The organism is Candidatus Pelagibacter sp. RS39, assembly GCF_002101315.1.
Lineage (GTDB): Bacteria > Pseudomonadota > Alphaproteobacteria > Pelagibacterales > Pelagibacteraceae > Pelagibacter.
This window is the reverse complement of sequence record NZ_CP020777.1, coordinates 629,855-1,091,227: the sequence shown is the minus strand read 5'-3', so window position 1 is coordinate 1,091,227 and position 461,373 is coordinate 629,855. Positions and strand designations below refer to the sequence as shown.

Genomic DNA, 461,373 nt, shown 5'->3' with positions numbered 1-461,373 from the left:
TTTGATTCTTATTTAAAGGTTTGGTAAAAATAGTCAATTACACTTTAAAAACATACTGGTATATAAAATCATACTATGAGTAAAATTGCTGATTGTCCCGCTGAAAGAGCCACCTATTTTTTTGGTGGCAAATGGAAGATAAGAATACTTTTTAATCTTTTTAATAAAAAAAAAGTTAGGTTTGGAGAATTAAAAAGAACTCTTTCCAAAGTAACTCAACAAATGCTTTCAAAACAACTAAAGGAATTAGAACAAGATGGCTTGGTAAATCGCGAAGTAAAAAGTGTAATGCCTCCAAAGGTTGAATATTCTTTGACAACATTTGGTTTATCATTAATTCCAATTTTAAAATCACTTTCAAATTGGAATAATAAAAATTCAAGAAATATAAATCTCAATTTGAATAAAAATTTTGACGAGAATAGAATATGAGTCCACGAGCTCAAGCAATTCTCGATTTTTGGTTCATAGAGACGCCATCAGAAAAACGTTTTAAGAAAGATGAGAAATTTGATCAATTAATTAGAGAAAAATTTTTAAATGATTATGAAAAAGCAAGTCTAAACGAGTATGATGACTGGCAAGACACAGCGATGGGAAGTCTTGCATTAGTTATCTTATTTGATCAATTTTCGAGAAACATGTTTAGAGATCACAAAAGAGCTTTTGAGCAAGATTCAAAAACTCGATTAATTGTTCACTATGCTATTAAATCGAATTATTTAGATGGAATGGATCAGAGCCAAAGGTTTTTTATGTTGCTTCCATTAATACATAGTGAGGAAATGTTTGACCATGAAATGGCGTATCATTTTTTAGAACTTTATTTAAAAGAACATCCTGGTCTAGCTGATATTAAAAAGTTTTGGAAAGACCATACTAATGCAATCAAAAAATTTAATAGATATCCTCATAGAAATAAAATTTTAGGAAGAGAGTCCACAAAAGCAGAAATCGAATTTCTAAAAGGACCCAATTCTTCTTGGTGATTAGATTAAGTTAAGAAGTTCACTTAAATTTTTGATTTGATTTTGAGGTTCATAATCAAGTTTATCAAAAATATTATTATTACGGTTTACCCAAATAGAATGATAACCATAATTTCCTCCTCCTGAAACATCCCATGTGTTTGCACTTAAGAAAGCAACTTCATTACTTTTAATTTTGTATTTTTTTATAGGCAAGTCATAAACTTTCGAGTCTGGTTTATAAATTCCAACTTCTTCTATTGAAAATATATCATCGAACAATTTATCTAAATTATTACTTTCAACTAACTCTTTTAAAAGAGATGGAGTTCCATTTGAAAGTATAGCTAATTTAAAATTCTTTTCTTTTAATTTTTTAAGAGTTTCTGGAACCTCCTTAAAAGGTGAAAGAACTTTATACAAATTCAGTAATTCATTTTTCATTGAAGCATCTATATTAAAGGTCTTCATTGATTTATCTAAGCTGTCTTCAGTAATTTGCCAAAAGTCTTTATGTCTTTTCATTAAACTTCTAAGCCAAGTGTATTCTAGTTGAGTAGTTCTCCAAAAGTTTGCAAAACCCTCCCATTTATCTCCAATTTTATCTTTACATTTTTCAGCAGCTGAATTGACATCAAACAGTGTGCCATAAGCATCAAAAATTATTGCTTTAATATTTTGCATAAATTAACTTAACACAAATGAGTAATATTAGATTATTTTTTTCAGACACTTTATCAGCAAACATGATTGATAAACTTGATAAGGATCAATCACATTATTTAAGCAAAGTAATGAGAGTAAAAGAAAATCAGGTTTTCTCATTATTCAATAAAGAGGGAGAGTGGGAGGCAAAAATTTTAGGAATATCCAAAAATATTGTTGAATTTAAAATAATAAAACAACTAAGACAAAAAGAGATAACAAAAGAATTATGGTTAGCGTTTTCTCCTATCAAATCAAACTATCAGAATTTTATGCTGCAAAAAGCAACAGAGCTTGGAGTTACAAAATTTTTACCAATTATATTTGATAGAACAGTGGTAAGAAAAATTAACAAAGATCGCTTAGAAAAAATTGTAATTGAAGCTAGTGAACAATCAAATCGTATTAATGTACCAAATATTGAAGATGCTCAAGATTTAAATAGTTTTTTAAAAAAAAATTACATGGATCTAATTTTTACAGATTTAAATTCAAATATTAATAAGGTTGATAAATCAAAATTTACAGATAAACCTGTTTGTATAATCATAGGTCCAGAGGGTGATTTTTCAGAGACCGAAAGAGAGAAGATTCTCTCTTTTAAGGGCGTTCAACCGATTAAAATTAATGAGAATATTTTAAGGTCAGAAACCGCAGTCATATCTGCAATTTCGATCGTAAATTATGTGATTAATTGATAAATTGTCGCGAAAACTAAAGTGTAATTTTTGTAAAAGGGCTTTATATAGCTAATAAAAATGAAAAAAATTTTATTTATATTTTCATCGCTTTTCATAACGCAAAAAGCTTTTGCAAACCAGCCTGTTGACTGGCAATTAGGTTTTCAAAAAGCTGCTTCAGAGTCAATGAGAGAGATAGTTGCTTTTCATGATTACCTATTATTACCAATAATAATTGCAATTAGTGTATTCGTTTTATTTTTAATGTTATACGCGTGTGTAAGATTTAGAGCTTCAGCAAATCCAAATCCATCTAAAAGAACTCACAACGTTGCAGTTGAAGTTTTATGGACACTAATACCATGCTTAATTTTAATTGTAATTGCAGTTCCCTCATTTAAAATTTTATACAAACAGGATGCAATACCAAAAGCAGATTTAACTATTAAAGCAATCGGATATCAGTGGTATTGGGGATATGAATATCCTGATGAAAATATTATTTTTGAGTCTTACATGGTTGAAGATAAAGATCTAAGACCAGATCAACCTAGACTTCTAGCAGTAGATAACGAAGTTGTTGTGCCAGTAGATAAAGTTGTAAAAGTTTTAATTACTGCAAACGATGTATTGCATGCTTGGGCTTTACCATCGTTTGGTGTTAAAAGAGATGCTGTTCCTGGCAGAATTAATGAGACGTGGTTTAAAGCTGAAAAAGTAGGAACTTATTATGGTCAATGCTCTGAACTTTGTGGTATTAAGCATGCATTTATGCCAATTACTGTTAAAGTTGTTACTGAGGAGGAGTATGAAGATTGGTTATCTGAAGCTAAAGAAAAATTTGCAAAAGAAGAAATAGAAAATAATAATCTTAAATTAGTGAGTAAATAAAAATGTATACACAAACAGCATCACACGACGATCATCATACACCAACAGGCTGGAAACGTTGGGCTTATTCTACAAATCATAAAGACATAGGAACAATGTATTTAATTTTTGCAATTGTTGCAGGAGTTATTGGAACTGCATTTTCAGTTTTAATGAGAATGGAATTGATGCATCCAGGAGATGGAATTTTGGGTGGAAATTATCATTTGTATAATGTGTTGGTGACAGGTCACGGATTGATAATGATTTTCTTTATGGTAATGCCGGCTATGATTGGTGGCTTTGGAAATTGGTTTGTTCCAATTATGATTGGTGCGCCTGATATGGCATTCCCGAGAATGAATAATATTTCTTTTTGGTTATTACCTGTTTCATTAACATTACTGATATTATCAATTTTTGCTGATGGCCCTCCAGGGCAAACTGGAGTTGGAGGTGGATGGACAATATATCCTCCTTTATCATCAAAAGCTGGTCAACCAGGACCTGCAATGGATTTAGCGATTTTAAGTTTACACTTGGCCGGAGCTTCATCAATTTTAGGAGCAGTGAATTTTATCACGACAATACTAAATATGAGAACACCTGGAATGACTTTACATAAGATGCCATTGTTTGCTTGGTCAATTTTAGTTACAGCTTTTTTATTATTATTGTCTTTACCAGTTCTAGCAGGAGCAATAACAATGTTATTAACTGACAGGAACTTTGGAACCGCCTTTTTTGAAGCTCAAACTGGAGGAGATCCAGTTTTATTTCAACATTTATTTTGGTTCTTTGGCCATCCAGAAGTTTATATTTTAATTCTACCGGGATTTGGAATGATAAGTCATATTGTTTCAACATTTTCTAGAAAACCAGTTTTTGGTTATTTAGGTATGGCTTATGCGATGGTAGCAATTGGAATAGTTGGTTTTGTAGTTTGGGCTCATCATATGTACACTGTTGGGCTAAGCACAGATACAAAAGCTTATTTCTTAGCAGCTACTATGATTATTGCTGTTCCTACGGGAATAAAGATCTTTTCTTGGATAGCAACTATGTGGGGAGGATCAATCTCATTTAAAACTCCAATGATGTGGGCATTAGGTTTTATCTTTATGTTTACAGTTGGTGGGGTAACCGGAGTAGTTTTAGCAAATGCAGGAGTAGATACTGCAATGCACGACACTTATTATGTTGTAGCTCACTTTCATTATGTACTTTCTTTAGGTGCTGTATTTGCAATATTTGCTGGTTTCTATTATTGGTTTTCAAAAATGTCTGGTTACGAATACTCAGAGTGGTTAGGTCAATTACATTTTTGGTTAACTTTTATTGGTGTAAATTTAATCTTCTTTCCACAACATTTTCTAGGACTAGCTGGGATGCCTAGAAGATATGCTGATTATCCAGATGCATTTGCAGGCTGGAATTATATTTCTTCAATAGGATCTTATATTGCAGTTGCTGGGTTGGCTGTATTTTTTGTAAATTTGATTTATGCTTTTGCAAAAAAGAAAGCTGCAGCACAGAATCCTTGGGGTGAGGGAGCAACAACTTTAGAGTGGACCGTTCCATCTCCACCAAATTTCCATACTTTTGAAGAATTACCAAAGTTTGTAGATGATCAAGAGACTGGAAAATCTCATAGCTAAAAATAAAAGCTTTAAAATTGATGAGTAGTTCAAAATTAAAAAAAGACAATCTATCTCAGGAAGACTTACTGAATTTTTCTGAATTATTTAAATTGATGAAACCAAGAGTAATGTCGCTTGTGATATTTACTTGTGCGGTAGGATTATTGACTGCCCCAACTATAGTTTCAACTCAAGATGCAATAATTGGAATATTATTAGTTTCAATGGGTGCGGGAGCAGCAGGGGCATTGAATATGTGGTACGAGTCTGATCTTGATGCTTTGATGAGTAGAACTTGCTTAAGACCAATACCAACAGGTAAAGTGAATAAAAATCAGGCACTTATATTTGGAATAACTTTATCGGTTATTTCAGTAGTAGCACTAGATTATTTTACAAATAGAATATCCGCAGGCATATTGCTTTTTACAATTATATTTTACGTTTTAATTTATACAATTTGGTTAAAAAAAAGAACCTCCCAAAACATTGTGATCGGTGGAGCAGCAGGAGCTCTTCCTCCAGTAATTGGTTGGACCATTGCTACAGGATCATTATCTCTTGAACCTTTTGCATTTTTTTTAATTATTTTCTTTTGGACACCCTCACATTTTTGGGCGTTAAGTTTATATAAATCAGATGACTATAAGAAAGCAAATATACCTATGCTCCCTTTAACAAACGGGATAGAAACTACAAAAGCAAATATTTTTGTTTACTCATTGTTAATGCTTCCAGTGATAATTTTTCCATATGTAATTAACTTTGTTGGACTTGTTTTTTTAATTCCATCATTATTATTAACTATTTATTATAATTATTTATGTTTTGATCTTTATAGATTTAAAAAAAATAAATTTAGTGCAAAAAAAGCTAAATCAATATTTGGCTATTCTATCTTATATTTGTTTTTGGTTTTTGTACTTTTTTTGATAGATAAGATTTTATGATTATACCTGATAAAAAAACAAAGAAAAAAAATATCAAGACTGCATTAGCAATTATTGCTTTCATGATTTTTTTGTTCTTATTTACATTATATAATACCGGGGTTTTTGATAGAGCAATATGATAAAAAAAAAGAGTCTTACACCATTAGTCCTTATAGGAATATTTGTATTCATGCTGGGCTTGTCCTACGCTGCAGTACCTTTATACGATCTATTTTGTAGAGTAACAGGTTTTGGAGGCACTACTCAAATATCAAATAACGCTCCTAAAGTAGTTCTTAATAAAGTTGTGAGTGTTAGATTTGATACCAATGTAAATAATTTACCTTGGGAATTTAAAGCGAAATCTAATGTTATAGATGTGAAAGTAGGTCAAGTTAATAAAATAGAGTTTGAGGTTGAAAATTATAGTGGAGAACCAACTGCTGGAGTAGCAAGTTTTAATGTATCCCCAGCAAGTTTTGGCAAATATTACAGTAAACTAGGCTGTTTTTGTTTTGAAAAACAAGAATTAAAAGCAGGAGAAAAAGCAACTTACGTAATGACTTTTTACCTAGACCCCGAAATGGTCAATGATCCAAGCGTAAAGAACCTAGAAGATGTAACTATGTCGTATACTTTTTTCTCGACAGATTATTATAAACAATCATAATCCAAAAAAATGTCAGCTGAAAAAAAACATGATTATCATTTAGTAGACCCAAGTCCTTGGCCTATTTACGTCTCGTTTTCTTGCTTAGTATTAGCTATAGGTGCTGTGTATTATATGCATTCAGATGTTTCATGGGGAATGTATCTTGGATTAGCTCTTCTAATTTATGGCGCATATATGTGGTTCAGAGATGTAGTGATTGAAGCAGAACATCAAGGTCATCATACACCGGTAGTCCAAATTCACCATCGTTATGGAATGACTTTATTTATTGCATCTGAGGTGATGTTTTTCGTTGCGTGGTTTTGGGCTTACTTTGATGCAAGTCTTTTTCCAAATGATTTTGTAGGAAATGTATGGCCACCTAAAGATATTGTGACTTTTGATCCTTGGGATATACCTTTAATTAATACATTAGTTTTACTGTTATCAGGTACAACAGTTACTTGGTCTCATCATTCATTATTAGAAGGTGATAGAAAAGGTTTTATACAAGGATTGGTGCTAACAGTAATTCTTGGAGCATTTTTTACAGCACTTCAAGCATATGAATATCATCATGCTACATTTGCTTTTTCAGATCATATTTATGGTTCTGTTTTTTACATGGCAACAGGTTTTCACGGTTTTCATGTTATAGTTGGAACAATTTTTTTAGCAGTGTGTTTATGGAGAGGAAAATTGGGTCATTTTACTAAAGACCATCATTTTGGTTTTGAAGCAGCTGCATGGTATTGGCATTTTGTTGACGTTGTTTGGTTATTTTTGTTTGCTGCAATATATATTTGGGGAAGTTAATTTGATCCTTGAAACATAAGTTTTTATTTTCCGTCTTTATAATTTTCTTTATTCTTGTTTTTATTGGACTAGGTACATGGCAAATTATTCGTCTAAATTGGAAGAATAATTTGATTTTAGAGATTGAAAATTCATTAAAAAATCCTCCAGTTGAATTAGCTCAATCAAACAAAGAAAATTTTCTTAAAATCAAAACTTCAGGGTTAATAGATTTTGATAAACAAATTTATTTATACAATTTAAATGAGTCTGGTACCCCTGGATTTGAAGTAATAAATCCAATTATCATTGGGGATGAAAATTATTTAATAAATAGAGGCTGGATACCATTTGAAAAGAAGGGGACTCAAGAAATAAATGAATTTGATCAAAAAAATATTATTGGAACATTAAAATTACAAGGTAGAAAGAATATCTTTAAGCCAGATAATGATTTAGATGAAAATTATTGGTTTAGTTTAAAGAGAGAAGATATCTTTAAATTTACAGGTAAAAACTTTTCAAAATATATTATTTATTTAGATGGAAATTATCAGTTTCCTAAACCAAAAAAAATTACTGCAAATATTTCTAATAATCATCAAAAATACGCTATTACTTGGTTTTCATTAGCGCTTTCAATTCTTTTGCTATATTTGTATTTAAGAAAAAAGAATTATTAAATGAATTACATTAGTACAAGAAATAATCAAAAAAACTTTACTTTTAAAGATGTTTTCCTCAAAGGTTTGGCAGACGATGGAGGACTTTTTGTTCCTAAATCAATTAAACAATTTCAAAAAGAGGAATTAGAAAACTTCAAAAATCTTAGCTACAATGATTTAGCTGCTGAAATTATTTATCCTTTTATAGGAGATTTTATGTCTAAAGATGACTTAATATCATTGATTTCAAAATCGTACTCTAATTTTAGATCTAATGATGTTGTAAAAATCTCTCATTTAGGAAATCTAAAAGTTTTAGAACTATTTCATGGTCCTACTCTTGCTTTCAAAGATATTGCTATGCAATTAATAGGTAATTTTTATCAATATCATTTAAGTAGAGATCAAAAAAAAATTAACATAATAGTAGCTACTTCTGGTGATACCGGAGCAGCTGCTATAGATGCTTTAAAAGGAAAAAGTAATTTAAATGTTTTTGTATTGCACCCAAATAATAAAATTTCGCCAGTACAAAGAAGGTTAATGACAATACATGAAGAGAGTAACGTATTTAATATTGCTGTAGAGGGTAACTTTGATGATTGTCAAAATTTAGTAAAAGCAATGTTTAGTGACGAAAAATTTTCAAAATCAATTAATATGTCAGGTGTAAATTCAATTAATTGGGCAAGAATAATTGCTCAATCTGTATATTATTTTTATGCTTACTTTAAAGTTGGAAATGGTCAGCCTCTATCTTTTTCTGTTCCAACAGGAAACTTTGGTGATATTTACGCTGGCTACTTGGCAAAAAAACTAGGTCTTCCAATTGATAAACTAATTGTAGCTACAAATAAAAATGACATACTGCACAGAGCTATATCTGGTGGTGATTATAGTCAAAAGAAAGTTGAGGAAACAAACACTCCAAGTATGGATATACAAATAGCAAGTAATTTTGAAAGGCTTTTATACGATGTAAAAGGTTGTAACTCAGAAGTTACAAAAAATGTTATGGCTCAAATAAAAAATAATACTTATAAAATTGATAAAAGTGATCTAGATAAAATTAAAAAAAATTTTGTATCTGAAATGCTCGATGAAAATGAAACTATTAAAATGATAAAAACCATTAAAGATGAACACCAGATGGTAGTTGATCCACATACCGCAGTGGGTATTGGTGCTGTAAGGAAATTAGGATTGGAAAAAAATTGTGTTGTATTATCAACTGCACACCCGTGTAAATTTCCAAAAGCAATAGAGGATGCAATTTCAAAAACTGAAAATTTACCTGAAAGTCTTAAATATGTTAATGACAGAAAAGAAAAATTTGAACTTCTGTCAAATGATATTGAAAAAGTTAAAAAATATGTAATGAATTCGATATGAAAATTAAAATAAAAGACCAACTACCAGACACAGAGATTTTTCAACTTGTTGACGGAGAACCTCAAAAAAATAAATTAAGAGAAATTATTGGAAATGGCAAAACCGTTTTGTTTGGTTTACCTGGGGCTTTTACATCAACTTGCTCAAAACTTCACCTACCAGGTTTTGTAGCAAATGCAGATAAAATTAAAGCAAAAGGAATAGAAAATATATTTTGTCTATCAGTAAATGATCCTTATGTAATGAATGGTTGGGGGGAGTTAAATAACACAGGAGATAAAATAAAAATGTTATCTGATCCTTATTTGTCATTCACAAAAGCGATTGGTGCGGAAGTTGATCGAAATGCAAAAGGAATGGGAATTAGATCAAATCGTTATTTAATGGTAATTGAAAATTTCACAGTTGTTAATATTCATGAAGAAAAAGAAACTAAAGAGTGTGGTTTAACCTCTGCAGAAAATTTATTAAATAATTTACTATAATAAATGCGCTTTTTGAGCGTGGGCTCTAATTATTAGCGGCTGATCTTGCAAGTAAATCTACTTCATTATTTAATTCATCAGTTGAATGGGCTTTTACCCAATTCCAACTTATTTCAAATTCATTATTAAGAAAATCTAATTCTGTCCAAAGATCTTTGTTACTCACTTCTTTTTTGCTTGCAGTTTTCCATCCATTTTTTTTCCAATTATGTATCCATTCTGTTATTCCAGACTTTACGTATTTAGAGTCTGTAAAAATTTGAACTTTGCTACCTTTTGGAATTTCTTTAAGAGCTTTAATAGGCGCTAATAATTCCATCTGATTATTTGTAGTATCCTTTTTACTTCCTTTAATTTCAATTTTTTTCCCATCGTTTAATATTATTGCTGCCCAGCCACCTTGACCGGGATTGCCAATGCATGAACCATCAGTGTATATTTTAATCATTAATTCAAGTAATCTTTATACGTTCTTAAATTATTATGTATTACAAGCTTTTGATAATATTCTCTTGGATCTTTTATCTTAATTAATGCTGTCTTTGGAGTGTTCGAATAGTCATAAAGTCTAGTCATAAAATATCTAATTGCAGCGCCCCGACACAAAATATTTAACGATTTTTTTTCTTTTACTGATATTTTTCGAATCTTTTCATAACCCTTTACTAAATTTTTGACTTTATTTTTATTCATTACGAACTTAGACCTTTTTTTATCAAAACATAGTGCGTTAATACAAATCGCAATTTCATACATAAAATAGTCATTAGCTGCGAAATAAAAATCAATTATTCCTGATAATTTGTTATTTTTAAAAAAGATATTGTCGATAAATAAATCTCCGTGAATTACTCCGCTTGGTAAATTTTTAGGCCATTTTGTTTTTATATCTTTAAAATTATTTTTTAAAAATTTTTCTACATTAGTAAATTTTTTTGACTTAAATCTTATACTTTTAAGTAATGGATTTAGACTTTTGACACCCATAGAGTTTTTTCTAGTAAGATTAATTTTTTTTGTGGATTGGTGCATTTCAGCAATCATTTTACCAATGTCATAACAGTTCTTAAAATTAAGTGATTTTTTATCTTTTCCTTTTAGAAATGAAACTATGCATGCTGCTTTATTTTTTAAATTAATTAAATACCCACCATCTTTTTTTGTTTGTGGTTTTGGGCAATTTATTTTTGATTTGTTTAATTTATCCATCAAATTCATAAAAAAAGGTAATTCTTTTTTAGCGACTCTTTTTTCAAAAATTGTCAGTATAAATTTTTTATTCTTTGATTTTAGTAAATAGTTTGTATTTTCAATTCCTTGCTTTATACCTTTAAATTCTAAAATTTTTTCTATATCAAATTTTCTATTAATATAAGAAATATCTTTTTTACTTATTTTCGTATAAACAGCCATTTTAGTTTAATTTCTTCGGTGCTTTAAAAACAACGTTTTCCTTAATTATTTCTACTTCATCTATACTGACTGTAAATTTATTTTTTAGCTCATTTATAAAATTATTTACTAAAATTTCAGGTGCAGAGGCCCCAGAGGAAATACCAATTGTATTTGAATTTTGAATTAAATCGAATGGTATTTCACTTTTTGAATGAATTAATTGTGAATTTGGACAGCCGGATTTTTTTGCAACTTCAACTAATCTAACTGAATTAGATGAATTTCTACTGCCAATTACAAAAAATAAATCACATTTTTTTGCAATATTTTTGACAGCCATTTGTCTATTTGTTGTAGCGTAACAAATATCTTCTTTCATTGGTTCTTTTATATTAGGAAATCTATCTTTTAAGATCTGAATTATATCTTTTGTATCGTCTACCGATAACGTCGTTTGAGTTACATATGAAATTTTTTTGTTATTTTGAGGTTTGTATTTTTTTGCCTCATCTTCATTTTGAACAAGATCAATTGAGCCTTTAGGTAACTGGCCCATAGTGCCAATTACTTCAGGGTGATTTTCATGTCCTATCAAAATCAAATGATAGCCAGCTTTATTTAAATTTTCAGCTTCTCTATGTACTTTAGATACTAATGGACACGTAGCATCTATATAAGTCATGTTATAGTTTTTAGCATCCTCAGGTATTTTTTTGGGAACACCATGTGCTGAAAAAATAACTGGTCTTTTTCTATCTGTTATTTCTTCGAGCTCCTCAACAAAGATTGCACCTTTGCTTTTTAAATCATCAACTACATATTTATTATGAACAATTTCATGACGAACATAAACTGGAGCACCATATTTTTTAATTGATTTTTCTACAATTTCTATAGCTCTTTCAACACCTGCGCAAAAGCCCCTGGGTGCAGAAAGTAATATCTTTAACGGTTTATTTTTCATTTTTTTCAATCAGATACTCAAGCAATATATGTGGAAAGGTCAAAGACGCCAAACCTATAAATATGATTTTAAGAATTGAACTATCAAAATTGTAAGTATTATTTAGCAAATAAAGTCCAATTACACAAAAAATAGCAGTAATAATTGTTAGAGGTAAAGCTTTTTTTATAAATATTTTAAATCCATTACCAAGATTATTCTCATCTAATTCGGACATTAATGAGATGCTGTGTCTTATGGAATGTAAAAAACAAAAATAAATTGTAAAAGCTACTAACGGTGAAAAATAATAGTTTATTATTAGAATCGAAAAATAATCTAAAAATATTGTGAATTTCTTTAGTTCAAAATTTTTTGTAAATAGTAGAATGTTTGCTAAAGTTGAGAGAATAACACAATATAGCAATACTCTGTTAGATTCTATTAGATCTAAAAAATTATAGAAAGTTTCATTTTCAATTAAAAGCAATCTGAATATTGATATCGTCTCATCAAAATGGAAATACATTGGTGCAAAAACTATTAAAGAACCTTTTAAGAAAAATAAAAATTGATTGTAATAAGAGTTTTCAATTGTTAAAAATTGAGTGTCTTCTTTTCCAAAATGATATGAAGCTACCATTAAAAATATGATCAAAGAGACATATGGTATCAATATCCATAAAAATATAACTATTAAAGCTATTAAAATATATGCAAAGTAAAAAATAGAAATATTATCGATTTCTAAATTTTGAAAAAGTTTTCTTCCTTTAACATTGTCAAGTGATCCATGTGATATACCGACACTTAAAATTAATAACAAACAAATAAATGGTGAAATGGTGAAAGTATTAATCTTAAAAGTTATCAATGAAAAAATATTACAAAGTAAAAAAAAAATGAAAGAATGATTGAAATTTATTTTTTTCATTTATTATTTATTTTTTTATTTACTAATAAAACAATGCTTTGATAAATGTCAATTTAGGCATTCTTAAAATAATAGACAAATCCTCGAAAAAATTGCTTTTATTAGATAAAAAATTTATAACAGTCTTTGGTGAAGCCTTAAACATTTTAAAGAATATATCAGACATTTTTTCTGGATGTTTTTCAAGAACTCTCAAAAATATTTCATCTAAAAATTGATATTTGGCACTTATCTTATATTTTTTAACATTAGAAATATTTTCAATATTTTCTCTAATATATTTACTGTGATCTTGAATATTCAGAAAAGTATAACCCGTACTTAATCTAGTCATACCACCGGCAGTTCCAATATTTATCTTATTTTTTTCATGCTTATCGATTGGATAAAATAATGGTATTGCGCCCTCTTCTCTATAAATTATTTTGTAATCTTTCAAATTTAAATGATTTTCAATATAATTCTTAATTTGCTTGTCATAATCCTTTTGAGAATTGTCATTCATTTTAGATAACCAAGTTGTTTCAACTAAAGCAGTACTTTTTGAGTAGGGTAATGTATAAAAAAAATGTACATTTTCTCTCTGGTCACAATCAAAATCCATCAGATTAAAAATTTCATCATCAAAAAAATTACTTTTAGTCTCAATTTCTACCCCACAGAAATGTTGCCAAAGGTTTCGATGATTTTTTTTAATAGATGGCACACTATTAAAAACAAAAGAGTCTTTTATATTAATTTGATTAATATCTTTGAAGAAGGAAATATTTTTGTTTTCATTTAGTTTGTTATTAATTTTTTCATAGAATAAGCCACTATCAATACTTTGATATGGAGAATTTTTACATTGTAAATAGTTAGTTTTATTTGGAATATTAATTGAAAAATTTTCCCACTTTTTTTTTACACAATCATCAAAGTTGTGAGATGTTACTCTCCAAAAAGACCAAGTTTTATCTCTTTTGTATTCTTCTCTCGGTTCTATGATTGCCAAAGTTTTATCTTTAAGCTTTCCATGAATTTCTAATTCATATGCTAAAGATAAACCAGCACAACCTCCACCGATAATGACATAGTCAAATTCTTTCATCTAAGTTTATTTCCTCATTAATTAAAAAATGATCATGTTTAATCTGATTTTCCTTAATACTGGTTAAAGATAACTTTATAAGGTCAAAAATCGCAAAAATTGTCTCAATACATTTTTCAATATTGGATACGTAAATTTTTCCAGAATTTTTATAGTTTTCAAATGTTTTTTTATTGAGAATATTGTAGCCTATTTTTCGGTAGATCCTTCTAGCGACTAAAATTGAAAATCTAAAACTTATTGGAATGTCTTTTATAGAATAAAAGGAATTCTCATAAAAAGTATCCGCTAGATTTATAGTTGATGAAATTTCTTCGAAATTTTTATCTATATAAAATCTGTTTATTTTTGAGTCTTCAATTACATCTCTTGATATATTTGTAAGTTGCATTGCAATACCGAGATCAATAGCTGACTTGAGTGAGCTTATTTTATTAACTTTTAAAATTTTTGCCATCATTAAGCCAACAGTTCCAGCAACTCTGTAAGAATAAACTAAAAGGTCTTTTTTTGAATTTAATATTACCTTATCTTTGATATCTGAACTTATACCATCTAATAGATCTTCGATAATTTTTACTGAAATTTTAAATTCATCAATAAGATCCCACATATTTTTAATGATTGGATTATCAAAATTTTTCTGAACAAAATCTTTTTTGAATTGTTTGAATTTAATTTCTTTAACTTCTAATTTTTCTTCATCATCTGCAATATTGTCAGCAACTCTACAAAAATCATACAATGCAGAACATTTTTTATATGTTTTTTTGGGTAAAAAAAAACCTGCCCAATTAAAAGATTTAGCATAAACTGATAAGTAATTTTTATCAGACATTATAAAATTTTTTCTAACACCTTAGCTGATGAAAGCACTCCAGGCACACCTGCTCCAGGATGGGTTCCTGCACCAACAAAATAAAGTCCTTTATATATTTCAGATTTATTATGGAATCTAAAATATGCAGACTGTGAAAATTTTGGTTGGATCGAAAAGCCTGAACCATATTTTGTATTTAAATCTTTTTCAAAATAATCAGGGGTTAAATAAAAATCTTCTACAATATTATCCTTAAGATTTGGCATTAAATCTTTTTGCATTTTATCTATAACTAAATTTTTCATTTTTTCTCCCTCAACAGACCAGTCGATTTTTGATTGATTATTTGGCACTGGGACCAAAACATAAAAGCAATCATTACCCTCGGGTGCCATGGTTTCATCAGTTGCAGATGGTCTATGAAGATAATAACTAATATCGTCATTCAATTTTTTTTTATTGAAAATATCATCTAGATGTTCTTTATATTTATTTCCAAACTTAATAGTATGATGCTCAACATTCTCGTATTTTTTTTTTGTACCAAAGTAATAAACAAATAAACCCATTGAATACTCCATTCTGCTTTTTTTCCATTTAAAAAGAAATGAATTATTCGTATTCCCATTTAACATTTTCTCGTAAACAGCAGGAGGATCAGCATTACAAATTACGTTGTTGGATTGTATTATTGTTTGATCATCTAATTGTATACCGGTGATTTTATTTTTATTTGAAATGATTTTTGTAACTTCGTGACCTTTAATTATTTCAACCCCAACTTCATTCATCAATTTTTCAAAACCTTTGATAATATTTCCTGTTCCACCCATTGAGTAATGAATACCCCATTTTTTTTCTAAATATAAAATTAATCCATATATTGAGGTTGTAGTAAAAGGATTTCCTCCAACTAATAATGGATGCATACTTAACATTCTTCTCAATTTCTCATCTTCTATATATGATGAGACTAAAGCATAAACAGATTTGTAACTTTTTAGTTTAAGTAATGCTGGCAATTGTTGAATCATTACAAAAGGTTTATCAAAGGGTACATCAGCAAGCTCCGTAAAACCTTTGTCAAAAATTTTTTTTGTAAAATTTACTAATTTTTCATAACCCTCAACATCTTTTTCATTTATCTCTTTTATCTGTTTTTTCATCTCCAACTCATCCCCCGAGTAATTAAATTTTGACTTATCCTCGAAAATAAATTGATACCAAACTTTTAGGTTAGTGAGCTTTATGTAATTTTTGGGGTCTTTTTGAAATAATTCGAATAATTCATTTATCAAATACGGAGCAGTTATTACTGTGGGGCCACCATCATAAATGAAGCCATTTTTTTTAAATACTCTTGCTCTACCTCCAAGATCCTTATGTTTTTCTATTAAAGTTACTTTATGACCTTTAGCTTTAAGGCGTAAAGCTGCAGCTATTCCTCCAAATCCTGAACCTATGACAACGGAATTCATATTTATAATTTATAGTCTTTTTTGAAAAATTGTAAGAGTATTATGAGTTGATTTTTTTTAACTCTTCTTTTGCTTCATCTAAATTTTTTTGAAACAAGTTATCAAGCTTGGACTTATCAACTGATGTTGTAATTATTTTTTTTACTGAGTCTAACGCAACTTTAATTGAAGCATCTTTTATTTCTTTTATTGCCGCATCTTTCATTTGATTAATCTTATTTTCTGTTGAATTTTTTTTAATTTCTGAAGATTTATGAAATTTTTCATTTAACTCAATAATAAGATTATCACTATCTTTTTTAGCTTGTGTTAATATTTCTTTACTTACCGATTGTGCAGTATCAAGTTTTTTTTGTGCATTATCTAATAAAGTTTTAGCCTCGGTTCTAAGTTTTTCACTTTCATCAATCTCATTTTTGATATCAGAGATCAATTTGTTTAATATTTCATTTATTTTTTGTGGAACCTTAAGATAAATTAAACCTCCAAAGAAAATGATAAAAGATACAGCTACCCAAAATGTTGCATCAATTGCCATAATATTTATTCCCATTTCTTTTTGATAAATCATCAACGATTGCAGAAATACTACTGTTATTAACTTCAGTACCAATTAATTTCACTAGTAACTCAGACGTAGTTTCAATTGCAATTTTATTAATTTTTTCTGACGCACCTTTTTTCAGTAAATTAATCTCTTGCTCTACCTTTTTGACTTCCTCATCAATCTGTTTATCCAATGTTTCTTTTTTGGCATTTATTTCTTTCAGTACATTTTCCCTAGCTTCTTTAAAAATATTATTTGCCTCTAATTTGCTTTTCGAAATAATATCGTCGTACTCTTTAAGCTTAGCCTCGCTACTTTCTCTCTGCTTTTCTGCTGCCTCAATATTTTCTTGTATCTGTGATTTTCTTAATTCAAGATTGGCACTTATCTTTGGTAGTATTAGTTTAGATAATACAACATACAAAATACCAAAAGTAAGTGTTAGCCAAAAAATTTGTGAAATCCAAAATTCTGGATTTAATTGAGGCATACCTCCGCTTTCAGCTGCAAAAACCTCTTTTAAAAAAAAGAGATTAAAAAATACTAGCTGAAAAAATATTTTTTTAATCATTTATTTAAAATGCAAAAAGAATGATTAACGCTACTACCAATCCAAACAATCCAGTTGCTTCTGCAAGGGCAAACCCTAAAAGCAAATTAGGAAATTGTTTTTGAGCTGCAGATGGGTTTCTCATCGCACCCGAAAGGTAATTACCAAAAATAATACCTATACCAACACCGGCACCAGCTAGGGCAATTGCCGCCAAACCTGCTCCGATCATTTTTGCTGCTTCTAATTCCATTATATCCTCCTCTGTTAATTAATGGTGTAAGTTTAATGCATCATTTAAATAGATGCAGGTTAAAATTGCAAAAACGTATGCTTGAAGAAAAGCAACTAATATCTCCAAGCCTGTTAAAGCAACCGAAAAACTCAGTGGAAGCCATCCACCGACTACTCCAAGACTTATTACAAAGCCTCCGAATACTTTCATCATCGTATGACCCGCCATCATGTTTGCAAATAGCCTGACGGAAAGACTAATAGGTCTACTTAAATATGAAATAATCTCAATAACTACTATTAATGGTAATAGTACTATAGGAACTCCACTTGGTACAAATAATTTAAGATAGCCTAGACCGTGTTTTATAAAACCAATTATTGTTACTCCAATAAAAATAAAAGCTGCTAATACAAAAGTTACAATAATATGACTTGTAACTGTAAAAGTATAAGGGATCATACCAAACATGTTACAAAAAAGGACAAACATAAATAAAGAAAATATAAAAGAAAAATAAGGTTTAGCTTTAGAGCCAGCTGTATCACTAATCATTTTTGAGACAAATGTATAACTTAATTCAGCTAATAACTGAACTTTGTTTGGTAGCAATGAATTTTTTTTTGATCCAAGGTTGAATATAATTAAAATAGCTAATGAACTAATAACCATAAACAAACTAGCATTTGTAAATGAAATATCAAAAGCACCTATTTTAATTTCTGGACCAATTCTATAGACTTCGAATTGAGTCATTGGATTTGCAGCCATATTTTTTCGATCTATTTTTGCATTTTTTTAGCAGATTTAATTACATTCATTATTCCAGCAATCACACCTACAAAAAAAAATATTAAAATTAACCAGGGTTTAGTACCAAAGGTCTTGTCTAAAATAAACCCAATAATTGTCCCTACAGCTACAGCAGAAACAAGCTCAGTGCTAAGTTTAAAAGCATTTCCAATGGGAGAGGGCTCAGGTTTCTTGTTATTTTCCTTATCAAAGGCCTTTTTTTTTGCAATTTCTAAGCGAGTTTTAAATGGATCTTTAGACATTAGAAATTAGCTCTATTAAGCAACCATACTTTCTGCTTTTTGAAGATCAACAGCTACAAGTTGGCTAATACCTTTTTCTGGCATTGTAACTCCATAAAGTCTGTTCATTTTAGACATTGTTAAAGCATGATGTGTAACAATTATAAATTTTGTATCAGTTATTTTTGTAAGTTCCTCAAGCAAACTACAAAATCTTGTGACATTCGCATCATCAAGAGGAGCATCTACTTCATCAAGTACACAAATTGGAGATGGATTGGTTAAGAAAACTGCAAATATTAATGAAAGTGCTGTTAACGCCTGTTCCCCACCTGACAACAGAGTAATTGATTGGAGACGTTTACCTGGAGGACTTACTAACATTTCTAATCCTGCCTCTAAAGGATCATCAGCATCCACCAATTCGAGTTTAGCATTTCCACCATTAAATAGTTTTGTGTAAACCTCATTGAATTTTCTATCAACTTTATCAAAAGCCTCAATTAATCTTTCTCTACCTTTTTGATTAAGCTCATTAATACTCTCTTTTAATTTCACTATCGCTGTTACTAAATCGACACGATCGCTTTCCATTTTTTTGATTTCAGTTTCATACTTATTTGTTTCTTCATCTGCTTTTAAGTTCACTGAACCAAGTCTCTCTCTTTCTTGTTTTTTTTTGTCAAGTAAATCCTCTTGATTTACAGCATCTGGCAATTCTTCGATTCCGAAAAGATTTGAATTTTCTAAAATATTTTCCTCAGATAAATTTAATTCAGAATTTATTCTATCAACTAAATCACTTTTTCTTTTTTTTAATCCCTCGATCGTTGCACCCGAACTTGCTTTTCTCTCTCTAATCTGAATTGACTGTTCTTGGATCTCATTTAATTGTGATCTTAAATTTTCTATTTTTTCATCTGTTGAATTAATTATTTCCTCATTCTCATCTTTTTCTTTTTCAGAAATTCTTAAACCTTCAGTTATTTGACCTTTTTTTTCAGCTTGTAACTTTGGTTGATTATCTAATTTATTTAGCTGATCATTCAATTTACTTCTTCTTTCAGTAAGCTGAGCAACCATTTTTTCAGAGTTTAATAACAGGTTCTTCCAACTTTCTATCTCTGTATCTATTATTTTAATTCTTTCATTTCTTTTCACAGACTCTTTTTTAATATTTTCATTTCTACTATAACTCCCAGCGTATGCTTCAATTAAAATTTTGCAATTATCAAGAACCGATAGAGCTTCTTGATTTTTCTGGGAATTTATAAGTTCTTTAACTTTTTCAATTTCAATTTGTAATTTTTCTTTAGAAGTGTTTAAGTCATTATCTGATTGTTTTTCTGTATCATAATACTTAGAGTCAATTTCTATCAGCTCATTTTTTTCTTCTTTTAATCTTTTTTCATTTGAATTTGCATCGATTACTATTCCCTTTTCTCTACCAATGTCCTCTTCAAATGTTTGAAGTGTTTTTTTTATATTTTCAATTTCATCTTGTATCCTTGTGTTTTCCTCATCAAGACTTTGTAACTCGAGATTAAGTCGCTGTATTTTTGATAAATTTTCAATATTCTTTTCTCTTAATGGTGTGATCTTTTCAGTTTCAGACTTAATGAGATTTTCAAGATCTGTGATTTTTTTGTTAAAGTCTGTAACCTCAGTCTCCGCTTCAACATTAATTTCATTCTCTACTCTTATTTCTTTATCAATTTCTAATAGTTTCAAATAATATAAGCCCGCTTCTATTTTTTTTATATCCTCAGACATATTTTTATATCTAGCTGCCTCTTCAGCTTGTTTTTGAAGATTAACGAGCTGTCTTTCTTGTTGGCGTCTTAATTCATCTGCTCTTTTAAGATTATTTTCTGCAGCACTAAGTCTTAATTCAGCTTCATGTCTTCTTACATGTAAACCTGAAATTCCAGCAGCTTCTTCTAAGATGGCTCTTCGATCAGTTGGTTTAGCTGTAACAATCGCACCTATACGACCTTGGCTTATCATCGATGGAGAATGTGCTCCAGTTGATAGATCTGCAAAAAACATTTGAGCATCACGCGCTCTAACCTCTTTATCATTTATATAAAATTTTGAGCCTTTATCTTTTTCTATTTTTCTTCTAACGTTAACTTCATCTAATTCTCTATATTGAATAGGTCCCTCATTTTTTTCATTGGCTACAGTCACTGACACTTCAGCAATATTCTTTGATGCTTTGTTTGATGTTCCAGAAAATATTACATCTTCCATTCCTGATCCTCGCATACTTTTTGCTGAGGTTTCTCCCATGACCCACCTTAAAGATTCAACAATGTTTGATTTTCCACATCCATTAGGACCAACAATCCCCGTCAAACCATTTTCAATTAAGAAATTAGTTTTATCTGCAAAAGACTTAAATCCATTCAATTGGATTTTTTTAAACTCCATAAAGAGTTTATATCAGTTTTTCTAGAGATTTTTTTAAATTTTTATAATTGAGGGTTTTATCAAATTTCTCGTCGTTTATAATAATCGTAGGAGTAGCATTAACCTTAAATTTTTTAGTACCCTCGATTCGATCATTTAATACATAATCTTCTATTTTCTTATCATTTATACATTTTTCAAAATTTACTTCGAAGCCTTGATTTTTGATAAATTTTTTTAGATTATCGTTAATCTCCTCCACAGTGTTTCCTCTGACCCATTCTTGTTGATTTGAATATAAACTATTTAAAATTTTTAAACCTTCATCACTTTTGCATTGAGCAACTTTTGATGCATTGAAAGCAGCTATATCTAATGGAAAATGTCTAAATTCTATTTTAGCTAAACCAGTATCGATATAATCTTTTTTAAGTTGAGGATATACCTCTCTATGAAAATCTGCACAGTGACTACAAGTTAATGACTCATAGGCAATTATTGTAATCTTCGCATCTTTATTTCCGGCTACAATTCTATTAGTCTCAGCATTAAGAATATTTATCGATCCAAAAAATAAGACGAAAATAAGAAATATTTTTTTCATTTTTTTTTAAATACTTTTGATAACTGAATTAAAGATTTTTTAATTTTTTCATTTTTAACACTATTTATTTTTTTTTGATAATCATGATTTGTCACATCATAAGAATTGTCATTATTTGAAGAGGGTTCAATTTTTTCATCATCAAAACTTGTTAGTTTGATTTTTTCAACCACAGGGTAACCAAATAAATTATTCAATTTTTCTAAAATATCTTTTCTTGAATATTCTAGTTCAACTTCATGCCCTCTTTTTACATTGATTAATAAAGTGCTAGCACCAAACTTGTTTAATGTTTTAAATGATTTTGGGTAACAAACTTTAAATAAATTTTCTCCAACAATATATTTCCAATTGTTGATGGCTTCAGAATACACATGGCCTTTCTTATTGATGACTTTTTTGATATTTTTTGGCAAAGTGTCTTTAAAGGATCTTAAGCCTTGAATGCTATTTCTCTGCTTAGTATATTTTTTAAATTGCATATGAAAGATCAAATAATAACAAAAAAAATTCTTAATTGGTATGATTTAAATAAAAGATCATTACCATGGCGAAAAAATGTTTCACAATCAAAAAAACATTATTATACATTAGTAAGTGAATTTATGTTGCAACAGACACAGGTTGTGACTGTAATCCCTTATTTTGATAGATTTATAAATAAAATTCCAAATCTTAAAAAACTTTCAACAATAGAGGATAATGAATTGATAAAACTTTGGGAGGGTCTTGGATATTATTCAAGAGCAAGAAATTTAAAAAAGACTGCTAAAATCATAATTAGTAAGCATCATGGAAAAATTCCAAACAATTACGAGGATTTGATATCTTTACCTGGCATCGGCAATTACACCGCTAATGCAATTTTAGCTATTGCCTTTAACAAATCTTACATTCCTTTAGATGGAAATATTGAAAGAGTTTTAAAAAGATATCTTCATTTAAAAAAAAATAACGAAATACAAAAAAATAATCTAATAAAAAAAAAATCTATTTTTGGAATTTCATCAAGAGCAAGTGATTATGCTCAAGCTTTAATGGAATTAGGAGCAATGATATGCAAACCAAAAAATCCTGAATGTAACGCATGTCCCATCCTTAAAAGTTGCAAGTCTTACAAAAAGAAAGATTTTGATTTAGCTAAAATTAGAAAAAAAAATAAAGAAAAATATTTTATTCTTAAAGTTTATAAAAAAAATCAAAAATACTTATTAGTAAAAAATACAAAATTTAACTTTTTAAAAAATTTAGCAATTTTTCCAATGGAAGAACTGTCTAAACCGAAAAATTTTAATGAAAATTTTAATTTTAAAATGTCAAACATGAATATGAACATAAAAATTCAATATCTCAAAAATTTGAAAAAATTTCCCTCATCTTATTGGTTTGATAAAAGAAGATTAGATAATTATATGCTTCCAACATTCACTAAAAAAGTGGTCAAATATTTAGAAAAAAATTAATGAAAAAAGTAGCTGTAATTGGTGCTGGTATTTCAGGGCTATTCATTGCCAATTTATTTAAGAGAAACAAAAAATATAAAGTAACTATCTTTGAGAGAAATAGCTTAATTAATTTAAAAGAGGGTTATGGTATTCAATTATCTGTTAATAGCATCAAGCTATTAAATAAAATTCAGTTTGATAAATTAAAAAATAATGAGAAATTTAATCCAGATAAAATTAATTTCTACTCAGTCAAAAATTCAAATAAGATATGTGAGTTAAATATATCAAATTTTAATACTGAAAAATGTAAATATACTACTCTTAAAAGATCATCACTTATTAATTTTTTAAAACAGGATTTAGAAAAAGAAATAAAATTTGAACACACTATTTCAAAGATAGAACAACAAGATCAAATCGTTAAAATTACTTTTGAAAATAATGAAATTCATGAATTTGATTATTTAATTATTTCAGATGGAGTTTTTTCAAAGAGTAAAAGCCTGTTATCGAAAAATCAAATTGAACCAAAATTTAATGATACGTTAGCTATTAGAGGTATAATACCAAGCTCTTTGAACATGGCTGATAAAAAAAACATCTCATTGTTTTTAGGTTCAAATTTTCACTATGTTATTTATCCAGTATCTCCTAATGGTGATTTAAACTTTATAGGTTTAATGAAATTTAAACTTTCAGAGGATGAGCAAAAAGATTACTCGTTGTTTAATGACAATATTTTCATTAATAAAATTTTAGATAAAGTTCCACACTTAGATAATGAATTTTTTGATAATATTAATGATTTAAAGATATACCCAGTATTTGTGAGTAGAGATTTTTTTGAAGTTAATAATAATAATATTCATTTAATAGGTGATGCTTTTTTTGCTTTTCCACCATCATTTGCTCAAGGTGCATCACAATCAATAGAGGGTGCATATGAATTATTTGAGAATATAGAAAACAATACTGAGGATAATTTTTTTAAAAATAGAGTTAATAAAACAAAAATGATTAATAATCGCTCGAAATTTAATCAATTTGCTTTTCATTTATCTAATCCTTTAACAACATTATTGAGAAATATTTTTTTGAAAAGATTGGTAAAAAACAAAAAGTTTTTAGAGAGCTATCTTGGTAAAATATATAGGAACTAATTATTAGAAATTAATCTTTGTCTTAAATGATCGATAGGAACTGCGTTTCCATTCAAGTTATAATGCCAATAGGTCCATCCATTACAGCTTTCAGCACCTAAGATTGTAGCTGCTACTTTATGGATTGAGCCTTCAGTTTGCGCATGTTTGATGCTGCCATCAGCTCTAATTTTTGCACTAATTTTCTTTTTGTTATCAAAAATAGTAGCTCCTGGTTTAATTATTCCTAATTCAACCAAAGAACCAAAAGGTATTCTTGGTTTAGATCTACCGTTCTGAATAGTGTCTAAGTTATCATCTTCTATAGATTTTGCTTTCTTTAATCTTTCCTCAGCAGCTTTAAAATAGGTTTTTTCTTTTTCAATCCCGCAATAATTTCTACCTAATTTTTTTGCAACTGTTGCTGTTGTTCCTGATCCTAAAAAAGGATCTAAAACAAAATCATTTTTATTTGTCGTTGCTAATAAGATTCTGTGAAGCAGTGCTTCAGGTTTTTGGGTAGAATGCACTTTTTTACCGTTCTTTTTTAGTCTTTCAGAACCATTACAAATCGGCAATTCCCAGTTAGATCTCATTTGGAGGTCGTCATTTAAACACTTTAAGGATTGATAATTAAAAGTGTATTTTGATTTTTCAGACTTAGATGCCCAAATTAAAGTCTCGTGAGCATTCGTGAAACGTGTTCCTCTAAAATTTGGCATGGGGTTTTTTTTATTCCAAATGACGTCATTTAAAATCCAAAAACCCAAATTTTGAATTGCTGTCCCAACTCTAAAGATATTGTGATAACTACCAATTACCCAGATAGCCCCATCTTTTTTTAAAATTCTTTTACATTCGCTTAACCATGAGTATGTAAAGTCATCATACTTTTTAAAATTTTCAAATTGATCCCACTTATCATTCACCGCACTTACTTTAGATCTATCAGGTCTTGTTAATTCACTTTTTAGTTGCAGGTTGTAAGGAGGGTCGGCAAAGATTAAATCAAAAGTTTCATCAGGAATTTTTTTAAGTTCCTGAAGACTATCTCCATTAATTAATTTATTTTTTAAGTTCAAATTCATTTTATAAAAACAAATTAGACTCCAAAAAGATTCCTGGGTCAACCTAGGATTGAATTATTTAGATTAGTTTTGTATGACTTTGTATGGCGACAACTACATATGGTGTTTTTACGTGAAAACTATTTCAATTTGTTTATAGGAGAAAAAGTTTTTCTGTGATGCTTTGTAATTCCCAAGATTTTTATAGCTTTTAAATGTTGACTAGTACCGTATCCAAAATTTTTTTGCCAATTATAGCCTTTAAACTTTTTACCTAAATCTGAAATCATCTTATCACGTGTAACTTTTGCAATAATTGATGCCGCTGAAATAGATGGAATTTTTTGGTCACCCTTAATAATAGATTTAAGTTTGTAATTTTTCATATTAGGCAATTTATTTCCATCAATTAAAACATGTGATGGTTTTTTCTTGAGTTTTTTTATTGCTCTTTTCATTGCTAATAAACTGGCATTTAAAATATTTAATTTTTCAATTTCTTTTAATGATGCTTTTCCAATTGCCCATATTGAATTTTTTTTGATATGTTCAAATAAGACTTTGCGTTTAGCACTTGATATGCTTTTCGAGTCTTTAAGTAATTTTGTATTTATAGAACTTTTTAAAATAACTGCAGCTGCATAGACTGGTCCAACTAAACTTCCTCGACCGACTTCATCAACCCCAGCAATTATTTTCATTAAATTTTGATATTCAAATCTTCTATTTTTTTCCTTATTTTTTTTAGGTCCTCCCATGAGAATTTTTTCTTATCTGGATATCTTATTAAATAAGATGGATTGAAAGTGATAATTACTGGAATTGTTTTGTTTCCAATTATGATTTCTTTCCAATCTCCTCTTTCATTTGTAATTTGATTGCTAAGACCAGTTACAGCCTCCATTGCAGTGGTACCCATTAATATTAAAATTTTTGGATCAATAATTGAAATATGTTCTTTAAGGAAAATTGAATATCTTTTTATTTCTTGAGCAGTTGGCTTTCTATCGTTCGGAGGTCTAAAATTTATTGAGTAAGTAGAGTACACTTTCTCTTTTTTGATGTTAATTGCTAAAAGCATCTTGGTTAAAAGTACACCAACATCGCCACAAAATGTTTTAGCTTCCAAGTCCTCTTTCTCATTAGGAGCTTCTCCAATTAACATTATAGGACTATTTATATCACCATCTCCCATAACTATATTTTTAGAATTATCTTTTAAATTACAATCTTGAATTGAATTGATTTTTTTCTTTAGATTTAAAATCCTCTCTTCTTTTGCTGTTTTATTTTGAATGCTATTTTCCTTAACAACTTTAAGTCTATTTATTGGCTTATTACTAAATTCAAATTTTGGCTCTACTTTATCTAAAAATCTTTGATCATATTTGGCATTTTGATTTAACATCTTTTTAGTCATAAAGTGCAGTTATGTTTTTCAAAAATATAAAATTTTTATTGATATTATTTTTACTTTACCAAAATCCTTTGCATTCTAAAAGTACTAGTTTTGATGATTTTGACTCCAAAAATTTATCAAAATATTTTTCAGGAATTGTAGCATTTGAAAATAAAAATAATTCAAGGGCATTAAATTTTTTTAATACTTCTAAAATTTTATTAAATAAGCATGAGCCTTATTTAAAGAGATATGTTTATTCTTTAGTTTTAGAAAATAAAGTTAATCAAGCTATAAATGTTATTAAACAAAATAAAAATAAATCCGAATTTTTTGAAAAATACTTATTATTAACAATAGACAGTCTAAGAAGAGACGATTTTTCAAAAGCATTGAATTATATATCTGAGACCAAAAAATATATTAAGCTCAACCGATTTAACTTAGCAGTTTTAGATAATTTGAGAGACTACGTTTTTGTATTTAATGAAAAAAGATTGCCTAATGATTTAAAAAATTATGGAAATCTATCAATTATTTCAACAACCTTTCAACGGTGTTATTTAGGAGACCCTAAAACAAAAACTTTTTTCTCTAAATTGGTAAATAATGATGATGCAGACTTAACTAGATACACTTTTTTTTATTTAGCATATCTAATTGAAAATAATCAGATAGAGGAAGCCAAAAAAATAACTGAGGGTATTAAGTTTATTAATACATCGTTACTTTTATCTCAAGGGAAAAGCTGGATTGAAAATGGCAATGAAAAAAAAATAAACACTGTTTTTTCATGCAAAAACCATAATGATTTAATAAGTGAATTTTTGTTTTTAATATCTAATTTATATTCTGCTCAAGACGATTATATAAAATCTAACTTTTATTTATATTTGTCTAATTATTTAAATCCAAAATTTTATTATAATTTATCATTGCTTGCTGAAAATCAATATTCAAATGAAGAATTTGATCGTGTTAAAAAGATTTTACGAGAATTTGAAAAAGAAGATGACTTTTATTATTGGTATAGACTAAAAAAAGAAGCTCAAATAATCTCAAAAGAAATTGATCAAAAAGAGTCGTTAAAATTTATTAAGTCTAATTTTGAAAAAATCGAAAAACCAAACGAAAAATTTTTATTTGATATTGCTAATTTTTATAAGAATGCAAAAGAATATGAGCAAGCTATAAAATATTACACCAAAGTTTTAGAAATAATTGGCGATGATTTACAAATTAAATCAGATTTATTTTACAGAAGAGGAGCAAGTAATGAACGAATGGGAAATTATGAAGAAGCTGATAGGGATATGCTTTTATCTTTAGAAATTGATCCTGATGATGCTTATGTTCTTAATTACTTAGCATACTCGTGGTTAGAGAGAGATCATAAAATTAAAGAGGCAATGGAAATGTTAGAGAAAGCATATTCTTTAAAGGAAAATGATCCTTACATAATAGATTCAATTGGTTGGGCTTATTTTTTAACAGATGACTATGTAAAAGCAGAGACATATTTAAAAAGAGCAGTTGAGTTAATGCCAGACGATGCAATAGTAAATGATCACTATGGAGATATTCTTTGGAAGTTGGGGAGAAAAATTCAAGCAAGATATTTTTGGAAAAGTGTATCTAAAATGGAAGATGTGGATGAAGAATTATTACAAAAAATAAATCAAAAAATTATAAAAGGTCTCTGAGATGAGTTATTCCAGGATAAAGTCTTATGCGAAAATTAACTTAGCTCTTAACATCACTGGAAAAACTTCTAAGTTACATAAAATTGAGAGTGTTGTTGGTTTTGTTACGTTACATGATGTTATTTTAATTAAAAAAATTCAATCTAAAAAACATATAATTTCATTTAAAGGAAAATTTTCAAAAAACATCGGCCCAAAAAACACAATTTCAAAATTGTTTAAATTTTTAGAGAAAGAAAAGTTACTTACAAGTTCTAAGTTTGAGATAAAAGTTAATAAATATATTCCATCAAAATCTGGATTGGGAGGCGGATCAATGAATGCTGCAAACATATTAAAATATTTGATTAAAAAAAAATTTATAAATCCTAATAAAAGACAATTAATTTCAATTTGTAAATCAATAGGTTCAGATGTAGCTCTCGGTCTTAATTCTACTTTTACAATTCTTAAATCCAACAATCAGATTAAAGAGTTTAAAAACTGCAAAAAATTTAATGTGCTGATTGTTAAACCTAGTTTTGGATGTTCAACAAAAGAGATATATTCAGGTGTTAAAAAATTCACAAAACCAAGATTTAATAAACTTTCTAAGAAAATGTTTAACTTTGATAATTTGAAAAAACTCAATAATTCTCTTGAGGCAATTTCTTTATCTAAGTTTCCAAAATTAAAAAATATCAAACATTTTCTTGAAAAATCTTCAAATAAGAGTTTTGTAAGAATGACAGGATCAGGTTCAGCAATTGTCGCATATTTTAAATCTAAAAAATTATGCGATGATGTAAAAAAAAAATTCAGTAGAAAATATAAAAATTGCTGGTGTAAAGTTGCAAAAACTATATAAACTCTTTTTTTTGTGTTATACGAAATTAGATTGGGGCGTAGCCAAGCGGTAAGGCACGGGTTTTTGGTACCTGCATCCTAGGTTCGAATCCTAGCGCCCCAGCCAAATATGAAAAACTTTTTTAATAAAATTTTCTCGAGCTCAAAAAACCTTTACTCATTTAAGAATAATATCAAAAAACTTTCAATAACAACGCCTGTGAAAAAAATTTTTGAGGTTATTAATTCTCACTCATCTGAAAGTGAGATTAGGTATGTTGGAGGTTGTTTGAGAAAAATATTTAATAATGAGAAAGTTGATGACATAGATTTAGCAACAAATTTAAATCCGATAGAAGTCTCCGAAATCTTAAAAAAAAATAAAATAAATTTTTATGAGTCTGGAATTGAGCATGGAACAATTACAGCAATTCTAGATGATCATAAGTTTGAGATAACATCTCTAAGAGAAGATATTTTTACAGATGGTAGACACGCAAAGGTAAAATTCTCAAAAGATTGGAAAAAAGATGCTGCGAGAAGGGATTTTACTATTAACTCTATTTATGCTGATTTAGATGGAAATATATTCGATCCTCATAATGGAAAAAAAGATATTGAAATGGGGCAGGTTAACTTTATTGGTGATCCTGAAAAAAGAATTAAAGAAGATTATTTGAGGATATTAAGATACTTAAGATTTTTTTTGAATTATTCAAAACAACCTCACAAACAAGAAATAATTAAAACAATAAAAATCAATATAAGTGGTATTTCTATAATATCTAAAGAGAGATTATTAGATGAGCTTAAAAAAATATTAAAATCAAATCAATTAGAAAAATTATCAAAAGATAAATTCAGCATCGAATTAATATTACTGATTTTTCCAGAGCTAAAGAATATCAAAAGTGTTATTAATTCAATCAAAGTTAAGAAAGAATTTTTTGTTGAATTGGATTTTATATTTATTTTATTTTTAATGATAATAGATGGGACAGATAATTTAGAATATTTCTTATACAAATATAATATTTCAAAAAAAGATCAAAAAAGAGCTTATGCTATTAATAATTTTTATAATGAAAAGGAAGGGATAAAAACTTTAAATGAAGCCAACTTAAATAAAGTTTTATACTATAATGGCAGACAAGCAGTGTTAGATATTTTAAATTTTAAAATTATAAAATCAAAGAAATTAGATAAGAAAATGTTAAGTTTATTAGAACTTTATAAAAATAAGATTACACCAAGTTTGCCTGTTGGAGCTGATTTATTAATGACAAGATACAAAATACCAGAGGGAAGACAATTGGGAAGTATGCTTAAATTAATTGAGGAAGAGTGGGTAAGAAATAATTTTGAAATTACTGAAAAACAAATCGATAATATTGTTAAAGGTTAAAGATATTTGACGTCTTTAATTTCAAAGTTTTTTACTCCAGCGGGAGTATTTATCTCCACAAGATCTTTTTTATTTTTTCCAATAAGACCTTTACCTATTGGTGATTGAAAATATAATAATTTTTTTTTTAAGTCTGCCTCATCTCTTCCAACTATTTTGTAATCTATCTTTTCACCAGTATCTAAATTTTCTAGAAATACAGTGGCACCAAAAATCACTTTGCCATCATTATTAATTTTAGTAACATCAATAACGTTTGCTCTTGCTATAATATCATTTATTTCTGTTATTCTGCCTTCGTTGTGAGACTGTTCCTCTTTTGCTGCATGATACTCAGCATTTTCTTTTAAGTCTCCGTGAGATCTTGCTTCAGCAATTGCAGCAACTATTTCAGGTCTTTTTTTTTCTTTTAAAAAAATTAGTTCTTCTTTCAATTTATTTAATCCATTTAGAGTGATTGGTTCTTTATCCATTTTATTTCCATTTTGCATGAGGAGGTAATGACATTAATATTCCCTCAACATTACCACCTGTTTGTAATCCAAATTTTGTGCCTCTGTCATACAGTAAATTAAATTCTGCATATCTTCCTCTTTTAATATATTGATTTTCTTTATCTTTAGAAGTCCATTTTTTTTTAATTTTTTTACTTATAATTTTTTGAAAAATAGACTCAAAAGTAACACCAACATCTCTGACAAATTTAAAATTTTTTTCAAAATTATCTTTTTTATAATCAAAAAAAATACCACCTATTCCACGAGGTTCTTTTCTATGAGGTAGATAAAAATATTCATCACACCACTTTTTATATTTCTTATAATAATTTTTGTCATGTCGATTACACATATCCCTAAGTATTTTATGAAACACCTCTTTTTCTTTGTTATCTTTTTTTGAAGGCGTAACATCAATACCTCCACCGAACCAATCAAAAGTCGTACAAATATATCTAGTGTTAAAATGCATCGCGGGAATTAAAGGGTTTTTCATATGCATTACTACAGATATACCCGATGCCCAGAACCTAGGATCTTTTTGAGCACCTGGTATATTTTGTTGAAATTTTTTTGGAAATTTTCCATAAACTTTTGAAAAATTAACACCCACTTTATCAAAAACTTTTCCATCTTTTAAAATTCTATATTCACCACCACCTTCATCTTTTTTTAAATTTCTTCTCCATGTAGTCGACTTGAAACTGATCTTGTTTTTTTCAAAATCACCAATAGTTTTACAAAACATTTCCTGCAAAGATTTAAACCAATTACTTGTTAATTTTTGTTTTATTTCTAGATCCATTTAAATTAATTCATTTTGTTTTAAGCACTCAGCCAATACTATTGCAACAGAAGAAGAAATATTAAGAGAACGCTTATTATTTCTCATTGGAATTTTTAACCTATTATTTATCATTTTATGCACATATTCAGGCACTCCTGCACTTTCTCTTCCAAATAAAATTGTATCATTTTTTTTAAACTTAAATTGTGTATATGAGCTAGAGGCTTTTGTTGTCATGAGTATAATTCTTTGACTCTGTTTTTCATCAAAAAATTGATCTGAGCTCTCATAATATCTAATCTCTTTTTCATCCATATAATCCATCACAACCCTTTTAAATCTTTTATCATTTAATAAAAAACCACAAGGCTCGATTATTTCTAATTTCGCCCCTAAACAGGCACAAGTTCTTATGATGGCAGCAGTATTTTGAGGAATATCAGGTTCAAATAGTGCAATTTTTGGCCCATCATTAATTAGATTATGTGTCATTCTATCAGTAGAAAAATAATACTTTTTTATTATATGTAATCATATATTAACTACCTAAATCAACATATAGAATTATTAAAACCTATAGATAGTGGAAAAGAAAACTAAAAGAAGAGATTTTTTATTTACAGCTACTTATGCAGTGGGAGCTGTGGGAGCAGGTGCAGTGATTTGGCCTATGATAGATCAAATGAACCCAGATGCTTCGGTAAAAGCACTAGCGAGTACTGAAGTTGATGTAAGTGCAGTTGATCCTGGAAAAACTATTACTGTACTGTGGAGAGGAAAACCAGTTTTTATCAGAAGAAGAACACAAGAAGAAATAGCAGAGGCTAAAGCTGTCAAGATGGAAGATTTAAAGCATCCAGAAAAAGATGAAGATCGTGCAAAAGATCCAGAGTGGCTTGTTATGCTCGGAGTATGTACGCACTTAGGTTGTGTGCCTTTAGATCAAAAAGGAGATTACAATGGATGGTTCTGCCCATGTCATGGTTCTCATTATGATACTTCAGGAAGAATTAGAAAAGGTCCAGCCCCAACAAATATGGAAATCCCTGAATATAAATTTGTTGATGCTAACACAATTAAGATTGGATAATTTTTTATGAGTGAACACGAATACACACCAAAATCAAAAGTTGGAAAATGGTTTAACGATAGGTTACCTCTTTTAACTTTAGCAAATCATTTAACAGATTACCCAACACCAAAAAATTTGAATTATTGGTGGACTTTTGGTGGAATTCTTACCTTTTGTTTAATTACTCAAATTGTAACCGGATTAGTTTTAGCAATGCATTATATTGCACATGCTGATATGGCGTTCCAAAGTGTCGAACATATAATGAGAGATGTAAACTACGGATGGTTGATAAGATATATACATGCAAATGGTGCTTCAATGTTTTTCTTAGCAGTATACATTCACATATTCAGATCTTTGTTTTACGGCTCATATAAATCACCGAGAGAAATTATATGGATTATTGGTATAATCATTTATCTTCTTATGATGGCAGCTGCTTTCTTAGGCTATGTTTTGCCATGGGGACAAATGAGTTTTTGGGGAGCTACAGTTATTACAAATTTATTTAGTGCAATTCCTTTGGTAGGTGAGGGAATAGTAACATGGTTATGGGGAGGATATTCAGTAGATAACCCAACACTTACAAGATTTTTCACTCTACACTACTTAATTCCTTTTTTAATTTTAGGTTTAGTCGTTTTACATATTTGGGCTCTTCACGTTCCTGGAAATAATAATCCAATTGGTATTGATATAAAAAAACCATCAAAAGACACAGTTCCATTTCATCCATACATAGTTATTAAAGATGGTTTTGCGTTGTTGATGTTTATGATTGTTTTTGCTTTTTTTGTTTTCTATACACCAAATATTTTAGGTCATGCTGACAATTACATTGAAGCTAATCCTCTTGTAACACCAGCTCACATTGTTCCAGAGTGGTATCTTTTACCTTTTTATGCAATTTTGAGATCAGTCCCAGATAAACTTTTAGGAGTTATAGCGATGTTGTCTGCTATTCTGATATTAGCTGCATTACCTTGGTTAGATACATCAAAAATTAGATCTGCAGTTTTTAGACCTTTGTATAAACAGTTTTATTGGATCTTAGTAGCTGATGTTTTAATTTTAGGATACGTTGGAGCTATGCCAGCAGAGGGGCTTTACTTGTTAATCGCAAGGGTTGCTACAGCATATTACTTCCTTCATTTTTTAGTTGTGCTACCAATTTTAGGATTTAAGGAAAGAACCACACCCGTTCCTTTGAGTATTACCGAACCTATTTTAGGTGGATCACCAAATCTTGCTGCGGTGAAAAAAAAGGATACTTTTAAAGATCAGTGAAAAATTTTTTTAGATTATCGTTTTTAATAGCACTATTACTTGGATTTCAATTTAATTCTAATGCAGCTGAAAAAGTTGAATATTTGAAAACAGATTGGAGTTTTAAAGGTCCTTTTGGAAAATTTGACAGAGCCTCACTTCAAAGAGGATATCAAGTTTATCAAGAAGTATGTTCGTCATGCCATTCTATGAAATATTTGAGTTATAGAAACCTAGTAGAAGAGGGTGGGCCTGAGTTTTCAGTGGAACAAGCAAAAGCCATTGCAGCATCTTTCGAGGTAAAAGATGGACCAAATGCGGATGGTGAAATGTTTATGAGACCAGGAAGGTTGTCAGATAAATTTGTAATGCCTTACGAAAATGAAAAAGCCGCTCAAGCAGCAAATGGTGGTGCATATCCACCTGATATGACTGTTTTAGTAAAAGCTAGAGGAGGTGGAGTTGATTATATCTATTCACTCCTTCAAGGATATGAGGATCCGCCAGCTGGAGTGACTTTAGATGATGGTGTTTATTACAATAAATACATGTATGGAAATAAGATTAAAATGTCCAATCAACTTTCTGATGGTTTGGTAGAATACTCAGATGGTACGAATGCCTCTGTGGAACAAATGGCAAAAGATGTTACAACTTTTTTAATGTGGACTGCAGAACCTCATTTAGAGACACGTCATAAAATGGGTTTTAAAGCAATAGTTTACTTAATTATATTAACAGTTTTAGTTTATTTCAGTATGAAGAGAATCTGGTCACGTATTGAAACGAAAGTTTAAAACATCACCGTCTTTAACAATATAGTCTTTACCTTCCAATCTCATTTTTCCATTTGTTTTAGAATTTACCCATCCATCATTTTCAACAAAATCATTATAAGAAATAGTCTCAGCTCTAATAAATCCTTTTTCAAAATCAGTATGTATTTCACCAGCAGCTTTTGGAGCTAAACAATTTTTCTGAATAGTCCAGGCTCTTGTTTCCTCAGGGCCTGAGGTAAAAAAAGTGTCTAATTCTAAAATCTTATAACCTTTTTGTATCAACATATCCAAGCCAGTGTCCTTTAAACCAATCATTTCCATATAGTTTTTTCTTTCTTCACTATCTAATTCATTGATTTGATTTTCAATATCAGCTGATACAATCAAAGTGTTTTCTAAACCAAATTTTTCTAAGAATGATTTAGTGTAACCGTTTCCATTTTGGACACTTTTCTCATCAACATTACAAACAAATATTTTAGGCTTCAAAGACAATAAACCACTTAAATTTAGTTGTTTTTTGCTAAATTCTGATTTTAAACTTGTTAAATCTTGATCATTATTAATTAAATCTAAACAACTTTGAAGAATTTTAATTTGATCCTCATCAATATTTTTTTTGTTATTTTTTTCAAGTCTTTTTTGAATGGACTCTAAATCTGCAAGTTTCATTTCTGTCTCAATTATTTCAAGATCTCTAACAGGGTCAACTGTAGGATTTACATTTTGAATATCACTAGAGTCAAAACATCTAATCATATGTATTACAGCGTCTACTTCTCTGATATGAGATAAAAATTTATTTCCCAAACCTTCACCTTTAGATGCACCCTTTACAAGACCAGCTATGTCAACAAAAGAAATAGTAGTAGGTATAATTTTTTTTGATTTAGAAATTTTGGCTAAATTTTCTAATCGATAATCAGGCACACTAACTACTCCAATATTTGGATCAATTGTACAAAATGGAAAGTTAGCTGCTTGAGCTTTATTGGAATTAGTTAATGCATTGAAGAGAGTAGATTTACCCACATTTGGCAAACCAACGATCCCACACTTGAAACTCATTATTTATTATTTACTGTACTAGAAAAAAGATCTAATTTTTTTTCAACAAGAAAAGAAATTGAGTCATTTATATGGTTTGATATTTTTTCAATACCTAATGACTCATCTTCGTCAAAATTTTGTAAAACATAATCTGAAACCTCGATGTTTCCTTTGGGTTTACCTATACCTATTCTAACTCTAGAATAATCTTTGCCGATAAACTTATCAATCGATGCAATTCCATTGTGTCCTGCGCTTGATCCTCCAAATTTAGCTTTAATTTTTCCAAATTCCACATCTAGATCATCATGAAAAACTATTACATCTTGAGCATCAATTTTAAAATATTCAATAAGCTCTCTAATACAAATTCCTGAATTATTCATAAAGGTCAAAGGTTTGATGGCATAAACTTTAACATTTCCTATATTGCCAGTGGTTAATAGGCCTTTAAATTTTGGTTTTTGTTTTGATAAACTAAATTTTTTGTTTATTGCGTCTATAATTTTAAACCCAACATTATGTCGATTATTTTCACTGTCTGGTGTTGGATTACCCAATCCTACAAATAAAAGCATGATCTATTGATTAATTTTCAATTTAGTTGATTATTTTTTTTCTTCAGGAGGTTTTTTGTCAGCAGGTTTTTTATCATCACCCTCTTTTTTATCTCCTTTATCACCCTCAGTAGCAGCTTTATCCCCATCGGCCGCTGCAGTAGTTGCACCCTCAGCTCCTTCTTCACCCTCTCCAGCTTCTGCTTCAGCAGGTTTTTCAGGTTCTTTCATAACCGTTGGAGCTGCTAATGTTGCTATTACGAAATCCCTTCCTTGAATTGTTGGAACAACTTCTGGATCTAATTTTACTGAAGAAATTTTGAAGCTTTCTCCAATATCAACACCATCTAGATCTATTGTTAAATTTTCAGGTATTTTTTCACTTGGACATTTTAATTCTACTTTTCTTCTTACAATATTCAAAACCCCACCTTTTTTAAGACCAGGCGACTTGTCGTGATTAATAAAATTTACAGGTACTTCTATCTTTATTTTTACACCTGGAAGTACTCTTAAAAAATCTACGTGAATTGGTTCATCGGTTATGATATGATATTTAATCTCTCTTGGTAATACATTTTGGTTACTTCCATCAACATTAAGAGTGATTATGCTTGAAAAGAAATTTTCTTTTTCAATCAAAGTTTTAAGTAATTTTTTTGAAATAGATATTTTTTGATTTTTATCTTTACCACCGTATATAATAGCTGGAACATTTCCACTATTTCTAATAGCGTTTAACTGTCCTTTGGTAGTATTGTCTCTAATGTTTGCTTCTATTGAACTCATAAAACAGAGCTTTTTAACTCATGTTTATAAATAATCAAGGAATTTATTTAAATAAATCTGATACAGATGTTGAATTTGAAATTCTCTTTATTGCTTCACCCATTAGACCTGATATTGGCAAAACCTCAATATTTTTGACATTTTTAGTTTTATGAACATTGTCTATTGTATCAGTTATTACTAAATTTTTAATTACTGAGTTTTTAATTTTTTTAATTGCATCTCCACTTAAAACTCCATGAGTAATATAAACGTACACATCTTTTGCCCCACGAGATTTCAAAGCTTTTGCTGCATTAACAATTGTACCCCCTGAATCAATTATATCATCAACTATAATACAGGTTTGACCTTTTACATCACCGATGACGTTCATAACTTGTGATTGTCCAGGTTTAGGTCTTCTTTTATCAACAATAGCTAGTCCTACATTTAAAAGTTTTCCAAGTGCTCTAGCTCTTTCAGTTCCTCCCACATCAGGTGCAACACAAATAATTTTTTTACTTTTAATTTTCTTTCTAGCGTGTCTTGCAAATATTGGAGTAGAAAATAAGTTATCAACAGGAATATCAAAGAAACCTTGAATTTGACCTGCATGCAAATCTACAGTTACCACTCTATCAGCACCAGCTTTAGTAATTAGATTTGAGACAAGCTTTGCAGATATCGAAGTTCTTGGAACAACTTTTCTATCTTGTCTTGCATATCCAAAATAAGGTATTACTGCCGTTATATTTTTTGCTGAGGACCTTTTTAGAGCATCAATGCATAACAATAATTCCATTAAATTATCGTTTGCTGGAGAAGAGATAGATTGAACAATAAAAATACTGTTTCCTCTTATATTTTCATTTATTTCAATATAAATTTCGCCATCAGCAAATTTTCTAATACTTGAATTTACAAGTTTTGTTTTTAAGTATTTAGCAATGTTTTTACTTAAAACTTTATTGCTGTTTCCAGTTAATAATTTCATTGAAAAACTCTAATTAATCATAATTAATGAAATATTTCTACCATAATCATCATGATTTAAACGCAAAGACCTTCTTGCACTAAAAAAATTATTTTTTTTGGGAAAAGTATCAATATTTATCGTATCTAAATTTGTAATTTTCATTAATTTGAGTTGTAATTTAACATATTTTGATAAATCAAAATAAATTAAGTTTTTTCTTTTTTTAAAAAAAACTTTATTTCTTTTGTCTTTTTTTAGGAATTTTTTTTTAAAATCTTCTTTTACGTTATAGCTTTTTTGGGCAATACAAGGACCTATAACAGCAATTATATTCTTATTTTCACAGCCCTTTTTAATCATGAAATTTATTACTTTTGAAATAATTCCTTTATATGCACCTTTCCATCCAGCATGAATAGCAGCTACCATCTTTTTTTTTTTATCATAAATTAATATTGGTACACAATCAGCTGTAAGAATTCCAATTGGCAATCTTGGAATGTCAGTAATTACTGCATCTGCTCTCTTTTTTTTTAGGTACTTAGAATATTTATTGATGAAAATAAATTTATTACTATGTATTTGATGCAGTAAAAAAATATTTTTTGAATTTTTACTAATTTTTTTTTTAACAATTCTCAAATTTTTAAAAACTTTTGTTTTGTAGTCATTAGAACCTGGTCCACAATTTAAACTTTTATAAATACCTGTCGAGCACCCACCTTTATTATTGAAAAAACCATGTTTGATTTCTTTTAATTTAGATAATTTTTTTGAAACTATCAATTAAACCCCAATTTATATTTATTATTTTTCTTTTTAATAAACATTACCTTAAATAAATTTCCCATTTCTTTATCATCTATTAGTCTTTTTAATCTATAATAAATATCTGCTTTTTTTGAAAAGTTTTGATTTTGCGAAATTATTTCAGCTCTATTTTTTATTCCTAATTTTACTAAAAAGCTCCCTTGAGTTGTTATTAAATCTTTTAAGCCACCCAATTGATCAATTATTTTTTTAAAAAGGTAAAAATTTATATTATGGGTAATATCTGATTTCCCAATATTTTCTAAAACATTGCTGTGTTTATGATTTGAAATTGATTTAAGAGTATTTTTCATCTTTTTTTCCATATACCCGTAATCTATTATTAGAAGACCACCGTTATTTTTTTTAATCATATCAGTGATTTTTTTTAAATAACTTACTCCAACTAATGAGTATTCAATAAATTTTTGATTTTTTGAAATATTGTAACCAATTTCTTTCTCAAATTTACTCATATTAAAACTTTTTTCATTAAAAAAGGCTTTTTTTTTATTTTTAAAAATTACATATCTTTCGAACCATATATCTCTTTTTTTTATAAATTGTTTTATTGCCATTGCGTCAAAAAATTCATTAGCAATAAAAATTGTTGGAAATTTTTTTATTTCTTTCAGATCGGTAATCCAAATTATTTTATCTTTGTCTAATTTATCTTTTTGAATTTTTTTTAATTTTAGACTCTTTTCATGAATTAAAAAATTGCATGAGTCAAAAAACATTGGAAACTTTTTAAAAGTTTCAAGTAAAATTTTCATCATTTCACCATTTCCTGCACCAAGTTCTACCAAATTAATTTTTTTTGGATTTCCTAAATTTTCCCAAAATCCTAAAATCCAAATAGCTATCATCTCAGAAAACATTCTGGAAATATTTGGTGCAGTTATAAAATCACCTTTTCGTCCGAAAGGACTTTTTTGCATATAGTATCCTTTTTTTTTATCATACAGAGCAAAATTGATAAATTTATCTAAAGAGATTTCAAAATTATTTTTGATGATCATATTTTTTTAAAGTCAAATAAGAACCAAATATAAAAAATACTAAACATAAAATTTGTCCCATACTCAAGCTAAACAAGACATAACCTAATTGTTCATCTGGAATTCTTAAAAATTCTATTAGAAATCTGAATGTAGAGTAAAATATTAAAAATATTCCAGATATGAAACCAGGATTTTTAGCTGATGATCTTTTATGAAAATATATCAATATAAAAAACAATAACAGACCCTCAAAAAAAGCTTCATAAAGTTGAGATGGATGACGATATATTTCATCAATTTTTTCAAATTTAACTCCCCATGGTAAGCCAGTTTCTTTCCCATAAAGCTCCGAATTAATAAAATTTGCAATACGCCCAAAAAAGATTCCTACAGGAGCAACTAAAGAGACAACATCAAGATAAATATATGAATTATGACTATGCTTTCTTGCAAACCATATGCTCATCACAATTACACCTAATAGTCCACCATGGAATGACATTCCCCCATTCCAAATTTTAAAAATTTCAACAGGGTTTACTAAATAGTAATCAAAATTATAAAAAATTATGTAACCTAATCTGCCACCAATTATAATACCCAAGATTACAAAAGTAATGTAATCGTCGAATTTTTCTTTTAAGCTATCGTCTTTTATAAAAATTCTTTTTGCTAAAACCCATCCAGCAAGGATTCCAAATATATACGATAAAGAATACCACCTAAACTCTAAAGAAAACAAACTAAATGCAACTGGGTCAAAATTATTAATGAACATTTTTAATTATAATAATAGAGTAAAGATATATTAACTTATTTAATAAATATATGAAAAATTCAAAATTCGTATTTGATAAATTTACTAAACTTTTAGAACAAGGATTAGTCTCATCTAGAGACTTAAAAAATGAGATAGTAAACATTTTAAAATCAAAAAGAGATGAAATTGTATTTAAAATGAAATTAACGAGTAAGGATGAGTTTGATATTCTTTCTAAAAGAGTCGAAAATTTGGAGAAAAAACTTGAAAAAAAAGAGGCTTTGAAAAAAAAGATTAAACGGGCAAAAAAATCTTAACCTCAAGTCCATTCAAATTAGATTTATTTAATTTTATATTACCCCCGTGAGAACGGACGATATCAGATGCTATTGATAGACCAAGACCCACACTAGATTTTGAATCTGCCCTTCCTTTATCTATTTTATAGAAAGGTTTAAACACATTGTCATATTCACTATTTGGTATTCCTGGACCGTCATCTTCAACTTTTATTACTAAGTTTGTTTTATTTTTTGTAAGTTCAACATTTATTTTGTTTCCGTATTTAATAGAATTTTCTATAAGATTATTCAGACATCTTTTAATTAAATTTTTTCGCCCATTTAAATAAACTCTTGGTGGTATTTCTTTCGTAATATTTTCGTTATTATATTTGATTATAATTTCATCCATTAAATCACTAAGATTAAAAAGTTCATCTTTTTCAACAAAAGAGGAGCTTGTAAATTGCAAATACTCATTAAGCATTTTTTCCATTTCATTTATATCCTCAGCTAACTTACCAGCTAAGGATTTATCTTTTATAAACTCAGTTTGTAATTTCATTCTCGTTAAAGGTGTTCTTAAATCATGACTAATCCCAGATAGCATCTCAGATCTTTGATTTAAATGTCTCATTATTCTTTTTCTCATTCTATCAAATTCATAACCTGCCTGACGTATCTCAGCTGCGCCTGAAGGCTTAAATTCGTCAACATTTTCGCCTCTCCCAAATTTTTCAGCAGCTTTGGCTAAAGCTGTAATTGGTCTTGTTTGATTTTTTAAAAATATTAGTGAAATAATGACAACAATAAATGCTGGAACTGTTATCCACAATCCAAACAATCTTGCAGATGTACTTGTTAGTCTATCTTTAGGAACAATAAATTTGAAATAACCATTTTGATATTTTATTCTTAGATCAACTAGCTCTTTATAGCTTGTTGTATCAAACCAAAATATTTCTAATGCAAACCTAGATTTTAATTCTCTCCTCAGTGTTCTATCTATTGGACTAAACCATCTTTCATTGTAAGAAAAATTAAAATTATCATCTTCAATAAATTCAATATTCAAATCTTGATATAATGAAAAAATATTTTTAATGTCGTCTTTTTCGTAATTGTCATTACTATAAACTTCAATAAAAGTTTGAATTTCACTAACTAATGCTCGTGTCATTCCTTTATTGGTTTTTATCCAAAGACTATCAAAAAAAACTATTGTAATTATTAATTGAATTAAAATCACTGGAATAGCAACTATCAATAAAGCTCTGTAGAATAATCTTTTTGGCAATAAATTTTTTACCAATTTATTCAATCCATAAAACATAGCCAGCTCCCCTTATAGTTTGAAGAAATTTAGGATTTTTTGGATCTATTTCAATTTTTTTTCTCAATCTTGTTATAATAACATCAATTGATCTTTCTTTGTCTAGGTCAATTAATTTTCCAATTTCTTCTCTCTCAAATACTTTTCCTGGATTGTTAATCATTTTTTCTAATATTTTTTTTTCAGTATTATTTATTTTGAATTCTGAATTACCATGAAATATTATTTGTTTATTCAAATCAATTTGAACGTTTTCAAATTTTATAATTTTTTTAAAATTATTTTTTTTTGTTTTATTAATTATATTTTTAATTCTTAGGTCCAGTTCTTTAGGTTCGAATGGTTTCGACAAATAATCATCTGCTCCCATCTCAAGCCCCTCTATTCTTTCATTTGGCTCACCTTTTGCAGTCAATAATATTACTGGAGTATTTACATTTTCTTTATGCTCTTTTAAAAAATCTAATCCACTTTTTCCAGGCATCATTATGTCTAAGATTATTAAATCAAATTTAATGATGCTTATTTTTTCTGATGCATTTTCTGCACTATCAGCTGTGGTAATTAAATATTTTTTCTCATTTAAATATTTTTTAACTAATGATCTTATACCTTCATCATCATCGACTACTAAAATATGAGCTTGAAAATTATCCATTTATTATTCTATTTAAAACTTCATCAAAATTAAGAACTTCCTGAGAGCTTGAATTTAGTAATGCGTTATAAATTCTTTTTTTTTGTATTTCAAAAATCTCTTTAAAAATTTTTTTTCCTTTTTCATTTAGAAAAATATGCTTAATTCTTGTATCATTATCATCTTTATTAAAAAAAATTATCTCAAGTTTAATTAAGTCTTTTAAAACTCTATTTAAACTTTGCTTTGATACTTTAAGTTTTCTCATAAGTTCTGAAATCGATATTCCCTCATACATAGATATTAAATGAATAGTTTTTTGATGGGCTAAACCAATATGATATTTATTGAGAATTTTTTTTGAGTCTGAAAAAGTTTCTCTATAACTGATAAATAATTTTTCAATTAAATGTTTTAATTGTTCATCTTTTAAATATAAAAGCTCTTTCATCACAGGTAAGTTATATTGACATATTATATATACATAGATATTTTTCAGTAATAATTTTATATTTCATACATGATACCTTACGATAAAAGATCTGGTAAAATATGGTACAATGACGAATTAGTAGATTGGTCAGATGTTAAAGTGCATGTTTTAAGTCATGGATTACATTATGCTAGCTGTGTTTTTGAAGGAGAAAGAGTTTATGATGGCTCAATCTTTAAACTAGAGGAGCATACTTCAAGATTTTTTTACTCAGCAAGGCGAATGGGATTCGAAATACCTTATTCTGAAGCGGAAATTAACGCTGCTTCAAATTCTATAATAAAAAATCAAAAAGTTGAAAATGGGTACGTGAGACCAGTAGCCTGGAGAGGAAGTGAAATGATGGCAATCTCTGCTCAACAAACAAAAATTCATGTTGCAATTGCGACCTGGGAATGGGGTTCGTATTTTGACCCAAAATTAAAAGTTGAGGGAATTAAATTGAATATTTCAAATTGGAGGAGGCCAGCTCCCAATACAATTCCATGGGATACAAAAGCTTCAGGTCTATATATGATATGTACACTTTCAAAACATGAAGCTGAAAAAAATGGTTATACAGACTCTTTAATGTTAGATCATGAAGGTAATATTGCTGAGGCAACTGGGGCAAATATTTTTTTCAAAGATAAGAATGGTGAGCTTCATACACCTGTTCCAGATTCTTTTCTGGACGGAATTACAAGAAGAACAGTAATTGAAATTGCAAAATCTAAAAATATCAAAGTTAATGAAAGAAAAATTAATCCTAAAGAATTACAGGATTTTGTTGGATGTTTTTTAACAGGGACTGCAGCAGAAGTGACTCCTGTGTCGTGTATTGCTGATAATGAATTTAAAGTTTGTGATTTAATAATTGGTTTAAACGAAAGTTATCAGCAACTAGTTAGAAAAAAGAAAGCAGCCTAATCTTTGCTATCCTCTGAAATTGCGTGATCAATTCCCTTTCGCATATATTCATAACCAGTGAAAAGAGTTAAAGCAGCCGAAAGCCATAGGAGAATCATGCCAATAGTTTGGGCATTATAGTCTTGAAAATTAATAATTTTATTTCCAGTTTCACCTGACAACAAAAGAGCTATAGAAACCATTTGTAATATAGTTTTCAATTTTGCTAAATTTGAAACTGGTAATTTAATTTTTCCTTTAGCTAAAAATTCTCTTAATCCTGAAATCAATATTTCTCGAGTTAAGATAATGATCGCAGCTATTACTTCATAATTTCTAATAGTGCCATCCATTACCAAAAGTATAAGAGCAGTTGCAACAATAATCTTATCTGCTATTGGATCTAGTAATTCCCCAAGCTTTGACTCTTCCCCAAGAAATCTGGCTAACATTCCATCTAAAAAATCTGTGAAAGATGCAACTATAAATAAAATTAAAGCTGTTAAATCCCCGTAAAATCCAGGCAAGTAAAAAGACAATACAAAAAAAGGAACAATTAATATCCTTCCAATAGTCAAAATATTTGGTATTTTTTTAAGCATATTTTTTTTTATTCATGAAAAAAGTTATATATCTTTTTTGCAACTTTTGCCTCAACACCCTCAACTGATTTTATCTCATCAAGACTAGCAGACTCAACAGCCCGTGCTGAACCAAAATGATTTAATAAAGCTCTTTTTCTAATAGAACCAATACCTTCAATCTGATCTAACAATGACTTGCTTATTCCTTTTTTTCTTTTAGCTCTATGAGCACTAATAGCAAATCTATGAGATTCATCTCTTATTCTTTGTAGAAAGAAAAGAGTGGGGTCATTTTTTTCAAATTTAAACTCTTTGCCATTATGAAAAAAGGTTTCATTTCCACTATTTCTTAACTTCCCCTTAGCCATCGCTATAATTGGTAAATCATGAAGTCCTAGTTCATTTAAAGTTTCTCTAGCGACCGAGTACTGACCTTTTCCACCATCAACGAGCACTAAGTCAGGAAAAGTGAGGTAATTATCTTTTTCTTGGATAGCTCTCTTGAATCTTCTATTTAACACTTCTCGCATCATCCCATAGTCATCTTGTTCATTTTGTTTAAGTTTGATATTAAATTTTCTGTATCTCTTTTTAATAAATCCCTCATCGCCATAAGCAATTAAAGCTCCGACACTATTTGTTCCCTGAATATGACTATTGTCATAAACCTCTATAAGATTAATACTTGTCTCAAGATTAAATTTGCTTGCTACTGAATCAAATAGTTCTTTATTATTTTGACTCTCATAAAGCTTTCTATTTAAACTATCTTTGGCATTTTTAATTGCTTGATGAATAACTTTTAACTTTGAGCCTTTTTTGGCAACTGAAATGTTAATTTGCTTTTCCTCTTTTTGAGAAAGAGTTTTCTCGACTAAAATTTTTTCCTTTATTTCTTCTGATAGTATTATTGATGAGGGTACACTTTTGTTTTCATAAAATTGAGAAACAAATGAGTTTAATATATCACTAAGTTTTTCATCAGGATCGTGTTTTGGAAAAAAAGCTTGATTTCCCCAGTTTTGCTTTGATCGATAAAAAAAAACTTGAATACATGTTTTTCCAGACTCTTTATACCCAGCAATTACGTCTGCCTCAATTAAATTTGCTTCATTAATTCTTTGAGACGATTGAATAATATTTAAAGATTTTATTCGATCTCTTAAGATTACTGCTTTTTCAAAATCTAAATTTTCACTTGCTTTTTCCATTAGTTCTGAAAGATTTTTTTGTATCTTTCTTGATTTTCCAGAAACAAATTCTATTGCGTCATCCACAGTTTTTTTATATTCATCTTTTTCTATATAACCTACACATGGACCTGAGCATCTTTTAATTTGATATAAAATACATGGACGTTGTCTATTTTTAAAAACAGTATCATCGCAAACTCTTAAGTGAAAAATTTTTTGTATCATCTTTATAGTCCAATTAGCTGAACCAGCTGATGCAAATGGTCCAAAATAAAATCCTTCTTTTGTTTTCTTCCCTCTGTGTCTTTTAATTTGTGGCCATTGATCTTTATTTCCAATAAAAATGAATGGAAAAGATTTATCATCTCTTAGAAGGATATTAAATTTTGGTTTATATTTTTTGATTAAATTAGCTTCAAGTAATAATGCTTCGCTCTCATTTGAAGTAGTTGTTATCTCAAGCTTTCTTGTTTGAGACAACATTCTTTCAGTCCTTATTATATGATTTTTCTCCACAACATAGCTTTTAAGTCTGTTAGGTAAATTTTTTGCTTTTCCAACATAAAGGATATCACCTTTTTCGTTAAGCATTCTGTAAACACCTGGCAGTTTAGGAATTAAAGGTAGTTCTTTTTTTATTACTTCTTTTCCGGTTTCAGAACTTATCATGACTTCTTTTTTTGGTAATTTGAATACCAACTGATGAACATTCTTTTAAAATCTCCATTTTCTCAATTTTAAGCATTATTTTTGCAATCCTTTTATCTTTGAATAATTCATCAAAAACAGATTCTGCTAAAGTTTCTAGGAAATTGTAATGCTTTTTTTTAACCAGTTTTGTAATAAGTTTTACAATTGTACTATAATTTACAATAGATTTAATGTCCTTATCATTTGAAGGCTTTTTATCTTGATAATCAATTTCAAGACTAAATTTTACTTTTTGAGGTTTTTCTTTTTCAAAATCATAATAACCTAGTTTTAAATCCAAAATAAGTTCATTAATAAGTATTTTTTTTTCATAATTAAATAGATTTTTAGACTTATCAATCTTTACAATTTTAAGATTATTTTTTTTCATTCTTTCCCTTTTATTATGTCTGGTGTTTGCCAGTTTAAACTTTGACCACTATCTATAGCTATAACCTGTCCGGTAATAGATCTGTTTTTTAAAAAAAAGTCAACTGCGTTACAAATCTCAATTACATCAACTTGTTTTTTAAGCGGAGTCGCTAAATACTGACTTTTAAAGTGTTTTTCTGATTGTCTTTTATTTTTAATTGTTGGTCCAGGAGCTATACCATTAACCCTTATGTTTGGTGATAAGCTCATCGCACTAGTTTTGGTCAAAGTATATAAACCGGTTTTGCTTAAGGTATATGAAAAAAAATATGGAGTTAGTTTAAATACTCTTTGGTCAACGATATTTATTATATTGTTATTTTTCCCTCGAATATTTTTTGAAAATTCTTTTGATAAAAGAGCAGGGGCTTTTAAGTTTGTTGAAATATGTTTTTCCCAGCTTTTTGAGGTAAAATTATTCAATTTATCATTTTCAAACAATGAAGCATTATTTACTAAACAGTCAAAAAATTTCATTTTTGACTTTGAGAATTTTATTATTTTATAAATATCCCTCTCTTTACTTAAATCACCACTTACTAAATAAATTTTTGTTCCAAATTTTTCTAATCTATTTTTTAAGATTTCAGCTTTTGACTTTGATTTATTATAATGAATCGTAATTTCTACGTTAGGACCAGATAATTTCTCAGCTATTGCAGCACCAACTCTAGTAGCACCACCAGTAATGATTATTTTCCGTGCTTCCATTTTTTATCTCTTTTTTTAGTTACCTTTGTTCCAGGCATACCCATTGTTGATCTTCCTTTTGGATAAAGTTTATTTTTAACATCATACTGTCTTATTTTAGGATTTAACGTTATTTCTAATTCTGTGCTTTCCAATTTTCTTATTTCATCTCTTATTTTTGCCGCCTCTTCAAATTCAAGGTTTGAAGCAGCTTCCTTCATCTTCTTATCGAGAGCCTTGAGGTGTTTTTTTAAGTTACCACCAACGTTAGATCCCTCACTTATTTTTACATAGTCTTTTTCATAGACACTTTCTAAAATATCACTGATTTCTTTTTTCACTGACTTAGCATCTATTTTATGTTTTTTATTATAATCGAGCTGGATTTTTCTTCTTCTCTCAGTTTCTTTAATTGCTTTTTTAATACTCTTTGTCTCTTTATCAGCATATAAAATCACCTTACCCTCTACATTTCTTGCTGCCCTTCCAATAGTTTGGATCAAGGAAGTTTCAGATCTTAAAAAACCTTCTTTGTCAGCATCTAAAATGCCAACTAATGCGCATTCAGGTATATCTAAACCTTCTCTTAAAAGATTTATTCCAACTAAAACGTCAAACACTCCCATTCTTAAATCTCTCATTATTTCAATTCTCTCTAAGGTATCTATATCTGAATGCAGGTATCTAACTTTAATGCCATTTTCATGAAGATATTCTGTAAGATCTTCAGCCATTTTTTTTGTAAGTGTAGTTACTAATACTCTATGATTATTTTCTATAACTTTTTTACATTCATGCATTAAGTCATCAACTTGATTTTTAGCTGGTCTGATTTCCACTGGGGGATCAATTAATCCCGTAGGTCTGATAACTTGATCAATAAATTTACCTTTAGTTTGCTCTAATTCCCAAGGTCCTGGTGTCGCTGAAACAAATACAGTTTGTGTTCGCATTAGATCCCATTCCTCAAATTTTAGTGGTCTATTATCCATACAAGACGGAAGTCTAAATCCATATTCAGCCAAAGTACTTTTCCTTGATCTATCACCTTTGTACATTCCATTAAGCTGAGGAACAGTGACATGACATTCATCTACAAAGATTAATGTATTATCAGGAAAATATTCAAAAAGAGTAGGCGGTGGCTCTCCTGGTTTTCTTCCAGACAAAAATCTTGAATAATTTTCAATTCCTGCACATGAACCAGTTGCCTCAATCATTTCAAGATCAAATTTAGTTCTTTCCTCTAATCTTTGTGCCTCTAGTAATTTATTTTCTGCTTTATGTTTTTTAAGAGTAATTTCTAATTCTTTTCTTATATTCAAAATTGCCTGTTCTATAGTTGGTTTAGGAGTTATGTAATGACTATTTGCGTAAACTTTTACCAAGTTTAATTCTCTTACTTGGTCACCTGTTAGTGGATCAAATTCCTCGATTTTTTCTAGTTTATCACCAAATAAGCTTAATCGCCATGCTCTATCTTCTAAATGAGATGGAAAGATTTCTAAATATTCGCCACGAGCTCTGAAAGTACCTCTATAAAAATTTTGGTCATTTCTTTTGTATTGTAACGCAACTAAAGATTTAATTATTTGTTCTCTGTTATAATCATAGTTTTTTTGGAGTGTTAGGGTCATTTTGCTATAAGCCTCAACAGAGCCTAAACCATAAATACACGATACACTGGCTACAATTAAAACATCATCTCTTTCCAAAAGAGATCTTGTTGCCGAATGTCTCATCCTGTCTATTTGTTCATTAATTGATGCCTCTTTTTCTATGTATGTGTCCGATCTAGGTACATAAGCTTCAGGGGTATAGTAATCATAATAAGATACAAAATATTCAACAGCATTATCAGGAAAGAATGTCTTCATCTCTCCATAAAGTTGAGCTGCGAGAGTTTTGTTTGGAGCAAGAATTAAGGCTGGTCTATTTGTGGCTTCTATTACTTTTGCCATTGTAAAAGTTTTTCCAGACCCAGTCACACCAAGTAATACTTGATTAAATTCCTCTTTATTTGCACCATTAACTAATTTTTTTATGGCCTCTGGTTGATCACCTGCTGGTTTAAAATCGGATTTGATTTTAAATTTTTTACCACCTTCAAGTTTTCCACTGATTTTTGGGTTTTTACTCTGAATATCTGTAATTAAATCTTGATATGTATTTTCCATATATTAAAGAACGTAGTAGAATTAATTTATATTTCAATGAGCATAATATCAGCCAGTTTAAAAAGAATTAAGCCATCACCAACTATTGCTGTTACTCAGAAAGCTAGAGAATTAAGAGCAGCTGGAAAAGATGTAATAGGTTTAGGAGCAGGAGAGCCAGATTTCGACACACCAGAAAATATAAAAAAAGCTGCAATCAAAGCTATTAAAAGGGGTGACACAAAATATACTGCCGTTGATGGCACACCAGAGCTTAAAAAAGCTATTATCAAGAAATTTAAGAGAGAAAATAAACTAAACTACTCTATGGAACAAATAACTGTTGGTACAGGAGGAAAACAAGTTCTTTATAATGCTTTTATGGCTACTCTTAATAAAGGTGATGAAGTAATTATACCAGCACCTTTTTGGGTATCATATCCAGATATGGTTTTGTTAGCTGGAGGAAAACCAAAAATAATTAAATGCACTGAGCAGGAAGGTTTTAAACTTACTCCAAAAAAGTTAAAAAAAGTAATAACTAAAAAAACTAAATGGATTATTTTGAATTCCCCATCTAATCCAACAGGAGCAGGGTATTCAAAAAAAGAGATTTATGATTTAGCTAAAATTTTAATAAGAAATAAAAAAATTTTTATTTTAAGTGACGATATTTATGAACATGTTAGGTATGATAATTTTAATTTTTTTACAATTGCTCAAGTTTCTAAATTAAAAGATAGGACTCTTACAATGAATGGAGTAAGTAAATCATATGCTATGACGGGATGGAGAATAGGCTATGCTGCTGGTCCAAAGGAAATAATAAAAGCTATTAGAAAAATTCAATCACAGTCAACTTCAAATCCGTCTTCAATAAGTCAAGCAGCAGCTGTTGAGGCATTAAATGGAAAACAAGGATTTATAAAAACAAGAGCTAAAGCGTTTAAAGATAGAAGAAACTTTGTTGTTAAAAGCCTTAATAGTATAAAAGGTATAAGTTGTTTAACTCCAAATGGAGCATTTTACGTATTTCCAAGCTGTAAAAGGCTATTAAATAAAAAAACAAAACTTAAAACTGATACTGATTTTGTTCAAAGATTACTTGAAAAACAAAATGTTGCCGTTGTTCAAGGTTCTGCTTTTGGCTTAGATGGTTATTTTAGAATTTCTTATGCTACATCGATGAAAAATTTAAAAAAAGCAATGCTAAGAATTAAATCTTTCTGTGAAGCCTTAAACAAATAATTATTTTTGATTTAAAACCTTTTTTGCTGGAATTGTTTTTTTAATCCAGTTATTTGGAATAGAATTTGAACCTTTTAAAGCTGCAAAGTATGCTCCAGTAAAATTTGCTCTAGAACAATTGCACCCACCAGCTTTTATCGTTTTTAAAATAGCATCTTTATAATTTTTTGAATTGATGATTGTATATATTGAGCTATTAAAAGTTCCTGGATAGCTACAAGCCATACCCAATTTCTTTATGGTGGCTGGATTAAACTTTGATTTAAATTTTCTTATTTTTTTAATGTCATCAACAATTTTCTTAAAAAAAGGATTTCTGTTGAATTTTTTAATGAATTCTTTGATTGGGTCTTTAGCTCCCTTTAATGCAAAATCTATTAAATAAAATTTTGCTAGAGCATATTTAAAACTTATTTTTGAAACTGTTACAATTTTGAAAATTTTTTCTAAACTTTTAAAATCAAAGCCATAGAGAAAATATGGAAGAGTAGCACAAAAACCATCTGACTCATTTACTTTTATACCACCAGAAATCCTCTTTTTTAATTTAATGTTTTTTACCGTCTCAATAATATTTTGATGTATCCATGGCCCCTTAATCATACCGCGCCAGTCTTTGACTTTTTTATATTTAGATCTCAGTTTCAAATTTTTCCAATATTTACTTCCAGGGCCAAAGTCTTTAAGAATATTTTTTTTGAAACGTTTCTCTATATTTTCGTGTCCCTCCAGTAGTGTATTAAACATCACTTGACCAATTTCATTGTAACCAGAGACTTTTCCAGTTTTTATATTGTAGAAAGGACTTCTGTTTTTTTTTAAGAAAGAAAAGTCTTTTTTTCCATTAATATAAATACTTAATTTTTTTTGATTATATACCCAATGTAACGGCCTGGCTGCTGCATCTGCAACTGTGGCACCTAAGAATACATGGAGATTATTTTTCACTTCAATGAGATAAAAACTTTTCAGCCTCTAGTGCCGCCATACATCCCATACCAGCAGCAGTTACCGCTTGCCTAAATGTTTTATCCTTAACATCTCCGGCTGCATAAACACCTGGCACATTAGTTTCTGTTGAATCTGGTTTTGTTATTAAATAACCCTCATTATCCATGCTAAGTTGATCTTTAAATAATTTAGTTGCAGGGTCATGACCAATAGCAATGAAGACACCATCTAATTTTATTTCATCAATCTTATTTGTTTTTACATTTTTGACTTTTATTCCTTTTACATTTTTTGGATCTTTATCTCCAATTACATCCTCAACGACTGTATCCCAAATGATTTCAATTTTTTTATTTTCCATGAGTTTTTTTTGAAGCATTTTTTCAGCTCTCAAACTATCTCTTCTGTGAATTAATTTTACTTTTGAAGCAAATTTTGTAAGAAACATTGCTTCTTCAACAGCCGCATTACCTCCACCTACAACAGCAACTTCTTTATCTTTAAAGAAAAAACCATCACATGTTGCACACGCTGATACACCAAATCCCCTAAACTCTTGTTCGGATTTAATATTTAACCATCTAGCTTGGGCACCTGTGGAAATTATTATACTATCAGCAGTATATTTTTGACCAGTGTCACCTACAGCCTCAAAAGGTGTTGTTTTTAAATTTACTGAACTAATATGATCTTCAATCATTTCTGTACCAACTGTTTTTGCTTGCTCTTTCATTTGATCCATAAGCCATGGACCCTGAATTACATCAGCAAATCCAGGAAAGTTTTCAACATCTGTTGTTGTAGTTAGTTGGCCTCCTGGCTCTGATCCGTAAACTAAAATCGGATTTAACATTGCTCTTGCCGCATAAACTGCAGCAGTGTATCCAGCAGGACCAGACCCAATTATTAACACTTTTGTGTGTTTAGTTGGATTTTGACTCATATGAAAGCTATATAGTGATAAATGACTAAATTAAAAGGTTTATTATTGACCGAGGGAATGCATGGCATGATTAGTCAAGTTGAGGGGCTTGCTAAAGCTCTCAATCTTGAATTTATACACGAAAAAATTGAACTAAATAATTTTTGGAAAATGATTCCTCCAAAACTGACACCAGTAAAAGATTTTGTTTTCAAAAATGATATATCAAAAAAATTTAATGTAGTAATTTCATGTGGAAGAAAAAGTGTAGTTCCATCAATCTTTTTAAAAAAAAAATTTGGAAGTAAAATAATGAACATCCATATTCAGGATCCAAAAGTATCATTAAATAATTTTGATTTTGTTATTGCACCAGAGCATGATGGTCTTCAGGGTATAAATGTTCTAAAAACCAAAGGAGCAATTCATTATCTCACTGAAAAAGAGTTAGACGAAAATATTGATTATCTAAAACCTCGAATTAAAAAAGAAAAAGTAATAACGTTTATTGCCGGTGGCCCAAATAAGTATTATGATTTTAATGATAAAATAATTGATAAAATTTTTGTTAAAACTAAAAAAAATTTTATCAATCAAGGTTATCAACTAATTTTTATACCCTCAATGAGAACACCACAAAGAATTATTGATAAAGCCCAAAATTTTTTTGATGATAACCAAATTATAATTCAAGATATTGATAAGAAAGCTTATTTGTCATCACTTAAACTAGCTAATCATATAATTGTAACTTGTGACTCTACATCTATGATATCTGAAGCAGCTATGTCAGGAAGACCAATATATGTGGCTCAAATGCCAGCTATTAAAAAAAATATTCGCTTCAAAAAATTTTTTGAGCTTTTTAAATCCCTAGATATTATTAAAAACTTAGAGGACAGAGTGGAAGAATGGAATTATAAAAAACTTAATGAAACTCATAGAATATCGGGATATATAGAGAAACAATTTAAAGATTATGACTTTTCTTAATTCTATATTGAAAAACTCAAAAAAGTATGAATTCCCATTTAATCACTGGGAATATAATAATGCTTTAAGCGAAGACGCTATTAAAGAAATAGAAGGTGCGGATATTCCTGATGTAAGTAAACATAATCTTAATTACGATGGCACAAGAGCAATAGATGGCGGTGCCGCCGAATTTAGAGAAGGCATAGCTTCAGGTGGTAAGGCAATAAAATTTAGATGTTTTGTTACAAAAGAAAATGCTTCCCAATTTCCAAATTTAGTAAAATTTATTAATGAACTTCAATCTAAAGAGACATGCGAAACTATCTCCAAAATGATTAATAAAGATTTATCAGGCTCATATGTCAGACTTGAAGTTATATGTGATCGTGAAGGTTTTTGGCTAAAGCCACATTGTGACATTAAAGAAAAATTAATGTCAGGACTTATTTTTATAAATAATGCAAATGAATCAGAGGAATTGGGAACTGATTTTTATAATGAAAAATTAGAAAAAGTTAAAACAGTTCCCTACAAGCATAATTATGGTTATTTATTTACAAGTGGTCCAAATACATGGCACGGTATGGAAAAGAAAAAAATTGTTAAAGAAAGAAGATGTATTCAAGTCAACTATGTTACATTTGAAACTGATTGGAAAGTTGATTAAATATTTTGAAGAGACGTGACCTCCAATTTTTTCGTTTTAAGTGATTTAATACCCTCAATACATGCAAGTGCTGTTGACATATTCGTGCAGTAGGGCACTTTATTTTTAAGAGTTGCTCTTCTTAAAGCAATAGCATCGTTTAATCTGTGTTCTGTGTTGCCACCACCAGTATTAATTACTAAAGCTATTTTTTTGGAGTCAAGCACATCAACGATATGAGGTGATCCACTGCTTACTTTATTAATAATTTTACAACTCATGCCATGTTTTTGAATATATTCAGCAGTTCCTTTTGTGGCACACAAACGGAACTTTAGTTTTAAAAGTTCTTTTGCAAGTGCTATTCCCTCATCTTTATGAGAGTCTTTTAATGATAAAAAAGCTAGACCTCTTGTAGGTAACGAATTAGAGGATGCTATCTGGCTTTTTGCGTATGCCATCCCAAAATTTTTGTCGAATCCCATCACTTCTCCAGTTGATTTCATTTCTGGACCTAATAATAAATCACTATTAGGAAATTTATTAAACGGAAAAACAGCCTCTTTTACAGCAAACATTCCTTTAGATTTATCTTTTAAATTAAATTTTGAAAGTTTCTCACCGGCCATAACTCTCGAAGCTATCTTTGCCAACGGTATTCCTTTAGCTTTTGAGACAAAGGGCACAGTCCGACTAGCTCTTGGGTTTACTTCAATAACAAAAATTTCATCTTTCTTTATTGCATATTGAACATTCATGAAACCTTTTACTTGAAGTGCTATAGCTAAATTTTTTGTTTGCTTTTCAATTTCTTTTATTAAAAAAGGTTTTATGGAAACAGGTGGTAAGCTGCAAGCAGAGTCGCCAGAATGAATTCCTGCTTCCTCAATATGTTGCATTATTCCAGCTACATGCACTTCTTTACCATCAGATATAGCATCAACATCAACCTCCATCGCATGATCAATAAATTTATCTATAAGAATTGGATTTTTTTCTGCAGCTTTAAAAGCTTCCTCGACAAAATTTTTAAGCTGACTTTTTTCATAAACAATTTCCATCGCCCTTCCTCCAAGAACATAAGAGGGTCTTACCATTAAGGGTAAACCTATTTTTTCAGATATCTTAATTGCTTGTTGAAAATTTTTTGCAATTCCACTTTCAGCTTGATTCAAATTTAATTTTTCTAAAAGTTTTCTAAATCTATCTCTATCTTCTGCTAGATCTATGGATGAGTATTGAGTTCCTAAAATTGGAAGATTATTATCATGTAAAAATTTGGCTAATTTAATTGGAGTTTGACCACCAAATTGCGTAATGATACCGACTAAATTCCCTTTATCTTTCTCTCTCTTTATAATATTGAAAACATATTCTTCTTTTAAAGGCTCAAAATATAATCTATCACTGGTGTCATAATCTGTTGAAACAGTCTCAGGATTACAATTAACCATTATAGTCTCAAAACCAACAGCTTTTAACGCAAAACTTGCTTGACAACAGCAATAATCAAATTCTATTCCTTGTCCTATTCTATTAGGCCCTCCACCTAATATTATAATTTTTTTCTTAACAGACGGGTCAGCTTCACACTCTGAATTTATTGAGAAATTTCTTTGATATGTTGAGTACATGTATGGCGTAAAGGATTTGAATTCTGCAGCACAAGTATCAACTTTTTTAAACACTGGCAAAATTTTAAGTGCAGTTCTTTTTTTTCTCACAATATCCTCAGATAAATTTGACAGCTCAGAAAGTTTTTTATCTGAAAATCCTATCGATTTTATTTGGTTAAAATCATCAAAATTTTTAGGTAATCCATTATTTTTGATTCTAATTTCATTTTCTATTATTTCTTTAATTTGGTTTAAAAACCACGGATCAATTTTTGATAAATTATAAATTTTTTTAAGCTTGATTTTTTTCCTCATCGCTTCAGCAACAAGTAAGATTTTATTTGGAATATTTTCTTTCAGTTTTTTTTCAATTTGTTTTTTATTAAGATTAAATATTCTGTCTAATCCTGAGAAACCAGTCTCAAGAGAAACCAATGCTTTTTGAAGTGACTCTTTAAAGTTTCTTCCAATTGCCATTGCTTCCCCTACTGATTTCATTGATGTTCCTAGAATTGCCGGAGAAGTTGAAAATTTTTCAAAAGTAAATCTTGGAATTTTGGTTACTACATAATCTATACTTGGTTCAAATGATGCTGGAGTAACTTTGGTAATCTCATTTTTTAATTCATCCAACGTGTATCCAACCGCAAGTTTTGCAGCAACTTTAGCAATGGGAAATCCAGTTGCTTTTGATGCAAGGGCTGATGATCTTGATACTCTAGGGTTCATCTCAATTATTACCATTCGCCCATTTTTGGGATTTATTGCAAATTGAACATTTGAACCACCTGTCTCAACTCCAATTTTTCTCAAACACGCAATAGAAGCATTACGCATTACTTGATATTCTTTGTCAGTTAATGTCAATGCAGGAGCAACTGTAACCGAGTCCCCCGTGTGTATTCCCATTGGATCTACATTTTCTATTGAACAAATAATTATACAATTATCTTTTTTATCCCTTACAACCTCCATTTCAAATTCTTTCCAACCTTCTAAACACTCTTCCACAAGCACTTGGCTCACTGGAGACTCATACAACCCATTTTTGATAATTTTTACGTAATCTTTTTTACTTTTTGCTATTCCTCCTCCTAAACCTCCAAGCGTAAAAGCTGGCCTTATTATTGCTGGCAAACCAATTTTATTCAAAACTTTTGATGCTTGATTAATATTGCTTACGATCTCTGATTTTGGGAGATCTAAACCAATATCAATCATGTTTTTTCTAAATTTTTTCCTATCTTCTGCATTGGATATAGCTTTTGAATTTGCGCCAATTAATTCAATTTTATATTTCTTTAAAATCCCTTTTTTTTCTGCTTCCATTGCAAGGTTAAGAGCAGTCTGGCCACCCATTGTTGGGAGAATTGCATCTGGTTTTTCTTTTTTGAGAATCTTTTCTAAAACATCTAAAGTAATAGGCTCAATGTAGGTTTTATCAGCAACATCCGGATCTGTCATAATTGTTGCTGGATTTGAGTTAATTAATACAACTTTATAACCTTCATCTTTCAATGCCTTACAAGCTTGGGTTCCTGAATAATCAAATTCACAAGCTTGACCAATAATAATTGGTCCAGCACCTACAACTAAAATTTTTTTAAGATCTTTTCTTTTTGGCATTTTTTTTCATGTTGTTAATAAATTCCTGGAATAAATAGACACTGTCTTGTGGTCCTGGGTTTGATTCTGGGTGATATTGAACTGAGAATACAGGATTATTCTTTAATCTTATTCCCTCGATACTATTATCGAACAATGATTTATGAGTAATCTGAATATTTTTTGGTAAGTTTTCTCTTACAACTTCAAAACCATGATTTTGGCTAGTGATTTCGACATTTTCACTAATTAAATTTTTAACTGGGTGATTTGCTCCTCTATGACCTAATTTCATTTTTTTTGTTTTACCACCCAATGCAAGTGCGAGTATCTGATGACCAAGGCAGATACCAAATAATGGTATTTTTTTTTTAATAAGATTTTGAATTATCTGAATTGCGTATTTTCCTGTTGCAGCTGGATCTCCAGGTCCATTAGATAAGAAAACACCATTAGGTTTAAGAGATAAAATTTTTTCTGCAGATGTTTTGCAAGAAACTACAGTAACTTTACATTTAAAATCAGAAAAATATCTCAAAATATTTTTTTTTATTCCATAATCTATGGCCACCACATGAAATGAATTTTGATTATTTTTTCTATAGCCATGTTCTTTTCTCCAAGTTTTTAGTCCTTTCCAAACATAATCTTTTTGCGTGGTAACTTTTTCTGCTAGATCTAAATTTTTTAGACCACTCCATTTAATCGTAGAATTAATAAGTTTGTTAATATGAAATTTACTTTTATTTGAGTAAGCTATGGTTCCTTTTGGAGCACCTTTGTCTCTTATAAAATTCGTTAAACTTCTTGTATCAAGTCCAGTAATTCCAACTATCTTATTTTTTTTTAACCAAGTATCTAAATGTTGAAATGATCTATAATTTGATGGCGATGTAATCTCAGAATTAAAAATAACTCCTTTAGTCCAAATTCTATCAGATTCGAAATCTTCTTTATTTGTTCCTACATTTCCAATGTGAGGAAAGGTAAAGTTTATTATTTGTCCAGCATAAGATGGATCTGATATTATTTCTTGGTATCCAGTTAATGAGGTATTAAAGCAAACCTCACCAGTCGCCTCTCCCTGGTATCCAATTCCAATACCTCTAAAAATCTTTTTGTTTTCTAAGACTAAAATACCTGTATTTTTTTGATAATTTTTTAAGTGAGCTTTTTTTACTTTTTTGGTCAATTACAACTCATAAGTTAAAGGTTAATACAATAATTGATTTATTATCGCAACAGAGATGTATTATAAAATTGTAAAAAAACAATTTTTCTTTTGAAGAATTTTTTCTTTAAAGTAGATTAAAAAATTATGTCGTTAAAAGTAACAATTGAAACTGAATATAAAAATGCTTTAAAATCTAAAGATAAAATAAAAATCTCAACTTATAGGTTAATTTTATCATCAATTAAGGATCTCGATATCTCAAACAGGTCCGGCCCTAACAAAAAAGAGACAGATGATGAAGATATAAAAAAATTATTAAAAAAAATGATTAAACAAAGAACCGAATCAATTGAAATTTATAAAAAAAATAATCGCTCTGATCTTCTAGAAATTGAGCAAAACGAATTTAATATTCTATCAAGTTTTTTACCTAAACAATTGAATGACGAAGATACTAAAAAGATATGCGAGGAAACTATATCTAAATTAGGCGCAAGCTCTATTAAAGACATGGGAAAAGTAATGGGTGAATTAAAAAAAAAGCATGCTGATGAAATTGATTTTTCAAAAGCTGGCGCCTTGTTAAAACAGATGTTAAATAAATAATGAAATATCCAAAAGAATATTTAGATGAAATTAAAACTCGTCTTAAAGTTTCTAGCGTTGTTTCAAAAGTTGTAGCTTTAAAAAAAAGAGGAAAGGAGTTTGTTGGACTATCACCTTTTAAAAATGAGAAAACCCCTTCTTTTACAGTTAATGATGAAAAAGAATTTTATCATTGCTTCGCAACTTCAGAGCATGGAAATATTTTCGATTTTGTTATGAAAACTCAAAACTTAAGGTTTGGAGAAGCAGTAAAATATCTTGCTAATATTGCAGGAATGCAACCATATCTATTTACAAAACAAGATGAAGAGAGAGAAAAAAGTTGGAAGGAGTATTTATCAATTTATAGTAAATATGTTGATTATTATCATGATCAGCTATTAAAAAATGAAAAACTCTCAAACGCCAGAGATTATTTAAAGAATAGATCATTAAGTAAAAATGAAGTTAAAAAATTTAAAATTGGTTTTGTTGAAAAAAATCCAAGTTTTTTTGATGAACTTAAAAAAAAATTTGGTGAAAAAACTTTATTAGAAAGTGGTTTATTTTATTTTGATGAAAAGAAAAAAAAATGTGTAGAGAGATTCAAAGGGAGATTGATATTTCCGATAAACAATATTTCAGGACAGCCAATCGCTTTGGGTGGTAGAATAATTGAAAACTTAGATTATTTAGCAAAATATATTAATTCACCAGAGACAAATTTTTTCAAAAAGGGTTCAAACTTATATAATTTAGACCTAGCAAGAAAATTATCTAATAAGTTAGATCATATTTTTTTAGTTGAAGGTTATATGGATGTAGTTGGTTTAAGTAAAAATGGAGTTGAAAACGTTGTTGCAAATCTTGGTACTTCTTTAACTGATAAACAAATTTTAACATTAAATCAGTTCTTTGATGACATTATAATCTGTTTCGATGGAGATGAGAGTGGCTATAAAGCTGCTTTAAGAGCAGCAGAAAATTCTATTAAAGATTTGAAACCTGAAAAACAAATATCTTTTTTATTTTTACCAGATAAAGAGGATCCTGATAGTTTTGTAAATAAAAATGGTAAAAACTATTTTTTAGATTTTACGAAACAGAACAAATTGCCAATTCACCAATTTATTTTCAGTCATTATAAAAAACAAACTGAAAATAATCCATCTTCTATGGCAATATTTGAAAAAAAACTAAGATCCATAGCAAATACAATTAAAGATAATTTTATTAAAAAATATGTTCTTGAATTTTTTTTAGATAAAATTGCAGAATTAACACCTCATTTTAATCAAAATAAGAATAAGTTTTCTGTTAAGAAAACAAGATCTCTTGAATCAACAAAAAAACTTTATAATGAAAGTAAGGGAATTACTGCTGTTGAGTTAAAAGAATTTTCTTTATTATATTTGTTCTTAAATAACTTATCTCTTTTTCAGTCAAATATTCATTTAGTAGAAAATATCAAATTATTCTCAGATATTAATAAACAAATATTCAGTTCGGCAATTAATAAATTAAAATCAAATGAAACTATTGATATTGAAAAACTTAATATTGATAAACAATTGTTAGATAAGATAAATAAGTTCGCACCAATTAAACATATTCTAAAAAATAAACCTAAAAATGATAGTCAAGTGATGGAGCTACTGGATGATATTTCGAAAGATTTATTTAATCATGATTTGGAATTAAGAATCCGAGAATTAGAATCGAGGTTTTCAGAAGATTTAAGTGAAACGACTTTTAACCAGCTAAAAGAGCTTAAAAACGAGAGAAAAATCAACTAATCTGAATAAATTAGCAATGGATTTTTGTTAATTTGATATTATATAAGTCTCTCTAACTTAAATTGTTGTGGAAAGAATTATTACTAAATCATTTGCTAGATTAATGGGTCGAGGAACTCATAGAGGTTTTATTACTCATGAGGAATTAAGCAAATCTCTTGGTAAGAGAAATCTATCAGATGAAAATTTATCACAAGCATTTATTCATATCTTAAATGAAGGAATAGTATTAGTTGAAAAGAAATCAGATTTTAAAGTTCTAAGGAAAAAAGAAAATTCTTCTAAAGAAGAGGGTAAAACAATCGAAAAAAGTGATGACCCAATTAGAATGTATTTAAGGGAAATGGGTGGTGTTGAACTATTATCTAGAGAAGGAGAAATTGCAATTGCTAAAAGGATTGAAGCAGGAAAAGATGTAATGTTAATTGCTTTATCCCAAAGTCCTATTACTGCACAACAATTATTTGAATGGGATGAAAAATTACAAAAAGATGAAATATTAGTCAGAGAAATTATTGATATTGATACCAATTATATGGAGGACGAAAATACAGGTCCTAGTGCTAAGCAAAAGAATGCTGGAGAAGATGAAAAAGAAGAAAATTCTAATGATGATAATGATGACGATTTTAACCCAACACTTGCTGCTATGGAATCTGAGATTAAACCAAAAGTTTTACAAACGGTTCATGTACTAACAAAAGAGTATCGTAAACTTATAAAATATCAAAAAGAGAAATTAGATTGTGTTCTTAATTCACAGACTTTTTCTCCATCAAAAGAAAAAGGTTATATAAAAATTGTAAATGATATTTTAGAAAACATTAAATCTTTGCAATTATCACCGTCTGTATTAGAAGAACTTGTTCAAAAACATTATGTTGAGAATAAAAAAATCATTTCTTTAGAGGGTAATCTTTTAAGACTCGCAATGGACCAAAAAATTCCACGAAATGAATTTATAAAGTTTTATATAGGTAATGAAATTAATCCTAACTTAAAAAAGTTTTTAGATACAAATACTTTATGGAAACAGTTTTTTAATAAAAACAAAGAGGAATTCAAAAATATTAGAGAAAGGTTAATTGAAATTAGTCATAAATTAGGAATGTCAGTAACTGACTTTAAAAAATTAGTAAGTAGAGTTCAAAAAGGGGAGAAAGAGTCAAGAATTGCTAAGAAAGAAATGGTAGAGGCTAATTTAAGATTAGTAATTTCAATTGCAAAAAAATATACCAACAGGGGTCTTCAATTTTTAGATTTGATTCAAGAGGGAAATATTGGATTAATGAAAGCAGTTGATAAGTTTGAATATCGAAGAGGTTACAAATTTTCAACATATGCTACGTGGTGGATAAGGCAAGCTATAACAAGGTCAATTGCCGATCAGGCCAGAACAATAAGAATTCCAGTTCATATGATTGAGACCATTAATAAGATAGTTAGAACACAAAGACTTATTTTAAGTGAATTTGGAAGAGAGGCTACTCCTGAAGAGTTAGCAAAAAAACTTAGAATGCCCTTAGATAAAGTAAGAAAAGTTTTAAAAATTTCAAAGGAACCAGTTTCATTAGAAAAACCAGTTGGTGATGAAGAAGATAGTAGCTTAGGTGATTTTATTGAGGATACAAAAGCATTAGCTCCTTTAGAACAGGCTATTAAATCAAATTTGGGTGAGGCCACAACAAAAATATTATCTACTTTAACTCCTAGAGAGGAAAGAGTTTTAAGGATGAGATTTGGAGTTGGGATGAATACAGATCATACTTTAGAAGAGGTAGGACTACAGTTTTCTGTGACAAGGGAGAGAATTCGACAGATTGAGGCTAAAGCTCTTAGAAAGCTTAAGCACCCAAGTAGATCTAAACAACTAAAAAGTTTCTTAGAAAGTTAATTTGGGCCGTTAGCTCAATAGTAGAGTACTGCATTGACATTGCAGGGGTAGTTGGAGCGTAACCAACACGGCCCACCAAATAAAAATACTTATATATCCCTAAATATTTGATCTAAACTATTTTCGATTAAATTTTTACTGTTTTCAAAGTTTTTAAAAATATCTAATAATATATTGTTTGATAAATCCTGATTATTTAATAGTTTATTTATTACAACTTCTAAATCATTGAAATTTTTAAATGTGATCTTGTTTTCTAAATTTCCCCAAATATCCGTAGAGTCAATTTGCTTACTTTGTAAAATTAATCCACCAGCCTCAATGATTCCATTAGACCTTGAATAGAGAGACGAGCTTCCTTCAGCCGATCCAAAATCAAGGCAAATATTACCTTTGTAAAGTTTTTTTATATAATTAGGATTAAAATTTGATGGTAAAGAGTTTATTGAATAATTTTTCCAGTCATTTCCAATAAGGATAAACTTTTTACCAAATTTTTTTTTTAGATATTTTATAACCTCATATCTTAGTAAAAGTTTGAATTTTTTGTAAAAAATGAATATATCCTCAATATTATTTTCACCTAAATACTTTTTCCAAAACTTTTTTTTATCTAAAATTGTAAAATTATCAAAAACTTCTTTTTTACATTTTTCCCAAAGAATTTTTTGTTCATCATTTATATCAATGTTTGCACCTCCTATAAAAATAATCTTCGGTTCGTAATTAATTTTTGAATTTGGGATATTTATCGGATAAATTTGAAAAATATTTTCTTCTTGAATAAATGGATTTTTGATACTCACAAAATTATTATCAAGATGTCTAAAGTTAGTTGGAATATTAAGATTTGTGCCTCTTATGAAAAAGTTAATGCCAGATTTTTTGTTTTTTATTAAAGGTCTTGCATCACAAGAAACAGCAAAACCTAAGTGTGTATTTAATAAAATTTTTGCTACTAAATGCTTAAAAGGTCCACCTAGATTTAAAAGAAAATATTTTCCATAAAGTCTGGAATGTAAAAAGTTATTTAAATCCTTATATCTATATCTATGTTTAAATGCAAAAAAAACTAACTTCATAGTTTAAACTATCTGAAATAATTCTTAATTTTGTCGAGAATTTTTCTAAAACTTTTAGTTTGTTTATTTTTTTCAACTCTAAAATCTTTTGCATTATCATCAATTCCATTATTTGTGATCGGTTCGGATTTAGTTTGTTTTTGCTTACTTTTAACAAATATTGCAACTATTGACTCATAAACTTTTATTGACCAAATATTTTCTTTGGAACTTCTATTCTTTAGTTTGTGGGATTTATGATTAATTTTATCAATATTATTTTTGATATAATTTATAAAAGAATATTTTTTATCTCCAAATCCATCCATATAGGATGTATGGGTGTCCTCTACAACAATTAAACCATTATGTTTAATATTGTCTAAAATACACTCTATTGATGTAATCTGATCAATATATCTATGTCCTCCATCATCTAAAATTATATCTATTTTCCCAACTTTTTTTTTAAATTTTTTCCAAAAATTAATATCTGACTGGTCACCAATAAAAATCTCAAATCCATACTTTGTCCACTTTTTTGCACTCGGGTTTAAATCAATTCCTATAATCCTTGCTTTGGGACCAAAAAAATTTCTCCACATGAATAAAGATCCACCACCTAGAATACCAATTTCAACAAACGTAATTTTTTTATTTCTATATTTTGAAAATAATTCATCGTAAACTTCAAAGTATGTTGAATGTTTAATACTTTTAAATTCACTTTTAGAAAAAGCTTTATAACTTAAATTTTTTTTGAAACTCATTACACCTTTTATATACCAAAAAATAAGACTTTATATTCAATAAAAACTTATCAATTATTTACCAACAAATGAAATTACGTGTGAAAACAATCAAAAACAAAATATAAACATTCAAGCTTGATTAACTTTTTTAATGATATAAAAACTAGTTTTATCTAAGGGCCTGTAGCTCAGTTGGTTAGAGCAGTACACTCATAATGTATTGGTCCCAGGTTCGAGTCCTGGCGGGCCCACCAAATTATTTTAGCCAAAACTCTAATTATCTGCAAATTCTTTTAAAACTTTAAATAAAGCATCGATGTTGTTTTCATTAGAACTTAAAACTGAAGCAAATTCCTCCTTTTGAGTTCTAGCCAAACTCAGTCCTTCAATAATTAAATCTCTTATTAGAGGATTATCAGGATCTTTTGTATAAATCCTCCAATCAATATTTATTTCAGGTCTTTCTTTGGTCGCTTTTAGGATACTGTTTACAATAGTGTAGTTTTCACTAATTTTTTCTTTATTTGTTACGTCAATTTCGGGGTTCGTGTATTCTGCTAGTCTACTAGAAAAACTTTTTAAAAAATATTCTTCAAATAATTGAGAGTATTTAAGTTTTTCTTCTTCATTTATAGTTTTTCTTTTTGCGCCAAGAGTATAAAAACCAATGCCTTTAATATCAACTGTCTCTTTAGCAATTAACTTAAGCTTTTCTATTTTTTCATCTTTAGATATATCTTCACCTAGTAATTTTGAAGCCCTGTTAACGGTAGACTGAACAAAAATGTCTGGTTCAATTGAAAATGAGACTGAAATAATTGAAAAATAAACAATTAAAAATACTAACAATTTTTTTTTCATCATTTGCTAATGAAATTATTGTGTTTCTATTTCTTCCCAATCACTATCATCTTGAGTTTCAATAATTTTTTGACTATTCAAGATTCTTTGTTGTCTATCTTGGAGATAAAGACTTTTTACAGATGCATAAAAATCAAGTGAGTTTTTTTCAAGATTTTCAATTGAGTCGAAGTTTTTAGCCCTAAAATCAACTCCACTTGTAACTTTAGATGAATAATAATCTACATCTCTAAAGTATTGTGTGTCATTTCTTACGGTTACATTATACCAAGCATCACCACCATAAAAATTGGCAAGCGAAGCAACAGTATCTCTAGCAGTACTAGGTCCTAATACTGGCAGCACTAAATAGCATCCCGGTCCTACCCCGTGCACTGCAAGACTTTGTCCATAATCCTCTTTTGTGTATTCTTCAAATCCTAGGTATGATGCAACATCAAACAAACCTAAAATTCCAACTGTCGTATTTATTACAAATCTTCCAGAATTTATTCCCGCTAAGGCAAAATCTCCCTGTAAAAGATTATTGGGGATTGTAACTAAATTACCAAGGTTATTTAATGAATTACTTACCCCAGTTTTTACTGGCGAAGGCATTAATCTATAAACACTTGCAACTGGTTTAAAAATAATTTTATCTAATCCTTGATTAAGTGCGAAAGAAGCTTTATTAAAAGTTTCTGAACAGTCTTTTATTTCAGATGGTTCATTTTTTTTTAAAATTAACTCACCGTCTGAACCAGCTTGCAAATTTGAAACTAACGTAAAAGTTGTAATTATTATAACTATAATTTTCTTAATCATTGTTGATCTTGTATATTACAATGAGAAACAAAATAAAATAGGAATTAATCAAAATTATAGCTTAAATGTGGCTTAAAATAACACAAAATTATTCTCCAAATTTTAACACGCCTAAAAGACAAAAAAAAAACATTAAATATATAATTGTCCATTACACAGGGATGAAAAATGAGCTGTCAGCCTTAAATAGATTAACCGATTATAAGTCAAAAGTTAGCGCTCATTACTTTATTAAAAAAGATGGAAAAATAATTAATTTAGTACCAGACCTTTATGAGGCTTGGCATGCAGGAAAATCAAATTGGAAAAATATTCAATCTCTAAATCGTTACTCAATTGGTGTTGAAATACAAAATTCTGGTCATGAAAACTTATACGAGAAATTTCCTAATAAACAGATGAGTTCAGTTAAAAAACTCTTAAGATTTTTGACAAAAAGATACAGAATAAATTGTAAGAATATTTTAGGACATTCAGATATTGCCCCAAATCGTAAAAAAGATCCAGGAGAAAAATTTCCATGGAAAGAACTGGCAAAGTTTAAACTTGCACACTGGCATAAATTAGATGAAAAAAAACTTAAACAATTCAGACTTAAAAAAATAAATTTGTTAGATGAAAATAAATTTTTTAGGAATCTCCGCAAGATTGGTTATACAAGTGTTCAATCAAAAAGCTCAATTGATAAAAAAAAACTTTTAGTCAAAGCATTTCAACGTAGATTTAGACAAGGATTAGTTAATGGGATTACCGATCAAGAATGCCTAATTTTAAGTAAAAACTTGCTATAATTTCAATTAATTATTGTTGAAAAAATTTAATTTAGTAATAAATTGATTTAGCCAGATAAACGACTTATCGCTTTAATTAATTAAAGAGGAAAGTCCGGGCTCCGCAAGGATACAGTGCCAGGTAATACCTGGCGGGGGCAACCCTAGGGATAGTGCCACAGAAAATAAACCGCCATAACATGGCAAGGGTGAAAAGGTGTGGTAAGAGCACACCGGTTCTATTGGTAACAATGAACGCTGGAAAACCCCACTGGGAGCAAGACTAAGTAGAGGTGACACTGTTGAAAAACTAAAAGCAATTCTTGGCTAGTCACCTGGGTTAGTCGCTTGAGTTTGGAAGTGATTTCAAACCTAGAGAAATGATAGGTTTAAATGACAGAACCCGGCTTATAGTTTGTCTGGCAAATTCTTCTTATATTTAAACTATCAACAATTTATAAAATAAATTAGCTAAAATTGCTTGTTTAAACTCTAAATTGTATCTATTGACACCTTGCTTGAAAACCCATAATATCCCACATATTCCCATATAAAGGGGATAAAGGAAAATATGGTTTATGTTTTTATCAACCTACGAAAACAAATTAGACAAAAAAGGAAGGGTGTCAGTGCCGGCGAGCTTTAGATCTTATTTATCTAATTTAGGATATAATGGAGTTATTTGTTATCCATCATTTAACAATCAATCAATAGAGGCGTGGCCTCAAGATAGAATTGAGAAAATTTCAAATTCAATAGATACCCTAAATCCATTTGAAGAAAAAAGGGATTTTTTTGCAACATCAATATTATCAGAAAGCATAAATTTACAATTTGACAGTGAGGGAAGAATTTCACTTACGCCAAAATTACTAAAACATGCAAAAATTAAAAATAGCATGGTGTTTGTTGGTCAGGGAAAAACTTTTCAAATATGGGAACCAACAATTTTTGAAAAATTTAAGGTCACTGCAAGAAGAAAAGCAAATTTTAATCGTGCCGGTCTTAAATGGGAGCATTAACTTAAAAATAACGGGGGATAACAAAATGACAATTAACTTTAAAACGCCAGAGATAAAAGAATTACAACCTAGACTTTTAGTAATGGGCGTTGGTGGTGCAGGCGGAAATGCTATTAATGAGATGATTGAAAATGGAATGCAAGGTGTTGAATTCATTGCTGTTAACACTGATGCACAAGATCTCAAACATAGTAAAGCAAAATCAAAAATACAAATTGGTTTAAATTTAACTAAAGGCTTAGGAGCGGGTGCAAAAATTGACATTGGACAAGCTGCAGCTGATGAGTCTTTAAATGATATCATTAATGTTTTACAAGGTGCAAATATGGTTTTTATAGCCGCTGGAATGGGTGGTGGAACAGGAACTGGTGCTGCACATGTTATTGCAAGAGCTGCAAAAGAATTAAATATTTTAACTGTTGGGGTAGTTACACTACCATTTTTATATGAAGGTCCCTCAAGAATGAGAAGAGCTCAAATTGGTCTTGAGGAATTAAGAAAACATGTAGACACTATAATAGTAATTCCCAATCAAAATTTATTTAAGATAGCGAATGAACAAACTACATTTGAGGAGTCGTTCAATTTATCAAATAATGTTTTAATGCATGGTGTGCAAAGTGTTACAGATCTGATGGTAAGACCTGGAATAATCAATTTAGATTTTGCAGATGTCGAAACAGTTATGGCATCTATGGGTAAGGCCATGATGGGTACAGGAGAAGCCGAAGGAGAAGGTAGATCTATGAAAGCTACAGAGATGGCAATTAGCAACCCTTTAATTGATGACTATACTCTTAAAGGTGCTAAGGGATTACTTGTCAATATTACAGGTGGTAAAGATCTTAAATTATTTGAAGTTGACGAAGTAGTTAACAAAATAAGATCTGAAGTAGAGGCTGATGCTGAAGTTATTATTGGTGCAATAACCGACCCATCTCTTGAAGGTAAAATAAGAGTATCAATTGTTGCAACTGCTTTAGATGGACAACAACCTGAAACAAAATCAGTTATCAATATGGTACACAGGATACAAAATAGAAATCCTGGATATTCTGATTTTTCCAATTTAGGATCTAATACTTCTTTTAATTTTTCAAATAGCGCTCCTATTTCAAGTGGGGCCAATGCTCTAAAATTAGAGAATGAAATTACCACTGAAAATCTAAGTGAGACTGTTGCAAATCAAAATATCAATCAAATCAATGACCAATATCATGAGGAACTATTAAAGAATCAACAAGTTGAAAGCTTAGTTGAAAACACTAAAGAGGATGAGGAAAGTTCTTTCACACAAGAAGCTGTTGGAGAATCAACTCTAGAAGATGAGATAAAAGATGATTTAAAAGAGTTTGGAGTAGATAGGGATGCACCAGACTTATTTAGTTCTCATAACGAAACATCTTCCCCAGAAAATTTGTTATCTCAGGATAATGATGATCAGGAGGATGATTTAGAGATACCAGCATTTTTAAGAAGACAAAAAAATTAATGGTCTTCGTAAAAATAAATGGAAGCCACCATAGTACAGGATAAAACAAAACATTATCCAGTACTGCTAAAAGAAATTATTAGCATTATTTCCCCTCAATATGGTGGCACATTTATTGATTGTACTTTCGGTCAAGGCGGCTACACTCGAGAAATTCTTAAGAATAAAGACAACAAAGTAATTGGTTTTGATAGAGATTCAGAAAGTTTTAAAGTTGCAAAAGAAATTAAAAAAGAATTTCCAGATCGATTTATCTTTAAGAATTTAAATTTTAGTAAATTAGGAAATTTAAAACTCAAAAATGAAAATATCAGAGGTGTATTATTCGATTTAGGTTATTCATTTACGCAAATTAAAGATCCAAAAAAAGGATTATCTTTTAATTCTAGTGGATCATTAGATATGAGGATGGGTTTAAATGAATTTTCAGCTAAAGAAGCAATAAATAAATTAGATGGAAAAAGCCTTGTTAAAATCTTCAAATCTTTTGGCGATGAAAGAGATGCAAAATTAATCGTTAAAAATATTCTTAAAGACAGATTGTTAAAAGAAATAGATACCCCTCATTTAGTAAAAATTATTGAAAAATCAAAAAAAAGAAATAATAAAAAAATTCATTCTGCAACAAAAGTTTTTCAGGCATTAAGAATTTTTGTTAACAAAGAAATAAGTGAATTAATTCATGGAATGATCCAAGCAGCTAAAGTTTTAAAAAAAGATGGTATTTTGGTTATTGTAACTTTTCATTCTTTAGAGGATAAAATTGTAAAATATTTCTTTAGAAGTCTCTCAGAACATAAAAGTGTATCTAGATACCAACCTGAGGAAATACAAGAAGAAGTCTTATTTAACTTACATCAAAAAAAGCCAATAGTGCCATCAAGTCTAGAACTAAAAGAAAACCCTCCTTCTAGGTCTGCAAAATTAAGGTGCTTAATAAAAAAGGAAAATTTTTATGATTTTAAAACCGATATCTTGGAAAAATTTAAAGATTTAATAGAAATCGAAAATCTTGGACTGAACTTATGAAAAAAATGTTAACTATTAGTTTAATTTTTTCACTTATTGTAATCACCTCTTTTATAAAAAATTCTACGAAGAAAATTGATGAAGAATTGTTTAGTTTAAAAGAGAATATACTCAATTTAAATTTAGAATTAGATAATGTAAAACTTGAATTTGATTATTTAAGCTCCTCAGAAAAACTACTTAGTTATCAAAATCTTTATTTTGAAGATAAGTTAACCCTAAAGAATATTAATGAAATTGAAATTATTGACTTCACAAAAGAAAAAATTCTTACAAACGATGTCAAAATTATAGATAGCGAAAAATGATGATATGAAGTTTATTCTCCAAGAAAACAAAGAAGAATTTGAATTTAAAAGTGAAAAAAAAAATTTTGATATTAGATTTAATAGAATTGCATTTATTTTTTTTATTTTTTTCCTTATTTCTATAATTTATTGTATTCATCTTACTCATCTTGGATCTAGAGATTTGAATTCCAATATTTCAAAGAATTATGGCTCTTTTAATAAAATTCAGAGAGCAAATATTTTAGACCGAAACAATCATTTTTTAGCAAAAACTGTTAATTCTATTGATATTGGAATTAATCCAACTGAAGCGATAGATAAAAAAAAATTGTTACTTAATCTAAAATATATCTTTCCTGATAAAGATTTTGAATTAATTAATTCCAAAATTTCAAAAAATAAATTTTTTTGGTTTGAAAAAAAAATTTCAGAAGAAAATTACGAGAAAATTATGATGTTGGGTGATAAATCAATAAAACCACATGAAAATCTTACAAGAGTTTACCCTCAAAAAAATTTATTTAGTCATATAATTGGACAAATTGATGATGATAACCAAGGGATTTCTGGGTTAGAGAAATCATTAGATTTAGATTTAAAAAAAAGCGATAAATCTATTAAACTTACTGTCGATAAAGATATTCAGTTTTTAATAAGAGAGGAGCTAGTAAAATTTAATAAAATATTTAAAACCAAAGGAAGTGCTTCGATTTTAATGAATATAAATAACGGCGAAGTACTATCAATTATTTCCCTTCCTGATTTTGACCCAAACCAAAGACAAAATATTACAGATGTGAATTATATTAATAGAGCTACTAAAGGTGTTTATGAATTGGGCTCTGTTTTTAAAACTTTTACTTTAGCAGCAGCCTTAAATGAAAAGATAATAGAGCCAAATACTCAATTTAAAAATCTAGAAAAAAGTATTACTTGCGGAAAAAATAAAATAAGTGAATACGATAAAAAAATTCCCTCCAATTTAACTGCTGAAGAAATATTAATCCGATCAGGTAACATAGGTTCGGTGAGAATCGGTCAAGCAATTGGGATTGAAAAATATAAAAAATTTTTAAATGATCTCGACTTAATTAACTCAATAAAATTTGATATAGAGGAAATGGGTGAACCAATATCCTTTAATTGGGGAAAATGTAAGCTTGCAACTACCTCATACGGACATGGAATTACCACTACAATTTTACAATTAACTAGTGCTTACTCCACTATCGCTAATGGTGGTTATAAGGTTAACCCTACTCTTATAAAAAAAGAAAAATATACCAGAGGAAAAAGAATTTTAGATGAAAATGTTTCAACAAATCTAGTCACAATATTGAGAAAAATTGTAACCACAAAGGAAGGAACCGCAACATTAGCTAATGTAGAGGGTTACGAAGTTGCAGGAAAAACAGGCACTGCTGAAAAAATTTTAGAAGGTGGATATTCTCGAAAAAAAATTAATACCTTTGCATCCATTTTTCCTGCCTCAAACCCTAAGTATAGCCTAGTTGTGATGTTGGATGAGCCTAAAACAAATAGTGAATATGTTTATGATTATAGAGATGGATCTGGAATAAAATACAAAGGAACTCCTTTTAATACTGCAGGTTGGACTTCTGTTGAAGTTGTTGGTCAAATTATAGAAAAGATTGGGCCTATTTTAGCCACAAAATACACGGAAGTTAATTAACAATGTTATTAGGCAATTATTTTACCAATATAGATAATAGTAAAAAAAAAATCTTTTTCTCAGGAATTTCTTTCAATACAAAAAATATTAAAAAAGATAATATTTTCTTTGCTATAAAAGGGAACCATTTTGATGGAAATAAATTTATTTCTACTGCAATAAAAAAAGGTTCTAAAATCATTATTAGCGAGAAAAGAATTCGAAATTTTCAAAAGGATATTTTATTCATTCATACTAAAAATATTAGAAAACTTTTAGCAGAAACTGCTTTTAAAATTTATAAGAATAAACCAAATAATTTAATTGCTGTAACTGGAACAAATGGAAAATCATCTGTTTCAGATTTTTACTTTCAATTATTAAATCTAAATAAAATAAAAGTCGCCTCAATCGGAACATTAGGTGTAAAATCAAAAAATTTTAGATCTAATTTGCCAAATACAACAATAGACCCAATTCGATTAGGTCAAATATTATCTAAATTAAAATCTCAAAAAATTAACAATGTAATTATGGAAGCCTCTAGCCACGGCCTAAGTCAACATAGATTAAATGGTTTAAAGTTTTCATCAGGTATTTTTACAAATTTATCCCAAGATCACCTAGATTATCATAAAAATTTTAAAGAATATTTTAAAGCAAAACAGTACCTATTTGAAAATTTGATAGGAAAGAAAGGAAATGTAATAACAGATGAAACATTACCAGAATTTAAAAGAATAAAAAAAATTGCAATTACTAGAAAATTGAAATTGCATGTTTTAAATAATAGCAAAAATCAATTTCAAATTTTATCTCATAGTTATAGAGGTGAGAAACAAATATTAAAAATAAGATACTATAATTTAACGAGAGAAATAAATTTAAATCTTATTGGAAAAATACAATTAAAAAATATTTTAATGGCGATTATTGCAGCGAAAAATAGTAATATTAGATTAATCAAGATTCTAAATGTTTTGTCACAACTTAAGCCAATAGACGGAAGACTTGAAAAAATAGGTAAAATTAAAAATAAGTCTAAAGTAATACTTGATTATGCACATACACCAGATGCACTAAGAATATGTCTTTCAAACCTTAAAGAGCAATTTCCAAATAAAAAGATTGTTTTGCTTTTTGGTTGTGGTGGAAATAGAGATCAAAATAAAAGATTTAAAATGGGAAAGATTGCATGTGATTATTCTAACGAAATTTATTTAACTGATGATAATCCTAGATTTGAAGATCCAAAAAAAATCAGAGATGATATTAAAAAAGGTATGCAAGACGCTTTGATAAAAGAAATTCCTGATAGAAAAAAAGCTATCTCTGAAGCAATCAAAAATTTAAATACAGGTGATATTTTGTTGGTTGCTGGAAAAGGACATGAGAAAACACAAGATTTCGGTAAAAAGAAAATTTACTTTTCAGATAAAAAAATTATTTTAGATTCTATTAAACTTAAGAATACAAACTTATCAAAAAACTTAAAGATAAATATTATTAAAGAAGTATCTAAAATTAAAAATAAAATTTCTTTAACAAAATTAGATAAAGTAAGAATCAACTCAAAAGAAATAAATAAGAATGATATTTTTTTTGCTATTAAAGGAAAAAAAAATGATGGAAATAAATTCATTGCAGAGGCATTTAAAAATAAAGCTTCATTAGTCGTAGGAAATAAAATTTTGAGCAAATTCAATAATAGACATCAAATTAAAGTAAGAGATACATTAAAGTTTATGACTGAAATTTCAAAAATATTTAGAAAAAATATCGATACAAACATAATAGCTATTACAGGAAGTTGTGGAAAAACTACTCTTAAAGAATTATTGGGCAATGTGTTAAGAAAGATTTCTAGAGTTAGTATTTCTCCAAAATCATATAACAATAAATTTGGAGTCCCATTAAGTTTGCTTAATTTAAAACATAGTGATGAATTTGGAGTTTTAGAGGTTGGTATGGATAAAAAAGGGGAAATAGATAATTTAACAAATATTATAAAACCGAATGTTGGCTTGATAACTAACATAAATTATGCACATGCAAAAAATTTCAAAAATATCAAACAAATTGCTTTAGCTAAAGCAGAGATAATTAAAAATATATTACCCAATGGTTTTGTTGTCTTGAATGCTGATGATAGTTTTTTCAAATTACATAAAAAAATTGCTGAAAATAATAATATTAATGTGATTTCTTTTGGGATTAAAACTAAAAAAGCAAATGTTAAATTGTTTAATATTAAAAAAGTTAAAAATGCATTTAAAATTAAAGTTAAACTTAATGATAAGTTTAAATATTTTATAATTTCTAATAATTTTCAAAGTAATATTTATAATATTTTAAGCGCTTTAAGTGTAATAAGTATTTACAAAGATGTGCTTAAACTTAATGAAAAAATTTTCTTAGATTTTAGAAGTCCAGCAGGAAGAGGAGATCATTCTACAATAAAGATAGGTAACAAAAAAATAAACCTAATTGATGAAAGTTATAATTCTAATCCTCTATCTTTAAAATCAGCCTTAAAAAATTATGACAATATAGATACAAAAAAATATCGTAAATATCTTTTGCTTGGAGATATGATGGAACTTGGTTCACATTCAAAAAAACTTCACCAATCAATAGTTCCTATAATAAACGAGACAAATATTGATAAAGTATTTGTTATGGGAAAAATGGTAAGAGAAATATTCGATAATATTGTGAAAGTAAAAAGAGGAAGAATTTTAGAAAATAAATCAGGAATTTTTGAATTAATTAAGAAAGATTTCAATAATAATGATTATTTAATGATTAAAGCCTCAAATGCGACAGGTTTCAACAGTATAGCAAATAATTTGAAGGGTTTAAATTAAATGCTTTATCAATTTTTACTAAATTTTGTTGATAGTTTTAGTTTTTTAAATGTATTTAAATATCTTACATTTAGGACTGGTTTATCTTTTTTTACTTCATTAATTATTGTTTTAATTATTGGAGGAACTTTTATAAAACTTTTTTCAAAACAAAAAATTTTAAATCCTATCCGTAATGATGGTCCAGAAGATCATATAGTTAAGAAAATAGGAACTCCGACTATGGGTGGAGTAATTATTTTGATTGGTTTGTTAATATCAGTACTATTATGGGCTGATTTATCGAATTTAAATGTTTTATTTTGTTTATATATCGCAATTTCTTTTGGTTTGCTTGGGGCATTCGATGATTATAAAAAAATAAAGTATAGTAACTCTTCAGGTATCTCATCAAAGTTAAAAATAACTTTTCAAATAATACTAGCAATAATTGGTGTTAGTTTTTATGTTTACTTTAATGACTATCAAGATTTAACAAATCTATACTTTCCTTTTTTTAAAAACCTAATCATTAATCTTGGATGGTTTTTTATACCTTTTTCAATATTTGTAATTATTGGTTCATCGAATGCTGTAAATCTCACTGATGGATTAGATGGGTTAGCAACAGTGCCTGTTATACTTGTTGCAGCTTGTTTTGCATTTATAAGTTATGTTACAGGAAACATTGTATTCTCAAATTATTTGCAAATTCCTTACATAGAGGGAACTGGGGAAGTTTCAATTTTTTGTGGAGCAATCATTGGCTCTTGCTTAGGCTTTTTATGGTTCAACGCACCTCCAGCAAAAATTTTTATGGGAGACACTGGATCTTTGTCTTTGGGTGGCTCTTTAGGAGCAGTTGGTATAATAACAAAACATGAAATAGTTTTAGCAATTACTGGAGGTTTATTTGTTCTTGAAGCAGTTTCAGTGATTGTGCAAGTAATATCATTTAAACTTACTGGTAAAAGAGTTTTTAAAATGGCACCAATCCATCATCATTTTGAGAAGAAAGGTTGGCCTGAATCAACAGTTGTAATTAGATTTTGGATAATTTCTATTATTTTAGCAATGATAGGACTTGCTACATTAAAACTAAGATAATGAGTGATAATTCACAAATTTTCTTTAATAAAAAAATTTTAATTTATGGATTAGGAAAAAGTGGACTTTCGTCATTCAATTTTTTAAGAAATAAAAATGATGTTTATTTATTTGATGATAACCCAAATCTTAAAATAAATAAGTCGATTAAAAAAAAAACTCTCAATTTTAAAAAATTATTAAAAACCAAATTTGATATAATTATATTAAGCCCAGGAATTGATATAAAAAAATGTAAGTTAAAAAATTTACTTAGAAAAAAAAATAAGAATATCTATACAGATCTAGATGTTTTTTACTCATTTTATAAAAATGTCTCATTAACAATAACTGGCACAAACGGAAAGTCCACCACATGCAAACTTCTATATGATATCTTAAAAGATCAAAAAAAAGATGTAAGATTAGCAGGAAATATTGGTACACCAATACTATCTATAAATAAGATCTCAAAAAAAACAATTTTCGTTATTGAGGCTTCATCCTACCAATTAGAATATAGTAAAATTTTTTCATCAAAATTTGCCGCTATCCTTAATATTGCGCCAGATCATTTGGAGAGACATGGTAATTTAAAAAATTATATAGAGGCAAAATTTAAAATTTTTAATAATCGAAAAAGAGGAGCAATTGGATTTGTAAATAAAAATGATCATTTAATTCAAAAAAGAATTAAAACAATAAAGCCTAAATTAAAACTGGTAAATGTAGATACAAAATTGAACAATCTAATTTTGAAAAAAATTAGAAACAAATATTTTTTATCAAGATCAAATCAAGCAAATCTCTCATTTGTTTTAGAAATGATAAAAAAATTTAATGTAAAATCAAATAAATTATTAGAAAGCGTAAATAAATTCAAAGGATTGAATTATAGGCAGAAAATTATTTATAACAAAAATAAATTAATCATCATTAATGATTCTAAATCAACAAGTTATTCTTCTTCAAAAGAATTATTAGAAATGTATAAGAATATTCATTGGTTAATTGGTGGTATTCCAAAAAAAGATGACAAAATATCATTATCAAAAAAATATTTTAGAAATATTAAGATTTATGTCTTTGGTAAAAATTTTAAAAAATTTTCAAAAGATTTAAAGAAAAATGCGGAACTTAAAAGTTTTAAAAATTTAAATCTTGCAGTATCAGCAATTTTTAAGAATATTCATAAAAAGAAAAACTCAAATAATACAATCTTATTTAGTCCAGCCTCTGCATCATTTGATAGTTTTAAAAATTTTGAGGAAAGAGGTTCATATTTTAATAAGTTGATAAAAAGATATATTAATGAAAGAAAAATTATTTAGTTATATTTCTTTTTATCAATGGTGGAAAAGTATTGATAAACCTATTCTATCATTGATCTTAATTTTATTTTTGACGGGTTTATTCTTCTCATTAGTATCAACTTCCCTAATTGCATCTGATAAATTAGATACGAATACTTATTTCTTTTTTTTTAAACATACAGTTTTTGTTTTTTTTGGCTTTTTTTTAATTTTTATTTTATCTTTTATACCTGAAAAAGAAATTTATAGAATTTCACTAATATTTTTCTGTTTATCATTAGTTTTGTTATTCCTGGTTCCTATAATTGGAGTAGAGATTAAGGGTTCCAAGAGATGGATTGATTTGTTGGTCTTGCCAAGAATACAACCTATTGAGTTTGTAAAGCCTTTTTTAATAGTGATAATGAGTATGATAATTTGCTCTCAAAAATATACTAATTTTAATTTAAAATACTTCTTATCTTTTTTGTTAACTATATTGATATCGAGTCTTTTGATACTTCAACCAGATATTGGTCAAACTCTTTTAATTGGTTTTAGTTGGTTAGTTTTGATTTTTATTTCTGGTATTAGTATATTTTTTTTGAGCTTAGTTTTTTTTATCTCTCTAGCCACGATAGCATCTATCATTAGTTACCTTCCACAATTTAAATACATAAAAGATAGATTATTTTCTTTTTTTAATCCTGAAATGGGTACTCATAACTTTCAATCAGATAAAGCATTAGAAGCTATAATAAGTGGAGGTTTTTTTGGAAAAGGCATTGGAGAGGGGACATTAAAAAACAGAGTCCCTGAAGCTCATACAGATTACATTATTTCAGTAATTTCGGAAGAGTTTGGAGTAATCTTCATAATGTTAATTTTATTAACCTATCTAGTATTAATATTTTCAGTTCTGAAAAAAGTTTACAAAGAAAATGACAAAAAGATCAAACTAATCCTAACCGGATCTATTAGCTTAATACTCATGCAAGCAATGATTCATATAGGAGTAAATATTAGATTATTCCCAACTACAGGAATGACTTTACCATTTTTAAGTTATGGGGGTTCATCGATTATAAGTATTTCTATAATGTCTGGTATAATTTTGAATTTAACAAAAAGAAAAATAACTGAATGAAAAATATATTAATTTCAACAGGAGGATCAGGGGGACATGTAGTGCCAGCAAAAATTCTAAGTGAACATTTGCATTCAAATTTTAATGTTTTTATTTCTACTGACTCAAGAGGGCTGAAATATCTAGATGGTAAAAAAAATGATATTATTTTGATAAATACTCCTAAATTAAATCTTAATATATTTTTTATATTTAAAATATTCCAAGTAATTTATTTGGTGATTAAAACAGTTTTATTATTAAAAAAAAATAAGATTAATGTCGTTTTTTCAACAGGAGGATATATGTCATTACCTGTTTGTTTTGGTGCAAAATTATTAGGAATAAAGATATACCTACTTGAACCCAATATTGTTTTAGGTAGAGCAAACAGATTCTTTTTAGGTTTTTGTAAAAAAATTTTTACTTATACAGAAAGCCTAAAAAACTTCCCCGAAAAACTTAAACATAAAATTCAAATAATAACTCCACTAGTTAAAAAAAATTTTTATGAAAAAAGAGAAATTAAAACAGAAAATAAAGCATTCTGTCTTTTGGTTGTTGGTGGCAGTCAAGGAGCAAAGATTTTTGACAATGTGGTAAAAAATGTAATCGTTAATTTGTCGAAAAAAAATAAAATCAAAATCATTCAACAAACTCATAAAAGTAATACTGATCAATTAAGAAGTATTTATGATGAGGCTAAAATTGAAAATACCATTTTTGATTTTGAGGAAAATTTGGCAGATTTGATAAATCAATCAGACTTATGTATTACGCGTGCTGGTGCATCTACCTTGGCAGAATTATCAATCATGAATAAACCATTCCTAACAATCCCCCTAGTTTCAGCAAAAGACAATCATCAATTTGAAAATGCAAATTTTTATCAAAATTTAGGTTGCTGCTGGATTATGAGTCAAAAAGACTTTAATGACGTAAATTTAGAAAAATTTCTAGATTATATAATTACGAATAAGTCTGAGTACGATGAAAAAAAAAATAATTTAGAAAAACATAATTTCCAAAACTCATGGAATGATATAAACCAAAAAATATTGGAAACTATTAATGAAAATTGAATTAGCTAAAAAAGAGATTATCCATTTTATAGGTATTGGTGGAATAGGCATGAGTGGTCTCGCATTGATTATGAAAGCAAAAGGTTTTCAAATTCAAGGAAGCGATATTAATAAGAATAAAAATATTGAAAAATTAAAAAAACAGGGTGTCAGAATTTTTATTGGTCACAAAAAACAAAATATAAAAGATGTAACAATTGTAGTGACCTCCTCTGCAATTAAAAAAAGTAATCCAGAATTAATAGAGGCTAAAAGAAAAAAGTTACCAGTAATAAAAAGAGGGAAGATGTTAGCAAATCTTGTTTCTTTAATGAAAAATATTGTTGTAGTTGGCTCCCATGGCAAAACAACAACGACATCTTTAGTAAGTTCTATCTTTGAAAAAACAAAATTAGATCCTACAATAATCAATGGAGGCATAATAAATTCAATAAAGAGTACTGCAAAATTAGGCAAGAGTGACTGGTCTATATTAGAGGCAGATGAGTCAGATGGAAGCTTTACTCATATTTCTCCTACATATTCAATTATAACTAACATAGATAGAGAACACATGGATTTTTATAAATCTATGAAGGATTTAAAAAATCATTTTCTACACTTTGTAAAAAAAGTTCCGTCATTTGGAAAATCTTTTATTTGTATTGATGATAAAATTAACAATGAATTAATAAAAGATATAAAAAATAAAAATTTTTTTACCTATGGAACGAAGTCTAAAGCTAATTTTCTTATTAAAAATATCATTCAAGATAAACTTTTCTCAAAATTTGATTTATCTATAAATTTACCAAATAAAAAAAAAACAATCTTAAAAAACTTTCAGATCCCATTATTAGGTATTCATAATATAAGAAACTCCACAGCTGCAATTGCAGTTGCTCTTACTGTAGGAATTCCCGTATCTAACATTAAAAAAGGTCTGAAGAACTTCAAAGGTGTCCAGCGAAGATTTAATAAGATATTTACATTTAATGGTGTTGATTTTTATGATGATTATGCCCATCATCCAACAGAAATAAAATCTGTGTTAGAGGGAGTAAAAAAAGTTTTTGATAAGTTTGAAAGAGTGTGTATTTTTCAACCTCATAGAATCTCAAGATTAAAAGATTTAAGAAATGAATTTGCTCATTGTTTCAGAGATGCAGACACAATTATATTATGTCCCATTTTTACAGCTGGGGAAAAAATAAAATTGGGTTTTAATTATAGTGATTTTGCAAAAGAAATAATAAAAAATTCTAAAGTAAAACTGTTTATGATTAAAAATAATATTGATTTAGCTAAATTTCTTAAGCAAAATATTTATGGAAATAAGATTGTCATAGGAATGGGTGCCGGCTCAATTTCAAATTGGATGAAAAAATTACCTGAATTAATGTAATGCAAATACCACAGCTTAAGAATTTACTAAAAGATTTTGATAAAAATATAATTTATGATCAAGATTTAAAGAAAAAAAATTGGTTTAACATTGGAGGAAAGTCAAAAGTTTTTTATAAGGCTGAAAACTTAAAGGATTTAATCAAGTTTTTAAAATTACTCGATAATAAGGAAAAAATCTTTGTTATCGGTGCAGGATCTAACACTTTAATTTCGGACAGTATTTTTGATGGAGTTGTAATAAAGCTTAGTAAAAATTTTAATCGAATATCTTTATTGAAGGAAGATGTAATCATTTCTGGTAGTGCCGTTTTAGATAAAAGTTTATCTGAGTTTGCAACTGAGAATCATTTGAGTGGGTTTGAATTTTTATCCTGTATTCCCGGGTCAATTGGAGGAGGAATTAAGATGAATGCTGGATGTTTTGGTAAAGAATTCAAAGATATTCTCCTTTCAATTCAAGCAATTAATAAAAAAGGGAATTTATTAACTATTCCGTCAAATGAAATCAATTTTGATTATAGAAACAACGATTTGCCTGAGGACCTAATTTTTTTAAGTGCTTCTTTTAAGGGGGTAAAAAGTGATTATAGCAAAGTAAATAGTGAAGTTAAAAAAATGAAATCTTTGAAAGAGAAAAATCAGCCAATGAAAATTAAAACGGGTGGAAGTACTTTTAAAAACCCAATAAATCAAACGAATAAAAAAGTTTGGGAGTTGATAAGAGAGTCAGTTTCTATTGACACTAAATTTGGTGATGCACATATATCAGAAAAACACTCAAATTTTTTTGTAAATAAAGGCAATGCAACATTTAATGATATGAAAAAATTAATTGATTTTGTTTCCAAAAAAGTTTTAGAAAAAACTGGTATAAAATTAGATAAAGAAATTAAGATATTGGAATAATTTGAAAAAAAAAATTTTGATAATTTCTGGTGGTATTTCTAAGGAAAGAATGATTAGCTTAGAGACTGGAAAACAGGTTGCTAAAGAACTAAAAAAAAATAATTATCTGGTAAGATCATGTGAACCCAATAAAGATTTACTATCTGAAATAAAAGACTTTAAACCTAATTGTATCTTTAATGCTCTACATGGTCAGTTTGGTGAAGATGGATATATACAAACAATCTTAGAAACAGTAGGAATACCTTATACTCATTCAGGTGTTATTGCCTCTGCCAAGGCAATGGATAAAGAAATTTCGAAAAAAATATTTTTAAAAAATAAAATTTTGACACCTAAATATTTTATTTATAATTTTAATAAAACGAATAAGGAACTCATAAGTTTTGTAAAAAAAAAATTTAATTTTCCAGTTGTAATTAAACCAATTAATGAAGGCTCTAGTGTGAATGTGTACATCTGCACTAAAAATAATTTGTTAAAAAACTTAAAATTCTTAAAAGATTACAAAAAAGTAATGATTGAACAATTTATTCCAGGACGAGAAATTCAATCAGCCATAATTGGTAAAAAGAAACTTGGAGCGATCGAGCTAAAACCTAAGAGAAAATTTTATGATTATCAAGCAAAGTATAATTCTAATGCTAAGACAGAACATATTATTCCAGTAGATTTACCAAAAAAAAAATACAAAGCTCTTATGAACATAACTTTAAAAGCACATAATTTGATGGGATGTAGAGGAGTTACAAGATCAGATTTTAAATTTTTTAAGGGTAAATTTTATCTTTTAGAAATTAATACACAGCCTGGTATGACAAAACTATCTTTAGTTCCAGAGATATCAGCGTATATTGGAATTAATTTCATAAATCTAATTAAGTTAATTTTAAAAGATGCATCTATTAATAAGTAAAAAAATTATAATTTACTTATTACTATTTTGTTTCCTTGTATCAATAAACAATATTTCATTGGTGAATTTTAATTTTCCAAAAATCAATAAAATAGAGATTATTGGTCTCAATCTAGATGAAAGAAAAAAAATTGAAAGTATTATTAATGATGCAAATTTTAAAAATATTTTTCATATAGATAAACAATATTTAAAAAAAAAAATTGATTCAATTAATATTATTGAGCATTTTGAAATTTTTAAAAATTATCCTTCAACTTTAAGAATATTTATAAAGGAAACAAAAATACTTGCACAAACAAAAAAAAATGGTTCAAATTATTTTATTGGATCAAATGGAAAATTAATTCTGAATGATTTTTCAAGTTCTAGTTTGCCATTTGTGTTCGGTGATCTAAATGTTGAAGAATTTCTAAATTTTAAGAATGAAGTTGATAAATCAAACTTTGATTTTAAAAAAATAATAAAACTTTATTATTTTAAATCAAAAAGATGGGATATTGAAACATCAGAGGGATATTTTATAAAATTATCAAGAAATGATGTAAAAAAAGATCTAAACTTGTTTGTTCGTTTATCTAATGAAGATAAATTCAAGAACGAAATAGTAATTGATTTCCGTCAAAAAGATCAAATAATATTAGATGGTAAATAATTTAGAAAATAAGATTTTTCTTTTTTTAGGGGTTAATAAATTTACAATTGTTGCAATAAATTCTTCTAATGAGTTCGTTTATAAAGGAGAAACATTAATAAATAATCAAAATAATAAAATCGAGTTAGATTTTTTAGACAATTTCCTTAATGAAAATATTTTTAAGGTAGAAAAAAAACTTAATGAATTTGTCAAAAATGTTTTTTTGATTATTGATCATCAGAATATTTTTCCAATTCGTTTATCTATTAAAAATAAATTTGATAATATTATAATTAATTCTAATTCTATAAATAAATTAATATTAGAAGCAAAAAGTTGCTGTAACAAAACCCTAGAAGATCTTGATATTCTTCATATGAAGATTGATAAGTTTTATATTGATGGAACTTACTTTGAAACTTTACCAGAAAAAAAAAATTGTAAAAATCTTTCTATTGAAGTCAGTTATATATGTATACCTAAAAGGATCTCAAAAACTATTGAGGATGTTCTTAGAAAATACCAAATATCTTTAGATAAAATATTGAGCCTAGATTATTTAAATAGTTTTTTAGATGATAAAAATGATAATTTGTATGTGATGGCTCAAAAAATCTTAAATGGTTTTAATCAAAATGAGGTGTATATCACAAACAAATACTCAAAAAAATTAGGATTTTTTGAGAGATTCTTTAATTTTTTTAACTAGCTTGTATTTTCTTGTAATATTTGTTGTTTTTAAATTTAAAGATTACCATACTAAAAGTTCTACGTGTCTTTATTAAACCAAAAAACTATTAAAAATCCAGTATCCTTCAGTGGTGTCGGCCTTCATTCTGGAAAACCAGCTAAGATTTGTGTCAAACCATCAATTCCAGACACTGGCATTGTATTCAAAAGAATAGACTTAAAAGACAACAATCTAATTTACCCAAATTTTATGAATGTGAGTAATACAGCTTTGAATACCACCATCAGTAATAGTAATGGAGTGAAAGTTTCAACTATTGAGCATTTAATGGGGGCTTTATTTGGAATTGGAATTGATAATGCATTGATTGAGATTGATAATGAGGAAGTGCCGATTTTAGATGGATCAGCGAAAGTTTTTATTGAAGAAATATTAGCAGCAGGTTTAGAGCCAAGTGACAAACCTATTAAGATAATTAAAATCAACAAAAAAATAGAATTTAAAAATGGTGATAAATTTATTTCAATTGAGCCTTCAAAATTAAGTCTGGATATAGATTTTGAATTAAAATACCAAAATCAGATTATAGGAAGTCAAAGAAATAAAAAAAATGTTTATGAAGATGATCTGACTGAAATTTTTGAATCAAGAACTTTCTGTCTTTATGAAGATATAGAGAAAATTAAAAAAAATGGTCTTGCCAAAGGTGGAAGTCTAGATAACGCAGTCGTTGTAAAAGGTGAGGAAGTATTAAATTCAGAAGGTTTAAGGAATTCAAAAGAATTTGTTAATCATAAAATACTAGATTGCATTGGTGACCTTTATACTTGTGGATACAGAATGATAGCTAGTATTAATTGTTCTCAAGGTGGACATTATTTAACTAATAGCTTGTTGAGAGAAGTATTCAGTAATAAAGATAATTTTTCTATTATAGAAATTCAAGAAAGAACACTACCTCATACTTTAATAAATAGAAGTTTGCTAAGATCAATAGCATAAATAAAATTCATCCTTATAATTTTATCTAAAATCTATATAGTTCGTTAGATGTACAAATTAAAAATAATTTTTGTTATTTTTTCTCTAATATTTTTTTATTCATGTAGCAAAGAAACTAAAAACATAAAATTAATTAAAGAGACAGACCAAAAAATAGAAATGATATCAGCCTACGAGAAAGGCATGGATCTATTTGAAATGAGTGATTACTTTGCTGCAAGTAAAAAATTTTTAGAAGCAGAAATTTTATTTCCACAATCTGAATGGGCACCCAAATCAGTTTTGATGGCTTCTTATTCATATTACATGCAGGGCTATTACAGTTTAGCAATCGAAAATATCAAAAGATATTTTAAAACTTATCCCAATGACAAAAATAAAGCCTACGCACATTATCTTTTAGCAATAGTTTATTATGAAACTATTGAGGGTGAAAAAAAAGATTTGGCCCCTCTACTTTTATCTAAAAAAGAATTTAATTTTGTAATTAAAAATTATCCTAATACTGATTATGCTTATGATGCTAAATTTAAGATTGATTTAATTGACGATGTACTCGCCGCTAAAGAAGTTTATATCGGCAGACATTATATTAAGAAAAAAAAATGGATACCTGCTCTCAATAGATTCAAGAATGTTTTAAAAGAATATGAGACTACAATTCATGTAGAGGAAGCAATACATAGATTAGTAGAAATTTATTACAAATTAGGCATGGAGAAGGAGTCGCTTAAATATGCTTCGTTATTAGGTTACAATTATAATTCAGGAGAGTGGTATAAAGAAACTTATAAAATTTTTAATAGAAAATTTGAAATTAAAGTTCCTGAAAATAAAAAAGAAAAAAGTAAAATTTTAAGTAAAATTAAGAGTCTTTTTTAGAAAATGTCTAATAATAGAATTTTTGAAGATTATTTAGAGAAGATAAAATTATTTCAAAAATATAATAAGCATTATTATGATTTAAATAATCCTTTAGTTGATGATCAGGAGTTTGATAAATTAAAGTCAGAAATAATTAAATTAGAAAAAAAAAATAAATTTCTAAATAGTACTAACTCTCCATCTAATTCAGTAGGTTTTAAACCATCCAAAGTCTTCAAGAAAGTAAAACACTCCGTTCCTATGCTGTCTCTGGGTAATGCTTTTACAGAGGATGATTTAATAAATTTCGAAAAAAAAATTTTGAATTTTTTAAATAAAGGTAATGATTTTAGGATAATATACAGCGCTGAGCCTAAAATAGATGGCATATCGGCGTCATTAATTTACAGAAATGGAAAATTTGTAACTGGTCTATCCAGGGGCGATGGAAAAGAAGGAGAAGATATAACAGAAAACTTAAAAACTATAAAAGATATTCCGCATCTGATTAAGTCAAAAAATTTTCCAAGAGAAATTGATATTAGAGGTGAGGTATTTATCCAAAATAGCGATTTTGAAAAATTAAAAAATAAGTTTGCAAACCCAAGAAATGCTGCCTCTGGCTCCTTAAGACAAAAAGATCCTAAAGAAACAAAAAAAATTCCATTAAAATTTATTGCCTATACATTTGGTCATGAAAAAGGTTTGAAAGCAGTTTCACAAAATGAGTATCTTGAAAATTTAAAAGAGTGGGGTTTTAAAACCAATCCCTTAAATAAAACCTTGGAAAAAATAGAAAATTTAATGACTAATTACCAAGAAATTGAAAAAAAAAGAGGTGAAATCGATTTTGATATTGATGGCATTGTTTATAAGGTAAACGAATTTAATCTTCAAAAAAGATTGGGTAATGTTGCTAATGCCCCAAGATGGGCTATCGCTCATAAATTTTCAGCCAATAGTGGAATTTCAAAGATAAATGATATTGAGATTCAAATTGGAAGAACTGGTGCATTAACACCAGTAGCAAAAATTAATCCTGTAAATATTGGAGGAGTAGTTGTTTCTAATGCAACTTTACATAATGAAGAGGAAATAAATAGAAAAGACATAAGGGTGAATGATACAGTTTTAATTGAAAGAGCTGGGGATGTAATACCACATGTAGTTTCTGTAGATCTAAAAATGAGGAATAAGGATTCAAAAAAATTTAATTTTCCTCTTAAATGTCCATCTTGTGGATCAAAAACTATTAAAGATTTTAACTTTACGACTAAAAAAGAAGATGCAGTAAGAAGATGCTCTAGTGAGGGATATGAGTGTAAAAAAATGTCTATAGAGAAAATTAAACATTTTGTCTCAAAAGAAGCTTTTAACATCGAGGGTTTCGGTAAAAAGATAGTTGAAAATTTTTGGAATTTGAATTTAGTCAAACTCCCACCAGATATATTCAAACTTGATTTTAAAAAAATCGAAAGTTTGGACGGGTGGGGTAAGCAATCAGTTGCTAATTTAAGATATTCGATAAATTTAAGAAAAAAAATTTCTTTTGAAAAATTTATTTATGCTCTAGGGATTAGACACATTGGTTTAGAAAATGCTAAGATCATAGCTAAGAATTTAAAATCACTTAAAAATTTTTTAGCACTCTCAAAAAAAAGTAATTTTGATGATCTAATGAATATTGATGGAATAGGCGAAACTCAGATAAATTCAATTAAAAATTTTTTCAACAATGAGACAAATTTAAAGGTATTAAAAAATTTGAATGAATTACTTGAAGTTAAAGATGTAGAAAAGCCCAAAGTTGGTGGTCCATTAAGCAATAAAACATTTATGTTTACAGGCAAACTATCAAACATGAGCCGTTCTGAGGCAAAATCTTTAATTGAGCAAAATTCAGGATCAATAGTCAGCAATGTTACAAAAAAACTTGATTATCTTATTATTGGTGAAAAACCAACTAATAGGAAAGTCGATGCAGCAAAAAATTTAGGTGTAAAAATTTTAGACCAATCTTCTTGGTTAAAGATGCTTAAATAAAACTTGCTAACCATTTTTTTTCATTTCTATTTAAAAATGGAGATATTTTTGAGTAAACTTTTAAATGATAATTAAAAAGATAGTTTTTTTCTTGTTTAGTTAGGAGATTAAAATTGATTAATTCTTTTTCTATTGGAGCTAAAGTTAAATTTTCAAAACCTAATTTTCTTCCAATTTTTTTTACATATACTAAATTTTCAATACGTATTCCAAATTTATCTTTTTTATAGTAACCCGGTTCATTACTAAGTATCATGCCCTCTTGAATTTTTACTGAATTAGATTTCGAGATAGATTGAGGTCCTTCATGAACATTCAGAAAAAAACCAACTCCATGTCCTGTGCCATGACTATAATCTAGGCGGTCTTTTTTAAGAAATTTTCTCGCATCTTTATCAATAAGTTTTCCAGTTTTTTTTTTATTAAGATCAGTTTGAGCAACAGCAATATGTCCTTTCAAAACATTTGTAAAAATATTCTTTATATTTTTATTTTGATTTTCAAAGCAGATAGTTCTTGTTACGTCTGTTGTACCATATTTATATTGACCACCCGAGTCACATAGAAATATTTCATTTTTTTTAATTAGCTTTGTATTATTTTTGGTAGCTCTATAGTGAACTATTGCCCCATTTTTTCCACTACCTGCAATAGTTTTAAAACTTGGAAATAAATATTTTGAGTTCATTCTTCTAATTTGCTCTAATTTATTTTGAGCATCAACTTCGGTTATATTCATTTTTTTTAAATTTTTTATCCAGTAAATAAATTTTGTTAATGCAACTCCGTCTATGACATGAGCGTTAATCATATTTTTTATCTCAATTTTATTTTTTATAGACTTGAGAAAATAAATTGGATCTTCTTTTTTTTTTATTTTCAATTTTTTTTCAATTACTTTTTCAAAATATAAAGAACATGTTTTTTCATCTATTAAAATAGTTCCTTTTTTTAATTTATCGAAAAAATCTAATATATACCTTGGATCAATTATCTGGCTTTGTTTAAGTTTTTTCTCACTTAAAAGTTTTGTTGTTTTATATTTTTCAACAATTAAGAAAACTTGTTTTTCTTTTGTAAGTAAAAGATTACTATTTGGTATTGGGCTTGTTGGACTATCGTATCCTCTAATATTCAATAACCACGCAATATTTTCTGGTGCAGTAATAAATAGATAATCATATTTATTTCTTTTTAGAAAAGATGAGACCCTAGAAACTTTTTTGTGATGGCTCTCGCCAGTTATACTTTTATCAATTGAGTAAAATGAGGATTTTTTTTTACTCTTTATTTTTGAAATTTTATCAACAAGATTTTCCTTTATGATAGTAACTTTATTATTTTTCAAAAAAAAATTCTGAATTTGTTTCGAGGTAAACAATGAAGGATCAATTCCTAAATTTAAATTTTTAAAAACACTTGTATTAATAATTTTGAAATAATCTAAAATTTTAAAATTTTTACCACTCTCTATTTTACTTTGGATCGTATATCTTCCATCAACAAAAAGGTAGTTTCTATTTTTTAAAATTACCGCATAACCTGCAGATCCTGTGAAATTTGAGATAAATTTAAGCCTATCTTTATTAGAATATTCGGAAAAAAATTCGTCGTTTTTAGGTACGACATATCCATCAATTCCATAATTTATAAATTTACTTCTGAGTTTATTTATTCTCTTTTTTATCATTTAATTCTCTTTTGATATCGAATCCATCCAGGACTTCTTTTAGAATCATCGTCTAGCTCAAAATCTTGATTAAACTCAAATTCCTCAAATGTATCTTTGCTCTCATCAAAATATGAATTTTTTTCTAAATTATTTTCTGGAAGCTCATCAATAAATCTTGATGCCATACTATCTATCCAATCACCTTGATAAAACCTATTCATTGAAAAGGAGATAATTGCATTTCTTTTAGCTCTGGTAATTCCCACATAAGCTAATCTTCTTTCTTCTTCTAAACCATTGTGTCCTTTTTCCTCTATCGATTTTTGATGAGGAAATAATCCCTCTTCCCAACCAGGTAAAAAAACAACATCGAATTCTAATCCTTTGGCAGCATGCATAGTCATCATATTGATTTTTTCACCCTCCCAATCTTGATCAATAGATGTTGCAAGTGATACATGATCTAAAAAACTCTCTAAGTTGTCAAATTCTTTCATTGCACTCAATAATTCTTTGATATTTTCTAAACGATTTTCATTTTCAAGATCTTTTTTATTTTTTAACATTGCAGAATATCCAGACTCATCTAAAAGAATTTGTAATAATTTTACATGATTAAATTTTTTAATTTTTAAATCATTTCTCCATTTAGAAATTAAATCTAAAAATAAAGTTAAACCTATTTTTGCCTTTGGTTTTATCAAATTTTTCTCAATCATTTTTCTTGATGAAGTTTCTAAACTAATTTTATTTTTTTTTGAGTATTCGTGTATTGTTTTAATTGTACTTTCACCGATAGACCTTTTGGGATTATTTACAATTCTCTCGAAAGCCAGATCATCTTTTTCTTGGTTAATCAATCTTAAATAGGCTACACAATCTTTTATCTCAGCTCTCTCATAAAACTTAATTCCCCCTAAAATTCGATAAGGCATACCAATTTTTAAAAATCTTTCCTCAAATTCTCTCGTTTGGAAAATAGCTCTTACCAAAATTGCAATATTATTAAGAGAATATTTTTTTTTTATGTTTTCAACTTCATCTGAAATACCTATTGCTTCGTCTTTTCCATTCTTAAAACAATTTAATTTTATGAGATCACCTTCATCCATTGTAGATTTAAGAGTTTTACCAACTCTATTTTGATTATTAGAGATTAAAGAAGAGGCAACTGACAAAATATTTTTTGAAGATCTATAATTCTCTTCCAGTCTTATTATTTTGGTATTTTCATAAATTTTATCAAAATCTAGAAAATTTTTAATTTCAGCTCCTCTCCAACTATAAATTGATTGATCATCATCTCCCACACAACATATATTCTTATTTTTTTCTGCTAATAAATTGAGCCACCGACTTTGTATAAAATTTGTATCTTGATATTCATCAACAAGAATATATTTAAAATTTTTAGAATAAATGTCTCTAATATCTTTATTTTTTTCTAAAATTTTAACTGAATGTAAGATTAGGTCTCCAAAATCACAGGCATTCAACTCGATCAGTTTCTGTTGATAAATTTTGTAGACAGGTAAGATTGTTTTTTCATAAATATCTTTAGAATTAATCTTTACTTCATTTGGATATAAACCTTTATTTTTCCATTTATCTATAATTGCGATGACATATCTTGGTGCAAGCTGTTTGACATCGATATTTTCTGCTTTACAAATATTTTTAATCAATCTGATTTGATCGTCAGTATCAATAATTGTAAAATTTGAATTTAGATTTACAGCTGGTGCATGTTTCCTCAGTAATTTTGCACATATTGAGTGAAATGTTCCAAGCCAAGACAAACCAATAGCAGATGATCCTAAAATTTTACTTACTCTATTCTGCATTTCTTTTGCTGCTTTATTTGTGAATGTCACAGCAAGAATTTGATTGGGGTAAGCGTTTTTATTTTTTATTATGTGTGCAATCCTACTAGTTAAAACCTTTGTTTTCCCAGATCCAGCCCCAGCCACAATTAATAATGGTCCCTCTAAAGCTAAGACTGCTTGTTTTTGAGCCTCGTTAAGATTTTTTAGATAATCAGAGTTTACCATTTGAATAATTTAATTATAAGACAGTCAGTTTATGTTTAATTTTAATAAAAAAAAGTTTAGAAAAATATTATCACCAATTAATGGGTTATTAGATAACTTTTTTAGTAAATTTAAAAGTTCTAATAAGCACGCACCTATAAAGAAAAAATTAAATTACCTAGATAACAAGATTGAAAGTTTTTTTGATAAAATTCGAAATTTAAAGAAATACAATCAGAGCAAGAAAAAATTTTATTATCTAGATAACAAAGTAGCTATTTCTATAGCGTCTTTAGTATTACTTTTTTTTAGTTATTTTCTAATTCCAGTATTTTACAAAGATGAAAATGTTAAAACTTCTTTAATAAATCATATTTCAGACAGTTACGATATTAACATAGAATTTAATGAAAAAGTAAAATATGGATTATTTCCTAAGCCATTCTTTTATACTAAAAATTTAAATATTAAATATAATGAAAAAGTTATAGCTAATTCAGGATATGTAAAATTTTACATTTCATTTAATAATTTTTTTTTATCAGAAAATATCTCAACAAAAGATTTAGTATTTCAGGATACAGAATTTAATATTAATTCTAATAATATTGATTTTTTTCTCAAAGCTTTAAATAGTTCTGATAAAGAAAATCATTTTATTTTTAAAAGATCTAAATTTTTTTATAAAGATCAAAATGATGATCTATTGTTTCTGTCCAAAATAAATGATTTTAACTTTTTTTATGATGATGTGAATAATTTTCAAAAAGTAAAATCAACTTTCAAAGTATTTAATATTCCTTTCAAATTAGATATTTCAAGAAATGTTTTTAATGAAGATAAAAATATAAAATTATCCTCAAAAAAAATAAGATTAGATATTGAAACTTCTGTTGAATATGATGAAGACAAAATGAGTGGTTTTTTTGATATTACGACAATCAATAAAAGAAATTTATTTAGATATGAAATTAGGGATAATTCTTTAAATTTTTTCTCCTCAGATAAAGATTTTAGCGGTGAGATAAATTTTAAACCATTTTATTTTTCAACAGATTTAAATTTTAACTACATTAGTCAAAAAAAAATATTTCAAAGTGAATCTTTGCTAATTGATTTAATTGACTCAGAATTACTTAATAATCCCAATTTGAATGCATCAATAAATATTGATATTGATAAAATTGATAAATTTGAATACTTAAAAGATTTTATTTTAAAAATACATTTAGGTGATGGAAGAATCTTAATAAAAAATTTTAAAACTCAATGGAACGACTCTGTTTTAATAAAATCTAATGAAATAGAATTTTTAAATGATACGGACGGTAAGAAATTAGTTGGTGAAATTATATTTAACTTTAATGACATAGAAAAATTTTTCAGATACTTTCAAATAAAAAGAAACTATAGAGATGTTTTTAAAACAATAAGGTTAGATTTTGTGTATGATCTTACCTTAGATAAATTAAATATAAATAATTTGAGAATTGATAATAAATCTATTGAAAAAATTGATAAATTTCTAAATCAATACAATAAAAGTAAAAATGATGCTTTTAATAAAGTTACTATAAGAAATTTTATAAAAAAATTCTTTCTAGTTTATGCAGGATAAATCATTTTTTTAGGGTCAATAATTCTATTGTAATCTTTTTCACTTATAAGTTTAGATTTTAGTGCTTCATGTTTTAGTGTCGTTTTATTTTTAAGTGCTAGCTTGGCAATTTTAGCTGAGTTGTCATAACCAATATGTGGCGCGAGTGCAGTTACCAACATTAAGGAATTGTCTAAATATTCTTTAATTTTAGTTTTATCAGCTTTTAATCCTCTAACACAATAAAGTGAAAAATTTTTAATACTGTCAGATAAAAGACTAATTGATTGTAAAATGTTATGCGCAATTAAAGGCTTGAATACATTTAACTCAAAATGACCATGTGATCCTGCCATTGTTATACCGTTATGGTTGCCTATCACTTTTACACATACCATGGTAACAGCTTCTGATTGAGTGGGGTTAACTTTTCCCGGCATTATTGATGAACCTGGTTCATTTGCAGGTAAAATCAATTCTCCATAACCTGCCCTTGGACCAGAACCAAGAAATCTAATATCATTAGCAATTTTCATTAAGCTAACTGCAGTAGTATTTAAAGTGCCTGAGAAGTTAACGATTTCGTCATGTGCTGCTAAGGCTGCAAATTTATTTTTTGTAGGTTTGAATGGAAGTTTTGTAATTTTTCTTATTTCATTAATTACCTTTTTGTCGAAATTTTTTTTACTATTTATTCCAGTTCCTACAGCAGTACCTCCTTGCGCGAGTGAATAAATTTCTTTTAAAGCCATGCTAATTCTAAAAATACAGTCATTGACTTGCGATTGATAACCTGAAAATTCTTGACCTAGAGAAAGTGGTGTGGCATCCTGTAAATGAGTTCTTCCTACTTTAATGATATTCTTAAAATTTGATATTTTTTTTTTAAGCTCTTGGTCTAGCAACTTAAGAGAGGGTAATAATTTATTTTTTGTTTCTATTGCTATAGCAATATGCATTGCAGTTGGAAAAACATCATTCGTGGATTGAGATTTATTTACGTGATCATTTGGATGAACAGGTTTTTTAGAACCTTTTTTCCCTCCTAATTTTTCAATAGCTCTATTAGCAATAACTTCATTAACATTCATATTAGTTTGGGTTCCAGATCCGGTTTGCCAAACTTTAAGTGGAAAGTGCTCATCAAGTTTTCCAATGATGACTTCATTAGAGGCTGCAATTATCGCATTAGAAATTTTTTTGGGAAGTTGTTTTTCTTTAAAATGTACTATTGCTGCTGCTTTTTTTATAATTGCTATAGATTTTATTAAAATTGGTCGAACTAAAAAATCTCCAATATCGAAATATTTTTTTGATCTTTGTGTAGAGGCACCCCAATATTTATCATTAGGAACATTTATAGATCCAATACTGTCAAATTCTTTACGAAATTTCATTGATACTTTACCTACATTTATATATTAAAAAATAGATAACTAACAGGAGCAAAATGACAAATTTTGAAAAAGTAGGCGTTTTCATGAAAACTTTTGGCCAGAACGTAAAACAGAGTTCATCATTTAGTAGTGAAAAGATCAATGCATTAAGAGTAAGTCTTATTAAAGAGGAACTCAATGAATTAATAGAAGCAATGAATAAAAAAGATTTAGTCGAAGTAGCTGATGCACTAACAGATATTCTTTATGTAACATATGGTGCAGGACATGCATTTGGTATAAATCTCGATGATTGTTTTGAAGAAGTTCAAAATTCAAATATGAGTAAATTAGATAAAGATGGTAAACCCATTTATAATGACAAAGGTAAAGTTATGAAGGGTCCTAATTATTTTAAGCCAGATTTAAGAAAATTTATTAAATAGTTTAGGGGCGTTCTGTTGCCAGGTGCCCCGAACTTTGTAACATTATTCGTGAACAATTAGTGCAAAAGTTGTTAATTAGAGCTTTCAACTGCGCCCAGATTGCGGTCAAAATCGAAGTGCGGCCAAGCAGATTGAGTCTATCTTCAGGATTTGATAATCTTAGATTGTGAAATCTTGGATTAAAAATAAACTCAATACAGTTTCAGTTGCACTTTCTGGATTATTAGCTGTACCATATGGAAAACAATTAGAAAAGTTTGTTTCTAATATAATTGATGAAACACCAACTCTATACGATAAAGCTATAGATAAAAATTATAACGATACTGGAATAGGCTCTTATCTACATAGATTATTTGATGACAGTCATTCTCCAATAAAAATGTGGGAGAAGGTTAGAGAAACTCTCCCTGATGACTCTAATTTAGAAGAATTAAAAAATTATTTTATTTCAATGGCAAAAGATCTTCAAACCCCGATGGGTATACCTTTGCATAATATAGAAAATATGGAAGCCTACAATTCATTAGTATCTAAAATAAGTAGTACTTTTTTTATTAAAACAAAATGGCTATATGATTTTCAAAGCGTCGATGTTTTAGAAGTATTATCATCAACAATAGGTGTTGTTGCATTATTTTTTGGCTGGAAAAAAAAAGATAAAGAAGAATTCGCTGAACTTTGTGCATCATTAGGATTAGCGGGTGCAGTAGGGGCTAATCCTTTTCTTTTAATTATTGCACTCATTGCACTAGCCAAATCATACACTCAAAATAAAAATAAAAATAAGTTTAAGAGAGGATCTTTAAGAGGATTTGTTGGTATGGGATCTTTTATAATGACCGCAAGTCTTTTTTCTAGTCCATTATTAGGTATTATAATTGGTTTAGTGGTGGCAATAATTTTAAAGAAAAAAATGAAAGAAATGAATTTTAGTGAAATATATGAATGGTTTAAAGAAAATATTAAGAAGTATGCTGAAACTATTTCAAACGCTACAGGTATAAAGTATCTTTATAATAAAATTAAAAATTTCGCTTAAGTGAAAATATAGTTAAGAGGTTTAGATGTTTTTTATAGGAATGATTGTTGGAATGCACGTTGGATACACCATAAGAGTTATTATGAGATCTGATAACCCAGCTTTGTATGATGATCATAAAGGGATTAAAAAGATGTTATCGACGCTAACGTTCCCAGCTTGGATTTCAATATTTGTCTGGGGTTTTGCTAATTTGCCCTGGTATGTTGTTATAATATGGTTTTTAGTTTGTGCGTTATTAATAACACCAATAGTTTTTAAAAAATTTCCACTAGAAAGAATTTTTTATTATAAAGCACATTCGGAGGGCTTATTGTTATTATTAGGAGTTTTAGTTTGGATATGAAATTAAAAGACGACAAACATAAAGTCTTAAATTCAATAATAATGGATATTGAAAAACAAAAGCACATAATTGATAGAACCTTTGCATTTATTCAAAGTACCTTAATTTCACTTGAAGCTAGTGAGAAGTTAGAAGGGGAAGAGAAAGACTATTTAATAAAAGATTTGAGAGAAAAGCTTAATGAAAAAGAAAAGGCAACAGCAACACTCACATATCTCAAATATAAAAAGATGAGAGATGAAATGCAGAAACTAAAAATGAACGGTGGTCCCGATGATTATTTAGAAAATCTTGAAAAGATTAAAAAAGAGGCTGGAATAGATAATTTATATAAAAGCTATGAAGATAAAAAGTCTTTAGAACGTATTAAAAAACATCCAGAAGAAATAATTAAATTAAAATGAATTTTAAAAAAATTATTTATTCCAAACTGAATTCAAGACAAAAAGAGAACTATAACTATCAAAAGGTATCATCCGTTCTTGCTGACTATGGCTTCCAAACTATTAAACTTTCTGATGATTGGAAGGGAGCAGACTTTTTAGCACAACATACTGACGGCAAAACTTTATTAAAAATTCAACTTAAGTCTAGATTAACTTTAGATAAGAGGTATTTAGATAAGGGCATTCATATATGTTTTAGACAAGGTAGTTATATGTACCTTTATGATCACGATGAATTGATAAAAGTCTTTAACGGAAAGGGTGGTGATCAATCTAAAAGCTGGAGAGAAAAAGGTATTTATAATTGGCCAAAAATTCCTCAATCTTATAATAAACATCTTTCAAAATTTTTAATTAAATGAAAAAACTTTTAATGCGCCCGTAGTTGAAGTTGAACTGCGGTACAACTGCGGTCAAACCACAACTCTTTATTTATTTTCGTTGATATGTTTTGCTAAACACGGATAAGAAAGGGGCGTTCTGTTGCCAGGTGCCCCAAGACCCCGTTTACCTAATTAACAAAGTTAATTAAGCAGCAAGTGCGTAACTTTCGTTAGCAATTATAAATTAGCCCGTTACGGAGGAACAATTCCGAACGAAAGAATAGCCTTTAGTCACTCGTCGAATCTAGTTCACCCCCATAAGTTGTAAATGGTGGAGGTGGTGGGTACTGCCCCCACGTCCGCAATGGTTATTACGAAATTCGTTTATCGTCATAGTTGGAAATCCAACATTATTAATATAAAAGGAAATTCAAGAGATTCAATAACATTCATGAAATTAACTAAAGAACAACAAGAAGATATAAAAAATCAGCAATCACAAAGCAATTTAACAAAAAGAGTTACTTCACCTGAATTAGAAAAAATTCTTTACGAAGCATTGCCTGCTCTTGACCATGGTTTTGTAAGAGTTGTTGATTATATGGGAGATGATACTTCAATTGTTCAATCAGCTAGAGTTTCTTATGGCAAAGGAACAAAACAAGTTTCTACTGATGCAGGTTTAATAAAATATTTAATGCGTCACTGGCATAGCACCCCATTCGAGATGTGTGAAATTAAATATCATATTAAGCTACCAATTTTTATCGCTCGTCAATGGATTAGACATAGAACTGCAAATGTAAATGAATATTCTGCAAGGTATTCAATTTTAGATAAAGAATTTTACTTACCATCAAAAGAAAATCTTGCAGCTCAATCGACATCTAATAGACAGGGAAGAGGAGACGTCTTGGAAGGGGAACAAGCTAATGAAGTTTTAGAACTTTTAAAAAATGATGCTGAAAGAACATATGCAAATTATGAAACAATGCTCAATGAAAGATACGATGGATCTACGATTGATGAAAATAAAAAGGGATTGGCGAGAGAGCTTGCAAGAATGAACTTAACTTTAAATACATACACCCAATGGTATTGGAAAACAGATTTGTTAAATCTTATGAATTTTTTAAGACTAAGAGCAGACCACCACGCACAATATGAAATTAGAGTTTATGCCGATATAATGTTGGATACATTGAAAAAATGGGTTCCAATAACTTATGAGGCCTTTATGGATTATAGAGTTGGGGGCACTGAAGTTTCAGCAAAAGGAAAAATTATTATTCAGAAACTTATCAAGGGTGAAAAAATTTCTATGGAAGATTCTGGCTTATCTAAGAGAGAATGGAGTGAATTAATGGAAGCTTTTGATATCAAAGATAAATCTTTAATATAATCTGAGTTTAAGGTTAAACGATTATTACCTTAACTTTTTTAAAAAATAATCTACACCATAAGTAAAAAGAAAGCCCAAATAAACAAAACTTGGCAAATAATATCTTGTATTACCATGCCATGATATTGTTACATAAAAATAAAGATAAGATAAAATTATAAAAGAAAGTAAATAATATTCTTTTTTATTAATTAAATTAATAACACCCAACAGACAAAGTAAGTAAATAATTAATGTATAGGCCATTCTATACGGAATAAATTTTTTATGATCTTCGGATCCATAATAAATTTCTCCTGATCTAAATTTATGGTCAGAATATATATGTAATGGATTAAGTAAAAGAGTATGAAAGGAACCATTAATAACTGCATAAATAAATTCTAAAGGATAATCTAACAAATAATCTAAACTTCTATTACGAATATAGTCATCAAATTTTATTTTATCTTTTTCTTTATAAATACTATTTCTATAATTTTTCCAGGTCTTTTTACTTTTTAATAAGTTAGAACTTGCATCGTATTTGATATTTTTTTGTTTTAACCAATTTTTCGCATACTCACCTTCAATTAAATCAAATTTTTCTCTAGATATATTTAATTTTTTTGTCATTACCTTTCTAACCAATTTGTTATGTATTTCCATCTTTGCATCACCTGAGATTAAGTAAAATTTTTCTGATCTTTGTAAGTTATTGAACCCCAATATTGAGAGTATTAAAGCAAAACCAATTAATAAAAATACTAATTTTATAAAAATTCTTCTCTTTTCATAAAATATTAAAAAAATTGACACTGGTATAATATAAAAAATACCAGGTTGTTTTTGCAAACTCATTAAACCAAGCACTAATCCAATACTTAAAAATTTAACAATTGTTTGATTTTTACTTAATATTAGACCGGCCAATAGTATTTGAAATGAAAAAAAATAAGTTTCACTCCAAAAAGTACCATGGTACTGAAATAAAGTTGGTTCAAAACAAAAAAAAGCAATAATAAAATAAATTATTCTTTTTTCAAAAATCTCTTTGGTTAATAAATAAAAAAAAATTAGACAAAGAAAATATATTAAGCTTTGAATTATTAAATAATAAAAATGAATATTAGTATTTATTTTTTTAGTATTTTCATTTTCAAAAAGATTAACGTCAAGAATATAATAGTATAAAGCAGCGATTCTCGCAGGAAGATATTTCGTATAATGTTCTCTTCCTGTTTCAAAAAAATTTTTTCCATTTTTTAAGTCATTCTTAATCTCAGATCCATGAGATAAGTAAAGATAAGTGTCATATTTAATCATTTGATGGTAATTATTACCATTAGCATCAATTAAATTTTTATCATATTTATTAAGATTATTTATTGAAAAAAAAACAGATAAAAAAAATCCAAAAAATATTAAAATTAAAACTTTGATATGATTTTTTATCATTTTAAAATTATAAATAATTTTAATATATACATTCTTAAATTTTTTGAAATACAATTGAATATTTGTATTAATTTTTTTAAATTATGATTATAGTGTGTTGTTAATTGATGAGAGTTTTGCAAAATATAATAAATGTATTTTTTTCAATACTGGTATTTTTTATTCTTTTTAACATCATTTTGGCTTTAGTTTGGGAAATAAGGACCACATATAAACTTAAAAATCTAAAACCATACTCAGACGAAGTTTTAAAAATTTTAGATTTAAATGAAGAGGAGGGACTTTCTTTATATTTAGAAACATGGATAAATCGAAAATATGAGTATGATCAATTTGTTGAATGGAGGGAACAAGAGACCCCATCGCAACAATTCGTTAATGTTTCTGATGAATTTGGGAGAAAGGTAGAGGGAAATGATAATTGTGAAAAAAGCTTTTACTTTTATGGTGGAAGCACAACTTTTGGTTATAATGTAACTGATTATCAAACAATTCCATCTTATTTTAAAAAGATAATTGATCTGAATTATTCAGATAAAAATTATTGTGTTTATAATTTTGGTAGAGCTGGTTTTGCATCCCCTTGGGAAAATATTCTTTTTCAAAAGCATTTATCCAATAAAAAAATCAATCAAGGTGATTTCATTTTTTTCATTGATGGAATAAATGAAAGAGGTAATGCTGATGGCATAAATTCGAAGTTTTTTTATGAGTCCCAAAAAACTTTGACAAGAAAATATTGGGATATTTACAAACCAACAATGAGTTTATTTTTTCAATCTATTCCAATGATGCAGCTTGTTACAAGAATCCAACAAAAGAATAGAACACCAGAAATCTTTAATTGTAATGACAATGAGTTAGTAGCAAGTATAAATTATGAATTTCAGTGTCACTCGATTAAAAATGTTCAACAGGTTCTTCAACACAATGTAAACATAAGAAAAGCTATATGTGAAGATCAAAATTTAAATTGTTATACTTTTATTCAGCCATTTTCACTCGTTCATGGAAAATATTTTGAAAAATATGAAAAATCTGAAGCCATAGAAACAGGAAGAATAAAGGATTATGAAAGTTTTAAGTTTAGACAAAAAAGAATTTTTGACGAATTAATAAAAACACAAAATGTTATAGATATCAGTGTATCTCTGAACAATGCGACTGAGCTATCGTATGTCGATAGAAGTCACTATTCTCCTCAGGCATCACAAGCAATTTCTGAATATATTTATAGTGTAGTAAAAAAAGATATTAAATAATTTAGCTGAATTTTTTAGTTTAGATCAAGTAAAACTTGATTTGATTTTTTCAGCTAGATTTAAATAAATTTTTGAAATTTCATGATTAGGATTACACTCAACTATTGGTATACCTAAATCACCTTGTTTCCCGATCTCAGGATTGATTGGAATTTCTCCTAAAAAATCTTTTTTAAATTCTTTAGCTGTTTTTTCTACACCTCCTTGACCAAAAATCGCATATTTTTTTTCATCATCTCCAACAAAGTAGCTCATATTGTCTACCAAGCCCAAAACTTTTACTCCGAGTTTATCAAACATTTTTATTCCTCTTTTTACGTCTAATAGAGCAACCTCTTGTGGCGTCGAAACTATAATTGCACCATCCATCTTAATCTCTTGGGAAAAAGTAAGTTGGGTATCTCCAGTTCCAGGAGGCATATCAACAATTATAAAATCTAAATCTTTCCAATTCACTTTTTGTGTAAACGTTCTAATTGCACTGGTCACCATTGGACCTCTCCAGATCATTGGTGTTTGTTGATCAGCTAAGAAACCAATAGACATACACTGAACATCATACTTGTTTATAGGTTTTAATTTTTGTCCATCACTTTTTGGTTTTTCATCAATTCCCAACATTTTTGGGATAGATGGGCCGTAAATATCTGCATCTAATAACCCGACTTTACATCCAATTGTTTTAAGAGCTAAAGCTAAGTTTGTTGCAAAAGTGGATTTTCCAACACCACCTTTCGCACTAGAAATTGCAATTGTAAACTTAGTTCCTCTAATTGGATTTTTCTCAGGCAATTTTCTACCCAATTTAGCTCTCATTGCGTCACTTAATTCTGGTTTTTCCTTTGGCATAGGTAGATCTTAACTTGTTTTTCAGCATAAAGACATTATATAGATTGCCATATGTCAGATGACTTTAAGCAAAGTGGAGGAAGTCCTTGGGGAACACCCCCAGGAGGAAGTGGTGGTGGAAGTGGCAATGGCTCAGGTCGAGGTCCAACTCCCCCAGATATTGATAAAATTATCAGAGAGTTTCAGGAAAAAATAAAGAAATTTTTACCTGGTGGAAGCTCCTCAGGAGGTAAACAAGCAGTTTTAGTTTTAATTATTTTAGGATTTGTTTGGTTAGCTAGTGGACTTTATAGAGTTTTACCAGATGAACAGGGCGTAGTTCTAAGATTTGGAAAATTTGTAAAAACAACTCAACCTGGATTAAATTATCATATACCTTTCCCAGTAGAATCCGTTCTCACACCGAAGGTTACAAAAGTTAATAGAATTGATATTGGTTTTAGATCTGAAAGAGATAGTGGGTTTACATCTCAAGGAGGAGTTGCAGATGTTCCTCAAGAAAGCTTAATGTTAACTGGAGACGAGAATATTGTTAATATAGATTTTTCTGTTTTTTGGGTTATTAAAGATGCTGGCAACTTTTTATTTAAGATTCAAGATCCAGAGGGGACAGTTAAAGCAGCAGCCGAGACTGCAATGAGAGAGGTGATTGCAAGATCTGATATTCAACCAATTCTAACTGAAGGTAGATCAGTCATAGAGACAGACACGCAAGAAATTATTCAAAAGATTTTAGATGAATACACTAGTGGTATTCAAATTACACAAGTACAGACTCAAAAAGCAGACCCACCTGATCAAGTGATTGATGCATTTAGAGATGTACAGGCTGCAAGAGCTGACATGGAGAGATCAAAAAATGAGGCTGAAGCGTATGCAAATGATGTAATACCAAGAGCACGAGGAGAAGCTCAAAAAATTTTACAAGCTGCAGAAGCTTATAAAAAAGAAGTCGTAGCAAAAGCTGAGGGTGAAGCGAGTAGATTCTTAGCAATTTATAATGAATACAAAAATGCAAAATCTGTGACACAAGAAAGAATGTATTTGGAGACAATGGAAAAAGTTTTAGCTGATATTGATAAAGTTATAATTGAAAAAAATGCAGGTTCAGGTGTTGTGCCCTACTTACCATTACCTGAATTGCAAAAAAAGAAGGTGACAAATTAATATGAACGCTGGAAAAGTTACCGCTGGTATTATAGTTGTTTTAGGTGCGATTGCATTTTTTTCGATTTTCATAGTTAAAGAAATTAATCAGGCAATCGTTCTACAATTTGGTGATCCAAAAAGAATAATTTTAAAACCTGGATTAAATTTTAAGCTACCTTTTATCCAAAACGTTGTATTTTTAGATAAAAGAATTCTTAATCTAGATACACCCCCAGAAGAGGTAATTGCATCTGATCAAAAGAGATTAATAGTCGATGCTTTTGCAAGATTCCAAATAGTTGATCCCCTAAAGTTTTATATTTCAGTTGGGAACGAGAGAGTTGCAAGATCAAGATTAGCTACAATTATAAATTCTAGAATCAGAAACGTTCTTGGACAACAAGAACTTCAAACACTTCTTTCAGAAGATAGAACAAAACAAATGGCTTTAATTCAAGAAGGTGTAAATAATGAAGCAGAAAATTTTGGAATAAAAATAGTTGATGTTAGAATTAAAAGAGCGGATCTTCCCCAAGCTAACAGTGATGCAATTTTTAGAAGAATGCAAACTGAGAGGGAGAGAGAAGCCAAAGAATTTAGAGCAAGAGGTGCAGAAATGGCAGTTACAATTACATCAACTGCTGACAAAGAAGTTACAGTAATTTTAGCTGACGCGCAGAAGAAATCTGAAATCATGAAAGGTGAAGGTGATGGTGAGAGAAATAAAATTTTTGCCAATGCATTTGGCCAAGATCCAGAATTCTTTGCATTTTATAGAGCAATGCAAGCTTATGAAAAAGCTTTAATAGGTGGAGAGACATCTTTAATTCTTTCTCCAGACAGTGAATTCTTTAAATTCTTTGGGAACATAAAACCACAAACAGAGTAAAATTTAATGAAAGAATTGATCATAGCATTTGGTCTGTTCTTATTTATTGAGGGAATTCTTTATGCCTTATTTCCATCAAAAATGAAGAATATGTTAAAGAAGCTTGAGTTAATAAAAGATAGCCAATTACGTGCTGGTGGATTAATTTTTGCTTTAATAGGGTTTATAATTATTTATTACGCAAAAAGTTAGAATGATAAAAATAAAAGCAATATTTCTCTCTTTATTATTAATATTTAATTTTTCATCGATATCTAATTCTCAAAATATTCCTAATTCGTTTGCAGATTTGGCTGAAAAATTAATACCATCTGTAGTTAATATTTCGACAACGCAAACCGTTGTTGAAAGGAGCAATCCTTTCCCAAATTTTCAATTTCCCCCGGGATCGCCATTTGGTGATATGTTTAAAGAATTTGGAACACCTCAAGAAAGACAATCGTCTGCACTGGGTTCAGGATTTATAATCGATGAGGAAGGAATAGTAGTAACTAATAATCATGTAATTGAAGGAGCAGAAGATATTGTTGTTCAAGTAAATGGTGAAAAAAAGTTTAATGCAAAGGTTATTGGCGCAGATCCTCTCTCAGATATCGCTGTTTTAAAAATTGAGTCAAAAGAAAAATTTTTGCCTGTAAGATTTGGTGACTCTGATAAAGCAAGAATAGGCGATTGGGTTATAGCTATTGGTAATCCATTTGGGTTAGGTGGAACAGTTACCTCAGGAATAATTTCTGCAAGAAATCGATCAATTGGATTATCAAGGTATGAAGATTATATTCAAACAGATGCCTCAATCAACTCTGGAAACTCTGGTGGACCTTTGTTTGATATGAATGGTGATGTGATTGGAATTAATACAGCTATTCTTGGTAGAAGTGGAAATGTTGGAATAGGTTTTTCGATACCATCAAATAGTGCAAAGATTGTAATTGACCAATTAATTGAATTTGGTGAAACAAAAAGAGGATGGCTTGGTGTTAGAATTCAAGATGTAACAAAAGAAATTGCAGAGGTTGAAAAATTAGATGAACCAAGAGGAGCTCTTGTAGCAAGTGTTGCACCAAACAGTCCATCTGAAAAAGCTGGGGTTAAAAGTGGAGACATTATATTAGAATTTAATGGTGAAAAAATAGAGCAAATGAAAGAATTGCCTATAATAGTAGCAAGAACTGAAGTTGGAAAAAAAGTAAAAGTCAAAATTTGGAGAAACAAAAAAGAAATTACAAAAACAATTACACTTGGAAGACTTGAGACGTCAGAAGATTTTAAAATTTCAGAAAAAAAAGAAGAATTACCAAAGGAAACTTTAATTGAAAATCTCAAAATAAAAGTAAGAAAACTCTCTGATCAAGATATTAAAACAAGAAACCTACCCAACCAAACTAATGGTTTAGTGATTACAAGTATTGAAAAAAACAGTCCTTTAACTGGTTCAATAGAAGTAAATAGCATCATTTTAGAAGCTCAAAAGAAAAAGATAAGAACTGTCCAGGATTTAAATCAAGCACTAAAGCAAGTTTTGAATAGTAATCAGAAGACTATCTTGCTTGTGATATATAATAGCCAAAATCAGAAAAGATATATAGGTGTTAAATTAGACTAGTTTATGGATTTAAAATCCAAAATTATTTTAATTTATGGACCTACCGCATCTGGAAAATCTAAATTTGCAATTAAACTAGCAAAAAAAATTTCAGGTCAGATCATAAATGCTGATAGCATGCAAGTTTACAAAGAGTTAAAGGTTTTAACAGCAAGACCCTTTAAAAAAGATTATCAAAATATCAAACATCATTTATATGGATTTCAAAATGCCAAAAAAAATTTTTCTACAGGAGATTGGCTTAAATTGGCAAAACAAAAAATTTCGCAATGTAAAAAAATAAAAAAAACACCAATATTTGTTGGAGGCACTGGTCTATATTTTAAAGCTCTAACAGAGGGCTTAGTAAATATTCCTAAAATTCCTAACAATTTTAGAAACAAAATAAGGAATTTACACAAAAGAATAGGACAAAAAAAATTTTTTCAAAAGCTACTTCAAATAGATCCTTTAATTAAAGATAAAATTAATTCTTTAGATTCACAAAGATCTATAAGAGCATATGAAATTAAATCTTTTACAAAAAAATCTATGATTAGCTGGTTTAAAAACACTAAGTCAGATTACAGTCATAATGACTTTTTTAAAATTTGTATCGATTTTCCAAGGAAAGATTTAATAGAGAGAATAAATCAGAGATCTGAAAATATGATTAAACTAGGTGCAATTTCAGAAGTTAAAAAATTTATCAAATTGAGAGTTCCAAAAAATAAAAGCCTCAGTAAAGCAATTGGAATTAGTGAGATTAAGCAATATCTTCAAGAAAAAATCCAAAGAGAACAATTAATCGATAAAATATCAATAAAGACTAGGCAATATGCCAAAAGACAGAGCACCTGGGCTCGAGGACATATGAAAGATTGGAACAAAGTTAATCCAGTTGGTTTGGATAAGCTATTAAAAAAAATTTAGATATTCTCTACTTAGTCTTGACCAATTAGCACAACTTCAGCTAGATTGCTTGAATGTCTAAATTATATACTGGAGCTGAAATTGTGTTTAAATGCCTTGAAGATCAAGAGGTTGAATATATTTTTGGTTATCCAGGTGGTGCAGTTTTACCAATTTATGATGAACTTAAAAATCATTCATCGATTAAACATATACTTGTGAGACATGAGCAAGGAGCTGGTCATGCAGCAGAAGGTTATGCAAGATCATCAGGCAAGCCTGGAGTAGTTTTAGTAACATCCGGACCAGGTGCCACTAATGTTGTTACAGCATTAACAGATGCATATATGGACTCAGTTCCTTTAGTTTGTATTTCTGGTCAAGTACCCACGCACTTAATTGGAACAGATGCATTTCAAGAGTGTGATACGACAGGAATTACAAGACCCTGTACGAAACATAATTGGTTAGTTAAAGATATTAAAGATTTATCAAAAGTTATGCATGAGGCTTTCAAAGTTGCAACAACAGGAAGACCTGGACCCGTATTGATTGATATTCCTAAAGATATCCAGTTTGCAAAAAATAATTATGTAAAATTAAAAAAAGAAAAAAAATTTAACGGAAAAATACATAATAAATTTTCTGAAAAAGAAATTGATCAACTAATTGATTTAATTTCAAAAGCAAAAAAACCAGTTGTTTATACGGGGGGTGGAGTAATAAATTCAGGTCCTCAAGCAAGTGAAACTTTAAAAGAATTTGTAAGATTAATTGGATTTCCAATTACATCAACTCTACAAGGTCTAGGTGCATTTCCAGGAGATGATAATCAATTTATTGGAATGTTAGGCATGCATGGAACTTATGAAGCTAACAACGCAATGCATGACTGTGATTTGCTAATTAACATTGGCGCAAGATTTGATGATAGAATAACTGGTAAGATCGATGAGTTTTCACCAAAATCGAAAAAAGTTCATATCGATATTGATCCATCCTCAATTAATAAAATTATAAAAGTAGATCTTGCAATAGTTGGAGATGTTAATGAAGTAATAAAGTCAGCGATTAAGAAAATAAACAAAAAACAAAATGGATTGAAAGACTCGAATAAACAAAAAATTTCGAAATGGTGGGAACAAATTCAAAAATGGAGAACGAAAAATTCTCTGGGTTTTATTAATAGTGATAAGGAGATCAAACCTCAACATGCTGTAAAAAGATTATATGAATTAACAAAAAATCAAGATACTTTTATTACAACTGAGGTGGGTCAGCATCAAATGTGGGCTGCTCAACATTATAAATTTAATAAACCTAATAGATGGATGACATCAGGAGGTCTTGGAACCATGGGGTATGGTCTTCCAGCTGCAGTAGGTGTTCAAATTGCTCATCCAGATAAACTTGTAATCGATATTGCTGGTGAAGCATCCGTATTAATGACAATGCAAGAAATGTCTACAGCTGTTCAATATAATTTGCCTATAAAGATATTCATTTTAAATAATCAATACATGGGAATGGTTAGACAATGGCAAGAACTTCTACACGAAAAAAACTACTCAGAGAGTTATTCTGAAGCTTTACCTGATTTTGTAAAATTAGCAGAGGCTTATGGCTGTAAAGGTATTAAAGCTGATAACCCTCAAGAATTAGATGATAAAATTCAGGAGATGATTGATTACAAAGGTCCAGTAATATTTGATTGTCATGTAGATCCTAACGAAAATTGTTTTCCTATGATACCATCTGGAAAGCCTCATAACCAGATGATATTAGGTCCAAATGATAAAGAGGAAAATAAAATTACTGGAAAAGGAAAATCATTAGTTTAATGCCTTCTCCAAAGTCAGCATACAGTATACCAACAAAAAAAGGTAAATTAGATACACATATATTTGTTGTTTGGGTTGATAATGAAGCTGGTGTTTTAGCAAGAGTAGTTGGTTTATTTTCAGGAAGAGGTTACAACATTGAGTCTTTGGCTGTTGCAGAAGTTGATGCAACTAAAAATATTTCAAGAATTACAATAGTAACGACAGGAACACCACAAGTTATCGATCAAATAAAACTTCAGCTTAAAAAACTAGTTCCAGTTCATAAAGTTGCAGATTTTAAAAGAGAGGATAAAAAAGTTATCTTTAAAGAGATGGCATTGCTTAAGATCGTTGCTCAGAAAAAAAAGATAGAAAAGTGTTTAAAGGAATGTAAAAAATTCAATCCAGTAGTTTTAGATAAAACAAATAAATCAGTGGTAGTTCAAATAACTGCTTTAAGAAGAGAAATTGATAAAATGAGTAAAAAATTAAAGCCCTACGGTCTTACAAGCACTTCAAGGACTGGGGCGATAGCAATGACCAGAGGTGCTGAAACATTTAAATAAATTTATAAAGGAGAAAAAAAATGAAAATGTTCTACGAAAAAGACGCTGACGTAAATTTAATTAAAGATAAAAAAGTTGCAATCTTTGGTTATGGTAGTCAAGGCCATGCTCATGCTCTTAACTTAAAAGATAGTGGAGTAAAAGAAGTGGTCGTTGCTTTAAGAGATGGTTCAGCAAGTAAAGCAAAAGCTGAATCAAAAGGCTTAAAAGTAATGAACTTATCAGATGCAGCAGAATGGGCTGACGTTTGTATGATTTTAACTCCTGATGAACTTCAAGCAACAATATATAAAAATCATATCGAACAAAGAATAAAAGAGGGCACAAGTTTAGCTTTTGCCCACGGTTTAAATATTCATTATGACTTGATCAAAGCTAGAAAAGATTTAGATGTATTTATGGTTGCTCCTAAAGGACCCGGACACCTTGTAAGAAGTGAATTTGAAAAAGGGGGTGGAGTTCCATGTTTGATGGCAGTTCACCAAGACGGTACAGGTAAAGCAAGAGATTTAGCTCTATCATATGCATCAGCTATTGGAGGTGGAAGATCTGGAATTATTGAAACCACTTTCAAAGATGAATGTGAAACAGATTTATTCGGTGAACAAACAGTTCTTTGTGGAGGTCTTGTAGAGTTGATTAAAAATGGTTACGAGACATTAGTTGAGGCTGGATATGAACCTGAGATGGCATATTTCGAGTGCTTACATGAGGTGAAATTAATTGTTGATCTTATTTATGAAGGTGGGATTGCTAATATGAATTATTCAATTTCAAATACAGCAGAGTATGGTGAGTATGTTTCAGGTCCTAGAATAATAAATAAAGAGGAAACCAAGAAAAGAATGAAAGAAGTACTCGAGGATATTCAATCTGGGAAGTTTACTAAACAATGGATGGATGAGTGTAAAAATGGTCAAAAGAATTTTCTTAAAACCAGAGAGGAATTAGCAAAACACTCGATAGAAACTGTTGGTACAAAACTAAGAGCTATGATGCCTTGGATTGGTAAGAAGAAATTAGTAGATAGCGATAAGAAGTAAATATTGATCCAATTTGGGTAAAAATAACTATTTTATTTTGCAATCTAAACGATAGGTTGTATATTTCGATCACCAAAAATATTTATATGGCTGAGAAAGATAAAGTATTTATTTTCGACACAACTATGAGAGATGGTGAACAATCACCAGGGGCTTCTATGAGTGTTGAGGAAAAAATTCAGATATCAAGAGTTTTTGATGAAATGGGAATTGATATAATTGAGGCTGGTTTTCCAATATCATCACCGGGTGACTTCGAGGCCGTAAGCGCAATAAGCAAAAGTGTAAAAAATTCAATTCCTTGTGGTTTAGCGAGGGCCACAAAAAAAGATATAGACGCTTGTCACGAGTCTTTAAAATTTGCAAAAAGATTTCGTATACACACATTCATTTCAACAAGCCCAGTTCATATGAAACACAAACTTAATATGACAGATGAACAAGTTTTAGGTGCTATAAAAGAAAGTGTTACTTATGCTAAAAAATTTACAGATGATGTCGAGTGGTCATGTGAGGATGGCACAAGAACAAACTTAGAATTTATGTATAAAACAATAGAGCTTGCTATTAAATGTGGTGCAACAACAATTAATATTCCTGATACCGTTGGTTATTCAATACCTGAAGAATTCGCAAAAACTATAACATCAATAAAAAACAATGTACCAAATATTGATAAGGCTATTATTTCTGCGCACTGTCATAATGATTTAGGCTTAGCGGTTGCTAATGCTTTGTCAGGTTTATCAGCTGGAGTTAGACAAATTGAGTGTACTATAAATGGAATAGGTGAAAGAGCGGGAAATGCAGCACTTGAAGAAATTGTAATGGCGATAAAAACACGAGATGACTTATTACCTTATGAAACAGGAATTAAAACTGAATTAATAAGCAAAGCATCTAAAATTGTATCAAATGCAACAGGTTTTCCAGTTCAATTTAATAAAGCCATTGTCGGAAAGAATGCTTTTGCTCATGAGTCAGGAATTCACCAGGATGGTATGTTAAAGAATAGAGAGACATACGAAATAATGACACCAGAAAGTGTTGGTGTAAAAAAAACATCTTTAGTAATGGGAAAACATTCTGGACGTCATGCCTTTAAAGATAAATTAAGTGATTTAGGTTATGCCGATGTAACAGATGATGTTGTGCAAGCAGCTTTCGGTAAATTTAAAATTTTAGCTGATAAGAAAAAACATATCTATGATGAAGATATTGTTGCATTAGTTGATGATAGTTTAATTATAGATAATAAGATAAATGCAATCAACTTAAAATCGTTAAAAGTATTTGCTGGAACTGGAGAGCCTCAAAGGGCTGACATGACTTTAGATGTTTTTGGAGAGGTTAAAAAGACTTCTCAAACTGGCGACGGTCCAGTTGATGCAATATTTAAATGTATTAAAGAACTTTATCCTCATGATGTAAAACTATCTCTTTACCAAGTCCATGCAGTTACAGAAGGAACTGATGCACAAGCTACAGTAAGTGTAAAGATAGAGGAAAATGACAGAACTACAGTGGGTCAGTCAGCTGACACAGATACTTTAGTAGCATCAGCAAATGCGTATTTAAATGCTTTAAACAAAATGCTTATTAAGAGAGAGAAAAAATCTCTTTATAAAAACATCGAACCGAAAAAATTGAAGGAGAGTATATAATGGGAATATTTGATAGTGTTAAAAAAATATGGAGCCAAGACATGGCAATCGATCTTGGAACTGCAAATACATTAGTTGTAGTTAAAGGACAGGGAGTAGTTCTAAACGAGCCATCTGTAGTGGCGATTGTTGAACAAACAGGAAAAAAACAAGTTTTAGCTGTAGGTGATGAGGCAAAAACGATGTTAGGAAGAACACCTGGAAACATTAGTGCAATTCGACCTTTAAGAGATGGGGTTATCGCCGATTTTATAGTTACTGAGGAAATGATTAAACACTTCATTAAAAAAGTTCATAAAGGTAGAACATTTGCCAACCCAAGAATATTAATTTGTGTGCCCACTGGATCTACTCCAGTTGAAAGAAAAGCAATTCAAGACAGTGCTTTGGCGGCAGGCGCTAGAAGAGTTCAATTAATTGAAGAGCCTATAGCTGCAGCAATTGGAGCAGGTTTACCAATATCAGAAGCAACAGGATCAATGGTTGTTGATATTGGCGGTGGGACAAGTGAGATTGCTGTTATGTCATTAGGAGGTTTAGTTTATTCAAAATCTCTAAGAGTTGCAGGTGATGCTATGGACGGAGCTCTAGTTAATTATATGAGAAAAGAATATAATCTTATGATAGGAGATAGCACAGCTGAAAAAATTAAAAAAGAAATTGGTACCGCTATTCCATCAAATAATAACACTTATGCTGTTAAAGGAAGAGATTTAAGATCAGGAACTCCAAAAGAGGTAAATATCACGGAAGAGGATACTGCTGAAGCTTTAGATGGTATTTTAAGAGAAATGGTAAATGGTATTAAAGATGCCCTTGAAGCTACACCACCAGAGTTATCCGCTGACCTCGTTGATATGGGTCTTACTTTGACAGGGGGTGGAGCTTTATTGAAAAATATAGATAGAAGATTTTCAAAAGAGACAGGATTACCAGTACATATTGCGGAAGACCCTCTATCGTGTGTTGCAATTGGAACTGGTAAAGCTTTGGATCAAGAACAAACATTCTCTACGATGCTGACTGAATATTAAGAAAGATGGCCTCAAGCAGAGATGATTTTATAATAGCAATTAGATCTGCTTTTTTAAAAAAAAGCACTAAACAGAAATTTTCGTTATTAACTTTAATTTTTTTTTCAATTTTTATAATTGTATTATCTAATTTCAATTTCAAAGCTATAAGTATAACAAAGTCGATTATAAAAGAAATTGTTTATCGATCTTCTTTTATAGTTTCGATACCAGAAAATTTAATTAAATCTTCTTATTATAACGTAAATGAATATACCAATTATTATAAAGAGTACAAAAAAACTAAAGAAGAACTAGATCAGTTAAAATCAGAAAATATTTCTACGAAAATTATCAAGAGTGAAAATGAAGAACTAAAAAGCCTTATAGATGGTTATACTATCACTTCAAACAAGATTTTGGCAAAAGTAATTGTTGATCATGAAAGTCCTTTTTTAAGATCAATTATAATTAATAAGGGGAGCAAAGAGAAAATAAAGATAGGAACAAATATTTATGATCGAAGTTATCTTGTAGGAAGAGTGATTGAAGTTAATTATACAAATTCAAGAGTATTGTTGTTAACAGATTTAAACTCAAATATTCCTGTTTCTATTACACCTGGTAATGTTCAGGCAATTGTGGTCGGTAACGGAGATAAAAAAGGTGAAATTAAATATATCAAAAATGATTTGATAAACAAAATCGATGATAAAGGAATAGCATATACATCAGGAACTGGTTCAATTTTTAAAAGTGGAATTCCTGTAGGCACAGTTGATTTAAAAGATGAAAATGAAAAAATATTAATTAATTTTTATAGTGATTTTACTCAATTAAAATATGTTTTTGCGGAGATAGATGAGCTAATTCCTACTCCTGCTGAAACTAAAGAAAATGATCAAACAGAGGGCTCTTCTAATACTGAACAAATAAAAATAAATTTAATAAGTGATGAATTGCAGATTTTAGAAGAAAGTAACACTAAATTTCTAGAGGAAAATAAAGAATTAAATAATTTAACTAAAGAACTGGAAAAACAAATTGAGATATTAAAAACAGAAAATGAATTTCAAAAAAATGCTATTCAGCAGCATAATTTAGATCAAGAAGAGTTAGAATTTTTAAGATTAAATTTAATTTATAGTTCGAAGTGCCAATCAAAAAAACTTTTTAGCACTGGCTTTAAAGTAGGTACACCAGAATATAAAGAATGCATTATGCAAAAAGGAAAGATAAGTGATTAGATTTCAAAAGAAAAATTTATTGTACAAGATATATACTTGGTTACCAATACTTGCTTTGTTTATATCTGTATTTAATGAATTTGATTTAAATTATCTAAACATAGATTATTTTTCCTTTAATTTTCCATTTATATTAATTTTTTATTTTGCTTTGAAAGAATACCAAAGATTTGATTATTTTTTAGTTTTTTTAGCTGGGCTGGTTAATGACACTGTTGTTGGTCTACCCCTGGGCTTAAGTTCTTTGTCGTATATATTAATTTGTATATTTGCTAATTATCTAAGGAATATTACTATTAGTCCGAATCTAATAAAAGACTGGCTTTATTTTTTATTTATAATCAGTTTAATTAATTCAATCAATTATTCAGTTTTATTTTTGTTTTTTTCTTATGAATTAGACATTACACTTTTTATTGTAAATAATTTTTTTACATTCGTGTTTTACATTATTTTTTCGGTATTTTTTAAGAGGTATTTAAAAAGTTTAGATGATTAATATAAGTGACAGTGCAACTAAATTAAATTCACTAAATCGTAGAATGTTTATTCTTGCGACAGCTAAGATTATAATTCTAGGTGGTATAGTTAGTAGATTATTCTTTTTACAAGTTAAGGAGAACAAAAAATATTTAACACTTTCTGATAAAAATAGAATTCGAGAATGGAAATTACCTCCCATAAGAGGAGATTTTGAGGATTATTTTGGAAACACTATTGCTGGGAACTTTGAGGCCTATCAACTCCATATTATACCAGAAGAAGTAGAAGATTTTAGATATGTAATTTATCGAGTTAAAGAATTATTAGATTTAAGTGAAAAACAATTTAAAAAAATTTTAAAAAAGAAGAATGAAATTAAGCCCTGGGAAACACTAATTGTTGCAGATAATTTAAATTGGGAAAAATTTTCAAAAATAAATAATCACTTGTATGATCTTAATGGAGTTAAACCAGTAATTTCAATATCTAGAGATTATCCTTATAAAGAAAATTTTACTCATGTTTTGGGTTATGTTAGTCAGGCAAACGAAAATGATATTTTAACAAATGAAAATATTAAAGAAAAATTTGTACCTGGTTTAAAAGTTGGAAAGACAGGTCTGGAAAGATCATTCGAAAAAAGATTAATTGGATCAAATTCTGTGGAGCGATATGAAGTTAATGCCTATGGTAGAAGGATTAGTCAACTGGCATTCCAAAAAGGAGACAAGGGCGAAACAATCAAACTTACAATTGATACAAAAATTCAAGAACTAGCTAATGAATTATTAAAAGAAAAAGCAGGATCTATTTGTGTGATGGATATTTACACAGGTGCAATAATTGCTATGCATTCTTCTCCATCTTTTGACCCTAATTCTTTTGTTTTCGGAATAAGCCAAGATGAGTGGCAACTGATAAGAAATAATCCAATGAAACCATTAGTTAATAAATCATTATCTGGAAACTATTCTCCAGGGTCAACTATAAAACCTATAGTTGCCTTGTCAGCCTTGGAAAACGAGGTAATCGGAAAAGATTTTACAGTCCAATGTAAAGGACACAAAAATCCTTTGGAACTGTATGGGCAAACTTATCATTGCTGGAAAAAGGAGGGACACGGATTTGTAAATTTGAGAGAGGCGATGAAACAATCTTGCGATACATATTTTTATGAAGTTGCAAGGCGTTTAGGTGTGGATAGATTAAGTGTCACTGCAAAAAAATTTGGATTAGGGCAGAAAGTTTTTAAAGATATATTCGATAATGAGAAGAAAGGTTTAGTACCTAATACAGAATGGAAAAAAAATGCATTGGGAAGAAATTGGGTACTTGGTGAAACAATTATTACAGGTATTGGTCAAGGATTTATTCAAACAACGCCAATACAATTATGCTTAATGACTGCACAAATAGCTAATGGTGGATATAAAATTTATCCTAGAATAGTAGCAAATGATGAAAGTCAATATGAAGATAAGTTTACGCCATTATATAAAAATTCTCGAAATATCAAAATTGTTCAAGATGCTATGTTTAGTTCAACAAATGAACCAAGGGGAACTTCTTACAGATCTCGATTAAATGATTCTAAATATCAATTTGCTGGAAAAACTGGAACTTCACAGGTTAAGAAAATAACTGAAAGAGATCGTGAGTTAGATCTTAAAACATTTCAAATTCCTTATGAGGAAAGAGATCATGCCCTATTTATAGCTTTTGGACCTTACAAAAATCCAAGATATGCACTGAGTATAATTATAGAGCATGGTGGTTCTGGAGGAACTGTAGCAGCTCCATTAGCAAAAGAATTATTTAAAATGATTGTTGATAGACATGAAATTAGGAAAAATTTCGACAATAAAAAATATTTGGATATCTAATGTACCAGCATACTAGATTTGATAATAAAAATAATTTTTTTCAAAAATTTGGAAGCTTAGACTATGTGCTTCTATCGTGTCTTTTGATCCTTGGTTTTATAAGTCTTGCAACAATGTATTCTACTGATGGAGGTGAAGTATTATTTCATACAAGAAGTCACTTTATTAAATTTATTGTTTTCTTCTCGATGATGATTGTAATTTCATTTATTAATATAAAATTTTGGTTCTCTCTTGGCTATTTATCTTATGCGATTATTTTAGGAATGTTAATTTGGACAGTAAATTTTGGTATTACTGCATCAGGGTCCAAAAGGTGGATTGACCTATATTTTTTAAATCTTCAACCATCTGAACTGATGAAAATTTTTATTATTTTATGTTTAGCAAAATATTTTCATAGAATGAAGACACAACATGTAAATTCTTTTTATGCAATTTGTTTTTCATTAATTATTATTTTTGTTCCAATGAGTTTGGTAATTATTCAACCTGATTTGGGCACATCATTACTTATTGCGATAAGTGGAATTGTCGTATTATGGTTTGCAGGATTAAATCAAAAATATTTTTTTTATTCTTGTTTGGTATCAATTATTTCATTACCAATTATTATTTCTTTTTTAAAACCTTATCAAAAACTCAGGGTATTAACTTTTCTTAATCCAGACAGAGATCCGTTAGGTGCGGGCTATCAGATTATTCAATCCAAGATAGCTGTTGGATCAGGAGGCATTATGGGTAAAGGTTTTTTGAAAGGAACGCAAAGTTATTTAGAATTTCTTCCTGAAAAACATACTGATTTTATATTTACGTTATATTCAGAAGAATTTGGTTTTATAGGATCAGTTTTGTTACTTTTAATTTATAGTATTATAATTTACCGAGTTATAAGAATAGGGGCTCTATCTAGAAGCTATTTTGCAAAATTATTTTGCTACAGTTTCGGAACATCAATTTTTATATATATCGTAATAAACATGAGCATGGTTCTAGGTTTACTTCCTATTGTAGGCTCCCCCTTACCGATCATGTCATATGGTGGTTCATCAATGTTAGCTACCATGATAGGATTTGGAATTGTTATGAGTGCCAAAACTCATAGTCAACAATCCATTGCATAAGTATAATTTGTCGCTTAATCTTAAGTAATATTTCATTATATAGTCTTTGGATGAATAAACTTAAGGTAGGTATAGTTGGAGCTGGTATCCAGGGAATTTCTAACGCTTTATTTCTTCAAAAAAAAGGTTTTGAGGTAACTATTTTTGATAGAGAAAATCCAGGGAGTCCAGCAGCATCATATGGAAATGCTGGTCATTTTTCTCCCTATGCATCACTATCTTTAAATAGAACTGATATTTTATTGGACGTTCCTGCAATGCTAATGAGCTCAACAGGACCTCTTGCTCTTAAATGGAACTATGTTCCAAAAATGATCCCTTGGTTTATGAAATTTATAATGAACACATCAAAAAATAAAATGATGCACACGGCCAAAAATATGCATCAAATTTTAGATTTAGCGCTACCCGCTTATGATGAATTATTTGATGAAGTCGATATCGAAGGTTTAGTTGAAAACAAAGGTATTTTATATATTTGGAATGATAAAGATTTAAAAAGTAGAGAATTAGAGATTAATGTTAGAAAGGAATTAGGAGTTCAGCAACAGCTTGTAAATAAAAAAGAAATTCATGATCTTGAACCAAATATAAAACCTTTTTATCATGCTGGTGTTTATTATCCCTATGCGAGACATGCAAGAAATCCAAAAAAAATTCTGTTAAAGTTTTTCGATTTGTTTCGCAAAAAAGGTGGGGAATTTAAAAGATTGGATGTAAAAAGCATAGATTTCCAGGACGAACAACCAATATTAAAGACCGAGTCAGAAAAATATTTGTTTGATAGAGTCGTGGTAGCCTGTGGGGCCTTTTCAAAAAAATTAACTGATAATTTAGATGAAAAAATACCTTTAGATACTGAGCGTGGTTACCATGTTCATTTTAAGAACTGTGATCATCTTTTACAAAGACCAGTTATTTTTTCAAATCGAGGGTTTGGAATCACTCCAATGGAACAAGGGTTAAGAGTTGTAGGTACAGTAGAGTTTGGAGGATTAAAAAATCCTCTTTCAAAATCTCGTATTAAAAATTTGATTAACAATGCAAAATATATGTTGGGAGATTTGCCAGAACATGAAGATGAATGGTTAGGATTTAGACCAACTTTGCCAGATTTTTTGCCAGTTATGGGTCCCTCAAAAAATCATAAAAATGTATTTTATTGTTTTGGTCATCATCATTTAGGATGGACATTAGGACCAATATCTGGAAAGATTGTTTCTGGAATGATAGCTAAAGAAAACACAAATTTAAATTTAGCCCCTTATAGCTCAACAAGATTTAATTAGTAAAATGCAAAATACCAAAGCATATATAATGCTGGTATGCGCTACCTTATTCTGGGCTGGCAATTTTATGGTTGGCAAGTATGCTTTTTTAGTTGAAATACCTCCTTTATCTTTAGTTTTTTATCGCTGGTCACTTGTTTGGATTATATTGTTGCCTTTCACCTACAAGGAAATAATAAAATATAAAGACACGATTTTAAATAATTTACCTTTATTATTCTTTTTGGGTTTTACAAGTGTTGGTTTATTTAACTCTTTTACTTATTTATCTTTAATTTATACTCAAGTCATTAACGCATCTCTTTTTAATACTGCTATCCCAGCTATAATAATTTTACTTTGTTTTTTATTTAAAGTTGAAAAAACAAATAAATTTCAAATTCTGGGTCTTATTATTTCAGTGTGTGGAATTTTAGCAATTATTACAAGACTCAAACTAGATATTTTACTCTCATTAAATTTTAACAAAGGAGACTTGATAATGATAGGAGGTGTCATTACTTGGGGGGTTTATTCAACCCTCTTAAAGAAAAAAAAGTTTACTCTTCCATTATTAACTTTGGTTCACATAATTTGTACATTCGGTTTAATTAGTGTGTTTCCACAATTTTTATATGAGTACTCAAATGGCGAATTAATTACGTTTGATATAAATATAATTTATACCTTGATATTTCTAGCTCTCTTTCCAAGCATAGGATCTTACTACTGTTGGGCAGGTGCTGTTTCTATCATTGGGGCAAATAGAGCAGGTATTTTCTTATCTTTAATTCCGTTGTTTAGCACAATAATGGCAATACTTTTTTATAATGAACAATTTAGATTTTTTCACTTGATTGGCGCCATTTTAATTATATTAGGTTTATTTTTATCAAATAAGGAAATTAAAAATGCTTAAAGTAGCTATCTTGGACGATTATCAAAATGTTTCTCAACAGTTTGTTGATATAGAAAAATTATCGGGAAAATATGAAATTAAAATTTTTAGCGAACCGTTTAGTGATGAGGCAGATGCAATAGATCAATTATCTGATTTTGAAGCATTGCTAATAATGCGGGAAAGAACGCCAATTACAAAAAATTTAATAGATAATTTGATGAATTTAAAATTTATTATTACAACTGGATTGAGAAATAGATCTATCGATCTTGAGTCAGCTAAGAAAAGAAAAATTATTGTGAGTGGTACAGATATGAATATCAACCCTACTCCAGAATTGACTTGGTCATTGATATTGGGATTAGCAAGAAATTTAAAAGAGGAAATTGATAATATGTATCAAGGTTATTGGCAGACTACTATTGGAGTTGAGCTTAAAGGAAAAATATTAGGATTAATTGGATTAGGTAGAGTGGGATCACAAGTTGCAAAAATTGGTCAAGCGTTTGGTATGCAAGTAATGGCGTGGAGTGAAAATTTAAACTTAAACACCTGTAAAGAATTAAATGTTCTTCCGTGCACTAAAGAAGATTTGATTAAAAATTCGGATTTTCTATCAATTCATGTTCAAGGAGGAGAAAGGTATAAAAATTGTATTACATTGAAGGAATTCGACAAAATGAAAAAAACATCCTACTTAATAAACACTTCTAGGGGCCCCATTGTAAATGAGGATGATTTAATAATTGCTTTATCAACTAATGAAATTGCTGGTGCAGGTTTGGATGTTTTTGAAAAAGAGCCATTGCCAGAGAATAACAAATTAAGATTTTTACCTAACGCATTACTTACTCCTCATATTGGATATGTGACCGCTGAAAATTATCAAATTTTTTATAGTCAAATGATTGAGTCTCTCGAGGCTTGTGTAAACGGTAAACCAATACGTATTATTGAAAAATAATGGATTTACCAGTCGTTAATCATAAAGATTATTTTGCGAAAATTGGTGACGATCATAAATTTCCAATAAATAAATTTGGTGATCTTGCAGATTATCTAATTAAAGAGAAGATAGTAAAAAAATTTCACAAACCGTATCCGTGTTCAGTAGAGACTTTAAAAAAAGCCCATTCGGAGGAATATATTAGTAATATTAAAAATAAAACTCTCGATGAAATCGGTGTCAAAAAAATAGGTTTTCCATTGGTTGATAGTGTAGTGAAAAGATCTTTTATCGCTACTGGTGGCACCGTACTGGCTTCTAAATTAGCAATTAATTATGGTGTAGCTTGTAATACTGCTGGCGGTAGTCATCATGCAAATTACAATGGTGGTGCTGGTTATTGTGTTTTTAACGATGTAGCAGTTGCATCTCATTATTTATTAGACAGAGGATTAGCTGGAAAAATCTTGATTGTAGATTTAGATGTTCACCAAGGGAATGGTAATTCAGATATTTTTAAAGATAATAGAAATGTTTTTACTTTTAGTATGCACTCTAAATCAAATTATCCTGCAAAAAAATCTATCAGTGACTGTGATGTAGAATTAGAAGATGATTTAGAAGATAAAGAATATTTAAAAATTCTCAAATTTTATTTAAATCAACTAAATCAAGAAAACTTTGATTTTGTATTTTATATTGCTGGGGTTGATATTCATTTCAATGATAGACTTGGAAAATTAAAAGTTTCTGATGAGGGTATTCAAGAAAGAGATGAAATTGTTACAGAAAATTTTTTTTCAAAAGGAATTCCTCTTTGTGGTGTTTTAGGTGGTGGTTACAATAAAGATTCTAAAAAACTTGTTGAATTACATTCTTATTTACATCAATCATGTGCTAGATTAGTTTAATTGTATGAATAAAAAAAATTCAAATTTAAGTGCAGAACAAAAACTAGTTATGTTTGAAGAAGGAACTGAACCGCCTGGTTCTAGTGAATTGAATAACGAAAAACGTGAAGGAAGCTATCATTGTGCAAACTGTGGCGTAAAGCTATTCGACTCTAAAACTAAATATGAAAGTGGTTCAGGTTGGCCATCGTTTTTCGAGTCACTTCCAGATGTATTTGAAACAAAAACAGATCATTTATTAGGTTATGCACGTACAGAGTATCATTGCAAAAATTGTAAAGCTCATCATGGCCATGTTTTTGATGATGGACCACAACCTACTGGTAAAAGATATTGTAATAATGGTATTTGTTTGATTTTTAAAAGCAAATAAGATTTATTTTAACATATCTTGCAACTTATTTTCTTTCTCTAAAGCTCTAACTTCATCATAACCACCAATGTGTTGGTCATTGAAAAAAATTTGTGGGATAGTTCTTTTTCCGTTTGCTTTTTTAATCATCTCATCCATTGCACCATCAACTGTTGCAATATTAATTTCTTTAAAGGAAGCATTATTTCGAGTTAGTAATCTTTTTGCTGCATCGCAATAATTACAAAAAGGACCTGTATAAATTGTGACATTTTTCATGACTTAAAGATAGTCACCTTTTTTTAATTTACTAGTAATAAGTTTTCTGGAATACTCAAATTTTTTTCTATGTTTAATGCTTTTCTGATTTACTCTTTTTCTCCATAATCTAAATGAGGAGGGTTTAATTGACTTTCTCATTATTTTGATAACATCAGATTCCTTGTATCCAGTTTTTTTTTCAATTTCTTCGAAAGTGATACGATCCGCCCAGGCAGCCCATATGACCCAATCCGGGTCTTCAATATTTGGCTCCGGATTTTTGACCCTGGTGACAGGTCTGTGACCTTTTTTTTTCATAAATCCCTTATATTTGAAAAAAAATGATAATGCATTTTCTTTCAATTGTGGTATATTGAGTTTGATAGTCCTTCTTAGCCATCTTTAGCTCCCGGTTTTTAAGGACTATCTTTCTGTTTAATTCTCAATAAATTAATTATTTAAAACCTTATTTTTTATTAATTATTGATTTAAAATCAAAAACGCTACTAGGGAATTTTACTTGATGCATCAAATCAAAATCCAATCTAAATAACTTGTTAAGTCATTTGCCAATTGTTTGATAATATTAAAAAATAATTAATACAATTTTAGCGGGTACGTTGGCTTACATTATTCTAAATTCTTGGATTATAGGTTATAAATTAATGAATTTTTGATCTTATTATCTTTTAAATTTCTTATTTTTGGTAAAAAAGCTAAAAATTAGAGATTTTTTTTGTTGTATTATTGCAACAATATTGATTTTTAATATGTTATATTGATAAAAACATCAATATTTTCTTAAAAAATATAGTTTTTAATGATATGAGTCGGCAAAATTAACATTTAAACATAAGGATAATAACTATGAAAAAATTTTTAATAGCAGCAATTATGCTTCTAGGATCAATTTCTCTTGCTAACGCAGAGAGATTTAGCTTAGGTGCAACTGTTTCTGGTGGTGTATTCTCTGCAGATGGAGCTTCAGAATTGTTCAGTGGTGATCACTCAGGAAATAGATCTACAACAGATGTAACTAAAAGCACAGCAGATGAAGGTGAAGATGCTGAAGCGGCAGTAATGATGGGATCAATTTTCTTTGAAGCAGCTTTAACTGATCAAGTATCTCTTGGAGTAAATTATGTTCCACATTCAATGGACTCTGAAACAGTTGAAAACATTCAAAATATGCACGCAGTAGCGACTGGTGAAGATACATCATCAGTAAGAAACACAGTTAAAGTTTCATTCGAAGATTTAACTACTATTTATGCTTTAGCTAACATTAATGACAATGTTTATGCTAAAGTTGGTTATGTAGAAGTAGAATTAATAACTGATGAAAATTTAGGAACTGGTGGTGCTTATGGTAACACTACTTTAGATGGATATTCAATTGCTTTAGGATATAGCATGGATATGGCAGATGGAATGTTTGCAAGATTTGAAGCTAGCTACATGGATTTAGATGGAGCAACTTTAACCAACGACAATGATTCTACAAAATCTGTTAAAGCAGATGGTATTTCTGGATATGGTGCAGGAATATCAATTGGAAAATCATTTTAAATATAATTAAAGATAGTTTAATTGTTAATTTAAAACCCCCTCCAAAAGAGGGGGTTTTTTTTTGTCTTAAATAAATAGAAGAATTTTACAAAAAATTAAATTATTATTAACTGATGAATCTTGGTTTTATAGGTACAGGGAACATCGTCTCAGATGTAATAACTGGTATTTGTAAATCTAAGATAAAATATAAAAAAATAATCATTTCACCAAGAAATAAAAAAAAAGCACTTTTCCTAAAAAAATATTTTAAAAGGGTTGTCATTGCTAAAAATAATCAAGAGGTAATAAATAAGGCAGATTGGGTATTTCTTGGAATTTTACCAAAAGTTGGAGAAAAAATATTGCCTAAACTAAAATTTAGAAATAGGCAAATTATAGTAAGTTTTATGTCTACTACAAACTATACAAAATTAAATAAATTGATCAAAATAAAATCTACTATTATAAGAGCCATTCCAATGCCACCAATTAGATTGGGCAAAGGACCAGTTGCAATATTTCCATCTAATAAAAAAGTTAAAAGTTTTTTTGACAAAATAGGTCAAACAATTGAAATCAAAAATGAAAAATTATCAAAAAATTTTTGGGCTATTTCAGGAACAATGGCCTCATTTTATGAATTATTGAATGTTTTATCAAATTGGTTGATTAGAAAAAAAACAAATAAATTAGATGCACAAAAATATGTAACTTTGTTATATTCAGCTTTAGCTGAGCTGGCTCTCTCAAATTCCTCTAGGCCATTGAAAAATTTAGTAGATGAACAGACACCAGGTGGACTTAATTGGCAAGGTGTTAATGAATTAAGGAAGTCAGGCTATTATAGATTACTAGAAAAATCACTTAAGAAGATTTATAAGAGATTGTGATCTAATTCAGTAATGCAAGATAATATTTTAGAAATAAAAAACTTATCAAAATATTTTGGTGGATTAGCAGCCGTATCTAATTGTTCATTAAAAGTAAAACAAGGAACTATAACTGGTATAATAGGACCTAATGGTTCTGGAAAAACAACTTTATTTAATTTAATTGCTGGAAATTTAAAATCGTCTGGTGGTAGTGTTTTATTTAATAATCAAAATATCACTGATGTTCCGTCTTATGAATTATTTTCAAAAGGATTATTAAGAACTTTCCAAATAGCTCATGAATTTACGAATTTATCAGTTTTAGAAAATTTGATGATGGTACCAGGCAATCAATCTGGAGAAAAGTTGATGAATGCTTTATTAAAGCCTGGATTAGTTGCAAAAGAGGAAAGTCAAATAAAAGAAAAAGCAATGGAAGTAGTTGATTTTCTTAATTTAAGTCATTTAAAGAATGAATTAGCTGGAAACTTATCTGGAGGACAAAAAAAACTATTAGAATTGGGACGAACAATGATGGTAGATGCAAAGTTAGTATTGTTAGATGAGGTCGGCGCAGGAGTTAATCGAACTTTATTAAAGGATTTAGGTACAGCTATAGAGAAGTTAAACAAAGAGAAAGGTTATACTTTTTGCATGATTGAGCACGATATGGATTTTATAGGAAGATTATGTGATCCAGTAATTGTTATGGCAGAAGGATCTGTTTTATTTGAGGGTTCAGTGGAAGATGCAAAAAAAGATGACAGAGTAATTGAAAGCTACTTAGGTAGAGGTTCAAAACTAAAAGATAATTAAATATGGCTTTTTTTGAAGGAAACAACATGACAGGTGGATATGGCAAGGGTCCAGATATAATTAATTCATGTACTGTTAATGTTGAAAGAGGAGAGATAGTTTCCATTCTTGGTCCCAATGGAGCTGGAAAATCCACAGCTATGAAAGCCATGCTAGGTTTATTAAATTTAAAATCAGGGTCTGTAATTATTGACGGTAAAGATATTTCAAAACTTTCTCCACAAGATAGAGTGAAAGAAGGAATTTCATTCGTACCTCAAACAAAAAATGTATTTGCAGGAATGACAGTTGAGGAAAATTTAGAAATGGGTGCTTTCTTAGTCAATCAAGACTATACAAAAGTAATCGATGAAATTTATAATCTTTTCCCAATTTTAACTGAAAAAAGAAAACAATTTGTGGGAGAATTGTCAGGAGGTCAAAGACAACAAGTTGCATTAGGAAGGGCGCTGATGATTAAACCATCTGTACTCATGTTAGATGAGCCAACTGCTGGTGTTTCTCCAATTGTGATGGATGAACTTTTTGATCATATTATAAAAGTAAAAAAAACAAATGTTGCAATCTTGATGGTTGAGCAGAATGCAAAGCAAGCTCTCAATATTTCTGATAGAGGATATGTATTAGTCACTGGTGAAAATCGTTATTCAGGGACAGGTAAAGAATTACTAAACGATCCAAGAGTAAGAAGCTCTTTTTTAGGTGGTTAAATGGATTTTCTAAACGCGTTAATTCTTTTATTAAATTATATTTTTGTTCCTGCTCTTGCCTACGGATCTCAATTAGCAATTGGAGCCATATTTGTAACTTTGATTTATGGAATACTGCGCTTTGCAAATTTTGCAACTGGAGACATGATGTCATTTGGCACAATGGTTGCCATACTTTTTACGTGGTACTTTCAGTCACTTGGTTTATCCCTTGGTTTTTTACCCACTGCACTTTTAGCAATACCTTTTGCAATTCTCTTTATGGGTTTATACATGCTAATTATTGATAAGTTTGTATTTAAATATTACAGATTAAATAAAAGTCCCCCTGTTCAATTAGCAATGGTAAGTATTGGAGTAATGTTTGTTACCCAAGCAGTTGTAAGAATTATAATTGGCCCATCAGATAGAAGATTTTTTGATGGTGAGAAATTTTTGATTAAAGCTAATGAGTTTAAGGAAATGACAGGTTTAAACGAGGGACTTGCTATTAAGTCAACTCAAGTTATTACAATTGTTGTCACAATAATTTTAGTTTCAACTTTATTTTGGTTTTTAAATAAAACAAAAACTGGAAAAAGTATGAGAGCTTATTCTGACAATGAAGATTTAGCATTACTTTCTGGAATAGATCCAAAAAAAATTGTTATGATTACTTGGATGATTGCTGCAATTTTAGCAACAATAGGTGGAGTTTTATATGGTTTAGATAAAAGTTTTAAACCATTTACTTATTTCAATAATATGCTCCCAATATTTGCTGCTGCTATAGTTGGGGGAATTGGTAATCCTTTTGGAGCTTTCCTAGGAGGTTACGTAATTGCCTTTTCAGAAATACTGTTGACTTATGCATATAAGAAATTCTTTATGTATGTTTTACCAGAAAGCATGGAACCAGATGGTTTAATTCAGTTACTTTCAACTGATTATAAATTTGCAGTATCTTTTTCAATATTGGTAATTGTATTGCTCTATCGTCCATCAGGAATATTTAAAGGAAAGATATTGTGAGAAAAAATTTAAATGTAATTGTAGCTTACAGTATTATGATGGGATTAATTATCCTTGTAGGTATATTTCAATCTTGGAATATTGCTTTATCCATCTTTAATTTATGTTTGATATCAGCTGTCATGACGATGGGTGCTAATATTCAATGGGGTTATGCCGGTTTGATTAATTTTGGAATAATGGGCTTTACCGCACTAGGTGGTCTAGCTGCAGTTTTAATTTCTGTAAATCCAGTTCAAGAGGCTTGGAGCGCAGGGGGTACCAATATTCTATTAAGTCTATTTCTTATAATTGGAATTGTTTTAGCTGTTAGATTTGTTCTTAAAAGATATCAAAAATCTAAAATTAGAAATTATATAATCGCTGTAATTATTATTTCAGGAATAATTATTATACGATTTGTCTCTGAACCTGGTATTGAAGCAATTGAAGAAGTAAACCCAGCTAGAACTGGATTTTTAGGTGGGCTAGGGCTTCCAATAATTTTTTCTTGGATTGTCGGTGCTTTCTTTGCAGGAGGATTAGCTTTTGTCATTGGTAAGGTAGCATTAGGATTAAGAGCTGATTACTTAGCAATAGCGACATTACTAATATCAGAAATAGTAATAGCAATTATCAAACATGAAGACTGGTTAACCAGAGGTGTTAAAAATGTGATTGGTTTAAAACGTCCTGCTCCATATGAAGTTAACTTACAAGAAACAGAATGGTTTATAAATCTAGTTGAAAAATTTAATTCAGGAAAATTAGCTTTGATTTCTGATATTACAGAGAGACAAGCAGCACTTAATCAATTTGTAATAGAAGGATCATCAGTATTTGTAAAACTTTGTTATTCAGGTTTATTTTTAGTTGTTGTGATTATTCTTTTAATTTTAACTCAAAAAGCTCTTTACTCTCCTTGGGGAAGAATGATGAGAGCTATCAGAGATAATGAAGAAGCTGCTAATGCTATGGGCAAAAATGTAGTTAAACAGCATTTGTTAATTTTTGTTTTAGGATCAGCTATTGTCGGTATTGCAGGAGCTATGCTTGTAACTCAAGATGGATTATTTACACCAGGGAGTTATAGACCTTTAAGATATACTTTTTTGATTTGGGTAATGGTTATTGTTGGTGGTAGTGGTAATAACTTTGGAGCAATTCTTGGAGGTTTTGTAGTTTGGTTCTTATGGATTGAAGCAGCACCAATAGGATTGTACTTAGTTAATTTAACAACAGCAGGTTTAGAAGATACACATTTTTTGAAAGTTCATTTAATTGAAAGTGTTCCTTATTTCAGATTTTTAATGATGGGAATAGGTTTATTATTAATTATGAGGTATAGACCAAAGGGTATACTTCCTGAAAAAATAGAAATAAAATAAGTTTATGAAATATATTATTACAGGTGCTGCTATTGCTTGGGCTTTATATATGGCAGATAAGTATTTATTTTTTTAAAAAAAACCCCCAACATCAAAGATGTCAGGGGTTTAATTCTTTTAAGATAAAAATTATCTTTGTTTTTTAGTTTTGAATTTTCCGCCTTTAACTTCTTGTTCTAAGAAAGAACCTTCAGCTTCACCGACGCTTGTAAAAGTAACTCCAGTTGCACCTTCGTAGTCAACTTTTTTACCTTTAGCTAATAAATCTAAACCTTTTTTAAGCTGACCTGGATAAATCTTTGTTCCAGGACCATTTGCAACATCCATTACATTTTTTGCAATTGAAGCTCTGTCAGCTGAGTTACCTGCTTGCATAGCTAAAACTATTAAAGCAGCAGCATCATAAGATTCTCCTGTGTATGGACCAGAACTATCTATACCTGCAGCACTTGCAACTTTAGCAAATACTCCAGCTCCTTTTCCAGTTGAACCAGGTAATGAACCAAAAGATTTATTTAAATCTTTTCCAAACGCATCAACTAAAGATTGACCTATCATACCATCTGATAAAATAAATCTATCAAATGCACCAGAGTCTAAAGATGCTTGAATAATACCTTTACCACCTTGGTCTAAGTAACCTATTACTGCTACTGCATCTCCACCTGCTGAAGCAAGCGTTGCTACTTCAGAAGAGTAGTCTGCCTTACCATCTTCGTGTGCAGTTACTGTAGTAACTTTAATACCATGAGCCTCAACAGCTGCTTTATAAACATCTGCTAAACCTTTTCCATAGTCGTTATTAGTGTATGTAATTGCTACACTCTTAATTTTTCTGTCTTTTGTAACATCAGCTAAGATTTGTCCACCTCTTGCATCTGAAGGAGCTGTTCTAAAAAAGTATCCTTTATCGTCAAGAGTTGTTAAACCTGGAGATGTTGCTGAAGGTGAAATCATTACAACACCGTTTGGTACTGCAACATTAGATGCAATTGCACCTGTTACACCTGAACAGTCAGCTCCCATAATTGCTGCAACACCTTGTGCAATTACACCCTCGGCTGCTGCAGTAGCTGCCGCTGAGTCCACACAAGTTGAGTCTGCTCTTACAACTGAAATTTTTTCACCACCAAGTAATGATCCAGAATCTGATGCTTCTTTAAAAGCAAGCTCAGCAGATGCTGCCATTGCTGGTGTAAGGGATTCAATTGGACCAGTAAATCCTAATATAATTCCCATTTTTACTTCTGCAAAAACATTTGTTGTAAAAGTAGAAACAAATATAAATGCAGCCACAAATAGTTTTTTCATTATTATCCTTTTTTATTGTTAACAATTTTTAAAAACCAAATTAAATCTGATTTATAAAAAGTTGCAATAAGCAAATTATTTAATTTTGTGTAAAAAAAACACCGAAGTAATTACAATTATACCACCCAATATGAACAAAATAGTGGGCACTTCACCAAAAACTAGATAAGTGAGAATAATCCCAAATATTGGAAAGAGGGAATAAAAAGGAAAAATCTTTCCAACAGTATAAAATTTATAGAGATAAAACATCAGCAAGTGTGCACATAAAGATACTATAACTGCTTGATAAGATATGAGCGTCCATGATTCAAAATTTATTTGTTCAATATTCTCTTGAACATTACCTTCAATGAAAGCTGAAATAATTATGAGTGTTACAAAACCAAAAATACCTGTGCTAGCATTTATCATACTTATTGGCAGTTCTTTTAGTTGTCTAGAATAAACTTGCGCAAGTCCGAAAAATAAAGCCATAAGACTGGCAAAAAATAAACCTAAATAGTTTTCTGTTAATTTAGGATCAAAAAAAATTATAACTATTCCAAGAAAGGATGTGAAAATCAAAATCCATTTATTTTTACTAATATTTTCATTTAAGAGAAAAGCACTCGCAAGTATTCCGAACGGTATCGCAAGTTGAGATCCTAAAATTATAGGAGCAATTATTGAAGAATGAAATAGTGATAAATTCATAAATACATAAACTAAAACACCCATAGAAATTGAAAATGAAATCAATGGTTTGAAAAACTTTTTATTAGGAAGTTTAAATTTCCAAAAAGGTATAAGTAACAAAAAGACCAATCCCATTCTTAATGAGGCCATTAAGATGGGTGGAACAGAATTATTAAGAGCTAACTTGGCTACTGGAAACGCACTCCCATGAGCTATCATTATAAAGATTAAAATGAATAAATGTTTAAGTGGCAATTTTTTTAATTAGAAGTATTTTTTAAAGGTTTCATTAATTGATAAAACACCATAATCATTTAATCCACCAATAATCAACTGTAAAGCAACAAGTAAGATAAAACCTAAACCAACATAGGCAATCCAAAGATGTCTTTGAATATAATTTGCTAAATATGTAGCTAATGCACCAGTCAAAACAACTGACAAGATAAGCCCAAACATCATATAGCCAAAATTACCTTTTGCAGCACCAACAACACCAATTACGTTATCAAAACTAATAGTTATGTCTGCAAAAAGGACTTTATAAATACTTTTAATAAATGATGGTTCTTTTGATTTTTTAGTAGGTGATTTGATCTTTTTAATTTCAAATAAATCTTTTCTAAGGTCATTAACAATCCAGATTAAAAGAAGACCACCAATTATTTTGACCCAATAAAATTGAAAAAGGTAAGTAGCAAAAATAGCAAATAAAATTTTGAAAACAAGCGCACCAACTACGCCCCAAAAAATAATCAATTTTCTATTTTTAGGTACAAAGTTTGCAGCAATTAAACCAATTATAATTGCATTATCTGCAGCCAAGATAATATCAATAAATATGATCTGTAAGAGTATGAGAGATTCTTCTAACAATGTAACATAATTTTAAAAAACAATTATAATTGTTCAGATCCTGTTGTCTATTATAAGTAATTAATATTTTGAAACTTTTTCGCCAGCAATGATGGCTTTCAAGTCATCATATTCTTTGCAATTACATCCTTTTAACACTTCAAGTCTTTCGACTGCAAGATTATGTCTATTTGTTGCTACGTATAGTTCGCCTAGATATTCATTAATACCCACATGTTTGGGATCGATTTTTAAACCTGCTAAATAATATTTTTCTCCATTTTCAAAGTCACCAAGTTTTCTAGTGGTAAAACCAAGATAATTTAGTGTATCTGCTTTATTTGGAAATTTTTTATTAGATTGAATTAATAATTTTTGGGCTTTCTCATATCTTTTTTTTGCTTTTTCAAGTTTATCTTTTTTTTCAAAGTTTTTTGCAGCTTTAATATGAGTAACAGCCATATCGTACTGTGTTTTAGTTTTAGAAGAACCGCTATCACTTGATCCAGCAGCAAATGAGTTAGAAATTATAAATACTGAAAATAATAAAGTAATTAAAAGTTTTTTTATCATATAAATTTTTTCATTTTATTTAATGTTTTAAGTGTAAGTCCATTATCTAGTAAATTTTTTTTAATTGATTTAGCAGTTTCTAATGAACTTAGATTATCTCCATGTATGCACACAGAGTCGATTTCACAAGGTATTTGTTTTCCACTGTGACAATTAAGTGACTGAGTTTGGACCATTTTTAATACATGTTTTTTTGCTTGTTCTGGGTCAGTAATTAAGGCGTGAGGTTTTTTTCTTGATACTAGATTTCCATCATCCTCGTAATTTCTGTCAGCAAATATTTCACAGGCAATATTCATATCTAGCTTTTTAGCAGCTTGCTCCATTTTAGAGCCTGTAGGTACTAAATAAATCAACTGCGGATTTATACTTTTAATCACTTTTGCTAAAGTTGTAGCCAAATCAATATCTTCACATGCCATATTGTTTAAAGCACCATGTGGTTTTATATGAGTTACCTTTTCACCATGTTTAGATGAAATTGTTTGAAGAATTTCATACTGATCAATTATTAATTTTTCTATCTCAGAGGATGATAAATTCATTCTTTGTCTACCAAAATTTTCAGGATCATTAAAAGACGGATGTGCACCAATACTAACGCCATTTTTTTTTGATATTTCTACAACGTTATTCATAGTCTCCTCGTCTCCTGCATGATAACCACATGCTATGTTTGCTGAATTGACTATCTTAAGTAACTCAGGATCATGTTTATTAGAATGATGTTTGGATTTTTCACCCAAATCACAATTTATATTAATTTCAATACTCATTATTCTTCAGTATAACATGGCATGATAAAAAATATATCAAATCTTGGTGACGCAGCTCTATATTGTGATTTTGGTACAGAGATAAATAAAGAAATTAACACTCAAGTAATTAGATTTTTTAAAACTATTCAAAAAAAAAATATTGCAGGGGTTAATAATCTTATACCATCATATAATAAATTGATTATTTCTTTCGATCTTAAAAAAATTAATTTCAATAAACTAAAAAAGATAATTGATAATATTGAAATTATTAAAAGTGACACTATTCAAAATAAAAAATTTGAAATTCCTATTTGTTGTGAAAAAGAATTTTCTTTGGACATAAAAAGATTAGAAGAAAAGCTTAAAATGAAAGAAGAAAATATATATGAGAGTTTTTTTAAAAAAGAATTTTTTTGCTACATGACAGGTTTTATTGCAGGTATGCCTTTTCTTGGAGATTTAGATGAAAATCTCAGAGCAAAACGTCTTGATACTCCAAGGGTTAAGGTGCCAAAAGGTTCGATTGGTTTGACAGAGCAATTTGCAAATATTTACACATTTGAAAGTCCTGGAGGATGGAATATTATTGGCAATACACCATTAAATATTTTTGATAGCTCTAAAGAAAATGAGCCCAACTTAATTAATCCAGGTGACTTAGTTACATTTAAGAGAATTACTAAAGAGAATTATCAAAATTATCATGAATAAAAATTATTTTGAAATTTTAAGGGCTGGTATTAATTCAACGTTCCAAGATCTTGGAAGAAATAATCTTTATCATATAGGTATCCCATTCAGTGGAGCTATGGATAATAGAAATTATTTATTAGCTAACAAACTTACTGGCAATGATAATAATAATCCTGTGATAGAATTTGCCTATCAAGGCCCCCATTTAAAATATCATGGTAAAGCAATAAATGCTGCTATTACTGGTGACGTCAGTTTTAAAATTAAAAAGGGTAATAATTTAATTGATGGAGAATGTTATCAATCTTTTATTTTAGAAAATAATGATGAGCTAGATATTATATCAACAAATAAATCAGTTTATGGATATTTAGCAATTAGTGGTCAATTTGATTTAAAGTTACAATGGTCAAGTTATTCAACAAATATTAAGGCAAAGATAGGATCAAATAATGGAGAAAAATTATCTGTTAACCAAAAAATTAATATTAAAGAGATTAATCAAAATTTAGTAAGTAAAAAATTAAATTATATTAATACAAAGATAGAAAATATTAGAGTTATGAAAGGAACAAATTTTGATTATTTTTCCGAGGAAGGTAAAAAACTTTTTTTTGGAAATGAATTTAAAGTCTCTAAATTATCTGATCGTATGGGAATGAGATTAGAGGGAAAAAAAATAGAGAATATTGTTGATACAAATATTAGATCTGAAGGATTGATTAAGGGCGTTATACAAGTGCCGGCTGATGGCAATCCAATTATCATGCTCTCAGATCATGGAACTATCGGGGGATATCCTAAAATTGGTGTAGTTATTAGTGCTGATTATGACAAATTAGTTCAATTAACTCCTGGCTCAACTATCAAATTTCAAGAGGTCGATTTAAATAGTGCAGAAACTCTTTTTAAATTGTATGACTTAGAAACTCAAAATTTAATTTCACAAATTTAATGACTATTTTAAAAAGTTTACCTGGTCCATTACTGATATTTTTTGGCGCTCTTAGTTTGAGCTTTGGTGGATTAATTGTAAAATCTTTTGAGGGAGCAACACTATGGCAGATATTATTTTGGAGATCTTTATTTTTCTCTCTTACTGTCTTAACTTTTTTGATAATCACTTATAAAAGCAAAGTTTTAAAATCGTTTTATGAATCTGGATTACCAGGTTTTATTGGTGGATTAATATTATCTATTGGTTTTTGTGGTTATGTTTTTGCTATGTATAACACTACAGTCGCCAATACCAATTTTATCATATCACTTCAAATTTTATTTTTAGCTATATTTGGTTTCTTTTTTTTAAAAGAAAAAATTAACTCAATTACATTAATCTCAATAATTTTAGCAATGTCTGGAGTACTGTTAATGGTTGGAAATTCTTTATCTCCAGGAGAGTTATCTGGAAATTTAGCAGCCTTTACAATGCCAATTACGTTTGCAGTGTTGATAATGATTGTTAGAAAATTTCCATCTGTTGATATGGTTCCAGCCCAGTTTGTTGCAGGTATAAGCTCATGTTTAATTGGTTTATTATTTTCTCCTACCATTATGATTTCACCTCACGACATTTTTTTGGGTTTTATAGCTGGATTTTTTCAGATAGGTTTTGGTTTTATATTTATAACTATTGGAGCTAGAACAACTCCTTCTGCTATGGTTGGAATAATTATGTTATCCGAATCTGTCCTTGGTCCTATTTGGGCTTTTCTCTTTGTGAGTGAAATACCATCATTGTATGGATTAATAGGAGGAGCAATAATCCTTTTTGCTGTATTATTACAGTTTTACACGCTTTTAAAAAAGCCAAAGGCAACTGTTTCCAATTGACATTTTAAGCCTCTTATAGGACTATTCTTATACGGGAGAGACTACAGACTATCGTAGCGCCGAAGGAGCAACCACCCAGGAATCTCTCAGGCAAAATGGACCGTAGCATATTAACTCTGGAAAGAGATTTAATTCTCGCCGAAGGAGCAAAACTCTCAGGCAAATATACAGATGGGTACAAAGAGTTAATATGGAAACAAAAAAAACATCGCTGTATAAATTACATCAAGATTGCAATGCAAAATTTGTTGAATTTGCTGGCTACCAAATGCCAATTCAATATGCTGAAGGTATTGTAGAAGAGCATAAATTCACAAGAAATCATTCTGGAATTTTTGATGTTTCACATATGGGTCAATTATTTATTTATGGTGGTGATGAATTAATCAAAGATTTAGAAAAAATTTTTCCATTAGATTTGAAAAATTTAAAATTAAATCATTCAAAATACAGTTTCTTAATGGATAAAGATGCTGGAATACAAGATGATTTAATCATTACAAAAATAAATGAAGGATTTTTAATAATTCTTAATGCAGCATGTAAAGATAATGATTTGAGAATTTTAAAGGAATTATTAAATGAAAAATATGAAATGGTTTTGGATGAAAACAGATCTTTAATAGCAATCCAGGGTCCTAAATCATCACAAATTTTGAATGAAGTTGTTGTAGGAGTTAAAGATCTAAATTTTATGTCAGGAGATTGGTTTTCTTTTGAAAATCAAAAAGTATACATTACGCGATCCGGGTATACAGGTGAAGATGGTTTTGAGATTTCAATTTCAAATGACTTTGCAGATAAATTAACAAGAAAATTGATTAATAAAGGTTCTAAATTAGTAGGTTTAGGAGCCAGAGATACTTTAAGGTTAGAGGCTGGCTTATGTTTGTATGGCCATGATCTCGATAAAGACAAAACTCCCGTAGAAGCAAATTTGAAATGGGCGATTTCTAAAGAAAGAATATCTAAAGGAGATTTTATAGGTTCTGACATCATCATTAAACAATTAAATGATGGCGTCACTAAAATAAGAGTTGGAATTAAACCTGAGGGAAGAATAATTGCTAGAGAAAAAACAAAGATATTTAATCAATCAGATGTTCATATTGGAGAGATTACCAGTGGTACATTTGGACCAAGTGTTAATGGACCAGTAGCAATGGGTTATGTAGAAAATCAATTTTCAAAAAAAGATACTAAAGTATTTTTAGAGGTTAGAGGTAAAAAACATGCAGCTAGTATTTGCAGCTTACCATTTTATAAAAAAAGTTATGTGAAAGGAGCCAACTAATGAGTGAAGTTAAATATTCTAAAGAACACGAGTGGATAAAATTAGAGGGTGATGTTGCAACGATTGGTATAACAAAACATGCAACTGAGATGTTAGGAGATATAGTATTTGCAGAGTTACCTGAAAAAGGTTCTAATGTTGAAAAAGATGGAACAGCAGGTGTTGTAGAGTCTACTAAAGCTGCAAGTGATGTCTATACACCAGTAAGTGGAGAGGTCGTAGATACAAATCAGGAAATTGTAGACGATCCATCAAAAATAAATCAAGATCCAGAAAATTCTGCTTGGTTCTTTAAACTAAAGATTAAAGACAAATCTGAAATGGACTCTTTAATGAATAAAGATGACTATGATAAATTTGCAAAGGAGACTACTACATAATGTTACATAATTCTGAAAAAGATTTTATTAAAAGACACATTGGTCCATCTGAAGATGACCAATTAAAAATGTTAAAAAAATTAAATTATGAGTCATTAGATGATTTAATTAACAATACTGTTCCAGAAAAAATACAGTTTAAGGGTGAACTTAATATTGGTGAATCTAATTCAGAATATGAGGCATTAAGAAAATTAAAAGCAATTTCAAAGAAAAATCAAATTTACTCAAATTTTATTGGCATGGGTTATTATGGAACTTACACTCCATATGTAATTTTAAGAAATATATTGGAAAATCCAGGATGGTATACATCTTATACTCCTTATCAACCAGAGGTAGCTCAAGGAAGATTAGAGATGCTTTTAAACTTTCAACAAATGATCGTTGACTTTACAGGAATGGATATTGCAAATGCGTCATTATTAGATGAAGGTACAGCTGCAGCAGAAGCTATGGGGTTAAGTTACAGACTTGATAAGAGTGACAGTAATTTAGTTTTTGTCTCAGAAAATTGTCATCCTCAAACAATTGAGGTTATACGAACCAGAGCAGAGCCTATGGGCCTTAAAGTTCTTGTTGGAAATGAAGACAAAGTTTTGGAGCAATTAAAAGAAGACATTGTTTGTGGAATCTTACAGTATCCAGGAACTTTGGGTGATATTAAAGATCCAAGTGAAGCAATAAGTAAAATTCATAAAAAAAATGGTAAAGCAATTTTAGCTTGTGATCTTCTAGCACTTGCTAAGTTAAAAACACCAAGAGAACTTGGAGCCGATATTGCAGTCGGTAGTTCTCAAAGATTTGGTATTCCAATGGGTTACGGCGGACCACACGCAGCATTTTTTGCAACAAAAGATGAATTTAAGAGATCTATGCCAGGTAGAATAGTTGGTGTTTCAGTAGATAGACATGGGAATAAGGCATATAGATTGTCACTACAGACAAGAGAGCAACATATCAGAAGAGATAAAGCGACAAGTAATATTTGTACTGCTCAGGCATTGTTAGCCATAGTTTCAGCTGCATATGCTATTTATCATGGTCCAGATGGAATTAAAAATATTTCTGAACGAGTATCGCAATTAGCAAAAAATTTTGCTGATAAAATAAAACAATCTGGCTATGAAATATATTCTGATCATTTTTTTGATACTGTTACAATTATTACTAAAGAAAAGACTGATCAAATTTATAAAAATGCTTTAAATCAAAAAGTAAATATTCGAAAAGTAAATTCTGAAATGCTTGCAGTTTCTTTTGACGAGAGAAAGAATGTTTATAGAGTAAATCAACTATTAAAAATTTTTAACGCAGCAGAATCAATTAAGAAAGAAGATCCTACGGTAAGTTTACCCAATCTGCCAAAAAATTTATTAAGAACTTCAAAATATTTAGAACACCCTGTTTTTAACTCATATCGATCAGAGACAGAAATGCTTAGATATCTTAAAAAGTTAGAGGATAAAGATATAGCTCTAAACAGAACTATGATTGCATTAGGCTCTTGCACTATGAAATTAAATGCTACTGCAGAAATGATACCTATCTCATGGAGAGAGTTAGCTGAACCTCATCCGTTTGTGCCCATAGAGCAAATGGAAGGATATAGAACATTATTCACTGATCTAAAAAATTGGTTAAGATCAATTACTGGTTTTTCAGGTGTTTCACTTCAACCAAATGCAGGCGCTCAAGGTGAATATGCAGGATTAATGGTAATTAGAAAATATCATTTAGATAGAGGTGATAAAAATAGGAACATATGTTTGATACCAAGCTCTGCACATGGAACAAATCCTGCTAGTGCTCAAATGGTAGGGATGAAAGTGGTTGTAGTTAATTGTGATAAAGAAGGTAACGTTGATTTTGAAGATTTAAAGAAAAAAGCGGAACTTCATTCAGAAAATTTAGGAGCTCTAATGGTAACATACCCATCTACTCACGGTGTGTTTGAAGAAAAAATAATGGAGATATGCGAATTAATTCACAAACATGGCGGTCAAGTGTATATGGATGGCGCAAACTTAAACGCATTAGTTGGTATAGCTAAACCTGGAAATTTTGGTCCTGATGTTTGTCATATCAATCTACACAAAACATTTTGCATTCCACATGGTGGTGGTGGACCAGGTATGGGACCTATCGCATGTAAAAGACATTTACAGGTTTATCTGCCTAATCACCCAGTTGTAAAAGATTGTGGTCCTGCAACGGGAATAGGTGCTGTATCTGCTGCTCCTTGGGGAAGCTCAAGTATTTTATCAATTTCTTGGATGTATATAAAAATGATGGGATCTGAGGGATTAAAACTTGCTTCTAAAGTTGCGATACTAAATGCAAATTATATTGCTGATAGACTAAAAGATCATTATCCAATTTTATACAAAGGTTCAAATGGTAATGTTGCTCACGAATGTATTATAGATATTAGATCAATCAAATCTGAAACAGGTATTACTGAAGAAGATATTGCAAAAAGATTAATTGATTTTGGTTTTCATGCACCGACAATGTCTTGGCCTGTAGCGGGAACAATGATGATTGAGCCTACAGAAAGTGAAAACTTGTCAGAGCTTGATAGGTTTTGTGATACTTTAATTAAGATTAAACAAGAGATAGATTTAATTAAAATTGGTAAATTTGATAAAATTGACAATCCAATTAAAAATGCTCCTCATACCGACACCGAGTTAGCTTCTGATAATTGGACTCATAAATATTCTAGAGAAGAGGCAGCTTATCCAGCTAAATTTTTAAAAATTAATAAGTTTTGGCCACCAGTGGCTCGAGTAGATAATGTCTATGGTGATAAAAATATTTTCTGTACGTGTCCAAGCATGGATGAATTCAAAGAAGATGCGGCATAATCATTGATGAAAATTGCTGTAGTTGGTTCAGGCATTTCAGGATTAAGTGCAGCTTATTACCTCTCAAAAAATAACCATGTAGATTTATTTGAAAAAGAGGATCATTTTGGTGGGCACTCTCATACAATAGATTTAATTATTGGAACGAAAAAAGTTCCAGTGGATATAGGCTTCATCGTATTTAACTTTAAAACTTATCCAAATTTAATTGAGTTTTTTAATGAAAATAAAATTGAAATTGAAAAAAGCGATATGTCTTTTTCTGTATCAGTAGAAGATTCAAACTTTGAATATTGTGGAAAAGGATTAAATGGTATTTTTTCTAATAAGTTGAATTTATTCAATATCAGATTTTTGAAAATGTTTTTTGATATTTTAAAATTCTATAAAAAATCTGATAGGTTAGATGATTTAAATGAGGAAATCACTTTAGGGGATTATTTGGTAAAAAATAATCTATCCAAAGAATTCATAAATTATCATTTAATTCCTATGGTATCAGCAATTTGGTCGATGCCACCTTATGCTGCAAACAAGATGCCGTTAAAATTTTTTTTAAAATTTTTTCAAAACCATGGATTATTTAAACTTAAAAATAGACCACAATGGTATACAGTTTCAAATAGAAGCAGGTCATATGTAAAAACAATTCTTTCAAAAATTAGTGGCGAGTATTTTAAAAATTATAAAGTAAATAAGATTGTAAGTAAAAGTAATGGTATTGATTTATATTATGGCGGAAAAAATGAATTTTTTGATTATGATAAAGTAATTGTTGCGACTCATGCTGATGAGGCATTATCAATAATTGAAAATCCAACTGATCAAGAAAAAGAAATTTTATCTAATTTTAGTTATAAAGAAAATTATGCTTATATACATACAGATGAGTCAGTTATGCCTAAAAATAAGAATGCCTGGTGTTCTTGGAACTCATCTATGAAAAAAAATGAAATTGAAAAAAATTCAATCACTTATTGGTTAAATTTATTGCAAAATTTAGAATGTGAAAAAAATATCTTTCTCACACTTAACCCTTATTTTAAAATTGATGAGACAAAGATTTTAAAGAGGGTAAAATTTACCCACCCATACTTTGATCAATTAGCTTTAGATCATCAAAGTAAGCTTAAAAATTTGCAAAATAAAAGAAATATTCTTTTTTGTGGTAGTTATTTTGGTTACGGTTTTCATGAAGATGGAATAAAATCATCTATTGAAATGCTAAAATACCTTAATGACTAGTTCAATTTACAATGGAACAGTAATCCACAAGAGATTTAAACCCAAATTACATTTTTTTAAATATAGAGTATTTTCATTATTAATTGATTTATCTGATCTTAATAATTTGGGTAAAGATATAATGTTTTTTTCTTATAATCGTTTCAATTTAATTAGTTTTTTTGACAAAGATCATGGTGAAAGAGATGGTTCATCTTTAATTGAATGGGTAAAAAAAAACTTAGATGAAAATGATATAAATTCAAAAGATATAAGAATAAAACTTTTGTGTTATCCAAGAATTTTGGGGTATGTTTTTAATCCTTTAAGTGTTTTTTTTGTTTATGATAATAACAAAAATTTAATTTCAATTTTATATGAGGTAAAAAATACTTTTGGAGAACAACATACCTATATTTTTAAAGTTGAAAATGATCACTTGTTACAACACAACTGTTCAAAAAAATTTCATGTGTCTCCATTTATTGAAATGAACTGTAATTATTTTTTTAGAATTTTGAAACCGTCGGAAAAGATTTCAGTCGTTATTGATCAATATCAACTAGATGAAAAAATTTTATTTGCATCTCAAGATGGAAAAAGAGTTGATTTTAATAGTAAAGAATTACTAAAATCTTACGTAAAACACCCTTTAATGACTTTTAAAATCATTTTAGCGATACATTTTGAAGCTTTTAAATTATGGCTCAAAGGAATAAAATTTATAAAAAAAAAACTTAAGATTAGGAATAATATTACTTTCGAGAATTAATGGGCATATATAACATTTCAGATCAAATTGTTTTCAAAATTTTGAGAAATATTGAGCAAGGATATTTAGAAATAATAAAATACAATGGAGAATTATTAAAATTTGGAAATCCAAATAGCTCTTTAAAATCTGTTTTAAAAATAAAAAAACCAAGTTTTTCTTTCAATTTGATAAAGGGAGGAAGTGTTGGTTTCGCTGAATCTTATATGAGAGATGAATTTGAAACTGACAACCTTTCAAATTTAATTGAGATTACCGCAAGAAATATCAAAATAATTTATAAATTTTCTGGTTTATTGGATTTCCCAATAGTTAATTATGTGAAAAATATATTCATTAAGAATACAAGAGGTCGAAGTAAAGAAAATATTTCAAAACATTATGATTTAGGAAACGAGTTTTTTGCACTTTGGCTAGATAAAACTTTAACTTATTCTAGTGCAATATTTGATGAGAGAAATAAAGAACTTTCAAATGCCCAAAATAATAAATACCAAAAGTTGATTGATTTAATAAGACCAAACAATGGAGATAAGATTTTAGAAATTGGATGTGGATGGGGTGGATTTGCTGAATATTTAGGAAAAAAATATGATATTAAGTTAGACTGTATAACTATTTCAAAAAAACAATTTGAATATGCAAAAAAAAGAATCTACGAGTGTGGTTTGAATGAAAAAGTAAATATAGAAATAAAAGATTACAGAGATTTAAAAGATAAGTACAATTCAATTGCTTCAATTGAAATGATTGAAGCGGTAGGACAAAATTATTTGGAAAGTTATTTTAAAACAATAAAGAACAATCTATCAGACAATGGAAGAGCAGCTATTCAAGCAATTACAATAGATGACAATATATTTGATCGATATAAAACTAAGACAGATTTTATCCAAAAATATATTTTTCCTGGAGGATTTTTACCGAGCAAAAGTATTATTAATAAATATGTTTCAGAAAATGGCTTAACTATAAAATCATATGACTCTTATGCAGATCATTATTCTAATACATTAGCAATATGGAGAAATGAATTTAATAAGAAGTGGGACTTAATAAAAAAACAAGGATTTGACTCAACTTTTAAAAGAATGTGGGAGTTTTATCTATCTTATTGTGAAGCAGGATTTAAATCCAAAAATATAGATTTAATTCAATTTTCATTACAGAATAAATGAGTTTAAAAGGAAACTTATGACAATAAATAAAAATATTAAATCAATTATATTGATAATTTTTCTATTCTTAATTACAAACTGTTCAAATAATAGCGCTATGAAACCAGAAGATTTTAAAAATAAAGAACCAAGGTTAATAATTGAAAATTATTTATCTGGTAATGTAAAAGCATGGGGAGTACTTCAAAATAGATCAGGAAAAGTTACAAGACAATTTTCCGCAGATTTAAATGGAAAATGGGATGGGAAACAACTGATACTTGATGAAAAATTTAATTGGGATGATGGAGAAATTCAAAATAGGCAGTGGCAGATTACTAAAATTGATGAAAATAATTATGAGGGTACAGCAGGAGACGTTGTAGGAAAAGCTAAAGGATATTCATATGGCCCAGCTTTTAAATTTGAATATGTTTTATTAGTTCCAGTAAAAGGTAAAGAGATGAAAATTACCTTTGATGATTGGATTTTTAAACAAGATGATCGTGTAGCAATTAACAGAGCTACAATGACTAAATTTGGTTTCAAAGTAGCAGAATTAACTGTAGTTTTTGTTAAAGATTAATTTTTTTTTTGATACTTTGTAAGTTTTCCAATCAATCCAAAATAAATTCTATTTGGTAAGAAGCTAAGTATCTTTAAAATAATTGTTAGAGATTTTGGAAAATGAATTTCAAAAGAATTTTTTTTTATTAAACCATCATAAATTTTTTCTGCAGCATATTCAGGAGTTTTTAAGAAAGGCATTTTAAAATCGTTTTTGTCTGTCATGGGTGTTTTGATAAAACCTGGTGAGACTAGACATACCCGAACATTTGATCTACCAAAATCAAAATATAAACTTTCAGCTAAATTATTTAAAGCTGATTTAGAGGGTCCATACCCTGTTGAGTTAGGCAATCCTCGGTATCCTGCAATAGATGAGACTATTGTAATTGTTCCATTCTTTTTGTCCTTAAAGTATTTTTCTACAGCTTTAATACTATTTAAGGTTCCAAAGAAATTAATTTTAAAAACATTTTCAATTTGTTCAACATCAATATCTTTTTCTTTTTTAGGATCCCATGTACCAGTTGAGAAAAAACAAATATCTACACTATGAAAAGTATTTACTATATTTTGGAATACTTCTTTACATTTACTTTTATCAGTGACATCTAATGGAAAAGAACTAATATTTTCATGTTCTCCACAAGTCTCTTTTAGTAGATTTTCACGTCTTGCAGAAATTGCAACATTCCAACCTTCTTTGGCAAATTTTATTGCTAAAGCTTTACCAATTCCTGTGCTACCACCTGTAATCCAAATTGTTTTTTTATCCATTCTATAAAGATGTATAATACTAATATGTTAAAAAATAAATTTTTATCATTAATTCTTTTTTCAATTGTCACTTTTTCTGCATCATTTATAGGTGGTTTGGTCAGTATAAGCCTCAAAGAGCCTTGGTACTCTGGGCTTATTAAATCAAATTACAATCCACCAGATTGGATATTTGCTCCTGTTTGGACGACACTTTACATAATGATGACATTAGCTATTTGGTTCTTTTGGCACAGTAAAAAAAGAGATGTAAATACAATTTATATTTATTTTATACATATAGTTTTTAATGCAACTTGGAGTATTATTTTTTTTGGATTACATCAAATATTTTTCGCATTAGTTATTCTTGTAATTTTGATAACTATGATAATTATTCTGATTATTAGATTTAAACGTGTCAATTTTGTAAGTTATTGCTTAATGATTCCATATTTACTTTGGTGTCTCTATGCTTTATTTCTTAACTATAACCTAATGGTACTAAATTAAATGGATGACGTTGTTATAGTTGGTGGTGGAATTATTGGTGTAGCAACTGCTTATTTTTTATCTAAAGAGGGAAGAAAAGTTAAAGTAATTGAAAGAGATCCAACTTATAAATCAGCTTCTTTTCCTCTCTCACTTGGCGGTTTTAGAAGACAATTTTTTCAAACAGAGAATATTTTGTTAGGTAAATTTGCCAGAGAGTTTATTTTTCAAATACCAGAATTACTCAAAACAGAAAAAAATCCTAATCCTACTGCAAGCATGGTTCCAAATGGATATCTATTAATGTTTGGTCCAGAACATGCGGAAGAACAATATAAGGCTTTGGAAAATCATAAAGCATGTGACGCTGGAACAAAAAACATTAAAGGTTCTGAGTTAGATAAATTTTTCCCTTATATAAATAAAGAAGGAATAGAAACTGCTACATTTACTGATAACAAAAGCGAAGGGTGGATTGATCCTTTTCTTTTTCATACAGCATTAAAAAGTAAAGCGATAGAACAAGGTGCTGAATTTGTAAAAGGTGAAGTGAAATCTTTGTCGGAAATAAATGCTAAAACAATAGTATCTGCTGCTGGATGTTGGACAAAAGAATTATTAGAAGATATTCCAGTAGAACCTCAAAAACATACAGTTTTTAGGGTGAAGTGCCCAAAGCATATCCCCGAAATGCCATTAACTGGAGATTTAACAACAGGAGTTTATTGGAGACCTGAAGGTAAAGAATATTTAGCTGGTTCACCAAAATCAGTTTTTGATGCTACAGATCTAGAACCGGCTTGGGACGATTTTGAGGAATTAGTTTGGCCAGCTTTAGCTCAAAGAATTCCAGCATTTGAGGAATTAAAATTAACTGGTGGTTGGGCAGGTTATTATGACTGTAATAGATTAGATAATAATGCTGTTGTAGGAAAACATCCTAAATTTGAAAACGTATACTTAGCAACTGGTTTTACTGGAAGAGGTTTAATGCAAGCACCAGGAATTGGAAGAGCTTTAACAGAACTAATTACAACAGGCTCTTATCAATCGATTGATATTTCAAATATGGCAGTAGAAAGAGTATTAGGTGCAAAAGCAAGACCTGAACCTTACGTGTTATAATTAACTATTAAATGCAAAAAATTTTTAATTTTTTTCCATTAACAGTTTATAAGTCTTCACTTTCACTATCAGAAAGTGAAAAAAACGAAATGATCGAAGAAGTCCGATTGATGGAAAAAAAAAGTAAAAATTTAGATTATAAATCTACAACAAAGGCTTGGACAGGAGATACACAAGGATTTGAATATTTGCACAATAATCCAAAATTTAAAAATTTGTTTATTCAAATTAATAATTGTATTTTGGAATATTTAGAAAGTTTATCAGTGAACTATAAAAAACTTGATCTTTATTTTCAGAGATCGTGGGCAACAATTTCAAAAAAAACTGAACATATTGATAATCATTCACATGATCAGTCACATCTTTCTATTGCATTTTATTTAAAGAAACAAAAAGACGATGCTAAGATCATGTTTTTTGATACTTCTAAGCATAATGAATTTATTCCACAATTATTCGATTCAAGATCGCTAGCAAAAGAAAATATTTTTAAAAAACGAGATATTTTAAATTCAAGCAAAGTTGTATTTGATACTAAAGAAGATGATCTATTGATATTTCCTTCCAAAACAATTCATGGCACAGAACAAGGAAAGTCTAATTCTGAAAGGATATCAATTTCAGCAGATATAGTATTTTTAGCAAAAGACTCATCAACACTTGAACATTTAGTCCCCCCAGTCGAAAATTGGAAAAAATTTTCTAATTAATAAAGTTAAGTACCACAAAAAGTTTTGTAATCTTTAAAAGAGGTGTCCATTTTCAGATAATCTGAAATATTTTCTTGCAGTTCATATGGTGCTTTTAAAATTTCTAATAGTTTATTAAATGGCTTAAGATTACTATCGTTGGCTTTTTCTAATGCATTTTCAATTTTATGATTTCTGGGAATCACAAGAGGATTAACACTTCTCATTAATTTTGTATAATTTTCTTGAGTATTATTATTTAGTTTTAATCTCTCTAGCCAATTTTTTTTCCATTTTTGAAAATTATCATCTTTATATAATTCATCATCATAGTCTTTAAGATTCATTAAATGACAAAAAGTATTTGTATAGTCTGCTTTGTTTTGATGCATCCAAGTGAGCAAATCAACAATCAAAAATTTATCTTTGTTATCTTCACCTAATAATCCAAGTTTTGTTCTCATCATCTTCAACCATTTTTCCTCATATTTTTTGCCAAATGTTTCAATTATCTCTGTTGCACTTTTAACCGCCTTATTCTCATCTTGATCAATAAATGGAATTAAACACTCAGCAAATCTTGAAAGATTCCATTTTGTAATAGCTGGTTGATTACAATAAGCATATCTTCCCATCTTATCAATTGAGCTAAAAACTGTTTTTGGGTCATAGGTATCCATGAATGCACATGGACCATAATCGATTGTCTCACCAGAAATTGTCATGTTATCAGTATTCATAACACCATGAATAAATCCAACACGCATCCAATTGACTACAAGATCAATTTGTTTATCTATAAGAACGTTCAAAAGGTCTAAAGCTTTATTGTTTGAATTTATTAGTTTTGGGTAATGTCTTTTAATCACATAATTTAGTAAAATTTCTAACTCATCTTTTTTATTACGTGCTGCAACATATTGAAAAGTTCCAACTCTAATATGACTTGAAGCAACTCTCGTTAAGATAGCACCTTGCAATGGAGTCTCTCGCATTATTTCCTCACCTGTTTTAGCTACCGCTAAACTTCTTGTTGATGGAATATTTAGGTGATGCATTGCTTCACTAATTATATACTCTCTTAACATTGGACCCAGTGCAGCTCTGCCGTCACCATTTCTTGAAAATGCTGTTTTACCTGATCCTTTAAATTGAATATCATATCTCTCATTATTTTTCGTTAAATGCTCTCCTATTAAAACTGCTCTTCCATCTCCTAACATTGTGAAATGTCCGAATTGGTGACCAGCATAAGCTTGAGCAATAGCATTACTCCCCTCTGGAAGAATATTACCGGTGAATAAAGCTGCTAATACATTTTTGTCGATTTTGGAAAAGTCCAAGTTTAATTCTTCAACTAAATCTTTATTCATTAAAACTAACTCAGGGTTTTTTACGGCAATAGGTTCAATATGTTCTTTAAATACATCAGACAATCTTGAATAAGAGTTGTCGAAATTCCAATTCATATTATTCTTCATAAAGTTTATTGACTCCAGATTCTTTTTAATAATTCTTCTCTTCCACACGCTTTTTTATACCTAAGATATCTTTCTAATTTAATCTTATAAAAATCTTGATGGTATTCCTCCGCCTTATAAAATTTTTCAAAATTCCTAATGTATGTAACAACTTTTTTGTTAAATTTATTTTGTAAATCATTTATGTCTTTTTCTATTAATTTTTTTTCTTCTTCATTTTGATAAAATGCAACTGATCTGTAACTATATCCTTTGTCACAAAATTGACCGTAAGCATCAAATGGATCAATATTAACCCAAAAATTTTCTAATAATTCCTTGAATGAAATTACTTTTTTATCATAGATTATTTCTACAACTTCAAAGTGACCAGTATTTCCATACGTAACCTCTTTGTAAGTAGGGTTTTCAGTAATACCTCCAGAATAACCAGAAATCACTTCTTCAACACCTTTTAATTTTTCAAAAGACTCCTCTACACACCAAAAACATCCTCCCGCAAAATATGCTTTACTTTTTTGAGCAGAATATGAAAAATTTATATTAATTAAAAAAAAGAAAATTATAAAAAAATATTTCATTAATTATCATAAACAAATTCGTTATGATAAGTCCAGATTTTAAAGGTAGCTACTTTTCAGTAACCACCTTTAATATTTTTATTGAAAATTATTTTTTTTTGTATTTTGCTGCTTCTTCAGATCCCCCAGTAGCTGAACCTTTGCTGTATGAGTGCGCACCCATACCAGCTAACTGACCATCTTTAACAATCAAATATTGATTTCTAATTTCTTTACCTTCGAAGAAACATTCTAGTATTTCTCTAACTCCATCAGCATATCTTGATTGAGCTGTCAAAGATGTACCAGAAGTATGAGGTGTCATACCATGATGAGGCATAGTTCTCCATACATGATCATTAGGTGCTGGTTGAGGAAACCATACATCTCCAGCATATCCACTTAATTGACCACTCTTTAATGCTTTTGCGATTGCATCACGATTACAGATTTTTCCTCTTGCAGTATTTACAATGTAAGCACCTTTTTTCATTTTACTTATCATTGCATCATCAAATAAGTTCTCAGTTTCAGGGTGTAAAGGACAATTAATTGTCACCACATCACAAACTTTGACCATTGATTCTACAGACTCATGAAAGGTAAGGTTCAATTCTTTTTCAACACTGTCAGGTAGTTTATGTCTATCAAAATAATGCAAATGAACATCAAACGGTTTCATTTTTCTTAATGCATCTAAACCAATACGTCCTGCAGCAACTGTTCCAATGTGCATTCCTTCAACATCGTACGATCTTTGTACTGCATCCGCAATATTCCAACCACCTTCATTAACGATCCTATGTTGATTGTGGTAATCTCTTACCATTGAAACAATCATCATAACAATGTGTTCAGCGACAGATCGAGAATTACAATATGTTACCTCTACAACATCAATTTTATTATCCATTGCAGCTTGCAAATCAACGTGATCGGAACCAATTCCAGCTGTAATAGCCATCTTAAGATTTTTTGCTTTAGCAATTCTCTCTTTTGTTAAATAATATGGAAAGAAAGGTTGAGAAATAACAATGTCAGCGTCAACAATATGTTTGTCAGCTTCACATCCATCACCATCTTTACTATTAGTAACCACTAATTCATGACCATTACTCTCTAAAAATTTTCTTAATCCAAGTTCACCTGATACACATCCTAGCAATTGTCCTGGAGTGTAATCTCTTCCTTTAGGCGAAGGTAAAGTCATTCCGTCGGGATATTTTTCTATCTTCGGTAATTCTGAAAGTGCATACGATTTTGGCATTCCACCTTTTGGATCATCATATAATACGCATAATATTTTCATTTATTCTCCTGTATATTTATAAATTTATATATCGCATCTAACATTATTTTAGGATCTCAGGCAAACAAATTATTTTTGGCTTGGATAAGACTTTTTTAGAATCAATTTGTTAATGATAATTGCAGAAATAATAATTATCACAGCCCCCGATATTACAGGACTTAGTAAGTAATCAAATGAAACACTTCCAATTATTACTATTATGGGATTACCGCCTGCTGGCGGATGTGTAACGTTTAATAAGATCATTAATCCAACTCCAAATCCAACAGCTAAAGGGATAGTTAGAAAGATTGGTAATGGAACAAAATGTAAAAAAAGTAAACCTACTATTGCAGTAACTAAATGACCAAAAAAAACATTTTTTGGTTGGGCAAAAGGGCTTTCAGGATATCCATATAGCAAAACCATAGATGATCCAAATGAAGCTAACAAGAAAACTCCAAACTCAGTTCTGTAAGTTAAAAAAGTTAAAATTCCAATAGTAATTATTGAAAATAGACCAGCTAAAATAGATTGTTTTGTACTACCCATAACTTAAGTTGATACTATTTTTTTTAAGGTTTTGAAAGGTAACAATATACAATCTTTTTTATTAACATTTTCCTTTTTGATCAATTTTTTTAAGGAAACCCATTCTTTTTCAGTAATTTTTATATTGTCATCAAAATATAATTCTGCCTTGTCACATAAGTCGTTAAGCTTCTTTTTTTGTTTGTTAATAGAAATTTTTGATAGCAAACTAGCAGAAGCTTGGCAGTAAACACATGACTTTCCTTGATACCCAAAGTCTAAAATTTTTTCATTTTTTAATATAAGCTCTACTTGCATCTCATCACCACATAAAGAATTTTTTAACTTTGAAACATGAGTTCGGTTCTCAATATTTCTATTGTTGTCAGTATTTGCGGCAATCTTAAGAACCTCTAAATCCATATTAAAATTAATTATATAACAAATAAAAACCAATCAAGAATAGAAATAGTCTAAGCACAACTTTAAATGGAAAAATAAAATTTAGTGTTTAAGTCATCTCATTTTTGTTGTAGTTGTAAATTTTTAGAACTAATCTTCCAAAATGCTTGAATTAAAAAATCCAAAAATTGCAGTCCCAGTGGTTTTGTTTGCAGGAATTTTATGGTCATTTGGTCCTCTGGTTGTGAGGTATATGGATAATCCAAATCAAGTTCCATGGCAGTATATATTTGGAAGAGGGTTGACAATTTTTATTCTTTTAAATCTTTATCTCTATTTTGAAGAAGGAATTAAATTTTATAAAAATTATTTAAAGATGGGATACTCAGGTATTATTGGTGGAACAGGACTAGGAATTGCTATGATAAGTTTTATTTACTCAATTACTAATACCTCAGCTGCAATTACTTTGCTTTGTTTGGCAGCAATGCCCTTTTTTACTGCGCTTCTTGCTTTTTTATTCCTTAAGGAAAAAATTTCATTAAATGTTTGGATTTCTATTTTTATTGCAACTGTTGGAATTATAATAATGGCCTTTGGAAGCTCTGGATCAAATTCTGCTGTTGGTTTTGTTTTTGGAATGCTTTCATCAATTGGATTTTCTGTTTTTTCTGTAACTTTAAGATGGAGAACGGAGACTCCAAAATTTACAACTGTAGCTTTTTCAGGTTTTTTTTGTTTTGTTTTTGCAACTATAATGCTTTTAAGCACTAAACAAGTGTTCTTTTCAACAAGCTATAACGGAGCATTGTTTTCTCTTCATGGAACACTAGTTTGCCTAGGGTTAATTTTATACTCTATTGGCTCAAAAGCTATTCCTGCTGCAGAATTAACATTATTATCATTAACTGAGGTTATTGGTGGAATTTTTTGGGTATGGCTTCCAATCCTTGGGATTAATGAAGTACCAGATACTTACACAATAGTAGGTGGTTTTTTTCTATTTATTTCCTTGATCTATTACAGTTTGGTAATGCATTGGAACAAAAGACATATTGCTCTTAATTGATTTATTAAGATATGGAACGATCTGATTTTTTTACTTTAAGAAATGGAGAAAAAGTAAAATTACCTTTTTCACCTAAAGAATACCAAGATAGAGTTGATAAACTTAGAAAAGCAATGTCTGAAAATGACATTGAGATAACTATTCTAACCTCAATGCATAATATTGCATATTATACTGGTTTTATTTATTGCTCATTTGGAAGACCTTATGGATGTGTTGTTACACAAAATAAAATTATTACTATATCTGCAAATATTGATGCAAGCCAACCATGGAGAAGGTCACATTGTGATAACATCATCTATACTGATTGGAAAAGAGATAACTTCTTTAAAGCAATAAACTCAATAATTGATAAAAAAGACAAACCAAAATCAATTGGGATAGAAAATGATCATATAACTTTAGAAATTAAAGATAAATTAAATTCAATTTTTGAGAATGCAACTTTTAAAGATATTTCAAAAAAACTGATGAAAAGTAGAATGATTAAATCTGATGAAGAGATAGAAATTATAAAAAATGGAGCGAGAATTGCTGATTTAGGAGCGGAAGAAATTGTTAAATTAATTAAACCTGGTCAAACAGAATTAGAAATTGCAATAGCAGGACGTGATTGTATGGAAAGAGAAATTGCAAAATCATACCCAGGAGCAGAATATATGGACACTTGGGTATGGTTTCAGTCTGGAATTAATACAGATGGAGCACACAATCCCAAAACGAATAGAGCTTTGAAAAATGGAGATATTTTGTCTTTGAATACTTTTCCAATGATATCAGGATATTACACAGCTCTTGAAAGGACTTTATTTGTTAATGAAGTGGACGATGCCTCTCTTAAAGCATGGGAAGCAAACGTTAAAGTTCACAAAAGAGGTTTAGAATTGATAAAACCTGGTATTAAATGTTCCCAAATTTGTGAAGAGTTGAATGATTTGTTTGCTTCACTTGGATATCTTCAATATAGAACTTTTGGGTATGGTCATTCATTTGGAATGTTATCTCATTTCTACGGAAGAGAAGCTGGATTAGAGTTAAGAGAGGATATTGATACTGTACTAGAAAAAAACATGGTGATATCAATGGAGCCGATGATTATGATACCAGAGGGAAAACCTGGTGCTGGTGGATATAGAGAGCATGACATTTTAGTAATTAAAAATGATGGTGCAGAAAATATAACTAAATTTCCATTTGGTCCAGAACACAACGTTATAAAGAATTAAATGACAGATAAAATAATTGTTAATAGCTGGAATGAATGGGACCCATTAAAGCATGTTATCGTAGGTCGTGCTGATGGAACATGTATACCAGCTCCTGAACCAGCTTTAGATGCTAAAGTACCAGAGGATAGTGATATGAGAGGTCAATTTGGACCAAGAACCAAAGATACCATTGATAAAGCTAATGAACTTTTAGATAACTTTTCATCATTGTTAGAAAAGCGTGGAGTCAAAGTTGATAGACCGACTCCACTAAATTTTAATCAACCAACTTCAACGCCTGATTGGCAAACCGAAACCATGTTTGGCTGCATGCCACCCAGAGATGTTTTGTTAACTGTAGGAAATGAGATTTTAGAGGCCACTATGAGTTATAGATGCAGATGGTTTGAATATCTTTGTTATCGACCATTACTTAAACATTATTATAACGAAGATCCAAATATGAGACATGAGTCAGCACCAAAACCAAGATTAACAGATGCTGATTATAGAAAAGATTATTTATCAGATAAAATTGGTGTTCAAAAAAGATTAGAATGGACTGAAAAAAAATATTTTGTAACGACCGAAGAAGAACCATTATTTGATGCAGCTGATGTTTTAAGATTTGGTAAAGATTTGGTGGTTCAACATGGGTTTACTACTAATCTTAAAGGAATTGATTGGTTAAAAAGACATTATAAAGATCATAGAGTTCATGCTGTTAATTTTCCAGGTGATCCATATCCAATTCATATAGATGCAACCTTTACGCCTATCAAAGAGGGTCTTATTATAAATAATCCCCAAAGAAGACTTCCAAAAGAACAAAGAAAATTGTTTGAGGACAATGGATGGAAAATAATCGACAGTGCTCAACCTGCACATAATGAACCTCCACCACTTTGTTACTCATCTGTGTGGCTATCTATGAATGTATTAGTTCTTGATCCAAAAACAGTTTGTGTTGAAAAAAGTGAAGTTTACCAAGCTGAACAATTAGATAAATTAGGAATGGAAGTTGTTCCTGTCGAATTAAGAGATGCTTATGCTTTTGGTGGTGGTATTCATTGTTGTACAGCTGATGTTTATAGGGAGGGTGGATTAAAAGATTATTTTCCCAATCAAAAAAATTAATTTTCTTTAGTTACATCAACTTTAAATTTTTCTAATCCTGAGGAAAAGTTTTTATCAACATTAGTTTCTTTTTTTTCAAAAGATTTAAGCTTCTCTAATTCCATTTGTCTTAATCTTTCCTCTCTTAAATTCTCTCGATGTTCTTTTGCTTTTTGTTCTCTATCAAATTTTTCTTCCCATTCTTTAATTTTGATATACTCAAGTTGTTTCTGTTTCTCCTCTTCTTCTTTAATCATTTTTAAAGTTCTTTCTTTTCTTCTTTTTTCCCTCAGTTCAAGATTTTTTTGTTCTTCTTCCCTAACTTTCAAATCTATATCTCTTCTATTTTGAGCTTCATCTCTAAGTTTTAACTCTTTTTCTTTAGCTCTTAATTCTTTACTTATTAATATTAATTCTTCATCCTTTTTAACTAATCTCGACGCTTCTAATTTTTGAGATTCTTCTTTAATTTTAATTTCTTTTTCTTTTGATCTAAGCTCATCTTCGCTTAATTTTAATCTATTGCTTTCCTTAATAAGTCTCTCTTCCCAAGCTTTAAGATCTTTTCTTTCTTTAAGAATTTGATTTTTTTCCTGCAATTTTTCTAATTTGATAGCCTTAATTTTATTAAGCTCTTTATTTTTTTTATAATTAGAAAAGGCGTTACTTAAAAAAGATTTTGGCGCTAAGTTAGTAATTTTTACTATCCCATTAGCTTTTTTTAATTTTTTTTGTTTAGTTTTTTTTCTAGGCATTTTTTATAATTTGCATAGAAACAAATATTTGACTTAGTTTCAATAATTCTGTCTTAGAATGAGCTAATTTGTGCTTATTTTGAGTTTCAACCTATAAGTGATTAATATAAGTTAAATTTAACAAAATTTATAATTTTTTTGCATAAAACAAATCTAAATATTATTAAAGTTAAGTGAAAAAATTTAAAAAATTAATAATTGCTTGTGACGGAGAGTCTGCGAGCGGAAAAAGTACAGCAGCAAAACTCATTTCCAAAAGATACAAATTGTTACTTATAAATTCAGGGTTATTGTATAGATATGCAAGCAAAGAAATTATCAAATATAAACCAAAAAACACTATTAATTTTCTAAAAAAAAAATTTAAAAAAATTTCCTATAAAAAAATAGTAAAATTAAATCTACATTCTGAGGAAATAAGTAACCATGTTGCTATTTTAGCAAAAAATAAGAATATTCGAAAAATAATAAATGCTTTTCAAAAGACATTAATTAAAAAAAATAAAAAGATTTGTGTAGAGGGTAGGGATATAGCTAGTAAAATATTAGCTAAAAATCCAAAATATGATTTAGCTTTTTACTTTAAGTGTAATGCTAAAGTTGCAAGTTATAGAAGATGGTTAGATATTAAAAAGAAGGTTTCCCTAAAAAATGTTAGAAAATCGCTAATTAAAAGAACTTCTATGGACAAAAAAAGAAAAAATAGTCCACTTATTAGAGTAAAAGACGCAATTTTAATAAGAACAGACAAATTAAATAAAAAACAAGTTTTATCTAAAATGTCAGAGCATATAGAGAAACTTAGTTAATCTCTCTATTTTCCTCTTTAATTGGTTCCTCGATAGGTTCTGTTGTAGGATTAAGTTCAATTCCTGCTGGTGTAATTGTTTGAGGCATTGCAACAAATTGTGAGTCTGGATTTTCTACTGTTTCTCTAACTCTCATTCTATAAATTCCAAAAGCACCTATTAAAGTATGAAAGAAAAATAAAAAAACAAAAAAACCATTTGATCCAACAAGATCCATAAATATTGAACATAAAAAAGGACCACTCATAGCACCTAGACCAAATGTGAATTGAAGTCCTGCACCCGCTGCAACAAATTTATCCTTTGTAATATAGTCATTTGTGTGAGCAAGGATTAGTGAAAACATAGGTAAACTACAAAAAGAAAACAAAATAAAAAATATATAAAACCATGTTTTACTTGTTGCTAATCCGTCGGGCAAATACATCTGTCCAGAAACAAATATTGCGATGATCGCAAAAATTGCAGCTCCAAAAGTTGATGCAATTATTACTTTCCTTCTATCATAAACATCGGAAATTTTTCCAACAGGAAATTGAGCAACTGCACCAGAAACAGCTAGTAAAAAAGTTACAATTGAAACTTCTAAAATAGTGAAATTCATTGATGTTGCATAAACTGCTAGCAAGGTGAAAAGGGCAGACTGAATTGTTCCATAGAAAAAAGAACTTACCATTCCAAATGGAGAAGATTTATAAAGTTCATTAAGTGACATAGCATTTATTTTTTTAAAAGTAGGTGGTTTTTTTTTAGTAAGCAAAATAGGTATTAATGCAGCTGAAGTAATTACAGAAACTAATATAAAAGGTTGAAAATTTTTTGGAGCACTGAAATTTAATAAAAACATTCCAATTCCCATAGATCCATAAAGTATCACCATATAAATTGATAAGACACTTCCTCTATTTTTATTGCTTGACCTATCATTAAGCCAACTTTCAGCAACTGTGTAAATGCAAACCATACTTATTCCAGTTAGAACTCTTAATAAGAACCATATAAATGGATGTATCAAAATTGAGTGGACTAAAATAATTAGTGATGCTAACGATGCAAAAGCTGCAAAAACTCTGATATGACCAACTCTTGAAATTATGTTTGGAATAGTAGCTGCACCTATGAAATATCCAATGAAATAACCAGACATCATAAACCCAGTTGCCGTTAAACTAAATTCCTCCTGAACTGCTCTTACCCCAAGTAATGATCCTTGGAAACCATAAGCCATCATTATGAAGCCCATTCCTAAAAACAATGCCCAAGAATTCTTTAAAACTTTATTCATAAAAATCGCGCTAATTATCTGCCATCTATTATTAAATCAAGACTTAATTGTGACGGTAATTAAGATTTTTTTAATTTCAAAAAAGAGTGAATTGCGATTGTTGTAATTATGATAGCTCCACCTTGAAGTGTTTCAATACTAGGCTGTTCTTTAATAACAAACCAAACCCATATTGGGCCAATGATTGTCTCTAACAAGAAGAAAAGATTTACCTCAGCAGCTGGTATAAATCTTGGAGCAATAGTTACTAAAACGAATGGTATTGCTACACAAAGAATACACATTAAAGGAACAATAATTAAGTCTTTTTCTACTAGGGCAAAGCTTTCAATGAAAAACAGGGCAAAAGTAGCAACAAATAATTTACCTACAACTGCAGCTGGAACTAAATTTTTTGACTTTGCGGATCTGATAGTGACAGCACCTACAGCAAGACCAATAGCAGTGATAAACCCCAATATATCACCATAAAAATTACCAAGCTTAAGAGAGTCAAAGAAAATATAGACAATTGCAGCAAAAGTAACAATTATCGAAATCCAAGTCTTTCTATCAGGAGGTTCTTTTAAAAATACTGCCCCCAATATAGCTGATAACATAGGTGCAGTCGCGATCATTACCAGTGTGTTTGCTACATTAGTATTTTGAATAGAAACTACAAAAGTAATATTAGTAACACTGAAAGTAGCTATATATATAATACCGTGATAACCACTAGTAAAAAGTATTTTAAAAAAGTTAAGTTTGTAGATTAATAGCATCCCAAAGAAAACAGTTAAGAATGGAATTATTCCTCTATAAAAAACAAGCCCCCAAGTATCAATGCTAGAAAGTCTGATAAACAAAGAGTCAGGTGTAATAAACATTACAGCCACAAAAGCAAGTAATGATCCCTTTTGTTGGTCTGTTAAATTTTTCACGCTTTTAAATCTTTCCAAAAAGTTTTGGCGAGATTAATTTTAGAAATATCAAATAAAGTTTTTAGTCCAGTTGGGGAGGTGACATTAATATCCCCATTCAGCTTTTGGTCAATAAAATCAATCCCTGCAAAAAAAATTTGTTCTTTTTTTAAATCTTTCGCAATTATTTTTGAAATTCTTTTTTCTAATTTTGTTAACTTAATGTTTTTTGGTATCGCACCTTTGCTCATGTTACTTAGAAATGACCCTTTTTTAGGTACTCTAGAAATTGCACCACATATTTTCCCATTAATCAAAAAAACTCTTTTATCTCCGACACTTATTTTAGGTAAATATTTTTGACACATTATATGGTCATGTTTTTTGATAAGTTTTTGAATAAACTTTAAATTAAATTTTTTGAGTAAATGAATATCATTCCCACCAAAACTGTGAATAGGTTTTATAATTACATATTTATTTTTTTTAAAAAAGTTTTTAATTTCCTTAATGTTCTGAGTAAAAATTGTATTTGGCATAAACTTTTGATATTTAACAGAATAAAGTTTTTCAGAAATATTTCTTATTGAAGTAGGGTTGTTAATTATTTTTACTTTACTTTTGATTGTCTCAAGTATGTAAGTTGTTGAAATATACTCTAAATTGAAAGGTGGGTCTTGTCTTATTAAAATGTATTTACATTTTATAAGATTTAAATTTTGTTTTTTTTGAATTTTATAAAATTTTTTATCTTTATAATTAAACTTAATAAAAAAACCTTTAGCTATGACTTTTGTATCTATTATTGATAAATCTTTAGGATCATAATAAAAAACCCTATACTTCTTTTTTTGGATTTCATTAGCCAAAAAAACACTTGTATCTGTTTTTGGATTAAGTTTAGAGGGGTGGTTACCTTGTATGGCAACAATTTTATTTGTCATATAAATCTTTTAAATCTTCATTTTTAGAAAATTTATTAATCATATGATCTGCATTTGTTGTTCTATTATCAATAACTTTTTGCAAATGATTTAAAAACAAAGTTTCATTTTTTCCACTTTTATTTAGCATATCTCTATTATTCAATCCTTTTCTTGAAATCTCTAGTAAAGTTGAGGCCCAATAAAAAAGATCTTTACCCATCAATTGAGTGTTAAAACCTTTTTGAGGAGCATCTAGATAAGCATTAATTATCTTATCCTTATCCCATGATGAGATTAAACTGTAAACTTCATCCAAATTTCCATAGAGCATCCCTATAAAGAATGCAGGACCAGCACAAAGACAATCCCATCCACAAGTATCCATAGATCTTAATTCAATATATTTTTTTAACCTATTTTCTGTAAATATGGTGCTTAAGTGTAAAGATAAATCACTCTCAGTTGGAAGACGATTTTTTATTTCATCTATCTTTCCATTCATGAAATCTCTAAAAGTATATTTATTACCTGAAATATATTTATGTTTATCTAGTATAAATAAAATTGGAAAATTTATAATAAAATCAGCATATTTTTCAAAATTTAAATTTTCAAAAAATAATTTTGGAAGACCTCCCCGAGAAGTATTTTGCCATACTTTGGATCTATAAGACAAGTAATCACTCTTTTTTTTTTCAACTATTGAAGAGTTAGCGAATAAAGCAATTGAGATTGGAACTATTGAATTTACTACTTTAAATTTTTTGAAAAAATCTTCCTCTGAAGAATAATCAATATTTAATTGAGTTCCACAAGTTCTGTACATCATATCTAGACTTAATTCTCCACCTAGTGGCATATCATTTGTCATTAGTTTATATCTTTGTTTAGGATTATTCGGAATTTCATCAAGCTTTGAAATGGGATCAAAACCAGTACTCACAATTTTTATATCAAGTTTTTTTGTGACTTGTTTAAGTTCAAATAAATAATCATAAGACTCTGCGCATGCTTCGTGAATATTATTAAGTTTCTCACCAGATAATTCAATTTGGTTTCCTGGTTCAAGAGTAATGTTTTTGCCCTCTTTGTTTAAACCAATAATATTTTCACCTTCTTTAATTGGATTCCAACCAAACTCATTTAAACCTGAAAACATCTCTTTTACTTTTGAGTAATCAATTCTTTTATTGTTTTTGCTATCAAATAAAAATTTCTCGTGCTCAATTCCTATCTTGAAATCTTTTTTTTCTTTTATTCCAGATTTGAAATATTCAATTACATGTTCTTTAGAAATAGTCATATTTAATAATATAGCCTAAAATTTTACAGCGAAGTATATGGTTTTCTTGAAAAAACTTTTTTTACTAAGGGTTTAAAGAAATCTAATGGCAACGATTTATAATTTGGATCAAATGAGTTTTGATCATATTTTTCACAAAAATCTACAGTATCCTGGTAATATTTATGATTTTTATATTCGTCTCTTTTATTTTTGTTACCTCCTAAATGGTGGGCGTAATAATACATCTGAAACTCACCATGTTTCTCAACAATCCAATGAGTTTTTTCTGACACATATGGTTTAAGAATTGCTGCAGCATATTCTGAGTGGTTCATTGGAGCTAACTCATCACCAATATCATGTAATAAAGCAGCTACAACCATCTCATCACTTTCACCGTTTTTATAAGCTCTCGTAGCACTCTGAAGTGAATGCTCTAATCTTGAAACTTGATAACCTTCTAATGTTTCAGTGAGTCCAGACATAAATTTCAATATTCTATCTGCAGTTTTACTTGCAAAATCTTTTTCATGTTTATCAAGAAAAAGATAATCCTCTTTGGTTCCATTTTTCATTTCTGTAAAACTTACTTTTTTCATAAATTAATTATTTGATGCAGTACTTAATAAAGAAAGTTGCGTTATTTTGCTATCACCTAGCTCATCAATAGGTTTTACAGGATAATCTCCAGTGAAATAATGATCTGTTAATTGTGGATAATTTTCATTTCTTTGATCAAATCCAATAGCTTTATACATGCCTTGAATAGATAAAAATTTTAGTGATTTAGCACCAATGTATTCACAGATTTCGTCATTATTTTTATTTGCTGCCAATAATTCTTTTTTTGTTGGCGTATCAACTCCATAAAAATCTGGGTGCCTAATCTCAGGACAAGCAATTCTCACATGAACTTCTTTTGCACCAGCATCATAAAGCATTTTTACGATTTTATGAGATGTGGTTCCTCTAACCAAAGAGTCGTCAACAAGAATAATTTTTTTATTTTCTATTGTTGTTTGATTTGCATTTAGTTTTAGCTTAACTCCTAGACTTCTTATTTTTTGACTTGGCTCTATAAAGGTTCTTCCTACATAGTGATTTCTAATTAATCCATGTTCATAGTTTTTACCTAAATGTTGTGCAAAACCTAGGGCTGCAGCATTACCAGAGTCTGGAACAGGAACAATAATATCAGCATTAATATCATTCTCTTTCGCTAATTCTTTTCCTAAATTTTTACGATGTTCATAGGCTGTTTTTCCATTGAGAATGCTATCTGGCCTTGCAAAATAAATATATTCAAAAACACAAGGTCTAATCTTTTTTTCTGGAAATGGTTTAATACTTTTTAATTTATCATTTTCTATCAAAACTATTTCACCGTTTTCAACTTCTCGAATAAATTTTGCACCTATAATATCTAATGCACAAGTTTCAGATGCAAGGACATAGCTATTTTTTAATTTACCTATTACCAGAGGTCTTATTCCGAAAGGATCTCTCACACCAACAAGTAAATTTTGAGTTAGCATGACTAAAGCATAACCACCCTGAATTTGAAATATCGCATCAATTATTTTGTCAATAGTTTTTATTCTTTTTGATTTTGCAATAAGTTGAACAATTGTTTCAGTATCAGAAGTTGTGTAGAAAATTGCTCCTTCTTCAACAAGTTTATTTCTTAGGTAAATTGAGTTTGTTAGGTTTCCATTGTGAGCAACCCCAATCCCACCAGCATTGGTATCTGCAAAGAAAGGCTGAATGTTTCTTAAGGTATTGTTTCCAGTAGTACTATATCGATTATGACCAATTCCAAAATTTCCTTTAAGATTATCTAAGACTTTTTCTTTGTTAAAGTTGTCACCAACTAAACCAAATCTTTTCTCTGAATAATATCTTTCTCCATCAAATGTTACTATTCCACAGCCTTCTTGTCCTCGATGTTGTAAAGAATGTAATCCAAGAGCGACTAAAGCCGAAGCATCTTTTATATTGCTAATTCCAAATACTCCACACTCTTCATTTAGCTTGGGATTATAAATCTTCAATTTTTTCTTTAGAGTCTTGATATGCTTTTTCATTTGGAAAAACTTTCAATAAGTAATTACTACCTTTTTCAAGATATGGAAAGATGTATGATTTGTTTAAATTTACTGGCCATTTGTCATAATTATACACGATATGTACTCCTGAAAATATACATATGGAGATAATATAGGCTCGAATAAATCCAAAAAAGAATCCAAAAATAGTATCTAAACTTCCTAGACCAGTATATTTGATTGCTCTACTTATGCCTTTATTAATCAACAATATTAAAAAGATAACTATAATAAAGATTGTCACCCCAAGTCCTACATCAAGCACGTATTCATTATCTATTATATCTTTGACATATGGTTTAAATCTTGGGAATAGAATCAAAGTTATAATATACGCTAATAACCATTTTGACATTGAAAGTATACTTAAGACAAATCCTTTGCTGTAACATTTGATTAGTGAAAGAATAGTTATCAATATATAGATTAAATCGATCGAAGAAATCGAATTAAAAATTTCTCCAAAAAATTTTAGAGTTATTTCAAGCATATATTCTTATTTTCCAAAAGGCTTAAAAACTAATATTAAAGATGGAAGCAAAGTTAAAACAGAAATCATTGCAAATAACATTGCTAATCCTGTGAAAATTCCAAAATAGATTGTAGGTATGAATTTAGATAAAACTAAAATAGAAAAACCAAAGACTATTGTTATAGAGGTATTCAGGATTGCAACACCAACTGTTGAATGACAAGTTTTCAAAGTTTTTTTATAATCATTAATTTTGTTAAACTCCTCTTTAAATCTGTAAATATAGTGTATGCTGTTATCAACAGCTATACCTATTGTAATAGCAGCAATTGTGATTGTCATCATATCTAAAGGTATCTCTAGCATACCTATTATTCCTAAAATAAAAAAAGCTGCAATAAAGTTTGGAACAACTCCAATTAAAGATAACTTGATGTTTTTAAATAAAATAACAAACATTCCAAAAATACCCAGCATGACAAGTCCTAAAGTAAGAATTTGAGATTTAAATAAACTTTGTAACAAATTATTAAATAAGATCATCACACCAGCTAATTTATATCGATCTTCGCTTAATCCAAATTCATTTTGTAGGTCAAGATTTATTTTTTTGATTAGCTCATTTCTTTTAAGATCTTTTTGAGAGTCAATTATTCTCAAACTTATTCGAGCTTCGTTATCTTTTATTGAAATATAAGGATCAATTATCTCAGTTTTAATATTTTCAGGAATTTTAGTGTATAAAACACCCATTTCCAAAGTCCCTAGAGTTTTATTATTGTTTAATTGAGTGGCAACATCAACTATTGATGAAAATGACAAGACTTTTCCTATTTCAGGAAGACTATCAAGATAATTATGTATGTTAGAAATTGTCTCTATTTTATCTTTTGTAAACCAATATTTCTCATCATTTTTTTCTTCATCACCCCAATCTTCAAATTCGTCATCTTCATCTAATTTGTCCTCTTTTTTTTCTGGAAATTTTAAAATTACCTCTAGGGGTGTTGTTCCGCCCAGTTTTTCATCAATTAATTTCATACCTTTATAAATTTCTGTTTTTTTACTAAAATAATTTATAAAACTATTCTCAACTTCTAATTTACTTATCCCGATTATACTTAAAATAATTACTATCCCAGTAATTATAAAAACTTGATTTTTGAAATTAATAGAAATTTTTCCTAATGATGAAGTTATTTTGGAGTCAGCATCTTCCTTTATAAGAGTTTTATTATCTTTTAAAAAACTTAACAAACTTGGAAGCAAGGTAAAAGTAATTATAAATGATGTTATTAATCCAAAAGTCATCATCAAACCAAAATCTATGACTGGTTTAATTTCACTAAATATTAATGATAAAAAAGCGATAATAGTCGTTAAAGCCGTATAGAGTATTGGCCAAAACATTTTTTTTGTAGTTAAAGAAATTATTTCATAATTATCTTTATTAGGATTAAATTTCCTTAATTGTATAAATCTGGTGCTCATATGAATATTCATTGCCATCGTTAAAATTAACATGAGCGCAATAAAGTTTGAGGAAATTACAGTAACTTTCCAACCGATAAGACCTAAAAGACCCATCATAATTATAACAGAAAAGAAACAACTACTTATTGGAACCACAACCCAAATTAAATTTCTAAAAACAAACCATAGGGTTGCAATAATAAATACAAGCACACCTAAACCAAAAACTATGATATCACTTTTTATAAAGCTCATCATATCATCGGCGATCATTGGTATACCACCCAAATAAATTTTTCCTATATCATCATAACTTTTGATCACTTCTCTAATTTCTAGGATGTTATTATGATTGTTTTTTTTTATTTGATCTTTAAATATTTGAATTTCTTTATCTGATTTATTTTCAATATCATTTAATTTTTCATTTTCTTTTATATTAACAATTATTCCGCTTGTCTTTCCATCTTCACTAATAACAAAGTTCCTGAAAACTGGACTTGCTAAAATTTCTCTAAAACCTCTCTCCTTATCAACACCTTCATCCTTTAGAGTTTTAAAATTTATCAGCCTTTCCTGGAGAGGTGCATCAGAATTATCTAAAAGAGGTATATCCAAGAGAGTAATAACACTATGTACCCAATCTAAGCTTTGAAGCTTATATTTTAAGCTAAGAAGATTATTTATTGCACTGTCACTTATCATACCATCATTAGGTGTATGAGTTAAAACTAGAAAATCCTTTGAACCATATCTATTTGTTACTTCTTTTAAGTACTTAAGATCAGGATCACCTTCGATTAAAAGTGTTTCAGAAGACGCATCAAGCCTAAAATCTTTTGAGTAGTATCCAAAACTAATTAAAGCAATAAATAAAAAAATTAAAACAGATTTTGGATTTTTTAAGATTGTATTTTGGTATAAATGATCAATCATTTATCCTGTTATATTGTAAATTAATTATTTTGAGTATCTTTAAATTTTGTAAATCTCTCTTCAAACTCAAGAGTTACTTTACCAATAGGGCCGTGACGTTGTTTACCAATGATAATTTCAGCTAAATGTGCAACCTCATTCATTTTTGCTTGCCATTCTGCATGTTCTACAGTTGCTTCTCTCGGCTCTTTTCTTTGTAAATAGTATCCTTCTCTGTACACGAACATAACTACATCTGCATCTTGCTCTATTGATCCAGACTCTCTTAAATCTGCCAATTGTGGTTTATGATCATCTCTCTGTTCAACTTGTCGAGATAGTTGAGATAACGCTAGAACAGGTACACCCAGTTCCTTAGCAATGGCTTTTAAGCCTTGTGTAATTTGAGATATTTCTTGAACTCTACCATCCTTATTATTGAATGAACCTCTCATTAATTGAATGTAGTCAACAACAATTAAATCTAATCCATGCAATCTTTTTATTCTTCTTGCTCTATTGCTCATTGCAGCAATACTTATTGCTGGTGTTTCATCGATGAATAAGGGAAGCTCCGATATATTTTTTGATGTTTCTAAAAACTGATCAAATTGTTCATCTGAAATTCTACCTCTCCTTATATCATTTGAACCTATTCTTGCTTGCTCAGAAATAATTCTTGTTGAAAGTTGTTCTGAAGACATTTCTAGTGAAAAAAAAGCAACTGATGATTTTGAACCATTCTCTTGAATTTTTTGAGCTGCATTAAAAGCAATATTAGTTGCAAGAGACGTCTTACCCATCGAAGGTCGTCCTGCTATAATTATTAAATCAGATTGATGAAGTCCACCCAACCTATCATCTAAATCTCTTAAACCAGTCGGTACACCAACTATACCCCCTTCGTTTTTGTATGCTGCTGAAGCCATTTCAATAGTTTGTTTCATGGCGTCATCAAATTTTATTAAAGAGGAATTAAAGGATCCCTTTTCAGCTAAATCGTAAAGTAATTTTTCTGAATTCTCAATAATATTTTGACCATTAGATTCAAGATCATTTTCTTTAGCATCATCTATTATTTTTTCTGAAATTTTAATCAACTCTCTTCTTACATACATATCATATATAATTTTTGAGTACTCGATTGCTTGTCTTACCGAGGTAGAAAATTTTGTTATTTTAACTAAATATTCTGGGACATTTATTTCATCCTTTTCATTTTCAAAATAATTTTTGAGTGTTATAGGATTAGCAAGCATGCCTTTGTAGATCATATTTTCGATAGCATCGAAAATTTTTTGATGCATTGGATCATAGAAATTAATATTTGAAACAATGGTATTGACTTCATCAAATATTTCATTGGTTACTAAAATCGATCCTATGACCGATTGCTCAGCTTCAATATTATTCGGTAATTCTTTATAGGTTTCTTTAACTAAACTTAAATTATTATCCATCTACAATCATTGTACAGTAAATATTAAATTTTTAAATTTTAAAAGGACCTGTGGATGACTTTGTATAATTATTGAATAGTTTCTGCAGAATTTACAATGATCATTATTTCAGCCTCAACTTCTGAGTGCAAAGAAACTTTTACCTTAAATTTTCCAATAGATCTAATTTCTTTCACTGGCTGTATCATTGAAGGTTTGACCTCAATTTTACTTGTTTCGTAAATTATTTTTGAAATTTCAGTTGGTTTTACTGAACCATATAATTCTTTGTTTTCAGTACTAAGTTTATTTACTGTGTATTCTTTTTTATTTATCTTTTCAGAAATTTTCTTAGCATTTTGTTTTTTTTCATCGTCTTTTTTTGACAGATCAGATTTAATCTTTTCAACTTGTTTTATATTTTCTTTGGAGGCATATAATGCTTTTTTGTTTGCTATTAAAAAATTTCTAGCAAAGCCTCTCTTGACATCTATCACTTCTCCAATAGATCCTATTCTTTTCAAATTTTCTAATAATATTACTTTCATTAAATTAATGCTAAATTTCTAGCTCTTTTAATAGATAAGGCAAGTTCCCTTTGTTTTTTTTGTGAAACATTTGTAATTCTTGAAGGGAGAATCTTTCCATTTTCTGAAATATATTTTTTAAGGAGCTTTACATTTTTGTAATCTATTTTAGGAGCTCCTTTAATTGATAAAGGGCAACTTTTTTTAAATTTATATTTATTTGGTTGAAAAATACTTAACTTTGCAAAGTTACTCTGCTTACTTTTTTTATTTCCACCTTGCTTTTGTTTTTTTGGCATAATTAATTTTTAGTTTTTTCTTTCTTATCTGTTTTATCTATTTCTTCATTTTTAGAAAAATAATTTGTATCAAGATCAAATTTTTTTACTCTTACAGTCAAATGTCTTAATAGTTTTTTATCTATCGCTTCATTTTTTTCCAATTGTTCTATTACTTTTCCATTTGCTTTAATCTTAAAGTGTATGTAACTGCCTTTTCTATTTTTTTTTATAAGATAAGATAAGTTTATAAGACCCCAATTTTCAGTTTTGATTATCTCACCATCATTTTTTTCAACAATTTTAGAATATTTTTCAGTCAATTGTTTTAATTCAGCTGGAGAAGTATCTTGTCTTGCTATAATAGTATGTTCGTATAAATTCATAATTATTCTTTAATAAAAAATGAGGATATACTATTATAAACACTCAATTACAATAGCTAAAAAAACAATAATTAAATAATTATTTAAATGTTTTCAGTAATTTTTCCTGGTCAAGGTTCACAAATAGTTGGGATGGGAAAAGAGTTTTTTGAGAAGCACGAAATTGTAAAAAAATTATTTAAAGAAGCTGATGAAACTCTAGATTTTAGTCTTTCAAAACTTATTTTAGAAGGTCCTAAAGATGAATTAGATCTTACAGTCAATACTCAACCAGCGATTTTTTTGATAAGTTACTCAATATTTCAAGTAGTCAAAGAAGACTTCAATATTAATTTAAATGAAGCAAAATATTTTGCAGGACATTCATTAGGTGAATATTCAGCATTATCATGTGCTGGATATTTAGATTTTGGTGAAACAATAAAGATATTAAGAGTAAGAGGAGATGCCATGCAAAATTCTGTACCAAAAGGTGAAGGTGGTATGTTGGCAATTTTGGGATCAAAAATAGAGGATGTAGAAAAAATTATTAACGATAATCAAAATAATTTTGTGGCACAAGTTGCTAACGATAATTCAGATGGTCAAATAGTTTTAAGTGGTAAAACTAAGGATTTACAAATTTTAAGTGAATTTTTGAAAGATAATAAAATTAAAAATATCAAACTACCAGTTAGCGCACCTTTTCATTGTAATTTAATGAGCAAAGCAACTTCAGTGATGACTGATGAATTACAGAAAATTAATTTTAAAAAATCTAAAAATATTTTAATTTCAAATGTCACCGCAGAAGAAATTTCTAACACTGAAGATTTAAGAAATCTGCTTATAAAACAAATCGAAAAAAGGGTTCGTTGGAGAGAAAGTATACTTAACATGATTAATAAAGGTGTTAATCAATTCATTGAGATTGGTCCTGGAAAGGTGCTTTCTGGATTAGTTAAGAGAATTAATAAAGATGTAAAAATTTCTTCAATTAATAGTCAATCAGATATAGAAAGTTTAAATATATGAATGATTTAAAAAAAAACAATATAATCATAACTGGTGCAACTGGTGGAATAGGAAATTCTATAATTAAAAAACTATACAATGCTGGAGCTAATATTTTAGCCACAGGAACAAAAAAAGAAAAGTTAGAGCAACTTAAAAAAAACTTTGAAAATATAAAAATATTGAGATTTGATATTTCACAAACTGATAATCTAGAAAAATTTATTGAAGATGCTACAGATAAACTTGGAGGCAAACTTGATTGTTTAGTTAATAATGCAGGTATTACTCAAGATAATTTAGCTATACGGATGAGTGTAGAGGAATGGAAAAAAGTGATAGATATTAATCTTACTTCTACATTTTTGATTAGCAAGTTCGCAATAAAAAAGATGCTTAAAAATAAAAAAGGTAAAATTATAAATATTACATCTGTAGTAGGACATACTGGAAATTTAGGACAATCAAACTACACTGCATCAAAGGCAGGAATTGTTGCGATGTCTAAAAGTCTAGCAATAGAATACGCAAAAAAAAATATCAATATTAACTGTATTTCACCGGGTTTTATCAAAACAGCCATGACAGATAAAATTGACGAAAAGTTTAAAGAAGTTATTATCTCTAAAATTCCATCTGCAAGGTTAGGAGAGCCCGAAGACGTTGCTAATGCAGTTATTTTTTTAGCTTCTTCACAATCTGATTACATAAATGGAGAAACATTACATGTAAATGGGGGCATGTATATGGCTTGACAATCTAGGTAATTAAACTATTAACGATTTATAACAAAAAAGGATCAATATGTCAGAAGATGTTTCAAGTAAAGTTAAAAAAATTGTAGCTGATCATTTAGGAATTGATGAGTCAAAAGTTACCGAAGAATCAAGTTTTATAGACGATTTAGGTGCTGATAGTTTAGATACTGTTGAGTTAGTTATGGCATTTGAAGAAGAATTCGGTTCTGAGATTTCTGATAGTGAAGCAGAGAAAATTTTAACAGTAGGTGATGCAGTCAAATTTATTGAAGGCAAAGCTAACTAATATTTTTTAAATGCCCTCATCAAATGATGGGATAATGGTTATTTTGTCCTCTCCATCAGGAGCAGGTAAAACCACACTAGTGAATTTGCTATCAAAACAAAATAACTTTGAAATTTCCATCTCTCATACAACAAGACAACCAAGACAAGGAGAAATTCCAAATAAAGATTATTTTTTTGTAAATGATATCGAATTTAAAAGATTAATTAATAATCAAGAGTTTTTAGAATATGCAAAAGTTTTTAATAATTATTATGGAACAACAAGAACTCCAGTTATTGATAATCTAAATAGAGGGAAAAATGTTTTATTTGATATTGATTGGCAAGGAGCAGATCAAATCAAAAATAAAAAACTAGATTACAAATTAATCACTTTTTTTATATTACCTCCTAGTAAAGAGATATTATTTGAGAGACTTTCAAATAGAGATATGAAAGATAAACTTATAGTTGAGGAAAGAATGCAGCAGTTTGAAAGAGACGTACTTCACTGGATAAACTATGACTATGTAGTTATTAATGATGAATTGAATAATTGCTATTTGAAAATAAAAAATTTAATAGACGCTGAAATAAATAATGGATCAAAAGATTATGATCCTAACTATATTAGAAATCATATTGAAAAACTAACTTCTTAAGTCTTCATACTCTTTAGTTAATTTAAAATATGTCTCAAAATCTAAATTTTGAGGCCTTAATTTAAGATCAATGCCAAATTTTTTGGCAATAATACTGTCATCATTAAATAATTGATAATAAGGTTTCTTAATCATTTTTCTCCTGTGCATAAAAAATACTCTTGTTATTTTTTCTAAATTTTTAGAATTTTTTAACAAAAAAAAATTTTTTTTAGGTTTAAAAATCAAAACCGTACTATTGATTTTTGGCCTAGGTTGAAAGCTCTCTGGGCTTATGTCACAAATTTTTTTTATTTGTAATCTCCAATTAGCTAAAATTGTTAATCTTCCATAATTTTTTGTATTAAAATCTGAAACTATTCTATCTGCCACTTCTTTTTGAAACATAAGTATTAGGCAATCAAACCAAATTTTTTCTTTAATATTTAATATCCATTTACATAGAATTTCAGTTGAAATATTATAAGGCAGGTTACCAAAAACTGTTAAAGTTTCATTGCTTAATAAATTTTCATCTATTTTTAAGATATCTTTATTAATGATTTCAATTCTCTTTTTAAACCTTTCTCTTAGCAGGTTTGTTAAGTCATAATCTTTTTCAACTACTAAAACTTTTTTTGGATTCTTTCTTAAAATTCCCTCAGTTAAATTGCCGGTGCCAGGACCTATTTCTAAAATATTTTTATTTTTTAATTCTAAAATATTTACTATTTTATCAATTATATTCTGATCAATAAGAAAGTTTTGTCCTAGGCTTTTTTTAGCCTTAATCATTTTTATCTAAAAATTCTAATGATCTTATTAAACTAATTGGATTTGAGATATTCTTTCCAATCATTTTTTCATTTGGACCATGATCAGGTGTCACTCTTAAAAACGGTAGTCCTATGGTTATATTAATTGCTTCATATTCAAATAACGTTTTTATTGGTGTCAAAACTTGGTCATGATACATTCCAATAATAACATCAAATTTTTTTCTGTTATTTTTTAAAAATATTGTATCTGCAGGAAAAGGACCTTTTACGTTAATTTTATTTTTAAAAGATTTTATCACTGGACCTATAATTTTGTTGTCCTCATTAAATTTTAATACACTTTCACAATGAGGATTTAAACCTGTAATAGCTATTTTTGGTTTAATTCCTAAATGCTTCTTGTAGAAATTATCTATAACAATGATTTTTTCTTTAACTATTTTTTTGGTGATTTTTTTTGCAACTAATTTTAGAGGAAGATGTGTTGTTATTGGGCAGACCGACAATTTTTTATTATAAATTAACATTGCAAATTTATTTATATTAAAACTTTTAGCAACAAACTCAGTTACACCGAGATACTTTTTTTTTAAAGTTTTAGTTTTATTAATCGGTCCATTTATCATTTTTTGAGTTAAACCCTCTTTAATTAATTTAAAGGCGACCTTGAAGCAATCATTTATATAGATACTAGGATTTTTGTTATTTACATGAATTGCATAAATTTTTTTTTTATAAAACTTTTTTGAGTGAATTTTTCTCAAGTTGATTTGTTCAATAAATTTATTAAATTTATATTTTTTTATCTCTTTGATTAAATTTTTTTTATCACAAATTAATATTAAAGGACTTGTAAAAACTTTTGCATTAAGAGATTTAAAAAAAATTTCAAAAAAAATACTCTTTTTTTCTCCAGGAATAATTAAGATTGGTCTAAAACTCACTTATCGTACTATTTAATTTAATTTTATTATAAAAAATATTCGAAAATTTATCTAATTGCTTAGATGTCTCAACCATAATCATATTATCAAGTTCTTTTTGTTTATCAATTTTTACTGCAACCTCTTTGATCTCATTTATTTTCAAAATCAAATAATTATTATCAATTTTGATAGGGTCGCTGTAGGAATTTATTTTTAAATTTTCTAATTCACGATTAATTTCTAATGAAAGATTATTCTTCTTAATCCAACCTATTTTACCACCTACTTTAGAACTATCGCTTAAACTATATAAATTAGCAGTATTTTCAAAACCATTAATTTTTATACTTTCTAAAATTTCATTTGAAAACTCCTCTAAGGAAATATTTTGTTTTTTGGCAAAAACAATTTCAGATAAATTATATTCCAAAGAAAATTTTTCCTTACTCATTTTTTCTATTTCTTTAATTAAGTTATCTCTATCAATTTTAATATTTTTGGAATATTTACTATAAATTAAATTTTTCCATTCATTTTCAATTTCAATCTTTTCTTTAAGATCGTTTATAGAAATTTTAAAATCACTCAAATAATTTTCAAATTGAGATTGATCTGAATAATTCAAATTTTGTATTATTTTATTTAAAACATTGTTGATTTGGGCATTCTGTAAATTTAACTCTTTATATTTAAGTATTTCAATTTTTCTGATCATTTCTTTGATAAGTGATCTTTTAGCAAGTTCTAATACCTCATTGTTATTTATTTCTTTGAGTTTTGGATTGAGAGCTAAAAGGTAATTACTTTGTTTTTCCAAATCATAACTGGTAACTATTTGATCATTTATTTTCATAATAATTTGTAAATCAATTTTAGAGTAAGAAAAATTATTTAATAAAATGAAGATTAAAACTAAAATGATAGTTTTTTTATTTAAAATCATTTCAAATTAGGAGTATTGAAACCACCAAATGGTAAAATTGAAAACTTAAAGAAAAGATTTTCAGATGGTTTTAGATCTTGATCGCTATAATATTCTTTGTTGTACTCAATTGCTGCAGTCAAGCAATCATTTTGGTATTGATAAATAAGATTATAATATTCGGTAAAGTTTTTTTCTTTATTTTCTCTAGTTTCAAAAATTAAACTATTTTCATCGTTAAAGTTATAACTTGTTTTATTTTCCAAATAAGAGGTCTTTGAGTCACTATTATTTTCATTAAGATACTCAAATTTTGTAGTTAAATTATTTAAATAATATTCAAAACCAAAAAGTTCATAATTTTGATCAACTAAATTATTTTTTAAAGAAAAATCGTAATCTAATTTGATATTTTCAGAAGGATTATATTCAATTAAACCAACAAAATCCGAGATTTTATCACCTATATTAGTATTTGCAGGTAAATCCTCATTTTCTTCAAAACGCAAGTTATTTGCAAAACCTAATTTTATTTTTTGATTAAAATTTGATCTATCAGTTTTAGTATATTCATAGCCATATGTTGTTGAAATTCCCCCTTCATTTATCTCTTCCAAACCTAACCTGTTAATATCATAAATATTATCATAATTTATTTTAGCATTATTTTTACTTACATCTTTTGTATGCGGTATACTTAAATTTAAGGAAAGTTTAGGCGTTAGCGTATGATTAAATTTAGCATTTTGTTTTTGGAGTGGGTAAGAATAATTTGTCTGAAAAGTAGGAAGAAAAGTAATTGAATCTTTATTTTTAAATTTATTTGAATTTTTTGCCTCAGAGTTTACGTTTTTTAATAATAATTTTTTGCTATTAATTAATCCATTATTAAAATATTTCAAATTTGAGTTGAATTCTAAATCATTTATTAAAACTTTTTCAGTAATATTTGTATTATAATTTTTATAATATCCGTTAGATCTAAACGAATAGTTATCATTTATTATTTTTGAAAAATTAAAATTTGGAACGTATTCGTATCTATCACTCTTTGATTTATTTAAATCTTCATAAACATTTAAGTTAGTATTTATTGTTTGATTTTCATCATATAGATTTAAACTAATTGAATTTGAAAGATTTGAATTGTTATTGATCAGGGGGCTTTCAAGTTTATAGGCCTTTAGGTAAGTATCATCTGATACTTGCTCTAAGTTAATATTTAATTCAATATCATCAAAATTTTCAATATTATAATTTTTTTTAAAATCATAAAATAAATGTCCTTTAGAATCTTTATTAGATGAAATAAATTGACTGAAATCAGCAAAATGATCAGACTTTTTATTTATTTGCCTGAATTCAGATTGTAATAAAAATTTATCATCATTAAAAAATCTTGGACTTAAAGTTATATCCTTATTTTGCGCCAACGCTATAAAGTAGGGTAATTTGAGAGATAAACCAGTGGTACTATTTTCTTGAAGTCTAGGAATAAGAAATCCTGTTTGTCTTTTAACTGTTGGATCGGGATGAAAAAATTTTGGAAAATAGAAAACTTTTTTGTCATAAACTTTTAGACTTGCACCTTTATAATGAATAATCTTTTTAACCTTATCATGCCTGATTTCATTTGCACTCATTTCCCATGGAGGACATTTTTCTCTCTTTTTACAAAATGTAAAAGTACCTTTTTGAACTATTGTCTTATTTTCATCACTAGTTAAACTTCTACCTTTTAGCCTAGGTTCGTTTTTTGAATTTTCTGAAACTTTAAAATTCAAACCTATATCTTTTGCAACAATCTCCTTTTTATTTAAATCTAAATACGCCGTTTCCAATTCAAATATATTATTATTTTGATCGGTCACTTTTGTATTATTTAATTTTATAATCTTGTCTTTAATAATATATTCGAAATCATTTACTATGTAAGTGTTATCAAATTCATCTATAATTTTGCTGTTTCCCTCTCCGATAACTTTTTTGTTTATTAAGTCGTAATTAATCTTATCTGAAAAAATCAAAAAATTATTTTTTTGGTCATCAATCTTAACTTTATTTGTAAAACTAATTTTTCCATCTTTTATTTGATATCTAATTTTTTCAGATCTAATTTCGATATTTATATCGGTTTTAAAAACTTTTCCCTGACTTACAACAATTAAAGATTTATCTTTAAAATATTCTATTTTTATACCTTCAATAATAATTTTATCTTCTTTTATTTTTGCAATACCATTATTTGCAGTTGTTAAATTTTGATTATTGTTTATCTCGATATCTGAAGCATCAAATTCAATTTCTTTTGCGAAGATCTTGTTAAAGAATAAAATTTGATAAAATATTATTAAGATTATAAAAATGCTATTTTTCATTTATCCTTATTAAACCAACTATTGAAATTATACTTAAAAAAATCATAGGAAAAAATATAGATAAATAAATTGGTATTTTATTTGTTAGTCCAAAAACATTAAAGATATTATTTATGTAATATATAATCACAGACAGTGAGATACCTAATAAAACATGAAAAATATATGGCTTATTTTTTTTTATATTTAGCATAATAATTGATGAAATGATTACCAAAATAGTAAAATAAATTGGAAGTGATATGATTCTCAAAAGATGTAAATCAATATCTTGTGAGGAATAACCCAACAATATGTTTTCTCTTTTTATATCTATTAATTGAAATAAATTGAATGAATTAAGATTTCTAAAAGAGCTATTGATTTTATCAATATTAAAGTGAGTCTTTAATATTATATTCTCATTTAATTGTATTTGTTGATTATTTTTGAATATTATTGGATTTTCTATAATCCATTCATCAGAGGTTATATCGATTTTTTTAGCAGAAATGTTTTCTATTAAATCAAAATTATTATTAAATTTTGAAATAAAAACATCTTCAAGATAAGGATCTTTTTTTTGAGCACCATTAATTATATAGATTTCATTTTTAATTTCATCTTTAATCCATATACCATTATCATTTATATGTTTAAGGTATTTCCCATCTTCAGAATAAACATTTTTTATATCAGAATAAATAAATTTTAATTTTGAGGAAATTGGATAATAAATTGTGATTATTATGATACCGAAAAGAAAAGAACATATCGCTAAAAGTTTAATCAAGTATAAATTATTTAAATTATTTATTTTTATAAGTTCATTTTCTTTTTTTTTTACTAATTCTATAAAAAAAAGTTGTGCTGTGATTAAAATTATAAAAGGAAAGATTTCAAGTAGGGTAGTAGGCGCATCAAAAATTGCTAACATGAATGGCAAATAAAAAGCTGATGTTGAGTCACTCAAAAAAGTTATCTCCTCAAAAATTGTTAATGTAAATGATAAAGAAAAAAAGATGACACTTAGTATCAATAACTTTTTAAAAAACAAACTTATGAAATATCTATCTAATGTTTTAACCATAATTTACTTTCGAAATTAAAAATTTATAAATTAAAAAATAAATTATTATTGGTAAAATTATAACTAAAATGAATAATAATTGTGAGCCCTCTATATATCTCATTAAGATTTCTGATAAAACTAGAACTAAAAAGACATATAAGAAAACTTTTATAGTTTTAAAAGAAAAATTATTTTCAATCTTTGAAAAAGTTAATAAAAAACAACACACTAACGTTAAAAGTGGAAAGTAGATCGGTTTTATAAATCTTTTATAGATTTCTTGATTTATATTTTTTAGGCTATTAAAATCACATAAGAACATTTCCTCTCTATAACTAATACCTTTCATTAAACTAATCGAACATTCTATAATTTTTTTTGATGGCAATTCTTGCATTTTTGCAATTTTTATAGTCCTAGAGCCAAACTTTGATAAATCATAATCAATTTTGTCAAATTCAAAACTTATCAATCTATTATTGTTAGTACTGACTATTTTTCCACCTAATAATTTAAATATTTTATTATCTCTATTATCTAAAAAACCTTCTTTTGCATAAATTATTTGATTATCATCTGATGTTAAATCTAAAATATTTCCCTCCTGGATATAAACATTTTTAAAAGAGTTTTTATCTGTTTTTTCATTAATGAAAATGGTCAATCCAGAAACAGTATCTATAAATTTTCCTTGCTTAATTAAACTAGGCAGGAAGTCCATATTTGAATTTTTTAAAAATTCTCTTGCTTTTAATTGACTTGATGGAGATATGAAGCTTCCAATCATAATTTGCAGAAACATAATAACTATTGAAAAATTAATTAAATTAGAAATAAATTTTTTTTTAGTGATACCGTTAGTCCAAAATATAAGTAATTCATTATTTCTTTCATATTTGATCAATTCAAAAAAAACAGAGATACCAAATACAAAAGGTAGAATTCTATGAATTATTTTTGGAAAATTAAATAAATTATAATAAAAATAAATTGTAAAATTGTGCCCATCATCGATCACAAAATCAAGGTAGTTAGCAGCCTGAATTATCCAAACAATTAAACCTATTGTAAATGTAATAATCAGGGCCCTAAGTGATATGTCTAAAATTAATTTTCTAAATAGTATTTTTTCCATTGAAATATAATTGTTTTACTCATATATAGCACTATCTCGTATAGATTGTATTTAATTTTTATGAATATTAAAGTTAATTTTAAAAAGCAGGCATTTAGTAAATCTAGTGCAAATTTAATATTATTCGCTGATGAAAAATTCAATATTATTGGTTTAAAAAAACATATATCTAAAACTGAATATTCTTACATTTCAGATTTGATCAATAAAAAAGATACAAAAAAAAAAATTGTTACTTTTGATATTAGCTCAAAAAAAAAAATAATTTTAGTTTCACTCAAAAAAAATCTTACAGATTCTGATGCAGAAAATTTAGGTGCCAAAAGTTATGTTATTTTAAATGAGTTAAAAGAAACACAATATATCGTAAATTCAGACACTATTCCAAACGGATTAAAAAATATTCTTGGATATTTTTTACACGGAATAAAACTAAAATCCTATAAATTTGAAAAATATAAAACAACAAAAGACAAAGGTGACATTTCTATTAATGTAATAGGTAAGAACATTCCAAATAATAAAGATCAATTAAAGTTTAGTTCTATAGAGAAAGGGACTTTTTATACTAGAGATTTAGTATCAGAGCCCGGAAATATTTTACATCCAGATGAATATGCTAAACGAATAAAAACTTTAAGTAAATTTGGTTTAAAAATTAAAATTTATAATGATAAAGAATTAAAAAAATTAGGTATGAATACCTTGCTTGGTGTTGGTCAAGGAAGTATTAGGGGATCTTATCTTGTAACAATGGAATGGAATGGAAAAAAAGATAAATCCAAACCTTTAGCTTTTGTTGGCAAAGGTGTTTGTTTTGATACCGGCGGTATATCATTAAAGCCAGCTAAGTTTATGGAAGACATGACTTACGACATGGCAGGCTCTGCAGTAGTAGTTGGATTGATGAAAAGCTTAGCTTTAAGAAAAGCAAAAATTAATGCAGTGGGAGTGGTTGGACTAGTTGAAAATATGCCTGGAGGCAATGCCCAAAGACCTGGTGATATTGTCAAGTCTTATAGTGGTAAAACAGTTGAGATTTTAAATACTGATGCGGAAGGAAGATTGGTGCTTGCAGATGCACTTACCTTTACTGAAGAAAAGTTTAAACCAAAGTTTATTGTAGATTTAGCAACTTTGACAGGAGCAATTATTGTTTCACTAGGCTCTGAATATGCAGGTTTATTTTCTAATGATGATAAATTATCTCAACAATTGATCAAGTCGGGTGAGCATGTTGAAGAAAAGGTCTGGAGAATGCCTTTAAATAAAAATTACGATAAATTGATAGACTCAAAAAATGCGGACATGCAAAATATTAATTATGTTGGTGGAGCTGGCTCAACTACTGCTGCACAATTTTTACAAAGATTTATTTTAAATAAAACACCTTGGGCTCATTTAGATATAGCTGGAATGGCTTTTTCTAAGTATGGTGGAGCCTTAAATTCAGGCGGTGCAACAGGTTACGGAGTTAGATTATTAAACAAACTTATAGAGGATCATTATGAGTAATATTGAACAAACCTTATCTATTATTAAACCAGATGCTGTAGAAAGAAATCTTGAAAGCGAAATTAAAGAAATGTTCAAAAGTAATGGTTTCCAAATTCTAAAAGAAAAAAAAATTCAAATTGAAAAGGCTGAGGCTGAAAAATTTTATAAGGTTCACGAAACAAAGCCATTTTATAATGATTTATGTGAATATCTTTCTTCGGGCCCAATAGTTGTTATGATACTTCAAAAAGAGAATGCAGTTAAAGGGAATAGAGAACTTATGGGAGCTACAAATCCAAAAGATGCTGAGGAGGGAACTATTCGAAAAAAATATGGAATCTCGATTGATAAAAATTCTGTGCATGGATCAGATAGTGTTGATAATGCTAAAATAGAAATAGATTTCTTTTTCAAAGATTAAAAATTTTTAATATAGATCTTGGATAAAGCTTATGTTCTTGAATAAGTACTTTTCTGGCTAGAGAGTTTTTAGTATCATTTTTTGTGATTTTTATTTTTTTTTGTAAAATTATTTTTCCAGAATCTAACTTCGAATTAACAAAATGAACTGTACACCCTGAATATTTTTCATTATTATCCAAGGCTCTTTGATGAGTATTTAACCCTTTATATTTAGGAAGTAATGAAGGATGAATATTCAAAATTTTACCTTTAAATTTATTGATAAAATTTCTGGATAAAATTTCCATAAATCCTGCCAAACATATCATTTTGACTTTATGCTCCTTTAAATCAGAAAGTATCTGATTTTCAATTTTATATTTTTTTTTAAAATTATATACCTTTCTTTTTATCTTATTTATTTTTCCAAGTTTTAAACCTTTAGCTTTAGGGTTATTTGAGATTATTAAATCGATAGAAATTGGTGATTTTTTCTTTTTGGAAAATTTTATTAAAGATTTTAAGTTACTTCCATTACCAGAAATAAAAACTGCAGCCTTAATTTTTTTATAGCCAGTTAACTTTACCATTAAGACTTACTTTAATTCTATTTTTAGAAATTTTACCAATAACATAAGGTTTATATTCTTTTGGAAAAAATTTATTAATCTTTTTTATATATTTGGGGTTTATAATTAAACAAAAACCAACTCCACAGTTAAAAGTTTTAAGCATTTCTTTATCACTGATTTTATATTTCTTAAGCCAATTAAAAATCTTTAGAGGTTTAATTCTATTTAAATCTATTTCTGCAGATAAGTTATTGGGAATAACTCTACTAATGTTATCGGCTAATCCACCACCAGTAATATTAGCGCAACCATTTAATAAATTTCTTTTCACAAGATTTAAGATTTCTTTTACATAAATTTTCGTTGGCTTTATAAGTTCTTTTTTGAGAAATAAATCTTTTTTTATATTTATCTTTTTAATTTTTAATAAATGCCTAACAAGTGAAAAACCATTTGAATGTAAACCACTAGATGGAACAGCTAAAATTAAATCTCCCTTTTTTATCTTACTTTTATAAAGTATTTTTTTTTTATCTGTAATTCCAACAGCGAAACCAGCTATATCAAATTTACCTTTCTCATAAGTATCTGGCATTTCGGCAGTCTCACCACCAACCAAACTACATTCTGCAATATCACACCCTTTAACTATTCCACGAATTATTGATTTCATCTTTTTTAAGTCGATTTTATTAATTGAAATGTAGTCTAAAAAAAATAAGGGTCTTGCTCCTTGTACAATTAAATCATTTACACTCATAGCAACTAAATCTATTCCTATAGTGTCATATTTATTTAGTAGGTTTGCGATCTCTATTTTGGTTCCCACTCCATCAGTGCAGGCAACTATTTTTGCATTTTTTATATTTTTTGGCAAATCTGTGACTGAACCAAAACCACCAATATTAGCATTCTTTTTATTGCCTCTTTTTTTTGATGAAATACTAGATATGAAACTTACAAATTTATCTGCAGCATTAATATTGACCCCACTTTTTTTATAGGTAAAGAGATTTTTATTCATTATTATAGGTTTTAAATTTAAGCATGCTTAATATCAAACATTTATATATTTTTTTTTCTACTCTAGCTTTAATAATATTTTTTTTTTCCACAGAGGTTGTTAAAGCAAAATCTTTTGAAATCAATGATATTGAAATTACTCAGCCATTCGAAATCAATTTTGATAAAAATAAAGTAATTGATTTGGGGTTCAAAAAAGCTTTTTTTGAAATAGTCTACTCTTTAATCAAATCACAAGATTTTGAAAAAATTGACAATATAAGGTTAAATGAAATCAAAAGCATGATTGAAACATTCTCGATTAAAGAAGAAAAATTTATAAATCAAAAATATTATGTAAATCTTGGTGTTTCATTTGATAAAAAAAAAATTTTTAGATATTTGGAAAAAAAAAACATTTTTCCATCACGAATACTTAAAGAACAATTTTTATTTATCCCAGTCATAATAAATGAAAAGGGTAACGATATTTCGATTTTTTCAAATAATCCCATTTATGCTGATTGGAATAAAACAAATAAAAGATATCAATTAATAGAATATTTACTTCCCTCAGAGGACCTTGAAGATTTAAATCTTATCAAAGAAAAATTAGATGTAATAGAAACTTATGATTTTAATGAGATTACAAAAAAATATTTTTTAAAGAATTCTATCATTTCCCTAATTTTCAAAGATAAAAATGAGATAAGAATTTTAACAAAAATTTATAACGATAAAAATGAGATAATAAAGAATGATACTTTTAAAAATATCAATATAGATAACAAAACAGACCTCAATTTCTTAATCGAGAATTTGAAAAATTTATTTGACGATACTTGGAAAAAATTGAATGAAATAAATACCTCAATAAAAGTTCCTATAAAAATTAAGATTAAAAATGATGAATTAAAAAAATCGAATAATTTTGAATTGTTTTTAAATGAAATAGATATGGTAAGTGACTATTCTGTAGAAAAATTTGATAAAGAATTCATATTTTATGAAGTTTTATTTAATGGAACAGTCCAAAATTTTATTAAAATAATGAAAAATAAAAAATATAATTTAAATACGCAAAAAAAAGTTTGGATGATTGAATGAGAGACTTAGATCAAACAATAATCAAATTTGATTATGACAAAAATTTTAAAAATGATGATTTTTACCTCTCCAAAAGTAATAAACATGTTTTTGATTTTTTAAACATATGGCCAAAATGGGAAAGAAATTTTGTTAATGTCACAGGGGAGAAGCTTTCTGGAAAAACTCATTTAATGAATATTTTTTTACATAAAAATAAAGGCATAAAGTTTGAGGGTAAATCTTTAGAAAATGATGATTTAAAAAAGATAAAGATTTATGAAAATATTGTAATTGAAAATTTGTCTTCAGATATTGATGAAAAATTACTTTACAGTCTTTTTAATTTAATAGAGCAAGACAATAAATTTATTATTGTTACATCTGTAAAAACAATTGTTGATATCAATTTCAACTTAAAAGATTTAAGGTCAAGAGCAAAAAACTTTATTTTATTAAATATTGAAAAACCCGATGATGAGTTAATATTCGCTATTATATTAAAAAATTTATCTGATCGACAAATCTCTTTGGACGATAAATTTATTGAATTTATTGTTAAAAGAATTGAGAGATCATATAGCAAAATACATGAATTCATATATAAGATCGATCAATTAAGTTTAAAAAAAAAAAAATCAATTGACTTTAAAATTATCAAAGAAGTCTTAGGAGAATAATTGAACAAATTTAGAACTCATAAATGTAACGAATTAAGAAAAGAAAAAGTTGGAGATAAGGTAACTATATCTGGTTGGATAAACAAAAAAAGAGACCACGGAAATCTTTTGTTTATAGATCTGAGGGATAATTACGGAATTACACAGTGTATAATAGATAAAGAAAATTCTAATTTTAAAATTTTGGAAAAAATACAATTAGAAACTGTAATTAAAATTGAGGGAGAAGTTGTTGAAAGGTCAAAAGAGTCAGTAAATAATGATATCGAAACAGGAGAAATTGAGGTAGTAATCAAAAATTTTCAAGTTCTTGGTGAATGTAAAGAACTTCCTTTACCAGTTTTTTCTGATCGAGAGTATGCCGAAGAAATAAGACTCAAGTATCGTTTTTTAGATTTAAGAAGAAAAAAAATTCATGAAAATATTATATTAAGATCAAAAGTAATTTCATTTATTAGAAATGAAATGAATAAGTTAGGATTTTTAGAATTTCAAACACCAATTTTGACTTCATCAAGTCCTGAGGGAGCAAGAGATTTTTTAGTGCCAAGTAGATTAAATCCTGGTAAGTTTTATGCACTTCCTCAAGCTCCTCAACAATTCAAACAATTAGTTATGGTCTCTGGCTTTGATAAGTACTTTCAGATTGCCCCGTGTTTTAGAGACGAAGACGCACGAGCAGATAGAAGTCCTGGGGAATTCTATCAATTAGATCTAGAAATGTCTTTTGTTGAGCAAGAAGATGTATTTAATGTAGTAGAGAAGCTATTTATTAATACATTCAAGAAGTTTTCAAATAAAAAGTTATTGTTTAATCAGTTTCCAAGAATTTCATTTAAAGAGTCAATGATTAAATATGGAACAGATAAACCAGACTTAAGAAATCCATTAATTATTAGTGACATCACTGAAATTTTTTTAAGGGAAGATGTTTCTTTTGAAATATTTAAAAAACTAGTTAAATCTGGATCTAAAGTCAGATGTATTGTAACAAAAAATACAAAAGATAAACCGCGAAGTTTTTTCGATAATATTGATAAATGGGCCAAAGAACAAGGTGCTTCAGGACTTGCTTACTTTACAATTGAAAAAGAAAAAGAAATTTCAGCGAAAGGACCAGTAGGTAAATTTTTTTCAAAAGAATCATTAAATGAAATAATGATTAAAACTGAGGCAAAAGTAGGCGATAGTATTTTTCTTGCTTGTGGTAAATTAGAAGAAGTAGAAAAGATAACTGCATTAGCTAGAGATAAGATTGGAAAAGATTTAGGTTTAATCGATGAAAATGTTTTCGCATTCTGCTGGATTGTAGATTATCCAATGTATGAAATAGATAATCAAACAAACAAAATTAAATTTAGTCACAATCCTTTTTCAATGCCACAAGGAGATATTGATAAAATTAATTTTGATAAACCATTAGAAATACTCGCATATCAATATGATATTGTATGTAATGGAATAGAGTTATCCTCAGGCGCAATTAGAAATCATATACCAGATCTAATGTATAAATTATTTACTGTTGCGGGCTATTCGAAATCTGATGTTGATCAAAAATTTAGTGGGATGATAAATGCTTTAAGTTATGGTGCTCCACCCCATGGTGGTATTGCCCCAGGAATTGATAGAATAATTATGTTATTAGCAAACGAAAAAAATATTCGAGAAGTTACGATGTTTCCAATGAATCAAAATGCACAGGATTTAATGATGAATGCACCTTCAAATGTAAGTGAAAATCAACTAAAAGAATTGAATTTATCTATAAAAAATAAAAAATAATTATTTTTTACCTTTTAGATTGATTTTAACATCTGATAAATCTACCAGATTTTTTTTGTAATTATTTCTAACAAATCCTTTGCTTGTTATATCTTTTACAATTTTCAGTAATTGATTTTGTTCATCAGAACTTTTTTCATCTGCAGATGAAACTTCTAAATTACCAATTGATGGAGTATGTGCTAAATCTTCTCTATTTAGATAAGAAATTGCTAGTTCTCTGAATATGTAATCTAGAATTGAAGAAGCGCTTAAAATTCTGTCATTTCCATTCACTTTGCCGGAAGGTTCAAATTTAGTACCTATAAAGGCGCTTACAAACTCATCTAATGGAACCCCATATTGAAGGCCCAGTGAAACAGCGATTGCAAAATTATTCATTAAAGCTTTTACTAGCTCTCCCTCTTTACTTGTATCAATAAAGATTTCTCCTATTTTACCATCCTCATACTCACCAGTGTGTAAATAAACTTTATGATCACCTATAGTTGCTTTTTGAATATAACCTTTTCTTCTGTCTGGCATACTAAATCTTTTGCCAGAATTATCAGATTTTGTAAAAGATTGAGAAACTATTTTTTCAACATTTGTAGTTTTGTTTTCACTTTGATTTTGAACTAAGTCAATTTTTTTATTTTGATCATTTTTTTTATTATTAGCATCAAGACTTTTTGTTTTTCTGTTATCTAATTTAACATCCAGAACTTCAAATTTTCCATCATCTCTTTTTTCAAGGTTCTTTAGCTCTGTTTCATTAATATCGTCTAAATAATGATTTACTTTAAAAGTGCATGTATAATAAGTTTCTACAAGATATTTTGACATTTTTTTACAATCCTTAAATTAAATTTGAATTTTGAATCTTTTTACTTATATACATTTACATATTTTAGTCTAATTTAATTTATACAATTTAAAATTGAAATTAAAAAATTTTACATGTTGACTTTTGTTAAAAAAATTTTCACTTGGTGGAATCGTTATACATTCGGCACTAGAATCAAAACTATATTATTCGGTAAATTTATTGGATCAGATAAATATGGAAATAAATATTATGAAAGTAAAAAAGGAAAAAGATGGGTAATTTATGCAAATGAAATTGACGCATCAAAAATTCCAGTTGAGTGGTATTCTTGGATTCATTTTATGTCAAATAAAATTGAAAATATTCATGAGTTAGAAAAATATGATTGGCAAAAACCTCACCAGCCAAATTTGACTGGCACTGACTCAGCTTACTATCCAAATAAGAACAACAAAGATGCAACTGCAAAAAAATATAAAAGCTGGAAATAAACTAAATTTATTTTTATTTATATATTTATTTAGTATATTTTTAACATTTCAGACTAGCGCTGAAATTAATGTTGATGGAAATAATACTGATATAAAAATATTGGATAAGATTAGTTCTAAAAATGAGTTAATAAAATTAGTCAATGATGAGGAATTTGTTTACAAAGATTTAGCAATTAAAAGCATTAAATGCACAGACTCCAAATTTGATGATAATCCTGAGGTTAAGGCATATATCCAAGTAAGAGATTTAACAAAAAAAGATAGAAATAATGTTTTTGTTTTTAACGGATGGATGTTTTCATCAAGCCCTTCTATAGCACCTTTTGATCATCCAGTTTATGATATCTGGCTTGTTAACTGTTATTAAATTATTTTTTCTTTATCCAGCCAACTTACATTAAAATCAGAGTCAATAAATTTTTTATGATTTAGTAATTTTTTATGTAATGGGATTGTTGTTGTAATTCCTTCTATCACAAACTCATCTAAAGATCTATTCATTCTCTGTATAGCCTCTGATCTATTTCTTCCATGACAGATTAATTTACAAATCATACTGTCATAATATGGAGTAACTTTATAACCTTGATATATTGCACCATCAACTCTGGTTCTGAAACCTGATGGTTGGTGACACATACCAATTAATCCGGGCGAAGGTTGGAAATTTTTACTAGCATCCTCAGCATTTATTCTACATTCTATAGCATGCCCTCTTGGATTTATATCACTTTGGTTTAAAGCTGTTTCTCCTGAAAATGCTATCCAAATCTGTTCTTTAATAATATCTATACCTGTTACCATCTCAGTAACCGGATGTTCAACTTGAACTCTTGTATTCATTTCAAGAAAATAAAATTTTCCATCTTCATAAATGAATTCAACAGTCCCAGCACCCATATAACCAATTTTTGATACCATATTTACTGTTTTTTCAAAAAGGTCTTTTCTTATCTCGTCAGTTAAGATGGGACTTGGTGTTTCTTCAATAAGTTTTTGATGTCTTCTTTGAACAGAACAGTCTCTTTCATGAAGATGAACAGTTCTATTTTTTCCAGCTAAAATCTGGACCTCAATATGTCTAGGATTTTGAAAAAACTTTTCAATGTAAACTTCATCATTACCAAAATATTTTTGAGCTTCAGACTTTGCAGTTGAAAACAATGTTTCAAACTCTTCTTCTTTGTAAACGATTTTCATACCCTTTCCACCACCACCACCAGAAGCTTTGATTAAAACTGGAAAACCAATTTTTTTAGATAATTGCTTTGCTTCTTTAACATCTCTAACTCCGCCTTCAGATCCCTCAATAACTGGCAAACCATTTTCTTTAGCAATTTTTTTTGCTTGAATCTTATCTCCCATCATTTCTATCAATTCTGATGATGCACCTATAAATTTAATATTATTATCTTCAAGCACTTTCGCAAAATTAGCATTTTCTGAGAGAAAACCATAACCTGGATGCACAGCCTCAGCATTGGTGATTTCTATTGCAGACAATAGAGCTGGAATATTCAAATAACTATTTGCTGGCTGGTGAGAACCTATACAAACACTCTCATCTGCCATTCTTACGTGCATACTCTCCTTATCTACATCAGAATGAACTGCTACAGTTGAAATTCCCCACTCTTTACAGGCTCTTATAATTCTAACCGCAATCTCTCCACGATTAGCTATCAAAATTTTTTTAAACATTAATCAAGAATTAATAAATTTTGACCAAATTCTACAGGTTGGCCATCTTCGACACAAATTTCTTTTACAACTCCATCTGCAGTTGATGGTACATGGTTCATAGTCTTCATAGCCTCTACGATCATTACTGTGTCACCCTTTTTAATTTTTTTTCCAACCTCGACAAATTTTTTTGCACCAGGTTCAGGAGCATGATATGCTGTACCTATAATTGGGGACTTAACTTCAATTCCCGTTTTAGTTTTCTTTGACAAATTATCATCTAAATTATTTATTTCAGTTTTTTGACTTGGAATATTTTGATTAGTTACTGAGATATTATTTTTAGAAACTTTAATCTTAGTGTCCTTCTCAGTATATTCTAATTCAGTAAGATTAAATTCTTCTAAATAGTCACTAAGCTCTTTGATGATCTTTTTATTAATTTTCATTTTGTAACAGCTTTTGCATTGAAATTATGGCTAAAATATAACCATCAGCACCTAAACCAAAAATACCTCCTGTAACTACGTCGCTTATTAAAGATTTTTGTCTAAATTCCTCACGTTTATATATATTTGAAATATGCAACTCAATAATTGGTTTTTTAAAAATACTTAACGCATCCCTAATAGCTACAGAGGTATGTGTAAAAGCTGCAGCATTGATTATGATTCCATCAAAATTTTTTCTAGAGTCTTGTATCAAGCCAACTATTTCACCCTCAATATTTGATTGAGAAAAATCTGCTATTAAACCTAATTCTTTCGATTTATCTAAACAAATTTCTTTTAATTCCTCAAATGTAGTAGACCCATATTGTGATTGTTCTCTTTCACCTAATAGATTAAGATTTGGACCATTAATTATAATTATCTTATTATTCATTTAACATTTATATACGATGAAAAAAAAAATAAAAATAAAAATAAACGGCAAAATAAATAAAATTGACGATAAAACTAAATTATCTGAATTAGTTAAAAATTTTAAAATCCCTTTGAAAAAAGTTGCCATTGAATTAAATAGAGAAATAGTAGATAAAAAAAAATTAAATAAAATCAATTTAAAAGTAAATGATAAAATAGAAATTGTTCATTTTATTGGAGGTGGGTAGTTTTGAAAAAAGATGATCTTATAATTTCAAAGAAAAAATTTAATTCGAGATTGATTGTAGGCACTGGTAAATATAAAAATATGGCTGAATGTGCTAAGGCGATAAAGATATCAGGAGCAGATATTGTAACTGTTGCTGTTAGGAGAGTAAATATTTCTGATAAAAAAAAACCCTTGTTAATGGACTATATAGATCCAAAAAAAATAACTTATTTACCGAATACTGCTGGATGTTTTAATTCGGATGAGGCTTTAAGAACACTTAGACTGGCAAGAGAAATTGGAGGATGGAAATTGGTAAAGCTTGAGGTTTTAGGTGATAAACAGAATCTATTCCCTGAAATGATAGAAACTCTTAAATCCACAGAAATCTTAACAAAAGAGGGTTTTAAAGTTATGGTTTATTGTAACGATGATCCTCTAATGGCAAGAAGGTTAGAAAATGCTGGAGCCGCAGCCATAATGCCACTTGCAGCACCAATAGGATCTGGTTTGGGAATTCTAAATAAAATTAATATTCAAATTATAAGAGATCAAACAAATTTACCTTTAATTATAGATGCTGGTCTAGGACAGGCATCAGACGCAACAATTGCAATGGAATTAGGTTGCGATGGTGTTTTAGTTAATACAGCAATCGCAAAAGCAAAAAAACCGTTTGAAATGGCAAAAGCTTTTAAAAATGCAGTAATTGCTGGAAGACAATCTTTTTTGTCTGGAAGAATTGAAAAGAAATTAATGGGAAGTGCATCATCCCCAAAAAAAGGGATTATTTAGTTTTTTTTGTAAAACTTTCTTTTCCTATAAGTTTTTTTTCTTTTTTTTATATCAATTATTTTTTTATCTTTAGTTAAATTATCTAGATTTTTAAGCTTTTCAAAATATTCTATTAGCTCAATAGTCTTTTTTGACTTATTTTTTACATCAATAATATATTCTGGAATAATTAAATTGTTGTCAGAGATTATATCTATTTTAATCTTATTTTTCTTCTCAAAATAAGTCAAATCCTCGATAAAGTTTTCTTTTAAAAATGTTGAAATTTTTTCACACACTCTTAGCTCTACAAATTTAGCTTTATTTAGAACAGCTTTCAATTCGACTAATTTTAATATTTTTTGAGCAAACGACTCGTCTGTTAAAGCAACTTTCCATTTAACAGCACTTTCTCTAAGTCTTTGTCTTGACATTTCTAGTAATCCAAAATTACTAATCCTTCCAATTTGAATTCTTGCTCTATCAGTTCTGCATTTCTCTTTGAGCTTTCTTTCGACCATTTTTCTATTCCCATAACTTAACATGTCTATGAAGTCGATAATAATTAGCCCTGATAGATCTCTAATTTTAATTTGTCTTGCAATCTCTTCTGCTGCTTCTAAATTTGTGTCTAATGCTGTACTCTCAACATTTTTTTGTTTAATTGAACTTCCTGAGTTTATATCAATTGAAACTAAAGCTTCTGTCGGGTTAATTACTAAATAACCACCAGAGCTTAATTTTATTTCAGTATCAAATATTTGATTTAATTTTTGTTCAATACCTTCTTCAAAAAATAGTGGAGTTTTTCCTCTATACTTTTTAATTTTTTTTACTTGAGAAGGCATAAGCATCTTCATAAAATTTTGTGCTTTTTTATATCCTTCATTACCCTCTATTATGATACTTTTAGTGTTTTCATCATACATGTCTCTAAGAGTTCTATTTATTATTTCACTTTCCTGATGAATTAGTGAAGGTGCAATCGCGTTGATTGCATTATCTTTAATTTGGTTCCAAGATTTAATTAGAGTTTCTAAATCATGATTTATTTCATTTTTAGTTTTATTACTTCCTGCAGTTCTCACGATTAATCCCATTTCTTTAGGTATTTGAATCTCATTTAATATTGATCTTATTTTTTTTCTGTCTGCTGGATTAAAAATTTTTCTTGATATACCACCTCCTTTTGGCGTATTTGGCATTAAAACAATATATTTACCTGCAATAGAAATGAAGGTACTGAGTGCTGCACCTTTTTGACCTCGTTCATCTTTGATAACTTGAACAAGTATGACCTGATTTGGTTTGATTACTTCTTGAATTTTATATCTTTTAAATTTATTTTTAGTTTCAAATTTTTTTTCTTTATCATAAGATTCTTTTTCTTTTTCCTCATTATCTTTCTTTTCTATTTCTATAGGATCATCAACTTCTAGTTTACCTTCTGCTAAATTTTCTTCCTCTTTTTCCTCAACCTTTTTTGACAACTCTTCTCTTAGTTTCTCTTCCTCTTGTTTAATTTTTTCAAGGTCACTTTTTGGTATTTGATAATAGTCTGATTGGATATCATTGAAAGATAGGAAACCATGGCGCTCTCTCCCAAAATCAACAAAAGCCGCCTGTAAGGATGGTTCGATTCTACTTACTTTACCTAAATAAATATTGTTTTTTATGAGGTTACTTTTTGAACCTTCATATTCATAGTCTTCAATATTATCTTTTGATTTAAGAACAACCCTAGTTTCGTTAGGATGCGAAGCATCAATGTATAAATTTTTTTCCATAATTTTAAGTTTAAGTGTTTCATTTTGTATTAATTTTTTTAAAAATTTTGTTTAATAATTTAATGCCTTATCTTTAACAAATTCCTATATATAATTAAATCAAAATGACAAAGTTGTTCAAAAATATTTTTGTTCTATTTTTAAGTATTTCCTTATTAATTATCATAGTTATTTTTGGCATTTTATGGACCTTTTCTAACAATATTCCAGATTATAAATTTCTTAAAAATTATAAGCCACCCGTATCTAGCAAGATGTATTCAGGAAATGGAGATTTGGTTGCTGATTTTTCAAAAGAAAAAAGGATTTTTATTCCTTATAGCGCTATTCCTCCAAATGTTATCAATGCCTTTTTGTCTGCTGAGGATAAAAACTTTTTTACTCATCCTGGTGTTGATGCAAAAGGTGTTCTTAGAGCAACATTTAATAATATAACAAATATAATGACCTCAAAAAGACTTGAAGGAGCCTCTACTATTACTCAACAGGTTGCAAAAAATTTTCTATTAACTAATGAAGTTAGTATTAATCGAAAAATTAAAGAGGCAATATTAGCGTTTAGAATAGAAAGAGCTTTAAATAAAGAAAGAATATTAGAATTATATCTTAACCAAATATATTTGGGTAGTGGAGCTTATGGTGTTGCTGCTGCCAGTTTAGAATATTTTGATAAGTCAATTAAAGAACTAAATTATGCAGAAGCTGCATTGTTAGCAGCCTTACCAAAAGCACCCAGCAGATATAATCCATATAACAATATTGATTTAGCAAAATTTAGAAGAGATTTAGTTTTGAAAAATTTGAATCAAAATGGATTTTTAAATCTGGAGAAATATAATGAGTACAAAAATCAAAACATTGAATTAAAAAAAAAGAAAAAAATTTATCTAGAGGATGCACAGTATTATATTGAAGATGTTAGAAAAAATATAATAGATAAATTAACTTATGAAAAAGTTTATAAACAAGGTTATAATATAAATACACCAATCAATTTAAACTTACAAAAAATTGCCACTGAATCTTTAAGAAATGGTTTAATTGCTTATGATCAAAGAAAAGGTTGGCGTGGACCAATTACAAATATAAAATATGTTGATGATTGGCATAAAAATATAGATAAAAAATATAAATTAGAGAATTCTATCAACTGGGAGATAGCAATCGTTAAAGAAATAGGTCAATTTCAAACTAAAATTGAAACTGTAGATAAATTAAGTGGCACAATAAAATATAATGAAATCTCATGGACTAAAAAAGAGTTTGAGGATTTACTCAAAGTTGGTGATTTAATATATGTTAAGAAAGTAAAAGATAATTATTATAGTCTTAAACAGCTTCCAAAAATTAATGGTGGCATTGTTGTAATGGACCCTTACACGGGACGGGTTTTAGCTCTAAGTGGAGGATTTAGTTTTAAGTCAAGTGAATTTAATAGAGCTACGCAAGCTCTAAGACAACCTGGTTCAGCATTTAAACCATTTGTATATGCGTTGGCGTTGGAAAATAATTATACTCCATCATCTTTGGTGCTTGACGCGCCTCTAGTTTTAGATCAGGGAGTTGATTTAAAAAAATGGAAGCCAGAAAATTATGGTAAAAAGTTTTATGGACCCTCTACACTTAGAGTTGGGCTTGAAAAATCAAGAAACTTAATGACTGTAAGAATTGCTCAAAACTTGGGCGTGGATAAAGTGGCAAGATTTTCTAAAGATTTAAAAATTTATGATGACCCTGAAGAATTACTTTCAATTTCTCTAGGATCAGCTGAAACAACTCTTTTAAATTTAACTTCAGCTTACTCATCATTTGTAAACGGTGGAAAATTAATTAGTCCTATTATAATAGACAGAATTCAAGACAGTGAAGGAAATACAATAATTAACAATGAAAATAGAAAGTGTATAAATTGTAATAAGATTTCATACACTGGTGAAGATTATCCTCAAATAGAGGATAATTATGAACAAGTAATGTCTGAGCAAACAGCATATCAAATAACAACGATTTTAGAGGGAGTCATAAAAAGGGGAACCGGTAAAAAATTAAGAGATTTAAAATTAAACTTGGCAGGAAAAACTGGAACCACTAATGAAAATACGGATGCATGGTTTATTGGGTTCACATCAAATTTAGTGATTGGAGTTTATGTAGGAATGGATAATCCTAAACCATTAGGGAAATTTGAAACTGGATCAAAAGCTGCATTGCCTATTTTTAGAGAATTCATTGAAAAGTCAGTTAAAAAGTCTGAAGCAAGGCCATTTAAGGTACCTGAAAAAATGACACTTATGGTTGTTGATCCATTAACTGGTGAAAAAGCTAAATTCAATTCAAAAAACACAATCATTGAAGCTTACAAAAGTAAAAATGTTTTAAATGGAAAAGTATTGTATTCTGATAATAATAGAATCGATACAAATAATATATTAAAGTTTTATTAATGGACGATAAATATTTAGACCTTAAAAAAGAAATCGAAAAAATTAACCAAAGAGTTAAGGAGTATCTTTGAAAAAAATAAGATTTACTCAAAACTGGAACATATAGATAAAAAAATGCTTGGTGCCAATTTTTGGCAAGATAAAGCAAACTCTCAAAAAACAATTAAGGAAAAAAAACTTTTTGAGGATTTAATTAATTCTTACGAAGACTCAATCAATCAACTTAAGGATTTAGATGACCTTTACTCTTTAGCTACAGACGAGAATAATCTTAATGTAAAAAAAGAAGTTATAGAAAGTATTAAAGAATTAAGGTCAAAAGTTAAGAAAAACGAAATAAGATGTTTTCTATCAGATGAGGCAGATTCATTTGATTGCTATGTAGAAATTCATGCCGGTGCTGGCGGCACAGAAAGTCAAGATTGGGCCAATATGTTAAGAAGAATGTATATGAAATGGTCAGATGACAAGAATTATAAATGTAATTTAATAAGCGAGCATAAAGGCGAGGAGGCAGGAATAAAATCCTCCACCATAAAAATTCAGGGGGATTATGTGTTTGGATGGCTTAAAAAGGAGTCTGGAATTCACCGACTTGTAAGAATATCTCCTTTTGACTCAGGAGCTAGAAGACACACAAGTTTTGCAAGTATTTGGGTTTATCCAGTCGTTGATGAAAATTTGAACATTGAAATATTAGACAAAGATTTGAGAATTGATACTTATCGTTCAAGTGGTGCTGGTGGACAACATGTTAACACAACTGACAGCGCTGTTAGGATAACACATATCCCATCAAAAATAGTCGTGCAATGTCAAAACGAAAGGTCTCAACATAAAAATAAAGAAACCTGCATGAATATGCTTAGAGCAAGACTTTATGACTTTGAAATGAAAAAAAAAGATGAAGTAAATCAAAATAATGAGGCTTCTAAATCTGATATAGGGTGGGGACATCAAATTAGATCATATGTGCTTCAACCTTACAGATTGGTAAAAGATAACAGGACAAACTTTGAAAGCACAAGCCCAGATAAAGTTTTAGATGGCGACATTGATGCTTTTTTAGAGAAATCTTTATATCAAATTTAATGAAAAAAATAATTTTTAGATTTTTAATATTCACATTATTACTAGTCTTTGGTTCTATTATTTACTTAAGTATCATTGGCATTAAAACAGATATTTTTAATGATCAAATATCTAAAGAAGTAAAAAAAATTGATAATCAATTAGAGCTAGATTTAGATAAAATAAATATCATTTTAGATCCTTTAAAATTTAAATTAGTGTTAAAAACTGTCGGGGCAAATTTAAAGAATAGAAATAAATTAATTAAACTAGAGAGTATCAGGACTTATATTAACATTAAAACATTCATAAATAATAAATTTTCGCTGTCTGAACTAGATATAACTACTAGGACAATCGAAATTAAAAATTTAATTTCATTTATAAGATCTATTAAGGATAGCCCTCAAATTTACATATTGGAAAAGTTTGTGAAAAAAGGATATTTGATAGCAGACATAAATCTTAAATTTGATCAAAAGGGCAATATTAAAGATAATTTTATTATAAAAGGATTCGTAAAAGATGGTGAGATTAAACCTTTAAAAAAAATAAATTTATCAAAAATAAGTCTTATCTTTAATCTTCAAAATAATAAATTTGAATTTAAAGATATAAATTTATCATATGATAATAATGATTTGACCTTTCCAGAATTAAATATCAAAAAACAAAAAAATAAATTTTTAGTTTCAGGCAAAAATAATAGTAAAAATTTAGTTTTAGATAATAAAAAGATTAATCAATTATTAAATATAGATTTTTCTAATCTAAAGATCAAATCAGCTGAGTTTGATTTATCAAATATTTTTTCATTCAAAATTGATAATAAATACAAGATAGATGATTTTAAAATAGACTCCTCAATGAATTTAAAAAATTCTAAAGTTGTAAGTTCAAAATATTTGAAAGAGTTTTTTCCAGAATCAAACGATATAATTGAGTTGTCAGATCACCAAATACAAATTGAATATAAAGAAAATTTACTAAGTATCATCGGTAATGGAAATATTTTAATCCAAAAAGAAAAAGATAATATTAAGTATAATTTTTCTAAATCAAAAAAAAACTTAAAATTTGATACTTCATTAGAAATCAAGAAAAACCCATTTAATCTAAATTTTTTGAATTATGAAAAAAATCAAGATAATAAATTAAAAATAGTTATTCTTGGAGTTAAAAATCTTTTATCAAATGAAATTAATTTTAGAAATATCTCAATAAAAGAAAAAAATAATAAATTTGAAATTCAAAACTTATTATTATCGAAGAAATATAAAATTAAATCTATTAGCGACGTAGATTTAAGTTATTTTGATAATGACTTATTAAAAAATGATGCATCAATCAAAAAAAGAGATAAAGATTATTTATTAAAATCTAATAGTTTTAATGCCACTAAAATTATAGATGATTTATTGAAAGATGATAAAAATTCTGAGAGCAAAAAAATTTTTTCTAAAAATTTTAAACTAAATGTAAAGATAGAAGAAGCATTCCTTGATAAAGATCATCCTATAGAAGATTTAGGTGGATATTTAACATTCAACAATAGTGAAGTAATTGATGCTAATTTAGCTGGAGATTTTTCCAATAATCAGAGGATTAATTTAACTATAAGATCTACTTCAAATGAAAAAATTACAACTCTTTATTCTGATTTAGCTAAGCCATTTGTTAATAGGTACAAATTTATAAAAGGTTTTGAGGAAGGCAATTTAGATTTTTATTCCATTAAACAAAACAATGTTTCTAATTCAAAATTAATAATTGATAATTTTAAAGTACAAGAAGTGCCAGCTTTAGCAAAATTATTAACATTAGCATCTCTTCAAGGTATCGCTGACTTATTAACTGGCGAGGGAATAAGATTTACAGATTTTGAAATGAAATTTTCCAATAAGAATGATCTTATGAGAATAGAAGAGTTATATGCCATCGGTCCCGCTATCTCTTTATTGATGGAAGGATATATTGAAAGTGATGATTTGGTTAGTCTTAGAGGAACTATGGTTCCAGCAACAACAATTAATAGAACTATATCCTCCATTCCTCTTCTTGGAGATATTTTAGTGGGAAAGAAAGTTGGAGAGGGTGTTTTTGGTGTGAGTTTTAAGATAAAGGGTCCCCCAAATAAATTAAAAACAACTGTAAACCCTGTGAAAACTCTTACACCAAGATTCATCACAAGAACTCTTGAAAAAATAAAAAAAAATTAGTTTATTTCAACTTTGATATGTCTTTTCTTACCCAAGGAGAGTTTAATTGTATTATCTTTAAATAATTTTTCACTGATTATTAGTTTCTCATCATTAATAATTTGATTGTTAATTCTAACACCACTACCTTTAATCAATCTTCTTATCTCACTTTTAGATTTTTCTAACTTGGAAAGAATTATTAAATCAACAATACTTAACTTATCATTCAATTGATCTTTTTTAATTGAAACAGAAGGTAATGCAGAACCCATTGAATTTTCTAAAAAAGTTTTTTTTGCTGTTTCTTCACTTTTTTTCGCTTCTTGTTCACCATGAAGCATAGAAGTGGTTTGATTTGCTAAAACAATTTTTTGTTCATTAATATTTTTTTCTTTAATTTTCTCTATTTCATCAATACTTAAATCTGTGAAAAATTTCATGAATTTCGACACATCTCTATCATCTATATTTCTCCAAAATTGCCAATAATCGTATGGTGACAAAAATTTTTCATCCAACCATATTGCTCCATTTTCAGTTTTTCCCATTTTAGCACCTGTCGCTAACGTGATTAAAGGAGTAGTTAAACCATATGTTTGTTGATTAGAATGTCTTTTAATCAAATCTACGCCATTAATAATATTACCCCATTGATCAGATCCACCGATTTGCAATAAACAATTTTCTTTTTTATTAAGTTCTAAAAAATCGTAAGCTTGTAAAATCATATAATTAAATTCCATGTAACTTAGAGATTGTTCTCTATCCAACCTTGTTTTTACACTTTCAAATGTTAGCATTTTATTTATTGTAAAATGTTTTCCAATATCTCTCAAAAAAGAGATGTAATTTAAACCTTTGAGCCACTCATAGTTATTAACAAATATTGGTTTTACATTTTTATCACTTGTATCTAAAAATTTTTTTAAAATTCTTTCAATATTTTTAGAATTTTTTTCAATTTCATCTTCACTTAAAATTTTTCGTGTTTTATCTTTACCAGACGGGTCTCCAATTCTTGTGGTTCCTCCACCTAATAATACAATTGGTTGGTGTCCATGTTTCTGGAGCATTCGTAAACACATAATTTGTAGGAGACTGCCAACATGTAAACTTTCAGCTGTACAATCAAAACCAATGTAGGCTTTAATCTTTTTTTTATCCAATAATGAAGATAACTCATTTTCATCAGTACATTGATAAAAGTAGCCTCTGTCTTTAAATTCTTTTAAAAATTTATTCATAAGCGTATAATTCTACAATATACAAATTTTGTTAAAAAAAAATAATAATGAAACAAAAGATATTTACCTCAATAGGTTTGATGAGCGGTACATCAATGGATGGAGTGGATTTGTCTGTAATAAAATCTGATGGTTATGATCAATTTTCCAGTATTTATGATACTTATAAAGAGTTTGATGATGGACTTTACAAGCAATTAATTAGTTTAAGAGATAAAATTAGCAATTTTACAGACTTAAAAACTCATTCTATAGAGATCAATGAAGTAGAAAAAAAATTTACATTATTCAACAGCCACTTAATAAATCAAGTGATTGGAGAGATTAATGAAGATATTGATTTAATAGGTTTTCATGGCCAAACAGTCTTCCATAATCCAAAAATTCAAATTTCAAAACAGTTAGGAGATGGAAGACTTTTATCTAGTTTATTTAAAAAAATTGTAATCAACAATTTTAGACAAAATGATTTAAATCATGGAGGTCAAGGGGCTCCACTTACACCAATATTTCATAATTTGATTTCAAAAATTATCCAAAAAAATTTTAAACTTAAATTACCAATAAACATAATTAATATCGGAGGAATTACAAATATCACTCAAATCAAAGAAGATATAAATAATTCAATAAAATTTTTTGCTTATGATGTGGGCCCAGGAAATTGTTTGATAGATGATTGGGTAAGAAAAAATAAAGATTTAAAATTTGATAAAGATGGAAATTATGCAAATATTGGAAAAGTTGATGATTTAATTTTGAATCAAGCAATAGATAACTTTGAGTTTAAATCTTATGAAACATCATTGGATGTAAAAGATTTTGATACATCATTTGTTAAAGGTTTATCATTTGAAGACGGGTGTGCGACATTAACAAAATTTACTGCATATTTGATTGCTGATGGTTTAAGGAAAATTAATAAACAAAATGACGCTAATTCTTATCATTGTATATTTTGTGGAGGAGGGAGAAAAAATAAATCTTTGATGCAATCAATTGAAAATTATTTAGTAAACAAAAATATAATTATAAATGATATAGACAACTATAATTTTGATGGGAATTTTATAGAGTCCCAAGCCTTTGCCTATCTATCTATAAGATCATATTTAAAATTACCAATTTCATTTCCAAGCACTACAAGGTGTAAAAAAGCTATTTCTGGTGGTGATATTTTAAAAAATTTTTAATAAAGCGCAGTTTCTTTTTTAATATACTTATTTAAACATTTATTTAATTCAGACTCACTTTTTGTAAAAAAATGATTTGCTTCAGATACAGTTTGAAATTCTACTTTAATCCCCTTTTGTGCGCTAAGTTTATTATCTAAATCTTTAATAAACTCAAAAGGCACTAATTCATCTTTTTTTCCATAAACCATCAAACCTGAAGAAGGACAGGGTGATAAAAAAGAAAAATCATAAACATTAGGTTGAGGTGAAATTGCAATAAATCTATTTATCTCTGGTCTCCTCATTAACAACTGCATTGCTATTAAAGAACCAAAAGAAAATCCTGATACCCAACATTGTGAGTTATCAAAATTTTCTCTTTCTAACCAATCCAATGCAGCTGCAGCATCAGCTAGCTCTCCTTGTCCATTATCAAATTCTCCATCACTTTTACCAACACCTCTAAAGTTTACCCGACACACAGAAAAATCATTTTCCATAAAAGCATGAAAAGTTTCGACAACAACTTTATTATTCATTGTACCTCCATATTGAGGATGAGGTTGCAAGACCAAAGCAATAGGTGAAGTATTTTTTTTACTTTTAAAATATTTTGCTTCGAGTCTTCCAGCAGGGCCAGGAATAAATATTTCTAAAATTTTATTATCCATATTTGATATTGATAATTATTCTCAAAAAAAAATTACGTTTAACACATGTACGTGACAAAATGTTAGTATTTTTTTCTGATAGATACTTGACTATTTTAGTCGGGTTTATATATACCCAGTAAAATAAAGGATTATGAAACTTACATCTAAAGGCAGATATGCGGTAATGGCTTTAGTGGATCTGGCTAGGTTCAACAATATTAACCCAGTATCACTTAGAGACATTTCACTTAGACAAGGAATATCCCTTGATTACTTGGAGCAAATTTTTTCTAAACTCAGAAAAAAAGAGATTGTTCAAAGTGTTAGAGGAAATCAAGGTGGATATGTTTTAAACAAAAAAGCTAAAGAGATAAAACTTACTAATATTTTTGATGCTGTTGATGAAAAAGTTAAAACTGTTCAGTGCAAAAAAGAGTCTAAAAAAGGGTGCAACGGTAAATCTACAAAATGTTTAACTCATAACTTATGGGACGAGCTTGAAAACCATATTAACGATTTTTTTGAAAAAAAGAGTTTAGAAGATCTTATTCAAGACAATACTGAAAGAAGAATTTAAAAATGGATACTAGAGAAAAAGACATAGAAAAGTTAAAAGATTATAAATACGGTTTTACTACCGATATAGAAAATATTAAAGCTCCAAAAGGCTTAAACGAAGACGTCATTAAGTTTATTTCTAATATTAAAAAAGAACCGCAATGGATGTTAGACTTTAGGTTAAAGGCTTATGAGCGATTAAAACTTTTAAAAGAACCAAATTGGCAAAAACCAAAATATCCTAAGATTGATTATCAAGATTTATATTATTATTCAGCACCAAAAAGCATGAAAGATAAACCAAAAAGTTTAGATGAGCTTGATCCTAAACTTTTAGAGACATATAAAAAACTTGGAATTCCATTACAAGAGCAAGCAAGACTGAATGGAATTGCAGTCGATGCTGTATTTGACTCTGTTTCAGTAGCAACTACTTTTAAAGGTGAATTAACAAAGCATGGAATAATTTTTTGTTCAATGTCAGAAGCAATTCAAAATCATCCTGATCTAGTAAAAAAATATTTAGGCACCGTAATCCCTGTTACTGACCATTTCTTTGCCACACTAAACTCTGCTGTTTTTACAGACGGGTCGTTTGTTTATATTCCTGAGGGCGTTAAATGTCCTATGGAGCTATCAACTTATTTCAGAATTAATGCATCAGAGACAGGACAGTTTGAAAGAACATTAATTATCGCTGATAAAGGAAGTTACGTTAGCTATCTCGAAGGATGCACTGCTCCAATGAGAGATGAAAATCAATTACATGCAGCAAATGTTGAATTAATCGCTTTAGACGATGCAGAAATAAAATATTCAACAGTACAAAATTGGTATCCAGGTGATGAAAATGGTAAAGGTGGAATTTATAACTTTGTTACTAAAAGAGGATTATGTAAAGGGAATAATTCTAAGATTTCTTGGACGCAAGTTGAAACAGGTTCAGCTATAACTTGGAAATATCCAAGCTGTATTTTAAAAGGTGATAATTCAATTGGTGAGTTTTATTCTATAGCAATTACCAATAATCATCAAAAAGCAGACACTGGAACAAAGATGATTCATTTAGGAAAAAATACTAAGAGTAAAATTATTTCTAAAGGAATAAGTGCTGGATACTCTGATATGACTTATAGAGGTTTAGTAGATATTAATTCAAAAGCTAAAAATTCAAGCAATTATACACAATGTGATTCTTTATTAATGGGAAATAAATGTGGGGCACATACAGTTCCATATATTAAGAATAAAAATTTTGACTCAAATATTGCACATGAGGCTACGACATCAAAAATAAGTGAAGAACAATTACATTATTGCCAACAAAGAGGACTTAATCCTGAGGAAGCTGTAGGATTAATTGTTAATGGTTTTTGTAAGGAAGTGCTGCAACAATTACCAATGGAGTTTGCAGTCGAAGCTCAGAAACTTGTAGGTATTAGCTTAGAGGGGAGCGTTGGTTAATGCTTAAAATTAGTAATTTAAATGCGAATGTTGAAAACAAATCGATATTAAAGGGTTTTTCATTAAATATAAATCCTGGCGAAGTTCATGCAATTATGGGTCCAAATGGTTCAGGAAAAAGCACATTATCCAACATTCTATCAGGAAAAAAAGGGTACGAGGTATCAGGTGAAATCTTATTTGAAAATAAAAATTTATTTGATCTTGAGACCGAAGAAAGAGCACACAAAGGAATATTTTTGGCTTTTCAATATCCATTAGAAATTCCAGGTGTAAATACAAATATATTTTTAAAAACTTCTTTAAATGCAATAAGAAAAGCACGAGGTGAGAAAGAGTTAGATGCGATCGAGTTTTTAAAACTTGTAAAAGAAAAAGCCAAAGAATTGAAGTTTGATGAAGAAAAACTAAATAGGCAATTAAATGTTGGGTTTTCAGGTGGAGAAAAAAAGAAAAATGAAATTTTACAAATGTCTATGTTGGCCCCTAAATTATCTATTTTAGATGAGACAGATTCAGGATTGGATATAGATGCATTAAAAATAGTTGCTGATGGAGTGAATACTTTAAGAAATAAAGATAATTCCTTTTTAATCATTACCCATTATCAAAGATTATTGGATTACATCAAACCAGATTTTGTTCACGTTCTAATGAATGGAAAGATAATTAGATCTGGTGGTCCAGAATTAGCAATTGAATTAGAAAAAAAAGGATACGAAAGTTTTAATTAAATGAGTGAACAATTACAATCAGATTTTGACAAAATAGTGAAAAATTCAAAATTTTCTAATAAGGAAATTCAATTAAAAAAAGATTTCTTAAATAAGTTTATAGAGAGTGGTTTTCCAAATAGAAAGCAAGAAGATTGGAAGTTTTTAGATATAAGTCAGATCATTAAAAAAAATATTAGTGATTTAAGTTATTTTATTGATTACTCGCAATCAAATAAGATTGATCTATCTACTTTTGTTGATGGCTTGGAGCACAATAAGATTATTTTTTTAAATGGAAGAATTGAAAAAATTGATTTTAATCATGAAGACCAAAATAAAATTGAAATAAGTGATGAGACAAAAAAAGATATATCATTTGATTATGAAAACTCATTAATTGATTTAAATAGTGCATTTACTGATAAAGTTTTTAAAATTCTGGTTAAAAAAAATTATTCTCTTAAAAAACCTTTGATAATTTATCATTCAACAAACGATAGTATAAAGTCCACTAATATCAATTTGAGATTAGACTTTGAATTAGGTGAAAATAGCTGTCTAAAACTTATTGATTATTTTGCTAATAACATAACAAAAAATTTTATTAATATTTTTTATAATTTTGATTTAAAAAAAGACTCAATTCTTAAAAATTATAAAATTGATAAATTTAGAAATGATAATTTAACATATTCTTTTAATAATATTGAACAAGGTAATAATAGTGTTTCAGAAACTTTTATATTATCTGCTGGCTCAGATTATTTAAAAAATGAAATTAATTGCAATCTCAATGGTGAGTATTCCTCTGCTTTTATAAATGGAGTATTTTCGTTAAAAGAAAATCAACAACACGAAATTAGAACTACAATCAACCATTTAGTGGAGAACACGAAAAGTTATCAGCTTATTAAAAGTGTTCTTGGAAGAAATTCAAAATCCGCATATCAAGGAAGAATATTTGTAAACTCAAAAGCTCAAAAAACTGATGGGTATCAATTAAGCAAAGCAATACTATTAGATGAAACATCTGAGTTTAATGCAAAACCAGAATTAGAAATTTATGCTGACGACGTAAAATGCTCTCATGGATCAGCATCCGGTAGCTTGGATGAAAATTCAATTTTTTATTTAATGTCTCGTGGTTTGAATTATCAACAATCTAAAGAACTTTTAATTAATGGATTTTTATTAGATGTTGTTGAAAAAATCACTGACTTAGAAATAAAAAACTTAATAAAAAATATTATTGGATTAAATGAATATAAATAACATTAAAAAAGAATTTCCAATTTTTGATGAAAAAATTCAAAATAATGATCTAGTTTATTTGGATAGCGCTAATTCATCTCAAAAACCCAAGGTAGTTCTGGATAGAATAAATGATTTTTACTCTAAGCAATTTTCAAATGTAGGAAGAAGTATTCATTATTTAGCTGTAGCAGCTACAAATTTATATGAAAATACAAGGACTTCTGTTCAAAAGTATATAAATGCAAAAGATAAAAATGAGATCGTATTTACCAAAGGTGCTACGGAGGCCTTGAATTTAGTAGCTAATACCCTGGGTCAAGCAATCTTGGAACCTAATGATGAAATTTTAATTACAGAATTAGAGCATCATTCAAATTATGTTCCATGGCATTTTTTAAGAAAATCAAAAAATATTAAAATAAAATTTGCAGAGATTAATGAAGATGGGGATATACCAATAGAAAATATAGAGAAAGAAATTACAGAAAAAACTAAAGTAATAGCTATAACTCATTTATCAAATGTTACTGGCGCAGTTTTACCAATCAAAGAGATAACTCAATTAGCGCACTCAAAAGGTATTGTCGTCGTAGTAGATGGATGTCAGGGAGGACCACATTTAAAATTAGATATGCAAGACTTAGATTGTGATTTTTATGCAATATCATGTCATAAAATGTACGGTCCAACAGGTCTTGGAGTTTTGTACGGGAAAAAGAAATGGTTAGAGCAACTTCCACCATATCAAGGGGGCGGAGGTATGATTAATGAAGTAAAAAAAGATAGGATTTCTTATGGAGATCTTCCAAATAAGTATGAAGCCGGAACCATGGCTACAGCACAAGTCATTGCGTTTAATGAATCAATAAAGTTTTTGGAAAGTATTGGAATTGAAAATGTAATTAAGCATGAAAAAGAATTAATAGAATACGGCCAAGAAATTTTAAAAAAGAATAATTCTGTGAAATTAATTGGAAATCCTAAAGAGCGAGGTGGAGTATTATCTTTTACTGTAGAAGGAGTTCATCCACATGATATTGCAACTATTCTAGATGAAACTGGGGTTGCTATAAGAGCAGGTCATCATTGTTGTCAAATACTTCATGACAAATTAGGCATACCTGCAAGTGCACGTGCATCACTAGGAGTTTATAACACTAAAGATGACTTAGATAAATTGAATGAAGGTATTAATAATTGTAAAAAAGTATTTGATTTAAAATGAACTTAAAAGAATTATATCAAGAAATAATTTTAGAACATGGAAAGAACCCTAGAAATTTAGGAAAAACAGAAAATTTTAATAAAGATGCAAAGGGTAATAATCCATTATGTGGGGATAATGTACATGTGTATTTGAAATTAAATGATCAAAGAAAAGTAGAAGATATTTCTTTTGAGGGAAGTGGATGTGCAATATCAATGGCATCAGCCTCTATAATGACTGATTTGATAAAAGGAAAAAGTGATAATGAAGCTAAAGAAATAATTGAAGATTTTTTAGGAATGATAAAAGAAAACCCTGAACTTAAAAATAATATTTTGAAAGAAGATGATAAAACAAAATTAATGTGTTTATCAGGTGTAAAACAATATCCAATGAGAGTTAAATGTGCTACTTTATCATGGCATACGTTAGTGTCTGCAATGGAAAATGATGGAAAAGAAATAACTACAGAAAAATAATTATGGATATTAAAAACAAAATAATTGAAGAAATCAGGAAAATTTACGATCCAGAATTACCAGTGAATATATATGAACTTGGTTTAATTTATGATATAAAAGTAAATGGTCGTAAGGCTGATATTAAAATGACTTTAACTACACCCAATTGTCCGGTTGCAGAAAGTTTACCGAAAGAGGTAAAAGAGGGTGCTATGCAAGTAGAGGGAATAGATGATGTAAATCTCGAATTGGTGTGGGACCCTCCTTGGAATAAAGACATGATGTCAGACGCAGCAAAATTGGAGTTAAATTTGTAATGAACCCTATTATTAAATTAAGTGACAATGCAGCTTTAAGAATTAAAGAAATAATGTCGAATGCTGAAAAGAATGCGGTTGGTGTAAGAGTTTCAGTAAAATCAGGGGGTTGTGCAGGTATGTCTTATGTTATGGAATATTCAAAGGAAATTAATCCAAATGACGAATTGATCGAAGACAAAGGAGTAAAGGTTTATATTGATTCGGCTGCAGTTATGTACCTTTTAGGAACTGAAATGGATTATAAAAAAGAAGACTTTTCATCGTCATTTGTCTTCAATAATCCCAATGAAACCGAGCGTTGTGGCTGCGGAGAGTCTTTTAAAGTTTGATCCCATTTTGAACATATCAGAGTTGCAATAAACGCATAGATATGTAATATCCTATTTATGAACGTCTTTGAATTTAGAAATTTGCTAAACAGTGAAGACAGAAAAGAGAAGAGAAAAACTTTTATAAGATCTCTAATTAAATCTGTTGATACTGGTGCAAATGGAACACTTGATTACATTGTTAAAAAAGGTTCTGGCAAAAATAAAATTGCTAAAACTAGACAATAAAAATTAACAACTGTAATACATCTCAAACTCTATCGGATGAGGTGTGTGCTCAAAATTGTGTATTTCTTCAAACTTCAATGCAATATAAGCATCAATTTGATCATCAGTAAATACATTCCCTTGTTTTAAGAAATCTCTATCTTTATCAAGACTTTCCATTGCTTCTCTTAAAGATCCACAAACAGTAGGAATTTTTTTAACTTCATCTTCTGATAAAGCATAAAGGTCCTTATCAAAAGATTTACCTGGATCAATTTTATTCTTAATTCCATCTAAACCAGCCATTAACATTGCTGCAAAAGTTAAATATGGATTACCAGCCGCATCACCAAATCTAATCTCGCACCTAGCTGCTTTCTTACTTAATGTAATTGGAATTCTACATGATGCTGATCTGTTTCTTGCAGAGTAAGCTAATAAAACTGGAGCTTCAAATCCTGGAATTAGTCTTTTATAACTATTTGTAGTAGCATTTGAAAAAGCGTTTATTGCTTTTGCATGTTTTAAAATTCCACCTATGTAATGTAAAGCTGTATCAGATAAACCTGCATATTTATCACCAGAGAATAATGCAGTATCACCTTTCCAAATCGATTGGTGAACGTGCATTCCTGAACCATTGTCACCTTTGACAGGCTTAGGCATAAATGTAGCTGTCTTACCAAAAGAGTGAGAAACCATGTGTACAGCATATTTATAAAGCTGTAAGTTATCTGCTTGGTCTACAAGCGTTCCAAAATACATTCCAAGTTCGTGTTGACTAGGGGCAACTTCATGGTGGTGTTTTTCAACTTTAATTCCCATTTCCTTCATAGCTTTAAGATATTCACTTCTCATATCTTGCTCACTATCAACTGGTGGAACTGGGAAGTAACCACCCTTAATTCCTGGTCTATGACCCATGTTGCCATTTTCATATTCTCTTCCTGAATTGTAAGGACCTTCCTTACTATCTATTTTAAATCCGGTTTCATTCATGTCATTTTTGAATCTCACGTCATCAAACACAAAAAATTCAGCTTCAGGACCAAAATATGCTTTATCTCCAATTCCTGAACTTTTTAAATAAGCCTCAGCTTTTTTAGCTGTTCCTCTAGGATCTCTTTCATAAGGATCCTTTTTAATTGCATCTAAAACATCGCAAAAAAGATTTAATGTATTATGAGATGTAAATGGATCTACAATCGCTCTGGAATTGTCTGGCTTTAAAATCATATCAGACTCATTAATAGCTTTCCAACCAGCTATAGAAGAACCATCAAAAAAAATTCCTTCATTCAACATTTTTTCGTCCACCATTTTGGCATCCATGGTTACATGTTGAAGTTTACCTCTAGGGTCTGTAAATCTTAGATCTACGTATTCGATATCTTTATCTTTAATAGTTTTTAATACATCGCTTGAACTCATAATCTCTCCTTTATAATTCTGACCGTTGTAATAACAAAAAAAGACTGATAAATAATGCTCTTTTAATTGATATCACCTATGCATTTTTTACATAAGTTTAATAGGTAATGAGCAAATTAACTAACAATTAAAAGTTGAATAATGACTTTATTAAATAAAGAGCCAGTAAAACGAGTCGAAAACATCCTTAAAGAATTTGATCAATCTCTAAATATTATTGTTCTTGAAACTTCTGCTCGAACTGCCGATGAAGCTGCTTCATCTTTAGGTTGTGAGGTAGGAGCAATTGTAAAAAGTTTACTTTTTAAAACTGAAAATAGCTTCACTTTATGCTTAGTTGCTGGTGACAAAAGAGCTTCATTAAACAGTATTAAAAAATTACTTAAAATAAAGGATGCATCTATGGCTTCAGCTGAAGATGTAAAAAATATTACAGGTTATACTATTGGAGGGGTTTCACCTGTTGGTCATTTAAGAAAAATTGAAATTTTAATAGATAAATCTTTAAGTAGATTTAGATCATTATATGCTGCTGCAGGTCATCCAAACTGCGTATTTAAAATAGATTTTACAAAATTACAAAAAATTACAAACGGACATATCGAAGAGATTACTGAATGAGACAGCCTAAAATTATTGATTACCTTTTATTGGTTTTACTTGCATTAATTTGGGCATCTGCTTTTTTTAATATTAAGATTGCAACATACTCATACGGCCCAGTTACCATTGCATTTTTAAGAGTTTTCTTTGGTGCTATTCCAGTTTTATTACTTTGTTATTATAAAAATATTAAAATAGAAGCTTTCTCAAAAGATTGGCACTGGTTTGCTATGATAGGATTTATAAACTTGGTAGCACCATTTTTTTTAATAGCTTATGGAGTTCAATCAGTTCAAAGTAACTTAGCTGCAATTTTAATGTCTACAACACCTTTAAGTTCAACTGTGCTTGGTCATTTTTATACGACAAATGAAAAATTTAATTTTATTAAAACATTTGGGATTTTGATAGGATTCTCAGGAATACTTTATTTATTTTCAGATAATCTGTTAATCGATGAAAATAACTTTATATCTGCTTTGCTAATACTTTTAGGTTCAACTTGCTATGTAGTTGGTGGTGTACTTACTTTAAAAATTAGTAAGAAAAAAAATGAAAATGTGACTGGATCTATATTAATTTGGGCAACAATAATTTTGATACCACTTGTTTGTTTTATAGAACAACCTTGGAACCTAACACCAAGATTAGACTCAACTGTGTCAGTAATATATTTAGGTCTTGTTTCAACAGGTATAGCTTGGTTATTAAGATTTAGAATCTTAGTAAATAATGGATTAATTTTCCAATCCCAAGTATCATACTTAATTCCAATTTTTGGAACAATTTTAAGTTATATATTTTTAAAAGAATTAATTACCACAAAAGTGTTAATTTCTTTAATAGCTGTTTCAGTCGGAATTTATTTTGTAAGAAAAGCTGATTACAAAAAAACTACTTAAGCTTAGAAAAAGCTTTAATATGCAAAGGTGTAGTTTCACAACAACCACCAATTATTGTAGCTCCTGCATCTTTAAATCTTTTTGCAAACTCTAGCATTTTTTCTGGGGTCAAATCTTTTCGTACTCCAAGAAATTCATTTGGATTTCCTGTTTTGCTTTTATTGTATGCTCCAGTATAATTTGGTTTTGGATTAGTTTTAACAAAACCATTCAGTTTGAAACCAAATGGAATATTTAAACTTTTTATTTCTTTAAGATTTAAATCATAATTTTCTGGGGAAATGCATGATAAAATTATTCCTAGTAATTTTTCATGATTAATTTTGTTAATAATTTCAGAAATTTTTTCACCACTAGGTAAATTTGTACCCTCTGATATATGAGCTCCAATTAAATATGGTTTATTAAATTCTTTTATACTTTCTATAGCAATTTTAAATTCTCTTACACTGCTTAAGACATCAAAATAGAAAAAATCAATATATGGGTTTAATAGCTTTGCTTGACTATAAAAATTCTCTTTTATTTCTTCTTCTGATCTTGTATCAGCCTCATAAGTTAAATATTGAGGCGGCAATCCACCAGCAATAAAAGTTTTAGGATATTGTTTTTTTGCTTTTTGAGCTATTTCACCTGCTTTAATATTTAAATACTCATATTTATCTTCAACATTATTATCTTTTAATCTAATCTTTCTAGTTGTGAATGTAGTCGTTACAATTACTTCAGCACCAGACTTAATAAAGTCTAAATGTGTATCCAATAATAACTGATGATATTTCTCATGAAGTAATGCATTCGCACTCCACAAAGTTCCATTAGGTTCCATACCCCTAGCTAAGAGCTCCTGACCCATGCCACCATCTAAAATTCTTGTTTGTTTAAAAAAATTAATGTCCATAATATCCTCACTGTTTTAGTGCTTAAGCTTTATGCAAGGCGCACAATATAGTTCAAATGCCTGCAGATTGATTATTATGGGATTTCCATTTTAGCTGTTATTGCCCGCAATAGGATCAAATCGGCAAAGTCTTTATACTAGAATTAAAATTAAAAATCTTTGTTAATAATATCTACAAATACTGATCATTTTTTTTTAGATACAACATATAGTATTTTTTTCAATTATAAGTAGTAAATAAAATTTTATAAAAATAGACAGCACCTTCATTTACTAGTTTAATTAAGTATGGCTACTCAAAGAAAGAAAAAAGCTAAGCCAAAGACCAAGAAAAGAAAAATTAAATTGGTCAAATCATCTAGAAAAAAAATAAAGACGAAAAGAAAAGTTAGGACAAAAAAGTCTGCGACTAAGAAACGTTCAAAAAAATCTAGAAAAAATAATAAGCTTAAATCAATAAAAAAAACAAGAGGAGTAAAAAAAATGAGTGCAGAAGCTATGAAAGTGTCATCTGTATTGGATACTTCTCATTTGAAAGTTAAATTTCCATTTAAAGCAAAATATGGAAATTACATAAATGGAAAGTTTGTAGAACCAAAATCTGGAAAGTATTTTGATAATACATCTCCGATTTCAAATGAAGTAATCTGTTCAGTTGCGCGATCAAATGAAAAAGACGTAGATGCAGCATTAGATGCAGCTCACGCAGCTTTCCCAACTTGGGGCAAAACTTCAATTACGGAAAGATCAAACATTCTTCTCAAAATTGCAGATGTCATTGAGAAAAATCTTAATGTGTTAGCAACAGCTGAATGTTTAGATAATGGTAAGCCAATAAGAGAATGTATGGCTGCTGATTTACCACTAGTAATAGATCATTGGAGATATTTTGCTGGAGTAATCAGAGCAGAGGAAGGTTCAGTTGCTGAAATCAGTAACAGTGAATACTCTTATCACATTCCAGAACCACTAGGTGTAGTTGGACAAATTATACCTTGGAACTTTCCATTATTAATGGCAACTTGGAAACTTGCTCCAGCTTTAGCAGCAGGAAACTGTGTAGTGCTAAAACCAGCTGAGCAAACACCAGCATCCATCATGTTACTTATGGAACTAATTGGAGATTTATTACCTCCAGGAGTAGTTAACGTTGTAAGTGGCTTTGGTTTAGAAGCTGGAAAACCACTAGCATCATCAAAAAGAATCAAAAAGATTGCTTTCACTGGTGAAACAACAACTGGTAGATTGATTATGCAATACGCATCTCAAAACTTAATACCAATTACGTTAGAGCTAGGTGGAAAATCTCCTAACATTTTCTTTGAAGACGTCATGGCAAAAGATGATGACTTCTTTGATAAATGTTTAGAAGGTTTTGCAATGTTCACATTAAACCAAGGTGAAGTTTGTACTTGTCCAAGCAGAGTGCTAGTTCAAGAGTCTATCTATGATAAGTTCATGGAGAAAGCTATTGCTAGAACAAAAGCTGTTAAGCAAGACAATCCTTTAAAAATGGAAACAATGATTGGTGCACAAGCATCATTAGAACAAATGGAAAAAATCAAATCTTATCTAGATTTAGGTAAGAAAGAAGGTGCCAAAGTTCTATGTGGTGGAAATGTTGCAAAAATCAATAGTGGTTTAGAAAAAGGAAACTACATTGAACCAACTATTTTTGAGGGTAATAACTCAATGCGTATCTTCCAAGAAGAAATTTTTGGACCAGTTGTATCAGTAACTAAGTTTAAAGATGAAGCAGAAGCATTACAAATTGCTAATGATACTCTTTATGGTTTAGGTGCTGGTGTTTGGACTAGAAATGGAAATATCGCTTACAGAATGGGTAGAGAAATACAAGCTGGTAGAGTTTGGACTAACTGTTACCATGCTTATCCTGCACATGCTGCATTCGGTGGATACAAACAATCTGGTATCGGAAGAGAAACACATAAAATGATGCTTAACCACTACAGACAAGTGAAGAATCTTCACGTGTCTTACAGTGAAAAGAAATTAGGCTTCTTTTAAAAACAAACTAATATATAATGGCCCGTGAGGAATCACGGGCCATATTTTTTATGAAAGTAAAAGCAACAGACTCAGCACTTAAATTAATTGAAGAGCTCAAAGCTCAACATGGTGAAGAGCTATTATTTCACCAATCTGGTGGATGTTGTGATGGAAGTGCACCAATGTGCTATCCAAAAAATGAATATATGGTTGGCTCAAGTGATGTAAAATTAGGTGAAATTGGTGGACTGCCTTTTTACATGAATGATGATCAATATGAAAAATGGAAACATACCGATTTAACTATAGATGCAGTTAAGGGTATTGGTGGAATGTTTTCTTTAGATAATGGCACTGGAAAAAGATTTTTGACAAAATCTGAGATTTGTTTAGTCGTAGATAACGATAACAAAAAAAATTAATCATTTTAGATATTAGATGTCTGTTTATCTTAGCTCTCAAAAAATCATTAAAGATTGGATAGATTATAATGATCATATGAACGTATCATATTATCTTTTAATCTTTGATAAATATGGAGCAGATATTTTGAATAGTATTTTTAAAATGGGAGAGCATTCAGCAAAAACAACTGGCAAAAGCACGATGATTGTAGAGTCAAATATTACCTATAATCAAGAGCTCAAAGTTGATGATGAGGTTGATGTTAATCTAATTTATTTTGATCACGATAAAAAAAGACTGCAATATAAAATGGAGATGGTTCATAAAGAAAAAAAGTTTCTCGCATCAACTATAGAAGTTCTCGCTTTATATGTTGATCTAAATAGTAGAAAAGTTTCTGAATTTGAAGATGAAAAAGTAAAAATTATGGATGATTATATCCAAAAACATTATTCAAAATTTAATAATGAAAATCTTAAATTTTCTTCAAAATTAAAAAAAAATTAATATAACTCCTAGCTATTAGACCAGGAGTTAATATTAAAAATTATTTACCAACTGGTCTATAAGCAGAAGCAGCTTTTGCCGCTTTTTCTGCAGCTTTATTGAAATCAACAGCTTCCATGATATTCATATCTTCAATAGTTCCTGTTGATTGCATTAACATTTTCATTCCAGCCATAGTTTCAAAATCTGATCCCTCAATTATAGCGATGAAATCATATGCTCCTCTTAATGTCATCATCTCTAAAAGTTTTCCGCCAGCAGCTTCAGTAATTTTTTTTGCGGCTTCTTGTCTATTATCAGATGGGTTTTTTACAAAACCAGCAAGACCTTGAGTTGAATATTTACCTAATACAACAAACTTCATTTAACCTCCTATTTTTTATATTAATTATAACAAACCAAATTATTTTTAGATATGATAAATAAGCAAATGTGATTTGAGATTGGTAAAATTAATTTGTAGCTATCCTGTCTATCTCTTTTAATTCAACTTCAAGTTTATCAAGCTCTTCTCCACCTGCCATCATACTTAAAAGTTTTTCTCTAGAAATATCTTTTTTTTGAAATGTGCCCATGCTTCTACCTCTATTTAAAACTGTAAAACTATTACCAACAGGGTAGGCATGGTGAACGTTGTGAGTAATTAATATTACTGCTAATCCTTGTGAAGCAGCTTTCACTATATATTTTAAAACCATAGATGCTTGGTGTACTCCAAGCGCAGAAGTAGGTTCATCTAAAACTAAAACTTTTGCACCAAAATAAATTGCTCTAGAAATTGCCAAGCATTGTCTTTCACCACCAGACATCGTACCTACTGCTTGAGATGGATCTCTTACATCAATCCCAATCTGACCCATTCTTTCAGCAGCAATCTTATTAGCTTTTTCAATATCAAATGTCTTAAAAAAAGGTAAACCCTTTTGGGGCTCTCTTCCCATAAAGAAATTTCTAGTAACACTCATTAAAGAAACTAAAGCAAGATCTTGATATACAGTTCCTATTCCAATATCTAGAGCATCTCTCGGAGAGTCAAAAACTATTTCTTTATCTTCAAATATTATTTTACCTTCATCAGGTCTATGAACACCTGCCAAAGTTTTTATTAAAGTTGATTTCCCAGCTCCATTATCACCAAGGAGACACATGATTTCTCCTCTTTTTAATTTCATAGTCACATCTTTCAAAGCTATTACTTTACCAAAAAATTTACTGATGTTATTAAATTGAACTAAGTATTCAGACATTATTTTGTTTCTGTAACTTTTTTTCTAATATAATTATTAAACACTACAGCAATTAACATCATTGCTCCTAAAAAAACTTTGAACCAATCTGTGTCTACATCTGTATAGAATATACCCATAGAAACTGTTCCAAAAATAATTGCACCTAAAGCTGCTCCAATTGCAGAACCATAACCTCCAGTCAACAAACAACCACCAACAACTGCTGCAGCAATAGCTTCTAATTCTTTTAATGTTCCTCTCATTGTATCTGCTGATCCTGCATCTAATACTTGAATACATGCAAATATAGTTGAAGCAACTGCAGTACCAATAAATAAGCTTATTTTAACTCTTCCAACTGGAACACCAACATTTGTAGCACCAACTTTGTCACCACCTGAAGCAAAAATCCAGTTTCCATATCTAGTTTTCATAAGTATCCAAGTTGCAAATAAAGTAAGAGCAATGAACCAAATAACTGAAGGTGGAATTCCTGTTGCTAAAGGAGTACCATCAGTTCTTAACTCAATTAACTTCATTGATCCAAGCCAAGTGAACAACCATTGAAATGTATCAGTAGCAAATATCCATGCAATTGGATCATCTTCTATTAAAACCCTTAAACCAGGAACTTGCGTTCTTCCAGTTATCAATCTTGTAATCGCTAAGGTTGCTCCTCTTAATATAAATAGCATTGCAAGTGTAACAATAAATGATGGGAGTCCAGATTTGACTACCATTATTCCATTAAAATAACCGATCAAAACTGCCATAGCAAAAGCAAAAACTATTGCCATCCATAAAGGCCATCCCCAATAAATAGCTGGTATCGCAATACAGATACCAGCAAAACCAATCATAGAACCAATTGATAAATCAAATTCTCCACCAATCATCAACATGGCAGCAGCAATAGCAATAATTCCTAAGTTAGCTGATACATCTAAAAAGTTTAATGTTCCATAGGCGCTAAACATTCCTGTATCACCAGCAACAATTCCAAAAAATATGAATACTAAAATTGCCCCGCCTAAAGCCCCAAGTTCTGGCCGATTTAGTAAAACTTTTAATGGAGAAATTTCTTTAAGTCTTTCATCTTGTCCACTTTGTTTTTTGGATTGAATACTTTGTGACTTAATTGACATGTAATATTATGTGAAATTTAAAAAAAGGCCTGAGTAATATTACTCAGGCCTTTTAATTATTTTTATCTATAACCTTGAGCTGCCCACTTAATTACTTTTGAAGCATTGTCAGGAGTTACAAATCCAGGACCAGTCATAACTACACCAGCTGGCATTGTTCCCCATCTCATATATTGTCCAAAAATAGCAATTGGTAGGTAACCTTGTAAGTATTGTTGTTGGTCAATTAAAAACTCTACTTTACCTGCAGCAGCAGCTTTTAACATGTTTGGAGACATATCAAATGTTCCAAGTTTCACAGATCCAACTTTTCCAGCAGCTTCTAAAGCTTTGAGAGCCGCTTCACCAGATAAACCTGCACCTAAAGTTAGTATAGTGTCATATCCACCACCTAATTTAGCAGCAACAGCTTTTTGAATTTCAGTTGGGTCATTAGATGTACCTAAAATATCTACAGATCCACCAAAACCTTTTTTGAAACCAGCACATCTTCTATCTAGTGCAACGTTACCTACTTCATGGTTAACGCATAATGCTTTTTTACCACCAGCAGCTTTCATTTTTTGTCCGCCACCTACACCAGCTTCAAACTCAGTTTGACCAACGTGTGCACTTATTCCTAAAGAAGCAAAGTCGTCAGATCCAGAGTTCATTGAAATAACTGGAATACCAGCAGCAATTGCAGCTTTTACTGATTTTCCTAAAGCAGCAGCATCTGGTAAAGTGATCACAATACCTTTTGGTTTTTGTGATACAGCATTGTCAATTAGTTTTGCCATTTCTACCATGTCAAAAGTAGCAGGTGCTGTGTACTTACAAGATATTTTCATATCTTTACATCCAGCATCTACTCCATTTTTAGCAACAGACCAAAAAGGATCGTTTGCTTGACCATGAGAAACCACAATTATATCTACAGCTAAAGCAGATACAGACATCATTGCCCATGCAGCTAAAGCTAATATAAAGTTTTTTATTGTTTTCATTATTTTCCTCTAATTAAAGTTAACTTTTAAATATAAAATCTAATCAAAATATTATTTGGTTGTAAAGCAGACAGGTTGCATTCTACTTATGGTTGATTCAATTAAAGATTAAGTTTTTCAAACTTTTTTGATTGTAAAGATTTTTGAGCTGCATTCGCAATTATCAGAGCTTTTCTTCCCTCTTCAAATCCTGCAAGAGGTTGAATTTTCTTTCTTATAAATTTTGCAAAATCCTTTAGTTGATTTTTATAAGCATCTTTATACCTCTCAATAAAAAAATTAAGCAAAGGAGATTTGTTCGAAGTTGATTGTGCAGAATATAAAGATGTCTCGTTTTGTCTTTTATTTTCTGAAATTAACATACCTTTTGATCCAAATAATTCTATTCTTTGATCATAACCGAAACTACAATGTCTGGAATTAGTTATTATGCACTGAACACCAGCTTTAGATCTAATTATGGTAGATGCTAATTCAAAATCTTTTATTTTATCAAATCTTTTGTCTGATATGTTGCTACCAGAAGCTATTATTTTCGCAGGCTCATCATTACCAAGGTAGAATCTAACAAGATCAAAATCATGGATCATCATATCTCTAAAAATACCACCAGATTCTTTTAGATATTTCATAGTTGGTGGGGCAGGATCACGACTAGTGATAATAATTTTTTCTAATTTACCTATTTTTCCACTTAGTAATTGTTTTCTTAAATTATTGTGTGTTGGGTCATATCGTCTATTAAAACCTAATTGTATTTTTGGATTTAATCTTTTAATTTTTTTTTTGCAGGACTCAATTTTCTTAATACTTAAATCCAGTGGTTTTTCACAAAAGATAATTTTTTTATTCTTAACACCATCTAAAATAAATTTAATATGTGTTGATGTTGTTGAGGCAATAAAAATAGCTTTTATATCTTTATCTTTATAAGCCAAAGATGGATTGTTTATAGCTTTTGTTTTTAATGTTTTTGAATACTTTTTAGATAATTTTTGTTCAATGTCATAAATATATTTAAGATTAAAATCTTTACTACGCATTAAATTTTTTCCATGCATAATACCAATTCTACCAAGTCCAAATAAAGCTATATCAATCATTTAAAATTTGTATTAAAATAATAACTTAACTAAAAAAATTTCTTATGTCAGTAAAATTAGGAGTTGCACCCATTGCATGGAGTAATGATGACATGCCTGAGTTAGGTGGTGACACCTCATTAGAACAATGTTTAAAAGAAGCCAATGAAGCAGGCTATATAGGCATAGAGTTTGGCGGAAAATTTCCAAAGAAATCTTCGGAATTAATTCCAAAATTAGATCAATTTAATCTTAAACTTTGCTCAGGATGGTATGGTGCTAATCTAAGAAAAAATTCTGTTGAGGAAGAAAAAAAATCCATTCAAGAACAACTAGATTTATTTAAAGATTGTGATGCACCTTGTATAGTTTTTGCGGAAGTTTCTGGCTCTATACAAGGAGATCCTAATAGAAAATTATCAACTCGGCCTCAAATGGAAAGGGATGAATGGCAGAAGTTTTGTGAAAAAATTTCTGAACTAGGAAAATATTTAGAGGATGAAGGAATGCCTTTGGCATATCATCATCACATGGGAACAGTAATTGAAACTCAAAAAGATACTGAAAGACTTATAGAAAATACTCATGAAAGTGTAAAATTAACATTAGATACAGGACACATGTTATTTGCAAAAGGGGACTCAAAATACATATTACAAAATTATCATGAGAGAATTTTGCACGTCCATTGTAAAGATATAAGAAAACAAGTTCTTGAAAAATCTTTAAAAGAGGACTTAAGTTTTAGAGGTGCTTTCTTAGAGGGTGCGTTTACAGTACCAGGAGATGGTTGTATTGATTATCAACCTTTATTTAATGTATTAAAAAATAATAATTATTCAGGATGGTTGGTGGTTGAGGCAGAGCAGGATCCGGCAAAAGCAAATCCGTTAGAGTATGCAAAAATTGGTCATAATTATCTTACAGATACATTAAAAAAATCTGAAATTGAAATTTATAAAAATTGATTATCTATAGAGTGAAGTGAGTTCATTATTTCCGGCAGCAACACATGGAGATTTAAAACAAGTACCCACAACCCATTCAGATCCAGGATCAGGTAAAAAATTTGATGACATCACAAATATAACACCCATCTCAACTGATTGCCCCGCCTTACCTTCTGCTTTAATTCTAGGATCAGGATCAGTTTTTACTTTAGTATCCTCTGAAAAAGGATTCTCTATATTAAGATTTTTGTTTATATAATTCACAACTTTGGATGAGGACCACTCGCCATTACACGGATCACCCCAAACAGTCAATTTACCTTCATCATTATTCCCGCAATTATTTATTTCTCCATTGATAAAATCGACTACTTTCTTATGATTTTCTTTGACTAAGTTAGCTTTTGCTTCAACTGCGGGCCTTGTACTTGCGGTCCAAATCAACATCCCAACCACATATACTAATGATAACAATACTAATGCTTCTAATAGTCCAAAATTTTTAAAATTTATTCGCATAATTAAAGTTTAATAATTTTTGATTTGTCTAATTTTTTTTCAAAAAAATCAATTATATTTTGTATTGTTTCTTTTCCCATTCTTATCATGCATTCCTCAGTAAATGCAGCGGTATGAGGACTTAAAAAAACTTTATTGTTTTTTAGCAGAGGATTATCCTCTTTAGGTGGTTCTGTTTCAAAAACATCTAAACCTGCACCAAATATTAGACTTTCATTTAATGCTTTATCTAAGTCATTCTCATTAATCATTCCACCTCTTGCAGCATTAATAATTATACAATTTTTCCTCATTGTTTTAAGTAAGTCATAATTAATAATATTTTTCGTTTTTTCATTAAGAGGCATATGTAAAGAAATGGCATCCATAGATTTTACTGCTTCTGTAAGATCTTCAACTTTTTTTCCACCCAATTCCTCAATAATATCTTTTGAAACAAATGGATCATAAACAAAAACATTCATTTCAAATCCTTTGCATCTTCTAATTAAAGATTGACCAATTCTACCAAATCCAGCAATTAAAATATTTTTTTTCCAAAGTTCAATTGTTTTTGGAAGTTTGTTTCTATTAGAAAAATTTCCTGTTTTAACAGCCTCATCATACATGTTTTTTCTCTTTGATATATTGAGCAACATAAACATAACATGTTCTGCCACCGCAACAGCATTTGCTGTAGCCGTAATTGCCAAGGTGATATTTTTTTCTTTAGAAGACTTGAGATCAATATTGTCGTACCCAACGCCATGGCGAGATATAATCTTAAGTTTTTTTGATATATTGATTAATTCGCTAGATAAATTTGCTGTTCTAATTGATAGACCATCACACTCCAAAATTTTTTGTTTAATATCTTTGTCATCTATATTTTCAATAATCTCATAATCATAGTTTGGGTTATTCTTTATGAGATCTATCCCTGCTTTATGAATAGGTTGAATTATCAAAATTTTTTTTTTATCTGACACTTAAATTTAGTAAGCTTTAGAGTCTTCTTTTGATTTGATTGATTTTAATTTAGATACAGCATCTTTTGCACCTGCACTCATATACCTTTGATCGGATCCAATGGTTACCAAATTAAATCCTAAATTAAGCATTTTTTTTGCATACTCTGGACTAGCATTATGAATACCTGCAAAAATTTTATTTTTTTTTGCATGTTCCAATATATTCAAAATCTTTTCATAAGTTGGACTTCCTTCAGGATTATCAAAAGCTGGTTTTTGACCTATAGCCAGACTTAAGTCAGCAGGTCCAATATAAATTCCATCTATTCCAGGCGTACTCATAATTTCATCTAATTTATCTAAGGCTTCTTTTGTCTCTATCATTGCCATTTTTAAAATCTCATCATTTGCAAAATCTCCATAATCTGAACCTCCATAAATTAATCCTCTAATTGGTCCAAAACTTCTATACCCTTTAGGGGGATACATGCATGCTTGAACAAATTTTTCAGCTTCAAATTTGTTGCTCACCATTGGACAAATTACGCCGTAGCACCCTGCATCTAAAATTTTCATTATTTGTCCTGGTTCATTCCAGTTTACTCTTGCTAAAGGAGTAACATCTGTAGATGAAATTGATTGCAGCATTTGTAATGCATTTGGATAATCTATAACACCATGTTGCATATCAATTGTAAGCGAGTCCCAACCTTGATGAGACATTACTTCCGCTGAAAAAGAGCTAGGAATTTGTAACCAGCCATTAATTATTTGCTCACCATCTCTCATCATCTTTTTTATTTTATTTGGCCTCATTTTAAGATTTCAAACCAAGGTGAGTGTACTTTATATTAAGATAATCTTTAATTGCCATTGAACCACCTTCACGTCCATATCCAGTTTGTTTAATTCCGCCAAAAGGTGCCTCAGCTATCGCAACTGCAGGAGTATTAACCGCTACAGTACCAGTTTCCATTAATTCTGAAGCTCTGTGAGCTTTGTCCATAGAATTTGTATAAATATAACTACATAATCCTAAGTCATTATCATTAGCTCTCTCAACTACTTCATCAAAAGTTTTAAATGACAACATTGGAACTAATGGACCAAATGGTTCTTGTTTCATTATTGTAAAATTGTCCTTTACATTGTCAAAAACTGTTGGCTCATAAAAATATCCTTTGTTAAAACCTTGAGGCCTTTTTCCACCCAATAAAACTTTTGCTCCTTCCTTTTTAGTTGTTTCAACTAATTCTTCAATTTCTCCTAATCTTTTTGCAGTTGTTAGAGGACCTAACTGAACTCCTTCATCTAAACCATTACCAATTTTTAATTTTTTTGTTCTTTCAATAAACGCATTAATGAATTCGTCTTTTTTATTTTCTTGTATATAAAATCTGTTAGGTGAAATACAAACTTGACCATTATTTCTAAATTTTGCAGTAATTGCCATATCTGCAACTTTATTTATATCAACATCATCAAAAACTATAAAAGGTGAGTGTCCACTAAGCTCCATAGTGACTCTTTGAACTTTGTCTGCGGCCTTTTTTAAGATTAATTTACCTACTCTTGTTGATCCAGTAATAGAAACCTTTTTAATAATATCAGACTCTAACAACTCATTTGAAATACTTTCAGGGTCTCCTGATAATAAGTTTACAACTCCAGGAGGGACTCCCGCTTCTTTACAAATATCTACTAACTCCATTACTGTTCCTGGAGTAATTACATCAGGCTTACAAATTACTGAACATCCGGCAGCTAATGCTGTTGAAATTTTTCTTGCTGCTAGAATTAAAGGAAAATTCCATGGCACTAAAGCTGCTACAACTCCAACCGGCTGATAATAAACATGAACTCTGGTATCTGGAAATCGACTTTCGACTGTTTGTCCATAAATTCTTTTTGTTTCTTCAGCATTCCACTCAAAAATATCAGCAGCCCCACCAGTTTCGCCAATTCCCTCTGCCAAAGGTTTTCCAACTTCAATCGTTAACCATTTTGCTAAAACATCTTGTTTTTTTCTTAAAAGATCAGCAATTTTTCTAATAATATATGATCTCTGCCAAGGTAAAGTGTTTTTCCAAACTTCCAAACCTTTCTCTGCAGATTTAAGAGCTTTTTGAACATCTGCTGAAGACGCTTTAGACGCTTGGCCAATAATTTCTTCCGTAGCAGGATTTATAACATCGTAAGTTTCTTTTTTTTCCGCTTGTTGCCACTTACCATCAATGAACTGCCCAAATTTACTATACATAATTTTTATTTTATGGTTAATTAAGCGAAATTTTAAGAGAATATATCTATAATTATGAAAAAAATAAAGCTTACATGTGCTCATGCAATTGTAAAGTTTCTGACTTCTCAAAAAATTCTTATCGATGGTAAAAAAGAACCTTTATTCGCTGGTGCTTTTGGAATATTTGGTCATGGTAATGTAGCTTGTTTAGGACAAGCTTTAGAGGAAAATAAAGATAAACTTCCAACTTATAGAGGTCATCATGAGCAAAACATGGCTTTAACAGGAATTGCTTACGCTAGAGCAAAAAGAAGAAAACAAGTATTTGTAGCAACAAGTTCTGTAGGCCCTGGTTCTACAAATATGGTAACAGCTGCAGCAGTTGCGATGAGTAATAGACTGCCAATTTTATTTCTTCCAGGTGATACTTACGCAAACAGGATGCCTGATCCAGTTTTACAACAAGTAGAACATTTTAATAATCCAGGAATTACTCAAAATGATGCTTTTAAACCAGTTACAAAATATTTTGATAGAATAACTAGACCAGAACAAATTTTACAAACATTTCCCCAAGCTGTACAAGTTTTATTAGACCCAGCTGATTGTGGTCCAGTATGCATATCTTTATGTCAGGATATACAAGGAGAAATTTTTGATTATCCTGAGGATTTTTTTAAAGAAAAAATCCATAATATACGAAGACCAAGACCTGATGATTTTCAAATTAAAGAGGCGGCTGAAAAAATTAAAAAATCAAAAAATCCAATCATAATTTCTGGTGGAGGTGTTTTTTACTCAGACGCAATGGAGGAACTTTCTACTTTTGCAGTTAAACACAATATACCTGTAACACAAACTGTAATGGGTTATTCTTCTATGAAAAGAGATCATTCTCATTTTTTAGGACCTATTGGAGGTTTAGGAGGAAAAGCAGCAAACAACTTTGCAAAAAAAACTGATTTAGCGATTGCTATTGGAACTAAGTTAGGAGATTTCACAACCGGGTCATGGTCCAATTTTGAAAATCCAAATTTTTCATTAGTATCAATTAATGTTGCAAGATTTGATGCTAGTAAGCATATGGCACAATCAATTATTGGAGATGCAAAAGTTTCTTTAAATGAACTATCGCAAGCCTTAGGTGATTGGAAAGCATCCGAGGAATGGCATAAAAAATCTAGAGATGAACTTAAATCTTGGAATGAATATGTTGATAAAGAAAGTGGGCCAACTAATCAAAATCTCCCAAGTTACGCTCATGCAGTTGGTGCAATTTATAGAAACTCTGATCCAAGTGATATCGCTGTCACTGCAGCTGGAGGTTTGGTAGGTGAAGTTGTTCAAATTTGGAGACCAAGAGAACTTAATACTCATGAAACAGAGTGGGGCTTTAGTTGTATGAGTTATGAAATTTCTGGAGCTTTAGGAATTAAAATGGCCAACCCAGACAAAGAAGTTATCACATTTGTAGGTGATGGATCATATTTACTTTATAATTCAGATATATATTCATCTGTAATAACTAATAATAAACTAATTGTAATTGTCTGTGATAATGGTGGTCACGCTGTCATTAATAGACTTCAATTATTTAAAGGTGGAAAAGAATTTAATTGTTTGTTTGAGAGTTCAAATGTTTCAAATTTAGTAAAAGTAAATTTTGCAAAACATGCAGAAAGTATGGGGGCAAAGTCTGAAGAGGTAAGTTCTATCAGTGAATTAGAGGAAGCTTTCAAAAGAGCGAAGAAATCAAAAGTGACTTATGTTATTTCAATCAAAACTCATTCGTATCAATGGCTTGAGGGATCAGCTTATTGGGAAAGTCCAACTTTAGAAATTCCCAAAACCAAAGAAAATGAAAAAGCTCTAAAATTACACAAAGAAGGTAAAGCAAAACAAAGACAGGGAGTATAACCCTAATGAGTAAAGTATTTAAAGTTGGCTTAATTGGTTGTGGTCATATCGCAGAAACATATTTCAGAGCTCACAAATATTTCAAAAATTTTAAAATCATTAAATGTGCAGATGTTAAAGAAAAAGCAGCTAAGAAATGTGCTAAAATTTATAAAATTAAAGCAGTTTCAGTAAGTAATTTACTAAAAGATAAACAGGTTGAAATAATATTAAATCTAACCCCTCCAAAAGTTCATTACCAAATTGCAAAAAAGTCTTTGTTAAATGGTAAACATGTATACTCAGAAAAACCACTAGCAATTAATTTAAAAGACGGAAAAGAATTACTAAAGCTCTCAAAAAAAAAGAAATTATATTTAGGAAATGCTCCAGATACTTTTTTAGGAGGAGGCAATCAAAAATCGAAAGAATTATTAGAAAGCAAAAGTATAGGCAAAGTAAATTTAGGTAATGCGATTTTTGCTTTTCCAGGGGTTCAATCTTACCATCCAAACCCAGAACCATGGTTTGCAAAAAAAGAAGGTGGTCCAGTAATTGATATGGGACCTTACTATCTCACTGCATTAGTAAATTTATTGGGTCCAGCCAAAGAGGTAAAAGCAGCAAGTTTAATGAAAGGTTCACGATTTAGAACAATTGGTATTGGTCCTAAAAAGGGAAAAAGAATTAAGGTAGAATGTCCAACGACATATTTTACAACAATCATATTTGAAAATGGAAGCATAATCAGACTCACTTTATCTTTTGATGTTATAGCCCATCAAAGAAATCATATTGAACTTTATGGAACCAAAGGTTCAATGATTGTGCCAGATCCTAATATGTTTGGTGGTTCAGTTTATGTTTGTAAAAAATTAGGAAGCCCATGGAAAGAATTTAAAACAAATCAAATGCCGCTAGGAAAAATTAATATTAGAACGCAAAGTTCTAGAGCAAATGAGTCACCTACTAACGCTAATTACAGAGGAGTTGGTCTTGCAGAAATGGCTTATTGTATTGATAAACAAAAGATACATAGATGCAATGGAGAAGTATCTTTGCATGTTCTTGACTTGATACAATCAACTATGCAATCCGCTAAAACAAATAAACCAATTAGACTTAGTACAACATGTAAAATTCCAAAACTTTTTATTAATAAAGAAATAAATAAATTAATGAGATAAAATATGCAGATTGGTATTGATCTTGGGGCAAGTAAAATAGAGTATGTATTATTAGATGATGTTGGCAATGAGCATCATAGAGAAAGAACCGAAGTTCCCAAAAATTATAAAGATACATTATCCATAATTAAAAAAATAGTTATCGAACTTGAGCGTAAAGCTGGTAAAGAATTACCAGTGGGTGTATGTCATCCAGGGATTCATTCTATTCAAACAGGACTAGTTAAAAATGCGCCTAATTCTTTTTGGATAAATGGCAAACCTTTACAAAGAGATTTACGGAGTGAGATTGGTAAAGAAATTTATTGTGAAAATGATGCAAACTGTTTTGCTTTATCAGAGGCAATAGATGGTTCTGGAAAACACTATAAAATTGTTTTTGGGGTAATTCTTGGATCTGGTGTTGGAGGCGGTTTAGTTATAGATAAACGAATTGTCAATGGACCTAATGGGATTACTGGAGAATGGGGGCACAATCAAATACCGAGTGCTTGTATTGAAGGTGTTCAAATAAAAAAAACCAATTTAAGAGCTGGGGAAATAGAAAACTTTGTTGCGGGTATAGGTATTTCTAAAGCGTTCAAAAATGAGTTTAAAAAGGATTTATCTGCCCAAAAGATATTTGAGATGCATAGAAAACTTGATTTAGATGCAGAAAAATTAATTGATAAATATAAAGATCAACTCGCCATGTCTTTAGCGACTGTTGTTAATATTATTGATCCAGATGTGTTTGTTTTCGGGGGCGGGGTATCTAACGAAATAAATTTTTTAGATGAAATTAAACAAAAAATGAAAAAATTTGTAGCAGGGGGTGAATTTGAGGGGACTTTCTTAAAACCTAAATTTGGTGATGCAAGCGGTGTTCGGGGTGCAGCTCGATTAGCAAGAACCGCAAATCATTGACTAGTGAATAAAATTCATTTACTACAAAAGTAACTAATTTTTTTAGTCCAGGAAGAAAAATATGAAATTATTAAGAATAGGTGAAACTGGATCTGAAAAACCTGCATTAATTGATAATGAAAATAAATATAGAGACCTATCCTCTATTATTGATGATTTAAATCCTGAGACGTTAAATTTTGAGACTATCAAAAAAATAAAAAATCTAGATCTAAATTCACTTCCATTGATTGATAGTAAGCAAAGAGTTGGACCCTGTGCAACTAAACCAGCAAATTTTATTGCAATTGGTTTAAATTACAAGGCACATGCTGAGGAAACAAATTCTGATGCCCCAAAAGAACCGATTGTTTTTAATAAATCACCAAATTGTATTGTTGGGCCAAACGACAGTATTGTAATACCAAAAAATTCAAAGTCTTTAGATCACGAAGTTGAAATTGCAATGGTAATTGGAAGTAAAACCAAATATGTAAAAGAAGATGAAGCTCAAGACTTTGTATTAGGTTATTGTATTTGTAATGATATAAGTGAGAGAGAATGGCAAAAAGATAGAGGTGGTCAATGGGTAAAAGGAAAATCTGGAGACACCTTTGGTCCATTGGGTCCATATTTGGTAACAAAAGATGAAATTGATGATTTATTTAATCTAAATCTATCATTAGATCTTAATGGAAAAAGAAGACAAACTGGAAATACCAGTTTAATGATATTTAATTTTAATTTTTTAATTTCACATATTAGTCAATTTATAACTTTAATGCCGGGTGATATTATTACGACAGGCACACCAGCGGGAGTAGGAATGGGGATGACACCACCAGATTATTTAAAAGATGGTGATGAAATGATTTTAAGAGTAGATAATCTTGGCGAACAAAAATTGAAAGTTGTTAAAGAAAAATAATGATTGAATTAATTATTGCATTTGGAGCTGGATTGATAAGTTTTTTATCACCATGTGTTTTACCACTCATACCTGGTTATATTTCTTATATTTCTGGAAGTTCTATAGATGAACTTGTTGATAAAAAGCACATCAATTTATTTCCAATTATTCTATTTACAGTTGGCTTTTCTTTAGTCTTTATAACTTTTGGAGCAGCCTCAACTTTTCTTGGACAAATTTTTCTAGAGAATTCTTATGAATTAAGAATAGCTGCAGGACTAATAATAATAATCTTATCGCTTCATATAATTGGAATAATAAATTTAAAATTTTTAAATTATGAAAGGAGAATTCAAACAAATATTAATAAAAGTATATTTAGCCCAATATTAATAGGAATGGCATTTGCATTTGGTTGGACACCATGTATTGGACCTATTTTAGGATCTATTTTAGTTTTAGCCGCAACTGAAGAGAGTTTAAGCCAAGGAATATTGTTGTTATCCTTTTATTCTATTGGATTAGCTATTCCGTTTATCTTATCAGGTTATTTAATTCAAAGGTTCCTTATCTTTTCAAAAAACTTTAGAAAGAATATTAATTTAGTGTCAAAAATAGGTGGAATAATTCTATTAATTACTGGTATTTTAATATTAACTAATCAATTGCAAGCCTTGGGATATTATTTATTAAATATTTTTCCATTCTTACAAAATTTTGGGTAAATTAAATTATGAAAATTTATCAAATAGACTCTAGTGCTAGAAAAGATGGCTCAACTTCAAGAGCTTTAGCAAAAAAACTTTTGGATAAAATAAAAAAACCTGATGATGAAGTTATATATAGAGATCTAAATGATGAAATGGTTTTTGTGTCTAATTTAACAGAGTCAGGAATGAAAATAGATCCAAAAGATCAAACAGAGACACATAAAAAAATGTTCAAACTTTCAGATACACTTGTTAAAGAATTAAAAGAGAGTGATATTATAATAATTTCTGCTCCAATTTATAATTATGGACCTCCAGCAACTTTAAAAGCCTGGTCGGATCTTGCAGCCAGAGTAGGGGAAACTTTTAGATTCAAACCAAACGGAAGAAGAGAAGGGTTATTAAAGAATAAAAAAGCTTATTTAGTAATTACTTCCGGTGGAACAAAACTAAATAGTAATGAGGATTTTCTTACTCCTTGGCTGAAGTTTATTTTAAATTTTTTCGGTATAGAAAAGGTTGAGGTAGTAAGTGCAGACCAAATGTCACTAGATTATGAAAAATCAATAAAAGAAGCTGAGAAACAGATAGAAAATTTATCTTAATAATTAAATTTTCTTTTTAAATGTTTAAGCCTTCCCTCAGTGCTATCATAATCAATATAACATCCCTGAAGAAAACGATTTCCTTCATTAGCATCATAAGTGGTTCTACCATGTAACAATCTATAGTTATCCATCATTAACAGATCACCTGGAAGAAGTTTAAATTCTATTCTGTAATTTTCTGAATTATAAAGTTCAGATATTTTTTTTCTCGCAGAATAAAATAAATCTAATTTTTCTTTATCAATTAATGGAACAAAATCTAATCGTGGACTAAAACGCACTTGTTTAAAATTACCATTTTCATCTAGCTGTATCATTTCAGCCCAATCCTCTAAAATCACACTTTCATCAATAAATTGAAAACGTATCTTTACCTCAGTTAAAATTTTATAATATTCTGGAAAATCTTTTTTTAGTTTCTCAGAAACAGTATATCCATCAACTAGCGTTGACAAACCACCCGTAACTTCATTTTCAATACAGTGAAGCATTTGAATACAAGGCACAGGATTTCTATAAGGATTATCTGTATGAGGAGCCAATGGCAAAGAGGTGTAAGCTAAGTCATTTGGATTTGGTTTTGATTTTACATTAAAAAACTCACCAAAATTTGTACGCCTCACACTTCCTATTGAATTTGCAAAATCTATTATAAAATTATTTTTTGTTGGCACATTTTTAAAGATTACAAAACCATATTGATAAAAATTGACTAAGGCTTTGTACATCTCATCAGTTTCAAATAGATTATCTTTGAATTCGAAAGTATTTTGATCTTTAAATGAGGAGTCCCATTTTATTTTTTCGATTTGTTTAACATCATTAATATTTGAGAATTCCTTAAAAATATCAACTATAGCAATTTTTGTTGAAGCCCCGTCATTGAATTTAATTTCCAAAAAATCACTAGATAAGTTTAAATTTTTAATTTGAATGTTTTCTTTTAATTGAGTTGGATCGAATAATCTTTGTTGGGTAGACTTATCAACAAAATTTTCTCCATTAACCCTTTCTCTAAGCCAAAATGGGTGGATCTCTTTTTTAAGACCTTTGCTTTCAAAAAATATCTTGTTATCTTTTAACTCTAATTTCATCTATTTTTAAATCATTATTTAAAATTTTACTTTAATCAATAGTAATAAAATAGTATTAGAGCGGTGTGCAAATTTTAAAATCATCAGATTATAAACTTTATTCTAAATTCATTGAAAATTTAGCTAAGAAATTAACTAAATTTTATTACTCTAAATTAAACAAACCCTTTAAAGTATCGAACAAACTCAGAAGTGGTTATGATCCTGTCACAACTGCAGATAAGGCTTTTGAGAGATTCATTAGAAATGAGATTAAAAAAAAGTTTCCAAATCACCAAATTATAGGTGAGGAATTTGGCCACAAAAAAACTAAAAGCGATTATTCATGGGTTATAGATCCCATAGATGGAACTAGATCATTTGTGATAGGTAATCCAACGTGGAGTAACTTAATATCATTAAATTATCAAGGTAATCCAGTCATAGGTCTTGCTAATTTTCCAATTCTTAAAAAATTTTATTTTAATACCTCTTTTAATTCTGCCCATGTTTCGGAAAATGGAAAAAAAAAGAGAATATTTGTGAATCAAAAAGCTACTTATTCTAATATGAAATTGTCTGCAGCTTTTCATGGAAGTTTATCATTGAACAAACAAAAAAAAATTCCTCAAATTTTGAAAAGAATGCAGTTCCCATGTTCAGATGCTTTAAGTTATTCTCATTTTGCTGAGGGTAAATTAGATGTTGTAATTCAATGTGGAAATAAGATTTGGGATATTCATGCTTTGATACCAATCATTGAAGCTGCAAAAGGAGTAGTCTCAACTTGGAAAAATGATGATGCTAAGAAAGCTGGAAATATTATTTGTTCTGCTAATAACAGTCTTCATAAGAAAATGCTCAAAATTTTAAAACCAGTTTCTAGCTAGTTTTACCCAAGGTATTTAAAAGAATCACACCTACAATAATTAAACTAATTCCAATTATTCCATAAAGATTTGGAATTTGTTGATATTTAAAAACTCCAAATAACGTTACAGCTGTTATTGTTAAACCTCCATAGGTTGCATATGTAAAACCAACTGGAATTATATTCATGGCTTTAGATAAACAAAAAATACAAGCAACTATAGATATGATACAAAAGATAGTTGGTCCAATTATTGTAAATCCATTTGTAGATTTTAAAAAACCATTTGAAGTTATCCCAAGAATGATCGCTAAAATTAAAAAAATATAACCAGACAAATTTGCCATAAATTATCCTGTTTTACCCAGAAGGTTAACAATTAAAACTCCTGAAATAATTAATATCAAACCAATGATTGTGAAAAGATCAGGCACTTGGTTAAATTTATATATTCCAACAATCGAAGTTGCTACTATGCACAGACCAGCAAAAGATGCATAAGTGATACCAACAGGTATAGTTTTCATCACTATTGAAAGAGTAAACATGCAGCCAATTATTGTAATCGCAGTAATTAGACTAGGAACTAATAATGTGAAACCATTTGCACTTTTTGCAAAACTATTTGCTGCAGTTCCTAATATGACAGCAAGTATAAGAATTAGAAAAGCTATAACGTTACTCACAAATAAAAGATATTCTTATTTGGTAATTTTATCTACAAATTTTTTAATCGGAGGACCTACAAGAAGGGCAGCAATTATTGCAATAGGAAGACTTACTGACCATGCTTTAATAAAACGATCAACATATTCATTATCCATTCCTGTATTTATATAAGTAATAATTAATGTCATTAAAAGACTCATCCCAAATCCCATAACTAATATAAATAAAAGATTAGAATATTTTTTTGGAAACATTTTCAAATACTTTGTTTTTGTAATTCAATTTGAAGCTTTTCTATCATAATCATAGGAGACTTCATAAATGGATGAACTTTATGAGCTTCAATGTAACTATCAATGGCTTTTTGGTAGTTTTTTAAAGCTGTCTGAACTAAACCTTGGCCTGTTAGTGCACCGAAATGTCTTTTTTCAATCATAAGCACTTTATCAATATCAGCTTGTGATAATTCATATTTACCCATCAAATATAGTACTGTTGCTCTTTTATTCCATGCTTCAGCCCAATTGGGATCAAGCTCAATCACTTCAGTAAATTTATCATAAGCAGCATCAAGTTTATTATCCATCATTGCAGATGAACCATCAGCTAATAACTTTGTTAAATTATTTTTTGATGGGTGAGTAGTCCAAAGATCCCAAATTTTATCTTCTATCTTTTTGGAATTTTCAAAATTTAGAGCACTTTTTAATTGAATAAATAATTTATCAATTTCCTTTTTATTATCATCAGCGAATAAAGATGATGAAAATAATAAAATAAAAAAAACAAATAAAATCTTTTTCACTTCCTTAGGTGTATATCTTATCTGCTAAACCGTAGCATAAAATTGCACTCATAACCGTAAATACAAACGGTGCAATAACACCTTCGTTTGTAGTTTTCTCGTTCACACCTGTTTTATCTATTTTAATAGAATAAAAATTACATAAAAAAATACACAGATTATTTATAAAAACTAAATTTAAGAATCCCCATGTATTTTCCAAACCCCCTGGTCTTATAAAACCTACATAGATTGACATTAAAAATACAGCAAGCATGAACGCTCCTGCCATTCTAATCATTATTGCTCCACTTGGATCTATACCAAATCTTTCCATGAAGCCTTTAGTGCCAAAAATAGTTTGAAATGCGTAAACACCAACTCCAATAAAGTGAACTAAATAAATTATTAAATAAAATATCCCATTAAATTTTTCTAACATTTTTTTTCCTTTATTAAATTAATATAAAGATTGCTTAATAAATCTTCCTCTTAAGCGTTATAGTCCATCACTTGGTCAGTACACTCAGTAAATTTATGAGGCTCAAAGAAATCATTCATTTGACCTAATTGATTATTGATATCCGCTTCACTGTTAGCTTTCCACCAGCAAAACATTTGCATTGTATCACCTGGGGTGTTCCAAGTCATTTGGCATGCTGCTTTATCACTTGTCATTGATTTAACAATATCTTCCATTTTCATTGAAGCTACTGTTTCATTAAATTTTGCTTTCATCTCTTTCGATTTGAAAGTGTGAGTTACCATATAGTTTTTCATTTTCTCTCCTTAATATAAAGTTTGAACTACTTTTTTTACTCTTTCAGCTCCATTAGGAACTAAAGCTTCAACAAACGTATGACATTTGTCAGTTATAGCTTTGTCATATTTTGAGCCATAATGTTTATCTACTGCTTTGTTTACTCCAGCATCCCAATCTTTTTCTGGAATACCTATTTCAAGAGCGTAGGTTTTTAAAACTTTCACAGTTGAAATTGATTTTTCTTTCATTCCATACTCAAATTTTTCACCTGATGGAAGAAAGTAATTAGCCATATAAATACCAACACAATCCCATGCTTTTGATTTATCTTTGTCACTCATTTCTGCATTCGCAGATGTAAAGATGAAAAAAGATAAAACTAAAATAATTTTTTTCATAATTCTCTTACGTTAAATAATATTAGTATAAAAATGTAACCGTTTTATTACATGCCTGGTATGCGTTATTATAACCAGCTAGGAATGGGAAGGTTTTTTTCCTTTAAAAAAGATTTATTAAACATCTTTGAGTTGTATTTATCTGATCTATCACAGAGAATTGTTACAATTGTTTTTCCTGGACCCAGCTCTTTTCCTAATCTAATTGCACCTGCAATATTTACTCCACAACTAGTTCCTAAACTTAATCCCTCATTTTGTATTAAATCATAAAGCACAGGTAAAGACTCTTGATCACTGATTGAAAAAGCACCATCAATTTTAGCTTCAGCAAAGTTTTTAGTTATTCTGCTTGAACCGATACCTTCAGTTATTGATCCACCTTCAGCTTTAAGTTCACCATTCATAATGTGATTATAGAGTGCAGAACCTGTTGGATCTGATAAATAAATTTTTATATTCTTATTTTTTTCTTTGAGAAATTTACTTACACCACCGATGGTGCCCCCTGTTCCTGATGCACAGACAAAGCCATCTACTTTACCATCAGTTTGTTCCCAAATCTCTGGTCCAGTTGTTTCGTAATGACCTTTTGCATTAGCAGTGTTATCAAATTGATTTGCCCAAACTACACCATTGTTATTTGTACTTTTTAATTCTTCTGCAAGACGGCCCGCAACTTTTACATAGTTACCATCATCCTTATAAGGCTTGGGTGGTACCAGTCTAAGATCTGCACCAATATTTTTTAAAGTATCTTTTTTTTCTTGGGTTTGGTTATCATTCATTACAATAATTGTTTTATAACCTAAAGAATTTCCTAAAAGACATAAACCAATTCCAGTATTACCTGCAGTGCCCTCAACAACAATTCCACCTTCAGAAATTAGTTTTTTTTCTTGTGCATCTTTTATTAGTGCAAGAGCAGCTCTATCTTTAACGGATCCACCTGGATTTAGGTACTCCGCTTTTCCATAAATATTACATCCAGTGATCTCAGAGGCTGCTTTTAATTTTATTAAAGGCGTATTGCCAACTGACTCAATAAAGTTATTTTTAATTTGTGACATTAATCTTTATCTTTATCAGTAACAGCATAAGGTTGAAATCCTTTTGTAGCATCACCAACTCTTGTAGCTGGAATTCCTACCATTATTGATTTCTCAGGAACATTTTTAGTAACCACTGCATTAGCACCGATTAAGGAATTCTTACCAATTGTTATTGGTCCTAAAATTTGAGCACCAGATCCAACAACAACATTATCTTCTAAAGTTGGATGTCTTTTAATATTTCTTTGATCATTGGTGTTTATACTTGGAGCAATCCCACCTAATGTAACATTGTGATAAATTGTAACGTTATTGCCAATATCAGAGGTCTCGCCAATAACAACTCCCATACCGTGATCAATAAATAAATTTTTTCCAATTTTTGCTTTTGGATGAATTTCTATTCCTGTTAAAAATCTTGAAAATTGAGAGATAATTCTTGCAACCAAATCAAATTTTGCAATCGCAAAAAAATTTGCAATTTTATGAAAAAAAATAGCCTTAACTCCTGGGTAAGTTAAGATAAGACTTAACTTAGATTTTGCCGCAGGATCTCTGTCTATTATAGATTGTAAAAAATCACTCATATAATTTTGTCAGCTTGATAAAAATATTTAATCTCTATATAGTGACAAAAAACAGTATTTAAAGGAGTAATAATGTACAAAAACACAAATTGTTTTCATCTAGCAATCCCATGCGGAGATCTAGAAACAGCAAAAAAATTTTATAGCGAAACTTTAGGCTGCAGACTTGATAATTCAGCACAAGAATGGGCTGATGTTGATTTTTGGGGAAACGAACTAACTCTCCATGCAAGTGAGCACAAACTAGATAATGAGAGACACGATGTTGATATGGGAAATGTTTCAGTTCCACATTTTGGAGTTCATTTATCAAGAAAAGATTTTGATACTTTAAAAAATAGATTGAAAGAAAAAGGCACAAAATATTACGATGAACCTTATCTAAGATTTAAAGGAACAAAATACGAGCAAGAAACATTTTTTGTAAAAGATCCTAACGAAAATATTCTAGAGATTAAAACTTTAACAGCTAATCCAGAATAATCTGAATTTAGATGGAATACCTGGTATTAGGTTTTATTACCGGGCTTAGTTTAATCTTAGCTATTGGCGCTCAAAATATCTTTGTAATAGAACAGGGGCTTAAAAAACAGTATGTTTTTTTAGTCTGTTTAATTTGTTCCTTTTCAGACCTAATTTTAATATTTTCAGGTATTCTTCTATTCCACTTTTTCCATCAATACTTCAATATATTTGTAGAACTAACTTTAAACATCTGTTTAATAATTTTTTTAATCTATTTTATATATTCAAAAATCAAATCTTTTAGCGTTAGTGCTAATTTTAATATTGAAAAAAAAGATACCACCAGAGCCAAGATTGTATTGAAGACCCTTGGTTTCACTTATCTAAATGCACATGTTTATTCTGATACAGTTTTCTTTTTGGGAAATTTTTCTAAAAATTTTTTATTTGATGAAAAAATTTACTTTGGCATTGGAGCATCTATAGCTTCGTTTATATTTTTCTTTTTACTGGGTTATTTATCGGTATATTTTTCAAGGTATGCTCAGAGTGATAAAATATGGAAATATATTAACGGACTCATTATCAGCTTTATGTCGTTGCTCACAATTTATATAATAAAAGAAACGGCATATTTTCTTTAGCTAGTAACATTTTTGAATGACAATTATAGCGCATGTTAAAATCTTAATTTCAAATTAATTTGATTGATATGCTTTTAAGAAGAAAAATTTTAAAATTGTTGGGACTTTCTATACTTTTTGTATCATTACCTTATCAACTGTTAAGATCAGCAACAAAAAAAATTATAAATCCTGATCTCACTAAAGCCCAAAAAGATATAATGTTTAACGAGGGTACTGAGAGGCCGTTTACCAGTGAATTACTTCAAGAAAAAAGAGATGGCTTTTATCATTGTGCGAATTGTGGTGCAAAATTATTTTCATCAAAGTCAAAGTTTGATAGTGGAACTGGTTGGCCATCTTTTTCTGAGGCTTTACCAGGTGCTTTTAAAACTAAGATTGATTATTCCTTTGGCATGAAAAGAATTGAATATCATTGTGCAAATTGTGGTGCACATCATGGTCATGTTTTTTTAGACGGACCTACTGCTACTGGTAAAAGATTTTGTAATAATGGATTGTGTTTAATTTTTATTCCAGAGAATTAATTAGAAAAACCATATTTTCTTAGTCTTACATCACCTGTCCTTGCATGAGCTTCCATTCCTTCATATCTAGAAATTCTAGCTGCAGCAGCACCAACTAACTCAGTAGATTCTTTAGTCATTCTTTGAAAACTTAATGTTTTAATAAATTTTCCAACAAACAATCCACCTGTATATCTTCCTGCACCTTTAGTTGGTAAGATATGATTTGTACCAGAACATTTGTCACCGTATGCAACAGTTGTTTCTTCACCCACAAATAACGATCCATAATTTGTTAATCTTTCATGAAACCATTTTAAGTTTTCGGTCTGTACTTCTAAATGTTCAGGTGCATATTCATCACTGACTTTAACTATTTCTTCATTAGTGTCACAAAGAATTACTTCACCATAATCTCTCCAGGCTGCTTCAGCACTTGTTCTAGGGACTTCTGGAAGTTCTGCGATTAATTCTGGAACTCGTTTCATCACTTTTTCGGCTAACTCTTTACTTGTTGTATAAAGCCAACATGGCGAGTTATATCCATGTTCTGCTTGTCCTACTAAATCTACAGCAACAATTTCTGGATCAGCTTTAGCATCTGCTATAATTCCTATTTCAGTTGGTCCTGCAAATAGATCAATACCAACTTTTCCATATAAAATTCTTTTAGCCTCAGCTACAAATTGATTTCCTGGGCCAACTATAATATCTGCAGGAGGATTTTTAAATAATCCATTGGTCATTGCTGCAATTGCAGGAACGCCACCTAAATTTAAGATAACATCTGCACCGCAAAGATCAGCCGTGTATACAATAGTAGGGTGGGCACCAACACCTTCTTTAGGAGGACTACATGCAATAATATTTTTTACTCCAGCAACTTTTGCTGTAGTTACACTCATTACAGCAGAAGCAATGTGAGCATATCTTCCGCCTGGAATGTAGCAACCTGCTGTATTTACAGGTACTAATTTTTGACCCGCATACAAACCATCAGAAAGCTCTACTTCAAAGTCTTGCCCATAATTTTTTAATTGTGCTTCAGCAAATTTTCTAACTCGATCAAATGAGAACTGAATATCATCTTTGGTTTTTTGATCTAAAGTTTTTTTAATTTCCTCAATTTTGTCTTTTGATACTATAATATCTCCATCATATTTATCGAATTTTTTAGTTAAATCGATGCAACCTTGTTCTTTTGTTGTTTCGATATTCTTTAGTAAATCTTGAACTATTCCAGTTGTCTTATTGTCGTCAGTTGACGATGTTTTTGGAGATTTTTTTAAATAAGTAATTGCCATTAATAAACTTTTATAATTGGTAGCTATTTAAGACAAATATAATTTTAATGCAATCAAACATTTAATCTAATGCAACTACAGCTGCAGCAATCGAAGCTAATCTAGCAGGTGCTTCATCTGAACGACTGGTTATCACCACAGGTACTTTACCACCTATAACTACTCCAGCAGCACATGCACCACTAAAATAGATCAACATCTTTACTAATGCATTACCTGTCTCAACACTAGGTACCAATAAAACATCTGCAATTCCTGCAACATCATTTTTAATACCTTTAATAGTTGCAGATTTTTTTGAAATACTATTATCGAAAGCCAAAGGTCCAAATACATCTGCATTTAAATTTTCTTTCTTTGCGAGGTTTGTAATCTCCTCAGCTTCTTTAGAACTTGGAACACTGTCCAAAACTTCCTCTGTTGCAGATAACACTGCAATTTTTGGTCTTTCAATTCCAATTCTGTGAGAAAAATTAATCACGTTTTTTAAGATATGCATTTTGGTTTTTACATTTGGCAAAACATTTAAAGCGCCATCTGTAATTATCAAAGGTTTATCATCTTTTTCTAAAGTCATGTGCCATATGTGACTTAGTCTTGTTTTACCTAATAAGTTGTATTCTCTTTTTAAAACTTCTTTCATCAAGATATCTGTATGGATGTGACCTTTAACTATAATTTTAATTTTTCCTTCACTAGCAAGTTTTGCAGCTATACCCGCTGTATTATTTTCAACTGGTTCATTTATTATTTCATATTTTGAAATATCCCACTTAATATCTTCAGCACATTTAATAATTTCTTTTTCGTCTCCTATAAAAATTGGATCAATTAAATTTTCTTTAACTGCATCTTGAACAGATAACATTGGTAATGGTTTTCCTGCATTAACAATACCAGCTTTTACTCCTTTATTTTTAAGTGCAGCATTCAATAGATTATTAGGAACAACAATTTCTTTATTTGAAAGCATAATTATTTCTTAAGTATTTCTAATTCGTCTTTGATAATTTTAGAAATTTTAATTTCTTTATTTAAATTCATTTTGTATCTTTTATATTTATTTTGTCCTGGATACATTATTTCTTTTACTCCTTTAACTTTAGGTAATCTTTTAACTTTTTTAATATTGTCTTTAATTCTTTTGTTATAATCTTTTACAAACAAATTTGTTTTAAATGTGATGAATAAATGCCCAATATTTTGTGGTCCACTAAAATCTTCAAAAGGATCTTTAACTCTGCCAGCGTGATTACCACCCGTCAAAACACCACTCAATATATCAACCATCCACGCTAATCCTGAACCTCTAAATCCTGCAATTGGCAACTGAACACCTTTAAGAGCTTTATTTGCATCAGTTGTTGGTTTACCAAATTTATCTAAGGCAACACCGATTGGTAGCTTCTGATTATTTTTTGATGCAAATCTGATCTTACCTCTATTTATCATTGAGATTGATGTGTCTAAAATAAAAGGTGCTTTTGATCCACTGGGAGTTCCAAAACAAATAGGATTTGTACCAAATAAACTTTTAATAGCTCCATGTGGGGCTATGGCAGGTGGGGCATTAGTATAAATCATTGTAACTAAATTTTTTTTTACAGCTTGCTCGGCATAATATCCAGAGAGTCCATAGTGACCACTATTTCTAACAGCAACTAAACCTATCCCAGTTTTTTTTGCATTTGAAATTGCTTTTTTTATAGCCATATCAGCTGCAACAAACCCAATACTATCATCGGCATCAATATGTGAAATTGATTGAGAAATCTTTTTAATTTTTATTTTAGGTTTTGGGTTAATTACTTTTTTGGATATTCGATCACAATACATCTTTAGTCGTGAAAGACCATGTCCGTAAGCGCCGACCAGTTCTGCATTAATTAAAGCTTTTGCAGAAATTTTTGCATGATCTTGATTAAGACCAAATTTTTTAAATATCTTGGTAATTTCCTTTGTTAGAATAACAGCTTTCAACTTAACCTTTTCCACGCCATGGGATTGTTTTATCAATAATTTTTCTTAGCGTTATATCAAATAACAATCCAAGCATTCCCATAATAAAAATTGTTATCCAAATTACTTCATATTGAAAATATTTTTTAGCTACATTTTCTACAAAGCCAATACCAGTAGTACCTGCTAAAAATTCTGCCGCCACCAATGTCCCCCAACACATACCTACTGCTACTCTTATACCTGTGAGTATTTCTGGTAATGAATTTGGAAAAATTACATGTCTTAATATTTGTCTTTTAGATGCCCCCAAAGAGTGAGCTGCATGAATTTTTGATAATTGAGTTCCTGATGCACCTGCTCTTGCAGAAATAATCATTATAGATAACGAGACCATGAACAATAAAAATACTTTTCCAGTATTATCAATTCCTAACACTGAAATTATAAGTGGAGCCCAAGCAAGTGGAGGAACAGGTCTATAAAGCTCAATTAAAGGATCAAAAAAACCTTTTGCAAATCTATTTAAACCCATAAATAAACCTAAAGGCACTCCAATCAATATTCCAAAAACTAAACCTAAGAAAACTCTTAAAAAAGAGTCCCAAATATGTCCGTAGGGAACAGGTACTTTAAATAAATTAAAGTCTCCTGTAACAATTTTTAGAACACCACCTTTGAAGTTTTGTTTAACTATTCCATCTTTACTATGAACAGGATATTCACCTGGCAAAATATCTGCAATCCAGTCTGGCAAAATAAAGCCAATCATTTTGCTTACATCAACCATTTGTATCCACAATAAAGGAATATCTTTGTAACCCACACTTGGTTTTGACATTAATATGAATTTATTGAACGTATCGGATGGTTTGGGCAACCATCTACCCGAACCTTGCTCAGAACAACTTGGACCACTAGCAACAATAGTTCCTGCAGGAAATAAAAAAATATCAATTAATCTCAAACCACCTTGCTCTTCTTTTTGAGCGTTATCAAATTTGACAATTGCCGCCTGCATCTTATCTAATGCATTTGGAGGGTAGATACTTGCAAATTCAATTCTTCTAGCAATTTTCACAATATTTTTTGCGTATGTTGAAGCTACTTCATCACTATCACTTAAATCTTTCCTATAAGTCTTAATTTCTTCTTTGAGCTCTTTTATCTTGCTTTTAAATTGAGGGTTATGATTTCTTAACTTGAAAAATTCTTCACTTATTAAATTTAATTCTTGAGCTGCAGTGTGAAATTTTAAACCTCTATATGTTGCAGGAACCAAGGGTACCTCTAATGTATTTTCAATAGAGCCTGAACCAGCATCCACTTTAGTAATACCCCAACCACCTTCTTCTTCCACTGCTTTCAGTCTTTCATTAAGTTCTTGTTCAGTTTCAAATGGATAATCAGGTTTTTGGAAATTTTCAGTTAATAGATTAATTTTTCCAGTGATATCATCTATTTTTTGTCGAGTTTCATTCTCAAGCAAATCTTCATTTGTAAGTAATGGGATTAGTTGATTAGTTTTACTTATATAACTAATTAGAATTGTTTTTTGTTGACTATTTAGCTCTTCAGAATTTTGGATCTCATTTTGAATTAATTTTAAATTTTTATTCTCTTTTTTGATTTGTGATGTACTTTTGAATTCTCTTTCTTCTATTGGAAATTGATATTTTAATCCAAGTAGAGAGTCATTAACTTTTGCAACTTGGCATAGCTCATTAGCGGATTTCGGATAAAATCCTTTAGCAATATCCCAGGAATAATAGAGCCAAATTAAAAGTAAAAAACTACTTCCAACAATTACCCAGTGTGTACCCCCTAACGCTCTCTCAGGATTTCCAAATACTGCGTCTACTTTTTCAGTTCTTATTAATCTTCTTCCATAAAGAATACAGCCGACTACCGCAAAGAATATTAGAAAAGTTAATATTTGAGTTAACATTTAATTATCTTTTCCCATAATTTCCTCTTCCATGTTCCAGATCATTTCAAGGATTTCTTCTCGTTTTTGAGAAAACTCTTTGTTTTTTTTAATTTCCCTCAGGTCCTCTTTTAATCCCATTGAAGCGAATGGAAGATTATATTCTTTATGTATCCTTCCGGGTCTTGGAGCCATCACATATAGTCTTTCACCTAGAAGTAAGGCTTCTTCAACCGAGTGAGTAATAAGAATAATTGTTTTACCAGTTTCTTTCCAAATTTTTAAAACTAGGGACTGCATTTTTTCTCTAGTAAGAGCATCAAGGGCTCCTAATGGTTCATCCATTAAAATCAAATCTGGATTATTGATTAGACATCTTGCAAGAGCAACTCTCTGCTGCATTCCTCCAGATAGCTGATAAGTTGGAGTATTTCCAAAACCTTTTAACCCAACAATCTCTAACCATTCATCAACTTTTTTCTGAGTTTCAATTGGATCTTCTTTTTTCATTCTTAATCCAAAGTTGACATTTTCAGCAACTGTTAGCCATTCAAACAGAGCTCCTTGTTGAAAAACCATTCCCCGTTCAACTCCTGGTCCATCAATTTCTTTGTTATTTAAAGTAATACTTCCTGAAGTTGGTCTAATAAATCCTGCAGTAATATTTAATAATGTAGTCTTTCCACAACCAGATGGCCCAAGAACAGTAAGAAGTTCTCCTTTCTTAAGAGTAAAATTTAAATCTTTTAATGCATGAACAGTTTCTCCTTTAGGAGTTTTAAAAATCATGTTTAGATTTTGTGAAATTAAATCACTCATAAAGAAGCTTTATATTTGAATTTTTAATAAAAAAATAGGCACCAATTTATTACAATTGGCGCCTATTAAAATTTAAATTACCCTTAGATTATAAAGGTAAGAAACTAGTATCTACGTTTCCTCTTGGTGTTCCCATTCCTTTTAAGAATGCATCAAGATTTCCACTTTCCATAGATTGTTTAGTTTCCTCAGGTGTTAGAAACTTAAAGCCACTTAAAGTTTCTTTCATATCAGCAACTTTCATTTCAGAAGCTTTTGACATTGAGTTCATATCGCTTTTACCAGCTCTATATCTCGCATTAGCTTCGTGAGTTACTTCAATAAAAGTTCTTAGCATACCTGGATTTTCCTTCATAAACTTTGTAGTCACTGAAGTAATATCGATACCTAAGATACCTGCATCTCTAGCTTCTTGAACTGTAAGTAATCTAGATCCAACTGCAGTTGCAGCTTTAATTGAGTTACCACCAAATAAACATGCCATTACAACATCACCACTTACTAAAGCAGCAGCACCTTCTTCAGGGTCCATTTGAATGATATCCATTTTTTTTCTGTCCGCACCAACAACTTTCATACTTTCATCAAAAACGTATTCAGCCATTGTACCAAGTGGAACAGCAACTTTTTTACCTTCAAGCTCAGTAGCGTTAGCTTTTGTTATACCAGAAGCGTTAGATGTTACACATGTTGTACCACCCATTCCGTATTCCATAGCTATATCTACAAGTTTAATCGGAGCTTTAGATTTAACAGCATTAATGAAAGGAACTAAGCCTTGAGAGTAAGAGATATCAATGTCTCCTGCTAACATAGCATCAGTCATAGCACCACCATTAGTAAAGTTTGTCCATTTTACTGGAACACCTAGAGCTTTAGCGAAGTTTTTCTTCATCATGTCCTCTAGATTTGGGCTTGGCCACTCTAAGAAATAAGCAACTCTAACTTCATTAGCTGCAGAATTAGCAACTGAAATTGAAAGATTAAGAGCTACAAAACATCCAAGAATAAAACTAATTATTTTTTTCATTTTTCCTCTTCCTTGTTTATTTATATGTTTCAATTTTAAGATTAAATTGACCTATATGTAAAACAAAAAAATGATCATTATAGTTATGCAACTTTAAGTTGTGACAATTATTTTGGTGGTTAATCAGTCTTAATTAGTCTAAAGAATCCTTAATTAGGTAAATTAATAAAATTTATAGAAAGTAATTATGAGCTCAGAAAAAAGAACTTCGGTTCCAAATTCTTTAAATGAACATTGGATGCCATTTTCATCCAATAGAGATTTTAAAGAAAATCCTAGATTAATTGTAGAGGCGAAAGGTGTATATTTAAAAAACCATCAAGGACAAACACAGATTGATGCGAGCTCAGGATTATTTTGCAATCCTTTAGGACATGGACGACAAGAAATAATCGATGCCATAAGTAATCAATTGAAAACTTTAGATTATTGCCAACCATTTCAACAAGGTTTTGGTGGATCATTTGAATTAGCAACTAGAATTTCAAAGCATACTCCAGGAAATTTGAATAGAATTTTTTATACTATCTGTGGATCAACTGCTGTAGAGACAGCCATTAAAATTGGTATTGCATATCATAGAGCTAGAGGCGATAGCCAAAGATTTAGATTTGTAGGACGTGAACGTGGTTATCATGGAATGAATATTGGTGCAACTTCAGTTGGAGGTATGGTAAATAATGTAAAAACATTTGCAAGTGTACTTATGCCTGGAGTTGTTCATATGAGACATACACATTTACCAGAACATAAATTTGTAAGTGGTCAACCAGAAACAGGAGTTGAACTTGCAGAGGATCTAGAAAGAATTTGTACAAATTTTGGAGCAGAAAATATTGCAGCCTGTATTGTTGAACCAATTGCAGGGTCGACTGGAACATTAGTTCCACCTAAAGGATATTTGCAAAGATTAAGAGAAATTTGTGACAAGCACGGCATACTTTTAATTTTTGATGAAGTTATTACTGGTTGGGGTAGAACTGGCTCACCATTTGCTTCTCAAGAGTATGGTGTAACACCAGACTTAATGACAATGGCAAAAGCCACTACTAATGGGATAAGTCCATTAGGAGTTGTTGCATGCAAGGAAGAGATTTACGATGCTATCATGGATGATGCACCTAAAGGAACAATTGAATTGTTTCATGGTTATACTTATTCAGGAATTCCTATTTCAGTTGCTGCAGGTTTGGCAGTACAAGATATTTTTGAAAAAGATGACATATTCAACAGAGCAAAAGATTTGGCTCCATATTTCCAAAAAGGTTTAATGTCTCTAAAAGATATTGATATTGTAGACAATATTAGAGGATACGGAATGATGGGTGGAATTGACATTAAAATGGATAAAAAACCCGGTGCTGCAGGATTTACTTGTTTTAAACATTGTTATGAGGCTGGTGTAAATTTTAAAGCTACTGGTGATTGTTTGATAATCGCTCCAATGTTTATTTGTGAAAAAAAACATATTGATGAAATTATTGAAAAACTAAGAACTGGAATTACAAATTACGCTAAAAGTAAAAAGAATTAAATTTCATTAATGAGAATTGGTGTACCTAAGGAAATTAAACCTCAAGAAAATCGAATTGGTCTAACACCTGATAGTGTTAAAACATTAGTATCAGAAGGTCATGAAGTTTTAGTCGAAAATAATGGTGGTTTCGAAGCAGGTTTTGAAAACGATCAATTCATAAAAGCTGGAGCAAAAATTGCTAAAAGTGCAGCAGATATTTTTAACGATGCAGACATAATTGTTAAAGTCAAAGAACCTCAAAAGGTTGAGGTAGATATGATTAGAGAAAATCAAATCGTATACACTTATCTTCATTTAGCTGCTGCGAAAGAACTAACTGAAGGATTAATTAAATCTAAAAGTATTAATATTGCCTATGAAACTGTCACTGATGATAATGGTAGGCTTCCATTGCTTGCTCCAATGAGCGCTGTTGCAGGAAGAATGTCAGTTCAAGCAGGAGCACATTGTTTAGAAAAAAATCAAAAGGGTAGAGGCCTTTTGTTAGGTGGTGCACCTGGTGTTACTGGTGGAACGGTTGTAATTTTAGGTGGCGGAGTTGTAGGAGAAAATGCTGCGGTTATTGCGACTGGTATGCAAGCAAAAGTTCATATTGTAGATAAATCTGAAGCAAGATTAAAACAATTAGTAGAGATGTTTGGTAATAAAATTATTCCAGAACAAAGCGATAAAATAGATTTGAATAAATTAGTTGCTGAAGCAGATTTATTAGTAGGTGGAGTTTTAATTCCAGGTGCAGAAGCACCAAAGTTGATAACTAAAGACATGTTAAAATTAATGAAAAGAGGATCAGTCATTGTCGATGTTGCAATTGATCAAGGTGGATGTGTTGAAACTAGTAAACCTACAACACACGGAGACCCCACATACATAGTTGATGATGTAGTTCATTATTGTGTAGCAAATATGCCAGGTGGCGTACCAAGAACCTCTACATTAGCTTTAAATAAAGCAACGTTGCCTTTCTTAGTAAAACTTGCAAACAAAGGTTATCAAAAAGCTTTAGGGGAAGATAAAAACTTTTTAGCAGGACTAAATGTTCATAAGGGTCATGTGACTTATAAAGCTGTTGCAGATGTTTTTGGACATGAATATGTTGACCCAGGAGATGCAATCAAAAATTAATTAAATGGAAAAAAAACTTCCAAATAGCACTAAAGTTGTTGTTATAGGAGGTGGAGTGGTAGGTTGTTCAGTTGCTTACCATTTAGCTAAATTTGGTTGGAAAGATACAATTCTTTTAGAAAGAGATCAGTTAACCTCAGGGACAACCTGGCATGCAGCAGGATTAGTAAGTCAATTAGGTCCCTCAGCAGCAATTACCAAAATTAGAAAATATACTTTAGATCTATATAAAGAACTTGAAAAAAAAGTTGATCATTCAGCTGGATTAAGATTGAACGGTGCACTTTCAATTGCTGAGAATAAAGGTAGATGGCAAGAACTTCAAAGACAAGCAACTACAGCTCAGCTCTTTGATGTTGATGTAAGAATTTTAGATAAAGATCAAATTAAAAAAGATTATCCAATTGTAAATACCGATGAAGTTTTAGGAGGAATTTTAATGCCAGGCGATGGTGCTGCAGATCCATCAGGAGTAACACATATGTTAGCAAAAGCAGCCAGAATGGAAGGAGCAAAAATTTTTGAACAATCTCCTGTTGATGAGATTTTAACAAAGAATGGAAAAATTTCTGGAGTAAAAGTAAATGGCCAAAAAATTGATTGTGAATATATAGTTTTAGCTTCAGGAATGTGGTCACGCCAAATTGGAGAAAAAGCTGGAGTAAGTATACCTCTTTATCCAGCAGAACATTTTTATATTATTACAGAGCCGATTGAAAACCTCTCTAAAACTTTACCAGTGATAAGAGATTTTGATAATAGGACTTATATTAAAGAAGATGCTGGAAAAATATTAGTTGGTATATTTGAGTCTCAGTCTATTCCAGCTTGGGATAAAATTAATAAAGTTCCAGAGGATTTTTCGTTTGGAGAATTTCAAGAAAATTTTGAACATTTTGAACCTTATTTAGCTACTGCAATAAAAAGGTTTCCAGTTTTAGAAACAGCAGGAATTAGAAAATTTTTTTCAGGTCCAGAGTCATTTACTCCAGATACAAACACACTATTAGGAGAAGTGCCTGAAATAAAAAACTTTTTTGTATGCTGTGGTTTAAACAGTATTGGAATTGGAAGTGGGGGAGGCGTTGGTAAAGTTACCGCTGAATGGTTAATCAATGGACATATTAACGAAGATATTTTTTGTTATGACATTAAAAGATTTCAAAAATTTCATTCTGATCTAAGTTTTATTAAAAAAAGAATTACGGAGTCTTTAGGAGATTTATATGGAATGCATTGGCCGTTTAAACAACATAAAACTTCAAGGAATATAAAAACTCTTCCATATCACAATGAATTAAAAAGTTTTGGTGCTTGTTTTGGTGTGTCAGGAGGATATGAAAGACCTATGTGGTTTGCATTAGATGGAGAAAAAACGGAATATGAATACAGTTATAATTACCAAAATTGGTACCCTTCTGCAGAATATGAAACGAATAATACTGTCAAAAACGTAGGATTATTTGACTTAACTCCTTTTTCTAAATTTGAGATTAAATCTGATAAAGCTCACAAGGAATTACAAAAAATTTGTACCTCAAATATCAAAAATGAAGTTGGTAAATGTATTTATACACATATGTTAAATCCCGACGGTGGCATTGAAACAGATTTAACAGTCGTTTGTATCGAGAAAGATCACTTTAGAATAATAAGCTCTGCAGCTACGCGAGAAAGAGATAAATTTCATATAAATAAACACCTTACAAAAGATGTTGAGTTAAAAGACGTTACTGATGATTATTGTGTTTTCGGAGTTTTTGGACCAAAAAGTAGAGCTTTAATGAAATCAATTTCAAAAGATAATTTTGAAAATGATAATTTTAGATTTAGTACAGCAAAATATATCACTATTGAAGGAATTAAAATTTGGACTCAAAGATTGTCATATGTTGGAGAATTAGGTTACGAATTATATGTTAAATCGAAAGATGCTAAAAAAATTTACGAATTGCTGATTGATAAAGGTAAAGATTTTAACCTTTCGAATTGTGGTATGCACGCTATGGATATTATGCGAATGGAGAGCGGGTTTTTACATTGGGGCCATGATATTTCACCAGAGGAAAATCAATATCAAGCAGGTTTATCTTTCACAATAAGTTCTAAAAAAGAGGATGAATTTATTGGTAAAAAAGCATTGGAAAAGATCAAAAAAGAAAAAATTAAAAGTAGATTTGCAATGTTTACTTTAAAAGATAGTAAGCCAGGTGAACCATTATTGCTTCATGATGAGCCTATATATTTAGAAAATAACATTATAGGAAGATCAACATCAGGCAATTATTCTTTTAATTTTAAGAAAAATTTAACATTTGGTTATATCAATAACGATATTTCAAATGACGAACTTCACAAAAAAGATTTGTTTATTGAAATAGAGAAAAAAAAATATCCTATTGAAGCAATTATCAAACCTTTAAAACAAACTAATTTTAAAAATAATTAAGTTCTATTTCTTAAGAAAAGTACAAAAAGAACAGAAGTCATCATCATAATCAAAGCATAAGCTGCTGTTGGAACCATGTAAGTCATGTTTTGCCCAAACAGTTGAGTTCCCACAAAAACAGCTAACGTTCCATTTTGTAATCCACATTCAAGAGATATACATCTTTGTTGAGCAACACCTGATGCAAAAAATTTAGCTACGTAAAAGCCTATAATCATCATGGAAATATTAAGAACCAAAGCAATAGTTCCTGCTGTAGTTAGGAACATTATGATGCTATCCCATTCTTGAATGTAGATAGCAATGAAAACAATTGAGAATAATCCTATAGATGCTTTCTCAATAATTTTGATATTATTTTCTATAAAATTATTAAAAAATTTTCTAATAATCATTCCAATTATTACAGGCACAGTAACTACAAAAAACATCTTTAAGGATATACCAAGCATTGAAACATTTTTTTCGATATAAGTGATATTAAATAAATCAATTGATAAGAAAATTATATAAGGAACTGAAACAATACTTATTAAACTAGTAAACGCAGTAAGAGATATAGATAGTGCGACATCACCATCTGCAAATTTAGTTAATACATTTGATGTTACTCCACCAGGTGCGGCTGCAATTAACATTACCCCTAACGCTAGCTCAATTGGAGTTTTTAAAATAATTATTAATAGATAACCAATAATTGGAAGAACAACTAATTGACAAATTAAACCAACGAAAAATTCTTTTGGATGCTGAAATACTCTTGTGAAATCTTTTACTGTTAATGACGCCCCAAGCCCTAACATTATAAGAGCTAGCGCAAATGGCGCTATTGTTGTTACTATACCCATGACCCCTCTGTGTAATACTCGAGGACAATTTATTGAAGATTTAAGAAATTACAAGAAGATTTAAAACTTTACGAATGAATTTAGCTTTATACTTAAAAATTTCTGCTTGATAAGGTAAAATTTTTTTAAAATTCATAGTGGTTAGCACATATTGTTTTTTTTGGTTTAGCTTAATTAAGTCTTCCCCAATTAAATATTTACATTTTCTAATAATTGTTGCTCTAGGGATTTTTGTCATATCAGAAATTGACATTGCACTTATACCAGTTTCTGCTCCAAGATTTTCTATAACAATATTATTAGTAGTAAAGTAATCTAATGCGGGTTTACTCTTATCAGAATTTAATTGATCGGTTACGTTTAAAACTTGGTTCATGCAAACTGTTCCCCAAATATGAAATGTAGTTAAATCTTTAAAAAATTTATGGTAACCTATTATCAATGGTATTTGCATTCTATAAAACCAACTCCATGATAATGAAAATTTTTTTTTCATAATATTTTCAATAATTTTTTGATCTAGTTTTTTAGAAAAAACCTTATCTTTATTTAAAGCTTTAGAAACTAAGTGTATATATTTTGATGAAAATTTTATTTGTTGTTCTGGCTTTACAAAGCTGAATGCTTTTCTATCAATTACAATTTTTTTTTTATTACGAGTTATTACACTTTCATTTTCAAGTTCTATAACTTTTCTTCTAATTGTTTCTTTAGGTAAATCTAATTTTTCACAAAGTTCAGTAATACTAAACTTGTCAATTTGAAGATATGATTTCGAGTAATATTCATCATAAGAGTATTGAATATTCATCTGGTCATAAAATTGAAGTGTCTTTTCAATTAAAGAAATTATTATCATATATTTATAGTGATCATTAAATGGCCTATAAACACTGTTCATCCAATTCCATTGATGTGATATCCAATCTTTACTTAGAGTAGAATAGTGAGACATAATGGATTCATAGACTTGGTCGTCTGAGAGAGTTTTGGAAAAATCTACTTCTTGAATACTCATAATTTAATTTTTGTTAATAGAAACCCAAATTGAACAGTTGTCAATTTAATAGTGACCCAAATTGAACTTTCATAAAATTGTTCTTCAAGCTCTAAGATGTTTTAATTAAGGTATGAATACTAAAGGTTTTACAGAGAATACTGAAAATATTGAGACCCCAAATGATATTAGTGTTTCTGAAAAGCCTTTAACTCCAAACAAAATTAGTTCCGGAAGAGTTGATATCAACGTTTTAAAGTCAAAACTGGAAGCACAACAGGGTAAGGAGTTAAGAAAAAATATTTTCATTTTTTCATTTTGTATTCTGTTGCTAGGTTCTATTGGAATATTTCTATCTTTATAATTTTATTTGCTAATTATTTGAAAGGATGCTTTATTACGCCCTATGAAAGATCTAACTAATTCTATAAGAAAAAAACTTGTTTCGAAATATACAGTATCTGACAATACACAAACTACTTCTAGAAGTACGGATATAAATGTTCTTTTAAACAGAGTAAAATTAGATAAAAAACAAGAAATAAGAAAAAAGTTTTATTTTTCTGCTGCAGCTTCTACAGGTTTAATTTTATTTGGTTTGGTTGTCTTTAGCTAAAACCAAACATTTAATCAAAAATACATGAATTTAATGATTAATAATTATTGAATCAAAATTTATAGATATTATAAATCAACAAAGTAAAAAGGCGGGGTAGCTCAGTTGGTTAGAGCGCGGGACTCATAAGCCCGAGGTCAGTGGTTCGATCCCCTAAATTTCCTTATTAATTAAAGCAAACATAAATATTGGTCCACTGGTGGTCCACTGATAAACTAAATTTATGAGTTTAAATCATCCCAATAAGTTCAAAATAGATGAAAAATATTTTACATTTACAAATTTTTTAGACTTTGAAAGGTCACTAGCCAAACTGTCCATTGAAGACGATGATAAAGGACAAATTTTTGAGGTTTATATAGAGGCTTTCCTTAAAACCACAAAACAATTTAACATAAAAAAAGTATATGCATCGCAGAAAAATTTTCCTAATTTTGTTTTTAAAAAACTTCAAATACCTAGAAGAGATAAAGGAATAGATGGAATAATAATTGATAAAAATGACAATATAATTCCCTATCAGGTCAAATTTAGAAGCTCAAAAAAATTAGAGTACGATGAACTTAAAGGTTTTAAAGATCAAAGTTCCAAAGCTAAAGAAAGAATTTTATTTACAAATGCAAATTATATAGCTGAAGAATATTTCAAAAGAGGAAACAATATAGCTTTTAGAGGAAATGATTTTCACAATTTAAATGAAAAAGAAATAAATAAAATAAATAAAATTTTTAACAATAGAAAGAATTTAATTGCTCAAGAAAAAAAAGTAGATCCTTATCAAAGAGAAGCAATAGATGGTATTATTAAAGAATTAAAAAATTCAGACAGAACAACGTGTTTAATGGCTTGTGGTACAGGAAAAACATTTGTTGCTTTATGGTATATTGAGGAAGTCAAAGCAAAAAATATAATAGTTTTTGTACCATCAATAGCTTTACTAAAACAGCTTAGGGGAGAGTGGCTCTCTAATTCAAAAATAAATAACCTTACTTCATTTGCTGTGTGTTCAGATAAAACTGAACCAAGATCATTTGATAAAATTAAATTATTAAAAAAAGATCTAAACTTCAAAATTGATACTGATCCAAAAGAAATTAGGAAGTTTATAAAAAAACAGGATGGATCGACTAAAATTATATTTACAACTTACCATTCATCAGAAGCTGTTGCCAAAGCGTGCAAAGGTTTCACTTTTGACATTGGTATTTTTGATGAAGCTCACAGAACAACAAGTTTTTCAATAAATAAACAAGAGACATCGTTTAATCTTGGTTTATTAGATAAAAATATATCAATTAAAAAAAGAGTTTTTTTCACAGCCACTCAAAAAAGTTATAACAGCAAAATTGTTGATGAGTTTGGAAATCCTAAAATAAAATTTAATATGAATAATCCTGATGTCTACGGAAATGTTTGTTATAGATTAAATTTTTCAGATGCTCATAAGCTTGGTGCAATTAGTGATTTTAAAATTCTAATAACTCAAGCAAAAGACGCTGAAATTAGTGAAGAACTTAGGAGAAATTCAATAACTATTGTTAAAAAAAATAGAATCCTTTCTGATCAGGTTGCACATCAAATTGCTTTAAAAAAAGCTATTAACGATTTTAATTTATCTAAAATTTTTACTTTTCATTCTAGAATTCCACAGGCAAAGTCTTTTGCTAAAAAAAGTATAAACAATACAGATATCTCAACTTTCCTACCGAATTTTTATTGCAATTATATTGAGGCAAAAATGGATAGTATAAAGAGAGAAGAAATTATAAATGATTTTAAAAATAATCAAAAAGGATTAATTGCAAATGCAAGATGTTTAATTGAGGGAGTGGATGTTCCAGAAGTCGATGCAATAGCATATGTTAGTCCAAAAAGAAGCAAAATAGATATTGTTCAGTCATTAGGAAGAGCTGTACGGAATAGACACAGAAAAGATAAAAAATATGGTTACGTTATAGTTCCAATATTCTCTGAAAAATTTCGTGGTGAAAGAATTACGGATGCAGCTAAGAGATCTCAATATGATACAATATCAGATACTCTTGATGCATTAAGAGAACAGGATAACAAATTAGATTTGCTTTTAGAAGAGGCAAATAGATCTTTTAAAAGAGGAAAAGGATACCTGACAAAAGTTATCAGAAAACTAAGGAATAAAATTATTTTTGTTGATAATGAAATACCAATTAAAAATTTTGAAAGGCATATATTTTTAAAGGTTCTTGAGTCATTCAGGAATAACTGGGATGATATGTTAGGTTTGTTACTTAAATTTAAAGATAAGCATAAACATTGTGATGTACCTTTAAATGCCAAAGGTGAGTTTAAGGAATTAGCAAAATGGGTTCATAAAATTAGATTAACAAAAAGAAGAAAACTTATGAATAATTTAAGTGATCAAAATATTCAAGAATTAAATAAAATCGGATTTATTTGGCGAATAGAAGGTGAGACATTACCTTTCCAAAATAATTTTAAAATTATGAAAGATATTGAAAGAGAGTTTGGTATATCTTCAGCTGCAGGAAATTTTTGGAAAAAAATTAAACCAGAGGGAAAAATTTATTCAGGAGAAGCTGGACAATTTCTAAATCTTTATGATTTAGATGAAAAAAAAATTAAAGATAATCTGGGCGTTAATTATTTTGAAAAAGAGGTTGACCTACAAAAGATTATTTCAATGGACGATATATTGAGCATATTAAGAAAGCCAAGAGGTATTAATCTTTATGAAAGAGATCTAACAGCAAATTATTTTAAAAATCAGGGTTTCAAAGTTCAAAAATATTACTCGAAAAGGGGAAAAAATGTTACCTATATTGATAAATCATCATTTTTTAAATATTTATCAACAAAAAAAATATTAAGATTTAATGAACTAAAAAATTTTTTTTCCAGAGCTGATATAAATAAAAAAGGAATTTACGAAATTCCACAAAGAGGAATTTTTTATAAATTTGAATTAAATCCTGCAGAAAATACAATTAGATTATTAAAATATTATCAAAAACCTTACTTTTTATCACTTTTTAAGAAAGTATCTGAGGTTAAAAAATTACAAAAAGATAAAATGTATATTCAAAAACATTCTAACTTCATTTATGGAAATTATAATTTTTTTGTCACTCAACAATGGTTGAATAGATACAAGAAATTAATAAAAAAATTTAAATCTATAGAAACTCATGAACATAAATATGTATTTTACAAAATTAAAAACCTAAAAAAATTTAATAACGCATTAGAAATAGACTCTGTTATATCAAGTGAAAAAAATACTACTAAACTGAAGAAAAACCTTAAAACTTATTATGCAAATACAATTAAATATCATAACAAAAATATAAGAATGAACCTTTTTTTACGATACACAGATGACAAAATTTTAAAAAAAATAAACACTGATCACCTGCCACTATACCAAAAAACATATAGTGTTTACAAAGTAGTTAATAAATTAAAATTCAAAGAATTAATTGCTAATTACGGAAGATAAATTATAATTATATAGTCCTGATTTAGAAAATAACTCTACTTGCTGGGACTTTAAACACAACGCTAAAGGAGGCAAATGAAAATAATAATACAATCAATAAAAAACTATTTTAAATCAAAGAAGGATAGGGGATTAGAACCTGTATTTTTTGAAAAGATAGGTGATCAAAAAACATCAAGAGATCAGATGCGTGAAAACTTGATTAAAGCATTAAAAAAAAATGGTTGGACAATAAAAAAATAAATAACGCACGGGCTTCCACTGGACCAGAATTTTTGGTCCAATTTTGGTCCACTGGTGGTCCACTAAGAAAGGCTTATTAAACACAATTCTTGGATTTCTTGTTTGAAAGAAAAAAAATAAGTAGTATATATCAACGTGAATTTAATGGCGGGGTAGCTCAGTTGGTTAGAGCGCGGGACTCATAAGCCCGAGGTCAGTGGTTCGATCCCACTTCCCGCTACCAATCACTTAATAAGTTTTTTTAAATAATTCGAATATTCACAGTTTCCATAAAAACTAATTGCCTTGAATATTTGTTTCTTTGAAATCCATTTATTATTTAAGGCAATTTCTTCAAGACATGCAATTTTAAATCCTTGTCTATTTTCTATAGCTGACACAAATGCTGATGTTTTATAAAAATCCTCTATTGAACCTGTGTCTAACCAGGCTCCACCTCTTCCTATAATATCTGCACTTAATTGTTTTTGTGATTTATAGAAATTCAACAAATCAACAATTTCTACCTCACCTCTTTTTGATGGCTTAAGTTTTTTTGCTAATTCTACCACTTTGTTGTCAAAAAAGTATAATCCTGTTATTGCTAAATCTGATAAGAATTTTTTGGGTTTTTCTTTAATAGATAAGATTTTATTTTTTTTATCTACTTTTGCTACTCCAAATGCTTCAGGGTTTTGAACTTTATGTAAAACAACTCTCGCACCTTTTTTTATTTTTGTATTCTCTAGAAGTTTTGTGGTGAGGTTTTGACCGTAAAAAAAGTTGTCTCCTAAGATCATTGCAACGTTATCTTTGCCAATAAATTTTTCCCCAATTACAAACGCATCTGGTAAACCCCTTGGTTTATCTTGTTCAAGATAAGTTATTTTTAATCCCAAATTATTTCCATTTGGAATAAGTTTTTTATACTGATATAATTGTCCTCTATTAACAATAATTAAAATGTCTTTTATTCCCGCAAGCATTAAGATTGACAAAGGATAAAAAATTAAAGGTTTATCATAAATTGGAAGAAGTTGTTTGTTAACTGCTTTTGTTAATGGACTCATCCTAGTACCTTTACCACCAGCTAAAATAATTCCTTTTTTAATCATAATTTCCCTAATCTTTTTACAATATCTTTTTTTGACAAGTTTTTGTAGTACGTTTTATTTTTAGTATACCATTCAAATGTTAATTTAATCCCCTCTGAAAAATTAATTTTTGGTTTCCAACCGAGTTTTTTTTTAATCTTATTACTATTTAATGCATATCTAACGTCGTGACCTGGACGATCTTTAACAAAATTTATTTTAACATTATTTCCTACTTTTATTAATCTTTTTGAAACATTAATTAATTTGGAACATACTTGTAAGTTATTCAAATTTTTATTTGATCCAATATTGTAAAATTCTCCAATTTTACCTTTTAAAAAAATTTTAATTAGAGCTTCGCAATGATCTTTCACATAAATCCATTCTCTTGAATTTGTACCTTTTCCATAAATTGGTAGTGGTTTGTTATTTAGAATATTATAAATTAATTTTGGTATTAATTTTTCTGGATGTTGTTTTGGCCCATAGTTATTTGAACAATTAGTTACAATAGCTGGAATTTTGTAAGTTCTAACATAAGAACTCACCAAATGATCTGAGGCTGCTTTACTTGCCGCGTAGGGTGAACTAGGATTGTATGGAAATTTTTCATTAGAGCGGTCTTTTAAAATATCACCATAAACCTCGTCAGTAGAAATATGAATTAACTTACATTTATGTCTTTTAACAAATTTTTTAAAAGACTCTAATAATCTATAAACGTCTACAATATTACTATTTATAAAGTTAGCAGGATTATCAATAGATCTATCTACGTGCGTTTCAGCAGCTAGATTAAATATACATGATGGCTTGTATTTATTTAAAATTTTATAAAATTTTTTATCCCCTATATTACATTTGATAAATTTGTAGTTTTTAAGAAATTTGAATTCTTTGACATTATAGAGATTTGATGAATAGGTGATTTTATCAATATTAATAACAAAATAATTTTTTTTGATTAATAATTCAATTAGATTACTTCCAATAAAACCTAATCCACCTGTTACAATTATTTTTTTCATTGATTGATTTATTTTTACATTAGTAAAAAGTATTAGTATAGTTGATTACATTGATCATATGTCAATATCTAGGCAAAATTTAACAATAATTATTGTAAGCTTTATGAGTGATAAAGTAATTCATGACTGTATAAGCTCTATACCAAGGGATATCAAAATTATTATAGTTGATAACTCGAATAATAAATCATTTAAACATGAAATTGAAAAAAAATATAATAATGTCCGTTGTATATTATCAGAGAAAAATCTTGGTATGGGTGCTGGTAATAATTACGGACTAAGTGAAATTGATACGGATTATGGGTTTGTTCTTAATCCTGACGTTGTATTAAGAAATGATACAATTGATGAAATCATAATTGCTTCTAAAAAAATTGATACATTTTCTATAATTTCACCAATTATGGAGGAAGAAAATTACCCAAACTATAAAATGAGCAAAAGAGAAGATTTTGTAAATAAAAAAAATGAACCTTTTAAAGTAAAGAGTGTTGATGGGTTTGCGATGCTTTTAAATCTTTCAAGATTAAAAAAATTAAAAAATTTTAAAGATAAATATTTTGATGAAAATATTTTTCTTTATTTAGAAAATGATGATTTATGTAAAAGAATAATTGAAAATGATGAAAATATTTACATCGCTCCAAAATCAAAAATTAAACATCTTGGTGCAAAAGCTGTTGATGAAAAATATGAATACGAAATAGAATTATCAAGAAATTGGCACTGGGTTTGGTCTAAATTTTATTTTAATAAAAAACATCATGGTTATTTAAATGCATTTTTTAAAGTATGTCCTATATTTATTTCAGCAACTTTTAAAGTGCTTTTGTATTTTTTTATAAATAAGAGAAAAAAAGAAATATACTTATATAGAATATATGGATTTTTAAATGCTGCTCTAGGAAAAGAATCTTTTTATAGACCTAAAATTAATATTTAATGACCAGGAAATTCTATTAAATTTTCGACTTTGTAATTTTTTGAAATTAAATTATCAGTTCCTTTCAGATCAAACAAATTAATCACAAAAATAAAACCTGCAACCTCTCCTTTTGAAATTTCTATTAATTTTGCAGCAGCCTCAGCTGTTCCACCTGTTGCAATTAAATCATCTATAATTAAGACTTTATCTTTTTCATTTACTGAGTCTTTGTGCATTTCGATAGTTGCAGATCCATATTCTAAATCAAAGTCCACAGAATATACGTCTGATGGTAATTTATTTTTTTTTCTTAACATGATAAATGGTTTTTTTAAGATGTAGGAAACTGCAGAGGCAAACACAAAACCTCTTGACTCTATTGCCGCAATTTTTGAAAAATTAAACTTTTTTGATCTCTGAACTATTTGATCAATACTCTCTTTGAAAGCTATTTCATTTTTTATCAAAGTTGTGATATCTCGAAAAAGAATACCTTTTTTAGGATAGTCAGGTATTGATCTTATATATTTCTTTAGGTCCATAAATTTTAATTTTTACTTAAATAATTTTTTACTTAACTTTATACATTCTTTTCGAAGCTGGTTGATATTAATTTTAAGGCCTATCTTTTTTTTGAGTTTAGAATTATTCAAATAAAAAGATTGATTTTTCTCATTATTTTTGAGTTTAATAATTTTTAATTTTTTTTTATTTTTATATGAAGTTAATAACCAATTATTCAAATCTCTTAAGTAAACCCTTTTTCCCATAGAAATATTATAAATTCCAAATAATTTTTTTGTGATGATTGAGTCAATTATTTTTGAAAACGTATTTATATCAAGAAAATCTTTGAATTCATTTTGATTTAAAATGAATTCTCCTTTCTTAACTTTGTTAATTAGATAATCAAGATAAGTATGATGCGATCTTCTTGGATTGTATTTCTTAAATCCAATTATATTTGAAATTCTCAAAATAATGCTTTTGTTTTTTTTTATACCTAAAATTTTTTTTTCTGTTATGTATTTATTTTTTTCATAATTATTTAAACAATTAATTCTTGATCCTTCAAAAATATTAGATTTGGCTTTATAAATTTTTCTTGAACTTAAAAAAATAAAATTGGTATTTTTATTGAGGTTCTTTGAAATTTTAAAATCAAAATCATTATTTATTGAATAAACCTTATTAATGTAATTTTTGTTTATCGCGCAATTAATTATATAATCAAAATTATTAAGTTTTTTTAATGATTTTGAATTTAAGCTCTCTATTTTTACAAAGTGTTTATTCTTTAAAAATGTATATAAATTAGATCCAATGAAACTATTTTTTCCAAAAATTAAAATTTTTTTTTTCAATAAATGTATCTTAAAAAATTAATAATTATTTATTTATAATATTTATGATGAAATTGTCTATAATAATACCCGTTTATAATAGTTCTAAAATTTTAGAAAAACTTATATTTGAGATTAATTCAAATTTGTTTGATAGATTTGAAAAAAATTATGAGATAATTTTAATAAATGACTTTAGTAAAGATAATAGTTGGGAAAAAATTAAAAAAATTTCAAAAGAGTTTAGTTTTATAAAAGGAATAGATTTAAAATATAATGTAGGGCAACATGGAGCTATTTTTATAGGTTTAAAATATTCAACTGGAAGTAAGATAATAATAATGGATGATGATTTACAACATCCGCCACAAAGCCTAATAGATATTTACAATCAATTAGATTTGTACGATGCATGCTACACTCTTTATTTAAAAAGAAAACACGTTTATTGGAAAATAATTGTAAGCACAGTTAATAATTTTTTTTCAAGTTTTATTTTTGATAAACCATTTAAGATTTATACTTCTTCATTGAAGGGAATTAGAGGAGATGTTAAAGATCGATTCATAAGTTACAACCCTAAAATACCATTTATTGATAGTTTAATTTTGAGAGAAGCAAAAAAAATTACTAATATTAAAGTTTATCATCAAAAAAGATTCGAAGGAAAAAGCAATTATGATGTAAGGAAATTATTCATTTTATGGTTTGATATGATTGAAAATTATCATTTTTATCCATTAAGATTTGGATCTTTAATTGGTTTTATTTCCTTTTGTATTGTTAAGATGTTTAGAATTTTTAATACTAAAAAAAAATTTTTATTCGAAATAAAAGAAAAAACATTTTAATAAACTTTTTTTAATTGGTACAGTTCTAGATGATTTAATATTTTATTTGATTTTATTTTATAATTTTCTAGCTCAATTGGTTTACTAAATTTTTTATCTGTAATGTCTGTAAAATAAATTAGCCATAGATTATCTGGTAATTTAGAATTATTGGTATAATCAAAGTAATTAAAATTTTTACTTATTTTTTCTGTATATTTTTTTAGATAGTTTTCGTAAACCAAATTAATATTTTGAGGATTATTTTTTACAGAAACAAATGAATAATTTAAATTATTGTTTTTTACCATGTATTCTAGTGATTTCCCAACTTCTGGTTTTGATGGATAAATATCTGTATAGAATTGTTTGAAGGTATTTTCTGTAAAATGATTAAAAAAACTTGGAGCTACTAATAGAAAAATAAATATATATTTTTTCTTGATATTTTTTAAATCTAAACTTAAGCCACTTAGCAAATAAAGTATTGGTATTAAAACAAAAAATATATATCTATCTATAAGAACAGGTTCAAAAATAAAACTATAAGTAATTGGAATTATATACGTTGAAAAAAAAAGAATAATAAAAAATAATTCTATATCAATTTTTTTTAAAACGTGATTGAATTGACTTATAATTAGATAAAGTAAGACTAACAAATGTATTAACCCCAAAATCCTTGAACCAAAAAAAGAGGAAAAATAATAATTAGTAAAAAAAGAACTTTTAAACTCTGGTAACCAAGGGGGAGTATGGGAAATATTATTTAGGTATATCAATATAAATAAAAGAGATGATATCGAAGTAGACAAAAATAAAAAGATATCATTTTTTTTAACTTTTTTCTCAATCACCCAAAGCAAGAGAATATAAAAATTGATAGATATTATTATAATTATTGAAAAGGCATGACTGAAAAGCATTAAAAAAGAAATTATAAAAATTAAAAGGTAAGAAAAAAAATTTTTAAATTCTCGAATTTTTCCCTTAAAAAAAACTAAGTTTAGTAAAATTAATGCTAATAAAAAAGTTAGTGTATAAGAGCGTAGTTCAATACTATACCGAATATGATAAATATTAATTGACAATAAAACAATTCCTAAAATGGCACTATAGTAGTTTTTATTATTTCTTATAAGCTTGTAAAAATAGAAAATGGAAACAATACTAAAAATTAGCGTTAAGTATCTTGAATATTCAATGTTATATCCAAAAATTTTATGAAAAAACTTTAAAGTTACTTCATAAGTAACCATCATGTTAGACCCAAAGATTAATTTTATAGTTTCTAAGAAATTCAAACTTGGATTTGAAAGATAAAAACTTACCATTTCATCTGACCAAAAGTCATTAAAATTAATATTGTAACCTCTTAAGATCGACCCAAATAGGATCACTAAAGTTACAAATAAAGTTTCATATTTGTATGAATTTATTTTCATGTTTAAATATTATCACTATACTATAATGAATTTAATTAATTATAATATGTCAAATAAATTAGCTATAATTGGTGGCAGCGGACTTTATGATGTTGAAGAATTTACTAATAGAGAATTAATTGATTTAAAAACCCCTTGGGGAAATCCTTCTGATCAAATTTTAAAAACTAAATATGATAATAAAGAAGTTTATTTTCTACCAAGACATGGTAGAGGTCATTTTATATCTCCCTCAAAAATTAATTTTAGAGCTAACATTGATGCTCTAAAACAATTGGGAGTGACAGATATTGTATCAGTTTCTGCTGTGGGATCTTTGAAAGAAAACTTGCCACCTGGAAAATTTGTCATTGTTGACCAATTTATTGATCGGACATTTGCTAGAGAGAAAACTTTTTTTGAAGATGAAATTGTTGCTCACGTTTCTATGGCTCATCCAACATCTAATGGTTTGATGAATGCATGTGAGGAAGCAATCAAAAAAGAAAAAATTGATTATCAAAGAAATGGCACATACGTTGTGATGGAAGGACCTCAATTCTCAACATTAGCAGAGTCAAATTTATATAGATCTTGGAAAGCAGATGTGATTGGGATGACTAATATGCCAGAAGCAAAATTAGCTAGAGAAGCAGAGGTAAGATATGCATCCGTATCAATGGTTACAGACTATGATTGCTGGCATCCTGATCATGAAAATGTAGATGTTAAACAAGTAGTGAAAGTTTTATTAGATAATGCTGCCAAAGCAAAAAATATGATCAAAAATTTAATAGAAAACTTTGAAAATCATATTGATCCTAATGATCCAACTAATAATTGTTTGGATGTGGCTATTATCACAGCACCTGAGAAAAGAACCAAAAAGACAATAGCAAAACTTAAAAATGTTGCTGGTAGAGTTTTAAAACAATGAGGATAGAAGGAAAAGAGTATCGTACTATTTGGTTTGAAAATAATGTTGTAAAAATCATTGATCAAACAAAACTTCCACACCAATTTATAATAAAAGATCTTAAAACAATTAAGGACTCAATTAATGCAATTAAAGTAATGGAAGTTAGAGGTGCACCTTTAATAGGAGCAACTGCTGCCTATGGATTAGTTTTAGCTATAATTGAAAATGATGATCAATCTTTTTTAAAGAAATCTGCCGAAGATCTAATTAATTCAAGACCAACAGCAATCAATTTAAAGTGGGCAGTTGAAAGAATGATGAATAAATTATTAGGCGTCAATAGTGATCAAATTTTAAAAATTGCTCTTAACGAGGCAAACGAAATTTGTGAGGAAGATATTAAATTTTGCAAAAATATAGGATTAAATGGTCTTAAAATTATTGAAGAAATTTATAATAAGAAAAAAAACACAGTAAATATCTTAACTCATTGTAATGCAGGCTGGCTTGCAACTATAAATTGGGGAACAGCAACATCTCCTATATATCATGCTCACAAAAAAGGAATTCCCGTTCATGTTTGGGCAGATGAAACTAGACCAAGAAATCAAGGTGCAAATCTCACTTCATATGAATTAAATGAAGAAGGAATAAAAAATACAATTATTACGGATAACACTGGTGGAATTTTGATGCAAAGAGGAGAGGTTGATATGTGTATTGTTGGAACAGACAGAACTTTAGCCAATGGAGATGTATGTAATAAAGTTGGAACTTATCTTAAAGCACTAGCAGCTCATGATAATAAGATTCCTTTTTATGTTGCATTACCAAGTTCAACAATTGATTGGAATATCAAAAACCATAAAGATATTCCTATTGAAGAAAGAAATTCAGAAGAATTATCTCACATGGAAGGTTTAGATGAAAAAGGAGATATAAAGAAAATACAAATTTATCCAAAAAAAAGTAAAGCTATGAATTTGGCTTTTGATGTAACACCTGCAAAATATGTAACTGGCTTAATCACAGAAAAAGGTGTGTGTGAAGCATCGGAAAAAGGACTTAAAGATTTATTTAAATGAAGAATTTAATTCAAAGAAATCAAATTATTGAGTATTCGTTGAAATTAAATTCTACAAATCTTTCACCTCTTAGATCAGGCAATATATCATTGAGAGTAACGGAGAATGATATAGAGGGATACATAATTACTCCATCAGGAAAAAAATATGAAACACTAAAACCTGAGGATATTGTTTTTATGAGTTTAAATGATGTAGAAGAAAAAAACGACTCAGTTAATAAACCTTCATCTGAATGGAGATTTCATCGAGATATTTATATAAACAAAAAAGAAGCACATGCAATCGTTCATGCTCACTCTCCACACGCTACAGCTGTATCTTCTCATAGAAAACCTATTCCACCTTTTCATTATATGATTGCTCTTGCGGGCGGAGAAGACATTAAATGTGCAGAATACGCTACTTTTGGAACTGAAGAGTTATCTAAAAATATTATCAAAGCTTTAGAGAATAGAAGCGCATGTTTAATGTCTAATCACGGTCAGGTTGCTTTTGGAAAAAATTTAGAGGATGCATTTGAACTTGCACAAGAGATAGAAAATATTTGTCATCAATACACTATTGCACTAAAGTTAGGTGAACCTAAGATTCTTTCATTTGAAGAAATGAGAAAAGTCTTAGATAAAGCCAAGAATTATAAAAAAGGGTAAGATGATTAAAGTTGGGGAGCATATTACTTTAGATATTATAGGCACTACAAAAGAGTATGATCCTGCAGTTTATGAAAAGGTTATACATAAAATAGCTAAAGCAGCTAATGTAACTATTTTAAATATTTCAAAATATAAATTTGAACCTCAAGGTTTTACTATTTTAGCTTTATTAGCTGAAAGTCATATCAGTTTTCATACATTTCCAGAAAATGGAATAATTAGTTTTGATTTTTTTACTTGTGGAAAAATAAGCCCATCAGTAGCAATCGATATTGTTAAAAAAGAATTTGAACATAAGCGTATAGTTAAAAAAGAATTTAATAGAGATACCAGATCTCTTTACCATGATATTTATAGTTCACCTGGATTACAAAAATCATATGTTGTAAATGAAGTTCTAGAAGATTTTAAATCAAAAGTTGGTCAACACATTGAAATTTTAGAATTAGAACAATTTGGAAAATCTCTATTTATCGATGGTGAAATACAAGTTGCTTCTTCAGATGAACATTTATATAGCTCAACTTTTGTAGGAGCAGGCCTGAAATTAAATAAAAAAAACGAGAGAGCAGCAATAATCGGTGGTGGTGATGGCGGTGTTGCAAGGGAATGTATTTCAAAAAAGTTTAATTTTATAGATTGGTATGAGCTAGATCCAGAAGTTGTAGAAGTTTGCAATAAACACCTTGGTGATATTGGAAAAAAATCTACAGAAAAGAATTCTGTTAAATGTGTATGGGGTGATGCCTTTGAAAGTATAAAAACGGTAAACGAAGATACATATGATCATATTTTTGTTGATCTAAATGATGACCAGTTTTGTATAGATCTTGCTGCTAAAAATATGGACTCTTTAGTAAGAATACTTAAACCTAAAGGAGTTATTACTGCACAGGTAGGAAGTCAGGACAAAAAACCTCTTCAAGTTGAAAATTGGTTGAATGTATTTAATCATCATTTTGGAAACACTAATTTATCCAGAGTTTACATACCTAGTTTTGATTGTTCTTGGAATTTTTCTTCTTCGATAAATCATTAATTTTTTCTTTTTAATATCCACAATTTGTGAAATACTATTTTTTTAATTAAAGGAGATAACAATGAATATATTCAAGAAAACTATTTTTTCAGTTTTACTTTCTCTATTGGTAATAGGAAATGTAAATGCTGATAAAATAAGAATTGGAACAGAGGGTGCTTATCCTCCATGGAACTCAAAAAATGAAGCAGGTAAGTTAATAGGATTTGAAGTAGAATTAGCTTACACACTATGCAGATACATTGGACAACAATGTGTAATAGTTGAACAAGATTGGGATGGAATGATTCCAGCTTTAATCATGAGAAAGTTTGATGCAATAATGGCAGGAATGTCAATTACTGCAGAAAGACAAAAAGCTATAAGCTTTTCTCAAGGTTACGCTGATGAAGTTGCATCTTTAGCAGTTATGAAAGGATCTAGTCTAGAAGGTTTAGATACACCTGCTGGAATAAACCTTACTAAACCAAACGCTGCAGCTAAAAAAGCTCTTAAAACACTTACAGCTGCATTAGCAGGTAAAACTGTTTGTGTACAAACTGCTACAATCCACCAAAACTTTTTAGACTCAGGTGATGTAGGAAAAGTAAATGTAAGAACTTATAAAACACAAGACGAAGTTAACTTAGATTTAGCATCTGGAAGATGTGATGCTGCATTAGCTGCTGCTGTTGCATTCAGTGATTATGCAGAAAAATCAGGTAAGCCAGTTGTACTAACTGGACCAACTTTCTCTGGTGGTGCTTTTGGAAACGGTGTTGGAGTAGGTATTAGAAAAGATGATACTGAACTTTTGAAAAAGTTTAACGCCGCTATCAATAAAGCGAGAAAAAACGGAGACATTAGTAGAATTGCTACTAAGTGGTTTGGTTTCGACGCTTCTATGTAATTAAATTTTAGATTTGGCGACTATCATGTATAGTCGCCAATCTGTATGGAACTTCTAGCATTTGGAGATACTGGTTGGGGTGATGAATTATTTTATGCAACCCTGATGACAATAGCTGTTTCAATAACAGCAATGTTTGTAGGTTTTCTTTTTGCTTTAATCTTTACACCATTAAAATTATCAAAAAATAAGTTTTTAAATTTTATCGCCAATTCTTACACAACTATAATAAGAGGTGTTCCAGAGTTATTAGTAATTTACCTTTTCTTTTTTGGTGGAACTGGTGCAGTAATGTTTGTTGCATCAATGTTTGGTTATAATGAATATATTGAAATAAATGCGTTCATTACAGGTGCATTTGCAATCGGAATAATCTCTGGAGCTTATTCAACAGAAGTTTTTAGGGGAGCAATACAATCAATTGATAAAGGCCAGTTCGAAGCTGCAAATGTATTAGGTCTAAATAAATTTGGAAAATTTTTTAAAATTATTTTACCTCAAACATTAAGATTAGCTATTCCAAATCTAAGTAATGTTTGGCAGATAACTCTAAAAGACACTTCTCTAATTTCAGTTACAGGTTTAGTTGAAATCATGAGACAGTCGTATATTGCTGCTGGATCAACGAGAGATCCATTATTCTTTTATTCATTTGCTGCAGTTTTATATTTATTACTTACTTTTGTGAGTATGAAATTAATCAATAGATTAGAAGTTAAATATAGTAGGGGGTATTGATGGATCTTGAATTAATGATTAATAGTTTCCCAAAGTTACTTAATGCTGCTGTAATAACTTTAAAACTTCTTTCGGTTTCTTTAATAATTGGATTATTCATTGGCTTATTTTTTGCAATTCTAAGATTAAATAAAAATATATTTATCAATAGATTTGCTTATGGATATTCGTATGTATTTAGAGGCACTCCACTTTTGGTTCAAATTTTTATAATTTATTTTGGATTAGGTCAGATTGAATATTTGAGATCAACAGTTTTATGGGTAATTTTAAAAGAACCATATTGGTGTGCAATTATTGCTTTTGCTCTAAACACAGGTGCTTATACTTCAGAGATATTAAGATCAGCATTTCAAACAATTAAACCTGGAATAATAGAGGCAGGTAAAAGTTTAGGTATCTCAAATAAAGTAATCTTTTATAAAATTCAGATACCTATCGCTGTTAGACAATCTTTACCAGCTTATGGAAATGAAATTATCCTGATGATGAAAGGAACTTCTTTAGCGAGCACAGTTACCATAATGGACCTTACAGGTGTTGCAAAATATATAATTTCAACAACTTTTAAACCAATTGAAGTATTTATAGTTGCTGGTGGAATTTATCTATTTATGACTTTTATCATTCACAACGTAATAAAATACCTAGAAAAGAAATACAGTTTTAACTAATTATAAAGCTTTTATTTTAGAGGAGTCTATGTAAATTTTGATATCTTCATTAGGTGAAAAAATTTTTTTATTTATTTCGTGTAAAGTATCAACTGTTAACAAGTGATTTTTAACCTCAATTGAATATCTTATGATATTTCCAAGAAATTCCTGATTTTTAACTTTTGCAGTAAAATTTTGTAACTTAGTATCAAAATTTTCAAAATATAGATTTTGAGGTCTCAGTAAAATACTAGTAGCGTTTTGATTGTCAGGAATATCATTGATTATTAATCCGTTATTGCTAGTAAAAATATTATTTTTAAATGTTCCAGAAATTACATTAGTTGTGCCTAGAAAATTTGCAACAAAAGTATTTGCAGGGTTGTTATAAAGATCTACGGGTTTTCCTACTTGTTGAACAACACCATCATTTAAAATTGCTAGATTAGTTGACATGGAATTTGCTTCTTCTTGGTCGTGCGTAACAAAAATAGTTGTAATTCCAATTTTTGTATGGAGATCTAGAAGTTCTTTTCTCATTTGTACCCTTAATTTTGCATCAAGGTTTGACAATGGTTCATCTAATAACAAAACTTTTGGTTTGACCACCAAAGTCCTAGCCAAAGCTACTCTTTGTTGTTGACCACCTGATAATTGATAAGGATATCTATTTCTTAAATCTTTTAGATCTACTAGTTCCAATACTTCATCAACTCTTATATCAATCTCTTTTTTATTAACTTTTTTTTCCTCAAGTCCAAAACAAATGTTTTTATAAACTGTCATGTGAGGCCACAAAGCATAATTTTGAAAAACCATCCCAACATCTCTCTCCCAAGGATTTAAATTACTTACTTCCTTCCCATCTATGAAAAGTTCTCCTGAGCTTGATTTTTCAAATCCAGCAACTAGTCTAAGTAAAGTGGTTTTTCCACAGCCCGAAGGTCCTAAGAAAGTATAGAAATCTTTGTTTTCAATATTGAGATTAACATCTTTTAAAACATGATTAGACCCATAAGAAACATTGATATTCTTTATCTCAATAATTGAACTACTCATTAATCTATCTTAGCCTCCATACCTCTTTGTTTATATTTTTTTTCTATAATTAATTGTGAGAGATAAGTTCCTACTGCAACAATTAAAACTCCAATTACACCAAAACCTGCCCCTGGTCCTCGTCCTGCAGCTGTTTGCATGTAAGAGTATATTGCATAAGCAAGTGGTGCATCAGATTCTGTTGAAACTAACATTATTGTTGCAGATAATTCAACTGTTGCTGTTGAAAAACTTGTAATAAAACCAGCTAACAATCCTCCTGTCATAAGTGGAATTAATATTTTTCTAAATATTGAGATCTTCTGTGCCCCCAAAGACTCAGCTGACTCCTCTAAGTATTTACTTATTTGCATTAGAACTGCGTTACATGCTCTTAGAGCATAGGGTAATCTTCTTACAGCAAGAACAATAACTATCATAAACCACCAAGAAGCTAGTGGGGTATCATTCCAAGGTAAGTTTATAGAATAAAAAGTTCTTAAATAACCGATTCCCAAAACTAAACCAGGTATTGCGAGTGCACTCATTGCTACATAGTCTAACAATTGTCTTCCAATAATTTTTGTTCTTAAAACTATGTATGAAATGAAGAAAGCAAGGACGACATCAATAAATGCAGCTATTGAACAATATAACATTGTATTTTTTATAAAGACGCTATTTTCAAAAACGTCTTTATAATGACTCAATGTATAAGCATCTGGTAGTACACTGAACGACCAAATTGTTCCAAATGATAAAAGTGTTAATGCTATATGAGGTGACAAAACCAAAAACAAAATAAAGAACACAACAAAATAAGCTAGATATTTTTGGTAGGGTAGAAAATCTCTTTTAATCATTCCACCACCACCTTTTTGAAGCATAGAATAATCTTTTCCACCCAAAGCTAATTTAGCAACCCAAACAGCCGAAACAGATGTTAAAACTAAAATAACACCAATAACATAACCCATTGGATCATTAATACCAATTGAAGAAATTCGAAGATAAGCTTGTGGAGCTAACATGGTATTTACATCTAGGAGTAAAGGGGTTCCAAGATCATCAAAGACTTTTAAGAAAACCAAACTTGCTCCAGCAACATAACCTGGCATGGAAAGAGGTAAAACTATTCTTCTGAATAAACCAAAACCTTTTGCTCCAAGATTTTGAGCCGACTCCTCCATTGTTCGATCAATATTATTAAGACTTGTGATTAAATTAATAAGTATGAATGGAAAATAATGGATGGACTCCACAAATATTACCCCATTAAGACCCTCCATAAATGGTATTTTGAAACCAAACCAGTCATTAAGGATTAAATTTATAGAACCATTACTTCCAAAAAGAAGCTTCATAGCAACGGCCCCAACAAATGGGGGCATAATCAAAGGAATAAATCCTAGACTTTGAATTATAACAGAACCTCTAAAATTAAATCTTGAAGTGAAGTAAGCTAAAGGCAAAGCAAATATTGATGAAAGGACAACAGACATCCCTGCAACGTAAAAAGAATTATAAAATGACTCTATGAATAAAGCATTTTGAAAAAAATCATAAAAATTTAATAAAGTAAAATGGCCGTTCTGGTCTAAAAATGAAACATAAAAAACTTGAAAAATAGGAACTGCTAAAAAAATTAGCAAGAATAGCCCTATAAAAAGCGCGCTAGATTTTAAAAAAAGATTTCTAAACATAAAAAAATGGCCTCAATCATTTAAATTGAGGCCATATTATATTTTATAGAGATTTAATTGCTTCTTCTGCTTTTTTTATAGCATTAGTGTAATTGTCTATAACAAATTTATCCCATTCAGCTTCAACCTCAGCCTGACGAGTTCCAGCATATTTTTCAATATCCTTTGCTTTTTTTCTTTTTTTCTTAAAGATTTTGTTGAACTCAGCATCATTAGCTTTAGCCTCAGTTATAGGCAGAGCTGCAACTAGTGCTCTTGCCTCAGCTATAAGTTTTTTAGCTTTAGGATTATTCTTGTTTCCAAGTTTAGCTTCAGCTTCATAAATTGCTGACATTGCTGCTCTTAGATCATCAAGACGATAAGTAATCATTACGTCAAATAATGAATTTACTAAATTATATCTTCCTTTTGACAGTTGAACATCAAATTTCACAGCAGCACCAATTGAGCTGTCCTTGAAAGGATTTGGAAAATCCTTTGGAGCTTTTGAGTATGTTTTCGGATTAACTGGTAATCTTCTGATTTTTGGATCAAGAAGAATTTCTTGACCTTCAGGAGTTAAAAGAAAATCTATAAACAATTTCGCATTTTTCTCATTAGGAGCATTAGTAATAACACCAATATTCGCTGGTACTAAAGTCGTTACAGTTGGATAAACGAAACCTACTGGAAAGCCGCTTCCGATAGAAGATAGTCCAAAGAAGTCAATAACTATACCAACTCCAAAATCACCACTATTTACTCCATCTGGCACACCAAAACTTCTTGCGGTTACTGTTTTAAAGTTTGCAGCAATACTTTTCATTTTGCCCCATCCCTTAACAAATCCATCACCTTGTAGAAGTGTTTCTACAGTCAAGTGTGTTGTACCTGATCTTGAAGGAGCACTCATACCAGTATGACCAAAATAAATTGGATCAGCCATATCAATCCATTCTTTTGGTGCTGGAAGATTGTTTGCTTTAAGATATCTATTATTCCACATCATACCATAACCAGCTGCAGCAAATCCTGTATAAAAACCCTCTGGATCATTAATAGGATAAGAACCAACTAATTTTGGAATTCCTTTTACTTTTGATGAGTACTTAGCAAGAAGACCATCACCTTTTAATACTTCAAATGCATCTGGTGCAGAAGCCCAGAATAAATCAGTACCGTTATTTGATGAAGTTTCTTGAATATATTTAATACCTGCTGTCGTCTTTTTACCAACTACTTCAACAGTTATATTTGGATATTTCTTTTCAAAAGCTGCTTTAAACTGCCCTGATAAATCTTTAGGAAAAGATGTGACTATGACTAAATTTCCTGAGTTAGCAAAGACGTTAGAAGCAAAAAATAATAAAGAAATAAATACTAATAATATTTTTTTCATTTTATTCCCCTCTCTGTTTATATTAAATAAAGTATCAAGGTATTTAAGGATAAAGTCAAACAATCAACACTAGAATCACTTTTTAGTTTAAAGAATAACTAAATCTAACTTTTGTTTACCAAGTCTTTCATTGCCATTTTCTGTAACTAAATAAGTTTCACCTAAATTCATTGCTAACTGGTGTTCAGAGTCCATCAATATCATGTGCATAAAAAATATATTTCCAGGCTGCATTACATAAGGATTATTAGTGTAAAGCATTGGCCAATCCATCCAGTTTGGAGAAAAAGTATTTCCTAATGAGTAACCACAAGCATTCATCCGAGCTTTTTTAAAACCAAGATCATCAAAAGTTTTTGCATGAATATCAAAAACTTCTCCAACTTTATTTCCAGGTTTTAATTTACTTTCACAATTTTTAAGAGCTTCAACACATGCTTCATGCATTTTATGATGTTTAGGATCTGCTTTACCAATAGGAATGGTTCTAAACATAGCAGAATGGTAATGTCTATAAGTACCAGCCCATTCAACAGTTAATTGATCTTGTTTGTCTAAAATTTGTTTTTCTGCTTGATAACGACAAAGCAGTGCATTTTTACCAGAACCAATTATAAATTCATTTGCAGGATAGTCTCCACCACCTTCAAATATAACTCTGTTCATTTCTGCTAAGATCTTAGATTCACTAACACCAGCTTTTGCATGTCTCCATACTTCGTCTAAAGCTTTATCAGCAAGCTCTGCAGCTTTTTTAACATAAACAATTTCCTCTTCAGATTTTACTACTCGTAATTTTGTTATTAAGTCTGATTTATCCTCAAGAGAACAATAATTTTCTAAAGATTTGTTTAATCGAAGAGCATTACGACCAGTTAAACCATAAGCTTCATATTCAACTCCTAACTTTTTTCCTTTAAGATTTAACTCATTTAAAATAATTTTAAGATCATCAGTTGGATTTGATCCATCTTTATCAACCCATATCCTAATATCTTCTATGTTGGATGTATTTTGAGCTTGTCTTAAATCAGGAGCTCTTGTGAGCAGTATTATATTTCCGCTTTTATCTAAAACCAATGTCTGAAAAAAAACATAACCAAAGGTATCGTATCCAGTTAACCAATACATGGACTCTTGTCTAAACATTAAAAGAGCATCAAGGTTTTGCTCTTTCATCGAATTTAAAACTTTATTTTTTCTGCTAGAAAACTCTTCTTTTGAAAAATGAAGCGCCATTAGAATTATTTAGTAACTAGTATATTCTTTTATCTCTTTTATAACTGAACCGGTGTGATTATTAATTTCTAATTTTATTTTTGCTCTATCATCATTAAGAAAATGGACGTCTCTTGAAAGTTGAATAAATTTTTCGCCAAAATCTTTATCTTTTTCACATTGTCTTTTATCATCCTCAATAACCCATAGTTTAGAATTTATTTCTTTTAATGATTGATAAAGATCATTAAGTTTACCATCAGATTTTACATTCTTATCAAGCTGATTTTTTAGAATAGAGTGTTCGTTATTGATAAATTTTAGTTTTTCTGAATCTTTAATTTTTCCTTGTTTGATTTCTAAAATTGAAATTTTATCTAAAAGTTCACCTATCGAAACTTCAACTATAATTTTATTCATAAAATTTAATACTGTGCTATCTTGTTATAAATATGTCTAATATTTTAATTATTAAACACGGATCATTAGGAGATATAGCTCAAGCAAGTGGTGCAATTCAAGACATATCTGAAAATCATAAAAATGATCGAATTTATTTACTAACTACAAAAGCTTATTTAGAAGTTTTTAAAAAAAATCCATTTATTCATGAAGTAATCCTAGATAAAAGGTTGCCAAGATATAATCTTATATACTTATATTTCTTAATGAGAGAACTTAAGAAACATAGTTTTTCAAAAGTTTTCGATCTTCAAAATTCCTCAAGAACAAATTTTTATAAAAATATTCTTTTTCCTAAAGCAAAAAAAGAAACATGGTCTAGCTCAATTACAACTTTGCCAGAAGTAATAGATAAAAAGGAATTTGATAAACACTCTGTTCTAGATAGATTTAATCATCAATTACAAACCTCAGGACTAAAAACATCTCATACTTTAAATCCTAATTTTAGTTGGGCTGGCTCTGAGATCAGTAAAATCAAAGATCATTTCAAATTGAATAAATTTATTTTATTATTTCCTTTTTGCTCGCCTCACTTGCATATTAAGAAATGGCCTTATTATAATGATCTTATAAAACTTATTTTAGATAAATTTGGTAACGAATATAAAATTGTTATAGCTCCGGGCCCATCCGAGATAAATGATGCAAAAGAAATAAATGCTGAAGTTTTATTAGATAATGGAAAAGCACTTGATATTCCTCAACTAACTTCTTTAATAAAAGAAAGCACCTTTGTTATTGCTAATGATACGGGACCTGCTCATATTGCAGCTCATGTTGGAGCTAAAGGCTTAACTTTATTTGGAAAACATACTACTGCATACAAAGTCAGCATTGAAAGAGATAATTTTAAAGCAATTGAAGTAACAGACTTGAATAATTTAAGTGCAGAAAAAGTTTTTGAAAGATTAATTAATTCTTTAAATTAATTAAGAATTTTTTTGTATTCTTCAAAAGTTTTATCCCATTGAAATTTTGAAACATACTCTTTGGCATTCTTTCCAAGTTCAATATATTTTTTATTTTCAATCATTGAATTTAATGATGAATATATATCATCTAGATTGTTCCCATCACAAATTAATCCAGTTTTATCGTGATCAATTGCATCGGATGCACCACCATCTTTTCCTCCTAGTGAGGGAATTCCATATTGTGCAGCTTCCACATAAGCTATCCCAAAACCTTCTACAGAAGTTTTATGTATTATAGATGGCATGACAAAGATATTTGATTTAGCTATTAAGGCATTTTTTAAATCATTACTTATATCTTTAAAGAACATTACTTGTGAAGTTAGATCTAACTCTTCAACTAATTTTTTTATATTCTCCTCTTCATCACCATAACCAATACAAATATAAACAATATCAGGGTAAAGTTGTTTTAAATTTCTTAATGCCATAATTACTTTTTCATGATTTTTTCTTTTATCAAATCTAGAAACAGTAATTAGTCTTGGTGTTTTTACTTTTAATAGACTTTCAACTTTCTCAAGAGATTTTTTATTTAATTCCTGCACTGGATCAGCCCCAGGGTTTATGACTATAACTCTGTCTTGATCTACACCATTATTTATTGCTAAATTTTTTGTATATTCAGAATTTGCAATTACTTTCTCTACATTATTAAGAACTTTTATAACTCTTTTATTTAATGAGCTTCCTAAAGGATGGTTGATCTCTTTACCATGAATTAAACAATACTTTTTTTTATCAGTTTTTATCAATTCTAAACTTTTCCAGTGATCCGCAATGATACCCTCAACTTTATTTTCTTTTAAAAATTCATTTATTAATTGAGCTTTTCTTATTTTTCTTAAAAATTTTATTCCACCAACTCTTTCAATTGAAAAACTTGCCTGTTCATCAAAATCTTTATGATTTTCGTGATAATCCGCAAAAACTTTAATCATGAAATTTTTTGACATTTCACGAGATAAACCCCACATCAAACTTTGCATTCCACCTAATTCTGGTGGGAAAGTTTTGGTAACGATAATAAACATTAATTAGTTTTCCACTTTATACCACATCCAGCACTAGGAATTTGGTTCTCAGGTCCCTTATGAGTTTCAGCAATTTGCATCATAGCTTTTAAAAGATCACTATCGCCATCTCTAACTGGAATTAATTTTTTTAGTTCTCTCAATCTTCCCCTATATTGAAGCTCTAAATCTTTGTTGTATCCAAAAAAATCTGGAGTACATACTGCATCATAAGTTTTTGCTACTTCTTGCGTTTCATCAACTAAATAAGGGAAACCAAATTGATTTTTTTTTGAAAACTCAATCATATTATCAAAAGAATCTTCAGGATAATTTTCTGCATCATTGGCACAAATGGCTACTGAATTGATACCAATGTCTTTTAATTTTTTGCAATCTTCAACAATATCTTTTGTAACTGCTTTAACATATGGACAGTGATTGCAGATAAACATAATTAGTGTTCCTTTTTCACCTTTGACATCTGCTAGTGAGAGAATTTTACCTTCTGTTGATTTAAGCTTAAAGTCATGAGCTTTTTGACCAAAATCACATATTGGAGTTTGTATAGGCATAATGTAATAATATATAAATTATGTTTTACGATTTAAAAGATAAAAAACCAAAAAACTCTGGCGAAAATTGGGTAGCACCTAATGCAACTATAATAGGTGATGTTACATTAGAAAAAAATTCTAGTATTTGGTTTAATGCAACCTTAAGAGGCGATGTAGAAAATATTCATATTGGTGAAGGTTCTAATATACAAGACGGAAGTGTTTTGCATACTGATCCTGGTTATCCATTAAAAGTTGGAAAAAATGTTACCGTTGGACATATGGTTATGCTTCATGGATGTACGATAGGAGACAATAGTTTAATCGGAATAGGTGCAGTGATTTTAAATAATGCAAAAATTGGAAAGAACTGTTTAGTCGGTGCAAAAGCATTGATTACAGAAAATAAAGAAATTCCAGACAACTCTTTGGTGATAGGCTCACCTGGAAAAGTTGTAAGAGAAATTACTGAAGATGAAAAAAAAGCAATTATTGAGAACACAAAGCATTACCAAGATAACTGGAAAAAATATTCTAAAGCAATTTTTTAACTTGTGAAAAAAATTATATTAGTCTGTTTATTCAATATCATTATTTTCTCAAATTCTTATGCCAAACATCAATATGAGGAGTATAGTTTTTATGCCTTTTGGAAGTATGAAATAAAAGGATCTAATAATTATTATAAATTCAACTCAGATTTAATTCATGACAAAGACGTAGTAAAAGAACTAAAAAATAAAAAGAAAACTGGTTTACATAGTTATTTGTTATTTGAAGATAATAAAATTAAAATAGATGAACATGATCTTCCAGCCAATATTATAAGTAATAAGGGTTTAATGCCATCACACTCGATGGGTAAAAGTCTAGTGTCATATGTAACAGGTTACGCAATATGTGAAGGTTATATAGATGATATCAATGTTAAATTAGATGATTGGTCTACTATAAAGGGCACCCTTTACGAGGGTCAAAAACTTATAAATTTACTTAATATGACAGCAGGTGATCAAAAAATTATTGGTGAAAGAAACTTTAATTCAGACAATGGAATTCAAGATAAATCAGGAAAGAGATCTTTAAATGTAAATGTTTATCCAATAAAAAATATAATGGAGTCTAAAATTTTACAAAATACAAAAAAATCAGGTCCAGTTTATAATTATAATGCTTTAGCTACCAACACCATTATGAATTATACAATTTATAAAGTAGGTGATGAATATCAAAAATTATTAAATAAAGTTTTTAAGGAAGATGCAAAAATTAAAAATAGTGTATACTTTAGCAAGACCATAAGAAGATCATTTTCTGATAAAGAAAAGGGAGAATATGGAAGATATTCTTTTTATGCGGATAGATATGATTATCTAAGAATTGCAAAGTCAATTATGGATCATTGGAATAATGATACATGCGTAGGTAAATATTTGAAAACTATTTATGAACAAAGAATTAATAAAAATAAAAAAAATTATAATGGTGATAGACATGGTCAATTTTCTGTAAGTCAGTACACAAGAAAATATGGAGGACAGTTTCATTTTGACATAATTGGATTATCTAAAAGAAAAATTGCTGGCTTAGATGGTTTCGGTGGACAAAATATCATTATTGATTTTGAAAAAGAAAGGATAATTGTAGTAAATTCAAGAGATAGACACTACAATTGGAAAAAAATAGTTCTCAAAAAATTAAAGAAAAAATAAATTAAGTATTAATTATGAAAAAGATTTTTTGGGTTGTAGTTCTAGGTTTGTTGTTAAGCAGTAAAGCTTTTGCAGAAAGTGAAAAATGTAAATCATTACCCAAATACAGTAACCTTTGGTATTACAATAAGTGTGACGAGCAAAAATCTTTAAAATCAAAGAAAGTTAAAACATGGAAAAATAGACAAATTCCTGAAGAATATGTTAATCCAAATCTTGAGACATTGAGATACCATTTTCTTTCTTATAACAAAAGAGGTAAAAATGATAAAAAATTTTATACCAAACCATCTTCTCAACCAAGTGCTTTAAAATTTAATCTTCAAAAAGAACCAAAGATAATAAAAAAGATTGTTAAGAAGATGCAGTCGACAGGTTTAATTAGTTATTTAATGTATGAAGATGGAGAGATTGTTATTGATCAGCTATCTCCCCCTGAAAGATTTGGAGATTTAATAGATGATGACACGATGATATACAGTATGTCTTTAGGAAAAAGTTTAGGTGGTTACCTCATGGGTCATGCCATCTGTAAAGGTTACATTAATTCTTTATCATCAACTTTGGCTGATTGGCCAATCCTCAAAGGAACACTGCTGGAAACAGCTACAGTACAAGATCTTATCAACGCCAGCACAGGTGATCAAAAATATATTTGGAACAATAATTTAAGTTCAGGAAGAGACATAGGTGATTTAACTATTGCCAGTATTGCAAAAAAAGAATTAGCAAACACTAAACCAGGAAAAAAACGTTTTAACTATTCTCAATTTTCTCCCAATGTAGCTTTGAATTATATTTCATTTAAAACTGGACATAAATTTAATTCATTTATTAATGACGTCCTAAAAAATCATGTAGGTCTTGCTGGGAAATTAAGGTTTAATGGTAGTGGGGTTGAGTCAAAGGGTGTTATTCAATCAAATTTTAAAGCATCACGTTACGATACATTAAGAATTGGCATAGCTATTTTGAATGATTGGAACAGTGACACATGTATAGGAAATTATCTTAAAGATGTTTATTCAAATAGAGTTTATAAAGGAGCATATAATGTAGGTGACGGTTATTCACAATCTTATGCAGGTTTTTTTCATACCAACTATCCTGGCATAGGTGATACGGTGATGGGTATGGATGGATATGGTGGTATTGCATTGCTGATAAATTTTGATGAAAATCGAATTGTTTACACCCATGCAGTACATCGAGACTACAATTACAGATCTCTTGTTTTGAATGCTATAGATAAGGGAATATTTTAGGATATAAAAATTTGTTAAGGAACTAGCCAAGCATTTTTAATATTTCTTAAATCAATCTTTTAGAGATAAAATCTTAAAATATATTTTTAAATTTGGAAATTTTTTATTTAAAGTTTTTTTTATCACTTTGAACGAGTCTTTGTGTATCTTGTTTTCAATAATAGAGGTAAATTTCTTTTTACCATTTACAATTTTTGCAGCACCACAATCTTTATGATTTATTACAATAAGTTTATTAATCTTATGTAATTTGATGGAAGTTGATAAATTATCTATAAAAGTAGAGTGCCATTTTTTAAATTTTTTGTGAGTTACACCAATGCCGGCCCCAGCTATTGTAAAAGAACTATATTTTCCTGTGAGTTTTTTACCTTTTAGATATTTATAAACTTTTGGCTGAAAACGTGGATCCATACAAGATAGAACCATTGCTTCGTATTTTTTCATTAAGGAACCAGCCAACTTTCTTTTTTATTTTCTAAATCAAACTTAGCTCTACGGTGCCCTTTAGCTGCAAGGTATAACCACTCAATAGATTTAATTTTACACTTAATAACTGTAAAATTTTTATAACCCTCTTCACTTTGTTCCATCGTGTAATCAAAATCCTCTAATTTAGATATCATTCCGGAGGTTGGATTATCCGATGCAGTTCCAGGAGGGCTATCAGTTAAGTAACATCTTCTACTAATATGTTGAGTTTTTTTCCAAGATTTCTCAGTGGTAGAATTTTGATTATTTACTTCACACTCAACTTTAACTCTTAATTGTATCTTTTCTTCTTTATCATAAAAGACTAAAGAAGCATTTTTATTTTTCTTGAGAATCTCTACTTTTGGCGATCTAAGATCGGTGTGAAACTGTAACAAATTATTCTCTCTATCTGATTTTCTTAACACAACAATTCTGCCATCAACTTCGTTTTGATGAGCACAAATAAAAACTGGAATTCTGAATGGCGAGCCTCTATTGGTCACAGCATCATCTAACATAGACCAATACTTATTTTGAATTTCCGCAAAATCTTCATAGTATGCTGGCTGCATACTTTATTTTCTAAATCTTTTTATTAAGCTTGAAGTATCCCAACGATTACCACCCATGCCTTGTACTTCACCATAATATTTATCAACGAGTTCAGTGACAGGTAACAATGAGCCATTATTTTTAGCTTCATTCATTGCAATCTTTAAATCTTTTCTCATCCAATCCACTGCAAAACCAAAATCAAATTTGTCATCAATCATTGTTTTATATCTATTTTCCATTTGCCAAGATTGTGCAGCACCTTTTGAAATAACTTCAATAACATCTTCCATGTTCAATCCAGCCTTCATTCCAAAATTAATAGCTTCAGATAGGCCTTGAACTAAACCTGCAATACAAATTTGATTAACCATTTTAGCTAGTTGTCCATTGCCAGGACCACCAAGTAATTTCATTTTTTTACTGTAACAATCAATCTTATCTTTTGCTTTATCAAAATCAGTTTGATCACCACCGATCATAACTGTTAGTGCTCCATTTTCTGCACCAGCTTGTCCTCCTGATACAGGAGCATCTAATGCACCAAATCCATTTTTTTTTGCATAAGCATGAATCTCTCTCGCAATTGTTGCAGAAGCAGTTGTGTTATCAATATAAACAGCTCCTTTTTTGATTGTTTTAAATGCACCGTTGTCTCCAAAGGTTACTTCTCTTAAATCATTATCATTTCCAACACATGTAAAAATGTATTCTGCGTCTTTTGAAGCTTCAGCTGGAGTATCAGCTATATTACCTTTGTATTCTTTAATCCATTTTTCAGCTTTGGATTTTGTTCTGTTAAAAACAGTTACATTGTGTCCACCTTTTGATATATAACCAGCCATTGGATAACCCATGACACCAAGACCTATAAAAGCAACATTACAGCTCATAATTTTTTTAATATGTTTAAAAGTTTAAGTTTAAAAGTAATTATATTTGGTTTTATATTTACATTTTTTTCTAGTTTTGGACAGAGTTTTTTTCTTGGTCTTTTTAATTCTAGTATACGAGATGCTTTATCTATCACCCAGGGACAATTTGGAACAATCTATGCATCCGCAACCTTGCTCAGCAGTTTTTTGTTAATTTGGGTTGGAAAAAAAATAGATGATATCAATATATTTAAATTTGCATTTTTTGTTACAATACTTTTATCTTTTTCTTGTTTTTTCTTCTCAAAGATTTCTTCAATAACTTTTTTGTTTATAGCAATTTTTTTAATGAGATTTTCAGGTCAGGGTATGATGTCTCATACTGCAACAACGACAATTTCAAGATATTTTACAAAATCTAGAGGAAAAGCTTTAAGTACAAGCTGGTTTGGTCTCTCTACTGCTGAATTTATATTGCCTGTTTTAATTGTATATTTACTCACTGTTACTTCTTGGCAAAATTTATGGATATATATTTCAATATTAGTTTTAATACTTCTTCCAATTACCTCTTTTATTTTAGTAAGGAATTTAAACTTTGAGTCTAGAGAAGAAACTAATCAAAATGAGTCTAATGAAAAAATAAAACAATGGAAAAGAATTGAAGTACTTAAAGATTATAGATTTTATATCGTTTGTTTGAATATGTTAGCAATGCCATGGATTGCAACAGGTGTATTTGTTTACCAATCTTTTATCACCGAGTCTAAAGGGTGGGGCACCTATGTAATTGCACAATCTTTTATGGTTTATTCTGTTTTGTCAGTAATAACTTTATTAGTTGCAGGTTTTTTGATCGATAAATTTACTAGCAGAAAATTACTTATTTTTATGAATATTCCGTTGTTAATCTCAACAATAGTTTTAATGTATTTTGATATTTCATTTTCAGCTTTCTTATTTTTAGGCTTAATTGGTATATCAAATGGACTTGCAAACGTATTAGGTTCTTCAACGTGGGCAGAAATTTATGGTGTAAGACACATCGGCTCTATAAAAGCCTTAACTACAGCGTTAATGGTTTTTTCAACCGCTTTTGGTACTGCATTTTTTGGTCTTTTAATTGATACAGGATTTTCAATAGAACAAGTTGCGCAAGTATCATTTATCTATATCGCTTTAGCTGCAGTTTTGTTATTTTTTGTTAGAAATAAGCTAAATCCTCAGTATTTATAAAATTCCCCTTGATTTTTTAAAGTTCACTGTATAGATACTCCGCATGGCTAGAGTAACAGTAGAAGATTGCATCGATAAAGTAGAAAGTCCTTATGAATTAGTTTTAGTTGCCAAAGAAAGAGCAACTCAACTTAACACTGGAATAGAACCAACTTTAGATAGAGATAACGATAAAAATACAGTTATTGCTCTTAGAGAAATTGCAGAAGAAAATATTAAAGTAAATGAACTTACTGAAAGTGCAGTTTACAAATTAAGAAAACATGTAGAGCAAGTTGATGATGGTGCTGAGGATGATGAAGATGTAGGTGATGATTTTGAAAGTCTATATAAAGGTGAAATTTCAAAAAGTGGTACTCCTATTTTGCCATCTAAGAGAGCAAGAAAAACTCCAGAGAAAATTCAAGTTTCTAATGAAGACTTAGCAGAACTATCTCAAACTGCTAAACCAGACATTGATACAGCAGCTACCGATGAAACAGGTGATGAGCAAGGCGATGTTTCGTTAGATGAGGTGACTGAAACAGAAAATCAAGCTACTGAGCAAGACACTTCAAACGAAGTTGAGAACAATTAAGTAAATTCTTTTAAAATTTTTTCTCTATGTTCGTCTAAATCAGGGATATCACCTCTAGTTTTTTCATCTTTATAAGTAGACATTTTAATTGGATTACCTGCTAATTTAAAATCTCCAATCTCTTTATGAAATGCTTTAACAATCATGTTTCTTGCATCTACTTGAGGATTTTCTACTGCTTCTTTAATATTAAATATTGGACCACATGGAATTTTTTCTTTTTCCATATCTTTAACCCATTCACTGGTCGATCTAGATGCTAATTTTTTTTCAAGAATTATTTTAAGTTCATCCATATTCTTAGCTCTTGATGAATTGTCAGAAAATTTAGGATCTTTACTTATCTCAGGCATTGCTAAAAGTTCACAGAGTTTTTCAAACAATCTATCGTTCCCAGCAGCAATGATAATGTAACTATCTTTTGTTTTGAAAGCTTCAAAAGGTGCAATAGATGGATGACGTGACCCCATCGGTTTTGGTATTTCATTTTTTGCTAAGTAACGAGCGATAGCATTTTCTAAAATTGCTATTTGACAATCTAGCATCGAAACATCTATGAACATCCCTTTACCTGTTTTTTGTCTATCATAAAGAGCTGCATTAATTCCAATTGCTGTGAACAAACCAGCAGTGATGTCACCAATTGATGTCCCAACTCTAGTTGGTTCAGAATTAGGCTGACCAGTTACACTCATTAATCCACCCATACCTTGTACAACCATATCGTAAGCAGGTAACTCTTTCAAAGGACCAGTTTGACCAAATCCAGAAGCAGAAGCGTAAATTAATTTAGGATATTTTTTATTAACATCTTTCCAACCGTAACCCCATTTTTCTAAAGTACCTGGTTTGAAATTTTCCACTAAAATATCAGCTTTAGATAAAATTTTATCAAAAATTTTTTTATCCTCACTATTTTTTAAATTCAGCGCAATACTTTCTTTACCTCTATTCAATGACATAAAATAGGCTGAGTAATCTTTAATGAATGGTCCAAATTTTCTAGAGTCATCTCCAATTTCTGGGGCTTCAACTTTAATTACTCTTGCACCAAGGTCTGATAGTATCATTGTGCAGTAAGGACCGACCAATACCCTTGTTAAATCAACTACTAGTAGGTTTTTTAACGGTCCATCCATATAATTTTATATAACATGAGTTTTTGTCGACTTGACTCTTATTAATAAGTTCACTTTAATTCAACTATTAAAAATAACAATAGAGGGAAAAAATAATGTTAAAAAAGATATCTTTATATTTAACTTCATTAGTTTTTGTTTTTACTACTATTGGTTCTGCTTATGCAGTTACGCTGAAAGCAAGTCACCAATGGCCAGGTACACCAAGAGCTGATGGATCTTATGACCCACGTCACGAAATGGTTCAAATTATTGCTGACGAGGTGAAAAAAGCAAATGTTGGAGTAGATATTAGAATTTACCCAGCTAAATCATTATACAAACCAAAAGAACAGTGGAAACCAATGACAACTGGTCAATTAGATATTTCTGCTTTTCCATTAGCATATGCTTCTAAATTCCATCCAGAATTTGACGCAACTTTAATGCCTGGAACAGTAAAAAATCATGACCACGCATTAAGATTTAATAAAGGTCCAATGATGACTGAAATTAAAAAAATTATTAATGATGCTGGTGTTGTAGTTTTATCTGATGCTTGGTTAGGTGGTGGTTTTGCTTCAAAAACAAAATGTATTAAAAATCCTAGCGATGCAAAAGGTCAAGTTATGAGAGCTGCAGGAAAAGCATTTAACCAAATGTTAGAAGCTGCAGGCGCAGGTATACAAAGTATGCCATCATCTGAAATTTACACAGGTTTACAAACTGGTGTATTAACAGGTGCTAACACTAGTTCAGGAAGTTTTGTAAGTTACAAAATTTATGAACAAGTTTCATGTGCAACTCCTCCAGGAAAATTTGGTCTATGGTTTATGTATGAGCCAATTTTGATGTCTAAGAAGTCTTTTGATGCCTTAAATTCTAAGCAGCAAAAAGCTTTAATGAAGGCTGGAAAAGTTGCTGAGAAATACATGACAGCTCAAGTAGAAAACTTAGATAAAAAGTTTGAAGATGCTTATAAAGCTGCAGGTGTGAAATTAGTATACATGGATGCAAAAGATCATGCTGCATGGGTAGAGATTGCGAAAAAATCTTCTCATAAGGCATTTGCTGACAAAGTTCCAGGTGGCGATAAGCTGATGGAAATGGCTTTAGCAGTTAAATAAAATAATATATAAAGAACCCCTATTTATTCTTATTAAATAGGGGTTTTTTTTATGAAAAAAAAGTATCTTCAATTTTGTGATCATATAGCCAAAGCATGTGGTGCTTTTGCTGTATTAGCATTGCTCTTATCAATCTTAGTAATCGTTGAACTTGTTTTTGAAAGATATTTTTTTCAAAGAGCAATCACATGGCAAACAGAACTTGTAACTATGTTGTTAGTTGCTTCAACTTTTATAGGGAGTGTATACGTTCTGAGTGAGAAAGCTCATGTGAGCATGGAATGGATTTATGATTTTTTATCCAAGAAAAATATAATTAGATTAAAAATTTTTACATCATCTATTAGTTTATTATTTTTCCTAATTTTATTTTATTTTGGATTTTTAATGTTCGAGGAAGCATTTACCAAAAATTATTCAACAGGAACTGTGTGGGATCCACCACTATGGATACCATATTCATCAATGATGTTGGGGGCTTTATTAATGATATTACAGTATATCGCAGAAATTATAAAATTAACTGATGAAGAGGATTTTAGATAAATGGATCCATTGATTATAGCATTAATTGTTGCAGTTTTTACTTTATTGGTACTTTTTTCTGGAATTCCAATTGCATTTGGTTTGAGTTTTGTTTCGATAGCTCTTTTGGTAACATTTGAAGGTTTTCAAATGCTTGATGTCTTTGCGGAGACGTTTTTTGCAGGATTAAATTCTTTTGTTTTACTTTCAATACCAATGTTTATTTTAATGGGAATGGCAGTTGCCAATTCTCCTGCAGGAAAAGATTTATATACAGGCTTAGATAGATGGCTTTGGAGAGTACCGGGAGGACTGGTAATTTCAAATATTGGAGCTTGTTCAATTTTTGCAGCTTTAAGTGGATCTAGTCCAGCAACTTGTGCTGCAATTGGAACAATGGGAATACCGGAGATGAGAAAAAGAGGTTACTCCGACCAAATCGCAACAGGAACCATTGCTGCTGGAGGAACCTTAGGAGTTTTAATTCCTCCTAGTATTGTTTTAATTGTTTATGGAATCGCAACTGGTACATCAATTGGAAGATTGTTTTTATGTGGTCTTGTACCGGGCTTTATGTTGGCAGGTATGTTTGCGATATGGGCTTTAATACACAGTTATTTTATTGATAAAGATGCAGCAAAAGCTTTAAGAAATAGAGTAAGACCAACTTTAAAAGAAAAACTTGAAGTATTACCAAGGATTCTTCCTTTCTTAGCGATTATCGCTGGTGTGTTGTATGTACTTTATGGAGGAGTCGCAACACCATCAGAGGCTTCTGGAGTAGGGGCATTTTTAGTTTTTGTATTAATTGCTGTTGTATACAAAATTTATCAGCCAAAAAAGATTTGGAACATTGTTAAAGTTTCAATGAAAGAAAGTGTAATGATAATGTTCATTATTGCTGCTTCATATCTTTTTGCATTCACTCTTTCGCAACTTTATGTAACTCAATCTCTAGCACAAAGCATGGTGGAATTAAGCTCAAACAAATGGGTTGTGTTCATTCTAATAAACATATTTCTTTTGATAGCTGGTTTCTTTTTACCTCCAGTTGCAGTTATTGTAATGACCTCAGCAATATTATTGCCAGTTATTACTACTTTAGGTTTTGACCCATATTGGTTTGCAATAGTATTTACAATCAATATGGAGATTGGCTTAATTACACCACCAGTTGGATTAAATCTTTATATTATAAAAGGAATTACCCCAGACGTTAGTTTGTCAGAAATTTTAAAAGGATCTATACCGTTTATGATAATTATGGCTTTAGCTATAGTAATTTTATGTATTTTTCCTGAGATTGTTACATGGCTACCTGATAAAATAATGGGTAAAGACCTTGGATTCTAAAAAAAAAATAAACAGAAAAATATCAGTTGCCCCAATGATGGATTGTACTGATAGACATGATCGTTTCTTTTTAAGACTGATGAGCAAAAATGTAATGCTCTATACTGAGATGGTTGCAACAAAATCTGCAATTCATGGTGATAGAAAAAAAATTTTATCTTTTAGTCCTGAAGAAAAACCATTGGCTCTACAAGTAGGTGGGTCTAATAAAGAAGAGTTAGCAGAAGTAGCTAAAATTGCAGAGGATATGGGTTATGACGAAATTAATATTAACCTTGGTTGCCCTAGCAAAAAAGTTCAAAAAAATAAATTTGGAGCATGTTTAATCAAAGAACCTGATTTGGTTGCTGAATGTATTAATTCAATGGTTAACGCATGTAAAATTCCCGTTACAGCTAAGACAAGAATTGGTTTCGATGATACAGAAGAGTTCGATTATTTAAATAATTTTATTCATAAGATGAGAGATGCTGGTTCAAAAACATTTATTTTGCATGCAAGGAAGGCTATTTTGACAGGCTTGTCTCCAAAACAAAATTTAAATATTCCAAAATTAAACTATAAAATGGTTTATGATGTTAAAAAAGAAAATCCTAATTTAGAAATAATTATCAATGGCGGTATCACAAAAGTTGAGGAAATAAATAATCATTTAAATTTTTGTGATGGTGTAATGATAGGAAGATCAATTTATCAAAATCCTTATTCCTTAATTGAAATTGAAAAAGAAATATTCAAGACAAAAAGTAGTCCCACAAGGGAACAAGTTGTAGAAAAACTTTTAGAGTATGCTGATAGAGAAGTAAAATTAGGAACAAAAATTAATCATATCATGAGACATACAGTAGGTTTATATCATGGACAAGTTGGTTCAAAAGAATGGAAAAGATATTTAAGTGATAACATGATGGCAAGAGACTCCGATTTTCAAAAAGCAAAACATATTATGACTATTGTTCAGAATAATGAAAAGGCAATTCAGGCCAACTCATAATGGAAACTTTAGACATAAATGAAATTATAAATCTTTTATTTGTTTTATCTTTAGCAGCATCAGTCGCTGGTTTTATGGCAGGTTTATTAGGCGTTGGTGGTGGTATTATAATAGTGCCTGCCCTTTATTATGCTTTTACTGTTTTAGATTTTGATATTGCAACAAGAATGCATCTTTCAGTTGGTACTTCGTTAGCAATCATAATTCCAACTTCCATCATATCAACAAAAACCCACATGGAGTATGATGCGGTTGATTTTAAGTTAATCAAATCATTTGGTATATTTATTTTATTTGGTGTAATTGGCGGAACATTTTTAGCAGTAAACTTGAAAACACCTGCTTTTGTTCTATTTTTCTCAATTATGGCTTTTATAGTTGGTTTATTTTTTATTTTTTTCAGAGAACAACTTTTAAAAAATCCAAAAATGATCTCTGACTCTGCTAAAAATATTTCTGGAGTTATTATAGGTTTTATATCTGTATTATTAGGTATAGGTGGTGGTTCTTTAATGGTTCCTTTTATGAGAACTTTTGGTTACGATATTAGGAGATCAATAGGAACTGCAGCAGGAGTTGGATTTTTAATTGCAGTTTTTGGTACTGTCACGATGATTACCGGAGGTAAAATTGTAGATAACATAAGTACGCCTTATAGTTTTGGATATGTAAATTTACTTGGATTTTTAGTTTTTGTACCAGTAACAATGCTAATGGCTAGAATAGGAGCTAAAGCAGTTTACAAAATAGATAAAAATATTTTAAGTAAAATCTTTGGAATATTTTTGATTATTGTATCGATCAGATCTTTTTTTGAATACTTATCAATAACTTAAGATTTAATCAGTTCCCCATTTAACTCTGCTCCAAATTCTTTCGTGAAAATAGTAGAAAAAAAGTGGAACTATTGAACCCACACCAAGTATTCCCGCACCCGTGAATGTTCCAGTGTAGATATAACCAAAAATTACCCAATAAACAAAAATGATAAATCTCCAAGAAAAAGTTTTGGCTACTGATCTAATTTTTTTATCTGCCATAAAAAAAAAGAGGTGACTTCAGTCTCCCTCCATCACCTCACAGTACAAATTTAATTGATTCTTTAAAATTTAATGAACACTTAATAGTTGAATCTATGAGTTAATCACCAAAGTTAATTGGTTTAACATAGCTTTCACTCAAAGATTGTACTCAATATAACCACAACTTCTATATGCAACAAATATGAAAAATTGTTATTTTACACAATGAGTAAAAACAAGGTGAAAAAAAAGATTCGAAATAATCTTAAAATTTTTAAATCTATTCCTGAGAGTATTATTGATGGAACAAAAAATAAAATTGGGAATTTTTATCAAAATTTTAAAAAAAATAGAGAGAAAAGAAAATTACAAATAGAAAAAGAGAAAAGAATTCAAGAAAAAAAAGAAATTCAACAACAAAAGAAACAAGCTCAAAAAGACAAAATAAACAGAGCTAAAGAAGAGAGACTTCAAATATTAGCCCAAAAAAAATTAATCACAGAAAATGAAAAACAAATTCAAAAAAATGAGGAAAAAAGAAAAAAAATTGAGGCTAAAAGATTAAAAATAGAACAGCAAAAAATTAAAGATGAAGAAGCAAAAAAATTAAGGGAAGACGCAAGAAAATTAAAAGAAGAAGAGTTAAGAATAAAGATATTAGAAAGACAGAAAATTAGAGAAGAAAAAAATAGAATTAAATTAGAGGAAATAAAATCAAAAGAATTAGAAGCTCAAAAACGAAGAGATGAAAAAGAGCAAGAAAGACAAGAAAGAAATAGATTAAGAGATTTAGAGAGACAAAAAAGATTAGATGAAGAGCAAAAATTAAGAGAAGCCGCGAGAAAATTAAAATATGAAGAAGAAAAATTAAGAGAAACTGAAAATAGGTTAAGACAACTTGAAATAGATAGACAACAAGAGCTAGAAAGACAAATTTTAAAGGAACAAGCAGAGCAAAGAGCTAAAGAAGAAGAACTTAAAGAAAAGGAACGAAAAATTAAAGCTGCAGAAGCCGAAAAATTATTAAAAGAAAAGGCGGAGAGAGAAAGGACTGAAGAAATAAGAAAAGAACAAGAAAAACAGAGACTTATTGAAGAGGAAAGAGCTAAGTTGTTGAAAGAAAAAGATGAAGAGGAAGAGAGAATAAAAGAAGAAAATCGTAGAATTAAAGAATGGGAGGATAAATTTGATCAAGAACAAAGATTAAGAGAAGAAGAATTAATCAAAAAATTTTATAGTGATCATTCACAACCATCAAAAACAGAAAATGATATTAACAAAAGTGAAAATAAAGAGGAAAAAAATTAATTAAATTTTTTGGTCATACTCACCAATTTTTCCAGTTCTCATTAAGGTCTCATCGATAAATTTAAAAATATTCAATTTCCTTTCATCTGAAGTTGGGCTTTCAGTTACTACGACTAAAGATGGTTTATTTGATGACGCTCTAATTAAACCCCATGAACCATCTTCAAAAGAAAATCTAACTCCATTAACAGTTATAATCTCTTTTATCTCTTGATTGTCTATTTTAATTTTCTGATCTTTTATTTTTTTAAACTCTTTTATCATCTCATTAACTACATTATATTTTTCCTCATCTTTACAAAATGGTGCCATTGTTGGTGATTGATAAGTAGTTGGAAGTTCTTTCATTATTTCACTCATTTTTTTTTCTTGATTATTTAACAAATGACAAACCTGAATTGCTGAATTAATTCCATCATCATAACCATAACCTAGTGGTTGATTGAAAAAAAAGTGTCCACTTTTTTCAAATCCAGCCAAAGCTTTTTCATTATATACTTTTCTTTTGATGTGAGAGTGACCTGTTTTCCAATATAAAGTTTCACATTGATTTTTGTTTAAAATTTTGTCAGTTGAGTAAAGACCAGTAGATTTTACATCTACAATAAACTTTGAATTTTTATGTGAATTAGATAAATTTCTAGCAATCAGTAAGCCTATTTTATCAGAAAAAATTTCGTTCCCCTCATTATCAATTACACCAACTCGATCACCATCTCCGTCAAAACCAAAACCGATATCAGCATTGTTCTCTTTTACTGATTTGGCTATAGCATGGAGCATTTCTAAATCCTCAGGGTTTGGATTGTATTTTGGAAAATTCCAATCTAAATTACAGTCTAATTCAATTACTTCACACCCAATTCCTCTTAGTATATCAGGAGCAAAAATCCCTGCTGTACCATTGCCACACGCGACTACAGCTTTTATTTCTTTTTTTAACTTATTCTTACTTATTAAATCCTCTTTATAGACTTTATCAAAATCTTTAATTTGTTTTTCATTACCTTTACCCTTAGTAAAATTTTGGTTTAAGGTAATTTCTTTTAATTCTTTCATTTCTTCAGGAGCATGCGTTAATCCTTTTTTGATCCCCATTTTTACTCCCGTCCAGCCGTTTTCATTATGACTAGCTGTTACCATCGCAACTGCATCAGCATCCAAATTAAATTGTGCGAAATAAACCATTGGTGATAAAGATAAACCAACATCCTCAACGAAACACCCAGTTGAAACTAAACCTTTTATTAGAGCTAACTTTATCTTTTCACTATATGATCTATAATCATGACCGACTATTATTCTTGGGTTTTCTTTTTTAGTATGTTGTTTAATTTGAGTACCTAGACCTTTCCCAAGATTCGTGATTCCTTGCTCGTTAATATCTTTCTCATAAATCCACCGTGCGTCATATTCTCGAAAGCCGAAAGGATCTATTTTAATTGATTGAGTCATGCTGTTAATTACTTACATTTTTTTAGTTTTTATAGTTGAATTATTTTTTAACTGTTCTATAAATGTTCTATTGATTTACATAATATTTAGTATATCTATACAAAGCGCATACAACATATAGTTGTTTTCGCTAAAACAACAAGATATAATAACAAAATATGAATAAAATACTATCGCAGGCCCTAAAGAAAGCTGTCTCTGAATATAGCCCCGAAGTCAAAGAGGTTCAAAAAAGCAATAGACCTGATTTATTCTCATTAAATAATGAAACTGAGCTGTTTCAAAATGATAAAGGTATAATAATTAAAATTGACCGTTCAAAAGATGTAAACCTAACTGATTTTGGTAAGGCAACCTTAAAAGACAGATACCTTGGTCACAATGAATCTTTTCAAGATTTATTTGCGAGAGTAGCTAGTACATATGCAGATGATAATTTGCATGCGCAAAGAATTTATAATTATATAAGTAACCTCTGGTTCATGCCAGCTACACCTGTTTTATCTAATGGTGGAACTAAAAGAGGATTGCCGATTTCATGTTTTTTAAATGAAGCATCAGATAGCTTAGGTGGCATACTAGATCTTTGGAGTGAAAATGTTTGGTTAGCTGCAAAAGGTGGGGGCATAGGAAGCTATTGGGGAAATTTAAGATCAATAGGTGAGAAGATTGGTAAAGTTGGAAAAACTTCTGGAATTATTCCGTTTATAAAAGTTATGGACTCATTAACTATGGCGATCAGCCAAGGTTCATTAAGAAGAGGATCTGCAGCATGTTATCTTCCAATTGATCATCCTGAAATAGAAGAGTTTATGGAAATGAGAAGACCAACTGGTGGTGATCCAAATAGAAAAGCATTAAATTTACATCACGGTGTTTTAGTTTCAGATGCATTCATGCGAGCTGTAGAAAATGATGAACAGTGGGCATTAAAAAGTCCAGCTGATGGAACTATTCAACAAACTATATCTGCAAGAAATTTATGGATTAGATTATTAACAGCAAGAATTGAAACAGGAGAACCTTATATTATTTACATTGATACTGTTAATAGACAAATTCCACAACATCATAAGTTGGCAAACCTAACAGTAAAAACTTCAAATCTTTGCAGCGAGATAACTTTACCTACGGGTATTGACAAAGATGGAAGAGATCGAACAGCTGTTTGTTGTTTGTCTTCACTGAACTTAGAAAAGTATGATGAATGGAAAGATGATCCAGATATGATCGTAGATGTAATGAGATTTTTAGATAATGTTCTATCTGATTTTATTAATAAAGCACCTGAGCAATTTAAAGATGCAAAATATTCTGCCGAGAGAGAAAGAAGTGTTGGGTTAGGAGTAATGGGCTTTCATTCTTTTTTACAACAAAAAAGAATTCCACTAGAGTCTGTGATGGCAAAGTCATGGAATAAAAAGATTTTTAAAAATATTCATGAAAAAGTAAACCAAGCATCAAAAGATTTAGCTGAAGAAAGAGGCGCATGTCCTGATGCTGCAGAGTATGGTTTCAAAGAAAGATTTTCAAATAAAACTGCAATAGCACCAACTGCATCTATTTCAATAATTTGTGGTGGAGCATCACCAGGAGTAGAACCTATTGCAGCCAACAGTTACACCCATAAAACTTTGTCAGGATCTTTCAATGTTAGAAATAGATACCTAGAAGAGATTTTAGAAGGTCATGGTAAAAATGATGATGAAACCTGGTCAACAATAACGACTAACCAGGGTTCTGTTTCGCATTTAGATTTTTTAACCGAATTAGAAAAAGATGTTTTTAAAACTGCTTTTGAATTAAATCAAAAATGGATCATTGAGTTAAGTGGTGATAGAACACCATTTATTTCTCAAGCACAATCAGTCAACTTATTTTTACCAGCAGACGTTCACAAAAAAGAATTACATAGAATTCATTTTGATGCATGGAAAAAAGGTTTAAAAAGCCTTTATTATTGTAGATCAAAATCAATTCAAAGAGCTGAAAATATCAATAATGCTCAATCAACTGATATTACAGCTAATGTATATAAATCTAAAAATCAACAAACTAACGAGGAACCGGAATACGAGGAGTGTTTATCATGTCAGTAGCAGAGAAAATTAAAGTAGAAAAAAAAGAAATTATCCAACCAAAAAAGATGGGTCTTTTAGTTGAGAACCCAGTTTATAAACCATTTAGATACCCTTGGTGTTATGACGCTTGGTTAACACAACAAAGAATTCACTGGTTACCCGAAGAGGTCCCACTTGGTGATGATGTCAGAGATTGGCAAAAAAATTTATCACAACCTGAGAAAAATCTTTTAACTCAAATTTTTAGATTTTTCACTCAAGCTGATGTTGAAGTAAATAACTGTTACTTAAGACATTATACGACTGTTTTTAAACCAACAGAAGTTTTAATGATGATGACTGCTTTTGCTGCAATGGAAACAGTTCATGTTGCTGCTTACTCTCATTTACTAGATACTATCGGAATGCCTGAGTCAGAATATTCTGCATTCATGAAGTATAAAGAGATGAAAGATAAATATGATTACATGCAAGGATTTAATGTTAATTCAAAAGAAGATATTGCTAAAACCGTTGCAGTCTTTAGTGCTTTCACTGAAGGTCTACAATTATTTGCAAGTTTTGCGATTCTTTTAAATTTCCCAAGACATAATAAGATGAAAGGAATGGGGCAAATAGTTACTTGGTCTGTAAGAGATGAAACTCTTCACTGTAATTCTATGATCAGAATTTTTAAAGAATTCATTAAAGAGAACCCAGAAATCTGGACTCCAAAATTGAAAAAAGAATTATACGAAGCTTGCAGAACTATTATTGAACATGAGGATGCCTTTATAGATTTAGCTTTTGAAATGGGTCCAATGGAAGGATTAACTGCAAAAGAGGTAAAAGACTATATTAGATTTATTGGTAATAGAAGACTAGTTCAACTAGGCTTAGAACCAATTTATGATGTACAAAAAAATCCTCTCGGATGGTTAGATACAATGTTAAATGCAGTTGAACACATGAACTTCTTTGAGGGTCGTGCAACTGAGTATTCTAAAGCATCTACACAAGGGACTTGGGTCGAAGCTTTTAGTTAATTATCTTTGATTTAATTGTAAAACTTTTCTGTGCTTGTTACCTTTGTAACTTGCAAGAGGTCGGATCAATTTGTTTGCAGCGTGTTGCTCCATTATATGTGCTGACCAACCAGTTATTCTTGAAATAACGAATATCGGTGTAAAGAAATCTGTATCAAAACCCATTAAGTGATAAGTCGGCCCAGTAGGATAGTCCACATTTGGGTGAATGTTTTTTCTTTCAATCATTACTTTTTCAACAATGTCATAAATTTTTTCAAATTTTTTATCTTTTTTAATTTTTGCTACTTTAGCAAAATACTTTCTCATTGTCGGAACTCTCGAATCTCCACTTTTATAAACTCTATGCCCAAATCCCATAACAACATCTTTGTTATCTAATGCATTATTAATCCATTTAAGGGCATTTTTAGGATCTTTAATTTTATTCATCATATGCATTACCTCTTCATTAGCTCCCCCATGTAATGGACCTTTTAAACTTGCTATTGCACCAGTAATTGCACCATGAATATCAGACAAGCTGCTGGTAATAGTTCTTGCAGTAAAAGTTGAAACGTTAAAGCTATGCTCTGCATATAATATTAAAGACACATCAAAAGCTTTTACTATTTCTTTTTGAGGTACTTTTCCAAAACACATATGAAAAAAGTTTTCAGCCATATTTAAGTTTTTCTTAGGTTTAATAATTTTTTTACCTTTTCTAATTCTGTAGAAGGCAGCCAATGCAGTAGGGGTTTTTGCAAGAATTCTAATCGCTTTTCTCATATTTGCCTCAGGAGAGGAGTCAGTTGTTTCTTTATCTTCTAAACCCATAATACTTACGGCAGTTCTGGCCACATCCATAGGATGGGATTTTTTAGGTATTTTTTTTATAATTGAATATAAATTTTTTGATAATTCTCTATTATTTTTTTCTTCCTTTTCAAATTTTCTAAGCTGGATAGTATTAGGTAAGTCCTTGTTTAAAATCAGATAAGCAACTTCTTCAAATCTACAATATTCACAAAGATCTTGAGCAGCATAGCCTCTATAAGTAAGAGAGTTTATTTCAGGCATTACTTTTGAGACTTCAGTTTCGTCTACAACAATTCCCAATAAACCCTTTTTTATCTCATCACTCATTATTCATGACCTTCAGTGTTAAAGTTATAAATTTTTTCGTCCAAACTATTATATTTTTCATAATCTACAAGATCATATAATCGTTTTCTGGTCTGCATTTTATCAATAATGTTGTTTTGGTGTCCATTTGCATAAATGTCTCTTAGACCATCCTCAACATTTTTCATTGCCAATCTTTGAGTTGTAACAGGATAAATAACTATATTATAACCAAGTTCTTCTAATTGTTTGTAATTTAATAATTTAGTTTTACCAAATTCAGTCATGTTAGCTAATAAATAACACGATAGCTCTCCTCTAACTTTTTCAAAATCTTTTTCATCATGAAGTGCTTCAGGAAAAACAATTTCTGCTCCAGCATCAATATAAGCTTTACATCTTTCGATCATTTTATCTATACCCTCTACACTTTTTGCATCAGACCTCGCAATGATCTTAAAATTCTCATCTTTTTTTGCAGACACACATTCTTTAATTTTTTTCACCATTGCATCTGTAGATATCAATTCTTTATTATCTAGGTGTCCACATCTTTTTCTCTCAATTTGATCTTCTATATGAACTCCAGTAATTCCAAACTCTTCAAAAGTTTCTATAGTTTCTTTACATGATTTAAATCCTGTATCTATATCTACAATTGTAGGAAGATTTGTAACTCTAGAAATTAAGTACGACCGCGTACTAACATCTTGCAGTGTAGTTAATCCAATATCTGGGAATCCAAGATCATTTGCCATAACACCTCCTGAAACATAAACTGCATCATAACCAATCTCCTCAATTAACTTTGCAGTTAAAGGATTATAAGCACCAGGAACTCTTAATATTTTTTTAGATTTTAATTTATCCGTAAAATCTTTTCTTTTTTGTATTGGTTCTTTTTCAACAAAATGCATTAAAAAATTCCTTTTTTTAAATTTCGTTTAATTTTGCTCTTTTTAACAATAATATTCAATCTATCTAATTGACCTGACTTTAGTTTTCTTAAGTTTTGCACTGTCTTTAAAAATCTTTCAATTTCTTTTTTATCTAAAATATTCTCGGTAAGTGTTAAAAATTTGTTTATATAATTTTTTCTTTTGAACGGTCTTGAACCATAAGGATGAGCATCTGCAACTCCTTGCTCTTCGGTAATTTTTTTTCCGTTTTTAAGCGTAATTGTGACTTTTGCACCAAAAGCTTTTTTTCTAGGGTTAGGGTCATGATATCTTTTGGTCCATTTTTTATCCTCATGGGTTTTGATTGATCTCCATATCTTAATTGTACTTTTTCTTTTTGCTCTAGCTTTCGAATAAGATTTTACATGGTGCCAGCTACCATCCTCTAAAGCCACAGCAAATATATACATTATTGAATGATCTAACGTTTCTCTACTTGCATTTGGATCCATTTTTTGAGGATCGTTTGCACCTGTACCAATCACATAATGAGTATGATGACTGGTATAAATATCAATTTTTCTTATTTGATTTAAATTTGATATTTTCTTTTTAAGTTTTTTTGCAAGATCAATTAATGCTTGAGATTGATATTCAGCAGAATATTCTTTTGTATAAGTTTCAAGTATAGCTTTCTTAGTCTCGTTTTTTTTTGGAAGTGGAACTTTATACAACGCTTTTTTTCCATCTAAAATTCGCGCTATAACACTATCTTCACCTTCATAAATCGGACTTGGAGCACCTTCACCACGCATAACTCTATCAACAGCTTCAATTGCAAGTTTCCCAGCGTGCGCTGGAGCATAAGCTTTCCAACTTGAAATTTCACCTTTTCTAGACTGTCTAGTTGAAATAGTTGTATGCAGAGCTTGTTGAACAGCTTGATAGATTGTTTCTGTATTTAGTCTCAACATCGATCCTATTCCAGCAGCAACACTTGGTCCTAAATGAGCTATGTGATCTACTTTATGTTTATGTAAGCAAATTCCTTTTACTAAATTAACTTGAACCTCGTAGGCAGTTATTATCCCTCTTAAAAGATCGATCCCACTTTTTTTATTTTGTTGAGCAACACTTAACAAGGGTGGGATATTATCACCAGGATGACTGTAATCAGCTGCTAAAAAAGTATCATGAAAATCAAGTTCTCTTACAGCCGTACCATTACTCCATGCAGCCCATTCGCAATCAAATTTTAATTTACTGTTAACACCAAATAATGTTGCACCGTTTTTTCTCAAATGTTTAAAAGCCATTTCCCTAGATGAAATAACAGGATGTCTGTTTAATGAGGCTATTGCAACTGAGGCATTATCAATAATTCTATTAATCACCATCTCTATTGCTTCTTTATCTAACTTTGCATTATCACTTGCAATCTCTGCGATTTTCCAAGCCAGCTGTTTTTTTTTGGGTAAGTGAATTTTAGATGGGAAAACTTTTACGTTATGTATGATCAAAATAACTCCTAATTGAAAACTGTTCTAATAGTTAAAAAAAAATAATCAATATTAAAGATATTTTGTTACGATTTTTTCAATACCAATGAAGTCTTTTATTAAGTGATTATGGTAAATTTCAGTTGTATTTTTTTCAGTATAACCATCCTCAAGTAAAATAACTGGAATTCCAGCAGCTTTTGCGGCGTTAGCATCTGTTTCACTATCGCCAACCATTAAAGTTTTTTTAAGATCTCCACCTAAAATCTCAACGACAGATGTTAAGTGTCTTGGATCAGGCTTGCAGTAATCAAATGTATTATGGCCAGCAACGTACTCAAAAAAATCGTAAATTCCTATTTTTTTTAATAGATCAATAGCAAGATGTTCTTGTTTATTTGTACATACAGCCATCGAAATATTTTTTTCTTTTGACCATATTAAAAAATCTTTTGCACCGTCAATTAGTTTACTTTCATTTACAATATTTTTTCCATAATAATCTACAAACTCTTTAACCATTTCTTTTTTTATTTTTTCATCTTGAACTTTTCCAAATTCTTTTTTAGCCTGACCCCATATCGATCTTCCAATCATAGCCCCAGCTCCACCACCTACTAAATTTCTTATTTCTTCAGTAGATTTAGTTGGATAACCAAATTTATTCATCACATAATTATGAGCATTCATCAAGTCAGGCGCCGTATCTACTAAAGTACCATCTAAATCAAAAAGAATTGTATAAATTTGTTTCATATTTAAAAGTATTTTTAAGAAATATTTTGTGAATTAAGAAAGATATATACTTATTGTAAGTAATTTTCTAGATGAAACAGTTACAAATAAACAAGCTACAGAATTCACTAAGAAATAAATTTTTGAAATCCAAAGTAAATATGATTGCTCCAGAAACAATCTATTTTTCTAAAGATACTAAAATTGGAAAAAATGTGACTATAGAACCATATGTAGTTATTGGATCAAAAGTGAAAATTGGTAATAATGTTACTATAAAATCTTTCAGTCATTTAGAGAATTGTAAAATTGAAAATAAAGTTGAGGTAGGTCCTTATGCAAGAATAAGACCCGGTACAACATTAAAGGAAGGATCTAAGATTGGTAATTTTGTTGAAATTAAAAAAAGCACTCTTGGAAAAAAATCTAAGGTAAATCATTTAACTTATATTGGTGATGCCTCAATTGGTAAATCAGTTAATGTTGGAGCAGGAACAATCACTTGCAACTATGATGGAGTTAAAAAATACAAAACTAATATAAAAGATAATGTTTTTATTGGTTCTAATTCTTCTTTAGTAGCCCCAATTACGCTTGCAGAAAATAGTATAATTGGAGCAGGATCAGTAATCACTAGAAATGTGGGTAAAAAATCTTTAGCACTGACTAGAAGTCAACAACTTGAGATAAAAAATTATAAAAGAAAGTCTAAATAATTATGTGTGGAATAATTGGAATCAACAGTAGTAGACCTGTCTCATCAACTATAATTAGCTCTTTAAAAAAATTAGAATATAGAGGATATGACTCAGCCGGTATAGCAACGCTTTCAAACAATGAAATTAACGAAGTTAAATCCGAAGGAAGAGTTGATAATTTAGAAAATAATCTTTTAGTCCAAAAAATGGAAGGAACCATTGGTATAGGACATGTTCGTTGGGCTACACATGGTTTACCTAACAGTATTAATGCTCACCCTCACTCTTCGCAAAATGTTTCTGTAGTTCATAATGGAATAATTGAAAATTCTACGTTATTAAAAAAATTTTTAATAAGCAAGGGTCATAAATTTAAGTCACAAACTGATACTGAAGTGATCGTGCATTTAATTACAGAAAATTTAAAAACTGAAAATATTGTAAATTCAATTAAAAAAACTCTGAAATCTCTTCATGGTAGTTTTGCGTTAGGTATAATATTTAAAGATCAACCTGATTTAATAGTTGGTGCAAGAAGAGGATCGCCATTAGCTGTTGGGTATGGCCCAAATGAAAATTATTTAGGTTCAGATTCATACGCACTGAAGGCGATGACAAATAAGATTACTTATCTAAATGATGGTGAATTTTGTATTATAAAAAAAGATCATGTTGAATTTTTTAATGAAGATGGAGACAAGATAAATAAAAAAGTTTTGGAATTATCACTTGAGGATGAAAAATATGACAAAGGTGATTACAAACATTTCATGGCTAAAGAAATAGAAGAACAACCAACAACATTAAAAAATGGGATTAATGAATATGTAGATACATTAAATAACGATATTAATATTTATAATTTTCCTTGGAAAACTAATGAAATTTCTTCCATAACTTTAATTGGTTGTGGAACAGCTTATCATTCTTGTCTACTTGCAAAATACTGGTTCGAAGAATTAACCTCATTAGATGTTAATGTAGATATTGCTTCTGAGTTTAGATACAGAAAAAATAGATTTAAGAAAGAAACTTTATATATATTTGTATCTCAATCAGGCGAAACAGCAGATACTTACGCAGCATTAGATTTGTGTAATCAAAATGATATGAAAACATGCGCTGTTGTAAATGTCATTGAGAGTTCTATAGCTAGAGATTCTAAATTTGTTTTACCAATACACTGTGGGACTGAGATAGGTGTTGCATCTACTAAAGCCTTTTTGGGTCAAATTCTTATATTATACATTTTAGCTTTAAAACTTGGATCATTAAGGAAAGATTTGAAAAAAGAGCTATTTAATGAAAAGCTTAAAGATCTTAAATCTCTTCCTAAATTAGCTGAAAAGACCTTATTGACTGATAATAAGATACAAACAATATCAAATACTTTTAACGAAGCTAAGGGTTCAATGTTTTTAGGAAGAGGTTTTTCTTTTCCAATAGCATTAGAGGGTGCATTAAAATTAAAAGAACTATCATATATCCATGCCGAGGGTTATCCAGCTGGTGAAATGAAACATGGACCACTTGCGCTGATTGAGGAAGGAATGCCCGTTGTTGTTCTAGCACCAAGAGATAATTATTATAAGAAAACCATTTCTAACATGCAGGAAGTTATTGCAAGAGGGGCAAAAGTTTTATTAGTAACCAATAGAAGTAAAGATGAGGTGGTCTCAGAAAATATTTGGGAAAAAATTGAAGTTGAAAGTGCTAATGAGGATCTTTTGCCATTTCTTTTAACAATACCTTTACAAAAATTAGCTTATTATTCAGCTCTTAAAAAAGGATTTGATATAGATAAGCCTAGAAATTTAGCTAAATCAGTAACCGTTGAATAATAGAAAAACTCTGATACAACAATCCTGAGTTGAACATGAAAAATTGGAAAGTAAATAGCTGGAGAAAGTATCCTGTGAAACACATACCTGCGTATGATGATGAAAAGGAACTTAATAGTGTTTTAAATAAATTAAAAACATTTCCACCACTTGTATTTGCAGGTGAAACTAGACATTTAAAAGATCAATTATCTAAAGTAGTTGATGGTAAGGCTTTTTTATTGCAAGGCGGTGACTGTGCTGAAAGTTTTGCAGAGTTTCATCCCGATAATATAAGAGACACTTTTAAAGTAATTCTTCAAATGGCTTTAGTTATGACATATTCAGCGTCTTTACCAATTGTTAAACTTGGTAGGATTGCTGGACAGTTTTCTAAACCAAGAAGTGCTCCAACAGAAAAACAAGGTGATGTAGAATTACCAAGTTATTTAGGTGATAACATTAATGCAATAGACTTTAATGAAAAAGCTAGAAGACCTGATCCAAAAAGAATGTACAAAGCATATTCTCAATCAGCTTCAACACTTAATTTACTTAGAGCATTTTCAAAAGGTGGTTTTGCAGATTTGAACAAAGTTCATTTATGGAATTTAGATTACATTAAAAAAAGTCCTCAAGCGAAAAAATTTAAAGACTTGGAGGACAAAATTGCAGATGCACTTGCTTTCATGGAAGCTTGCGGAATAACTTCAGACTTTAACAATAGATTATACACTGTAAATTTTTGGACTTCACATGAGGCATTACATTTACCATTCGAGGAAAGTATGACCAGAGTAGACTCTACTACTGGTGAATACCATGATACATCTGCACATTTCGTTTGGATTGGAGATAGAACAAGACAATTAGACGGTGGACATGTTGAGTTTTGTAGAGGAATAGAAAATCCCATTGGAATAAAGTGTGGTCCAACTTCAAAACCTGAGGAGATTGCAAAAATCTGCGAAACTTTAAACCCAAAAAATGAAAAAGGAAAAATAACTTTAATTTCAAGATTCGGTCATCAAAATGTAGAAAAATTTTTGCCTAAGTTAATTAGACGAATTAAAAAAGAAGGACTTAATGTTATTTGGTCATGTGACCCAATGCACGGGAATACAATTGTATCAACAACTGGTTTTAAAACGAGACCATTTAACAACGTAGTTAATGAGGTCAAAAATGTTTTTGGTGTACATCACTCAGAGGGATCTTACGCAGGTGGTTTACATGTTGAAATGACTGGTCAAGATGTGACGGAGTGTACTGGTGGAGCTAGAAAAATATCTGATGCTGATTTATCAAGCAGATACCACACTCACTGTGACCCAAGACTGAATTCAGACCAGGCTTTAGAGTTAGCATTTTTAATTTCTGATGAGATTAAAAAGAATAGCAGCTATTCTAAAAATGCTATTCAAGCGGCATCTTAAGCTATTGCATTAAAATTTAAGATAGTTAGATATTTGATATGACCCCTTCAGAAAAAGTAAAATTTATCTCAAACTGGATCAAAACTTATGTTGATCAAATGCCAAGTAAGGCACAATCATTAGTTATCGGAATATCCGGAGGTATAGATTCATCAGTTTCAAGCACTTTAAGTGCGATGACTGGTATGAAAACTATTGTTTTAACTATGCCGATTAAACAAAAAGAAAATCAACATGATTTAAGTTTAAAACATCAACAGTGGCTGGTAAAAAATTTTAAGAATGTTGAAGCTCATACTTTAAGTTTAGATAAACTTTTTGAAACATTTTCAACAACACTAAATAAATTTGATAATGAGCATGGTTTTGCTAACTCCAGAGCGAGACTGAGAATGACTACCCTTTATCAGGTTGCAGCAGCAAATAAAGGTATTGTAGTTGGAACAGGAAATAAAGTAGAGGACTTTGGAGTAGGTTTTTACACAAAATACGGAGATGGTGGTGTGGATATATCTCCAATAGCTGATTGTAATAAGAGTGAAGTTTGGGAACTTGGGAAAGAATTAGGTATATTAAAAGAAATTATCGATGCTCCACCAACTGATGGTTTATGGGACGATGGAAGAACAGATGAAGGTCAATTAGGATTCAAATATTCAGAACTTGAAGATGCAATGGGAAACCCAAATTCACCTCACAGAGAACAATACGAAAAAATTCGAAATCAAAACTTGCATAAAATGGAGCCAATTCCAGTTTGCAAGATTCCTAGTTAATCAATTAGATTAACAAATCATCAAATAAGGTATATTTCTTAATCAACTGATATGGATATTTTTTTAACAAATAATTTAAGTAATAAAAAAGAACATTTTATTCCTAAAGAAAAAAATAATGTTGGAATGTATGTTTGTGGACCTACAGTTTATGATGATCCCCACATAGGAAATGCAAGACCTTTAGTAATTTTTGATATTTTATTTAAATTATTAAAAAATGAATTTCCCTCTGTAAAATATGTGAGAAATATAACTGATATTGATGACAAGATAATAAAATCCTCACAAGAGCAAAAAATTTCAACAAAAGAACTAACTGAAAAAGTAACTTCAAGTTTTTTCAAAGATTGTGAGTTTCTGAATTGTGAAAATCCTACTCATCAACCAAAAGCTACTGAACATATTGATCTGATGATTGAAATGATAAATGATTTAATAAAAAAAGGATTCGCATATGAAAATAAAAAACATGTTTATTTTGAAGTTAAAAAATTTTCTGATTATGGCAAATTATCAAATAAAAATTTAGAAGACTTGGTTGCTGGATCCAGAGTAGAGATTAGTGAAAACAAAAAAAATCCTGAAGACTTTGTTTTATGGAAACCATCAAATAATGATGAACCTGCTTGGGATTCACCTTGGGGGAAAGGTAGACCAGGTTGGCATTTAGAATGTTCAGCCATGTCAAAAAAATTCTTAGGTAATGAATTTGATATTCATGGCGGAGGCATAGATCTTATTTTTCCTCATCATGAAAATGAAATAGCCCAGTCTAGATGTGCCAATGATACAAAAGTTTTTGCAAATTATTGGGTCCACAATGCTTTTATTACCATGTCTAATGAAAAAATGGCCAAGTCACAAGGTAACATTCTTAAAATAAAAGATTTTAGAAATAAGATTAGTGGTCAAATAATCAGATTAGCTTTAATGAGTGCACACTATAAGCAACCACTAGATTGGAACGACAAGTTATTAAGTGATTGTGAAAGTACTTTAGATAAGTGGTATAAAATGTATTCTTCAAATCTTAAATCTGTCAAAGTTTCAGACGAAATTTTAAAACCACTTTATGAAGATTTGAATACACCTGGATATATCGCCAACCTTCACAAGTTATATGAAAAAGCTAATAAAGGTGAAAATATAGAATTATTTGTTTCAGCATGTAAATTTATTGGTTTGATGAATGAAACTAGCGAACAGTGGAATGAATTTAAAAAGAAAAGAGTATCTATAACTGAGTCTGAAATTGAAAATATGCTTAGTTTAAGAGATAAAGCTAGAGAAAATAAGAATTATAAAGAGGCTGACAGAATTAGAGATGAGCTCTTAGACAAAGGAGTTTTAATAGAAGACAAAGATGGTAAAACACTCTGGAAATTTAAATGAGCAAAGAAAGATTATACATATTTGATACAACCCTAAGAGATGGAGCTCAAACTCAAGGAGTTGACTTTTCTATAGAAGATAAAGAAAAAATTGCTTTAGCTTTGGATAATTTAGGTGTGGATTATATAGAAGCAGGATGGCCTGGGGCCAACCCAACAGATACAGAATTTTTTCAAAAAAAACATGATTTCAAAAATTCAAAACTAACATCTTTTGGAATGACAAAAAGATCTGGACGAAGTGCAGAAAATGATACTGGATTATCTGCACTTATGAATTCTAATACCTCAGCAGTGTGTTTGGTGGGTAAGTCTTGGGACTTTCATGTTGATGTTGCTTTAGGAATAACAAATGAGGAAAATTTAGAAAATATTTCTGAAAGCGCAAAACATTTTATTAAAGCAAAAAAAGAATTTATGTTTGATGCAGAGCATTTTTTTGATGGTTATAAAGCAAATCCAAAATATGCGGTTTCCTGTATTAAAGCGGCTTATGACCAAGGCGCTAGATGGGTGATACTATGTGACACAAATGGAGGAACACTTCCACATGAAATTACAAAGATAGTTAGTGAAGTAGTGAAAGTTGTTCCAGGAAAAAACTTAGGAATCCACGCTCATAATGACACTGGTAATGCAGTTGCTAATTCATTAGCAGCAGTATTGTCAGGTGTTCGACAAATTCAAGGTACAATAAATGGTTTGGGAGAAAGATGTGGAAATGCAAATTTGATGTCATTAATACCAACATTTTTTTTGAAGAAAGATTTTTCATCTCAATTTGAAATTGGAATAAAATCAAAAAACATCAAAAATCTGACTGATTGTTCTAGGCTTTTGGATGAAATTTTAAACAGAAAACCCAATAAGCATTTACCTTATGTGGGTGCTGCAGCTTTTTCACACAAAGGAGGATTACATGTATCTGCTGTACAAAAAGATCCAAAAACTTATGAACACATCAATCCAGAAGAGGTTGGTAACACAAGAAATATTGTTGTCTCTGATCAATCAGGAAAGTCAAATATTATCTCAAGATTAAAAAGTATAAAAATTGATATCCAAGAAAATGATCCAAAAATTAAAAAATTATTAGACGAAGTAAAAGACAGAGAATTCATTGGTTATAGTTATGATGGTGCTGATGCATCATTTGAATTATTGGCTAGAAGAATTATTGGAGAAATACCAAGATATATATCTATTAATGAATATGATGTTTCGGTAAAGAAAAATAAATCTGGCGAAATAGTTTCATCTGCAAAAGCTCAGTTGGAAGTTGATGGAGAAAAGATTATGTGCGAAGGAGAAGGGAATGGTCCAGTAAATGCTTTAGATAATGCCATAAGACAAAATGTTGATAGATTAGCAAAATACTCAAAGTATTTAAAAGATTTAAAACTGGTAGATTATAAAGTTAGAATATTAAATACAGGAACAGAAGCTGTAACAAGAGTGTCAATTGAAAGTACAGACTCTAAAGGAAAAAATTGGTTTACTATCGGTGTATCAACGAACATTATCGATGCTTCTTTTAAAGCATTAATTGATAGTTTGGATTATAAATTATTTAAAGATAATGCTCCTGCTAGTAAATAAATGAACAATAATAATATTTCATTTATTCTCCATAAACCTCAATTATCAGAAAATATTGGAGCCTGTGCTAGAGCAATTAAGAATTTTAATTTTAAGAAAATGGTATTAATAAATCCTAAACCTATTTTTCCAAATGATAAAATTTTAGCTACGTCAGTAGGTGCTAAAGATATAATCAAACAAAGCAAAAATTATGATAATTTGGAGAAGGCCATAAGCAAAATTGATATTGTTATTGCTACTTCTGCAAGATTTAGAAATAAAAATGTCAAACATATTAACTTAGATGATTTAAAAAAAATTGATTTTAAAAAGAAAATTGGTTTTCTGTTTGGTTCAGAGGCTTCAGGTTTATCAAACGATGAAATCAGCTATGCTAATTATACTTTGCAAATACCTACTAATCCTAATTTTAAATCATTAAATCTATCCCATAGTATGATCATAATCGCTCAACAAGTAGCTAGTCTTATGAAAATTAAAAATGTTCAATTCAAAAAATCAAAAAAGATTAAATCCGCAAGTAAAAAAGAAATTCAATCAATGTTAAATCTTTGCATTAAAAATTTAGATGAAATAAATTTTTTTAGACCAAAGGAAAAGAGACCTAAAATGCTAGAGAACCTAAGAAATATTTTTTATAAAATGGACTTATCTGATAAAGAAACACGTATATTATCAGGAGTATTCGCAAGTTTAGGTAAAAAACGTTGATTGACAAACAAAAGAGTAAGTTTATAAGACCCAATATCAAATGACAAAAAGAATTAACTCTAAACATAAAGTAGATAGAAGACTAAAAGTAAACCTATGGGGCAGACCTAAAAGCCCATTCAATAAAAGAGCTTACGGACCAGGTCAACATGGTCAAACTAAACAAGGTAAACCTTCAGATTATGGTATTCAATTACAAGCGAAACAAAAACTTAAAGCTTATTATGGAAATATTAATGAAAGACAGTTCAGAAATATTTATAAAAAAGCTTCTATGCTTAAAGGAGATACCAGTGAGAACTTAATTGGTCTTCTAGAGAGAAGATTAGATGCAGTAATTTATAGAGCGAAGTTTGCTACAACAATTTTTTCTGCTAGACAGTTAATCAACCACGGACATGTTAAAGTAAATGGAAAAAAAGTAAATATTTCTAGTTACTTAGTTAAAGAAGAAGATAGCATTGAAATAAGAGATAAATCTAAACAACTTGCAATCATTGATATAGCTTTAGCAAGTAAAGAGAGAGAAGCACCTGAATATATTCAATTAGATCAAAAAAACAAAAAATTTAAGTTTGTAAGGGTTCCAAAATTTGAAGAAGTTCCTTATCCTGTAGTAATGGAGCCTAACTTAGTAATTGAATATTACTCAAGATAATAATTATTTTTTAAAATTTATTCCTTTATCAGTAAAAACTTTTTTTAATTCACCACTTTCATACATTTCTTTTACAATATCACACCCACCAACAAATTCTTTTTTTACGTAAAGTTGAGGAATAGTAGGCCAATCACTAAAAATTTTAATTCCTTCTCTAATTGATTGATCTTCAAGAACATTAACACTTTTAAAATTTACCTCTAAAATTTTTAGCATGTTTGAAACTGCCATTGAGAATCCACACTGTGGAGCATCTGGAGTTCCCTTCATGAATAAACATACATCGTTAGTATTGATATGATCTTGAATTATATTTTTTGTTTTATCATCCATTATTGTTCCTTTGTTTTAATAGCTAAGGCATGTAATTCATTCCCCATTCTGCCTTTTAATGAATTATAAACCATTTTGTGTTGTTCAATTTTACTTTTTCCAGCAAATAGAGATGATGTAACAGTAGCAGAATAATGATTACCATCCCCAGCTAAATCTTGAATTTCTATTGAAGCATCTGGCATTGCTTCTTTAATAAACTTTTCAATCTCTTTTAAATCCATTGCCATAATCAAACCATGTAACTCTTAAGCCAATTAGTATTATATGATTTTAATTCGTCAATTGTTAGTTTCGTCTTTTGATCAATTATCATCTCTTTATCGATGATTTTACCTATCTCATCACAATGTACTGAATTTTTATCTAAAATTTTAGAAACTTCTTTGAAATCTTTTGGATTTATTTCAATTAAATATCTTCCTTGATCTTCAGCAAAAAAGTATTCAATTTCATTAATCAAAAATTTTGGTTTTTTGATTTGTATACCTTTATCACCTTTTATACACATTTTGCTTATCGCTGTGATTATTCCACCGAGAGATACATCATGGGCACTTTTAATGAAATTTTTCTCTATTAAATTTAGTAGTGTCAGACCATTATTTTTTTCATTAAATAAATTTACTTCAGGTGGGGGTCCATTATTTTCATTTAAAATTATTCTTGATAATAAACTTTGATCTATATGACCCTCTGTTTTTCCAATCACTAATACGATGTTGTCGATTTCCTTAAAATCCATTGTGATCATCTTTTTGTAATCTTTAATTAAACCTACACCTCCTATCGTAGGAGTTGGTTTAATTCCAATGTCTTTAGTTTCGTTGTAAAAAGATACATTGCCCGAGACAACAGGATAATCTAAATACTTACATGCCTCACTGATACCTTGAACACATTCGACAAACTCACCCATATTTTCTTCTTTCTCTGGGCTTCCAAAATTTAAACAATTAGTAACTGCTATAGGTTTAGCACCCACTGAGATTAAATTTCTCCAAGTTTCACAAACGACTTGTTTTCCTCCTGTGAGTGGGTGTGCCCAACAATAAGTTGCAGATGAGTCAACTGTAGCAGCAATAGCTTTATCTGTTTTATGAACTCTTACTACGCCTGAATCTCCACCTGGTTTTTGTATAGTATCACCCATGACTGTGTGATCGTATTGTTGCCAAATCCATTCCTTACTACAAATGTTTGGGCTTGATAAAATCTTTTTTAGTGTATCTTTAATCTTAAGATTCTTGAATTTTGTTTTATCAATTTTATTTTTTTTTGGTAATTTTGATTTTTTCCATTTTCGATCATACATTGGAGAGTTTTCAACTAATGTATTAACTGGAATATTAGCTACTTGTTGATTGTCAAAAAATAATTCAATATTTTTCGTATTGGTTGTTTTTCCAATTACAGCAAAATCTAAATTCCATTTATCAAATATTTTTTTGGCTATTTCTTCTTTACCATTCTCAAGAACTATAAGCATTCTTTCTTGGCTTTCTGATAACATAATTTCGTAAGGGGTCATTTTTGTTTCTCTACATGGAACTTTGTTTAAGTTAATTTCAATACCTAAATTTCCCTTTGATGCCATTTCAATACTTGAAGAGGTTAGTCCAGCAGCCCCCATATCTTGAATTGCAATAATTGAGTCTCCTGACATTAATTCTAAGCACGCCTCTAATAAAAGCTTTTCAGTAAAAGGATCTCCAACTTGCACAGTTGGTTTTTTTTCTTCGATTTTTTCATCAAAACTTGCAGAGGCCATACTTGCTCCATGAATTCCATCTCTACCGGTTTTTGATCCAACATAAATAACTGGTTTATTTAAGCCAGCTGCCTTGGAGTAAAATATCTTGTCTTTTTTAACTAATCCTAAAGTCATCGCGTTTACTAAAATATTTCCATTGTATGATCTATCAAAAGATGTTTGTCCTGCTATAGTAGGTACTCCCATACAGTTTCCATAACCACCAATTCCATGAACAACACCTCTTAATAAATTTTTTGTTTTTTTGTGTTGAGTTGAACCAAAATGGATTGAATTTAAGTTAGCAATAGGTCTTGCACCCATTGTAAAAACATCTCGCATAATTCCACCAACTCCTGTTGCTGCTCCTTGATAGGGTTCAATAAATGAAGGGTGATTATGACTCTCGATTTTAAAAACTAATGCATCTCCATCTTCAATATCAATAACTCCAGCATTTTCCCCTGGTCCTTGAATTACTTTTTTTCCTTTAGTGTGTAATTTTTTTAAATGAATTCGAGAAGATTTATAGGAGCAGTGTTCGTTCCACATTGCAGAAAATATACCTAACTCAGTAATATTAGGTGTTCTTTTTAATAATTTACAAATCTTTTTATACTCATCTGATTTTAAACCATGTTCAATTGCAATTTTTTCGTTAACCAACATTATTTAATATTATTTAAAAGATTTTTAAAAAAGATGGATCCATCTTCCCCAGACAAACTTTCATCTATCATTCTCTCAGGATGAGGCATCATACCCAAAACGTTTTTTTCTTTGTTAAAAATACCTGCAATATTTTTTATTGAACCATTAGGATTTATTTGATCATTTGTATTACCATTTTGATCACAATAATAAATTGCTATTTGATTATTATCTTCAATCTCTTTGAGTTGATCTTTGGTGCAAAAATAATTACCCTCATTATGGGCTATATGAAATTCCAAAACTTTTTTATCTAGATTTTTAAAAAAAGAATTCTCTTTGTTGTTAACTTTTACGTGGACATTTTTACAAATAAATTGAAGGTATTTATTTCTTAATAATACTCCTGGCACCAATCCAGCCTCAACTAAAATTTGAAAACCATTACAAATTCCCATAACCAATCCACCTGATTTTGCAAAATTAATTACTGAAAGCATAATTTTTGACTTTGATGCCATACTGCCACAACGTAAATAATCACCATAAGAAAAACCACCAGGCAAAACAATTAAATCACTTTTGGGTAATTCTTGATCATTATGCCAAACCATTTTATTTTTAAATCCAAATTTTGTAAGAGCTACATCCATGTCTCGATCACAATTTGAACCAGGGAAGGTTATAACTGATGATTTCATTAATTATTGTGTTTCAATAATTTTGTAGTTTTCAATAACAAGATTAGCTAAAAGTTTTTGGCACATATCTTCAACAAGTTCTTTAGCTTTTTTTGGATCATTTTCTTTAACATCAATTTCAAAATATTTTCCTTGTCTAACCTCATTTACAGAATTAAAGCCCATACCATCTAATGTCTCATGGATTACTTTGCCTTGTGGATCTAAAACGTCCTTTTTAAGAGTTATTACGGCAGAAACTTTCATTTTCGCTTCTTTTTAATTGAGGATAGTTTAGTTACATTCACTGCAGAAACGTTTGATTGCTCATGTAGAATTCCAAGTCTTTTGGCAACTTCGGTATACGCAGGTAATAAATCTCCTAAATCTTTTCTAAATCTATCTTTATCAAGTTTTTTGTCAGTTGCAGAGTCCCACAATCTACAAGTATCAGGGCTTATTTCATCAGCCAAAATTATTTCTTTTCTACCATCAATTTTAGTTCGCCCAAATTCTAATTTAAAATCAATTAATTTTATTCCCACTCCTCTAAACATCCCAATCATAAAATCATTAATTCTAAAAATAGTTTTTTTTATCTTTTCGATTTCTTTTTTATTTGCCCAATCAAACGCGTAAATATGATCCTCTGAAATCAATGGATCGCCAAGTTTGTCATCTTTCAAACAGTATTCAATTAAAGGTTCTTTTAGTACAGTTCCGTCTTCTATTCCAAGTCTTTTAGTCAAAGATCCTGTCGCAACATTCCGAATAACAAATTCAATTGGAATTATTTCTACAAATTTAATTAATTGTTCTCTCATATTTAGTCGTTTGACTAAATGATTTTCAATACCAATTTGAGATAAATTTGTAAGAATATGTTCAGAAATTCTATTATTTAAAACTCCTTTACCCTCAATAGTAGTTCTTTTTTCATTATTAAATGCTGTAGCATCATCTTTAAAGTATTGGATTACCAAATTTTTATCAGAGGTTGAATAAATTATCTTGGCTTTTCCCTCGTAAAGTTTTTTACCTTTTTTCATTATTTGAAAACCCGCCTAAAAATTAGATTTACATTTTTAAAGTGTTTAGAATAACTAAAGATAGACTTTAACTTTTTAATTGAAATTTTACTCATTATTAACTTGTCAGACTGAATAACATTAAACAAATCTAAATTTTCAGCAAAACATTTTTTTGCATATCCTTGTACTAACTTATAAGATTTTTCTCTTGTGATACCAGTTTTTGTCAGTTCTAGCATCACTTCTTGTGAAAAAATTAGCCCTTTAGTAAGATTAAGATTTTCTAGCATTTTTTTTGGATAAACAATCATATTATCTAAAACACTTGCTAATCTTACCAGTGCAAAGTCTAGAGTAATATTTGCATCAGGACCAATATTTCTCTCTACACTTGAATGTGAAATATCTCTTTCATGCCAAAGTGCAATATTTTCAAGCGCTGGAACAACAGAACTTCTTACCATTCTTGCAAGTCCGGTTAAATTTTCACTTAAAATTGGATTTTTTTTATGGGGCATTGCAGATGAACCCTTTTGGCTTTTAGAAAAATATTCTTGCAGTTCATAAACTTCTGATCTTTGTAAATGTCTTATTTCTATAGCTACTCTTTCTATACTTCCTGCGATAATTCCCAATACTGAAAAATAAAATGCATGTCGATCTCTAGGGATAATTTGAGTAGAGATTGGTTCAACTTTTAATCCAAGTTTTTTTGCAACATGTTTTTCAACATTAGGGTTTACATTTGCAAATGTTCCAACAGCTCCAGAAATTGCACAAGTTGATATTTGATCAATAGCGTAAACTAATCTTTCTCTATTTCTTTTAAACTCTTCATAAAAGGAAGCTAATTTTAATCCAAATGTTATTGGCTCAGCATGAATTCCATGACTACGACCTATGCAAGGAGTAAATTTATATTTTCTAGCTTGTTTTTTTAATACTTTTAAAATTTGATCTATGTCTTTTAAGATAATTTTTCCTGATTGAACTAATTGAATATTAAAACTTGTATCTACTACATCAGATGAAGTCATGCCAAGATGAAGATATCTAGCTTTAATTCCTGCTTTTTCAGTTACAGAAGTTAAAAAAGCAATTACATCATGTTTAACTTTACTTTCAATTTGATGAATTCTTTTTACATTTATTCTAGCTTTTTTCCTAACTATTGACGAGACACCTTTTGGAATTTGACCAAGTTTTTCCATTGCTTGAGCTGCAGCAATTTCAACATCCAACCATATTTTGTATTTATTTTCCTCAGACCAAATATCTGTTAATTCTTTTCGAGAGTATCTTTTAATCATTAATTATAAGTATGGAGGCTTTGAATAACCTTTAGCAGATTCTGTAAATATTTCATAACCATTTTCAGTAATTCCAACAGTATGCTCAAATTGTGCAGATAAAGATTTGTCTTTTGTAACTGCAGTCCACCCATCATTAAGCATTTTTACATTAAATTTACCAGCATTAATCATTGGTTCTATTGTAAATGTCATCCCAGGTTTTAATTCCATGCCTGTATTCTTTGTTCCGTAATGTAAAATGTTTGGTGGTTCATGAAATGATGTCCCTATCCCATGACCACAAAAATCCTTAACTACAGAAAATCCTTTCTCTTCAATATAAGATTGTATTTCATGTCCTATATCTCCAAGCTTAATACCAGGTTTTAAGATTTTAATTGCTTTCATCATAGACTGATAAGTTGCGTCAATTAGATTATTTAATTTTACCGAGGTTTTTCCAATACAAAACATTCTACTTGTATCTCCATAATGTTCATTAATGATAGCAGTTACATCTACATTAAGGGCATCTCCTTCAACTAAAACTCTATCCTCTGAAGGCACACCATGACATACAACGTGATTAAGAGATGTACATAAAGATTTAGTAAAACCACGATAGTAAAGTGGGGCAGAGTGGCCACCATTATCTCTTATGAACTCATAGCCAAGCTTATCTATGTAAGCTGTCGAAACACCTTCTTTAATATTTTCTGTTAACATGTCTAAAGTTTGTGAAGCTAGCTTTCCAGCTATTCTCATTTTTTCAAATTTTTCAGTGTAATTACTCATCAATAATTTTTATTTTTTTATCTATATAAATTTTTTTAGAACTAATATTACATCTATAAGCCAAAAAATTTACCCCAGCTTTTTTAGCTATCAAATAATTTTCATAGTATTTATTATCAATATCTTTTGCTATTTTAAAGTACTCCATATTTTGTATTTGTACTAAAAATATTAAGTAAGACTTATAGCCTCTTTTTATGGCATCAATAAGGGTAAGTAAATGTTTTGATCCCCTAGTAGTAATAGCATCTGGAAACTCAGCTGTTTTTTTATCTCTAAAAAGAGTAACATTCTTTACCTCTAAAAAACTTTTTTGATTCTTTTTTTCAATTAAAAAATCAAATCTAGTCTCTTTATTAAAAAAAACTTCTGAATTAATTTTATCGTTATTTTTGAATTCCTTGATGAGGTTATTATCTAATCCGTGGTGTACAATTTTATTTGCTCTATGAGTATTTATTCCGACAAAGTTTTTTTTGGCCTTAATAATTTCTAAACCATATTTTAATTTTCTTTTTGGATCATTATGCTTGAATAAATATACTTCATTACCTTTATCCAGCAAACCTTTCATAGATCCAGTATTTGGACAATGTGCAGTGACAATTTCTTTATTTAGATTTACATCAACAAAAAAACGCTTATATCTTTTGATTAATTTGCCTTTTAATAAAGACTTGGTAAATTCCATATTAGAATTATACATATAAAATGAGTAAAAACATAAAAGTAAATGCTGCAATATTAATCATCGGTAACGAAATTCTTTCTGGACGAACTCAAGACACCAACACAAGCACTTTAGCAACATGGTTAAATTCCATTGGTGTAAAAGTAAATGAGGTAAGAATAATTCCAGATCAAGAAGATATAATTGTACAGACATTAAACATTTTGAGGAAATCTAATAATTATGTTTTCACAACTGGTGGTATCGGCCCCACGCATGATGACATAACTGCTCAATCAGTGGCAAAAGCTTTTGGTCTTAAATACGAACTCCATAAAGAAGGATATAAAATATTAGAGGCTTATTACCAGCCAGGTGAGTTTAATGAAGGAAGACAAAAAATGATTTGGATGCCAGAAAATGCAGATTTAATTCTAAATCCAACAAGTGGAGCTCCTGGTTTTAGTGTAGAAAATGTTTTTTGCTTACCAGGGGTACCGTCAATTCTGAAATCAATGTTGGGTGGATTAAAAAATAAGATTGTTGGGGGTGACCCTATTTTAAGTCACACTATAAGTTTAAAAACAGTAGAAAGTGAAATTGCAAATTCTTTAACAAAAGTACAAGAACAAAATAAAGATGTTGAGATTGGAAGTTATCCATTTTTTCATGCCGGCAAACTTGGAGTTTCAATAGTGCTTCGTTCAGAGGATCAATCTAAAATTGATCAATGTAACTCACAAATATTAAAATTTGTTGATGATAAAAAAATAGAAGTTGTCGATAGATAAATGCTTTATTTTGCTTATGGAAGTAATCTTCATCATTTTCAAATGAAGAAAAGATGTAAAGATAGTACTTTTATTAAAAAAATTAATCTTAAGGATTTTAGATTAACTTTTAGAAGCAAGTATAGAGCCGCTGATATTGAGCCAAAAAAAAATTCCATAGTACCGGGTGGTTTATTTGAAATTTCTAAGAGCGATGAAAAAAAACTCGATGTTTATGAAGATTATCCAATTTTATATAAAAAGTATTTTTTCTCACATTATGGAAAAAGAGTTATGACTTATACAATGGTCAAAAAAACTAGTTTTAGATTTCCAACTGAAAGATATTTAAATGTTGTAAAACATGGATATAAAGATTGTAAGCTTGATCAAAAATACTTAGACCAAGCTCTTTTAAATAAATAGCAAATTATATTTTTTTTAAAATTTTATCAGAAAAAATTATTTTACTTTTTAAAAATAAAATTGAAAATATCATAAGCATTAGCATCCAGTCTAGAATACTTTTTATAAAGATTACTATTAAAAAATAATACGTAAAAACTCTTTCACCATTAACAAAACTTATTCCATCGTGAACATTCAAAAATCCATAAATAAATAAAAATGCATATCTTAAAATGATTAATTTTATAAGATTTTTGAAAAAAATATTATTTGGATATTTTCTTTGAAAACTTAATATAAATGGCAAGAGTAATATTATATATATTTCTTTGTAAGCATAGCTTGAGACAAATATAAATAAAAAGACTAAAAAATAACCTGATATTACAAAAATATTTGAATTTGGTTCATAAACCTCCAGTTTAAGAGTTTCATATAAAGAGTAATTTTTTGATATCATTTTTTTAAGTAAGTAGAAAAAAAATAAATAAGTTATTAGAAGAAAAAACTGATATCTAATTTCAAATAAATAATTGAATATTTTAGCTAGCCCATTCAATGAAAAAAGAAAATGATAACCAGCTTTACCCGGAAGCATATTGTTCAACATGAAAGAATAGCCTTCCCAGTTAATTAACATATATAAGAAAATTAAGAATAATAACGTTATCAAAATAATTAATATTTTTTTCAAACTTCTTTTTTTGTCTTCTAAGAAAACTGTAGCAAGAATTGCAACAGGGTAAAATTTTATAAGTGAAAAAAAAACTCCTAATATCCATGTAACAAAAAAAACTCTATGATAAGTTGTAAGCAATATTGATAGATAAAATAAAGAGTCTAATTGCATTCTTTCCATCAAAAGCATACTTGATGGATTTAAAAGGGATAAATAAAGAATAAATAGTTCAATTTTATTTTTGGGATTAATTGTAAATGTTGATAAAAAAATTATGAATACCACTAAAATCCATGGAACATAATTTCTATAAATAGTGTCTAAAAATTCATTGTAGGGTAAACTTAAAAAAATATATCCATAATTAAATTGAGAAACAGTTCTTTCTCCACAATTTAAAGTCTCAAGTGTTAAAAGGTTTACACCTAAACTATTACATCTAAGCCATTCAAGAGGAATTTTGAAATCTATAAATAGATCTGTAGCAGCCCAAATAAAATTTTTTAGATAATCAGTTTGCAATAAGAATATGACTGCAATCAGTATTATTAATGAATGTAATATGGTTTTTAGTGTCATTTTAAAATTTATATAATATAAAATATATTTATGAAGCTATGTCTAATAATTCCAACATTAAATGAGGAAAATAATATTCATAAAATATATAAAAAGATACTAAATACTAAAATCAAATTAGATATACTTTTTGTTGATGATAACTCAACAGATAAAACAAGATTAATAATAAAAAAACTAAGTAACAAGAATAAAAACGTTAAATTTATTTTTAGAAATAATAAAAAAGGGATTGGTTCCGCTCATAAAGATGCAATCAAATATGCTTATAAAAACAAATATAGTTTAATTATAACAATGGATGCTGATGGAACCCATGACCCAAAATATTTTAGTTCAATGATTAAAAAAGCTCATAAATATGATTATGTAATAACTAGTAGGTTTAAAAAGTTAAATCTAATCGAAGATTGGCCAATTGAAAGAAAAATAATTACTTATACAAGACATTTTTTAATAAAACTATTTTTAGGTTTAGCTTATGATGCTTCTGGTGCTTACAGATGTTTTATGACTAACAAAATACCTTTAGGAATATTTTCTCAATCAAAAAATAATGATTACGCTTTTTTTTGGGAGATAACATACTTAATTAAGTTACAGAGATACAGTATTTATGAACTTCCTGTTAGATTAGTTTATAGAAAACTTGGAAAATCTAAAATGAAACTCAAGCATATTATAAATTCATTTTTTTATTTATTAAAAATGTTTTTTCAAAGAAAATTTTTAAGATAAAACAATGAGATCATCTGAAACTCATGAAGGTGTTTTTTCTGTTTTAGAAAAAATTGTGCGTGCACATCCAGCAATATATATAATTTTTAGAAAATTAATTAAATTTACAAATATTTTTGAAAAAGATTTTGATGGCTTAAAACTTTTAGACATTAATAAAAAAAAGATAGATATAATAGATGTGGGAGCTAGTGATGGTATTGCATCGAAATTTTTCAATAATAATCTTAATGTAGGTAAAATATATTGTTACGAACCAAATGAATATTTTATAAAAATTTTAAAAAAGGTGAAACAAAAAAACATTATTATTAAACCCTACGCTATTGGTAATAGTAATATTAAAAAAAGAATATATTTCCCAAGATATAATTTTATGAATATGAACTATGACATCATTTCATACGCTCATTATGATCGAAAATTGATGGATCATTTTCTATTAGATTTTAAATTCAGAAAAAATTTATCTATAGCAAGTAGTATTCTAACTATTAAAAAGATAGGACTATTTAAAAAAAGAATTCACTTAATTAAAATTGATACCAATGGATTTGAATTATCAATTATAAAAGGATTAATTAAAACTATAAAAAAAGATAGGCCTGCACTACTAGTGGAAATGAATAAGGATGAAAAACTTATAAGTAATATCTTAAAAAAATTCAATTATGAAGGTTATTTTTACTTAATTAATCAAAAAAAATTTACAAAAAAAAAAAAATCTAATGCACTAAATAAATATTTTTTGCAAAAAAAACATATCAAAAAAGAAATGATAATTTAATGCAAAATATTAAAAATATAAATTATATTCTATTGTGTACTATTTTAATATTTATTTTTAAATGGATATTTTCATACGTTTTTTTCAAAGATGATATTTCATTAAAAATAATTTTTGATACTCCAAGTGATGGATACTTCTATTATGTTTATACTGAAGCACTCTCTAATTTTAGATTTAATGAGTCCTATGATGGTGAAATTAAAGATCTAAAAAATATTCCAACTCCATTTTACGCTATATTATTCCCAGCAATTTTATTTAAACTTTTTGGAAATTATTCAGTTTTATTTTTAGAATTTATATTTATTTTCCTTTTTCTATTTATAATCAGTAAAATTTTTAAAAAATTAAATTTTTCAAACTCATCTAGCATTTTAATGGCATTATTTTTATTTTTTATGCCTACATTATTAGACATTTTGAAATTGGGCTCTTTGCCATATTTAATTTCATTAACCGATATATATAGTTTAAGGTTTCCAAGACCTTTAATAGTAAATATCTTTTTTTATTTATTCATACTTTTGTTATTTTCAATGAATAAAGAAGAATTCTTTTTGAAAAAGAATATCTTTTTTTTAGCTTTAATTTTGATTTTTTCACTATCATCTTTTTATTATTTTTTTGTATTAGAAATTTTAACATTTACGATGTTAATATTTTATAAATTTAAATTATTAGAAATTTTTAATTATAAAAATTTAAAGAATTTTGTTTTTTTGATAATTACTTTCAGTTTTTTATCCATCCCTTTTATTTATTTTATTTCTACTTCTGAGCCAAATTATATGGAGAGAATGTACGTTATTGACTTAACGATAGAAAAAAAATTAATTTTGATTAATTATTTAATTTCGAAGTTATTTAGTATTAAGAGTTTTTTATTAATTTTAATTATTTCGATATTAAATATATATGCAAACAAATTTAAAATTTTTAACTATGAAAAAATTAATATATTATTTTTTTTATTCATTTCCTCTTTAGTTTCGCCTTTTTTTTTCATTTTACTATCTAACAAAACTGGTCTTAATTATCATTTTACAAATTTAATAGTTATTTGCTCTTTTTTATACTTATTAATTTTTTCATTATCAATTTTAAAAGAAAAATTATTACTAAGATTTAAATTAAATTATTTTAGTTATATTTGTATTATATCAATTATTTGTATTTATAATTTTGACATGTACAAAAAATTTAATCAAAAATATAAAGATGAAAATTATGTACTTTATAGAGAAGGGTTCAAAAATATCACAAATTTGATTAGAGAAAATAAAGATATTAAATTACTTACGTTTGACTCAAAATTAATGATATGGTCAATCCTTAATGATGTTGAAGAGATTAAACCTTTAAGTGGTCAGCTTGTTCCAAAAACTCATTTAATGATCGAAAATGACTTAATTGATAGTTTTAAATTTTTAAAATTAGATTATGAGAATTTTTCTAAGTTTTTTGAAAATAAACTTTCTTCATGGCGAATTAATAACCAAAATACAAAACTATTTTTTTGGGGAAGATATTCTGCTAGTAAACTTCAAACTTACAAAAATTCAAAAGATTTTAGTCCTGAGGAATTAAATATGATAAAAAGAACAAGCCCATTGATGGTTCAGTCTATTGCGATTCCAATTAATGAAATTAACAGATTAAAAAAAAAATTTGAAACAAGTGAAATAAATGAAGAATTTAAACCAAACTTAATTTTTCTCCATAGAAATGAATTGATTGATAATATTTTCCCCGAAGATATTTTAAAGTGTGAAAAAATTTCTAACAAAAAAATAATTGTTTTCTCAAAATTAGATAATAATTCTAAATGTTAAAAATTGTTTTATTTATCTATTCAAAGCTGCTATTCATAATTCTACTAAAAAAATATAAATTTTTATCAAATGAAGATTAATAAATGTAGAATATGTTCATCAAAAAAGTTTTCAAAACTTTTTAGTTTAGGAAAACAATCTTTTACTGGAAAATTTCCAAACACTAGACGTCATAAAATTGCAAAAGATTATATTAATTTAATAATATGTAATAAATGTAAACTTGTTCAACTAGATAGAAATTTCAATCCAAATTTTTTATATGGAAAAGATTATGGTTATAGAACAGGGATAAATTTAACCATGAGTAACCATGTAAAATCTGTTGCCAAAGAAGCAATTAAAATATCAAAACCAAAACAAAAAGATTACATTCTAGATATAGCAAGTAATGATGGAACATTATTAAATAATTATGGAAAAAAATTTATTACCGTAGGAGTCGATCCACTGACAAACAAATATAAAAAATTTTATAAAAAAGTGAATTATAAGATTTCTAATTTCTTTACTCTTAAAAATTTAAAAAAATATAATTTAGACAAAAAATATAAAATTATAACAGCTCTTTCGATGTTTTATGATTTAAAGGATCCAAATTCTTTTATTAAAGATATTAAAAAAATCTTGCATAAGGATGGAATTTTTATTTTAGAACACGCTGATCTTTTATCAATCTTGAAGTATTCCTTATTTGATACTATCTGTCATGAACATTTAGAATATTATTCTTCAAAGATAATAATAGAATTAATGAAAAAGAATAATCTTAGAGTGTTTGATATTAAAAATAGTAAGATAAATGGTGGCAGCACAAGATATTTAATTACTCATGACAATTCAAAATTTAAGACAAAAACTGAAAGAATTTCAAAAATTCTTAAAGAAGAAAAAAAATTTAAACTTGAAAAAAAAGAAACTTTTTTAAGATTTTTTAAAAGAATTAATCTAATTAAAAAAAAAATAATGGGTCTTTTGAATGATATTGTAAACAAAAAAAAAACAGTCCATGGTTATGGAGCATCAACTAAAGGAAATGTATTGCTTCAGTACTTTGGCATTAATGTTAAACATTTAAATTATATTGCTGAGAGAAACCCTCTTAAATATAATAAATTCACTCCAGGTACATACATTAAAATTATTTCAGAAAAAAATTCAAGACAGTTAAAACCTCATTATTATTTTGTTCTCCCGTGGCATTTTAAAAAAGAAATTGTAAAAAGAGAGACAAAAATAAGAAATTTAGGAACAAAGTTAATATTTCCTTTACCTAAACTAAAGATAATATCTTAACTTGAATATTACTAAAAAAATTAAATAAAAAAAAATTTTACATGTTTATCTAGTTCAACTATAAATTTGACATATTCAACAAAAAAAATTTTATTTGAAAAATAAAATAAAAATATATTTTTTTCATCCTTATTCAGGTTATGGTGGAGCTGATCTTTCAATTTCAAGGCTTATAAATGGTTTAAATACTAATAATTTTGATATAGATTTTTTGAGTATCAATCCTCCAAAATTATCAAAGAAAATAACTAAAAAGATCAAATATAGAAAGATTAACGCATCAAGAACAATCTTTGCTTTTAAAAAAATTAAACAAATTATTGAAAAAGATAAAATCTATAATAAGAAAATTTTTATCTCCAACCAATATTTTGCAAATGTACTATCATTATTTTTCTTAAAGAAATTCAAAAATTTAAAAATTGTAGTTTTCGAGAGAAATCATTTATCTGAACTTTCAAATTATATTAATCTTAAAGATCTATTCAAAAAAGTTATTATAAAATTTCTAGTTAAAATTTCTTATAAAAAAGCTAATTTAATAATCTGTAATAGTAAAGAGACAGCAAAAGATTTAGAAAAATTTGTTAATGCAAAAGTCTTATCCTTATACAATCCATGTTTTTTTGGTTTTAAAAAAAAAAGAAAAAAAAAGAAATATAATAAAATTAAATTAATTAATGTCGGAAGATTCGTTGATCAAAAAAATCAAATTACAATTTTAAAAGCTATAAAAAAAACAAATTTTAGAGAAAAATTTAAAGTAAATCTTTTTGGTTATGGAAAGGATTATCATTATTTAAAAAGCTATATAACAAAAAATAATTTAGATAATGTGAAATTAATTCAAAATGTTTTTGATAAAAATCAAATTTATTCGGATGCAGATTTATACGTTGGTTCCTCTTTATATGAAGGTTTTCCAAATACTTATGTTGAGGCAGCTAGTCACAGAATTCCTATTATTTCCTCCAATTTTAAATCAGGTCCAAAAGAAATATTATTAAATGGTAAAGCTGGAACTTTTTTTCCTATAAAAGACTCAGAAAAATTATCTAAATTATTGGATGATTTTTATTTAAAAAGAAATAAATATTTAAAAAAAGAAATAATTTGTTCAAAAAATTTAAAAAGATTTTCAAATCAAAAAATAACAAAAGAATTTAATTCAATTTTAAAAAGATTAGATTAAAAGTTTACTTATTAACCTTGATCAATTATAAATATTAGCATAAATACTCATGAAATTCATTAATGCCCTCGTGGTGAAATTGGTAGACACAAAGGACTTAAAAGCCGAGGGATAGAAGTTTAAGTCAGTCCATAGTAGTCCAAGGTAATCTAAACATCCTATAAAAGCACATAATTTTAATTTAGCTTTTAATAAAGAATGGAAAATAAAGCTAAATTAATTTGTGAAAACCAGCACAAGACCAGCACATAGAGAGAAAAATATTGTATAGTCTGTTTATGAAAAAACTTTTAGGGATCTTGGTTCTGGGTTTGTTGTGGTGCAATATTAGTTTTGCCCAGGATTACAGGATAAAAAATTTTATCAAGTGGTTATATGAAAATGGTTATAATCAGTATGTTGAAAAAGATTCGGATGGAAAATTACAAACTAATTTAAAACTTAAATTAAATCCAAGAAAAAGAAACATTGATTATGATTCAAACCCAAACAGAGACACGCTACTTTATTATGTGTGGGACTTCACATATGGATTAAGAAACTCGTATGAGGTTAAACCTTCTAAAGAACCTTATGAATTTAAATTTAATTTAATTGAAGATAAATTTGTAAAAAAACAAATGAAAACTAAAGGCATTCTTAGTTATTTGTATTACCAAGATGGTGAAGTATTAATTGATGAACTTTCTCCCAAAGAAAGATTAGGAGAGTTTTTAAACAATGAGACAAAATTTTTTTCAATGTCAATGGGTAAGTCAATAACTTCTTATGTACTTGGTCATGCGATATGTGAGGGCTATATTGATGGAGTCGATGCTAGAGTAAATGACTGGCCTATAATAAAAGATTCACTTTATCATGATCAAAAGTTAATTGATTTTTTGAATATGAGTACTGGTGATCAAAAATATATCGATGAATTTAAATCTTACATGGGCACAACTAAATTAACCAATTATGAAGATAACAGTATTTCCCAAACAATGAGAGTTTCTCTTAAAGACTCGGTTAAATCAAAAAGTATCTATAATTATAATGGATTTGTTACGCAGCTTATTATCAATTATACAAAGCATAAAACAGGTGATGATTATGAAAAACTCTTAAATAAAATTTTTGCAGATAAGGTAAAAATTAAATACAGCATTCTTCCTTATAGAAATAGTGGCACGGGCCAAGGAAAGTTACATCCAACTATAAGTGCAACCAGATATGATTGGCTAAGGATTGCAAAAGCAATAATGGATGACTATCAAAATGATACTTGTGTTGGTAAATATTTAAAAACAATTTATGAAAGAAGAATACCGAAAAAGTATAATGAGAAAAAAAACGAACCAGGATTTAATCGTACCAAATCCTATGGAGGTCAATTTCATATGGATTATCCAGGGTTAAAAGATAGGGTTGTATTTGGCTTTGGTGGTTACGGCGGAAATGCAATTTTAATTGATGTCGAAAAATCTAGGATAGTAGTCGTTAATTCAGTCCACTATAATAATAAAAAATTTAAATATAATGTGAAAAAACTTTTAATTGATCCAATTAAAAAAGGGAAATGAAAAAACTTTTAGGGATCGTGGTTCTGGGATTGCTGAAATCTTATCCTATAGATTATAGGAGAACCAGCACAAGACCAGCACATAGAGAGATAAAATAAAAAAAATTTACTTATTACTCTTGTTGAATTATAAATATTAGCATAAACACTCATGAAATTCATTAATGCCCTCGTGGTGAAATTGGTAGACACAAAGGACTTAAAATCCTTGCCGCTTGCGGAGTGCCAGTTCGAGTCTGGCCGAGGGCACCACTAAATGAAAAAAATACAAATTATTTCTGATAAAAATTTGAAATCACAAAAAATTAAAAGCTCTTTAATTAAGATATTAGATAAGTCTAAAACATCAAAAGCTAATATTATAATAGTTATTGGTGGTGATGGATTTATGCTAAAAACTTTAAAAAAACATAAAAACTCAAAAAAATTTTTTTACGGAATAAATTCTGGAAATTATGGATTTTTAATGAATAAATTTTCCTCAAAAGCAATAATTAAAAATTTATCTAAATCCAATGTTATTTCTATTTCTCCTTTAGAAATGACAGTAAAAAATATAAAAAATCAAATAAGAAAATTTTTAGCAATTAATGAAGTTTCGATACTGAGACAGAGCAGACAAGCTGCTTCATTATCAATTAAACATGGCTCAAAACAAGTTATAAAAAGATTAGTCTCTGATGGAGTTCTCGTTTCTACTCCAGCCGGAAGTACAGCTTATAATTTATCGGTACACGGACCAATACTAAGCTTAAATTCAAAAAAGTTATCTATTTCTCCAATAAGTCCATTTAGACCCAGAAGATGGAAAGGAAAAGTGGTAAGTTATAAATCAAAAATAACTATTAAAAATTTAAATCCTAAAAAAAGACCAATAAGCGCCGTAGCAGATAATATTGAAATAAGAAATGCTAAAGACATTATTGTTAAAACTAACCAAAGTATAAAATTTAATCTTATGTATGATAAGAATAGAAGTCTTCAAAAAAAAATTAAAATTGAGCAGTTAAGAAAAGAAACTTCTTAATTAAATCTAGTTAATGAAGAGACATCTAAATCTAAATTATAATATTTTATATTTTTTTATAATTATAACTGGAATTCTTACTATTTTTTATCAAATAAATTTTGAGGATTTTTGGTTAGATGAAATGTTATCTTTCTGGATAGCTGATCCGGAACTATCATGGAATGAAACATATGAAAGACATAAAAAATATGATTATCATAATCCGATATTTTTTAATTTAGTTTTAAAGTATTTTTTAAATATATTTGGCTATAATCCTGAAATCGCAAGATACTTAACTTTAATATTTGGGTCTATATTCTTTATAATCATTAGACCTATTACTTTTCAAATTAAAAAGGATAACACATTTTTATTAGCAACCTTACTGACTTGCTTAAGTATTTATACAATAAAATATTCACAAGAAGTAAGACCATACTCACTATTGTTATTAACTAGTGCTTTGAATATATATTTTTTTCTCAAATTATGTAATAGAGAAGGTAAAAAAAAAAATACAGTTTTTTTTATTATTTTTTCAGTAATAAACTATTCAATAAATCCATTTTCTTTAATTATTTTTTTTTCACAGATTTTTTTTCTATTTTACAAATACTTATTATTTAAAGATAAGTATGTTCAGTTTTACATTTCAGTTCTATTTATCAGCATTTCTTATCTATTATTAAATTATGATTATATTTTGTTTCAAGTTTCTTTTGATAATTACATGCTCTCATCAGATATAATTAATGTTTTAGATGGACTATATTTTCCAAGATTTTTTGGATCAAAAATAATGGGATATTTTTACCTTATATTATCTTTATTCCTCATAATTAAATGTAGAAAAAAAATATTTTTAGAGAATAACAATTATCTATTTTTGCTTACCATAATATTCTTTTCATATTTAATACCTCTGATTTATGGAATTTTGAATACACCAGTTTTACATGATCGATACATAATATTTATATTAATACCAATTTTAATATTTATATCTTGTTTATTAAATGAGTTAAAAAACAATTTTTTAAGAAGAGCATTATTTTCATTATTAATTTTTTTAACTGTTGGAAATCACTTAATAGAAATTTTTGAGAGACCTAAGACCAAACCAGAGTTTAATCTTGTTTTAAATCAAATTAAAAAAAGTGATAATAATAATATTGTTTTATATAATCCTAGAGGAACCTCAATTTTCATAATGAACTATCTAAAAAATATTCAACCAAATATTAAAAAAGAACTAAATTTTTTTGAGTTTAAAGATTTAGCTGAAAAAAATAAAAGTTTTTGGTTTCTATGTTACATGCCAGAAGTTAATTTTAAATGTGAAATGGCTGAAGAAAATAATTTTAAGAAAAGTGAGCGAAAAAAAACTAGATTAGTACATGCTTATTTTTATGAAAAATTTTAAAACAAAAATAATAAATGTTGATTTTATTGAGTGATGGTGCCCCCGCACGGATTCGAACCGCGGACCTATTGATTACAAATCAATTGCTCTACCAGCTGAGCTACAAGGGCATGCGCAATAATTATTAATAATTCTTTAATTAATCAACTCTTTTTTTTTAAATAACTTAAGTGGTGAAATACAATTGCAGCACTATTTGAGATATTTAAGCTTTCAACTTTATTATTTATGTCTATCTTAACTAAAAAATCTGCATATTTTGATGTGTGTTGGTGCATGCCAAATCCCTCAGAACCAAATAAAAGAATATTATTTCCTTTCCATTCTATTTTTGTGAAATCTTTATTACCATTACCATCAAAACCATAAACCCAAAAATTTTTATCTTTAAGATTTTTTAAAGTAGAATTAATATTCGATACCTCAAAAATATTTATATATTCAATTGCTCCACTTGAAGCTTTATACATAAGTTTACTTTCATTTGGATAGTGTCTTTCTTTAATAATAATTCCATCAATATTAAAAGATGCCGCACTTCTTATTAAAGCACCAATATTTCTAGGATCTGTTACCCCATCCAAACAAACCAAAGTGATATTATCTTTTTTTTTTATAAATTCTTTTAGGATTGGTTTTTCCAGGTGTTCTATTTCAGCAACATATCCTTGATGCAACAAATTCTCCTTGGTGCTATATTTGTCTAATTCTTTTTTAGTTTTAAAATAAACTTTTACTTCATTAAGAAGGTTTTTGTTTGGGCTTTTCCTGTGTATATTTTTTTTACTTTCCTCTGTTAAAAAAACTCTCAGTACCTTTCTTTTTGGATTTTTAAGAGCCTCAATAACCGCGTGTTGGCCAACAATGAAAAATGATGATTTATTCATAAATAATCCTATGTTTTACACGTTTTTTTTAATATTTTCCTACTAAATCACGTGTTGCATTTGGATAAATAAAATATATAAAACGCATGTTGTTTGAAGCTTTATTGAACAAGGGGACACTTCCCCTAAGGGAGGGGTTCCAGAGCGGTCAAATGGGGCGGGCTGTAAACCCGTTGACTTCGGTCTTCGAAAGTTCGAATCTTTCCCCCTCCACCATTCAATATATTTTAAACAATACTGGAGTGTTACTCTTGGGGTTGTGCGGGTGTAGTTCAATGGTAGAACGCTAGCCTTCCAAGCTGGATGTAAGGGTTCGATTCCCTTTACCCGCTCCAAGAAAATAAATTTAAATTTGAAAAGTGAGGAAAAAAAGTAATGTCGAAAGAAAAATTTGTAAGAAATAAACCACATTGTAACATTGGTACAATTGGTCATGTCGATCACGGTAAAACAACTTTGACTGCTGCTATCACTAAAGTTTTATCTGAAACTGGTGGTGCACAAGCAATTGCATATGATCAAATTGATAAAGCTCCAGAAGAAAAGGAGAGAGGTATCACTATATCTACTGCTCACGTAGAATATGAAACTGAAAAAAGACATTATGCTCACGTAGACTGCCCTGGTCATGCTGACTATGTAAAGAATATGATTACAGGTGCAGCTCAAATGGATGGAGCTATTTTAGTTGTTAATGCTGCAGATGGGCCTATGCCTCAAACAAGAGAACACATACTATTAGCAAGACAAGTCGGTGTTCCTGCAATCTGCGTTTATTTAAATAAAGTAGACCAAGTTGATGATAAAGAAATGATTGATCTTGTTGAAGAGGAAATAAGAGAATTATTAACTTCATACAAGTTCCCAGGTGATAAAACTCCAATAGCAAAAGGTTCTGCACTTGCTGCTGTTGAGGGAAGAGATGAAGAAATTGGTAAAAAATCAATTTTAGAATTAATGAAAAATGTTGATGAATTTATTCCTCAACCCGATAGACCAAAAGATAAAGATTTCTTAATGCCAGTTGAAGATGTATTCTCTATTTCTGGAAGAGGTACAGTTGCAACAGGTAGAGTTGAATCTGGGGTGTTAAAAACTGGTGATGAATTAGAGATTGTTGGTATCAGGGAAACAAAAAAATCAGTTTGCACTGGTGTAGAGATGTTTAGAAAACTTCTAGACTCAGGTGAAGCAGGTGATAACGTTGGTGTTCTTTTAAGAGGAGTGGAAAGAACTGACATCGAGAGAGGTCAAGTTCTTTGTAAGCCGGGTTCAGTTACACCTCACACAAAGTTTGAAGCGCAAGCTTATGTATTAAAAAAAGAGGAGGGCGGCAGACATACTCCTTTCTTTACTAAATACAGACCCCAATTTTATTTTAGAACTACAGACGTTACAGGTGAAGTTGAATTACCAGCAGGCACTGAAATGGTTATGCCAGGTGATGATGCTAAATTTACAGTAAAACTAATAACACCAATTGCAATGTCTGAAAAACTAAACTTTGCAATTAGAGAGGGTGGAAGAACTGTAGGCGCTGGAGTTGTAACTAAAATTATAGAGTAAACTCTATATAGGAGTGTAGCTCAATTGGTAGAGCGCCGGTCTCCAAAACCGGAGGCTGAGGGTTCGAGTCCCTCCGCTCCTGCCAATTAATAAAATTAAATTGTATTATGAAAAACCCAATCAAATTTATTCAAGAAGTTAAGCAAGAAGCTTTTAAAGTTAGTTGGCCTACTGGTAAAGAAACAGTTCAAGGTGCCTTAATGGTGTTTGCTATGGCAGTAGTGATGTCATTATTTTTTCTTTTACTTGACCAAGTTTTGAAGTTTTTCTTAGAGCTTTTACTTAAAGTGAGTTTATAATGAAAAATTGGTACATAGTTCAATCACACTCAAGCTTTGAAAATAAAGTTGCTGGTTTAATTAAGGAAGAGGCAGAAAAGGCAAAAATTTCAGATAAATTTGATGAAATAATTGTTCCAACTCATGACGTAACTGAGGTTAAAAGAGGCAAAAGAGTTCAAAGAAAAAAAAAATATTTTCCTGGTTATGTGCTTATTAAGAGTGAGATGGACAACAGTATTTATCATATGATTAAAAATATAAAGAGGGTAAGCGGTTTTTTAGGTACAAAAGGTATACCTGTCCCAGTATCAGATAAAGAAATAGAGAAGATTTTAGGTCAAATAAAAGATGGTGTAGCTCAGCCAAAATCTGGTATAGAGTACAGCGTTGGTGAAAAAGTCCAAGTAGTTGATGGACCGTTTGCTTCATTTAGTGGAATGGTTGAGGAAATTGATGAAGAGAAGTCAAGATTAAAAGTTTCTGTCTCTATATTTGGAAGACCGACACCAGTTGAATTAGAATATAATCAAGTGGAGAAAACAAGTTAATGGCTGCAAAAAAAGAAATTAGTGGTTTTATAAAGTTACAAATTAAAGGTGGTCAAGCTAATCCAGCACCACCAGTTGGTCCTGCCTTAGGTCAGCGTGGGGTTAATATAATGGAATTTTGTAAAGCCTTTAATGATAAAACAAAATCTTTAGCAGGAAAACCTGTTCCTGTTGAGATTACTGTTTATAAAGATAAAAAGTTTGATTTTAAAATTAAATCACCCCCTGCTTCATTTTTTATTAGAGAGGCAGCTAAGTTAAAAAGTGGTTCACAAGAACCAGGTAGAAATATTGTAGCCTCTATAACAAAAAAACAGGCTGAGGAAATTGCAAAACAAAAGATGAACGATTTAAATGCATTAGATCTAGAACAAGCAGTAAAAATTATTGCAGGTTCAGCTAGATCTATGGGAATTGAGGTTAAAGATTAATAATGTCTAAAAGATTTAAAAAATTACCAGAAAAAACGGCTGAATTACCTGCAGATGGTATTGAAAAATTAATTCCTATTATTAAAAAAAATTGCACAACAAAATTTGATGAGTCTGTTGATTTAAGTTTTCAAATTAATAATAAACAAAAAAAAAATGAGATTAATATTAGAACTGTAGTAAATCTTCCAGGTGGTTCAGGAAAAAAAGTAAAAGTTGCAGTAGTTTGTGAGGATTCAAAATCTGCTGATGCAAAGTCAGCTGGTGCAGATATTGTTGGAGGCGATGATTTTATTGAAAAAATTAAAAATGGAGAAATTAATTTTGAAAAATTAATTTGCACACCTTCTATGATGATTAAATTATCTAAATTAGGAAAAGTGCTTGGTCCAAAGGGTTTGATGCCTAACCCAAAACTAGGTTCTGTAACTGAGGATTTAAAGACAGCGATAATAGATGCAAAATCTGGTCAAGCAGAAATAAGAAATGATAAAGATGGAAATATTGGTGTGAGTATCGGTAAGAAATCTTTTACTGATGATAAACTAATAAAGAATTATAATGCAATAATTGAAACACTTGAAAAAGAAAAATCTAACAATACAGTCAAAGGTGAATTAGTAAAGTCAGCTTTTGCAACCTCAACAATGGGTGTTTCGTATAAATTAAAAATAGGAAAAAGCATTTAAATTTTTATGATGAACAAAGAACAAAAAAAAAATTATATAACTGAAATGACTGCGCAATTTGAAAATAGTAAAGCAGTTATGGTAACTCATTATCAAGGTTTAACAATGCCTCAACTTGATGAATTAAGATCGAAAATGAGAGAGCATGGAATTGTTTTTAAAATTACAAAAAATAGAATTACAAAATTAGCTTTAGAAAAAACCAAATGTAAGGATTTATCAAAATTATTTACGGGACCTACAGCAGTAGCATTTGGAGAGGATGCGATTATGTCTGCAAGAATTTTATCTAAATTTGCAAAGGATAATGAGAGTCTAAAATTAATTGGTGGAATCATGGATAATGAGATTTTAGATCAAGCGGGAGTATTAAATGTAGCTAGTTTACCAACTTTAGATGAAGCAAGAGCAAATATTGTAGGTATTTTGAATGCTTCTGCATCAAAATTAGTCAGTATTTTGCTTGCACGATCGGAAAAAATGAGTAGTTTACCACCAGAAAATTCTGAAACACAACCTAAAGAGTAAAAAATGCCTGACCTAAATAAAATTATAGAAGATTTATCAAGTTTGACTGTTGCTGAAGCGGCAGATCTTTCAAAACAACTAGAAGAAAAATGGGGTGTTACCCCAATGGCAGCAGCAGCTCCAGCAGCAGCAGGTGCAGCAGCAGCAGCAGAAGATAAAGATGATTTTACTATCATGTTAGTTTCTGCAGGTGATAAGAAAATTAATGTAATTAAAGAAGTGAGAGCAGCAACTTCTTTAGGACTAAAAGAGGCTAAAGACTTAGTTGAAGGTGCACCAAAAGAAGTGAAAACTGGTGTTCCAAAAAAAGAAGCTGAAGAAATAAAGGCTAAGTTAGAAGCTGCAGGCGCTAAAGTAGAACTTAAATAAATTAAAAAGGATTTTTTTAGCTCTGATTAATTCTATTAATCAGTGTTAAACATTGATGCAAATATCTTTTACTGAAAAAAAAAATATTAGAAAAAGTTTTGGTAAACTTAAAGAGAGTTTATCAATACCAAACTTAATAGAAGTCCAAAAAAATTCTTACAAAGAGTTAACAGATTTTAATGCTGAAAATTTAGAATTAACAAAAGGTTTTGATAGAGTTTTTAAAAGTATTTTTCCAATTGAAGACCTTAATGATAAGGCAACTTTAGAATATGTTTCTTATAGATTAGAAAAACCAAAGTTTGATGTAGATGAATGTATTGCTAGAGGTTTGACCTACTCTTCCGCATTAAAATGTACTCTAAGATTAGTTGTTTATGAGATAGATCAAGAAAATAACACTAAAGATATTTTATCAGCAAAAGAACAAGAAGTTTACATGGGGGAAGTTCCAATGATGACTAACAGTGGAACTTTTATAACTAATGGGGTGCAGAGAGTTGTTGTAAACCAAATGCACAGAAGTCCAGGAGTATTTTTTGATCATGATAAAGGTAAAACTCACGCCAGTGGTAAATTATTATTTAATTGTCGTGTAATTCCAAATAGAGGCTCATGGTTAGATTTTGAATATGACGTCAAAGATTTTTTATATTTTAAAATTGATAGAAAAAAGAAGATACTCGCCTCATCTTTATTACTCGCTTTAGGTTTTACTAAATCAGATATCGCAAACGAATTTTATGAACATGAAAAATTTAGTTATGATACCAACTCTCAAAAATGGAAAACAAAATTTAATCCAGAAAATTATAAAGCAAAAAATTTCTCAGAGGAGGTTATTGATGCAAACACTGGAAAAGTTGTAATAAAATTAGGAGAAAAGATAAATTATCTAAATGCAAAGAAATTATTAAATGATGGTTTAAAAAATATTTTAGTATCAAAAGAGTCTCTGTATGGAAAATTTTTACATTCGGATATTAAAATAAGTGATAAAGAAGGGGGTACTTTAAAAATTGGAACTGAATTAAATGAAACAATTATCCAACAAATATTAGATGCAAAAATTTATACTCTCGATATATCGATTACTAATTCTATAAATAAAGGCGGTTATTTATTAACTACAATATTCAATGATAAAAATAATACTAAAGAAGAGGCAATTACTGAAATTTATAAAATGCTAAGACCTGGTGAACCACCAACAATTGAGATAGCAACCCAAATATTTAACAATCTTTTTTTTAGTTCTGATAGATATGATTTATCTGATGTTGGTAGAGTAAAAATGAATTCTAGATTGAGTCTAGAGTGTTCTGATAAAATTACAATTTTAAGAAATGATGACATAATTGCAATAATTCATAAAATGCTAGATCTAAGAGATGGTAAGGATGAAGTAGATGATATTGACCATTTAGGTAATAGACGAGTTCGATCAGTAGGTGAGCTTGTTGAAAATCAGGCTAGGATAGGTGTTTACCGAATGGAGAGAGCTATCAAGGAAAAAATGACTACTCTTGATATTGAATCAGCGATGCCGCAAGATTTAATTAACGCAAAACCTCTTACAGTTTCATTGAAAGATTTTTTTGCTAGTTCACAGTTATCTCAGTTTATGGATCAGACAAATCCTTTATCCGAAATTACTCATAAAAGAAGAGTATCAGCGTTGGGGCCTGGCGGTTTAACTCGAGAAAGAGCAGGTTTTGAAGTACGTGATGTTCATCCAACTCATTATGGAAGAATATGCCCGATTGAAACACCAGAAGGACCAAATATTGGTTTGATAAATAGCTTATCTACTTACGCAAAAATTAACAAATATGGATTTATCGAAAGTCCTTACAAAAGAGTTAAAGATGGAGTAGTTCAAGATAAAGTTGAATATCTATCTGCAATGGAAGAAACTAAGTATACGATTGCTCAAGCTAATACCAAATTAGATAAGAATAATAAAATTATTGAAGAGCTTGTATCTTGTAGACAAAATTTGAATTTCTTATTATCTAAACCTGAAACTATTGATTACATCGATGTATCCCCTAAACAATTAGTGTCAGTAGCAGCATCTTTGATTCCTTTTTTAGAAAATGATGACGCCAACAGAGCTTTAATGGGATCAAACATGATGAGACAAGCGGTTCCGCTATTAAAACCAGAGGCTCCTTTGGTAGGAACAGGTATCGAAAGTGATGTTGCTTTAGACTCAGGTGTTACAATCGTAGCAAAGAGAGATGGAATAGTTGACAAAATTGATGGAAAGAGAATTGTTGTTAAGGTTACTGAGGAAACAGATTTCACTAAATCTAGTGTTGACATATATAATCTTCAAAAATTTAAAAGATCAAACCAAAATACATGTATTAATCAAAGACCATTAGTTAGAGTTGGGGACAAAGTAAAAACAGGTGATATTATTGCTGACGGCCCTTCGACTAGATTAGGAGAATTAGCTTTAGGAAAAAATGTTACCGTCGCATTTATGCCTTGGCAAGGATATAATTTTGAGGACTCAATTTTGATTTCAGAGAGATGTGTGACTGACGATGTATTTACATCTGTCCATATTGTTGAATATGAGATAATGGCAAGAGATACTAAACTTGGTGAGGAAGAAATTACAAGAGATATTCCAAATGTTAATGAGGAAGCTTTAAAAAATCTTGATGAGTCAGGCATAGTTTATATTGGGGCAGAAGTTAATGCTGGAGATATTTTAGTTGGTAAAGTTACACCAAAAGGAGATTCAGCTTCAGGACCAGAGGAAAAATTATTAAGATCCATTTTTGGTGAAAAAGCAATAGACGTAACTGATACATCTTTAAGAATGTCCAGAGGAAGTAGTGGAACTGTAGTTGATGTAAAAGTTTTCAATAGACATGGTATCGAAAAAGATGAAAGATCTATAACAATTGAACGAGCGGAGATTGAACAAGTTCAGCAAGATAAAATTGTTGAGGAAGAAATATTAGAGAGAAGTATTAAGCAAAGGGCTTCACAAATTTTATCTGGCTCGTCACTAACCAAAAAAATAAAAAATATTGATGTAGGAACAAAACTTAGCTTTGAAACTATTAATAATTTAACAATCACTGATGTTTTTAAAATTACAGATGGTAATTCAAAAAATGATGCTGCAATTGCTCAATTAAAAGATCAATATAATAAAGCTGAACAAGATATTGTTGAAAGATTTGAAGATAAAGTTCTAAAAATAAGAAGTGGAGATGATCTTTTGCCAAGCGTAATGAAAATGGTTAAAGTTTTTGTTGCAATTAAAAGAAGATTAAGACCAGGTGATAAAATGTCTGGACGACATGGTAATAAAGGAGTTGTTAGTAAAATTGTTCCTGTTGAAGACATGCCTTACAGAGAGGATGGAAGACCAGTTGATATAGTTTTAAATCCTTTGGGAGTTCCAAGCCGTATGAACGTGGGTCAGATCTTAGAGACACACTTAGGCTGGGCATGCAAAGAATTTGGAGAACAAGTTAAAAATTTAGTGAACGAAAATTATAAAAAGCTTGAAAAAACTGAGAAGATATCAAATTTTTTAAAATCTGTTTATGGCGAAGAAATCTATAATCAAAAAGTTGATAAATTAAATAAAACAGAGTTTGCGGATTTATGTGAAAACCTTCAAAATGGTATTGCAATATCAACACCAGTATTTGATGGAGCAAAAGAAAGAGACGTAACAGAAATGTTAGAACTGGCAAAACTACCAGGCTCTGGACAAACTTACTTGTGGGATGGAAGAACAGGAGAAAAATTTGATAGACCGGTAACAGTTGGAATTATTTATATGCTTAAACTTCATCATTTAGTAGAGGATAAGATTCACGCAAGATCTACTGGACCCTACAGTTTAGTTACACAGCAACCACTTGGAGGCAAAGCGCAATTAGGCGGTCAAAGATTTGGTGAAATGGAAGTTTGGGCTCTCGAAGCTTACGGTGCGTCATATACTTTACAAGAAATATTAACTGTTAAATCTGATGATGTAGCTGGTAGAGTTAAAGTCTATGAGACAATCGTTAAAGGTGAAGAAAATTTCGAGTCAGGCATACCAGAATCATTCAACGTATTAGTAAAAGAAATAAAATCTTTGGCATTAAATGTGGAATTAAATTAATTATGAAAAAAGAATTAACAGATCTGTTCAAAAATTCTGAGATATCTGAAGCTCAAAATTTTAATAGTATAAAAATTTCATTGGCAAGTCCTGAGAAAATAAAGTCCTGGACATATGGTGAAATAAAAAAACCTGAGACAATCAACTATAGAACTTTCAGACCGGAGAAAGATGGATTATTTTGCGCAAGAATATTTGGTCCTATTAAGGATTATGAATGTCTGTGTGGAAAATATAAAAGAATGAAATTCAGAGGTATAATTTGTGAAAAATGTGGAGTTGAAGTTACAAAATCAAATGTTCGTAGAGAGAGAATGGGTCATATTAATCTCGCTACTCCAGTTGCACATATTTGGTTTTTAAAATCATTACCTAGCCGAATAGCTTTAGCAGTTGATATGAAGTTGAAGGAAATTGAGAGAGTACTTTACTTTGAAAATTTTATCGTAATTGAGCCAGGCTTAACTGGATTGAAAAAAAATCAACTTTTGAATGAAGAAGAATTAGCAAAATATCAAGATGAATTTGGTGAAGAGGCGTTCTCTACTGGTATAGGAGCTGAGGCAGTTTTAGAAATGCTAAAGAACCTTGATTTAGAATTAGAAAAGAAAAATCTAGTTAATTACATTAAAGAGACAAAATCAAAAGTTAATGAAGAAAGAGCAATTAAAAGACTTAAACTAATAGAGTCTTTTATCGATACAGGTCAAAAACCAGAGTGGATGATCATGACTGTTGTGCCTGTGATACCACCTGAACTAAGACCTTTAGTTCCTTTGGATGGTGGTAGATTTGCAACATCAGATTTAAACGATTTATACCGAAGAGTTATTAATAGAAATAATCGTTTAAAAAGATTAATGGATCTTAAAGCTCCTGACATAATCGTTAGAAATGAAAAAAGAATGTTACAAGAGTCTGTTGATGCCTTATTTGACAATGGTAGAAGAGGCAGAGTAATCACCGGAACAGGTAAAAGACCATTAAAATCTTTAGCAGAAATGTTAAAAGGTAAACAAGGTAGATTTAGACAGAATCTTTTAGGCAAACGTGTAGATTATTCTGGAAGATCTGTGATCGTTGTTGGACCAGATCTAAAATTACATGAATGTGGATTACCAAAAAAAATGGCATTAGAGCTATTTAAACCATTTTTATACGCTAGATTAAATAAACTGGGGTTAGCATCAACAATTAAGCAAGCAAAAAAACTTGTAGAAAAAGAAACTAATGCTGTGTGGGATGCTTTAGAATTAATTGTGAGAGAACACCCAGTTCTATTGAATAGAGCTCCAACACTTCATAGATTAGGTGTCCAAGCTTTTGAACCTAAATTGATAGAGGGAGATGCTATTGAGTTACACCCATTAACGTGTGCAGCTTTTAATGCGGACTTTGATGGAGATCAAATGGCAGTGCATGTTCCACTAAGTTTAGAGGCTCAATTAGAGGCAAGAATATTGATGTTATCAACAAACAATATTTTATCACCATCTAATGGTAAACCGATTATAGTTCCGAGTCAGGATATGATTTTAGGAATTTACTATTTATCACAAGAACCATTAACTGATAAACCAGCAGGATATTTTCTTAACGCAGATCAAATAGAATTCGCTTTGTCTTCAGGACAACTAAAAGTTCATAGTACAATTATATCAAGATTTGAAACTGTTGATGATAATGGAAATAAGAAGTATGAAAAATATACTTCTACAGCTGGTAGATTTTTATTAGCAAACTTGTTACCAAAAAACAAAGATATTAAATTTTCATTGGTAGATAGACTACTACCTAAAAAAGTTGTTTCTGAGGTGATCGATATTGTTTTTAGATTTTGTGGTCAAAAAACAACAGTTATTTTCTGTGACAAATTAAAGGATCTAGGTTTTAAACATGCCTTTAAAGCTGGAATTTCTTTTGGTAAAGATGACCTAGTTATACCAAAAAGTAAAACCCAATTAATAGATGATACAAAAAAATTAATTTCAGATTATGAAACTCAATATGCTGAAGGACTTATTACTAGAGGTGAAAAATATAATAAAGTTGTTGATGCTTGGTCAAAATGTACTGATCGTGTAGCTGGTGAAATGATGAAAGGTATTTCTGCAACTGAAAAAACTGAAGAAGGTTTAAAGATTAACTCAGTATTTATGATGGCTGATAGTGGAGCCAGAGGTTCAGCTGCACAAATGAAACAATTAGCTGGTATGAGAGGTCTTATTGCAAAACCTTCTGGTGAAATTATAGAAAGTCCAATTACGTCAAATTTCAAAGAGGGATTAACTGCCCTAGAATACTTTAATTCTACACACGGAGCTCGAAAAGGTTTAGCTGACACAGCATTAAAAACAGCAAGCTCGGGATATTTAACTAGAAGATTATGTGACGTAGCCCAAGATTTGACAATTACTAAAAAGAATTGTGATAACCCAGGATTTATAGAACTTTCTGAAATTTTAGAAGGTGGAAATGTTGTTGTCAGTTTATCTGAAAGATCTTTAGGTAGAGTTACAGCTTCAGATGTAAAACATCCTTTAACAGGCGAAATTATTCTAAAAAAATCGACTATGATAGATGAAGCTGGTTGTGATAAAATTGATTCTGCTGGAATAAAATCACTTAAAGTTTATTCAGTGATGACTTGTAGTTCAAAAGAGGGAGTTTGTGCTACTTGCTATGGAAGAGATTTGTCTAGAGGTAAAATGGTTCACGTTGGTGAAGCCATTGGTATGATTTCTGCTCAATCAATCGGAGAACCTGGTACCCAGCTTACAATGAGAACTTTCCACGTTGGTGGAACAGCTTCAGTAAAACAAGATTCACAAATAGTTACTAAAAGTGAGGGAACTTTAAAGATTTTAAACTCAAATATTTTAGAAGATTCTAAAAAGAATTTGATTGTAATGGGACGTAATACTCAACTTTCCATTGAAGATGACAATGGTGTACAAATTGCAGTTTATAAAGTTGCTTATGGATCAAAACTATTTTTTAAAAATGGTGACAAAGTAAAAGCAAATACTAAAATCTGTGAATGGGATCCTTATACTACACCTGTTATTGCTGAAAAAAGTGGTATTTCAAGTTATGTTGATTTGATTGATGGAGTTTCAATTCAAGAAACTACTGATGACGCCACCGGTATTTCATCTAAGTCTGTAATAGATTGGAGATCACAATCAAAAAGCACTGATTTAAAACCAAGAATTACTCTTAGAGATGAAAAAGGTAATGTTATTAAAAAAGCAGATGATAATGAAGCAAGGTATTATCTTGTTCCAGACTCAATCTTATCAGTAAAAGATGGACAAAAAGTTTCAGCAGGTGATGTAATTGCTAGACTCCCTAAAGAAACAACAAAAACAAAAGATATTACTGGAGGACTACCAAGAGTTGCTGAATTATTTGAGGCAAGAAAGGCAAAAGACAGTGCAATAATTGCTGAAAATGATGGGCAAGTTATCTTTGGAAAAGAGGTTAGAGGCAAACAAAGAATCTCAATCGTTCCTGAAGACGGAAGTGAACCATCAAATTATTTAATTCCCAAAGGAAAGCATATTAACTTTAACCAAGGTGAAAAAATTAAAAAAGGCGAATATCTTCTTGATGGTCAACCTTTACCACATGATATCTTAAGGATAATGGGTATAAAAGATTTAACTGAATATTTTGTTAATCAGGTTCAGGAAGTTTACAGACTACAAGGTGTTATCATAAATGATAAACATATCGAAACTATTTTAAGACAAATGTTGAAAAAAGTGGAAGTAAAATCCTCAGGAGACTCATCTTATTTACCAGGTGAAATAGTCGACAGAATAAAATTTGAAAATATGAATGAAAAACTCAAATCAGAGAATAAAACGCCAGCAATAGGTGAAAGAGTTTTAATGGGTATTACAAAAGCTTCTTTACAGACAGAGTCATTTATCTCCGCTGCTTCATTCCAAGAAACTACAAGAGTTTTAACTGATGCTGCAATTAAAGGTAAAATTGACCCGTTAAATGGATTAAAAGAGAATGTTATCGTTGGTAGATTGGTGCCTGCTGGAACAGGAAATATCAAGAATAGATGGAATAAAAAAGCACTCGAGGATGATAACAAATTCTTATCTGAGCAAGAAAAGATTGAGGCCTCAGAAACCCAGGCAAATCAATAGAAAAAACAGCCTAAAATCACAGGTTTTGTTTGACAAAATTCAATTTATAAGTATTTTGGCGATGTTTTTGGTTGGAAAGTAGTACTAATTGAATGTACTAAACGCTGCCATAATTGATCTGTCAGTTATTTCATCAAAAATATAATTAATTTTAAATTTTTATGCCAACAATTAACCAGTTGTTAAAAAAAAAGAGAGTTAAACAACTTAAGAGGAATAAAGTTCCCGCTCTACAGAAACAACCTTTAAAAAGAGGTGTTTGTGTTAAGGTTTATACAACTACTCCAAAGAAACCTAACTCGGCACTTAGAAAAGTTGCAAGAGTAAGACTCTCAAATGGTTTTGAAGTTACGGCATATATACCAGGTGAAGGTCATAATTTGCAAGAGCACTCAGTTGTTTTAATAAGAGGTGGAAGAGTTAAAGATCTGCCTGGTGTAAGGTATCACATATTAAGAGGAAATCTCGATACCCAAGGAGTTGCAAATAGAAAAAAAAGAAGATCTTTATACGGAACTAAAAAGGGTAAATAAAAATGTCTAGAAAAAAATCACAACCAAAAAAAGATATAGTTCCAGACCCAAAATTTAATTCTACTATTATTCCTAAATTAATAAATAACTTAATGTACGATGGTAAAAGAGGTATAGCTTCGAAAATTGTTTATGATGCTATAGAAAAAATTAAGACCAAATCAAAAGATGAGCCTATAAATATTTTTAATGAGGCGATTAATAATATTAAACCAACTGTTGAAGTTAGATCTAGAAGGGTCGGTGGAGCAACTTATCAAGTTCCAGTTGAAGTAAAAAATAAAAGAGCTCAAGCTTTAGCAATTAGATGGTTAATAGACTCTGCAAGAAAAAGAAAAGATAAAAATATGTCTGATAAGATTTTCAATGAGCTTTATGATGCTTATGAAAAAAAAGGAGCTGCAGTAAAAAAAAAGGAAGATGTTCATAAAATGGCTGAGTCAAATAAAGCATTTGCACATTTTAGGTGGTAAAAAATTATGTCTAGAACTCATACTTTAGATAAATATAGAAATATTGGTATCATGGCTCATATTGATGCTGGTAAAACAACTACAACAGAAAGAATTTTATATTACACTGGTAAGAGTCATAAAATTGGAGAAGTCCATGATGGTGCTGCTACAATGGACTGGATGGAGCAAGAGCAAGAAAGAGGGATTACAATTACATCAGCTGCAACAACTTGTTTTTGGCAAGACCATAGAATAAATATCATCGATACGCCTGGCCACGTTGACTTTACTATTGAAGTTGAAAGATCTCTTAAAGTTTTAGATGGTGCTGTAGCAGTTTTCGATGGTGTTGCAGGTGTTGAACCTCAATCTGAAACTGTTTGGAGACAGGCAGATAAATATAAAGTTCCAAGAATTTGTTTCGTGAATAAATTAGACAGAACAGGAGCTGATTTTTTTAGATGTGTAGATATGATAAGAGATAGATTGGGAGCAAAACCATTGGTTATTCAAGTTCCTATCGGTATCGAAGCGTCTCTAACAGGTGTTGTTGATTTAGTAAAAATGAAAGCTCAAGTTTGGAAAAATGAAGCCTTAGGTGCTGAGTGGGAGTATAAAGACATACCTGCCGATTTAAAAGAAATTTCTGAAAAATATAGAACTGAACTAGTTGAGGCTGCTGTTGAACAAGATGAAAAATTAATGGAGTCATATTTAAATGGAGATGAAATTAAAGAGGAAGATTTAGTAAAATGTATACGAAAAGGAACTTTAAATTTTGATTTTGTGCCAGTAATGACTGGATCAGCCTTCAAAAATAAAGGCGTACAACCTTTATTAGACGCTGTTGTCAATTATTTACCGAGCCCAGTTGACATTGGCTCAATTAAGGGAACTAAATTAGGTAGCGAAGATGAAATGGAAATGAAATTTGAAGATAATGCTCCGTTTTCAGCTCTAGCTTTCAAGGTTGCAAATGATCCATTTGTAGGATCATTGACTTTTATTAGGATTTACTCTGGCACAATTAAAACTGGAACTGCCGTTTACAACTCATCAAAAGAGAAAGAGGAAAGAGTTGGAAGAATGTTATTGATGCATGCTAATTCAAGAGAGGATATTAAAGAAGCTAACGCTGGAGATATTGTGGCTTTGGCAGGCTTGAAGAATACTATTACTGGACATACTTTATGTGATAAAGAAAACGGTGTTCTTTTAGAACCTATGGAATTCCCGGATCCCGTAATAGAAATTGCAGTAGAACCAAAAACTAAAGCCGATCAAGAAAAAATGGGTGAGGCTTTAGGAAGATTGGCTAAAGAAGATCCTTCATTCAGAGTTACTTCAGATGAAGAGTCAGGGCAAACAATTATCAAAGGAATGGGAGAATTACATTTAGATATTATCGTGGATAGAATGAAACGAGAGTTCAAGGTAGAGGCAAATGTTGGAGCCCCTCAAGTTGCATATAGGGAGACAATAGAAACTTCATCAGAAGTTGAGTACACACATAAAAAACAAAGTGGTGGTGCTGGACAATTTGCTAAGGTTAAATTGTTAGTAGAACCACAAGAGCCTGGCAAAGGAAGAGAAGTGGAAAGTAAAATTAAAGGTGGTGCTATTCCAAAAGAGTTTATTCCAGGAGTTGAAAAAGGAATTGAAACGATATCAGATGGTGGAATACTTGCTGGATTTCCAATGATAGATTACAAGGTAACAATTTTAGATGGATTACACCATGATGTGGACTCTAGCGTATTAGCATTTGAACTAGCAAGCAGAGCTTGTTTTAAAGAAGCATGTACAAAAGGTGGATTGAAGCTTTTAGAGCCAGTAATGAGGGTTGAAGTTGTAACACCTGAGGATTACATGGGTGATGTTATTGGTGATTTGAATAGTAGAAGAGGTCAGATAAGTACTCAAGAGCAAAGAGGTAATGCTACGGTTATTACTGCGATGGTTCCATTGGCCAACATGTTTGGCTACATTAATAGTTTAAGATCAATGTCTCAAGGCAGAGCGCAATACTCAATGTTTTTTGATCATTATTCAAAAGTTCCACAAAATGTTCAAGATGAAGTAACAAAAAAGATTGCAGGCTAAAATGGAAAAACAAAACATAAGAATTAAACTAAGAGCATATGATAATAAAGTTCTAGATGCATCAACTGAAGAAATAGTGAACACTGTCAAAAGAACAGGAGCAACTATTAAAGGTCCAATACCTCTGCCAACTAAAATTGAGAGATATACAGTTTTAAGATCACCGCACATTGATAAAAAAAGTAGAGAACAATTTGAATCTAGAACACACAAAAGATTAATAGATATAGTTGAACCAACACCACAAACTGTAGAAGCACTTATGAAATTAGATTTAGCTTCAGGTGTAGATGTAGAGATAAAAATTTAGATATGAGAGATATTGCTTTAATAGGAAAGAAAATTGGAATGACCAGAGAGTTTTATAAAACTGGACAGTCAGTGCCCGTAACAGTTCTTAAGATGGAAAAAGCAAGAGTTATTCAGGTAATTGATACTGAAAAGAGGGGTTATAAAGCCGTTCAATTAGGGTATGGAAAAATTAAAAATTCAAAGCTTACAAAAGCAATGAAAGGTTATTTTGCAAAAAAAAATACTGAAGCAAAAAAGAGATTAAAAGAATTCAGAGTTGAAAATATTGAAAATTTTAAAGAAGGAAATGAGTTTGGACTTGAAATATTTAAGGATATCAAATTTGTCGATACAAAATCAAAAACTATAGGTAAGGGTTTTGCAGGAGCAATGAAAAGACATAATTTTGGTGGTTTAAGAGCGACACATGGGGTTTCAATTTCACATAGATCTCATGGTTCTACTGGACAAAGACAAGATCCAGGAAAAGTTTTTAAAGGAAAAAAAATGGCAGGACATATGGGTGACAAATTAAGAACTATGCAAAATATTGAAATTATTAAAACAGATTTAGAAAATGAATTACTTTATTTAAAAGGCTCAATTCCAGGTTCAAAAAACTCAGAAGTTCTAGTTAAAGGCTCTGTTAAAAACATTAATAAACTAACAATTAATGAAAAAATTAAAGTTGCTGAATTAGCAAAAAAAACACCAGATAAAAAGAAAAAATAATGAAATTAGATAAATTAAATTTAGATGGAAAAAAAAGTTCTATAGAAGTTTTGGATAAAATTTTTTCTGCTAAAATAAACCATAAATTAATAAGTAGTGTTTTATATAAAACAAATGCTAATTATAAGGGACGACATGCAAAAACAAAGCAACAGAATGAAGTTGCGGGACCTACATCAAAAATTTATGCGCAGAAAGGAACTGGTAACGCAAGACATGCTAGTAGAAAAGCACCAATATTTGTTGGGGGTGGTATAGCACATGGACCAAAAGGACAACTAGCTTATAAAACTAGAAAATTAAACAAGAGTGAAAAAAGACAAAGTATTGCGTCACTAATAAGTGAAAAAACTAAAAATAAAAATTTACTAGTACTTAATGATTTCAATAACCCAATAAAAAAAACTAAAGAAATGAATTTAATTCTTAAAAAGTTTGAAATCACAAACTCTTTAATTATTCTTGATAAATCCTCAAAGGAAAAAGTTGAAAAATCAATTAGGAATATTCCAAATATTAAAGTTACAGACATAAATCATTTTAGTGCTTTTGATATTATAAAATTTAAGAAGGTAGTTTTTACTGAAAGCTCTATAAAAGAATTGGAGAAAAGATATGCCTAAAATAGAAAAGATTCATTTATATGACAAAATTTTGTCACCTTTACTTACAGAAAAATCTACCAATTTATCTGGAGAAAATAAAATAGTTTTTAAAGTGCGTAATAGTGCTAATAAAAAAAATCTTAAAAATAACATTGAAAAAATTTTCAAAGTAAATGTTACAAAAATTAATATCATAAACAAACAGAATAGAACAAAATTTACCAGAGGGAGAAAAGTGAAAGTCTCTGGTTTTAAAAAAGCAATAATCACCCTTAAAAAGGGTCAAAGTATTGATCTAACTACAGGAATTTAAATGGCACTCAAAACTTTTAAACCGTATACAAAATCTACAAGAGGAACAATTCTTGTTGATAGAGTGGGTCTTTGGAAAGGAAAACCATTCAAGTCACTGGTTTCACCAAAAAATTCAATGAAAGGAAGAAATAATAATGGCCATATAACTTCCATAAACCGAGCTGGTGGTCACAAAAAGATGTATAGACATGTAGATTTTTATCGAAAAAAATTTGATTCTCCTGCTACGGTCGAAAGAATTGAATATGATCCAAATAGATCTTGTTACATAATGTTAGTTAAATTTGAGGATAATTCTCATGCTTATTACTTGGCTCCACAAAAAATTAAAGTTGGTGACAAAGTTGAAAACGGCTCAAAAAAAGAGATAAAAGTTGGTAATTGTATGCCATTACAAGATATTCCTGTTGGCATAGATATTCATAATGTTGAAATACAACCAGGTGGTGGTGGTAAAATTGCAAGATCAGCTGGGACATCTGTCACGATTAGTGGATTAGATGGTAATTACAGTCTGATAAAATTAGCTTCTGGCGAAGTAAGAAAAATTGACTCGAGATCTCTAGCGACGATTGGTGTTTTAAGTAATCCAGATCAAAAAAATATTAAAATAGGTAAAGCTGGAAGATCTAGATGGTTAGGAAGAAGACCACACACAAGAGGAGTGGTTAAAAACCCTGTTGATCACCCACATGGCGGTGGTGAAGGAAAAAGTGCAGGTGGAAGACATCCAGTTTCTCCAAAAGGTCAATCAGCCAAAGGATTAAAAACAAGAGACAATAAACGCACTGATAAATTTATAGTGAAGAGAAGAAACAAAAGAAAGGATACCAAATAATGGCTAGAGCAGTTTGGAAAGGTCCTTTTGTAGAGGAAAGTTTAATGAAAAAGGTGGATAAATATAAAACTGACCCTAAAAAAATTCCGATTAAAACTTGGTCAAGAAAATCTACAATACTTCCAGATTTTGTTGGAGTAAGTTTTTTGATTTATAATGGAAAAAAATTTATCCCAATAACGGTTTCAGAGGATATGGTTGGACATAAATTAGGTGAATTTGCACCTACAAGAACTTTCTTTGGACATACACCAGCAGATAAAAAGGCAAAACCTGCTGAAGCTGAGGCTAAAAAGTAATTTATGAGTAAAAAAAAGAAAACACAAAACAATAAAGACAAGCTTGTGAGATCGATAAACAATAATATTAGATCAAGTGTAAGAAAACTTAATCCTATACTTAGAGGTATTGTAGGGAAAAAGGTAGATGTTGCTATAAGAGATCTAGAATTTTCAGAAAAAAGAATAACAAAAGATATTAGAAAAACAATCAACTCAGCTATTGCGAATGCTGAAAACAATTTTCAATATGACATTGACAAATTAGTAGTAAAAGAAGCTTATTGTGGAAAGAAAATTACAATGAAAAGGTTCAGACCAAGAGCCAAAGGAAGGGCAGCACCAATATTAAAACCTTATTCAAGTGTAACAATAATATTATCTGAGATGAAAAAAACGGAGGGTCATGGGGCAAAAAGTTAATCCAGTTGGTTTTAGATTAGGTGTTAACAGAGGTTGGGACTCTGTTTGGTACGCTAAAAAAAAAGATTTTGGAAATTATCTTATCGAAGATTTTAAAATCAGAGAATATATTAAAAAAAATGTAATCAATTCTGGTGTATCAAAAGTTATGATCGAAAGAACCTCAAATAAATGTTACGTAACCATTTATACTTCAAGACCTGGATTTGTAATTGGAAAAAAAGGAAGTGATATAGATAAGATTAAAAACAATCTTTCGAAATTTACAAAGAATGAGGTTGCCTTAAATATTAAAGAAGTCAAGAAACCAGAGACAAACGCTTATTTAGTTGCTGAAAATATTGCTCAACAACTAGTTAAAAGAATTTCTTACAGACGAGCAATGAAAAGAGCCATGCAATCATGTTTAAGACTAGGGGCAAAAGGAATTAAAGTCTCAATCAGTGGAAGATTAGGTGGTAATGAAATTGCTAGAACTGAGTGGTTAAGGGATGGAAGTATACCATCTCATACTTTAAGGGCTGATATAGATTATGCTGAAGCAGAAGCACTTACCACATATGGTATTATTGGTATTAAAGTTTGGATTTATAAAGGTGAAGTTTTTGCAAAAGAATTTAGCCAAGAAACTAACAAAGTAATTTCTAAAGAGGGTAAATAACATTATGTTGCAGCCAGTAAGAACTAAATGGAGAAAAGCTCACAAAGGACGAATACATGGTAAAGCCTCGAGAGCTAATTTTATAAATTACGGAGCTTATGCTTTAAAAGCTTTGTCACCTGAGAGAGTAACAGGAAAACAAATTGAGGCTGCCAGAGTAGCTTTAACAAGACATATGAAAAGACAAGGAAGAGTCTGGACAAGAATATTTCCAAATATTCCTGTATCTAAAAAACCGATAGAAGTACGTATGGGTAAAGGAAAAGGATCTCCTGAATATTACGCTTGTAGAGTAAAACCTGGGAGAATTTTATTTGAGGTTGATGGTGTCTCAGAGGAGATCGCAAAAGAGGCATTATACAAAGCTTCAGCAAAACTACCGATTAAAACAAAAACAATTAAAAGATTTTTATAAAATGAAAAAACAAGAGATAAAAAAACTATCTAAAGACGAAATTTTAAAAAATATTGATAAACTTAAGAAAGATTTATTTAACTTTAGATTTCAAAAGGTTAATTCTCAGGTAACTAATCCATCTAAAATTGGGGAAACAAAAAAAACAATTGCAAGACTCAAAACTTTATTAAGAGGGAAAATTAATGCCTAAAAAAATTTTAACAGGAGTAGTAGTGAGTGATAAACCAAATAAAACGGTAACTGTTTTAGTTGAAAGAAAATATTCTCATCCGGTATTAAAAAAAGTTATTAAGGTAAGAAAAAAATACAATGCTCATGACGAAAAAAATACTTATAAATTAGGAGATAAAGTTTCAATTATAGAAAGTAAACCTTTCTCAAAAAATAAAAAATTTGAAGTTATGGAGAGTTCAAAATAATGATACAGGTTCAAACTGAATTACAAGTTGCTGATAACACCGGAGCCAAAAAAATAGAGTGTATTAAAGTTTTAGGTGGATCTAAAAGAAGATATGCCAGCATTGGAGACACGATTGTTATTGCTGTTAAAGAGGCAATTCCAAAAGGTAAAGTTAAAAAGGGCTCAGTTCACAAAGCAGTTGTCGTTAGAGTTAAAAAAGGAATCCACAGAGATGATGGATCGAAAGTAAAGTTTGATAATAACGCTGCAGTTTTAGTTGATGACAAAGGTGAACCAGTTGGAACAAGAATTTTTGGTCCTGTTACAAGAGAGCTAAGAACTAGAGGTCAAATGAAAATAATTTCATTAGCACCTGAGGTACTATAATGATTAAAAAAGGTTTAAAAGTGAAAATTTTAGCAGGTAAAGATAAAGCCAAAGAAGGTGAAGTTATTGAAATAGATAGATCAAACAATAGAGCAAAAGTAAAAGATTTAAATATGATTAAAAAACACGTTAAAACAACAAAAGAAAAAAAAGGTGGTATCTTTTCAAAAGAGAATTTTATCCATATCTCAAATCTCAAATTAGTGAATGAGAAAAAAAAAATTAAGAAAACAGAGGCTAAAAAATAATGACACCAAGACTAAAAGAACTTTATTTAAAAGAAATTCAACCAGCTTTAAAAACAGAGTTTGGATTTAAAAACCTTAATATGGGACCTAAAATCGAGAAAATCATTTTAAATATGGGGTTAGGTTTGGATGGTAATGACTCTAAGGTATTAAAATCATGTGAGGAGGATCTTGCCAAAATTGCAGGTCAAAAACCAGTCACAACAAAATTCAAAAAATCTGTAGCAAATTTTAAAACAAGAAAAGGCTCTAACGCTGGTTTAAAAGTAACTTTAAGAAAAAATAAAATGTATGAATTTCTAGATAGATTGGTAAATATAGCGTTACCAAGGATAAAAGATTTTAGAGGCTTATCTCCGAACGGATTTGATAAATTTGGAAATTATACATTTGGAGTTAAAGAACACATCATATTCCCTGAAGTTAGCTTTGATAGAGCAGATAAAGTCAGAGGATTAGATATTGTAATAGTAATATCGTCTTTAAACAAAGATCATAGTTTTGCGCTTTTACAAAAGATGAATTTTCCATTTATTAAAAAAGGAGATAATTAATATGGCTAAATTAAGCTCAATAAATAAAAACAATAGAAGAATAAAACTTTCTGACAAGTTTTTTAATAAGAGAGCTAAATTAAAAAAAATAATTATGGATAAGAAGTTGCCTTTAGAGGAAAGATTTAAGGCACAACAAAAACTATCTAAATTACCAAGAAATTCTGCGAAAATCAGAGTGATGAACAGGTGTCAAATAACAGGTAGACCGCATGGCGTTTACAGAAAATTAAAAATTTCAAGAATTGCGTTAAGACAACTTGGTTTACAAGGTAAGATACCAGGAATGGTAAAATCAAGCTGGTAGAAAGGAGCAATTATGAGCTTAAGTGACCCGATAGGAGATATGATAGCAAGAGTAAAAAATGCGCAGGCGAGAAAGCATAAAAAAGTAGAGTTACCTTCCTCAAAGTTTAAGAGTAAAATAGCTGATATACTCAAGAATGAGGGATTTATAAAAGATTTTAAAGTTTCTACTGAAGAGAAAAAGAATATCTTATCATTAGAATTAAAATATCACTCTGGCAATCCAGTGATAAGTAATTTTGAGAGAGTATCAAAACCAGGAAGAAGGATTTTTTCAAGTGCAGATAGTTTACCCAAGATAAATAATGGATTAGGTATTGCAATATTGTCTACACCTAAAGGCGTAATGACAGATATTGATGCTAGAAAACAAAAAGTTGGTGGAGAAATAGTTTGTAAGGTTTTTTAATATGTCAAAAATAGGAAAAATAAATATAACAATACCAGAAAAAGTAAAAGTCGCTATCGCTGGTAATATTCTTAATATTGAGGGTCCTCTTGGTAAAAAATCTTTGAACATAGATTTAGAGGTATTTAATCTTGATATTAAGGATGGCAAAGAAATATCTATAAAACCGAAAAAAATCGACCAAAATACAAAAAGATTATGGGGTATGAACAGAAGCTTAATCAATAATGCTGTCATTGGTTCAATAAAAGGTTATGAAAAAATTTTAGAACTAGTGGGAGTTGGTTATAGAGCTTCAATAAAAGGCAACCAACTGAATCTGCAATTAGGTTACAGCCATGATATAAATTTTGACATACCAGATGGTATTAAGATTGCTGTTGAAAAACAAACAACATTAAAAATTTCAGGTTTTGATAAACAATTAGTTGGTTCAATTGCTTCCAAAATTAAGACACTTAGAAAAATTGAACCTTATAAAGGCAAAGGTATTAGAGAAAAAGGTCAATATGTATTAAAAAAAGAGGGTAAAAAGAAATAATGAAATTAAGCACAACAACTAGAAAAAAATTTAGAATTAAAAATAAACTTAAAAAGGTTTCAAAACCAGATAGGTTTAGATTAAGTATATTTAGGTCTTCTAAAAATATTTCAGCACAAATTATTGATGATTCAAAGAATATAACCTTGTTATCAGCTTCTTCAGTTGAAAAAGATATAAAAGAGTCTGAAACAAAAAATAAATCAGAATTGTCCAAAATTGTTGCAGAAAAATTAGCAAAAAAAGCCCAAGAGAAGAAAATAACTAAAATATATTTTGATAGAGGTATTTATAAATATCATGGAAGAATAAAGATTTTTGCTGAAACTTTAAGAAAGAATGGAATGGAATTTTAAAGATGGAAAATTTTAAAGAGAAAAAAACAGACGATATTTTAGAAAAGCTAGTGCATATTAATAGAATTACCAAAGTTGTAAAAGGTGGTAGACGTTTTGGCTTTTCTGCACTGGTAGTTGTTGGTAACCAGGCTGGAAAGATTGGTATAGCTCATGCTAAAGCAAAACAAGTTCCAGATGCAATTAAAAAAGCAAATGAAATAGCAAGAAGAAAACTGATTCATATTCCTTTGAGAGAGGGCAGAACTATTCATCATGATGTTAAGGCTAAAGATGGATCAGGTAGAATTGTATTAAGATCAGCATCAAAAGGTACAGGAATAATTGCTGGTGGTCCTGTTAGAGCTGTTTGTGAAGTTTTAGGAGTTAAAGATATTGTTGCTAAATCTATGGGCACATCTAATGCACACAATGTTATAAGAGCAACAATAAAAGCTTTAAAGAAACAGAATTCACCTAAACAGATTTCTTCAATAAGAAATAAAAAGATATCAGAAATAATCGAAAAAAGAGGATAATGATAAAATTAAATAATAGACCAAAATTAAATAAATCTAAAATAAGAGTCGGTAGAGGAATTGGCTCAGGAAAAGGTAAAACTTCAGGAAGAGGTGTGAAAGGTCAAAAATCTAGATCAGGTGTTGCAATAAAAAGTTTCGAAGGTGGACAAATGCCCCTATATAGACGTTTACCTAAAAGAGGTTTTAATCCAATCCAAAAAGAAAATATAGCAATTTTAAATTTGGACAAAATACAATCTTTTATTAATAAGAAGACAATTAATACAAATGATATATTAAATTCATCATCCCTAAAGAAGTTAAAATTAATAAATAAGAATTCTAAAAAACTAAAGATCTTAGGCTCTGGTGAAATTAAAGATAAAATTAATATTGAAGCCGATTTAGCATCTAAATCTGCACTAGAAAAGCTTGAAAAAATTGGTGGATCAATACAACTTAAAAAATAATATCTTAAGATAATGAGCTCTTCATCTTCAAGTGTTGATTTAAGAAATAGGATAATCTTTACGATTGCAATACTAGCAGTTTACAGATTTGGTACGTTTGTTCCTTTACCTGGAATAGATCCAGAACAATTAAAAATTTTAATGGAGGGAAATCAAAAAGGCCTACTTGGAATGTTTAACGTGTTTGCTGGAGGTGCCGTAAGTAGAATGGCTATTTTTGCATTAGGAATAATGCCATACATCTCATCATCTATTATTGTTCAATTACTAACAGGTGTATCTGATTATTTCAAAAATCTTAAAGCACAAGGTGAAACAGGAAGAGCGAAGATAACTCAAATAACTAGGTATGGAACAGTTTTATTAGCTACTGTTCAAGGTTACGGTTTATCTGTTGGTTTAGAGTCTTCAGCTAATTTGGTAATAAACCCAGGAATATTTTTTAAAATATCAACAGTTACAACTATTGTAGCTGGTACAATTTTCTTAATGTGGCTAGGTGAACAAATAACACAAAGGGGAATAGGAAATGGGATATCCTTAATTATTTTTGCAGGAATTGTTGCAGAAATCCCAAGAGCTTTAGTGACAACTTTTGAATTAGGTAGAACTGGAGCAATTTCAACTTTGATGATAATAGCTATTTTTATTTTATTAATTTTAACTATTTTATTTATTGTGTTTATGGAAAGAGCTTTAAGGAAAATTTTGATAAATTATCCTAAGAGACAGATGGGTAATAAAATGTATGGCGGAGAGTCATCTCATTTGCCTTTAAAGATTAATCAAGCGGGAGTTATACCGGCAATTTTTGCATCTGCTTTATTATTATTACCTGTGACTTTTTCAAATTTCGACGTTTCTGATAATGAAACCTTTTTAAATCTAAGTTCATATTTTACACAGGGACAACCACTTTATATGTTGCTTTATGCATCGGGAATTATTTTTTTTACTTTTTTCTATACATCAATTACTTTCAACCCAACAGAAACAGCTGATAACTTAAGAAAATATGGTGGTTTTGTTCCAGGTATAAGACCTGGAGAAAGTACGGCTCTTTATATTGAAAATATTTTAACAAAATTAACAACCATAGGAGCATTATACCTTACTTTAGTTTGTTTGATGCCAGAGTTTTTAATTGCTAATTATCCAATACCATTTTATTTGGGTGGAACGTCAATATTGATTGTTGTAGTTGTTGCAATTGATACAGTTACGCAAATTCAAACCCGACTTATGAGCTCACAATATGAGCAACTAATCAAAAAAACTAAATTTGGTAGATAGATAAAAAAGTGAATGTAATTTTGTTTGGACCTCCAGGAGCAGGAAAAGGCACACAAGCTAAATTTTTAGTTAATCAATTAAATAATTTCCAAATTTCTACAGGTGATATGTTGAGAGATGAAATTCAAAAAAACTCTGAAATAGGTAAAAAGATAGTTGAAGACATGAGCGAAGGTAGATTTGTTAGCGATGAAATAGTTAATTCATTAATTGAAAATGTGGTATTTGATTCAAAAAAGAAAAATAAACTAATATTTGATGGGTATCCTAGATCCCTGACACAAGCTAAAAACTTAGAAAAATTATTAGATAAAACAAATCAAAAAATTGATTTTGTGTTTTTTCTTAATGTAAATAAAGAGACGATAATCAAAAGAATTGAACAAAGAAAAAGTATAGAAAATAGATCTGATGACGATTTAAATACTATTGTGAAAAGATACGATAAATACATGGAAACCACTAAACCTGTTCTAGACTTCTATTCTAAAAATTCTAATTTTTATGAGTTAGATGGCAGTTCTAAAATTGAGGAAATAACAGCTAAAATCAACAGTTTTCTCAATGTTTAACCCGTTGACTTTAAAAGATCATCTTATATAAAAGGCTGAAAATTATCACTAAATATATGGCTCGTATTGCAGGTATAAATATTCCACAGAACAAACTTGTTCATGTAGGTCTTACGTACATTTATGGTATTGGTGATAAGTTTTCTTCGCAAATTTGTTCATCATTAAAAATTCCAAAAGAAAAAAGAGTGAATCAACTAACTGATGATGAAATCCTTAAAATTAGAGAATACATAGATCAAAATTTCAAAGTCGAGGGAGATTTGAGAAGAGATTATTCATTAAGTATAAAAAGATTAATAGATCTAGCTTGCTACAGAGGATCAAGACATAGAAAAAAATTACCTGTTAGAGGTCAAAGAACTAGATGTAATGCAAGGACAAGAAAAGGTAAAGCAATTGCAATTGCTGGTAAAAAATTAACTCCACTTAAAAAATAAACATGGCTAAAGTTGATAAGGTTGAAAAGAAAGACCAAAAAAATGAAAAGAGTGTAAGTAAAGTTAAAAAGAGCTCTTACTCTAAAAAGAAAAAAGTTAAAAAAAACATTTTGAACGGTATTGCTTATGTTCAATCAACTTTTAATAATACTATTATCTCTATCGCAGACACAAATGGAAATGTAGTTTCATGGGCTTCAGCAGGCCAAAAAGGTTTTAAAGGTTCTAGGAAATCTACACCATATGCTGCACAAATTGCTGCTGATGCAGCTGCATCAAAGGCTTTAGAATATGGAATGAAAACATTATCAGTTGAAGTTAAAGGACCTGGCTCAGGAAGAGAAACAGCATTAAGAGCTTTACAAGCAAGAGGATTTAAAATTTTATCAATTAAAGATACAACACCGATGCCACATAATGGTACTAGACCACCAAAAAAAAGGAGAGTTTAATGGAAACTGAAAATGTAAATATTAAAAACTGGAAATCTCTTATTAAACCATCAAAGATTGATGTTCAAATGAGTGATGATTTATCTAAAGCAAAAATAGTAGCTGAGCCTTTAGAAAAAGGTTATGGTTTAACTTTGGGTAATTCATTAAGAAGAATTTTATTATCTTCGATTAGAGGTGCAGCAGTCACATCTATACAAATAGACGGTGTATTACATGAGTTTACCTCTATAAAAGGTGTAAGAGAAGATGTTACAGATATAGTCTTAAATGTAAAATCTTTAGCATTAAAGTCATCTTCTGAAGGCACTAAGAAACTTATTTTAGATGCAAAAGGACCTGGTGAAATAAAAGCTTCCGATATAACCCCAGTAGCTGATGTTGAGATTTTAAATCCTGAATTAGTAATTTGTAATTTAGATGAAAACACAAGTTTTCACATGGAGATGAATGTTAATACAGGAAAAGGTTACGTGCCAGCTGAACTAAACAAACCTGAGGAACCACCTTTAGGATTGATTGCTATAGACTCTTTATACAGTCCTGTAAAAAAAGTTTCTTATTCTGTAAGCACCGCGAGAGAAGGTAAAGCGCTAGACTATGATAAACTTACAATGGAAGTTGAAACAGATGGTTCAATATCAGCAGAAGATGCTGTAGCCTATTCTGCTAGAATTTTCCAAGATCAACTTAAAATGTTTATTAATTTTGATGAGCCAGTAGAGGCACCTGTTAAAGAAGTATCAACAGAACCTGAATTTAATAAAAATTTATTAAGAAAAGTTGATGAGTTGGAATTGTCTGTTAGATCAATGAATTGTTTAAAAAATGATAACATAATTTATATTGGTGATCTTGTTCAAAAGTCTGAAGGTGAAATGCTTAGAACACCAAATTTTGGAAGAAAATCACTCAATGAAATTAAAGAGGTTTTAACAGGAATGTCATTGTATTTGGGTATGGAGATACCAAACTGGCCACCAGATAACATTGCTGAAATGTCTAAAAAGCTAGAGGAAGCTATCTAAATGAGACACGGATTTGCTAATAAGAAGCTTAATAGAACATCTGAGCATAGAAAAGCACTGTTAAAAAACATGCTTAATTCTCTGATAAAATATGAGCAAATCAAAACAACTTTACCAAAGGCAAAGTTTTTAAAGCCTCAAGCAGATAAGATTATTACATTAGGTAAGAAAGATACCCTTCATAACACTAAAGCTTTAGTTTCACAGTTACAAGACATTAAATCTGCAAATAAAGTTAAAAAGACATTATCAAAAAGATACGAAAAAAGATCAGGTGGTTATACAAGAATAATTAAAGCTGGTTTCAGATACGGTGATAATGCACCGATGGCAATTATTGAATTTGTAGACAGAGATGTTGAAGCAAAAAAAGTAGATAAAAAGAAAAAATCTCCTTCAAAAGTGCCTGAAAAAAAAGAAGATAAAAAACTAGTAGCTACATCAAAATAATATTTTTATGTTTAAAAGTTACATCGTTGACTCAACGTGTAATAATATGCGTGTAGATAGATGGATACGTAATACGATAGGGAGAATCCCCCAAGGACTAATTGAAAAATCTCTTAGATCAGGCAAAATCAAAGTTAATAAAAAAAAAATAAAAAGTTCTTATAAGATAAAATCTAATGACAAAATTGATTTTCATGACTTTAAATTTGAAGAAAGAATTCAACAAAAAAAAATAAGTTTTAGTCCCTCTAATCGAATAATCAAAGCAAATGAAGATTTAATAATAGATAATAATGAAAATTTTATCGTTTTAAATAAAAGTGCTGGTATTTCTGTACAGGGTGGAACAAAATCAAAAAAAAACTTAATTGATATATTCAAAAAAAGTGAAATTTTTTCAGACTCAAAACCTTTCTCTGTCCACAGATTGGACAAAGATACATCAGGTGTTTTTTTAATGGCCAAAAACAGAGAGACAGCACAATTATTAACATCATTGTTTAGATTAAGAAAAGTGCATAAAACTTATCTAGCTATATGTCATGGCGAACTTGAAAAAAATTCAGGAGAATGGAACGATGATTTAGTACGTTATGATAACGGAAAAAAAATTATTGAAAAAGCAAGAACAATTTACAAAGTCATTGATAAAAATTCAAATTCTAGTCTTGTTGAGATGAAACCTATTACTGGTAGAAAACATCAATTAAGAAAACAACTTTTTAATGTTGGTCACTCAATTTTTGGAGACAATAAATATAAATCTTTTAATAAAACAATTGGTATCAATAAAGAATTAATGCTTCATGCTTATGAAATAAAATTCATGATTAAAGAAAAAAAATATACTTATAAAGCTTTACTACCTGATTATTTTAAAAAATTATTAAAAATTAAAAGACTTACTTATTCAAATTTGAAATAAAGATTTCAACTAGTTTTTTGTCTAATTCTTTATAATCTTGATCTTTAATTTGTTTTAAATTAGTCACACCTTTGTCTTTAATGCCACAAGGAATGATTGCGTTATACTTTTCTAAATTATTACAAATATTAATTGAAAAACCGTGATATGCTATCCACTTACTAATTCTTACCCCAATTGCAGCTACTTTTTTTGTTTTTTTATTATCATTGTACCATATCCCAATATTTTCTTTATCAGAAAAACTTTTAATATTAAAAAAATTTAATGTCTCGATTATTGTTTTTTCTATTATTGAAATAAAATTTCTAATATCTTTTTTTCTTTTTTTTAAGTCTATTACAAAATAACAAATTAATTGGCCTGGTCCATGATAGGTAATTTTGCCACCTCTATTTGTCTCTAAAATCTTAATCGATTTATCTAAAATGTCACTCTCACTATAGCTTGTGCCTGCTGTATAAATATCTGGATGTTCTAAAGTCCAAATTAATTCATTTGATTTATTTAAATCTACATTCAACAATCTTTCTTCCATAAGTTTTTTAGCATCTTCATAAATGACAGGTTTTTCAGACTTTTTAATTTCTATATTCATTTAAAAATTGTATTCTTTTGATTATGTATTAAAAGATCGACCTAAATAACAGGAAAATTTATGACTTTAATTAAAAAAATCAAAGATAAAAAAGTCAATTTTGAATTTAATAAAGAATACATAAAAGTAGTCACTGATAAAATTTCGAACAATGACGCAACTTTTATTACAAATTCTTTTAAAGAAATGCATCCTGCTGATGCAGCAGATATTATTGAACATTTAAGTCAGAATGACAGAGAAAATTTAATTAAACTTAATAACTTTAAAATAGATCCTGAGGTTTTTATTGAACTCAATGAGTCAGTTCAAACTGAAATCATAAAATATCTTTCGTCTGATGCAATAGTTAGAATATTGAAAAATTTGGAATCTGATGATGCTATAGCTATTCTTGAAAATGTAGATGAAAAAAATAAAAACTCTATTTTAAGCTTACTACCACCTAAAGATCGTTTTGCTTTATTGGAAGGTCTTAGTTATCCTGAGGATAGTGCAGCTAGAATAATGCAGCGAGAATTTACTGCAATACCAAGTAACTGGTCTGTTGGTCAAACTATTGATTATTTAAGAGAAAATAAAGATTTACCAGAACAATTTTTAGAAATTTATATTGTAGATGAAAATTTTAAACCCATTGGTGCTGTACCGTCATCTAAAGTTCTAAGAACACCAAGAGAAACAAAGATGTCATCAATAATGGATGATTCAATTTTTTTAGTGCCAGTAGACATGGATAGAGAAGAGGTTGGTAACTCGTTTGAAAATTATAATTTAAATTCTGCGTGTGTAATTGATAAAAATAATAAATTAGTTGGAATGATAACTTCAGATGATGTTCTGACTGTTTTAAAGGAAGAAGCTGAGGAAGATGCATTAAGATTAGCAGGTGTAGGAGATGAAGAAATAACTGATGGTGTAATAACAAAAACAAAAAGACGATTTAATTGGTTGTTATTAAATCTTTTCACTGCGTTTTTAGCTACATATTGTATTAGTTTATTTGGAGCAACAATTGAACAAATGGTTGTTCTAGCTTTTTTGATGCCAATAGTAGCATCAATGGGTGGTAACGCAGGAATGCAAACATTGGCAGTTACTGTTAGAACTCTTGCTACTAATGATTTAACAAAAAATAATTTTAATCAAAATATTTTTAAAGAATTTAATATAGGTATTTTAAACGGAATTATATTTGCAATTATAAGTTCTTTCATTGTTCAGTTATGGTTTCAGGATATACAGCTATCCTTAATAATTTCTATCTCAATGATTTTAACTATGATAGTTGCAGGCCTATTTGGAATATTAGTACCAGTTACATTAAAAAAAATGAATATAGATCCAGCAATAGCATCAAGTGTTTTCGTAACAACTATAACTGATGTTATTGGGTTTGTATCATTCCTAGGTGTTGGAGCTTATTTTTTGTAAATATCAAAAGTTATCTATCAACCTTACACTGCTAATATAATAAGCAATAAAAATTTTTGTATCTTTAATCTTATTAGTTAATCTAAGATTTTTTGTATTTCGCAACTCAAGATAATCTATTTTAATATCAAATTTTTTTATTAACTCATTTTTTTTAATTAATATTAAATTCTTTAAATCTTTTTTTTTAAATAATTTTTTTTTAAAAAGAATAAGATTTCTTGCTACTTGACCAGCCTTTTTTAAATTCTTTTTAGTTAAAAGAATATTTCTGGATGATAAAGCTAATTTATTTTTATCTCTTATTGTTTTACAAGAAATAATTTTAGATTTGAAATTTTTTTCAATATATCTTTTTACTAAAAATAGTTGTTGAAAATCTTTTTCTCCCATGAATATTTTTGAGGGATTTATTATTTGTGTTAAACGAGTCATTACGTTAATCACACCCTCAAAATGACCTTTTCTATATTTAGCACATAGTATTTTGTCTTGTTTTTTAAGTTTAATTTTCACTTTATTTGCAAACTTGTAGACATCTTCAATTTCAGGCAAATATACAAAATCAACTTTAAGCCTTTTTAAAATTCTTAAATCTTTTTTTATATTCCTTGGATATCTCTTGTAGTCTTTTTTGTTGTTAAATTGTTTAGGATTTACAAATATACTTACAATGGTCTTATTGGATAGTTTTAAAGATTTTTTAATTAATGATATGTGACCATCATGAAGGCTACCCATAGTAGGTACAAATCCAATATTTGATTTGCCAAATAATGCCTCATTTAAATCAATATTGTTTAATAAAATTTTCATTTGTATAAAACATTTTAATAAGTAAAACATTTAAATGATTAAACAAGCAATTATTCCATTAGCTGGGTTAGGGACAAGGTTATTACCTTTAACTAGCATATTTCCTAAAGAACTACTTCCTATTAATGGAAAACCAGGTATTGAATATATTTTAGATGAGTGTGCAAATGCTGGTATAAAAAAAATAATTTTTATAATTTCAAAAAAGAAACAAATGATTAAAGATTATTTTTACAAAGATAGTTTTTATAAAAAGATAATAAAAAAGAAAAAAGATCCTAGAGTCATTAAGGAGTATAAAAAAATTTTGAAATACAAAAAAATGATTAAATTTGTTTACCAAAATAAACCTTTGGGAACAGGCGATGCTGTATTAAAGACAAAAAAATACATCACTGATGATTTTTTTCTTATGTTATTACCTGATGATCTAATAATTAAAAAAAATTGTTCTAAGTCGATGATTAATATACACAATCGTTATAAATCATCTGTAATGGCAAGCATTAATGTTCCAAAAAAAACTGTGTCTAGATGGGGAATTTACAAGTTAGGAAAAAAGTTAAATAAAAATAATTACATTATCAAAGATGTTATTGAAAAACCATCAATCTCTAAAGCACCATCAAATAAAGCTGTGATAGGAAGATATATTCTTCCAAAAAAAATATTTTCTAGATTGATAAATCAAAAACCAGGTAAAGGAGGTGAAATTCATATTACTGATGCAATACAATCATTGATACAGAGTAATGAAAAATTTATTGCTCATAATTTTACTGGAAAATATTTAGATTGTGGAAGTATGAATGGTTATATTAAATCAACATTAGAAATAGCAAAATCATGAAACTTTGTATGATAGGAACAGGTTATGTAGGTTTAGTTAGCGGTGTATGCTTTGCTGACTTAGGTAATAATGTAATTTGTGTCGATAAAGATTTAAAAAAAATTGATTTACTATCTAAAGGAAGAATTCCTATCTATGAACCCGGACTAACTGAACTAGTTAAAAAAAATTATAAAAATAAAAGATTAAAATTTTCTTCAGATTTAAAAAAATCAATAAAAAACTCAGATATAATTTTTATTTGTGTTGGTACACCTACTAAAAAGGGAGGTAGCAGTGCAGATTTAAGTCAGGTTTATAATGTAGCAAAAGAAATAAGTTTATCTATCAATAAGTTTAAGATAATAGTCACAAAGTCAACAGTACCTGTGACAACAGGTGACGAAATTGAGAAAATTTTACTAAAAAAAAAGAATAATAAGAATAAATTTTCTGTTGTATCTAATCCCGAATTTTTAAGAGAAGGGGAAGCTATTCGAGATTTTATTTTTCCTGATAGAATAGTAGTAGGATCTAATGACAAAAAATCTAACCGTTTAATGAACAATTTATATGCACCTTTAATTTCTAAAGGGGCTCAATATATTCATACGTCAAGAAGAGCTGCAGAATTAATCAAATATTCATCTAATGCTTTTTTGGCAACAAAAATTACATTTATTAATGAAATTGCAAATTTATGTGAGAAAACAGGAATAAATGTTGAGGATATTTCAATTGGAATGGGTTTAGATAAAAGAATAGGTAGTCGTTTCTTAAGGGCGGGGCCTGGTTATGGTGGATCATGTTTTCCTAAAGATACTAAAGCTATAACTTCTACAGCTGATAAATTCAAAATAAATCTTTCTGTCATTAAATCTGTTATAAAATCAAATGAGAGTAGATCTAATTTTTTACTTAATAAAGTCTATAAAATTTTAAATAATAAAGTTAAGAATAAGAGAATAACTTTCTTAGGTGTAACATTTAAAGCTAACACAGACGATATGAGAGATTCCTCTAGTTTAAAAATGATACCCGCATTATCAAAAAAGGGTGCTAAGATAAATTATTTTGATCCAACAGGTCTTAAAAAAGAATTCTCAAAAGTTAAAAATGTTTCTTATATTGATAATATAAGAGAATCTGTAAAAGGCTCAGATCTTGTAATAATTCACACAGAATGGAATGATTTTAAATCAATTAATTTTAAAAATTTAGTTAAAGGTAAAAAATTTATTATTTATGATATGAGAAATATATACTCTCCAATAAAAATTAAAAAACAAGGTTTTAAATATTATAGTATTGGAAGATAAATTTTAATTTAGCTCGAATATAGCATCGACCTCTACGGCAACACCTAAGGGAAGACTATTCACACTCACAGCTGCTCTTGTATGCATTCCTGCATCTCCAAAAACAGATGCGATTAAATCAGAGGCACCATTTATCACTTTTGGTTGATCAGTAAAATCATCAGTAGAATTAACGAAACCTGTTAGTTTAATACAAGATTTGATCTTTGTTAGATCATTATCACATGTATTCATTATTTGAGAAATAATACTTAAAGCACATCTTTTTGCTGCATTATATCCTGAATCTACATCTAAATCTTTTCCAACTTTTCCTTTAATTAATTCACCTTTTTCATCAATTGAAATTTGACCTGACACAAATAACATTTTTCCTGAAATTTTTGTTGCAACATAATTTCCTACAGGTGCTTTAGCTTCAGGAAGTTTTAAGCCAAGTTTTTTTAAATTTTCTTGAAAATTCATTTTTTCTTTTTTTTCTTTTTTGTTTTATCGTATTCTCTTCTTTTCTCAATCAATATTAACGCCTCTTCCATTGTAAGTTCAGTAGGATCCTTTTCCTCAGGAATAGTTGCATTTAGAGATTTATATTTGATATAAGGACCGTATTGTCCCTTCATAATTCTTACCGGTTTTTTATCTTCAGGGTGTTCACCTAAATCTTTGATCATCGAAGAAGACATTCTTCCTGGTTTAGCTTCAGCAATCAATGTCACAGCTCTATTTAAACCAATAGAGAAGATTTCCTCAATATTTTCTATTCGAGCTGATTTGTTTTCACACTTTAGGTAAGGACCAAATCTTCCAGTGTTTAAAGTAATTTCTTTTTGATTGTCAGGATTTATTCCTAAAGATTTAGGTAATGAGCATAAAAATTGTGCTTTTTCTAAATCAATACTATCTAATTCCAAACCCTTTGGAATAGAGACATTTTTTAAAAGTTCATTTACATCTGATTTAGTTTTTTTTGCTTTCCTTTTTTTCTTTGGTGTTTTTTCAACTTCTATATCCTCAGGAATTTTTTCATATTGCAAATATGGACCGAATCTTCCGTTTTTAAGATATATATCATTACCATTCTCATGTTTTCCAATAAATTTCGGTTCCGCTAACTGTGCTTGTGCAGCTGCTTTAGCTTTAGATAAAGGTCTAGTAAATTTACACTCAGGGTAATTTGAACAACCAATAAATGCGCCACCTCTAAAGCTATTCTTTAAGCTTAGTGTCCCTGAATTACATAATTGGCACTTTCTTACAATATTTCCTTTGTCATCCTTATCGAAAACCAAATCTCCCAGACTATCATTTAAAAGATCTAAAACCTCTCTTGTTCTTTTTTCCTTTACTTCAGACACATTGTTATTAAAGTCTTTCCAGAACAGCTCCAAAACTTTTATCCAGCTTTCTTTACCAGTTGTAATTTCATCTAATTGATCCTCTAAACCAGCGGTAAAGTTATAATCCACGTATTTTGAGAACAATTTTTCAAGAAAAGCTGAAATAAGTTTTCCTCTATCAGTGGGAAAAAATCTTTTATTCAATATCTCTGCATAACCTCTATTTGCTATTGTAGAAATTATACTTGCATAAGTAGATGGTCTTCCTATTCCTAACTCCTCTAGTTTTTTTACCAAACTAGCCTCAGAATATCTTGGAGGGGGCTGTGTAAAATGCTGTTCATCTATTAAGGACTCAATATTTACAAGTCCTTTAGATACAGAGGGTAGAATGTTTTCATCATCATCCTTGCCTTGATTATTATATATCTTTAAAAATCCATCAAATTTAAGAACTGATCCACTTGCTTTGCATACTGTATCATTATTATTTGATGTAATTGTTATAGTATTTCTATCAAATTTAGCAGATTGCATTTGAGAAGATAAAGCTCTACTCCATATTAAATCATAAAGTTTATTTTGATCAGTGCTCAGATACTTTTTTACACTTTGGGGAGTCCTGATAATATCTGTGGGTCTTATTGCTTCATGTGCTTCTTGTGCATTTTTTGCCTTTTTGCCAGAGTAATTTAAAGCACTTTCAGGTAAATATTCATTACCGATTTCTTTTTTGATATAATCTCTAAAAGCAACAACAGCATCTTTGGATAAATTAGTACCATCCGTTCTCATATATGTTATCAAACCTATAGTTTCTCCTTCAATATCGACTCCTTGGTAAAGCTTTTGAGCAATTTGCATAGTTCTTGATGCACCAAAACCTAATCGACTTGAAGCTGTTTGTTGAAGAGTTGATGTAGTAAATGGTCCTGATGGATTACGATTTACCACTTTACTAGATATATCAGTAATATTAAATTTTTTTTGATTGATACTTGATATGGCCTTATTTATTTCATCTTTATTTCTAAAAGAGAATTTTTCAACCTTGTTGTTATCGAGTTGACTAATACTAGCTAGGATATTTTGATTTTTTTCATCTTTAAATTTGACACTTAAAGTCCAAAATTCTTCTGGCTTAAAAGATTCAATTTCATGCTCTCTTTCAGTTATTAATTTTAAAGCTACTGATTGAACTCTACCCGCAGATTTAGAGCCTGGAAGTTTTGTCCACAATATTGGTGAAATATTAAAGCCAACCAAGTAATCTAAAGCTCTTCGAGCCATGTAAGCATCAACTAAAAGCGGTTCAATTTGTCTTGGGTTTTCAATACCGTGAATTACTGCTTTTTTTGTAATTTCGTTAAACACAACTCTTTCTATTTCTTTATCTTTAAGAAGTTTTTTTTCATTTAGATACTCTTTTACATGCCAAGCTATTGCTTCGCCCTCACGATCAGGATCGGTAGCTAATATTATTTTTGAAGAATCTTTGGCTGCGTCTGTAATTTCTTTAAGATATTTTTTAGAAAAACTATCGATCTCCCACTCCATTTTAAAATCTTGATCTGGATCAACAGAACCATTTTTAGAAGGTAAATCTCTTATATGCCCATAACTAGCTAATACTTTATAATTATCACCTAAATATTTATTGATAGTTTTGGCTTTAGCTGGGCTTTCTACAATGACCAAGTTCATAAATGACAAACTACCTAAAAGAGTTAGATAGTCAAATTAATAAATTTTTGTCTTAGTTTCTTCTTTATTTTTCAATCTTTTAATATTTTCTCGATGGGTAAAAAATATTAACACGAACATGATTATAAAAAAAAATATATCTTTAAATTGACCCGTGACTAGTAAATAAACAGGAACTGATAAAGAAGCAATTAATGAAGATAAAGATGAAAATTTTGTTATAGCAAAAATTACAAACCAAGATAAAGCAAAAATAACTCCAAAATAAATATTAATAGCAAACAGAATACCTACGTATGTTGCCACACCTTTTCCTCCTTTAAATTTAAGCCATACAGGAAATACGTGACCTATAAATGCACATAATGATGCTAAATATAAAAATTCTGTGTAATAAATTTTAACAAATATTACAGGGATAACAGCTTTTAAAATATCAAGAGATAATGTGATGTAACCAACTATTTTGTTACCAGCTCTAAGTACATTTGTTGCTCCAATATTTCCAGATCCAATATCTCTTATATCTTTTTTCAAAAAAATTTTTGTTAGTATCAATCCAAATGGAATTGAACCCATCAAATATGAAATTATACCTATGATTAAAATATCCATGCTATAGCCTAAATAATTCTTTACCGTTTACAAATGTATTTGTGACTCTGCCTTGAAGTTTTTTATCTTCGATAGATGTATTTTTTGATTTTGAGATAAGCTTATCCTTTTTTACAATCCATGGTTTATCTATATCTACTATACAAAGATCGGCATCATTACCAATAGATAGATTTCCTTTGTTTATTTTTAATATTTTAGCAGGATTTGATGTTAATGCTTTAATTATTGTCTCTAATTTGAGTGATCCGTTATGATATAATTCTAAACTTAGAGACAGCAAAGTTTCTATTCCTGACGCGCCAGTTGCTGCTTGAGCAAATGTTAATCTTTTTGATTCTTCATCTTCAGGTTTGTGATCTGAAACTATCACATCAATTAAATCGTCCTTTAAACCTTGTACTAAAGCTAGTCTATCCTCTTCTCTTCTTAATGGTGGGGATAATTTCAAAAATGTTTTGAAATCTCCTATGTCATTTTCATTTAAAGATAAGTTATTAATTGAAACACCACATGTGAATTTTACTATTTCCTTTCTTGATTTAATTACCTCGACAGACTTTTGTGATGATAATTGAGAGATATGATATCTACATTTAACCTTTTCTAGTAATGTTAAATCTCTCTCGATCAGAATACGCTCAGCGATTTCAGGTATACCAGATAGTCCTAATTTTGAAGCAATTATTCCAGAGTTAATCATGCCATTTTTTGCTAGCTCATAATCTTCAGCGTGCTGCATTATTAAACTACCCAAATCTTTAGCAGAGTTCATTATTCTAGACATCAATCTTGGATTTTGAATTGTTTTAACACCATCGGTGAATGCAATTATTCCTTTACCTTGTAACAAACCAAATTCAGTCATGTTTGTACCTTCAGTATTTTTTGTTAAGGAGGCACATGGAAAAATATTTATCTTTGATTTATCTCTTCCTCTTCTTTTTAGAAAATCGACTATAGAAACGTTATCAATGATTGGATCTGTATTAGGCATTGTTACGACAGAAGTGACGCCACCCGAGAGTGCCGCATTGCTCAGAGTTCTAAAATTTTCTTTATACTCATAGCCTGGTTCACCAACAAAAACTCGCATATCGACTAATCCAGGAAAAATGTATTTACCTTTTAAATCAGTAGGTTTTTCTCTACTTGGTAAATTATTAATATTTACTTTTTTTCCTATAGCTTCAATTTTTCCATCTTCATTTATAATTAGACCCCCATTTTCATTCATGGAGTTATAAGGATCAATTATATTAGCGTTTATAAAATATTGTTTTTTCATCATGTACAAAATATTTTAAGACAAGCCATTCTTACCGCGACACCCAATTCAACTTGCTCTTTAATTACACTTTTGTTGATATCATCTGCTAGCATTGTATCTATTTCTATACCTCTGTTCATTGGACCGGGATGCATAATTAAGGCATCAGATTTAGCGTGTTCTAATTTGTCAGGAGTTAATCCGTAATATTCATAATATTCTCTATTGGATGAAAGATATGAACTTGTCATTCGTTCATTCTGTAATCTCAACATCATAACAATATCACAATCTTTCAACCCTTTTTTCATATCAGTAAAAGTATTAACACCAAATTTTTCAATTTCTTTTGGCATAAGATTTGTTGGAGCGATTATGTTCATTTCTGCCCCCAACATACTAAGTAAGTAAATATTTGATCTAGCAACTCTTGAATGAAGAATATCTCCACAGATTGCAATTTTTAATCCTTGTATCTTTTTTTTACGAGTTATGATTGTTAATGCATCTAATAAAGCTTGAGTAGGGTGCTCTCTTCTGCCATCACCAGCATTAAGAACTGAGCAGTTTACTTTTTGTGAAAGTAGATTACATGCCCCAGAGTCTTGATGTCTAATTACAATAATATCAGGATGCATTGCATTAAGAGTCATTGCTGTATCTATTAATGTTTCACCTTTTTTAATTGCAGAGTTGCTAATATTCATCGACATAACATCAGCACCAAGTCTTTTACCAGCTAGTTCAAAAGAGCTTTGAGTTCTAGTAGAAGGTTCAAAAAATAAATTTATTTGAGTTTTACCTCTTAAAACGTCAACTTTTTTATTTTTACTCTGATTTACTTTTATAAATGAATTTGCTTCATCAAGAATTAAATTAACATCATTGATTGATAAATCTTGAATTCCTAATAGGTGTTTTTGAGATATTTTAATAGCTTGATTTGTTTTAATTGCCATTAAAACCAACTCTATAACTATAAACCTCTATAATAGCAAGTATTAATTATTTAAAAAATCTAAAGCTCCCTGTAATATAAAAGCAGCAGCATTTTCATCTATCTTTTTTTCTCTTTTACTCACATTAATATCTAATTGGCTAGATAGATTGAAAGCACCAACAGTTGAGAGTCTCTCATCCCAAAGACAAATTGGAATATCTAAGTTTTTTTCGATATTTTCAGTTGTATCTTTTACTGATTGAGCAGATCTACCTGAGGATCCATCCATATTTAAAGGATTTCCAACAATGATTCCTTTTATATCATTTTCATCAACGATTAATCTGAGTTCATCAACAAGATCTTTAAGCGAATTCCTATTTATTGTTTTTAAAGGAGTGGCTATCAATTGTTTATCATCACAGATTGACACACCAATTCTTTTAGATCCAAGGTCTAAACCTATCAATCTACACTTATCTGAGTGTTTTTTTTTAAATTCCTCTAAAGTGATCATATTGTATATTTTAAACTTAAGTGATACTTTGCCTCATATTTAAATAGCATATGAGCATAGATCTTAAAACAATAAAACATATATCTAAATTAGCAAGAATTTCAGTTGACGAGCAAAGAGCTGAAAAATTAGCTGGTGATTTAAATTCTATTTTTGATTTTATTGAAAAACTTAATGAATTAAAAACTGACAATGTAGAACCATTAACTTCTATTGCTGAAACGACCTTAAAATTAAGATCTGATGAAGTAAAAAGTAAAAATATCAGAGAACAAATTATAAAAAATTCTCCACAGGATAATGAGGATTATTTTGTAGTACCTAAGGTGATTGAATAATGTCAGATATAACAAAACAATCTTTAACAGAGTTAGTTGAAAATATTAAAAATAAAAAACTTTCCTCAACAGATGTAACAAAAGCATTTATTGATAGATCTGAAAAGTCAGTGGAATTGAATGCTTATATTACAAATGATTTTACATCAGCTCTAGATAAAGCAAAAAAATTTGATCAAAAACCTAATCTTGATTTAAAACTGCCCGGTATACCAATGGCAGTTAAGGATTTATTTTGCACAAAAGACATTAAAACAACTGCTGGTAGTAAAATTTTAAATAATTTTGTTCCAACTTACGAGTCAACAGTAACAGAAAATATTTGGAATGAAGGTGCGATACTTTTAGGTAAGTTAAACTGCGATGAGTTTGCGATGGGCTCTTCAAATGAAACAAGTTTTTTTGGCAATGTTCAAAGTCCTATTGATAAAAATTTAGTTCCAGGTGGATCTTCTGGTGGTTCAGCTTCAGCTGTAGCTGGACAATTAACTCCTGTTACAATTGGTACTGATACTGGTGGATCAATTAGACAACCAGCTTCTTTTACTGGAATTGTTGGATTGAAACCTACATACGGAAGTTGTTCAAGATATGGAATAGTTGCTTTTGCATCATCATTGGATCAAGCAGGACCAATGGCACAAAATGTCAAGGATTGTGCTTTATTGCATGAAGTGATTAGCTCTTATGATCCCAAAGACTCTACTTCAATAGATTTCAAAAGAAATCATTACAGCAAAGAACTTACAAATAACATAAAAGGAAAAAAAATTGGAATACCAAAAGAATATAGAGTTGACGGTATGCCAAAAGAAATTGAAGATCTTTGGCAAAAAGGTATTCAATATATTAAAGATTGTGGTGCTGAAACTATTGATATTTCTCTACCAAATACAAGTTATGCCTTACCAACATATTATATAGTTGCTCCAGCAGAGGCTTCATCAAACTTAGCAAGATATGATGGTGTTAAGTATGGATTTAGAGCTAAAGGTGAAAATTTAATTGATATGTACGAAAAAACTAGATCAGAAGGTTTTGGAGCTGAAGTTCAAAGACGGATTATGATTGGAACTTATGTTTTATCCTCTGGGTATTACGATGCATATTATCTTAAAGCTCAAAAAGTAAGGAAACTTATCAAAAATGATTTTGATGAAGCTTATAAAAAAGTCGATGCAATTTTAACTCCATCAACACCTAGCTCAGCATTTAAAATAGGTGAAAAAACTAATGATCCAGTTTCAATGTATCTTAATGATATATTCACAGTTCCTGTTAACTTAGCTGGACTTCCAGGTATCTCAATACCTGCCGGACATGATACAAAAGGTTATCCATTAGGTTTACAAATTATTGGCAAAGCCTTTGATGAACAAAATATATTAAATATAGCTTATGCTATGGAAGAAAAGATCAACTTTAAAAACAAAATTACTGATTGGTGGATAAAATGAGTAAAAAAGACTCAGAATATTTGATCAACCGAAAAGATAATCAGTATGAGGTAGTAATTGGTTTAGAAGTTCATGCTCAAGTTTTATCTGAGTCTAAATTATTTTCTACTTCTGCAACAAAATTCGGAGCAGAACCTAATACACAGGTCAGTTTAGTTGATGCTGCATTTCCAGGAATGTTACCAGTAATAAATGAATTTTGTGTTAAACAAGCAATTAAAACTGGTATTGGACTAAATGCAAAAATTAATAAACGTTCAGTATTTGATAGAAAAAATTATTTTTACGCTGATTTGCCTCAAGGATATCAAATATCACAATTTAAAGATCCAATAGTAGGTGAGGGCAAAGTTATTTTGGATATGCCTAATGGTCAAAAAGAAGTTGGTATAGAGAGATTACATCTAGAACAAGACGCTGGAAAAAGTATTCATGATCTTGACCCACAAAATACCTTTGTAGATTTAAACAGATCAGGAGTAGCTTTAATGGAAATAGTGAGCAAACCTGATCTAAGATCACCAGATGAGGTTAATGCTTACATCAAAAAACTACGATCTATAATGAGATATTTAGGAACTTGTGATGGTAATATGCAAGAAGGTTCTTTAAGAGCTGATGTGAATGTTTCTGTCAGGCCAAAAGGTTCAAAAGAATTTGGTACACGATGTGAAATTAAAAATGTTAATTCAATAAAGTTTATGCAGATGGCGATAGAATATGAGGCTAATAGGCAAGTTGACTTAATTGAAGAGGGCAAAACTATTGATCAAGAAACAAGACTTTTTGATACGAAGAAGAATGAGACAAGGTCAATGAGATCTAAAGAAGATGCTCATGATTACAGATATTTTCCTGACCCTGATTTATTACCTCTAGAGGTTTCGGAAAAATTTATTGAAGAACTTAAAAATGATATTCCAGAACTTCCAGATGATAAAAAGAAAAGATTTATTGAAGAGTTTAGATTGTCTCCTCATGAGGCCAATATTTTAGTGTCTGATATTGATACAGCGAAATACTTTGAAGAAGTTGTAGCAAAAATGGGTAAGAATAAAGACATTAAGTTAGCAGTCAATTGGATTACAGGAGAACTATTTGCTGTTTTAAATAGCAAAGGTTTAGAAATTTCTCAAAGTCCAGTGAGCGCAAAGAATTTTGCCATATTAATAAATCTAATTAAGAATGGAACTATTTCAGGAAAAATAGCAAAAACTGTTTTTGAATTAATGATTGATGGAGATAAAGATCCACAAAAAATTGTTGAGGAAAAAGGATTAAAGCAACAAAGTGATCCAAAGGCTTTAGAGGCTTTAATTGATAAAATAATTAATGATAATAGAGAAAAAGCTATTGAATATAAACAAGGTAAAGAAAAATTATTTGGTTTTTTTGTTGGGCAAGCAATGAAGGCATCAGGTGGTAAAGCTAACCCTCAATTAATTAATGAGATTCTAAAGAAAAAATTATAAGGTTATGGGTTCAGACCTTAATATAACAAAACATTTACAAGATTATATTTTAAAAAATGGTTTGAAATTGCATCCAATTCAAAAAGAAATAATAGATTATAACTTATCACTTGGTGACTCGAAAAGAATGCAAATCTCTATTTCTCAATGTCAATTTCTACATTTGATTATTAAAGTTTCCAAAATTAAAAAAGTCCTTGAGATAGGAACTTTTACAGGTTTAAGCACTTTGTCTATGGCCCTAGCTTTACCAGAAGAAGGTTGCATAATTGCGTTAGATAAAAATGAAGAAACAAACAAAATTGCTCAAAAATTTTTTAAAAAAGCTAATCAAGATCATAAGATTAAAACAATAATTAAACCAGCGTTAGAAAGTTTGATGAGTATTAGAAATGAAAAATTTGATTTAGTCTTTATTGATGCAGATAAAATGAATTACCAAAAATATTATGAAATTTCACTAGATCTATTGAATAAAGAGGGTTTAGTAATTATTGATAACGTATTGTGGCATGGAGAAGTTGTTAATAAAGATATAAATGACAAATATACGAAAAGTATAAGAGATTTAAATAATTTTATCTCTAAGGATAAAAGAATTGAAAAGGTCATGGTTCCTTTCGGAGATGGAATGACTGTTTGTAGGGTTCTATAATGTTTAAAGTTTTTGGCTTTTATAAATTCGTAAAGGTTAAATCTTTAAAAAAGAATAAAAATTTTTTACAAGAGTTCCTTATTTCAAATTATATTCGAGGAACCATAATCATTGCTAAAGAAGGGTTAAATGGCACTATTTCTGGGAATGCTAAAGATATTTATAAAACTACCAAAAAATTGAAATCATTATTTTTATTTAAAAAATTTGATAATAGCAACGAGTCTAAATCTGAATTTCAACCATTTCATAAACCTAAAGTTAAGATTAAAAAAGAGATTGTTCCAATGAATTTAACTATCAATCCTAAAGAAAGAAACATAGAAACTCATTTAGAACCAAAAGAATGGAATAAGCTAATAAAGAATAAGGATACATATATAATTGATACAAGAAAACCTTTTGAATATAAGGTTGGTACCTTTAAAAGATCGGTTAATCCAAATGTAAATAATTTTAGGGATTTTCCAAAGTACCTAAATAAACTTAAAAAAAATAAACCAGTTGCAATGTTTTGTACTGGTGGAATACGTTGTGAAAAAACTTCGGTATATCTAAAAAAGAAAGGATTTAAAAATATCTATCAGCTAAATGGAGGAATTTTAAATTATTTAAATAAGATAAACAAAAACGAAAGTTTATGGAGAGGTGAATGTTTTGTTTTTGATAACAGAATTAGTTTAAAACATAAATTAAAGGTTGGATCATATTCTGTATGTGGTGGATGCAGAATGCCTATATCCCCTAAAGATAAAAGATCAAATAAGTATGAGGAGGGAGTTTCTTGCACAAATTGCTATGATAAATTAACAGAAACTCAAAAATCACGTTTTAGAATGAGACAAAGTCAGATATACAAAGCAAAACAATCTGGAAAAAAACATATTTTTCAAAAAGAATTTAAATAAGGATAACTTTGTCTAAATCAATAAAATTAACTAAAGATCCGATTTGGACACTATTAAGAAAAGTCACTATACCTGCAAGTGTTGGTTCATTGTTTCAAACCTTTTATAATTTAGTTGATACTTGGTTTGCTGGAAGAATTTCTGCTGAAGCTATAAGTGCTATTGCAAAATCATTTCCAATTTATTTTACTATTATTGCTGTTGGTGTTGGATTAGGAGCAGCTACAAATGCTTTAATTGGTAATTCCATTGGTGAAAAGAAAGAGAGAGTTGCATCGATGTATGTTGCTCAATCTTTAATTTTTGCATTTACAGTTTCCATACTTGTAACAGTATTTGGTTTAAACGCGTCTAATTATCTTTTAGGTGTTATGGGATCTGATGCTGCTGGTATAGCTCTAACTAGAGAATATCTAGATATTATCTTTTATGGAACTTTTATTGTACTAATCCAAATATCATTAAATGGAACTTTAAATGCGCAAGGTGATACAAAAAGTTATAGAAATGTTTTAATATTTAGTTTCTTTCTAAATATCTTTTTAAATCCCCTTTTTATTTGGGGATATGGATTTATTCCTGGATTTGGCATAGCTGGATTGGCAATAGCTACAGTAATTTCACAATTAATCGGAACAATCTACTTAGCATATAAAGTAAATAATTGTAAGATTAGGGAATATCTTAAAGCCAAATGTTTTATTCCTAAATTTGATTACTTAAAACCACTCACTGAACAAGCGGTGCCTGTAATGTTTAGTATGTTATTTATTGGAGTAGGAATATTTAATATTTTATATTTCATTGGTCAGTTTGGTGATTTGGCAACAGCTGGTTACGGAGCAGCATTAAGAGTGGAACAGGTATTTTTACTCCCAGTGATAGGACTGAATACAGCAGTTCTTTCTATTGGTGGTCAAAATTTTGGAGCTAAAGCATACGATAGAATTAGAGAGCTTTATACAAAGGCTCTGCTATTTGGCTCTTCATTTATGGCAATCGCTGGGATGATAATATTTTTTGGTGCAGAATTTTTTGTTTCATTATTTACTGACAATCAAGAAGCAGTTGTGAGTGGAGCTATTTATTTAAAGGTTGCAGCTTTAATTGGACCTATTTATCCAGTTTTTTTTATTACTACAGCTGTATTTCAAGCTGTTAAAAAACCCCTATATAGTCTTTATTTAAGTATATTGAGATTAACTGCGTTTCCTTTCTTAAGCTTGTGGTATGTAATAAATATCAGAGGTGGTGATTACAAGGATATATTCTATACGATAATGGCTACAAATTGGGTTATGGGGATTGTTGTTTTAATATTTATTGGTTATTTTTTAAATAATGTATTTAAACAAAATAAACCTCTTTTTAGTTATTAGTATATGTTTAACTTTTTTTTTTCTTAATTATTTTGATGTCAAATCAGATGAGATAAAGATTATTGATGGTGATACTATTCATTTAAATGGAGAAAAAATTCGTTTTAGTGGTATCGATACTCCTGAAATAAAACAAACATGTACAAAAAATAATGAAACTATAAATTGTGGTATTCAAGCTAAAGAATTACTTGTTGAAATTATCGCTAATAATAAAATTATCTGTATTAGAGAGGGAAGGGATCAATACAAAAGAATACTTGCTGAATGTTTTGTAAATGATTTAAGTTTATCGAGTTATTTAGTTAAAAACGGTTATGCTTTTGCATACAGAAAATATTCTAAAAAGTTTATTGCTGATGAAGATTATGCAAGATCAAAGAAGCTTGGAATGTGGTCTATGAATTTTGAGTATCCATGGGATTGGAGAAAAAAAAACTAGTCTTTTTGTAATTTTTTTTCTAATTTTCTAACAAGATAAGATACAATCAATATTAAGACCAAATATTCTAGAATTAGAAATGTATATATTTCCAACGGTCTATAGGTTGTCACAACTAATTCATTTGCTTTTCTCGTCAAATCCCCAATTCCAATTATAGATACTAAAGATGACATTTTGAGCACATAAACAAATTGATTACCAATAGCAGGTAAAATATTTTTTATTGCCTGTGGTAGAATAACTAATCTTAATTTTCTAAAAAAACTTAATCCTAACGAACTTCCAGCCTCCCATTGTGATTTTTTTATTGAATTAATTCCTGCTCTAAATATTTCTGCTTGGAAAGCACTTTCACTTATTGATAGAGCTATGATACCAGAAACGAATGGGCTAAAACTTATACCCGTCATGATTGGAAGACCATAATAAATCCATAAGATTAAAACCAGTAAAGGAATTGCTCTTACAATCTCAACATAACCAATATTCAGGTAGGTTAAGAATTTACTTTTAGCTAATGATGGAATTGCAATTAAAAGACCAATAATTATTGAAATAACAATTGAAACTACACTTATATAGATAGTAGTTGTTAAACCGCTTAATAAAAACTTTAGATTGGTTAATCCTTCAACGTTATTCGGTGATAAGATTAGCCAGTTTAATTCACCTTTACTGCACGACGTTAATGGAAAAATTAAAATTAATAAAAATAGATTTTTCACTCTTTAACTTATAAAGAATAAAAAATTAATTACTAATTTTTTATAAGCTCTTTAGATTATATTTAGCTAATAACTTGGTGAAGAAGCCTGAAGATTTTTTGTCTTTAATCCATTTATTGACATAATCATTCCACTTAGTATCACCTTTTGGTACCATCATTGCTAAAAATGCTGGATTTTTTCCACCATCTGGAACGATTGCTAACTGAGGATATTTAATTACCAATTTATTTGCCTCTGTTGAACTTGTAATATTACCATCAGCTCTACCTGCCAAGACTTCTTGGAAGTCTCTAGCTGGTGCTTCTACTGAGTTTAGTTTTGATTTTGGGAAAAATTCTTTTGCCTTTTCCTCTTGAGAAGTACCAAGAGTAGTTGCAATTGTAACATTTGAATTATTAAGTGAGTCCCAAGTTGGAAATTTTTTTAAATTCTTTTTGAGAACAAGTGGCACAGTAGCATATTTGTAATAGGTATCGGTAAAACCAGCTACTTCTGCTCTCTTTGGCGTTTTCGTAACACTAGTTGAAATATCATATCGTGCAGATGTTATTCCTGAAACAATAGTTTTCCATTCTGCAGGCACAAACTCAATTTTTACACCCATGTCTTTTGCTAGCTGGTTCATGACATCAATGTCAAAACCTTTATATTTATTGGTTGCTGGATCTTTCACTGTCATAGGATCCCAATCTCCGGTAGTACCCACTTTAAGTACTCCAGAAGATAAAATTTTATCTAAATTAGATTCTGCGTTAAGAGAAAAGGGTAAAAGAGCAAATAATGCTACTAAGAATAATTTTTTCATATTTTTTATTTAACTTATTTGAGATCTAAATGTGACTATAATCTTGACGCACTATCATTCATCCATGAGAACAAATGTTCAGAAAATGAGCGCCTTACAAACAAATTAACCTCATTTTTATTTTGATTATGAATAATCACATCTATTTTTGCGAGAATTGTTTGGGTTACCGAGCCAATTTTGTCCTTAAAATCATTAAAATTAAAAGGAGACCCTGTTCGAAATAAATCATAAATTTTATCTCCTTTAAGATTAATCCTCACAAATTGATCTGTGACGTCAACAACAGCTCCTAAATTTAATTTAGATATGTTTTTATTTAAAAGTGTTTCGATGTCATATGTGTTTGTATTTTCTTTAACAACACTATTTGAAAAAATCATCCATTCATCAGGACTTAACCATAAAGCAGTCAATTTTTCACTTTGAGTAGAAGTATTTGCTTTTGTAGGTAGAACCATATTTAAAGATTTACCAATTGCTGATAAAAATTCTCTTTTTTTACCTCTTACTATCAACTTCATGACAGGCTTAACCTCATTCATTTGTAGACCTTGATATGATTTTTCTTCTTTGATAGTATGGTTATAATTTAGCATTTAATCTTTCACCCTCTTTATCTAAAAAAACTGGATCAGCTACAGTCACATTGATATTTTTGTTTTCCATAGGTATGATTAATTTTTGCCCTAACATTTTTTTTCCGCCTTTTACAACACCTAATGCGATTGATTTTTTTAAATTTGGGCTATAGTAACTTGAAGTAACATGACCCAACATTTCAATTGGTGATTTTTTTATATCAGCAACTATCTGCGCGCCTTCCTCCAAAACTTCCTCTGGATTTTCTGTTAATAAACCAACCAATTGTTTTCTATCTTCTCTAATAGTATCAGATCTATATAATGATCTTTTTCCAATAAAATCATATTTTTTTTTACTTACTATCCAATCCATCTGTAAATCAATTGGTGTCAGCGTTGCATCAGTATCTTGACCAACTATTATAAAACCTTTCTCTGCTCTTAATAAGTGCATCGTTTCTGTTCCATAGGGCGTAATATTAAAATCTTTACCCGCTTCCATACATTTTTCCCAAACAGATTTACCAAAATTTGCTTGAATATTAATTTCATAACTATGTTCTCCAGTAAAACTAATTCTCATTACTCTACATTTAATGTTATTTATTTTCGCATTTTTAAATGACATATGTGGAAACTTTTCATCAGAAAGATCTAAATCAGGAATAACTTTTGAAACAATTTTTTTACTATTAGGTCCACAAACACTTATTGTAGCATAATGATCAGTTACAGATGATAAATAGACATCTAATTCAGGCCATTCTGTTTGAAGATAGTCTTCAAGTTTTCCCAATACGTTAGCCGCACCTCCAGTTGTGGTCGTCATGATATAATGATTTTCACCCAATCTAGTTGTAACGCCGTCATCATAAACCATTCCATCTTCATTTAGCATTAAACCATAACGACATTTACCTACAGCTAGTTTTGACCAAGCGTTAGTATAAACACGATTTAAAAATTCTGAGGCATCAGTTCCTTGAATATCAATCTTTCCTAATGTAGATGCATCTAAAATACCCGCCGAGTCTCTAGCAGCTTTACTTTCTCTTTGTACTGCCTGATGCATATTTTCATTATCCTTAGGATAATACCAAGCTCTTTTCCATTGACCAACGTTTTCAAACTCAGCGTTGTTTGCAACATGCCAATCATGTATGGGAGTACGTCTGAATATATCAAAAAATTCTCCCACATTTCTTCCAACAATAGTTCCAAAGGTTAGAGGTGTGTAAGGAGGTCTAAAAGTTGTAGTTCCATGTTCACCCATTTTAGTTCCCGCTGTTTCTGAGATAATTCCAAGAGCATGCATATTACCAAGTTTGCCCTGATCAGTTCCCATACCAGTAGTAGTGTATCTTTTTACATGTTCTATAGATCTAAACCCTTCTCTTAGAGCTAATTTAATATCTTTTGCAGTTGCATCATTTTGATAATCAACAAAAGACTTAGTTTTCCCTATGGATTTATCAGATGGTAATAACCAAATATTTCTCTTTGATTGATTTAAACCTGAGATAGTTTCAACAGTTTTGTATTCAGAATTATCAATATCAAGAAACTTTTTAATAGAAGATAAGGTATTCTTTATTATTTCCTCTAAACCAAAGTCTCCATTACAAGATCCAATACTTATTTGATCTGAAGGATAAACATTAGGTATAAATACTTGGTCTTCTTCTCTAAATTTTAATTTACCTCCTGATTGTGTAAACAAGTGTACTGCTGGGGTCCAACCACCAGATACACCTAAACAATCACAATTCAACTTTGTTTTGTCACCAATAACTGTTTGACCATCTTTTGAAAGTTTCATGATGGATATTTTATTAATTCTTCTATATCCATAAGTATCAACGACAGTATAACCTTTATAAATTTCAATATTATTTTTCTCAACTTCGTATGAAATTTTAGAGTCAATTTGTTCTCTATTATCAATTATTGCATTAATTTTAATTCCTCTTTGAATTAAACTCATGGCTGTTTCATATGCCGTATCGTTATTGGTAAAAAGAATATTATTTTCACCACATGCCACACCGTATAAATCAATATATCTTTTAATTGCTGAAGATAACAGTATCCCTGGACGATCATTATTATCAAATATTAAAGGTCTTTCTATTGAGCCAGTTGCTGTAATTACTTTTTTAGCTCTAATTTTTAATAATCTTTGTCTTACTTTATTTTCTCTTTGATTAATCGGTAAATGATCAGTGAGATTTTCACGAGCCAATAGAAAGTTGTATCCATGGAATGCTGCAACGCTAGTTCTTGTTTTTATTTCTAAATTTTCTAATTTAGATATTTCGTTGATTTCTTTTTCTAACCATGAACTTGTTATTTGATTATTAATCTTTGAAAATTCTGAGTTATCATAAATAGAGGATCCCCCCAAATAAGATTTTTCATCAACTAAAAGAGTCTTAAAACCATTTTTAGCTGCCATTTTAGCTGCCATTATTCCTGATATACCTGCTCCGATTACTAAAACATCACAATGAATATATTTATGTTCATATATGTCTGGATCAGCTACTTTAGGTGATTTACCTAAACCCGCAGATTTTCTAATAAAGTATTCATACTTTTCCCAGAAACTTGCAGGCCACATAAAAGTTTTATAATAAAAACCTGCAGGTAAGATAGGGGATAATAGATTATTAATTCCTCCAATATCAAAATTAACGCTAGGCCAACAATTTTGACTAGATGCAACTAAACCTTCATATATTTCTACTTCTGTAGCTCTTACATTAGGTTCAGTTCTTGAGGAATTATCATGTAATTGAATTATTGCATTAGGTTCTTCAGAACCAGACGTCATAATTCCACGGGGTCTATGATATTTAAAACTTCGTCCTACAAGATGAATGCCATTAGCCAATAAAGCTGATGCTAGAGTATCACCTTTAAAACCAAAATATATTTTATTATTAAATTTAAAAGAAACCCTATAAGTTTCATCAATAAATTTACTTGTTTTAAATCTTAAATTATTTGGCATTTTATTTTACCGGTGGTTTTTCACCCATTTTGTATACAGCTTTTATTTGGTCGTTTGACGTATCCCTAACCATATTGAACCATTTTCTACAACCATGAACATGATTCCATCTTTCAAACTGAATTCCTTTTATATTTTTTCTCATGAACAAATATTCTGCCCATTCATCATCACTTAGTTCTGTAGGTTGCTTTGGCCTTACAATATGTGCTTCACCACCAGCTTTAAATTCGCTTTGTTCTCTCTCACCACAAAAAGGACAATTAATTAAAAACATTAGTGTGCAACAGCGGCTGCACCATGTTCATCAACTAGATCACCACTTACAAATCTATTTATATTAAACGCAGCATTTAATTTATGAGGCTCATCATTTGCAATTGTGTGAGCAAATAAATCCCCTGAACCGGGTGTAGCTTTAAAGCCTCCTGTTCCCCAACCACAATTAAAGTACAAACCTTTAATTGATGTTTTACTTATGATCGGACTTGCATCAGGACATATGTCAACTATTCCACCCCACTGACGAAGCATTCTCATTCTGCTAAATATTGGATATAGTTCTAAAATTGCATTTAAAGTTCCTTCCACAATATCATGACTTCCTTTTTGAGAGTAAGATACATAATCATCAGTTCCTGCTCCAATAACCAATTCTCCCTTATCAGATTGGCTAACATACGCATGAACAGCGTTAGACATTACAACTGTATCTATTATCGGTTTTACTGGTTCAGACACTAAAGCTTGAAGTGGTTTACTCTCCAAAGGTAATTTTAATCCAGCCATATTGGCTATAACACTAGAATGACCAGCAGCTACAACTCCAATTTTTTTTGTTTTGATAAATCCTTTAGTTGTTTCAATTCCTTCAACCGTATCACTATTTCTTTTTATTCCTTTTACTTCACAATTTTGAATTATATCAACACCCATTTCATCAGCACCTCTTGCATATCCCCAAGCAACAGCATCATGCCTAGCTGTACCGGCTCTTCTTTGAAGGGTTCCGCCTAAAACTGGATAACGAATATCCTGTGAGGTATTTATAATTGGACAAAATCTTTTAACTTCTTCGGTATTTAAATAAACTGCATCAATACCATTCAATCTATTTGCGTGAGTTCTTCTTTTTAAATCTCTTACATCTTGCAAATTATGTGCAAGATTCATAACTCCTCTTTGACTAAACATGACATTATAATTTAATTCTTGAGATAAACCTTCCCAAATTTTAAGAGCATGGTCATATAGACCTGCACTTGCATCCCATAAATAATTAGACCTAATTATTGTAGTATTTCGACCAGTATTTCCTCCTCCTATCCAACCTTTTTCAACAACAGCAATGTTCTTCATGTTATGTTTTTTTGCTAGATAATAAGCAGTTGCAAGACCATGTCCTCCACCACCAACTATTACCGCGTCATATTCTTTTTTAGGCTCAGGGTCTTTCCAAGCTTTCTCCCAATTTTCATGATAAGAAAAAGCGTTTTTAATAAGTGAAAATATTGAATACTTATTTTTCATAATTATTGAATAATTACTTTATAAATATTGATTATTCAATACAATCAGAAGTGACAAATTTATTGGAAGAGTGGGTGAGAGGCTGAAACCAGTCGTTTGCTAAATGACCGTGCGAGGAAACTTGTACCGAGGGTTCGAATCCCTCCTCTTCCGCCATTTTTAGTACAAAGGATCATCCTTAAAGAAATTTATCATTGTAACTGGCTTTTGAGCTAAAATATAACGATAGACGTTGTAGTTCTCCAGTACTCTTTGAACATAATTTCTTGTTTCTTTAAATTTGATTAATTCAATCCAGTTTACATAATCAATTTGGTTCTTTTGTGGATTTTTATTTATTTTTTTCCAATATCTGACTCTTTTAGGTCCAGCATTATAAGCCGCTATTGCAAACGGATAAGCACCATCATATTCTAAAATTAGTCCAGCTATATAGTGAGAACCTAAATTGATATTATATTCTGCATCTCTTGTTAATCTAGATTTTGAATAAGGAAGTTTTGCTTGTTTAGCAACTACTTTTGCCGTGTAAGGCATGAGCTGCATTAATCCTTTTGCTCCTGCGTGACTGTTAGCACTTAAATCAAATTCACTTTCTTGTCTTATTATTGACAGTATAAATGCAGTATCAGGAATTTTTCTTCCATTTATATAATTTGGAGTACTTATAATTGGATAATTATATTTGTTATGAAATCTTTTTTCATATGATGCAATTTTTGCTATTTGAATAGCAAAATCAAATCTATCAATGCTTGTTGCTAATTCTGCTGCTAAAACTTCACTACCATTATTTATATCATCATTAGCTAAATGTCTTAAAATATGTTTTGTATATTTATCTTCGTTCAGCTCATCAAGAAGATAAACTGTTTTGACTAATTCTTTTTTAAAAAAGTAGTCTCTATACTCTTTTGAAACTTCAATATCTTTAGATAGTTCAAAAGGTTGATTGGGATTTAACTCCATAAATGCCAATTGACCATAATATGTAGTTAGAAAATTAGATGCTTTACCAAACCATTCATTAGCTAATTCATTTTTACCAAGCTTCTGATAAGTTTTAGCTAACCAATAGGCTCCTCTAGAAGTACTTATCGGGTAACCAACATTATTATAAAAATTTTCAAAATGATCCTTAGCTAACAAAGGATCATCTAAGAAACTTAATGCTATCCATCCGCTCATCCATTCCGCAGCCGCATACTCGGGGCCATCAGTCAGAGCATGATTACTTGCAATTTTATAGGCTAATGCAAATTTTTTTTTATAAATCAATGATCTTGAAATAATTTCTCTTTCAAACCACCATTTATCTGGTCTGACCAAATAATCTTTAGTATTTTTAATTTTTACTAAAATTTCAACAGAACTATCTACTCTTCCTCTTTTTCTTCTCCATTTTAATCTGTCGTAATTTAAACCTGCATCATTTTTAAATTTTTCTGGGACTTTCGAAATAGCATTATCTACACCATAAGATTTACTCATTAACAATTGTCTAGCCGTATAAAGTAATTCATAATCTTTAGGTAAATATCTTAATAATCTTTTTAAATCCCAGTATTTATTATTCCAAGCTAAGTAATCCGCTCTTTTAATATAATCATCAGCATTGAGATACTTTTTAAATTTTTTTCTATAAAATCTTAATTCAGATTTACTCAGTTCTGCTGTAATCCAGCCCTCTTTAATATAAGATATACCTTTTTGTGTGTTGCCGTTGAGAATTATACTTTCTCCAAGTATCATTTTCCCAAAACCACTTAAAGGTTCATCGGCACCAAACCAATCAATAATTTTTTTAGGTGAGATAGTGTCTGTAGAAAGCTTATGTTCTGCTAAATATTTTATTCTTCCTAATCGTGGATAATCTTCATTAGAGTCAATAAAAGTTTTGTAATCATAATATGAGGCTTTATTTCCTTTGGTGAGCAGGTGTCTCCATTGTATGAAATTATAAATTGATTTATCTTTAGCTCTTTTTGCAGTTTTCAATGCTGTAGGCCATTTTGCTTGTTTCATTTCTGAAATAGCCTTTTTCGCAATTTCAAAATCTTTTTTATTATAATATTTGGATTTCTTTGCTGTATCAGTTTTTTTTGCTCCAGCGATTAAAGGTTTCTTTTTAGGTAAAATAATACCTAAATCTTTTTCAGCTTTTAATTTAATTTCCTTTTCAGGTTTTTTTTCAATTTCCTCTACTATTTTTTTAAGAATTGGTTTTGGCAGAGGTTTCATTACATCAATCAATAATTTTTGATCTTTTTGCTCTTTAGTCTGGATTGGTTTTTTTAGGGGTATTATTTCCGCAAATGATAAAATGGTAATACTAGAGAAGAAAAATAAATTGATAAAAAATATTAATTTTTTTAGCATAATCTTTTAGTATATGAATCTACAAACTATGTTATAAGTATTTATGTTCAAAGGATCAAATGTTGCTTTAGTCACTCCATTTAAAAATGATAAACTTGATGATGAAACTTACATTAAGTTAATCCATTTTCATATTGAAAATGGGACAAATGGTTTGGTACCCGCTGGAACAACCGGTGAGTCCCCAACTTTAAGCCATGATGAGCATGAAAGAGTAATTGATTTATGTGTCAAGGAAAGTAACGGAAAATTGCCTGTATTTGCTGGCACTGGTTCAAACTCTACTGAGGAAGCAATTTCATTAACAACTCATGCTGAAAAAATGGGAGCAGATGGAGCTTTAATCGTCACACCATATTATAACAAACCTACCCAAGAGGGACTTTATCAACATTATAAAGCTATAAATGATAAATGTGGAATTCCAATTATCATTTACAACATTCCTGGAAGATCAGTAATCGACATGTCAGTTGAAACAATGGCAAGATTATTTGAATTAAAAAATATTATTGGTGTCAAGGATGCAACAGGGGATTTAACTAGAGTAGATAAAACATTAAAAAAATTAGGCAAAGACTTTATTCAATTAACAGGCAATGATGATAATGCGCTAGAGTTTAATAAAAAAGGTGGAGTAGGTGCTATAAGTGTAACAGCTAACATTGCTCCAAAACTTTGTTCAGACTTTCAAAGATTTTCAAAGTCAAGTAATGATAATGAAATTAAAGAGGCTGAGAGATTAAATGAAATATTACAGCCTGTTCATCATGCGATGTTTGTTGAAAGTAATCCAAGTCCAGTTAAGTATGCTGCAAAATTATTAAATTTATGTGATGACAATGTTAGATTACCACTGGTAAAAGTAACAGATCCTACTAAAGAAATTGTTAAAAAAGCTCTTCATACAGCTAAATTAATTTAATGAACAAAAAAACCAATTCTGGTTTAAAAATAATATGTTTGAATAGAAAGGCTAGTTTTAATTATTTTTTTGAAGATTTATTAGAAGCTGGGATTGTCCTTAAAGGTTCTGAGATTAAATCAATAAGAGAAGGAAAAGTAAATATTGCAGATTCATATGCTGTTGAAAAAGATGGTGAGTTGATTTTAATTAATTCTCATATAGCATCTTATAAACAAGCCAGTTATTCTAACCATAATCCTACAGATGAAAGAAAATTACTTTTAAATAAACGTGAAATTAATAAGTTAATAGGAAAAATAGAAAAAGATGGTCTTACTATTGTTCCTACTAAGATGTATTTTAAAAAAGGAAAAGCAAAAATTGAACTTGCTGTAGCGAAAGGAAAAAAACTACATGATAAAAGAGCAAGTAAAAAAGATAGGGATTGGAACCGTGATAAATCAAGATATTTTAGAAAATCAAGCTAATCGTATTTATCTAGGTATAGGTTCAAATTTAGGAAACAGAAGAAATAAAATTGAACAAGCTAAATATGAATTATCATTAAGAAATATTAGACTTATAAAATCATCTAATTTTTACGAGAGTTTATCATGGCCAGATGAAAGTAAACCTAAATATTTAAATATAGTCTTGGAAGTTATTTCTGATCTAAAACCTCTAGAATTGCTTAAAGTATCCAAGGATATTGAAATAAGTCTTGGTCGCAAAAAAAGGTATAAAAATGCCCCTCGTGAATGTGATATAGACATAATTGATTATAAAAGAAAAAAAATCACTCAAAAAATCAATTTACCTCATCCAAGAATGCATAGTAGAAATTTTGTCCTTTTTCCATTATTTGAATTAAATAAAAATTGGAAACACCCGATTTCTAAAGATCATATTAAAAAGCTTATAATATCATTACCAAATAGAGACATAAGATCTATTAAACAAATCTGAATTAATGATATAATAAAGAGTATGCTTAATTCAGATGATTTAATAAATAAAGTAAAAGGATATAATAAGTTTTTAAATCCAGATAGATTAAATAAGGCTTATGATTTTGCCGTAAAGGCACATAGCAATCAAAAAAGAGCCTCAGGTGATCCATATTCTGTTCATCCAATTGAGGTGGCCAACATATTAACAGATTTAAAATTAGATAGTGCAACAATTACTACTGGTTTATTACATGACACTATTGAGGACACATATGCAACTTACGAGACTATTAAAGGTGAGTTTGGAGATGAAGTTGCAGATTTAGTTGATGGAGTCACAAAAATATCTGCTCTTGAAAATAATGCATCATCTAATTCTAAAGCAGAAAATTTTAGAAAATTAATTTTAGCAACCTCAAAAGACATAAGAGTTTTATTAGTTAAAATAGCTGATCGTTTACATAACATGAGAACTATAAAAGCGATTTCAAAAGAAGAAAAAAGAAAAAGAATTTCTCAAGAAACTATGGAAATTTATGCCCCATTAGCAGACAGGATGGGTATGCATAGAATTAGGGATGAACTAGAAGATCTTTCTTTTGAAATTTTAAATAACGATGCAAGATTATTAATTCAAAAAAGACTTGATGAAATTAAATTAGATAAAAAAGATATTTTTGAGTCTTTATCATCTGAAATAAGTAAATTACTAAAGCTAAATAAAATTTCTTCTAAGATATATGGAAGAGAAAAAACACCTTTTTCAATTTGGCGGAAAGTTCAAAAAAAAAGAGTTTCTTTGGAACAAATCACAGATATCATTGGGTTTAGAATTATTTTAAATAACGTTGATGATTGTTATAAAACATTAGGTATAATTCACAAAGAGTACAATTGTATACCTGGGAAATTTAAAGATTATATATCTTCAGCAAAAATAAATGGTTATAAATCAATTCATACAGCTGTTATTGGATCTAATAGAAAACCAATAGAAATTCAAATAAGAACTAAGGAAATGCACGATTTCGCTGAAAGAGGCATAGCATCTCATTGGCAATACAAGTCATCAGAGAAATTTAATTCACTTACTTGGAAAGAGTATGATTGGTTAAAAGATTTAGTTGAAATTATAGAAAAGAACGAGAATCCTGAACATTCTTATGAATATACAAAACTTCAAATGTTTCAGGAAAATGTATTTTGTTTTACTCCCAAAGGTTCTGTAATTAAATTACCTAAAGATGCCACTGCAATTGATTTTGCTTATGCCGTTCATACGAAAATTGGTGATACAGCCATTGGATGTGAAATTAATGGAAATAAAAGCGAACTTCAGTCAATTTTAAGAAATGGTGATAGAATAAAAATAATTACGTCAAAAAAACAGTCACCATCTTTACACTGGATTCCAACAACTAAAACTGGAAAAGCAAGAGCTGCTATCAGAAGATACTGGCACGACAGAGGTGAACAGAAGCAGGAGAAAATAAAAAAATATAATACTACTTTATGGATTTCATTACCTGATAAACCTGGCCAATTAGGAAATGTGAGTTCATTAATCGGTGAACACAAATTAAATATCTCTAATTTAGTAATGGCTGGAAAAAAACCTGATTATATTAATTTCAAATTTCAACTGATAATAAGAGATTTGAAAAATTTTACTAATTTTATTGCAGAGCTTAAACAAAAAGGTATAAAATTTAAGATAATTAGACACGAAGATAAAAGAAATGCTTTCACACAAAAAATCCTTAGATATTTTAAGAAAGACTAATGCTCTATTAGAAGGACACTTCATTTTATCCTCTGGATTACATTCTTCGAAATATATTCAATGTGCCAAACTTTTAAGCTATCCTTCAAAAGCAGAAAAGATATGTAAATCATTAGCTTTTAAAATTAGAAAAAATTTTAAAAAATTTGATCTTATTTTAGCTCCAGCCATTGGTGGTATTGTGATTGGTTATGAAATTGGTCGAATTTTAAAAAAAGAAACGATTTTTTGTGAGAGAGTTAAGGGAAAATTTACATTAAGAAGAGGTTTTAAAATTAAAAAAGGGTCTAAAGTTATTATTATTGAAGATGTAATAACAACAGGAAAATCTAGTATGGAATGCGTAAAACTAATAAAAAAATCTAATGCAATATTAGTGGGTTTTGCCACAATCATAGACAGGTCATCAAAGAAAACATTGAAAATAAAAAAAAAAATAATTTCACATCTTAAAATTGAAGTACCAACTTATAAATCAAACAAAATACCAAAAGAATTAGACTCAATTCCCATTTCAAGGCCAGGAAGTAGATTTATTAAGTGAAACGATTAGGTGTAAATATTGATCATGTTGCGACAGTTCGAAATGCTAGAGGTGAAATTCATCCTGACCCATATAAAGCTGCTTTATTTGTTAAAAAAAAAGGTGCCGACTCAATCACTATACACCTTCGAGAAGACAGGAGACACATAAGAGATTTGGATGCAAAAAAAATTTGTTCAATAAAAAAATTATTAGTAAATTTAGAAATTTCAACAAATAGGAATATTGTTAAGAATGCTTTGAGAATAAAACCAAAATTTATTTGTATTGTACCTGAAAATAGAAATGAAATAACTACTGAAGGTGGTTTAGATTTAAAGAAGAATAAAAATAAAATTAAAAAGATAATATCACAATTTAAGAAAAAAAAGATTAGAACAAGTTTATTTGTAAACCCAAATATAAAAGATATTTATTTATCTAAAGAAATAGGTGCAGATTGTATTGAAATACATACAGGACATTTCTCTAATCTGATAAAATCAAAGAAATCATTCATTAAGGAATATTTAAAGATTAAGAAATGTGCAATATTAGCATCAAAAATTGGGGTGGAGGTACATGCTGGACACGGCCTGGATTTCAAATCCACCAAAATACTAACCAAGATAAATGAAATAGTAGAATTTAATATTGGGCATTTTATTATTGGTGAGTCTATTTTTTATGGTTTACCATTTGTCATAAAAAAGTTTAAAAGAATTATCAAAAATTAGAATGAAAATTTTAGGTATCGGTGTAGATATTGTTGAAAATAAAAGACTAAAAAAATCTATTAAAAATAAAAGTTTTATCTCAAGATTATTCACTTTGCTTGAAATAAAAAACTCTAAGTCGGTAAAAGATAAATCTATCTATTTTTCAAAAAAATTTGCAGCAAAAGAATCATTCTCTAAAGCGCTTGGCACTGGTTTCAGAAAAGGTTTAAATTTTAAAGATGTTGAAATCTTAAATGACAATTTAGGTAAACCATATTTTAGACTAAATAACAAAACTAAAAAGATTATAGTGAAAACATTAAAAGTGAAAAATTTTGATATATTTCTTTCAATATCTGATGAAAAAGAATATTCAATTGCATTTACCATAATTCAGGCAAAAAATGTTTAATAAAAAATTTTTTATAGAAAACTTTAAGACACTTTTTTATGCTTTGATAATAGCTATAATAATTAGGTCCTTAATTATTCAACCATTTTACATTCCATCTTCATCCATGGAACCTGGTTTGTTAGTTGGAGACCGACTCTTTGTTACAAAATATTCATATGGGTACAGCAAACACTCTTTCCCATTTAGTCCTCCTATTTTTGAGAATAGAATTTTTTCAAGCAAGCCAAGTAGGGGTGACGTAATAGTTTTCAAAACACCAGCAGATAATAGAACTGATTATATTAAAAGGCTTATTGGTTTACCAGGAGATAGAATTCAGTTTATAGACTCAAATTTATTTTTAAATAATAGTGAAATCTTAAAATCTAAAATTTCAGAAAAAGATTCAATTTATTGCGGGGACAAGATTATTAATGTTTTTACATTTGAGGAAAAATTGCCTGATGGAAAAATATATAAAACTGTCTATCTCAAAAATTTTACTTTTAAGAATTCAGATGTTTTTATTGTTCCAGATAATCACTACTTTTTTTTAGGTGATAATAGAGATTGTTCAAAAGATAGCAGGTATTTAACTAGTGTGGGTTATGTTCATGAAGATAATCTAGTTGGTAAAGCAAGATTTATTTTTTTTTCATCTGATAGATCAGTTGGTAGTATTTTTGCTTTTTGGAAATGGAACAAATCTATTCGATTTGACAGATTTTTTAAGAAAATTATTTGATGAAAATTGATTACTCTAAACTTGAAAAAAAAATAGATTACAAATTTAAAAATAAAAATTTACTTATTCAAAGTCTTACTCATAAAAGTTTTAATAAAATGAATAATAATGAAAAAATAGAATTTTTAGGAGACAGGGTTTTGGGTTTAGTTATTGCAAAAAAACTTTTAGAGATCTATCCAGAAGAAAAGGAAGGAATTTTAGATAAAAAATATGCTTCATTGGTAAATAAAAAAACATGTTTGGAAATTGCTAAAAGTATTAATTTACAAAATTATATTTTAATTTTTAATCCAAAAAATAGATCAGTTACAATTGAAGATAAAGTAATATCGGATAGTTGCGAAGCATTGATTGGAGCGATTTATCTTGATAGAGGATTTAATATAACAGAAAAAATTATATTAGACTTATGGAAAGAAAAGATTAAAGAAAGTGTGATTACTCAAATTGATGCAAAAACAAAACTTCAAGAATTTTCTTTAAAAAAATTTAAAAAACTTCCTACTTATAAAATTATTTCTAATACCGGGCCCAGACATAAACCTATATTCAGAGTAGCTGTAAAATTACAAAACACAAAATTTTATAATGGTGAGGGAAAATCTAAAAAAGAGGCAGAACAGAATGCTGCCTTACTATGTTTAAATGATAATTTGATTTAATGAATTGGGACGATACAGGTTTTTTGATTTCTAAAAATAGGTATAATGAAAATTCTCTTATCTCAGAATTTTATACTAAAAACCATGGAAAAATATCAGGAATTGTTTTTGGTGGTACATCAAAAAAAATAAAAAATTATCTTCAAATTGGGAATCAACTTTATTTGAATTATAATTCAAAATCAGAAAATAAATTAGGATATTTTAGATTAGAGATCCAAAAAGTTTATTCTCCTATTTATTTTGAAAATCCTCAAAAACTATCATGCATTAACTCTGTTATGAGTTTAATTCGTTTATTAACAGCGGAATTACAATCTAATATTAAGATATTTGATCTTATTGAAAAATTTTATTTGATACTTTCAAATGATAAGTGGTTAAAGGATTATATTTTTTGGGAATTAGAATTACTTAAAACTATAGGTTTTGATTTAGAATTAAATAATTTGGCAACAAAAGAGTTGTTAGATGATAAGATAGTATATGTAGTTAAATCTAAAACTGAAAAAAAGATAATACCGAATTTTTTAATTGATAAGAAAATTATAGTTGATGATTTGAGTACTCTTTTAAATGGATTAAAATTAGTAAGTGATTTTCTAGAAAAAACTATATTAAAACCAAATAATCTTAACTACCCAATAAGCCGAACTCAATTTATAAATTCATTTAAATAATTAAGGTAAAATTTCGTTTAATCTATCTGCGTAATAGCTTACTATTGCATTGGCACCAGCTCTTTTAAAACTCATTAAATTCTCAAAAATCGCATCCTTATTTATAATTTTTTTTTCTACAGCATTAGATAGCATGCTATATTCACCTGAAACTTGATAGGCAAAAACTGGAATTTTAAATTTATTTTTTATTGATCTTATAATATCAAGATAAGGCAAACCAGGTTTGACCATAATCATATCTGCACCTTCTTTTATATCTAAAGCTACTTCTCTAATTGCTTCATCGTAATTTCTGAAGTCCATTTGATAAGTTTTTTTATCTCCTTTTAAGGCAACTCTTGATCCCACAGCATCTCTAAAGGGTCCATAAAAACTAGAAGCATATTTAACTGCGTATGAGAGAATTTGAGTATTTTTGAGATTTTCTTTTTCTAAAGCTTTTCTAATTCTACCAATTCGACCATCCATCATATCTGAAGGAGCTAAAACATCACACCCAATTTGTGCTTGTAGTAAAGATTGCTGAATTAGGATCTCTATAGTTTCGTCATTCAGTATTTTGTTTGATTTAAGAATTCCGTCGTGACCATGTATTGTGTAAGGATCTAGGGCTACATCACACATTATTCCAATTTTATTCTTATATCTTTTTTTAATATATTTTATAGCTCTACAAACCAAATTATCTTCATTCAAAGCTTCACTCCCTAGGTCGTTTTTTAATTTTGATGATGTATATGGAAATAAAGCAACCATAGGTATATCATTTTTAATTGCTCGATCTAAGATTATACCCAATCTATCAATAGAATATCTATATACACCTGGCATAGATTTAATTGGTTGAGTTTTGTTTTTGCCCTCTATCAAGAATATAGGAAGTATGAAGTCACTAGGTGATAAATTATTTTCTGAAACAAGTCTTCTTGACCAGCTGTTTTTTCGGCTTCTTCTTAGTCTCAAACTAGGATATTTTCCTGTAATCATATCTATTTTTATTTTAAAAATGCGACAAATGTAATATACAAATATATAGTAAAAAGAGTACAAAGCAAACACGATGACAGTTGAAAACACCAAAATAATAAATTTGAATGTAAAAAAAGAAGAACGAGTTTTAGACTTTAGTGATTTTCAAAAACAAGAAGTAAAGTTTGATATTTTAAAACTCCAAGAAGCATATAACCAAATTATTCAGATTAAAAAGTTTGAAGACGCAGGTGTTACACATTTTGGTGCCATCTCATTAACGCAAATTCCTGGTGATCCAGAGTCTATTAAAGGAAATAAAGCAAGAGGTCTTTATTGGACTAAACCTGACAGATCTGGCAAAGAAGTAATGAGAGAGGGAGTGATAAATGAGTCTGCATATAGTGAATTTATAAAAGATTACGATAATACTTACTTTAAACATGTGTATGATGTTTTGTCCTCTAGGTATAAACTAGGAAGAATGAGAATTTTACTGAAAGAACCAAGATCAACTTTAAGTTGGCATAGAGATCCGGAACCTAGATTACATATACCTATAATTACCAATCCTGGATGTATTATGGTTATAGATAATGTAGCCAAACATATGCCAGCAGACGGATCTGTTTGGATCACAAATAATACAAAATATCATAACGCCTTTAATGGTGGCGAAGAAAATAGAATACACCTAGTTGCGTGTGTTTTAGATTATAAGTTTAATTAATTTGAAAAAAATATTTATTTCCTCAGATCATGCCGGATTTAGATTAAAAGAGGACATAAAGAAATATCTTAAAAGCAACAAACTAAATTTTAAAGATCTTGGACCTGTAAATAACGATAGTGTTGACTACCCGGACTTTGCACACAAATTAGCAAAAAAAGTCAAAGTTAGTAAAAATAATGTTGGCATTTTAGTATGTGGCTCAGGAACTGGAATGAATATTGCGGCAAATAAGCATAAAAATATACGCGCAGCACAGTGTTTTAATACAAAATCAACTAAATTATCCAGATTGCATAATGATGCAAACATCATTACATTAGGTTCTAGGTTAATTAGTAAAAAAAATGCTTTCAAATTTGTAGGAATTTTTTTAAATACTAAATTTGACGGAGGTAGACACTTGAGAAGGATTAAAAAGATTTAATTATGTCTAGTGAAAAAAATTATTTGAACGACAGCTATAAAAGTTTCTTTGAAGATAGTTTATCTGTAAAAGATCCTGAACTATATAAAGCTATTAAAGATGAATTAACAAGACAACAACAACATATTGAATTGATTGCTTCTGAAAATATAGTTTCACAAGCTGTCTTAGAGGCTCAGGGTTCGGTTTTAACTAATAAATATGCAGAGGGTTATCCAGGTAAACGTTATTATAATGGATGTGAACATGTTGATGTTGCTGAAAACCTTGCAAATGAAAGATTAAAAAAGTTATTTAACTGTAAATTTGCAAACGCTCAACCACATTCAGGCGCACAAGCTAATGGTGCTGTATTTTTAGCCTTATTAAGTCCAGGTGATACTTTTATGGGTATGAGTTTGAATTCTGGCGGTCACATAACTCATGGTCTTAAAATTTCTATGTCAGGTAAATGGTTCAATGCAATTGGATATGATGTTGATAAAAAATCTGAACTCATAGATTATGATAATGTTGAAAAACTTGCTCTTGAACATAAGCCAAAATTAATTATTGCTGGAGGAAGTGCTTATTCAAGAGTCATAGATTTCAAAAAATTTAGAGAAATTGCTGATAAAGTTGGTGCTTATCTTATGGTTGATATGGCGCATTTTTCTGGTCTAGTAGCTGGTAAAGGATATCCTAACCCTTGTGATTATGCTCATGTTGTTACATCAACAACACATAAAGTTTTTAGAAGTGCAAGAGGTGGAATAATTTTAACTAATCATGAAGATCTTGCCAAAAAATTCAACACAGCAGTCTTTCCAGGTTATCAAGGTGGTCCGTTAATGCACATCATAGCAGCTAAGGCCGCTGGTTTTCTTGAAGCGTTACAACCAGAATTTAAAGATTATATTAAGTCAGTTTTAGCAAATGCTAAAATTTTAGCTGAAACTTTAAAAAATAATGGTTTTAAGATTTACTCTGATGGTACCGATACACATTTAATGTTGGTAGATTTAAGACCTTACAATGTTAAAGGTAATCTTGCAGCAGAAAGTCTTTCAAGAGCTAACATTACTTGCAATAAAAATGGAATTCCTTTTGATACTGAAAAACCAATGGTCACTTCTGGTATAAGATTAGGGACACAAGCAGCTACAACGCGGGGTTTTGGCTTAAATGAATTTAAGACTGTTGGTGAATTAATTACAAAAACTTTAAAAGGGTTATCAGAAAACCCAAATGATAACAGTAAAATAGAAAATGAAGTAAAAAATGAAGTTATCTCTTTAACTTCATCGTTTCCGATATATAAGAACTTATAATTAATGATCTGTTCAATTTGTAAAAAAGGGGAGACCTCAGTTGTCGACTCTCGTCCTACCGAAGATGGTACTGCGATAAGAAGAAGAAGACTTTGCGTTTGCGGTGCTCGTTTTACAACGTTTGAAAGGGTTCAATTTAGAGAAATTATGGTAATTAAAAAGAATGGTAGAAAATCTACGTTTGATAGAGATAAATTATCAAAATCAATTTATATAGCCTTAAAGAAACGTCCAATCGATACAGAAACTGCTGAAAAATTCATAAGTAAAATTTCAAGAACACTTGAAGAACTTGGTCAAAGTGAAATATCAACAAATACTATTGGCACCATGGTTATGGAAGGCTTAAAGGAATTAGATCCTGTTGCATATGTTCGTTTTGCTTCTGTTTATAGAAATTTCCGAGAGGAAAAAGATTTTGTACAATTCGTGGACAAACTTGATGTCTACAAAAAAAGATAAATTTTCATCAAAAGACAAATTATACATGGAGATAGCCTTAAAACTGGCAGTATCTCGATATGGTCATACAGGTTCAAATCCTTCTGTTGGATGTGTGATTGTCAAAAACGATAAGATTATTTCTATTGGTCAAACATCAATAAATGGAAGACCCCATGCAGAATTCAATGCAATCAAGAGTTCTATAGAAAATTTAAGAGGATCAAAAATGTATGTTACCTTGGAACCATGTTGCCATCATGGCGTAACACCGCCATGTACAGATTTAATAATAAAATCTAAAATTTCTGAGGTTATCTATTCAGTTTCAGATATTGATATTAGAGTTAGGAACAAAAGTTTTAAAATTTTAAAATCAAAAAAAATTAAGATAAGAAAAGGGCTTTTAGAAGAAAAAGTTAATAATTTTTATTCGACATATTTTTTTAATAGAAAAAAAAAGTTGCCATATGTCACTGGTAAAATCGCTGTTTCAAAAAATAATCTAATTTATAGTAAATTGGATAGAAAAATTACTAATGCAAGGGCTGATAAATTTACACATCTATTAAGATATAAGAATGATTCATTGATGATTTCATATAAAACTTTAAATAATGATAATCCTAAATTAAATTGCAGATTAAAGGGTTTAAAAAAATATTCTCCAAGAAGAATTATCTTAGATAATAAACTAAATACAAATCTTAATAGTTTTATAATAAATACAGCAAATAAAACTAATACTATTATTTTTTATAATAAAGCTAGTAAATCACAAATTTTAAATTTTAGAAAAAGAGGAATAAATTTAATATTCTCTAAAATTGATAATCAAGGAAGATTTGATATCAAAATTCTATTAAAAAGACTGTATAAAATGAATTGTAGAAATGTATTAATAGAGGGTGGTGATGAATTAACTAACCATCTATTGAAAAATAAAATTTTTAATAAGTTTTATTTATACAAAAGCAATAAAAAACTCTCAAAAAAATCAGAATATCTATATTTTAATAGCTTAGATTTGTTAAAACAGAAATATAAAAAAAAAATTAACTTAAAACTTAATTTAGGAAATAATAAAATAACATTGTATAAAAATTAATATGTTTAATGGTATAATATATAATCAAGGTACAATTGAAAAAATTGCAAAAAGACCTAAAGGAATTAATATATTTGTAAAAAGTAAACTTAAAGTATCAAAAAAAGATATTGGATTATCAGTTGCATGTGATGGCGTATGTTTAACTTTGATTTCTTATAAATCAAAATTAATGGAATTTTATCTTTCAAAAGAGACAATACTCCGTTCTAAATTTAGATATATAAAGAACAAAGACAAAATTAACTTAGAGTTACCGTTGAAATATGGAACAAAAATTTCAGGGCATATTTGCCAAGGTCATGTTGATACAGTTGCAAAAGTATTAAACATTAAAAAAATTGATAAATCATTTATTTTTGATTTTGAGATCCCCAAAAAAGAGAGAAAACATCTTATTGAAAAAGCTTCAATTTGTGTAAATGGAATTTCACTTACAATTTCAAAAGTAACAAAAAAAGGTTTTCAAATATGGATAATTCCACATACCTATAAGGAAACTAATTTATCCAAACTTAATAAACATAGTTTAGTTAACATTGAGATAGATATCTTGTCTAAATACGTTAGAAATTATTTTTATGAAAAAAAATAATTTTGCACCAATTGAAACAATAATAAGTGTTGCTAAAAAGGGAGGCATGTTCATTCTGGTTGATGATGAAAAAAGGGAAAATGAAGGTGATCTAGTGATATCATCATCAGACTCAACAGCAAAAAATATTAATTTCATGGCAAAACATGGTCGTGGTTTGATTTGTTTGGCACTAGATAGTTTGCAGGCGAAGAGATTGAATTTATCTTTAATGTCTCCTGTAAATCAATCAAGAAATAAGACAGCTTTTACAATTTCTATAGAAGCAAAAAAAGGAATTACAACAGGTATATCAGCTAAGGATAGAGCTAAAACAATTAAGATTGCATCTAAAAAAAATGTTAATAAAAAAGAAATAGTATCACCCGGCCATATTTTTCCAATTATTGCTAAAGATGGAGGTGTTCTTGTAAGAGCAGGTCATACAGAGGCCTCTGTTGATATATCAAAATTAGCCAAAAAAAATAATTCAGCGGTCATTTGTGAAATAATGAATGAAAATGGCACAATGGCAAAAGGTCAAGATTTATTTAATTTTGCAGAAAAACATAATCTTAAAATTGGAAAAATAGAAGATTTAATAGCTTATAGATTAAAGAAAGAGAAACTTATAAGGTTAAAAAAGCAGAGCCAAATCAAAGTAAAAAAACAAAAATATAAGATTAGAATTTATGAAAATCTATTAGATGGTGCAGAACATTTTGCTCTTATAAAAGGTAAAATTAAAAGAGGTATCACACCAAGAGTTAGAGTAATTTCATCTAATATTGTCCAAAATTATTTAATAAATCAAAAGTTACCAAATTCATTTAATAAAACTTTAAATTATTTTAAGAAATACCAAAATTGTGTTTTAGTGTTTATTAAAGACTCAAATTTAAGGTCAGTATCACAGACGTTAAAAAAATATAATAATAAAGAATTTGTAAAAAAAGGAAATGATAAATCAATTAAAAATTATGGAATTGGAGCTCAAATAATTAAAGATCTAAAAATCAAAAATATGATATTAATTACTAGATCTTTAAAAAAAGTTATTGGGCTTGATGGTTATGGAATTAAAATTAAGAAACAGGAACTTATATAATGAATAAAAAAATTTTAATTGTTTTAGCTGATTATTATAAAGATATAAGTGATGGACTACTTAAAAGCGCCTTGAAAAATATACCTAGGTCAAATCGAGTGAAAATTATTAGAGTACCTGGTGTTTTTGAAATTCCAGTTACAATATCTAAAAATTTAAAAAAATTTGATGCATTTTTAGCTTTAGGCTGTGTCATCAAGGGTCAAACACCACATTTTGATTTTATTTCACAAGCATCCACTAATGCAATAATGGATTTATCTGTAAGTCAAAAAAAACCTGTGGGTAATGGTATTATTACTTGTTTAAATATGAAACAAGCAAAAGTAAGAAAAAATAAAGGTGCTGAGGCTGCAAATGCAGTAATTTTAATACTATCGCAGAAATGAAGACTCACTTTAAGCCAAAAAATAATCCTAGAGTAATTATAATTCAAAAACTTTATGGCAAGTTTTATAACGAAGATAATGATTTAGATTTCCCCAAACACAGGTTTAAGAAATTTATTAAAGATATAGTTTTGGGGACAATAGAGAGAAATGATCTTATTTTAGAAGAATTAAACAGTAAACTTGGTGATCAGTTTATCTTTAAGAAATTAGATAAAATTTTCCAAACTATTCTTAAAGCTGCAACTTACGAATTTATGTATAAACCTAATTTATCAATTAACATTATTATTAAAGAATATCTGAATTCCTCTAATTTTTTTCTTGAAGACTCTCAAACAAAATATCTAAATGCTTTATTAGATGATTTAGGTAAAAAATTGAGATCTAAAAATGCATGAATTTGAATTAATAAATAATTTTTTTTCTAAATTAACCAAACATAATATATCTGCTCTTAATTTAAATGATGATGTTTTTTTTGATAAAAAGAAAAAATTAGTTATTTCAATTGATACTTATAATATAGGTACACATTTTATAGATTTTAAATCTCCTGATCTTGTAATTAAAAAAATTTTAAGATCATCAATATCAGATTTGATTTGTAAAGGTGTTAAACCACAATTTTATTTTATTTCAGGGTCTGGTAATAAAAGCAACTTTACAAAAAAAAATTTATTAAAAATATCAAAATCTCTTAAAAATGAACAAAAAAAATATAATATAAGTTTATGTGGAGGAGATACAACTTTTTCAAATAAGTTAAGTTTTACTATTACATCATTAGGCTACTCACATGATATAGTTTATAGAAATAAATCTAAATTAAATGATGATATTTATGTAACTGGAAATTTAGGTGATAGTTTTATTGGTCTACAAATACTTAAAGGTAAAATCAAAGTTAATAATAAGATGTCTAAATTTTTTATTAAAAAATATTACGAACCTGACCTTCAAACAAAATTAGTCAATCATCTTTTAAAATTAGCAAACACTTCAATTGATATTTCAGATGGGCTAATCGATGATTTAAAAAAATTGATTAATAGACAAAAATTTTCATTTCATATTTTCGAGGAAAAAATACCGGTATCAAAAACTCTAAGTCAATTAATTAGAATTAAAAAATTTAAAAAAATAAATATTTCAACCAGAGGTGATGATTATCAGATACTTTTTACAGCCAGTCCTTTTAAATCGAGAATCATTAAAAAAATATCAAAAATTACAGGTATTAAAATTACTAAAATTGGTAATATTATATCTGGTAAAAATAGATCTAAGATTATTAATTTAAAAGACAAGCAAATTGAGGCTAAAAATAAAGGTTATATTCATCAATTTTGAAAGTTAATCATTGTCTTTTTCATCTTTTTTTGTATTGTCCGGGCTTAAAAAATTAACAACCAACAACTTAAGGTTTTTATGAACTCAACAGCAGAAACTATTTTATTATATACAATCGTAGCAGGTTTATTATCAATCGTTTATGGATTTTTAACTGGAAAAAATATTCTTAATTCGAGTGCTGGAAATTCAAAAATGCAAGACATTGCTTCAGCTATTCAAATTGGAGCAAAAGCATACCTTGCAAGACAATATAAAACGATAGCTATTGTTGGTGTTGTAGTTTTGGTTATTGTTAGTATTGCTTTTAGTCCACTTGTTGGTCTAGGTTATTTAATTGGTGCTGCCTTATCTGGAATTGCTGGCTATGTTGGTATGCTAGTTTCTGTAGAAGCAAATGTCAGAACTGCAGAGGCATCAAGAAAAGGTTTAGCAGAGGGACTTTCTGTTGCTTTCAAATCTGGTGCTGTTACAGGTATGTTAGTTGCAGGTTTAGCCCTATTAGCAATTGCAGTTTATTATTTTTTATTACTAAAATTTGAAGTTGATGAGAGAGAAATAGTTAATGCGCTTGTTGCATTAGGATTTGGTGCATCATTAATTTCAATTTTTGCAAGATTAGGTGGTGGAATATTTACCAAAGGTGCTGATGTTGGTGCTGATCTAGTTGGTAAAGTAGAAGCTGGAATACCAGAAGATGATCCAAGAAACCCTGCTGTTATTGCAGATAATGTTGGTGATAATGTTGGTGATTGCGCTGGTATGGCTGCGGATTTATTTGAAACTTATGCAGTTACTATTGTTGCAACAATGGTTCTTTCATCTATTTTTTTCATTGGTGATCTAAATATGATGGTTTATCCTTTAACAATTGGTGCCGCATGTTTAATTACATCAATTATTGGAACTTTCTTTGTAAAACTTGGAAAAAATAACAATGTAATGAATGCTTTATATAAAGGTTTTATAGTATCTGCGGTAGCTTCACTATTAATTCTTTGGCCAGTTACTGACCATGTAATAGGTTTTTCTAATGAATATACTGTAAATGACAAAACCTTTAATGGTAAGGATTTATATTATTGTGGAGTGATTGGTCTTGTAATTACAGGTTTATTAATATGGATTACTGAATATTATACTGGAACAAGTTATAGACCGGTTAAATCGGTTGCTTTATCATCCACAACAGGGCATGGAACTAATGTAATTCAAGGATTAGCAGTATCAATGGAAGCAACTGCAATTCCTGCAATAATTATTGTTGCAGGTATTTTAATTACCAATTCTATTGCTGGACTTTTTGGAATTGCTATTGCTGTCACAACAATGTTGGCATTAGCTGGAATGGTTGTTGCACTAGATGCGTATGGACCAGTAACAGATAATGCAGGTGGTATTGCCGAAATGTCTAATCTTGATAAAAAAGTAAGAAAAACTACTGACGCATTAGATGCTGTTGGAAACACTACAAAAGCTGTAACTAAAGGCTATGCAATTGGTTCTGCAGGTTTAGGTGCTTTAGTTTTATTTGCTGCTTATACAGAAGATATAAAACACTTCTCAAAAGAAGCAGGATCTGCATTAGAAGGAATTGTGGTAACTTTTGATTTATCAAATCCCTACGTTGTAGTTGGCTTATTAATTGGTGGTATGTTGCCATATTTATTTGGATCAATGGGAATGCAAGCTGTAGGTAGAGCAGGTGGTGCTGTAGTTGTTGAAGTTAGGAGACAGTTTAAGAAATATCCAGGTATAATGAAAAGAAAACAAAAACCTGATTATGCCAAATTAGTAGATTTATTAACAGTTGCTGCAATAAAAGAGATGATTATACCATCACTATTACCAGTTCTTTCACCGGTGGTACTTTACTTTATAATTCTTTCAATTGGTGGACAAGTTGCTGCTCTAGCGTCAGTTGGTGCAATGTTACTAGGTGTTATTATAACTGGACTTTTTGTTGCAGTTTCAATGACTGCTGGTGGTGGCGCATGGGATAATGCAAAAAAATATATCGAAGATGGTAATCATGGTGGTAAAGGCTCAGAGGCTCATAAAGCTGCTGTAACTGGTGACACGGTTGGAGATCCATATAAAGATACTGCAGGACCAGCTGTTAACCCAATGATTAAGATAACAAATATTGTTGCATTGTTATTGTTAGCTGTAATTGCTGGTTAGGTTAGCGACCTAATGTTCCTCTTTTTTTACCAAGTGGATCATCTATTTTAGTCATTACACCAGACAATGCTCTAGACACAAAAGACTCTTGATCAGCAATTGTTTTCGTTGTTTTGTTAGTAAATTTAAGTTTATTTAGATCATCTTGGTTTAAAAACTCCTTGTTAATTAACATCCCTCTATTGTCCACTTCTAATAACAAAACATTATTTGCAATTAATTTTTTTTTTCCAAGTTTTAATAATTTTGAATTAGATGTTTTTCTTTCTAAATATATCAAAATATCTTCATTAAAATAACTTGTGGATGATGGTGGACCTAATAAACTTTTTATTTGATTTATATTAGTTTCATTAATTAATAATTCTTTACTTTTACCTTCTAAATTATGAATACCATGATGTTTGACAACTTTATTTAATTTACAACTACTTAAGAAAATTGTTAAAATAATTAAAATAATTTTCATGGAATGAATTATATATATTTTTATAACAAATTAATTAAATTAACTACAAATAAAACACTATATAAAAGTCTTGATAAACAAGATAGTTTTAATGATAGGTTATTAGTTTTTTTATTACATTTTGCCTTTTTTTTAAAAGTATTTAAATCTGAAGAAAATGAAAAAAAATTGCAAGAAATCTATGATTTTAATTTTAGACAACTAGAACTAAGTATAAGAGAAATTGGATATGGTGATCAATCTATTAACAAAAAAATGAAAGATTATATCAATGTTTTTCATGCTATTGTTTCTGACATTCATTTCTGGGATACTTTAGAGGATATAAAAAAGAGAGAAATCATATCTAAATTTCTGGAAAATTTTAAGAATATTGAGGAATTAGTTGATTATTTCAACAATTACTATTCAAATTTATCAAAAAATACTTTGAATTCTTATTTAAAAAGTGTAATTAACCCATAATTATGGCAGTTCCAAAACGTAAACAAACTCCTTCAAGGACTGGAATGAGAAGAGCTAAGAATATGAAATTTTTAGCTAAAAATGTAGTTGAAGATAAAAAATCAGGTGAATACAGATTATCTCATCATTTAGATTTAAAAACTGGTATGTATAAAGGCCGTCAAGTTATAGACCCTAAAGATTAAATAATTTAATATTAAGTAATGGCTGATTTGATTAAAATTGCAGTGGATGCAATGGGTGGAGATAATTCACCCAAAAAGGTTATCGATGGTATAATTCATAATCATAAAAAGAATAAAGGAAATTTTTTTAAAATTTTTGGGGATAAAAATAAGATTATTTCATTGCTTAAAGATGAAATTGAAAGTCAACATTATGAGATAATTCATACAGAAAATCTTGTTTTAAGTACAGATAGTCCTTTGGAAGCAGCAAAAAAGGGTAAAGACACAAGTATGTGGCTTGCAATTGAAAGTGTCAAAAATAAAGAGGCAGATATAGTTATTTCTGCAGGCAATACTGGAGCTTTACTAGTAATTGCAAAATTAAATCTCAAGATGATCCAAGATATTGATAAGCCTGCATTATCAGCATTATGGCCCAATAAAAATGGAATGAGTGTCGTACTAGATTTAGGTGCTAATATAGAGTGTAGCTCAAAAAATTTGTTTGATTTTTCAATTATGGGTGCATCTCTTTACACATCTTTATATCCAGACAAAAAGCCAAATATAGGTTTATTAAATATAGGTTCTGAAGAACTTAAAGGAAATGAAACTATTAAAGAAACATTTAAGATATTGAGTAATAAAAAATCAGAAAATTATGATTTTGCAGGATATATTGAAGGTAATCAAATTATGGATGGTGAAATAAACGTAATTATTTCAGATGGATTTACTGGGAACATAGCTTTAAAAACAGCAGAGGGAACTGCAAACTTTATTGTTAAAGAATTAAAAAAAGCAATGACTGGTTCATTTATAGGAAAAATTTCTTCAGTATTAAATTTTTATAATTTGAAAAAATTTAAAAACCGACTAGATCCTAGACTATATAATGGCGCAATTTTTTTAGGTTTAGACTCCCCAGTTGTGAAAAGTCATGGTGGCACTGATTTTATTGGGTTTTCAAATTCTTTAGATGTTTGTAATAAGATTGTTAAAGGTAATTTGATAGAAAAAATAAAGCATAACATTTAAAGAATGAGAATAAATTTAACTAAAAAAGACTTAATAAATCAAATTTATATGCAGCTAGGCTTTTCAAAGCAAGTATCTGAAAACCTTATTAATGATTTTTTTTCAACAATTATTCTTAATTTAAAAGAAGAAAAAATACTTAAACTGTCAGGATTTGGAACTTTTTCAATAAGAAGAAAAAAATCTAGAGTGGGCAGAAATCCCAAAACTAAAGAACCTAAAGTTATTTCGAGTAGAGATGTGGTTTTATTTAAACCTTCAAAACAATTTAAGGAATTCATTAATAGAAATGACTGATAAATCTGAGAATGCTTATAAAACAATAGGTGAAGTAGCTGAAATTTTAAGATTAAATTCAAAAAAAAAAGGAGTTTTCTCAACCCATACTATTCGATTTTGGGAAAAACAATTCAAACAAGTTAAACCAAAATTACTTAATTCTAATAGAAGATATTATGATCAAAAAACTATCGATATTTTAAAAAAAATAAAATTTCTTCTTAAAGACCAAGGTATGACTATTAAAGGAGTAAAAAAAATCTTAGATAATCCAGATATTAACGATACTTTAAACCTTGACGAAATTTCAAATAATTCTATAAGAACGAGTAATTTTAAAAATAAAGTTTTAAAAATTTCTAAAATTGTTAAAAATTTAAAAGATTATAAATAATGGCAAAAAAAACACACGTAAAAGTTAGACTAGTTCCCGAAAGTAAACCAGATAGTCCATTTTTTTATTATGTAAAAAAACCAGCGGGTGGTGAAAAAGCTAAAGTTAAACTCTCAGCGCGTAAATATAACCCAAGTACTAGAAAACATGAAGTTTTTATTGAAAAAAAACTTCCTCCGCATAGTAAGTAATTATTTTCTTTTAAAATTTCTTTTTTCGTAATCAATATAGGACCAAATCATATTTTTCCATATACGATTGGTAATTTTAGGGTCTATCTTATTTGCTAGAGATTTTTTTCTGATATTTTTCAAAATAATTTTAATTCTTTTATTGTCAATAATTTCCTTTTTTTTATCTTTAAGTTTTAAAACTTGATTTACAAGATTAGTTCTTTGTTTAATTAGTTTAATCAATGAATTATCCAATTTATCTAACTTTAATCTTATCTTGTTAAGTTCTTTTCTTTTTAAAGGCGACATTTATATATTTGGATAATATGAAAATTATTATATTTATCCCCACATGTACACAACAAATGCAAAAATAAATAATCAGCTATCAATTTGGTTAATCTTTATGTTTTGGATTATATCTTTTATGATAATAGTTGGTGGCTTAACAAGACTTACCGACTCAGGCCTCTCAATAACTGAATGGGAATTATTTTCTGGTTTTTTTCCACCTCTTAATCAAAATGATTGGACTATTTATTTTAATCTTTATAAACAAATCCCTGAATTTAAGTTACAAAACTACAATATGACTTTAAGCGAGTTTAAAGTTATTTTTTGGTGGGAATGGGCTCACAGATTTCTTGGAAGACTGATCGGTCTTGGATACTTAATACCATTAATTTATTTTTCTTTTAAGATTAAGATTACTAAATTATCAAATCTATATTTCATTTTTTTTCTTATATGTTTTCAAGGTTTCATTGGCTGGTATATGGTTAGTAGTGGATTAGTTAACAGAGTAGATGTAAGTCACTTTAGGTTATCTTTACATTTACTCATTGCTTTTTTTATTTTATCTTTAATATATTGGAATTATCTAAAAATTAACGTATCAAGAAACACAACAAACAAACTAAATATATTTATTCCTTTATTATTCTTAATCCTGATTTTTTTACAAATTTCAATTGGTGCCTTTGTTTCTGGTATGGATGCAGGAAAAATCTATAATTCATGGCCTTTAATGGGCAGTTCATATTTTCCTGATGATAATAATTTTGATGATCTATTTAAAGTTGCGGCTCTAAGTGATCCCTCATTAGCACAATTTATTCATCGTAATTTAGCTTATTTGATAGTAATTTTTTATTTTTCAATTTTCTATAAGATTTATAGAAACAAGATGTATGATTTATATAAATCTATTAATTATTTGGGTATATTTATAATTCTTCAGATTATATTAGGTATTTTCACAGTCTTATATGGTGCACAGATTTATGTTGCATCTCTGCACCAAATAAGTTCAATTTTTTTAGTTAGCTCAAGTATTTATTTTTTTTATTTAAATACAAAATTTAACTAACAGCTTTTAAACTTCCTTTTGATGACTTGTTCAAGGCTTGATCTAAATCATCAATAATATCATCAATGTGCTCAATACCTATACAAAGTCTTACATAACTCTGAGTCACACCTGATGCCGCTAACTCTTTTTCGTTCAACTGACTATGAGTAGTACTAGCAGGATGTATAGCTAAACTTCTTGCATCACCAATGTTTGCTACATGGTAGAACATTTTCAAAGACTCAATAAATTTTTTCCCAGCCTCAATACCACCTTTAAGTTCAATACCAACCATTGGTCCATTTCCACCTTTAAGATATTGTTTAGCTCTATCAGCTATTTTCTTCTCATGTTCAGTGGAATATATAACCTTAGTTACTTCTTTATGTTTTTTTAAAAAATTAACTACTTTTTCAGCATTTTCACAATGTTGCTTCATTCTTAGAGCTACGGTCTCTAGTCCCTGAATTATTGCAAAAGCATTATCTGGTGCTAAAGCTGAACCTAAATCTCTAAGCAAACAAACTCTTGCTCTGACTGCAAAAGGTACATTAGCTCCGGTTAATTCTGGTACAGCTTTTCCCCAAACAACACCTCCATAACTTGCATCAGGCTCATTGAATAAAGGTTGTCTTTTAGGATCTGCGGTCCAGTCAAAGTTACCACTATCAACTATGCTTCCAGCAACAGCAGTTCCATGTCCACCAATATATTTTGTTAATGAGTGTATAACGACGGCCGCTCCATGTTCTATTGGTTTACATATAATTGGCGCAGCAGTATTATCCATTATTAATGGAATATTATATTTTCTTCCAATATCAGAAACTTCTTTGATAGGGAACACTCTCAAATATGGATTAGGTAATGTCTCACCATAAAAAGCTCTGGTCCTATCATCTATTGCCTTCTCAAAGTTTTTAGGATCACTTGGATCAGCATATCTAATTTCAATCCCAAGTTTACTTAAGGTATGTGTAAATAATGAAACTGTTCCGCCGTAAAGATCCGTAGAACTAACAATGTTATCACCTGATTGAGCAACATTTAGAACTGCAAAACTCGAAGCTGTTTGCCCTGATGAAACCGTTACACAAGATAATCCACCTTCCAATGCTGCAATTCTTTTCTCTAAAACATCATTAGTTGGATTCATAATCCTTGTGTAGATATTTCCAAATTCCTTTAATGCAAATAAATTTGCTGCATGTTCAGTACTTTGAAATTGATATGACGTTGTTCTATATATTGGCACAGCAACAGCATTAGTTGCTGGGTCACTTCTGTAATCACCACCATGTATGGCAATGGTTTCAGGATTATTTCTTTTTTTACTCATATTACTCCTTTTTTAGTGCTTTAGCTTTATGCTAGGCGCACAATACAGTTCAAATGCCTACCGAGTTTGTATGATGATTTCCTTTTTAGCTGTAAGCCCGCAATAGGAACAAATCGGCATTATTAATATAACAAAAAAAAGGCTTAAAACAATAAAAATATCAATTTGACTTTGATCTTATTAATAGTATTAATCCACGCACAATGACAAAATTCCTTAAAAAAGATCAATTATCATCTAATTGGTATGAAATAGACGCTAAAAATGCTGTAGTAGGCAGACTAGCAACTGTCATATCAAAAATTATTAGAGGTAAAAACAAAACAACTTTCACACCACATATGGACGATGGAGATTTTGTAGTTGTTAAAAATATCGAACAAATCAAATTCACTGGAAATAAATTTCAAAATAAAAAATACTTCAGACATACAGGTCATCCTGGTGGAATAAAAGAAACTACACCTGAAAATCTTGCTAAAAAAAAACCAGGTGAGGCTCTAAAACTTGCAGTAAAAAGAATGCTTCCAGGGGGAGTGTTGGGAAAAAAACAACTTACTAAATTGAAAATATATGTTGGAAATGATCATCCTCATACAGCTCAAAATCCTCAAGTAATACACTTGGATAAATTAAACTCTAAAAACATAGCACGAAATTAAAATGGAAAATACTCAAACATCAGCTAAAGCTCCTAAAATAAAGCTGGACTTCAAAGATAGCAAGTACGCTACTGGAAGAAGAAAAACTTCAATAGCTAAAGTTTGGTTAAAAAAAGGCTCAGGTAAAATTTATGTAAATGGTAAACTTTTTAGTGATTATTTTTCAAGTGATAATCATAAAATGCAAATAGTTAGACCTTTTGAACTTATAAATCAAGCAACAGAATATGATGTAAAGTGCAGTGTAAAAGGTGGAGGACCAACAGGACAAGCAGGAGCAATGGTTCACGGGATTTCTAAAGCTTTAGTTTTATTTGATGAAAAACTGAAATCTACACTTAAAACCGAAAAATTGACCACCCGAGACTCCAGATCAGTTGAAAGAAAAAAACCTGGACGTAAAAAAGCTAGAAGAAGCTTTCAATTTTCTAAAAGATAATTCTTTTTTAACTTTTAACTGTTATAATATACAATGCCTAAGCTTAATGTACTAATTGCTGGATCTACTGGTTATATCGGTATTCAATTAATTAAATTATTAATTAAACATAAGAATATTAATATAAAGTATCTATGCGGAAATTCCTCTGTTGGAAAAAATATTTCATCTTATGATAATTCATTTAGGTCAAAAAAGTTACCAAGAATTACAAAATACAATAAAAAATACTTAAGTTATGTTGATATTATATTTACCGCTCTTCCGAATGGAGAAGCTCAGATAATTTCAAAAGATTTATTAAAAAAAAATACTTTAATTGATTTAGCTGCAGATTTTAGATTAAAAAAAGGTTCTGAATATTTAAAATGGTATAAACAAAAACATAAAGCGTTAAGTAACATAAAAAATAGCATTTATGCTTTACCTGAAATAACAGGAAAATTAGTTAAAAAATTTAGCATTATTGGGTGTCCAGGTTGTTATCCTACATCAATACTTTTACCACTTGTTCCATTAGTTAAAAAAAGATCGATCAACTTAAAGAATATCATTATAGACTCTAAATCTGGATATTCTGGAGCGGGAAGAGGTGTACATAAAAAATTTAAAAACAAGAATTTATACGAATCTCTTAGTGCGTATGGTGTAGGGTTTCATAGACATAATTCTGAAATTCAACAAGAATTAAAAAATTATACCTCTTCAAAAATTAATTTTACATTTACACCCCATATTATTCCAATGTTTAGAGGAATTTTGAGTACTATCTATTTGGATTTAAAACCAGGCATTACTCTAAATAAAGTACAAAATATTTTGAAAAAATTTCATAAAAAGAATAAATTTGTAAAAGTAAAGAGTGTTAACTCTTTTTTGAGCACAAATGACGTTATGAATACCAATTATTGCTTTATTTCAGTCTGCAAAACTAAATTTAAAGATAAGATAATAATTTTATCAGCCATTGATAATCTTATTAAAGGAGGAGCAGGTCAAGCTGTTCAAAATATGAATTTGAAATTTGGTTATAAAATTAGTGAGGGATTATTGTGAAAAAATTATTATTATTTATTTTCTTTCTAGTTATTTCTTGTGCTCCTATTCAAACTGAAAAAAAGATAAATTTTTCAAAAGATCTAACTTTTGAAGAATTTAAATCAAATTTAAAAGTTTACGTAGATAACAGTGATTATCCAAATATAGATGAATAAAATAGTTAACATTGCAATTGTTGGTTTGGGTCAAGTAGGCATTTATCTTTACAATGAATTAAGACTAAAAAAAAAAGAAATAGAAATAAAAACAGGAAAAAAGATAAATATCGTAGCAATTTCTGCAAAAAATAAAAATAAAAAAAGAAAGTACAATATTAATAAGAAAATCTTCTATACTAATCCTCTCAAAATTTTTAAAGAAAAAAAAATAGATATTTTATTTGAGTCTATTGGTCAATCTGACGGAATTTCAAAAAAAATTGTTGTGTTGGCGTTAAAGAATAAGATTAATGTTATTACACCAAATAAAGCTTTAATTTCAAAACACGGTAATGAATTAGCTAAATTAGCTGAGAAGAATAATGTTAATTTAGAATTTGAAGCTTCTGTTGCTGGAGGAATTCCAATACTTAGAACGATTAAGGAGGGTTTAGCTACAAATAAAATAAAGAAAGTCTATGGAATTTTAAATGGAACAACTAATTATATTTTAACAGAGATGGAAAATTCAAATGAGACTTTTGATAAAGTTTTAAAAAAAGCTCAAGAACTTGGTTATGCTGAACCAGGTAATCCTAAATTAGATCTGAATGGTTTTGATGCTTTTGCAAAAGTTAGAATTTTATCAGCTCTTGCATTCAATAATAAAATTTCACATTACAAATGTATAATGGAAGGTATAGAAAATATTGATTTAAAAGATATCAAAATTGCAAAACAATTAAATCTTAGAATTAAGTTACTTGGTATATGTGAAATGATAAATAATCGTTTATTTGAAACTGTTCATCCGTGTTTAGTTAGTAAAGACACGTACATAGGTAATGTAAATGGTGTTATGAACGCTGTTATTACGGAGGGAAAGCCCGTTGGTGAGAGCATACTTCAAGGGGAGGGCGCAGGACCAGGGCCTACTTCATCCTCTTTATTATCTGATTTATTGTCTATTCTTAGAGGAAATATAAAATATCCCTTTGGAATTTCCTCAAATAAAAGAAAAGTTGTAAAGGCTTTTAATAATGATGACTACTCAAATTCTCTATATTTAAGATTTGAAGTTAAAGATAAACAAGGTGTTTTATCTTCTATAACTAATCGACTGGCTAAATATAAAATGTCTGTAAAAAGAATTATACAAACACCTGATAAAAAAAGAAATTCAGCTACTATTGTCATAATTACACATAAAACATCAGAAAAAAATGCAAGAAATTGTTTATCGATATTTAGAAAGAATAGAAATATTTTAAAATTTCCAACATTAATCAGACTGTATAGTTAATGGAAATTTATATAAAACTTTTTGAAGTTTTGTTTCCTGTTTTTTTCGTTGTTGGCATTGGTTACTACTTAGGTAAAAAAAATCCTAAAATAGATACTACGTTTATCACTAATTTTGCAGCAAATGTAGGTACACCTGCAATGATTATTTACGCTTTAAACCCGGTAAATATCTCATTTAATATTTTCATCAATTATTTTTGGTATTACGCAATAGCTATTTTAGGATTTATGATTATTGGAACAATCATACTATATCTTTTAAATACTAAAGATATTATAAGAGAACTTCCACCACTAACAATGCCTAATACTGGTAATATGGGATTGCCAATATGTTTATTTGCTTATGGTTCACAAGGTCTTGGAGTTTCTGCAGCCATTTCTGCTTTAATAATCTTATGTCACTTCACATTAGGTGTATTTCTGGCCGATAGAAAATTTAGTCTACAAGTTATAATTAAAAGTCCACCATTTTATGCAATCATTGTTGCAGTCTTTTTACTTTATTATGATTTAGAACTACCTGGCTTTGTTGAAAATACGACCTTTCTTTTGATGTATGCAACTATTTTTTTAATCTTAATGTCGTTAGGAATTGCATTAACAAGACTAAAGGTTTTTTCGTTAAATAAAGCTATATTTTCTTCAATAGGACGTGTAATTGCAGGACCTATTATAGGATATCTATTAATCTTATATTTTGATTTAAAGGGATTTGCTGCTGGAGTTTTATTAATACAATGTTCAATGCCTAGCGCCGTTCTTAATTATCTTGTTGCATCAATATATTCACCAAAAAAGATAGTTGATAGTGTTGCAAGTACTATAGTTGTTTCAACTTTAATGTCTTTTATAACTATCCCAATTGTTGTATTCTTTGCTTTAAAATACTTCAATTAATCTATAACTTTTAAGTTCATGAAAGCTATAACTTTCAATCTTTTAGCGTGGGTAATGCTTCCAATTATGGATGGATTTGCAAAATATTTGAGTGCAGATCTTCCTGTTTTACAAATTACATGGGCAAGGTATTTTTTTACAGTTGCATTTACTCTTCCAATTATGTTTTTCTTTTTTAGAAAAAATCTTGTTTGGACGGATAAACCAAAATTACAATTTATAAGAGGTCTAATTCTTTTAACAGCTAATATCTGTTTTTTTTATGCAATCTCAGTAATTTCTTTAGCAAAAGCATTAACTTTAGCTTTTGTTGCACCTTTAATTGTTACTGCTTTCTCTCCAGTTTTTTTAGGAGAAAAGGTTGGTTTTAGAAGATGGTCTGCTGTAATTATTGGATTTATAGGCTCATTAGTGGTTATAAGACCTGGGTTTGTAGAAATTAACTTAGCGAGTATAGCTGCTCTTGGTACTGGTATAATGTATGGATTTTATTTGATTATTACCCGTAAATTAAGTACTTCAGACAACCCTTTATTAACTTTGTTATTAACTGGTGTAGTAGGGGCCATAATAGTTTCCACAATAATGCCATTTGTTTGGGTTGTGCCTACTTTAAATCAGTGGTCTATGATGGCTGCAATTGGTATATTTGCCTGTATAGGCCATTTATTTTTAATATTATCTCTTAAATATGCTGATGCCTCTAAGTTAGCTCCATTTAGCTATTTCGAGATCATTACAAACATCATTATAGGTTATTACTTCTTTAGTGATTTTCCAGATTATTGGACTTTTCTAGGTTTGTTCATTATTGTATTAAGTGGAATCTATATTTCTAGAAGAGAAAATTTAGTTAAAAAGATTAAATAATAGGTATTATTTATTTACTAATACTTAAAGTATTACATTAAGTATAATGCGTAAACTGCTGTAATCATTATATATTTAATTGATATTAATTTCAGTAAAAACTGAATTAAAACTGATTTTATTTGATTAAAAGAAAATCTTTTTTAGCTTAATTAAGTAAAATCTGTAACAGAATTTAGAAATATTAAATTATCATTTAAAATCAAGGCTTTTTAGACATCAGAAAATATAAAATCATGAATAAATAGGGTGGTTTAAAAGCGTTGATATAGTTGAATTGTAGAGCGATGCACTAACTGAATATACCTTTTAAACGGTCATATATGGGTCTATTTTAAGCGTAGGTTAATATATAGTACAACTGAAGGGTGAATTATACTATTTTATGGAAAATCAAGTAAAAACATCAAAAAACATTGATTTTACTAGTTTTTTTACATAAAAAAAGCTTTAAAATAGAGCTAAATCACTACTTTTTCAGATCTAAGAAGTCTAAGCTTTTGCTTAATTCCACCCCTTCCTGAGTAGCCTCCAAGAGCTCCATCCGACCTTATCACTCTATGACAGGGTATTTTGGGGGCATATGGGTTTTTAGCACAAGCATTAGCCACAGCACGAGCTGATTTAGGACTTTTTATACCAATAGCCACCTCTTTATAGGTTTTTACCTTTCCTTTTGGTATTTTTTTGAGATACTTCCAGACTTTTAATTGAAACTTTGTTCCTTTCATTGATTTTTATCTTGGTATCATTAAAATTATGTAACTTACAAAGAATATTATAGTCATTATAGATAAAAATATTGTATTTAAACTCTTACCAGTGTTTCGATATTGGATAAAAGTTAATATACCGAAACCAATTGAGCTTATTAAAAACCACACAGCAGGAATTTCACCATCAATTGAACCCATAAATTATTAATTTAAGCTATTGACATTAAAAATCACTTGATATATTACTAATGATAATTAATTGTTATCAATAGTAATAATATGAATGAACTAACAACTGACCTAAAATTGCTTCATGAGGCAACTTTAAATAACCTCAAAAGTTCTAAAGCAAATAACACTTTAAGAGCATATAAATCAGACTTTAAGGACTTTGGAGCTTTTTGTGCTAAACATGGTTTAAATTCTTTACCATCTGAGCCTAAAATCGTTTCTTTATACCTTACCCACCTTTCTAAAAATTCAAAAATCAGCACTTTAAGAAGAAGATTAGTTTCAATTAGCACGGTTCATAAACTAAAAGGGCATTATTTAGATACAAAACATCCAATCATTGTTGAAAACTTAATGGGAATAAGAAGAGTAAAAGGAAGTATTCAGAAAGGTAAAAAACCTTTATTAATCAATCATTTAAAATTAATAATTGATGTAATAAATAAACAAAAAATTGAAGAAATTAAAAAATTAAGAGATAAGACAATAATCCTAGTAGGCTTTGGAGGTGGTTTTAGACGAACTGAGCTCATTTCAATTGACTATGAGGACTTGGAGTTTGTAACTGAGGGTCTCAAAATTTCCATCAGAAGATCAAAAACTGACCAATTCGGTGAAGGAATGTTGAAAGGTCTACCCTACTTCACTAATGAAAATTATTGTCCAGTGGCAAATCTTAAAAATTGGTTACAAATTTCTAAAATAAAATCTGGACCTATTTTTAGAAGATTTTCTAAAGGATCAATTTTAACTGAAAATAGATTAACAGATCAATCCGTAGTTCTATTAATAAAAGAATACTTGAAATTAGCAGGCATTGAAAATAAAAATTTTGCAGGTCATAGTTTAAGATCTGGTTTTGCAACCGTTGCTGCAGAGTCTGGTGCTGATGAACGTAGTATTATGGCAATGACTGGTCACAAAACAACACAAATGGTTAGAAGATACATTAAAGAGGCAAATATTTTTAAGAACAATGCATTAAATAAAATCAAAATGTAAGAATAGCTTGAATTTTACAAAATATAAGACCAACGATATATCCAATGGTTACATTAGGTTCCTGTAAAGGTCCATTATATTTAGTTTTTGATTTGAGATAATGTTTTTTAAAAAACTTCGTTGTGATACCCCATTTTTTTAAAAACGTCTTGTCCCCTCTATTTTGAACAAAATTCTTTTTCTTTCTAGTTGTTAAAGAACCAAAATGATAAACTTTAAAATCATTTAGACCCTTGAATATTCTCACACCTTCTTTCCATAATTTCATATTAAAATCTGGATCAGAACCTATACCAGGGTTAAATTCTTCACTAAAACCACCCACCTTATCCCATATTTTTTTTGAAACTAAATGTGGAGCAAAATGAGTGCCTTGATGATCGTAAAAATTAATATTTTTATATTTTGACAATAATTCATCTTCTTTAAAAGTATCCAGATCAGTGCCAAAATCACTCATTATGTGACCAGAATTCGGCTCAATCATTGTGCCAGATAGATAGAAATCATCCTGATTTAAACTTTTAACTTCATCTAATAAAACTTTATCCCAATTAGGACAAAAATACATATCATCATGACTATAAAGAATATACTGATTTGAGACTAATTTGGCAGCCTTATTAATTGATGAACAAAGTCCAATATTATTATCTGAGAATGTATGTTTATAATTGTTTGCTTTAACAAAATCTAAAGTGCCATCTGAACCATCATTAATATGTATTATTATTTCATGTTTAAATGAGGAATTCTTTTTTAAACTTTTTAAACAAAGTTTTAAATAATCTAAATTGTTAAAGGTTGGAATTACGATAGAAATCATTTTATGGTTTATGCCATAAATACTTTTTTGCGCCATTTATCTCAAAGGTCTTATTAATAATAAAATCTGCTACAAGTGTTGAATTAAAGTATTTCATGTATTTACTTTTGCCTTTTTGTCCAATTTTCTTACGTAGCTTTTCATCCTCTGAAATTTTTTCAATTTTTTCAGATAAATCCGTGATATTTTTATAAAAAACCATCTCTGTATTGTCAAAAAAATCACCATAACAAGTTTTTTCATCAATTAATGTGACTAAACCATTACCTATAATTTGAGTAATTCTATCACTACTATAATATTTTATTGGTGTTCCCCTACTTAGGTTGAGACCCATTTTTGAATTAGATATATTCTTGAAATATTGATCAGCCCAAATCGGTTGAATATTATCCATACCAAAAATATCAAATCTGATATTTTTACATTTATTAATTAGAGATTTTATGAACTTTTCTCTATCATCAGTAGATCGACTTTTTAATTGACCCCTGTGTACTCCATGACTTAAAGCAAAAAAAACATCATTTGAGCATTCTTTCTTAAAATTATCGAGTGTTTCCATCGAATGATCTGATGGATTTGGTATAAAATAATTCAACTTTTTTTTTGATAAAAAGCCCAATGCATCAGGAGAAGTAGTTAAAAAATTTGAATCTATTACATCTGACTTGTCTAAAATTCTTTTTTTGTTTTTCTGAAAATCGGGACCATTTTTGTTTAACGGATCAAGAAACCATTGAGCTATTTTTAGGTTAGAATAATCTTTTTTAAGATTGTACAGAATATCTTTTGATATCATATCTGCATGTCCTAAAACAATTAAATCTGGTTTAAAATGATAACAAGTTTTAATTAATTTATCGTTAAGAGTTTCAGAACCATAAAAATCTTTTAAAGATTTACCTCTACTTACAATATCTCTATCACTAAACTCTAAAACACTGTGTCCAAGTCTAATAAATCCATTATTTATTCTTCTACCAGTATTAAAGAAAAGTCTACCATTATGTCTCTCATTAAAATTCGTAATATGTAATATTCTTAAATTTGATTGTAAATTAGACAAGAAAGGTTTGTTAATTTTGCTTAAATTATTTCTAACTTTATCAATTTGTTCAGAAACATATTCATGAGATAAATAAAAGTTTTTGTAGGATAGTTTCTGATATTTTTTTCTGATATTAGAATTTTTAATTAAGTCTTCAATATTTCTATAAATTTCTTTTATAGAAAGATTTTTAAGTATTCGACCATTGGTAATTGTTTCTGGTAAACCACCTCTATTACTTATTATGACAGCACAACCATTAGCTGCAGCTTCTAAACTTGTTCTACCAAAAGGTTCATCCCATCTTGAGCAAACAACTGCAATACTTGTTTTCTTGTAGATTTTTATAACCTCATCATGTTCTTTAAAGCCAAAATTTTTTAATCTTTTATGTTTAAAATTTAGTTTATCTCTTGGTTCGTCTCCAACAACATAAGCAGACCAATCTTTATATTTTTTTAATATTCTTAAAACTGCTTTACCAAAAAGATCATATCCTTTGGATCTATTTAGCTTACCAACAAATGTTATTAACTTTTTTTTATTATTAAAATTTATTTTATTTTTTGAAGCTGACTGATTAATTACAATTAATTTTTCACTATTAATTGCATCAGACTTCATTTTTTGTAAAAATCTCTTTTTAGACCAATTGCTATTAAAAACTATCCTATAACAATTATTCAATAAAAATGATCTTTCTTTGATACTTTTTGATCCAGACATTGTAAGTGGATCGTTGTGAAAATATAAAATATAATCTCTTTTTTTTAAATCACTTACCAAATATTTTAAATAAATTGGTCTATTATGTAATTCTATGATCTGTGAATTATTTTTTTTTTCTAATTCAATAAATTTTTTTACATAATCTTTATTTTGGCTTGAAAAAAAATTTTTTTTAATATCAATATTAAAATATTTCTGATCAAATTTCTTTTTATAATTTGTATGACCAAATACAGTAATATCTCTCCTAAATTTGCTTGACTTTAAGGTATCATTTATAAACAGCGAAACAGCACCTGCATATGATGGTGAAAAATTTTCTTTTAAAGGAAGCAAAATGGAAATTCTCATTTATCTTTTATTAATTTTTTTCTCAATTTATAATTTTTTTTTAATCTATACTCGTTTTTCATTGCATCAGATTTTGAGTCGTATTTTTCATAATAAACTAACTTCCATTTTTTTCCTCTTGTAAACTTGGCCCCTTTACCAGAGTTGTGTAAATTTAGTCTTTTTTTTATATTTCCCGTATAACCAACGTATGAAATCCTTTTTTTATCTTTATCTTTAGTGATAATTAAATAAACAAAATATGGCATTTTGGCGGTCCCTAGGGGAATCGAACCCCTCTTTCGAGGATGAAAACCACGTGTCCTAACCGATAGACGAAGGGACCAAATTTGGATCTTTTATTGTAAAATATTATATTTATCAAGTTTTTATAGTGTCTTCTCTTGTAACAATTTTACAGGTATTTGAGCTTTTGTGTGTAACTAGAGTTTGAGTGATATATTTATTATCTTTGAGATTTATACCCTTCACCAAATCACCTGATGTGATGCCTGTCGCACAGAATATTGAGTCGCCTTTAATAATTTCATTTAAATCATATTTTTTATTTAAATCTTTAATACCCATTTTTTTAGCTCTTTCAATCTCCTTGTCATTATCAAAAATAAATCTACCCTGAAATTTACATTGATAGGCATCAATAGCTGAAGCGGCCAAAACTCCTTCAGGTCCTCCTCCTATTCCCAAAAAAATATCTACATCATATTTGTCGTCAGTAACCATTAATGCCCCGGATACATCGCCGTCTGAGATTAATCTCATTTTTACTTTCATTCTTATAAGTTCATCAATGATTTTCTTATGCCTAGGTCGATCTAACAAACAAGCAGTAATATTTGTCAAATCTTTGTTTAAAGAGTCGGCTATATTCTTTATATTTTTTTCAACAGAAAAGTCTAAATCAGTTGCTTCAAAAGGTATTTTGTTTGAGACTGCAATTTTATCCATGTAGGTTTCTGGTGCATTGAAAAGATTTCCTTTTTCCGCAACAGATATCACCGATAAAGCCCCAGGAAGATTTTTTGCAACAAAATTTGTTCCCTCAACTGGATCAACTGCTATATCTAGATTTATATTTCCTCCAGAGCCTAATTTTTCACCTATGTATAACATGGGAGCATTGTCTAATTCGCCTTCACCTATAACAACTTCTCCATTAATGGAAAGTTTATTAATTTCATTTCTCATTGAGTCAGTTGCAGCTTTATCAGCATTTTTTTTTTGATTTTTCCCAATAAAATCGTAACAAGAAATAGCTGCTTTTGAAGTTACTGTTATTATATCGTTAATTAATTCTTTATTTAAAGCCACTAAATTTTTTCTTTAGATATATTTTCTGTATTTAACTTTAATTTATTTTCAAATTCATTCAGTCTTTTCCAAACTGAAATAAGTTCAACTATTATAGGCCAACTTCTTACTAAATATTGGAGTGAAGTCTCTACTCTTCCAAAAGCTCTTATAATTTGCTGAACAAAACCAAGAGTAATAGCACCTGTTACAATTGTTGGTGCTAACGCAAGATAAGGAACAATTACCATTCCTTGTAAGTAACTCCATTTAACAGCATTAAAATAAAGATAATGAAAATACATTTTGTAATGAATTTTTCTTACACCTCCATATAAACTATCAATTTTAATTGGTTGAGCATTTTCTTTAAAGTCTTCACCAAGAACTAACTCTTTTCTATACGCAGCCTCCTCTTTTTGAATATCATATTCAATCCCAGGTAATTTGATCCCTACAGCAGCGAGTATAAAAGTGCCACCTAGGGCAGAGATGATAGCTACCCAAACTAAAGCATGATTAACCTCACCTATCCATGGTAGTACAGTAATACTTTTAGATAATCCCCACAAAATCGGAGTGAATGCGATTAATGTCATTACACTTCTTAAAAGTTCTGCACCCAAACCTTCCATTATTCTAGCAAACTTAAGTGTATCTTCTTGAACTCTTTGAGATGCACCTTCTATTGATGAAGCAAAAATCCATTTATCATGATAGAAATCAGCCATAGCTGTTCGCCACCTAAAGGTCCAATGACTGGTAAAATAATCGCTAAATATAACTACTAAGATATAAACAGCTGCAATTTTCGCAAATGTAAAAAGATAAGCAATAAATTCTTTCTCGGTTACTGCACCTGGTTCTGCTAATGCTTTTTGTAGAGTATCATAAAACTCACCAAACCATTCATTAATTCTGACATCCAATTGTACCTGATACCAAGTGGCAGCAAGAATTAGTATTGTTCCACCAATACTCCATAAATGCCATCTTTTATCTGTAAAAAATTTAAACATAAATTTATTTTAGAAAATTATCTGCATAGGATTTTTTTACTACTTTTCTTTGTTTTGCTTCTATCACTTCAAAATCAATTTTGTTTTTTTTGGCATAAGTAATCGCTAATTCTTTAGTGGTAAATTCTAACTTTAATTCAGTATAAGTATCAGATGAACTTTCCCATCCCATCAATGGATTTTTTGTAGGATCTTTAGTTTTAAATTCTAAAATCCACTTGTCAATTTTGCCTAAACCAGACTGCATAGCTGTTTTATTAGGTTTGTAAATTTTTGCTTTTTTCATAATTGGTGGTCGGAGTGGCAGGATTCGAACCTGCGACCCTCTGGTCCCAAACCAGATGCGCTACCAGGCTGCGCTACACTCCGGATGAAGTACTAATACAGTAGTTATTTATTTTTTCAATGTATAAAGATGTGTAAAACAAGGGATTTTTAATCAGAATCTGTTATATAGAGCTAATGATAATAATTTGTCCATGCGGTGAAAAAAAATTCGAAGTAGATGAAAACTTAATTCCAGATAAAGGCAGATTGTTGAAATGCGGATCATGTAATCAAACATGGTTCTTTAATAAAAATGTTAGCGAACAAACAGAGCCATTAATTGATAAGCCTGCTAAACAAAAAAAGATTTTATATAAAGATGAAAATATTGATAAATCAGTATCCAAAGCACCTATAAAACCAGGATCAGAATTAGTCAAATATAAACCAAAATATAATTTTACCTTTGGAAAATTTTTAAGTTATATAATTGTTTCTATAATAACTTTTGTTGCAATTATAATTGCATTAGATACATTTAAGAGTCCGTTAAGTAGTATTTTCCCAAATTTGGAACTTGTCTTATATAATTTATTTGAAACCTTGAGAGATTTAATACTTTTTGCTAAAGATCTAAATTAAATGATTAATTATTTATCAAAGCCCTTTATTTGGTTTTTTAAACTTGAAGCCGCAAGTGGTTTAGTATTATTATTTGCAGCAATTATAGCATTAATAATAAGTAATTCAGGTTTATCAGAATTATATTTTTCAACTTTAGATCAATATTTATTCATTGGCATAAATGATTTTGGATTAAAATTATCAGTTCTTCATTGGATAAACGATGCTTTAATGGCAATATTCTTTTTTTTTGTCACTCTAGAAATAAAAAGAGAATTTTTACAAGGTGAACTTTCTAATATAAAACAAGCGCTACTTCCAATAATTGCAGCAGTGGGTGGAATGTTAGTTCCTGCATTATTTTATGTATTTATCAACTTTGGAGATAGCGAAACAATGAATGGATGGGCAATACCCTCAGCTACAGATATAGCCTTCTCACTAGGTGTATTATCTTTATTGGGAAAAAGAGTACCTTTATCCTTAAAAGTTTTTCTTACAGCACTGGCTATTATAGATGATTTGGGTGCTATCGTAATTATAGCACTTTTTTATTCAGGAGATCTAAGTATTAAGTATTTAAGTCTAATGTTGTTGGCCTTTTTAATATTATTGGTTATTAATAAATTTAATATTAAAAAATTTTTACCCTATTTAATTGTTGGTATTTTACTTTGGGACTTTACTCATAATTCTGGAATACATGCAACAATTGCAGGTGTACTACTTGCAATGACCATTCCTCATCGTAAAAAAGAAAAAGATTTTTCTTTATTAATCAAAATTGAACATGCAATAAGCCCTTATGTTGCTTTTGGTATCATGCCTATATTTGCTTTTGCAAATGCGGGCGTTTCCTTAGAGGGTTTATCTCTTGGATCCTTACTAGATAAAGTTCCATTAGGAATCGTTTTAGGATTATTTTTAGGTAAGCAATTAGGTGTATTTGTCTTTTCATATGTTGCTATAAAAACAAAAATAGCGCAAATGCCTAGTAACACGAGCTGGTATAATTTTTATGGCGTAGGTGTGTTAACTGGTATTGGTTTCACAATGAGTCTTTTTGTAGGAAATTTAGCTTTTGTTGAAAACATGCAATATATGGATGGCGTCAAAATAGGTGTATTAACCGGGTCATTATTATCCACTTTATTTGGCTACTTTTTGATATTACTTACGCCCAATAAGTAATTTATAAATGAAAAAATTAGTATTTATAGTTTTGATATTTATTATGTTTTTTTTTAAAAATTTAGCATCGGCTAATTACGATAAGGTTTTTTACGATTTACAAATTAATAGTATTTCAGGAGAAATCATAGATTTTAGCAAATACAAGGATAAAGCAGTTTTAGTAGTTAATACAGCTAGTTATTGTGGTTTTACAAAACAGTACGAGGGTTTACAAAAATTATGGGAAAAATATGAGTCAAAAGGATTGATTGTTCTTGGAATTCCTTCAGACTCATTTAATCAAGAAAAAAAGTCAAATAAAGAAGCCAAAGAATTTTGTGAGGTAAACTTCGATATTACTTTCCCACTTACAACTATTACGGATGTAAAAGGTGAAAACGCACATGAAATTTTTAAATGGGCTAAGGATAATTATGGTAAGTCTGCAATACCAAAATGGAATTTTTATAAGATTTTGATTAATAAAGAGGGAAAAATCGAAGATACATTTTCTTCTTTAACTAAACCCACGTCACAAAAGATAATACAAAAAATAGAGAAAACTTTAAAAATTTATTGAGAGACCGTCATAAGCAGGAATCACATTTTTAGGTAATCTTTTTTTGAGAACATTATAGTCTAAATCTGTATGAAGATTTGTTAAAATAGACTTTTTTGGTTTAAATTTCTCTATCAAATCTAATGTTGAGTCTAAGTTAAAATGTGATGGATGGAAATCATATCTTAGGCAATCAATGATGAGGTATCTTAAATTTTTGAAGTATTTATAATCTTTATTATAAATTTTGTTAACATCACTTATGTAGGCTAATTTTTTATTAATTATAAAACAATTTGATTTTACTTTGCCATGTTTAACCTTAATAGATCTGATATTTATCTTATTTTTTTCATTTGAAACAACGTGGGTATTTTTTAACTTATTTAACCTTAAGGTTGCTGGATATTCTTTAGAATAATTATTGAAACAATACGAAAAACTTTTTTTTAAATAATTAGATGTATCTAAATCTGCATAAACATTGATTTGTCTTTTATTTTTGATGTAAAAAATTCTAAGATCATTAATTCCATGTGTTTGATCACTATGAATATGTGAATAAAAGACTTTATCAATTTTTGTAATTTTATGACGTAATAATTGTTGTCTTAGATCTGGTGAAGTATCTATTAAAACATTTACCTCTGGAGTTTTTAATAAAGCTGAACATCTAGTTCTATAATTTTTTTTATTTTTTGGATCGCAATTACCAAAAAAACCATCTGCTCTTGGAACACCCATTGAACTTCCACATCCAAGAATTATAAATTTCATAAATATTATTGAAAAAATAATCTATTAAAGTTATCTGTAGTTTTATTTATGAGATCAAGTTTAGAAATTTCTTTTATTTCTGAGAGTTTTTGAGCTGTAAAATCAATAAAGGAGGGCTCATTTTTTTTTCCTCTATTTGGCACTGGTGCCAAAAAAGGACTATCAGTCTCTATTAAGATTTTATCTATTGGTAACGATTTAAAAGTTTCTTGAAGATCAACTGAGTTTTTAAAAGTAATAATTCCACTGGCAGAAAAATAAGAATTCAATGTAAGAAGTTTTTCTGAAAATTTTTTTGATCCAGTGAAGCAGTGCATCAAAATTCTTAGGTTATGACCTTTGTATTCATTGAGTATATTAAATGTATCATCTTCTGCATCTCTTGAATGTATGATGATAGGAACGTCACACTCTATTGCTGCTTCAATATGTGTTTTAAAACTAATTATTTGTTTCTCTTTATCACTGTTATTATAGTAATAATCTAGCCCTGTTTCCCCTATTCCAATTATTTTAGGATTTTCTTTGAGACTTTTTACTATTTCATCTTTAGTTATTGTATTAGTGTTACTTTCATGTGGATGTATGCCTACAGTTCCAAATATGATATCATCTTTGTTAACTATATCTTTAATTCTAGAAAAACTTTCAAAAGATGTGGATATAGTTAATAGCTTTTTAATACCAACATCCTTAGATCTTTTAAGTACATTTGAAAGATCACTAAGTAACGGTTCATGATCAAGATGGCAATGTGAGTCAATCATCTTTTTTTTCTATTTTTTTAATTAATATATCTATCTTATTTATCATATTACCTTTAATAATAAATTCATTATTAGAAATAGTTTTTAGCTTGATATCTTTTTCTGATAAATTAAAAATTTTTAATGCTTTCAATGATGTTTCGGGAATAATTGGATAAAGTAAAAAGCTAATTTTCCTGACAATTTCTAATGCTGTATAAACTATTGTATTTAACCTGATTAAATTATCCTTCTTTTTCCATGGCTCTTGATCATTAAAGTATTTGTTTGCCTCAAATAATGAATTAACAATAAAATCTATATAAAAATTTATATTTTGTTCATCTATTTTAGACCTTATAGTATCCAAATTTTCTTGAAATTTGTTTAATATCTTTAAATCATCTGACTGAAAATGAATTTTGGCAGGAATTTTTCCATCACAATTCTTAATCGCAAAAGCAATAACTCTTTGACATAAATTACCATAATTATTTGCTAAATCACTATTTATACAATCTTCAAGTCTATCTTGAGAAATGTTACCATCGTTTCCAAATGAAACTTCCTTAACCAAATAATATCTCAAAGGGTCTAAACCATATTCCTTAATTATTTTTAATGGATCTAAAATGTTTCCCTTAGATTTCGACATTTTTTCTTCACCAGATAATATCCAACCATGTCCATAAACTTTTTTTGGTAATTCAATTTTAGCAGCTAAAAGAAAAGCAGGCCAATAAACTGCGTGAAATCTTAAAATATCTTTACCAATTAAATGGATAGTTGCTGGCCAAAATTTTTTAAAAAGTTCATTATTTGTATCTGGATAATTTAATGCACTTAAATAATTTGTTAATGCATCAAGCCACACATAAATAATATGTTTATCGTTATTTGGAACTGGAATTCCCCATGTAAAGGTTTTCCGACTCACAGAAAGATCTTTAAGACCACTTTTTACAAAACTGATTACCTCATTTTTTCTAGATTCAGGCAAAATAAAATCTGGATTATTTTTATAAAATTCTAGTAAAGGTTTTTGCCATTTAGAAAGTCGAAAAAAATATGACTCTTCTTCTATCCATTCAACAGTAGATTTTGATGATTTAGCGATTTTTTTTCCTTCAATTTCTTCTATTTCATCATCATTGTAAAAAGCCTCATCTGAAACCGAATACCATCCAGAATAATTTGATAAATAAATGTCGTCATTTTTTTCAAGAAGTGACCAGAGATGTTGAACTGTTTTTTTATGTCTATCCTCAGTAGTTCTTATAAAATCGGTATTAGACAAATTTAAAGTTTTTGAAAGATCTTTAAATGTTTGACTTATTTGATCACAAAATTCCTTAGGCTTCTGCCCAGCTTTTTCAGCTGATCTTTGTATCTTTAAACCATGTTCATCTGTACCAGTTAAAAAATGAACATTGTAATCATCAATCAGTTTGAATCTTGCAAAAAAGTCAGCAATAATACTGGAATAAGCATGCCCCATATGAGGTTTTCCAGATGGGTAATATATTGGGGTAGTTATATAAAAATTTTTATCCATTTAAAATTTTATATTCAAATTCCATAAATAAAGATTCTTCATCTAAATTAAATTTTTTAGTATCGTTTATTCTTTTTAAAAAATAATCATAATATTCAAATGTATTTGATTTTGCTAATTTTACTTTTTCTCGAAAATAAAACTCAAAATATTCAAATATCATATCTTTAATCAATGAATTTTTTTTATATAAATTGTCCTTGATAACAAGTTTAAGAAAACTTTTTACATCATGATCATTGAGATCGTGTTTTTGTGTTTTAAAGAATTGAATCAAATAATATAATTGTCCTGGTGTTGCATAGTAGTTTATCAAATCTTTATTGATATATTTTAAGATATCATCGTCTAAAATTTTATTAATAACTGAGATGGAAGTTTTATGATCTAAAAATACCTTAAAGTTGATACATCTTGATTTTAAAGTAGGTAAAATAAATCTGTCGTTATTTATCAATATAAAATAAGTATTTGTTGGTGGTTCCTCTAGAATTTTCAAAAGTGCATTAATTGAGGAAATATTTAATGTCTCAATATTATCAATCATTACAAATCTTTCTTTTTCATTAAAGGATGATTTATTCAAATTCATAATTAATTCTCTGATTTGATTAATATCTATATTTTTTTTATCACTTAAGGTTTCAACTAAAGACAAGTTAGGATTTGAACCATTTATTGTAAGTTTATAAAATCTATTTTCAGGGTTAATCCTAGACTCTTCAACAATGTATGGATGTTCCTCATTTATTGACAATATATAGTTTACTAGATGAAATGCTAAAGTTGATTTACCTAAACCTTTGTCGCCACTAAGTAAAATTTTTGTAGGTAATTTTTTTTTCTTATAAAGCTTTATAAAATCTAATAAGTAATTATCAAGTGAAAATAAACTTGTTTGATTTATTGGAGTTAAAATCATCTTATTAATTTTTCAATCTTTTTCAAAACTAATTTTTCATTTAATTTAATATCTAAATTTGAGTTAATTATCTGATATTTTTTTTTGTTTTTATTCGATAGTTTTATAAAACCTTTTTGTACTTTATTGTAAAAATTTTTTTTAAAATTATCATACCTATTTGTAGACTTTCTTAAATTAAGTCTCTTTATCATATTCTTATGATTTACTAGGTTTAAAAAAGTAAAAGACACTTTAAAATTTGACAAAATGTGGTTATTTATATTCTTTATCAAATTTAAATTTACACCCATACCATAATGTTGATATGAAATAGTTGAGTCAATAAACCTATCAATTAATATAATTCTTTTTTTATAATATTTTCTTAGTAGATCAATGTTTTCACTTCTAGAGGCTAAATAAAGCAATAAATCTGTATTTTTATTAAAATTAGATTTTTTATTAAGTATCAATTTTCTTATTTTCTCTGAATTTAAACTCCCCCCCGGTTCTCTTATTTTGATAAAAGAAAGTTTTCTTTTTTTCAAATATTTTGAAATCTTATTTAAATGATGAGTCTTCCCACTTCCTTCGATACCCTCGAAAACAATGACGGGCTTTTTAGACATCACCCCAGATTAAATAATTCAATGATTTAATTAATCTAGTAAAAATATTTACTTTTTGAACATCGTTTGATGCTAACAGATCATATTCACCTATTAACTCTTGGTCATATACTACTCTATAAGTTCCAATTTTTTGATTTTTTTTGATTGGCGCTTCTACAGGACCATCATATTTTAAGGATATCTTTAATAATCTTTTTTTTGCTTTTTTAATTGTTTTATAAATATCTGTATCAACATGAACATCAACCTGATTTTGTTTACCAAGCCAAACATCTATTTTATCAATGGGTTCATTAGCTTTATTTATCTCAACAAGATCAAAATTTGTTAATCCATAAGTTAATAATCTTGAACTTTCTCTTGATCTTGAACCTTTGGTTTCAAACCCACTACCAACAGCTATTAACCTTCTCCCCTTTCTATTGATTGATGATGCTAAAGAATATTTTTCAACAGCTAAATAACCTGTTTTAATACCATCAGCTCCAATATTTTTATAAAGAAGAGGATTTCTGTTACCTTGTGTGATTGGATCACCACCAGTTCTATTCCATGTAAATTCTTTTTCAGCAAACCATTCATAATATTTTGGGTGTTCTTTAATTAAATAAGTAGACATAATCAAAATATCTCTAACTGTTGAATAATTGTCTGGATCATTAATACCAGATGAGTTAGCGAAGTTTGTATTTTCCATACCTAATTCTTTTGCTTTTGCTGTCATTAAGATTGCAAATTCTTCCTCAGTTCCTGCTATACCTTCTGCAAGGGCAATACATGCGTCATTACCAGACGCAATAATTATACCTAATAGTAAATCCTCTACAGAAACTTCATCACCAACCATTATAAACATTGATGAATACCCGGCAGTTGATAATCGCCATGCTTTCTCAGATATTATAAATTTATCATCTAATGATAGGTCACCCGATTTTATTAAATCAAAAGCAATAATTGCTGTCATTATTTTAGTCATTGATGCTGGGTAAATTGATCTATCAGGGTCTTTCTCATATAAAATTTCTCCAGATAAGAAATCTTGTAAAATTGCTGTTCTAGCTTTGATATCAATATTTGCACTTACAGAAAAAATTAACGATAAATATAATGATATAATGGTAAAAATTTTTTTAAACATCTTTTATTATTTCTAGATTTTCAAAATACAAAGAATTCATTTTTTCAAATGAGTCTTTAAGTGATTGTATATCATTAAAAGGTCCCAATAATAACCTATAATTTGTTTTAGTAAGTTCAATGATTTGAATATTTTTCAATTTAACTTCATTTTTAATTCTATTACTCATATTTTTAGCAGATTTTTTATAATAAAAATCAGCTACCTTTATATAATAAGAAAATTTATTATTTTTCTTTAATTTTTTTTTTGTTTTACTGGATGAATTAAGGTCACTTATTTTAATACCATCTATAGGCGCCTTCTCTGCTACATTTTTTTCTTCTTCAAAAGTTTTAGTTTTTTTGGCAATGTAAGTTGAATTTTTTGAAATCAAAATGATATCTATATAAGGCTCATCTAAATCAAGTTCTAATTCCTCGGCAATTCTTTGTGTAATAATTGAGTTGTAAAATGGTGAAAATTTTACCCTATTCGATTTTACTTCTGCAATTAGGGATTTGCCATTTAAAGGATTGGTAATTTTTACAGATGATTTTTTTTTTAAATTCTTATGAAAAATTGTTAAAGATCTTTGATCAATTTTTTTGATTTTTAATTGATCATTATAAATTAAGGAAAAACCACTATTTTTATATTTTTTTTCAAAGGTAGTATCTAACTTTTTACCTTGATTAATCGTAGTCTGATCACAACTTAATAATAAAAAAAAAGTACTTAAAATAATATAAATATTAAATTTCATTTTTAAATTTATCTTTTAAAGTGCAAACAGCAAGTGCAAATCTTAAAGATCTATTCCATTTCAAAATTATCTCGTAATTTTCAAAAACTATATAAGCAGGACTTAAAGTTTGAGCATTAGGTATAATGTCTTTGTCTGGAGTTATTATTGCTATTTTTTGGTTTTCATTATCTATATTTAATTCAGAATAATTCTTAATATATTTTTTAAATGATTTAATTTTCTTTTTACTATGAATCTTTTTGGCTGATACATTTAAAAATTTAATAGGAATATTCTCATCTAATTCAATTTTTTTAAAACAAAAGGAATTTTTTTTCCATCCTATTTTATTTAAATAGTTAGCAGCAGATGCATACGCGTCCTCAGAATTTTTCAAATCGATATAATTATCTTTATTATAGTCGAAAGCATAATTCTTTATTGTTGATGGCATAAACTGAAAAAAACCAAACGCACCAGCCCATGAACCATATAGTGTCTTATAATCTATTTGATCGTCATCAATTAATCTTAATAGGGTTAAAAGCTCATTTGAGAAAAATTCTGATCTTCTTTTATCGTAACTTAATGTCGCTAATGATGATATTATATCCATTTTTCCAACGTAAGTTCCAAAGTTAGTCTCAATACCCATTAAAGATAAAAGTAATTCCTTTTCCACTTCAAATTTTTTTTCTACCAAATTTATAAGATTTGAATTATTTTCATAAAAGTCGATGCCCTTTTTTAATTTTTTTGTTGAAGTACGTTTGCCAATATATGTTTTTGTATCTTCATAAAACTCAGGTTGAAATCGATCGTATTCAATTACCTTAGGAAGAAATTTTGCATTTAGCATTGCTTCATCAAAAGTCTTTTCTGAAATATTATTTGCTAATGCCACTTTTTTAAAATTTTTTTTCCATTCATTAAAATTAATATTTTCACTAGAAAAAGAATTGAATATAAAAATTAAGAATAAAAAAAATATTTGACTAATTAGTTTCATATAGATCTTTTAGATATATAATTACAGCAATCCAGATAATAATAAAACTCACTAATTTAATAAGTGAAAAATCCTCATTGTAATAAAAATAGCCTAAAATAAACTGTAACGTAGGTGTAATATAAAAAATCATTCCAGTAGCCCCAAGCCCAATTAGTTCAACACCTCTAACATATAAGAATAAAGGAATCACAGTCATAGGTCCTGCTAATAATAGAAACATGCTAAGACCAGGGTTAGCTAAACTAAAGTCATTTAATCCTTTGTCAAAGATAAAGTAAAAGGCAATAAGAGCAAAAGGGAAAATATATAAACTCTCTATTAAAAGTCCTATATCAGTCTCAATATTGATTTTTTTTCTCACAAGATTATAAAATGCCCAACTTAAAGCAACGATTATACCAACCCATGGAAGTGTTTTTATATTTAAAAAAATCATAATCAAAATGGATATGATTACTAACAGAATAGAAAAAATTCTTTTTTTATTTAATTTTTCTTTAAAAAATATATATCCCAACAAAACACTTATAATTGGCATAATAAAATATCCAAAACTGGCATCTATAATTCTTTCTGTAGCTACGGCATAAATCCAAATAGCCCAATTAATAAATATCAAAGAACCTGATATAAAAAGATAAAAAAGATTTCTTTTATTTGAAATACTTTTCAAAAAAAGTTTCCATTTTTTCAGAAAAATTGTTGTCAGAATCAACATAACAGCTGTCCATAAACATCTGTGCACAACCAATTCAACATGTCCTATAAAAGCAACATATTCAAAATATATAACTCCAATAAAACCCCACCAAAAGGATCCTAAAGAAGTAAGTATTAATCCTTTATTAAATTGCTGGTTCATAAAATGATGAAATAGATAATAAATGTTTAATAGACTATTTTATGGTTGAATTAAATAATTATAATTATAAAAGATTTCTCACGGAGAGATGGCTGAGCGGTTGAAAGCACCGGTCTTGAAAACCGGCAAAGGGGCAACTCTTTCCTGGGTTCGAATCCCAGTCTCTCCGCCATTAAAGCTTTTAATACTTAAAATTTTTAAATAATTTATTAATCTTATTGTCTTCAAATTGTATATCTGTGTCCAAATCATTATAGAAATTATAAAGATTATTATCATCAATTTCTAAAAGTTTTATCAATTGATTTAGGTCTTCCATATTTAATTGATTTAAATATTTTCTTGTAAATGCACCTAAAAGTTTATCCATTTCTTTTGTGCCACGATAATTCGATCTGTAAATAATCTTTTTTTTAATTTGTTCTATATCATCAGTCATAATAAGAATATAATATCAGTTTGTAGATATGAAAAGAAATTATGAATACTTATTGTCTGATCTCAATTTACTAAAAGGTGTAGGAACTAAAACTTCGAATTTATTAAAGAGAAAAAAGATAAATACTATTTTTGATTTATTATGGAAATTGCCAAAATCCTACACTGATAGAAGTTTATCATCTAAAATAAAAGATTTAAAGATAGATGAAATACAGACCATAACCATAATACCTCTTAAATATTCATTCCCAAGAGTTAGGAACTTACCAAATAGAGTTTTGTGTAAAGATGACACTGGTGAAATAGATTGTGTTTTTTTTAACAGTTACGAAGGCTACATCAAAAAAATATTACCAATTGGCAAAGAAGTAACTATAAGTGGTAAAATCAAATATTTTAGAAATAAGTATCAATTAACAAATCCAAAATATATTTCAGAGGACTCTTCGATAATTAAACAAAAACATAATAGCTATTCATTAACTGAGGGAATTAGTGAAAAAGTTTATAATAAGATAATTTTACAAATAATAAATAATTTACCTCAAATTGAAGAATGGCATTCAAAAGATATATTGAAAAAATTCAACAATATAAGTTGGAATGACTCTATCAAAAAATTACATGAACCAGAAAATATCGGTAAATTTAAAGAAAATTTTTATCAAAGACTTGCTTATGATGAAATTTTCTCCACATTTTTAGTAAACTCTGAAATACGAAAAAAAATTAAAAGAATAAAAAAAACAAAAAAAATTTTTGATATAAAAAAACAAAATGAAATTATATCTAAACTTAATTTTTCATTAACAAATGACCAAAATAAAACATTAAGCGAAATAAATAAAGATTTATGCTCTGAAAATAAGATGTTTAGGCTACTTCAGGGTGATGTAGGCAGTGGAAAAACAATTGTATCTTTGCTATCTGCATTTAATACAGTTAACTCTGGTTTTCAGGTAGCAGTAATGGCACCAACTGAAATATTAGCTAGACAACATTTTCTTTTAGCTAAAAAGCTATTTTCTCAAAATATTAAGATTGATTTACTATCTGGTAAATCTTCTTACAAAGATAAAAAAATAATCCTCAACAAAATATCTAATAAACAAATTGATATAATTTTTGGAACACATGCACTTTTCCAAAAAAAAGTTGAATTTAAAAAACTTGGATTAATAATAATAGATGAACAACATAAATTTGGAGTAAATCAAAGAAAAAAATTATCTGATAAAGCTGGGAAAGATTGTGATGTTCTTTTGATGACTGCTACACCAATCCCACGTACTTTAACAATGACAATTTATGGTGATATGGATCTTTCAATTATTCGTGAAAAACCGAATATTCGTAAACCTGTAAAGACTTATAGCAAACTCGAAGATAAAATTGATGATGTAATAAAATTTGTAAAAAAAGAAATCAAACTAGGAAATCAAATATTTTGGGTTTGTCCTTTAATTGAAGAGTCTAAAAAGATTGATCATTCTTCTGCAATTAAAAAATCTGAATATTTAAATAAATTATTTCCTAAACAAGTTTTTTTACTTCACGGTAAAACTACAACTGATGAAAAGGAAGTGATCTTAAACAAATTCTTAAAAAATGAATTTAAGATTTTGGTTTCGACTACTATAATTGAAGTTGGTATTGATTTCCCTAACGCAAATGTAATAATTATTGAAAATGCAAATAAATTTGGTTTATCTCAACTACATCAACTTAGAGGTAGAGTTGGAAGAGGTAGTAAAGAGTCATCATGTATTTTAATGTTTAAGTCAAATTTAAGTGATAATGCAAAAAAAAGAATTAATATACTTAAAGACTCTAATGATGGCTTCAAAATATCTGAAGAAGATATGAAATTGAGAGGTTTTGGTGACATTTTAGGTTTCAAACAAAGTGGAATAAAGAACTTTAGGTTAGCAGATCCAATTCATAATCATAATCTTTTTATTTTGGCTGAAAAAGAAATGAAAAGGATTGAAAATTACAATGAAGATATTAGTAAATTTAAACCATTAATTAAATTATATGATAGAGCTGATATAATTAATGATATTGCTTAACTCTTTCCCGTAGATGTTCCGGCAGAAACAATAAATTTAGAAGCTTCTTCAAAAGTCATATTAAGATATATAACCTCATCGATCGGGAACATTAATAAGAAACCACTCGTAGGGTTTGGTGTTGTTGGGACAAAAACATTAATCAATTTCTTATTTGTTTTTTCTGCCATTTCACCCTTATTTTCTTTTGTTGCGAAACCAACTGCCCAAACACCTTTTCTCGGATACTCAACTAAAACAACACTCTTTTTATCATTCTGGTCTTTGTTAGAAAATGTTTCTGTCATTTGGACTATTGCAGAATAAATAGTTCTTAGAACTGGAATTCTTTTAAATAAGTCATCGATAAGTTTAAGAATTCGTTTGCCCAAAAATGATAGAGACAAGCCCCCAACAATAGTAATAAAAATCAATGAAATTATAATTTCTAATCCAGGAATTTCAAAAGGTAGATAACTATTTGGATTTATATTTTCTGGAATTATTTTAGATGAAATTCCAATTAATATTTTACTCAAATATAAAGTAAAACCAATGGGTATTAAAACTACTACACCCGTAATAAAATAATTTCTAAGAATTAAACTAATTGATTTTTTTTTTTTCTGTTTTGCCATTATTTAAAACTCGAAAATATCACAAAAGCTATTGCTATTATGAATAATATTAATAATATTTTATTATTTAGATTCATTATAATATATAATACCAATGTCTTACAAAATGAATAGAAGAAAATTTTTAACCTATGTGGGTTGCGGTTGTTGTGGTATTGTAATTAACTCTTGTACTACCGCTCCAATTACAGATAGAAAACAATTAAAGCTGATTCCAGAAGCAAAATTAAATGCTCAGGCTGCCCAAATTTATGAAAAAGTAAAAGAAAAAGAAAAATTAATTAAAGATACAAAATCCATTAATGATATAAAAGAAATTGGAAGAAAAATGGAAGATGCAATATCAATTTATTTTGATAAATCAAATCTACCAGATCCAACGGCAAATTTTAAGTGGGAATATATTTTAATTGATAATGACAAGATCAAAAATGCTTGGTGTATGCCAGGAGGTAAAATTGCTGTTTATAGTGGTATGCTTAAAATTACAAAAAATACTAATGGATTAGCGGCTGTTATGGGTCATGAAATTGCTCATGCTGTTGCAAAACATTCTGTTGAAAGAGCAAGTCGTGGAGTTCTGGTACAAACAGGCACTACACTTATTGATATTTTTAGTGGTGGAGCACTCAGTCAAATTAATAGATCAACTGGTATGGACACTGTTGGTCTTATTTCTTCGATCGGTATAATGAATCCTTTCAATAGAAAACAGGAGAGTGAAGCTGATTATTTAGGTATGATTTTTTCCTCTTTATCTGGTTATGATATTAGAGAAACCGAAAAAATATGGGAGAGGATGAAAGAAGAGAACAAAGGTAAGGAACCTCCTCAATTTATGAGCACTCATCCTTCATCTGATAGTAGAATAAGAAATATACAAACTTGGTTGAATGAAATAATTATTAAATACCCACCAATTGCCTAAAATATGGTGAGCCGTGATGGACTCGAACCATCGACCCATTCCTTAAAAGGGAATTGCTCTACCAACTGAGCTAACGGCCCATATTCACTTCAAGATGAAATGTATATATAGAATAATCTAAATATTTCAAACAGGAATTTAAAAAAAAAACTTCACTATTTACAACTTATCAATGTATTTATCATGAAAAGCATCAAATGTGTCATTTTGGATATTTTCTCTAATGGCTTTCATTAATTCTTGATAGAAATTTATATTGTGTAACGTTAATAACATTGATCCGAGAATCTCATTAGTATTAAATAAATGGTTAAGATAATTTTTTGAATATTTATTCAAATTTAGATTTTTACATTCAGGATCCAGTGGAGTATTATCATTTTGGTATTTATTATTTTTAATATTTACTCTTCCCTGCCAAGTAAAAGCAAGGCCAGTTCTACCTGATCTTGTTGGAAGAACGCAATCGAACATATCAATACCCCTTTTAACAGCACCTAAGATATCATTTGGAGTACCAACGCCCATCAAATAGTGAGGTTTATTATCTGGCAAATGTTCTTTAATATCTTCCAAAACTGTAAACATTTCACCTTGGGTTTCACCAACTGCTAAACCACCTAATGCATAACCATCAAATCCAATTTTTAATAGTCCATTTAAAGATTTTAGTCTCAAATCTTTAAATAACCCACCTTGCACTATACCAAATAAAGCTTTGTGAGGATTGTTTCCAAAAGCCTTTTTGGATCTTTCAGCCCAATACAAAGACAAATTCATAGATTTATCTATAATTTGATAATCATTAGTTTTTTTTGGACATTCATCCATTACCATTACAATATCTGAATTTAATCCTAATTGAATTCTTATACTTTCTTCAGGACTAAGATAAAACTTTTTACCGTCAATGTGTGAGTTAAAAATTGCACCTTTTTCTTTATCTATTTTATTTAATTTTGATAATGACATCACTTGAAAACCACCTGAGTCTGTAAGTATTGGAAGATCACAATTCATAAATTCGTGAAGACCACCAGCATGTTCTATTCTCTCTACACCTGGGCGTATCATTAGATGATAAGTATTAGATAAAATAATTTGTGATCCTGTTTTTTTTATATCATCAATTGTACAAGCTTTTACTGTAGCTTGGGTCCCCACAGGCATAAAAGCTGGTGTTTCAATGTTGCCTCTATGAGTTTGAATTAAACCAAGTCTTGCAAATTTACTTTTTTTTAAAACTTTAAATTCAAATTTTTTCAATTGAAGTCAGAATTTTATAAAGATTTGAAACTAATAATTTTGTCAGGGTCTGTTACTGCACCATTATTATTTTCATCGCCTCTTTTGATCTTATCAACAAATTCCATTCCCTCGATAACCTTTCCAAAAACAGTATATTGATTATCTAAAAATGGGGCTGGTTTAAAACATATAAAAAATTGACTATTAGCACTATTAGGATCTGATGATCGAGCCATAGATAAGGTGCCTCTGTCATGAGGAAGATTACTGAATTCTTGTTTAAGATCAGGTAAATCTGATCCACCCATCCCAGCTCTTCTCAAATCAAAATCATCTGAATTTGAATTGCCAAATTTGACATCTCCTGTTTGCGCCATGAAGCCATCAATAACTCTATGAAATACTACATTGTCATATTTGCCAGCATCAGCTAATTCTTTTATTCGTTTTACGTGATTGGGTGCTGTATCTGAAAATAATTCTATTTTTACATCACCATCTTTTAATTTTAAAATCATCATATTCTCCTCTGTTAACGATTGATTAATTGTAAATAAAAAAATAATTAATATCTTGATTAAAAGTTTAATCATATTTTTCTTTCAAAGCTTTAATAGTGCTCTTTGTTGTAAATTTTTTAATATCTCCATTAAGTTTGACAATTTCTTTTACAAATTTTGAAGAGATAATTTGATTTTCAACATCTGACATCAAAAATAAAGTTTCAATATTATTATTCAACTTTCTATTCATACCAGCAAGTTGAAACTCGTATTCAAAATCGGATACTGCTCTTAAACCTCTCAATATAACACTTGATTTGTATTTTTTACAAAGAGTGGTTGTTAATGATTTAAATGAAATTAAAATTATTTTTTTTTTGTTCATCTTAAGATCTTTAAAAAGAGCATTTCTTACAATCTCTAATCTCTCCTCAGCATCAAAAAGATAATCTTTATTTTCACCATCCGATATAGCTACTACAATCTTATCAAATAATTTTAATGCTTTTTTTATTACATCAATATGACCAAAAGTAATTGGATCAAATGTACCAGGATAGATAGCTGTCTTGTGCATTATATTAAATTATCATCAATTTTAATTGCTGAAACAACTTTTTCATCACCAGATAACTTGATTATTCTTACTCCTTGAGTGTTTCTTCCAGCTGTTCTAATTTCTTTAACTGCTAATCTTATAACTCGACCTTTGTTTGTTGAAATCATTATTTCATCTCCCTCATACACAGGAAACGATGATGCAATATTTCCATTTCTGGGTGAATTAATTATTCCAATAATTCCTTTACCACCTCTATTTGTTGTTCTGTAGTCATAATGCGAGGTTTTCTTACCAAAACCATTTTCACTAATAGATAAAATAAACTTTTGTTTTGCTGCTAATTCAGACTTATCATCTTTTGTATTTTTTCCATTTTTCTTAATCTTATTATTGTCAATTATTGATAAAGAAACTATTTCATCATTAGGTGCTAATTCTATTCCCTTTATACCTTTTGACGATCTGCCCTTAAATATTCTTAATTTTTTAGACTCAAATCTGATACATTTTCCAAATTTTGTACTCAGGATTATATCTTGATCATCTTTACATATTTTAACTCCAATTATTTTATCATTAGTATCTAGTTTCATTGCTATTTTTCCAGCTGTATTAATTGAAGAGAAATCTTCTAAACTATTTTTTCTAACCTTGCCTTTTGAAGTTGCAAAAATTATCTGATATTTGCTTGAATCTTCCTCACTTTCAGGAAATGGCATAATTGAGCTTATTGATTGATGGTTTTTAAGCGGCAAAATATTGAATAAAGATTTACCTTTAGATGATGCTGAACCTTCGGGAATTTTCCATGCTTTTATTTTATAAACAAGACCTTCTGTAGAAAAAAATAACACAGAGGTATGAGTATTAACTGATAGCGTTTGAACTACAGAGTCTTCATTTCTAGTTGTGATACCAGTTTTACCTTTTCCTCCCCTTTTTTGAATTTTTACACTTTTAAGTGATCCTCTTTTTATATATCCTTGTAAGGTAACGGTTATAAGAACAGTTTCTTTTTGTATTGTTTCCTCGATATCATAATTAAGTATTGCATCGATGATTTTTGTTCTTCTTGGTGTCGCATATTTATCCTTTATTTCATTAAGCTCGTTACTTATTACTTTTAATAATTCTTTTTTTGAAGATATGATTTTTTTTAATGAAGAAATTAACTCAGATAATCTTTTTATTTCAACTTCTATTTCATTTATACCAAGTGCTGTTAATTTTTGTAATCTTAATTCCAATATAGCTTCAACCTGAACAGTTGATAAATTATAAAGACCCTTAGAGTTTTTACTTTCTATTAATGAAATCATTTTTTTTGATTTATTGATTTTCCACTTAGTATTTAATAAAGCTTTTTTTGCATCATCTGGAGTTTTTGAACCTCTTATAATCTTTATAACTTTATCTAAATTCTCAACTGATACGGAAAGACCAATTAAGATATGTGCTCTGTCTTCTGCTTTGTTGAGATCAAATTTTGTTTTCTTAAGTACGACATCTTCCCTAAATTCTAAAAAATTCTCTAAAAATTCTTTTAGATTACAAGTCTTTGGTTTACCATCAACAATCGCAAGTGTATTAAATCCAAATGAGCTTTCTATTTGAGTGTTCTTGTATAGTTGTCTTTTTACAGTCTCTGGTTCAACACCAGTTCTTAAATCTATTGAAACTCTGATTCCCTCTCTATTGGACTCATCTCGTATATCTCTAATACCCTCTATCTTTTTTTCTCTAACTAATTGTGCTATCCTTTCATTTAATACCGATTTATTAACTTGGTATGGAATTGAATTTATAACTAATCTATCTCTACCATTCTTAAGTGTTTCGATTGATATCTCCCCTCTAATTTTAAAAGAACCTCTACCTTTATTGTATCCCTGTTTAATGATATCCTTACCAATAATTATACCGCCTGTAGGAAAGTCAGGTCCAGGAATGTGTTTCATAAGATCTTTAATCTTTATATCTTTGTTGTCAATTAAAGCTAATGTGCCATTGATTATTTCTCCTAAGTTGTGAGGTGGAATACTTGTGGCCATACCAACAGCAATACCCCCTGCTCCATTTACTAAAAGATTTGGAAACTGAGCAGGTAACACAGTTGGTTCTTTTTCTGTTTCATCATAATTGCTTTTAAAATCAATTGTCTTTTTTTCAATATCATCTATCAAAAATTGTGAAACTTTTGATAGTCTAGTTTCTGTGTATCTCATGGCCGCTGCTGGATCACCGTCTATAGATCCAAAATTTCCTTGACCATCTACAAGGGGTAAACTCATTGAAAAATCTTGAACCATACGAACAAGTGCGTCATAAACAGATTGATCACCATGTGGGTGATATTTACCAATTACATCCCCAACTATTCTTGCAGATTTTCTAAATTGTTTAGACCAATCATAACCACCTTTATACATCGCATATAATATTCTTCTATGAACAGGTTTTAGACCATCTCTAACATCTGGAAGCGCTCTGCTGACAATGACGCTCATTGCATATGATAGATAAGATGAGCTCATCTCATCATGCATTGAGATTAATTTTATATTCTTATCTTTAGAAACTTCGTTTTTTTCCATAATAATTAAAATGGAATATCGTCGTCCATATCATTTTGTACTTGAGATAAATCTTCAGTATTATTTGATATTTGTGAATTGTCATTAGCTATACCGCCACTTGAATTTCCTCCACCAAGCATAGTTAAAGAAGAATTGTAACCTTGTATAACTATTTCAGTTGAATATTTGTCTTGTCCAGATTGTTCATCTTTCCATTTTCTTGTAGTAATTTGACCCTCAACATAAACTTGAGCACCTTTTTTTAGATATTGCTGAACAACATTTACCAAACCTTCATTAAATACAACTACGCGGTGCCATTCAGTTTTCTCTTTTTTTTCACCTGTATTTTTATCTTTCCATGATTGACTTGTAGCAAGGCTTAATCTTGCAACGCTCTTTCCATTCACCATTTGCTTGATTTCGGGATCTGCGCCCAAACGACCAATTAAAAGTACTTTATTTAAACTTCCAGCCATAATATTTTAATATTTATTTTAATAGTTAATTAATTTATATCACAATTTTACTCTGAATATTAATTTTATTAGACCAAAGCAACAAAAATTATGATTAAAAAGATAGTTATAAAGGGTGCAAAAGAACATAATTTAAAAAATATATCTTTAGAAATTCCAAAGGATAAATTTATTGTAATTACTGGACTATCTGGATCAGGAAAATCTTCGTTAGCATTCGATACAATTTATGCTGAAGGTCAAAGAAGATATGTTGAAAGCTTATCAGCCTATGCAAGACAATTTTTAGATAAGATGAAAAAGCCAAATGTCGACCTTATAGAAGGTTTAAGTCCTGCGATTTCGATAGAGCAAAAAAATACATCAAAAAATCCTAGGTCTACAGTTGCAACCGTTACTGAAATTTATGATTATATGAGAGTATTATATGCTAGAGCTGGTATTCCATATTCACCATTTACTGGCAAACCGATCGAGTCACAAACTGTTAGTCAAATAGTAGATAAGATTAAAAGATTACCAAAAAAATCAACTATTTATCTTTATGCTCCTGTAGTTAGGGGAAGAAAAGGTGAATATAGAAAAGAGATTTTAAATTATAAAAAAAGAGGTTTTAGAAAAATTAAAATTGATGATGTTTTATATGATATTGAAAAAGTTCCAGAACTTAATAAAAAAATCAAACATGATGTATCGATACTGGTCGATAGAATAGTTTTAAACTCAACTTTAGGAAATCGACTTGCAGAGGGTATAGAAACTTCAATCCAATTAGCTAATGGTCTTTTATTTGTTGAATATGAGGATGAAACTTTACCAAAAAAATTCAGAAAATTAGAAAAATTAATTTTTTCAACAAAATTTGCATGTCCTGAAAGTGGATTTACAATAGAGGAAATTGAACCAAGATTATTTTCTTTTAATAGTCCATTTGGTGCTTGTGAAGAATGTGAGGGTATTGGGGTAAAATTAAATGTTGATCCAAATTTAGTTATACCAAATGAGAAAAAAAGTATAATTGATGGAGCTATCGAGCCATGGGCAAAAACAACAACATTATATTATGCTCAAACTTTAAGTTCTTTAGCTAAACATTATGGATTTTCCCTAGAGGAAAAATGGTCAAAATTATCTAAAAAGATAAAAGATATTATTCTTTATGGATCTGATGATGAAGAGATAAAATTTACATATGATGATGGGTATGAAAAATATTCGCATAAGAAAACTTTTGAAGGTGTTATAAACAACTTAGAAAGAAGATATTTAGAGACAGATAGTGATTGGAAAAGAGAAGAAATTGCTCAATATCAATCCGATACTAAATGTGAAAGATGTAACGGACATAGGCTAAAAGATGAAGCTTTATGTGTAAAAATAGATGGTCTTCATATCAGTGAGGTTACAGAAAAATCGATTTCAGATGCTGCTTTATGGTTCGAAAACTTAAAGAATAATTTGGACAAAAGACAAGTAAAAATTGCTGAACATATTTTAAAAGAAATTAATGAAAGATTAAATTTTTTACTGAATGTTGGTCTTGATTATTTAACACTATCTAGAGAGTCAGGAACTTTATCAGGTGGTGAGGCACAAAGGATAAGATTAGCGTCACAAATTGGTTCTGGTTTAACAGGTGTTCTATATGTCTTAGACGAACCATCAATAGGTCTTCATCAAAAAGATAATGTCAAACTTATAAATGCTTTAAAAAGGTTAAGAGATTTAGGCAATACAGTTATTGTAGTTGAGCACGATACTGAAACAATGGAGAATGCAGATCATATAATTGATTTAGGACCAGAGGCCGGTAACAAAGGTGGTGAGGTTGTTGCTCAAGGTTCAATAAAAGAAATAAGTCAAAACCAAAATAGTATTACTGGAAAGTATTTATCGAACAAGTTTAAAATAAATGTACCACCGAAAAGAAGATTAGCCAAAAATGGAAGATTTTTGGAAATAACAGGCGCAACAGGTAATAATTTAGACAATGTAAATCTAAAAATTCCTTTAGGAAGTTTAACTTGTGTCACTGGAGTATCTGGGAGTGGCAAATCTACTCTTGTGTTACAAACTTTATATAATGCCTTAAATCTTACGTTGAATAATAATAAATCTAGAAAAATTCCAAAACCTTTTAAAGGTTTTAAAGGAACGGAGTTAGTTGATAAGATCATCGATATTGATCAATCACCTATTGGGAGAACTCCAAGATCTAATCCTGCAACTTACACAGGTGCTTTTGGTCCTATCAGAGACTGGTTCACTGGTTTACCCGAGTCAAAGTCTAGAGGCTATAAGCCAGGAAGATTTTCATTTAATGTTAAAGGTGGTAGATGTGAGGCCTGTGAAGGTGATGGTGTTATTACTTATGAAATGCACTTTCTACCAGATGTATATATTCAATGTGATGAGTGTAAAGGAACTAGATACAATAGGGAAACTCTAGAAATAAAATTTAAAGATAAAAGTATTGCTGATGTCTTGAATATGACTGTTGATGAAGGATGTGAATACTTTGAGAATATATCTAATATTAAAACAAAATTACTTACACTTAAGAAAGTTGGTTTAGGATATATCAAGATTGGTCAACAAGCTACAACATTATCAGGTGGTGAAGCCCAAAGAATTAAATTAGCTAAAGAATTATCCAAAAGATCTACAGGAAGAACCATGTATATATTAGATGAACCAACTACTGGCTTACATCAACACGATATAAAAAAATTACTCGAAATTCTTCATACATTTGTAGCCCTTGGAAATACTGTTGTTGTGATTGAACATAATTTAGATGTAATAAAAACAGCAGATTATATTGTTGATATGGGTCCTGAAGGTGGTGTCAAAGGTGGAAAAATTATCGCAGAAGGAAAGCCTGAGGAAATTTGTAAAATAACTGAGAGTTACACTGGAAAATTTTTGAAACCTCTTTTAAATTAAAATAATCGTTGTTAAATATAATCAAAATTAGTATATTTAAATATGGATAAATTGTTAGCCTCCCTACCAAGAACAATACATGCCTCATTAGCATTAGCTCTTGTAGTATTTATTGGGTTGTTTTATCAAAATGATGGATTTAGTTTCGATAGACTTTTCTGGTCTTGGTTAACAAGATTTTTTCACGTTGTAGTAGCAATAATGTGGATAGGACTTTTATGGTATTTCAATTTCGTACAGATCCCTAACATGAGTAAAATTCCTGATGAGCAAAAACCAGCTATAGGTAAAGTTATTGCTCCAGCTGCTCTTTTTTATTTTAGATGGGCAGCAGCACTTACTATTCTATCAGGATTTATATTAGCATGGTTAAATGGATATCTTCACGACGCTATGACTTTAAGCATAGGCTCAGGAGTACCGAAACATACTGCCATCGGAATTGGTATGTGGTTAGGTGTTGTTATGGCTTTTAATGTATGGTTCGTAATTTGGCCAAATCAGAAAAGAGCTTTAGGTATAGTTGAATGTGAACCTGAGGTAAAAGCAAAATCAGCTAAGACTGCTATGCTGTTTTCAAGAACTAATACTTTGTTATCTTTACCGATGCTACTTTCAATGGTAGCTGCCCAAAATTTATATTAATTTTTATCTTCTCTAAGAACTGTTTTTTGAGATACATTTAGTCTTACTAACACTGTATTTGCAATATAAATTGATGAATAAGTACCAAAAATTACACCAAATATCATTGCTAAAGAAAAACCCTTCAAAACTTCGCCACCAAAAAAGAATATTGAAAGTAAAGCTAATAGTGTTGTAATAGAAGTTATCAAAGTTCTAGATAAAGTTTCATTTATAGAAATATTTGTTAATTCAAAAATTTTAATATCTGAATATTTTCTTAAATTCTCTCTAACTCTATCAAAAATAACAACTGTATCATTCATTGAATAACCTACTATTGTTAATACGGCAGCAATTATTGAAAGATTGATCTCAAGACCCAACAATGAGAAAACACCAAGTGTAACAATTACGTCATGAAATAAAGCAACTATAGCACCTAAGCTAAACTGCCATTCAAATCTTATCCAAATGTAAACAAGCATTAAAAACAAAGCAACCGATATTGCAATAACACCTGATCTTAATAATTCAGCACTAACTTTAGGACCAACATTTTCCACACGTCTAAAATTGAAGTTATTTCCAAATGATTTATCCAAATTCTTTTTAATTTCTTCAATTACTTTTTTATTTTCATTATTTTCAAACTTAATCAAATAATCAGTCTCATTACCAAAATTTTTAACAGATACATCGCCTAAATTCATTTGACTTAAATTATCTCTAAGCGAAGAAACATTAATTTTGGAATCTGAAGATCTTAATTCAATAAGAGTTCCACCTTTGAAATCTATTCCAAAATTTAAACCTTTAAATGTAAGTAATAATAAGGAAATTATTACTAAGGATACTGAAAGAATATTAAATTTATTGTAATATCTATTAAAAGCTATCATTAAATCAGTCCCTGTTTTTCTTTATTTTTTGATACATATAAAACAGTTAATAATCTTGCTATAAAATAAACTGTAAATAGTGTTGTAAATATCCCGATTCCTAAAGTTAATGAAAATCCTTTAATAGGACCTGATCCCATGAAAAATAAAATTATTGCTGCTAATAAAGTAGTTATATTAGCATCTAATATAGCAGTTCTTGATTTTGTATAACCACTGTCAAATGCTATCAAATTATTTTTTTCATTCTTTAGTTCTTCTTTAATTCTTTCAAAAATAAGAACATTTGCATCGACAGCCATACCAACGGTAAGAATAATTCCTGCTATACCAGGTAAAGTTAGGGTTGCTTCAAATAAAGTAAGTACACCAATCAATATAAAAAGATTTAACACTAAAGCAATATTAGTGATAATGCCAAAAATTTTATATTTGACTAAAATAAAAAGGATAACCAATATGAAACCAATCAAGAGTGCAAGCATACCTGCATTTATAGAGTCTTGTCCTAAATCAGGGCCAACAGTTCTTTCTTCAATTATATTTAAAGGTGCAGGTAATGCACCTGATCTTAAAAGTAACGCAAGGTCAGTGGCTGATTGAAATGTAAATCCACCACTAATTTGACCAGATCCAGTTGCAATTGTATCTCTTATCACTGGAGCACTGATTATTTTTCCATCTAAAACGATAGCTAATCTTTTGCCAATACCAGTTGATGTAGCTTTACCGAATCTTTTTGCACCTACTCTATCCAAAGAAAAATTTACGACAGTTTCGTTAGTTTCACTATTCATTCTTGGCTGAGCATCCAAAAGATTGTCACCACTTAATATAATTCTTTTACTAACTATTGCTTCTTCGGAACCATCTTCAAATACTAATTTTTCTGCTCCAAACGAATCTTCGGTATCGTTCGTAACAAATCTAAATGTTAAATTGGCAGTCTTACCTAATAAAGATTTTATTCTCATTGGATCATCTAAACCTGGTAATTCAACTAAAATTCTATCATTGCCTCTTTTAAGAATATTGGGTTCGTTTGTTCCAATTTCATCAATTCTTCTTCTAACTATTTCTAGTGCTTGATCTTGAGAGGAAGTTTTTAAATTAATAATACCTTGCTTAGAGTAAGAAACTTTAAAAGAATTATTTTCTTCTATTATGTCTAATTGATGTGATTTAAATCTTTGGTAATAAGGATTTATTCTACTTTCCTCTGATTTAAATTCATCCAAAATAGCTTGTTTAGAATTTTCATCTGAAGTGAAAAAAAGAGTTTGATCTAAAAGTTTGAAATTTGTGGTTCTAATATTTTTATCTTTAAAATAATTTCTTATTGTAACAGTTAAATTTTGAAGTTTTTGTTCAATTACTGGATCGTTATTAATTTCTAGCAACAGATATGATCCGCCTTGTAAATCTAGTCCTAAATTAATCTTTTTATTTAATAAATTATTATCAAATTTAAAAAAATTTGATAAAGCGATGATGATAAAAAAAATAGAAATTAAGGTAATAAAAATAATTCTTAGTTTTGAAAAATATAACACTTTATATTCAAAAAAATTATTTTTTTACTTCTTGAGAATTCATTAAACTTTGAACACCAGTACCTCTAATTACTTCAACTGTCACATTTTCAGCAATTTCTACTTCAATTTTATCATTATCGATAACTCTTGAAATTATTCCAGTAATACCACCAGAGGTTACAATTTTGTCACCTTTTTTTAAATTCTCTACCATAGCTTTATGTTCTTTAACTTTTTTTTGCTGAGGTCTTATTAAGAAAAAATAAAAAATAACAAAAATTAAAATTAACGGTATAAATTGTCCAATTCCTGCACTATCCATAAAACTCCTTAATTAAAATTGATTATTTATACTATCTAAAAGATTAAAACAACTTTATTTGACAGAAATTTTTTCCAAATTGTCCATATACGGTCTTAAAACTTTTGGAATTATTATCGAACCATCCTTTTGCTGATAATTTTCTAAAATTGCTATTAAGGTTCTACCCACTGCTAAACCACTACCATTCAAAGTACCAACATAAAGAGTTTCTTTTTTTTGATTCTTATATCTTGCTTTCATTCTCACAGCTTGAAAAGTTGCACAAGATGAGCAAGAAGAAATTTCTCTATATTTTTTTTCAGAAGGTAGCCAAACCTCAATGTCATAGGTTTTCTCAGCACTAAAGCCCATATCACCACTACAAAGAATCATTTTTCTATATGGCAATTCCAATAGATCTAAAATTGTAGTTGCACATTTCGTCATTCTCTCTAGTTCTTCTAAGCATTTTTCTTGCTCAACAATACTGACCATTTCAACTTTATAAAACTGATGTTGTCTGATCATTCCTTTTGTATCTTTGCCATAACTACCCGCCTCTTTTCTAAAGCAAGGCGTGGATGCAACAAATCTCATTGGTAGATCTTTTTGATTAATAATCTTATCTTTAACAATATTAGTTAAAATTACCTCTGCAGTGGGTATTAAAAATTTCCTTTCACCATTATCTTCAAGTTTAATTTCAAATTGATCATTTTCAAATTTAGGAAGTTGACCAGTACCAAACATTGTACTTTCGGAAGCGAATAAAGGTGGTGAAATTTCTTCATAACCATTTTTTATTATGTGCGTATCTAACATAAAATTTGAAATAGCTCTCTCTAGTAATGCCAGTTTATTTTTAACAAATACAAAACGTGAACCCGTAGTTTTTGTTGCTAAATCAAAATCAAGCATGCCAAGTTTTTCACCCAATTCATAATGTGATAAAGGATTAAAATCAAATTTTGGTATTTGTCCTGACTTCATTATTTCTACATTATCATTTTCATCTTTACCGTTAGGAACATCCTTGTGAGGAATATTTGGTATAAATGATAAAATCTTATCTAATTGATCTTTAATAATTTTTTGTTGTTTTGAAATTTCCTCAATTTCATTTGAAATTTTTTTTGATTTTTTAAATAATTTTTCATCTTTAGATTTTGAAATTTCTTTTTTTTCATTTTCTAAAGTTTCTTTTTTTTGAATAAAATTTCTATTTTGAATATCTAAATCTTTAAGTTCATTAAAATCTATTTTGAGAAATCTACCTTTAAGAGCATCTTTAAAATCATCAAAATTTTTTCTTATTTCCTTTAAGTTATGCATTAGAATCTTTAAATTTCTTATCCTCTATAAACTTTACAGAAAAAATTGATAATTCATATAAAATTAATAAAGGAATTGCTAAACCAATTTGTGTGATAGGGTCAGGTGGTGTTAATAATGCTGCTGCAGCAAAAATTATAACTACAACATATTTTCTTCTTTTCTTTAAAAATTCAGAATCAACAATACCTATTCTAGCCAATAAACTTAAGACAACAGGTAATTGAAAACTAATACCAAAAGCAAAAATAAGTTTCATGACTAATGATAAATATTCATTTACTTTAGCCTCTAATTGAATTGGTAAACTTGTAGATAAACCCGTGCTTTCAAATGACAAAAAAAACTTTATCGCTAAGGGCATAATCAAGTAATAAACCAACATCCCTCCTAAAAAAAAAAGTACAGGAGTCAGTATAAGGTAAGGTAAAATTGCATGCTTTTCATGTTTATATAAACCAGGCGCTATAAATTTCCAAATTTGCATCAATATAAATGGGCATGTAACAAAGAATGCTGTAAAGAAAGAAATTTTTAGATATGTCAAAAAAGTTTCCTGAAGAGCAGTAAATATTAATCGTCTATCAGTTCCATCGTCTTTAACAGCTTGAGCGAAAGGATCTACTAAAAAACCATACAAGTGTTCTGCAAAAAAATAACATCCAATAAAAAAAACTATGAGAAAAATAAAACTATGTATAAGTCTTTTTCTCAATTCAGCTAAATGGCTTACAAAACCACTTTCATTGTCATTCTGACTCATGTTTTTTTTCTTCTTTTTTTTCTACTTTATCATTTTCAATATCAATATTAGAAACTTCATTCTGGACATTATTGATATAGTTCTTAATCGTGCCAATCCATGATCCGACTTTTTTTAACATTATTGGAAAGTCTTTTGGTCCAAGAACAATGATAGCTATTGCAACAATAATTAAAATCTCAAACCAACCAATAGTAGGCATGTGATTTAATCTTTTTTGTTATTATCTTGATTATCTTCGGAAATATTTTTAGGCTCATTGTCATCAGTAACATCTGATGCCATGCCCTTTTTAAAGCTCTTAATTCCTTTAGCAACATCTCCCATCAGACTTGAGATCTTACCTCTTCCAAAAAGTAAAACCACAAGTATAACAACAATTGCTATTTGCCAAATTCCTATGCTCATAAAAAAACTATATATCTTTTAATCTCAATTTGAAAGTGACTTTTTAACTTAAGTTATGAATTCTTATTTTTCTCTTCAGAGTCTAGGGTGCTACTTAACATTTCATCAATATTCGAATAAATATCCTCTTTTTTATCATCTTGTTTTTCTTTATAAAATTTACCAGTCCCAAAAATTGCATTATCAATATTTGTACTATCAATAAGACCAGCAGCTCCCAATTCATCAACAGTTGGTAAGTCAGATAACTTTTGAAGATTAAAATGACTTAAAAAATCATCAGTCGTAACATATTGAATAGGTTTTCCAGGGACATCTTTTCTCCCACCTGGTTTTACCCAGTTTAACTCCATCAAAATTTCAAGAGTATTAGTGCCAAATGCAACACCTCTAATCTCTTCAATTTCAGCACGCGTCACTGGTTGATGATAAACAATAATTGCAAGTGTTTCAATTGCAGCTCTTGATAACTTTTTTTCAACGGTTTTTTCTTGCTTCATGATCTCAGAAAGATTTGGGGAGGTTCTAAATGACCATTTTTTTGAGATACATACTAAGTTAATACCACGATCTTTATATTCACTCTGTAATTTTAATAAAATCTTTTCAACATTAGTTTTTTTTGAAATCTTATTTTCTATAGTCTCTATATCAAGAGGCTCCGCAGCTGCAAAAACTATTGCTTCAATTTCTTTTTCAATTGAAGATAACTTTTTAGGAAAATCAATAATATTATTCTTTTTTATATTTTTTTTGTCCATTACTTTTCCTTAATAAAAATGTCATCAAATAAATTTTCTTGTTTAATTCTTAAATTACCTTCTTTAACAAGTTCAAGTGATCCAGCAAATATACCTGCTGTACCGGTTTTCTTATATTTAGTAACACTTTTGAAATTTTTAGGTATTAAGTCCTCTAATTTTTTCCAATCTGTTAATTTTCCAAAAAAATCTCTAATTGTTTTAATCCCCTCTTCAGTTGTGAAGACAGGTAGTTTTGGAATATTTATTTTTTGAAAATCTTTGGTCATAATGATTGTTGAATATGTCTTTAATAATTCAAATAAATTTACTTTAATTTCACTGTTGTAGATCGGTCTAATGCCTGATTTGATACCTCTTGTTCTAATTTCACGACCTAACCTTTTACGTTTTAACATTTGTTCTGATAGTAGTCTTATTAACTCTAATTTTTTTAGTTGGAGTTTTAATTTTTCTGCTACTTCTTGAACTTTAAATTCCTCTTCTGGTGTTCCAGGTAAAAGAAGTTTAGATTTTAAGTAAGCAAGCCATGTAGCCATAAGCAAATACTCAGATGCAATCTCTAAATTCAAATTTTTTTGATTGGTTATAAACTCATGGAATTGATCTGCCAGTTTTGTGATAGAAATATTTTCTAAATTTACCTTTTGAGATTTTGCAAGGTCTAATAATATATCTAATGGACCATTATAGTTTTCAATATCAACACTAAAAAGTGAGGAATCATTTTCTGTCATAAATGAATACTAGCTTATTATCTTGTAAAATTGTGATGTTTTTTTTATTACAAATTTGCTTAAGAAAGGTGAGTTTTGAGCAACAATTTCCATCTCTTTTTCTTTGGCATTACAATGTAAAACTAGATCACAACCTGCATTAAACGCATTGATTGTATTTTCTTTAATTTTACCTTTTAAACTTTTCATAGATATATCATCAGAAATCAAAATATTTTTAAAACCTATTTTATTTCTTATTAATTTTATTATTTTTTTAGAATGCGTTACTGTATTTTTTAAATCAATCTTTTTGAATATGATGTGGGCTGTCATTGCAAAAAAAGAATTTTTTCTTTTGAAAGGAAAAAAATCATTTTTTAATAAGTAATCTAAATTTTTACTAATTACAGGTGTAAAATGGTGGCTGTCAACTTTTGCTAAACCATGTCCTGGTATATGTTTAATAACAGTTCCTATGCCATTATTATGGTGATAGTTGATGCAATAATCACCAATTTTAGAAACTATTTTGGGATTACTAGAGAAAGATCTGTCTCCAATAATTGATGATGAACCTTTCTTTCTAAGATCTAAAACAGGACAAGTATTAATATTAACTCCTATCAATTTTAATAAATATGAAGTTTTGTCAATAAAAAGTTTATAGAAAAAATTAAATTCCTTAGGTTTTTTTATAAATTTTTTACCAAAAAATTCAGATGTCAAATTTTCAAAAGATATAATATTTCTAAGTCGGTTTACTCTACCACCTTCTTGATCAATCAAGATTGGATATTTATTATCGTTAAAGATTTTACGAATAGATGTGGTTAACTTCTTCGCTTGTTTAATGTCTTTTATGTTTCTGGTAAATAAAATTACTCCCCATGGCTTATATTTTCTAAGAAAATTCTTTTCTCTATTACTAAGTTTTGTTGATTTAATACCAATAATAAAAGATCTTCGATTATTCATTAATCTAGAAGTTTCCAAAAATTAAATTTTTTCTTTTTATCTTTGTTAGATTTCTCTACATATTGGATGATATCTTTAGTATCATTTTCTAAAACTGGCAATTTTTCAGAATAAATATCAATTTTTTTGTCAATATTACTCAAAGATCTAAAAGAATTTTTTTTATTATTATCTGAAAAATAATACTTACCTGTAAAAAATATAAAAAAACTGATGAATAATAAAAATATCAAATATTTAATCTCTTTTAGCATCACATTTTATCTGGCGTAGATACTCCAACTATATTCATCCCAGATTTTACTACATTGGAAATAGCTTTAAGAAAAATCAATTTATCGTCAGTTATTTTTTTTTGATCATTAATAAATCTTTTGTCTGGATTTTCCTTACCTAAATTCCAATATGAATGAAATAAAGAGGCTAATTCATATAAATAAGTCGGTATTCTATGCGGCTCAAGCTTATTACAAGATACATCAATACACTTGGGCCATTCAGATAATTTTTTTAAGATTTTAATTTCATCTTTGGAATACTCAAAATCGTAATTAGTAATATCTAGATCTGATTTTAAATCTTTATCAAGATGTCTATATACTGAACATATTCTTGCATAACAGTATTGAACGTAATAAAGGGGATTATCTTTTGATTTTTCTATAACGTTATCAAAATCAAAATCGAGTTCAACATCACTACTTCGGTTTAGCATTATAAATCTTGTTGCATCTTTTCCTACCTCATTAATTAAATCTTCTATAGTTATGTAGTCTCCTTTTCTTTTAGACATTTTAAAGGGTTTCTTATCTTTAATAAGTTTAACAAGTTGGCTAACTTTACAAATTAATCTATCTTTGGAGTTTGATAGAGCTTCAACAGATGATGAAATTCTTTTGATATAACCAGCATGATCTGCGCCTAAAATATTAATAAGCCTATCAAATTTTCTGTCTAATTTATTTTTGTGGTATGCAACATCACTTGCAAAATAAGTCCAAGCACCATCAGATTTTTGTAATGCTCTATCTTTGTCATCTCCAAAATCGGTTGATCGGAAAAGCAACTGCTCACGTTCAACCCAATTACTGTCATCTTCACCAGCAGGCGCCTTTATCTTTCCTTTATAAACAAATTTGTTTTTTTGAAGAAACTCAATAACTTTTTCTACTTCTTGATTTTCAACTAATTTTTTTTCACTGACAAAGTTATCATGATTAATACCAAGACTTTTAAGATTATTTTTGATTAATTTTAATGCTTCGTTAATGGCTAAAGAAGTTAATTCTTTGGATATTTTGTCAAAATTTTTAAAATCAATATTTTTATTTGAGTTTAAAATGTTTTGAGCAAAATCAATTAAATAGTCTCCAGGATATAAATCTTCATTATCAACTGGAAAAGGTTCATTAAAAGAAATCTCTCTTATTCTATAATAAACTGACTTTGTAAAATTTATAATCTGATTACCGTAGTCGTTTATATAATACTCTTTTGTAACTTTATTATTATTAAATAATAAAAGATTAGCCATCACATCGCCTAATATTGCACCTCTACAATGACCAACATGTAAAGGACCTGTTGGATTAGCAGATACAAATTCTATTAGGTAATTTCTTTTAATATTTTTATTTGTTCCAAAAGATTTAGAATTTTTAATCATCTCTTTAATAAAATTTGTCCAAAAAATAGGTTTAAATTTAATGTTGATAAAACCAGGTTTTACAACTGATATCTCTTCAATAAATTTATCTTCTTTTTTGATTTTTTCTGCCAAGATTGACGCCAGATCTGATGGAGATTTATTATTAATCTTAGAAAGAACCATGGCTACATTGGTAGAAATATCACTATCAAATTTTGAAGGTGGAATTTCAGCGGTTACCCCGTTTAGTGAATCTGGTAAAATTAAATCTCCACTTGAAGAAAGTGTTGAAAGGATTTCTTTTATTTTATCTAAATACTGTTCAAAAATATTCATTTAAAGTTTTTGTGAAGGTTGATTGCATATCTGTCTGTCATTCCTGATATAAAATCTGAAATTGCTCTATATTTATCCTTTGAGAGATGATTTTTTGAAATAAATTTTTTAGGGTTTTTTTGTATTTTATTAAACAGTTTTTTAATTATTAATTTGCCATTATCATTTTTTTTCAGAACTGCATTATTATTATACATCTTTGTTTTTAAAAAAAATCTTATTTCATTAACAGAATCTTTGACTTTTTCAGAAAAATCTACCATTGTTAAATTTGCTTTAGTAATATCTTTATAATTTTTTATTTTGTTAATCTTCAAATTGGTTTTGGTATTTTTAATTAAATCTCTAATCATTTGATCAATAGAATCTCTTATAATCTGATATGTTGTAATTTTATAGTTTTGTTTGTTTATCTTTTTTTTATATTTTTTATAAATATCTTTAAAAAAGTTAATTTCAATTAACTCCTCTAGTTTAAATAAATTTGCATTTATACCATCTTGAATATCATGATTATTATAAGCTATATCATCTGAAATAGCTGAAACTTGAGCCTCTAATGATGGATAAGTTTCAAAATTAATCTTATGATTGAATTTTTTTACACCAATAAGACTATCAACTAAATCTAATTCATTAACAGGACCATTGTGTTTAAGCAATCCTTCTAAGGTTTCAATTGAAAGATTTAATCCACTATACTTTAGATATTTATTCTCCAAAAACATAACCACACGAAGAGTTTGTAAATTATGGTCAAAGCCTCCATAATCTTCCATACATTCATTAAGAGAGTCCTCACCAGCATGACCAAAAGGTGGGTGACCTAAATCATGTGCTAAACTTAAGGTTTCAGCTAGATCCTCATTCAATTCAAGATATCTTGCAATTGATCGTGCAATTTGAGCAACTTCCATTGAATGGGTTAATCTTGTTCTGTAATGATCACCCTCTGTGTTAACAAATACTTGTGTCTTGTGTTTGAGCCTTCTAAATGAGGCACTGTGAACTATTCGATCTCTATCTCTTTGAAATGGCGATCTATATTTTGATACAGATTCTTTGAATATTCTTCCTTTGCTTTTGGTAAGAGCAATCTTTGAGTATTTTTTCATCCTTTAAAATTAAAATTTAAGTATTATATTAGTAATACCAGTGATCAATAATGATTAAAGAAATTAAATTTACTGATAAGGCTCTAAAACAGATCAATGTTTTGCTGTCTAAAAAAGACAAAGGGTCATTTTTTAGAATCGCTATCAAAGGCGGTGGTTGCTCAGGCTTTCAATATGAATTTACTTTTGACAAAGAAAAAGCAGCCGATGATTTAAATTATGAAAATATATTGATAGATAAAACGTCTGCAGATTTATTAAAAGGATCAGAAATTGACTATGTTTCAGAATTAATCGGCGAACAATTCAAAATAACTAATCCACAAACCAAATCTTCTTGTGGTTGTGGTGTTTCGTTTTCTCTTTAATGATTATTTCCTCGTGGAATGTAAATTCTGTACGAGCACGAATTGAAAATATTAAGAGTTATCTTCTAAAATACAAACCTGATGTTGTGATGATGCAAGAAATTAAAACTGAGGATGTAAACTTTCCTTATGACGATTTTTCTTCAATGGACTATGAGAGTCATGTATTTGGTCAAAAAAGTTACAATGGTGTTGCTATTATCTCAAAAGGAAAATTAAAAAATATCAGAACAGATTTAATCAAAGATAAGCTTAAACAATCAAGAATAATCTCAGCTGAACTTGAATACAAAAAGAAAAATATTCAATTAATTAATATCTATACGCCAAATGGTAATCCTGTTGATACTGAAAAATATGATTATAAAAAAAAATGGCTTGATGATTTAATTAAACAATTAAAAGCTTTAACTAAAAAAAATCAAAATATAATTCTTGGTGGTGATTTTAATATTATTCCTGCAGCTGAGGATGTCTATAATCCAAAAAGCTTTGAAGACGATGCTCTATTTAGATTGGAAATAAGAAAAAAATTAAGAGAAATGATTAATCTAGGTTTTAATGATGTTTACCGACATTTTAATGAAACTAAAGAAGGATATACTTTTTGGGATTATATGAGAGGTGCATGGCAGAAAAATAATGGTATGAGAATTGATCACTTTTTAGTTTCAAATTCTTTAATAGACCAAGTTAAAGCTATTAATATTAATAAAGATCCAAGAGGCCGTGAAAAACCATCGGACCATACACCAATAGAAATTACTTTAGCTTAAAGATTTAATTTTTTTAACCAGCTCTTCATTGATAAGACGAGGGCCCTTATCTAATCTATTTTTATGTCTTCTTTCCCCTGGAAGTCTAACTCCTTCAAATGATTTCATTTTATTAAAAAATTCATCAGCGTGTTTCTGCCAATCGGTTCCTGAAGTTTTATCAGGTGAAATTGCAAGAATAAATTCTCCACCACTAGGAGGTCCACCATCATTATTATCTTTTGCAGCTGTCTCAAAGCTAAAATTATCGCCAACTAATGCGCCAGCCATTAGTTCTACCATCATTGCTATTGCGGAACCTTTATATCCACCAAAAGGAAGTAGTACACCACCATCAGCTATTGCTCCTGGATCAGTTGTTTCTTTACCATCTTTAGTTAAACCAGTTCCAAGTGGAACTTTATGCCCTTCTCTTTTAGCAACTTGAACTTCACCCATTGCCATTGATGCAGTTGCCATATCGTAAACTACAGGAGTTTTTCCTGGTCGTGGCCATGCAAAAGAAATTGGATTTGTTCCAAACAAAGGTTTGATAGCTCCAGCAGGTGCTACAGCAGGCTTGTATGATGTGCAAGCAAAGGCAACTAAACCCTCCTCTGCCAGTTTTTCTGTCTCCGGCCACATCGCCGCCATATGATGTGAATTATTTATAGCAAGCACAGCCACACCATTTTCTTTTGCTGCTTTTGCTAATTCAGGTAACCCTTTATTCAAAACTACAGGGGCTAAACAGTTATTGCCTTGAACTTTTATTACTGATGAAGAAATCTTTTTTACTTCAGGTTTTCCTTTACCATTAATTTTTCCGCTTTTTAAACCACTTACATATGCAGGTAACCTAAACAAACCATGAGATAAAGATCCATCTCTTTCAGCATTTCTTATTAAATCAGAAAGAATAGATGCTGTTTCATCATCACAACCATTAGCTAGTAAAGTCTTTTTAGCTAAATCAAAAATTTCATCTAATGTAAGGGAAACTGTACTCATCCCATTATTAGATATTATTAATGGTTAAATATCAATTTTTATTTAACAGCCTTTAAAAGATTTAGACATATTGCCAATTAAATCGAAGTATAAATCTTTGCCAGGGTTAAGTGTTGCTCCTAAGGGATCTATTACGCCTGTTGCAATATTAGTATCTTTTGCTACAGCTTTAATAATATCAGGATTAAATTGAGGCTCTGAGAAAATACAACTTACTTTGTCATGCTCAATTACTTCTCTAATTTTAGCTAATTGCTCAGCACCAGGCATGACATCTGTATTTACTGTAAATGCACCTAAAATATTAATTTCAAATCTTTTTTCAAAGTATTGATAAGCATCATGAAAAACTATTGATTTAAAATCTTTATTTAATTCCGATTTAACTTTTTTAGTGAGTTTATCTAAGTCTTTATGAGCTTTTTCTAAATTTGTCATATATTTAGCCTCATTTTTTTTATCATTTTCAATTAAATGTTCTGCCATCTCACTTAAAATTATTTTTGCATTCATTGGATCTAGCCAAATATGTGGATCATGTTCACCATGTGCATGCTCATCATGTCCATGTTCATCCTCTTTATGACCATGTTCATCATCTTTATGACCATGTTCATCCTCTTTATGACCATGTTCATCCTCTTTATGACCATGTTCATCCTCTTTATGACCATGTTCATCATCTTTATGACCATGTTCATCATCTTTATGACCATGTTCATCAAAAATATTTCTTTCTCTAAATTTAAGTTTTGTTAACCCTTTAATTTCCATTAATTCAATTTTTTCAGCTTTTTTGACAATCGATTTTAATGGTTTTTCTAAAAAATTTTCTAAGTCCTCACCAACCCAAAATACTAAATCAGCTTCTTGCAACATTTTCGCATGAGTTGGCTTAAGTGCAAATCCATGAGGAGAAGCATAACCGTCTACTATTAAGTCTGGTTTTCCCACCCCATCCATTAAATAACTAGCTAGTGAGTGTATTGGTTTAATTGATGTAACTACTTTAATTTCTGCATTTGCGGGTACAAAAATAGTTAAGAATGATAATATTGATAAGATAAATGGTAATTTTTTTATATTTTTCATATGTTGTATAATTTAAATGTTATAATATAACACTATGTAATAATATAACATTTATAAGTCAAGGAATAATATGAGCTCAAATCAGAATATACTTGTGAAGTTAAATAGAGCTGGTTTTAGTCTAAATAATAAATGGCTTGTCAAAGGAGTATCACTACAAGTTGAAAAAGGAAAAATAGTTACTCTAATTGGTCCTAATGGATCAGGTAAAAGCACAACAGCTAAGATTGCACTAGGTATTTATAAAAAGATTGATGGTTCTGTAGAAAAATACACTAGTAAAGTTGGATACGTACCGCAAAAAATCTCAATTGATTGGACACTACCACTAAGAGTAAACGATTTCATGGTATTAACAGAAAGTATTAGTAATGAATTAATTGATGAGGCCTTGTCTTTAACTGGTGTTATTCATCTAAAAGATAAAAATTTAGGTGATTTGTCTGGCGGAGAGTTTCAAAGAGTATTACTTGCAAGAGCCATTTCAAAGAAACCTGAGTTATTAGTACTCGATGAACCAGTTCAAGGTGTGGATTTTACTGGTGAAATTGCTTTATACGAATTAATTAAAAAAATTTCTGATGA

492 protein-coding genes, 14 tRNA genes, 2 other RNA genes and 3 riboswitches (1 of these 511 running past the window's edge) are annotated in these 461,373 nt (G+C 29.1%); of the genes, 292 read left to right on the top strand and 216 right to left on the bottom strand.

Annotation, left to right across the window (positions count from 1 at the left end; genetic code table 11):
- Positions 1–75 precede the first annotated feature (75 nt).
- Together B5L73_RS05860 and B5L73_RS05855 are read left to right on the top strand one after the other, a co-directional pair.
- Positions 76–432, top strand: a complete 357-nt coding sequence (locus B5L73_RS05860) for a winged helix-turn-helix transcriptional regulator (protein ID WP_085149200.1) — start codon at positions 76–78, stop codon at positions 430–432.
- Positions 429–989 carry a DUF924 family protein gene (locus tag B5L73_RS05855; RefSeq protein WP_085149197.1) on the top strand — a complete coding sequence of 187 codons (561 nt, stop codon included), beginning with the start codon at positions 429–431 and terminating at the stop codon, positions 987–989. Before B5L73_RS05860 ends, B5L73_RS05855 begins: the two co-directional genes overlap by 4 nt.
- Here B5L73_RS05855 and B5L73_RS05850 read toward each other — a convergent pair whose 3' ends face one another.
- Positions 990–1,652, bottom strand: a complete 663-nt coding sequence (locus B5L73_RS05850) for a haloacid dehalogenase type II (RefSeq protein WP_085149194.1) — start codon at positions 1,650–1,652, stop codon at positions 990–992.
- Positions 1,653–1,669: 17 nt separating this feature from the next.
- Between B5L73_RS05850 and B5L73_RS05845 the strand changes: the two genes are divergently transcribed.
- The 9 genes from B5L73_RS05845 to B5L73_RS05800 all read left to right on the top strand — a co-directional run bounded on the left by B5L73_RS05845 (position 1,670) and on the right by B5L73_RS05800 (position 9,784).
- Positions 1,670–2,371, top strand: a complete 702-nt coding sequence (locus B5L73_RS05845) for an RsmE family RNA methyltransferase (RefSeq protein WP_085149191.1) — start codon at positions 1,670–1,672, stop codon at positions 2,369–2,371.
- Positions 2,372–2,431: 60 nt separating this feature from the next.
- The gene (gene coxB, locus B5L73_RS05840; protein ID WP_085149188.1) at positions 2,432–3,244 is read left to right on the top strand and encodes a cytochrome c oxidase subunit II; all 813 of its coding nucleotides are present in this window, start codon (positions 2,432–2,434) and stop codon (positions 3,242–3,244) included.
- A gap of 2 nt (positions 3,245–3,246) precedes the next feature.
- Positions 3,247–4,881, top strand: a complete 1,635-nt coding sequence (ctaD, locus tag B5L73_RS05835; RefSeq protein WP_085149185.1) for a cytochrome c oxidase subunit I — start codon at positions 3,247–3,249, stop codon at positions 4,879–4,881.
- Between the two features lie 20 nt (positions 4,882–4,901).
- Positions 4,902–5,813 (top strand): heme o synthase, encoded by a 912-nt coding sequence (cyoE, locus tag B5L73_RS05830; RefSeq protein WP_085149182.1) that lies wholly within the window; start codon positions 4,902–4,904, stop codon positions 5,811–5,813.
- A gap of 118 nt (positions 5,814–5,931) precedes the next feature.
- A complete protein-coding gene (locus B5L73_RS05820; RefSeq protein WP_232309654.1) occupies positions 5,932–6,465 on the top strand; it encodes a cytochrome c oxidase assembly protein in 534 nt (177 codons plus the stop codon).
- 9 nt (positions 6,466–6,474) lie between these two features.
- Positions 6,475–7,263, top strand: a complete 789-nt coding sequence (locus B5L73_RS05815; RefSeq protein WP_085149177.1) for a cytochrome c oxidase subunit 3 — start codon at positions 6,475–6,477, stop codon at positions 7,261–7,263.
- An 8-nt stretch (positions 7,264–7,271) separates the two neighbouring features.
- Positions 7,272–7,925 (top strand): SURF1 family protein, encoded by a 654-nt coding sequence (locus B5L73_RS05810; RefSeq protein WP_085149174.1) that lies wholly within the window; start codon positions 7,272–7,274, stop codon positions 7,923–7,925.
- Positions 7,926–9,299, top strand: a complete 1,374-nt coding sequence (thrC, locus tag B5L73_RS05805; protein ID WP_085149172.1) for a threonine synthase — start codon at positions 7,926–7,928, stop codon at positions 9,297–9,299.
- Positions 9,296–9,784 (top strand): peroxiredoxin family protein, encoded by a 489-nt coding sequence (locus B5L73_RS05800; protein WP_085149169.1) that lies wholly within the window; start codon positions 9,296–9,298, stop codon positions 9,782–9,784. The genes thrC and B5L73_RS05800 overlap by 4 nt, the downstream gene beginning before the upstream one ends.
- Positions 9,785–9,809: 25 nt before the next feature.
- Here B5L73_RS05800 and rnhA read toward each other — a convergent pair whose 3' ends face one another.
- The 15 genes from rnhA to B5L73_RS05725 are packed head-to-tail and all read right to left on the bottom strand — an operon-like array spanning position 9,810 to position 22,308.
- Positions 9,810–10,232, bottom strand: coding sequence for a ribonuclease HI (gene rnhA, locus B5L73_RS05795; RefSeq protein WP_085149166.1), 423 nt, complete (start codon positions 10,230–10,232; stop codon positions 9,810–9,812).
- Entirely contained in the window at positions 10,232–11,197 is a 966-nt protein-coding gene (locus tag B5L73_RS05790) for a homoserine kinase (protein ID WP_085149163.1), read from the bottom strand. The genes rnhA and B5L73_RS05790 overlap by 1 nt, the downstream gene beginning before the upstream one ends.
- A 1-nt stretch (position 11,198) precedes the next feature.
- Positions 11,199–12,143, bottom strand: a complete 945-nt coding sequence (gene ispH, locus B5L73_RS05785) for a 4-hydroxy-3-methylbut-2-enyl diphosphate reductase (RefSeq protein WP_085149675.1) — start codon at positions 12,141–12,143, stop codon at positions 11,199–11,201.
- Positions 12,133–13,056 carry a Brp/Blh family beta-carotene 15,15'-dioxygenase gene (locus B5L73_RS05780; RefSeq protein WP_085149160.1) on the bottom strand — a complete coding sequence of 308 codons (924 nt, stop codon included), beginning with the start codon at positions 13,054–13,056 and terminating at the stop codon, positions 12,133–12,135. The genes ispH and B5L73_RS05780 overlap by 11 nt, the downstream gene beginning before the upstream one ends.
- A 22-nt stretch (positions 13,057–13,078) precedes the next feature.
- Positions 13,079–14,146 (bottom strand): lycopene cyclase family protein, encoded by a 1,068-nt coding sequence (locus tag B5L73_RS05775; RefSeq protein WP_085149156.1) that lies wholly within the window; start codon positions 14,144–14,146, stop codon positions 13,079–13,081.
- Entirely contained in the window at positions 14,133–14,984 is an 852-nt protein-coding gene (locus B5L73_RS05770) for a phytoene/squalene synthase family protein (protein WP_085149153.1), read from the bottom strand. Before B5L73_RS05770 ends, B5L73_RS05775 begins: the two co-directional genes overlap by 14 nt.
- Positions 14,984–16,444 (bottom strand): phytoene desaturase family protein, encoded by a 1,461-nt coding sequence (crtI, locus tag B5L73_RS05765; protein WP_085149150.1) that lies wholly within the window; start codon positions 16,442–16,444, stop codon positions 14,984–14,986. Before crtI ends, B5L73_RS05770 begins: the two co-directional genes overlap by 1 nt.
- Before the next feature lie 40 nt (positions 16,445–16,484).
- Positions 16,485–16,997, bottom strand: coding sequence for a F0F1 ATP synthase subunit B family protein (locus B5L73_RS05760; protein ID WP_232309653.1), 513 nt, complete (start codon positions 16,995–16,997; stop codon positions 16,485–16,487).
- On the bottom strand, positions 16,972–17,562 hold the full coding sequence (locus B5L73_RS05755; RefSeq protein ID WP_085149147.1) for a F0F1 ATP synthase subunit B family protein: 591 nt from the start codon (positions 17,560–17,562) through the stop codon (positions 16,972–16,974). Before B5L73_RS05755 ends, B5L73_RS05760 begins: the two co-directional genes overlap by 26 nt.
- Positions 17,563–17,566: 4 nt before the next feature.
- A complete protein-coding gene (locus B5L73_RS05750) occupies positions 17,567–17,794 on the bottom strand; it encodes a F0F1 ATP synthase subunit C (RefSeq protein ID WP_006997791.1) in 228 nt (75 codons plus the stop codon).
- Between the two features lie 18 nt (positions 17,795–17,812).
- Positions 17,813–18,547 carry a F0F1 ATP synthase subunit A gene (locus B5L73_RS05745; protein WP_085149142.1) on the bottom strand — a complete coding sequence of 245 codons (735 nt, stop codon included), beginning with the start codon at positions 18,545–18,547 and terminating at the stop codon, positions 17,813–17,815.
- Between the two features lie 11 nt (positions 18,548–18,558).
- A complete protein-coding gene (locus B5L73_RS05740; RefSeq protein WP_085149139.1) occupies positions 18,559–18,831 on the bottom strand; it encodes an AtpZ/AtpI family protein in 273 nt (90 codons plus the stop codon).
- Between the two features lie 15 nt (positions 18,832–18,846).
- Positions 18,847–21,243: a chromosome segregation SMC family protein gene (locus B5L73_RS05735; protein WP_085149136.1), complete on the bottom strand. Its 2,397-nt coding sequence runs from the start codon at positions 21,241–21,243 to the stop codon at positions 18,847–18,849.
- Positions 21,244–21,250: 7 nt separating this feature from the next.
- Positions 21,251–21,826, bottom strand: coding sequence for a thioredoxin domain-containing protein (locus B5L73_RS05730; protein WP_085149134.1), 576 nt, complete (start codon positions 21,824–21,826; stop codon positions 21,251–21,253).
- A complete protein-coding gene (locus tag B5L73_RS05725) occupies positions 21,823–22,308 on the bottom strand; it encodes a DUF721 domain-containing protein (RefSeq protein ID WP_085149129.1) in 486 nt (161 codons plus the stop codon). The genes B5L73_RS05730 and B5L73_RS05725 overlap by 4 nt, the downstream gene beginning before the upstream one ends.
- On the opposite strand from B5L73_RS05725, the gene B5L73_RS05720 reads away from it, so the two are divergent.
- A complete protein-coding gene (locus B5L73_RS05720; protein WP_085149126.1) occupies positions 22,309–23,289 on the top strand; it encodes an A/G-specific adenine glycosylase in 981 nt (326 codons plus the stop codon). It begins immediately after the preceding gene.
- Positions 23,289–24,434 (top strand): FAD-dependent monooxygenase, encoded by a 1,146-nt coding sequence (locus B5L73_RS05715; protein WP_085149123.1) that lies wholly within the window; start codon positions 23,289–23,291, stop codon positions 24,432–24,434. Before B5L73_RS05720 ends, B5L73_RS05715 begins: the two co-directional genes overlap by 1 nt.
- Here the strand turns inward: B5L73_RS05715 and B5L73_RS05710 are convergent.
- The 3 genes from B5L73_RS05710 to B5L73_RS05700 form a co-directional block, all read right to left on the bottom strand.
- On the bottom strand, positions 24,431–25,501 hold the full coding sequence (locus B5L73_RS05710) for a site-specific DNA-methyltransferase (RefSeq protein WP_085149120.1): 1,071 nt from the start codon (positions 25,499–25,501) through the stop codon (positions 24,431–24,433). The two genes, B5L73_RS05715 and B5L73_RS05710, sit on opposite strands and share 4 nt — an antisense overlap.
- A 119-nt stretch (positions 25,502–25,620) precedes the next feature.
- Positions 25,621–26,181, bottom strand: a complete 561-nt coding sequence (locus B5L73_RS05705; protein ID WP_085149669.1) for a ribonuclease HII — start codon at positions 26,179–26,181, stop codon at positions 25,621–25,623.
- Complete coding sequence (locus tag B5L73_RS05700) at positions 26,181–26,900, bottom strand: uracil-DNA glycosylase (protein ID WP_085149117.1); 720 nt, start codon at positions 26,898–26,900, stop codon at positions 26,181–26,183. Before B5L73_RS05700 ends, B5L73_RS05705 begins: the two co-directional genes overlap by 1 nt.
- Before the next feature lie 11 nt (positions 26,901–26,911).
- On the opposite strand from B5L73_RS05700, the gene B5L73_RS05695 reads away from it, so the two are divergent.
- From B5L73_RS05695 to B5L73_RS05680, 4 genes are all read left to right on the top strand, one after another.
- Positions 26,912–28,582: a tetratricopeptide repeat protein gene (locus tag B5L73_RS05695; RefSeq protein ID WP_085149114.1), complete on the top strand. Its 1,671-nt coding sequence runs from the start codon at positions 26,912–26,914 to the stop codon at positions 28,580–28,582.
- Position 28,583: 1 nt separating this feature from the next.
- Positions 28,584–29,429, top strand: coding sequence for a 4-(cytidine 5'-diphospho)-2-C-methyl-D-erythritol kinase (locus B5L73_RS05690; protein WP_085149111.1), 846 nt, complete (start codon positions 28,584–28,586; stop codon positions 29,427–29,429).
- A gap of 31 nt (positions 29,430–29,460) precedes the next feature.
- Positions 29,461–29,534 (top strand) — tRNA-Gln (locus tag B5L73_RS05685).
- A gap of 3 nt (positions 29,535–29,537) precedes the next feature.
- Complete coding sequence (locus B5L73_RS05680) at positions 29,538–30,812, top strand: CCA tRNA nucleotidyltransferase (protein WP_085149106.1); 1,275 nt, start codon at positions 29,538–29,540, stop codon at positions 30,810–30,812.
- On the opposite strand, the gene greA is transcribed toward B5L73_RS05680, so the two are convergent.
- The 3 genes from greA to B5L73_RS05665 are packed head-to-tail and all read right to left on the bottom strand — an operon-like array spanning position 30,809 to position 32,588.
- The gene (gene greA / locus B5L73_RS05675; RefSeq protein WP_085149665.1) at positions 30,809–31,285 is read right to left on the bottom strand and encodes a transcription elongation factor GreA; all 477 of its coding nucleotides are present in this window, start codon (positions 31,283–31,285) and stop codon (positions 30,809–30,811) included. The two genes, B5L73_RS05680 and greA, sit on opposite strands and share 4 nt — an antisense overlap.
- Before the next feature lies 1 nt (position 31,286).
- Positions 31,287–32,114, bottom strand: a complete 828-nt coding sequence (gene hemF / locus B5L73_RS05670) for an oxygen-dependent coproporphyrinogen oxidase (protein WP_085149104.1) — start codon at positions 32,112–32,114, stop codon at positions 31,287–31,289.
- Positions 32,115–32,588, bottom strand: a complete 474-nt coding sequence (locus tag B5L73_RS05665) for a tRNA (cytidine(34)-2'-O)-methyltransferase (protein WP_232309652.1) — start codon at positions 32,586–32,588, stop codon at positions 32,115–32,117.
- Between the two features lie 88 nt (positions 32,589–32,676).
- On the opposite strand from B5L73_RS05665, the gene petA reads away from it, so the two are divergent.
- From petA to B5L73_RS05650, 3 genes are read left to right on the top strand one after another with little or no spacing between them, the layout of a single operon-like run.
- Complete coding sequence (petA, locus tag B5L73_RS05660) at positions 32,677–33,186, top strand: ubiquinol-cytochrome c reductase iron-sulfur subunit (protein ID WP_085149101.1); 510 nt, start codon at positions 32,677–32,679, stop codon at positions 33,184–33,186.
- A gap of 6 nt (positions 33,187–33,192) precedes the next feature.
- Positions 33,193–34,458: a cytochrome b gene (locus B5L73_RS05655; RefSeq protein ID WP_085149096.1), complete on the top strand. Its 1,266-nt coding sequence runs from the start codon at positions 33,193–33,195 to the stop codon at positions 34,456–34,458.
- A complete protein-coding gene (locus tag B5L73_RS05650; RefSeq protein ID WP_085149093.1) occupies positions 34,455–35,234 on the top strand; it encodes a cytochrome c1 in 780 nt (259 codons plus the stop codon). Before B5L73_RS05655 ends, B5L73_RS05650 begins: the two co-directional genes overlap by 4 nt.
- On the opposite strand, the gene ychF is transcribed toward B5L73_RS05650, so the two are convergent.
- The 7 genes from ychF to lgt are packed head-to-tail and all read right to left on the bottom strand — an operon-like array spanning position 35,211 to position 41,162.
- Entirely contained in the window at positions 35,211–36,284 is a 1,074-nt protein-coding gene (gene ychF, locus B5L73_RS05645; RefSeq protein ID WP_085149089.1) for a redox-regulated ATPase YchF, read from the bottom strand. The two genes, B5L73_RS05650 and ychF, sit on opposite strands and share 24 nt — an antisense overlap.
- Complete coding sequence (pth, locus tag B5L73_RS05640) at positions 36,284–36,844, bottom strand: aminoacyl-tRNA hydrolase (protein ID WP_085149086.1); 561 nt, start codon at positions 36,842–36,844, stop codon at positions 36,284–36,286. Before pth ends, ychF begins: the two co-directional genes overlap by 1 nt.
- A 30-nt stretch (positions 36,845–36,874) precedes the next feature.
- A complete protein-coding gene (locus B5L73_RS05635; RefSeq protein WP_085149083.1) occupies positions 36,875–37,612 on the bottom strand; it encodes a 50S ribosomal protein L25/general stress protein Ctc in 738 nt (245 codons plus the stop codon).
- Positions 37,613–37,655: 43 nt separating this feature from the next.
- On the bottom strand, positions 37,656–38,588 hold the full coding sequence (locus B5L73_RS05630) for a ribose-phosphate pyrophosphokinase (protein ID WP_085149080.1): 933 nt from the start codon (positions 38,586–38,588) through the stop codon (positions 37,656–37,658).
- A gap of 9 nt (positions 38,589–38,597) precedes the next feature.
- The gene (pgeF, locus tag B5L73_RS05625) at positions 38,598–39,356 is read right to left on the bottom strand and encodes a peptidoglycan editing factor PgeF (RefSeq protein WP_085149075.1); all 759 of its coding nucleotides are present in this window, start codon (positions 39,354–39,356) and stop codon (positions 38,598–38,600) included.
- The gene (locus B5L73_RS05620) at positions 39,353–40,402 is read right to left on the bottom strand and encodes an SAM-dependent methyltransferase (RefSeq protein WP_085149072.1); all 1,050 of its coding nucleotides are present in this window, start codon (positions 40,400–40,402) and stop codon (positions 39,353–39,355) included. Before B5L73_RS05620 ends, pgeF begins: the two co-directional genes overlap by 4 nt.
- The gene (gene lgt / locus B5L73_RS05615) at positions 40,386–41,162 is read right to left on the bottom strand and encodes a prolipoprotein diacylglyceryl transferase (protein ID WP_085149069.1); all 777 of its coding nucleotides are present in this window, start codon (positions 41,160–41,162) and stop codon (positions 40,386–40,388) included. The genes B5L73_RS05620 and lgt overlap by 17 nt, the downstream gene beginning before the upstream one ends.
- A gap of 50 nt (positions 41,163–41,212) precedes the next feature.
- On the opposite strand from lgt, the gene B5L73_RS05610 reads away from it, so the two are divergent.
- Positions 41,213–41,461, top strand: coding sequence for a hypothetical protein (locus B5L73_RS05610; protein WP_085149066.1), 249 nt, complete (start codon positions 41,213–41,215; stop codon positions 41,459–41,461).
- Here the strand turns inward: B5L73_RS05610 and B5L73_RS05605 are convergent.
- From B5L73_RS05605 to B5L73_RS05595, 3 genes are read right to left on the bottom strand one after another with little or no spacing between them, the layout of a single operon-like run.
- Positions 41,439–42,758, bottom strand: coding sequence for an ATP-binding protein (locus B5L73_RS05605; protein ID WP_085149064.1), 1,320 nt, complete (start codon positions 42,756–42,758; stop codon positions 41,439–41,441). The genes B5L73_RS05610 and B5L73_RS05605 overlap by 23 nt on opposite strands.
- Positions 42,739–43,416, bottom strand: coding sequence for a response regulator transcription factor (locus tag B5L73_RS05600; RefSeq protein ID WP_085149061.1), 678 nt, complete (start codon positions 43,414–43,416; stop codon positions 42,739–42,741). The genes B5L73_RS05605 and B5L73_RS05600 overlap by 20 nt, the downstream gene beginning before the upstream one ends.
- Positions 43,409–43,846, bottom strand: a complete 438-nt coding sequence (locus tag B5L73_RS05595; RefSeq protein WP_085149058.1) for a MarR family winged helix-turn-helix transcriptional regulator — start codon at positions 43,844–43,846, stop codon at positions 43,409–43,411. The genes B5L73_RS05600 and B5L73_RS05595 overlap by 8 nt, the downstream gene beginning before the upstream one ends.
- A 69-nt stretch (positions 43,847–43,915) precedes the next feature.
- On the opposite strand from B5L73_RS05595, the gene B5L73_RS05590 reads away from it, so the two are divergent.
- A complete protein-coding gene (locus B5L73_RS05590) occupies positions 43,916–44,797 on the top strand; it encodes a branched-chain amino acid aminotransferase (RefSeq protein WP_085149055.1) in 882 nt (293 codons plus the stop codon).
- Here the strand turns inward: B5L73_RS05590 and pgsA are convergent.
- Genes pgsA through uvrB form a run of 5 tightly spaced genes read right to left on the bottom strand, consistent with a single transcriptional unit; the run spans position 44,794 to position 50,542 of the window.
- Positions 44,794–45,378 (bottom strand): CDP-diacylglycerol--glycerol-3-phosphate 3-phosphatidyltransferase, encoded by a 585-nt coding sequence (gene pgsA / locus B5L73_RS05585; RefSeq protein ID WP_085149052.1) that lies wholly within the window; start codon positions 45,376–45,378, stop codon positions 44,794–44,796. The genes B5L73_RS05590 and pgsA overlap by 4 nt on opposite strands.
- An 8-nt stretch (positions 45,379–45,386) precedes the next feature.
- Complete coding sequence (gene uvrC, locus B5L73_RS05580) at positions 45,387–47,222, bottom strand: excinuclease ABC subunit UvrC (protein WP_085149049.1); 1,836 nt, start codon at positions 47,220–47,222, stop codon at positions 45,387–45,389.
- Positions 47,209–47,634, bottom strand: coding sequence for a dihydroneopterin aldolase (locus B5L73_RS05575; RefSeq protein WP_085149047.1), 426 nt, complete (start codon positions 47,632–47,634; stop codon positions 47,209–47,211). The genes uvrC and B5L73_RS05575 overlap by 14 nt, the downstream gene beginning before the upstream one ends.
- A complete protein-coding gene (locus B5L73_RS05570) occupies positions 47,631–48,386 on the bottom strand; it encodes an SDR family oxidoreductase (RefSeq protein ID WP_085149042.1) in 756 nt (251 codons plus the stop codon). The genes B5L73_RS05575 and B5L73_RS05570 overlap by 4 nt, the downstream gene beginning before the upstream one ends.
- Positions 48,368–50,542 carry an excinuclease ABC subunit UvrB gene (gene uvrB / locus B5L73_RS05565; protein ID WP_085149039.1) on the bottom strand — a complete coding sequence of 725 codons (2,175 nt, stop codon included), beginning with the start codon at positions 50,540–50,542 and terminating at the stop codon, positions 48,368–48,370. Before uvrB ends, B5L73_RS05570 begins: the two co-directional genes overlap by 19 nt.
- Positions 50,543–50,578: 36 nt before the next feature.
- Here uvrB and B5L73_RS05560 point away from each other — a divergent pair, with 36 nt between their 5' ends.
- On the top strand, positions 50,579–51,769 hold the full coding sequence (locus tag B5L73_RS05560; protein ID WP_085149036.1) for a pyridoxal phosphate-dependent aminotransferase: 1,191 nt from the start codon (positions 50,579–50,581) through the stop codon (positions 51,767–51,769).
- Here the strand turns inward: B5L73_RS05560 and B5L73_RS05555 are convergent, their stop codons facing one another.
- Together B5L73_RS05555 and trxB are read right to left on the bottom strand one after the other, a co-directional pair.
- On the bottom strand, positions 51,770–52,717 hold the full coding sequence (locus B5L73_RS05555) for an ADP-ribosylglycohydrolase family protein (protein WP_085149033.1): 948 nt from the start codon (positions 52,715–52,717) through the stop codon (positions 51,770–51,772).
- A 1-nt stretch (position 52,718) separates the two neighbouring features.
- Entirely contained in the window at positions 52,719–53,663 is a 945-nt protein-coding gene (gene trxB / locus B5L73_RS05550) for a thioredoxin-disulfide reductase (protein WP_085149030.1), read from the bottom strand.
- A gap of 21 nt (positions 53,664–53,684) precedes the next feature.
- Here trxB and B5L73_RS05545 point away from each other — a divergent pair, with 21 nt between their 5' ends.
- Together B5L73_RS05545 and B5L73_RS05540 are read left to right on the top strand one after the other, a co-directional pair.
- A complete protein-coding gene (locus B5L73_RS05545) occupies positions 53,685–54,635 on the top strand; it encodes a mitochondrial fission ELM1 family protein (RefSeq protein ID WP_085149027.1) in 951 nt (316 codons plus the stop codon).
- Complete coding sequence (locus B5L73_RS05540; protein ID WP_085149024.1) at positions 54,622–55,284, top strand: hypothetical protein; 663 nt, start codon at positions 54,622–54,624, stop codon at positions 55,282–55,284. The genes B5L73_RS05545 and B5L73_RS05540 overlap by 14 nt, the downstream gene beginning before the upstream one ends.
- Here B5L73_RS05540 and carB read toward each other — a convergent pair.
- Both carB and carA read right to left on the bottom strand, forming a co-directional pair.
- Complete coding sequence (gene carB / locus B5L73_RS05535; RefSeq protein ID WP_085149021.1) at positions 55,281–58,505, bottom strand: carbamoyl-phosphate synthase large subunit; 3,225 nt, start codon at positions 58,503–58,505, stop codon at positions 55,281–55,283. The genes B5L73_RS05540 and carB overlap by 4 nt on opposite strands.
- Positions 58,483–59,676: a glutamine-hydrolyzing carbamoyl-phosphate synthase small subunit gene (carA, locus tag B5L73_RS05530; RefSeq protein ID WP_085149018.1), complete on the bottom strand. Its 1,194-nt coding sequence runs from the start codon at positions 59,674–59,676 to the stop codon at positions 58,483–58,485. Before carA ends, carB begins: the two co-directional genes overlap by 23 nt.
- 126 nt (positions 59,677–59,802) lie before the next feature.
- Between carA and B5L73_RS05525 the strand changes: the two genes are divergently transcribed.
- From B5L73_RS05525 to B5L73_RS05510, 4 genes are all read left to right on the top strand, one after another.
- Positions 59,803–60,264 (top strand): GatB/YqeY domain-containing protein, encoded by a 462-nt coding sequence (locus tag B5L73_RS05525; RefSeq protein ID WP_085149015.1) that lies wholly within the window; start codon positions 59,803–59,805, stop codon positions 60,262–60,264.
- Positions 60,264–62,039 carry a DNA primase gene (gene dnaG, locus B5L73_RS05520; protein ID WP_085149012.1) on the top strand — a complete coding sequence of 592 codons (1,776 nt, stop codon included), beginning with the start codon at positions 60,264–60,266 and terminating at the stop codon, positions 62,037–62,039. Before B5L73_RS05525 ends, dnaG begins: the two co-directional genes overlap by 1 nt.
- A 67-nt stretch (positions 62,040–62,106) precedes the next feature.
- Entirely contained in the window at positions 62,107–63,933 is a 1,827-nt protein-coding gene (gene rpoD, locus B5L73_RS05515; protein WP_085149009.1) for an RNA polymerase sigma factor RpoD, read from the top strand.
- Between the two features lie 3 nt (positions 63,934–63,936).
- Positions 63,937–64,011, top strand: a tRNA-Val gene (locus B5L73_RS05510).
- 11 nt (positions 64,012–64,022) lie between these two features.
- Here the strand turns inward: B5L73_RS05510 and B5L73_RS05505 are convergent.
- Positions 64,023–65,015: a hypothetical protein gene (locus B5L73_RS05505; protein ID WP_085149006.1), complete on the bottom strand. Its 993-nt coding sequence runs from the start codon at positions 65,013–65,015 to the stop codon at positions 64,023–64,025.
- An 8-nt stretch (positions 65,016–65,023) separates the two neighbouring features.
- A complete protein-coding gene (locus B5L73_RS05500) occupies positions 65,024–65,764 on the bottom strand; it encodes a class I SAM-dependent methyltransferase (protein WP_085149003.1) in 741 nt (246 codons plus the stop codon).
- Positions 65,765–65,923: 159 nt separating this feature from the next.
- On the opposite strand from B5L73_RS05500, the gene B5L73_RS05495 reads away from it, so the two are divergent.
- A tRNA-Ile gene (locus tag B5L73_RS05495) sits at positions 65,924–66,000 on the top strand.
- A gap of 19 nt (positions 66,001–66,019) precedes the next feature.
- Here B5L73_RS05495 and B5L73_RS05490 read toward each other — a convergent pair.
- Together B5L73_RS05490 and B5L73_RS05485 are read right to left on the bottom strand one after the other, a co-directional pair.
- Positions 66,020–66,607: an MlaC/ttg2D family ABC transporter substrate-binding protein gene (locus B5L73_RS05490; protein ID WP_232309651.1), complete on the bottom strand. Its 588-nt coding sequence runs from the start codon at positions 66,605–66,607 to the stop codon at positions 66,020–66,022.
- A 15-nt stretch (positions 66,608–66,622) separates the two neighbouring features.
- On the bottom strand, positions 66,623–67,411 hold the full coding sequence (locus tag B5L73_RS05485; RefSeq protein ID WP_232309650.1) for an MlaA family lipoprotein: 789 nt from the start codon (positions 67,409–67,411) through the stop codon (positions 66,623–66,625).
- A 65-nt stretch (positions 67,412–67,476) separates the two neighbouring features.
- Between B5L73_RS05485 and B5L73_RS05480 the strand changes: the two genes are divergently transcribed.
- From B5L73_RS05480 to ligA, 20 genes are all read left to right on the top strand, one after another.
- Complete coding sequence (locus B5L73_RS05480; RefSeq protein WP_085148997.1) at positions 67,477–68,202, top strand: N-acetylmuramoyl-L-alanine amidase; 726 nt, start codon at positions 67,477–67,479, stop codon at positions 68,200–68,202.
- A gap of 51 nt (positions 68,203–68,253) precedes the next feature.
- Positions 68,254–68,608, top strand: an RNA gene (gene rnpB, locus B5L73_RS05475) — RNase P RNA component class A.
- A gap of 151 nt (positions 68,609–68,759) precedes the next feature.
- Positions 68,760–69,203 (top strand): division/cell wall cluster transcriptional repressor MraZ, encoded by a 444-nt coding sequence (mraZ, locus tag B5L73_RS05470; protein WP_085148993.1) that lies wholly within the window; start codon positions 68,760–68,762, stop codon positions 69,201–69,203.
- A 25-nt stretch (positions 69,204–69,228) separates the two neighbouring features.
- Complete coding sequence (gene ftsZ / locus B5L73_RS05465; RefSeq protein WP_085148990.1) at positions 69,229–70,695, top strand: cell division protein FtsZ; 1,467 nt, start codon at positions 69,229–69,231, stop codon at positions 70,693–70,695.
- Between the two features lie 18 nt (positions 70,696–70,713).
- Positions 70,714–71,724: a 16S rRNA (cytosine(1402)-N(4))-methyltransferase RsmH gene (rsmH, locus tag B5L73_RS05460; protein WP_085148987.1), complete on the top strand. Its 1,011-nt coding sequence runs from the start codon at positions 70,714–70,716 to the stop codon at positions 71,722–71,724.
- Positions 71,721–72,032, top strand: a complete 312-nt coding sequence (locus B5L73_RS05455; protein WP_085148984.1) for a hypothetical protein — start codon at positions 71,721–71,723, stop codon at positions 72,030–72,032. Before rsmH ends, B5L73_RS05455 begins: the two co-directional genes overlap by 4 nt.
- Positions 72,033–72,036: 4 nt before the next feature.
- A complete protein-coding gene (locus tag B5L73_RS05450) occupies positions 72,037–73,707 on the top strand; it encodes a peptidoglycan D,D-transpeptidase FtsI family protein (protein WP_085148981.1) in 1,671 nt (556 codons plus the stop codon).
- A 2-nt stretch (positions 73,708–73,709) separates the two neighbouring features.
- Complete coding sequence (locus tag B5L73_RS05445) at positions 73,710–76,553, top strand: UDP-N-acetylmuramoyl-L-alanyl-D-glutamate--2,6-diaminopimelate ligase (RefSeq protein WP_085148978.1); 2,844 nt, start codon at positions 73,710–73,712, stop codon at positions 76,551–76,553.
- A complete protein-coding gene (mraY, locus tag B5L73_RS05440; protein ID WP_085148975.1) occupies positions 76,554–77,639 on the top strand; it encodes a phospho-N-acetylmuramoyl-pentapeptide-transferase in 1,086 nt (361 codons plus the stop codon).
- The gene (murD, locus tag B5L73_RS05435) at positions 77,639–78,949 is read left to right on the top strand and encodes a UDP-N-acetylmuramoyl-L-alanine--D-glutamate ligase (protein ID WP_085148973.1); all 1,311 of its coding nucleotides are present in this window, start codon (positions 77,639–77,641) and stop codon (positions 78,947–78,949) included. Before mraY ends, murD begins: the two co-directional genes overlap by 1 nt.
- Positions 78,930–80,057, top strand: coding sequence for an FtsW/RodA/SpoVE family cell cycle protein (locus tag B5L73_RS05430; RefSeq protein ID WP_085148970.1), 1,128 nt, complete (start codon positions 78,930–78,932; stop codon positions 80,055–80,057). Before murD ends, B5L73_RS05430 begins: the two co-directional genes overlap by 20 nt.
- Positions 80,054–81,118, top strand: coding sequence for a UDP-N-acetylglucosamine--N-acetylmuramyl-(pentapeptide) pyrophosphoryl-undecaprenol N-acetylglucosamine transferase (locus B5L73_RS05425; RefSeq protein ID WP_085148967.1), 1,065 nt, complete (start codon positions 80,054–80,056; stop codon positions 81,116–81,118). Before B5L73_RS05430 ends, B5L73_RS05425 begins: the two co-directional genes overlap by 4 nt.
- On the top strand, positions 81,108–82,502 hold the full coding sequence (murC, locus tag B5L73_RS05420; RefSeq protein ID WP_085148964.1) for a UDP-N-acetylmuramate--L-alanine ligase: 1,395 nt from the start codon (positions 81,108–81,110) through the stop codon (positions 82,500–82,502). Before B5L73_RS05425 ends, murC begins: the two co-directional genes overlap by 11 nt.
- Positions 82,502–83,410, top strand: a complete 909-nt coding sequence (gene murB, locus B5L73_RS05415) for a UDP-N-acetylmuramate dehydrogenase (RefSeq protein WP_085148961.1) — start codon at positions 82,502–82,504, stop codon at positions 83,408–83,410. Before murC ends, murB begins: the two co-directional genes overlap by 1 nt.
- 1 nt (position 83,411) lies before the next feature.
- The gene (locus B5L73_RS05410) at positions 83,412–84,326 is read left to right on the top strand and encodes a D-alanine--D-alanine ligase (RefSeq protein ID WP_085148958.1); all 915 of its coding nucleotides are present in this window, start codon (positions 83,412–83,414) and stop codon (positions 84,324–84,326) included.
- A gap of 61 nt (positions 84,327–84,387) precedes the next feature.
- On the top strand, positions 84,388–84,981 hold the full coding sequence (locus B5L73_RS05405) for a cell division protein FtsQ/DivIB (protein WP_198150116.1): 594 nt from the start codon (positions 84,388–84,390) through the stop codon (positions 84,979–84,981).
- Positions 84,971–85,672, top strand: coding sequence for a hypothetical protein (locus B5L73_RS05400; RefSeq protein WP_085148952.1), 702 nt, complete (start codon positions 84,971–84,973; stop codon positions 85,670–85,672). The genes B5L73_RS05405 and B5L73_RS05400 overlap by 11 nt, the downstream gene beginning before the upstream one ends.
- Before the next feature lie 63 nt (positions 85,673–85,735).
- Positions 85,736–86,656, top strand: coding sequence for a UDP-3-O-acyl-N-acetylglucosamine deacetylase (gene lpxC, locus B5L73_RS05395; RefSeq protein WP_085148949.1), 921 nt, complete (start codon positions 85,736–85,738; stop codon positions 86,654–86,656).
- A 48-nt stretch (positions 86,657–86,704) separates the two neighbouring features.
- Positions 86,705–87,538 (top strand): outer membrane protein assembly factor BamD, encoded by an 834-nt coding sequence (locus tag B5L73_RS05390; protein ID WP_085148946.1) that lies wholly within the window; start codon positions 86,705–86,707, stop codon positions 87,536–87,538.
- Positions 87,539–87,541: 3 nt separating this feature from the next.
- Positions 87,542–89,563: an NAD-dependent DNA ligase LigA gene (gene ligA, locus B5L73_RS05385; protein ID WP_085148943.1), complete on the top strand. Its 2,022-nt coding sequence runs from the start codon at positions 87,542–87,544 to the stop codon at positions 89,561–89,563.
- Here the strand turns inward: ligA and B5L73_RS05380 are convergent.
- Both B5L73_RS05380 and B5L73_RS05375 read right to left on the bottom strand, forming a co-directional pair.
- The gene (locus B5L73_RS05380) at positions 89,556–91,253 is read right to left on the bottom strand and encodes an aminopeptidase P family protein (RefSeq protein WP_085148939.1); all 1,698 of its coding nucleotides are present in this window, start codon (positions 91,251–91,253) and stop codon (positions 89,556–89,558) included. The two genes, ligA and B5L73_RS05380, sit on opposite strands and share 8 nt — an antisense overlap.
- Entirely contained in the window at positions 91,250–93,286 is a 2,037-nt protein-coding gene (locus tag B5L73_RS05375; RefSeq protein ID WP_085148936.1) for an ATP-dependent helicase, read from the bottom strand. The genes B5L73_RS05380 and B5L73_RS05375 overlap by 4 nt, the downstream gene beginning before the upstream one ends.
- Before the next feature lie 31 nt (positions 93,287–93,317).
- Between B5L73_RS05375 and B5L73_RS05370 the strand changes: the two genes are divergently transcribed.
- Positions 93,318–94,883 carry a hypothetical protein gene (locus B5L73_RS05370; RefSeq protein ID WP_085148933.1) on the top strand — a complete coding sequence of 522 codons (1,566 nt, stop codon included), beginning with the start codon at positions 93,318–93,320 and terminating at the stop codon, positions 94,881–94,883.
- Here the strand turns inward: B5L73_RS05370 and fumC are convergent.
- Positions 94,871–96,259 carry a class II fumarate hydratase gene (gene fumC / locus B5L73_RS05365; protein ID WP_085148930.1) on the bottom strand — a complete coding sequence of 463 codons (1,389 nt, stop codon included), beginning with the start codon at positions 96,257–96,259 and terminating at the stop codon, positions 94,871–94,873. The genes B5L73_RS05370 and fumC overlap by 13 nt on opposite strands.
- A gap of 53 nt (positions 96,260–96,312) precedes the next feature.
- Between fumC and B5L73_RS05360 the strand changes: the two genes are divergently transcribed.
- From B5L73_RS05360 to B5L73_RS05340, 5 genes are all read left to right on the top strand, one after another.
- Entirely contained in the window at positions 96,313–96,684 is a 372-nt protein-coding gene (locus tag B5L73_RS05360; RefSeq protein ID WP_085148927.1) for a nucleoside triphosphate pyrophosphohydrolase family protein, read from the top strand.
- Positions 96,685–96,850: 166 nt separating this feature from the next.
- The gene (locus tag B5L73_RS05355) at positions 96,851–97,726 is read left to right on the top strand and encodes a hypothetical protein (RefSeq protein ID WP_085148924.1); all 876 of its coding nucleotides are present in this window, start codon (positions 96,851–96,853) and stop codon (positions 97,724–97,726) included.
- A 25-nt stretch (positions 97,727–97,751) separates the two neighbouring features.
- A complete protein-coding gene (locus B5L73_RS05350) occupies positions 97,752–98,072 on the top strand; it encodes a hypothetical protein (RefSeq protein WP_085148921.1) in 321 nt (106 codons plus the stop codon).
- Entirely contained in the window at positions 98,069–98,476 is a 408-nt protein-coding gene (locus B5L73_RS05345) for a hypothetical protein (protein WP_085148917.1), read from the top strand. Before B5L73_RS05350 ends, B5L73_RS05345 begins: the two co-directional genes overlap by 4 nt.
- On the top strand, positions 98,473–98,880 hold the full coding sequence (locus B5L73_RS05340; protein ID WP_085148915.1) for a hypothetical protein: 408 nt from the start codon (positions 98,473–98,475) through the stop codon (positions 98,878–98,880). Before B5L73_RS05345 ends, B5L73_RS05340 begins: the two co-directional genes overlap by 4 nt.
- 107 nt (positions 98,881–98,987) lie before the next feature.
- Here the strand turns inward: B5L73_RS05340 and ssrA are convergent.
- Positions 98,988–99,288: a transfer-messenger RNA gene (gene ssrA / locus B5L73_RS05335) on the bottom strand.
- Positions 99,289–99,292: 4 nt separating this feature from the next.
- On the opposite strand from ssrA, the gene thyX reads away from it, so the two are divergent.
- A complete protein-coding gene (gene thyX, locus B5L73_RS05330; protein ID WP_085148912.1) occupies positions 99,293–100,243 on the top strand; it encodes an FAD-dependent thymidylate synthase in 951 nt (316 codons plus the stop codon).
- Positions 100,244–100,267: 24 nt separating this feature from the next.
- Here thyX and B5L73_RS05325 read toward each other — a convergent pair whose 3' ends face one another.
- Complete coding sequence (locus B5L73_RS05325) at positions 100,268–101,680, bottom strand: glycosyltransferase family 39 protein (RefSeq protein WP_085148909.1); 1,413 nt, start codon at positions 101,678–101,680, stop codon at positions 100,268–100,270.
- A gap of 107 nt (positions 101,681–101,787) precedes the next feature.
- Here B5L73_RS05325 and B5L73_RS05320 point away from each other — a divergent pair, with 107 nt between their 5' ends.
- Complete coding sequence (locus B5L73_RS05320; protein WP_085148906.1) at positions 101,788–102,942, top strand: SGNH/GDSL hydrolase family protein; 1,155 nt, start codon at positions 101,788–101,790, stop codon at positions 102,940–102,942.
- 24 nt (positions 102,943–102,966) lie between these two features.
- On the opposite strand, the gene B5L73_RS05315 is transcribed toward B5L73_RS05320, so the two are convergent.
- Positions 102,967–103,791 (bottom strand): Mrp/NBP35 family ATP-binding protein, encoded by an 825-nt coding sequence (locus B5L73_RS05315; protein WP_085148903.1) that lies wholly within the window; start codon positions 103,789–103,791, stop codon positions 102,967–102,969.
- 51 nt (positions 103,792–103,842) lie between these two features.
- Here B5L73_RS05315 and hflK point away from each other — a divergent pair, with 51 nt between their 5' ends.
- The 19 genes from hflK to msrB (B5L73_RS05220) all read left to right on the top strand — a co-directional run bounded on the left by hflK (position 103,843) and on the right by msrB (B5L73_RS05220) (position 123,571).
- Positions 103,843–104,958: an FtsH protease activity modulator HflK gene (hflK, locus tag B5L73_RS05310; protein ID WP_085148900.1), complete on the top strand. Its 1,116-nt coding sequence runs from the start codon at positions 103,843–103,845 to the stop codon at positions 104,956–104,958.
- Between the two features lies 1 nt (position 104,959).
- On the top strand, positions 104,960–105,829 hold the full coding sequence (gene hflC, locus B5L73_RS05305; protein ID WP_085148897.1) for a protease modulator HflC: 870 nt from the start codon (positions 104,960–104,962) through the stop codon (positions 105,827–105,829).
- Between the two features lie 6 nt (positions 105,830–105,835).
- Positions 105,836–106,021, top strand: a complete 186-nt coding sequence (locus tag B5L73_RS05300) for a DUF2065 domain-containing protein (protein ID WP_085148895.1) — start codon at positions 105,836–105,838, stop codon at positions 106,019–106,021.
- 1 nt (position 106,022) lies between these two features.
- Entirely contained in the window at positions 106,023–107,435 is a 1,413-nt protein-coding gene (locus tag B5L73_RS05295) for a Do family serine endopeptidase (protein WP_085148892.1), read from the top strand.
- Positions 107,436–107,438: 3 nt separating this feature from the next.
- Positions 107,439–108,347: a tRNA (adenosine(37)-N6)-dimethylallyltransferase MiaA gene (gene miaA, locus B5L73_RS05290; RefSeq protein WP_157101081.1), complete on the top strand. Its 909-nt coding sequence runs from the start codon at positions 107,439–107,441 to the stop codon at positions 108,345–108,347.
- Between the two features lie 53 nt (positions 108,348–108,400).
- The gene (locus tag B5L73_RS05285) at positions 108,401–110,167 is read left to right on the top strand and encodes an acetolactate synthase 3 large subunit (protein WP_085148889.1); all 1,767 of its coding nucleotides are present in this window, start codon (positions 108,401–108,403) and stop codon (positions 110,165–110,167) included.
- Positions 110,167–110,715: an acetolactate synthase small subunit gene (gene ilvN / locus B5L73_RS05280; RefSeq protein WP_085148886.1), complete on the top strand. Its 549-nt coding sequence runs from the start codon at positions 110,167–110,169 to the stop codon at positions 110,713–110,715. The genes B5L73_RS05285 and ilvN overlap by 1 nt, the downstream gene beginning before the upstream one ends.
- 20 nt (positions 110,716–110,735) lie before the next feature.
- Positions 110,736–111,758, top strand: a complete 1,023-nt coding sequence (gene ilvC / locus B5L73_RS05275) for a ketol-acid reductoisomerase (RefSeq protein ID WP_085148883.1) — start codon at positions 110,736–110,738, stop codon at positions 111,756–111,758.
- A gap of 86 nt (positions 111,759–111,844) precedes the next feature.
- A complete protein-coding gene (locus B5L73_RS05270) occupies positions 111,845–113,422 on the top strand; it encodes a 2-isopropylmalate synthase (protein WP_085148880.1) in 1,578 nt (525 codons plus the stop codon).
- On the top strand, positions 113,422–114,456 hold the full coding sequence (locus B5L73_RS05265; RefSeq protein WP_085148877.1) for a rod shape-determining protein: 1,035 nt from the start codon (positions 113,422–113,424) through the stop codon (positions 114,454–114,456). Before B5L73_RS05270 ends, B5L73_RS05265 begins: the two co-directional genes overlap by 1 nt.
- A gap of 5 nt (positions 114,457–114,461) precedes the next feature.
- Positions 114,462–115,682, top strand: a complete 1,221-nt coding sequence (mreC, locus tag B5L73_RS05260; RefSeq protein ID WP_085148874.1) for a rod shape-determining protein MreC — start codon at positions 114,462–114,464, stop codon at positions 115,680–115,682.
- Positions 115,675–116,181, top strand: coding sequence for a rod shape-determining protein MreD (mreD, locus tag B5L73_RS06560; protein ID WP_085148871.1), 507 nt, complete (start codon positions 115,675–115,677; stop codon positions 116,179–116,181). The genes mreC and mreD overlap by 8 nt, the downstream gene beginning before the upstream one ends.
- Positions 116,174–118,048, top strand: a complete 1,875-nt coding sequence (gene mrdA, locus B5L73_RS05250) for a penicillin-binding protein 2 (RefSeq protein ID WP_085148868.1) — start codon at positions 116,174–116,176, stop codon at positions 118,046–118,048. The genes mreD and mrdA overlap by 8 nt, the downstream gene beginning before the upstream one ends.
- Complete coding sequence (rodA, locus tag B5L73_RS05245) at positions 118,048–119,172, top strand: rod shape-determining protein RodA (protein ID WP_085148866.1); 1,125 nt, start codon at positions 118,048–118,050, stop codon at positions 119,170–119,172. The genes mrdA and rodA overlap by 1 nt, the downstream gene beginning before the upstream one ends.
- A 50-nt stretch (positions 119,173–119,222) precedes the next feature.
- Entirely contained in the window at positions 119,223–120,461 is a 1,239-nt protein-coding gene (locus B5L73_RS05240; RefSeq protein ID WP_085148863.1) for an NAD(P)/FAD-dependent oxidoreductase, read from the top strand.
- Between the two features lie 4 nt (positions 120,462–120,465).
- Positions 120,466–121,359: a DMT family transporter gene (locus tag B5L73_RS05235; RefSeq protein ID WP_085148860.1), complete on the top strand. Its 894-nt coding sequence runs from the start codon at positions 120,466–120,468 to the stop codon at positions 121,357–121,359.
- On the top strand, positions 121,352–122,305 hold the full coding sequence (locus tag B5L73_RS05230; protein WP_085148857.1) for a D-2-hydroxyacid dehydrogenase family protein: 954 nt from the start codon (positions 121,352–121,354) through the stop codon (positions 122,303–122,305). The genes B5L73_RS05235 and B5L73_RS05230 overlap by 8 nt, the downstream gene beginning before the upstream one ends.
- On the top strand, positions 122,305–123,198 hold the full coding sequence (locus B5L73_RS05225) for a histone deacetylase family protein (protein WP_085148855.1): 894 nt from the start codon (positions 122,305–122,307) through the stop codon (positions 123,196–123,198). The genes B5L73_RS05230 and B5L73_RS05225 overlap by 1 nt, the downstream gene beginning before the upstream one ends.
- Positions 123,199–123,202: 4 nt before the next feature.
- The gene (gene msrB / locus B5L73_RS05220; RefSeq protein ID WP_085148852.1) at positions 123,203–123,571 is read left to right on the top strand and encodes a peptide-methionine (R)-S-oxide reductase MsrB; all 369 of its coding nucleotides are present in this window, start codon (positions 123,203–123,205) and stop codon (positions 123,569–123,571) included.
- A 3-nt stretch (positions 123,572–123,574) separates the two neighbouring features.
- On the opposite strand, the gene grxC is transcribed toward msrB (B5L73_RS05220), so the two are convergent.
- Together grxC and B5L73_RS05210 are read right to left on the bottom strand one after the other, a co-directional pair.
- On the bottom strand, positions 123,575–123,829 hold the full coding sequence (gene grxC, locus B5L73_RS05215) for a glutaredoxin 3 (RefSeq protein ID WP_085148849.1): 255 nt from the start codon (positions 123,827–123,829) through the stop codon (positions 123,575–123,577).
- Between the two features lie 3 nt (positions 123,830–123,832).
- The gene (locus tag B5L73_RS05210; protein WP_085149656.1) at positions 123,833–124,129 is read right to left on the bottom strand and encodes a TIGR03643 family protein; all 297 of its coding nucleotides are present in this window, start codon (positions 124,127–124,129) and stop codon (positions 123,833–123,835) included.
- A gap of 549 nt (positions 124,130–124,678) precedes the next feature.
- Here B5L73_RS05210 and B5L73_RS05205 point away from each other — a divergent pair.
- The 6 genes from B5L73_RS05205 to B5L73_RS05180 all read left to right on the top strand — a co-directional run bounded on the left by B5L73_RS05205 (position 124,679) and on the right by B5L73_RS05180 (position 130,138).
- Positions 124,679–125,380 carry a hypothetical protein gene (locus B5L73_RS05205; protein ID WP_085148845.1) on the top strand — a complete coding sequence of 234 codons (702 nt, stop codon included), beginning with the start codon at positions 124,679–124,681 and terminating at the stop codon, positions 125,378–125,380.
- A 113-nt stretch (positions 125,381–125,493) separates the two neighbouring features.
- Positions 125,494–126,252 (top strand): pyrroline-5-carboxylate reductase, encoded by a 759-nt coding sequence (locus B5L73_RS05200; protein WP_085148842.1) that lies wholly within the window; start codon positions 125,494–125,496, stop codon positions 126,250–126,252.
- Positions 126,253–126,264: 12 nt separating this feature from the next.
- Positions 126,265–127,050 (top strand): ABC transporter ATP-binding protein, encoded by a 786-nt coding sequence (locus B5L73_RS05195; RefSeq protein WP_085148839.1) that lies wholly within the window; start codon positions 126,265–126,267, stop codon positions 127,048–127,050.
- A 2-nt stretch (positions 127,051–127,052) separates the two neighbouring features.
- Positions 127,053–127,760 carry an ABC transporter ATP-binding protein gene (locus tag B5L73_RS05190; protein WP_085148836.1) on the top strand — a complete coding sequence of 236 codons (708 nt, stop codon included), beginning with the start codon at positions 127,053–127,055 and terminating at the stop codon, positions 127,758–127,760.
- Entirely contained in the window at positions 127,761–128,771 is a 1,011-nt protein-coding gene (locus tag B5L73_RS05185; protein ID WP_085148834.1) for a branched-chain amino acid ABC transporter permease, read from the top strand.
- 35 nt (positions 128,772–128,806) lie between these two features.
- Positions 128,807–130,138 (top strand): branched-chain amino acid ABC transporter permease, encoded by a 1,332-nt coding sequence (locus tag B5L73_RS05180; protein WP_085149653.1) that lies wholly within the window; start codon positions 128,807–128,809, stop codon positions 130,136–130,138.
- 129 nt (positions 130,139–130,267) lie between these two features.
- Here B5L73_RS05180 and B5L73_RS05175 read toward each other — a convergent pair whose 3' ends face one another.
- The 5 genes from B5L73_RS05175 to B5L73_RS05155 all read right to left on the bottom strand — a co-directional run bounded on the left by B5L73_RS05175 (position 130,268) and on the right by B5L73_RS05155 (position 134,325).
- Entirely contained in the window at positions 130,268–131,449 is a 1,182-nt protein-coding gene (locus tag B5L73_RS05175; RefSeq protein WP_085148831.1) for an ABC transporter substrate-binding protein, read from the bottom strand.
- Between the two features lie 75 nt (positions 131,450–131,524).
- Entirely contained in the window at positions 131,525–132,382 is an 858-nt protein-coding gene (locus B5L73_RS05170) for a DMT family transporter (protein WP_257788355.1), read from the bottom strand.
- A 9-nt stretch (positions 132,383–132,391) separates the two neighbouring features.
- The gene (locus B5L73_RS05165) at positions 132,392–133,003 is read right to left on the bottom strand and encodes a YjbE family putative metal transport protein (RefSeq protein ID WP_085148825.1); all 612 of its coding nucleotides are present in this window, start codon (positions 133,001–133,003) and stop codon (positions 132,392–132,394) included.
- 60 nt (positions 133,004–133,063) lie between these two features.
- On the bottom strand, positions 133,064–133,555 hold the full coding sequence (locus tag B5L73_RS05160) for a tetratricopeptide repeat protein (RefSeq protein WP_232309648.1): 492 nt from the start codon (positions 133,553–133,555) through the stop codon (positions 133,064–133,066).
- Positions 133,552–134,325 carry a 5-oxoprolinase subunit PxpA gene (locus B5L73_RS05155; protein WP_085149647.1) on the bottom strand — a complete coding sequence of 258 codons (774 nt, stop codon included), beginning with the start codon at positions 134,323–134,325 and terminating at the stop codon, positions 133,552–133,554. The genes B5L73_RS05160 and B5L73_RS05155 overlap by 4 nt, the downstream gene beginning before the upstream one ends.
- 27 nt (positions 134,326–134,352) lie before the next feature.
- Between B5L73_RS05155 and B5L73_RS05150 the strand changes: the two genes are divergently transcribed.
- The 10 genes from B5L73_RS05150 to B5L73_RS05105 all read left to right on the top strand — a co-directional run bounded on the left by B5L73_RS05150 (position 134,353) and on the right by B5L73_RS05105 (position 145,125).
- A complete protein-coding gene (locus B5L73_RS05150) occupies positions 134,353–135,027 on the top strand; it encodes a 5-oxoprolinase subunit B family protein (protein ID WP_085148822.1) in 675 nt (224 codons plus the stop codon).
- A complete protein-coding gene (locus B5L73_RS05145; protein ID WP_085148819.1) occupies positions 135,020–135,964 on the top strand; it encodes a 5-oxoprolinase subunit C family protein in 945 nt (314 codons plus the stop codon). Before B5L73_RS05150 ends, B5L73_RS05145 begins: the two co-directional genes overlap by 8 nt.
- Positions 135,964–136,842: a DMT family transporter gene (locus B5L73_RS05140; protein WP_085148816.1), complete on the top strand. Its 879-nt coding sequence runs from the start codon at positions 135,964–135,966 to the stop codon at positions 136,840–136,842. Before B5L73_RS05145 ends, B5L73_RS05140 begins: the two co-directional genes overlap by 1 nt.
- Positions 136,843–136,864: 22 nt before the next feature.
- Positions 136,865–136,955, top strand: a riboswitch (glycine riboswitch).
- 77 nt (positions 136,956–137,032) lie between these two features.
- Positions 137,033–138,136, top strand: a complete 1,104-nt coding sequence (gene gcvT / locus B5L73_RS05135) for a glycine cleavage system aminomethyltransferase GcvT (protein WP_085148813.1) — start codon at positions 137,033–137,035, stop codon at positions 138,134–138,136.
- A complete protein-coding gene (gcvH, locus tag B5L73_RS05130) occupies positions 138,136–138,516 on the top strand; it encodes a glycine cleavage system protein GcvH (protein ID WP_085148810.1) in 381 nt (126 codons plus the stop codon). Before gcvT ends, gcvH begins: the two co-directional genes overlap by 1 nt.
- Positions 138,516–141,386, top strand: coding sequence for an aminomethyl-transferring glycine dehydrogenase (gcvP, locus tag B5L73_RS05125; protein WP_085148807.1), 2,871 nt, complete (start codon positions 138,516–138,518; stop codon positions 141,384–141,386). Before gcvH ends, gcvP begins: the two co-directional genes overlap by 1 nt.
- A gap of 6 nt (positions 141,387–141,392) precedes the next feature.
- Positions 141,393–142,631: an NAD(P)/FAD-dependent oxidoreductase gene (locus B5L73_RS05120; RefSeq protein ID WP_085148803.1), complete on the top strand. Its 1,239-nt coding sequence runs from the start codon at positions 141,393–141,395 to the stop codon at positions 142,629–142,631.
- Positions 142,624–143,382 (top strand): DUF1365 domain-containing protein, encoded by a 759-nt coding sequence (locus tag B5L73_RS05115; RefSeq protein WP_085148800.1) that lies wholly within the window; start codon positions 142,624–142,626, stop codon positions 143,380–143,382. The genes B5L73_RS05120 and B5L73_RS05115 overlap by 8 nt, the downstream gene beginning before the upstream one ends.
- The gene (locus B5L73_RS05110) at positions 143,382–144,560 is read left to right on the top strand and encodes an SAM-dependent methyltransferase (protein ID WP_085148797.1); all 1,179 of its coding nucleotides are present in this window, start codon (positions 143,382–143,384) and stop codon (positions 144,558–144,560) included. Before B5L73_RS05115 ends, B5L73_RS05110 begins: the two co-directional genes overlap by 1 nt.
- 16 nt (positions 144,561–144,576) lie before the next feature.
- Complete coding sequence (locus tag B5L73_RS05105) at positions 144,577–145,125, top strand: DUF3833 domain-containing protein (protein ID WP_085148794.1); 549 nt, start codon at positions 144,577–144,579, stop codon at positions 145,123–145,125.
- On the opposite strand, the gene B5L73_RS05100 is transcribed toward B5L73_RS05105, so the two are convergent.
- On the bottom strand, positions 145,122–145,883 hold the full coding sequence (locus B5L73_RS05100; protein WP_085148791.1) for an SDR family NAD(P)-dependent oxidoreductase: 762 nt from the start codon (positions 145,881–145,883) through the stop codon (positions 145,122–145,124). The genes B5L73_RS05105 and B5L73_RS05100 overlap by 4 nt on opposite strands.
- Before the next feature lie 9 nt (positions 145,884–145,892).
- On the opposite strand from B5L73_RS05100, the gene B5L73_RS05095 reads away from it, so the two are divergent.
- Genes B5L73_RS05095 through B5L73_RS05085 form a run of 3 tightly spaced genes read left to right on the top strand, consistent with a single transcriptional unit; the run spans position 145,893 to position 148,192 of the window.
- Positions 145,893–146,375, top strand: coding sequence for a TspO/MBR family protein (locus B5L73_RS05095; RefSeq protein WP_232309646.1), 483 nt, complete (start codon positions 145,893–145,895; stop codon positions 146,373–146,375).
- The gene (locus B5L73_RS05090; protein ID WP_085148788.1) at positions 146,376–147,479 is read left to right on the top strand and encodes an NAD(P)/FAD-dependent oxidoreductase; all 1,104 of its coding nucleotides are present in this window, start codon (positions 146,376–146,378) and stop codon (positions 147,477–147,479) included.
- 11 nt (positions 147,480–147,490) lie between these two features.
- Complete coding sequence (locus tag B5L73_RS05085; RefSeq protein WP_085148785.1) at positions 147,491–148,192, top strand: putative 2OG-Fe(II) oxygenase; 702 nt, start codon at positions 147,491–147,493, stop codon at positions 148,190–148,192.
- Between the two features lie 5 nt (positions 148,193–148,197).
- Here B5L73_RS05085 and B5L73_RS05080 read toward each other — a convergent pair whose 3' ends face one another.
- From B5L73_RS05080 to B5L73_RS05060, 5 genes are all read right to left on the bottom strand, one after another.
- Entirely contained in the window at positions 148,198–149,640 is a 1,443-nt protein-coding gene (locus tag B5L73_RS05080; protein ID WP_198150115.1) for a protein adenylyltransferase SelO, read from the bottom strand.
- Positions 149,641–149,657: 17 nt separating this feature from the next.
- Positions 149,658–150,233, bottom strand: coding sequence for a peptide-methionine (S)-S-oxide reductase MsrA (gene msrA, locus B5L73_RS05075; RefSeq protein WP_085148779.1), 576 nt, complete (start codon positions 150,231–150,233; stop codon positions 149,658–149,660).
- Positions 150,234–150,321: 88 nt separating this feature from the next.
- On the bottom strand, positions 150,322–151,521 hold the full coding sequence (locus tag B5L73_RS05070) for an NAD-dependent formate dehydrogenase (RefSeq protein ID WP_085148776.1): 1,200 nt from the start codon (positions 151,519–151,521) through the stop codon (positions 150,322–150,324).
- A gap of 69 nt (positions 151,522–151,590) precedes the next feature.
- Positions 151,591–152,055: an HPP family protein gene (locus B5L73_RS05065; protein ID WP_085148773.1), complete on the bottom strand. Its 465-nt coding sequence runs from the start codon at positions 152,053–152,055 to the stop codon at positions 151,591–151,593.
- 3 nt (positions 152,056–152,058) lie between these two features.
- Entirely contained in the window at positions 152,059–152,457 is a 399-nt protein-coding gene (locus B5L73_RS05060; protein WP_085148770.1) for an iron-sulfur cluster assembly scaffold protein, read from the bottom strand.
- 142 nt (positions 152,458–152,599) lie between these two features.
- Here B5L73_RS05060 and B5L73_RS05055 point away from each other — a divergent pair, with 142 nt between their 5' ends.
- The 3 genes from B5L73_RS05055 to B5L73_RS05045 are packed head-to-tail and all read left to right on the top strand — an operon-like array spanning position 152,600 to position 155,853.
- Entirely contained in the window at positions 152,600–153,505 is a 906-nt protein-coding gene (locus tag B5L73_RS05055) for a DMT family transporter (RefSeq protein WP_085148767.1), read from the top strand.
- Between the two features lie 11 nt (positions 153,506–153,516).
- Entirely contained in the window at positions 153,517–154,734 is a 1,218-nt protein-coding gene (locus B5L73_RS05050) for an aminopeptidase P family protein (RefSeq protein WP_085148764.1), read from the top strand.
- Entirely contained in the window at positions 154,735–155,853 is a 1,119-nt protein-coding gene (locus B5L73_RS05045; RefSeq protein ID WP_085148761.1) for a serine/threonine protein kinase, read from the top strand.
- Here the strand turns inward: B5L73_RS05045 and B5L73_RS05040 are convergent.
- Positions 155,850–156,587, bottom strand: coding sequence for a hypothetical protein (locus B5L73_RS05040; protein ID WP_085148758.1), 738 nt, complete (start codon positions 156,585–156,587; stop codon positions 155,850–155,852). The genes B5L73_RS05045 and B5L73_RS05040 overlap by 4 nt on opposite strands.
- Before the next feature lie 173 nt (positions 156,588–156,760).
- On the opposite strand from B5L73_RS05040, the gene B5L73_RS05035 reads away from it, so the two are divergent.
- Entirely contained in the window at positions 156,761–157,396 is a 636-nt protein-coding gene (locus tag B5L73_RS05035) for a (d)CMP kinase (protein ID WP_085148754.1), read from the top strand.
- On the opposite strand, the gene B5L73_RS05030 is transcribed toward B5L73_RS05035, so the two are convergent.
- The 12 genes from B5L73_RS05030 to rpsF form a co-directional block, all read right to left on the bottom strand.
- The gene (locus B5L73_RS05030) at positions 157,389–158,681 is read right to left on the bottom strand and encodes an MFS transporter (protein WP_085148751.1); all 1,293 of its coding nucleotides are present in this window, start codon (positions 158,679–158,681) and stop codon (positions 157,389–157,391) included. The genes B5L73_RS05035 and B5L73_RS05030 overlap by 8 nt on opposite strands.
- Positions 158,682–158,740: 59 nt before the next feature.
- Positions 158,741–159,601 (bottom strand): DMT family transporter, encoded by an 861-nt coding sequence (locus tag B5L73_RS05025; protein WP_085148748.1) that lies wholly within the window; start codon positions 159,599–159,601, stop codon positions 158,741–158,743.
- On the bottom strand, positions 159,598–160,524 hold the full coding sequence (gene gshB / locus B5L73_RS05020; protein WP_085148745.1) for a glutathione synthase: 927 nt from the start codon (positions 160,522–160,524) through the stop codon (positions 159,598–159,600). Before gshB ends, B5L73_RS05025 begins: the two co-directional genes overlap by 4 nt.
- Positions 160,514–161,809, bottom strand: coding sequence for a glutamate--cysteine ligase (locus B5L73_RS05015; protein ID WP_085148743.1), 1,296 nt, complete (start codon positions 161,807–161,809; stop codon positions 160,514–160,516). The genes gshB and B5L73_RS05015 overlap by 11 nt, the downstream gene beginning before the upstream one ends.
- 23 nt (positions 161,810–161,832) lie before the next feature.
- Entirely contained in the window at positions 161,833–162,390 is a 558-nt protein-coding gene (locus B5L73_RS05010) for an HD domain-containing protein (protein ID WP_085148740.1), read from the bottom strand.
- A 3-nt stretch (positions 162,391–162,393) separates the two neighbouring features.
- Entirely contained in the window at positions 162,394–163,875 is a 1,482-nt protein-coding gene (purF, locus tag B5L73_RS05005; protein ID WP_085148738.1) for an amidophosphoribosyltransferase, read from the bottom strand.
- Positions 163,829–164,386 (bottom strand): CvpA family protein, encoded by a 558-nt coding sequence (locus B5L73_RS05000; protein WP_085148735.1) that lies wholly within the window; start codon positions 164,384–164,386, stop codon positions 163,829–163,831. The genes purF and B5L73_RS05000 overlap by 47 nt, the downstream gene beginning before the upstream one ends.
- 6 nt (positions 164,387–164,392) lie before the next feature.
- Positions 164,393–166,777, bottom strand: coding sequence for an efflux RND transporter permease subunit (locus B5L73_RS04995; protein ID WP_085148732.1), 2,385 nt, complete (start codon positions 166,775–166,777; stop codon positions 164,393–164,395).
- A gap of 20 nt (positions 166,778–166,797) precedes the next feature.
- Positions 166,798–168,216: a replicative DNA helicase gene (locus tag B5L73_RS04990; RefSeq protein WP_085148729.1), complete on the bottom strand. Its 1,419-nt coding sequence runs from the start codon at positions 168,214–168,216 to the stop codon at positions 166,798–166,800.
- 68 nt (positions 168,217–168,284) lie between these two features.
- Positions 168,285–168,743: a 50S ribosomal protein L9 gene (rplI, locus tag B5L73_RS04985; protein ID WP_085148727.1), complete on the bottom strand. Its 459-nt coding sequence runs from the start codon at positions 168,741–168,743 to the stop codon at positions 168,285–168,287.
- Positions 168,743–169,021: a 30S ribosomal protein S18 gene (gene rpsR / locus B5L73_RS04980; protein ID WP_085148724.1), complete on the bottom strand. Its 279-nt coding sequence runs from the start codon at positions 169,019–169,021 to the stop codon at positions 168,743–168,745. The genes rplI and rpsR overlap by 1 nt, the downstream gene beginning before the upstream one ends.
- Before the next feature lie 2 nt (positions 169,022–169,023).
- A complete protein-coding gene (gene rpsF, locus B5L73_RS04975; protein ID WP_085148721.1) occupies positions 169,024–169,386 on the bottom strand; it encodes a 30S ribosomal protein S6 in 363 nt (120 codons plus the stop codon).
- Positions 169,387–169,473: 87 nt separating this feature from the next.
- Here rpsF and fabD point away from each other — a divergent pair, with 87 nt between their 5' ends.
- Genes fabD through gmk form a run of 4 tightly spaced genes read left to right on the top strand, consistent with a single transcriptional unit; the run spans position 169,474 to position 172,066 of the window.
- On the top strand, positions 169,474–170,400 hold the full coding sequence (gene fabD / locus B5L73_RS04970) for an ACP S-malonyltransferase (RefSeq protein WP_085148718.1): 927 nt from the start codon (positions 169,474–169,476) through the stop codon (positions 170,398–170,400).
- Positions 170,397–171,134 (top strand): 3-oxoacyl-[acyl-carrier-protein] reductase, encoded by a 738-nt coding sequence (fabG, locus tag B5L73_RS04965; RefSeq protein ID WP_085148715.1) that lies wholly within the window; start codon positions 170,397–170,399, stop codon positions 171,132–171,134. The genes fabD and fabG overlap by 4 nt, the downstream gene beginning before the upstream one ends.
- A gap of 49 nt (positions 171,135–171,183) precedes the next feature.
- Positions 171,184–171,423 carry an acyl carrier protein gene (locus B5L73_RS04960; RefSeq protein WP_085148712.1) on the top strand — a complete coding sequence of 80 codons (240 nt, stop codon included), beginning with the start codon at positions 171,184–171,186 and terminating at the stop codon, positions 171,421–171,423.
- A gap of 10 nt (positions 171,424–171,433) precedes the next feature.
- The gene (gmk, locus tag B5L73_RS04955; protein WP_085148702.1) at positions 171,434–172,066 is read left to right on the top strand and encodes a guanylate kinase; all 633 of its coding nucleotides are present in this window, start codon (positions 171,434–171,436) and stop codon (positions 172,064–172,066) included.
- Here gmk and rsmA read toward each other — a convergent pair.
- The 6 genes from rsmA to B5L73_RS04925 are packed head-to-tail and all read right to left on the bottom strand — an operon-like array spanning position 172,055 to position 179,236.
- A complete protein-coding gene (gene rsmA / locus B5L73_RS04950) occupies positions 172,055–172,840 on the bottom strand; it encodes a 16S rRNA (adenine(1518)-N(6)/adenine(1519)-N(6))-dimethyltransferase RsmA (protein ID WP_085148699.1) in 786 nt (261 codons plus the stop codon). The two genes, gmk and rsmA, sit on opposite strands and share 12 nt — an antisense overlap.
- A complete protein-coding gene (locus tag B5L73_RS04945) occupies positions 172,833–173,768 on the bottom strand; it encodes a 4-hydroxythreonine-4-phosphate dehydrogenase PdxA (protein ID WP_085148697.1) in 936 nt (311 codons plus the stop codon). The genes rsmA and B5L73_RS04945 overlap by 8 nt, the downstream gene beginning before the upstream one ends.
- Positions 173,758–174,693 carry a peptidylprolyl isomerase gene (locus tag B5L73_RS04940; protein WP_085148694.1) on the bottom strand — a complete coding sequence of 312 codons (936 nt, stop codon included), beginning with the start codon at positions 174,691–174,693 and terminating at the stop codon, positions 173,758–173,760. The genes B5L73_RS04945 and B5L73_RS04940 overlap by 11 nt, the downstream gene beginning before the upstream one ends.
- Positions 174,690–177,050: an LPS-assembly protein LptD gene (locus B5L73_RS04935; protein ID WP_085148692.1), complete on the bottom strand. Its 2,361-nt coding sequence runs from the start codon at positions 177,048–177,050 to the stop codon at positions 174,690–174,692. The genes B5L73_RS04940 and B5L73_RS04935 overlap by 4 nt, the downstream gene beginning before the upstream one ends.
- Entirely contained in the window at positions 177,040–178,119 is a 1,080-nt protein-coding gene (locus B5L73_RS04930) for an LptF/LptG family permease (protein WP_085148689.1), read from the bottom strand. The genes B5L73_RS04935 and B5L73_RS04930 overlap by 11 nt, the downstream gene beginning before the upstream one ends.
- The gene (locus tag B5L73_RS04925) at positions 178,112–179,236 is read right to left on the bottom strand and encodes an LptF/LptG family permease (RefSeq protein ID WP_085148686.1); all 1,125 of its coding nucleotides are present in this window, start codon (positions 179,234–179,236) and stop codon (positions 178,112–178,114) included. Before B5L73_RS04925 ends, B5L73_RS04930 begins: the two co-directional genes overlap by 8 nt.
- Before the next feature lie 60 nt (positions 179,237–179,296).
- Here B5L73_RS04925 and B5L73_RS04920 point away from each other — a divergent pair, with 60 nt between their 5' ends.
- Positions 179,297–180,751 carry a leucyl aminopeptidase gene (locus B5L73_RS04920; protein ID WP_085148683.1) on the top strand — a complete coding sequence of 485 codons (1,455 nt, stop codon included), beginning with the start codon at positions 179,297–179,299 and terminating at the stop codon, positions 180,749–180,751.
- Positions 180,744–181,154 carry a nucleoside-diphosphate kinase gene (gene ndk, locus B5L73_RS04915; RefSeq protein WP_085148680.1) on the top strand — a complete coding sequence of 137 codons (411 nt, stop codon included), beginning with the start codon at positions 180,744–180,746 and terminating at the stop codon, positions 181,152–181,154. Before B5L73_RS04920 ends, ndk begins: the two co-directional genes overlap by 8 nt.
- On the opposite strand, the gene purN is transcribed toward ndk, so the two are convergent.
- Positions 181,144–181,725: a phosphoribosylglycinamide formyltransferase gene (purN, locus tag B5L73_RS04910; RefSeq protein ID WP_085148677.1), complete on the bottom strand. Its 582-nt coding sequence runs from the start codon at positions 181,723–181,725 to the stop codon at positions 181,144–181,146. The two genes, ndk and purN, sit on opposite strands and share 11 nt — an antisense overlap.
- Positions 181,703–182,731: a phosphoribosylformylglycinamidine cyclo-ligase gene (gene purM / locus B5L73_RS04905; protein WP_085148674.1), complete on the bottom strand. Its 1,029-nt coding sequence runs from the start codon at positions 182,729–182,731 to the stop codon at positions 181,703–181,705. Before purM ends, purN begins: the two co-directional genes overlap by 23 nt.
- A gap of 23 nt (positions 182,732–182,754) precedes the next feature.
- Between purM and B5L73_RS04900 the strand changes: the two genes are divergently transcribed.
- The 3 genes from B5L73_RS04900 to aspS are packed head-to-tail and all read left to right on the top strand — an operon-like array spanning position 182,755 to position 186,260.
- Positions 182,755–183,816 (top strand): hypothetical protein, encoded by a 1,062-nt coding sequence (locus B5L73_RS04900; RefSeq protein WP_085148671.1) that lies wholly within the window; start codon positions 182,755–182,757, stop codon positions 183,814–183,816.
- Positions 183,813–184,475: an HdaA/DnaA family protein gene (locus B5L73_RS04895; RefSeq protein ID WP_085148668.1), complete on the top strand. Its 663-nt coding sequence runs from the start codon at positions 183,813–183,815 to the stop codon at positions 184,473–184,475. Before B5L73_RS04900 ends, B5L73_RS04895 begins: the two co-directional genes overlap by 4 nt.
- Complete coding sequence (gene aspS, locus B5L73_RS04890; RefSeq protein ID WP_085148665.1) at positions 184,476–186,260, top strand: aspartate--tRNA ligase; 1,785 nt, start codon at positions 184,476–184,478, stop codon at positions 186,258–186,260.
- Here aspS and B5L73_RS04885 read toward each other — a convergent pair whose 3' ends face one another.
- Complete coding sequence (locus B5L73_RS04885) at positions 186,261–187,085, bottom strand: TSCPD domain-containing protein (RefSeq protein WP_085148663.1); 825 nt, start codon at positions 187,083–187,085, stop codon at positions 186,261–186,263.
- A 114-nt stretch (positions 187,086–187,199) separates the two neighbouring features.
- Here B5L73_RS04885 and B5L73_RS04880 point away from each other — a divergent pair, with 114 nt between their 5' ends.
- Positions 187,200–187,559 (top strand): NADH-ubiquinone oxidoreductase subunit NDUFA12 family protein, encoded by a 360-nt coding sequence (locus B5L73_RS04880; RefSeq protein ID WP_085148660.1) that lies wholly within the window; start codon positions 187,200–187,202, stop codon positions 187,557–187,559.
- A complete protein-coding gene (locus B5L73_RS04875; protein ID WP_085148658.1) occupies positions 187,525–187,929 on the top strand; it encodes a DUF2155 domain-containing protein in 405 nt (134 codons plus the stop codon). The genes B5L73_RS04880 and B5L73_RS04875 overlap by 35 nt, the downstream gene beginning before the upstream one ends.
- On the opposite strand, the gene accC is transcribed toward B5L73_RS04875, so the two are convergent.
- From accC to aroQ, 3 genes are read right to left on the bottom strand one after another with little or no spacing between them, the layout of a single operon-like run.
- Positions 187,926–189,263 carry an acetyl-CoA carboxylase biotin carboxylase subunit gene (gene accC / locus B5L73_RS04870; protein ID WP_085148656.1) on the bottom strand — a complete coding sequence of 446 codons (1,338 nt, stop codon included), beginning with the start codon at positions 189,261–189,263 and terminating at the stop codon, positions 187,926–187,928. The genes B5L73_RS04875 and accC overlap by 4 nt on opposite strands.
- The gene (locus B5L73_RS04865; RefSeq protein WP_085148653.1) at positions 189,263–189,694 is read right to left on the bottom strand and encodes an acetyl-CoA carboxylase biotin carboxyl carrier protein; all 432 of its coding nucleotides are present in this window, start codon (positions 189,692–189,694) and stop codon (positions 189,263–189,265) included. The genes accC and B5L73_RS04865 overlap by 1 nt, the downstream gene beginning before the upstream one ends.
- Complete coding sequence (gene aroQ, locus B5L73_RS04860) at positions 189,684–190,130, bottom strand: type II 3-dehydroquinate dehydratase (RefSeq protein WP_085148650.1); 447 nt, start codon at positions 190,128–190,130, stop codon at positions 189,684–189,686. Before aroQ ends, B5L73_RS04865 begins: the two co-directional genes overlap by 11 nt.
- Before the next feature lie 16 nt (positions 190,131–190,146).
- Between aroQ and thiS the strand changes: the two genes are divergently transcribed.
- Together thiS and B5L73_RS04850 are read left to right on the top strand one after the other, a co-directional pair.
- Complete coding sequence (thiS, locus tag B5L73_RS04855; protein ID WP_085148647.1) at positions 190,147–190,359, top strand: sulfur carrier protein ThiS; 213 nt, start codon at positions 190,147–190,149, stop codon at positions 190,357–190,359.
- Positions 190,360–190,361: 2 nt separating this feature from the next.
- Positions 190,362–191,135, top strand: coding sequence for a thiazole synthase (locus B5L73_RS04850; protein ID WP_085148644.1), 774 nt, complete (start codon positions 190,362–190,364; stop codon positions 191,133–191,135).
- Here the strand turns inward: B5L73_RS04850 and B5L73_RS04845 are convergent.
- Positions 191,132–192,901 (bottom strand): Rne/Rng family ribonuclease, encoded by a 1,770-nt coding sequence (locus tag B5L73_RS04845; protein ID WP_085148640.1) that lies wholly within the window; start codon positions 192,899–192,901, stop codon positions 191,132–191,134. The two genes, B5L73_RS04850 and B5L73_RS04845, sit on opposite strands and share 4 nt — an antisense overlap.
- A gap of 254 nt (positions 192,902–193,155) precedes the next feature.
- Here B5L73_RS04845 and B5L73_RS04840 point away from each other — a divergent pair, with 254 nt between their 5' ends.
- From B5L73_RS04840 to B5L73_RS04830, 3 genes are all read left to right on the top strand, one after another.
- The gene (locus B5L73_RS04840) at positions 193,156–195,345 is read left to right on the top strand and encodes a penicillin-binding protein 1A (RefSeq protein ID WP_232309645.1); all 2,190 of its coding nucleotides are present in this window, start codon (positions 193,156–193,158) and stop codon (positions 195,343–195,345) included.
- A gap of 63 nt (positions 195,346–195,408) precedes the next feature.
- Positions 195,409–196,437, top strand: a complete 1,029-nt coding sequence (gene prfB, locus B5L73_RS04835; RefSeq protein ID WP_085148634.1) for a peptide chain release factor 2 — start codon at positions 195,409–195,411, stop codon at positions 196,435–196,437.
- Entirely contained in the window at positions 196,437–198,635 is a 2,199-nt protein-coding gene (locus B5L73_RS04830; protein ID WP_085148631.1) for an AsmA-like C-terminal region-containing protein, read from the top strand. Before prfB ends, B5L73_RS04830 begins: the two co-directional genes overlap by 1 nt.
- On the opposite strand, the gene tyrS is transcribed toward B5L73_RS04830, so the two are convergent.
- Positions 198,632–199,861 (bottom strand): tyrosine--tRNA ligase, encoded by a 1,230-nt coding sequence (gene tyrS, locus B5L73_RS04825; protein ID WP_085148628.1) that lies wholly within the window; start codon positions 199,859–199,861, stop codon positions 198,632–198,634. The two genes, B5L73_RS04830 and tyrS, sit on opposite strands and share 4 nt — an antisense overlap.
- A gap of 47 nt (positions 199,862–199,908) precedes the next feature.
- Between tyrS and B5L73_RS04820 the strand changes: the two genes are divergently transcribed.
- Positions 199,909–201,054, top strand: coding sequence for an anhydro-N-acetylmuramic acid kinase (locus B5L73_RS04820; RefSeq protein WP_085148625.1), 1,146 nt, complete (start codon positions 199,909–199,911; stop codon positions 201,052–201,054).
- Here the strand turns inward: B5L73_RS04820 and B5L73_RS04815 are convergent.
- Positions 201,051–201,695 (bottom strand): alpha/beta hydrolase, encoded by a 645-nt coding sequence (locus B5L73_RS04815; protein ID WP_445082226.1) that lies wholly within the window; start codon positions 201,693–201,695, stop codon positions 201,051–201,053. The two genes, B5L73_RS04820 and B5L73_RS04815, sit on opposite strands and share 4 nt — an antisense overlap.
- Positions 201,696–201,840: 145 nt before the next feature.
- Between B5L73_RS04815 and B5L73_RS04810 the strand changes: the two genes are divergently transcribed.
- From B5L73_RS04810 to B5L73_RS06485, 9 genes are read left to right on the top strand one after another with little or no spacing between them, the layout of a single operon-like run.
- Positions 201,841–202,266 (top strand): Rrf2 family transcriptional regulator, encoded by a 426-nt coding sequence (locus tag B5L73_RS04810; RefSeq protein WP_085148619.1) that lies wholly within the window; start codon positions 201,841–201,843, stop codon positions 202,264–202,266.
- Between the two features lie 2 nt (positions 202,267–202,268).
- Positions 202,269–203,711 carry a Fe-S cluster assembly protein SufB gene (gene sufB / locus B5L73_RS04805; protein ID WP_085148616.1) on the top strand — a complete coding sequence of 481 codons (1,443 nt, stop codon included), beginning with the start codon at positions 202,269–202,271 and terminating at the stop codon, positions 203,709–203,711.
- A complete protein-coding gene (gene sufC / locus B5L73_RS04800; protein ID WP_085148614.1) occupies positions 203,711–204,445 on the top strand; it encodes a Fe-S cluster assembly ATPase SufC in 735 nt (244 codons plus the stop codon). Before sufB ends, sufC begins: the two co-directional genes overlap by 1 nt.
- A complete protein-coding gene (locus B5L73_RS04795; protein WP_085148612.1) occupies positions 204,446–205,699 on the top strand; it encodes a SufB/SufD family protein in 1,254 nt (417 codons plus the stop codon).
- Positions 205,686–206,906 (top strand): aminotransferase class V-fold PLP-dependent enzyme, encoded by a 1,221-nt coding sequence (locus B5L73_RS04790; RefSeq protein ID WP_085148610.1) that lies wholly within the window; start codon positions 205,686–205,688, stop codon positions 206,904–206,906. Before B5L73_RS04795 ends, B5L73_RS04790 begins: the two co-directional genes overlap by 14 nt.
- A complete protein-coding gene (gene sufU / locus B5L73_RS04785; RefSeq protein WP_085148608.1) occupies positions 206,903–207,367 on the top strand; it encodes a Fe-S cluster assembly sulfur transfer protein SufU in 465 nt (154 codons plus the stop codon). Before B5L73_RS04790 ends, sufU begins: the two co-directional genes overlap by 4 nt.
- A gap of 2 nt (positions 207,368–207,369) precedes the next feature.
- The gene (locus B5L73_RS04780) at positions 207,370–207,666 is read left to right on the top strand and encodes an iron-sulfur cluster assembly protein (protein ID WP_075535734.1); all 297 of its coding nucleotides are present in this window, start codon (positions 207,370–207,372) and stop codon (positions 207,664–207,666) included.
- Positions 207,666–207,998 (top strand): HesB/IscA family protein, encoded by a 333-nt coding sequence (locus B5L73_RS04775; protein WP_085148605.1) that lies wholly within the window; start codon positions 207,666–207,668, stop codon positions 207,996–207,998. The genes B5L73_RS04780 and B5L73_RS04775 overlap by 1 nt, the downstream gene beginning before the upstream one ends.
- A gap of 57 nt (positions 207,999–208,055) precedes the next feature.
- Positions 208,056–208,226 carry a hypothetical protein gene (locus tag B5L73_RS06485; RefSeq protein ID WP_198150114.1) on the top strand — a complete coding sequence of 57 codons (171 nt, stop codon included), beginning with the start codon at positions 208,056–208,058 and terminating at the stop codon, positions 208,224–208,226.
- 3 nt (positions 208,227–208,229) lie between these two features.
- Here B5L73_RS06485 and glnA read toward each other — a convergent pair whose 3' ends face one another.
- Positions 208,230–209,636, bottom strand: a complete 1,407-nt coding sequence (gene glnA / locus B5L73_RS04770) for a type I glutamate--ammonia ligase (protein WP_085148603.1) — start codon at positions 209,634–209,636, stop codon at positions 208,230–208,232.
- 141 nt (positions 209,637–209,777) lie between these two features.
- Here glnA and B5L73_RS04765 point away from each other — a divergent pair, with 141 nt between their 5' ends.
- A complete protein-coding gene (locus B5L73_RS04765) occupies positions 209,778–210,257 on the top strand; it encodes a YbaK/EbsC family protein (RefSeq protein WP_085148601.1) in 480 nt (159 codons plus the stop codon).
- Positions 210,254–211,141: a DMT family transporter gene (locus tag B5L73_RS04760; RefSeq protein WP_085148599.1), complete on the top strand. Its 888-nt coding sequence runs from the start codon at positions 210,254–210,256 to the stop codon at positions 211,139–211,141. The genes B5L73_RS04765 and B5L73_RS04760 overlap by 4 nt, the downstream gene beginning before the upstream one ends.
- Here B5L73_RS04760 and B5L73_RS04755 read toward each other — a convergent pair.
- Positions 211,134–212,042, bottom strand: a complete 909-nt coding sequence (locus B5L73_RS04755; protein WP_085148597.1) for a homocysteine S-methyltransferase family protein — start codon at positions 212,040–212,042, stop codon at positions 211,134–211,136. The two genes, B5L73_RS04760 and B5L73_RS04755, sit on opposite strands and share 8 nt — an antisense overlap.
- A 3-nt stretch (positions 212,043–212,045) precedes the next feature.
- Positions 212,046–212,113: riboswitch (SAM riboswitch) on the bottom strand.
- A 427-nt stretch (positions 212,114–212,540) separates the two neighbouring features.
- On the opposite strand from B5L73_RS04755, the gene B5L73_RS04750 reads away from it, so the two are divergent.
- Genes B5L73_RS04750 through B5L73_RS04740 form a run of 3 tightly spaced genes read left to right on the top strand, consistent with a single transcriptional unit; the run spans position 212,541 to position 214,964 of the window.
- On the top strand, positions 212,541–214,070 hold the full coding sequence (locus B5L73_RS04750) for an aldehyde dehydrogenase family protein (RefSeq protein WP_085149641.1): 1,530 nt from the start codon (positions 212,541–212,543) through the stop codon (positions 214,068–214,070).
- 50 nt (positions 214,071–214,120) lie between these two features.
- Entirely contained in the window at positions 214,121–214,474 is a 354-nt protein-coding gene (locus tag B5L73_RS04745) for a DUF779 domain-containing protein (RefSeq protein WP_085148594.1), read from the top strand.
- A 16-nt stretch (positions 214,475–214,490) separates the two neighbouring features.
- Positions 214,491–214,964 carry a thioesterase family protein gene (locus tag B5L73_RS04740; RefSeq protein WP_085148591.1) on the top strand — a complete coding sequence of 158 codons (474 nt, stop codon included), beginning with the start codon at positions 214,491–214,493 and terminating at the stop codon, positions 214,962–214,964.
- Between the two features lie 40 nt (positions 214,965–215,004).
- Here the strand turns inward: B5L73_RS04740 and B5L73_RS04735 are convergent, their stop codons facing one another.
- The 5 genes from B5L73_RS04735 to iolG form a co-directional block, all read right to left on the bottom strand.
- Positions 215,005–215,328: a GYD domain-containing protein gene (locus tag B5L73_RS04735; RefSeq protein WP_085148588.1), complete on the bottom strand. Its 324-nt coding sequence runs from the start codon at positions 215,326–215,328 to the stop codon at positions 215,005–215,007.
- 88 nt (positions 215,329–215,416) lie between these two features.
- Positions 215,417–216,211, bottom strand: a complete 795-nt coding sequence (locus tag B5L73_RS04730; RefSeq protein WP_085148583.1) for an ATP-binding cassette domain-containing protein — start codon at positions 216,209–216,211, stop codon at positions 215,417–215,419.
- Positions 216,211–217,338 carry an ABC transporter permease gene (locus B5L73_RS04725; RefSeq protein ID WP_085148580.1) on the bottom strand — a complete coding sequence of 376 codons (1,128 nt, stop codon included), beginning with the start codon at positions 217,336–217,338 and terminating at the stop codon, positions 216,211–216,213. The genes B5L73_RS04730 and B5L73_RS04725 overlap by 1 nt, the downstream gene beginning before the upstream one ends.
- A 62-nt stretch (positions 217,339–217,400) precedes the next feature.
- Entirely contained in the window at positions 217,401–218,324 is a 924-nt protein-coding gene (locus tag B5L73_RS04720; protein ID WP_085148577.1) for a substrate-binding domain-containing protein, read from the bottom strand.
- 101 nt (positions 218,325–218,425) lie between these two features.
- On the bottom strand, positions 218,426–219,427 hold the full coding sequence (iolG, locus tag B5L73_RS04715; protein WP_085148574.1) for an inositol 2-dehydrogenase: 1,002 nt from the start codon (positions 219,425–219,427) through the stop codon (positions 218,426–218,428).
- 44 nt (positions 219,428–219,471) lie between these two features.
- Between iolG and iolE the strand changes: the two genes are divergently transcribed.
- On the top strand, positions 219,472–220,374 hold the full coding sequence (gene iolE, locus B5L73_RS04710) for a myo-inosose-2 dehydratase (RefSeq protein ID WP_085148571.1): 903 nt from the start codon (positions 219,472–219,474) through the stop codon (positions 220,372–220,374).
- Here iolE and B5L73_RS04705 read toward each other — a convergent pair whose 3' ends face one another.
- The 4 genes from B5L73_RS04705 to B5L73_RS04690 are packed head-to-tail and all read right to left on the bottom strand — an operon-like array spanning position 220,375 to position 224,085.
- Positions 220,375–220,875: a hypothetical protein gene (locus B5L73_RS04705; protein ID WP_085148568.1), complete on the bottom strand. Its 501-nt coding sequence runs from the start codon at positions 220,873–220,875 to the stop codon at positions 220,375–220,377.
- A gap of 2 nt (positions 220,876–220,877) precedes the next feature.
- Positions 220,878–221,843, bottom strand: a complete 966-nt coding sequence (locus tag B5L73_RS04700) for an NAD(P)-dependent oxidoreductase (RefSeq protein WP_085148565.1) — start codon at positions 221,841–221,843, stop codon at positions 220,878–220,880.
- 6 nt (positions 221,844–221,849) lie between these two features.
- A complete protein-coding gene (locus B5L73_RS04695) occupies positions 221,850–222,641 on the bottom strand; it encodes an HpcH/HpaI aldolase family protein (protein WP_085148562.1) in 792 nt (263 codons plus the stop codon).
- A gap of 1 nt (position 222,642) precedes the next feature.
- Entirely contained in the window at positions 222,643–224,085 is a 1,443-nt protein-coding gene (locus B5L73_RS04690) for an NAD-dependent succinate-semialdehyde dehydrogenase (protein WP_085149638.1), read from the bottom strand.
- Between the two features lie 54 nt (positions 224,086–224,139).
- Here B5L73_RS04690 and iolD point away from each other — a divergent pair, with 54 nt between their 5' ends.
- The 6 genes from iolD (at position 224,140) to B5L73_RS04660 (ending at position 230,260) form a co-directional block, all read left to right on the top strand.
- Positions 224,140–225,984: a 3D-(3,5/4)-trihydroxycyclohexane-1,2-dione acylhydrolase (decyclizing) gene (gene iolD / locus B5L73_RS04685; RefSeq protein ID WP_085148556.1), complete on the top strand. Its 1,845-nt coding sequence runs from the start codon at positions 224,140–224,142 to the stop codon at positions 225,982–225,984.
- A 5-nt stretch (positions 225,985–225,989) separates the two neighbouring features.
- Entirely contained in the window at positions 225,990–227,150 is a 1,161-nt protein-coding gene (locus B5L73_RS04680; RefSeq protein ID WP_085148553.1) for a Gfo/Idh/MocA family protein, read from the top strand.
- Between the two features lie 3 nt (positions 227,151–227,153).
- Positions 227,154–228,056: an ROK family protein gene (locus B5L73_RS04675; protein WP_085148550.1), complete on the top strand. Its 903-nt coding sequence runs from the start codon at positions 227,154–227,156 to the stop codon at positions 228,054–228,056.
- A 61-nt stretch (positions 228,057–228,117) separates the two neighbouring features.
- A complete protein-coding gene (locus tag B5L73_RS04670; protein ID WP_085148547.1) occupies positions 228,118–228,963 on the top strand; it encodes a fumarylacetoacetate hydrolase family protein in 846 nt (281 codons plus the stop codon).
- Positions 228,963–229,670: a cytochrome c biogenesis CcdA family protein gene (locus B5L73_RS04665; protein ID WP_085148544.1), complete on the top strand. Its 708-nt coding sequence runs from the start codon at positions 228,963–228,965 to the stop codon at positions 229,668–229,670. The genes B5L73_RS04670 and B5L73_RS04665 overlap by 1 nt, the downstream gene beginning before the upstream one ends.
- 8 nt (positions 229,671–229,678) lie before the next feature.
- Positions 229,679–230,260 carry an FMN-dependent NADH-azoreductase gene (locus B5L73_RS04660; protein ID WP_085148541.1) on the top strand — a complete coding sequence of 194 codons (582 nt, stop codon included), beginning with the start codon at positions 229,679–229,681 and terminating at the stop codon, positions 230,258–230,260.
- Here the strand turns inward: B5L73_RS04660 and B5L73_RS04655 are convergent.
- Positions 230,257–231,357: a TauD/TfdA family dioxygenase gene (locus B5L73_RS04655; protein WP_085148538.1), complete on the bottom strand. Its 1,101-nt coding sequence runs from the start codon at positions 231,355–231,357 to the stop codon at positions 230,257–230,259. The genes B5L73_RS04660 and B5L73_RS04655 overlap by 4 nt on opposite strands.
- A gap of 65 nt (positions 231,358–231,422) precedes the next feature.
- On the opposite strand from B5L73_RS04655, the gene B5L73_RS04650 reads away from it, so the two are divergent.
- Complete coding sequence (locus tag B5L73_RS04650; RefSeq protein ID WP_085148535.1) at positions 231,423–232,226, top strand: inositol monophosphatase family protein; 804 nt, start codon at positions 231,423–231,425, stop codon at positions 232,224–232,226.
- On the opposite strand, the gene B5L73_RS04645 is transcribed toward B5L73_RS04650, so the two are convergent.
- The 9 genes from B5L73_RS04645 to epsC all read right to left on the bottom strand — a co-directional run bounded on the left by B5L73_RS04645 (position 232,219) and on the right by epsC (position 236,460).
- Positions 232,219–232,554 carry a DMT family transporter gene (locus tag B5L73_RS04645; protein ID WP_085148532.1) on the bottom strand — a complete coding sequence of 112 codons (336 nt, stop codon included), beginning with the start codon at positions 232,552–232,554 and terminating at the stop codon, positions 232,219–232,221. The genes B5L73_RS04650 and B5L73_RS04645 overlap by 8 nt on opposite strands.
- Positions 232,555–232,557: 3 nt before the next feature.
- Positions 232,558–232,893: a DMT family transporter gene (locus tag B5L73_RS04640; protein WP_085148528.1), complete on the bottom strand. Its 336-nt coding sequence runs from the start codon at positions 232,891–232,893 to the stop codon at positions 232,558–232,560.
- A 15-nt stretch (positions 232,894–232,908) separates the two neighbouring features.
- Entirely contained in the window at positions 232,909–233,130 is a 222-nt protein-coding gene (locus B5L73_RS04635; protein WP_085148524.1) for a DUF2798 domain-containing protein, read from the bottom strand.
- 2 nt (positions 233,131–233,132) lie between these two features.
- Positions 233,133–233,681 (bottom strand): tetratricopeptide repeat protein, encoded by a 549-nt coding sequence (locus tag B5L73_RS04630; protein WP_085148521.1) that lies wholly within the window; start codon positions 233,679–233,681, stop codon positions 233,133–233,135.
- A 4-nt stretch (positions 233,682–233,685) separates the two neighbouring features.
- Complete coding sequence (locus B5L73_RS04625; RefSeq protein WP_085148518.1) at positions 233,686–234,102, bottom strand: hypothetical protein; 417 nt, start codon at positions 234,100–234,102, stop codon at positions 233,686–233,688.
- 50 nt (positions 234,103–234,152) lie between these two features.
- Positions 234,153–234,440 carry a hypothetical protein gene (locus B5L73_RS04620; RefSeq protein WP_085148515.1) on the bottom strand — a complete coding sequence of 96 codons (288 nt, stop codon included), beginning with the start codon at positions 234,438–234,440 and terminating at the stop codon, positions 234,153–234,155.
- A gap of 9 nt (positions 234,441–234,449) precedes the next feature.
- Positions 234,450–234,821, bottom strand: a complete 372-nt coding sequence (locus tag B5L73_RS04615; protein WP_085148512.1) for a hypothetical protein — start codon at positions 234,819–234,821, stop codon at positions 234,450–234,452.
- A gap of 68 nt (positions 234,822–234,889) precedes the next feature.
- Positions 234,890–235,891: a cysteine synthase A gene (locus tag B5L73_RS04610; protein WP_085148509.1), complete on the bottom strand. Its 1,002-nt coding sequence runs from the start codon at positions 235,889–235,891 to the stop codon at positions 234,890–234,892.
- Positions 235,891–236,460 (bottom strand): serine O-acetyltransferase EpsC, encoded by a 570-nt coding sequence (epsC, locus tag B5L73_RS04605; RefSeq protein ID WP_085148506.1) that lies wholly within the window; start codon positions 236,458–236,460, stop codon positions 235,891–235,893. The genes B5L73_RS04610 and epsC overlap by 1 nt, the downstream gene beginning before the upstream one ends.
- 72 nt (positions 236,461–236,532) lie before the next feature.
- Between epsC and B5L73_RS04600 the strand changes: the two genes are divergently transcribed.
- The 3 genes from B5L73_RS04600 to msrB (B5L73_RS04590) all read left to right on the top strand — a co-directional run bounded on the left by B5L73_RS04600 (position 236,533) and on the right by msrB (B5L73_RS04590) (position 238,096).
- A complete protein-coding gene (locus tag B5L73_RS04600; RefSeq protein WP_085148503.1) occupies positions 236,533–236,943 on the top strand; it encodes a VOC family protein in 411 nt (136 codons plus the stop codon).
- Between the two features lie 11 nt (positions 236,944–236,954).
- Positions 236,955–237,569: a LysE/ArgO family amino acid transporter gene (locus B5L73_RS04595; RefSeq protein ID WP_085148500.1), complete on the top strand. Its 615-nt coding sequence runs from the start codon at positions 236,955–236,957 to the stop codon at positions 237,567–237,569.
- Between the two features lie 68 nt (positions 237,570–237,637).
- A complete protein-coding gene (gene msrB / locus B5L73_RS04590) occupies positions 237,638–238,096 on the top strand; it encodes a peptide-methionine (R)-S-oxide reductase MsrB (protein ID WP_085148497.1) in 459 nt (152 codons plus the stop codon).
- Here msrB (B5L73_RS04590) and hisD read toward each other — a convergent pair.
- The 6 genes from hisD to B5L73_RS04560 form a co-directional block, all read right to left on the bottom strand.
- Positions 238,093–239,379: a histidinol dehydrogenase gene (gene hisD / locus B5L73_RS04585; RefSeq protein WP_085148494.1), complete on the bottom strand. Its 1,287-nt coding sequence runs from the start codon at positions 239,377–239,379 to the stop codon at positions 238,093–238,095. The two genes, msrB (B5L73_RS04590) and hisD, sit on opposite strands and share 4 nt — an antisense overlap.
- 61 nt (positions 239,380–239,440) lie before the next feature.
- The gene (locus B5L73_RS04580; protein WP_085148491.1) at positions 239,441–240,352 is read right to left on the bottom strand and encodes a bifunctional enoyl-CoA hydratase/phosphate acetyltransferase; all 912 of its coding nucleotides are present in this window, start codon (positions 240,350–240,352) and stop codon (positions 239,441–239,443) included.
- 2 nt (positions 240,353–240,354) lie between these two features.
- Positions 240,355–241,374, bottom strand: coding sequence for an Ldh family oxidoreductase (locus tag B5L73_RS04575; protein ID WP_232309644.1), 1,020 nt, complete (start codon positions 241,372–241,374; stop codon positions 240,355–240,357).
- Positions 241,361–243,286 (bottom strand): ABC transporter permease subunit, encoded by a 1,926-nt coding sequence (locus tag B5L73_RS04570; protein ID WP_085148488.1) that lies wholly within the window; start codon positions 243,284–243,286, stop codon positions 241,361–241,363. Before B5L73_RS04570 ends, B5L73_RS04575 begins: the two co-directional genes overlap by 14 nt.
- Positions 243,287–244,084 (bottom strand): taurine ABC transporter ATP-binding protein, encoded by a 798-nt coding sequence (locus B5L73_RS04565; protein ID WP_085148485.1) that lies wholly within the window; start codon positions 244,082–244,084, stop codon positions 243,287–243,289.
- 88 nt (positions 244,085–244,172) lie between these two features.
- Positions 244,173–245,114: an ABC transporter substrate-binding protein gene (locus B5L73_RS04560; protein ID WP_085148479.1), complete on the bottom strand. Its 942-nt coding sequence runs from the start codon at positions 245,112–245,114 to the stop codon at positions 244,173–244,175.
- A gap of 187 nt (positions 245,115–245,301) precedes the next feature.
- Between B5L73_RS04560 and B5L73_RS04555 the strand changes: the two genes are divergently transcribed.
- Genes B5L73_RS04555 through B5L73_RS04545 form a run of 3 tightly spaced genes read left to right on the top strand, consistent with a single transcriptional unit; the run spans position 245,302 to position 250,225 of the window.
- The gene (locus B5L73_RS04555; RefSeq protein ID WP_085148476.1) at positions 245,302–246,648 is read left to right on the top strand and encodes an aspartate aminotransferase family protein; all 1,347 of its coding nucleotides are present in this window, start codon (positions 245,302–245,304) and stop codon (positions 246,646–246,648) included.
- A gap of 9 nt (positions 246,649–246,657) precedes the next feature.
- On the top strand, positions 246,658–247,776 hold the full coding sequence (ald, locus tag B5L73_RS04550) for an alanine dehydrogenase (RefSeq protein ID WP_085148473.1): 1,119 nt from the start codon (positions 246,658–246,660) through the stop codon (positions 247,774–247,776).
- Between the two features lie 4 nt (positions 247,777–247,780).
- Positions 247,781–250,225 (top strand): GcvT family protein, encoded by a 2,445-nt coding sequence (locus B5L73_RS04545; RefSeq protein WP_085148470.1) that lies wholly within the window; start codon positions 247,781–247,783, stop codon positions 250,223–250,225.
- Here the strand turns inward: B5L73_RS04545 and B5L73_RS04540 are convergent.
- Positions 250,222–251,073, bottom strand: coding sequence for a bile acid:sodium symporter family protein (locus tag B5L73_RS04540; RefSeq protein WP_085148466.1), 852 nt, complete (start codon positions 251,071–251,073; stop codon positions 250,222–250,224). The genes B5L73_RS04545 and B5L73_RS04540 overlap by 4 nt on opposite strands.
- 40 nt (positions 251,074–251,113) lie before the next feature.
- Positions 251,114–252,091 carry a DeoR family transcriptional regulator gene (locus tag B5L73_RS04535; RefSeq protein WP_085148463.1) on the bottom strand — a complete coding sequence of 326 codons (978 nt, stop codon included), beginning with the start codon at positions 252,089–252,091 and terminating at the stop codon, positions 251,114–251,116.
- 112 nt (positions 252,092–252,203) lie between these two features.
- Here B5L73_RS04535 and B5L73_RS04530 point away from each other — a divergent pair, with 112 nt between their 5' ends.
- From B5L73_RS04530 to B5L73_RS04515, 5 genes are all read left to right on the top strand, one after another.
- Positions 252,204–252,434, top strand: coding sequence for a hypothetical protein (locus B5L73_RS04530; RefSeq protein ID WP_085148460.1), 231 nt, complete (start codon positions 252,204–252,206; stop codon positions 252,432–252,434).
- 42 nt (positions 252,435–252,476) lie between these two features.
- Entirely contained in the window at positions 252,477–252,686 is a 210-nt protein-coding gene (locus B5L73_RS04525) for a hypothetical protein (RefSeq protein WP_085148457.1), read from the top strand.
- Positions 252,687–252,909: 223 nt separating this feature from the next.
- Positions 252,910–256,182 (top strand): DEAD/DEAH box helicase, encoded by a 3,273-nt coding sequence (locus B5L73_RS04520; protein WP_085148454.1) that lies wholly within the window; start codon positions 252,910–252,912, stop codon positions 256,180–256,182.
- A gap of 75 nt (positions 256,183–256,257) precedes the next feature.
- Positions 256,258–256,425 (top strand): hypothetical protein, encoded by a 168-nt coding sequence (locus B5L73_RS06440; protein WP_157101080.1) that lies wholly within the window; start codon positions 256,258–256,260, stop codon positions 256,423–256,425.
- A gap of 146 nt (positions 256,426–256,571) precedes the next feature.
- Positions 256,572–256,648 (top strand) — tRNA-Met (locus B5L73_RS04515).
- A gap of 1 nt (position 256,649) precedes the next feature.
- On the opposite strand, the gene rfbA is transcribed toward B5L73_RS04515, so the two are convergent.
- Positions 256,650–257,519 carry a glucose-1-phosphate thymidylyltransferase RfbA gene (rfbA, locus tag B5L73_RS04510; RefSeq protein ID WP_085148452.1) on the bottom strand — a complete coding sequence of 290 codons (870 nt, stop codon included), beginning with the start codon at positions 257,517–257,519 and terminating at the stop codon, positions 256,650–256,652.
- On the bottom strand, positions 257,516–258,529 hold the full coding sequence (gene rfbB / locus B5L73_RS04505; protein ID WP_085148449.1) for a dTDP-glucose 4,6-dehydratase: 1,014 nt from the start codon (positions 258,527–258,529) through the stop codon (positions 257,516–257,518). Before rfbB ends, rfbA begins: the two co-directional genes overlap by 4 nt.
- 58 nt (positions 258,530–258,587) lie before the next feature.
- Between rfbB and B5L73_RS04500 the strand changes: the two genes are divergently transcribed.
- Complete coding sequence (locus tag B5L73_RS04500; protein WP_085148446.1) at positions 258,588–259,475, top strand: glycosyltransferase family 2 protein; 888 nt, start codon at positions 258,588–258,590, stop codon at positions 259,473–259,475.
- Here the strand turns inward: B5L73_RS04500 and B5L73_RS04495 are convergent.
- Together B5L73_RS04495 and B5L73_RS04490 are read right to left on the bottom strand one after the other, a co-directional pair.
- Entirely contained in the window at positions 259,472–259,999 is a 528-nt protein-coding gene (locus B5L73_RS04495) for an adenine phosphoribosyltransferase (RefSeq protein WP_085148443.1), read from the bottom strand. The two genes, B5L73_RS04500 and B5L73_RS04495, sit on opposite strands and share 4 nt — an antisense overlap.
- A 12-nt stretch (positions 260,000–260,011) precedes the next feature.
- A complete protein-coding gene (locus B5L73_RS04490) occupies positions 260,012–260,821 on the bottom strand; it encodes an NAD-dependent epimerase/dehydratase family protein (protein ID WP_198150112.1) in 810 nt (269 codons plus the stop codon).
- Between the two features lie 44 nt (positions 260,822–260,865).
- On the opposite strand from B5L73_RS04490, the gene B5L73_RS04485 reads away from it, so the two are divergent.
- Entirely contained in the window at positions 260,866–261,651 is a 786-nt protein-coding gene (locus B5L73_RS04485; RefSeq protein WP_085148437.1) for a glycosyltransferase, read from the top strand.
- On the opposite strand, the gene B5L73_RS04480 is transcribed toward B5L73_RS04485, so the two are convergent.
- Positions 261,648–263,075 (bottom strand): hypothetical protein, encoded by a 1,428-nt coding sequence (locus B5L73_RS04480; RefSeq protein ID WP_085148434.1) that lies wholly within the window; start codon positions 263,073–263,075, stop codon positions 261,648–261,650. The genes B5L73_RS04485 and B5L73_RS04480 overlap by 4 nt on opposite strands.
- 46 nt (positions 263,076–263,121) lie before the next feature.
- On the opposite strand from B5L73_RS04480, the gene B5L73_RS04475 reads away from it, so the two are divergent.
- From B5L73_RS04475 to B5L73_RS04445, 7 genes are all read left to right on the top strand, one after another.
- Entirely contained in the window at positions 263,122–263,991 is an 870-nt protein-coding gene (locus B5L73_RS04475; protein WP_085149632.1) for an S-methyl-5'-thioadenosine phosphorylase, read from the top strand.
- The gene (mtnA, locus tag B5L73_RS04470; protein WP_085148432.1) at positions 263,988–265,058 is read left to right on the top strand and encodes an S-methyl-5-thioribose-1-phosphate isomerase; all 1,071 of its coding nucleotides are present in this window, start codon (positions 263,988–263,990) and stop codon (positions 265,056–265,058) included. Before B5L73_RS04475 ends, mtnA begins: the two co-directional genes overlap by 4 nt.
- Positions 265,055–265,711: a class II aldolase/adducin family protein gene (locus tag B5L73_RS04465; protein ID WP_085148429.1), complete on the top strand. Its 657-nt coding sequence runs from the start codon at positions 265,055–265,057 to the stop codon at positions 265,709–265,711. Before mtnA ends, B5L73_RS04465 begins: the two co-directional genes overlap by 4 nt.
- A 1-nt stretch (position 265,712) precedes the next feature.
- The gene (gene speD / locus B5L73_RS04460; RefSeq protein WP_085148426.1) at positions 265,713–266,753 is read left to right on the top strand and encodes an adenosylmethionine decarboxylase; all 1,041 of its coding nucleotides are present in this window, start codon (positions 265,713–265,715) and stop codon (positions 266,751–266,753) included.
- Between the two features lie 61 nt (positions 266,754–266,814).
- Entirely contained in the window at positions 266,815–267,642 is an 828-nt protein-coding gene (locus tag B5L73_RS04455; RefSeq protein WP_085148423.1) for a transporter substrate-binding domain-containing protein, read from the top strand.
- A 45-nt stretch (positions 267,643–267,687) separates the two neighbouring features.
- Positions 267,688–268,380: an ABC transporter permease gene (locus tag B5L73_RS04450; RefSeq protein WP_085148421.1), complete on the top strand. Its 693-nt coding sequence runs from the start codon at positions 267,688–267,690 to the stop codon at positions 268,378–268,380.
- Entirely contained in the window at positions 268,380–269,054 is a 675-nt protein-coding gene (locus tag B5L73_RS04445) for an ABC transporter permease (protein ID WP_085148418.1), read from the top strand. Before B5L73_RS04450 ends, B5L73_RS04445 begins: the two co-directional genes overlap by 1 nt.
- Here the strand turns inward: B5L73_RS04445 and B5L73_RS04440 are convergent, their stop codons facing one another.
- The 5 genes from B5L73_RS04440 to B5L73_RS04420 all read right to left on the bottom strand — a co-directional run bounded on the left by B5L73_RS04440 (position 269,055) and on the right by B5L73_RS04420 (position 274,793).
- The gene (locus tag B5L73_RS04440; protein ID WP_085148415.1) at positions 269,055–270,095 is read right to left on the bottom strand and encodes an ABC transporter ATP-binding protein; all 1,041 of its coding nucleotides are present in this window, start codon (positions 270,093–270,095) and stop codon (positions 269,055–269,057) included.
- On the bottom strand, positions 270,095–271,777 hold the full coding sequence (locus B5L73_RS04435; protein ID WP_085148411.1) for an ABC transporter permease: 1,683 nt from the start codon (positions 271,775–271,777) through the stop codon (positions 270,095–270,097). Before B5L73_RS04435 ends, B5L73_RS04440 begins: the two co-directional genes overlap by 1 nt.
- A 43-nt stretch (positions 271,778–271,820) precedes the next feature.
- Complete coding sequence (locus B5L73_RS04430; protein WP_085148408.1) at positions 271,821–273,155, bottom strand: ABC transporter substrate-binding protein; 1,335 nt, start codon at positions 273,153–273,155, stop codon at positions 271,821–271,823.
- 87 nt (positions 273,156–273,242) lie between these two features.
- Positions 273,243–274,394 (bottom strand): M24 family metallopeptidase, encoded by a 1,152-nt coding sequence (locus B5L73_RS04425; protein ID WP_085148405.1) that lies wholly within the window; start codon positions 274,392–274,394, stop codon positions 273,243–273,245.
- A 9-nt stretch (positions 274,395–274,403) separates the two neighbouring features.
- Positions 274,404–274,793, bottom strand: coding sequence for a DUF6165 family protein (locus B5L73_RS04420; protein WP_085148403.1), 390 nt, complete (start codon positions 274,791–274,793; stop codon positions 274,404–274,406).
- Positions 274,794–274,825: 32 nt separating this feature from the next.
- On the opposite strand from B5L73_RS04420, the gene B5L73_RS04415 reads away from it, so the two are divergent.
- Complete coding sequence (locus B5L73_RS04415) at positions 274,826–275,767, top strand: glycosyltransferase family 9 protein (RefSeq protein ID WP_085148400.1); 942 nt, start codon at positions 274,826–274,828, stop codon at positions 275,765–275,767.
- Here the strand turns inward: B5L73_RS04415 and B5L73_RS04410 are convergent.
- Together B5L73_RS04410 and B5L73_RS04405 are read right to left on the bottom strand one after the other, a co-directional pair.
- Positions 275,764–276,846 (bottom strand): glycosyltransferase family 4 protein, encoded by a 1,083-nt coding sequence (locus B5L73_RS04410; protein WP_085148397.1) that lies wholly within the window; start codon positions 276,844–276,846, stop codon positions 275,764–275,766. The two genes, B5L73_RS04415 and B5L73_RS04410, sit on opposite strands and share 4 nt — an antisense overlap.
- Complete coding sequence (locus B5L73_RS04405) at positions 276,846–277,400, bottom strand: thioredoxin family protein (protein ID WP_085148394.1); 555 nt, start codon at positions 277,398–277,400, stop codon at positions 276,846–276,848. The genes B5L73_RS04410 and B5L73_RS04405 overlap by 1 nt, the downstream gene beginning before the upstream one ends.
- 20 nt (positions 277,401–277,420) lie before the next feature.
- Here B5L73_RS04405 and B5L73_RS04400 point away from each other — a divergent pair, with 20 nt between their 5' ends.
- The 3 genes from B5L73_RS04400 to B5L73_RS04390 are packed head-to-tail and all read left to right on the top strand — an operon-like array spanning position 277,421 to position 280,359.
- Complete coding sequence (locus tag B5L73_RS04400) at positions 277,421–277,933, top strand: gamma carbonic anhydrase family protein (RefSeq protein ID WP_085148391.1); 513 nt, start codon at positions 277,421–277,423, stop codon at positions 277,931–277,933.
- A 3-nt stretch (positions 277,934–277,936) separates the two neighbouring features.
- Positions 277,937–279,094, top strand: a complete 1,158-nt coding sequence (locus B5L73_RS04395; protein WP_085148388.1) for a hypothetical protein — start codon at positions 277,937–277,939, stop codon at positions 279,092–279,094.
- Between the two features lie 14 nt (positions 279,095–279,108).
- Positions 279,109–280,359: a hypothetical protein gene (locus B5L73_RS04390; protein WP_085148386.1), complete on the top strand. Its 1,251-nt coding sequence runs from the start codon at positions 279,109–279,111 to the stop codon at positions 280,357–280,359.
- Positions 280,360–280,410: 51 nt separating this feature from the next.
- On the opposite strand, the gene B5L73_RS04385 is transcribed toward B5L73_RS04390, so the two are convergent.
- The 3 genes from B5L73_RS04385 to B5L73_RS04375 are packed head-to-tail and all read right to left on the bottom strand — an operon-like array spanning position 280,411 to position 282,278.
- A complete protein-coding gene (locus B5L73_RS04385) occupies positions 280,411–280,806 on the bottom strand; it encodes a carbonic anhydrase (protein ID WP_232309643.1) in 396 nt (131 codons plus the stop codon).
- The gene (locus tag B5L73_RS04380; RefSeq protein ID WP_085148383.1) at positions 280,806–281,405 is read right to left on the bottom strand and encodes a pyridoxamine 5'-phosphate oxidase family protein; all 600 of its coding nucleotides are present in this window, start codon (positions 281,403–281,405) and stop codon (positions 280,806–280,808) included. Before B5L73_RS04380 ends, B5L73_RS04385 begins: the two co-directional genes overlap by 1 nt.
- Before the next feature lie 3 nt (positions 281,406–281,408).
- On the bottom strand, positions 281,409–282,278 hold the full coding sequence (locus tag B5L73_RS04375; protein WP_085148381.1) for an NAD(P)-dependent oxidoreductase: 870 nt from the start codon (positions 282,276–282,278) through the stop codon (positions 281,409–281,411).
- 12 nt (positions 282,279–282,290) lie between these two features.
- Between B5L73_RS04375 and B5L73_RS04370 the strand changes: the two genes are divergently transcribed.
- Positions 282,291–283,496, top strand: a complete 1,206-nt coding sequence (locus tag B5L73_RS04370; RefSeq protein ID WP_085148379.1) for an MFS transporter — start codon at positions 282,291–282,293, stop codon at positions 283,494–283,496.
- A gap of 43 nt (positions 283,497–283,539) precedes the next feature.
- Positions 283,540–284,073 carry a DNA-directed RNA polymerase subunit omega gene (gene rpoZ / locus B5L73_RS06555; protein ID WP_085148376.1) on the top strand — a complete coding sequence of 178 codons (534 nt, stop codon included), beginning with the start codon at positions 283,540–283,542 and terminating at the stop codon, positions 284,071–284,073.
- Here rpoZ and B5L73_RS04360 read toward each other — a convergent pair.
- On the bottom strand, positions 284,070–285,212 hold the full coding sequence (locus tag B5L73_RS04360; protein WP_085148373.1) for a CaiB/BaiF CoA transferase family protein: 1,143 nt from the start codon (positions 285,210–285,212) through the stop codon (positions 284,070–284,072). The genes rpoZ and B5L73_RS04360 overlap by 4 nt on opposite strands.
- Before the next feature lie 95 nt (positions 285,213–285,307).
- On the opposite strand from B5L73_RS04360, the gene dctP reads away from it, so the two are divergent.
- Genes dctP through B5L73_RS04335 form a run of 5 tightly spaced genes read left to right on the top strand, consistent with a single transcriptional unit; the run spans position 285,308 to position 290,026 of the window.
- Positions 285,308–286,318 carry a TRAP transporter substrate-binding protein DctP gene (gene dctP, locus B5L73_RS04355; protein WP_085148370.1) on the top strand — a complete coding sequence of 337 codons (1,011 nt, stop codon included), beginning with the start codon at positions 285,308–285,310 and terminating at the stop codon, positions 286,316–286,318.
- A gap of 51 nt (positions 286,319–286,369) precedes the next feature.
- On the top strand, positions 286,370–286,864 hold the full coding sequence (locus tag B5L73_RS04350) for a TRAP transporter small permease subunit (protein WP_085148367.1): 495 nt from the start codon (positions 286,370–286,372) through the stop codon (positions 286,862–286,864).
- The gene (locus B5L73_RS04345) at positions 286,865–288,196 is read left to right on the top strand and encodes a TRAP transporter large permease (RefSeq protein ID WP_085148364.1); all 1,332 of its coding nucleotides are present in this window, start codon (positions 286,865–286,867) and stop codon (positions 288,194–288,196) included.
- On the top strand, positions 288,186–289,190 hold the full coding sequence (gene dusA, locus B5L73_RS04340; RefSeq protein ID WP_445082222.1) for a tRNA dihydrouridine(20/20a) synthase DusA: 1,005 nt from the start codon (positions 288,186–288,188) through the stop codon (positions 289,188–289,190). Before B5L73_RS04345 ends, dusA begins: the two co-directional genes overlap by 11 nt.
- Positions 289,190–290,026 (top strand): sulfite exporter TauE/SafE family protein, encoded by an 837-nt coding sequence (locus B5L73_RS04335; protein WP_085148360.1) that lies wholly within the window; start codon positions 289,190–289,192, stop codon positions 290,024–290,026. The genes dusA and B5L73_RS04335 overlap by 1 nt, the downstream gene beginning before the upstream one ends.
- A gap of 3 nt (positions 290,027–290,029) precedes the next feature.
- Here B5L73_RS04335 and B5L73_RS04330 read toward each other — a convergent pair whose 3' ends face one another.
- A complete protein-coding gene (locus B5L73_RS04330) occupies positions 290,030–290,230 on the bottom strand; it encodes a DUF2061 domain-containing protein (protein WP_085148357.1) in 201 nt (66 codons plus the stop codon).
- A 207-nt stretch (positions 290,231–290,437) separates the two neighbouring features.
- Between B5L73_RS04330 and B5L73_RS04325 the strand changes: the two genes are divergently transcribed.
- On the top strand, positions 290,438–291,520 hold the full coding sequence (locus B5L73_RS04325) for a hypothetical protein (protein ID WP_085148354.1): 1,083 nt from the start codon (positions 290,438–290,440) through the stop codon (positions 291,518–291,520).
- On the opposite strand, the gene B5L73_RS04320 is transcribed toward B5L73_RS04325, so the two are convergent.
- Positions 291,521–292,975: a phosphomannomutase/phosphoglucomutase gene (locus B5L73_RS04320; protein WP_085148351.1), complete on the bottom strand. Its 1,455-nt coding sequence runs from the start codon at positions 292,973–292,975 to the stop codon at positions 291,521–291,523. It abuts the gene before it with no gap.
- Between the two features lie 158 nt (positions 292,976–293,133).
- Here B5L73_RS04320 and B5L73_RS04315 point away from each other — a divergent pair, with 158 nt between their 5' ends.
- The gene (locus B5L73_RS04315; RefSeq protein ID WP_085148348.1) at positions 293,134–295,074 is read left to right on the top strand and encodes a ribonucleoside-diphosphate reductase subunit alpha; all 1,941 of its coding nucleotides are present in this window, start codon (positions 293,134–293,136) and stop codon (positions 295,072–295,074) included.
- A complete protein-coding gene (locus tag B5L73_RS04310; RefSeq protein WP_085148345.1) occupies positions 295,065–296,081 on the top strand; it encodes a ribonucleotide-diphosphate reductase subunit beta in 1,017 nt (338 codons plus the stop codon). Before B5L73_RS04315 ends, B5L73_RS04310 begins: the two co-directional genes overlap by 10 nt.
- Here B5L73_RS04310 and B5L73_RS04305 read toward each other — a convergent pair whose 3' ends face one another.
- Genes B5L73_RS04305 through B5L73_RS04290 form a run of 4 tightly spaced genes read right to left on the bottom strand, consistent with a single transcriptional unit; the run spans position 296,082 to position 300,339 of the window.
- Positions 296,082–297,206: a bifunctional 2-methylcitrate synthase/citrate synthase gene (locus tag B5L73_RS04305; protein ID WP_085148342.1), complete on the bottom strand. Its 1,125-nt coding sequence runs from the start codon at positions 297,204–297,206 to the stop codon at positions 296,082–296,084.
- Positions 297,206–298,102, bottom strand: a complete 897-nt coding sequence (gene prpB, locus B5L73_RS04300; protein ID WP_085148339.1) for a methylisocitrate lyase — start codon at positions 298,100–298,102, stop codon at positions 297,206–297,208. Before prpB ends, B5L73_RS04305 begins: the two co-directional genes overlap by 1 nt.
- Entirely contained in the window at positions 298,102–299,604 is a 1,503-nt protein-coding gene (locus B5L73_RS04295; RefSeq protein ID WP_085148336.1) for an MmgE/PrpD family protein, read from the bottom strand. The genes prpB and B5L73_RS04295 overlap by 1 nt, the downstream gene beginning before the upstream one ends.
- A gap of 51 nt (positions 299,605–299,655) precedes the next feature.
- Positions 299,656–300,339 (bottom strand): HAD-IA family hydrolase, encoded by a 684-nt coding sequence (locus B5L73_RS04290; RefSeq protein WP_085148333.1) that lies wholly within the window; start codon positions 300,337–300,339, stop codon positions 299,656–299,658.
- 122 nt (positions 300,340–300,461) lie between these two features.
- On the opposite strand from B5L73_RS04290, the gene B5L73_RS04285 reads away from it, so the two are divergent.
- The 8 genes from B5L73_RS04285 to rpsD are packed head-to-tail and all read left to right on the top strand — an operon-like array spanning position 300,462 to position 309,413.
- The gene (locus B5L73_RS04285; RefSeq protein WP_232309642.1) at positions 300,462–301,034 is read left to right on the top strand and encodes a DapH/DapD/GlmU-related protein; all 573 of its coding nucleotides are present in this window, start codon (positions 300,462–300,464) and stop codon (positions 301,032–301,034) included.
- Between the two features lie 2 nt (positions 301,035–301,036).
- A complete protein-coding gene (gene glmS, locus B5L73_RS04280) occupies positions 301,037–302,857 on the top strand; it encodes a glutamine--fructose-6-phosphate transaminase (isomerizing) (protein WP_085148327.1) in 1,821 nt (606 codons plus the stop codon).
- A gap of 35 nt (positions 302,858–302,892) precedes the next feature.
- On the top strand, positions 302,893–304,272 hold the full coding sequence (locus tag B5L73_RS04275; RefSeq protein ID WP_085148325.1) for a class II 3-deoxy-7-phosphoheptulonate synthase: 1,380 nt from the start codon (positions 302,893–302,895) through the stop codon (positions 304,270–304,272).
- A 38-nt stretch (positions 304,273–304,310) separates the two neighbouring features.
- A complete protein-coding gene (gene nadE, locus B5L73_RS04270) occupies positions 304,311–305,048 on the top strand; it encodes an NAD(+) synthase (protein ID WP_085148322.1) in 738 nt (245 codons plus the stop codon).
- A gap of 51 nt (positions 305,049–305,099) precedes the next feature.
- Entirely contained in the window at positions 305,100–306,443 is a 1,344-nt protein-coding gene (gene cysS, locus B5L73_RS04265) for a cysteine--tRNA ligase (protein ID WP_085148320.1), read from the top strand.
- On the top strand, positions 306,440–308,041 hold the full coding sequence (gene cimA, locus B5L73_RS04260) for a citramalate synthase (protein WP_085148317.1): 1,602 nt from the start codon (positions 306,440–306,442) through the stop codon (positions 308,039–308,041). The genes cysS and cimA overlap by 4 nt, the downstream gene beginning before the upstream one ends.
- The gene (locus B5L73_RS04255) at positions 308,042–308,755 is read left to right on the top strand and encodes an RNA methyltransferase (protein WP_085148315.1); all 714 of its coding nucleotides are present in this window, start codon (positions 308,042–308,044) and stop codon (positions 308,753–308,755) included.
- A gap of 40 nt (positions 308,756–308,795) precedes the next feature.
- The gene (gene rpsD, locus B5L73_RS04250; RefSeq protein ID WP_085148313.1) at positions 308,796–309,413 is read left to right on the top strand and encodes a 30S ribosomal protein S4; all 618 of its coding nucleotides are present in this window, start codon (positions 308,796–308,798) and stop codon (positions 309,411–309,413) included.
- 3 nt (positions 309,414–309,416) lie between these two features.
- Here the strand turns inward: rpsD and grxD are convergent, their stop codons facing one another.
- From grxD to sfsA, 9 genes are read right to left on the bottom strand one after another with little or no spacing between them, the layout of a single operon-like run.
- Entirely contained in the window at positions 309,417–309,749 is a 333-nt protein-coding gene (gene grxD, locus B5L73_RS04245) for a Grx4 family monothiol glutaredoxin (RefSeq protein ID WP_085148311.1), read from the bottom strand.
- Positions 309,749–309,979, bottom strand: coding sequence for a BolA/IbaG family iron-sulfur metabolism protein (locus B5L73_RS04240; RefSeq protein WP_085148309.1), 231 nt, complete (start codon positions 309,977–309,979; stop codon positions 309,749–309,751). The genes grxD and B5L73_RS04240 overlap by 1 nt, the downstream gene beginning before the upstream one ends.
- A gap of 2 nt (positions 309,980–309,981) precedes the next feature.
- A complete protein-coding gene (gene purL / locus B5L73_RS04235) occupies positions 309,982–312,171 on the bottom strand; it encodes a phosphoribosylformylglycinamidine synthase subunit PurL (RefSeq protein WP_085148307.1) in 2,190 nt (729 codons plus the stop codon).
- Positions 312,171–312,854 carry a phosphoribosylformylglycinamidine synthase I gene (purQ, locus tag B5L73_RS04230; RefSeq protein ID WP_085148304.1) on the bottom strand — a complete coding sequence of 228 codons (684 nt, stop codon included), beginning with the start codon at positions 312,852–312,854 and terminating at the stop codon, positions 312,171–312,173. Before purQ ends, purL begins: the two co-directional genes overlap by 1 nt.
- 3 nt (positions 312,855–312,857) lie before the next feature.
- On the bottom strand, positions 312,858–313,100 hold the full coding sequence (purS, locus tag B5L73_RS04225; protein WP_085148301.1) for a phosphoribosylformylglycinamidine synthase subunit PurS: 243 nt from the start codon (positions 313,098–313,100) through the stop codon (positions 312,858–312,860).
- Entirely contained in the window at positions 313,097–313,882 is a 786-nt protein-coding gene (purC, locus tag B5L73_RS04220; RefSeq protein ID WP_085148298.1) for a phosphoribosylaminoimidazolesuccinocarboxamide synthase, read from the bottom strand. The genes purS and purC overlap by 4 nt, the downstream gene beginning before the upstream one ends.
- Positions 313,882–315,174 (bottom strand): adenylosuccinate lyase, encoded by a 1,293-nt coding sequence (gene purB / locus B5L73_RS04215; protein WP_085148294.1) that lies wholly within the window; start codon positions 315,172–315,174, stop codon positions 313,882–313,884. Before purB ends, purC begins: the two co-directional genes overlap by 1 nt.
- A gap of 3 nt (positions 315,175–315,177) precedes the next feature.
- Positions 315,178–315,951, bottom strand: coding sequence for a type I methionyl aminopeptidase (map, locus tag B5L73_RS04210; RefSeq protein WP_085148291.1), 774 nt, complete (start codon positions 315,949–315,951; stop codon positions 315,178–315,180).
- Entirely contained in the window at positions 315,944–316,642 is a 699-nt protein-coding gene (gene sfsA / locus B5L73_RS04205; RefSeq protein ID WP_085148288.1) for a DNA/RNA nuclease SfsA, read from the bottom strand. Before sfsA ends, map begins: the two co-directional genes overlap by 8 nt.
- 20 nt (positions 316,643–316,662) lie before the next feature.
- On the opposite strand from sfsA, the gene B5L73_RS04200 reads away from it, so the two are divergent.
- Positions 316,663–317,412 carry a competence/damage-inducible protein A gene (locus B5L73_RS04200; protein ID WP_085148286.1) on the top strand — a complete coding sequence of 250 codons (750 nt, stop codon included), beginning with the start codon at positions 316,663–316,665 and terminating at the stop codon, positions 317,410–317,412.
- Positions 317,413–317,817 (top strand): gamma-glutamylcyclotransferase family protein, encoded by a 405-nt coding sequence (locus tag B5L73_RS04195; RefSeq protein WP_085148283.1) that lies wholly within the window; start codon positions 317,413–317,415, stop codon positions 317,815–317,817.
- A 4-nt stretch (positions 317,818–317,821) separates the two neighbouring features.
- On the opposite strand, the gene B5L73_RS04190 is transcribed toward B5L73_RS04195, so the two are convergent.
- Positions 317,822–319,057 carry a hypothetical protein gene (locus B5L73_RS04190; RefSeq protein ID WP_085148280.1) on the bottom strand — a complete coding sequence of 412 codons (1,236 nt, stop codon included), beginning with the start codon at positions 319,055–319,057 and terminating at the stop codon, positions 317,822–317,824.
- A 30-nt stretch (positions 319,058–319,087) separates the two neighbouring features.
- On the opposite strand from B5L73_RS04190, the gene B5L73_RS04185 reads away from it, so the two are divergent.
- The 9 genes from B5L73_RS04185 to B5L73_RS04145 all read left to right on the top strand — a co-directional run bounded on the left by B5L73_RS04185 (position 319,088) and on the right by B5L73_RS04145 (position 328,901).
- Positions 319,088–319,795: a glycosyltransferase gene (locus B5L73_RS04185; RefSeq protein ID WP_085148277.1), complete on the top strand. Its 708-nt coding sequence runs from the start codon at positions 319,088–319,090 to the stop codon at positions 319,793–319,795.
- A 4-nt stretch (positions 319,796–319,799) separates the two neighbouring features.
- Positions 319,800–320,582 (top strand): FkbM family methyltransferase, encoded by a 783-nt coding sequence (locus tag B5L73_RS04180; protein WP_085148274.1) that lies wholly within the window; start codon positions 319,800–319,802, stop codon positions 320,580–320,582.
- Positions 320,582–322,417, top strand: a complete 1,836-nt coding sequence (locus tag B5L73_RS04175) for a hypothetical protein (RefSeq protein WP_085148271.1) — start codon at positions 320,582–320,584, stop codon at positions 322,415–322,417. Before B5L73_RS04180 ends, B5L73_RS04175 begins: the two co-directional genes overlap by 1 nt.
- A 69-nt stretch (positions 322,418–322,486) precedes the next feature.
- Positions 322,487–323,713 carry a class I SAM-dependent methyltransferase gene (locus tag B5L73_RS04170; RefSeq protein WP_085148268.1) on the top strand — a complete coding sequence of 409 codons (1,227 nt, stop codon included), beginning with the start codon at positions 322,487–322,489 and terminating at the stop codon, positions 323,711–323,713.
- A gap of 94 nt (positions 323,714–323,807) precedes the next feature.
- On the top strand, positions 323,808–324,905 hold the full coding sequence (locus B5L73_RS04165; RefSeq protein ID WP_198150111.1) for a glycosyltransferase: 1,098 nt from the start codon (positions 323,808–323,810) through the stop codon (positions 324,903–324,905).
- Positions 324,906–325,183: 278 nt separating this feature from the next.
- Positions 325,184–326,467 (top strand): hypothetical protein, encoded by a 1,284-nt coding sequence (locus B5L73_RS04160; protein WP_085148262.1) that lies wholly within the window; start codon positions 325,184–325,186, stop codon positions 326,465–326,467.
- 165 nt (positions 326,468–326,632) lie between these two features.
- Positions 326,633–326,718: transfer RNA gene (locus B5L73_RS04155), tRNA-Leu, on the top strand.
- Between the two features lie 4 nt (positions 326,719–326,722).
- On the top strand, positions 326,723–327,493 hold the full coding sequence (locus B5L73_RS04150) for an NAD kinase (protein ID WP_085148259.1): 771 nt from the start codon (positions 326,723–326,725) through the stop codon (positions 327,491–327,493).
- Between the two features lie 13 nt (positions 327,494–327,506).
- Positions 327,507–328,901: a glycosyltransferase family 39 protein gene (locus tag B5L73_RS04145; RefSeq protein WP_085148256.1), complete on the top strand. Its 1,395-nt coding sequence runs from the start codon at positions 327,507–327,509 to the stop codon at positions 328,899–328,901.
- 34 nt (positions 328,902–328,935) lie between these two features.
- On the opposite strand, the gene B5L73_RS04140 is transcribed toward B5L73_RS04145, so the two are convergent.
- Together B5L73_RS04140 and rlmB are read right to left on the bottom strand one after the other, a co-directional pair.
- Positions 328,936–329,011: transfer RNA gene (locus tag B5L73_RS04140), tRNA-Thr, on the bottom strand.
- Positions 329,012–329,044: 33 nt separating this feature from the next.
- Positions 329,045–329,788 carry a 23S rRNA (guanosine(2251)-2'-O)-methyltransferase RlmB gene (gene rlmB / locus B5L73_RS04135; RefSeq protein WP_085148253.1) on the bottom strand — a complete coding sequence of 248 codons (744 nt, stop codon included), beginning with the start codon at positions 329,786–329,788 and terminating at the stop codon, positions 329,045–329,047.
- A gap of 130 nt (positions 329,789–329,918) precedes the next feature.
- Between rlmB and B5L73_RS04130 the strand changes: the two genes are divergently transcribed.
- The 42 genes from B5L73_RS04130 to B5L73_RS03925 all read left to right on the top strand — a co-directional run bounded on the left by B5L73_RS04130 (position 329,919) and on the right by B5L73_RS03925 (position 359,493).
- Positions 329,919–330,004 (top strand) — tRNA-Tyr (locus B5L73_RS04130).
- Positions 330,005–330,049: 45 nt separating this feature from the next.
- Positions 330,050–330,123: transfer RNA gene (locus B5L73_RS04125), tRNA-Gly, on the top strand.
- A gap of 40 nt (positions 330,124–330,163) precedes the next feature.
- Positions 330,164–331,354, top strand: coding sequence for an elongation factor Tu (gene tuf / locus B5L73_RS04120; RefSeq protein ID WP_085148250.1), 1,191 nt, complete (start codon positions 330,164–330,166; stop codon positions 331,352–331,354).
- A 9-nt stretch (positions 331,355–331,363) separates the two neighbouring features.
- A tRNA-Trp gene (locus B5L73_RS04115) sits at positions 331,364–331,439 on the top strand.
- Positions 331,440–331,461: 22 nt separating this feature from the next.
- Positions 331,462–331,653, top strand: a complete 192-nt coding sequence (gene secE / locus B5L73_RS04110) for a preprotein translocase subunit SecE (protein ID WP_085148246.1) — start codon at positions 331,462–331,464, stop codon at positions 331,651–331,653.
- The gene (gene nusG / locus B5L73_RS04105) at positions 331,653–332,183 is read left to right on the top strand and encodes a transcription termination/antitermination protein NusG (RefSeq protein ID WP_085148241.1); all 531 of its coding nucleotides are present in this window, start codon (positions 331,653–331,655) and stop codon (positions 332,181–332,183) included. The genes secE and nusG overlap by 1 nt, the downstream gene beginning before the upstream one ends.
- Complete coding sequence (gene rplK, locus B5L73_RS04100) at positions 332,183–332,614, top strand: 50S ribosomal protein L11 (protein ID WP_085148238.1); 432 nt, start codon at positions 332,183–332,185, stop codon at positions 332,612–332,614. The genes nusG and rplK overlap by 1 nt, the downstream gene beginning before the upstream one ends.
- The gene (gene rplA, locus B5L73_RS04095) at positions 332,614–333,303 is read left to right on the top strand and encodes a 50S ribosomal protein L1 (protein ID WP_085148220.1); all 690 of its coding nucleotides are present in this window, start codon (positions 332,614–332,616) and stop codon (positions 333,301–333,303) included. Before rplK ends, rplA begins: the two co-directional genes overlap by 1 nt.
- 9 nt (positions 333,304–333,312) lie before the next feature.
- The gene (rplJ, locus tag B5L73_RS04090; protein WP_085148217.1) at positions 333,313–333,831 is read left to right on the top strand and encodes a 50S ribosomal protein L10; all 519 of its coding nucleotides are present in this window, start codon (positions 333,313–333,315) and stop codon (positions 333,829–333,831) included.
- Positions 333,832–333,834: 3 nt separating this feature from the next.
- Entirely contained in the window at positions 333,835–334,200 is a 366-nt protein-coding gene (rplL, locus tag B5L73_RS04085) for a 50S ribosomal protein L7/L12 (protein WP_085148214.1), read from the top strand.
- Between the two features lie 55 nt (positions 334,201–334,255).
- The gene (rpoB, locus tag B5L73_RS04080) at positions 334,256–338,344 is read left to right on the top strand and encodes a DNA-directed RNA polymerase subunit beta (protein WP_085148206.1); all 4,089 of its coding nucleotides are present in this window, start codon (positions 334,256–334,258) and stop codon (positions 338,342–338,344) included.
- A 2-nt stretch (positions 338,345–338,346) separates the two neighbouring features.
- Positions 338,347–342,510, top strand: a complete 4,164-nt coding sequence (gene rpoC, locus B5L73_RS04075; RefSeq protein WP_085148203.1) for a DNA-directed RNA polymerase subunit beta' — start codon at positions 338,347–338,349, stop codon at positions 342,508–342,510.
- Positions 342,511–342,671: 161 nt separating this feature from the next.
- Complete coding sequence (gene rpsL, locus B5L73_RS04070; protein WP_085148200.1) at positions 342,672–343,043, top strand: 30S ribosomal protein S12; 372 nt, start codon at positions 342,672–342,674, stop codon at positions 343,041–343,043.
- Positions 343,044–343,045: 2 nt separating this feature from the next.
- Positions 343,046–343,516 carry a 30S ribosomal protein S7 gene (gene rpsG, locus B5L73_RS04065; RefSeq protein WP_085148197.1) on the top strand — a complete coding sequence of 157 codons (471 nt, stop codon included), beginning with the start codon at positions 343,046–343,048 and terminating at the stop codon, positions 343,514–343,516.
- A 6-nt stretch (positions 343,517–343,522) separates the two neighbouring features.
- A complete protein-coding gene (gene fusA, locus B5L73_RS04060; protein WP_085148194.1) occupies positions 343,523–345,601 on the top strand; it encodes an elongation factor G in 2,079 nt (692 codons plus the stop codon).
- A gap of 1 nt (position 345,602) precedes the next feature.
- A complete protein-coding gene (gene rpsJ / locus B5L73_RS04055; protein WP_085148191.1) occupies positions 345,603–345,911 on the top strand; it encodes a 30S ribosomal protein S10 in 309 nt (102 codons plus the stop codon).
- Between the two features lie 2 nt (positions 345,912–345,913).
- A complete protein-coding gene (gene rplC / locus B5L73_RS04050; protein ID WP_085148185.1) occupies positions 345,914–346,624 on the top strand; it encodes a 50S ribosomal protein L3 in 711 nt (236 codons plus the stop codon).
- Positions 346,624–347,247: a 50S ribosomal protein L4 gene (gene rplD, locus B5L73_RS04045; RefSeq protein ID WP_085148182.1), complete on the top strand. Its 624-nt coding sequence runs from the start codon at positions 346,624–346,626 to the stop codon at positions 347,245–347,247. The genes rplC and rplD overlap by 1 nt, the downstream gene beginning before the upstream one ends.
- Positions 347,240–347,542: a 50S ribosomal protein L23 gene (gene rplW / locus B5L73_RS04040; protein ID WP_232309641.1), complete on the top strand. Its 303-nt coding sequence runs from the start codon at positions 347,240–347,242 to the stop codon at positions 347,540–347,542. Before rplD ends, rplW begins: the two co-directional genes overlap by 8 nt.
- Positions 347,543–348,382 (top strand): 50S ribosomal protein L2, encoded by an 840-nt coding sequence (gene rplB / locus B5L73_RS04035; RefSeq protein ID WP_085148179.1) that lies wholly within the window; start codon positions 347,543–347,545, stop codon positions 348,380–348,382.
- Positions 348,382–348,681: a 30S ribosomal protein S19 gene (gene rpsS, locus B5L73_RS04030; RefSeq protein ID WP_085148176.1), complete on the top strand. Its 300-nt coding sequence runs from the start codon at positions 348,382–348,384 to the stop codon at positions 348,679–348,681. Before rplB ends, rpsS begins: the two co-directional genes overlap by 1 nt.
- 3 nt (positions 348,682–348,684) lie before the next feature.
- Positions 348,685–349,083 (top strand): 50S ribosomal protein L22, encoded by a 399-nt coding sequence (rplV, locus tag B5L73_RS04025; protein WP_085148173.1) that lies wholly within the window; start codon positions 348,685–348,687, stop codon positions 349,081–349,083.
- On the top strand, positions 349,067–349,744 hold the full coding sequence (rpsC, locus tag B5L73_RS04020; protein WP_085148170.1) for a 30S ribosomal protein S3: 678 nt from the start codon (positions 349,067–349,069) through the stop codon (positions 349,742–349,744). Before rplV ends, rpsC begins: the two co-directional genes overlap by 17 nt.
- Before the next feature lie 4 nt (positions 349,745–349,748).
- Positions 349,749–350,159, top strand: a complete 411-nt coding sequence (rplP, locus tag B5L73_RS04015) for a 50S ribosomal protein L16 (protein WP_085148167.1) — start codon at positions 349,749–349,751, stop codon at positions 350,157–350,159.
- A gap of 1 nt (position 350,160) precedes the next feature.
- Positions 350,161–350,352: a 50S ribosomal protein L29 gene (rpmC, locus tag B5L73_RS04010; protein ID WP_085148164.1), complete on the top strand. Its 192-nt coding sequence runs from the start codon at positions 350,161–350,163 to the stop codon at positions 350,350–350,352.
- Entirely contained in the window at positions 350,345–350,581 is a 237-nt protein-coding gene (rpsQ, locus tag B5L73_RS04005; RefSeq protein ID WP_085148157.1) for a 30S ribosomal protein S17, read from the top strand. Before rpmC ends, rpsQ begins: the two co-directional genes overlap by 8 nt.
- Positions 350,581–350,949: a 50S ribosomal protein L14 gene (rplN, locus tag B5L73_RS04000; protein WP_085148154.1), complete on the top strand. Its 369-nt coding sequence runs from the start codon at positions 350,581–350,583 to the stop codon at positions 350,947–350,949. Before rpsQ ends, rplN begins: the two co-directional genes overlap by 1 nt.
- On the top strand, positions 350,949–351,197 hold the full coding sequence (rplX, locus tag B5L73_RS03995) for a 50S ribosomal protein L24 (RefSeq protein ID WP_085148151.1): 249 nt from the start codon (positions 350,949–350,951) through the stop codon (positions 351,195–351,197). Before rplN ends, rplX begins: the two co-directional genes overlap by 1 nt.
- Positions 351,197–351,751 carry a 50S ribosomal protein L5 gene (gene rplE, locus B5L73_RS03990; protein ID WP_085148148.1) on the top strand — a complete coding sequence of 185 codons (555 nt, stop codon included), beginning with the start codon at positions 351,197–351,199 and terminating at the stop codon, positions 351,749–351,751. The genes rplX and rplE overlap by 1 nt, the downstream gene beginning before the upstream one ends.
- 1 nt (position 351,752) lies before the next feature.
- Positions 351,753–352,058, top strand: coding sequence for a 30S ribosomal protein S14 (rpsN, locus tag B5L73_RS03985; RefSeq protein ID WP_085148145.1), 306 nt, complete (start codon positions 351,753–351,755; stop codon positions 352,056–352,058).
- Positions 352,059–352,070: 12 nt separating this feature from the next.
- Positions 352,071–352,466, top strand: a complete 396-nt coding sequence (gene rpsH / locus B5L73_RS03980; protein ID WP_085148142.1) for a 30S ribosomal protein S8 — start codon at positions 352,071–352,073, stop codon at positions 352,464–352,466.
- A 1-nt stretch (position 352,467) separates the two neighbouring features.
- Positions 352,468–353,007: a 50S ribosomal protein L6 gene (gene rplF / locus B5L73_RS03975; RefSeq protein WP_085148139.1), complete on the top strand. Its 540-nt coding sequence runs from the start codon at positions 352,468–352,470 to the stop codon at positions 353,005–353,007.
- On the top strand, positions 353,007–353,363 hold the full coding sequence (rplR, locus tag B5L73_RS03970; RefSeq protein ID WP_085148136.1) for a 50S ribosomal protein L18: 357 nt from the start codon (positions 353,007–353,009) through the stop codon (positions 353,361–353,363). The genes rplF and rplR overlap by 1 nt, the downstream gene beginning before the upstream one ends.
- Positions 353,364–353,365: 2 nt before the next feature.
- On the top strand, positions 353,366–353,881 hold the full coding sequence (gene rpsE / locus B5L73_RS03965) for a 30S ribosomal protein S5 (protein WP_085148133.1): 516 nt from the start codon (positions 353,366–353,368) through the stop codon (positions 353,879–353,881).
- Positions 353,881–354,333 carry a 50S ribosomal protein L15 gene (gene rplO, locus B5L73_RS03960; protein WP_085148130.1) on the top strand — a complete coding sequence of 151 codons (453 nt, stop codon included), beginning with the start codon at positions 353,881–353,883 and terminating at the stop codon, positions 354,331–354,333. Before rpsE ends, rplO begins: the two co-directional genes overlap by 1 nt.
- 12 nt (positions 354,334–354,345) lie before the next feature.
- The gene (gene secY / locus B5L73_RS03955; RefSeq protein ID WP_085148125.1) at positions 354,346–355,626 is read left to right on the top strand and encodes a preprotein translocase subunit SecY; all 1,281 of its coding nucleotides are present in this window, start codon (positions 354,346–354,348) and stop codon (positions 355,624–355,626) included.
- 8 nt (positions 355,627–355,634) lie between these two features.
- The gene (locus tag B5L73_RS03950) at positions 355,635–356,198 is read left to right on the top strand and encodes an adenylate kinase (RefSeq protein ID WP_085148121.1); all 564 of its coding nucleotides are present in this window, start codon (positions 355,635–355,637) and stop codon (positions 356,196–356,198) included.
- A gap of 56 nt (positions 356,199–356,254) precedes the next feature.
- Entirely contained in the window at positions 356,255–356,638 is a 384-nt protein-coding gene (gene rpsM / locus B5L73_RS03945) for a 30S ribosomal protein S13 (protein ID WP_085148118.1), read from the top strand.
- A gap of 2 nt (positions 356,639–356,640) precedes the next feature.
- The gene (gene rpsK / locus B5L73_RS03940) at positions 356,641–357,090 is read left to right on the top strand and encodes a 30S ribosomal protein S11 (RefSeq protein WP_085148113.1); all 450 of its coding nucleotides are present in this window, start codon (positions 356,641–356,643) and stop codon (positions 357,088–357,090) included.
- Positions 357,090–358,118, top strand: coding sequence for a DNA-directed RNA polymerase subunit alpha (locus tag B5L73_RS03935; protein ID WP_085148111.1), 1,029 nt, complete (start codon positions 357,090–357,092; stop codon positions 358,116–358,118). Before rpsK ends, B5L73_RS03935 begins: the two co-directional genes overlap by 1 nt.
- A complete protein-coding gene (gene rplQ / locus B5L73_RS03930; RefSeq protein WP_085148105.1) occupies positions 358,119–358,568 on the top strand; it encodes a 50S ribosomal protein L17 in 450 nt (149 codons plus the stop codon).
- A 7-nt stretch (positions 358,569–358,575) separates the two neighbouring features.
- On the top strand, positions 358,576–359,493 hold the full coding sequence (locus B5L73_RS03925; RefSeq protein WP_085148103.1) for an RluA family pseudouridine synthase: 918 nt from the start codon (positions 358,576–358,578) through the stop codon (positions 359,491–359,493).
- Here B5L73_RS03925 and lipB read toward each other — a convergent pair.
- A complete protein-coding gene (gene lipB / locus B5L73_RS03920) occupies positions 359,471–360,091 on the bottom strand; it encodes a lipoyl(octanoyl) transferase LipB (RefSeq protein WP_085148100.1) in 621 nt (206 codons plus the stop codon). The genes B5L73_RS03925 and lipB overlap by 23 nt on opposite strands.
- Before the next feature lie 60 nt (positions 360,092–360,151).
- On the opposite strand from lipB, the gene mgtE reads away from it, so the two are divergent.
- Complete coding sequence (mgtE, locus tag B5L73_RS03915) at positions 360,152–361,525, top strand: magnesium transporter (RefSeq protein WP_085148097.1); 1,374 nt, start codon at positions 360,152–360,154, stop codon at positions 361,523–361,525.
- Positions 361,526–361,528: 3 nt separating this feature from the next.
- Here the strand turns inward: mgtE and panC are convergent, their stop codons facing one another.
- Entirely contained in the window at positions 361,529–362,371 is an 843-nt protein-coding gene (gene panC, locus B5L73_RS03910) for a pantoate--beta-alanine ligase (protein WP_085148094.1), read from the bottom strand.
- A gap of 4 nt (positions 362,372–362,375) precedes the next feature.
- Between panC and B5L73_RS03905 the strand changes: the two genes are divergently transcribed.
- Positions 362,376–363,191: a sugar phosphate nucleotidyltransferase gene (locus B5L73_RS03905; protein WP_085148092.1), complete on the top strand. Its 816-nt coding sequence runs from the start codon at positions 362,376–362,378 to the stop codon at positions 363,189–363,191.
- Entirely contained in the window at positions 363,188–364,489 is a 1,302-nt protein-coding gene (locus B5L73_RS03900; protein ID WP_085148090.1) for a UDP-glucose dehydrogenase family protein, read from the top strand. The genes B5L73_RS03905 and B5L73_RS03900 overlap by 4 nt, the downstream gene beginning before the upstream one ends.
- A gap of 3 nt (positions 364,490–364,492) precedes the next feature.
- Here the strand turns inward: B5L73_RS03900 and B5L73_RS03895 are convergent, their stop codons facing one another.
- The 6 genes from B5L73_RS03895 to ruvX are packed head-to-tail and all read right to left on the bottom strand — an operon-like array spanning position 364,493 to position 370,872.
- Complete coding sequence (locus B5L73_RS03895) at positions 364,493–364,954, bottom strand: RidA family protein (RefSeq protein ID WP_085148087.1); 462 nt, start codon at positions 364,952–364,954, stop codon at positions 364,493–364,495.
- Entirely contained in the window at positions 364,951–367,530 is a 2,580-nt protein-coding gene (gene topA, locus B5L73_RS03890) for a type I DNA topoisomerase (protein ID WP_085148085.1), read from the bottom strand. Before topA ends, B5L73_RS03895 begins: the two co-directional genes overlap by 4 nt.
- 36 nt (positions 367,531–367,566) lie before the next feature.
- Entirely contained in the window at positions 367,567–368,145 is a 579-nt protein-coding gene (gene plsY, locus B5L73_RS03885; RefSeq protein WP_085148083.1) for a glycerol-3-phosphate 1-O-acyltransferase PlsY, read from the bottom strand.
- Between the two features lies 1 nt (position 368,146).
- Complete coding sequence (gene pyrC, locus B5L73_RS03880; protein WP_085148080.1) at positions 368,147–369,433, bottom strand: dihydroorotase; 1,287 nt, start codon at positions 369,431–369,433, stop codon at positions 368,147–368,149.
- Positions 369,433–370,374 (bottom strand): aspartate carbamoyltransferase catalytic subunit, encoded by a 942-nt coding sequence (locus tag B5L73_RS03875; RefSeq protein WP_085148077.1) that lies wholly within the window; start codon positions 370,372–370,374, stop codon positions 369,433–369,435. Before B5L73_RS03875 ends, pyrC begins: the two co-directional genes overlap by 1 nt.
- A gap of 42 nt (positions 370,375–370,416) precedes the next feature.
- On the bottom strand, positions 370,417–370,872 hold the full coding sequence (ruvX, locus tag B5L73_RS03870) for a Holliday junction resolvase RuvX (RefSeq protein WP_085148075.1): 456 nt from the start codon (positions 370,870–370,872) through the stop codon (positions 370,417–370,419).
- Positions 370,873–370,922: 50 nt separating this feature from the next.
- Here ruvX and gatC point away from each other — a divergent pair, with 50 nt between their 5' ends.
- The 7 genes from gatC to B5L73_RS03835 are packed head-to-tail and all read left to right on the top strand — an operon-like array spanning position 370,923 to position 377,523.
- On the top strand, positions 370,923–371,210 hold the full coding sequence (gene gatC, locus B5L73_RS03865; RefSeq protein WP_085148072.1) for an Asp-tRNA(Asn)/Glu-tRNA(Gln) amidotransferase subunit GatC: 288 nt from the start codon (positions 370,923–370,925) through the stop codon (positions 371,208–371,210).
- Positions 371,210–372,667, top strand: coding sequence for an Asp-tRNA(Asn)/Glu-tRNA(Gln) amidotransferase subunit GatA (gene gatA, locus B5L73_RS03860; RefSeq protein WP_085148057.1), 1,458 nt, complete (start codon positions 371,210–371,212; stop codon positions 372,665–372,667). Before gatC ends, gatA begins: the two co-directional genes overlap by 1 nt.
- Positions 372,664–374,139: an Asp-tRNA(Asn)/Glu-tRNA(Gln) amidotransferase subunit GatB gene (gatB, locus tag B5L73_RS03855; protein WP_085148054.1), complete on the top strand. Its 1,476-nt coding sequence runs from the start codon at positions 372,664–372,666 to the stop codon at positions 374,137–374,139. Before gatA ends, gatB begins: the two co-directional genes overlap by 4 nt.
- A gap of 4 nt (positions 374,140–374,143) precedes the next feature.
- Complete coding sequence (locus B5L73_RS03850) at positions 374,144–374,794, top strand: O-methyltransferase (RefSeq protein ID WP_085148051.1); 651 nt, start codon at positions 374,144–374,146, stop codon at positions 374,792–374,794.
- A complete protein-coding gene (trhO, locus tag B5L73_RS03845; protein WP_085148048.1) occupies positions 374,794–375,702 on the top strand; it encodes an oxygen-dependent tRNA uridine(34) hydroxylase TrhO in 909 nt (302 codons plus the stop codon). The genes B5L73_RS03850 and trhO overlap by 1 nt, the downstream gene beginning before the upstream one ends.
- A gap of 8 nt (positions 375,703–375,710) precedes the next feature.
- Positions 375,711–377,081: an MATE family efflux transporter gene (locus B5L73_RS03840; protein ID WP_085148045.1), complete on the top strand. Its 1,371-nt coding sequence runs from the start codon at positions 375,711–375,713 to the stop codon at positions 377,079–377,081.
- Entirely contained in the window at positions 377,044–377,523 is a 480-nt protein-coding gene (locus tag B5L73_RS03835; protein ID WP_085148042.1) for a thermonuclease family protein, read from the top strand. The genes B5L73_RS03840 and B5L73_RS03835 overlap by 38 nt, the downstream gene beginning before the upstream one ends.
- On the opposite strand, the gene B5L73_RS03830 is transcribed toward B5L73_RS03835, so the two are convergent.
- From B5L73_RS03830 to B5L73_RS03805, 6 genes are read right to left on the bottom strand one after another with little or no spacing between them, the layout of a single operon-like run.
- Positions 377,520–378,251, bottom strand: coding sequence for an amino acid ABC transporter permease (locus B5L73_RS03830; RefSeq protein WP_085148039.1), 732 nt, complete (start codon positions 378,249–378,251; stop codon positions 377,520–377,522). The genes B5L73_RS03835 and B5L73_RS03830 overlap by 4 nt on opposite strands.
- Before the next feature lie 40 nt (positions 378,252–378,291).
- Positions 378,292–379,059 carry a transporter substrate-binding domain-containing protein gene (locus tag B5L73_RS03825; RefSeq protein ID WP_085148036.1) on the bottom strand — a complete coding sequence of 256 codons (768 nt, stop codon included), beginning with the start codon at positions 379,057–379,059 and terminating at the stop codon, positions 378,292–378,294.
- Positions 379,060–379,094: 35 nt separating this feature from the next.
- Entirely contained in the window at positions 379,095–379,658 is a 564-nt protein-coding gene (locus B5L73_RS03820; protein WP_085148033.1) for a sarcosine oxidase subunit gamma, read from the bottom strand.
- Positions 379,645–382,656 (bottom strand): sarcosine oxidase subunit alpha family protein, encoded by a 3,012-nt coding sequence (locus B5L73_RS03815; RefSeq protein WP_085148028.1) that lies wholly within the window; start codon positions 382,654–382,656, stop codon positions 379,645–379,647. The genes B5L73_RS03820 and B5L73_RS03815 overlap by 14 nt, the downstream gene beginning before the upstream one ends.
- 1 nt (position 382,657) lies before the next feature.
- Positions 382,658–382,933: a sarcosine oxidase subunit delta gene (locus B5L73_RS03810; protein WP_085148025.1), complete on the bottom strand. Its 276-nt coding sequence runs from the start codon at positions 382,931–382,933 to the stop codon at positions 382,658–382,660.
- The gene (locus B5L73_RS03805; protein WP_085148011.1) at positions 382,933–384,186 is read right to left on the bottom strand and encodes a sarcosine oxidase subunit beta family protein; all 1,254 of its coding nucleotides are present in this window, start codon (positions 384,184–384,186) and stop codon (positions 382,933–382,935) included. The genes B5L73_RS03810 and B5L73_RS03805 overlap by 1 nt, the downstream gene beginning before the upstream one ends.
- Before the next feature lie 64 nt (positions 384,187–384,250).
- Here B5L73_RS03805 and B5L73_RS03800 point away from each other — a divergent pair.
- Positions 384,251–384,342, top strand: a tRNA-Ser gene (locus B5L73_RS03800).
- A gap of 3 nt (positions 384,343–384,345) precedes the next feature.
- On the opposite strand, the gene B5L73_RS03795 is transcribed toward B5L73_RS03800, so the two are convergent.
- A complete protein-coding gene (locus B5L73_RS03795) occupies positions 384,346–386,565 on the bottom strand; it encodes a lytic transglycosylase domain-containing protein (protein ID WP_085148008.1) in 2,220 nt (739 codons plus the stop codon).
- Between the two features lie 43 nt (positions 386,566–386,608).
- Between B5L73_RS03795 and dapA the strand changes: the two genes are divergently transcribed.
- Genes dapA through recO form a run of 10 tightly spaced genes read left to right on the top strand, consistent with a single transcriptional unit; the run spans position 386,609 to position 393,931 of the window.
- Positions 386,609–387,490 (top strand): 4-hydroxy-tetrahydrodipicolinate synthase, encoded by an 882-nt coding sequence (dapA, locus tag B5L73_RS03790; RefSeq protein WP_085148005.1) that lies wholly within the window; start codon positions 386,609–386,611, stop codon positions 387,488–387,490.
- Complete coding sequence (gene smpB, locus B5L73_RS03785) at positions 387,490–387,960, top strand: SsrA-binding protein SmpB (RefSeq protein ID WP_085148002.1); 471 nt, start codon at positions 387,490–387,492, stop codon at positions 387,958–387,960. The genes dapA and smpB overlap by 1 nt, the downstream gene beginning before the upstream one ends.
- Positions 387,887–388,438, top strand: a complete 552-nt coding sequence (folK, locus tag B5L73_RS03780) for a 2-amino-4-hydroxy-6-hydroxymethyldihydropteridine diphosphokinase (protein ID WP_085148000.1) — start codon at positions 387,887–387,889, stop codon at positions 388,436–388,438. Before smpB ends, folK begins: the two co-directional genes overlap by 74 nt.
- A 21-nt stretch (positions 388,439–388,459) precedes the next feature.
- Entirely contained in the window at positions 388,460–390,205 is a 1,746-nt protein-coding gene (locus B5L73_RS03775; protein ID WP_085147997.1) for a bifunctional (p)ppGpp synthetase/guanosine-3',5'-bis(diphosphate) 3'-pyrophosphohydrolase, read from the top strand.
- Positions 390,162–390,749, top strand: a complete 588-nt coding sequence (gene pyrE, locus B5L73_RS03770; protein WP_085147995.1) for an orotate phosphoribosyltransferase — start codon at positions 390,162–390,164, stop codon at positions 390,747–390,749. The genes B5L73_RS03775 and pyrE overlap by 44 nt, the downstream gene beginning before the upstream one ends.
- The gene (locus tag B5L73_RS03765) at positions 390,746–391,465 is read left to right on the top strand and encodes a pyridoxine 5'-phosphate synthase (protein ID WP_085147992.1); all 720 of its coding nucleotides are present in this window, start codon (positions 390,746–390,748) and stop codon (positions 391,463–391,465) included. Before pyrE ends, B5L73_RS03765 begins: the two co-directional genes overlap by 4 nt.
- 1 nt (position 391,466) lies before the next feature.
- Positions 391,467–391,859 carry a holo-ACP synthase gene (gene acpS / locus B5L73_RS03760; RefSeq protein ID WP_085147990.1) on the top strand — a complete coding sequence of 131 codons (393 nt, stop codon included), beginning with the start codon at positions 391,467–391,469 and terminating at the stop codon, positions 391,857–391,859.
- Positions 391,852–392,586: a signal peptidase I gene (gene lepB / locus B5L73_RS03755; RefSeq protein WP_085147987.1), complete on the top strand. Its 735-nt coding sequence runs from the start codon at positions 391,852–391,854 to the stop codon at positions 392,584–392,586. The genes acpS and lepB overlap by 8 nt, the downstream gene beginning before the upstream one ends.
- Positions 392,586–393,251 carry a ribonuclease III gene (gene rnc, locus B5L73_RS03750; RefSeq protein WP_085147984.1) on the top strand — a complete coding sequence of 222 codons (666 nt, stop codon included), beginning with the start codon at positions 392,586–392,588 and terminating at the stop codon, positions 393,249–393,251. The genes lepB and rnc overlap by 1 nt, the downstream gene beginning before the upstream one ends.
- A complete protein-coding gene (gene recO / locus B5L73_RS03745) occupies positions 393,251–393,931 on the top strand; it encodes a DNA repair protein RecO (protein WP_085147981.1) in 681 nt (226 codons plus the stop codon). The genes rnc and recO overlap by 1 nt, the downstream gene beginning before the upstream one ends.
- Here the strand turns inward: recO and hemB are convergent, their stop codons facing one another.
- Positions 393,932–394,921 (bottom strand): porphobilinogen synthase, encoded by a 990-nt coding sequence (hemB, locus tag B5L73_RS03740; protein ID WP_085147978.1) that lies wholly within the window; start codon positions 394,919–394,921, stop codon positions 393,932–393,934.
- Between the two features lie 73 nt (positions 394,922–394,994).
- On the opposite strand from hemB, the gene B5L73_RS03735 reads away from it, so the two are divergent.
- The 11 genes from B5L73_RS03735 to B5L73_RS03685 all read left to right on the top strand — a co-directional run bounded on the left by B5L73_RS03735 (position 394,995) and on the right by B5L73_RS03685 (position 404,527).
- On the top strand, positions 394,995–395,633 hold the full coding sequence (locus B5L73_RS03735) for an aspartyl/asparaginyl beta-hydroxylase domain-containing protein (protein WP_085147976.1): 639 nt from the start codon (positions 394,995–394,997) through the stop codon (positions 395,631–395,633).
- Position 395,634: 1 nt separating this feature from the next.
- The gene (gene rpiB, locus B5L73_RS03730; RefSeq protein WP_085147973.1) at positions 395,635–396,060 is read left to right on the top strand and encodes a ribose 5-phosphate isomerase B; all 426 of its coding nucleotides are present in this window, start codon (positions 395,635–395,637) and stop codon (positions 396,058–396,060) included.
- A 2-nt stretch (positions 396,061–396,062) separates the two neighbouring features.
- On the top strand, positions 396,063–397,370 hold the full coding sequence (glyA, locus tag B5L73_RS03725; RefSeq protein WP_085147970.1) for a serine hydroxymethyltransferase: 1,308 nt from the start codon (positions 396,063–396,065) through the stop codon (positions 397,368–397,370).
- Between the two features lie 3 nt (positions 397,371–397,373).
- Entirely contained in the window at positions 397,374–397,832 is a 459-nt protein-coding gene (nrdR, locus tag B5L73_RS03720; protein ID WP_085147967.1) for a transcriptional regulator NrdR, read from the top strand.
- A complete protein-coding gene (gene ribD, locus B5L73_RS03715; RefSeq protein WP_085147964.1) occupies positions 397,813–398,919 on the top strand; it encodes a bifunctional diaminohydroxyphosphoribosylaminopyrimidine deaminase/5-amino-6-(5-phosphoribosylamino)uracil reductase RibD in 1,107 nt (368 codons plus the stop codon). The genes nrdR and ribD overlap by 20 nt, the downstream gene beginning before the upstream one ends.
- Before the next feature lies 1 nt (position 398,920).
- Entirely contained in the window at positions 398,921–399,514 is a 594-nt protein-coding gene (locus B5L73_RS03710) for a riboflavin synthase (protein ID WP_085147961.1), read from the top strand.
- Positions 399,501–400,601, top strand: coding sequence for a 3,4-dihydroxy-2-butanone-4-phosphate synthase (gene ribB / locus B5L73_RS03705; protein ID WP_085147958.1), 1,101 nt, complete (start codon positions 399,501–399,503; stop codon positions 400,599–400,601). The genes B5L73_RS03710 and ribB overlap by 14 nt, the downstream gene beginning before the upstream one ends.
- Positions 400,601–400,990, top strand: coding sequence for a 6,7-dimethyl-8-ribityllumazine synthase (ribH, locus tag B5L73_RS03700; RefSeq protein ID WP_085147955.1), 390 nt, complete (start codon positions 400,601–400,603; stop codon positions 400,988–400,990). The genes ribB and ribH overlap by 1 nt, the downstream gene beginning before the upstream one ends.
- Positions 400,987–401,391 (top strand): transcription antitermination factor NusB, encoded by a 405-nt coding sequence (locus tag B5L73_RS03695; protein WP_085147952.1) that lies wholly within the window; start codon positions 400,987–400,989, stop codon positions 401,389–401,391. The genes ribH and B5L73_RS03695 overlap by 4 nt, the downstream gene beginning before the upstream one ends.
- The gene (thiL, locus tag B5L73_RS03690; RefSeq protein WP_085147950.1) at positions 401,384–402,343 is read left to right on the top strand and encodes a thiamine-phosphate kinase; all 960 of its coding nucleotides are present in this window, start codon (positions 401,384–401,386) and stop codon (positions 402,341–402,343) included. The genes B5L73_RS03695 and thiL overlap by 8 nt, the downstream gene beginning before the upstream one ends.
- Positions 402,344–402,421: 78 nt before the next feature.
- Positions 402,422–404,527 (top strand): sodium-translocating pyrophosphatase, encoded by a 2,106-nt coding sequence (locus tag B5L73_RS03685; protein WP_085147947.1) that lies wholly within the window; start codon positions 402,422–402,424, stop codon positions 404,525–404,527.
- 1 nt (position 404,528) lies between these two features.
- On the opposite strand, the gene B5L73_RS03680 is transcribed toward B5L73_RS03685, so the two are convergent.
- Positions 404,529–404,996 (bottom strand): hypothetical protein, encoded by a 468-nt coding sequence (locus B5L73_RS03680; RefSeq protein ID WP_085147944.1) that lies wholly within the window; start codon positions 404,994–404,996, stop codon positions 404,529–404,531.
- A gap of 3 nt (positions 404,997–404,999) precedes the next feature.
- Between B5L73_RS03680 and B5L73_RS03675 the strand changes: the two genes are divergently transcribed.
- The 6 genes from B5L73_RS03675 to B5L73_RS03650 are packed head-to-tail and all read left to right on the top strand — an operon-like array spanning position 405,000 to position 407,530.
- Positions 405,000–405,461 (top strand): ubiquinol-cytochrome C chaperone family protein, encoded by a 462-nt coding sequence (locus B5L73_RS03675; protein WP_085147941.1) that lies wholly within the window; start codon positions 405,000–405,002, stop codon positions 405,459–405,461.
- Positions 405,462–405,463: 2 nt separating this feature from the next.
- Positions 405,464–405,646: a 50S ribosomal protein L32 gene (gene rpmF, locus B5L73_RS03670; RefSeq protein ID WP_085147939.1), complete on the top strand. Its 183-nt coding sequence runs from the start codon at positions 405,464–405,466 to the stop codon at positions 405,644–405,646.
- Between the two features lie 18 nt (positions 405,647–405,664).
- The gene (plsX, locus tag B5L73_RS03665; protein WP_085147936.1) at positions 405,665–406,666 is read left to right on the top strand and encodes a phosphate acyltransferase PlsX; all 1,002 of its coding nucleotides are present in this window, start codon (positions 405,665–405,667) and stop codon (positions 406,664–406,666) included.
- A 3-nt stretch (positions 406,667–406,669) separates the two neighbouring features.
- Positions 406,670–406,963 (top strand): integration host factor subunit alpha, encoded by a 294-nt coding sequence (locus B5L73_RS03660; protein WP_085147934.1) that lies wholly within the window; start codon positions 406,670–406,672, stop codon positions 406,961–406,963.
- The gene (locus B5L73_RS03655) at positions 406,956–407,339 is read left to right on the top strand and encodes a MerR family transcriptional regulator (protein ID WP_085147931.1); all 384 of its coding nucleotides are present in this window, start codon (positions 406,956–406,958) and stop codon (positions 407,337–407,339) included. Before B5L73_RS03660 ends, B5L73_RS03655 begins: the two co-directional genes overlap by 8 nt.
- On the top strand, positions 407,339–407,530 hold the full coding sequence (locus B5L73_RS03650; RefSeq protein ID WP_085147928.1) for a 50S ribosomal protein L33: 192 nt from the start codon (positions 407,339–407,341) through the stop codon (positions 407,528–407,530). Before B5L73_RS03655 ends, B5L73_RS03650 begins: the two co-directional genes overlap by 1 nt.
- On the opposite strand, the gene B5L73_RS03645 is transcribed toward B5L73_RS03650, so the two are convergent.
- Positions 407,531–407,821 (bottom strand): chorismate mutase, encoded by a 291-nt coding sequence (locus tag B5L73_RS03645; RefSeq protein WP_085147925.1) that lies wholly within the window; start codon positions 407,819–407,821, stop codon positions 407,531–407,533.
- Positions 407,822–407,864: 43 nt separating this feature from the next.
- On the opposite strand from B5L73_RS03645, the gene B5L73_RS03640 reads away from it, so the two are divergent.
- Complete coding sequence (locus tag B5L73_RS03640; protein WP_085147922.1) at positions 407,865–408,881, top strand: COX15/CtaA family protein; 1,017 nt, start codon at positions 407,865–407,867, stop codon at positions 408,879–408,881.
- Here the strand turns inward: B5L73_RS03640 and B5L73_RS03635 are convergent.
- On the bottom strand, positions 408,874–410,202 hold the full coding sequence (locus B5L73_RS03635; protein WP_085147919.1) for an O-acetylhomoserine aminocarboxypropyltransferase/cysteine synthase family protein: 1,329 nt from the start codon (positions 410,200–410,202) through the stop codon (positions 408,874–408,876). The two genes, B5L73_RS03640 and B5L73_RS03635, sit on opposite strands and share 8 nt — an antisense overlap.
- A gap of 1 nt (position 410,203) precedes the next feature.
- Positions 410,204–410,270: riboswitch (SAM riboswitch) on the bottom strand.
- A 135-nt stretch (positions 410,271–410,405) separates the two neighbouring features.
- Here B5L73_RS03635 and rplM point away from each other — a divergent pair.
- From rplM to B5L73_RS03605, 7 genes are read left to right on the top strand one after another with little or no spacing between them, the layout of a single operon-like run.
- On the top strand, positions 410,406–410,864 hold the full coding sequence (rplM, locus tag B5L73_RS03630; RefSeq protein ID WP_085147916.1) for a 50S ribosomal protein L13: 459 nt from the start codon (positions 410,406–410,408) through the stop codon (positions 410,862–410,864).
- Position 410,865: 1 nt separating this feature from the next.
- Positions 410,866–411,303 (top strand): 30S ribosomal protein S9, encoded by a 438-nt coding sequence (gene rpsI / locus B5L73_RS03625; protein ID WP_085147914.1) that lies wholly within the window; start codon positions 410,866–410,868, stop codon positions 411,301–411,303.
- A 33-nt stretch (positions 411,304–411,336) separates the two neighbouring features.
- Positions 411,337–412,359, top strand: coding sequence for an N-acetyl-gamma-glutamyl-phosphate reductase (gene argC, locus B5L73_RS03620; RefSeq protein ID WP_085147911.1), 1,023 nt, complete (start codon positions 411,337–411,339; stop codon positions 412,357–412,359).
- Entirely contained in the window at positions 412,356–412,517 is a 162-nt protein-coding gene (locus B5L73_RS06435) for a hypothetical protein (protein WP_157101078.1), read from the top strand. Before argC ends, B5L73_RS06435 begins: the two co-directional genes overlap by 4 nt.
- Positions 412,510–413,802 (top strand): homoserine dehydrogenase, encoded by a 1,293-nt coding sequence (locus B5L73_RS03615; RefSeq protein WP_085147909.1) that lies wholly within the window; start codon positions 412,510–412,512, stop codon positions 413,800–413,802. The genes B5L73_RS06435 and B5L73_RS03615 overlap by 8 nt, the downstream gene beginning before the upstream one ends.
- On the top strand, positions 413,802–414,704 hold the full coding sequence (locus B5L73_RS03610) for an AEC family transporter (protein ID WP_085147907.1): 903 nt from the start codon (positions 413,802–413,804) through the stop codon (positions 414,702–414,704). Before B5L73_RS03615 ends, B5L73_RS03610 begins: the two co-directional genes overlap by 1 nt.
- Positions 414,705–414,722: 18 nt before the next feature.
- On the top strand, positions 414,723–415,574 hold the full coding sequence (locus B5L73_RS03605) for a DMT family transporter (RefSeq protein ID WP_085147906.1): 852 nt from the start codon (positions 414,723–414,725) through the stop codon (positions 415,572–415,574).
- Positions 415,575–416,035: 461 nt separating this feature from the next.
- Here B5L73_RS03605 and B5L73_RS03600 read toward each other — a convergent pair whose 3' ends face one another.
- Both B5L73_RS03600 and B5L73_RS06430 read right to left on the bottom strand, forming a co-directional pair.
- Positions 416,036–416,305, bottom strand: a complete 270-nt coding sequence (locus B5L73_RS03600) for a methylated-DNA--[protein]-cysteine S-methyltransferase (RefSeq protein ID WP_085147904.1) — start codon at positions 416,303–416,305, stop codon at positions 416,036–416,038.
- Positions 416,306–416,311: 6 nt separating this feature from the next.
- The gene (locus B5L73_RS06430) at positions 416,312–416,488 is read right to left on the bottom strand and encodes a hypothetical protein (RefSeq protein WP_157101077.1); all 177 of its coding nucleotides are present in this window, start codon (positions 416,486–416,488) and stop codon (positions 416,312–416,314) included.
- Positions 416,489–416,569: 81 nt separating this feature from the next.
- On the opposite strand from B5L73_RS06430, the gene B5L73_RS03595 reads away from it, so the two are divergent.
- The gene (locus B5L73_RS03595; protein WP_085147902.1) at positions 416,570–417,523 is read left to right on the top strand and encodes a site-specific integrase; all 954 of its coding nucleotides are present in this window, start codon (positions 416,570–416,572) and stop codon (positions 417,521–417,523) included.
- Here B5L73_RS03595 and B5L73_RS03590 read toward each other — a convergent pair.
- The 8 genes from B5L73_RS03590 to B5L73_RS03555 form a co-directional block, all read right to left on the bottom strand.
- Positions 417,513–418,385: a glycosyltransferase family 2 protein gene (locus tag B5L73_RS03590; protein WP_157101076.1), complete on the bottom strand. Its 873-nt coding sequence runs from the start codon at positions 418,383–418,385 to the stop codon at positions 417,513–417,515. The genes B5L73_RS03595 and B5L73_RS03590 overlap by 11 nt on opposite strands.
- Positions 418,351–420,480, bottom strand: coding sequence for a glycosyltransferase (locus B5L73_RS03585; RefSeq protein ID WP_085147900.1), 2,130 nt, complete (start codon positions 420,478–420,480; stop codon positions 418,351–418,353). The genes B5L73_RS03590 and B5L73_RS03585 overlap by 35 nt, the downstream gene beginning before the upstream one ends.
- Entirely contained in the window at positions 420,477–420,728 is a 252-nt protein-coding gene (locus tag B5L73_RS03580; RefSeq protein WP_085147898.1) for a GIY-YIG nuclease family protein, read from the bottom strand. The genes B5L73_RS03585 and B5L73_RS03580 overlap by 4 nt, the downstream gene beginning before the upstream one ends.
- 2 nt (positions 420,729–420,730) lie before the next feature.
- Positions 420,731–420,805, bottom strand: a tRNA-Glu gene (locus B5L73_RS03575).
- Between the two features lie 35 nt (positions 420,806–420,840).
- Positions 420,841–421,791, bottom strand: a complete 951-nt coding sequence (gene glpX / locus B5L73_RS03570) for a class II fructose-bisphosphatase (protein ID WP_085147896.1) — start codon at positions 421,789–421,791, stop codon at positions 420,841–420,843.
- Positions 421,791–422,789 carry a putative transporter gene (locus B5L73_RS03565; RefSeq protein ID WP_085147894.1) on the bottom strand — a complete coding sequence of 333 codons (999 nt, stop codon included), beginning with the start codon at positions 422,787–422,789 and terminating at the stop codon, positions 421,791–421,793. The genes glpX and B5L73_RS03565 overlap by 1 nt, the downstream gene beginning before the upstream one ends.
- Before the next feature lie 4 nt (positions 422,790–422,793).
- Positions 422,794–423,075 carry an ETC complex I subunit gene (locus tag B5L73_RS03560; RefSeq protein WP_085147892.1) on the bottom strand — a complete coding sequence of 94 codons (282 nt, stop codon included), beginning with the start codon at positions 423,073–423,075 and terminating at the stop codon, positions 422,794–422,796.
- A 6-nt stretch (positions 423,076–423,081) separates the two neighbouring features.
- Positions 423,082–423,158 (bottom strand) — tRNA-Pro (locus B5L73_RS03555).
- Between the two features lie 93 nt (positions 423,159–423,251).
- On the opposite strand from B5L73_RS03555, the gene B5L73_RS03550 reads away from it, so the two are divergent.
- From B5L73_RS03550 to B5L73_RS03540, 3 genes are read left to right on the top strand one after another with little or no spacing between them, the layout of a single operon-like run.
- A complete protein-coding gene (locus B5L73_RS03550; RefSeq protein ID WP_085147890.1) occupies positions 423,252–423,698 on the top strand; it encodes a zinc-ribbon domain-containing protein in 447 nt (148 codons plus the stop codon).
- On the top strand, positions 423,699–424,871 hold the full coding sequence (gene nhaA, locus B5L73_RS03545; RefSeq protein ID WP_085147888.1) for a Na+/H+ antiporter NhaA: 1,173 nt from the start codon (positions 423,699–423,701) through the stop codon (positions 424,869–424,871).
- A gap of 7 nt (positions 424,872–424,878) precedes the next feature.
- Complete coding sequence (locus B5L73_RS03540; protein WP_157101075.1) at positions 424,879–425,433, top strand: glutathione peroxidase; 555 nt, start codon at positions 424,879–424,881, stop codon at positions 425,431–425,433.
- Here B5L73_RS03540 and B5L73_RS03535 read toward each other — a convergent pair.
- From B5L73_RS03535 to rarD, 9 genes are read right to left on the bottom strand one after another with little or no spacing between them, the layout of a single operon-like run.
- Positions 425,419–426,189, bottom strand: coding sequence for an MBL fold metallo-hydrolase (locus B5L73_RS03535; protein ID WP_232309638.1), 771 nt, complete (start codon positions 426,187–426,189; stop codon positions 425,419–425,421). The two genes, B5L73_RS03540 and B5L73_RS03535, sit on opposite strands and share 15 nt — an antisense overlap.
- Positions 426,190–426,194: 5 nt before the next feature.
- Positions 426,195–426,956, bottom strand: a complete 762-nt coding sequence (locus B5L73_RS03530; protein WP_085147884.1) for a TatD family hydrolase — start codon at positions 426,954–426,956, stop codon at positions 426,195–426,197.
- The gene (gene metG, locus B5L73_RS03525; RefSeq protein WP_085147882.1) at positions 426,949–428,490 is read right to left on the bottom strand and encodes a methionine--tRNA ligase; all 1,542 of its coding nucleotides are present in this window, start codon (positions 428,488–428,490) and stop codon (positions 426,949–426,951) included. The genes B5L73_RS03530 and metG overlap by 8 nt, the downstream gene beginning before the upstream one ends.
- Positions 428,483–429,412: a DNA polymerase III gene (locus B5L73_RS03520; protein ID WP_085147880.1), complete on the bottom strand. Its 930-nt coding sequence runs from the start codon at positions 429,410–429,412 to the stop codon at positions 428,483–428,485. Before B5L73_RS03520 ends, metG begins: the two co-directional genes overlap by 8 nt.
- Positions 429,409–430,023 (bottom strand): dTMP kinase, encoded by a 615-nt coding sequence (tmk, locus tag B5L73_RS03515; RefSeq protein ID WP_085147878.1) that lies wholly within the window; start codon positions 430,021–430,023, stop codon positions 429,409–429,411. The genes B5L73_RS03520 and tmk overlap by 4 nt, the downstream gene beginning before the upstream one ends.
- Positions 430,016–431,167, bottom strand: coding sequence for a D-alanyl-D-alanine carboxypeptidase family protein (locus tag B5L73_RS03510; protein ID WP_085147876.1), 1,152 nt, complete (start codon positions 431,165–431,167; stop codon positions 430,016–430,018). Before B5L73_RS03510 ends, tmk begins: the two co-directional genes overlap by 8 nt.
- Positions 431,160–431,912: a hypothetical protein gene (locus tag B5L73_RS03505; protein ID WP_085147874.1), complete on the bottom strand. Its 753-nt coding sequence runs from the start codon at positions 431,910–431,912 to the stop codon at positions 431,160–431,162. The genes B5L73_RS03510 and B5L73_RS03505 overlap by 8 nt, the downstream gene beginning before the upstream one ends.
- Positions 431,902–432,903, bottom strand: a complete 1,002-nt coding sequence (locus tag B5L73_RS03500) for a lytic murein transglycosylase (protein ID WP_085147872.1) — start codon at positions 432,901–432,903, stop codon at positions 431,902–431,904. The genes B5L73_RS03505 and B5L73_RS03500 overlap by 11 nt, the downstream gene beginning before the upstream one ends.
- A complete protein-coding gene (gene rarD, locus B5L73_RS03495) occupies positions 432,890–433,768 on the bottom strand; it encodes an EamA family transporter RarD (RefSeq protein WP_085147870.1) in 879 nt (292 codons plus the stop codon). Before rarD ends, B5L73_RS03500 begins: the two co-directional genes overlap by 14 nt.
- 82 nt (positions 433,769–433,850) lie before the next feature.
- Here rarD and B5L73_RS03490 point away from each other — a divergent pair.
- A tRNA-Ser gene (locus B5L73_RS03490) sits at positions 433,851–433,940 on the top strand.
- Positions 433,941–433,949: 9 nt separating this feature from the next.
- On the opposite strand, the gene B5L73_RS03485 is transcribed toward B5L73_RS03490, so the two are convergent.
- On the bottom strand, positions 433,950–434,207 hold the full coding sequence (locus tag B5L73_RS03485) for a succinate dehydrogenase assembly factor 2 (protein WP_085147869.1): 258 nt from the start codon (positions 434,205–434,207) through the stop codon (positions 433,950–433,952).
- A gap of 28 nt (positions 434,208–434,235) precedes the next feature.
- On the opposite strand from B5L73_RS03485, the gene recG reads away from it, so the two are divergent.
- Positions 434,236–436,281 (top strand): ATP-dependent DNA helicase RecG, encoded by a 2,046-nt coding sequence (recG, locus tag B5L73_RS03480; RefSeq protein WP_085147867.1) that lies wholly within the window; start codon positions 434,236–434,238, stop codon positions 436,279–436,281.
- On the opposite strand, the gene B5L73_RS03475 is transcribed toward recG, so the two are convergent.
- A complete protein-coding gene (locus B5L73_RS03475) occupies positions 436,278–436,898 on the bottom strand; it encodes a DUF502 domain-containing protein (RefSeq protein ID WP_085147865.1) in 621 nt (206 codons plus the stop codon). The two genes, recG and B5L73_RS03475, sit on opposite strands and share 4 nt — an antisense overlap.
- A gap of 106 nt (positions 436,899–437,004) precedes the next feature.
- Here B5L73_RS03475 and B5L73_RS03470 point away from each other — a divergent pair, with 106 nt between their 5' ends.
- Positions 437,005–437,826, top strand: coding sequence for a M48 family metallopeptidase (locus tag B5L73_RS03470; RefSeq protein WP_085149614.1), 822 nt, complete (start codon positions 437,005–437,007; stop codon positions 437,824–437,826).
- Between the two features lie 4 nt (positions 437,827–437,830).
- Here B5L73_RS03470 and B5L73_RS03465 read toward each other — a convergent pair.
- From B5L73_RS03465 to ssb, 6 genes are all read right to left on the bottom strand, one after another.
- Positions 437,831–437,906: transfer RNA gene (locus B5L73_RS03465), tRNA-Lys, on the bottom strand.
- Between the two features lie 79 nt (positions 437,907–437,985).
- Entirely contained in the window at positions 437,986–439,092 is a 1,107-nt protein-coding gene (gene tgt / locus B5L73_RS03460) for a tRNA guanosine(34) transglycosylase Tgt (protein WP_085147863.1), read from the bottom strand.
- Between the two features lie 14 nt (positions 439,093–439,106).
- Positions 439,107–439,667 carry a peptidylprolyl isomerase gene (locus B5L73_RS03455; RefSeq protein WP_085147861.1) on the bottom strand — a complete coding sequence of 187 codons (561 nt, stop codon included), beginning with the start codon at positions 439,665–439,667 and terminating at the stop codon, positions 439,107–439,109.
- On the bottom strand, positions 439,660–440,154 hold the full coding sequence (gene coaD / locus B5L73_RS03450) for a pantetheine-phosphate adenylyltransferase (protein WP_085147859.1): 495 nt from the start codon (positions 440,152–440,154) through the stop codon (positions 439,660–439,662). Before coaD ends, B5L73_RS03455 begins: the two co-directional genes overlap by 8 nt.
- Complete coding sequence (gyrA, locus tag B5L73_RS03445) at positions 440,154–442,733, bottom strand: DNA gyrase subunit A (protein ID WP_085147857.1); 2,580 nt, start codon at positions 442,731–442,733, stop codon at positions 440,154–440,156. The genes coaD and gyrA overlap by 1 nt, the downstream gene beginning before the upstream one ends.
- 5 nt (positions 442,734–442,738) lie before the next feature.
- On the bottom strand, positions 442,739–443,194 hold the full coding sequence (ssb, locus tag B5L73_RS03440; protein WP_085147855.1) for a single-stranded DNA-binding protein: 456 nt from the start codon (positions 443,192–443,194) through the stop codon (positions 442,739–442,741).
- 90 nt (positions 443,195–443,284) lie between these two features.
- On the opposite strand from ssb, the gene uvrA reads away from it, so the two are divergent.
- Positions 443,285–446,140, top strand: a complete 2,856-nt coding sequence (uvrA, locus tag B5L73_RS03435) for an excinuclease ABC subunit UvrA (protein ID WP_085147854.1) — start codon at positions 443,285–443,287, stop codon at positions 446,138–446,140.
- A gap of 42 nt (positions 446,141–446,182) precedes the next feature.
- On the top strand, positions 446,183–446,785 hold the full coding sequence (locus B5L73_RS03430) for a urate hydroxylase PuuD (protein WP_085147852.1): 603 nt from the start codon (positions 446,183–446,185) through the stop codon (positions 446,783–446,785).
- Here B5L73_RS03430 and secF read toward each other — a convergent pair.
- The 13 genes from secF to B5L73_RS03365 are packed head-to-tail and all read right to left on the bottom strand — an operon-like array spanning position 446,782 to position 457,562.
- A complete protein-coding gene (gene secF, locus B5L73_RS03425) occupies positions 446,782–447,666 on the bottom strand; it encodes a protein translocase subunit SecF (RefSeq protein ID WP_085147850.1) in 885 nt (294 codons plus the stop codon). The two genes, B5L73_RS03430 and secF, sit on opposite strands and share 4 nt — an antisense overlap.
- Positions 447,666–449,219, bottom strand: a complete 1,554-nt coding sequence (gene secD, locus B5L73_RS03420; protein ID WP_085147848.1) for a protein translocase subunit SecD — start codon at positions 449,217–449,219, stop codon at positions 447,666–447,668. Before secD ends, secF begins: the two co-directional genes overlap by 1 nt.
- 16 nt (positions 449,220–449,235) lie before the next feature.
- On the bottom strand, positions 449,236–449,523 hold the full coding sequence (gene yajC / locus B5L73_RS03415; RefSeq protein WP_085147846.1) for a preprotein translocase subunit YajC: 288 nt from the start codon (positions 449,521–449,523) through the stop codon (positions 449,236–449,238).
- 54 nt (positions 449,524–449,577) lie between these two features.
- Positions 449,578–450,837: a serine--tRNA ligase gene (serS, locus tag B5L73_RS03410; protein ID WP_085147844.1), complete on the bottom strand. Its 1,260-nt coding sequence runs from the start codon at positions 450,835–450,837 to the stop codon at positions 449,578–449,580.
- The gene (gene tatC / locus B5L73_RS03405) at positions 450,830–451,600 is read right to left on the bottom strand and encodes a twin-arginine translocase subunit TatC (RefSeq protein WP_085147842.1); all 771 of its coding nucleotides are present in this window, start codon (positions 451,598–451,600) and stop codon (positions 450,830–450,832) included. Before tatC ends, serS begins: the two co-directional genes overlap by 8 nt.
- Positions 451,587–451,802, bottom strand: a complete 216-nt coding sequence (tatB, locus tag B5L73_RS03400) for a Sec-independent protein translocase protein TatB (protein WP_085147839.1) — start codon at positions 451,800–451,802, stop codon at positions 451,587–451,589. The genes tatC and tatB overlap by 14 nt, the downstream gene beginning before the upstream one ends.
- A gap of 5 nt (positions 451,803–451,807) precedes the next feature.
- On the bottom strand, positions 451,808–452,008 hold the full coding sequence (tatA, locus tag B5L73_RS03395) for a twin-arginine translocase TatA/TatE family subunit (protein WP_085147837.1): 201 nt from the start codon (positions 452,006–452,008) through the stop codon (positions 451,808–451,810).
- Between the two features lie 53 nt (positions 452,009–452,061).
- On the bottom strand, positions 452,062–452,769 hold the full coding sequence (scpB, locus tag B5L73_RS03390; RefSeq protein WP_085147834.1) for an SMC-Scp complex subunit ScpB: 708 nt from the start codon (positions 452,767–452,769) through the stop codon (positions 452,062–452,064).
- Complete coding sequence (locus B5L73_RS03385; RefSeq protein WP_085147830.1) at positions 452,769–453,506, bottom strand: segregation and condensation protein A; 738 nt, start codon at positions 453,504–453,506, stop codon at positions 452,769–452,771. The genes scpB and B5L73_RS03385 overlap by 1 nt, the downstream gene beginning before the upstream one ends.
- 9 nt (positions 453,507–453,515) lie before the next feature.
- Positions 453,516–454,463 carry a glycoside hydrolase family 3 N-terminal domain-containing protein gene (locus B5L73_RS03380; RefSeq protein ID WP_085147828.1) on the bottom strand — a complete coding sequence of 316 codons (948 nt, stop codon included), beginning with the start codon at positions 454,461–454,463 and terminating at the stop codon, positions 453,516–453,518.
- Positions 454,463–454,717 carry a hypothetical protein gene (locus tag B5L73_RS03375; RefSeq protein WP_085147826.1) on the bottom strand — a complete coding sequence of 85 codons (255 nt, stop codon included), beginning with the start codon at positions 454,715–454,717 and terminating at the stop codon, positions 454,463–454,465. Before B5L73_RS03375 ends, B5L73_RS03380 begins: the two co-directional genes overlap by 1 nt.
- Entirely contained in the window at positions 454,717–456,447 is a 1,731-nt protein-coding gene (argS, locus tag B5L73_RS03370; protein WP_085147824.1) for an arginine--tRNA ligase, read from the bottom strand. Before argS ends, B5L73_RS03375 begins: the two co-directional genes overlap by 1 nt.
- Positions 456,444–457,562, bottom strand: a complete 1,119-nt coding sequence (locus B5L73_RS03365; RefSeq protein ID WP_085147822.1) for a deoxyguanosinetriphosphate triphosphohydrolase — start codon at positions 457,560–457,562, stop codon at positions 456,444–456,446. Before B5L73_RS03365 ends, argS begins: the two co-directional genes overlap by 4 nt.
- Before the next feature lie 50 nt (positions 457,563–457,612).
- Between B5L73_RS03365 and B5L73_RS03360 the strand changes: the two genes are divergently transcribed.
- Positions 457,613–457,930, top strand: a complete 318-nt coding sequence (locus tag B5L73_RS03360) for a HesB/IscA family protein (RefSeq protein ID WP_085147820.1) — start codon at positions 457,613–457,615, stop codon at positions 457,928–457,930.
- The gene (xth, locus tag B5L73_RS03355; RefSeq protein WP_085147814.1) at positions 457,930–458,706 is read left to right on the top strand and encodes an exodeoxyribonuclease III; all 777 of its coding nucleotides are present in this window, start codon (positions 457,930–457,932) and stop codon (positions 458,704–458,706) included. The genes B5L73_RS03360 and xth overlap by 1 nt, the downstream gene beginning before the upstream one ends.
- On the opposite strand, the gene B5L73_RS03350 is transcribed toward xth, so the two are convergent.
- Positions 458,698–459,696, bottom strand: coding sequence for an Ldh family oxidoreductase (locus B5L73_RS03350; RefSeq protein ID WP_085147812.1), 999 nt, complete (start codon positions 459,694–459,696; stop codon positions 458,698–458,700). The genes xth and B5L73_RS03350 overlap by 9 nt on opposite strands.
- 42 nt (positions 459,697–459,738) lie before the next feature.
- Complete coding sequence (locus tag B5L73_RS03345) at positions 459,739–460,788, bottom strand: zinc ABC transporter substrate-binding protein (protein WP_085147810.1); 1,050 nt, start codon at positions 460,786–460,788, stop codon at positions 459,739–459,741.
- 70 nt (positions 460,789–460,858) lie between these two features.
- Between B5L73_RS03345 and B5L73_RS03340 the strand changes: the two genes are divergently transcribed.
- Positions 460,859–461,373, top strand: partial view of an ATP-binding cassette domain-containing protein gene (locus B5L73_RS03340; RefSeq protein ID WP_085147808.1) — the 5' portion only. It continues 232 nt past the right edge of the window; 515 of the gene's 747 nt are visible here — the first part of the coding sequence; it begins with the start codon at positions 460,859–460,861; its stop codon lies beyond the right edge, outside the window.

What these genes read in the sequence shown, in the direction of transcription:
- B5L73_RS05860 (WP_085149200.1), top strand. Translation starts at nt 76, where the DNA reads ATGAGTAAAATTGCTGATTGTCCCGCTGAAAGAGCCACCTATTTTTTT.
- B5L73_RS05855 (WP_085149197.1), top strand. Translation starts at nt 429, where the DNA reads ATGAGTCCACGAGCTCAAGCAATTCTCGATTTTTGGTTCATAGAGACG.
- B5L73_RS05850 (WP_085149194.1), bottom strand. Translation starts at nt 1,652, where the DNA reads ATGCAAAATATTAAAGCAATAATTTTTGATGCTTATGGCACACTGTTT.
- B5L73_RS05845 (WP_085149191.1), top strand. Translation starts at nt 1,670, where the DNA reads ATGAGTAATATTAGATTATTTTTTTCAGACACTTTATCAGCAAACATG.
- coxB (WP_085149188.1), top strand. Translation starts at nt 2,432, where the DNA reads ATGAAAAAAATTTTATTTATATTTTCATCGCTTTTCATAACGCAAAAA.
- ctaD (WP_085149185.1), top strand. Translation starts at nt 3,247, where the DNA reads ATGTATACACAAACAGCATCACACGACGATCATCATACACCAACAGGC.
- cyoE (WP_085149182.1), top strand. Translation starts at nt 4,902, where the DNA reads ATGAGTAGTTCAAAATTAAAAAAAGACAATCTATCTCAGGAAGACTTA.
- B5L73_RS05820 (WP_232309654.1), top strand. Translation starts at nt 5,932, where the DNA reads ATGATAAAAAAAAAGAGTCTTACACCATTAGTCCTTATAGGAATATTT.
- B5L73_RS05815 (WP_085149177.1), top strand. Translation starts at nt 6,475, where the DNA reads ATGTCAGCTGAAAAAAAACATGATTATCATTTAGTAGACCCAAGTCCT.
- thrC (WP_085149172.1), top strand. Translation starts at nt 7,926, where the DNA reads ATGAATTACATTAGTACAAGAAATAATCAAAAAAACTTTACTTTTAAA.
- B5L73_RS05800 (WP_085149169.1), top strand. Translation starts at nt 9,296, where the DNA reads ATGAAAATTAAAATAAAAGACCAACTACCAGACACAGAGATTTTTCAA.
- rnhA (WP_085149166.1), bottom strand. Translation starts at nt 10,232, where the DNA reads ATGATTAAAATATACACTGATGGTTCATGCATTGGCAATCCCGGTCAA.
- B5L73_RS05790 (WP_085149163.1), bottom strand. Translation starts at nt 11,197, where the DNA reads ATGGCTGTTTATACGAAAATAAGTAAAAAAGATATTTCTTATATTAAT.
- ispH (WP_085149675.1), bottom strand. Translation starts at nt 12,143, where the DNA reads ATGAAAAATAAACCGTTAAAGATATTACTTTCTGCACCCAGGGGCTTT.
- B5L73_RS05780 (WP_085149160.1), bottom strand. Translation starts at nt 13,056, where the DNA reads ATGAAAAAAATAAATTTCAATCATTCTTTCATTTTTTTTTTACTTTGT.
- B5L73_RS05775 (WP_085149156.1), bottom strand. Translation starts at nt 14,146, where the DNA reads ATGAAAGAATTTGACTATGTCATTATCGGTGGAGGTTGTGCTGGTTTA.
- B5L73_RS05770 (WP_085149153.1), bottom strand. Translation starts at nt 14,984, where the DNA reads ATGTCTGATAAAAATTACTTATCAGTTTATGCTAAATCTTTTAATTGG.
- crtI (WP_085149150.1), bottom strand. Translation starts at nt 16,444, where the DNA reads ATGAATTCCGTTGTCATAGGTTCAGGATTTGGAGGAATAGCTGCAGCT.
- B5L73_RS05760 (WP_232309653.1), bottom strand. Translation starts at nt 16,997, where the DNA reads ATGGGAATAAATATTATGGCAATTGATGCAACATTTTGGGTAGCTGTA.
- B5L73_RS05755 (WP_085149147.1), bottom strand. Translation starts at nt 17,562, where the DNA reads ATGATTAAAAAAATATTTTTTCAGCTAGTATTTTTTAATCTCTTTTTT.
- B5L73_RS05750 (WP_006997791.1), bottom strand. Translation starts at nt 17,794, where the DNA reads ATGGAATTAGAAGCAGCAAAAATGATCGGAGCAGGTTTGGCGGCAATT.
- B5L73_RS05745 (WP_085149142.1), bottom strand. Translation starts at nt 18,547, where the DNA reads ATGGCTGCAAATCCAATGACTCAATTCGAAGTCTATAGAATTGGTCCA.
- B5L73_RS05740 (WP_085149139.1), bottom strand. Translation starts at nt 18,831, where the DNA reads ATGTCTAAAGATCCATTTAAAACTCGCTTAGAAATTGCAAAAAAAAAG.
- B5L73_RS05735 (WP_085149136.1), bottom strand. Translation starts at nt 21,243, where the DNA reads ATGGAGTTTAAAAAAATCCAATTGAATGGATTTAAGTCTTTTGCAGAT.
- B5L73_RS05730 (WP_085149134.1), bottom strand. Translation starts at nt 21,826, where the DNA reads ATGAAAAAAATATTTCTTATTTTCGTCTTATTTTTTGGATCGATAAAT.
- B5L73_RS05725 (WP_085149129.1), bottom strand. Translation starts at nt 22,308, where the DNA reads ATGCAATTTAAAAAATATACTAAGCAGAGAAATAGCATTCAAGGCTTA.
- B5L73_RS05720 (WP_085149126.1), top strand. Translation starts at nt 22,309, where the DNA reads ATGAAAGATCAAATAATAACAAAAAAAATTCTTAATTGGTATGATTTA.
- B5L73_RS05715 (WP_085149123.1), top strand. Translation starts at nt 23,289, where the DNA reads ATGAAAAAAGTAGCTGTAATTGGTGCTGGTATTTCAGGGCTATTCATT.
- B5L73_RS05710 (WP_085149120.1), bottom strand. Translation starts at nt 25,501, where the DNA reads ATGAATTTGAACTTAAAAAATAAATTAATTAATGGAGATAGTCTTCAG.
- B5L73_RS05705 (WP_085149669.1), bottom strand. Translation starts at nt 26,181, where the DNA reads ATGAAAATAATTGCTGGGGTTGATGAAGTCGGTCGAGGAAGTTTAGTT.
- B5L73_RS05700 (WP_085149117.1), bottom strand. Translation starts at nt 26,900, where the DNA reads ATGACTAAAAAGATGTTAAATCAAAATGCCAAATATGATCAAAGATTT.
- B5L73_RS05695 (WP_085149114.1), top strand. Translation starts at nt 26,912, where the DNA reads ATGTTTTTCAAAAATATAAAATTTTTATTGATATTATTTTTACTTTAC.
- B5L73_RS05690 (WP_085149111.1), top strand. Translation starts at nt 28,584, where the DNA reads ATGAGTTATTCCAGGATAAAGTCTTATGCGAAAATTAACTTAGCTCTT.
- B5L73_RS05680 (WP_085149106.1), top strand. Translation starts at nt 29,538, where the DNA reads ATGAAAAACTTTTTTAATAAAATTTTCTCGAGCTCAAAAAACCTTTAC.
- greA (WP_085149665.1), bottom strand. Translation starts at nt 31,285, where the DNA reads ATGGATAAAGAACCAATCACTCTAAATGGATTAAATAAATTGAAAGAA.
- hemF (WP_085149104.1), bottom strand. Translation starts at nt 32,114, where the DNA reads ATGGATCTAGAAATAAAACAAAAATTAACAAGTAATTGGTTTAAATCT.
- B5L73_RS05665 (WP_232309652.1), bottom strand. Translation starts at nt 32,588, where the DNA reads ATGACACATAATCTAATTAATGATGGGCCAAAAATTGCACTATTTGAA.
- B5L73_RS05655 (WP_085149096.1), top strand. Translation starts at nt 33,193, where the DNA reads ATGAGTGAACACGAATACACACCAAAATCAAAAGTTGGAAAATGGTTT.
- ychF (WP_085149089.1), bottom strand. Translation starts at nt 36,284, where the DNA reads ATGAGTTTCAAGTGTGGGATCGTTGGTTTGCCAAATGTGGGTAAATCT.
- pth (WP_085149086.1), bottom strand. Translation starts at nt 36,844, where the DNA reads ATGCTTTTATTTGTAGGATTGGGTAATCCAACACCAGACAGTGAAAAT.
- B5L73_RS05635 (WP_085149083.1), bottom strand. Translation starts at nt 37,612, where the DNA reads ATGAGTTCAATAGAAGCAAACATTAGAGACAATACTACCAAAGGACAG.
- B5L73_RS05630 (WP_085149080.1), bottom strand. Translation starts at nt 38,588, where the DNA reads ATGAAATTATTAACTGGAAACAGCAATAAAGTTTTAAGTAAAAACATT.
- B5L73_RS05620 (WP_085149072.1), bottom strand. Translation starts at nt 40,402, where the DNA reads ATGATCATCAAAAATAATTTTGAAATCTCTTTAGATAAATTTATCAAT.
- lgt (WP_085149069.1), bottom strand. Translation starts at nt 41,162, where the DNA reads ATGTTCATTAATAATTTTGACCCAGTTGCATTTAGTTTGTTTTCTTTA.
- B5L73_RS05610 (WP_085149066.1), top strand. Translation starts at nt 41,213, where the DNA reads ATGAAAAATTCAAAATTCGTATTTGATAAATTTACTAAACTTTTAGAA.
- B5L73_RS05605 (WP_085149064.1), bottom strand. Translation starts at nt 42,758, where the DNA reads ATGTTTTATGGATTGAATAAATTGGTAAAAAATTTATTGCCAAAAAGA.
- B5L73_RS05600 (WP_085149061.1), bottom strand. Translation starts at nt 43,416, where the DNA reads ATGGATAATTTTCAAGCTCATATTTTAGTAGTCGATGATGATGAAGGT.
- B5L73_RS05595 (WP_085149058.1), bottom strand. Translation starts at nt 43,846, where the DNA reads ATGAAAGAGCTTTTATATTTAAAAGATGAACAATTAAAACATTTAATT.
- B5L73_RS05590 (WP_085149055.1), top strand. Translation starts at nt 43,916, where the DNA reads ATGATACCTTACGATAAAAGATCTGGTAAAATATGGTACAATGACGAA.
- pgsA (WP_085149052.1), bottom strand. Translation starts at nt 45,378, where the DNA reads ATGCTTAAAAAAATACCAAATATTTTGACTATTGGAAGGATATTAATT.
- uvrC (WP_085149049.1), bottom strand. Translation starts at nt 47,222, where the DNA reads ATGATAAGTTCTGAAACCGGAAAAGAAGTAATAAAAAAAGAACTACCT.
- B5L73_RS05575 (WP_085149047.1), bottom strand. Translation starts at nt 47,634, where the DNA reads ATGAAAAAAAATAATCTTAAAATTGTAAAGATTGATAAGTCTAAAAAT.
- B5L73_RS05570 (WP_085149042.1), bottom strand. Translation starts at nt 48,386, where the DNA reads ATGGAAGCACGGAAAATAATCATTACTGGTGGTGCTACTAGAGTTGGT.
- uvrB (WP_085149039.1), bottom strand. Translation starts at nt 50,542, where the DNA reads ATGGAAAATACATATCAAGATTTAATTACAGATATTCAGAGTAAAAAC.
- B5L73_RS05560 (WP_085149036.1), top strand. Translation starts at nt 50,579, where the DNA reads ATGAGCATAATATCAGCCAGTTTAAAAAGAATTAAGCCATCACCAACT.
- trxB (WP_085149030.1), bottom strand. Translation starts at nt 53,663, where the DNA reads ATGAGTCAAAATCCAACTAAACACACAAAAGTGTTAATAATTGGGTCT.
- B5L73_RS05545 (WP_085149027.1), top strand. Translation starts at nt 53,685, where the DNA reads ATGACTAAATTAAAAGGTTTATTATTGACCGAGGGAATGCATGGCATG.
- B5L73_RS05540 (WP_085149024.1), top strand. Translation starts at nt 54,622, where the DNA reads ATGACTTTTCTTAATTCTATATTGAAAAACTCAAAAAAGTATGAATTC.
- carB (WP_085149021.1), bottom strand. Translation starts at nt 58,505, where the DNA reads ATGCCAAAAAGAAAAGATCTTAAAAAAATTTTAGTTGTAGGTGCTGGA.
- B5L73_RS05525 (WP_085149015.1), top strand. Translation starts at nt 59,803, where the DNA reads ATGTCGTTAAAAGTAACAATTGAAACTGAATATAAAAATGCTTTAAAA.
- dnaG (WP_085149012.1), top strand. Translation starts at nt 60,264, where the DNA reads ATGAAATATCCAAAAGAATATTTAGATGAAATTAAAACTCGTCTTAAA.
- B5L73_RS05505 (WP_085149006.1), bottom strand. Translation starts at nt 65,015, where the DNA reads ATGAAGTTAGTTTTTTTTGCATTTAAACATAGATATAGATATAAGGAT.
- B5L73_RS05500 (WP_085149003.1), bottom strand. Translation starts at nt 65,764, where the DNA reads ATGAGTTTCAAAAAAAATTTAAGTTATAAAGCTTTTTCTAAAAGTGAA.
- B5L73_RS05490 (WP_232309651.1), bottom strand. Translation starts at nt 66,607, where the DNA reads ATGAAAAAAAAATTGTTAGTATTTTTAATTGTTTATTTTTCAATTATT.
- B5L73_RS05485 (WP_232309650.1), bottom strand. Translation starts at nt 67,411, where the DNA reads ATGATTAAGAAAATTATAGTTATAATAATTACAACTTTTACGTTAGTT.
- B5L73_RS05480 (WP_085148997.1), top strand. Translation starts at nt 67,477, where the DNA reads ATGTGGCTTAAAATAACACAAAATTATTCTCCAAATTTTAACACGCCT.
- mraZ (WP_085148993.1), top strand. Translation starts at nt 68,760, where the DNA reads ATGTTTTTATCAACCTACGAAAACAAATTAGACAAAAAAGGAAGGGTG.
- ftsZ (WP_085148990.1), top strand. Translation starts at nt 69,229, where the DNA reads ATGACAATTAACTTTAAAACGCCAGAGATAAAAGAATTACAACCTAGA.
- rsmH (WP_085148987.1), top strand. Translation starts at nt 70,714, where the DNA reads ATGGAAGCCACCATAGTACAGGATAAAACAAAACATTATCCAGTACTG.
- B5L73_RS05455 (WP_085148984.1), top strand. Translation starts at nt 71,721, where the DNA reads ATGAAAAAAATGTTAACTATTAGTTTAATTTTTTCACTTATTGTAATC.
- B5L73_RS05450 (WP_085148981.1), top strand. Translation starts at nt 72,037, where the DNA reads ATGAAGTTTATTCTCCAAGAAAACAAAGAAGAATTTGAATTTAAAAGT.
- B5L73_RS05445 (WP_085148978.1), top strand. Translation starts at nt 73,710, where the DNA reads ATGTTATTAGGCAATTATTTTACCAATATAGATAATAGTAAAAAAAAA.
- mraY (WP_085148975.1), top strand. Translation starts at nt 76,554, where the DNA reads ATGCTTTATCAATTTTTACTAAATTTTGTTGATAGTTTTAGTTTTTTA.
- murD (WP_085148973.1), top strand. Translation starts at nt 77,639, where the DNA reads ATGAGTGATAATTCACAAATTTTCTTTAATAAAAAAATTTTAATTTAT.
- B5L73_RS05430 (WP_085148970.1), top strand. Translation starts at nt 78,930, where the DNA reads ATGAAAGAAAAATTATTTAGTTATATTTCTTTTTATCAATGGTGGAAA.
- B5L73_RS05425 (WP_085148967.1), top strand. Translation starts at nt 80,054, where the DNA reads ATGAAAAATATATTAATTTCAACAGGAGGATCAGGGGGACATGTAGTG.
- murC (WP_085148964.1), top strand. Translation starts at nt 81,108, where the DNA reads ATGAAAATTGAATTAGCTAAAAAAGAGATTATCCATTTTATAGGTATT.
- murB (WP_085148961.1), top strand. Translation starts at nt 82,502, where the DNA reads ATGCAAATACCACAGCTTAAGAATTTACTAAAAGATTTTGATAAAAAT.
- B5L73_RS05400 (WP_085148952.1), top strand. Translation starts at nt 84,971, where the DNA reads ATGGTAAATAATTTAGAAAATAAGATTTTTCTTTTTTTAGGGGTTAAT.
- B5L73_RS05390 (WP_085148946.1), top strand. Translation starts at nt 86,705, where the DNA reads ATGTACAAATTAAAAATAATTTTTGTTATTTTTTCTCTAATATTTTTT.
- ligA (WP_085148943.1), top strand. Translation starts at nt 87,542, where the DNA reads ATGTCTAATAATAGAATTTTTGAAGATTATTTAGAGAAGATAAAATTA.
- B5L73_RS05380 (WP_085148939.1), bottom strand. Translation starts at nt 91,253, where the DNA reads ATGATAAAAAAGAGAATAAATAAACTCAGAAGTAAATTTATAAATTAT.
- B5L73_RS05375 (WP_085148936.1), bottom strand. Translation starts at nt 93,286, where the DNA reads ATGGTAAACTCTGATTATCTAAAAAATCTTAACGAGGCTCAAAAACAA.
- B5L73_RS05370 (WP_085148933.1), top strand. Translation starts at nt 93,318, where the DNA reads ATGTTTAATTTTAATAAAAAAAAGTTTAGAAAAATATTATCACCAATT.
- fumC (WP_085148930.1), bottom strand. Translation starts at nt 96,259, where the DNA reads ATGAAATTTCGTAAAGAATTTGACAGTATTGGATCTATAAATGTTCCT.
- B5L73_RS05360 (WP_085148927.1), top strand. Translation starts at nt 96,313, where the DNA reads ATGACAAATTTTGAAAAAGTAGGCGTTTTCATGAAAACTTTTGGCCAG.
- B5L73_RS05350 (WP_085148921.1), top strand. Translation starts at nt 97,752, where the DNA reads ATGTTTTTTATAGGAATGATTGTTGGAATGCACGTTGGATACACCATA.
- B5L73_RS05345 (WP_085148917.1), top strand. Translation starts at nt 98,069, where the DNA reads ATGAAATTAAAAGACGACAAACATAAAGTCTTAAATTCAATAATAATG.
- B5L73_RS05340 (WP_085148915.1), top strand. Translation starts at nt 98,473, where the DNA reads ATGAATTTTAAAAAAATTATTTATTCCAAACTGAATTCAAGACAAAAA.
- thyX (WP_085148912.1), top strand. Translation starts at nt 99,293, where the DNA reads ATGAAATTAACTAAAGAACAACAAGAAGATATAAAAAATCAGCAATCA.
- B5L73_RS05325 (WP_085148909.1), bottom strand. Translation starts at nt 101,680, where the DNA reads ATGATAAAAAATCATATCAAAGTTTTAATTTTAATATTTTTTGGATTT.
- B5L73_RS05320 (WP_085148906.1), top strand. Translation starts at nt 101,788, where the DNA reads ATGAGAGTTTTGCAAAATATAATAAATGTATTTTTTTCAATACTGGTA.
- B5L73_RS05315 (WP_085148903.1), bottom strand. Translation starts at nt 103,791, where the DNA reads ATGCCAAAGGAAAAACCAGAATTAAGTGACGCAATGAGAGCTAAATTG.
- hflK (WP_085148900.1), top strand. Translation starts at nt 103,843, where the DNA reads ATGTCAGATGACTTTAAGCAAAGTGGAGGAAGTCCTTGGGGAACACCC.
- hflC (WP_085148897.1), top strand. Translation starts at nt 104,960, where the DNA reads ATGAACGCTGGAAAAGTTACCGCTGGTATTATAGTTGTTTTAGGTGCG.
- B5L73_RS05300 (WP_085148895.1), top strand. Translation starts at nt 105,836, where the DNA reads ATGAAAGAATTGATCATAGCATTTGGTCTGTTCTTATTTATTGAGGGA.
- B5L73_RS05295 (WP_085148892.1), top strand. Translation starts at nt 106,023, where the DNA reads ATGATAAAAATAAAAGCAATATTTCTCTCTTTATTATTAATATTTAAT.
- miaA (WP_157101081.1), top strand. Translation starts at nt 107,439, where the DNA reads ATGGATTTAAAATCCAAAATTATTTTAATTTATGGACCTACCGCATCT.
- B5L73_RS05285 (WP_085148889.1), top strand. Translation starts at nt 108,401, where the DNA reads ATGTCTAAATTATATACTGGAGCTGAAATTGTGTTTAAATGCCTTGAA.
- ilvN (WP_085148886.1), top strand. Translation starts at nt 110,167, where the DNA reads ATGCCTTCTCCAAAGTCAGCATACAGTATACCAACAAAAAAAGGTAAA.
- ilvC (WP_085148883.1), top strand. Translation starts at nt 110,736, where the DNA reads ATGAAAATGTTCTACGAAAAAGACGCTGACGTAAATTTAATTAAAGAT.
- B5L73_RS05270 (WP_085148880.1), top strand. Translation starts at nt 111,845, where the DNA reads ATGGCTGAGAAAGATAAAGTATTTATTTTCGACACAACTATGAGAGAT.
- B5L73_RS05265 (WP_085148877.1), top strand. Translation starts at nt 113,422, where the DNA reads ATGGGAATATTTGATAGTGTTAAAAAAATATGGAGCCAAGACATGGCA.
- mreC (WP_085148874.1), top strand. Translation starts at nt 114,462, where the DNA reads ATGGCCTCAAGCAGAGATGATTTTATAATAGCAATTAGATCTGCTTTT.
- mrdA (WP_085148868.1), top strand. Translation starts at nt 116,174, where the DNA reads ATGATTAATATAAGTGACAGTGCAACTAAATTAAATTCACTAAATCGT.
- rodA (WP_085148866.1), top strand. Translation starts at nt 118,048, where the DNA reads ATGTACCAGCATACTAGATTTGATAATAAAAATAATTTTTTTCAAAAA.
- B5L73_RS05240 (WP_085148863.1), top strand. Translation starts at nt 119,223, where the DNA reads ATGAATAAACTTAAGGTAGGTATAGTTGGAGCTGGTATCCAGGGAATT.
- B5L73_RS05235 (WP_085148860.1), top strand. Translation starts at nt 120,466, where the DNA reads ATGCAAAATACCAAAGCATATATAATGCTGGTATGCGCTACCTTATTC.
- B5L73_RS05230 (WP_085148857.1), top strand. Translation starts at nt 121,352, where the DNA reads ATGCTTAAAGTAGCTATCTTGGACGATTATCAAAATGTTTCTCAACAG.
- B5L73_RS05225 (WP_085148855.1), top strand. Translation starts at nt 122,305, where the DNA reads ATGGATTTACCAGTCGTTAATCATAAAGATTATTTTGCGAAAATTGGT.
- msrB (WP_085148852.1), top strand. Translation starts at nt 123,203, where the DNA reads ATGAATAAAAAAAATTCAAATTTAAGTGCAGAACAAAAACTAGTTATG.
- grxC (WP_085148849.1), bottom strand. Translation starts at nt 123,829, where the DNA reads ATGAAAAATGTCACAATTTATACAGGTCCTTTTTGTAATTATTGCGAT.
- B5L73_RS05210 (WP_085149656.1), bottom strand. Translation starts at nt 124,129, where the DNA reads ATGAAAAAAAAAGGTCACAGACCTGTCACCAGGGTCAAAAATCCGGAG.
- B5L73_RS05205 (WP_085148845.1), top strand. Translation starts at nt 124,679, where the DNA reads ATGAAAAAATTTTTAATAGCAGCAATTATGCTTCTAGGATCAATTTCT.
- B5L73_RS05200 (WP_085148842.1), top strand. Translation starts at nt 125,494, where the DNA reads ATGAATCTTGGTTTTATAGGTACAGGGAACATCGTCTCAGATGTAATA.
- B5L73_RS05195 (WP_085148839.1), top strand. Translation starts at nt 126,265, where the DNA reads ATGCAAGATAATATTTTAGAAATAAAAAACTTATCAAAATATTTTGGT.
- B5L73_RS05190 (WP_085148836.1), top strand. Translation starts at nt 127,053, where the DNA reads ATGGCTTTTTTTGAAGGAAACAACATGACAGGTGGATATGGCAAGGGT.
- B5L73_RS05185 (WP_085148834.1), top strand. Translation starts at nt 127,761, where the DNA reads ATGGATTTTCTAAACGCGTTAATTCTTTTATTAAATTATATTTTTGTT.
- B5L73_RS05180 (WP_085149653.1), top strand. Translation starts at nt 128,807, where the DNA reads ATGATGGGATTAATTATCCTTGTAGGTATATTTCAATCTTGGAATATT.
- B5L73_RS05175 (WP_085148831.1), bottom strand. Translation starts at nt 131,449, where the DNA reads ATGAAAAAACTATTTGTGGCTGCATTTATATTTGTTTCTACTTTTACA.
- B5L73_RS05160 (WP_232309648.1), bottom strand. Translation starts at nt 133,555, where the DNA reads ATGATAAAAAAACTTTTAATTACTTTATTATTTTCAGTATTTATAATT.
- B5L73_RS05150 (WP_085148822.1), top strand. Translation starts at nt 134,353, where the DNA reads ATGATAAAAAATATATCAAATCTTGGTGACGCAGCTCTATATTGTGAT.
- B5L73_RS05145 (WP_085148819.1), top strand. Translation starts at nt 135,020, where the DNA reads ATGAATAAAAATTATTTTGAAATTTTAAGGGCTGGTATTAATTCAACG.
- B5L73_RS05140 (WP_085148816.1), top strand. Translation starts at nt 135,964, where the DNA reads ATGACTATTTTAAAAAGTTTACCTGGTCCATTACTGATATTTTTTGGC.
- gcvT (WP_085148813.1), top strand. Translation starts at nt 137,033, where the DNA reads ATGGAAACAAAAAAAACATCGCTGTATAAATTACATCAAGATTGCAAT.
- gcvH (WP_085148810.1), top strand. Translation starts at nt 138,136, where the DNA reads ATGAGTGAAGTTAAATATTCTAAAGAACACGAGTGGATAAAATTAGAG.
- gcvP (WP_085148807.1), top strand. Translation starts at nt 138,516, where the DNA reads ATGTTACATAATTCTGAAAAAGATTTTATTAAAAGACACATTGGTCCA.
- B5L73_RS05120 (WP_085148803.1), top strand. Translation starts at nt 141,393, where the DNA reads ATGAAAATTGCTGTAGTTGGTTCAGGCATTTCAGGATTAAGTGCAGCT.
- B5L73_RS05115 (WP_085148800.1), top strand. Translation starts at nt 142,624, where the DNA reads ATGACTAGTTCAATTTACAATGGAACAGTAATCCACAAGAGATTTAAA.
- B5L73_RS05110 (WP_085148797.1), top strand. Translation starts at nt 143,382, where the DNA reads ATGGGCATATATAACATTTCAGATCAAATTGTTTTCAAAATTTTGAGA.
- B5L73_RS05105 (WP_085148794.1), top strand. Translation starts at nt 144,577, where the DNA reads ATGACAATAAATAAAAATATTAAATCAATTATATTGATAATTTTTCTA.
- B5L73_RS05100 (WP_085148791.1), bottom strand. Translation starts at nt 145,883, where the DNA reads ATGGATAAAAAAACAATTTGGATTACAGGTGGTAGCACAGGAATTGGT.
- B5L73_RS05095 (WP_232309646.1), top strand. Translation starts at nt 145,893, where the DNA reads ATGTATAATACTAATATGTTAAAAAATAAATTTTTATCATTAATTCTT.
- B5L73_RS05090 (WP_085148788.1), top strand. Translation starts at nt 146,376, where the DNA reads ATGGATGACGTTGTTATAGTTGGTGGTGGAATTATTGGTGTAGCAACT.
- B5L73_RS05085 (WP_085148785.1), top strand. Translation starts at nt 147,491, where the DNA reads ATGCAAAAAATTTTTAATTTTTTTCCATTAACAGTTTATAAGTCTTCA.
- B5L73_RS05080 (WP_198150115.1), bottom strand. Translation starts at nt 149,640, where the DNA reads ATGAATTGGAATTTCGACAACTCTTATTCAAGATTGTCTGATGTATTT.
- msrA (WP_085148779.1), bottom strand. Translation starts at nt 150,233, where the DNA reads ATGAAATATTTTTTTATAATTTTCTTTTTTTTAATTAATATAAATTTT.
- B5L73_RS05070 (WP_085148776.1), bottom strand. Translation starts at nt 151,521, where the DNA reads ATGAAAATATTATGCGTATTATATGATGATCCAAAAGGTGGAATGCCA.
- B5L73_RS05065 (WP_085148773.1), bottom strand. Translation starts at nt 152,055, where the DNA reads ATGGGTAGTACAAAACAATCTATTTTAGCTGGTCTATTTTCAATAATT.
- B5L73_RS05060 (WP_085148770.1), bottom strand. Translation starts at nt 152,457, where the DNA reads ATGGATTTAGAGGTTCTTAAGATTGCCGCAAATACTGACAACAATAGA.
- B5L73_RS05055 (WP_085148767.1), top strand. Translation starts at nt 152,600, where the DNA reads ATGCTTGAATTAAAAAATCCAAAAATTGCAGTCCCAGTGGTTTTGTTT.
- B5L73_RS05050 (WP_085148764.1), top strand. Translation starts at nt 153,517, where the DNA reads ATGGAACGATCTGATTTTTTTACTTTAAGAAATGGAGAAAAAGTAAAA.
- B5L73_RS05045 (WP_085148761.1), top strand. Translation starts at nt 154,735, where the DNA reads ATGACAGATAAAATAATTGTTAATAGCTGGAATGAATGGGACCCATTA.
- B5L73_RS05040 (WP_085148758.1), bottom strand. Translation starts at nt 156,587, where the DNA reads ATGCCTAGAAAAAAAACTAAACAAAAAAAATTAAAAAAAGCTAATGGG.
- B5L73_RS05030 (WP_085148751.1), bottom strand. Translation starts at nt 158,681, where the DNA reads ATGAATAAAGTTTTAAAGAATTCTTGGGCATTGTTTTTAGGAATGGGC.
- gshB (WP_085148745.1), bottom strand. Translation starts at nt 160,524, where the DNA reads ATGACAAATAAAATTGTTGCCATACAAGGTAACCACCCCTCTAAACTT.
- B5L73_RS05015 (WP_085148743.1), bottom strand. Translation starts at nt 161,809, where the DNA reads ATGACTATTTCTAAAGAACATGTAATTGAATATTTCAAATCTGGAATA.
- B5L73_RS05010 (WP_085148740.1), bottom strand. Translation starts at nt 162,390, where the DNA reads ATGAAAAAAGTAAGTTTTACAGAAATGAAAAATGGAACCAAAGAGGAT.
- purF (WP_085148738.1), bottom strand. Translation starts at nt 163,875, where the DNA reads ATGAAAAAGCATATCAAGACTCTAAAGAAAAAATTGAAGATTTATAAT.
- B5L73_RS05000 (WP_085148735.1), bottom strand. Translation starts at nt 164,386, where the DNA reads ATGCTTGAAATAACTCTAAAATTTTTTGGAGAAATTTTTAATTCGATT.
- B5L73_RS04995 (WP_085148732.1), bottom strand. Translation starts at nt 166,777, where the DNA reads ATGATTGATCATTTATACCAAAATACAATCTTAAAAAATCCAAAATCT.
- B5L73_RS04990 (WP_085148729.1), bottom strand. Translation starts at nt 168,216, where the DNA reads ATGGATAATAATTTAAGTTTAGTTAAAGAAACCTATAAAGAATTACCG.
- rplI (WP_085148727.1), bottom strand. Translation starts at nt 168,743, where the DNA reads ATGAAAGTAATATTATTAGAAAATTTGAAAAGAATAGGATCTATTGGA.
- rpsR (WP_085148724.1), bottom strand. Translation starts at nt 169,021, where the DNA reads ATGCCAAAAAAACAAAAGCAAGGTGGAAATAAAAAAAGTAAGCAGAGT.
- rpsF (WP_085148721.1), bottom strand. Translation starts at nt 169,386, where the DNA reads ATGAATTTATACGAACATACTATTATAGCAAGACAAGATACTTCTCCA.
- fabD (WP_085148718.1), top strand. Translation starts at nt 169,474, where the DNA reads ATGTTTTCAGTAATTTTTCCTGGTCAAGGTTCACAAATAGTTGGGATG.
- fabG (WP_085148715.1), top strand. Translation starts at nt 170,397, where the DNA reads ATGAATGATTTAAAAAAAAACAATATAATCATAACTGGTGCAACTGGT.
- B5L73_RS04960 (WP_085148712.1), top strand. Translation starts at nt 171,184, where the DNA reads ATGTCAGAAGATGTTTCAAGTAAAGTTAAAAAAATTGTAGCTGATCAT.
- gmk (WP_085148702.1), top strand. Translation starts at nt 171,434, where the DNA reads ATGCCCTCATCAAATGATGGGATAATGGTTATTTTGTCCTCTCCATCA.
- rsmA (WP_085148699.1), bottom strand. Translation starts at nt 172,840, where the DNA reads ATGATTAAGGCTAAAAAAAGCCTAGGACAAAACTTTCTTATTGATCAG.
- B5L73_RS04940 (WP_085148694.1), bottom strand. Translation starts at nt 174,693, where the DNA reads ATGATTTTAAATAAAAAAACTATCATTTTAGTTTTAATCTTCATTTTA.
- B5L73_RS04935 (WP_085148692.1), bottom strand. Translation starts at nt 177,050, where the DNA reads ATGAAAAATAGCATTTTTATAATCTTAATAATATTTTATCAAATTTTA.
- B5L73_RS04930 (WP_085148689.1), bottom strand. Translation starts at nt 178,119, where the DNA reads ATGGTTAAAACATTAGATAGATATTTCATAAGTTTGTTTTTTAAAAAG.
- B5L73_RS04925 (WP_085148686.1), bottom strand. Translation starts at nt 179,236, where the DNA reads ATGGAAAAAATACTATTTAGAAAATTAATTTTAGACATATCACTTAGG.
- B5L73_RS04920 (WP_085148683.1), top strand. Translation starts at nt 179,297, where the DNA reads ATGAATATTAAAGTTAATTTTAAAAAGCAGGCATTTAGTAAATCTAGT.
- ndk (WP_085148680.1), top strand. Translation starts at nt 180,744, where the DNA reads ATGAGTAATATTGAACAAACCTTATCTATTATTAAACCAGATGCTGTA.
- purN (WP_085148677.1), bottom strand. Translation starts at nt 181,725, where the DNA reads ATGGTAAAGTTAACTGGCTATAAAAAAATTAAGGCTGCAGTTTTTATT.
- purM (WP_085148674.1), bottom strand. Translation starts at nt 182,731, where the DNA reads ATGAATAAAAATCTCTTTACCTATAAAAAAAGTGGGGTCAATATTAAT.
- B5L73_RS04900 (WP_085148671.1), top strand. Translation starts at nt 182,755, where the DNA reads ATGCTTAATATCAAACATTTATATATTTTTTTTTCTACTCTAGCTTTA.
- B5L73_RS04895 (WP_085148668.1), top strand. Translation starts at nt 183,813, where the DNA reads ATGAGAGACTTAGATCAAACAATAATCAAATTTGATTATGACAAAAAT.
- B5L73_RS04885 (WP_085148663.1), bottom strand. Translation starts at nt 187,085, where the DNA reads ATGTCAAAATATCTTGTAGAAACTTATTATACATGCACTTTTAAAGTA.
- B5L73_RS04880 (WP_085148660.1), top strand. Translation starts at nt 187,200, where the DNA reads ATGTTGACTTTTGTTAAAAAAATTTTCACTTGGTGGAATCGTTATACA.
- B5L73_RS04875 (WP_085148658.1), top strand. Translation starts at nt 187,525, where the DNA reads ATGCAACTGCAAAAAAATATAAAAGCTGGAAATAAACTAAATTTATTT.
- accC (WP_085148656.1), bottom strand. Translation starts at nt 189,263, where the DNA reads ATGTTTAAAAAAATTTTGATAGCTAATCGTGGAGAGATTGCGGTTAGA.
- B5L73_RS04865 (WP_085148653.1), bottom strand. Translation starts at nt 189,694, where the DNA reads ATGAAAATTAATAAAAAGATCATCAAAGAGCTTAGTGACTATTTAGAA.
- aroQ (WP_085148650.1), bottom strand. Translation starts at nt 190,130, where the DNA reads ATGAATAATAAGATAATTATAATTAATGGTCCAAATCTTAATCTATTA.
- thiS (WP_085148647.1), top strand. Translation starts at nt 190,147, where the DNA reads ATGAAAAAAAAAATAAAAATAAAAATAAACGGCAAAATAAATAAAATT.
- B5L73_RS04845 (WP_085148640.1), bottom strand. Translation starts at nt 192,901, where the DNA reads ATGGAAAAAAATTTATACATTGATGCTTCGCATCCTAACGAAACTAGG.
- B5L73_RS04840 (WP_232309645.1), top strand. Translation starts at nt 193,156, where the DNA reads ATGTATTCAGGAAATGGAGATTTGGTTGCTGATTTTTCAAAAGAAAAA.
- B5L73_RS04830 (WP_085148631.1), top strand. Translation starts at nt 196,437, where the DNA reads ATGAAAAAAATAATTTTTAGATTTTTAATATTCACATTATTACTAGTC.
- tyrS (WP_085148628.1), bottom strand. Translation starts at nt 199,861, where the DNA reads ATGAATAAATTTTTAAAAGAATTTAAAGACAGAGGCTACTTTTATCAA.
- B5L73_RS04820 (WP_085148625.1), top strand. Translation starts at nt 199,909, where the DNA reads ATGAAACAAAAGATATTTACCTCAATAGGTTTGATGAGCGGTACATCA.
- B5L73_RS04810 (WP_085148619.1), top strand. Translation starts at nt 201,841, where the DNA reads ATGAAACTTACATCTAAAGGCAGATATGCGGTAATGGCTTTAGTGGAT.
- sufB (WP_085148616.1), top strand. Translation starts at nt 202,269, where the DNA reads ATGGATACTAGAGAAAAAGACATAGAAAAGTTAAAAGATTATAAATAC.
- sufC (WP_085148614.1), top strand. Translation starts at nt 203,711, where the DNA reads ATGCTTAAAATTAGTAATTTAAATGCGAATGTTGAAAACAAATCGATA.
- B5L73_RS04795 (WP_085148612.1), top strand. Translation starts at nt 204,446, where the DNA reads ATGAGTGAACAATTACAATCAGATTTTGACAAAATAGTGAAAAATTCA.
- B5L73_RS04790 (WP_085148610.1), top strand. Translation starts at nt 205,686, where the DNA reads ATGAATATAAATAACATTAAAAAAGAATTTCCAATTTTTGATGAAAAA.
- sufU (WP_085148608.1), top strand. Translation starts at nt 206,903, where the DNA reads ATGAACTTAAAAGAATTATATCAAGAAATAATTTTAGAACATGGAAAG.
- B5L73_RS04780 (WP_075535734.1), top strand. Translation starts at nt 207,370, where the DNA reads ATGGATATTAAAAACAAAATAATTGAAGAAATCAGGAAAATTTACGAT.
- B5L73_RS04775 (WP_085148605.1), top strand. Translation starts at nt 207,666, where the DNA reads ATGAACCCTATTATTAAATTAAGTGACAATGCAGCTTTAAGAATTAAA.
- B5L73_RS06485 (WP_198150114.1), top strand. Translation starts at nt 208,056, where the DNA reads ATGAACGTCTTTGAATTTAGAAATTTGCTAAACAGTGAAGACAGAAAA.
- glnA (WP_085148603.1), bottom strand. Translation starts at nt 209,636, where the DNA reads ATGAGTTCAAGCGATGTATTAAAAACTATTAAAGATAAAGATATCGAA.
- B5L73_RS04765 (WP_085148601.1), top strand. Translation starts at nt 209,778, where the DNA reads ATGACTTTATTAAATAAAGAGCCAGTAAAACGAGTCGAAAACATCCTT.
- B5L73_RS04760 (WP_085148599.1), top strand. Translation starts at nt 210,254, where the DNA reads ATGAGACAGCCTAAAATTATTGATTACCTTTTATTGGTTTTACTTGCA.
- B5L73_RS04755 (WP_085148597.1), bottom strand. Translation starts at nt 212,042, where the DNA reads ATGGACATTAATTTTTTTAAACAAACAAGAATTTTAGATGGTGGCATG.
- B5L73_RS04750 (WP_085149641.1), top strand. Translation starts at nt 212,541, where the DNA reads ATGAAAGTGTCATCTGTATTGGATACTTCTCATTTGAAAGTTAAATTT.
- B5L73_RS04745 (WP_085148594.1), top strand. Translation starts at nt 214,121, where the DNA reads ATGAAAGTAAAAGCAACAGACTCAGCACTTAAATTAATTGAAGAGCTC.
- B5L73_RS04740 (WP_085148591.1), top strand. Translation starts at nt 214,491, where the DNA reads ATGTCTGTTTATCTTAGCTCTCAAAAAATCATTAAAGATTGGATAGAT.
- B5L73_RS04735 (WP_085148588.1), bottom strand. Translation starts at nt 215,328, where the DNA reads ATGAAGTTTGTTGTATTAGGTAAATATTCAACTCAAGGTCTTGCTGGT.
- B5L73_RS04730 (WP_085148583.1), bottom strand. Translation starts at nt 216,211, where the DNA reads ATGTCTGAATACTTAGTTCAATTTAATAACATCAGTAAATTTTTTGGT.
- B5L73_RS04725 (WP_085148580.1), bottom strand. Translation starts at nt 217,338, where the DNA reads ATGTCAATTAAGTCACAAAGTATTCAATCCAAAAAACAAAGTGGACAA.
- B5L73_RS04720 (WP_085148577.1), bottom strand. Translation starts at nt 218,324, where the DNA reads ATGAAAACAATAAAAAACTTTATATTAGCTTTAGCTGCATGGGCAATG.
- iolG (WP_085148574.1), bottom strand. Translation starts at nt 219,427, where the DNA reads ATGATTGATATAGCTTTATTTGGACTTGGTAGAATTGGTATTATGCAT.
- iolE (WP_085148571.1), top strand. Translation starts at nt 219,472, where the DNA reads ATGTCAGTAAAATTAGGAGTTGCACCCATTGCATGGAGTAATGATGAC.
- B5L73_RS04705 (WP_085148568.1), bottom strand. Translation starts at nt 220,875, where the DNA reads ATGCGAATAAATTTTAAAAATTTTGGACTATTAGAAGCATTAGTATTG.
- B5L73_RS04695 (WP_085148562.1), bottom strand. Translation starts at nt 222,641, where the DNA reads ATGAGGCCAAATAAAATAAAAAAGATGATGAGAGATGGTGAGCAAATA.
- B5L73_RS04690 (WP_085149638.1), bottom strand. Translation starts at nt 224,085, where the DNA reads ATGTATAGTAAATTTGGGCAGTTCATTGATGGTAAGTGGCAACAAGCG.
- iolD (WP_085148556.1), top strand. Translation starts at nt 224,140, where the DNA reads ATGAAAAAAATAAAGCTTACATGTGCTCATGCAATTGTAAAGTTTCTG.
- B5L73_RS04680 (WP_085148553.1), top strand. Translation starts at nt 225,990, where the DNA reads ATGAGTAAAGTATTTAAAGTTGGCTTAATTGGTTGTGGTCATATCGCA.
- B5L73_RS04675 (WP_085148550.1), top strand. Translation starts at nt 227,154, where the DNA reads ATGCAGATTGGTATTGATCTTGGGGCAAGTAAAATAGAGTATGTATTA.
- B5L73_RS04670 (WP_085148547.1), top strand. Translation starts at nt 228,118, where the DNA reads ATGAAATTATTAAGAATAGGTGAAACTGGATCTGAAAAACCTGCATTA.
- B5L73_RS04665 (WP_085148544.1), top strand. Translation starts at nt 228,963, where the DNA reads ATGATTGAATTAATTATTGCATTTGGAGCTGGATTGATAAGTTTTTTA.
- B5L73_RS04660 (WP_085148541.1), top strand. Translation starts at nt 229,679, where the DNA reads ATGAAAATTTATCAAATAGACTCTAGTGCTAGAAAAGATGGCTCAACT.
- B5L73_RS04655 (WP_085148538.1), bottom strand. Translation starts at nt 231,357, where the DNA reads ATGAAATTAGAGTTAAAAGATAACAAGATATTTTTTGAAAGCAAAGGT.
- B5L73_RS04645 (WP_085148532.1), bottom strand. Translation starts at nt 232,554, where the DNA reads ATGGCAAATTTGTCTGGTTATATTTTTTTAATTTTAGCGATCATTCTT.
- B5L73_RS04635 (WP_085148524.1), bottom strand. Translation starts at nt 233,130, where the DNA reads ATGTTTCCAAAAAAATATTCTAATCTTTTATTTATATTAGTTATGGGA.
- B5L73_RS04625 (WP_085148518.1), bottom strand. Translation starts at nt 234,102, where the DNA reads ATGTTAGAAAAATTTAATGGGATATTTTATTTAATAATTTATTTAGTT.
- B5L73_RS04620 (WP_085148515.1), bottom strand. Translation starts at nt 234,440, where the DNA reads ATGAAAAACTATATGGTAACTCACACTTTCAAATCGAAAGAGATGAAA.
- B5L73_RS04615 (WP_085148512.1), bottom strand. Translation starts at nt 234,821, where the DNA reads ATGAAAAAAATTATTTTAGTTTTATCTTTTTTCATCTTTACATCTGCG.
- B5L73_RS04610 (WP_085148509.1), bottom strand. Translation starts at nt 235,891, where the DNA reads ATGTCACAAATTAAAAATAACTTTATTGAGTCAGTTGGCAATACGCCT.
- epsC (WP_085148506.1), bottom strand. Translation starts at nt 236,460, where the DNA reads ATGAGTGATTTTTTACAATCTATAATAGACAGAGATCCTGCGGCAAAA.
- B5L73_RS04600 (WP_085148503.1), top strand. Translation starts at nt 236,533, where the DNA reads ATGTACAAAAACACAAATTGTTTTCATCTAGCAATCCCATGCGGAGAT.
- B5L73_RS04595 (WP_085148500.1), top strand. Translation starts at nt 236,955, where the DNA reads ATGGAATACCTGGTATTAGGTTTTATTACCGGGCTTAGTTTAATCTTA.
- msrB (WP_085148497.1), top strand. Translation starts at nt 237,638, where the DNA reads ATGCTTTTAAGAAGAAAAATTTTAAAATTGTTGGGACTTTCTATACTT.
- hisD (WP_085148494.1), bottom strand. Translation starts at nt 239,379, where the DNA reads ATGGCAATTACTTATTTAAAAAAATCTCCAAAAACATCGTCAACTGAC.
- B5L73_RS04580 (WP_085148491.1), bottom strand. Translation starts at nt 240,352, where the DNA reads ATGCTTTCAAATAAAGAAATTGTTGTTCCTAATAATCTATTGAATGCT.
- B5L73_RS04570 (WP_085148488.1), bottom strand. Translation starts at nt 243,286, where the DNA reads ATGTTAACTCAAATATTAACTTTTCTAATATTCTTTGCGGTAGTCGGC.
- B5L73_RS04565 (WP_085148485.1), bottom strand. Translation starts at nt 244,084, where the DNA reads ATGAGTGATTTAATTTCACAAAATCTAAACATGATTTTTAAAACTCCT.
- B5L73_RS04560 (WP_085148479.1), bottom strand. Translation starts at nt 245,114, where the DNA reads ATGAAAAAAATAATTAGTTTTATTCTTGGATGTTTTGTAGCTCTTAAT.
- B5L73_RS04555 (WP_085148476.1), top strand. Translation starts at nt 245,302, where the DNA reads ATGAGCTCAGAAAAAAGAACTTCGGTTCCAAATTCTTTAAATGAACAT.
- ald (WP_085148473.1), top strand. Translation starts at nt 246,658, where the DNA reads ATGAGAATTGGTGTACCTAAGGAAATTAAACCTCAAGAAAATCGAATT.
- B5L73_RS04545 (WP_085148470.1), top strand. Translation starts at nt 247,781, where the DNA reads ATGGAAAAAAAACTTCCAAATAGCACTAAAGTTGTTGTTATAGGAGGT.
- B5L73_RS04540 (WP_085148466.1), bottom strand. Translation starts at nt 251,073, where the DNA reads ATGGGTATAGTAACAACAATAGCGCCATTTGCGCTAGCTCTTATAATG.
- B5L73_RS04535 (WP_085148463.1), bottom strand. Translation starts at nt 252,091, where the DNA reads ATGAGTATTCAAGAAGTAGATTTTTCCAAAACTCTCTCAGACGACCAA.
- B5L73_RS04530 (WP_085148460.1), top strand. Translation starts at nt 252,204, where the DNA reads ATGAATACTAAAGGTTTTACAGAGAATACTGAAAATATTGAGACCCCA.
- B5L73_RS04525 (WP_085148457.1), top strand. Translation starts at nt 252,477, where the DNA reads ATGAAAGATCTAACTAATTCTATAAGAAAAAAACTTGTTTCGAAATAT.
- B5L73_RS04520 (WP_085148454.1), top strand. Translation starts at nt 252,910, where the DNA reads ATGAGTTTAAATCATCCCAATAAGTTCAAAATAGATGAAAAATATTTT.
- B5L73_RS06440 (WP_157101080.1), top strand. Translation starts at nt 256,258, where the DNA reads ATGAAAATAATAATACAATCAATAAAAAACTATTTTAAATCAAAGAAG.
- rfbA (WP_085148452.1), bottom strand. Translation starts at nt 257,519, where the DNA reads ATGATTAAAAAAGGAATTATTTTAGCTGGTGGTAAAGGTACTAGGATG.
- rfbB (WP_085148449.1), bottom strand. Translation starts at nt 258,529, where the DNA reads ATGAAAAAAATAATTGTAACAGGTGGATTAGGTTTTATTGGAAGTAAT.
- B5L73_RS04500 (WP_085148446.1), top strand. Translation starts at nt 258,588, where the DNA reads ATGTCAATATCTAGGCAAAATTTAACAATAATTATTGTAAGCTTTATG.
- B5L73_RS04495 (WP_085148443.1), bottom strand. Translation starts at nt 259,999, where the DNA reads ATGGACCTAAAGAAATATATAAGATCAATACCTGACTATCCTAAAAAA.
- B5L73_RS04485 (WP_085148437.1), top strand. Translation starts at nt 260,866, where the DNA reads ATGATGAAATTGTCTATAATAATACCCGTTTATAATAGTTCTAAAATT.
- B5L73_RS04480 (WP_085148434.1), bottom strand. Translation starts at nt 263,075, where the DNA reads ATGAAAATAAATTCATACAAATATGAAACTTTATTTGTAACTTTAGTG.
- B5L73_RS04475 (WP_085149632.1), top strand. Translation starts at nt 263,122, where the DNA reads ATGTCAAATAAATTAGCTATAATTGGTGGCAGCGGACTTTATGATGTT.
- mtnA (WP_085148432.1), top strand. Translation starts at nt 263,988, where the DNA reads ATGAGGATAGAAGGAAAAGAGTATCGTACTATTTGGTTTGAAAATAAT.
- B5L73_RS04465 (WP_085148429.1), top strand. Translation starts at nt 265,055, where the DNA reads ATGAAGAATTTAATTCAAAGAAATCAAATTATTGAGTATTCGTTGAAA.
- speD (WP_085148426.1), top strand. Translation starts at nt 265,713, where the DNA reads ATGATTAAAGTTGGGGAGCATATTACTTTAGATATTATAGGCACTACA.
- B5L73_RS04455 (WP_085148423.1), top strand. Translation starts at nt 266,815, where the DNA reads ATGAATATATTCAAGAAAACTATTTTTTCAGTTTTACTTTCTCTATTG.
- B5L73_RS04450 (WP_085148421.1), top strand. Translation starts at nt 267,688, where the DNA reads ATGGAACTTCTAGCATTTGGAGATACTGGTTGGGGTGATGAATTATTT.
- B5L73_RS04445 (WP_085148418.1), top strand. Translation starts at nt 268,380, where the DNA reads ATGGATCTTGAATTAATGATTAATAGTTTCCCAAAGTTACTTAATGCT.
- B5L73_RS04440 (WP_085148415.1), bottom strand. Translation starts at nt 270,095, where the DNA reads ATGAGTAGTTCAATTATTGAGATAAAGAATATCAATGTTTCTTATGGG.
- B5L73_RS04435 (WP_085148411.1), bottom strand. Translation starts at nt 271,777, where the DNA reads ATGTTTAGAAATCTTTTTTTAAAATCTAGCGCGCTTTTTATAGGGCTA.
- B5L73_RS04430 (WP_085148408.1), bottom strand. Translation starts at nt 273,155, where the DNA reads ATGAAAAAAATATTATTAGTATTTATTTCTTTATTATTTTTTGCTTCT.
- B5L73_RS04425 (WP_085148405.1), bottom strand. Translation starts at nt 274,394, where the DNA reads ATGGCGCTTCATTTTTCAAAAGAAGAGTTTTCTAGCAGAAAAAATAAA.
- B5L73_RS04420 (WP_085148403.1), bottom strand. Translation starts at nt 274,793, where the DNA reads ATGAATAAAATTATAGTTGAAGTTTCGATAGGTGAACTTTTAGATAAA.
- B5L73_RS04415 (WP_085148400.1), top strand. Translation starts at nt 274,826, where the DNA reads ATGTCTAATATTTTAATTATTAAACACGGATCATTAGGAGATATAGCT.
- B5L73_RS04410 (WP_085148397.1), bottom strand. Translation starts at nt 276,846, where the DNA reads ATGTTTATTATCGTTACCAAAACTTTCCCACCAGAATTAGGTGGAATG.
- B5L73_RS04405 (WP_085148394.1), bottom strand. Translation starts at nt 277,400, where the DNA reads ATGCCTATACAAACTCCAATATGTGATTTTGGTCAAAAAGCTCATGAC.
- B5L73_RS04400 (WP_085148391.1), top strand. Translation starts at nt 277,421, where the DNA reads ATGTTTTACGATTTAAAAGATAAAAAACCAAAAAACTCTGGCGAAAAT.
- B5L73_RS04390 (WP_085148386.1), top strand. Translation starts at nt 279,109, where the DNA reads ATGAAAAAGATTTTTTGGGTTGTAGTTCTAGGTTTGTTGTTAAGCAGT.
- B5L73_RS04385 (WP_232309643.1), bottom strand. Translation starts at nt 280,806, where the DNA reads ATGAAAAAATACGAAGCAATGGTTCTATCTTGTATGGATCCACGTTTT.
- B5L73_RS04380 (WP_085148383.1), bottom strand. Translation starts at nt 281,405, where the DNA reads ATGCAGCCAGCATACTATGAAGATTTTGCGGAAATTCAAAATAAGTAT.
- B5L73_RS04375 (WP_085148381.1), bottom strand. Translation starts at nt 282,278, where the DNA reads ATGAGCTGTAATGTTGCTTTTATAGGTCTTGGTGTCATGGGTTATCCA.
- B5L73_RS04370 (WP_085148379.1), top strand. Translation starts at nt 282,291, where the DNA reads ATGTTTAAAAGTTTAAGTTTAAAAGTAATTATATTTGGTTTTATATTT.
- rpoZ (WP_085148376.1), top strand. Translation starts at nt 283,540, where the DNA reads ATGGCTAGAGTAACAGTAGAAGATTGCATCGATAAAGTAGAAAGTCCT.
- B5L73_RS04360 (WP_085148373.1), bottom strand. Translation starts at nt 285,212, where the DNA reads ATGGATGGACCGTTAAAAAACCTACTAGTAGTTGATTTAACAAGGGTA.
- dctP (WP_085148370.1), top strand. Translation starts at nt 285,308, where the DNA reads ATGTTAAAAAAGATATCTTTATATTTAACTTCATTAGTTTTTGTTTTT.
- B5L73_RS04350 (WP_085148367.1), top strand. Translation starts at nt 286,370, where the DNA reads ATGAAAAAAAAGTATCTTCAATTTTGTGATCATATAGCCAAAGCATGT.
- B5L73_RS04345 (WP_085148364.1), top strand. Translation starts at nt 286,865, where the DNA reads ATGGATCCATTGATTATAGCATTAATTGTTGCAGTTTTTACTTTATTG.
- B5L73_RS04335 (WP_085148360.1), top strand. Translation starts at nt 289,190, where the DNA reads ATGGAAACTTTAGACATAAATGAAATTATAAATCTTTTATTTGTTTTA.
- B5L73_RS04330 (WP_085148357.1), bottom strand. Translation starts at nt 290,230, where the DNA reads ATGGCAGATAAAAAAATTAGATCAGTAGCCAAAACTTTTTCTTGGAGA.
- B5L73_RS04325 (WP_085148354.1), top strand. Translation starts at nt 290,438, where the DNA reads ATGAGTAAAAACAAGGTGAAAAAAAAGATTCGAAATAATCTTAAAATT.
- B5L73_RS04320 (WP_085148351.1), bottom strand. Translation starts at nt 292,975, where the DNA reads ATGACTCAATCAATTAAAATAGATCCTTTCGGCTTTCGAGAATATGAC.
- B5L73_RS04315 (WP_085148348.1), top strand. Translation starts at nt 293,134, where the DNA reads ATGAATAAAATACTATCGCAGGCCCTAAAGAAAGCTGTCTCTGAATAT.
- B5L73_RS04310 (WP_085148345.1), top strand. Translation starts at nt 295,065, where the DNA reads ATGTCAGTAGCAGAGAAAATTAAAGTAGAAAAAAAAGAAATTATCCAA.
- B5L73_RS04305 (WP_085148342.1), bottom strand. Translation starts at nt 297,206, where the DNA reads ATGAGTGATGAGATAAAAAAGGGTTTATTGGGAATTGTTGTAGACGAA.
- prpB (WP_085148339.1), bottom strand. Translation starts at nt 298,102, where the DNA reads ATGCATTTTGTTGAAAAAGAACCAATACAAAAAAGAAAAGATTTTACG.
- B5L73_RS04290 (WP_085148333.1), bottom strand. Translation starts at nt 300,339, where the DNA reads ATGAAACAAATTTATACAATTCTTTTTGATTTAGATGGTACTTTAGTA.
- glmS (WP_085148327.1), top strand. Translation starts at nt 301,037, where the DNA reads ATGTGTGGAATAATTGGAATCAACAGTAGTAGACCTGTCTCATCAACT.
- B5L73_RS04275 (WP_085148325.1), top strand. Translation starts at nt 302,893, where the DNA reads ATGAAAAATTGGAAAGTAAATAGCTGGAGAAAGTATCCTGTGAAACAC.
- nadE (WP_085148322.1), top strand. Translation starts at nt 304,311, where the DNA reads ATGACCCCTTCAGAAAAAGTAAAATTTATCTCAAACTGGATCAAAACT.
- cysS (WP_085148320.1), top strand. Translation starts at nt 305,100, where the DNA reads ATGGATATTTTTTTAACAAATAATTTAAGTAATAAAAAAGAACATTTT.
- cimA (WP_085148317.1), top strand. Translation starts at nt 306,440, where the DNA reads ATGAGCAAAGAAAGATTATACATATTTGATACAACCCTAAGAGATGGA.
- B5L73_RS04255 (WP_085148315.1), top strand. Translation starts at nt 308,042, where the DNA reads ATGAACAATAATAATATTTCATTTATTCTCCATAAACCTCAATTATCA.
- rpsD (WP_085148313.1), top strand. Translation starts at nt 308,796, where the DNA reads ATGACAAAAAGAATTAACTCTAAACATAAAGTAGATAGAAGACTAAAA.
- grxD (WP_085148311.1), bottom strand. Translation starts at nt 309,749, where the DNA reads ATGGATGATAAAACAAAAAATATAATTCAAGATCATATCAATACTAAC.
- B5L73_RS04240 (WP_085148309.1), bottom strand. Translation starts at nt 309,979, where the DNA reads ATGGCAATGGATTTAAAAGAGATTGAAAAGTTTATTAAAGAAGCAATG.
- purL (WP_085148307.1), bottom strand. Translation starts at nt 312,171, where the DNA reads ATGTTGGTTAACGAAAAAATTGCAATTGAACATGGTTTAAAATCAGAT.
- purQ (WP_085148304.1), bottom strand. Translation starts at nt 312,854, where the DNA reads ATGAAATCATCAGTTATAACCTTCCCTGGTTCAAATTGTGATCGAGAC.
- purS (WP_085148301.1), bottom strand. Translation starts at nt 313,100, where the DNA reads ATGAAAGTTTCTGCCGTAATAACTCTTAAAAAGGACGTTTTAGATCCA.
- purC (WP_085148298.1), bottom strand. Translation starts at nt 313,882, where the DNA reads ATGAAAAAAGGTAAAAAACTTTACGAGGGAAAAGCCAAGATAATTTAT.
- purB (WP_085148294.1), bottom strand. Translation starts at nt 315,174, where the DNA reads ATGATTAAAAGATACTCTCGAAAAGAATTAACAGATATTTGGTCTGAG.
- map (WP_085148291.1), bottom strand. Translation starts at nt 315,951, where the DNA reads ATGAGTAATTACACTGAAAAATTTGAAAAAATGAGAATAGCTGGAAAG.
- sfsA (WP_085148288.1), bottom strand. Translation starts at nt 316,642, where the DNA reads ATGGAATTTACCAAGTCTTTATTAAAAGGCAAATTAATCAAAAGATAT.
- B5L73_RS04200 (WP_085148286.1), top strand. Translation starts at nt 316,663, where the DNA reads ATGAGTAAAAACATAAAAGTAAATGCTGCAATATTAATCATCGGTAAC.
- B5L73_RS04195 (WP_085148283.1), top strand. Translation starts at nt 317,413, where the DNA reads ATGCTTTATTTTGCTTATGGAAGTAATCTTCATCATTTTCAAATGAAG.
- B5L73_RS04190 (WP_085148280.1), bottom strand. Translation starts at nt 319,057, where the DNA reads ATGACACTAAAAACCATATTACATTCATTAATAATACTGATTGCAGTC.
- B5L73_RS04185 (WP_085148277.1), top strand. Translation starts at nt 319,088, where the DNA reads ATGAAGCTATGTCTAATAATTCCAACATTAAATGAGGAAAATAATATT.
- B5L73_RS04180 (WP_085148274.1), top strand. Translation starts at nt 319,800, where the DNA reads ATGAGATCATCTGAAACTCATGAAGGTGTTTTTTCTGTTTTAGAAAAA.
- B5L73_RS04175 (WP_085148271.1), top strand. Translation starts at nt 320,582, where the DNA reads ATGCAAAATATTAAAAATATAAATTATATTCTATTGTGTACTATTTTA.
- B5L73_RS04170 (WP_085148268.1), top strand. Translation starts at nt 322,487, where the DNA reads ATGAAGATTAATAAATGTAGAATATGTTCATCAAAAAAGTTTTCAAAA.
- B5L73_RS04160 (WP_085148262.1), top strand. Translation starts at nt 325,184, where the DNA reads ATGAAAAAACTTTTAGGGATCTTGGTTCTGGGTTTGTTGTGGTGCAAT.
- B5L73_RS04150 (WP_085148259.1), top strand. Translation starts at nt 326,723, where the DNA reads ATGAAAAAAATACAAATTATTTCTGATAAAAATTTGAAATCACAAAAA.
- B5L73_RS04145 (WP_085148256.1), top strand. Translation starts at nt 327,507, where the DNA reads ATGAAGAGACATCTAAATCTAAATTATAATATTTTATATTTTTTTATA.
- rlmB (WP_085148253.1), bottom strand. Translation starts at nt 329,788, where the DNA reads ATGAATAAATCATCATTTTTCATTGTTGGCCAACACGCGGTTATTGAG.
- tuf (WP_085148250.1), top strand. Translation starts at nt 330,164, where the DNA reads ATGTCGAAAGAAAAATTTGTAAGAAATAAACCACATTGTAACATTGGT.
- secE (WP_085148246.1), top strand. Translation starts at nt 331,462, where the DNA reads ATGAAAAACCCAATCAAATTTATTCAAGAAGTTAAGCAAGAAGCTTTT.
- nusG (WP_085148241.1), top strand. Translation starts at nt 331,653, where the DNA reads ATGAAAAATTGGTACATAGTTCAATCACACTCAAGCTTTGAAAATAAA.
- rplK (WP_085148238.1), top strand. Translation starts at nt 332,183, where the DNA reads ATGGCTGCAAAAAAAGAAATTAGTGGTTTTATAAAGTTACAAATTAAA.
- rplJ (WP_085148217.1), top strand. Translation starts at nt 333,313, where the DNA reads ATGAACAAAGAACAAAAAAAAAATTATATAACTGAAATGACTGCGCAA.
- rplL (WP_085148214.1), top strand. Translation starts at nt 333,835, where the DNA reads ATGCCTGACCTAAATAAAATTATAGAAGATTTATCAAGTTTGACTGTT.
- rpoB (WP_085148206.1), top strand. Translation starts at nt 334,256, where the DNA reads ATGCAAATATCTTTTACTGAAAAAAAAAATATTAGAAAAAGTTTTGGT.
- rpoC (WP_085148203.1), top strand. Translation starts at nt 338,347, where the DNA reads ATGAAAAAAGAATTAACAGATCTGTTCAAAAATTCTGAGATATCTGAA.
- rpsL (WP_085148200.1), top strand. Translation starts at nt 342,672, where the DNA reads ATGCCAACAATTAACCAGTTGTTAAAAAAAAAGAGAGTTAAACAACTT.
- rpsG (WP_085148197.1), top strand. Translation starts at nt 343,046, where the DNA reads ATGTCTAGAAAAAAATCACAACCAAAAAAAGATATAGTTCCAGACCCA.
- fusA (WP_085148194.1), top strand. Translation starts at nt 343,523, where the DNA reads ATGTCTAGAACTCATACTTTAGATAAATATAGAAATATTGGTATCATG.
- rpsJ (WP_085148191.1), top strand. Translation starts at nt 345,603, where the DNA reads ATGGAAAAACAAAACATAAGAATTAAACTAAGAGCATATGATAATAAA.
- rplC (WP_085148185.1), top strand. Translation starts at nt 345,914, where the DNA reads ATGAGAGATATTGCTTTAATAGGAAAGAAAATTGGAATGACCAGAGAG.
- rplD (WP_085148182.1), top strand. Translation starts at nt 346,624, where the DNA reads ATGAAATTAGATAAATTAAATTTAGATGGAAAAAAAAGTTCTATAGAA.
- rplW (WP_232309641.1), top strand. Translation starts at nt 347,240, where the DNA reads ATGCCTAAAATAGAAAAGATTCATTTATATGACAAAATTTTGTCACCT.
- rplB (WP_085148179.1), top strand. Translation starts at nt 347,543, where the DNA reads ATGGCACTCAAAACTTTTAAACCGTATACAAAATCTACAAGAGGAACA.
- rpsS (WP_085148176.1), top strand. Translation starts at nt 348,382, where the DNA reads ATGGCTAGAGCAGTTTGGAAAGGTCCTTTTGTAGAGGAAAGTTTAATG.
- rplV (WP_085148173.1), top strand. Translation starts at nt 348,685, where the DNA reads ATGAGTAAAAAAAAGAAAACACAAAACAATAAAGACAAGCTTGTGAGA.
- rpsC (WP_085148170.1), top strand. Translation starts at nt 349,067, where the DNA reads ATGGGGCAAAAAGTTAATCCAGTTGGTTTTAGATTAGGTGTTAACAGA.
- rplP (WP_085148167.1), top strand. Translation starts at nt 349,749, where the DNA reads ATGTTGCAGCCAGTAAGAACTAAATGGAGAAAAGCTCACAAAGGACGA.
- rpmC (WP_085148164.1), top strand. Translation starts at nt 350,161, where the DNA reads ATGAAAAAACAAGAGATAAAAAAACTATCTAAAGACGAAATTTTAAAA.
- rpsQ (WP_085148157.1), top strand. Translation starts at nt 350,345, where the DNA reads ATGCCTAAAAAAATTTTAACAGGAGTAGTAGTGAGTGATAAACCAAAT.
- rplN (WP_085148154.1), top strand. Translation starts at nt 350,581, where the DNA reads ATGATACAGGTTCAAACTGAATTACAAGTTGCTGATAACACCGGAGCC.
- rplX (WP_085148151.1), top strand. Translation starts at nt 350,949, where the DNA reads ATGATTAAAAAAGGTTTAAAAGTGAAAATTTTAGCAGGTAAAGATAAA.
- rplE (WP_085148148.1), top strand. Translation starts at nt 351,197, where the DNA reads ATGACACCAAGACTAAAAGAACTTTATTTAAAAGAAATTCAACCAGCT.
- rpsN (WP_085148145.1), top strand. Translation starts at nt 351,753, where the DNA reads ATGGCTAAATTAAGCTCAATAAATAAAAACAATAGAAGAATAAAACTT.
- rpsH (WP_085148142.1), top strand. Translation starts at nt 352,071, where the DNA reads ATGAGCTTAAGTGACCCGATAGGAGATATGATAGCAAGAGTAAAAAAT.
- rplF (WP_085148139.1), top strand. Translation starts at nt 352,468, where the DNA reads ATGTCAAAAATAGGAAAAATAAATATAACAATACCAGAAAAAGTAAAA.
- rplR (WP_085148136.1), top strand. Translation starts at nt 353,007, where the DNA reads ATGAAATTAAGCACAACAACTAGAAAAAAATTTAGAATTAAAAATAAA.
- rpsE (WP_085148133.1), top strand. Translation starts at nt 353,366, where the DNA reads ATGGAAAATTTTAAAGAGAAAAAAACAGACGATATTTTAGAAAAGCTA.
- rplO (WP_085148130.1), top strand. Translation starts at nt 353,881, where the DNA reads ATGATAAAATTAAATAATAGACCAAAATTAAATAAATCTAAAATAAGA.
- secY (WP_085148125.1), top strand. Translation starts at nt 354,346, where the DNA reads ATGAGCTCTTCATCTTCAAGTGTTGATTTAAGAAATAGGATAATCTTT.
- rpsM (WP_085148118.1), top strand. Translation starts at nt 356,255, where the DNA reads ATGGCTCGTATTGCAGGTATAAATATTCCACAGAACAAACTTGTTCAT.
- rpsK (WP_085148113.1), top strand. Translation starts at nt 356,641, where the DNA reads ATGGCTAAAGTTGATAAGGTTGAAAAGAAAGACCAAAAAAATGAAAAG.
- B5L73_RS03935 (WP_085148111.1), top strand. Translation starts at nt 357,090, where the DNA reads ATGGAAACTGAAAATGTAAATATTAAAAACTGGAAATCTCTTATTAAA.
- rplQ (WP_085148105.1), top strand. Translation starts at nt 358,119, where the DNA reads ATGAGACACGGATTTGCTAATAAGAAGCTTAATAGAACATCTGAGCAT.
- B5L73_RS03925 (WP_085148103.1), top strand. Translation starts at nt 358,576, where the DNA reads ATGTTTAAAAGTTACATCGTTGACTCAACGTGTAATAATATGCGTGTA.
- lipB (WP_085148100.1), bottom strand. Translation starts at nt 360,091, where the DNA reads ATGAATATAGAAATTAAAAAGTCTGAAAAACCTGTCATTTATGAAGAT.
- mgtE (WP_085148097.1), top strand. Translation starts at nt 360,152, where the DNA reads ATGACTTTAATTAAAAAAATCAAAGATAAAAAAGTCAATTTTGAATTT.
- panC (WP_085148094.1), bottom strand. Translation starts at nt 362,371, where the DNA reads ATGTTTTACTTATTAAAATGTTTTATACAAATGAAAATTTTATTAAAC.
- B5L73_RS03905 (WP_085148092.1), top strand. Translation starts at nt 362,376, where the DNA reads ATGATTAAACAAGCAATTATTCCATTAGCTGGGTTAGGGACAAGGTTA.
- B5L73_RS03900 (WP_085148090.1), top strand. Translation starts at nt 363,188, where the DNA reads ATGAAACTTTGTATGATAGGAACAGGTTATGTAGGTTTAGTTAGCGGT.
- B5L73_RS03895 (WP_085148087.1), bottom strand. Translation starts at nt 364,954, where the DNA reads ATGAATTTTCAAGAAAATTTAAAAAAACTTGGCTTAAAACTTCCTGAA.
- topA (WP_085148085.1), bottom strand. Translation starts at nt 367,530, where the DNA reads ATGAACTTGGTCATTGTAGAAAGCCCAGCTAAAGCCAAAACTATCAAT.
- plsY (WP_085148083.1), bottom strand. Translation starts at nt 368,145, where the DNA reads ATGGATATTTTAATCATAGGTATAATTTCATATTTGATGGGTTCAATT.
- pyrC (WP_085148080.1), bottom strand. Translation starts at nt 369,433, where the DNA reads ATGAAAAAACAATATTTTATAAACGCTAATATAATTGATCCTTATAAC.
- B5L73_RS03875 (WP_085148077.1), bottom strand. Translation starts at nt 370,374, where the DNA reads ATGGCAATTAAAACAAATCAAGCTATTAAAATATCTCAAAAACACCTA.
- ruvX (WP_085148075.1), bottom strand. Translation starts at nt 370,872, where the DNA reads ATGATCACTTTAGAGGAATTTAAAAAAAAACACTCAGATAAGTGTAGA.
- gatC (WP_085148072.1), top strand. Translation starts at nt 370,923, where the DNA reads ATGAGCATAGATCTTAAAACAATAAAACATATATCTAAATTAGCAAGA.
- gatA (WP_085148057.1), top strand. Translation starts at nt 371,210, where the DNA reads ATGTCAGATATAACAAAACAATCTTTAACAGAGTTAGTTGAAAATATT.
- gatB (WP_085148054.1), top strand. Translation starts at nt 372,664, where the DNA reads ATGAGTAAAAAAGACTCAGAATATTTGATCAACCGAAAAGATAATCAG.
- B5L73_RS03850 (WP_085148051.1), top strand. Translation starts at nt 374,144, where the DNA reads ATGGGTTCAGACCTTAATATAACAAAACATTTACAAGATTATATTTTA.
- trhO (WP_085148048.1), top strand. Translation starts at nt 374,794, where the DNA reads ATGTTTAAAGTTTTTGGCTTTTATAAATTCGTAAAGGTTAAATCTTTA.
- B5L73_RS03835 (WP_085148042.1), top strand. Translation starts at nt 377,044, where the DNA reads ATGTATTTAAACAAAATAAACCTCTTTTTAGTTATTAGTATATGTTTA.
- B5L73_RS03825 (WP_085148036.1), bottom strand. Translation starts at nt 379,059, where the DNA reads ATGAAAAAATTATTCTTAGTAGCATTATTTGCTCTTTTACCCTTTTCT.
- B5L73_RS03820 (WP_085148033.1), bottom strand. Translation starts at nt 379,658, where the DNA reads ATGCTAAATTATAACCATACTATCAAAGAAGAAAAATCATATCAAGGT.
- B5L73_RS03815 (WP_085148028.1), bottom strand. Translation starts at nt 382,656, where the DNA reads ATGCCAAATAATTTAAGATTTAAAACAAGTAAATTTATTGATGAAACT.
- B5L73_RS03810 (WP_085148025.1), bottom strand. Translation starts at nt 382,933, where the DNA reads ATGTTTTTAATTAATTGTCCTTTTTGTGGTGAGAGAGAACAAAGCGAA.
- B5L73_RS03805 (WP_085148011.1), bottom strand. Translation starts at nt 384,186, where the DNA reads ATGAAAAATAAGTATTCAATATTTTCACTTATTAAAAACGCTTTTTCT.
- B5L73_RS03795 (WP_085148008.1), bottom strand. Translation starts at nt 386,565, where the DNA reads ATGCTAAAAAAATTAATATTTTTTATCAATTTATTTTTCTTCTCTAGT.
- dapA (WP_085148005.1), top strand. Translation starts at nt 386,609, where the DNA reads ATGTTCAAAGGATCAAATGTTGCTTTAGTCACTCCATTTAAAAATGAT.
- smpB (WP_085148002.1), top strand. Translation starts at nt 387,490, where the DNA reads ATGAACAAAAAAACCAATTCTGGTTTAAAAATAATATGTTTGAATAGA.
- folK (WP_085148000.1), top strand. Translation starts at nt 387,887, where the DNA reads ATGATAAAAGAGCAAGTAAAAAAGATAGGGATTGGAACCGTGATAAAT.
- B5L73_RS03775 (WP_085147997.1), top strand. Translation starts at nt 388,460, where the DNA reads ATGCTTAATTCAGATGATTTAATAAATAAAGTAAAAGGATATAATAAG.
- pyrE (WP_085147995.1), top strand. Translation starts at nt 390,162, where the DNA reads ATGCTTTCACACAAAAAATCCTTAGATATTTTAAGAAAGACTAATGCT.
- acpS (WP_085147990.1), top strand. Translation starts at nt 391,467, where the DNA reads ATGAAAATTTTAGGTATCGGTGTAGATATTGTTGAAAATAAAAGACTA.
- lepB (WP_085147987.1), top strand. Translation starts at nt 391,852, where the DNA reads ATGTTTAATAAAAAATTTTTTATAGAAAACTTTAAGACACTTTTTTAT.
- rnc (WP_085147984.1), top strand. Translation starts at nt 392,586, where the DNA reads ATGAAAATTGATTACTCTAAACTTGAAAAAAAAATAGATTACAAATTT.
- recO (WP_085147981.1), top strand. Translation starts at nt 393,251, where the DNA reads ATGAATTGGGACGATACAGGTTTTTTGATTTCTAAAAATAGGTATAAT.
- hemB (WP_085147978.1), bottom strand. Translation starts at nt 394,921, where the DNA reads ATGATTACAGGAAAATATCCTAGTTTGAGACTAAGAAGAAGCCGAAAA.
- B5L73_RS03735 (WP_085147976.1), top strand. Translation starts at nt 394,995, where the DNA reads ATGACAGTTGAAAACACCAAAATAATAAATTTGAATGTAAAAAAAGAA.
- glyA (WP_085147970.1), top strand. Translation starts at nt 396,063, where the DNA reads ATGTCTAGTGAAAAAAATTATTTGAACGACAGCTATAAAAGTTTCTTT.
- nrdR (WP_085147967.1), top strand. Translation starts at nt 397,374, where the DNA reads ATGATCTGTTCAATTTGTAAAAAAGGGGAGACCTCAGTTGTCGACTCT.
- ribD (WP_085147964.1), top strand. Translation starts at nt 397,813, where the DNA reads ATGTCTACAAAAAAAGATAAATTTTCATCAAAAGACAAATTATACATG.
- B5L73_RS03710 (WP_085147961.1), top strand. Translation starts at nt 398,921, where the DNA reads ATGTTTAATGGTATAATATATAATCAAGGTACAATTGAAAAAATTGCA.
- ribB (WP_085147958.1), top strand. Translation starts at nt 399,501, where the DNA reads ATGAAAAAAAATAATTTTGCACCAATTGAAACAATAATAAGTGTTGCT.
- ribH (WP_085147955.1), top strand. Translation starts at nt 400,601, where the DNA reads ATGAATAAAAAAATTTTAATTGTTTTAGCTGATTATTATAAAGATATA.
- B5L73_RS03695 (WP_085147952.1), top strand. Translation starts at nt 400,987, where the DNA reads ATGAAGACTCACTTTAAGCCAAAAAATAATCCTAGAGTAATTATAATT.
- thiL (WP_085147950.1), top strand. Translation starts at nt 401,384, where the DNA reads ATGCATGAATTTGAATTAATAAATAATTTTTTTTCTAAATTAACCAAA.
- B5L73_RS03685 (WP_085147947.1), top strand. Translation starts at nt 402,422, where the DNA reads ATGAACTCAACAGCAGAAACTATTTTATTATATACAATCGTAGCAGGT.
- B5L73_RS03680 (WP_085147944.1), bottom strand. Translation starts at nt 404,996, where the DNA reads ATGAAAATTATTTTAATTATTTTAACAATTTTCTTAAGTAGTTGTAAA.
- B5L73_RS03675 (WP_085147941.1), top strand. Translation starts at nt 405,000, where the DNA reads ATGAATTATATATATTTTTATAACAAATTAATTAAATTAACTACAAAT.
- rpmF (WP_085147939.1), top strand. Translation starts at nt 405,464, where the DNA reads ATGGCAGTTCCAAAACGTAAACAAACTCCTTCAAGGACTGGAATGAGA.
- plsX (WP_085147936.1), top strand. Translation starts at nt 405,665, where the DNA reads ATGGCTGATTTGATTAAAATTGCAGTGGATGCAATGGGTGGAGATAAT.
- B5L73_RS03660 (WP_085147934.1), top strand. Translation starts at nt 406,670, where the DNA reads ATGAGAATAAATTTAACTAAAAAAGACTTAATAAATCAAATTTATATG.
- B5L73_RS03655 (WP_085147931.1), top strand. Translation starts at nt 406,956, where the DNA reads ATGACTGATAAATCTGAGAATGCTTATAAAACAATAGGTGAAGTAGCT.
- B5L73_RS03650 (WP_085147928.1), top strand. Translation starts at nt 407,339, where the DNA reads ATGGCAAAAAAAACACACGTAAAAGTTAGACTAGTTCCCGAAAGTAAA.
- B5L73_RS03645 (WP_085147925.1), bottom strand. Translation starts at nt 407,821, where the DNA reads ATGTCGCCTTTAAAAAGAAAAGAACTTAACAAGATAAGATTAAAGTTA.
- B5L73_RS03640 (WP_085147922.1), top strand. Translation starts at nt 407,865, where the DNA reads ATGTACACAACAAATGCAAAAATAAATAATCAGCTATCAATTTGGTTA.
- B5L73_RS03635 (WP_085147919.1), bottom strand. Translation starts at nt 410,202, where the DNA reads ATGAGTAAAAAAAGAAATAATCCTGAAACCATTGCCATACATGGTGGT.
- rplM (WP_085147916.1), top strand. Translation starts at nt 410,406, where the DNA reads ATGACAAAATTCCTTAAAAAAGATCAATTATCATCTAATTGGTATGAA.
- rpsI (WP_085147914.1), top strand. Translation starts at nt 410,866, where the DNA reads ATGGAAAATACTCAAACATCAGCTAAAGCTCCTAAAATAAAGCTGGAC.
- argC (WP_085147911.1), top strand. Translation starts at nt 411,337, where the DNA reads ATGCCTAAGCTTAATGTACTAATTGCTGGATCTACTGGTTATATCGGT.
- B5L73_RS03615 (WP_085147909.1), top strand. Translation starts at nt 412,510, where the DNA reads ATGAATAAAATAGTTAACATTGCAATTGTTGGTTTGGGTCAAGTAGGC.
- B5L73_RS03610 (WP_085147907.1), top strand. Translation starts at nt 413,802, where the DNA reads ATGGAAATTTATATAAAACTTTTTGAAGTTTTGTTTCCTGTTTTTTTC.
- B5L73_RS03605 (WP_085147906.1), top strand. Translation starts at nt 414,723, where the DNA reads ATGAAAGCTATAACTTTCAATCTTTTAGCGTGGGTAATGCTTCCAATT.
- B5L73_RS03600 (WP_085147904.1), bottom strand. Translation starts at nt 416,305, where the DNA reads ATGAAAGGAACAAAGTTTCAATTAAAAGTCTGGAAGTATCTCAAAAAA.
- B5L73_RS06430 (WP_157101077.1), bottom strand. Translation starts at nt 416,488, where the DNA reads ATGGGTTCAATTGATGGTGAAATTCCTGCTGTGTGGTTTTTAATAAGC.
- B5L73_RS03595 (WP_085147902.1), top strand. Translation starts at nt 416,570, where the DNA reads ATGAATGAACTAACAACTGACCTAAAATTGCTTCATGAGGCAACTTTA.
- B5L73_RS03590 (WP_157101076.1), bottom strand. Translation starts at nt 418,385, where the DNA reads ATGGCGCAAAAAAGTATTTATGGCATAAACCATAAAATGATTTCTATC.
- B5L73_RS03585 (WP_085147900.1), bottom strand. Translation starts at nt 420,480, where the DNA reads ATGAGAATTTCCATTTTGCTTCCTTTAAAAGAAAATTTTTCACCATCA.
- B5L73_RS03580 (WP_085147898.1), bottom strand. Translation starts at nt 420,728, where the DNA reads ATGCCATATTTTGTTTATTTAATTATCACTAAAGATAAAGATAAAAAA.
- B5L73_RS03565 (WP_085147894.1), bottom strand. Translation starts at nt 422,789, where the DNA reads ATGTTTAAATTTTTTACAGATAAAAGATGGCATTTATGGAGTATTGGT.
- B5L73_RS03560 (WP_085147892.1), bottom strand. Translation starts at nt 423,075, where the DNA reads ATGAAAAAAGCAAAAATTTACAAACCTAATAAAACAGCTATGCAGTCT.
- B5L73_RS03550 (WP_085147890.1), top strand. Translation starts at nt 423,252, where the DNA reads ATGATAATAATTTGTCCATGCGGTGAAAAAAAATTCGAAGTAGATGAA.
- nhaA (WP_085147888.1), top strand. Translation starts at nt 423,699, where the DNA reads ATGATTAATTATTTATCAAAGCCCTTTATTTGGTTTTTTAAACTTGAA.
- B5L73_RS03540 (WP_157101075.1), top strand. Translation starts at nt 424,879, where the DNA reads ATGAAAAAATTAGTATTTATAGTTTTGATATTTATTATGTTTTTTTTT.
- B5L73_RS03535 (WP_232309638.1), bottom strand. Translation starts at nt 426,189, where the DNA reads ATGAAATTTATAATTCTTGGATGTGGAAGTTCAATGGGTGTTCCAAGA.
- B5L73_RS03530 (WP_085147884.1), bottom strand. Translation starts at nt 426,956, where the DNA reads ATGATTGACTCACATTGCCATCTTGATCATGAACCGTTACTTAGTGAT.
- metG (WP_085147882.1), bottom strand. Translation starts at nt 428,490, where the DNA reads ATGGATAAAAATTTTTATATAACTACCCCAATATATTACCCATCTGGA.
- B5L73_RS03520 (WP_085147880.1), bottom strand. Translation starts at nt 429,412, where the DNA reads ATGATTTTAACTCCAATAAATCAAACAAGTTTATTTTCACTTGATAAT.
- tmk (WP_085147878.1), bottom strand. Translation starts at nt 430,023, where the DNA reads ATGTCTAAAAAGCCCGTCATTGTTTTCGAGGGTATCGAAGGAAGTGGG.
- B5L73_RS03510 (WP_085147876.1), bottom strand. Translation starts at nt 431,167, where the DNA reads ATGTTTAAAAAAATTTTTACCATTATATCATTATATTTATCGTTAATT.
- B5L73_RS03505 (WP_085147874.1), bottom strand. Translation starts at nt 431,912, where the DNA reads ATGAAATTTAATATTTATATTATTTTAAGTACTTTTTTTTTATTATTA.
- B5L73_RS03500 (WP_085147872.1), bottom strand. Translation starts at nt 432,903, where the DNA reads ATGAAACTAATTAGTCAAATATTTTTTTTATTCTTAATTTTTATATTC.
- rarD (WP_085147870.1), bottom strand. Translation starts at nt 433,768, where the DNA reads ATGAACCAGCAATTTAATAAAGGATTAATACTTACTTCTTTAGGATCC.
- B5L73_RS03485 (WP_085147869.1), bottom strand. Translation starts at nt 434,207, where the DNA reads ATGACTGATGATATAGAACAAATTAAAAAAAAGATTATTTACAGATCG.
- recG (WP_085147867.1), top strand. Translation starts at nt 434,236, where the DNA reads ATGAAAAGAAATTATGAATACTTATTGTCTGATCTCAATTTACTAAAA.
- B5L73_RS03475 (WP_085147865.1), bottom strand. Translation starts at nt 436,898, where the DNA reads ATGGCAAAACAGAAAAAAAAAAAATCAATTAGTTTAATTCTTAGAAAT.
- B5L73_RS03470 (WP_085149614.1), top strand. Translation starts at nt 437,005, where the DNA reads ATGAATAGAAGAAAATTTTTAACCTATGTGGGTTGCGGTTGTTGTGGT.
- B5L73_RS03455 (WP_085147861.1), bottom strand. Translation starts at nt 439,667, where the DNA reads ATGATTAAACTTTTAATCAAGATATTAATTATTTTTTTATTTACAATT.
- coaD (WP_085147859.1), bottom strand. Translation starts at nt 440,154, where the DNA reads ATGCACAAGACAGCTATCTATCCTGGTACATTTGATCCAATTACTTTT.
- gyrA (WP_085147857.1), bottom strand. Translation starts at nt 442,733, where the DNA reads ATGGAAAAAAACGAAGTTTCTAAAGATAAGAATATAAAATTAATCTCA.
- ssb (WP_085147855.1), bottom strand. Translation starts at nt 443,194, where the DNA reads ATGGCTGGAAGTTTAAATAAAGTACTTTTAATTGGTCGTTTGGGCGCA.
- uvrA (WP_085147854.1), top strand. Translation starts at nt 443,285, where the DNA reads ATGATTAAAAAGATAGTTATAAAGGGTGCAAAAGAACATAATTTAAAA.
- B5L73_RS03430 (WP_085147852.1), top strand. Translation starts at nt 446,183, where the DNA reads ATGGATAAATTGTTAGCCTCCCTACCAAGAACAATACATGCCTCATTA.
- secF (WP_085147850.1), bottom strand. Translation starts at nt 447,666, where the DNA reads ATGATAGCTTTTAATAGATATTACAATAAATTTAATATTCTTTCAGTA.
- yajC (WP_085147846.1), bottom strand. Translation starts at nt 449,523, where the DNA reads ATGGATAGTGCAGGAATTGGACAATTTATACCGTTAATTTTAATTTTT.
- serS (WP_085147844.1), bottom strand. Translation starts at nt 450,837, where the DNA reads ATGCATAACTTAAAGGAAATAAGAAAAAATTTTGATGATTTTAAAGAT.
- tatC (WP_085147842.1), bottom strand. Translation starts at nt 451,600, where the DNA reads ATGAGTCAGAATGACAATGAAAGTGGTTTTGTAAGCCATTTAGCTGAA.
- tatB (WP_085147839.1), bottom strand. Translation starts at nt 451,802, where the DNA reads ATGCCTACTATTGGTTGGTTTGAGATTTTAATTATTGTTGCAATAGCT.
- tatA (WP_085147837.1), bottom strand. Translation starts at nt 452,008, where the DNA reads ATGAGCATAGGAATTTGGCAAATAGCAATTGTTGTTATACTTGTGGTT.
- scpB (WP_085147834.1), bottom strand. Translation starts at nt 452,769, where the DNA reads ATGGACAAAAAAAATATAAAAAAGAATAATATTATTGATTTTCCTAAA.
- B5L73_RS03385 (WP_085147830.1), bottom strand. Translation starts at nt 453,506, where the DNA reads ATGACAGAAAATGATTCCTCACTTTTTAGTGTTGATATTGAAAACTAT.
- B5L73_RS03380 (WP_085147828.1), bottom strand. Translation starts at nt 454,463, where the DNA reads ATGAATAATCGAAGATCTTTTATTATTGGTATTAAATCAACAAAACTT.
- B5L73_RS03375 (WP_085147826.1), bottom strand. Translation starts at nt 454,717, where the DNA reads ATGCTAAAAGAGATTAAATATTTGATATTTTTATTATTCATCAGTTTT.
- argS (WP_085147824.1), bottom strand. Translation starts at nt 456,447, where the DNA reads ATGAATATTTTTGAACAGTATTTAGATAAAATAAAAGAAATCCTTTCA.
- B5L73_RS03365 (WP_085147822.1), bottom strand. Translation starts at nt 457,562, where the DNA reads ATGAAAAAATACTCAAAGATTGCTCTTACCAAAAGCAAAGGAAGAATA.
- B5L73_RS03360 (WP_085147820.1), top strand. Translation starts at nt 457,613, where the DNA reads ATGATTAAAGAAATTAAATTTACTGATAAGGCTCTAAAACAGATCAAT.
- xth (WP_085147814.1), top strand. Translation starts at nt 457,930, where the DNA reads ATGATTATTTCCTCGTGGAATGTAAATTCTGTACGAGCACGAATTGAA.
- B5L73_RS03350 (WP_085147812.1), bottom strand. Translation starts at nt 459,696, where the DNA reads ATGAGTACAGTTTCCCTTACATTAGATGAAATTTTTGATTTAGCTAAA.
- B5L73_RS03345 (WP_085147810.1), bottom strand. Translation starts at nt 460,788, where the DNA reads ATGAAAAATATAAAAAAATTACCATTTATCTTATCAATATTATCATTC.